Here is a 453,192-nt window from a genome sequence, read left to right as displayed (position 1 = left end):
GGCACACGCTGCGCAAGACCGTCACCGAAAGCGATAACATGCTGTTCTCGGTGATGACGCTGAACCCACAGCCGCTGCACATCGACTTCGACTTCGCCGCCAAGAGCGAATGGGGCAGACCGCTGGTCAATTCGCTGTTCACGCTCGGCCTGATGATCGGCATTTCCGTCAATGACATCACCGTCGGCACCACAATTGCCAATCTCGGCATGAAGGAGACGGTGTTTCCGCACCCGGTCTTCCACGGCGACACCATCCGTGTCGAAACGACGGTGCTCTCAGTCAGGGACTCGAAATCGAAGCCGGACCGCGGCATCGTCGAGTTCGAGCATCACGCCTACAATCAGAACGATGTGCTCGTTGCCAAATGCACGCGCCAGGCGATGATGATGAAAAAGGCGGCCTGATGCGCTCGCTGCTGTTTGTGCCCGGGGATTCCAAAAAGAAACTGGAGAAGGGTTTTGGCGCCGGCGCCGACGTGGTCATCGTCGACCTTGAGGATTCCGTGGCGCCACAAAACAAGCCGTCGGCACGCGACATCGCAGCACGCTTTATTGCCGGCAACAGGCAGCAGACAAGCTCCGCCATCTATATCAGAGTCAACGACCTATCGACCGGGTTGACCGACGATGATCTGGCCGCCCTGGTTCCGGTCAAACCCGACGGCATCATGCTGCCGAAGTCGAACAGCGGCCAGGATGTCCAGCAGCTATCCGTAAAGCTCCGCGTACATGAGGCCGAAAACGGATTGCCGGATGGCGCGATCAAGATCCTGCCGATCATTACCGAGACCGCTGCTGGGTTGCTGGCCGCCGCGACCTATGCCGGGGCAAGCGCCAGGCTTGCCGGCCTCACCTGGGGTGCCGAAGATCTGTCGGCGGCGATCGGCGCGCAGGCTGCGCGCGACGACAACGGCCGCTACACCGATGTCTTCCGCCTTGCCCGCACCATGACCATCCTTGCCGCCGGCGCAGCTGAAGTCGCGGCGATCGACACGGTTTTCCCTGCCTTTCGCGACATGGCCGCCTTCGAAGCCGAATGCACGGAGGCCGAGCGTGACGGCTTTGCCGGCAAGATGGCGATCCATCCGGCGCAAGTGCCGGTCATCAACGCCGCCTTCACGCCATCGGCGGAGGCAGTGCAACGCTCGCAGGCCATCGTCGCGGCCTTCGAGGCGGCCGGAAATCCCGGCGTGGTCGGCATTGACGGCAAGATGTATGACCGGCCGCATCTCAGGCTCGCCGAACGGCTTCTGGCTCGCGCCAAGGCAGTCGGGGTTTAGTCCCGCGCCAGCACGATGACCCGGTCCTCAGGCAGGTAGGCCAGCGCTTGCGACTTCAACGGGTTGACGGTGACGCCGCCCAGAGCCCGCTCATCACTCTGCGCAGCGCGAACGCGCCTATGTCCGATGGCGATCTCGCCGCGCAGCCGCGCCGATTCCGCGATCGTCCAGAACGTCACCGGCTGATCGATGGCGACATAGTGGCCGACCGGACGCATGTAGATTTCGGAGCCCTCCTCGTCGAGCAGGTCATCGAAGATCGCTGCGAGATGCTGGTTCTCCGATGCCTGCGCCAGCATCAGGCTGACCAGCCGGTTGCTGACGACGAAGTCATCGGCCTTGGTCACCGCCGCCAACTCGCGGTTGCGCACGTCGATCATTTCGCTGACAATCGAGATATGCGTGCCGGCATCGTCTGCGATTTTGCGCAAATGCAGCAGCGTCACCAGCGTGCGCGTATCGGCGGGCTGCGCTGCCATGGTCTCGCTGTAGCCGAGGACGAGCACGTGGTCGTAGGAAGGCACGTCCAGGCTTGCCAGTGCTGTGCTGCTCGACGTGTCGGTGATCCGGCAGGAAACCGACAGATTGTCGCCGACGACCGGCAGCCCGGCAACTTCCTGTTCGAGGCCTGGCGTATCGGCGGCGATGGTCAGGATCGAACCAGGCGCGACATAGCGCGACAGTTCATAGGTTATGATCGGACCGCGCCGGTTCCAGCCAAGGATCAGCGTGCGCTCCGGCTTCGCCTCGATGGGCTGATGGCGAAGAATCGCCGCGGCATCGATCTTGGCTCCGGCGCTTCCCAGCTTGATGGCGGCATCGTCCTCGGCAATGATGATGGCGCGCATGTCCTTGCCGATTACCAGCTCCGACGGCGGGTTGAGATTGACGCGCCCCTGCTGGTCGCAGAGCCCGATCAGCGTGCAATGCTCATACGCCATCACTGCCTCGCCGAAGGTCTTGCCGGTGAGATCAGGCTGCTCGGTCGTGTAGATTTCGCAGCCGTCGAAATCGAGCAGCTCCGAATAGACGCCGCTGAGACCCGACTGCCGGCTCGAATGCACGACGATGCGCGAGATCAGCTGGTCGGCCAGGACAAGCTGTACCTCGGCCCCGCCGACGACGCGGGCGACCTCGGCGTTCTTTCCGTCGCGGATCTCGGCGGCGATGTTATAGGGCGCCGTGCGCCGGTTCGGGTCGTTGGCCAGCGCCAGCACCGTCTTGATCACCTGCGAATCCGGGTCGTCGCCGTCCGGCGACAGCACGATGATCGAGCGCGAGGTCTGCGGGTTGACGATGGCCAGATCGTAGAGGTCGGTCGGGTCGCCGCTGCGGCAGATGATGCGTGTATTGCCCAGTCTGCCGACTTTGGCGGCGATCTCGTCCTCCATCGCCACCTTGTCCATATTGGCCATGACGACAATGCGCGGATGGCGGCGGCTGGCATTGGCAATGACGAGTTCGGAGATGACGTCGAAGATCGACGGCGACCAGTTGAGGATGATGGTGTGGTCGCTCTCCAGCACCCGCGAACGGCCCTTGCGCAATTCATCGAGCTTGCTGTCGACGCCGGCGCTGAGCACGCCGATGAGGGCCGACACGACGAAGATGCCGGCGAGCGTGACAAAGAGCATGACGAGACGAAAGGCCCAGCCGGTGTCGCCGCCCATCGTGCCGGAATCGAGCGTGCGCATCAGCGATTCCCAGAATGCTTCGAAGAAGTTCAGTGGTTCGCCGCCCTCCGGCGCGATGCGGGTCACCGCAAGGAAAGCCGCGGCGGCGATGATGATCAGCAGGGAAGCGACGGCGAGCCAGCCGATCAGCGCGATAGGGCCGGCGGCCATGCTCTTGTCAAACCCGTAGCGCAGCCGGGTTCCCAGCGAGTCTCGTTTCTTCATGTCGCCGGCGTCCCCCAATATCCCTATGGTCGATGCGCCAACCCCAACGCTCGCCGAAGCCGCTGTCTTAGCCTGTGTTTAAATAAAGGGGAATCGCTTTCGGGTGTCAGCCGTTCCACGGCCCCTCATAATCGGCATAGAGCTTTGCCGGATCGGGTCGCGGCCGTTCCGGCGCCGGGCCCTGGTAGGAGCCGATATGGATAAAGCCGACGACGCGCTCCTGCGGCGCCAACCCCAGGATCGCCCTGCCCTCGGCCACATCGGAATACCAGTTGCTGATCATGTTGGTGCCATAGCCCAGCGCATTGGCTGCAATCATCAGGTTCAGCGCCGCCATGCCGCCGGACAGGAACATTTCCCATTGCGGGATTTTTGGATTGTCCTTCGGAACCGACACCACGCCGATCACCAGCGGCGCGCGGGAAAACCGCGCAAGCTCCTGGTTGCGGCGGTTTTCCGGCAGCGGCCCTTCGCGCTGTTCGGCGAGCGCCGCCAGCTTCCTGCCGATCTCGAATCGCGCCTCGCCGCGATAAAGGATGAAGCGCCACGGCTCCAGTCGGCCGTGATCGGGCACACGGCTTGCAGCCGCGATCATGGTCGCGATATCGCCATCGCTGGGCGCCGGTTCCTTCAATTCAGGAATCGGTGCGGAGTTTCGGGTCAGCAGGAAGTCGATGATCGGCGACGCCATGGGGGCCAGGTCTCCTAAAGCACTCGATTTTGAGCTGAAGCGCGCCATTGCGGATCGGGGCGGCTCGGGCATTGGCGCGGGCGCGCCGGACGAAAGAACCTGTTGCCAAGGCGGTCGGACTCTTAAGCCTTGAAATTGCCACCGCCTTGGGCTTCAACGCAAGGCATGTTTGAGGGGAGATCGCGCCTTTTCCTGATTTGGCTCGCCGTAGCGCTGTTTGCGCCGGCCTCGATGGCCATGGCGCAGAATGCCGACGGCATCGGCAATCTGAAACTCCCCGATATTTCGAGCTATGCACCGCCCAAGGGCGAGACGCCGCTGGCACTCGGTGGCGGCGGTGCCATAACGCTGTCGGCGCAGTTGACCGACAAGGGCGCCGACATCACGCGCGGCATCGTCTGGCGCGTCTTCAAGCCCGAGGCCGCCGGCGACGGCAAGCTGCCGATGGTGGCTTCCGCGCATGGCGGCAGCGCCGTGTTCCAGCTCGAACCCGGCAGCTATCTGGTCCACGCCTCATACGGACGCGCCGGCGCCACCAAGCGCATCACCGTCGGCAAGGACGCCAGGCGCGAAAGCCTGGTGCTCGATGCCGGCGGCCTCAAGCTCGACGCGGTGCTGTCGGGCGGCGCGCGTATTCCGCCGAAAAAACTGCGCTTCTCCATTTATGAGGGCACCGCCGAGGCCAATGGCGACCGCGCTTTGATCATTCCCGATGTCGAGCCGAACAGCGTCGTGCGGCTCAACGCCGGCGTTTATCATGTCGTCTCCACCTATGGCGCGGTCAATGCCGTTATTCGTTCTGACATCCGTGTCGAAGCCGGCAAGCTGACCGAAGCCACCGTCGAGCATCGCGCGGCGGAGGAGACCATGAAGCTGGTGCGCGAGACCGGCGGCGAGGCCATCGCCGATACATCCTGGTCGCTGCTCAACGAATCCGGCGATCCGATCAAGGAGGCCGTCGGCGCCTTCGCCTCGATGGTGCTGGCCGAAGGCCAATACACCATCATCGCCAAGAACCGCGACCGCATCTACCAGAAGGATTTCACCGTGGTCGCTGGGCAGAACCAGGAGATCGAGGTGCTGGCCACTGATGCCTCTGCGATCGATCCGGAGGAAGGCGCCGACTGACCGGCGCGCCCATTGGCATCGGTTTGGCTGCTCAGTTGAAGTGGTAGTTCAGGGCTACGTCAGGCGGCCTTGCACAGGCGGCGCTGCAGGAAGTGGACCCGGCCGCGCGGCGCGTCGGGCGCTAGGTCGAAGACACCGCGATGAAGACGGTCGAGCAGCGTCTTGCGGTCGCGCAATGGCTCCAACTCATCCCAGCTCAGCACATCGCCGACGCGCACGTCGATCGCCTTGCCGGACAGCCGCGCAAATTCGCGGATGAGCATTGAAAGGCGCAACGTCAGCGACGCCTTGCCGACGAATTTCGCCAGCCTTCCTTCGCGCTCGGCCATGTTCATCGGACCGCTGACCAGATGGAACAGCCGGCCGTTCTGACCTGAAAAATGCATCGGCACCACCGACGCCTTGGCGTCCTGCACGAGGCGCGCCGGAAACATCTTCCACGGCAGGTCGCGCGCCCGGCCAAAGCCTTTCGGCGCCGTGGCGACGCCGCCGGCCGGAAATACGACGATGGTGACGCCCTCTTTCAACAGCCGCACTGCCTCGTGGCGCACCGCCATGTTGTTCTTCACCGCGTCCTTGGTCTCGGAAAAGTCGATCGGCAGCGAGTACGGTTCCATCTCGCGGATCTTCAGCAGATCCTTGTGGATCATGACGCGGAACGGACGCCCGAGCTGCTCGACGAGCGACAGCACGGCAATGCCGTCGCCAATGCCGAACGGGTGGTTGGCTACGATCACCAGCGGCGTGTCCGGCAGCCCCGCCGGCGGCCACCGATCGGTGCTGCGCACCTCGACGTCGATCAGCTCCAGCATGCGGCTGAACACGCGCTCGCCGGTCGGCGCCACCTGGCGGCGCCAGAAATCATAGAGCGCGGCATACCGGTCGCGCCCCGACAGACCTTCAATGGAATGGATGAACCAGCGCGTCAGCGCCGGCTGGCTCGCATTGGCGTAGGAGAGTTCGGGAAACGGCCTTTCCCGTATCTTCAGCTTGAGCATGGGGGCTCGTTACAAGGTTGGCGTGACAGGCATGTGAAAATGGCGGTGGATCGCTCCACCGCCATTTCTCCGAAATATTGATTGCTCAGGCCGCGCTGCGCCTTCGGTCGGGCGAAACAGCCTCGTCGGAAAGCAGCTTCAGCGCGTCGGCCAGCTTGAGCGATTCCTGATCGCGCGAGCCGAGCCGGCGGATGTTGACCGTCTCCTCTTCCGCCTCGCGCTTGCCGCATACGAGGATCACAGGAACCTTGGCCAGCGAATGCTCACGCACCTTGTAGTTGATCTTCTCGTTGCGCAGATCCGGTTCGGCCAAAAGTCCTGCCGCCTTCAACTGTGCGACGACCTTTCGCGCATAGTCGTCAGCATCCGAGGTGATCGTCGCCACAACCACCTGCAGCGGCGCGAACCACAGCGGGAAATGACCGGAATAATGCTCGATCAGGATGCCGAGAAAGCGTTCCATCGAACCGCAGATGGCGCGATGCACCATCACCGGCTGCTTCTTTTCCGAATCCGAACCTATGTAGAAGGCGCCAAAGCGTTCCGGCAGATTGAAGTCGACCTGCGTGGTGCCGCACTGCCATTCGCGGCCGATGGCGTCCTTCAGCACATATTCGAATTTCGGCCCATAGAAAGCGCCCTCGCCCGGATTGATCGAGGTCTTGATGCGGTTTCCCGAGCGCGTCCTGATTGTATCCAGCACGTTGCCCATGATCGCCTCGGCATGATCCCAGGCCTCGTCGGTGCCGACGCGCTTATCCGGCCGCGTCGACAGCTTCACGCTGACATCGTCGAAGCCGAAATCGGCGTAGGTCGACAGGATCAGATCGTTGATGCGCAGGCACTCCGCGGCCAGCTGCTCCTCGGTGCAGAAGATGTGCGCATCGTCCTGCGTGAAGCCGCGCACGCGCATCAGCCCGTGCAAGGCGCCGGACGGTTCGTAACGATGCACATTGCCGAATTCCGCAAGCTTTACGGGCAGATCGCGATAGGATTTCAACCCATGCTTGAATATCTGCACGTGGCCCGGACAATTCATCGGCTTCAGCGCGAACACGCGGTCGTCGTCGGTGTCGTCGCCGGCCACCGTCACCTTGAACATGGCATCGCGATACCAGCCCCAGTGGCCAGACGTCTCCCACAGGCTCTTGTCGAGAACCTGCGGTGCGTTGACCTCCTGGTAGCCCTGCTCGTCGAGGCGGCGGCGCATGTAGTTGACCAGATTCTGGAACATCTTCCAGCCCTTGGCGTGCCAGAAGACGACGCCCGGCCCCTCTTCCTGGAAATGGAACAGGTCCATCTCGCGGCCGAGTTTGCGGTGGTCGCGCTTCTCTGCCTCTTCCAGCATCGTCTGGTAGGCATCGAGTTCAGCTTGCTCGGCCCAGGCCGTGCCGTAGATGCGGGTCAGCATGGGGTTGTTCGAATCGCCACGCCAATAGGCGCCGGCCACCTTCATCAGCTTGAAGGCGTTGCCGATCTGCCCGGTGGAGGCCATGTGTGGGCCGCGGCAGAGGTCGAACCAGTCACCCTGGGAATAGATCTTGAGATCCTGGTCTTCGGGAATGGCGTCGATCAGCTCGAGCTTGTAGCGCTCGCCCTTCTCGGCAAAGACCTTTTTCGCCTTGTCGCGCGACCAGACTTCCTTGGTGAACGGCTTGTTACGCGCAATGATCTCGCGCATCTTCTTTTCGATCACCGGGAAATCGTCAGGCGTGAACGGCTCGTTGCGGGCGAAGTCGTAATAGAATCCGTTCTCGATCACCGGCCCGATGGTCACTTGCGTTCCCGGCCACAGTTCCTGCACGGCCTCCGCCAGCACGTGTGCTGCATCATGACGGATGAGTTCCAGCGCGCGCGGATCGCTGCGGGTGATGATCTCGACCTTGCCGGACTTGCCAAGCGGGTCGGAAAGATCGCGAACGGTGCCGTCGATGGCATAGGCGACAGCCTTCTTGGCCAGCGACTTCGAGATCGATTCGGCGAGGCCCGCACCGGTCATCGCCGCGTCATAGTCGCGGACGGAGCCATCGGGAAATGTCAGGGAAACGGAATTCAGCATCGGGTATCTCCTATCCAGTCCCGCAAACGAGCGCGGGTGGTCGTGGTGTGAAGCCGGAGGCATCCGGCAGCGGGCGGGTTTTAGAGGCCACGCGGCATCAGGTAAAGAGCCGTCGTTGGCGCAGCTGTCAGGAAATGGCGCGACAGATGTCGCAGGCCAGTCGCACAGGCTTGCGAATTTCCCCGACACGAGGTTGGAATCCCCGGCATGGAAGACGCAAAATCCAGCCGAACCGCCTTGGGCGTCGCGCGCATGCGGGCCCTCCACCAGTTCTCGCAGCAGGCGGCGCTGTTTCGCGACCCATATGCGAGTGCGATACTGGGCGATGCCGCACCGACGGTGCAGGAGCTCGAGCAGGAAGGTGAGCGCAGCCGGCGCATGCGCCTGTTCGTGGCAGCGCGCGCCCGCCTCGCCGAGGACTGGCTGGCTGCGGCGGTGCGCCGGGGCGTCCAGCAAGTGGTGGTGCTCGGCGCCGGCCTCGACACTTTCTCGCTGCGCAATCCGTACCCTGATGTCGCGGTGTTCGAAGTCGATCACCCGGCGACACAGGCCTGGAAACGGAAATGCATCGCCGATGCTGGTCTTGCCGAACCGCGGGCCACCATGTTCGTGCCGGTCAACTTCGAGCGCCAGCGCCCCGCGGATGGCCTGGCATCGGCCGGTTTGCGGCAGACCGAGCCCAGTTTCTTCATCTGGCTGGGTGTCGTTCCGTATCTGAGCCAGGACGCAATCTTCAGCACCCTGTCCTGGATTGCCGGCATGCCCGGTTCGGAGGTCGTCTTCGACTACAGCGAGCCGGCCGAGAACCGCGATGCGGCTGGACAGGCTGCCCTCTCTTTCCATGCGGCGCGCGTCGCCGCTGCCGGAGAGCCCTGGATCAGCTTCTTCGTGCCCGCGGCACTGGCGCAATCGCTGCGCGAGCTCGGCTTCGATGAGATCGAAGATCTGGAAAGCAGCGACATCGCCGCCCGCTTCTCCAGGACGCCAAAGGCGGAGACAAGGAATTCCGGCGGCCACATCCTTCGTGCCCGCCGGAGCACTTGAAGCTAAAGCAAGTTCACTTCACCAGTTGCGGCAACTCCCTCAGTAACGCCGCGCGTGTCGCCGGGCCTTTCGGCATGTCGATCGGCTTGGTGTCGACGACCAGCCGGGCGAAGACGATCCGGCGGCCGCCCTTTTCGGCCCAGCCGACGAACCAGCCCAGCGCGCGCTTGTCCTTGCTGTTTCCCAGCCTGGTGCTGCCGGTTTTGCCCCGCACCGTCCAGCCGCCGGCCTGGAAAGTCGGCAGGATGGCTCGGGTCATCTCATGCGCCTTGGCAGAAACCGGCATCTTGCCGGCGAGCAGCTGGCGCAGGAAGGCTGTCTGTTCGACCGGCGATATCTCAAGCGAGGAATTTATCCAGGATTGCGTGAGCCCGTTGTCCTTGTCGGCATCGCCCGAGACATCCATGTTGCCGTAGCCGAATTTCGAGACGTAGAGGGCAAAGCTTTTTGCGCCGAGCCGGCGCGCGATCTCGCGCGAATACCATACGATCGAGTCGCGCTCCCAGATCGTCGGGTCGACGGCCTTGTGGTCGCGCTTCACGGCGTTGAACTCAGGCTTGTAATCCCAGCTCGGTGTATGCGCGTCGCTGAGGACACCGCTGTCGTAGCCGATCAGCGCCAGCGGCACCTTGAAGGTCGACGCCGGGCTGACGCGTTGGTCGCAGACGCCGCTTTGATAGAGCGTCTCGCCGCTCGCCGCGTCCTGGATAAGCGTGCAGGCGAAATCGCCAAGCGGCGCCGATTGCGCCCGCATCGGAAATCCCAGAAACCAGGCCAGCAGGAAGAGGACCGCGGCAATGATGAAGGGATGGGTTTCGATCCGACGCATGTGGGCTCTCCTGGGAATGACAGGAGGCGCTTAGCGAAGTGTCTTGGCTCGATTTTGACTCAAATGCGCAGTCTTTGTGCAGCCCGTTGTTAACCTTACCGGATTGTAAAGAAATGCCGCGCTGGCGATCTGGATCAGGGACCAGCGCGCCCGCCGTCAGGCCTCGCCGCGCTTCCTGCCGATCTGCCAATAACGCCATGGCATGAACCAGACATAGCGCTGATCGAGTACCTCCGGCACGCGATCGATGCCATGCGAACCGAAAGGGCCGCAGCGCAGCACGCGGAACAGCCCCATGAAGCCGCCGGCCCACAGACCATGGCGGGCGATCGCCTCATGCGCGTATTCGGAACAGGTCGGCAGATGCCGGCAGGAATTGCCGACAAATCCGGACAGCGTCAGTTGATAGAGGCGCACCAGCGACGTGCCGAAAATGCGGCCGGGTGTTTTGCGCCAGGGACCGGGCCAGTTGCGCCCGCGCCGGGTCCGTCCGGCGGCATGCACATGCCGATGCTGGTCGCCCACCGCAGTCTCTTTCCGAACGCGACCCGAAACCGGCTTCCGGGTCAGCTTGCGTTTCCAAACCGATAGATGTGAGCTTCGGCCGGCAAACGCAATCCTCTTCACTCACTCGCCACTTTGTCGGCTTCAGGGTCGCGAGCGGCGAAAGGGATGCCGCTCCGCTGGAGCCGCCCAGCGGGTGGCCGGCCTTTGCTCGGTGCGCTGCACATGATGCTGCCTGTCGCCACGCCATTGAAACGTCGCGATCCGCATCACATCGCCAAAGATTTCCAGAAACTGGATCATGTCCGTGTCTCCTCTAAGAGCGGATTAGACGCCCGCTGGCCTTCGCCTTCAAACGAGTATAATTTCCGGTTCGGATAACTTCGGGTTATGCGAAATGAAGCGCGGACGGTTGCCCCTGACGGCGTTGCGAAGTTTCGAGGCAGCCGGCCGGCAATTGAGCTTTAGCCGGGCCGCCGAGGAGCTGTTCGTCTCGCAGGCCGCCATCAGTCGGCAGATCCGCGAACTCGAGCAGTTCCTGCACCAGCCCTTGTTCCACCGTCATCACCGCCGCGTCGAGTTGACCGAGGCCGGCCAGCGCCTGCTCGATCAGCTGGTCAGGAGTTTCGATGACATCGACAGGCTGCTTTCGGACCTGGTGGCTGTTCCGGCGCAGTCGGTGGTCCGCGTCAGTGTCGAGCCGTCGCTGGCCTCGGTATGGCTGTTGCCGCGGCTCAACCGCTTCAGCCAGTTGCGGCCCGATATCGACGTTTCCCTCGAAGTTGACCCAAGGCCGATCGAGTTCCGCAGCGATCAGCCCGAACTCGCCTTGCGCTTCAGCGCGCGCGCCACCTCATGGCCGCGCAGCGAGGCCGAATGGCTAGCCTCGACCGTCGATTCACCGGTCCTGTCGCCGGCCTTGCTGGGATCGGGCCCTGCCCTCGAAAAGCCGCTCGACCTTGCCCGCTACACGCTGTTGCACGAGGAAAATCGTCAGGGCTGGGCGCGCTGGTTCGAAGCGGCTGGCGTCGCCGCCGACGCCATTCCGGCGCGCGGCCCTATGCTGGCGGATGTGTCGCTGTCGAAGCAGGCCGCCCTGCTCGGCCACGGCGTGGCGCTGGGCGACCTCTTGCAGATCGGCGAGGAGATTGCGTCCGGCGCGCTGATCAAGCCGTTCGACATCGACGTCGCATCCGGCGCCTACTGGCTGGTGGCCAGGAGTTTGAAGGACCTGCCGGAGCCGGCTAAGGCCTTTGCCGACTGGGTGAGAAGCGAATTTGCCGAAAGCAGACGGGCGCAGGAACAGCAGACCTAAGCCGTCGTGCTTCTTAAGCCCTCGGTTCTATTTCTGCTGCGCGCCGGATGACATCACTCGGCCGTCGAAATTGACCGTCGTCTCGCGCCAAGCCTGGTAGCTATCGGCATAAATCGCAAGGCCAATGAAGGGCGCACAACGGGTAATCGCCCGAACTGCGCTGTCATCGAACTTCTTGCCCTGTGGTTCTGTTGCAAGATTGAGTACCTTCGGCGGCGCCGCCAGCGAACCATCCCGGTTAAAGCTGATTTTGACGCGTGTGGCCACAAGTTCGTCGCCGACGGGGATAATCCAGCAGCCAGCCAGCTTGTCAGCGAGGTAGGCGGCAGCCTTCTGCTGCGAGGCGTTTTCTGCGCCGGCAGCATAGCCACTCGTGACCAGCGAAACCACAAGGCCCGAAGCCACCATCAACCAATGCAAACACTTCCTCCGTCATGTCCTGCGCGAAGCCCGCGCTATGTCACGCTGCTTCTTCTGCGCGTTTCTTCTCGATTTGACCGATGGCATCGACGACCGCATCGAAGGTCAGCATGGTCGAGGCATGGCGCGCCTTGTAGTCGCGCACCGGCTCCAGATATCTCAGATCGGCAAAGCGGCCTTGCGGCGGCGCGCCGTTTTCCTTGAGCATCTTCAGCATGGTGTCGCGCACCGCCCGCAATTCGTCGGCGCTGGCGCCGATGACATGTTGAGCCATGATCGAGGACGAGGCCTGGCCGAGCGCGCAGGCCTTCACGTCATGCGCGAAATCGGTGACGACGCCATTGTCCATCTTGAGGTCGATGGTCACCGTCGAGCCGCACAATTTGGAATGGGCCTTGGCCGTCGCATCCGGATGATCGAGCCGGCCGACGCGGGCGATGTTTCCGGCAAATCCCAGAATTTTCGCATTGTAGACGTCGTCAATCATATTTTTCCAATCCGTCGCCGCCAAGCGAACAGCGATTGCCGTTGTACCGTCTTTCATTCGCTGCGTACGAGCATATATAATGGTGGCAGTCGGGTATCGACAAGGCAACGCAAAGCCATCGTCCTTGCCCATTTCGTTCACGCCGCTTGCGGGCTGGAAACCGGGCGAGTTTTCAGCACCCGAAAGGTCGTGGTCCGTTCAACTCGTTCCTCCTGAGAGAGGAACTACGGGAGACGCCTTTATGGATGCCGTCATCAAGAAAATAATGCCCCCTTCCGACTATCTGGACAAGCCGGTCACCGACAGGCCGAGCGAAGCCGAGGTCGAGGCCGCCGTGCGCACGCTGTTGCGCTGGACCGGCGACAATCCGGACCGCGAGGGCCTGATCGACACGCCCAAGCGCGTCACCAAGGCCTTTCTCGAAATGTTCAACGGCTATGACATGTGCCCGGCCGAAGAGCTCGGCCGCACTTTCGAGGAAGTCGCCGGCTATGACGATCTCGTCATCGTCAGGGACATCCAGTTCCACTCGCATTGCGAGCACCACATGGTGCCGATCATCGGCAAGGCGCATGTCGGCTACCTCCCGGATGGCAAGGTCGTCGGCCTGTCCAAGATCGCCCGTGTGGTCGATATCTTCGCCCATCGCCTGCAGACTCAGGAGGCCATGACCGCACAGATCGCCGGCGTCATCCAGGACGTGCTCAATCCGCGCGGTGTCGCCGTCATGATCGAGGCCGAGCATATGTGCATGGCCATGCGCGGCATCCGCAAGCAGGGCTCCACCACGCTGACCTCGACCTTCACCGGCGTGTTCAAGGACACGCCCGAGGAACAGGTCCGTTTCGTCACCATGGTGCGCGGCCTCGGGGCGTAAGCCTCTCGCCGGCATCGCTAGATCAAGGACCGGCGATGTCGGCACTAACATTTCCCAAGGCTCCATCAGACAAGAAGGCTCTCGAAGAAGGCGCGGTGTTTTCCCCGCGCTTCGATGCTGCCGGGCTGGTCACCGTCGTCGTCACCGACGCCGCTGACGGTATGCTGCTGATGGTCGCGCATATGAATGCCGAGGCGCTGGCGCTGACGCTCGAAACCGGCATCGCGCACTACTGGTCGCGCTCGCGCAGCACGCTGTGGAAGAAGGGCGAAACATCAGGCAATTTTCAGACCGTCGTCGAGATGCTCACGGATTGTGACCAGGACGCCATATGGTTGCGCGTCAAAGTGTTGGGCCACGACGCAACTTGTCACACCGGCCGGCGTTCATGTTTTTATCGGACGGTGGGGCTAATCGGCGGCAAGGCAACGCTTGCCGACGATGGCAGCACGCCGCTGTTCGATGCGGAAAAAACCTATCGGAAGCCCGCGTGAACCATTCAACAGTCGCAAACCACTCATATTCACTATTCTCAAACGTCCTTCCTGTAGAACGGACGCGGGACAAGGGAGATCATGATGCTCGAGTGGGCGTCATTGCGTAGCAGACCGGACGTGCGGGAGGCCAATGGCCCCTCATCGTCCGGCGGGGTGCCTGACCCGCAACCCGCGGGCAAGACAGGCATTTCGCTCGCGCTGGGCGGCGGCTGCGCACGCGGCTGGGCGCACATTGGCGTGCTGCGCGCGCTCGACGAAGCCGGCATCGAAGTCTCGATGATCGCCGGCACCTCGATCGGCGCGCTGGTTGGCGGCTGCTATCTCGCCGGCAAGCTGGACGAACTCGAGGAGTTCGCCCGCAGCCTGACCAAGCGGCGCATCTTCGGCCTGCTCGATCTCAATCTGCGCGGCAGCGGCCTGTTCGGCGGCATGAAACTGGACGTCAGGCTGCGCGAGCACATGGCAGGCATCCGCTTCGAGGATCTCACGAAACCCTTCGTCGCCGTTGGCGCCGAAATTCGCACCGGCCATGAGATCTGGCTGTCCAGCGGTTCGCTGATCACCGCGATGCGGGCTTCCTATGCGCTGCCCGGCGTGTTCGAACCGGTGAATTGCAACGGCCGCATTCTGGTCGACGGCGCGCTGGTCAACCCGGTTCCGGTTTCGGTCTGCCGCGCCTACGAGCAGCCGCTGGTCGTCGCGGTCAACCTTCACTACGATCTGTTCGGCCGCGCCGCCGTCATCAAGCACAGCGCCGGCGAACTGCTCATCGAGAAGGACGCGCCCCGGCCAGGCCAGGCCAGCCCCGACCACCAGCCGCACCAGAGCCGTCTCGGCATCACCGGCGTCATGGTCGAAGCCTTTAACATCATCCAGGACCGGATTTCACGCGCAAGGCTGGCGGGCGATCCGCCCGACATGTCGCTGCAACCGAAACTCAGCCATATCGGCTTGACCGAATTCCACCGCGCGGATGAGGCGATCAGCGTCGGTTACCAGGCGACGATGGCGCAGATCAGCGAGTTGAAGCGGCTGCAGACGGTTCTCGCTTAAACCAGTTCGGCAATGTCAGGCTTTGGCCGCATCGGTGATGCGGAACTGCACCGTGCGGTTGCCGTTCCAATAATTCCCCGACAGCGAGCCGGCTACATGGATCGTGTTGCCCCTGTTCTTGAACAGGAATTCGCCCAGCGCGGTATCGACGGATCGAAAGGCGATGCCCTGGATGCGGCCGCCGCTTTCCGACTGCAGATCAGCCCGGATGTGGTTGGTGCCGACAGCCCGCGCGTCGGCCAGCCGATGGCGCGGCAGCGCGAACACCGGCGCGACATGGCCGGCGCCGAAAGGCCCGGCCTTTTCCAATGCATCGAGCAAAGCAATCGTCGCGCCCTCGGCGGCGAGCGCGCCGTCGACGGCCAGACTTTCTTCGTCCTGCAGCCGGAACACTTCGGCCGCCGCGCGCTCCTCGAAGAAAGCACGGAGTTCGCCGAGCTTGGCGCGTTCCACCGTGATGCCGGCGGCCATGCCGTGGCCGCCGCCCTTGACGATCAGCCCGGCATCGGCGGCTGCGCGCACCAGCCGTCCGAGATCGAAGCCCGACACCGAACGGCCAGAGCCGGTGCCGATGCCATTGGCGTTGAAGGCGATGGCGAAGGCCGGCCGCCGCGCATGGTCCTTCAGCCGCGAGGCGATCAAGCCGACAATGCCGGGATGCCAATTGGTGCTGGCGGTGACGATGATGGCCGGCCCGTTGCCGCCGGCAAGTTCGGCGTCAGCCTCGGCGCGCGCCGCTGCCAGCATCTCCAGCTCCATCTGCTGGCGTTCCTGGTTGAGCCGGTCGAGTGTCTCGGCAATGGTCCCGGCCTCAACCGGATCGTCGGTGGCGAGCAGCCGGCTGCCAAGTGCTGCATCGCCGATGCGGCCGCCGGCATTGATGCGCGGCCCAATCAGATAGGCGAGATGAAAGGTGCTTATCGGCTCACCGATGCGGGACACCCGCGCCAGTGCGGCGAGCCCCTCATTCTTCTGCTGCCGCGCCATCTGCAGTCCCTTGACGACGAAAGCGCGGTTCACGCCGATGAGCGGCACCACATCGCAAACCGTGGCCAGCGCCGCCAAGTCGAGCAACGACAACAGGTCCGGTGGCGCTGCGTCGGGCAATCGGCTGCGCAGGACCCTCGCCGTCTGCACCAGAGTGAGGAAGACGACACCGGCGGCGCACAGATGGCCTTGCCCGGAAAGGTCGTCCTCGCGATTGGGATTGACGACCGCGGTCGCCTCCGGCAGCGGGCCGCCGACCTGATGGTGGTCGAGCACCACCACATCGGCGCCTGCGGCCTTGACGGCATCGATGGAGACAGCGCTGTTGGTGCCGCAATCGACGGTGACGATCAGCGTCGCGCCGCGCGAGACCAGTTCGCGCATAGCCTCCGGATTGGGGCCGTAGCCCTCGAAGATGCGGTCGGGAATGTAGATCTCCGAAGGCACCGAGAAATGCGTCAGGAAGCGCTTGAGCAACGCCGAAGAGGCGGCGCCGTCGACATCGTAGTCGCCGAAGATTGCCACCTTCTCCTTGGCCATGACCGCTTCGGCGATGCGGGTCGCAGCCTTGCCCATGTCGGTCAGCGAAGCCGGATCCGGCAACAGATTGCGGATCGTCGGATCGAGGAAGCGCTCGGCCTGGTCCGCGGTGACGCCGCGCCCGGCGAGCACGCGAGCCACAATGTCGGGCACGCCGTGGCCCTGCGCTATGGCCAGCGCAGTCATGTCCTGCCGCTCGCTCAACCGGTGTTCCCAGGAAACACCGGTCGCCGACTGCCTGACGTCGAGGAAGAAGCGTTTGTCGCCCGTCATAGGAGGCGTAGTCTACAGATTGTCATTTCCGGCAATATGCGACGGCTAAACAGGAAAGTCTCAACTTTTCCACCTCCTGGTGACGCGCCTTGATCTCGCGGCTCACGCCTCCGCCAGAACCCGATGATGACTGGTGGGTTCGACCTGAAATCTCAATCCGGCTCCAAATCAAAGAGAGAGAGCATTATGGCGTCCGAAACCATTTTCAGCAGCAGCATCAATCGGTTAAAGGAGAAAAATGACTTGGCCTAGCCCGCACGCTCGATGCGGATAACCTGCGGCTTGTCTGTGAGGTGGCCGTCCTTGGTGATGCCGTCGACAGCCTTGCGCACCGCTGCTTCCGTCGTCTCGTGGGTGACCAGGATCACCGTCTTTTGCGCGTCCGTCTCGCCGCTGACGGCATGCTGGACGATCGATTCCAGCGAAATGTCGTTGTCCGCCATGCGCTTGGCGATCGCGGCGAAGACGCCGATGCGGTCGTGCACGGTCAGCCGGATGAAATAGCCGCCGGCATGGCTGCGCATCTGCGCCTTCTTGTAGGGGCGCAGTTCCTTGGCCGGCAGGCCGAACACCGGACCGTGCTGGAAGCCCGGCCGGCTCTTTGCGATGTCGGCGATATCGCCGACCACGGCGGACGCGGTGGCGTTGCCGCCGGCGCCCGGGCCGGAGAGCAGCAGTTCGCCCAGAATGTCGGTTTCGATGGCCACCGCATTGGTAACGCCATGCACCTGTGCGATCACCGACGCGGTCGGCACCATGGTCGGGTGCACACGCTGCTCGATGCCGCTGTCGGTGCGCTGCGCGACGCCGAGCAATTTTATCCGGTAGCCAAGGTCGCCCGCGGCGCGGATATCGGCCTGGCTGATATTGGAAATGCCTTCCATGTAGATGTCGTTGGCGGCGATCCTGGTGCCGAAGGCCAGGCTGGTCAGGATCGACAATTTATGCGCCGTGTCATGGCCCTCGATATCGAAAGTCGGATCGGCTTCGGCGTAGCCCAGCCGTTGCGCGTCCTTCAGGCACTCGTCGAAGGAGATGCCCTCGGCCTCCATGCGGGTCAGGATGTAGTTGCAGGTGCCGTTGAGGATGCCGAAAACGCGGGTGACCGAATTGCCGGCCATCGCCTCGCGCATCGTCTTGATGACCGGGATGCCGCCGGCAACTGCCGCCTCGTAGTTGAGCAGCACGCCCCTCTTCTCGGCGATTTCGGCAAGCGCCACGCCGTGCTTGGCCAACAGCGCCTTGTTGGCGGTGACGACATGACGTCCGGCTTCAAGTGCTGCCTTGACCGACGCGCGCGCTGCCCCTTCGTCGCCGCCGATCAGTTCGACGAAGACGTCGATATCGGCGGCCTGCGCCATCTTGATCGGATCGTCGAACCATTTGGCGGCGCTGAGGTCGACGCCACGGTCGCGCTTGGGATCGCGCGCGGAAACGGTCGTGACGATGACATCGCGTCCGCACTGGCGCGTCAGCTCCGCTGCCTTGTCGCGCAGCACGCGCGCCACCGAGGCGCCGACCGTACCCAGACCCGCAATTCCAACACGCAACGCTTCAGCCATGCCCGGCGACGCCCCTCAAAAAATCTGCTCGAATAAGATGTGCGGCGACTTTAGCGATGCGCGGCGAGCGGCACCACATTGTTCGGCTGCTTGGCGCTGGACGCCAGGAAGCGCTTGATGTTGCGCGCCGCCTGCCGGATCCGGTGCTCGTTCTCGACCAGCGCGATGCGGACGTGATCGTCGCCATGCTCGCCAAAGCCGATGCCCGGCGCCACCGCCACGTCGGCGTGCTCGATCAGGAGCTTGGAAAACTCAAGCGAGCCGAGATGCTTGAACGGCTCCGGGATCGGCGCCCAGGCGAACATCGAGGCAGCCGGTGCCGGAATGGTCCAGCCGGCGCGGCTGAAGGCATCGACCATGACGTCGCGGCGCTTCAAATAGACCTCGCGCACTTCGGCGATGTCGGCGCCGTCGCCATTCAGCGCATGCGCCGCCGCCACCTGGATCGGCGTGAAGGCGCCGTAATCGAGATAGGACTTCACCCGCGTCAACGCCGAGATCAGCCGCTCGTTGCCGACGGCAAAGCCCATGCGCCAGCCGGGCATGGAGAAGGTCTTCGACATCGAGGTGAACTCGACGCAGACATCGATGGCGCCCGGCACTTGCAGCACCGAAGGCGGCGGATTGCCGTCGAAATAGATCTCCGAATAGGCAAGGTCCGACAGGATGATGATGTCGTTCTTCTTGGCGAAGGCGACCACGTCCTTGTAGAAATCGAGCGAGGCGACCAGCGCCGTCGGGTTAGACGGATAGTTGAGGATCAATGCCAGTGGCTTCGGGATCGAATGACGGACACCGCGCTCGAGCGCCGGGATGAAGCCGTCATCCGGCTCGACCTGCAGCGAACGGATGACGCCGCCCGACATGATGAAGCCGAAAGCATGGATCGGATAGGTCGGGTTGGGGCACAGGATCACGTCGCCCGGCGCGGTGATCGCCTGCGCCATATTGGCGAAGCCTTCCTTCGAACCGAGCGTCGCCACCACCTGCGTGTCGGGATTGAGCTTCACGCCGAAACGGCGCTGATAATAGGCGGCCTGGGCGCGGCGCAGACCTGGGATGCCGCGCGAGGAGGAATAGCGATGCGTGCGCGGATCGCGCACCACTTCGCACAATTTGTCGACGATCGCCTTCGGAGTCGGCAGGTCGGGATTGCCCATGCCAAGGTCGATAATGTCGGCGCCGCGCGAACGGGCGCTGGCCTTCAGCCGGTTGACCTGCTCGAACACGTAGGGCGGAAGCCGGCGGACCTTGTGAAATTCTTCCATGTCAGTTCCAGACGATTTAAGATTGGCTTCAGCACAGTTGGTTTGGCTAGGCGCCCTTGGCAAAGACCGCTTTCGGCGCGCGATATAGCCTTATTTGCAGGTAGGGTCGAGGGCGGGATCGCATTTGGCTTCGATCTGCTTCAGCGTGTCCTTGCCATGGTTCTTCGCCAGCGAATTCAGCGCCGCCGGGCTGGTGGACGGGGCACCGCCGCCGCCCTTGGCCACTTGCCCCTGCTGTTCGCCCTTCAACTGGGCAAGCTTGGCCTGCGTCTCCTCAGGGGTGAGTTGCTTTGCCGCCACCTGCGGTGGGATGTTGAGATTGGGATAAGAGCCGGTGTCCTGCGCGCCCTGGGTCAGGCCGACATTCATCCCGTTGCCGGTGTTGGCGCTCGTGCAGCCACTTGCCGCCAGCAGCCCTGGCGCCAGACAGGCGATTGCAACCGCGATGCGGCAAAAGCGGCCTGCCCCCGAAAAAATGGTCTCGCCGGTGTTAATCGTCATATTGTTTTCCTGGCAGCCGGGGTACAGCGCATTGGACCCGGTCAGATGTCCCATGATAATATGTCAAGAAAACGCCTCGGGAGGAACCCCGCGAGCCATGTCCAAAACACCTGATTCGAGCAAAGCGGAAGATGATCAATCTTCGACCGTCGAGCAATATCTGGTGAAAGACCCGGAACGCTTCGCGTTGAACATGGCGCGCATGGTCGAGCAGGCCGGCAAAGCCGCCTCCGCCTGGGCCGAGCCGCGCGAAAAGGGCGAGGTGCGCGATCATGTCGCCGAACCCGTGGTCGACATGGTAAAAACCTTTTCCAAGCTCAGCGAATATTGGCTGGCCGACCCGCAACGCGCGCTGGAAGCGCAGACGCGACTGTTCGCCGGCTACATGACGGTCTGGGGCAACGCCATCCAGAAGGTTAGCCCGAATGCCGAGGCGCCCGAAGATGCGGTCAAGCCCGAGCGCGGCGACAAGCGTTTTCAAGACCCCGAATGGGGTCGCAACGCTTTCTTCGATTTCCTCAAACAGGCCTATCTCGTCACCTCGCGCTGGGCGGCCGACCTGGTCGAGCACGCCGAAGGCCTCGACGATCACACCCGCCATAAGGCCAGCTTCTACGTCAAGCAGGTGTCCAATGCCATCTCGCCGTCGAACTTCATCCTGACCAATCCGGAGCTGTTTCGAGAAACCGTTGCCTCGAATGGCGAAAACCTGGTGCGCGGCATGAAGATGCTGGCCGAAGACATCGCCGCCGGCAAGGGCGACCTGAAGCTGAGACAAGCTGACTATTCGCCCTTCGAGATCGGCAAGAACGTCGCGACATCTCCCGGCAAGGTGGTCGGGCGCAGCGATGTCGCCGAAATCATCCAGTACGATCCGACGACGGAGACGGTGCTCAAGCGCCCGCTGCTGATCTGCCCGCCCTGGATCAACAAGTTCTACATCCTCGATCTCAACCCGCAAAAGTCCTTCATCCGCTGGGCGATCGAGCAAGGCCATACCGTGTTCGTCATCTCCTGGATCAATCCCGACGAGCGGCACGGCGCCAAGGGCTGGGAAGCTTACATACGGGAAGGCCTGCAATACGGCCTCGACACGATCGAGAAGGCGACCGGCGAGAAAGAGGTCAACGCCATCGGCTATTGCGTCGGCGGCACGCTGCTGGCGGCCGCACTCGCACTGCTGGCACAGGAAGGCGACAACCGCATCAAATCGGCGACCTTCTTCACCACGCAGGTCGACTTCACCCATGCCGGCGACCTGAAAGTCTTCGTCGACGAGGACCAGGTGGCAGCGGTCGAGAAATCGATGAACGAAAAGGGCTACCTCGACGGCACCAAGATGGCGACCGCCTTCAACATGCTGCGCTCGGGCGACCTGATCTGGCCTTATGTCATCAACAATTACATGCGCGGCAAGGATCCCCTTCCCTTCGACCTGCTCTACTGGAACGCCGATTCCACCCGCATGGCGGCCGCCAACCACTCCTTCTACCTGCGCAACTGTTATCTCGAGAACAATCTGACTCGTGGCGTGATGGAACTCGCCGGCCGCACTGTGTCGCTGGCCGACGTCACCATCCCGGTCTACAACCTGGCGTCGAAGGAAGATCACATCGCGCCGGCCCTTTCGGTGTTTCTCGGCTCGCAATATTTCGGCGGCGACGTCGAGTTTGTGATGGCTGGTTCCGGCCACATTGCCGGTGTCGTCAACCCGCCGGCAGCCAAGAAATACCAGTACTGGACCGGCGGCAAACCGACGGGCGATTTTGGCCAGTGGCTCGCCTCGGCGGTGGAGCATCCCGGCTCCTGGTGGACGCACTGGCAGCACTGGATCGAAACCCAGGACGACACCCTCGTTCCGGCCCGCAAACCGGGCAAGAATATGAAAACCCTGGGTGATGCCCCCGGCACCTATGTGAAGGTCCGCGTGTAACGCCGGCACCTTTTGCAGGTGCCTGTGTGTAACGGAATGTAATGTCTGGTGAGTTGACGGGCCGGCAAAACGGGGCGAAATGGTGTCGTCAACCTTCAAGAAGCCTCAATTGGCCTCCAACGAGCAAATAATTCAGAGGCTTGCAGAATTGACACAAGTCTCGTTTCCGGTTTGGGAACACAAGGTTATTGGATGTGAACGTTTCGACGCCGCACCAATAGCAGGCCGACCGGACACCGAGGGGGAATCTAGTTTTGAAATCAGTAGGATCGCGTCTCGCGGGGAGAGAAGGTCGCACTATAGCGGCAGCGCTTTTCTCCGTGCTTCTGGCGTCCTGCACCTCCGCTGGCGACCCCACAATGTCCGCCGGCATGCCTGGCTACAACGCGACCGCTTCTGACATCGCCGCGGCTTCCGGCGCCAGCCCTGCGGCGCCGGGCGATTCGACCGTGCAGGTCACATCCACCGGGCCGCAGATGATGATGACGGCAGCGGGCGATGCGACACTGCCCGAGCAGGTCGCCTATGTGCCGGTGGCCAAGCCCGGCACCGGCTTCCCGGTCAATGTTCCCGCCGGCTCCGAAACCATTGTCGGCCAGACGCCGCAGTCGCTGCAGCAGTCAGCACAGACCGCGGCCGCAACGGACGCCGTGGCGCAGAAGATCGCCGCCGCCGATGCCGGCGTGACCGCACCGAAAGCGACGGCAGCGGCGCCCGCGACCAACGAGGTCTACGTGACCGCCGCGCCCCAGCAGATCGACACGCCGAAGAAGGGCTTCCTGGCCTCACTGTTCAGCACCACGCCAACCTCGGCGGCACCTGCTCCGCTGGTCAACTCGCGCTCGGGCGAACAGCCTGCGGTTGCTTCCCAGAAGGCCGCCCCGGCAAAGCCGATCATCACGCTAGCGTCAGCCAATTCCGCCGACAAGCCCTTGCAGCTTGCCTCGCTTGGCAACGAGAGCAACCACATCACCGGCAGCGATGCCTTGCCCGGCGTGCGCCAGACGGCGCTGTTCGAGATCAAGCGCAAATCCGGCCTCGACGACGAAAGCGACGTCGACCTGAACGAGGACGAGGGTTCGGGCGGCGCCTATCAGGTGGCCTCCGCCGCCGGCCTCGCCCGGCTGGCGCCCAATGGCCTGTTGAAGCAAAACGAGAGCGTCGACGTCGCCTGCCTGAAGCCGTCGCTGGTGCGTGTGCTGAAGACCATCGAAGGCCATTACGGCCGCAAGATGATGGTCACATCAGGCTACCGCGACCCGGCCCGCAACCGCCGCGCCAACGGCGCCAAGAATTCGCTGCACATGTATTGCGCCGCCGCCGACATCCAGGTTCCCGGCGTCTCGAAATGGGAACTGGCGAGCTACATCCGAACCATGCCCGGCCGCGGCGGCGTCGGCACCTACTGCCATACCGAATCCGTTCACGTCGACGTCGGCCCCGAGCGCGACTGGAACTGGCGCTGCCGCCGGCGGGGTTAGCATCCCCATTCGGCAAACGGGCCGAGGGGCCGTTAGCAGCCTGCCGTTTTTCCCGATTAGCTATCAGCGACGTTCGAGATTAGCCGAGGCACCCGCGACTTCGTCATCCTATGGCGAAGCAAGGCGCGCAGCGACGCAGCGCAGACCATAGGATGACGACTGCGCGGGGCGTTCAGGCTAATCTCGAAAGATGTGCAATGACGCGAGGGCAGAAAACCTGGGCTGGCTCACCAAACTGGCCCTTTTCGCCCCTCTTGAAAAAAGTTTCCGCATCTGGCGGCTGATGGGTTGCCGGTTGGCAACAACGCAATTATAAGCCGCTTCGTCTGAGCGCGCCCATCGTCTAGCGGTTAGGACACCGCCCTTTCACGGCGGTAACAGGGGTTCGATTCCCCTTGGGCGTACCAGATTTTTCAAGCACTTAGCGGAAATCTCCCCTCCCCTGTCCAATTTTTGGCCAATATCCGTCCCGCGTTTGTCGAGCATCGCGACTCCTGTCACACTCGAATCAGGCTTGGAAGGAGGCAGCAATGGAAGTCGACTGGGCGGAAATCAGAGCAAATCGGTACGCTTCGGCGGCGCCACCTCCTGAATGGCCCTCCGGTATCAAGGTGACCAGCCTTGAAGGCCTAACCCTCTTGGGGATGCACCCGGTCACGAATCAACTGTATTGGGATGGCCAGGAACTGGCGACGGTGAAGCGGCTCGCGAACTTCGAACGGGGAATGGCGCTGGCGGTAACGATTGCCACCGTCGTCTTGGCCCTTATTGAAGTTGGACGCGCCGCCGGCTGGATCACAACGTAAAGCCCGCCACCGTGAGGCAGCGGGCCAATTATTCTAGAACCGGAAGAATCAGACCGCCGGATCGTTCCACGTTCTGTAGCGCGGGAAGCGTCGCCGATCGCCGAACACCCGGCCGAGGATGCGAATGCAAGAAGATGGCCCACGGCCGCACACCATGGAGTCGAGAAGGAACGTCTCCTCCAGACTTCCCTTGGCGGCAAAGCGGCCCCCATAGCCTCGGCCGTGATTGTTGCGCCAGCTCATGGTTTGCGGATGACCGCCTCCAAACATAGCGACCACAATGCACCCGTCTTCCAGTTCCGCGTCTGGATCAATGATCAGGCTTTCAGCCCGAAGCTCCGGGTAGGTGTCTGTCACCGCAAACACGTTGTAGGCCCACTTGCTGGCGGCACTGCGAGGCAAAACTGCTGCCCAAGGCCACGGCATTGAGACCACGTTTGTAGGCAAAGCTTCGCCATCCGCCGAAGCGGCGATTTTCTTCAACATTTGAGATTGCCCCCCTTGGGCTCGCGACATGATTGCCGCAAAGGGCAACGTGCGTTGACATTAACCTGATGTCAACGGATATCGTTGATATTGTCACAATTCATTGATAAGGTGACGCATGCTTGATCCCGCCCAATCCCGCGCCGCTCGTGGCCTTCTCTCGTGGTCGCAAGGCGAGCTTGCTGCCGCCGCGTCTGTCAGCCTCTCGACAGTCAGAGACTTCGAGAAAGGCCGAAGAACGCCAATCGCCAACAATGTCGGAGCGATCCGCAGTGCTTTGGAGGCGATGGGCGTTGTCTTTGTCGGCGATGGCGAAATGGTCGAAGGCGGCGCCGGGGTGAGGCTGCGGAAACAAAATGGCTGAAAGACCAGTTTCAACCTGCGAGTCGCTGTGAAATCAATTTCACTGCATGGAGCAGGATCTATACCACTTATCGCTGTAGTGCGGTGACTCTGATAGCGAGAAGAAGTAAACGCGTTCGATTGAGTCCATTTCAAGTGGTTTGCCTTGTCTCTCGCATCAGCAGCAAAAGCCCGATACGCGCAAAATCGATACGACGCCTATAAATCGGCAGCGGCAACGATGAGCGAATTTCTACAGAAACCGGTGCAAATAACCGAATGGTCAGGGCGCGCGCTTAAACATTATGGAGAATGGGGCCAGTCGTATTTTGATTGGCAGAAAATCTTTAGGGTGCATCGTGAACCGGATCGCCTTGATATGGCCATTTGGAGCGGTCAAGGTCGTTTGAGTGGGTTGGCGTTGGGCCTCACAACCGGCCAAAGTTTGATGCTTCGTTTTATGGAAGGCGACCCCCGTGAGGCGTGTCCATTGAAGGGAAAGCGGATTTTGATTGCGCTTGAAGCCGCTACAAATTATGCTCAAGCACGAGGTAAACGGGAAATCCGTTTGCAACCGATCAACGAAAAGCTCGTTAATCATTATACTAACGTTTACGGCTTCGTGCTTGAATCGCCTCGCCATGAAGAGCCATATTACAGGAAAGGAGTTTGACATGCGCGCTTTGAAAGCAGCGGTTTCGACAATGTCGCTCTCCGGCTGGTTTTCGGCAAAGCCATTGCCAGAGCCTGAGGCGTTTTGTGGAAAGCCGCGTCCAATGACCGGGTTCCTTGCAACCCTAACCGACGAGCAGAAGAAACTTGCTCGTGAATATACCGGCGAGGAGACTCACGGCGATCAGTCATTCGCTCGTTGAGTTTTCGCTAGGTTTGCTGGAGACGAGAAGCCCCTGACGCAGGGGCTTTTTTGTGTCCCCGCAGCAACCAGCCGTTTTACTCAGCGCTAGCACCCTTTGGCTCCGGCGTGATCTCCTCGACCTGCACGTTTTCGCCGATTTCTCTCGCCCAGGCCAAGGCTTTGGCCTTGTCGTTGGTCGTAAGCACCGTTCGCCAGTTCGGCGCTTCAAACACGCTCACAAGGTAGGTTGTCACCGACTCGTCGACCATGCTCCACCTTTGCCTACTTCATAAAGGTGTGGTGCCTTCATGCGGGGAGATAGAGCCCCCACATTGCCTAAGATACGAGCATATTAGCAATCACGCAATTAACCATGTGGCGCTGCCCGGTCGAAACTCAGGCAAGGCCCCCTTGAAGGCTCAAACGTGAGGACAAGCTAATAACCGTCTGGGAGTTGCGGGTATGGCCGACGGTATGGGCGAGCATCTTGAGGTTTTCGACCTTGACGCTTTGCGCAAGGCTTTCCTTGAATTCATAGAAGAGCATAAAACCAGGGATCATCCTGAGTGGGGCGAACTCGCCAAGCTGTTCCTCGAAAAAACAACGAGAGCGGCACCAAGAACCGGACCCTACCCAGCCGGAGAGGGGTGAACGCACCAGCGCTGTGTGACCGGCAGAGCGCATGTCTTAAGCGGGGGAGCGGCCAGCTGATCGAGCGTCCAACCTATTTTGGTAAATGCGCAAGAGTACGTCGCGAGCAGTCTCGGCGCGTTCTCGCGTGCAGCCCATAAGTATTCTTCCGCCCAAGGTTGCGGGCTCGTCGGCAACGTCATCCCATACCATCCAAGCGCCGGCCGGATCGAGAATGCAACTAAATCTATCTGGGCTTTCTTCCATCGACCCATCCCCAATGGGTGGGAGCGTTTCATTATTTTAGCAATCACGCAAGTAATGACCGGCGCGACACCACTACTTCGTTTGGTCAAAGTTAATTGCAGTGCAGAGGAAAGCCTAGCGTGCCAGCTGAATGGCATTTTATTAAAATGCCCTTCAAATCAGTATTTGCGGAGTGAGAGGCTAATGCCTCTTCGGCGCACTGTGCCATGGTAGGCTGCTGTTGCTTTGGAAGTTCCGTACCGCCAAAGGCTTTGAACCTAGCGCCAATCTGCCCCGGCGATGCGCCGCGTGAATGCCCGCTCGACTCCAGCAACAGCCTCATGCTTCGTTTCGACTGTTCCGCCCGCGCCGCCGTCATGGCAGGTCCAGAACCAAGTGCCTACGGCTGGGCCGTGCATCGTCTTCATGATGCGGCCGACCTTTTCCTGCTGGAACGCTGCGGTGAAATCGAAGGGCGCCGTCTGCCCTCCTATAGCTCCCGCTCATCTTGACCCCGGGCGCAATGTATTGTCCGTATATGAACTCGACGAGTGAGGGCACTGCACGCCATGTAGGCGGTCGGCCCCCGCAGCTGTCGAGCGATGTTTGAGGGAGCAGCGCATTGTTCGTTGATTACTACGAACTCTTGGAGATCAGCCCAAACGCCAACTCGGAGACACTTGAGCGAATATTCCGCTACTTTGCGATGCGCTATCATCCCGACAATCAGCAAACTGGAAACGAAGCCCGCTTCAGCGAAATAGTAGAAGCACACAACGTCTTGAGGGATCCCGTTAAGCGCGCCCAGTACGATATCTCCTATCGAGAGCATGCCGGTGAGCGGCTTAAATTGGTCGAGGAGGCAAGCGACCCCAAAGGGGTCGAGAAGGACGCTTTGGTCCAGGCCAAACTGCTTTCGCTGCTCTATGTGAAGCGCCGCCAGGATGTCGGCAATCCGGGCATTGGCGACGTCGAAATCGAACGGTTGTTAGGCTGTCCACCAGAGCATCTGGAGTTTCATCTCTGGTACATGAAGGCAAAGGGGTGGATTGCAAGAATTGAGAACGGGACAATCGCGATCACGGTTGAAGGCGTCGATCGCGCCGATTCCGAACTGCGTCGCGATACCAGCACTCGGCTCCTGAGTAGAGACTAGAAAGCCGTCACACGGGTCGAGAAGGACGCCGTAACGGTCAGCCTGGGTGGCCCGGTGGTGACGGTCGCGCCTGATGTTGTGCGGCTGGTAAAGGTCTAGCTTTCCCGACCTTACCGCCCTAACGGCTGCTTCGAAAGCGAGAGAAGTTCGGCCTCATCTTTTATCCCGGCCATGTAGTTGGCAATGATCCGAGAAGCCAACCGGCCCTGCCCATCAGGTGATTGGTCGTCGACCAGTTTAAGCTGCTCGAAAACGCGCCCTAGCAAGGCCAATTCGGCAGGCTTAAAAATCCCGGCATCCACGGCTTTTCGTCTGATGGGCATGACTAGTGTTCTTCCCTCACAGTCTCAAGCCGCCAACCTGAAATCGGTTCCGGAACATTTTAGCTAAAGTGAATGTTTCAATGGTTATGAAGATCGAAGCCGCTGAATGCCGGGCAGCGTTGACGCTCATCCGGCGCACAATCGAGGACCACTGCCCGCCCGGCGTGCTGCCCAGCGAGGAAGCTGTGAACGGTCTCTATGGGCCGGGGCTCATGGATGAGGCGGAAGCGCTGGCTGCTGCCATCGTCGCAACAATCGACCAGATGCCATTGCGCGTGATGGTGAAACCACCGTCTCCTAGTATCAAATAGAGACCGACACAGGGAAGTTCGCTTGTTGGTCGCTCGACGGTGGGCTCGCACCGACCGGGGCAGGTGATGCGAGCCCGGCCGAGTCTTGCGGGACCTCGACCAGCAGCGATCACCCACTCGCTGCCGTTCTATCAACAAGCCCCCAAATTTCAGGTTCCGCTAATGTACAAAAAAGCCCACCAACCGTTGAGGTAGTGGGCAGTTTTGGGAGACACTGATATGGGAACAGTGCGACCGCCCGAAGTGTTTCGAGGCCGACGATGTTCCAAGGGGATTCACAGATCCGCGCTTTCGGATCTTCAGAGAAGGGCGGTCAAGTTGCTCGCTTCGGGGGAGCTTCCAATCCTAGACGTGAAGACTGATCGCCAGCGAAAGCGACAGCATCTGCCTCATTTTCGAATGCTCGGGAATACGTTTCACCGTTTCTGCCTATGATGCGAACAACCCACTCGCCCAACGAATGGCCGATCTCTAGGAAGACGGAAGACGAAGACGGCGGCCGGTACGTGACGCTCGGGAGGCTTGTCCCGCCAAAATCGGCTTCATCGGGGGAATGAACTTCACGCATGCACTGACTCCCGAGACCGCGAGTCAATTAGCGCGTGCTTAATTAGTTCCGGCGCGTTTTAACGAATCGTTGACCGCGCTGTCCCAGAATAGGACGGCGCGGTCAAACCCCAACCTCGGCTGCGCAGGCGGCTCTGGCATCGAGTTCCACCCCGAACTGTCGGAGCCGCCACCCACATTCCACAATTTACCAGCAATGGTTGAATCAACCGTTACTGCACGTGCTTTCCATTGCGCTTCCCTGATCGTTAGACTTTGGCGGAACAAACAGGGGATTCACAGATTCGGCGCTTCGATCTAGACTCGACCGATGGAAACGATCTTCGATGATATCGCCAGCGCCCTCAGAGAGCCCCGCCAGGACGTGTGGCGCCCTGTCCGCGCCTTCGCCCTCGATTTTGCCGGCAAGCTGTTACTAGGCCTCGCAATCGGCCTAGGTGTTTGCCTTGGAATGGCGATCGCGGGTTAGATCGCGTCCGGTGAACTATGGCATTAGCACCCGCTAAATAACGGGATATATCTAGGGTTAGAGCTTGGTCGTTGGCCGCAGCACGACTGCGCGACATGGTTAAGCCGCAAATTGCTCATGCTTCGCAGAGACTTAGCTGTAAAGACAACCAAGGCCAAAGCATCCAAGGGTTAACGGTTCGTTAAACGATAGTTGACTCCTCCCGGTTTTGAGGAAGAGGATCAGCATCGGGACCGGGGGATGAGCACCTACAGGGGCACCTTTGTCCGGGTAAATAGTAAACAGGGGTTCAAACAATGACGAAACTTATCAGCATGGCCAAGGCATTCCGCGACGAGGAGTCGGGCGCAGCGATGGTCGAATATTCAATCCTGGTCGGCATCATTGCAGCGGCATCGCTGCTCGCGATCCTCGCCATCGGCGGGTGGGTCGGCGATCAGTTCACCGGTCTTTGCGCCAATCTTGACGGCAAAGGCGTTGACGCTGCCGGCACCGGCACTGGCGGTTGCTCGCCGTAAAGAACAAACGCGCCGCCGTCGATTGAACCCGAACGGCGCGTTGCCTGCGCGGACTTGCTTGGGTTGAGCTTCCCCGATCAATTTTGCATAGGCGATGGAGAAGGGTCGGCGTTCGTCGCGCCGGCCCTTTTTCTTAGAGCCAGCTTGCCGCGCAAATCCGCTTTCCGTTGCTGCTGGTAGCGGAAAAACCAGGGTCATTTGTCTTCGCGTATTCGGTCGTAAGGCAGCTAAACAAGGCAAGGTCTGTCGTCGATTCCAGCGAGACTTGAGCATCCTTAACCAGGGTATCCACCCCGTTGTAGCTGGCCGTCATGGTCTCTGTGCTCAGTTCGATGCCGACCGCGACCAGAAAGCCGGCAAGTGGTGCTCATCGTGATGACGATATCGGCCGTGGTGCCCGCCGCAAGCCTCAGGTTAGGTGGGGGCGTCTATGACCGTCCTGCCCCTCGTCCAGAACCGATATGTGGCCGTGGTGATAATGGCCGTTTGCGCCGGTATACTTGCGCCAGACCCACGGCTTCGGGCCGGTGCGGCCGGACATGATCTGGCCGTTGCAGATCATGTAGCTGATGCGCTTGTCCTTGGATGCGGCGATCGCGTCGCAGACCCTGCGCATGTCGCAGCCGCCGCTGGGATCGTTGGTGATGTCCCTCGCATCGACCGTGCCATCCGGTTCCGGGTTGTGGTCGGAATGACGGGCCATGTGCTTGGCGTCGCCAATCCAGCCGTCGGCAGCCTTCGACCGGTTGGGCGCCAGCTTGTTGACCTGAGCCAGCAGAACGTTGAGAGACGCGACAGCGCGAGATACGGGCTTTTTCGCCATAGGGTGTTGCCTTTCCGTGATCGCGGAAGTTGTGACGTTAACCGTTTGTCAACCAACGCCTTGCTGAAGAGATCGGAAGATGTTTGGATGACGCAGGGTGTTGTGGGGTTTCAAGATGTCAGACGCAGCGGCCGTAGCCAGCCGTCCTCGTATCGGCGTCGAAGGCAAAGTGGCGCTTGCTGGATTGGCCTATGCAGCCGTTGCGGCTGTGTTTTCCTGGCAGGCGTTCACATCGCTATTGGAAAAATACGCCATCACACAGTTTGCAGCCTTGCCGCCGATGCTGCTCAGTGGACTTGGCGCAGCGGCAGTCATATCGCGTCCGTCAGCACCATTGTCCTATCTGCGGGACATTATTCGAAATAGAGGCATCGGTGCAGCGTTGGTGATCGGCGTGTTCTGTTTTGCGATCGCAGCGTTCTCAACGTTCAAATATCAGATCCCGGCATGGATACCGTTCTTCGCCGACAAGCCGTTGGCCGATCTGGATGATATCCTGCACTTCGGCCAGCCCTGGCGGCATCTTCATGCCGTCTCTCCCGATTGGATGGCTCCAGCTCTCGGGGTTTGCTATGGCCCTGTCTGGTTCGCGCAGTGGTTCGGCTTCGTCCTTTTTGCAGCCTTTCTGCGCAATGACAGACTGAGAATCCGTTACCTGCTGTCGTTTGCCGCAACGTTGCTTGTGCTCGGCACCATCCTGCGCGCCGTGGGTGCGTCGGCTGGTCCGATCTTTTACGACCGGATGTTCGGCGGAGATCGGTTTGCCGATCTTTCGGCGGCGCTTGCGTCGACATCGTCAGGATCAGCAGCGCTTGGCGCCTCAAACTACCTCTATGCCTCCTACATTGATGACACGGCAGTCTTCGGCGTTGGGATTTCGGCAATGCCGAGCATCCATGTCGCGATGGCGTTTCTTAACGCCCTGTTTCTGTCCGAACTCAATCTCCGGCTGGCTATTGTCGGATGGTTGTACGCTGCGTTGATCCTGTTTGGCTCAGTCTATTTTGGCTGGCATTATGCGCTGGATGGCTACGTCTCAATTATCGGAGTGCTGTTGATATGGCGTTTGGCGGCGCAATCTTTTTTCTTAGAGCCAGCTTGCCGCGCACACCCGCTTCACATTGCTGGTGGCAGCAGAGAAGCCAGCATCGTTGGTCTTGACGTATTCGGTCGTCAGGCAGGAGAACAGACCAACGCCAGTTGTGGCCTCCAGCGAAAGCTGAGAATCCTTCACCAGCGTGTCAGCGCCGTTGTAGACCGCGCTCATTGTTTCAGTCGCCGGCTGGACGCCAACGACGATCAGGAAGCCGCCATTGCGGACTTCGACATCGGCGCCGGTGATCGAGGTCGTGGTGGTATTGTCGGTTCCGGTATCGACTGCCGTCAGCGTGCCGCGAGGCCGCGTGTCGTAGACGCCTCCACCGAGGCGCACACAAGTGCCGCTCATGTTGATGACGATATTACCCGTCGTGCCGGCCGCCACGGCATAGCGATAGATCGCGCAGCCGCCGGTGCCGCTGCCGGAGAAGGCAACCGCTGTTGCGGCATTGCCGTCGACGGTGACGCTCGTGACCGTGCGCCCTGATCCTGACGCCCAACCGAAGCAGATCAGGATTTGCCGATTGACATTGGCCACACCAATGCCTTGCGCATTGAACGTATAGATCGAGCCGTCGGTGCCATCGGAAAATGTCGAAGCGAGATTGGGCGCGTAGGCCGAGCCGGTAAGCGGGAAATACGAAACGCCACTCAGCCAGAACGCCTGATTCAGCGCCGTTGTGAAAGTAAAATCGTTGGTATCGACGTTTTCCGTGGTCCGAACCGAGCACGAGGAATAGCGGTTGCCCTCGCTGTTTCTCTCGTCGTCGACAACCAGCGGGTCGGCTCCATTATAAGCCTCAGTCGTTCCAGCAGTCCCGGTAGTTCCTGCGAACACCAAGGCCACACCGCCGGGCCTGACCGCCAAATCCGCCAGCGTGAGAGTGTTGACGGAGCCCGTCCCGACAACGTTGGAAGCGGTGTCCAGGAGCCCCAAGCTGGCGATCGTCGTCCTGTAGAGCGACAGCAGGCATTCGTTTGATGTGCCGCTCGCCGTTACCACAACCGTCGCCGTCGCACCGGTCGGTACATCAGCAACGAATATCGCGCCAGAACGATTGCTAGTGTTGGCCTCGATGATCTTGACAGCTGCGACCCCACCGATGGTGACCGACGACACCGTGATGCCGGTGTTGTTGACGCCGACGCAGGCAAAGACCTTGCGATTGGCATCTGCCGTGCCGACATCGAGGTTGGAAAATGTGTAGATGTTGGTGTTGGTGTTGTCGGTTTGCGTCGACAGATATTGCACGGGCAGCGCATCGACGAACTGGTCGATGACGATCGAGAACGGCCCCGCATCGGCGTTGTTGAACCAGAGCGCGATGCCGAATGTGGTCACGCCGGAAACGTTGGTGAAGGGGTCCGGCGTCGAGCCGGAATATTCGACGTTCCAGGCCGCCCCGTTGCTGCTGGTTTCGAAAAGATAGGTCGTGCCATCAACCGATGTCGTCAGGCGGATGTAGTTCGGCCCTGCCTGCGTTCCGGCGGCCGCCGCACCACCGTCTGATGTCGTGTGGCCGCTATCCTTGTTCCAGCCATTGGGCGGCGTGCCATAGACCTTGTATTTGTGCAGGCCAGTGGTGCCGTCTCCACGCAGGCCGACGATGTGGAAATCGTTGGAATTCTTCAGCCCGAAGCCGACCATCGCCAGCTTGCCCTGCTGGGACAGCCGGGAGAAGTCCGGCGTGTAGCGGAAGGTGTATTGCCGCCCAGCCTGGATCGTCGCCAGCGGGAACACGAACTTGCCGAATGATCCCGGCTTGACCTGGCCCTTGATCGTGGTGTCGCCGGTCGATGTGGTGGTGACGACCGGCGGATCGACAAAGCCGCCGTCTCCATCCCCGGCGCCGCCGCCGATGACAATGGCGCGACCGCGTGGAACGCCGCCACTGATCATGTGAACAAACATCGGGTTCTCCTAAAAAGGCCACCAGGCCAACACGAGGATGGCGGTGCTTGCGGCGGTGAAGGCGAGGTGATCGGCGGTCATGCGTTGCCGTCCAGTTCCTTAGCTGCAAGCTGACGCTGCCCCATCTCTTCAATGCAGCCGGCAAGCTCGGCAAAGAACTGCTCCACCATCTGATCGGACAGCGCGAACTTGTGCGTTGAGCCGTCCGGCCGCTGGAGTTGGAAAGCGAGGTGCTTCCCGTCCATCGACGTGCCGAGCCAGTACGAATCGAATTCGACCGCTTCGAAGCTGCCGAACTGCGCCTTGAACTTGAGCCGGTTCTGTTCGGCCCGGCCTTCATGTTCCGGCGGCGGTCGCCACCATGCGAGCTTGTCGGTCATTTGCCACGCCCCGGCTTTCTTCCGGTGGTTTGGAGTGCGCTCTTGACCGCAAACCGATGCAGCTTGTTGACCACGTGGCTTTCGCCGATCAGATCGAACACGTCTTGTGCGCCGAGACCGAAGTCGAGCCGGACATTTGTCATGCCGGACGCGCTGCCTTTTGATGCGGCAGCAATACCTACCGAGCCGCCGCCGGCAAAGCGCGGGACCGACATGGTCTGTTGAAGTTGTCGACCGCGCCGCCGATGCTGAAGCCGCGCATTGCCCGGAGCGGGTCAGCACCCTGGTTCAACGCGTGAAGGAAATTCACGCCCAGGCGCCGCACCGCCTTCGCCTGCAGAACGAATTCGCCGACTGAAAGCCGAGCCATGATCGAATCGGATGTCGACGTGCCTGGTCCGTTGGCGAGATAGCCTCCGCGTGCGAAGCCTTGGCCGCCGCCACCACCGCCAGACGATCCCGCGCTGTTGCCGAGCCCGACGAGTTCCTTGAGCCGGGCAATAGCGGCCGAGATCCTGGAAATCATCCCGTCGATAAAACTGCCGATGCGCCCGAAGGCTGCTCTCGCGGTTTCGGCGATTGAGTTCCAGATTCCGGCAATGCGTTCCTTCAGGCCAGAGAAGGAACCGAAAATTCGGTTCACGATAGCATCGGAAATCTGCCCCAGGCGGTCGCGCAATGCGTCCCATGTCTGCACCACGGCATCGACCACTGCATTGAAGGCGTCCAGAGCGGCTTGCTGGCCTTCCTGGAAGGCGCCGACGATCTGCCCCCACAAGTCAGTTGCGCCCTGTACGATGGCGCCCCAGGCCACCGCAGCACCATCCTCAATGAACTGCCATGCGGCAGCGGCACCCGCTTGGATATCGGTCCAGAACACGCCGATCAGGACGCCGGCCGTAACTGCCGCCGCCGCAATGGCCAATGGGATTCCGCCGACCAGCGTGGCCAGGAGGCCTATACCGGCCACAACGACGCCAACGGCTGATCCGAGCAGAGTGAACGCCCCCGCGGCAGAAAGGATGGCAGCGCCGAGGGCCAATTCCCCCGCGGTGATGTCGGTTCCGAAAACCCGGTTGATCTGGTCGGCAACGAATTTCGCGCCTTCCCGCAGCGCATTGAAGGCCGGCAGCACCAGCCCGTTGAAGACGCCCGCGACATCGTTGCCGAATTGCTTGATCGCGATCGACCACTGCAAAATCCAAGGATTTTTTATGGCTGCGGTGTTGCCGCTCAACAGGTGCAGCAGATCGCCGAGAACGCTTGCCGTTATCCTCGCGGCGGCAGCACCGAGTTGCAGGATTGCGTCCTTGTTCTGGACGATGATGTCTGTGAGCGCCTGCGCGCCGGCCAGCACGATCGGCGCGAACAGCAGCCCGAGTTGAACCTTGATGGCCTTGATGGCGGTTGACACAGAATCAAGCGAATCGCCCAGCGCGTCGCCGAGCTTGAACTGCTCTGGAGTGAACAGGATTCCGAGCTTCGCGGCCTCGTCGCCGAGTTCGCGCAGACCTTGTTTGCCCTGGTCGAGGAACGGCAGAAGGTTGGCGCCTGCCTTGCCGAACGCCTCAATTGCCAGCGCCGACTTTATGGCGCCGTCCGGCATTCGGGCGAAGGCTTCGGCTATGTCTTGGACGATCGCCTCGTTCGAGCGCAGTTTGCCATTTGCGTCTTTGATCTTGACGCCGAGTTTGGTGAAGATGTCGCCAGCGGCCTTGACCGGCTTGGCAGCGTCCTTGGTCTTCTGGCCGAAGCGCGTGACGTGCACGCCGGTATCTTCGAACGCCTTGCCAGCCGCTTCGGTGCCCTGTGCCGCCTCGCCGATCGCCTTGTTCAACTTGGACATGCCGGCGACGAATTCCTCTTGGGAAACGTTCGCCATCTTGGCCGCGAACTCCAGTCGCCCGTATTCATCGATCTGAAGTCCGGTCTTCTGCGCTGCCTTGCCGGCCGCGTCCGCAGCGTCCGCGCCGGATTTGGCCAGACCTAGAACGGCAGCGCCGGCACCGGCAGCAGCAGCCGCAATGCCAGCACCGAACAGTGCGAAGCGTTGGCCGACTGCGGCGAGGTCAGAGCCGAAGGTCTTCACACTGGCGCCGAATTTGGCGAGGTCAGCCTTGATTGCGGCGGCGCGGATCTTGGCGAATGCCTTCTCGCCTTCAGCGCCGAGATCTTTCAGCTGCTTCTCTAGGTCCTTGCCGCCGTCGAGTGCTATTCTTTGTCGGATTGTTTTGCCGGCCATGCTGGCTTCCTTCTAGGGACAGGCGCGTCGTCACGAGGGGCCGAATTGATGTGAGCTATTTGTTTCGGCGGGCGTAGATGCCGGCAGCCAGGTCGTTGAAGCCCTCGTTCGTTTTTGCGATGGCCTTGTCCCACGCCTTCGAAATGGTCGTGACTGGTTTGCCCGGTTCGGCAGCATCGAAGGGCGCCCGCTTCATGGCTTCGGACGTTTCGAACTTGGCCCGATCTTCGGCCCGAGCCTGAGCCAGGGCAGCGGCGTATTGCTCTGGATGACGGTCTGCCAGGTCGAGATAGTGCTTCTCTTCCTGGGAAAAGAGGGCGGTGACGAAGCGCGCCTTGTAGAAAAAGCTCACCATGTCGCCGGCGGTGCGGAAGCCCGTGGCGGCACCCGTGGCGAGCGCGCTTTTCCAGTGGTCGGGAAAGTGGCTTGGAATGGTCAATGTAGTTCTCCTATGGCGGAAGCCGCGCGGGCTTCGAAAATTGCAATTGTGGTTGGCATCGCGCCTTCGAGCGCATGGCGAATCAACATCTCGGCGAGCTCGAAATCGCCCGAGCGCTGTGCTTTCCGGATTGACGGCCAGACGTGGGAAATCGCGTCTTGCAACGGCGCCGCCAGGACCGAAGGAAGATCGGGCCCATTGAGCATTTGCTTCAGGTGTTTCATGCCTTCGCCTTTTTGGTCTGGCGCCGGGTGGGCGGTTCGCCCTCGTCCGCGCTTTCGTTGTCGGTTTTGGATTCAGCGCCGATCAGTCTGACGAGCGTGTCGTAGCCATCAATGACGATGCCTTGCCTCCGTGCCTTGGAGGCGGCGCCAAGCATCATCACGTCGCCTTCATGGCGCAGCGAGATGAGCCATGCTTGAACCTCGCCCGCGATGAGATGGTCGTCTTTCACTCCCCGGCGGCGAAGGTCTTCAAACAGCCATGTGGCAATCGGTCGAATGTGCAGGAACCACCAAGTCGAGATGGTGCCGATAAAAATGTCCTGAAAATCAAGATCGGCCTCGGTGCCTTCGCGGACCAGATTGTCGAGTTCGATGCGGCGCCGTTGTGCACGCATGAGCGCGATCTTCTCCCTGCGGAGTTCGTCGGACTCGTCGGTTTCCTGTGCTGCAATGTAGGCTTGCACGGAACCGGCAAGCGGGTAGCGGCCACGGCCAGCGCGTTCGAAGACGCCTTCCTCGGCAAGCTGCCGGATGCGCCGATCGGTGAGGTTTAAAACATCCCCGAGTTCCGCAGCAGTGACTGTCGAGGTCAAGAAATCCAAGGGCTTGCCCTCGAACCGGAAACGGAAATGAAACTTTCGAAGCTATGGCTGGAGGCGTTCCACGCTGTCGCATTCCCCTCATACGTCAGCCGCCCACTGGGACCCGTTGACTTGCTGGGCATCGGTGCGGGCCGAGCAGTCGGCATACCGCCCGACCCGCGACGCAAGACCATGCTCTCCGAGGACATGGCCGCGCCTTTCGTTGAACTGCCGAGCCGGACAGTAACCGCTGTGAAACTGCCCGGCTCTTTGCCATACCCAGACTGACAGGAAGGGGCAGGCAATAGGTTGAGGCCGGGCAGCCGAAGCCGTCCGGTCTCTTTGTCGTCAAGGTGAAGGGTCGTGTCCATGCTCACAAATTCACAAGGGGAGGTATTCGGTCTTGGGCTCCCGCTGTTGCGGGTTGCCTGGCTTCATGCTGGCGATCTCGGCCAAGCGAGAGAGGATGAAACGTGACTCCATCGCGTATCCCTTGGGGGACCAGAACGGGGGATCTCCGTCCATCAGCCCAGGCAATGCAATCTCAGAGAGGGGCTGCGGCCTTGAGGCGTTGACGCGAGGCAGAGTGGTTCTACGGATGAACCGGCGCTTCACGGCGGCATAGCCATGCATCGGGACTTGGACGATGCCGTTGTCGTCTGCGCGGTAGCCTGCGAGCTTTTGCTGCACGTCATCGCTTAGGATTGAGTTGCTGCCGCTACCGTTGGCATGGCACCAGAGCTCTACCTCGTTCTCCTCAAGGATCTGCTCCGGAAGCTCAGGCAGGCAGCGCGCCATAGGCTCTGGAGGAGTGAGTGGAGCGGCGTCGGCCGGCAGGTGTTCATTCGCGGCGTGGACCGCCATGTCAGCTTCAGCGACAAGGCGAAGGAGATCGGCAAAGCGGCGCCCGAGTTCGGGGTATTCCTTCCTCAGCATCTTGGCTGCGGCGTCGGCCTTGGCCTTGGCGATCCTGTAAGCGTCTGCACGTTCCGTCTCGGTCGCGGTCGCAGCGGCGTCTTCCAGGCGTTTGGTCAGTTCGACCTTCGCAGCATAGGCGCGCTCGACGTCGCGGTTCGCTGAGGCGATCTTGGCCTCTATCGCCTCGACATCCTTGTCGGTTCCGTCGAGCAGGACGCGCCGTCGGTCAGCTTCTAACTGTTCAGCGGTCTTTTCGAGACTTTCTATGTCGATGCCGTCAAGCGCTTGTCGAAGCTGGTCGACAGAATTTGGCTGACCGCGAAGCTGCTTGATGATGGTCTGCATGTTCATTGGTTCGAACCTTCATGGCTGACTGATGCAGGGAAGATCGCAAACCAAAACCGACAGACGAAGCCATTGAAAACCGACAAAACCGCCAAAGCCGACATCCTACCAAATGTTGAGCCTTGCCCGCACTTTCGTGATTGAGACGAGCCAGCGACCACCGTACTTCCAGCCGAAAGTGCGATCGCGATCACACCAGCGCCAAATCGAATCTTTGGACCGTTGAAAACGGGTTGCGGCCACTCCGATGTCGACCCACTCGATGCCTATCAAGTCGACCCGCCTCTCTGGTTCGACGATGATCCGAGCGGCGGGTTGAGGAGGCGCCGGCAAAAGAACATCCTCTCCTTGCAGGCCTCGGACATCCGCCAAGGTGCGATCAACGTCCTGGGCGATCGCCGTGAGCCGAACAATGATGCTGGCGAGGTCGCTCATGCCGTCTCCACGAAGCTTGCGAGGCTGGGGACGGTGGGAACAAACGTCGCCGGCCGCCGTTTGTTGGCATGACGATGCTGTTCCAACCTTTGGATTCGGACGGTCGCAAGCGCAGCCAACTTTACCATGCTGCGCGGTTGTCGATGCTCCAGTGTCGCGTGCTGATGCGCTTCGATAGGGTCGAAGAGGCCGCCGACAAGGTCCAGGCAGCGGCCGAGTTGTTCGCTGAGGCGGCTCGACCCGTAGGAAGCACTCAAACGTTGGGCATGTAAGCCGCTTTCTATGGAAAGTTCTTGGCCTGAAGCTTTCTTCTGAACCTTCCTTCCTTCCAAAGCGGACGGGTTTAAATTCTGTTTTTTGTTCTTTTTCAGTTCGGTGTCAGGTCTATGTTCTGGTCTCTGTATCCGTTCGGTCTCTGTCTCTGTGTGTCGAGAGGCTGTGCACAGGGCTGTAGACAGGGCTGTCATAGCCTACCCCCTCCACCCCGCATTAAGCGGGTATTGGCCAGCCTATCGCCGCCGATCACGTTCGTAGGTTGGTCGGGCTGGTCGGGATCGAAGGTCCGCTTCGCCCATTCGGTCGCCATGAAATCGGCCTCGACGATCTCTCTGATTTCATCGCTGTCGATATGCTCGATGATCTTCATGGTCCCTTTGGCGTGATCCTTGTTCGTCGGGATGTTGCCTTTGTGCTGGAACCATTTTTTCACATAGGTTTCTTCCGTCGCCGGATCATGCGCGACCAGATCGGCCGCCACGACATTGGCGAGAGCTCGCCGGTATTGCGCGGGCTCCCAAATCAGATCGGCCAGAACATAGCCCTCACGAATCCGGCAGCAGCCGGCGCTGTTCTGATGAGGTCCGCAGATGAAAAACAGCATCAGTTGCCGGCCATCGCTGTCGAGCGACAGGAACGACCGGGATCCCCAGACTGCGGGTGCGACGGGCGCGAAGTCGCGGCTCATGCGGCCCTCCCGTACATAAGCCGGGCAGTGACCAGCGCTACCGGGACGGACATGGGAAAGCGGCGAAGGAGGCGAGCCGCTTGCAGGTGGGTGAGACTTTCGGTATTCTCGCCGATATCGATTGCTGCCAGGCTTTTCGACATTTCCAGCGAGCCGACCTTTGCCGAGGTCGGCTTTGCCGTATCAGGAAGCAACATAGGCGGCCTCCTCGTCGGAGGTATTCGGCCAATCCAAACGCAAGTTGGCGAGGCGCATCACGCTTACTGCGTCGAGCGCACTGAGGCCGAACCGGCGGCGGATCGCCGGGACGAACGGTCGCTCACATGTCGTTTGATGCTCAGCGAACCAGGCCACTGCCTCTTCGAGATAGCCAGCATCAACATGGTCGGTTGTTGGGAAAGAGCGACCCATTATGCAGCCTCCCTGACTTCAGGATTGCAGTTGATCGCTATGAAGCGGCGAAGTTCAGGGGTATCGAGGAACCACTCGCAGCTAGGATGACGTGAAGTCTTGTAGAGCCTGAAGCGCGCATGAATGCAGGCCTCGACCTCGATGTCGCCGGGGATGGTGCCCAGCAACTCGATTGGGCGACGACCACCAGGAGCCGGCCGGATGTATTTCAACTGGTTCAGCCGCCCCGGTAGGTTGGCGCTATAGCCAATCTTGATTGTCGGGCCGGACTTCGCGAAATAGACGACGCTCTCCATTACGCCGCCTCCGACTTTGCGGAACCGGCTTCGCAGGCCTTGCGCCAGTCAGACGCGGCATCCTTCGAAATCAGGACGCGCCCGCCCACCTTCATAGTGCGCGGTGCGTGACCGTCATGGATGAGGTTGTAGAAAGTCGCGCGGCTGATCCTGTGCGCTGCACAAAATTCAGGAATGCTGTAGGCTTCGAACGTGTAGTCCATTTGGGTTCTCCTGTGTTGCTACAGGCCCAAGATGGACGCGGCTTTTCGGTGTCGCTAATTGTCGATGGTTGGAGTTAGTTTTAGTGTAACTCCGACAATTCTTTCCGGGCGCGCCGGCAAGTGTCGCGCGATGCGTTGAACTCCGCCACCATCTGCTCCTCCTTCATCCCGTTGAGAACGCTTCGGTCAAGACGCAGCATCTCGGTCTTGACGCGCATTAGCTGTTTGGGTTCGGGTCCTCGCTTTCGAGAAGCCTGTAGCTTTGGCGGCTGGCCGGCGGCAGTCGACACCGAATTGGCGACGCGAACTCTGGCGCGAATTGGATGGTCGGCAGGCACATCTTTCTGGAACGCACACCGGACAGCTCGAAATTCGCCCGCCTCGCCTTTTGCGGTCGCGTGTTCCAGATCAAGGGTTAGGAATGGCCAATAGCGACGAGGAATGACTTCCTCACCCGCTTCGATGCTCCGGTATCCAACGGCAAACCAGTTGCCCCCAACGGCTTGGGCCATCATAAGCCGGTGAACCCCAACTTGGGCTTCATCAATTTTAGACCGCCACGCGGCCAACCGTGCCTCATAAACCGGCCTATCTTCGGGGGATTGGTCTGAAGTGCTCCAGGCGAGATCCTCTAACTTCAGCATTTCTTTGCAGCGGGCAATCAGATCGACAACAGATTCGCCGCCGATAATTTTTTCCGCCTCCTCAAGGATTGCCAGAAATATCTCGCTCGGTGATTTCCAGAAGGAAGCCATTTTTATGCCTCCCCCTGCATCGAAACGACGTTGCTCTTCGTGACCGTTCCGAACCGTGGCGCCCCTGCCCTGACGGCGTCGGCGACGTAGGACGGCGAAAGATGGCCATAGTGTTTCTCGACCATCCTCGTGTCGGTGTGGCCAAGGTTTCTCGCAACGACCATCAGCGGCATACCGTTCATTACGGACAGGCTGGCCCACGTGTGGCGAAGGCCATGGAAGCCGATCGCTGGGATGATCTTCGCGTTCTTGCACGCCTCGTTCATCGGCCGGAATTGGTGAGACTTCTCCCAAGTCCCGCCGGCTGGCGCTGTCAGCAGCAACTGATCGCCGCGCTTCCCGGCTGCCAGTTGGCCGAATAGTTCGCTGCCCTCGTCGGTCAGCACGACGTGACGGGCCTTGCCGGATTTGCTCTCCCGAATTGTCAGTGTGCCGACATCGGTGTTGAAGTCCTCGACGCGAACCCGTGCTAGTTCGCTGTACCGGGCGCCTGTCTGCAAGGCTGCCTGGACAAGATCCCGGAAGCTGCCGCTGGAGGCGTTCACCAGTCGTTGCGCTTCGGTGATCGTCAGATAGCGGACGCGGGCACTCTCGACATCTTCGAACGGCTCGACCCGGCGCCATTCCTTATCCGAAGCCGCCTTGCCCTCCCGCCATGCGTAATTTAGCGCCGCCTTTAGGATCGTCAGGACGCGGTTTGCGGTGGCGCGGCGCTGCCGGATCGATTCGGCATCGGTTCCGAGTTCCTGAAATTTCTGCTCCGCATCCTTCTTGCTACGGAGACGCGGCGCCGTGGCGGCAACTTTGCTATGCCATTTCCGAATCTGGGTGGCTGTCAGCTTGGAAACGTCAACGGTGCCGAGCTCCGGCAGGATCAACGCCTCGGCGCGGTAGCGGGCATCCTTGGAAGATTTCCGGTTGCCTTCCATCCATAGCAGGTAATCAGCCATGGCCTCATTGACGGTGAATGCGCCGGCCACCCCGCCGCTGTCCCCAGACAGGCGCTTGTGAAGCTCCCTGGCCTTGTCCTGAGCCTGCCAGAACGAAAGCACGGCCTTGCCGTCTGCGTCCGCTCTGTCGTCAGCACTAGCGATCGTCTCGACACGGTAGTCCTGATCGCCGACATACATGCGGACGACCCACCGGCCAGCTTCCTTGCCCTTCCGGTATCCGACATGGAGCCCAGGGCCGATGCTCTTGTAATACGGCTTGCCGCGCGCCTTCAGTTTCGCCCGAGCTTCCTTGCTGTCGAGCGTCGCGTCACGAACTCTCTTTGCCATGCCCCTGCCCTGCCGTGTCCAACACTTTGTCCAATATACCGGCGTAGACGCCATTGGACAAGCACAAACGCAACTGGGCACGAGACCATGGCCTTCAAGGGGTTCAGTAAATATGGCTGGACGGCGTTGGACGGATTAGAAGCTCTTTCACGGCGGTAACAGGGGTTCGATTCCCCTTGGGCGTACCAGATCTTTCAGGAAAACAAGAAGCCTCGCGGCAGCCGCCGAACTAGCAGCGGCTGGAACGGTGGCGCGGCGAATCGGTTGAAACGGCGAACAGCGGCTGTTTCCCTCGGCGCCTGCTCGCGGCAATCTCCGGCCACTCATCCCTGGTCGTGCGCCACCTGTGGCCAGCGCTGCAACGCCGCATGGCCGCCTTCGGTCAGCGCGTAGACGCCGCGCTCGGCCCTGGCGAACCAGCCATAGACATTGTCCAATAGGATGCTGGGGGCGCGCGGCGAAATCGCTTTCAGATCGCGCGGGCGTTTCGGCCCGTCGGTCATGGCTGCGGCGCAGGCCAGCGCATCCTGCCGGTAGGCGGTCATGATCGGCGCGCGCGAACCGCCGCCCACCACCGGGTCGCCGCGCCGGCGCCGGTGTTCCTCCATCAGCCGCGAGCGCCGCTTTGGATCGCGACGCGGCGGCAGAGCGGCCGGGCTGAGCAGCAATTCGACCTCCCCCTTGCCGCTGACAGCCAGAAGCCCGAAGCCGAGCCGCCGGCACAGCGCGCGAAAACGGCGGTCGTGCTCGCGGCCTTTGCCACGCGCCGACATGCGCGCGGCCAGCCACACTTCGTCGCATGCCGCGGCGCGATCGACACCTTGCAGCACCAGTTCGAGGTTGAACTGCAATTTCAGTTCGCAGATGACCAGCACAGGCGGCTCGCCGTCGCGCACCGCCACGATATCGCAGTGCCCGACTTCGCCCTTGACCGTGAATTCCAGGCTCTCGAGAAACCGCTTCACCGGGATGTAGAGAGACGTTTCCTGCATCGCGCAGGCATAGCCGATTCGGATCGGGTCGGCACAGGGATCGCCGAGAGGCCGACGCCTTGCGCTAAGCCGCCTTGAGACCCACTGTTTGCAAGGCGGCCGTCAGGCAGGTCTCCGGCATGATAGTCCCGCCATAGCGCTCGACGATTTCCTTGGCGATGACCGACGTCGCCAGGGCCGAGCGCGACCAGTATTTCATCGCCTGTCTCGCGTTCAACAAGGCGCTCGCCGTGGCTGGGACGGCACAATCGACAGCGTAAGACCCGAGATCCGTCGACGCCAAGACCGGTCCACGGTTGGCCACACAATGATGAGCGCGTGTGTTTTGAGGCTAAGGGCGGGTGCGCGTCCGGCGCTGCCCTGGTGCGGCATCGTCCGCCTTGAAATGCATCTCGTCCTGGACCGCGGCGAAAAACCGGCGGACATCGTTGGCCGCCGAAGCCGCATCGCAGCCGGCCGCGACCGCCTTGTCGAGGAGTTCGCGCGCCGTGGCCTTCCAGAACGACGTGGCCGTGTCGCCGTGCAGTCTGCCCAGCCTTGCGGCGACCTCGCGCACCAGCACGGTCTGCCGATCTAGCGGGAAGGTACGCACATTGGCTGAAGACATGTTCTGCACCATGAAACCGACGCAACGAATCAGACGCTGCTCTATGGCTCATGCCTAGCTGTGAAGTCGGAAACGGAACCTTAACGCCGCGGAGTCCGCGCCGATTGGAACGAGTCGGTTGGCCGGCCTCCAGGCCAAGCAGAACTCTAGACCCTCAGGCCCCTCGCCTCGCCGGCGCGCTTGGCCGTAACCATCATATCCCTGGCCAGCAGCCCACTGACCCGGCAAAACGCCATGAAGGCGCGCCAGGCGTCCTCAGTCTTGACCACATCCACCGTGGCCCCGAAGCAGGCATTGAACGCCGCTTCATAGACCTTGCCCTGTCGCTTCTTTGGCCAGTCATGCAGGATATCCAGCGCCTGTTCGACGCTGTATATTTCCTCTACCGGCAGCCCGGGCGCGGGCGCGATGCGGACCGGCACCTCGAATTGCAATCTGTCCATTCTATATCTCCCGAACTGGCGTCGACCACAGCAACGCCGTTCGTCGTCAAAAGTTGCTTTGGCTGCTTTTGCGCGAAAATGTGTCGTCAGTGCGATCTCGGCATTCGGAGGAGATCGCGCACCTGGATGTCATCTGAGCGGCCGCGCAAGCCAGGAATATCGCCAGTATCAGTCCATTGCCGGCAGTTCTTCCTTGAACCTTGCGGCTTGCAGTGCCAAATCTGGGGAAATTTTCTAACGGGCTGGTATGCGCCGCCCGCTTACAGGCAAACGGACACTATGGTCACCTATCTCGACGCCGCCACGGCACCCCTCAGGAACACCGGCCAGATCCGCCTCTACGGCGAAGAAGGATTTGCCGGCATGCGCAAGGCCTGCGATCTCACCGCGCGCTGCCTTGATGAACTGGTGCCGATGGTCCAGCCGGGTGTCACCACCGAGACCATCGACCGTTTCGTCTTCGAATTCGGCATGGACCAAGGCGCGTTACCGGCGACGCTCAACTACCGCGGCTACACCAAATCGTCCTGCACCTCGATCAACCACGTCGTCTGCCACGGCATTCCAGACAACAAGCCGTTGAAGGATGGCGACATCGTCAACATCGACGTCACCTACATCCTCGACGGCTGGCACGGCGATTCCTCGCGCATGTATCCCGTCGGCACCATCAAGCGCGCCGCCGAACGCCTGCTCGAAGTCACCCACGAGTGCCTGATGCGCGGCATCGCGGCGGTCCGGCCCGGCGCCCGCACCGGCGCCATCGGCGCCGCCATCCAGACCTATGCCGAGGCAGAGCGCTGCTCGGTGGTGCGCGATTTCTGCGGCCACGGCGTTGGCCAGCTGTTCCACGACGCACCCAACATCCTGCACTATGGCACCGCCTCGGAAGGCGTCGAGATGCGGCCGGGCATGATCTTCACCATCGAGCCCATGATCAATCTTGGCCGGCCGCATGTGAAAGTGCTGTCGGACGGCTGGACGGCGGTGACGCGCGACCGCTCGCTGTCGGCGCAGTACGAACACACGATCGGCGTCACCGAAACCGGCTGCGAGATTTTCACCCTGTCGCCAAACAAGCTCGACCGCCCCGGCCTGCCGGCGGTCAGCTGAAAACAAGATCGCCTCAAGCCGCGGCTTTGAGGCGCCGTCGCCGAAAAAACTCGACCGCGCGCTGCTTACCGCTCTAATCTGCCGTCGAAGCCTTCGGGGAGTGTGGGGGGTCGATGGGGAAGAGTGGGGACGACGAACGGGGGTTCTTCTCCGAGCGGTGGCTTGAACCGCCGGCGAAGGACAAGGCGCCCAAGGACAAACTGACCGAGACGCCACACTATCACGGCCATCGCGACCGTTTGCGCGAGCGCTTCGTTGCCGGCGGCGCAGACGCCCTGCCCGACTACGAGCTTCTCGAACTGCTGCTGTTTCGCCTGATCCCGCGCGTCGACACCAAGCCGATCGCCAAGGCGCTTTTGGCGCGCTTCGGCACTTTTGGCGAAGTGCTTGGCGCACCGGTGGCGCTGCTGCAGGAGGTGAAGGGCATCGGCCCCGCCGTGGCGGTCGACCTGAAGGTGATTGCCGCTGCCGCGCAGCGCATGGCGTGGACCGAGGTTCGCGACCGCGAGGTGCTGTCCAACTGGACGCAGCTTCTTGCGTACTGCCGCTCGGCGATGGCGTTCGAGAACCGCGAACATTTCCGCATCCTGTTCCTCGACAAGAAGAACGTGCTGATCGCCGACGAGGTACAGCAGGTCGGCACCGTGGACCACACGCCGGTCTATCCGCGCGAAGTGATCAAGCGCGCGCTCGAACTGTCGGCCAGCGCCGTCATCCTGGTGCATAACCACCCTTCAGGTGATCCGACACCATCGCGTGCGGACATCGAAATGACCAAGCAGATCATCGACAGCGCCAAGCCGCTCGGCATCGCCGTCCACGACCACATCATCATCGGCAAGAAAGGCAACGCCTCGATGAAGGGCCTGCTGCTGATCTGAGCCTGATGGGCGCCGGTGCCGTCATCCCAAACGCCACCGCTCGCGAGCCAATCAGCAACATTCCGGCTTGGCTCAAACGCCCACGCTTGCGGTGTAGAAGTGATATTGCGACGGAAGCGCCCGCTTCGGCGACAATGTCGTAGACTCGCGAATACGAAGCAGCCAGTTCCCGTCAACCATTGCAGGAGATCTATTCAATGACGCTCGAATGCATAAATCCAAATGATCTGCCGATTCCGGAAATGTACTCCCAGGTCGTCGTTGCGACAGGAAGCAAGCTGGTGTTCGTCTCGGGCCAGCAGCCAGAAGACATACACGGCAAGCTCGTTGGCCATGGTGATTTCGCAGTCCAGGCGCGCCTGGCGTTCGGGAATCTCGGCCGAGCGCTTGCTGCCGCCGGCGCTCGGCCCGAGCAAGTCTGCAAGATGACGATCTACATCGTCGATTACAAACGCGACGAACACGTGCCGATCATCGAAGCGGCCCAGATCGAGCTGTTCGGCGATCACAAGCCGGCAAACGTAGTGGTCGGGATAGCGGTGATGTCTCCCGGCTACCTGATAGAGATCGATGCGATCGCGGTCATCGACCCGTAGGCCAAGCGAGGACGCGTCAAGTCGCCCAAACAAATCCCGGAACTCGCTGCGAGATTGCCACGACCTTGATCTCTCCATCCATCCACGATCACATCGTCATCGGCAGGAATTGCGATGTCTCGATGAAGAGCCTGCTGCTCACCTGATCAACGTCGGAAACAGGAAACACGCAATGCCCCAGCCCGGCGACGAACCATGGCCGTTCGACAAGCAACGCGCAGCCCTCCTGGTCATCGACATGCAAAGCGACTTCGTCGATGAGGGCGCCGTCATGGAAGTGGCCATGGCCCGCCATCGCATTCCGGCGATGCGGCAGGTGGTCGAGCTTTGCCGCGCGCAAGGCGTCCCGGTGATCTACACCCAGCATGTGCTCAGCGACCATTTCGATGTCTCGCCGCTGGAAACCAGCTATCAGCCGAAGCTGAAAACCAAAGGCATGCGTGAAGGCAGCGCCGGCGCCGAAATCGTCGCCGCGCTTGCGCCCTTGCCTGGGGATGTCGTCATCAAGAAGCACCGCTACGATGCCTTCCACAACACGCAGCTCGAGACCGTGTTGCGCAACATCCGTGGCGCAGGCCGGGTCGACACGGTGATCATCATCGGCACCGTGACCAGCATCTGCTGCGAATCCACCGCGCGGAGCGCCTTCATGCGCGACTACAAGGTGGCTTTCATCAGCGACGCCAATGGCGGACTGGACGAGGCATCGCACAATGCAACCCTCGACATCATAGGCAAGGTGTTCGGGCGCGTGATGACGGTTGCCGAGCTTGGGAACCTGTTGCGGAGTTGAACCCCAGCGTCAGCTGGCGTGCGTCTCAAGCTCCGGCGCCGAGCCTGCCCTCAAGAAGGTCGCGCCGCTGCTGCAATTCGCCGGAGACGAATTTGGTGAAGGCGTGGACGCGCGCCGTGCGGCGCAAATCGTCGTGCACCAGCACCCACAGCGCCGAGCCGATCTCCTCGATCAGCCCTCCGACCCTTACAAGCCCGGGCAGGCTGTCGCCGAGATAACAGGGCAGCGCCGCAACCCCGATTCCGGCGCCCGCCGCATACGACATCGTCACCAGGGAATCGGCGCGCATGGCGATCTCGACATCGGGCAGCGACGACCGCATCCAGCGGGCGACGCCGGTGTTGGCCAGGCTGTCGTCGGGCGCGATCCAGCGCAGCGCACCCAATCTCGGCTCCGGGGGTAGCGTTTCGGCATAGGAACGTGTCGCGTAGGCGGCGAAGGCGACGCCCGAAATGCGCCGGCCGACCAGGATTTCCTGCGGTTGCGACACCGGCCTGATCGCCACGTCTGCATCCCTTTGCGTCAGGTTGGCGATGGAATTCTGCGTCATCGCCTCGACCCGTATGCCGGGATGGAGCTTATGAAACGCCGCCAGGATCGGCGGCAGCACCGACGCCATCAGCGTATCGGTGGTGGTGACCCGCAACCTGCCTTCGAACCTGAGATCCTGCCCCGACAGTTTGCGCGCCAGTTCATTGACCGTCTCGGCCATGGTGCGTGCCGCGCCCAGCAGTTCCTCGCCGCCCGCGGTGAGGGCATAGCCAGTCGGCAGCCGATCGAAAAGGCGGATACCCAGCCGCGCCTCGAAGGCGTTGACGCGCCGCAGCACAGTCGTGTGGTTCACGCCTAGGATCCGAGCCGCCGCCGCCAGCGAAGCGCCATCGGCGACGGCCAGCACCATGCGCAGATCTTCCCAGTCGATATCGCGTGAGCTGTGCATTCTTGCAGAAAGATAAAAGAAAGCGCTGCGCTCTGCGAGTCAAAATGACGCTTCGCTGTGCAAAAACGCAGAGCAAGCGGGCGAATCGGCATGTCGATCTGCGCATGCACGCACGCCATATGGAGTCCGACGACAAAAGAAACAGTCGCGGAGAAGAGCCATGACGCCGATAGAACTCTACACCTGCCAGACACCCAACGGGCACAAGGCCTCGATCATGCTGGAAGAGGTCGGCCTGCCCTACTCGGTCCGCTTGGTCGACATCGAAAGGGGCGACCAGACCAAGCCTGATTTCCTGGCGCTCAATCCCAACAACAAGATCCCGGTGATCGTCGACCGGGACGCCGGCCGCACGGTCTTCGAATCCGGCGCCATCCTACACTACCTGGCGCGACGGTCGGGCAAGCTTCAGCCGGTGGGCGCGCAGGAGGCGGACGATACGCTGACCTGGACCTTGTTCCAGGCGGCCCATGTCGGCCCGACGCTTGGCCAATTGTGGAATTACAAAATCTTCGCGCCGGAAAAAATCCCTTATGTGATCGAGCGTTTTGAGCGCGAAACCGGACGCGTCTTCCGCGTTCTCGATAGCCGGCTCAAGAACTATGAGCACATCGTCGGCAAAAGCTACGGCATCGCCGATGTGATGACATGGCCATGGATCAACGCGGCCGTCACCAGGCTCGGCCTCAGCCTCGATGACGCGCCAGACCTGGCGCGTTGGTATGCCGCCATAGGCCGACGCTCCGCAGTTGTCAGAGGCATTGCCGTTCCCGCCCTGCCCGAAGCATCGGCTGCCGCTTAGATCATGATGAGATTTGGTTGAAATCTCATCATGACCTAACCCTTTGTTGTAGCATGATCTTTTCCAAAAACCGGCACCCACTTTTTGGGATCATGCCCTAGCCGCCGCACCTCGCATTCAAGGAATACGATCGTGGAAATCCTCTTCATCCCTCTGGCGCTTGTCGCCGGTGGCCTGCTTGCGGTGCAAGCCGGCGCCAATGCCCAACTTTCAAAGGCGGTCGGCTCACCCTTTGCCGCGACCACGCTTCAGCTCGCGGTCGGCGCCATCGTGCTGTTGTCGATCACGGCCCTCACCGGAACGACACCGGCTCTGCTTGCCGTTCGGCAAGCCGAATGGTGGCATGCGATCGGCGGCATGGCGTCGGCCTTCTACGTCGTTTCGACCATTCTTGTGTTCCCTCGCCTTGGCGCCGTCGTGTCCGTCGGGCTCTTCATCGCCGGGCAGATGCTTGCATCCTTCGCCCTCGACACGTTCGGCTGGCTCGGGATCCCCGAAGCAGGACTGCGAGCCGGGCCTGCCTTTGGCATGCTGGTCGTGCTTGCCGGTGCTGCCCTCATCGTTCTGGGACAGAAGGGCGCGGCGGACAATCTGGCGCCCTCGAAACTCGGCTGGATCGGACTGGCGCTGCTGGCAGGCGCCGTGCTTCCGGTGCAAGGCGCTGTAAACGCCTTGCTTCGGCACGACCTTGGCGGCGCGCCATTTGCGGTCGGCACCATCTCGTTCCTGGTGGCGATGCTGGCCATGGCCGCGGTGCTTCTGATCGCGCTTGCCCTGACGAAGACGCCCCGCCCTCGCCTCGCCGGCCTGTCGTCGATGCCCTGGTGGGGCTGGCTCGGAGGTTTTGCCGGCGCCACCTATGTCACGACCGTGTTCACTGCCATCCCCGTCATCGGAGCGGCAGCTGCCGTCAGCCTGACGGTGGCCGGCCAGCAGGTCGCCGGCATCTTAGTCGACACCTTCGGCTGGTTCCGCCTGCCGCAGCGGCTTGTCTCCGGCATGCGGCTCGCCGGCGTCGTGCTGCTTTTGGCCGGCTGCATCATCATCAAGGCGCTTTGATCCCGCTGGAACAAGGCAAGCCGAATCAACCAGCCCCTGCCCTCCCTGATTTGGGGGGTCGGGTGTCGCTCCGGCGTCACCAACGAAGCAAGGTCCGGCGCCGCAGAAGCAATTTTTCGCTCCTTCCACAACCGGCTCTAGAATTTCGATCGCAAATCACGCATGATGCACTTGGTATTTTCCCGGGACGGCTTCGCGCCCCCTGAAATACCGGGAGGAACGGGACATGCCCATAGTGGTTGTACTCGTTTTGATCGTCGTGGGCTCGGTGTTGTTCCACTTCCTGAGCCCATGGTGGTGGACTCCGATTGCCTCGAATTGGGACTATATCGACAACACCATCATCATCACCTTTTGGATCACCGGCGTCGTCTTCGCCGCGGTCGTCCTATTCATGGCCTATTGCGTCTTCCGCTTCCGTCACCGCGAAGGCAACCAGGCGGCCTACGAACCGGAGAACAAGCGGCTCGAATGGTGGCTGACGATCGTCACCGGAGTGGGTGTTACCGCCATGCTGGTTCCCGGCCTGTTTGTCTGGAGCCGGTTCGTCAATGTTCCAAGCGACGCAACCGTGGTCGAAGTCGTCGGCCAGCAATGGCAGTGGAGTTTCCGCTTGCCCGGCAAGGACGGCAAACTCGGCACATCCGACACCCGCGACGTCACCGCTGAAAATCCGCTGGGCGTGATCGCCAAGGATCCCAGCGGCCAGGACGACGTCGTGGTCGAAGCGGCCGACCTGCATCTGCCGGTCGGCAAGCCGGTCAAGATGCTGCTGCGCTCGATCGATGTGTTGCACGATTTCTACGTTCCGGAATTCCGCGCCAAGATGGACATGATACCGGGCTCGGTCACCTATTTCTGGTTCACCCCCACCAAGACCGGGACCTTCCAGGTTCTGTGCGCCGAACTGTGCGGCCAGGGGCATCCGATGATGCATGGCATCGTCATGGTCGATACCGAGCAGGACTATGTGGCCTGGCTCGACCAGCAGCAGACGTTCGCGCAGTTGTCGGCGCCGCAGCAGACGGGCTCGGTGGAACAGGCGCCGGGCAACGCGACGGCGTCAGCTCTAGAAGTTGCGGCAAAACTCGAAACTGTCGGGTCCCGCTGAAGGGCACGGAGGTGCTCCGCCTATGGTCGATATCACGCCTGCAGATGCCGTCCCGCCCGCCGAAGTCGCGGAAATGGAGCTTTACCATCCGCACAGCTGGTGGACGAAGTATGTGTTCTCGCAGGACGCCAAGGTCATCGCCATCCAGTATTCGGCGACCGCAACGGCCATCGGCCTGGTCGCGCTGGTGCTGTCCTGGCTGATGCGGCTGCAGCTCGGCTTCCCCGGCACGTTCGATTTCATCACCCCCGAGGCCTACTACCAGTTCATCACCATGCACGGCATGATCATGGTGATCTACCTGCTCACGGCACTCTTCCTCGGCGGCTTCGGCAACTACCTGATCCCGCTGATGGTCGGAGCCCGCGACATGGTCTTTCCCTATGTCAACATGTTGAGCTACTGGATCTACCTCCTTGCCGTGCTGGTGCTGGTGTCGAGCTTCTTTGCGCCCGGCGGACCGACCGGCGCCGGCTGGACGCTCTATCCGCCGCAAGCCATCATGACCGGCACACCTGGCGGCCAGGAATGGGGCATCATCCTGATGCTCGTCTCGCTGATCCTGTTCATCATCGGCTTCACCATGGGCGGTCTGAACTATGTCGTGACGGTGCTGCAGGCCCGCACGCGCGGCATGACGATGATGCGCCTGCCGCTGACCGTCTGGGGCATCTTCACCGCCACCGTCATGGCGCTGCTCGCCTTTCCGGCGCTGTTCGTCGCCTGCGTGATGATGCTGCTTGACCGCGCGCTTGGAACCTCCTTTTTCATGCCCGCGGTCGTCGAGATGGGGGAACAGCTACAGCACAATGGCGGCAGCCCGATCCTGTTCCAGCATCTGTTCTGGTTCTTCGGCCACCCGGAAGTCTACATCGTGGCGCTGCCGGCCTTCGGCATCGTCTCCGATCTGATCAGCACGCATGCGCGCAAGAACATTTTTGGCTACCGGATGATGGTCTGGGCCATCGTTGGCATCGGCGCGCTGAGCTTCGTGGTCTGGGCGCACCACATGTATGTCAGCGGCATGCACCCCTATTTCGGCTTCTTCTTCGCCACCACGACACTGATCATCGCCATCCCGACGGCGATCAAGGTCTACAATTGGGTGCTGACGCTGTGGCGGGGCGACATCCATCTCACCATACCGATGCTGTTTGCCATGGCTTTCATCGTCACCTTCGTCAATGGCGGGTTGACCGGGCTGTTTCTCGGCAACGTCGTCGTCGACGTCCCGCTGTCGGACACGATGTTCGTCGTCGCTCACTTCCATATGGTCATGGGTGTTGCTCCGATCGTCGTCATCTTCGGCGCGATCTACCACTGGTACCCGAAGGTCACCGGCCGGATGCTGAACGAGACGCTCGGCCGGTTCCATTTCTGGGTCACATTTCTCGGCGCCTACCTGATCTTCTTTCCCATGCATTACATCGGCCTGATGGGCGTGCCGCGGCGCTATGCCGAACTGACCGACGTGACGGTCATGACGGAGTCGGCGCATCACCTGAACTCGTTCATCAGCATCATGGCGTTTATCGTCGGCTTCGCCCAGATCGTCTTCCTGTTCAATCTTATCTGGAGCATCCGCCATGGGCGCGAGGCCGGTGGCAATCCATGGCGAGCCACGACACTCGAATGGCAAACGCCGCAGACGCCACCGGCGCATGGCAATTTCGGCAAGGATCTGCCGATCGTCTATCGCTGGGCCTATGACTACAGCGTGCCGGGCGCCAAGGAGGACTTCATTCCGCAAAACATGCCGGGCACGTTCGGCCCCTCCAGGGAGCCGGCATGAGCGTCATCCTGGTCTTCCTTCTCGTGATCGCCGGCTTTGCCGGCTGGTGGCTCTCGCATCAGCGGCTGATGGCGAAACCATGGCTCGAGCAAGGTGTGGCAGGAGATTTTGTCGCCTTCGACCGATCGAGCCTGCCGACCGCCAAGATCGGCCTCGGTGTCTTCCTCGCCGTGGTCGGCTGCCTGTTTGCGCTGTTCACCAGCGCCTACTTCATGCGTATGGCGCTGTCGGACTGGCAGCCGCTGCCCATCCCACGCCTGCTCTGGCTCAACACCGGCATGCTGGTGCTGAGCAGCGTTGCCCTGCAATGCGCCTCGATCGCGGCGCGCAAGCGCCAGATGGACACGGTCAGGCTCGGCCTTGCCGCGGCTGGGCTCACCGCGATCGCCTTCCTCATCGGGCAGCTCATGGCATGGCGGGACCTGACCGCCGATGGCTATTTTCTGGCCTCCAATCCGGCCAACAGTTTTTTCTACCTGATAACCGGGATGCACGGCCTGCATATAGTGGGAGGGCTGGTGGGCCTGGGCAGGACAACCGCCGGCGCCTGGAACGGGGCACGGCCGGAACGGCTTCGCCTCAGCGTCGAATTATGCGCCATGTACTGGCATTTCCTGCTTTTCGTCTGGCTCGCCATCTTCGCTCTTTTAGCCGGCTGGGCCGCGACGTTCATCGATATTTGCCGGCAGTTGCTGACCTAGGAGGTCGAGGAGCATGGCAGAAACGACACTGACGCATACCGGCCAAACGGAGACGCGGCCCGCAGGCTGGCAAGGCATTGCCGCCGACTGGTCCTCGGATCAGCGCGCGTTCAAGAACGTGTCCTGGGGCAAGGCCATGATGTGGATCTTCCTGCTCAGCGACACCTTCATCTTCGGCTGCTTCCTGCTCTCCTACATGACCGCGCGCGTCTCCACACGTGTGCCGTGGCCCAATCCGAGCGAGGTCTTTGCGCTTCGCATCGGCGGTTCGGACATTCCACTGATCCTGATTGCCATCATGACCTTCGTGCTGATATCGAGCAGCGGAACGATGGCCATGGCGGTCAATTTCGGCTATCGCCGCGACCGCCGCAAAACCGCAATCCTCATGCTTCTGACGGCAGCGCTAGGAGCCACCTTCGTCGGCATGCAAGCCTTCGAATGGACCAAGTTGATCACCGAAGGGGTACGGCCGTGGGGCAATCCCTGGGGCGCGGCACAATTCGGCTCGACTTTCTTCATGATCACCGGCTTCCACGGCACGCATGTGACGATCGGGGTGATCTTCCTCATCATCGTGGCGCGAAAGGTCTGGCGTGGAGACTACGACGTCGGTCGTCCCGGCTTCTTCACCAGCCGCAGGGGTCGCTACGAGAACGTCGAAATCATGGGGCTCTACTGGCATTTCGTCGACCTGGTCTGGGTGTTCATTTTCGCATTCTTCTATCTTTGGTGAGAGGCTGACATGGCTGAAGCAACCGCAAACGGCCTCGGGCAACACGCGCTGCACTCTGATCATGCGCATGAAGGGCCACCGACCGGCGTCGCGGAGGTTCATCAGGAACATCCGATCAAGCTCTATCTGGTGGTCTGGGCATGGCTGTTCATCCTCAGCGCCTGCTCCTACATGGTCGATTATCTCGGCATCCACGGCTATCTCAGATGGTCTCTGATCCTGATCTTCATGATCCTCAAGGCCGGGCTGATCGTCGCCGTGTTCATGCACATGGCCTGGGAGCGGCTGGCGCTGACCTATGCGATCATCCTGCCGCCGCTTCTGATATTGGTGTTCGTGGCGATGATGCTCTTCGAAGCGGACTACACGCTTCTCACCCGGTTGTCCTTCTTCGGACCGGGGCCCTGACGCACAGTCTTCATCTCCGGTCAAAGACCGGAGATGAAGCTTCCCATCAGCTGATCTGCGGGGTCAGAGGCCGACCCGCGTCGGGGACGATGGCGGCTCCACAACCTTGCGGTAGACATGCCAGGTGGCGTGACCCAGGATCGGCAGCACGACCGCCAGCCCGGCAAACACCGGCAGCGAGCCTATGATCAGGGCGACGGCGACAATCAGTCCCCAGACAGCCATGGGGATCGGGTTCGCCAGCACCGCTCGCACCGACGTGTGGATGGCTTCGTAGGCGCCGACGTCGCGGTCGAGCAGCAATGGGAAGGCGACAACCGTCGTGCACAACACCACCGCGGCGAAGACGAAGCCGATGGCGTGCCCCAGGACAATCAGAGACCAGCCGCGTCCGGTGGCAAATATTTCATTGATGAAGCCCGAAATCGATGCAGGCGGAGCCGGGCCGAAGAGATATTCGTAGAACACCTGCGCCGCCAAAAGCCAGGCGATGAAGATTGCAACCAGCATGATCCCGACTGCGGCGATGGCTGGCAGGGCCGGAGAATTCCTGACCTCGAACGCGTGCGTCCAGGAGGTGTCGAGCCCGGCTTCTCGTCTGCGGCTGATCTCGTAAAGGCCGATCGCCGCGAATGGACCGATAAGCGCAAAGCCGGACACCAGCGGAAACAACATCGGCAACGCATTGGCACCCGAAGTCCAGGCAGCGAGCACCACGCCGACAAGCGGATAGATCAGGCAGAGAAAGACGATGTGCGACGGTTTGACCATAAAATCGTCAACACCGCGCTTGAGCGCATCGAAAAGATCGGAAACACTGATTTTTCGGATTTTGGTGTGTTCCAGCGTTTCGCTGGCGCCTGCAATCACGTGAAAACTTGTCATGCCCGTTCCTCCAGACCAGGTCCGGCAAGGTCGCGGTATCACGGTGCTGCCGTTCTGCATGACTGGCCACGCGAACCGCGACCTGCACCGCAATCAATATACTCCATTGACTGGAGCTTGTCGCCCGTTCTTACAAAAGGCTCCCGGAAGGCGAAGTTTTCGAACACAGCGTCATGCCGTCACCCTCCGGCTGACATGAACGCGCGCATCGCCATGGTATCGGCAAGCAGCACGGCAAAGATCGCGAAAAGATAGAAGATCGAATAGGCAAACAGCGCCTTGGCCGGCTTCATCTCCTTGTCGAGGATGACCAGGGCGTTCCAGGCATGCCAGATGAAACCCGCGCCCAACGCAGCCGAAACAATCCCATAGACCCCGCTCGTAAATCCGAACGCCCAGGGCAGCACTCCGATCGGTGCCAGAAGCAGTGAATAGGCGAAGATCTGCCTTCTGGTCGAGGCCTGGCCGGCCACGTTCGGCATCATCGGGATGCCGGCAGCGGCATAGTCGCCGGCCTTGAACAGTGCGAGCGCCCAGAAATGCGGCGGCGTCCACAGGAAAATGATCAGGAACAGGATCAGGCTTTCAATGCCGATGGCGCCGGTGGCCGCCGCCCAGCCGACAATCGGAGGAAGGGCACCCGCTGCGCCGCCGATGACGATGTTCTGCGGCGTCGAGCGCTTCAGCCACATCGTATAGATGACGACGTAGAAAAAGATGGTGAAGGCCAGCAGTGACGCGGCAAGCCAGCCCACCAGCACGCCGAGCGTCATGACCGAAAGTGCGGAAAGCACCAGGCCGAAGCCGAGGGCTTCGCCCGCCGTGACGCGGCCCGACGGAACCGGCCGCTTTGACGTGCGCGACATCAGCGCGTCGATGTCGGCGTCGTACCACATGTTGAGCGCGCCGGCCGCTCCCGCTCCAACCGCAATCGCACCTATGGCGATCACGGCGATGACCGGGTTCATCGCGCCGGGCGCCACCATCAGACCGACGAAGGCGGTAAACACGGCAAGGGCCATGACCCGAGGCTTCAAGAGCGCAAAGAAATCACTGGCCGTCGCTTCCGAGAGGCGGACGCCGGTATCCTTGAGGCTTTCCTTGACCGACATTTGAGACGACCATCGATGGAAACCGGGCAGCCTAGAGCAATTCCAGGAAAGTGTATGGGGTTCCGCCCGGAATTGCGTAAGAACAAAGAGATCGAGCGGATCGCCGTTTCCGTGAAACGGTGAAACGCTCTGGCCGGCCGAAGAGCCAGGTTACGGGGAAAATTGCTTCAGATAGGCGATGACGTTGGCGACGTCCTCGTCCTTCTTGAGGCCGGGAAACGCCATCTTCGTCCCTTTGACCATTGCCTTGGGGTCGTGAAGATACGTCGTCAGTGTCGGCTCATCCCATTTGACGCCGGATGTGCCGGCCGCGATCATGGCTTCGGAATATTTAAAATCCGGATGCGTGCCGGCCGTCCGGCCGATAACGCCATGCAACGAAGGGCCTATCTTGTTGGTGTCTTGGTCTGCGACGTGGCAGACCTTGCATTTGGTGAAGACCTTCTCGCCCGCCGCGGCGTCCTGTGCCCGCGATGGATTGGCGATGAAAGTTGCAACGGAAACGACGGCGAAAAACGCAACCAAGCGCATGGCATTCCTCCCTGATCGTCAAATTTTCCTCAGACGGTCTGCACATGCCGGTAGCACCAGCATGCGCCCTGCACGGCAGAATAGATTCTCCGCTCCTCCCCAGATGGAATTGCGCCACCTGTGTACCACAGAATCTGGCCGGTAGGTAGAACAGGTCGACCGTACAAAGGTTCAGGTGGGCTGCGGTGGCTCAAGGCACATCCGCCACAACGAAAAAGGCCGCCTCGAGGGCGGCCTTTTCTGATCTTGTCGTCAGACGCTTATTCGGCGTCCTTGGCGGCCTTCTTCTTCGGGGCTGCCTTCTTCTTCGGCTCTTCCGCGTCGTCGGCCTTTTCAGCCTTGTCGGCCTTCTTGGCAGCGGCCTTCTTCGCCGGCTTGGCCTTGGCGGTATCGCCCTCTTCGTCGTCAGCCATCAGCTCTTCCTTGCTGACCTTGACGTCGGTGACCGAGATCTGGCTGAGCAGATGGTCGACGACCTTCTCCTCGAACATCGGCGCGCGCAGCGTGTTCAGGGCTTCCGGATTGCTGCGATAGAACTCGAAGGCTTCCTGCTGCTGGTTGGCCGGGTAGCGGCGCACCTGCTCGAACAGGCCGCGCTGCAGTTCCTCGTCGGAAACGGTGACGCCGGCCTTCTCGCCGATCTCGGCCAAAACCAGGCCGAGACGCACGCGGCGCTCGGCAAGCCGCAGATATTCGGCGCGTGCCTCTTCTTCCGTCGTCTCCTCGTCGGCGAAGGTACGGCCGGCGGCTTCGAGATCGCGGTTGACCTGGGTCCAGATGTTGTTGAACTCGGCATCGACGAGCTTCGACGGCGCCTCGAACGAATAGGCCGCGTCAAGCTGGTCGAGCAGCTGGCGCTTGACCTTCTGGCGGGTCATCGAACCGAACTGGTTCTCGATCTGGCCGCGCACCACGTCGCGCAGGCGCTCCAGCGATTCCAGGCCGAGGTTCTTGGCCATCTCGTCGTTGATTTCCAGCGCGCCGGGCTTGGACACTTCCTTGACGGTGACGTCGAAGGTGGCTTCCTTGCCGGCCAGATGCGCTGCCTGGTAGTTTTCCGGGAAAGTGACCGTGACCTGCTTCTCGTCGCCGGCCTTGGCGCCGATCAGCTGGTCCTCGAAGCCCGGGATGAATTCCTTGGAACCCAGAACCAGCGGCTGGTCGGTGCCGGCGCCGCCGGAAAAGGCCTCGCCGTCGATCTTGCCGAGATAGTCGATCAAAACGCGGTCGCCTTCGGCGGCCTTGCCGGTCTTCGGCTCGAAGCTGCGCGCCGATTCGGCAACGCGCTGGACCTGCTCGTCGATCTCGCTGTCCGGCACTTCGAATACCTGGCGCGTCACCTTGATGTCGGAGAAATCCTTGATCTCGATCGCCGGGATGACCTCGTAGTTGAGGCGGAATTCGAAGTCGGCGCCGCCGGCCAGGATCTTCTCGGCCTCTTTCTCATCTTCCGTCATGATCACTTCAGGTTGCATGGCGGCCTTTTCGCCGCGCCCCGTGATGATCGAACGGGTCGAATCGTTGAGGATCTCATTGACCACTTCGGCCATGAACGACTTGCCGTAGACCTTGCGCAAATGCTGCACAGGCACCTTGCCGGGACGGAAGCCGTTGATGCGGACCTTGTTCCTGGCGTCGGACAGCCGCGCCATCAGCTTGGCTTCCATATCACCGGCCGGCACGGTGATCTTGATCTCGCGCTTGAGACCGGAGTTGAGCGTTTCGGTGACCTGCATCGTAAAACCTTTATCTTCACCAAAGAGGCTGCCACGGCGTCTTGCCGTTCACAGCCTGCCGGTACAATCTTGCCGGGAATGGCTTTTGGTACGGAACCTGGCGATTTGACCGAAATTACGGCTCAAATTCTTCCAAACTGCGTTCCAAGATGTGAATAAGTTCTTGTTTTTCCTACTTCTTATCACATTCTGCAGAAGCGGATCGGCGCGTCCCGTCACATTTGACACGCCTTTTGTCACAGGCGAGGCCAATTTTCAACCATCTTCGCGTTGCAGCGAATGACCGCCCCAACGGCAGACATTTTCGCCCCGACATTGACAGAATGATGGCTACATGGGATTGCCGACAAATGCGGATGTGGCGGAACTGGTAGACGCCCTGGATTTAGGTTCCAGTGCCGAAAGGCGTGGGGGTTCGAGTCCCTTCATCCGCACCACCCTTCGCTCTATCGAGCTTCGGGTGGCAGGCCACCCAGGAGCTTGATAAAGCGAAGGGTGTCCTCCGAAGCCGTGGCGTAGGAGGACTGGCGGCGACGGCCTACACTTCAAACACTTGACCGGTAAACCACTCCGCCAATTTCGCCAGCTCCGGCCCCAGCACCCGGTCGGCGTCGACCGGCGGCACGATCTTCCTGATATCCGCGACAAAATCCTGCAATGCCGGCGGCGCGGCGCGTTCAGTCACGTACAGGGCCTGCGAGGCGATCATCGCCAGCATCGCCATTGCCGCATCGAGGCAGCGGCCGGCCGTCGCTTCCTTGGTCCAGGCGAAGAATGCGGTGGTGGCGACGTCGTCCTGGCCGGCGCCGGCCGATTCGGTGCCCGGAATGAAGGTGCGCTGCGCCGCGAGTTTGGCCTGTTCGAGATAGCCGGTGATCGCCATCGGCACATAGCCGACATTGCCGTGCCCGTCGCTGTCGGCCCAATGCCGCCCGGTCATCAACAGGTCGGGCAGCAGCGACACCTTGCCGTTCAGCAGCTTTGAGGCGTGGCGGTCGCAGAGCAGGCAGAGATCGGCCCAGATCGCCGCCAGATCGTCGAGCGCCGGCGTCGCCATGGCATTGTGATAGCCGCCGGTCGAGATGCAGCGCCCCAGCGGGTGCGCCGCGTCGGGCGGGATATAGACTGGATTGTCCGAGATCGAGGCAAGCGAGACGGTGGCCGCCTGCTCGGCGCCCGCCAGCGCCCGATGCGCATGGCCGAGCACGCGCGGCACAATGCGGTAGCTGACCGGCGCCTGATAGTTGCGCCGGCCGTCGCCGGCGCCAACCAGATATTGCCGCAACCCTTGCAAGGCGGCCGCTTCGTGCGCGTCACCCCAGAGCCCGTCGAGGGCCGCATCATAATGCTCGAGCGGCGCACGAAAGGCTTCGATCGACAGCGCAAACACCTTGTGCGCCATGGCGACGCGTCGGCGCGCGGCAAGTGCTGCGTCGGCCACGAGCGCCGCCGCGCAAGGTGAACCATTGATCAGCGAACCGCGCTCCTTCACCTCTAGCTCGAAACGCTGGGTAAGCGCGGCAAACAGCGGGTAGAGCGCCAGGATCTCGCCGGCGCCGCCCTGCCCCTGCGACGACACCACCGGCATCGGGCCGCCGTCGAGCATCGCCGCAACGGCTAGCGCGATGCGCGGCGTGGTGGCGGCATTGCCTTCGATGAAATTGGTCAGCCGTGCCAGCACGATCGCCCTGACCACGCGCTCGGGCAACGGCTCCCCGAAGGATGTGGCGGCGGCATACGCTTTGATGCGCGCATGGCGGTCGCGCTCGTCAAGTTCGAGCTTGCGGCTTGCCAGCTCGCCCATCGCGGTGGTGACGCCGTAGATGACCGGCGGCGGATCGGACTCAATGAGTTTCAGGAACGAGGCGCGGCATTCGGCAATGCGTTGCAAGGCCTTGTCGCCGATTTCGACCGTGTCGTTTCTCCAGGCGACGCGCAAAACGGCATCGAGATTGATATCTTCGCGCGTCGTCACCGTAATCGGCATTGTCTTCGCCCGTCTGGTTTGCATGAGGGCGAAGCGATCGATCGTTGCCGAAATCCATGCCCTGGGTGATGTCTTCTAGTAGAGCGGTTCCTCAAACAATGTCTTGTCGCCGTCCATCAGCGCCTTGATCTGTGCCTGGCCACTGGCGGCGAGCGCGACGCGCACGCCGAATGGCCGCACCCGCATGTCGTTCTGGATCGCCATGCCCTGGCCCTCAGGTAGGTAGAAGCGGTCGATGCCGTATTGCGGTGCGATCGTGGATTCAGGATCAAGCGTCCAGCCCGGCGCGACCTGGCCGACAATATCGGCTTCGTCGGCGGTCGCCGGCGTCGGAGCCCTGCCGAACCAGGCCGTGGTCGCATGCCAATAGCCGTCGGCGCCCGGCTTCAGCCGGACCACGATCGGCGTGTTCTCGCTCGCAAGCTGGCCGGCCGGGATGTTGGCGATCAGCTTCACCGGCAAGCGCGATATTTCATAGCCGAGGATAATATAGTCGCCGCGCAGCAGATCGCGCGGATCGACCGGCTCGACTTTCAGCAAGACCTCCTTGCCGTTGCGCAGGATCGCCGCGCGGCCGGCGATGATCCAGCTCAGGAAGCCGATCTGGACGAGCGCCAGGACCAGCGCCGAGATGACAAGTTTCTTTCCCGACATCATGCTGCCGCTCCTTCCGGGGCCTTCATGCGTTTTTCCACACGGATGATGACGAGAGCCAGGATGCCGAACAGCACTGCGGCAGCCAGGAAGAAGCCGGCCGTGCCGAGCATCGTCTGCAAGGTCACGACATAGATAATGGCGAGCTCGAAGGCAAAGCCGGCATAGGCAACCCAGCGCAGCCCCCTGCTCTCGCGCCCGCCCAGCATGATCGCCGCGGCAATGCCGGCCAGTGCGATGACCGACGCAATGGCAAAGCCGTTGCTGAAGGCGTTGTCATCGCCCAGTTCGATCTGCATCATCGCCAGCCCGGTGAGAAAGCCGATCAAGGCGTGCAAAGGCAACCGCCCGCCGAGCTGCAAGATCCGGTCGGCCGGCCCAGCGGCGAAGATCGAAACCGCAAACAGCAGCGCCGACACCACGACGAGAGGAATAGCCAGGGCGAGCGTGTTCTGGTCCAGGCCGCGCACCGCGATATAGAAAATGACCGAGAAAATGATCAGGTGGCGTGCCGGCTGGCTGCGCGTCCACAACGAGACGACAAAAAGCACCGGCGCCATGATAACGAAGAAATCCGGAAATACGGGGCGGTCATAAAAGTCGAACGCGCGCACGAACAGCCAGGCAACGGATATGCCGACGGCAGCGACCGTCAGCGGGTTCGAGCGCAACGCCACCGCGGCTAATGCCGTGCCGATGCCCCAAGTGACGATGGCCGAGGCTTCGTCACCCGTGAGATGGTACATCTGGCCGATCAGCGCGATCGATCCGCCGAAGGCCGCGGCGGCCACGATCCACAGCGCCTCGCCGATCGCCGCATGGTCGCGCATCTTCAACACCGCGCCGCCGACATAGCCGGCGAGAATGACGGCAAACAGCGCCGCGACCCGCACCAGCCGCGGGATCGCGTCCCAGTTGGCGGCGACGAAGAGCAGGATCGCGGCGCCGAACAGCAGCGCTGCCATCATGGCCAATATAGTGCCGAAGCTCAGCGACTTGCGCTCGTTTGCGTCGATGTCGCACTTAAGCGCATCGGCCGTCTTGGCGTCGATCAGGCCGGCCTGCAGCCACCGCCCGATATCGGCCCTCGCCCGTGACGAATAACTCGCCATGCCGCTTCTCCCCCAGCTTGGTCTTTCTGACAGCCGATCCGCCCAAATCGTTGACGCAACGTCATTTTCCGATTCGGGTTTCTTCATGACGAAGCCGTGAACGCGCGTTAATGTTGCATTGCACAATTTGCATTGCTGCCATGCGCCAACAGCACTTTTAAATCGATATTACCCAGCCTATTTACTGTTCGTACACAAACGGAATGATCCGAAGAAAGACGAAACGAGCACTACCATGAACCTGATCCGCAACTACCGCAACTGGCGCCGCTACCGGGACACCGTCTCCGAGCTGAGCCGCCTGTCGAACCGTGAACTGACCGACCTCGGCATCAGCCGCAGCGACATCCACTACGTCGCCCGCAAGGCGGTCTAATCCTCTTCGGATCGCAAATGATCCGAACCAGTTTTGAAAAAGAGAACGACAATGAACCTGATCCGCAACTATCGTAACTGGCGCGTTTACCGCGACACCGTTACCGAGCTGGGTCGCCTTTCGAACCGTCAGCTCCATGATCTCGGCATCGTCCGCGACGAGATCAAGATCATCGCCCGCAGGGCGACGATCTAACCAGAATTTCGCCAGGGTCGACCTCCTCCCCGACCCTGACGGATACGGTCAGCCTTCACCTCCTCCCGAGGGTTGACCACCAAAACGGCGCCCGCCGCACCTCCTCCCGCGGCGGGCGCTGTTTCCAAAGCGAACGCAGTTCGTCTCCAAAGTGAACGCAGTTCGTCTTCCAGGGATTTCGCCTCCCTCGATCCGGCGAAAAGAATTTCGTCAAAGCCGACCTCCTCCCCGGCGATGACGAATACGGCCGATCCCCACCTCCTCCCGAGGATCGGCCCCAAAAACGACACCCGCCGCACCTCCTCCCGCGGCGGGTGTTGTTGTTTTTGGGCAGGCTTTTCAATGCGCATGCAGTCGATCGAGGCGCTTTACGCCGCCATCAGAGCGTCGCCGCGGACATAAGAAAGTCGAGCTCCGTCGTTGCACGACAATGACCCACGCGTGCAGCCGGCCAATTGCAAACAGCGCGCCAAGCGATTATTCCGGCGCTCATGAGCAAAAATCCAATCCACATCGTCGGCGGCGGCCTTGCCGGCTCCGAAGCCGCCTGGCAGGCAGCACAAGCCGGTGTTCCCGTCATTTTGCATGAGATGCGCCCGGTTCGCTGCACCGATGCGCACAAGACCGATGGGCTGGCTGAACTCGTTTGTTCCAATTCCTTCCGCTCCGACGATGCCGAGAACAACGCGGTCGGCCTGCTGCATGCCGAAATGCGGCTGGCCGGCTCGCTGATCATGAGCGCCGGCGACGCCAACCAGGTGCCGGCCGGCGGCGCGCTGGCCGTCGATCGCGACGGCTTCTCCGACGCGGTGACGAAAAGGCTCGAAGCGCACCCGCTGATCACCATCGAGCGCGAGGAAGTGCCGGGCCTGCCGCCGGCGGAGTGGGACCAGGCGATCATCGCCACGGGACCGCTGACCGCGCCGTCGCTCGCCCTGTCGATTGCCGAGGCAACCGGCGCCGATGCGCTGGCCTTCTTCGACGCGATTGCCCCGATCATCCATTTCGACACGATCGACATGGACACCTGCTGGTTCCAGTCGCGCTATGACAAGGTTGGGCCCGGCGGCACCGGCAAGGACTACATCAATTGCCCGATGGACAAGGACCAGTATCTCGCCTTCGTACAGGCGCTGGTCGACGGCCAGAAGACCGAATTCAAGCAGTGGGAAGGCACGCCCTATTTCGACGGTTGCCTGCCGATCGAGATCATGGCCGAGCGCGGCTTCGAGACGCTGCGCTACGGGCCGATGAAGCCGATGGGGCTGACCAATGCCCACAATCCGACGGTAAAAGCCTATGCCGTGGTGCAGCTGCGCCAGGACAATGCGCTGGGCACGCTCTACAACATGGTCGGTTTCCAGACGAAGCTGAAGCATGCCGAGCAGGTGCGCGTGTTCCGCACCATTCCGGGTCTGGAAAACGCCGAGTTCGCCCGTCTCGGCGGCCTGCACCGCAACACCTACATCAACTCGCCGACCTTGCTCGACGCCTCGCTGCAGCTGCAGTCGCGGCCGGGCCTGCGCTTTGCCGGGCAGATCACCGGCTGCGAGGGCTATGTCGAGAGCGCGGCGATCGGCCTGCTCGCCGGCCGCTTCGCCGCCGCCGAGCGGCTCGGCCACGCGCCATCGCTGCCACCGCTCACCACCGCCTTCGGCGCGCTGCTCAACCACATCACCGGCGGCCACATCGTCTCCGACGACGAGCCGGGCAAACGCTCGTTCCAGCCGATGAACGTCAATTTCGGCCTTTTCCCGCCGGTGGAAGCACCGAAGACCGAAGGCAAACGCCTGCGCGGCAAGGACAAGACGGTGGCCAAGCGCCACGCGATCACCTCACGCGCGCGGGCAGATTGTCGGGAGTGGCTAGGGCTGCCGGCGCAAACAGCGGAAGCTGCTGAATAGCCAAGTCTCAGGGCCCTAACGCGATTGACGTTTACGTCAACTCGCTGGCCATCCCCGCGTTGCGCGCCTGAGCAACAGCCAATGCCGGCGCAGAGCCGAAAGCCGGGCTGCGCCGCCAAGCGGCGAGCGACGACCACTCGCCATCTTGCCGAGATAGGCGCTGGTCAGCGCCAGCGGCAGGAACGCCGGACGCAGCGTTTCCGGAAGTGCGGACGCCCCTTGCTCGAAAGCGCGGAGATGCTCCTGCGCCAATGCAATCATCGCAGCCACCGCGCGCTGAGCGCCGGGGCCGCCGTCGCCGCTTACGAACTCCTCCGGCGACGAGCCGGCCGCTGCAAGGATATCCGCCGGCACGAAGCATTGCCCGCGTCGGCGATGCAGCGGCAACAGCAGCAACAGGCCGGTCATCGCCTGGGCGCAGCCGGCCCTGCCCGCCAGTTCGGCAAAGCGCGGCGCCTGATTGGGATCGAGCACCATCGCCGCCAGCTGGATCAGCGCGGCCGCCGTCTCGCCGCAATAGCCCTCGAGATCGGTGCGCGACGGCATCGGATCGTCATAGAGGTCGAAGATGCGGGCCTCGAGCATGTTGTCGAAGGCAGTTTTGGGCAGGCCATGGGCAGAAATCGTCGCCTTCAGCGCATCGGCGAGCGGGTTGCCTGTGGCTGCGGCTTCAGCAGCGATGACATCGCGCCACCATTGCAGCCTCACTTCGCCCGGCAATGCCTCGTGGATGCGGTCTCGGACAGACGCGATCTCGGCATTGAAGGCGTAAAGCGAAAACAGCGCCGCGCGCTTGTCGGCCGGTGCATAGAGTGCGCTGACATAGCGGTCATGGTCGCCGGCGCGCACCGCCTCCATGACGATGTCAGCTGTATCGGTCACGTCAGTCGACGGCGATGAGCGCCGCGGCCACGGCGCGGTCTTCGGCAAGCAGCACATTGTAGGTCCGCACCGCTGCCCCCGTCGACATCGGGTCGGAGCCAATGCCAGCCGCCTTCAGCGCCGCCCGAAGTGCTGCCGGCAAGGGCCGCAAATCCTTGCCTGTGCCGACCAGCAGGATCTCGACCTTGTCGGCTTCGGCCAGCAGCAGGTCGAAATCCGCCGCCGTCAGGGCCAGCGGATCGGCCGGCTCCCAGCCATGGATGCCGGAGGGCAGGCACAGAAGCGAGCCGCGATGCGACATGTCGGCGAAGCGGAAGCCGCCGTTGCCGTAGGCTTCGATCGGCGCCCGTCCGGGGAAATGCGCCTCGCGGATGACGATGCCTTTTGCCACCAGCGCAGCCGTCAGGTCGCCATGGCCTTGCCGCCACCAACCGGCTTCTCCTCATCGGCGCTCGCTCCCTGCGGCCTGAGCCTGAACAGGATCAGCAAGGGCGCTGCGATGAAGATCGACGAATAGGTGCCGAAGACGACGCCGAACAGCATCGCCATGGTGAACGAGCGGATCACCTCGCCGCCGAACAACACCAGCGCCAGCAGCGCCAGGATGGTCGTCACCGAAGTGAGCGTCGTTCTCGACAGCGTCTCGTTGATGGCGTTGTTCAACAATTGCGGGAGCGGCATTCGTTTGTATTTTCGCAAATCTTCTCGAACACGGTCATAGACGACGATCGTGTCGTTGAGCGAATAGCCGATAATGGTCAGGATCGCCGCCAGCGAAGACTGGTTGAACTCGAGCCCGGTGATGACGAAGAAGCCCAGCGTCATCACCACATCGTGCACCGTCGCCACGATTGCGCCGACCGCGAACTGCCATTCGAAGCGGAACCAGACATAGACCAGGATGCCGATCAGCGCGATGATCATCGCAATCGTGCCTTGCTTGGCCAGTTCGCCCGAAACGGTGGGACCCACCACCTCGACGCGGCGGAAATCGTAATTGTCCTGCAGCTCGCCGCGCACCTTGTCGATGACGGTCTGCTCGGCGTTCTCACCGCCATCCTGGGTGCCAACGCGGATCAGCACGTCATTCGGCGCGCCGAATTGCTGGACCTGCACTTCACCGATATTGAGCTCCGACAGCCGGCTTCTGATATCGCCAATATCGGCGTCGCCTTGCTTGGACTGCACCTCGATGATCGAGCCGCCCTTGAAGTCGATGCCGTAGTTGATGTCGATGGTCAGGAATCCGATAACCGACGCGATCGACAGCAGGCTGGACAGTGCGAACGTCCAGCGGCGGATGCCCATGAACGGGATTTTCGTGCCGGCCGGAACGAAGGTCACCGGCGCACGCGGCAATTCCTTCGGACGCGCACGGCGCAGCCAGATCGACACCAGCAGACGGGTGAAGGTGAAGGCGGTGAACACCGTGGTCAAAATGCCGATGGCATAGGTGATGGCGAAGCCCTTGACCGGTCCGGTGCCGAGATAGAACAGCACGACCGTGGCAATCAGCGACGTCACGTTGGAATCCACGATGGTCGCCAACGCCTTGGTGAAGCCTGTGTCGATCGACTGGATGACCGAACGGCCGGCCCGTCGCTCCTCTCGGATACGCTCATAGATCAGCACGTTGGAATCGACCGCCATGCCGATGGTCAGCACGATACCGGCAATGCCGGGCAAGGTCAGTGTCGCGCCAAGCAGCGACAAGACCCCGACGATCATCGCCACGTGCACGGCGAGCGCAATGTTGGCGAGGAAGCCGAGAAGTCCGTAGGCGACGAACATGAAGGCGACGACGAGAATGGAGCCGATGATGCCGGCGACCTTGCCGGCATGGATCGAATCCTGGCCGAGGCCCGGGCCGACGGTGCGTTCTTCGATCACGGTCAGCTTTGCCGGCAGCGCGCCGGCGCGCAGCAGCACGGCGAGGTCGTTGGCGCTTTCGGCGGTGAAATTGCCTGAGATCTGGCCGCTGCCGCCGAGGATCGGTTCGCGGATCACCGGCGCCGAAATCACCTGATTGTCGAGGATGATGGCGAACGGCTTGCCGACATTCTGCTGCGTCGCCTGGCCGAATCGTGTCGCACCGCGCGAGTTGAAGACGAACGAAACCACCGGCTCGTTGTTTCGGGAATCATAGGTTGCCGTCGCCTTGGCAAGATCTTCACCGGACACGATGACGCGATTTTCCACCAGATACGGAACCGGCGGATCGTCCTGCGAATAAAGCACCGAGGAGCCTGCCGGCGGGCGGCCGTTCAGCGCATCCTGCACCGACATCGAGGTATCGACCATCTGGAAGGTCATCTTGGCGGTCTGGCCGATGATCTCCTTCAGCCTTTGCGGATCCTGCAGGCCCGGCACCTGGACGAGTACACGGTCGTCGCCCTGCCGCTGCACGATCGGCTCGGTGGTGCCGAGTTCGTTGACGCGACGCTCGACGACTTCGATCGACTGCGCCAATGCGGCCGAGGTGCGGTATTTGATGCCGGCGTCGGTGACGGTGAATTTGAGCAGCCCGGCTTCGGAATCATCCAGGGACATCTCCTGGATGGAGCCACCGGTGAACAGGCCGGCGGCGACCGGATCGGTCAGCGGCTTAAGCGCCGCCTTGGCGGCATCGATCTGGGTTGGATCGGTGATGCGCACTTGTACGGTCCTGCCGGTGCCGCCAAGGCCGGTATAGCCCACCTTGGCATCGCGCAGCAGCGTGCGGATCTCGTCGCGCGTCGTTTCCAGCTGCGCCTTGACCAGGTCGTTCTGGTCCATCTGCAAGAGGATGTGCGAACCGCCCTGCAGATCGAGACCAAGCGTCATCTGCCGCTTCGGCACCCAGTTGGGCAATTGCGCCAATGTGCTGGCCGGGAAGAGATTTGGCGCGGCAAGGATGAATGTGACGGCCACGGCGATCCAGATCAGGATCATCTTCAGGCGCGAAAAATACAGCATATGGCGTTGTCCGTCAGGGCGTACTGGCGGATCGTTCCGCCGACAATTCGGTTATTTCTTGGCGTTCTTATTTGCCACCGGCTCGCCCTTAACCCGCACTTCGCCGATTGTCGAGCGCGCTGAGGTCAATTTGGCGCTGCCGCCGGCAGCGGTTTCGGCGTCAATCGCCTCTGTCGGTTCCATTCTAATTCTGATCACCGCCGGGCGCTATCGTGCGCTACTCGACTATTTTCAATTGTGCAGGCATCGGTCCGGAACGCAAAAGCAAGGCCAGATCATCGGCGTTCTCCTTTGTAAGGTTGCCCGATATCTGGCCGCGGCCGTTAAGAATTGGCTCGCGGACGACTGGCACCGAAAGCACTTGGTTGTCGAGGATCATCGCAAATAGCTTGCCGACATTCTGCGAGGTCGCCTGCGCAACGCGTGCCGTTGCCCTGGAATCGAAGGTGAACGAAACCGCCGGCTCATTTGTGACGGAGTTGGGAGTCGCCTGAGCATTGACAATGTCGTCACTGGAAACGATCGTTCGGCTCTCAACCAGATAGGGAACCGGTGGATCGTCCTTCGAATAAACCACCACCGAGCCAGCGGGCGTCCGGCCATTGATCGCATCAGCGACCGGCATCGACTCATCAACCCACTGAAAAGTCAGCATTCCGGTTCGGGTGAGAATTCTCCTCAGCCTTTGCAAATCCGCAACGCCCGAGGTCCGGACCAGCATACCGTCTTCGCCCTCTGGCCGCACTACTGGGTCGGCTACACCAAGATCACGCAGGCGATTCTTAATGACCACGATCGACTGCGCAAGCGCGATCGACATCCGATACTTGATACCTGTGTCTGTTACCGTGAACTTGAGCAACGCTGCTCCGGTATCATCCAGGATCACTTCCTGGACCGGACCAGCGCTGCCAAGGACAGGATCAGTCACCGCCTCCAATGCCATCTTGGCCGCGCCGACCTGAGCGGCGTCGGTGATATGCACCTGAACGGCCCGACCCGACTTAGCAAGACCAGTATAGCCGATCCTTGCATCGCGCAGCAGCGTCCTGATTTCGTCACGCGTCGCCTCCAACCGGCGATCGATCACATCGGTCGCGTCCAATCGAAGCAGCACGTCCGCGCCGGCAGCGTGAAGACTGGGCGCGTCGACGAGCATTGTGGCCATAGCAAGCCAGATCAGGATCATTTTCAGGCGCGAAAAATGGACCATACGCCGTCTTTTGTCAGAGCTCTGCCCGCGGATCGCTCCGCTTGGGAAACTGGCTTACTTCTTGGCGTTCTGGTTGGCCACCGGCTCGCCCTTGACCCGAACATCGGCGATCGTCGAGCGCAGCGCCGTCACCTTGGTGCCGCCGCCAAGGTCGATCTCAAGCTCATTGTCGTCGATCACCTTGGTCACCTTGCCGACGAAGCCGCCGCCGGTGATGACCGTGTCGCCACGGCGCACGGCCGAGATCATCTCCTGGCGCTTCTTCAACTGGGCGCGCTGCGGCCGGATGATGAGGAAATACATGATCACGAAGATCAGAACGAACGGGAGTATCATGCCGATATCCCCGAACGGACCAAGCGGAGTTCCGGTAGCTTGGGCGTATGCCGGTGTGACGAACATCAAGAACTCCTGGTTACGAAGAAGGCCGTAGGGCGGCCTCGCCAAATTTGGCCGGAATATAGTGGGTAAAGTTACCAATGCAACTGCGCGGCCGGGCTTTCAGCTGCTTTTCCGGCCGGTTGACCCGTGTTAGAGCATGCTCCCGGAATACGGGCGTGGTTTTCGCAAAAGATCATGCCCAAACAAAAGCTTGGAACCAGTTTCTATCTCGCCCGGATCAAGACGATTTCGGCCCCTACGCACGTTCGTGCGGAAACATAAAAGACGAGACATGACCGACAGCACCATCGAGGCCCTGAACCAAAAGCTCGACCGCCTGATCGAGGCGGTCACCCGCCTCGCCCCGCCGCCGGTGCCGCAAACCGATCTTGCGGTTGCCGATTGCTTCGTCTGGCAGGCCGACCCCGGCTATCTCGAGCCGGTGCGCAAGGTCAACCGCGTCGACATCGGCCTGATCCGCGGCGTCGACCGCGTGCGCGACATTCTGGTCGAAAACACGGAACGCTTCGCCGCCGGCCATGCCGCCAACAATGTGTTGTTGTGGGGTGCGCGCGGCATGGGCAAATCCTCGCTGGTCAAGGCCGTGCATGCGCAGATCAACGCCCAGGCCAAATCCGACCTGCCGCTCAAGCTGATCGAGATCCATCGCGAGGATATCGACACGCTGCCCAGGCTGATGGGCCTGCTGAAGGCGGCGCCGTTTCGCTTCATCCTGTTTTGCGACGACCTCTCCTTCGACCATGACGACACCTCCTACAAGTCGCTGAAGGCAGCCCTTGAAGGCGGCGTCGAGGGCCGCCCGGCCAATGTCATCTTCTACGCCACGTCGAACCGCCGGCACCTGTTGCCGCGCGACATGATCGACAATGAGCGCTCGACCGCCATCAACCCGTCCGAGGCGGTCGAGGAAAAGGTTTCGCTGTCCGACCGTTTCGGCCTGTGGCTCGGCTTCCACAAATGTTCGCAGGACGAATATCTCGACATGGTCAACAGCTATGCCAGCCATCACGGGCTCACTATCGACCCGGAGCAGCTGCGCGCCGAGGCGCTGGAATGGGCAACGACGCGCGGCAGCCGCTCGGGCCGCGTCGCCTGGCAGTTCACCCAGGATCTGGCCGGCCGGCTCGGCAAGCCGCTGAACGACTGATTGATTTGCGTCAGGTCACTGAAAAAGCCCGCCCCTTGCGGAGCGGGCTGAGCCGGCGGGCCGGACTGGAGGTCAGACGGCCTGCAAAACGTTTATTGTTCTATTCGAGATAGCCAGAGGGGTCGACCGGGGCCGAGTTCTTGCGCACTTCGAAGTGCAGTTTCGGCGAGTCGGTGGTGCCGCTCATGCCCGACAACGCGATTTCCTGGCCGCGCTTGACCTTCTGGCCGCGCTGCACCTCGATAGAACTGGCGTGGCCATAGACGGTGACCAGCCCGTTTTCGTGGCGCACCAGCACCGTGTTGCCGAATTCCTTGAGGCCGTCGCCGGCATAGATGACCACGCCATTCTCGGCCGCCTTGACCGGCGTTCCCTCAGGCACGGCGATGTCGACACCGTCCTTGCCGCCACCAAAATTGGAGATGACGCGGCCACGCACCGGCCAACGCATCTTGCCGATGCCGGTGGCATCAGGCGCGACAGCATCGTCGTCCTCGGCCTGCTGGATGACCTTGGCATCCTTCTTCGGCGGCGTGTAGGTGGCGAGCGTCTCCGTCGGCTTTGCCGCAGGCTGGGTTGCGGCCGTCGTCACCGGATCAACTTTGGCCGGCTTGGCGCTTGCAACCGTTGCGGTGCCACCGGCGGGAACCTTCAGCGTCTGGCCGATCTTGAGCAGACCGTCCTGCATGCCGTTGGCCTGCTTCAGCGCCACGATGCCAACGCCGGTCTTCCTGGCGATGGAGGACAGGCTATCGCCCGACTGGACCGTGTAGGTGCCCGCGCCGGCTTTTGGCGCGGCCGAGGCAGTCTGCGCCGGCTTGTCGGTCTTCGGCTTGTTCGCTGCCGAAGCGTCAACCTGCGCGGCGGACTTGCCGTCCTTGAGTTTCGGCTGCTGCGGCAGTACGGCGATCTTCTCCGGCGCCGGCGCCTTGGGGCTGTTTGCCGGCTTGCCGTCGGCAACTTTCGGCTCGGTCCCCTTGCTCGAATAGGCATAGGCCGGGATGACCAGCTTCTGGCCGGTCTTCAGCCCCTTGGTGGCGCTCAAGCCGTTGACCTTCATGATGACGTCGGCCGGCACGTGATAGCGATGGGCGATGCCGGAAATGGTCTCGCCGTCCCTGACGACGATCTCCGTGGCGTGCGGCGTGCCGGCGGCAACTGGTTTCGGATCGGAGTCACCGGCATTCTTGAACGGCCTTGCCGGCTGCACGGTGCCGGTGGTCGTCCTGTCGACATGCGGTGCCGGCGCAAGTGCAGGCGCGGAAGCGGTGCGCATCGGAGCGGCTTTGGGCGCGCTTGGCGGCGGCAGCTGCTGGACGGTGACCGGCTCCAGGCTGGAGCGGCTGACCGACTGGTTATGGCTGCCATTGACAGGTGCTGCAGCGATCGGCTCGGGCGCCACATCGCCCGGATAGGGCTGCGCGGTGCTCTGCTTGTCGATGATGGCGCGCTGATTGTTGGTCGAGGAGGTGAAGACGTCGTCGACACCGTTGAACCGCGAGACCTGGGAGCTACACCCCGCTGCCATTCCGGCTAGCATGAGGACAGCGCAGCCCCGCGACAGAGTACGCCCGTTTGCCTTCATAACACTGAATTGCATCGCACTAACCCGCAGACCCGGTACACACTGGTCATGATTAAAGCGCGTTAATGTTACTGGCGGGTTAACCCCATAGAATCAGACGCGAATTTTCTTAAAACATTTTGTAAGGCGCCTTCACCAACGTCGTCATCCCTGGGCGAAGCAGGCGCGAAGCGCCGTCGCGGAGACCCTGGGATCCATTCCGTGACATTGGCCGAAGAATGCAGCAGAGCAGAATTCTGCGCCGTAGCTACGCCTTGATGGCGCGGCATGGATCCTCGGGTCTGCGCTGCGTCGCTACGCTCCTTGCTTCGCCCGTGGATGACGAAACGATCGGCTTCGGCTTACCTTCGAAGCGCGTGACAGGCAGAATTCAGATAACCGCCGCAACGCTGCGCAGGATCGGCTGCAGGCGCACGGTGCCGATATCCTCGCGCTCGAAGCGGCTGCCGACCTTGGTCAGCTTGGCCAGCACCTGCTCGCCCTCCTCCGGCCCGATCGGGGCAATGACGATGCCGCCGCTCGACAATTGGTCGAGCAGGAAGCGCGGCAGGCTGTCGAAAGCCGCCCAGGCTACGATGCGGTCGAACGGCGCTTCGTTGGCAAGGCCGGTGGAACCATCGGCCTGGCGCACGATGACATTGCCGATGCCGAGCGCCTCGAAGCGTTGCCTGGCCTGCTCGGCCAGCGTCTTGTAGCGGTCGACGCTGACGATCCGAGCCGCGAGCCGCGACATCACCGCTGCCGTGTAGCCCGAGCCGGTGCCGATCTCGAGCACCCGGTTGCCGGGCTCTATTGCCAGGGCCGCAATCACCGCCGCCTGCAGATCGGCGCCCTCGATCGCCTCGCCGCATTCGATCGGCAGCATGCCGTCCGACCAGGCGATGGAATGGAACTGGCCGTTGAGGAAGCCGCGCCGCGGCGTCGCCTCGAAGGCTGCGATCAGCGCCTTCGGCACCGCGCCTTGGCCGCGCAGGCGCAGCAGGAAAGCGGCAAAACCCTCGCGATCGTCGAGCGGCAAGTTCATGCCAGAACCTTCTTCATGCGAACACCTTATTCAGACAGCGCCTTGGTCAGTTGGTCACGGATTTCATGCGCGGTGAGGTCAAGCTGCAGCGGCGTCACAGACACGAGCCGGTTGCGCAGAGCATGGAGATCGGTGCCCTGCTTGCCCTCGACCGGCTCGCGGCCGAAGCGCAGCCAGTAATAAGGCAGGCCGCGCCCGTCGCGGCGCTCGTCGACCCACAGGCTGTGCACCAGCTTGCCTTGCGACGTCACGACGGTGCCGGCGACCTCGTCAGGCAGACAGTTGGGAAAGTTGACGTTGAGCAGCACACCGTCCGGCAGCGGCATGGCGACGAGCTTTTTCAGCAGCGCCGGCGCCAGCGCTTCGGTGGTCTCGTAGGGAACGACGCGGTCCTCGCCGACATAGGAATAACCCTGGCTGAGTGCGATCGAGCGGATGCCGAGCAGCGCGCCTTCCATGGCGCCGGCGACGGTACCGGAATAGGTCACGTCGTCGGCGATGTTGGCGCCGGAATTGACGCCCGACAGGATCAGGTCCGGCGCGCCTGGCAGGATCTTCTTGACGCCCATGATGACGCAGTCGGTCGGCGTGCCGCGCACGGCGTAGTGTTTCTCGCCGATCTTGCGCAACCGGAGCGGCTCCGAGATCGACAGCGAATGCGCGTAGCCGGACTGGTCCTGCTCCGGCGCCACCACCCAGACATCGTCCGACAGCGTGCGGGCGATGCGTTCGAGCGACGCGAGGCCCTCCGCATGGATGCCGTCATCATTGGTCAGAAGAATGCGCATTATTTCGATTCGATCTTCGCCAGACCGCCCATATAAGGCCGCAGCACTTCAGGAATGGTTACGCTGCCATCCTCATTCTGGTAGTTTTCGATGACGGCAATCAGCGCACGGCCGACAGCGGTGCCCGAACCGTTCAGCGTGTGCACAAAGCGGTTGCCCTTGCCGTCCCTGTCCTTGTAGCGGGCATCCATGCGCCTGGCCTGGAAGTCGCCGCACACTGAACAGGACGAGATCTCGCGATAGGCGTTCTGTCCCGGCAGCCAGACCTCGATGTCGTAGGTCTTGCGCGCGCCAAATCCCATGTCGCCCGTGCACAGGACCATGGTGCGGAACGGCAATTCCAGTCGCTTCAGCACCTCTTCGGCGCACTGCGTCATCCGCTCGTGCTCGGCGAGCGAAGACTCCTGGTCGGTGACCGAGACCAGCTCGACCTTGTAGAACTGGTGCTGGCGCAACATACCGCGCGTGTCGCGGCCGGCGGAGCCCGCTTCCGAGCGGAAGCACGGCGTCAGCGCCGTATAGCGCAGCGGCAGCTTTTCATGGGCCGTGATTTCTTCGCGCACCAGGTTGGTGAGCGGGACCTCGGCGGTTGGAATCAACCCGAGCCGGCCATCGCCATGCTGCACGAAGAACAGGTCGTCCTCGAATTTCGGCAGCTGGTTGGTCCCGAAAAGCACTTCGTCGCGCACCATCAGTGGCGGGATGACTTCTTCATAGCCATGCTCGGTCGTGTGCAGATCGAGCATGAACTGGCCGATGGCGCGCTCCATCCGCGCCAGCCCGCTCTTCAGCACGGTGAAGCGTGATCCCGACAGCTTTGCCGCCCGCTCGAAATCCATCATGCCGAGCGCTTCGCCGATCTCGAAATGCTCCTTCACCCAGTTCGGCCGAGTCGGCACCTCGCCGACGATATGCTTGACGACATTGTCGTGCTCGTCCTTGCCGACCGGCACGTCGTCGAGCGGCACATTCGGCAGCACCGCCAGCGCATCGTTCAGCGCCTTGTCGAGCTCGCGCTCGCGCGCCTCGCCATTCTGGATGAAGGTCTTGATATCGCCGACTTCGGCCTTGAGCTTTTCGGCAAGTGCCGTGTCGCCCGAACGCATGGCGTTGCCGATCTCCTTCGAGGCGGCGTTGCGGCGTTCCTGCTTGGTCTGCAGCTCGGTGACGTGCTCGCGCCGCGCTTCGTCCTTCTTGATCAGCTCATCGACCGTGGACTGCGCCTCGTCAGCCGACCACGAGCGCTTGGCCAGCGCCTCGACAAGGGCCTTCGGGTTGTCGCGAATCCATTTGATATCAAGCATGGTTGGTTCGTCCTCAGAATAAGGCTGAGGGGGTAAACCGCATCCTTCATCGATGCAAGATGAGGGTCAGCGGCTGTCGCGTTTTTCCGCTAACGCGGATACCCGAACGCGACAGCCTATGAACGAGCCTGCTTTGAGGACGCGTCCGCCGCCTTTTCGGCCACGGCTTCGGCGGCTTCCTGCTTCTCGCGCGCCAGCTTCTGCTTGACCTGATCGCGCTCGATCAGCCGGGCCGCCCAGATCGACACCTCGTAGAGCAGGATGGTCGGGATGGCCAAACCGATCTGGCTCATCGGATCAGGCGGCGTCAGCACCGCCGCGACGACGAAGGCGATGACGATCGCCCATTTGCGCTTCTCGGCCAGCGCCTTCGACGACAGCATGCCGACGCGCGTCATCAGGCTGGTCACCACCGGCAGCTGGAACACCAGGCCGAAGGAGAAGATCAGCGTCATGATCAGGCTGAGATATTCCGACACTTTCGGCAGCAGCGAAATCTGCACCTGGTCGTCGGTGCCGGCCTGCTGCATGGCGAGGAAGAACCACATCACCATCGGCGTGAAGAAGAAATAGACCAGCGACGCTCCCATCAGGAACAGGATCGGCGATGCGATAAGGAACGGCAGGAACGCGTTGCGTTCGTTCTTGTAGAGGCCTGGCGCGATGAATTTGTAGATCTGCGTGGCGATCAGCGGAAAGGCGATGACCATGCCGCCGAACATGGCGAGCTTGACCTGGGTGAAGAAGAATTCCTGCGGCGCCGTATAGATCAGCTCGACCTTGTGCGGATCGAGCCCGGCCCACTGCGTGGCCCACTTGAACGGAACGACCAAAAGATTGAACAGCTTCTTGGCAAAGAAGAAGCAGACGAGGAAGGCGACGAAGAAACCGCCGATCGACCAGATCAGCCGCCGGCGCAGTTCGATCAGATGCTCCATCAGCGGAGCCGACGACTTCTCGATCTCGTCCTTTTCGCTGTCCGTAATGCTCACTTGGCGGCCCCCGCCGTCTTCTTGGACGCGGGCTTCGTGGCCGGCGCAGGCTTCGGCTCAGCCTTTGCGACTGCCTTCGGTGCCGCAGCGGGCTTGGTGGCGGCTTTTCCGGGTGCAGCCTTGGCGGGCGCCGCTGACGGCTTGGCCGCAACCTTCGCCGCAGGCGCCGGCTTTGCCGGTGCTGCCTTGGCTGCCGTTGTTTTGGTTGCCGGGGCCTTTGATATCGCAGCCCCCTTGGCGCGCGCGTTTCGTGGCGCTGCTGTTGCTGCAGCCGGTGTCACCACGGCCTCGTCGGTCATCGCCGGAAGGATCGGCGCCGCCGGCGCTGTTTCCGGTCCGTTGAGACCCGGCATCACCGTCGCGCCGTTCTTGAGCGGCTCGGCCGCCTGTGGTGTTTCTGCCGCGGGCGTTGCGGGATCGACGGCGGGCTTCGGCTTCATCACCGCATCGACGCCGGAGCGAACCTCTGCTGCCGCCTGTTCGAACGGATTGAGCTGCTTGCGGATCTCGGCCGCCGGATTGAGGCCGCGCAGCGTATCGACCGACTTCTTGACGTCGTCGAGCTCGGCTTCCTTCAGCGCCTCGTTGAACTGCTTCTGGAAGTCGGAGGCCATGGCACGCAGCTTCGCCGTCGTGCGGCCGAAGGTGCGCAGCATATTGGGCAAATCCTTGGGTCCGACGACCACGATCATGACGATCGCGATCACCAGCATTTCGGTCCAGCCGACTTCAAACATGGCAATCAGTTCCGACTAGTGCTTGTCGCCCAAGAGTGCGAAGCGGCTTTTGGACACGACTTGCTCAAAAGCAACAACCTCGGGCTCAGCTCTTGCTGGCCTTTTCCTTCACTGCCGAAACGGTCTCGTCCGGGCGGTGCTCGACGGTGCGCTTGTCTTCGGCGGTATCGTCGTCGGCCATGCCCTTCTTGAAGCTCTTGATGCCCTTCGCCATGTCGCCCATCAGCTCGGGTATCTTGCCGCGGCCGAACACCAGCAGCACGATCACCAGCACGATCATCCAGTGCCAAATCGAAAATGAACCCATTGTAACTCTCTCTCGAATGTTTTCCCTGGCGATGATCTATGCGTTTTCGCGTTGGGATTCAAACACAACAGCGACAAAGTTTATGAAGGCGCGGCTTATGTCACGCATTTTCGGCAAAGCTGCCCGCTACCAATCGGCGCATCTACCGCAGCAATGCAGCTTTTTGACAGCGGCTTGCGGTCAATCTTCCGTGACGCGCGGCGTCAGCAGGCCGAGTTCCTCGAGATCGATGTCGGTCAACGCATCCTCGTCCTCGGTCAGCGCGTCCGGATCGGCCGGCGGCAACGGGATGGCGAAATTCGACGGCATGCGGCCGGAGAGCAGCCCTGCCCCCTTCAGTTCGTCCATCCCGGGAAGATCGCGGATCTCCTCCAGTGCGAAATGGTCGAGGAAAGTGTCTGTCGTGCCGTAGGTGACGGGACGGCCGGGCGTGCGGCGGCGGCCGCGCATGCGCACCCATTCCGTTTCGAGCAGCGTATCCAGCGTGCCCTTCGAGGTCTCGACGCCTCTGATGTCCTCGATCTCGGCGCGCGTCACCGGCTGGTGGTAGGCGATGATCGCCAGCACTTCGAGCGCGGCGCGCGACAGCTTGCGCTGCTGCACCGTGTCGCGGCTCATCAGGAAGGCGAGATCGCCGGCGGTACGGAAAGCCCAGGCATCGCCGACCCGAACCAGATTGACGCCGCGCCGCGCATAGATCTGCTGCAGCTCAGCCATGGCAGCGGCAATGCTGATGCCATCGGGCAATCTGGCTGCGAGCTGCTTTTCGCTGACCGGCTCGGCGCTGGCGAACACGATCGCCTCGGCCATGCGTATGGCTTCGGCCATATGCAGCCGTTCGCCAGGATTCAGAAGCAGGGTATCAGTCGGGTCCTGGGCGATAATGCCCTCCTCGGTCTCTTCTTCGACCTTGAACGGAATGACCGAAGCGTTGGCGCGTTCGCTCATGATGCCACCTCGACTGCCTTGATTGGCTGCGCGCGGCCGCGCAGATAGAGCGGCGCGAACACCTGGTCCTGCCGCATCTCGATGCTGCCTTCGCGCACCAGTTCCAGCGACGCCGCGAACGAGCTGGCAATCGCGGTACGCCGTTCGTCCGGGCTGGTCAGGTAATTGATCAGATAGCTGTCCAGCGCCGTCCAGTCGCGCAGCGAGCCGATGAGCCGGGTCAGGATATCGCGCGCATCCTTGAGCGACCACACGCCACGCCGGGCAATCGTCACATTGGTGATCGCCTGTTTCTGGCGCTGCTGCGCATAGGCGGTGAGCAAATCGTAGAGCGAGGCCGAATAGGCGTTACGCTTCTCGACGATGACCATTTCAGGCATGCCGCGTGCAAACACGTCGCGGCCGAGCCGGTTGCGGTTGACCAGCCTTGCCGAGGCGTCGCGCATGGCCTCCAGACGCTTCAGCCGGAACTGCAGCACCGCGGCCAGTTCCTCGCCGCTTTCGCCTTCTTCGCCGGGCTGCTTGGGGATGAGGAGCTTCGACTTCAGGAAGGCCAGCCACGCCGCCATCACCAGGTAGTCGGCGGCAAGCTCAAGCCTCAGCGCCCTCGCCGTCTCGACGAAGGTCAGATATTGCTCGACCAGCGCCAAGATGGAAATCCGCGACAGATCGACCTTTTGGTTGCGGGCGAGATGCAGCAAGAGGTCGAGCGGACCTTCGAACCCGGCGACGTCGACGACAAGCGACGGGTCGCCGGTCAGCCGGGAATCGTCGTTCTCGGCCCACAGACGATCCATCGGTGCGGCCTTCGCAGCCTTGCTGTCCAATGTCTCCGCCACTTGTTCCTTTACCTCTGGTTAGAGCATGATGCCGAAAAGTGTGAAGCGGTTTTCGGACGACATCATGCTCTCTCTGTCTAATTTAGAGACGGATTCAGATTTCAGGTCGAACAGACCTGAAATCATCCGTCTCTAGGCCACCGCATCGAAATAGGTGGCAAACTCGGCGCGTATCTCGGTTTCGTCGGCCCGGTCGCGATCCCTTATATAGGTCAGCGCCCGCTTGGCGCGCTCCAGCGACGTCCCTTCAAGTCCCGTGGTTCGCGATGCGATGCCCGCCATCTCCTCGAAATCGCCATTGCAGTGAAGGACCAGATCGCAGCCCGCCGCAAGGATCGAGGCCGCCTTTGTCGGGAAATCCCCAGAAAGTGCCTTCATCGAGGTGTCATCGCTCATCAACAGCCCGTCGAAGCCGATCTCGCGGCGGATGATCTCGTCGATGACCTTGCCTGAGGTGGTCGCTGGGTTGTTCGGATCGATGGCGCTGTAGACGACATGCGCCGTCATCGCCATCGGCAGATGGCTAAGCTCGCGGAAAGGGGCGAAATCATGCCGCTGCAGGTCGCTCAGGGAGGCATCGACCACAGGCAGTTCGAAGTGCGTGTCGGCAAAGGCGCGTCCATGGCCCGGAATGTGCTTCATGACCGGCAGCACGCCGCCCGACATCAGCCCTTCCGCCGCCGCGCGGCCGAGTTCGATGACCGGGCGCGGCTCCTTGCCATAGGCGCGCGCGCCGATGACGTCGCTGGCGCCCTCGATCGGCACGTCCAGCACCGGCAGGCAATCGGCAGAGATACCGTAGCGCAACAGGTCGAAGGCGTGCAGCCGCGCCATCAGCCAGGCAGCCCTGGTGCCGGCATCATGGTCCTTGCGCCACAATTCGCCGAGCGCGCCGCCGGCGGGATAGTTCGGCGCCAGCGGCGGCCGCAGCCGCTGCACCCTTCCGCCTTCCTGGTCGATGAACACCAGCGCATCGGGTCGCCCGATACAGTCGCGCATTTCGGCGACCAGATCGCGGATCTGCTCGGTCTCGCCGATGTTGCGCGCAAACAGGATGAAGCCCCACGGGCATTCATTGCGATAGAAACGGATTTCTTCGCGGGTCAGCGATTTCCCGGCACAGCCGAGGATCATGGATTTTGATTCGGTCATTCCACCAGTTTAGGGCTTCGCGCCTCCAAAGGGAATCACCCCGGACGGCAAGCGCCTGGACCTTTCGCCCATCCACATGAAAAAGGCCGGCGCGATCCAGGATCGCGCCGGCCTTGATGATTGGATCAGCTTTTTACCGCGACACGAAGCAGTTGCCTCCGGCAGCCTTGTAGCTGGTGCACAGATTGATCGCATCGTTGCGCGATTGCGCAGGCACCCGGACACGGTAGAAGGTGCCCTTGCCGGCGATCTCCGCCTTGACGATGTTGGCGGTGCGACCGGCGAGCACATTTCCATAGCGGCGCTGCAGGTCGGCGTAGTTGGCCTGGGCGCTTTCCACCGTCGGCTGCGAAGCGATCTGCATCGACCACGAACCGCCCGATGTCGAAGCCGTCGCCGGAATGGAGGCAACCTGGTCGGGCTTGACCTCGCCGACCACGTCGACCGGCTGGTCGGACGGGCGCTGCGGCGCCACGGCAACCGTCTGCGGCGTGTTGGCGGACTGGGTCTCAGCCTTCGGCGTGGCCGCCGGCTTCACCGGCTTGACCGGCTTGGCGGTCTCGGCACTTGCCTGGTCGCTATTTGCCTGATCGGCAGGCGCCACGGTGCCGGTCTGCTCGGCATCGGCCGAAGGGGCGACGTGCTGCGGCGCCGGGTCAAGCGGCTCAGTCGCCGCAACCTGTGGCGCGGCCGGCGTCGAGTCCTCGCGGGCCACCAACGAGCCGTCGGGCTTGACCACCATGGTCCGCACCTTGCGCGGGGCAACGGCGACGGTATCGGGGTTCTTGTCGGCTTCCTGCAGCACCTGCGCGATGCGGTCCTCGGATTTTGGCGCCGGCGCGACAGCCGCGTCGGGGTTGACGGCAGCGTCGGGGTTGCCGGCAGCGTCGGGGCCTGGGGCAGCGTCGGTATCGTCGGGCGACAGATCGACGACGCGGCTTTCAGGCTCCTGCGCCTTCACATCTACCGGCTCTTCGGTGTTGGTGACTAGCTTCTCCTGAACCGGCTCGGCCGGCTTGGTGCCCTTGGCGACCGCATCATAAACCTTGTTGTCCTGGTTCGGCACCACGGCGCCGCCCGGATTTTCGGGCTTGACCTTGATCGGCCTGTTGTCGGCCTTGACAATGACCGGCGCATCGCTGCCGCCCTTGCCGCCGAACGACAAGGCGAAGGCGCCAAGGCCGCCGGCAATCGCAACCGCAGCAACGACCCCCGCGACCAGCAGGCCGCTCCTGCGCGGCCGTGCGGCTTCCTGCTCGGCGAGGCCCGGCACCGCCATTGCCTCGTCCAGATCCGGATCGTAGTCGAGTTCGTCGACCGCGAAATCGTCGGCCTGCGAAACCGGCTGGCTGCCGGGCAGATCGTCCATGTCAAAGCCGCCGGCGGCATCGGCGTGGTGAGCTTGCGTGGCTGCAAGCACTTCGGCTGGCCGCGCCGCATAGGCGCGCTGGTCGAGCTCGTGGCCCGAACTGAAGCCGGAACTGTAGGAATCGTCATCATAGCCGGCACTGCGTGCGGCAGTGGGCGGCGCCACTTCCACCGCGTTCATGTCGTTGAGCATGCCGGCGAATTCGGCGTCGATGTCGTCATAGGCGGCCGGCTCGTCTTGCTCGAAGCTGAGCTCTGGAATGTCGAGGTCGTCGGCAATCGCCACCACACGCTCCGGCACATCGACCGTCTCGACATCCGGCATCTCGTCATAGGCCTGAGGCGGCGCCTGGCGCGATGGCGTCGGCGCCACATAGGCAGCAGCGGCAACCGGCTGGTCGCGATAGCTTGGCGCTGCCGCCGGCGGCATGGACGGCTTTTCTGCAAAAGAAGCTTGCGGCTGCGCTGCAAAAGAAGGTTGCGGCTGCGCTGCAAAGGAAGGCTGGGCCGGGGTGGGAGTCACGCGGCTCCACGAACGCGCCGGCTCCGGCGGCGTCGAGCGCCAATCGCCAGCGACCGGTGCTGCCGTATCGTCATGACCGAGATCGATGCCCTTGGCCAGCGCCGCGTCGAAGGCGTGATCATCGAACTCGATCTCGGGCACATGGCCTTCAAGTTCGCCGGCAAGCAGATCGTCGAAATCGGCATCGTCCGCCTGGGCCTCCTGAGGAGCAGGCGCGTGTTCGTCTAGGTCCCAGTCGAGATTATCGACCGGAGCGACCGGCGTCGCGACGGACCGCTGCACCGGGGCAACCGGCTCATAAGTCCTGGTGGGCTCGATGGCGGCAGCCCTGGTGGGCTCGGTGACCACCGGAATCGGGGCGACTGGCGCCGGGCGTGGTGTGGTCATGGCGCCAAGCAGCGCGTTGAGTTCATCTTCCAACGTCCGTTCGTCAGCGACCGGAGCGGCCGGGGTCGCCATATTGGTAGGCGCCACATAGGCTGGTGCGACCGGAGTTGGCTGAACCGGAGCGGGTGCGGTCTCGGCCACCGGCTCGTGATCGGCAAGCGCATCATCGATGCTCAGATCGAAATCGTCGAATGCTTCGTGCGCAGTCTCATGAGAGGGGCTGGCCTCCACGGTCCAGGCCGGCGTCTCGTCCACTTCCGGCGCATCCATCTCAACCGGCGCGCTGACCTGCAGATCGCTGACATCCAGATCGCGCTCTTCCGGATCCTCGGCCTCAACAGGCTGAGCCTCGAAAGCCTGAGGCTCGAAATGCTCGGCTGCAAAGTCCATGTCGACATCGGCCATCGCGTCATCGAAATGAACCGCAAAATCCTCGTCGGCAACAGCGTGGTCGGCGGCGCCCACGACCGGCGCCTCGGCTACTGGCGCGGCATACTGGTCCTGCGCCGGCGCAGGACCGTCCAGCGTCAGCTCGTCTTCCAGCGACATCGAGACGGCATTGTCGAAATCATCGTCGAACGCGAGATCGTCGGCAGGCGCAGCAGCAACCTGCGCGACATCTGCGGCATGGGCGACGGTCGCGCCGTCATCGAGCAGCAACCCCTGCTCGAGCGAAGCGGCAAGGTCGTCATCCATCGGCAGGTCGTCTTCGAGCGGCGATACGTTTTCCAGCGAGCTGGCGACGGCATTGTCGAAATCATCGTCGAATGCAGCTTCGTCGAATGCGGGCTCGGCAAACGAAGGTTCGGCAAACGAGGGTTCAACGGGAGCAGCCGCAGCCTGCGGGGCAGCGCCGAAATCCAGATCGGCGGCATCGTCGAAGACGAAATCATATTCCAGCGAAGCAGCCAGCGCATCGTCCATCGCGGCATCGGTGGTTTCCGGCTCGCGAATCTCGGCAGCAGGTTCGTAGGGCTCAGCGGCAGGCTGGTGAACCTCGGGAGCTGGCTGGCTGGCCTCCATGGAACCGACTTCATCGCCGAATTCGCCCATCAACTCCTTCTCGAGGTCGATGTCGAAATCGCCCTCGTCCGCAGCCGTCTCGACGGCTGGCGCCTGCGGCTTGACCGGCTGGCGCGGATCGAAACCCATGATCCTGGTCAGTTCAGCGAACGGATCATCTTCGGCGATGTCGTTGTTGTCGGCTACTCTCAGCTGGGTTCTGTCTGCCATTATTGTTCCCGAACTCGCACTCATTCGGACGCCATGGACGTCGCGTAGGGTTGGCCCTTACCAGCGCAATGTGGGCAAATGGTGACAGGTGTTTTAGTTAAACCTAACGCATCTCAGTGGGCGCATCAGCCCCAATCAGCGTCAGGCCGGAGGTCAAAACATCCGAAACAGCCTGCACCAGCCCTAGTCTGGCATGAGTCAATTGTCGGTCGTTAACCTTAACAAAACGTAAGTCGGCATTCTCGGTGCCCCGATTCCAGTGTCCATGGAAGGTGGAAGCCAGATCGTAGAGGTAGAATGCCAGCCGGTGCGGCTCCAGCGCAAGGGCCGCGGATTCGATCAGCCTTGGATATTCAGCCAGCTTCCGGATCAGGCCAATCTCGCCCTCATCGGTGAGCGACGCCGAGGCCGCGGCCAGGCTGTTGCGGTCGAAATTGGCCTCGCCCAGTTGCTCGCTCGCCTGCCGGAACACCGAATGACAGCGCGCCGAAGCGTACTGCACGTAGAACACGGGATTGTCCTTGGACTGTTCGGTGACCTTGGCGAAATCGAAGTCGAGCGGCGCGTCGCTCTTGCGGTAGAGCATCATGAAGCGGATCGCATCGCGGCCCACCTCCTCCACCGCTTCGCGCAAGGTCACGAAGTCGCCCGACCGCTTCGACATCCGAACCGGTTCGCCATCGCGAAACAGCTTCACCAGATTGCACAGCAGCACCGTGAGTTGCAGCTTCAGATCATCGCCTGCAATCGCCCGCGCCAGCGCTTCCAGCCGCTTGACGTAGCCGCCATGGTCGGCGCCCAGGACATAGATCAGGCCGACGAAACCGCGGTCGACCTTGTCCTTGAGATAGGCGACGTCGGCGGCGAAATAGGTGAACGAGCCGTCGGACTTGACCAGCGCCCGGTCCATGTCGTCGCCGACCGCCGTCGAGCGAAACAGCGTCTGCTCGCGGTCTTCCCAGTCGTCCGGCTTCTCGCCCTTGGGCGGCGGTAGCTTGCCCTTGTAGATATGGCCTTTCAGCGTCAGATCGTTGATCGCCGAGCGGATTTTTTTGGCATTGTCGGCATGCAGCGTGCGCTCGGAGAAGAAAACGTCGTGATGCACATTGAGCAACGCCAGATCCTCGCGGATCATCACCATCATGGCGTCGATCGTGCGGTCCTTGACGATTGCCAGCGACTCATCGTCGGGCATCTGCAAGAGCTTGCGGCCAAATTCGGCAGCCAGCGCCTGACCGACCGGCACAAGGTAATCGCCGGGATAGAGGCCGGCCGGTATCTCGCCAATGTCGTCGCCCAGCGCTTCGCGGTAGCGCAGGAAGGCCGAACGCCCGAGCACGTCGATCTGCGCGCCGGCGTCGTTGATGATGTATTCCTTGGTGACGTCATAGCCGGCGAAGGCCATCAGATTGGCGAGCGTGTCGCCGACAACCGCGCCCCGGCAATGGCCGACATGCATCGGCCCGGTCGGATTGGCCGAGACATATTCGACATTGGTCTTCTTGCCGCCACCAATGGTCGAGCGGCCGTAGTTTTGCCCCTCGCCGAGCACCGCGGTCAGATGTGCCTGCCAGAAAGCGTCCTTGAGCCGGAGATTGACGAAGCCGGGACCGGCGACGTCGGCTTCGGCAACATCGGCGTCGCTGCGCAGCACTTCCACCAGCCGCTCGGCCAGCGCCCGCGGGTTGTGCCCTGTCGGCTTGGCCAGTACCATCGCCGCATTGGTGGCGAGATCGCCATGGCTGGCGTCGCGCGGCGGCTCGACGGCGATGCGCGACAGGTCGGGCGAAACGCCATTACTGTCTTTCAAATCAAGCGCTTCGACGGCTTTTGTGATTCGCGCGCTGAAATCGGCGAAGATGTTCATGGGTCTTGCTCTGGCGGACTGTGCAGGGGAACCGGCTCATTCGCCGGCAAATCGCGCCCGCCCTAGCTTAAATCGGGCGTATGGTCAAACAGACGGCGGTGTTCCTTCAAGGCGTAGGTATCCGTCATCCCCGCGAGGAAATCGGCGACGCTGCGCGCCCTGATGCGGTCCTCCGCCCGGTCGAGCCCCTCCCGCCAGCCGTCCGGCATGGCGCGCGGATCGGCGTAGTAGACATCGAACAGGTCGCGCACGATCTGCTCGGCCTGAGTGCGCACGCGCATCACCTCGTCATGCCGGTAGAGATGCTTGTAGAGAAAGGTCTTCAATTCCTTCTCGGTCGCCGCCACGTCAGCGGAAAAGGTCACCATCGTTTCGCCCGCCGCCCGCACCGCTTCGGCGCTGTCAGGCTTGATGCGCTCAAGATTGGCGCTGGTGGAAACAATGACATCCTCGACCATCATCGTGATCTGCCGGCGCATCAGCTCATGGCCGGTGCGCACATCGTCCAGGCCCGGATAGCGCGCGCGCACGCTTGCCAGGATCGATCCCGGCAGCGCCACCGTTTCCAGCATGTCCAAGGTCAGGAAGCCGGAGCGCAGGCCGTCGTCGATGTCATGGGTGTTGTAGGCGATATCGTCGGCGATCGCAGCACATTGCGCCTCGATGCCGGCGAAATGGTCGAGTTCGAGGTCGTGCAGCTCGGAATAGTCGCGGATCGCCTGCGGCACCGGGCCTTTGAGCCCTTTTCCCTTGGCATCTGTCAGCGGCCCATTGTGCTTGACCAGCCCTTCCAGCGTTTCCCAGGTCAGGTTTAGCCCGTCGAACTCGGCATAGCGCCGCTCCAGCCGCGTCACCACGCGCAGCGACTGCGCATTGTGGTCGAAGCCGCCCCATTGGGCCATCCGCTCGTTCAGCGCGTCCTCGCCGGTATGGCCGAACGGCGTGTGACCGAAATCGTGCACCAAGGCGACCGCCTCGGCCAGATCCTCGTCGCCGCGCAGCGCTCGCGCCAGAGCCCGCGCAATCTGCGCCACCTCGATCGAATGCGTCAGCCGGGTGCGGTAGTGATCTCCTTCATGGGCGACGAACACCTGCGTCTTGTGCTTCAGGCGGCGGAAGGCAGTCGAATGAATGATACGGTCGCGGTCGCGCTGGAATGGCGTGCGAGTCGGGCTCTCGACCTCGTCATAGAGCCGCCCGCGCGACCTGGCTGGGTCGCTGGCATAGGCCGCGCGCGGCCGATAGCCGAACCCAATGTCGCCAAGCTCATTTGTCATGGCTGATGCCGCCGCAGTTGACTTGCCCCTTCCCGCTTCATACCTATCATGTGAAACCGAAAGCAAGGTGACGCCCATGGGCGCTGATGCCAAGACTGCCATGAAAGTCGAGATGACCGGCGCCGCCGCCAAGCGGATTGCGAAAATCGTCTCTGGCGAGGCCGGCAAGACGGCGCTGCGCGTCTCCGTAGAGGGCGGCGGCTGCTCCGGCTTTTCCTACAAGTTCGACCTGGTCGATACGCGCAATGACGACGACGTCGCCATCGAAAAGGACGGCGCCACCGTGCTGATCGACGATTTGTCGCTGGTCTATATGGGCGGCTCGGTGATCGACTTCGTCGACGATCTGATGGGCCAGTCGTTCCAGATCCGCAACCCCAATGCAGTCGCCTCCTGCGGCTGCGGCACCAGTTTCTCCATCTAGGCAGATGTCCGGCGTCGGCGCGGTCCGTCAGGTCGCACTGTCGGCCGGGCGCGACCTCGACGTCACGCTAGCCTTCTGGCACGATGTGCTCGGCCTCAGCGTTCATGCCCGCTACGATCCGCCGGGCATCGCCTTCATCATGGCCGGTGATATCAGGTTGCTGTTCACCGATGGCGTTCCGGCCGGCACCGTCTATCTCGATATAGCCGGGCTCGAAGCCTTCCACGCCGAGGCGAAAGCGTCCGGCGTTCCCTTCACCGCACCGCCGGCGCTCGTCCACAACGACACCGAAGGCACGTTCGGAACGGCAGGGGAAAGCGAGTGGATGGCCTTTCTAAAGGACCCGGCAGGCAATACGATCGGGCTTGTCGAACGTCTTTCGCCCGAACATCCCTGAGGCCGCCCATGAAAATCGTTACCTGGAACATAAACGGCATTCGCGCCCGCATAGGCAACCTCACCCACTGGCTGAGCGAAAGCCAGCCCGACATCGTCTGCCTGCAGGAGATCAAGTCGGTCGACGAGCAGTTCCCGCGCGCCGAGATCGAGGCGCTTGGCTACAACGTGGAAACCCATGGCCAGAAGGGCTTTAACGGCGTCGCCCTACTGTCGAAACTTCCGTTCGACGAGGTTATCAGAGGCCTGCCCGGTGATGACGCCGACGAGCAGGCGCGCTTCATCGAGGGCGTGTTCTCGACCGACCAGGGCGCGCTGCGCGTCGCCTCGCTCTATCTGCCCAACGGCAATCCCATCGATGACGAGAAGAAATTTCCTTACAAGCTGGCCTGGATGGAGCGGCTGCATCGCTGGGCCGAGCAGCGGCTGCTTCTGGAGGAGGCGCTGGTGCTGGCCGGCGACTACAATGTCATCCCCGAGCCGGTCGATGCGCGCTTCCCCGAGAACTGGCTTGGCGATGCGCTGTTCCAGCCGCAGACCCGGCAGGCCTTCCGGCGACTGAAGAATCTCGGCTTTACCGAGGCGGTGCGCGCCGTCACCGATGCGGCCGATGTCTATACCTTCTGGGATTACCAGGCCGGCGCCTGGCAGAAGAACAACGGCATCCGCATCGACCATCTGCTGCTGTCGCCCGAAGCGGCCAACCGCTTTTCCTCGGCCTCGATCGAAAAGCATGTGCGCGCCTGGGAAAAACCTTCCGACCACGTGCCGGTGGCGATCGATCTGGCGCTGCTGCCGGCTTGATCAGCCGAAACCCTGATATCGCCACAATCGCGCCATTCAGTCAGAGATCAGCATGGCGGCTGGGGTTCCATGGCACTACGATTCCTCCTTTGTCCAATCGGCCTGGCATTTGCCATGGCCTCCCCTGCAGCGGCACTTGCCGACCAGCAGTGCCTGGCCAATGGCAAGTCCTACCAAGTCGGCCAGGTCACCTGCCTGACGGTTTCAGACAAGAGCCATATGGCCCGCTGCGACCTGGTGCTCAACAACACCTCATGGACCAAGATCGGCGATACCTGTCCCGACAGCACGATTAAGCCGCATCTGCACGTCACGCCGATCTCGATGCCGGTACACAGAGCGGTGCCGGCGGAACTCACCGAGAACTGATGGATGTGAGCTAATCTCCCCCCTCAAGGGGGGAGATTGGCAATTTCACTGGTCGTCACCACCCTTGGTGAGAAGATCGTCGGCAAGCGAAATCGCCGTGCGGCGGTCGGCTTCGCCGGCGGCGGCAAATGCCTCTTCCTGCATGCCGCGGATCCACGGCTGGTCGCTCGGCGAGGCGCGTTCGAGCGCGGCGGTCATCATGGCCAGCCCGCGCACGATCTTGCCGCTCTGGAACAGAAGATTGCCGAGCGTCGCCTGGGCGCCGGCATGGCCTTTTTCGGCGGCGAGTTGGAACCAGCGGCCGGCCTGCTTGACGCTGGCCTTGACGCCGCCCTCGCCCTTCAAAAACATCTGGCCCATCTCGAACTGGGCGTTCGGGTTGCGGTAGTTGGCGGCCGCGCGCATGTAATATTCCTGCGCCGCGACCTCGTTTTCCTCGACCGGGCTGCCGGGGATACCTGTCCGGAGATAGTCGCCCAGCGCCACCAGCGCGTCGGAGACATAGCTTTCCTCCGGCGATCCCGGCTCGACATCCTGATCGACGATCTCGGAGAAGAATTTGAAGGCCGCATAGTCGTCGCGCGTCACGCCGTCGCCTTCGGCGTACATGCGCGCGAGCTTCCAGGTGGCGCCGATCTGGCCGTTCTCGGCGGCGTATTTATAGGCCTCGACCGCCTGTTCCTTGTGGCCGCTCTTGTAAGCGGAGAAGCCGAACTGGAACACGGCCCATGGGCTCGATTGCGGCTTCACGCCGGTCTTGTCGTCGAACACCTTGTCGTCGAAGGCCATGGCCTGGCCCACGGCGCCAAAGATCGCAACAGCGACCAGTGCCGGAAGGACAGACGACCTCAACAACTCAGATATCCGCATAGCAATGTGTTTCTTTGGCACCGCCCGGATGGGTGACCGCGCCGTCGCGGGCAGGCCCTACCGTTTGTGCGTATTTCCAGATCGCGCCCGACTGATAGTCGGTCGTGCGCGCCTTCCAGGCCTTCGCCCGCGTTGCCAGTTCGGCCTCGGACAGGTCGACCTCGATCGTGCCTTTGGTTGCATCGATCGAAATCACATCGCCGTCTTTCAAGAGCCCGATCGGGCCGCCAACGGCAGCTTCGGGCCCGACATGACCGATGCAGAAACCGCGCGTCGCGCCCGAGAAACGACCGTCGGTGATGAGAGCGACCTTGCCGCCCATGCCCTGGCCGTAGAGCGCCGCCGTCGTCGACAGCATCTCGCGCATGCCCGGGCCGCCGCGCGGACCTTCGTAACGGATGACGAGAACCTCGCCTTCCCGGTAGTTGCGGTGCGTGACCGCCTCGAAACATTCCTCTTCCGAATCGAAACACCGTGCCGGACCTGAGAATTTCAGCTCCGTCATGCCCGCGACCTTCACGATCGCGCCTTCGGGGGCAAGGTTGCCCTTCAAGCCCACGACACCGCCGGTTTGGGTGATTGGTCGGTTGGCGGGACGGACCACATCCTGGCTATCATTCCAGGCAACATGCTCCATGTTTTCGGCCAAAGTACGGCCAGTCACGGTCATGCAGTCGCCATGGAGATAGCCGTGGTCGAGCAGCGTCTTCATCAACAGCGGAATGCCGCCGGCCTCGAACATGTCCTTGGCGACATATTTGCCGCCCGGCTTGAGGTCGGCGATGTAGGGCGTCTTCTCGAAAATCGCGGCAACGTCGAACAGGTCGAACTTGATGCCTGCCTCATGCGCGATCGCCGGCAGGTGCAAAGCCGCATTGGTCGAGCCGCCGGTGGCCGAGACCACGGTCGCCGCATTCTCCAGCGCCTTCAGCGTGACGACGTCGCGCGGCCGGATGTTCTTGGCGATCAGCTCCATGATCTTTTCGCCGGAGGCGAAATTGAAGCGGTCGCGCATCTCGTAGGGCGCCGGCGCGCCGCAGGAGTACGGCAGCGCCAGGCCGATCGCCTCGGCGACGGTGGCCATAGTGTTGGCTGTGAACTGGGCCCCGCAGGAGCCGGCGGACGGACACGCCGCCTGCTCGATCTCGAGCAGTTCGGCATCGCTGACCGTGCCGACCGAATGCTGGCCGACCGCCTCGAACACGTCCTGCACGGTGATCTGGCGGCCGCGATAGGAGCCCGGCAGGATCGAGCCGCCATAGATGAAGATCGACGGCACGTTGAGCCGCACCATGGCCATCATCATGCCGGGCAGCGACTTGTCGCAGCCGGCAAGGCCGACCAGCGCATCGTAGCAATGTCCGCGCATGGTGAGTTCGACCGAATCGGCGATGACATCGCGCGACACCAGCGACGACTTCATGCCCTGGTGGCCCATGGCGATGCCGTCGGTGACGGTGATGGTGCAGAATTCGCGCGGCGTGCCGTTGGCGGCCGCGACGCCTTTCTTGACCACTTGCGCCTGGCGCATCAGCGAGATGTTGCAAGGCGCCGCCTCGTTCCAGCAGGAGGCAACGCCGACCAGCGGCTGCGCGATCTCGGCGGCAGACAGGCCCATGGCATAGAGATACGAACGGTGCGGCGCACGCGCCGGACCGACGGTCACATGGCGGCTAGGCAGCTTGGCCTTGGAAATGACTTTGGCGTCCATTCTCTTCCTTGCCGCGGGCGGTGCGGCCTGCCTCATCGCCGAGCCTTGTGGCGCGTGTCCCGAGACGAATTCGAGGTGCGCCGGGTTTATGGCGGGAAATGGGCAATTTCTTCGGGCGAGGCTGTAGCGCGGGGGTTGGTCGGGAACTGTTGCCAAAACGTCACAATTGCGAGAGGTGAAAGTGATGCGACGGATTTGCAACACCAAGTTTTCCGTCATCGCTCGATGGTCCACCCACAAAACAAAAAGGCCGGGCTATACCCGGCCTTTCGTTATAATTTTCAGAGCCTTAGAACTTGATCTTGACGCCGCCCGAAATTGCCGTGACCAGATCGTTGCCGAAGTCGTAGCTGACGTCGGTACCGGCCTCATAGCCATTCTCGTCAGTCAACGTGCCTGAGTGACCACTGGTCAGTACACCAACCGCGCCGGCCAACCGCACTTCGATGTTGGCGGTTGGCGTGTAAGCGACGCCGCCACCGAGCGTCCAGGTATCGGTCTGCGAGCCAACACCGTGCGACGTGCCGCGATCCCAAGATAGCTGGGCGGCACCACTCCACTGCTCATTGAACTTGTGGCCGATGCCGGAGGTCACCGTCCAGCCATCGCGGTACATCAGGTCGAGCGAGGTTAGCCTAACTGGAAATGGGGAAATCGTCGTGCAAGGTGCAAGGCCCTTGGTTGCTTGCGAGCAGATCGGAATGCTCTGCAGCACACTCCAGTTGACCCATTTGATCGAGCCGAAAGCGAGCCAGCCAGGCGCGATGCCTGACTGAAGCTTCAATTCCACCGAATCCGGCATAGACGCGGAACCGTAGATGTCAGGTTTACCCTGGCCGACTTGCGATAGGTCGAGCGTACCCTCAAGATTGTCCAACTTGACCTGCGAGTTATAAACGAGGCTGGCACGCAGCGCGATTTCGGGGATCTCATAAGCAAGGCCGGCGCGCCAGCCCCAGCCGGTACCCTTTAGGTCAACGCGGCCAACGGCGCCAGGCGCCAGCGGCGTGATGAAGCTTTCCTTGAAACCATAGACTTCTTGGTAAAAGACACCGCCGATAAAACGTAGCTGGCCCTTGCCGGCATCCATTTTGTAGGAGCAGGTGGCTGCGTAATTATTGCTCTTGATATCGGTTTCGATGTTGGAGAAAGAGCCGTTCCAGATGCCAGGATTCGTATGCGCGCCCCAAGGCTGCGAATAGTCAGCCATGCAGTCGACGTCTTTAACCACCTCGGCCTTGAAGCCTATGCGCGGCACCCAGTAGCCTTCGCTGTCATCAGCTGTGCTTTTGAAGTTGAGCGTCGCGTTGCCGTCGACGGCATTCTTGAGCTTGCGCTCAGGCATCACGTAGGTCGCCTCGGCTTCGGTGGCGAAGCGCGCCGGATCGAACAGAAGGTCGATGTCGTAGCCACCGCGCTCGATGCCGCCGGCATGTACGGAACCGATCAAGCCCAGCGAAAAACACCCCGCCCCCAGCAGTGTTTTAAAACGCAGATTGTTCATGGATATCCTCCCCGAAATACTAGTGGGTCAAGCTAGAACCAATTCGGGTTAACGGCGCAACAATGAATTCACATAGCGTACATGTACACCTGAGCCGGCTGCCTTTCCGGCACAGCGGCTGGTTCCGAAGCAAGGCCGAAAAACGACTTTCCGGGGGCAGATCAGCGAAAGAATTCTGTGAAACCCGTCACAAAAACCTCAAAAACAAGCCCTTTCGGAGCTATTTGGCCCGATTGTTACATTATGGCAACAATGGGGCTGAAACTTTCCGTTTACGTCAATATTAACCTTACGGAATGCCTGTTGTTCGAGCAAAAGAACCGCCGCCAAGCACTTGCCGGCGCCTTGCGAATCCAGCGCTCAACCAGCGTCGCGCACCCTGGTCAACGCCACCGAAAGCTTCTCCTGCTGATCGCGGTATTCGTCGAGTTTTTCGCGCTCGGCCGCGACGATCTCTTCCGGCGCGCTGGCGACGAACCGTTCATTCGACAGCTTCTTGTGCAACCGCGCGATTTCCTCGGTCACCTTGGCCAGTTCTTTCTGCAGCCGCGCCGCCTCGGCGGAGAGATCGATCAGGCTGCCGAGCGGCAGGCAGACCGTCGCCTCGTTGACCACGATCTGGGCCGAGCCCTTGGGTGCCGCGTCCTCCAGCGAGATATCGCCGACCCGCGCCAGCCGCTTGATGGCGGACGCATGGCGGTCGAGCCTCTGCCGGGTCTCGACGCTGGCGCCAACCACCACCAACGGTGCGATCGCCGCCGGCGGCACGTTCATTTCGGAGCGCACGGAGCGGATGCCGGACACCAGATCGACCAGCCAGTTGATGTCGGCGGCCGCGTCCGCGTCCTCGAAGTCCGGCGACGGCCAGGCGGCGTGGCAAAGCAGCGTTGCGCGCGTCCGGCCCTCGCCCGCCGTCTGCGCCCACAACTCCTCGGTCATGAACGGCATCATCGGGTGAAGCAGCTTGTAGATCTCGTCGAGCACGAAGGCGACGCAGGCGCGGCTTTCGGCTTTGGCCGCCTCGTCAGTGCCCATGAACACCGGCTTGAGCAGTTCGAGATACCAGTCGCAAAACAGGTTCCAGACGAAGCGGTAGGCAGCCCCTGCCGCCTCGTTGAAGCGGTATGAGGTGATGCCCTCGGTGATCGCGTGCGACGCCCGGGTCAATTCGGTCAGGATCCAGCGGTTGACCGGCAACTTGGCGTCGTTCAGCCAAAAATCGTCATTGCGCGCGACCTCGTTCATCTCGGCAAAGCGTGTCGCGTTCCACAGCTTGGTGCCGAAATTGCGGTAGCCGGCGATGCGCGCCGGATCGAGTTTTACGTCGCGCCCCTGCGCCGCCATCACCGTCAGCGTGAAGCGCAGTGCGTCAGCACCAAACTCGTCGATGAGGTCGAGCGGATCGATGACGTTGCCTTTCGACTTCGACATCTTCTGCCCGTTCTTGTCGCGCACCAGCGCATGCACATAGACGGTGTGGAACGGCTCCTCGTGCATGAAATGCAGGCCCATCATCATCATCCGGGCGACCCAGAAGAAGATGATGTCGAAACCGGTCACCAGCACGTCGGTCTGGTAATAGGTTTTCAGCTCCGGCGTGTGATCCGGCCAGCCCAGTGTCGAGAACGGCCAAAGCGCCGACGAGAACCAGGTGTCGAGCACGTCCTCGTCGCGGCTCAGGATCTCGCCCGGCTTGAAGGTCTCGAGCTTGTCCTCGACCCAGGCCTTCCATGGACCTTCCAGCGCCAGATAATATTCGATCGCGGCGCCCAGCGCCTCTTCCTCGGTCTTCTCGACGAAGACCCGGCCGTCCGGCCCGTACCAGGCCGGGATCTGGTGACCCCACCATAGCTGGCGTGAAATACACCAGGGCTGGATGTTCTCCATCCAGTCGAAATAGGTCTTTTCCCAGTTCTTGGGCACGAAGTTGGTACGGCCTTCGCGCACCGATGCGATCGCCGGCTTGGCCAGCTCGGCGGCGTTTGCATACCACTGCTCGGTCAGAAACGGCTCGATCGGCACGCCGCCGCGGTCGCCATGCGGCACGGCGTGGCGATGCGGCTCGATCTTGTCGAGGAAGCCGCCGGCCTCCATCAGCTCGACGATTTTCTTGCGCGCGACGAAACGGTCGAGACCGTCGAGCTCGTCCCAGACGGCCTGGCGCTCCGGCGTCACGTCGAGCCCGGCGAGAAAATCCTCGTTATCCCTGAGCGTTATTGCCGCCTCGATGGTCAGGATGTTGATCGCCGGCAGCTTGTGGCGCTTGCCAACCTCGAAATCGTTGAAGTCGTGCGCCGGCGTGATCTTGACGGCGCCGGAACCCTTTTCCGGGTCGGAATACTCGTCAGCCACAACCGGAATTTTCCGGCCGACGATCGGCAACACGACATTCTTGCCGACCAGATGCCGGTAGCGCTCGTCGTCCGGGTGCACGGCGACTGCCGTATCGCCCAGCATCGTCTCGGGCCGTGTCGTCGCCACGGTGATGAATGTCCCAGGATTTTCCGGATCGAAAATCTCGCCCTCGATCGGATAGCGGAAGTGCCAGAGATTGCCATTGACCTCCTGCGGCTCGACCTCCAGGTCGGAGATCGCCGTCAACAGCTTCGGGTCCCAGTTCACAAGGCGCTTGTCCTTGTAGATCAGCCCTTCCTTGTAGAGGCTGACAAAAACTTCGAGCACGGCCTTGGACAGGCCTTCATCCATGGTGAAGCGTTCGCGCGACCAGTCCGCCGAGGCGCCGAGCCGCTTCAGCTGGTTGAAAATGGCGCCGCCGGACTCGGCCTTCCACTCCCAGACCTTGTCGATGAACTGTTCGCGGGTGAGATCGCGGCGATGTATCTGCTTTTCCATCAGCTGGCGTTCGACCACCATCTGCGTGGCGATGCCGGCATGATCCATGCCGGGCTGCCACAGCACGTTTTTGCCGCGCATGCGCTCGAAGCGCACGAGTATGTCCTGCAGCGTGTTGTTGAGTGCATGGCCCATATGCAGCGAGCCGGTGACGTTGGGCGGCGGGATGACGATGGTGAAGGCCTCCGCCCCCTCCTCGGCGCCGGCGCCGGCGCGAAATGCGTCCGCCTCTTCCCAGATTTTGGCGATCCTGGGCTCGACGGTCTTGGCGTCGTAGGTCTTTTCAAGCATGGGAAAATGGTCCGCGCGGTCGGGAGTTTTGCTGACCCGGTGTAAATCGGAAGGTTTTGGCCAAGTCAACCGCGAGGGCGGCCTCAGTCCTTCAACGCAAATAGGCGGGGCCCTGGTCATTTCAACGGGAAGGCCATGCCTGCACCTTCATCGTCAGCGATCCCGACGGTAACCTGATCGTGTTCGCGACATCGGCCGGAAGCTGACCTGCAGCGAAAGCGTCGCCCGAAGGCGGCGCCTTAATCCGGAACGGGCTATGGTGATGTCTACTGCGCGCCGCGCGCGACGCGCTCGATTTCTTCGCGTACCAGGCGCTCGACCAGCGTCGGCAGATTGTTGTCCAGCCAGTCCTGCAACATCGGCCGCAGCATCTCCTCGGCCATCTCGTCGACGGTCTTCTTGCTGCGGCTGGCGAAGGCGTCGGAGAGCTCGCCGAAGGCGGCTGCGACCTGCCGTCCCGTATGTTCCGAAACGATCGCCGACCGAACCGGAGTTGTATCGGCCGGGCGCGCGTGCTCGCTGCGCGAAGGATGAGCCTCGAAAGCCGGCTCGGCAGCGAGATCGTCTTCGAAAGCCTCGACCTCCGCGATTGCTGCCTGCCGATTTTCAGTCTCTGGCTGCCTGATCTCCGGCTGCCGTACTGTCTCAGCCGGTTTTGTCTGATTGCCAACCGCCGCGATTTCGCGGCGCCAATCCGTGACGATCGAGTCGGTGGTTTCCGCCTTTGCCCGCACTGCAGCTTCTGCCCTGACGGCGGGAGCAGGCTCGCTGGCTATCCTGGCGCTCACTTCCGCCAGGGTCATCGGAGCATGCGCGGGTGGCGCGGCGGTCGTGGCATTTGCCGCAATGGCAGGCTTCACTGGCGACGGCTCGGAGCGCGGCTCCGGCCGCGCAACCACCGGCTCGGCCAGTTGGGCCTGCACCTCGGCCAGCGTCACCGGCTTCTTGCTTTCGGTCGAGCTGTGCAATTCGCTGCGGAATGCCTCGACATCCGAAACAGGCCCGGCGGCCGGCACAAGGTCCTGGCGCAACTCATCGGCGTCGCCCGGCAGCTTGCGGCCGGTGTCGCTGTCTTCGATGATCCTCCTGATGGAAGCCAGTATTTCTTCCATGGAAGGTTCGCGCTGTGCGCTGCTTGCCGTCGCCATCGTCACATCCGCCGCCCCCGCGCATGATCCCGAAAATCGATTTTCGATTTTCGAAGAGGATCAGGCGCAAATCAAAGTTCTACAGCGTCCTTTGCGCATCCATCGGACGCGTGGCGCTGTAGTGACCCGTTCCTGGATTCCTGTCCGGCAAAGCCGGATACGAATCATGGCGACAGCGTAGCCGACGGATCGCCATCCGAGAATCCCCAATCTCGGAAGACGCCGGATTTCAACAATTTAGGCTACAAAAGACAAACGCCGCGCATCCATGGGAAGCGCGGCGTGAAATGCTTCAACCCTGGCGGGATTTGAGCCGCCCAGGTGGGCTCAACGACCGTCCGGCGTACGCAGCCCGATCCATTTGTCCTTGACGGCTCTGTAGTGCTCTTCAGGCTTGTACTTCACCACATTCAACGCCAGGCGATCGGCCGACAGGCGGCCCATGGCCGACAGGATGGCGTAGCTGGCTACAACCACATCGCGCTCGGAGCTGGCGAGGTCGATCTTTGCCGAGATGACGGCGTTCTGGGCATTCAACACGTCGAGCGTGGTGCGCTGTCCGACATTGCGCTCCTCGATGACGCCGTTGAGCGCCAACTGTGCGGCCGCGATCACCTGCCGATTAGCGTCGACGCTTTCCCGCGCTGCGATGTATTGCGTCCATGCCGAGGTCACGGCCTGGCGCACCGAGTCACGGCTGACATCCACCTCGATGCGAGCCTGGCTGAGCGATTCCTTCGACTGACGAACGAGTGCGGAGGTACGGCCGCCCGAATAGATCGGAACGGTCAGCGTCGCGCCGACCGTGGCGGCATTGGAGTCGCCGTCCGAATTCCCCGCGCCAGGTACAGTATTTTGATAGGCATGGGAAAGGCCGGCACTGGCAGTCAACTGCGGCAGCAACGCACCTTCCTGCGTCTTTACATCAAATCCCGCTGCATCGACGGAATGTAGGGCGGCCAGGATGGCCGGATGCTCGTTCGATGCAATGCCGATCGCCGCCTCGAGACTCCTCGGCAACAGCTTCGCCAACGGCGACGCGGCCTTGAGCTTGCCCGGCTCGTCACCGACGATCTGATGATAGGTTGCCGCACTGGCCAGAGCCTGCGCACGGGCAGCACTCAATTGCGCCACCGCGGCCGAACGAGACGCGTCGGCCTGCGCCACATCGGTGCGCGTGCCCTCGCCGACCTCGAAGCGCGAGCGTGCCGCGCGCGCCTGCTCGGTCAGGAACTGCAGATTCTGTTCGGTCAGCACCGCCACCTGGCGGTCGCGAATCACGTCCATATAGGCGCTCGCCGCGTTGAACAGCGTGTTCTCTTCGGTGTTGCGCAGGCCCTCGACCGAGGCCCTCACCTGTGCAGCGGCCGACGCGACCCTGTTCTTGGTCTGGAAGCCGTCGAACAGCGTCTGGTCAATCCGAACGCCGAAGCTGCCGGTGGTCAATGCCAGGCTCGCGTTCCTGCCGTTTAGGTGCCTGGAGGTGTAATCGATGTCAGCCGAACCAGTGATCACCGGGCGATAGCCCGACTTGGCGATCGCCACGCCCTCATCGGTGACGCGCACGCCGGCACGGGCCGAATTCAGCGAGGAATTGTTCTGGTAGGCCTTGGAAAGCGCGCCGAGAATGGTTTCCGCCGAGGCGGCTATCGGCGAAAGCGCTGTCGCGGAAATGAGGACGGTAACAAACAGACTCTTGGCTAAGGACGGCACTTTATATCCCTCATTCGTTTTGCACGGGAACCACGCCACGCCAGCCCATCCCTAGGGATCGGCCAGCGCCGCGTCGATCTATCGTTCCCCCGCTGACAGCTCCCGAAACCCCGGTTAACCAATCAGCAACGATTGTTCAATCGTAAGCCAACATGACAGAGTCTTTGCTGCAAGGCAAAATCACTTAGAACTCGAAGGCATGAATGCGTTCAAATCCGGGTAGTGGCTTAATTGCCGCATTAAATGCCCGTCTTCCGGTTACAACCCCCCCTGCGTTGAAAAAGAGCCGGGCTACGCCCGCATTGCCCTGCCCTTCCACAGCCACCAGCCGGCCGCCTTCGGCAAGCTGGTCAAGCAGCGCCGCAGGCACTTTCTCGACGCTGCCGCCGATGAGAATCACATTGTAGGGCGCCTTGGCGGCATGACCTTGCGGCAGTGGGCCGGTGACCACCGTGACGTTATCGCAGCCCTGCGCCGAAAGCGCCGCTTTGGCTGCTTCCGCCAGTGCTGTATCGCTTTCCAGCGCCACGACGGATTTGGCCAACCTGGACAGCAGCGCCGCGGAATACCCGGTGCCGCAGCCGACATCGAGCACCGAATCGCCAGCGTCGATCTCGGCCAACTGCAAAAGCTTGGCCAATGGCGACGGCTCCATGAGGTAGCGCGCACCGCTGCCATTGGTGCCGTCGGAGATGCGGATATCCTCGTCAATATAGGCGAGAGCCTGTTGGCCGGCCCCGACAAAGGCCTCGCGCGGCACGGCAAGCATGGCATCGAGCAATGCTGCGTCGGTCACATCCGTGGTGCGGACCTGGCCGTCGACCATCTTGACGCGAAGTTCGGAAAAATCAGCGCTCATGTCCCAACCAATCCGTCAAAAAGCCAATGCGCTGAAATGCGCTTGTCGCGCCGACACTGCGGCGCATTCGCCCGGAACTCAAGCCCCCGACATGCGGGAGCTGAAGCGACTGGAGGCCTCGCCCGGAATCGAACCGGGGTGCAAGGATTTGCAGTCCTCTGCGTAACCACTCCGCCACGAGGCCTCATCGCTCCCGGCGAGCGAACTCAATATGGTGGCAGCGAAAGGTCGTCAAGCGTCCGCGCGGCATTCCGGCGCGCTTTCCTCATCAGCCGCCGCAACGTGGTTCCCGAGCGATTTCAGCGCTTGGCGCACCGGCATATTGGCCGCTCGTCAAGCATGGCTGCGCGACCGGCGAAACTCGAACCCGCAGCTTTACGCAGCGGGTGCAAACCGGCTTTCACCGCATATCGCGCGCGGCTGGCATCAGCAGTTGCCGTTCTCAAGGAGATCTTGAGGGGGAAATCTGCGACGGGCTGGAAAAGCGAAGCGGCCGCTCCGGGATCGCGCGCCATCGCTTTCAACTTGGCCGGCGACGCCGTTCCCACCAGACGACGAACCGGCGCCGCAGGCGGCGCACCGCGGCAAATTCGTAGGAAAGCACCAAAAGGCCGAGCGGAATCATCCAAAAGCCGAGAATCGGCAGGAAGCCGAGAAGGCCGAAAAACACCAGAACGATACCGATGGCGATCCTCAGCCCGCGCGAGCGCGGCATGGTGAACTCGCGCCCGAACACCGAGATTTTCCGCGCCGGTGCCTGGTTTTCGTCTGCTGCAGTCATGTCGAAAGTCGATCCGGTTGCCTTCGATAAAGCCATATGCGCTAAAGGCTGCAATCGCCGTTCAGGTTCCGCCGACCAAGGTCCGACGGCGCCCAAGACGGCTCATATGTGGTGTCATCCGGCGATTGCCAGAAACCATTGGGTGAAAATGCGCTAAAAAATGCGAAATGCTTCTTTGCAAAGCCGAAAAGGGTTTGCTATAGGCTGCGCCACTCACATGAGAGCCTCTATTCCCCGGTAGCTCAGTGGTAGAGCAACCGGCTGTTAACCGGTTGGTCGCTGGTTCGAATCCGGCCCGGGGAGCCACCGCCTTTTCTAAGCCGTGGTGCGATCTTGTACACTACAGCGCCATTGTCCGCGCACTTCGGTCCGCTTAGCTTCTGCCAGAACGGCTGGTAACAGCTACGAAGCCGATCGAGGCAGTTTGGTGGGCATCGCGCCCCTGCCCTCGCCCGAAGGCAGCCTGATAACGCCCGGTATCACCTATGAAAATACCAAATCGGGAGGACGTTGGTGCAAACCAAGAAGATCATCAATGACGGCAATCGGGCCGTCGACGAGATGCTGGAAGGCATCCTGGCTGCGCATCCCCGCCATCTCAAAGCCGTTGACGGAAGCCCGCGCTCGATCATCGCCCGCGATGGACCGCGCCAAGGCAAGGTAGGCCTCGTCATTGGTGGCGGCTCGGGCCACGAGCCGAGTTTTCTCGGCTTCGTCGGCAAGGGGCTGGCCGACGCGGCGGCGATCGGCAATGTCTTCGCCTCTCCGCCGCCCGACCCGATCCTCGAATGCGCCAAGGCGGCGAGCGGCGGCGCCGGTGTGCTGTTCATGTACGGCAACTATGCCGGCGACGTCATGAATTTCGACATGGCGGCCGAGATGGCCGCGATGGACGACATCGAGGTGCGCACGGTGCTGAGCACCGACGACGTCGCTTCCGCGCCCGTTGGTGACAGGCACAAGCGGCGCGGTGTCGCAGGGAACTTCTTCATCTTCAAGGCGGCAGGCGCCGCCTGCGACCGCATGTTGTCTTTCGATGAATGCGAACGCATTGCCGGGAAAGCCAACGACCACACCTTTACCATGGGCGTCGCATTGGCGCCCTGTTCGTTGCCGCAAACCCGCCGGCCGAATTTCGAAATCGGACCCGACGAGATGGAGATCGGCATGGGCATCCATGGCGAACCCGGCATCGCACGCGGAAAACTCAAAACGGCCGACGAGATCACCGACGAAATGTTGGACAGGATTCTCGCCGAGATGGCGCCGGCACGCGGCGAGAAGGTCGCCGTGCTGGTCAATTCGCTGGGTTCGACACCGCTGATGGAACTCTACATCATGAACCGGCGCGTGAAGCAGCGGCTTGACGATATCGGTGTATCCATTCACGCAAGCTGGGTCGGCAATTACTGCACCTCGCTCGAAATGGCCGGCGCTTCGATCACGCTGCACCACCTCGACGACGAGTTGCAAACGATGCTCGACCACCCTTGCGACTGCGCCATGTTTCGCGCCGGGTAAACTGGGGACGGCAAGGAACAACAGATGACAACAATCGACACCACCCGCCTTGCCGCGATGTTCGTTGCCATCGCCGACGCCATGTCAGCCGACCGGGACCGGTTGTGCGCGCTTGACGGGGTGATCGGCGATGCCGACCACGGCATTGCCATGGAGTTGGGATTTGCCGCGGCACGCGACGCGGTGGCCGCATTGGACGACGGGACCACCGATCCGACCATCTTGCTGAACACGGCGGCGAAGTCGTTCCTCAACGCCGTCGGCGCCTCCTCGGGCCCGCTCTATGCCACGGCATTCATGCGCGGCGCGGCCGCCGTCAAGGGCAAGGCGACGCTCGACGACGCCGACGCGGTCGCTATGTTCCAAGCGATGGCCAGAGGCATTCAGGATCGCGGCAAGGCCGAGCCTGGGGAAAAGACGATGATCGATGCGTGGGCGCCGGCCGCGACGGCTGCGGGCGAGGCACTGGCCGCCGGCAAGGGGCTGGCCGGCAGCCTCGCGGCTGCAGCCGAGGCGGCAAAGGCCGGCGCGGAGGCGACCAAGGCGATGATCGCCACCAAGGGCCGGGCCTCCCGCCTCGGCGAACGCTCGCTTGGCCATATGGATCCAGGCGCGGCGTCCGCCGTAACCGTCATCGAGGCGATGCGGATCGCCTTGACCGGCTAGGTCGGGAGCGGATCCTCAGCGCTTCGCGTCGAGCTTGTCGACAGCCTGCACGTTGGCGGCAGAGGGACCGTTCGGATCGAACTCCGAGGCCAGCCAGGCGTCGGCGATCGATTTGGCCAGTTCGGGGCCGATGACGCGCGCACCCATGGTGATGATCTGGGCATTGTTGGATTTCGCAGCGCGTTCCGCCGAATAGGTGTCGTGGGTTAGCGCGGCACGGATTCCGGGCACCTTGTTGGCCGAGATGCTGACGCCGATGCCGGTGCCGCAAAACAGGATGGCGCGGTCGTAATTGCCGTCGACAATTTCGTGGCCGACCGCAGCGGCAATATCGGCGTAGAATCCGGCCTGGCTGAGATCGACGACCTGCAGTTCTGGCTTGGTGGCGAGATGCTTGGCGATGACATCGAGCAGCGGCTTGCCGGCGCTGTCGGCTCCGAGTGCGATCTTCATGGCAATGAACTCCTTCGTTTTCGTGGTCAGCGCGCGATGGCGGCCGACGCCTTTTTGAGAATGTCGATATAGCCTTCCGCTTGCCATGCCGAGCGGCCGATGAACAGCCCATCGATACGCGGCTGGCCAATCAGTTCAGCCGCGTTGCCGGGATTGACGCTGCCGCCGTAGAGCACAAGCGGGGCGGTCGGCAACCGGGTTGCTGCGACCTGCTTGATCAGCGCCTGCTGCTTGTCGGCATAGTCGGCGCTGGCCGGAATGCCTTTCTCGCCGATCGCCCACACCGGTTCATAGGCAAAGAGTATCTCTGCCGACAACTCATTGTTTGCGAGACCCTGCAGCGCGCCCAAGACCTGCGCGGTCAGAATTGTGTCGGCGCGGCCGCCCTCGCGCTCGGCCAGCGTCTCGCCGACACAAATCAAGGGTACGAAGCCGTGCTTGACTGCCGCTGCGGTTTTCAGTCCCACGGTCTTGTCCGTTTCGCCAAAATGCTCACGACGCTCGCTATGGCCGAGTTCGATCAGGTCGAGCCCGCAATCCCTCAGCATCACCGGCGAAATCTCGCCCGTCCAGGCACCGGCATCGGCCCAATGCATGTTCTGGGCGCCAACCTTGACGCGGGTGTTGGCGAGCGCCGCCTTGACCTGCCGCACCGCGGTGAAGGGCGGAATGACGAAAGGCTGTATCGCCGGATCGAAGCCCGGCACGAACGCCGCCAATGCCTCGGCGAACTGCAGCGCCTCCGCCAGCGTCTTGTTCATCTTCCAGCTCGTGCCGACCCAATACGGGGCCATTCTTCTCTCCTTCGATCCGAAATTCGGATGATGCGTGTTTCCGGGTCTACGCGCCGGCCTTCGGGCCGACGCTTTCCCTCAAGCGCGAGGCGTGAGACTTTCGCGGCCGCTGTCGATGTAAGGCGCCCAGAAATCCACCGACTCGCGGATCATTGCAATAACCTGATGATCGACCGGCTCCCTCTCCCGGAAGGAAAGTTCGAGGCAAATCTCATTGTCGGTTCCGCCACCCGCCCGCACTGCATCGAGCAGCTTCTGCGGGATGATGCGGCCATCCTTGTTGTATGCGGCCGTGAACGGCCAGTGCCCGCCCTTGTTCATCGACGACTGCTTGATGTGGATGATCGGCGATCGCAACGGGAACGCTTTCGCCCAGGCATAGGGATCGGTGTCGTCAGGATTGGGCGAGGTCACGTCGCCATGGTCGATGTCGACCATCATCTGCATCGGGATCGGCAGCTTGGCCGTATCGATGGCGCCCTGCAATTCGACGCAGCTTTCGATCGTGTGGCCGAACTCCCGCCCCACCGACATCGGTTCCCAGAACAAATAGGTCAGGCCCGCCGCCTTGGCGTGCTCGGCCACTTCGCGCCAGCATTCGAGCGCGATGTCGAGAAGCGCCGCGCGCCGCTGCGGATCGTCAAAATCCTTGTAGGTGAATATGGCGAACTGCGTGCCCATGCCCGACGCGCCAAGCTCGGCGGAAATGTCGGCAAAGGTCTTGAACCAGTCGACATAATAGCGGCGCACATCCGCGTCCGGATGGCCGAAATGGTTGAGCCGGCCATAGGGACCGGTCATGCCGGAGGTGATCCGCACGCCAGTCCGCGCCAGCGCGCTGTTGAACAGGCGAACGAACTTGACGATCGTTGCCGCCGGCCAACCCGGATTGACGAATTCATGCGTCAGCTGCACGTCGCGGATGCCGATGCCATAGGCAATGGCGTCGATCAGATCGTCGGGATCGGCGAAGCGATTGACCAGCGGGTTGGTGTTCAGCGAAAGCGTGAAGGCCATCAGTTCACCGCCGCCATGGTCTTTGTGCACCAGTCTTCGAATGTCTTCCGCTCGGCCGCATTGATATGCAGCCCGTGTTTGGTCCGGCGTTCGAGAACGTCGGCGGCGGTCATCGCCCATTCGGTCTCGAACAGGAAGACAACTTCCCGCTCATAGAAATCCGGGCCGAAACGCCGGCCGAGATCGGCTTCGCCTTTTACCCCTTTCAGCAGAGCGCGCGTGCGCGTGCCGTAGCTTCGAGCATAGTGCTTCACCAGCGACGGGCTAAGCCACGAGAACTCGGCATGCAGATCGCCCAGGAACTGCTCGAAATCCGCGTTGGGCAGGTCGCCTCCCGGCAGGGGAATTTTGGCCGTCCAGGCCTTCTTCATGGTCGGAAAGAAGGGCTGGATCTTTTCCAGCGCATGTTCGGACAGTTTGCGGAAGGTGGTGATCTTGCCGCCGAACACAGAAAGCAGCGGCGCGCCACCGTTCGGGGCGTCGAGTTCGAAGATGTAGTCGCGCGTCACCGCGCTTGGATTGTCGGCATTGTCGTCATAGAGCGGACGCACGCCCGAGAAGCTGTAGACCACGTCTTGCGCGGTGAGCTGTCGCTTGAAGTAGCGATTGACCACCTTGATCAGATAATCGATTTCGCTGGCCTCGGCCGCCACTTCTTCGGGCCGGCCCTCGTAGGGAATGTCCGTCGTGCCGATCAGCGCCAGATCGTTCTCATACGGGTTGACGAAGATCACCCGCTTGTCGTTGTTCTGGATAAGATAGGCCTGCCGCCCCTCCCAGAATTTCGGCACGACGATATGGCTGCCCTTCACCAGGCGAACGTTGCGGGTGGAATTCTGCCCGGCGACGCGGCTGACGATGTCATTCACCCACGGCCCAGCCGCATTGACCAGCCCGCATGCGCGGACCTTCGTCACCGCACCGGTGCGGCCATCCTGCATGTGGATCGACCACATGCCGCCTTCGCGCCGGGCAGCAATACAGGCGGTGCGGGTGAAGACTTTTGCGCCGCGCTGACTGGCATCGAGCGCATTGAGCAACACCAGCCTGGCGTCATCGACCCAGCAGTCGGAATATTCGAAGCCGCGCTTGAATTCGTCCTTGATCGGCGCCCCTTCCGGCGCTGTTCTCAAGTTCAGCGTCCTCGTTCCCGGCAGCCGCTCGCGGCCGCCAAGATGGTCGTAGAGAAACAGCCCGAGCCGGACCAGCCATGCCGGCCTGTCCTCGGGGCTGTGCGGCAGCACGAAGCGCATCGGCCAGATGATGTGCGGCGCCGCCTCAAGCAGCACCTCGCGTTCGATCAGCGCTTCGCGCACCAGCCGGAACTCGTAATATTCGAGGTAGCGCAGACCGCCATGCACCAGCTTGCCGGAACGCGAGCTGGTGCCTTGCGCCAGATCGTCCTTCTCGCACAGGATGACCGACAGCCCACGGCCGGCGGCATCGCGCGCTATACCGGCGCCGTTGACGCCGCCGCCGATCACGAAGAGATCGACAATATCCGTTGTATCGCTCAAGACTTAGCTCCTGTGCGGTGCGCCATCGATTTCCACACCGGATGCAGCGCCTGACGCGCCGCGACAAAAGACGGAAACAGCGCATCGTAGGTTTGCGAAAGCGCCTCGTCATAGGCGTCGCATTCGCCCAGCAGCGGCGTCACCCACTCGGCGCAGCAATCATCCATCGAGCGATAGACGCCAAGCCCGACTGCGGCCATCATCGCCGCACCCGCGGCGCCGGCTTCCTGGCGGCTGCTGGTCCTGACTTGCGCGCGGGTCGCCGCAGCGATGATACCGCGCAGCGACGGGCTGCGCGCGGCGCCGCCAGACAGGCGGATTTCGCCGGGCACGCTGCCCATTGCCTGGTAGCAATCGCGGGCCGCGAAGGCCAATCCTTCAAGAACCGCGCGTGCCAGATCGCCAAAACCGTGCTTGACGGAAAGCCCGATGAAGCCGGCGCGCGCGTCTGGATCGACGAACGGGCCGCGTTCGCCGGCAAGCGAGATATAAGGCTGATAGACCAGCGACCCCGGTTCCGATCCTTCGACCCAGACATCGAGCGCTTTCAGCAATTCGTCGCCCGAAGGTTTTGCGCCGCTGGCGGTCAGCAAGTCGCGCGCCAGGCCGAGCAGCCAGTCGATGTTGAGCGTCGCCGCCATATTGGATTGCAGTTGCGCATAGGCGCCGGGAACCGGCATGGCGATCGTGTAGCCGGACGCGTTGTCGTTGAGGATGACATCGTCGGCTGTGCGCGCCAGGCGCGTGTGGATGCCGGTCGAGCCGATGACCGTGCAGCCAACATTGCCGCTTGGATCATAGAGGCCGGCGCCGAGCGCGGTGCTGACCATGTCGACGTAGCCCAGCACCACCGGCGTGCCCGCAAGCAGGCCGGTCTCGCCTGCTGCCGACGCAGAAAGCGGATGATGGTCGGTCGTGCCTTCGAGCATGGGGGGCAGCAGGCGGCGGTGCGACGTCAGATCGAGAATGTCGAGCACCTCGTCGGAATAGCTGCGCGAGCGGAAATCGCCGAAGGTGAATGTTCCCTCCGAAGGATCGGTGGCGCGCTTGCCGGTCATCTTGAAATAGAGCCAATCCTTGCAGTGAAAGGCATTGGCGGCGCGCTCCAGGATTTCCGGGCTGTTTTTCTTCAGCCAGCTGAGCTGAGCGCCCTGCTGGCAGGCGTTGAGCCCGGTGCCGGTGATCGCGAACCGCGTGCGATCCCGGGGATCGCCGCGCATCTCGTCCACCAGATGTCCGGCGCGCGCATCGAGCCAGAGCCAGGCGCGCCCGACCGGCATGCCGTCGCCATCGATCAGCCAGGTGCCGTCGCCCTGCCCGGTGACCGCGACGGCCGCGGTTCGCCGCGCGAGGTCTGGAATTTTCGTCGCCAGATCGAGGACGGTCAGCACCATGTCGCGCCAGGTCTGATTAAGGTCCTGCTCGGCGCCGCCGCCTTCCAGCGTGACGAAGCTGTTGGTCACCGACGCCATGGCAAGCTGCCGCCCCGACAGATCGAAAGCGACCGATTTGATCACGGACGTTCCCGCGTCGATCCCGATCAGCAGGTCTTTCATGCCGCACGTTCCGGATGGTTATGAAGGCAATTCACAAGGAGCAGTCTTTATTGTCTGGAGCCGTGGAAGAGCCAGGGAGTGTCCGCAAAGGACACCCCCTGAGCACGTTTTATTCCGACAGCACGAAGGGTGCGGTGTACTTGTCCACATTGTCCTTGGTGATGAGCAGGCAATCGAACAGCTGCTTCTCGCTGGTGGCGCCGGTAGCGCCCGACTTGATGAACGAGTCGGCCTGCTGCACAGCCTTGGCCGAGAAGATGGCCACCGGCTGAAGCACGGTGTACTGCAGTTCGCCGGACTTGATGGCCGCAACCGCATCCGGGGAACCGTCAAAGCCGCCGACCTTGATGCCGGCGAGCTTGCCAGCTTCCTTCAGCGCCGCAACCGCGCCAAGCGCCATTTCATCGTTGCCGCTGATCACCGCGATGATGTCGGGATTGGCCTGCAGCATGCTCTGCATCTTGTCATGGCCCTGGGTACGATCCCAGTTGGCGACCTGCGAAGCGGCCTTTTCGAGATCCGGATACTGGCTGAGCACAGTCGCGTAGCCGTTCGAGCGCGTGGCGGCGTTGTTGTCCGACGGGGCGCCGAGCAGTTCGACATACTTGCCCTTTTCACCGACCGCCTGCACCCACTGCTGGGCACCGAGAGCCGCACCCTGGGCGTTGTTGGAGACGAGCTGTCCCTTGGCAAGACCTTCCTGGTTGATCTCGGCATTGACGAGGAAAACCGGGATGTTGGCGGCAATCGCCTTCTTCACCGCGCCGACCGAACCATCGGCATTGGCCGGGTCGAGGATGATCGCCACCGACTTGTTGGTGATGGCGGTGTCGATCAGATTGCTTTCGGTATTGGTGTCGCCCTTGTGGGCGGCGACGTTGGCTGTATAGCCAAGCTTTTCGGCTTCGGCCTTGGCAACGTTGCCTTCGGTCAGCCAGTAGGGGTTGGCCGGATCGTTGACGATGATCGAGATCAGGCCCGCGGCCGATGCGGCTGCGCTAAACCCGACCACCATCGCGGCGGCAAGCAAACTTCTAAGCACGATTTTCATGTACATTCCTCCAATGATTACGCGGTGTTGCTGCCAGTCAGCTGGCAGTCTTCCCTTGGGCAGGATTGGCCGGTTCGGCCTTCCCCCGTTTCTGAGAAGTCGGTTGGCCGCCCGTCGAAGCTGGAAGCTTGCTACGGCGGCGATACTGAACGGCATTGAGGAGCACGGCGAGCACGATGACGGCGCCGGTGAACACTGTCTGCCAGTAGGATGAGATGCCGATGATCACCAGACCGTCGGACAGGAAGCCGATGACGAAGGCCCCGAGCAGGGTGCCACGAATATTGCCGCGGCCGCCAGTCAGTGCGGCGCCGCCGATGACCACGGCGGCGATGGCCGTCAGTTCGTAGGTGGTGCCGGCGGTCGGCCCGGCCGAGGTCAGCTGCGAGGACAGGATCAGGCCGGCAATGGCGGCGCAGATGCCCGACAGCACATAGACCGAAATCTGCACGGTCTTGACCGGAACGCCGGAGAGTTCGGCGGCGCGCTCATTGCCGCCCGAGGCGTAGAGCCAGCGTCCAAAGGCGGTGCGGTTCAGGACGATGCTGCCGATCAGCGCGATGACCGCCAGCACCACCACGCCGGTCGGCACGCCGAACAGGCGGTTGAAGCCGAGAGCATCGAAACCGGTGTTGCCCAACTCCGGCTTGCCGCCGAGATTGTTGTAGGTCAGGCCGCTGGTCATCAGCAGTGCCAGGCCGCGCGCCATGTACATGACGCCGAGCGTGGCGACGAAGGCCGGAACCTTGAACCGCGCGATCAGCACGCCGTTGATAAGCCCGACGGCCGCACCCAGCATGCAGGCCAGCACCGCGACCACCCAGACCGGCGGATAGAGAACGACGCCGAGCCAGGTCAGCGTCACGCCTTGCATCAGAAAACCGGCGACGACGCCGGCAAGCCCGAGCGTCGACCCCACCGACAGGTCGATGCCGCCATTGAGGATGACGAGCAGCATGCCGATGGCGAGAATCCCGAAGATGGCGACATGCGAAGCCATGGTCAGGAAATTCGCCACCGAGAGGTAGTAGGGCGACAGGATCGAGAAGACGACAATGATGACGATCAGGGCAAAGAAGGCCCGGCCTTCGAGCAGCAGCTTGGCCACGTCGAAGCCCTCTCCGCCCGCATTGGGGCTGGACTGTTTGCTGGCCTGGCTGACATCGCTCATGGGTCGGGGCTCCGGAAATTCTGTGGTCAGGCGACCACGGCTTCGCCGGAGGCGGCCATGATCTGCTCTTTGGTGGCGTTGGCGCCGAATTCGGCTGAAATCTTGCCGCGCCGCATGACGACGATGCGGTGGGCGATGCTGAGGCACTCATTGACCTCCGAGGTCGAGAAGACGACCGCCAGGCCTTGCGCGGCACGCTCGCTGAGCAAGCGAAAGACTTCGGCCTTCGCGCCGACGTCGATGCCGCGGCTCGGCTCGTCGAGAAGGATGACCTTGGGATTCGTCGTCAGCATCTTGCCTATGACGACCTTCTGCTGGTTGCCGCCCGACAGCGATCCGATCATGGCGTTGCCGCCCGCGGTCTTGATGGTCACCTTGCGGATCGAATCGTCGATCAGTGCGCGCTCCCTCTGCCGGGAGAGGAAGAGCCCCTTGGCGAATGCCTCGATGCTGGCAAGCGACAGGTTGCGGCCGACGGTCATGGTCTGAACCAGGCCATCGCGCTGGCGATCCTCGGGGACCAGAACCAGACCTCGGGCGATGCGCTGGGCAATGGTCAGTCCCGAAACGTCCTCACCCTCCAGCAGCGCCCGCCCGCCCGCCATGGGCACACGGCCGGCGACGGCCTCCAGCAATTCCGTGCGGCCCGCGCCCATCAGCCCATAGATGCAGACGATCTCGCCCGCTTTGACATCCAGCGACAGATGATCGACGACGTAGCCTGAACCCGAAGCGTCGGTGACGCTGACATCCACGATCGACAGCGCCACCGCGCCGAACTCGTGGCCGGTCGGCGGCGAGCCGAGATCGAAATTCTCGCCCACCATGTTGCGGACGATCCATTCGAGGTCGATGTCCTTGGCCTCGGCCGTTGCCGTGATCGCCCCGTCACGCAGCACGACGGCGTAGTCGGTGATCTGCAGCGCCTCTTCGAGGTGATGCGAGATGTAGACGATGGAGACACCGCGGCTGGTCAGATCGCGGATCACCTTGAACAGCACCTCCACCTCGGTCGCACTGAGTGCGGAGGTCGGCTCGTCCATGATCAGGATGCGGGAATCGACCGACAGCGCGCGTGCGATCTCGACGATCTGTTGCTGCCCCAGGCGCAGGTCCTCGACCAGGGTCATCGGATCGATGTCTTCTTCGAGGTCGGCCATCAGCGCCCGCGCCTGGCGCGCCTCCTCGGCGAAGTCGAGGCCGGTTCTGGTGCGCAGTTCGCGGCCCATGAAGATGTTGTCGCGAACGCTCAGATTCGGCGCCAGGCTGAGCTCCTGGTGGATGATCGAAATGCCGCGATCGCGCGCGTCCGAAGACGAGGCAAAGCTGACGAGATTGCCGTCGAGCACGATGTCGCCGGATGTCGGCGTCACCACGCCGGACAGGATCTTCATCAGCGTCGATTTGCCGGCGCCATTCTCTCCGAACAGGGTGGTGACCTTGCCGCGATGGATGTCGAAGTTGACGCCCTTGAGCGCGTGGACGCCGCCATACGACATGACGACATTGCGCGCCGAAAGCACGGCATCGCCAGTCGCGGGTTCTGTGCCGGCAGCCATTGTCATTTGACGTCCAGCCTCACCGGTGTGACCAGCCAGCTCTTCGGATTGACCAGCTTGAAGACGCCGACCACCGCTATTGTCTTGCCGGTCAAGGCACTGGTATCGACTTTCGCCAGCACCTCCTTCTTCATCTCGTTGTTCAGCGCCGAGCCGGCGTCCTGATACTCGATCTGGTTGGTGAACTGGCCGAAGGTGATCTTGCCGGTGGCGTCGCGAAGCTCGGTTCCGTTGATCGCCGGCCCAGTCTGTACGCGGACGGTCAACGTGTCCGGCAAACCGTCGACGGCGACCTTGTAGATGCCCGATTTTCCCTCGCCGACGACGCAGGTGAACTTGACCGAGATGACCGGTCCGACTCCCGCCGGCACGCCATATTCCTTTTCGGCCGTCGCCCTGTCCTTGGCGATCGCCGCCGCCACCGTCGCGGCGTCGGCGGCACGCGCTTCGACATCGGCCTGCACCTTGGGAAATTCAGACTTGCCGTAGTCGGCGGCCGAAAACACGGCGTTGCGAACATCGCCGGCAGAGCCGATCTTGATCACCTTGGTGTCGAGCGCCATGGCGCCGAGCAGAACCACAACCGCAGCGCCGGCAAGCACCCGGCGCAGGCCGGGCGAAGCTTGCCGGGCGGTGGCCTTCGCGCTCATGATGCAACCACCAGCGGTGCGGATTGTCCGTTGTCACGCATTCGAAGTTCCTCCGTTCACGTAGCGCTTCGCGGTCCCGGCTGCATCGTCGAGCTCGACCAGCGCGCGGGCCGTGCATTCGTCGGTGATCAGGCCGCTGAGATAACGGCTTTCGAGTACTGCCTTGATGGCGCGCACCTTCACCTTGCCGCCGGCGACGGCAACGATCCTGCGGCCCTTCAACTGATCGCGCGGAAGCGCCAGTATTCTTTCCGACAGCGCCGTTTCGACCGGACGCCCCTTGTCGTCGAAGAAATGCGCCAGCAATTCACCGACGCCGCCGTCCCGCTTGACCTCATCGATTTCGGAAGGCTCGATCATGCCGGTGGCGACCAGCGACGCCTCCCGCTCGGCCGTGCCTATTCCGACGAACATCAGGTCGGACCGGCTGGCGAGAGCGAACACATCGCTGATGCCGCGTTGGCCAAGCAGCACTTCACGGTCCTCGGCGGTATTGGCGACAAAAGGCACCGGCATGACGAAAGCCTGCGCGCCGGTCCGCTCTGCCAGGCGATGCATGACGTCGTGCGGGTTGGCGGCGAATTTGCGCGTCACGCCGCCAAGCAGCGAGACGAAACGGATGTGAGCAGCAGTTGCGCGCGTCAGATATTCGACGCTGGCGGCAAGCGTGCGGCCATGGCCGACGCCGATCAGCATGTCTTCGCCGCGATCGATTTCGCGCTTCAGGAACTGGGCGCCGGCAATGCCCAGCCCCTTGAGCGGCAGTTCGTCCTGATCGAGATCGGGAACCACCTCGCAATAGTGGAGCCCATAGGCGGCGATCAGGCGCTGTTCCAGGTCGACGCATTCGGCGACGTCGCCGTCGATGAAGACCCTGACCAGACCTTCCTGGTTGGCCTTGGTGATCAGCCTATGCGCCTTGAGGCTGGTCAGGCCAAGCCGCTTGGCCACCTGGGCCTGGGTCAGACCACCGGCATAGTGCAGCCAGGCCGCGCGCGTGGCGAGGCTGGATTCATGGTCGCGGTTTGCGCTTCCGCCGGAATTCAAGCTATCCCCTCCCCAGGGTGATAATATTATCTTTGTGTGCAAAAATTTTCATACCTTTGCACCGCTGTCAATCCCTCCGCAGATGGTTGCCTCAGCCGACGTTCGGCAGCCAACGCGAGCCTATTAGAAGGTGAGCATATAATATGACCATACGGTACTGTTAATTTAACGTCAATTTGTGTTACCGTATCCAGTGACGGCATGAGCCCGTAGGCGCCGGCAAATCCCAATCCGGGTGCAAAATGGGAAGGTTAATGCACACGGCGGAACAAGGGCAAATCGATCGGATTGCCTCAGGAAAAGCTAGGCGTCGGCGATCAAGCGATCAGTCCAGCCGCATCAGGTTCCTGCCCTCGAGCTCGACAACAGCGGCTTCGACCTCCCGCGTGAGGCGCTCGGTGCTCCACCCCAACGCCCGCCCGGCGATCGCGGCAATCTCCGTCAGGTCGCGGCTCGTCAACGAGCCGCCTATCGCCAACGTGCTGCGGCGCATAACGACATCGGCCAGATGTTCGACGAATTCGTTGCGCACGATGTAGTCGATTTCCGCCTTGCCGTAGCCGTCCGAGTCCGGCAGACGACCCTCATCATCCGACGCATGCCTGGCGATCTCAACGGCTCTGGTCCCGTAGCGCGACAGCAATTGATCAAGGCGCCCTTCCCCGGCGCCTGTTGCCTGCTGTGCCTCGGCCAGCCAGTCCGCGCGGGCCGGGGCGTTGGCCGGGAAATCCCTCCCGCCGCCGATCGGCATGGCTCGCGTCGTCACCTTGCGGCTGCGCTGCAAGCGCTTGAGTACGGTATCAGTGACTTCCTCGGCAAAGCCGCGGAACGTCGTCCATTTGCCGCCGACCAGCGAAATGACTGCAAAGGGCCTGTTGCCGTCCGGCTCGGCAACGGGCGCCGAATGATCGCGGCTGATCAGTCCGGGCGTCGCTGCTTCAGACGTCGGCAGCGGCCGGATGCCGCTATAGGCGTAGACGATCTGGTCGTGCTCGAACGCCATCCCCGGCAAAAGCGTTCGCACGCTGTCGAGCAGATAGTCGACTTCTTCGGGTTCGCAGCGCACCGCGTCGGGATTGTCGGCCTTGATGTCGGTCGAACCGACCAGCGCCAGGCCGAGATAGTCGTAGACCAGGCAGATGCGGCCGTCATCGGCCTCGAAATAGAGCATGCGCCCGGCCAGGCTTTTGACCAGTTCGTCATGCTTCAACAGGATATGCGAGCCCTTGGTGCCGCCGATCATCTTCGATGGAGCACCAAGCAACGCATTGACGTCGTCGATCCACGGACCGCCGGCGTTCACCACCAGCTTCGGCCGCACCGAAAAGGCCGCGCCGTTTTCCGGCTGGAAGGTGAGCACGCCATTGGCTGAAGCCGCCAGTGTCGTGTAGTTGGCACCGGCAGACGCCGCGTGAGCCTGCAAGCCGTCGAGGATCAGTTCCAGCACCAGCCTTTCCGGGTGACTTATCTTGGCGTCGTAGTAGGTGCCGGTGGCGACGATCGCCGGATTGAGCGCCGGCATCTCGCCAAGCGCCTGCCGCCGCGCGACCATGCGGTGGCGCGGCATGACCTGGTTTCGCGAACCATAGAAGTCGTAGATCATCAGCCCGATCTTGATCAGTATGGCGCCGCGGCTGCGCGGCGCGCTGGTCGAGCCGAACAGCGTTCGCAACGCCGCCAGCATGCCCTTGCCCCACGAGAAGATCGGGATGACGGTCGGCAGCGGGCTGACATAGTGCGGCGCGTTTTGCAGAAGCAGATTGCGTTCGAGCGTCGACTGCGCCACCAGCCCGAACTCGCCGGTCTCGAGATATTTCAGGCCGCCGTGGATGAGCCGCGACGGCGCGGCACTGGTGCCCGAGCCGAAGTCCGCCTTGTCGACGATCAGGCAGCTGACACCTTGCGCGCACAGATCGCGAAACAGCCCTGCCCCGTTGATGCCGGCGCCAAGAATGACGACGTCGACCTCGCCGGTCCCGGCTATCGCGGCGAGACGCCCGGCGGGATTGTCCGCCCCTGCTCCGTCTGTTCGGCTCATGGCGCTTTCGTCTTGACGATGCGCAGTTTCACCCCGGCCCGCTCGAGGCTCTGCGCCTGCGCATCGCCGAGGCCCTCGGTCACCAGCACGGCGTCGAAACTGGTCAGATCGTCGAAGACATGCAGCGCGATCCGGTCGAATTTTGCGTGGTCCACCAAAAGGATGCGCTTCACGGAGGCGGTCATCATCGCCTGCTTGACCCGCACGACATTTGGATCCTGGATGAAAGCAGTGGTTCCGGTGACGGCCGAAGCCGAACAGATCAGCACATTGGCGCGCAACTGCGCCACGGCGTTCTCGCAGACAATGCCGATATAGGCATTGTAAGTGGGATGATACTGGCCGCCGAGGCAGATGAAATCGATATCGTCCACATTGATCAATTGGCCCGCCGTCGAGACGCTGTTGGAAACGACGGTCAGCGGCTTGACGTCGAGCAGCAGCGTCGCGACCGCGTTTGCCGTCGATGAATCGTCCAGCATCACCACCTGGCCGGCCTCGATATAATCCAGTGCCGCCCGCGCCAGTGCATCCTTCTCGGCTCGATTGACGGTCACCCGGTAGCGGAAAGCGCTCTCGTAGAGGCCGGAAGGCTGGACCGTCACCGCACCGTGCAGCTTGCGCAGCACGCCCTGCTGCGCCAGCCGGTCGATATGCCGGTGGATGGTCATGCGCGACACGCCGAAATGCTCGACCAGATCATCGATGCGCACCTGGCCGAGCTTGATCACATAATCGGCGATCTCTTCTCGTCGTTCGTCGGCCTTGATCATGCGTTTACCCCCGCCAGCCTTTCGATATCAGGCCAATGCGACTTCAGTTGCTCGGCTATGCGGCAGTAGAGCGAAAACCGCTCATTGAACACAGCACTGGAGGCGGGCACGGGTTGATACGTCCGCTCCGTCATCCCGACCTGCCTGGCGCCCTCTTGCGGCGTCTTGAACAAGCCGACCGCAGCACCTGCGCAAAGCGCGGCACCGAGGGCCGCGGTCTCATCCGTCGAGGTGACGGTGACCGGGGCGTTCAGCACGTCGGCAAACATCTGGACGAAAGCAGGATTACGCGAGCCGCCCCCGGTCAGGCGGATCTCGCTGACGGCAAAGCCGTCGCGCAAGGCCTCGACATGGGTGCGGTGATTGAAGGCGATGCCTTCCAGAACCGCCTTCAGCATGTCGCCGCGATTGTGCCAGCCATGCAGGCCGACAAAGCTGCCGCTGGCCAAATCGCCATAGGGAGAGCCGAACAGATAGGGATGAAACAGGATGGTCGAAGGCTTCTTCAACGCCGCGTCGATCTCTCCCGCCAGCAATTCGTGGAGGGAGCCGCCATCCGTCCTGTCCTGCTCCGCGCGGCAAAACGTGCCGAGAAACCAGTCGTAGTTCGCGGTCGAGGCCGGCGAGATCGACATGTTGTTCCAACGGCCCGCATCGATGGCGTTGCGGCAGAACCAACGCCGGTCGACGCGCGGTTGCGAAGAGACGACTTCATTGATGGAATAGGTGCCGGCGACGATGGCGAGCACGCCGTCTTCATGGCCGCCCATGCCAAGCGCCGAGGCGGCCACGTCGTGCAGGCCGCAGGCGACCGGTGTTCCCTTGCGAAGGCCGGTCCTTTCGGCGGCATCGGCTGTGACTTGACCGGCGATGTCAGCGGAATGCGCCACCGGCGGCAGCGCGTTGAACAGATCCTCCAACCCGAAGATGCGCAGCGCTTCAGGCGCATAGGCTTGCGTGCGAAAATCCGTGAATGAAGTGCTGGCCTCCGTGCGGTCGGTCCCGATCGTGCCGGTCAGGCAAAAGCGCAGCCAGTCCTTGCAGGCCAGCACATGGCCGATGCGGCCATAGCGATCAGGATCGTTCTGCTTAAGCCACGCCAGCAGCGCCGACGGCGCCGAAACATGCGGCGTCTGGCCCGTCGTCGCCAGCGCATCGGTGAAAACGGTACCGGCGGACCACCTTTCGACAATGTCGCCGGCGCGGCTGTCGAGCGACAGGATGCCTGATCCCAAAGGCTGACGATCATGATCGAGCAGATAGAGACCATCGCCATGCGCGGTCGCCGCCACCGCCTTGATGTCTTCCGCCGGCCTGCCGGAGAGCGCGATCGCCTCCTTGATGGCGTCGGCTGTTGCTTGCCACAGGCCTGACATGTCGCGCTCCACCCAGCGCGCGTGGGGCATCGATTGCGGCACCCGGCGACGCGCCACGGACAATTGCGTGCCGTCGGCATCGAAGATGACCGCCTTGGTGACCGTGAGGCCGTTATCGATTCCGAGCAGGCTGGGCATGATCACCGCCTCTTTCAGCATTGGCGATTGCTACAGGGCGATCCTGCAGTCTGATGCAAGGGCGAAACACATGGCGACAACCCCGATTGAGCAAGGGGGACAAACGGCAAAAGCACCTCGCCGCAACAAAGAACTCATATCTTTATGTGAATTTAACGTCAACATACGCGACAAAAAGGCTTCGGCGCCAGGGAGCCACGGATGGATCTCGCGGTTGCCGGAGCGACGCGTTGTCAGCGGCTAAGGCCGTCGCGGATGGCGCTGAAATAGCGGTCGGTTCCGACCTGCCCGCCCTTGAGCGCCACCTCCAGCCCATCGATCGCCTCAATACGCGAGTGAGCGACGCAAAGCGGCGAGCCCGGCGACGCCGGCAACGGCATCCGCACGGTCAGCGCATCGACACCCATCTGGCCGAGCGCGTGGCTCGACGTATCGCCGCCGGCAACGACCACGCGCTGCAACTTCTGCTCGATGGTCAGCGCGCGAAGCAGTTCGCCGAGGCCCCGCCCGAGCTTGTGGCGGGCGCCTTCCTGGCGGTCGATTTCGCCCCCCCTGTCGGCCGCGGGTCCAAGGGCCGTGTAGAGAACGACGCTGCGCCCGGCTTCCAGACTGGCGCGACCGGCTGCCGTCGCGCGTGCGATCGCATCTCCGGAAGCTTCGGAGATCAGTTCGACGGGATCGACCTCGATGCCATCGAAGCCGTCGGTCAAAGCGTGCCGGATCTGTCGTTCGGTCGTCGGCGAACAACTGCCCGAGACGACCGCGATCCGGTCGGCGGCACCTGGCGGCGAAAATCCTGGCTCAGCTCTGACTGTCCCACTCGACACCCATTCGGCCAGCAGCGCATATTCGATCCCGGACGAGCCGACGACGAACGAACCGCCCGGCTTGCGGGCGCGCCATATCCCCTTGCCGGCAAGCGCCTGCGTCTCGAGGCTGTCGACATCGACAAGTACGATGTCGGTGCCCTCAGCGAGCAAGCGGTCGAAGGCTTCCGAGCGCGACACCGACTGCAACGTCGCGAGATCGACCAGCCCCGATGTGAGCTCCGTCTGCCGCGACAGATGGATCAGCAGGTCGGATTCATCCATCGGCGTCGTCGGGTGGCGGCTCATCACCGGATGGCGGTCGATGCGGAAATACTTTTCGCGATAGGCCGCGAACAAATGACCGAAGGCCGTGTAACGCTTGAGCTGCGGCGCCCCGACCAGCAGCGGCACGCTGTCCTGCACGAAGACCGAGCGGCCGATCTCGATGGCGCGACCGATGCTGCCGATGGTCGGGCTGGAATCGAAGGTCGAGCAGACCTTGTAGTGACAGATCGCGGCATTCAGCGTCTTCAGCCAGGCGAAGGCATCGCTCAGATGCGTGTCCATCCATTGTGGCGTCTCGCTGCGGCTGGTGCCGGCCAATCCAATGGCGCGGCAGTGGCTGAACTGCGCAAGCATGGCCGCGTCCGGCTGGCGCATGAACAGCACGGTCGGGACGCCGCCGAGTTCGAGCGCTTCCATGACGTCGGTCGAGCCGGTGAGGTCGTCGCCATAATAGCTGAGAAGCAGGTCTTGCATTGCTTCAGGCCGTTTTGCCGTCGCCGAATTTTTCGATCGACCGCGCCAGCTCCGGATGGCTCAAGGCGAAATCCGCCAGCGGAATGCCGTCGACCGCCGCCTGCCAGGCTTGCTGCACGGCACGCACCCCGGCGCCCGGTCCATCCGGATGGCTGACGATGCCGCCGCCGCACAGATAGAGCAGATCGACCGTCCGGCCGGTCCGTTCATAGGTCTCGGGCGCTTGCCCGCCCCATTGGCCGGAGCCCGCCACAGGCAAGGCGCAATCCTCAGGGGCAAAAATCGGCGTCGTCACCGCCTTGAAGGACTCGACGAAAGACGCGTCCGGCTCCCAGTATTTCGATTGGATGCCGTTGATCTGGAACTGGTCGACGCCGAGCAGCCGCCAGAACTGTTGCCAGACCTTGAAGTTCATACCGAGGCCGGGATGGCGGGTGAGGATGTCCCAGCCGTTGCGATGAGCGTGAAGCACCAGGCTGGAGCGTTTTCTCAAGAAGGCCAGGCCACCGAAACCGACGGAGTTGATGTTGACCACCGCGCAATTTCCGCCGGCCTTGGCCACCAGATCGTGATTGCGCATCATCTCGTCCGGGTCGGCATGCGAGATGCCGAAGGCGTACATCACCTTCTTGCCGGTCCTCTGCTCGTGGTCGAGGATCAGCGGCATGATTGCCTTTACCCGCTCCGCCAGCGGCGAATAGGCTGGGCTCATCAGCTTCTCATCGTCCTTGATGAAATCGACACCGGCGGCGATCAGCTCGCCCACCATCGCGGCGGTCTCGGGGGGCCGCAGCCCCAGCGCCGGCTTGACGATGGTGCCGATGATCGGCCGATCCGTGACACCTGTCAGCCTGCGGCTGCCGGCGACGCCGAATTGCGGACCTGGATGCGCGCCGCGGAATTGCTCCGGCAGCTTCATGTCGACAACGCGAATGCCGGTTAGGCCCTTGATCGAATAGGCGCCGCCGATGGCAATGGTCATCAGAGCCGACAGGTCGTGGCCGATGGCATCGAATGGAAAGGCGATGTCGACATCCGCGCGCTTGAACGGCCCGTTACCGGCCTCGGGAATGGAGGGGCGAAGTGCGTCCGGCAGGTGCCGAATGGCCAGGACACGCGCGGCCACCCGGGCTTTCAGTTCCTCGGTCTCGCCGGGCAGCGCGACGAAGGTTCCAGTCGACTGGTCGCTGGCGATCTTGGCTGCCAGCGTCTCGATGCTGCCTGATGTCTCGATGCGGTAGGTGAGCGTGATCATGGTTCGTTGTCTGAGGCCGCAGGGGGTTCGAAAAGAGTTCCTTGATCGTCGGAATCTGGTATAATGAGTACATAAGCTTTGCAAGCAATATCCTGTCTGGCGGCTATGGGCGATCGGGGCGACAGCCATTCCGGGAACAGCTGCGGCAGTGCTAGACAGACACAGGTCAAGGGAGTGATTCGCGACGATGAACCGTTCGGAGCCGATCGTCCGGCGCAAACTTTCCGACGAAGTGTTTTTGCGGCTGAAGCGCCTGATCACCAGCGGAGAATTGACGCCGGGCGACGACATGCCGTCGGAGCGCGAGTTGATGGAGCGCTTCGAGGTCGGCCGTCCCGCGATCCGCGAGGCGATGCAGGCGCTGAGCAATATGGGCCTCGTCGCGATCTCGCATGGGGAACGCGCCAAGGTGCTGCAGCTGACCGCCAAGTCGATCATCAAGCAGGTCGACGGCGCAGCCAAGATCATCCTGTCGTCGTCGAAGGACACGCTGGAGCACCTGAAAACGGCGCGCATCTTCTTCGAGCGCGGCATGGTCAGGGAAGCCGCCGAAAATGCCACTGCCGAGGACGTTGAGCAGCTGCGGGCCACAATTGCCGAACAGCGTGGCTTTCGCGGCGATTCCGAGGCTTTCATTTCAGCCGACATGAAGTTTCACACCCAGATCGCGGCCATTTCAGGCAACCCGATCTATATCGCCGTCAGCGAGGCGATGCTCGGTTGGCTGAAGGAATATCACACCGAAATGCTGATCTGGACCGGCAAGGAACAGTTCACGCTGACCGAGCATGAAGAGATCATCGGCCGCATCGAGAAGAAGGATGCCGACGGCGCCGAGAAGGCGATGATCAAGCACCTCGAGCGCTCGCGCGCGCTTTATGTGATGAACTCCGGCAACTGATTTCAGCCGATCCGCGTGATCGCGTAAGGGGTCATCACCAGTTGGCCTCGGCCAAACGCTGAGATGTCGACCGTCACGTCGTCCGCCGTCAGGTTCGCCAGCCACGCCACGGTCTTGCCCGAAGCGGAGCGGCCGGCCAGCGCCAGCACCTTGGTCTCGTCGCTCGTTTTCGTCGCCACATACGTAAGGCCGGCCAGTTCGCAAAGCCCCTTGATGGCATCGAAGATCGGCCGAGGCGATCCTTCCGCGACGGGTTCGCCGGATGCTGCGAGCACGCCGAAAGGCCCGGCGAAGCCGGACAGCGTGAGCAGTTCCAGCCCGGCCGGCGCGACACGCGCGGCATAGCCGATCGCCCATGCGGCTGCGAACAGGCCGGCATGGCGAGGGTCGCGATCGGCCATGGCGATGCGCTGGCCCCCGGGATTGCCCTTGGTCGCGCCGCCATAGGGGTTCTGGCGCATGGCGATCGTCGATGGACCGATGCGGTAAGGCTTTTCCCCGAAGATCGCCCGCGCCGACGCGGTGATGAAGGGCAGCGCCTCCAGCGACTGCATGACGCTGAGATCGTCGGCGGCGTGCACGATCGGGCACGTGCAGTGGGTGACGAAATCGAGTTGGCCCGCCGGCACGCGCTTGCGGTTGAGCTCGGTGAAATAGCTGAACATGCCGCCGCCGAGCCGGATATCGGGAAAGGCGCGACGGGCCGCGGCATAGACGTCTTCGAGCGGCGGACAGTCCGGCCACGCGCTGCCCGGCGGTGTCGACTGCCGGTCAACCGAAGGCGAGACGGCAATGGCCGAAAGCTTCAACCCGGCTTGACGCACCATGTCGGCAACGCCTGACAGCTCGGCATCGAGGTCGCCCGCGCAGGCAACGACGCATTCCAGCGTCGTCTGCACCGGATAGGCGGCGGTGAGCCTTGCATAAGACTGCAATGCTTCGAGACCGTGGCCGCGCGTCGGATCGTAGTGGAAGACAAGTTGCTGCGGGCCGAGCTCGGTCAATGTCGAAAGATTTGCGAGCGCTGCTTCGACCTCATCCGGGTAGATGATCACGCCGAGATCCGGCAGCCTCTGCCCGGTCTCGCCGAGTTCGACGCTGACCGGTTCGGCGGCAGATGCTGCGGCCGGCATTCCCCCCTCGCCGGTGATGCGCAGGCTGACCGTCTGGCTTACAGTTTGGCCGGCCGGCAGCACATAGGGCCAAGGCAGCGCCAGTGGCCGCACATAGGTCTTGTAGGACGCGTCCGACCAGTTGCGCTGGTCCTCCATCTCGAAAGTGTCGCCCTCCATCCGGCATTCGGCAGTGATGCCCGGCCGGACCTCGTGGGTGATCGCGCGCAAATCCTTGAAAGGCTGCCAGGGATCGATCAACAGCGGCAGTTTCGTCGCCACCACGCTGCCGTCGGTATGCTCGACCGTGACCGGGCTGCCGGCGAGGCCGGCGATCGGATGCAGGACGCAAAAACCGCAGCGATTGGTCTCGAAATCGCTTTCAGGGACCGCGCTGACGTCGAACACTAGGTGACCGTTGGCGGAGCCCTTGATCGTAGCGCGAAAGTCGAGCCGGCTTCCGCCCGGTGCTAAGCAAGTTGCGGAGTAGCTGACGGAGAAGCTGTCGGCGTCCTGATCGACGGCAAGGTCCGTCAGCGCCGGTTCATAGGTGCCCCAGTCGCGGTCGCGCACGATGTAGGCGATGGCGCGCAACACTTCGATGCCACCGTAACGGATGGTGCGCAGGTTGCCGTTGACAAAGTCGGCGCTGAGCAGACCGGCATTCAGCCTGACCGGCTCCGCCTCGACGGCATGCGTACCGTAGAGGAGGAAGGCGTCGGCTGTCATGTCAGCAAGCCATCCAGGTGGACAGGTTCGTGGCTCGCGGCGCCCAGATAGGCCGCCTCGACCAGCGCGAATGTCTTGAGGTTGTCGGCGCCCGAGGTCGCCGGCTCGGTTCCCTTTGCCAGGCAGTCGACCCAGTGCTGCTGGATGGCGACGACGCTCTCCTGGATGTTGTGCCATGGGCGCGATGCCCAGGCGAGTAAGGGCGGCGAAACGTCGGTGATCTTCGTGCCGCTCCTGCCGGTGACGGTGAGCCGATATCCCTGCGCCAAGCGGATCGTGCCGTCGCTGCCGTCGATCTCGATCAGCGTTTCGGGAAACGGTTCGGTGGCGAGCTTCGTCGCGTAGCTACAGTCGACCACTGACGTCGCCCCGCTCTTGTGGTCCATCAGCATCGTCGCGACATCTTCGCCCGCGATGCCGGGGTTGATGCGCGCGGTTCGCGTCGTGATCGTCGACACGTCGCCCAGTAGAAAACGGGCGATGTCGAGACTGTGGATACCGAGATCCTCGATGATGAAGCGCTTTCCCTCGGCGAGATAGGGCTGGCCGGAAAACACGTCATAGGCAGAGCGGAAGGAGATGCGCCCGAAGAACGGCGTGCCGATCTCGCCGCTGTCGAGCACGGCACGCACCGCCTGGATCGCCGACTGCCAACGAAAATTCTCATGCACCATCAGCGGTACGCCGGCTTCCACGCAGGCCCTCACCATCGCCTTGGCGTCGGCAAGCGTCGGCGCGAACGGCTTTTGGCAAATCACCGGCACACGGTGCAGCGCCGCCATCTCGACCAGCGGACGATGGCTGGGAACGGTGGTGGCGATATCGACGAAGTCGAGGCTTTCGCTTGCAAACATCTCTGCCGCGTCGGTGTAGCGCTTCGCAATACCGAACTGGTCGCCGATGATGCGCAGCCGCTCCGGGTCGCGGTCGCAAATGGCGACCATCGCGGCGCCTTCAATGTCGCGCCAGGCATGCATCTGGTTGATGGCAAAGAAGCCGCAGCCGATGAGCCCTCCCCGCAACTCCGCCATGCTCAGCCTGCCTTTGCCATCTGCATCAGCGTCACCCGGCTCTGCAGCCGGCGCTGCGCTTGGTCGACGACGACGGCGACGATGATGACAAGGCCCTTGATCACCATCTGCCAGAAGGAACTCACGCCCATCATCACCAACCCGTCCGAAAGAATGCCGATGACGAAGGCGCCGACAATGGTGCCGCCGATCGTGCCGCGCCCACCCGACATCGAGGTGCCGCCGAGCACTGCCGCCGCGATGGCGTTGAGCTCGAAACTTTCGCCCGTTGCCGGGTGCGAGGCCATCAGTTCCGACGAGATGATCAGGCCGACGATCGCCGCGCAGAAGCCGGAGAACATGTAGACGAACATTTTCACCATGTTGACACGAACGCCCGAAATTCGCGACGCCCGCTCATTGCCGCCGACGGCGAAGATGTGGCGGCCGAGCGGCGTGTATTTGGCGAGATAGGCCGCAGCCAGCGCGACGACGATCAGGATCCAGATCGCCACAGGCAGGCCAAGCAGCCGCCCGGCGCCGAGGAAACCAAACCCGGTGGTGCCGAGCTCCGGCTTGCCGACCAGGTTGGGGAAGGTGCGGCCGTCCGACGACAGCAACGCCAGGCCGCGCGCGACATAGAGCACGCCGAGCGTGGCGATGAACGGCGCGACGTTCAGCCTGGTGATCAGCAGTCCGTTGACGGCGCCGATCAATATGCCGACCGCCAGCGTGATCAGCGCGATCTCGACGACGTTGAAATAGACGGTGTAGCCGAATTGCAGGTCGATGCCGTTCAGCACGAGGTAGCCGGCGACCATGCCACACAGGCCGACGATCGAGCCGACCGACAGGTCGATGCCGCCGGTGATGATGACGAAGGTCATGCCCATGGCGAGGAAGGCGTTCAGCGCCACATGTTTCGACATCAGGATCAGGTTGGCGGTCGACAGGAAATTCGGCGCCGCGATCGAAAAGAAGATCAAGACGGCGATCAGCGCGATGAACGTCCTCGCCTTCATCAGCGTCAGCAGCAGCGAGCCGCTCGAGACGGAGGAGACAGCCGCCTTGGCCGGGATGTCAGTCATGGGCGCTTTTCTCCGTGTGCGGGGTCGGTCCGTGGCCAAGTGCCGAGGCGGCGACAAGGGCTGCCTCCGTCGCCTCGGAGCGATCGAACATGCCCGTCAGTTTTCCATTGCTCATCACCGCGATGCGGTCGGACAGCGCCATCACCTCATCGAGATCCGAGGTGGCGAACAGAATGCCCAACCCGTCGCGCGACAGTTTGCGCATGGTGCGGAAGACGTCGGCCTTGGCGCCGACATCGATGCCGCGGCTGGGCTCATCCATCAGCAGCACCTTCGGCCCGGTGAGCAGCGCCTTGCCGATCACCACCTTTTGCTGGTTGCCGCCCGACAGCGACGACACCTCCTGCGCCGGGTGGGCGACCTTGATCGCCAGTTCCCGCACCATCTGCATCACCGCCTGCTTCTCGTGGCCGCCGCGGATGTGGAACAGGCGGACAAAGCGCGACAGGCTGGCCAGCGTCAGATTGCTGGCGACGGAGAGGATCGACACCAGCCCTTCGCGTTGGCGGTCTTCGGGGATCAGCGCCAGCCCGCGCCGGATACGCCGCGTCGTGTCGCGCTCCTTGACCTTTTTGCCGGCGATGAAGATCGCGCCGGTAGCCTGGCCATGGCGGCCCATGATGCAGTCGAACAGCTCGCTCCGCCCGGCGCCCATCAGGCCGTATATGCCGAGGATCTCGCCGGCGCGCAGCGACAGCGAGACGTGATCGACCGCCAGCCCGCCGGTGGCGCGCGGCAGGCAGATGTCCTCGGCGCGGAATATTTCTTCGCCGGGAACATGGCCGTCGGCCTTGGCGAAATCCTTGGCGTCGGAGCCGATCATCTGCCGCACGATCCACCGCGTGTCGACGTTTTTCATCTCTTCCTGGCCGGTGATGTGTCCATCGCGCAGCACCGTGATGTAGTCGCCAATGCGGATCAGCTCTTCCAGCCGGTGCGAGATGTAGACGATCGCCACGCCGCGCGCCTTGAGGTCGGCGATCACCTTGAACAGGATCTCGACTTCGGCCGCACTGAGCGCCGAGGTCGGCTCGTCCATGATCAGGATGCGCGCATCGAGCGAAACCGCCTTGGCGATCTCGACCAGCTGCTGCTGGCCGATGCGCAGATCCTCGACCAGCATGTCGGGCCTTATCCCGGCCTGCAGGCGTTCGAGAAATTGCGCCGCGCGACGCTCCTGCTCCTTGCGGTCGATCTTGCGGAACCGGTTGGTGATCTCGCGCGTGGCGAAGATGTTCTCGGCGACGGTCATATTGCCAAACAGGTTCAGCTCCTGGAACACCATGCCGATGCCGCGGTTCACCGCGTCGCCCGATGACGAGAAGGAGACCTCCTCCCCTTCCAGGAGGATCCGGCCGAGCGTCGGCTGTTCGACGCCGGCGATGATCTTCATCAGCGTCGATTTGCCGGCGCCGTTTTCGCCGACCAGCACATTGACGGCGCCCTTGCGCACCTCGAAATTCGCGCGCTTGACCGCGACGGTGCCGGAATAGACCTTGGAGACGTCCTCCAGCTTCAAGACGACATCGTGAGCAACCGCAGCGCTCATGGCTTCCGCCCGATTTCTGCCTCCGCCGGCGTCACCAGCGGCAGGTCCTGGCCGCTCTCGAGCGTATAGGCGCCGAGAACCTTGGCGGTCCGGCCTTCCAGCGCGTCACGCGGCAGTTTGGCAAACAGGGCCTTGACGGCATAGGCGTTGAACGCCTTGCCGAACTGGGCAAAGTCGATCTGATTGGTAAAATCGTTGAACTGGATGAAATCGAGGCTGTCGCGCAGCGCGGTTCCCCGCATCGCCGGTCCGATTTGCACCCGCGCATCGGCCTTGCCGTCGCCGTCGACATCGACATCCATGGTCGCTGCCCGCGACTGCGTGTTGGCGGCGATGATCTTGCCCTCGACGCGAACCGCGAAGGTCCAGGGCGAATTCGCCTGCTTCTTCGGATTGCCATATTTGGCGCCGGCGGAAGCAGGATCGGTTTTTGCCAGAGCGTGGACTTCGGCAAACGGCCCGGCTTTCTGCTGGAGGTAAGGCACGACCTTCGCCGCCCATATCTCCTCGACCATCTTGTCCGGGTTGAAGACGGCGGCATTGCCGCTGTCCCCCGAAGGGGTCGGGAGGATCTTGCAGGCGGTCAGGCTGATGCCGACTGCAACGACAAGGATCGGCCAGTTCGGCTTGTTGTTCAGCATGATGGTTTGTTGTTCAGCATGGTGGTCGGCACCCACGGAAAATGGCGGCGAGGGACGACCCTTGGGTCGCCCCTCGCTGTTCATGTCACGCCGGCTCAGTTGGTCAGCGCAAACGTTTCCAGCTTGGCAGCATTGTCACCATTGACCAGAACGCAGTCCATCAGCTGCTTTTCCTTGGCCGGCGACTTCTTGTTCTTGATGAAGTCGTTGGCCTGCTCGACCGCCATCTGCGCCTGCGCATAGGCCGGCTGCAGGACGGTTGCCTTGATGCCGCCCGCGGTGATGGAGTCGCGCACGTCGTTCGATCCGTCGAAGCCGACGACGATGACGTCCTTGCGGTTTGCCGCGACCAGCGCCGCATAGGCGCCCATCGCCATCGTGTCATTGCCGGAGATGACGCCCTTGATGTCAGGGTTGGCCTGCAGGATCGATTCCATCTTGGCGTAAGCCTCGGTCTGGCTCCAGTTGGCCGATTGCTGGGCGACCATCTTCAGGTCCGGATAGTCGTCGATGACGTCATGATAGCCCTTCGAGCGGATGCCGGCATTTGTGTCGGATTCCTTGCCGACCAGCTCGACGAAATTGCCCTTCTCGCCCATCAGCTTGACGAACTCCTGCGCGCCGAGCTGGGCGCCCTGGTAGTTGTTGGAGACGATCTGAGCCACGGCGACGCCGGTGGCGTTGATCTCGCGATCAATCAGGAACGACGGCACGCCCGCGTCCTTGGCCTTCTGCACGGCAGCGACAGTGGCGTCGGCGCCGGCATTGTCGAGGATGATCGCCTTGGCGCCGCGACCGATCGCCGTATCGATCAATTCGGATTGCTTGTTGGCGTCGTCGTCATGGACGAGCACAAGCGCTTCGTAGCCGAGTTCCTTGGCCTTGGCTTCGGCGCCGACGGCTTCCGCCTTGAAGAACGGATTGTCGTGCGAGGGCGTGATGATGGCAATCAGGTCGGCCGCATAGGCGGGTACCGCCGTGCCAAGCGCCAGCATGCCGGCGAACGCCGCAAGTGTCATTCTGCGTGTGAGTTTCATGATGTCCTCCCGTTTGAAAAATTGCCTTGATAAATCAAGGCCTCTGCATTCGAATTCATCGCGCAACGCGGGCCGCCGATCGGTTCAGGCTGAATGCCGTTGCCGGCTTCCCAAACGGTCGTTGCTCCCCCGCCCCTCCACCCGTCCAGGCTCGAACTCCCTGCGAAACCTTGTGGATCCGAGTCAAGAACAGCTAAGCCAACTGGTATGATGAGTCAATCACTAATTGAGGTGACATGTGCCGCTGAGCAAAAAACATCTGGCTGTCATAGCGGGTGTGTCGAGCGATCGAGGCACTCCGGCCAGCGCCCGACTCGGCCAATCTCAGGTAATGCGCCGAATGCTCGCGGCGATCTCTTCCGGCTCGAACACCCGCTTCCAGTCGTCGCGCATCAGCACCGGCTTGCCGAACTCGATCGCCTTGTTGCAAGCGTCGGAAAACACACCCTTGGTCTCGCCGAAAATGACGGCGCCGAGCACGTTGATGTGGCCGAGCAGGAAGTCGAGCGCCGCCTGTTGGTCGACGCCACGCGCGACGACCTCGTCGACGGCTTCCTTCATGACGACAAGCAGTGACGCGCACACCGTCTCCGATAGACCGGGCTCCAGCAGCGCCATCTGTTCGACAGTGACACGGTGCGAGCGCATGACCGGCGCCCAGATGATTTTCGCGACCGCCTCGCCCTTGGCGTAATCCGCTTCCGGTCCCTGCATCAGCGCGCTGACCATATGCTGCTTGGCCTTGACGCCGCCAAAATAGTCCTTCTTGGCCGCCATGTCGGTCTCGTCGTTGAAGATCGGCGGATGACAGGGATGGGTGACGAAATAGGTCAGGTCCGGCCGGTTGGGCAGATGGCCGGCGAAGGGTGCGGCCGCATCGAGCACTATCACCATTGTGCCTGGCGCCAGTTTGCTCTCGATATCAGCCGCCACCTTGCCGATATGCGTGTCGGGAACGGCCAGGATGACAATATCCGCCCCGTCGAGCGCCGCATCGGCACTGACCGCGTCGAAGCCCAGTCCGGTCTTCAGCCGCTCGCGGCCGGCCTCGCTGACCTCGACATGGCATACCGTGTAGGGCGATCCGCGAAAATTGGTCGACAGGCGGTAACCCATTTTGCCGCCGGCACCGAACAGCGCAATCGTCGTCATCTATCCCTACTCCCGCATTAAACGACGGCCGCGCCGATCGTCATGTTATTAACTGGTATAATCACCTTACCACGAATTGAGGAGTTGAACAGGGCTTTGATGAGGCCATGCGGTCGTCTGTTTGGCATTCCGCTCGCACGTGGCGGGCCTATAGCTGCCTGGGTCCCTGGTCTTCCCAGCCCGAAAACTATCCCTGCGCCGCGAGTTCTCGTAGCGCCTTCAGGATCCAGTCACGCGCCGGCGTCCTTCTTCAACCAGGTGAAACCGGTAGCGATCGCGTATGAACTCGTTGAAAAATTGCCCTTTCGAGAAGGCGGCGCGGAACGCCGCATAGGTCTCGGGCTCGACCTCTTCATAGTCGTAGCGGGCTCCGCTCGGGACGAACCAGACCGAGAGGATTTTCGTCGACGGGTCGTAGTGGGTGTTGCGAATGGCAGTGGACGGCATGTCGAAAATCCTGCTTCGTCCCCAAATCTTTCGCCCCAAATCCTGCTTCGAACATGCGTAATGCCGCAACGATGCGGAGGTTCCGTCAGGGAGGCGCACCACAACGCCGAAAATCTTGCCCGGGCCGCGAGGCTTCCTATCTCTCCGTCAGATGTCACAGACGAAATCCAGTACAACAGCGTATGCCAGCCAGGGCGATCTCTTCGGCGCGGCCGACACGCTGCCGGAAGGATTTTCTTACCGGCCTAGCCTGATCACAACGGACGAAGAGGCGGAACTGGTCCGTCACCTCAATGAACTGTCCTTCAAGCCGTTCGATTTCCATGGCCATATTGCCAACCGGCTGGTCGCCGGCTTCGGCTGGCGCTACGACTACGACCGGCGACAGGTCGTCGAAGCGCCGCCCATCCCGAAATTCCTGCTGCCGCTTCGCGACAAGGTCGCGGATTTTGCCGGCAGGCAGGCCACGGAATTCGCGCAAGTGCTCATCAACGAGTATCGGCCGGGCGCGGGCATAGGTTGGCATCGCGACAAGCCGCATTTCGATCTCGTCGCCGGCGTCTCGCTGCTGGCGCCCTGCAGCTTTCGGCTGCGCCGCAAAAAAGGCTCGAAATGGGATCGCGAGACGATCGAGGTCGAACCGAGGTCCCTCTATCTCATGGACGGTCCGGCGCGCCACGAGTGGGAGCACAGCATTCCGCCGGTCGCCGGGCACCGCTATTCGATCACGCTGCGCACTCTGAAATAGACGATACTCCAAGCCACGCAGCAGCCGCTCTGGAAGGCAGCACGCAGTTGTGCTTCGATTGCATATGAGCGTTGATCGCAGCAAAATCCCGGCCATCCGCGTGGCGCTCTTTCTGTGGGCATGCCTGTCCTGCGTTCTGGCTCTGCAGTGGCTCGTCGACCTCGGCATGGTCGGCTTTCCCGACGGATACATAACGCCCTATGCCCGAGCAACGAGCACGCTGTTGCATGTCCTTGTCTGGGCATGCCTGGCTCAAAGTCTCTACTTCGCTTGCCGAGCCTTGCTTGGCAAACGCTTCGAGCCTGCTCCTCTCTTCCTGCAAATCCTGATCGCCGCCGCACTGACTGTCGTGCCGGCATTCATCGTAAAACACTGTCCGCGGTCTCAGGTATGCAGCAACATCTATGAAGCGCTCACGAATACGATGATGGACGACGGCACCGGCGGATGACGTTGTGTCTCCAGTAGCTGACGAGAGTTAGAACTTTGGCGTCGCGCCGCGCGGTGGCGGTAAAACCTGGAGGAACCATGCGAAAGATCCTGGCATCGATGCTGCTGTTCGCGGCAGCGCTATCTGCAAACCCCGCTCGGGCGCTGGACAGTACCATCCCGCCGGTTGTCGTCACACCGCTTGCCGATCGCAGCCAGACGGCGTCCGGTCAGCCGATCGTGCTGCCGCAGAAAAATGTCCAGGTCCTGGTTTCAACCTATGACATTGCGGTCGGCGCCACTCTGCCGGTGCACAAGCACCCGTTTGCCCGCTACGCCTATGTCGAGGCCGGGACACTCAAAGTGACGAATGTCGAGACCGGCAACAGCAACACCTACAAGACGGGCGATTTCATCATCGAGATGATCGGCCAATGGCACCAGGCCACCAACATCGGCGACGCCCCGGTCAAGCTGCTGGTCATCGACCAGGTCGAACAAGGCGCCAAGAACACGGTGCTGCAGAAACAATAGATCTCTCGCTACGGACCTAGGCAGGGTTGCCGGGCTGGCCCAAGCAGCGACTGGCTGTTCCGGCTTCCCCACCAACCGAGCCGATGCTAGGGCTGGCCGTCATGCAATCATGAAGGATCGCCCCTTGGCAGGAAATGCTCGCCCCCTGATCGAAATCTGCGTCGAAGGCATCGATGGACTGCTGGCCGCGCAGGCCGCCGGCGCCGACCGGGTCGAGCTCTGCGCCAGCCTGGTCGAAGGCGGCATCACGCCCAGCCTCGGCACGGTGCGCGCCGCACTCGAGAGCGCGACCATTCCCTTCCATGTCATCGTGCGGCCGCGCGGCGGCGATTTCCTCTACAGCGAGGCCGAATACAGCTCGATGCTCGCCGATGTCGCAGCGCTTCGTGACCTCGGCGTCGCCGGTGTCGTCGTCGGTTGCCTCAATGCCGACGGCACCATCGATGAAACCCGCATGGGCGCGCTGGTCGATGCCGCCGGTCCGCTCGCCGTCACCTGCCACCGCGCCTTCGACATGACGCGCGACCCGGCCGAGGCGCTGGAAGCGCTGATCCGCTGCAAGGTCGGCCGCGTGCTGACCAGCGGCCAGAGGGACACCGCGGTGGAAGGCGCCGGCCTGTTGGCGGATCTCGTCCGCCAGGCCGACGGCCGCATCATCATCCTCGGCTGCGGCGCGCTGGACCCCGAAAACATCGCCGGGGTGCTGGCATCAACCGGGCTGACGGAACTGCATTTCGCCGCGCTCAAGGACGTACCGAGCGCCATGGCCTACCGCAACCCGCAAGTCGGCATGGGCGGCGGCGATCTGGACCGCGAATACCGCACCACAGTCACCGATGGGGCGCTGGTTGCAGCGACGATTGCGGCGGCCAGAGCATGATGAGCGAAGCCGTGACTGGGCCGTCGCCGATCAGCCGTGTCTCGCCTCAGGACGAAGCGGCCATCCTCGCACTCAACAATGAGCACGCCGCCGAACTGTCATGGCTCGACCCCGAACGGCTGTCTTTCCTGCTTGGCGAAGCGTTTTACGTCAGGCGCATCGGCACGCTCGAAGCCTTCATCATGACCTTCGACCAGAATGCGGCCTACGACAGCCCGAATTTCCTCTGGTTCCGCGAGCGCTATCCACGCTTCGTCTATGTCGACCGCGTCGTCGTCGCGGCGCAAGCGCGCGGCCGCGGCCATGCCCGCCGGCTCTACGAGGATCTGTTCGGGGAAGTCGCACGCGCGGGCCACAGCATCGTCACCTGCGAGGTCAATGTCGAACCGCCCAATCCGGCTTCGGACGCCTTCCATGCGGCGCTTGGCTTTGCCGAGGTCGGTGACGCGGTGATCCATGGCGGCAAGAAGGCGGTGCGCTACTACCTCAAGGAGATCGCCGGCTGATGGGTCGCTGGCTGATGATCGGCAAGCAGATCGCCACGGCAGCATAAGATTAGGAGTCCGTAGCCCTCACCAATTCCGGTTCAGCCAGGCCCGCGCGGGCTTCTCGACCAGATAGTAGCTGCATAATGCACAGGCGAAGACAGCCGCCAGCATCGGGATCGGCGCACTGCCCTGCTCGGCGACGAATTTGTAGAAGGGCTGTTGCCAGAGATAGAGCGAGTACGACCATAGCCCGATCATCACCATCGGCCTGGATGAAAGCAGGCCGGTAAGATGCCAGTTGCTGGTGTCCAGCGTATTGACGGCAAGCGCCAGCAACGGCACCGCCAGTAGGTAATGGATCGGCGTCGGCACCGGATCGAGGAACAGCAATATAGCCGCCGCCGCCGACACGAGGCTGACATAGGGGCTCTTCAGGAATGCCGGCAGCCGGTCATCGTGCTTGAGCAGGCAGATCGATGCCGACAGCAGGATCGAGGCGATATGCACATCGGTGCGCCAATAGCTGTGCTCGTAATCCATGCCGAGTGCCCAGTACGAAATGGCGCCATTGGCCATCGCCAGCAGCGACAGCGTCACCAGCAGCCGAACGACATTACCCCGCCCGGTCACCACCACGCTGATCAGCGCCAGGATGATGTAGGCATGCTCTTCCACGCATAGCGACCAGATGTGGTCGAGCGCGCCGGCGCGGGTGATGAGAATTCCGGCATAGTTGTAGGTGAATGTCAGCGCCGTCAGCGCCGCCTTCCATTTGAAGCCGATAAAGGTGCCGGAGAGCCCGATCATGGCTGATGTCACGAACACCAGCAGCGCGGGATAGATGCGCGAAAAGCGGCGCTTGAAGAATTTTTTCAGCGGAAAGCGTTCGATGAACAGTATCTCGCCCATCAGCCGGCCTGAGAGCACGAAGAAGAACTCGACGCCGAGCACGCCGAGATTGATCCCGGGAACGGGGAAGAAATGGCCGATCAGCACCAGTGCGATCGAAAGCCCGCGCCAGCCATCGAGATAGGCCAGTCTTGCTCTGGCTGCTTTGTCGGCTGTGGCCCGCGGCAGGGCAACAGACGCTGCGGAGATGTCGGCCATGCCCCGTCCTTCGCACTCAAGAACCGATGCAGCGCGCATCGCTGCGCCACGGATTCGCCTCGTATTCCCGCCCAGTTTATATTGCAGTGCGGGATAACTTTGTGCAAGTGCGAAGCTTTGAGATTGGCGCGTGTTGGCGCCAACGTTTGTGATCGCAAAAAAGAAAGGGGCCGCAATGGCCCCTTCCCGTCTCGAATTGGCACTGTTCAAGCGTTGGCGGCGTTCACCGCGCGCTTGGCCATCACGGCGATCAAATTGGCGCGGTATTCGGCCGAAGCGTGGAGGTCGGTCATCAAATTCTTCGCCGGCACTTTCACGCCGTCGAGCGCCGATGCGGCAAAATTCTTCGCCAGTGCTGCTTCGATCTCCTTCGAGCGGAACACACCGTCATCGCCGGCGCCGGTAACGGCAACGCTGACCCCGTCCTTGCCCTTTGCCACGAACACGCCGACGATCGCATAGCGCGAGGCCGGGTTGCGGAATTTTTCGTAAGCAGCCTTGGCCGGCGCGGTAAAACTCACCGAGGTGATGATCTCGCCTTCTTTCAGCGCCGTTTCGAACAGCCCGGTGAAGAATTTCGCGGCTGAAATCTCGCGCTTGTTGGTGACGATGGTGGCGCCCAGCGCCAAGAGCGCCGCCGGATAATCGGCGGCTGGGTCGTTGTTGGCGACCGAGCCGCCGATCGTGCCCTTGTGGCGCACCGCCGGATCGCCAATCAGCGACGCAAGGTGGGCAAGCGCCGGACAGGCCTTCCGCAGCTTCTCGTCATTGGCGACGTCGTAATGGGTTGTGGCGGCGCCGATGGTGACGGTCTTGCCCGACACCTTGACGCCTTGCAGCTCCTTGATCCGCGACAGGTCGATCAGGTCGGACGGTGCGGCGAGCCGCGTCTTCATCGCCGGGATCAGCGTCATGCCGCCTGACAAAAGCCTGGCGTCGCCGCTCTTCACCAGCTTGGCGGCGTCGGCGACCGAGGCGGCGCGGTGGTAGTTGACTGCGTACATGTGATCCTCCCCTGAAGTGGTTAGGCAGTAGTGAGTAGGGAATAGGGACGCTGTCATCTCCGGCGATGCCCATTCCCTACTCACTACTCCCTACTCACTCATTTCTTCGCCCGTATCGCCGCCCACACCGTCGACGGCGAGGCCGGCATGGCGATGTCCACAATCCCCAAAGCGTCGGTGATGGCGTTGATGACCGCTGGCGGCGAGCCGATGGCGCCGGCCTCGCCACAGCCCTTGATGCCGAGCGGATTGCTCGGACACGGCGTGTTCGAGGTCGACACCTTGAATGACGGCAGGTCGTCCGCGCGCGGCATGGTGTAGTCCATGTAGCTCGCCGTCAGCAGCTGCCCGCTATCGTCATAGTGCGCGCCTTCCAGCAGCGCCTGGCCGATGCCCTGGGCGATGCCGCCATGCACCTGACCCTCGACGATCATCGGGTTGATGATGTTGCCGAAATCGTCCGCCGCGACGAACTGGACGATCTCGGTCGTGCCGGTTTCCGGATCGATCTCGACCTCGCAGATGTAGCAGCCCGCCGGGAAAGTGAAGTTCGCCGGATCGTAGAAGGCTGTTTCCTTCAGTCCCGGCTCCATGCCTGCCGGCAGATTGTGAGCGGTGTAGGCGGCAAGCGCCACCTGGAACCAGGGCAGGCTCTTGTCGGTGCCGGCAACCTTGACCTCGCCATTCTCGATGACGATGTCGCCCTCGTCGGCCTCGAGCAGATGGGCGGCGATTTTCTTGGCCTTGGCCTCGACCTTGTCGAGCGCCTTGGCAATTGCCGACATCCCGACCGCGCCCGAGCGCGAGCCGTAGGTGCCCATACCCATCTGCACCTTGTCGGTATCTCCATGGACGATCGAGACCGAGTCCAGTGGCACGCCAAAACGCTGGTTGACGAGTTGCGCGAAGGTCGTCTCATGGCCCTGGCCGTGGCTGTGCGAGCCGGTCAGCACCTCGATCGTGCCGACGGCATTGACCCGCACTTCGGCGGATTCCCACAGACCGACGCCGGCGCCGAGCGAACCGACCGCCGCCGACGGCGCGATGCCGCAGGCCTCGATATAGCAGCTCATGCCGATGCCGCGCAGTCTGCCCTGGCTGCCGGCCGCCGCTTTGCGCTTGGCAAAGCCGGCATAGTCGGACGCCTGTGTCGCCGCATCGAGTGAAGCTCCATAGTCGCCGGCGTCATAGTTCATGATGACCGGCGTCTGATGCGGAAACTCGGTGATGAAATTGGCGCGCCGCAACTCCGCCGGCGAGACCCCAAGTTCACGCGCGGCCGTCTCCATTGTCCGTTCGAGCAGATACGTGGCTTCCGGCCGCCCTGCCCCGCGATAGGCGTCGACGGGTGCCGTGTTGGTGTAGACGGTGCGCACATTGGCGTGGATCGTCGGGATGTTGTACTGGCCCGACAGCAGCGTCGCGTAGAGATAGGTCGGCACGCAAGACGAGAACAGCGACATGTAGGCGCCGAGATTGGCGATGGTGTCTACCTTGAAGCCGGTGATCTTGTTGTTCTTGTCGAACGCCATTTCGACCGTCGAGACATGGTCACGGCCATGCGCGTCGGTGAGAAAGCTTTCGGTACGGTCGGCGACCCATTTGACCGGGACGCCGGTCTTCTTCGACGCCCAAAGGCAGACGATCTCTTCGGGATAGATGTAGATCTTCGAGCCGAAGCCGCCGCCGACATCGGGCGCAATGACGCGCAGTTTGTTTTCCGGTGCGACATTGTAGAAGGCGCTCATCACCAGCCGCGCGACATGCGGGTTCTGCGACGTCGTCCAGCAGGTAAAATGGTCCTCGGCCTTGTCGTAATGGCCAAGGGCCGCGCGCGGCTCCATGGCGTTGGGAACCAGCCGGTTGTTGACGATCTTCATGCGGGTGACATGGGCCGCCGCCTGGATCGCCGCATCGGTCGCCTTGGCATCGCCGATCTCCCAGTCGAAGATAAGATTGTCCTCGGCTTCGGCATGGACCTGCGGCGCACCTTTTTGCAGCGCCTTGGTGGCATCGACCACCGCCTTCAATTCCTTGTAGGTGATCTCGACCGCTTCGGCCGCGTCGCGGGCCTGGCCCTTGGTTTCCGCCACCACGATGACGACCGCGTCGCCGACATAGCGCACCTTGTCGACGGCCAGCGGCGACCACGCGCCCATCTTCATCGGCGAGCCGTCCTTGGAATGGATCATCCAGCCGCAGATCAGGTTGCCGATGCCGTCGGCCTTGAGCTCCTTGCCGGTCAAGACGCCGATGACGCCGGGCATCGCCTGCGCTCGTCTGACGTCGATCTTCTTGATCTGAGCATGCGCGTGCGGGCTGCGCACGAAAGCGGCATGCTTCATGCCGGGAACCACCATGTCGTCGACATAGCGGCCGGCGCCGGTGATGAACCGTTTGTCTTCCTTGCGCACGACCCGAGCGCCGATGCCTTCAATGCCCATAGGAATTCCTCCGGAATAGCGAATAGTGAGTAGCGAATAGTGAACAGTGAGTAGGGAATTGTGCTCGGAGCGGTTCGGCTAAACCGACTACTCGCTATTCACTATTCACTACTCGCTTCTTTCTACGCCGCTTGTTTCACCCTGCCCTTCGGCGCCTTCGCCATCGTTTGCGATGCGGCAAGGATCGCCTTGACGATATTGTGGTAGCCGGTGCAGCGGCAGATGTTGCCTTCGAGCTCGGCGCGCACCGTCGCCTCGTCAAGGCCTTCGGGATGGCGCGCGATCATGTCGGTCGCGGTCATGATCATGCCCGGCGTGCAGAAGCCGCATTGTAGCCCATGATGTTCCTTGAACGCGGCCTGCATCGGATGCAGGTCGCCGCCATTGGCAAGCCCTTCGATCGTCACCACGGTCGACCCGGAGGCCTGCACAGCCAGCATCGAACAGGACTTCACTGCCCTGCCGTCGACATGCACGACGCAGGCGCCGCATTGAGAGGTGTCACAACCGACATGCGTTCCGGTGAGACCAAGATTTTCGCGCAGGAAATGAACCAGAAGCGTTCGGTCCTCGGCAGCGCCGCTGATCCGTTTTCCGTTCACGACAAACGAAACGTCCGACATGCATCCTCCCTGGGTATGACCTTGGTAGTCATGCTGCCGATGCGGCTTTGGCGCTCGGCCATGCCCTATTGGTACACTGCACAAAGCGCAAAAAACACACGGCGCTCATTGTACTTTCGGTCATGGACAAAACGAAAATCATGGGCCTGTCCGCCCCATTGCCAAAGAGCGAATAGGGGGCAACAATGCCCTCGACGCCAGCGCGCCGAGAGACATAAAACGGGCGCGCGCAGGAAGCGTCGGAGGATATCGGGAGGAAGCCTCTGGCCAGTTCACGGACGAGCTATGCATCCGGTCTGTCGGCGCTCACCACCGACGAGCCCGACGCCGATGCATTCGCCCGAGCGGTCGCCGCCGAGGCCGCAGCCATCGATGCCGGCTTTGCCCTGCTGTTCTTTTCCCAGAGCCTGCTTGATGCGAGCGTCCTTTCGCAAGCGCTGAAGACCCAAGCGCCGACGCTGGCCTACGCCGCCTGCTCGACCGCCGGCGAGATCACCCCGCAAGGCCTGGAGGAAGGTCATGTGCTCGCCATGCTCTTTCCCTCCGCGTCGTTTTCGGCGGTCAGCACCATGGTCGACAATCTCTCCTCGTCGGGCATGGACAGGATCACTGATGAAGTCGAGGCCTTGCGGCGGTTGCTGCGCGGACGCACCGGCAGTTGCCATGCCAAAAGCACCTTCGCGCTCTGCTTCATCGACGGCCTGTCCTTTGCAGAGGAAGCGGTGACCTCGGCCATCCATTGGGGGCTGGACGACATCCCGCTGATCGGCGGTTCGGCGGGCGACGATTTGAAATTCGAAACCACCAGGCTGATTTCGAACGGCAAGGTAGCGTCCGACAGCGCCATCATTGTGCTGATCGCCACCGAGATTCCGTTCCATGTCTTCAAGACCGACAATTTCATCCCCACCGACGAGAAGCTGGTGGTGACGGCATCCGATCCGGACCACCGCACCGTGCGCGAATTCAACGCCACCAATGCGGCTGAGGAGTATGCAGCCTCCGTCGGCATCGTTGCGCAGAACCTGACGCCGATGAGCTTCGCTTCGCACCCGGTGGTGGTGAAAGTGGGTGGCGAATTTTACTGCCGCTCGATCCAGAAGATGCATCCCGACGGCTCGCTGTCATTCTTCTGCGCCATAGACGACGGCGTCGTGCTGTCCATCGCCCAGCCCAAGGACATGGTGGAATCCACGCGCGCCGCACTGCGCGACGTCGAGCAACGGCTCGGCGGCATCGACATGATCCTCGGCTTCGATTGCGTGCTGCGCCGGCTCGATGCGCGCAACCGCCAGGTGTTCCGCGACATTTCGGAGCTCTACCGGGTCAACAATGTCATCGGCTTCGGCACCTATGGCGAACAGTACCGCTCGATGCATCTGAACCAAACCTTCACCGGCATCGCCTTCGGCGAACGCCAGGCGGCGGAATAGCCCATGCCGCTCAGGGACATCGACGACGTCGACAGGCTGAAGAAGATCAACGCCGCTCTGGTCAGCCGCGTCGAGCGCTCGATGGACCAGCAAGGCAATGCCTTCTCGCTGTTCCAGACCGCGATTTCACTTGAAAACCGCGTGCGTATGCGCACCGAGGAACTGCACTCGACCTTGCGCCGGCTGGAACAGTCGAACATCGACCTCAGCGCCGCCAAGGAAAACGCCGAGCTGGCAAACCTGTCCAAGACCAGGTTCCTGGCCGCCGCCAGCCATGACGTGCTGCAGCCGCTGAACGCCGCCCACCTCTCCGTCTCGGCGCTGGCCGAAGTGCAGACCAGCGACGAGGGCAAGAAGCTGGTCCGCCAGGTCGAGCGCTCGCTGGAGACCATGGAAGACCTGTTGCGCACGCTGCTCGACATTTCCAAGCTCGATGCCGGCGTGGTCCAGCCCGACATCGGCGATGTCAATCTGGAGACGCTGTTTTCCTCGCTGCGGTCGGATTTCCTGCCCGTGGCCGAGATGAAGGGGCTGGCGCTGAAGTTCCGCCCGGTCAGCGCCGTGGTGCGTTCGGACCGCACGCTCTTGCGCCGCATCCTGCAGAATATCCTGTCCAACGCTCTGCGCTACACCCGCTTCGGCGGCGTGCTGGTCGGCACCAGGCATCGCGGCGACACCATCCGCATCGATGTCGCCGACACCGGCTGCGGCATTCCCGAGGATCAGCGCGAGGCGGTTTTCGAGGAGTTCCATCGCGGCTCCGCCATTCCAGCCGATACCGGGATCTCCGGCGGCGGGCTGGGCCTGGGCCTTGCCATCGTGCGGCGCATGGCCGCCGCGCTCGGTCATCCCGTGACGTTCTCCTCGAGGGTTGGGCGCGGCACCATCTTCCACATCGACGTGCCGGTCGGCATCGGCGCCAGCGCCGACGCCATCGCCAGCCTTGCCGAGATGGAGCGGCCGCGCGGCTACGGCCTGTTCGGCACCAAGGTCCTGCTGGTCGAAAATGACGCCGACGTGTTGCAGGCGATGACCTTCCTGCTCGAGCGCTGGCAGTGCCTGGTGCGCGCCGCGACTTCGACCGAGGCTGCGATCAGCCTGCTTGGCGACACCGACTGGGTGCCCGACATCGTCATTGCCGACCAGCATCTCGACGACGGCGACCTCGGCACCGCCACCATCGCCGAAGTCCGCGATTATCTCGGCCGCGCCGTGCCGGCGCTGATCGTCACCGCCGACGGATCGGAGGCCGTCGCCAAGGCAGCCCGCGCCGCAGGCATAGAGCTGATGCGGAAGCCGCTAAAGCCGGCGCAGCTAAGGGCGCTGCTGGCGCATCTGCTGGCTTGAGCCCCATACCCTCCCCTCGATGGGGAGGGTCGGCGCGCAGCGCCGGGGCGGGGTGCAGCGCCAAGCTCCCCCACCCCGCTCCGCTTCGCGGATCGACCCTCCCCACAAGGGGGAGGGTAAAGATCAAAACCCGGCCTGATCGCGAAACAGCTCCGCATTGTCCAGCTTCGACACCTCAATCACCGCTTGCGTGCGGCTGTAGACGTTGAGCTTGCGCAGGATCTCCGAGACATGCGCCTTGACCGTGGTCTCGCCGACCTGCAGCTCGTAGGCGATCTGCTTGTTCAGCAGGCCCTGGCGCAGCATCTGCAGCACGCGCAGCTGCTGCGGCGTCAGTTTGGCCAGCCGCTGCACCATATCGGCGCGGTCGGCGCTGTCGGCGTCGGGCGGCTGTCCCTCATAGGTCTCCGGCACATAGATCGCGCCCTCCATCACCGAGCGGATTGCGGCCGCAAGATCGCTCTTGCGCGCCGATTTCGGGATGAAGCCGGCAGCGCCATAGGACAACGCCTCGGAGATGATCTTCGGCTCCTCATAGCCCGAGACGACGACCACCGGCAGCCGCGGATGGCGGGTCCTGAGTTGCAGCAGTCCATCGAAGCCATGGACATCAGGCATGTTGAGATCGAGCAGCGCCAGATCGAACGGTTTTATCCCACCCAGGAGATCGAGCGCCTCGGCGATCGAGCGCGCCTCCACGGTGTCGACTTCCGGATAGGCCATCTGCACGGCGCTGTGCAGCGCCTCGCGAAACAGCGGATGGTCGTCGATGATCAGAAACCGGGCGCGATCGTTGATTGCGGTCATGGTGTTCGTTTCAGTTCTCCGTGGGCACGATACTCCCGCTGGTATGGCCAGCTTATTGGCAAATAGTCTATCGCCATCTTGGTCCACGGAGCGCAGCCGACGCTTTTGCCAGCGCTGATGCCTTGCCCGGCGGTCCAAATCGGTCAAATGTGCCCTCAGTTGAAGCAGAGACCCGCGCATGACAGACTTCGTCCTTCCCCTGCCCGCAACCCCGTCGGTGGCCGTCGCCGGCTCTGCCGAGCGTTTTCCGGTGCGCCGCATCTTCTGCGTCGGCCGCAACTACGCCGCGCATGCCCGCGAACTCGGCAATGACGAGCGCGACCCGCCCTTCTTCTTCACCAAGCCGGCCGATGCGGTGGTCGATTCCGGCACCACGGTCCCCTACCCGCCTTTGACCAAAAACCTGCACCATGAGATCGAGCTGGTCGCTGCGATCGGCAAGGCCGGCTTCCGCATTCCTCGCGCGCAGGCGCTCGACCATGTCTGGGGCTACGGCGTCGGTATCGACCTCACCCGCCGCGACCTGCAGGACGAGGCCAAGAAAGCAGCCCGGCCGTGGGACTGGTCGAAGGCCTTCGACCGCTCGGCGCCCTGCGGCCCGTTGGTATCAGCCGCCAAATCCGGCCACCTGCAAAAGGGCCGCATCTGGCTCGCCGTCGACGGCGCGGTGAAGCAGGATGGGGACCTCGCCGAACTGATCTGGCCGATTGCCGATATCGTTTCGATCTGCAGCAGTGCGGTTGCACTACAACCGGGCGACCTGATCTTCACCGGCACGCCGGCCGGCGTCGGCGCGGTAGCGCCGGGTCAGACGATGACCGGCGGTGTCGACGGCATCGGCACCATCGAGATCACCATCGGCCAAGATTCGATGGGCAAGCCGTGATCCGATGAGCGATCTGGTCCTCCATAACTACTACCGCTCCTCCACCTCCTATCGCGCACGCATTGCGCTCGAGATGAAGGGCCTGACCTACGATTACGTGCCGCATCATCTGCGTCATGGCGACCATCTGGAGCCGGCTTACCTAGCGGTCAATCCGCAGGGGCTGGTGCCGGCGCTGATCCTGGGCGACGGCACGCTTTTGACGCAGTCGCTGGCGATCATCGAATATCTCGACGAGACCCATCCCGAACCGCCGCTGTTGCCGAAGGACGCGCTCGGCCGGGCGCGCGTGCGAATGCTGGCGCAGATGATCGCCTGCGACATCCACCCGGTGAACAATCTGCGCGTGCTGACCTCGCTGCGCACTTTGTTCGGCGCCGGCGACCAGGATGTCATCCACTGGTTTCGCCACTGGGTGAACGAAGGGTTCCAGCCGCTTGAAAAGATTCTGGCTTCATCGGATGAGACCGGCACATTTTGCCATGGCGACGCACCGGGCCTCGCCGACATCTGCCTGGTCGCCCAGATCGCCAGCAACGCCCGCTTCGGCGTCGACCTGACACCCTACCCCGAGATCTCGCGCATCCACGCCGCCTGCATGGCGCTGCCGGCCTTTCAGAAGGCAGCGCCGGAGAATCAGATAGATGCCGAATAGGCTCACAATGCCGGAGCAGAGCACGGAGAGTTGCCGATGAAAGCCGTCGTCTTCGAAAAATTCGGCGAAGCGCCGAGAATCCAGACCGTGCCGGATCCTAAACCGGCCGCCGACGGCGTCGTCATCAAGGTCGAGGCGACCGGGCTCTGCCGCAGCGACTGGCATGGCTGGATGGGCCATGACGATGGCATCACACTGCCGCATGTGCCGGGCCATGAACTGGCCGGCATCGTCGTCGCCGTCGGCAAGCAGGTCACCCGCTGGAAGGCCGGCGAGCGCGTCACCGTGCCGTTCTGCGTCGGCTGCGGCCGCTGCTTCGAATGCAATTCGGGCAATCATCAGGTCTGCGAACACCAGACGCAGCCGGGATTCACCGCCTGGGGATCGTTTGCCGAATATGTCGCTATCGAGCATGCCGACACCAATCTCGTACGCCTGCCCGAGGAGATGGAGTTCGCCACCGCCGCCAGCCTCGGCTGCCGCTTCGTCACCTCGTTTCGCGCCATTGTCGACCAGGGCCGGGTGACGCCGGGGGAATGGGTGGCGGTGCATGGCTGCGGCGGCGTCGGCCTGTCGGCGATCATGATCGCCAGTTCCATGGGCGCCAATGTCATCGCCATCGACCTCACCGACGAGAAACTGGACTTCGCCAGAAAGATCGGCGCCGTGGCGACCATCAACGCCTCGACCACGCCGAACGTGGTCAAGGCGATCAAGCAGATCACCAATGGCGGCGCGCATATGTCGATGGACGCGCTCGGCCACCCCACGACATCGTTCAACTCGATTGCCAATCTGCGCCGGCGCGGCCGCCATGTGCAGGTCGGCCTGATGCTGGGCGAACACGCCCGCCCGCAAGTGCCGATGGACAAGGTGATCGCCTTCGAGCTGGAAATCCTCGGCAGCCACGGCATGCAGGCCCACCGCTACCCCGCCATGATGGAGATGATCCGCACCGGCAAGCTCAAGCCCGAACTGCTGGTCGGCAAGAAGATCAGCCTTGATGAGGCGCCTGCGGCGCTGGTGGCAATGGGCGGGTTCGAGGGGATTGGCATTGGGGTGGTGACGAAGTTCTAGGGCGGAGTCGCCCTCCACCACCAAACTCCTAGCGCGCAAATTTCTTCGCCCCGAACACGCAAGCCACCACGCCGAGCGTCACGACCACCATCAGCGGGCTGACCTGCTCGTGCAGCAGCGACGCTGCCAGCGCCAGGCCGAAAAAGGGCTGCAGCAACTGCAACTGCCCGACGGCAGCGATGCCGCCTTGGGCCAGGCCGCGATACCAGAACACGAAGCCGATCAGCATGCTGAACAGCGAGACATAGGCGAGACCCATCCAGGCGTGAGAGCCGATGCCGGCGAAGGACGACGGCAGCGTCGCAAAGGTCAGAACCAGCATGATCGGCAGCGAGATCGCCAGCGCCCAGCAGATCACCTGCCAGCCGCCCAGCCTGCGCGACAATGCCGCCCCCTCGGCATAGCCCAGGCCGCAGACGATGATGGCGGCCAGCATCAGGCCGTCGCCGACAGGTGAGGCCGTCACGCCTTGCATCAGGGCAAAACCGGCGACCAGCGCGCTGCCGATGCAGGAAAACAGCCAGAAGGCCGGGCGCGGACGCTCGCCACCGCGCAGCACGCCGAAGATCGCGGTGGCCAGCGGCAGCAGGCCGACGAAGATGATGGAATGGGCGGAGGTGACGTGCTTCAGCGCCAGCGCGGTGAGCAAGGGAAAGCCGACAACCACGCCAAGGGCGACGATCACCAGCGACAGAAAATCGCCGCGCTCCGGGCGTTTCTGCCGAAACAGCATCAGCATGGCGAGACCGAGAAGTCCGGCAATCGCGGCGCGGGCCGAGGTCAGGAATATCGGATCGAAATCGGCCACGGCCACGCGCGTTGCCGGCAGCGAGCCTGAGAAGATCAGCACGCCGATGAACCCGTTCATCCAGCCGCTCGCGGTTTTGTCCATTCCAGGCTCCATTGCTTTCGCCCTCTATCGGGCAAGTGCCTATGGTGCAGCCAGAGACAATGCAGTACAATTCCGCAAAACTGTAATGGCTATCAGAGCAATACAGATGACCGAACTCATTTTGGAAACCGGCAATGCGCACCCTCCTGTCGCGACCACGCTTGTGGAAACTGTCATGGCGACCATCCGCCAGCGGATATCGGCGCGCAGCCTGACGCCAGGCGCGCGGCTACCTTCGATCCGCGCCTTTGCCAAGGCCATGCAGGTGTCCAAGTCGACCGTGGTCGAAGCCTATGAGCGGCTCGCTGCCGAAGGCGCGATACGCTCACGGCCGGGTTCGGGTTTTTATGCCGCCGGATCGCTGGCGCCACTGTCGCTGGCCGAGATAGGCCCGCGGCTCGACCGCGCTGTCGATCCGCTTTGGGTTTCGCGCCAGTCACTGGAAGCCGGCGACGAGATGCTGAAACCCGGCTGCGGCTGGATGCCGGCCTCATGGATGCCGCAGGGGGCCTTGCGCCGGGCGCTGCGCACCGTGGCGCGCGCCGACGATGTCGACCTAGCCGATTACGGCACGCCGCTCGGCCTGCCGCCGCTCAGGCAATTGCTCGCGCGGCGCATGGCTGGCCACGGCATCGAGGTCTCGCCCGAACAGATCATGCTGACCGAATCGGGCACGCAGGCCATCGATCTTCTGTGCCGCTTCCTGATCGAACCGGGCGATACCGTGCTGGTCGACGACCCCTGCTATTTCAATTTTCACGCGCTGCTGCGCGCCCACCGCGCCAAGGTCGTCAGCGTGCCCTACACGCCATCGGGGCCTGATATCGAGCTGTTCGCGCAGGCGCTCGCCGAGCACAGGCCGCGCCTCTACATCACCAATTCCGCCATCCACAACCCGACCGGCGCAATCCTGTCGCCGGTCACCGCGCACCGGCTGCTGAAGCTCGCCGACCAGTCGGACCTGACCATCGTCGAGGACGACATCTTCGCCGATTTCGAGCACAGTCCCGCGCCCCGGCTGGCGGCGTTCGACGGCCTCAACCGCGTCGTCCATATCGGTAGCTTCTCCAAGACGCTATCGGCATCGGTTCGCTGCGGCTTCATCGCGGCACCGCGCGACTGGATCGAGCAACTCACCGACCTCAAGATTGCCACCACCTTCGGCGGCGGCCGGCTGGCGGCCGAACTGGTGCTGACGCTGCTTAGGGACGGCAGCTACCGCAAGCACATGGAATTGCTGCGCGCGCGGCTTTCCCGCGCCATGGGTGAGACGGGCGCGCGCCTGAAGGCGATCGGCATCACGCCCTGGATCGACCAACCGGCCGGCTTGTTCCTGTGGTGCAGCCTGCCGGATGGCGTGGATGCGGCTGAAATTGCTCGCCGTGCATTGGCCGACAACATCGTGCTGGCGCCCGGCAATGCATTCAGCCTGTCGGGAACCGCCAGCCGGTTCCTGCGCTTCAACGTTGCCCAATGCCAAGACGAGCGGATTTTCAGGGTGCTCAAGGCGGCAATGGCGCGCTGAGCGCTCAGCGGGAGGCCGCGCAGACCTTCCGAACGCAATCTCGCAGCCAGCGTTGCGCCGGATCGGCATCGAGCCGTGGATGCCAGAGCATCGAGATGGTGACCTCCACCGTGGCGACCGGCAGCAGAAAGCTGACCATGCCGGCGCGTGCGCCTTGCGTGTGCCGTTCGGGCACGCTGGCAATAAGGTCCGAAGCGCGCGCCATGGCGAGTGCAGCCGAAAAGCCGGAGACCATGCACGCCACGGTTCGCTGCAGGCCGAGCAGCGCCAAAGTCTGATCGATCGGCCCTCTTTCCCGACCCCGCCGTGAAACGCTGATGTGGCGGCCGGCCGCGTAGCGTTCAGGCGTCACCGCGCCTTCGCTCAAGGGATGGCCGGCTCCTACGGCGCCGACGAACCGGTCACGGAACAGCGCCTGTATCAGCACTTCAGGTCCGGTCTCGCCGGCAACGCCGATTTCCAGATCGATCGCTGCGTCGCGCAACGAGGCGACATCCTTGTCGGCTTTCGGCGCAAATCGCAGCCGCACGCCCGGCGCCTCGGCCTGGATGCGAGCGACAAGACGCGGCCCGAACTCCTCGACGAACCCTTCATTGGTGCGCAGCGTGAAGATCTGGTTCAGCTTCGCGAGATCGAGAGGCCTGGCAGGGCGCAGCAACGTTTCTGCTTCCTGGACGACACGGCCGGTCTGCTGCCGCAATGCCTCCGCGCGCGGCGTCGGCACAAGGCCTCGACCGGCCCGAACCAGCAGCGGGTCGCCGGTCGCTTCGCGCAGTCGCGCCAGGGTGCGACTCATCGCCGAAGGGCTGAGCCGCAGCCGGGTTGCCGCGCGAGCCACGCTACCTTCGGTCAGCAGGACGTCGAGAGCGAACAGCAGATTGAGGTCGGGCGATGTCATTGGCGGATTGTAGCACATGCCATGGCGTTTGGTGCACGAATAAGATGCAAATGCTGCGCCTTCCGCCATTCCACCCTGACGACTAGATCTCCGACAGGTCCGGTTGCGGGACTGACAAGGAGGAAATCGCCATGGCAACTGCCGAGCAGAACGAGTGCGCAACGGCGCCGCAGAACACCCGGTCCGCAGGCCTGGCCCACTCTCCTGTCTTGGCATTGGCCAGCCTGTCGCTCGCCACGCTGCTGTCGTCGCTTGGAACCAGCATTGCCAGCGTCGGACTGCCTTCCCTCATGCAGGCGTTCGGTGCGCCGTTCCAGTCCGTGCAATGGGTGGTTCTCGCCTATCTGCTCGCCATCACGGCCCTGATCGTCAGCGCCGGCCGGCTGGCCGATATGGTCGGCCGCCGGCCGTTGCTGCTCGGCGGCATCGCGCTGTTCACACTGGCCTCGGTGCTCTGCGGCCTGGCGCCGACGCTCTGGCTGCTGATTGCGGCGCGCGCCGTGCAAGGGCTGGGTGCCGCGCTGATGATGGCGTTGACGCTGGCCTTTGTCGCGGAGACCGTGACCAAGGAGAGAACCGGCAGCGCCATGGGCCTGCTCGGCGCCATGTCGGCGATCGGCACGACGCTCGGACCCTCCCTCGGCGGCTTGCTGATCGCCGGCTTTGGCTGGCGGGCGCTCTTCCTCGTCAATGTGCCGCTCGGCCTCCTGACCTTTGCCCTCGCCTGGCTGGCCCTGCCTGCCCGCGGCAAGGCTGCGGGCGTTCAAGGCGGGTTCGACGCGATCGGGACGGTCTTGCTAGGCCTGACGCTCGCCGCCTATGCACTGGCCATGACGCTCGGCCACGGCCATTTCGGCGCCCTCAACACCGGCCTGCTGGTTGCCGCCGGCATCGGCGTCGTTCTGTTCGGCGTCGCGCAGAAGAGGGCGAAGAATCCCTTGATCCGGCTTGCCCGGTTGTACGACATCCGGCTCAGCGCCAGCCTCGCCACGAACCTCGTTGTCGCCACAGTGATGATGGCGACCCTGGTGGTCGCTCCGTTCTATTTGTCGCGAGGGCTGGGGCTCAATGCTGCGATGGTCGGCGTGGTCCTGTCGACAGGTCCGCTGGTCTCCGCGCTCTCGGCACTTATCGCCGGTCGCCTCACCGATCGCTTCGGTACCAACAGGATGATGATCGCCGGACTATTCGGCCTGGTCAACGGCACCTTGCTTTTGTCGCTCGCCGCAACAAAACTCGGCATTGCCAGCTATATCGTGCCGATCGCCGTCACCTGCTTCGGGTACGCCCTGTTCCAGACATCCAACAATGCCGCCGTCATGAGCGGTGTCGCTGCCGGCGAGCGCGGCGTGGTGTCCGGCCTGCTCAATCTGTCGCGCAATCTCGGCCTGATCACCGGCGCATCGCTTATGGGCGCCATTTTTGCGGCTGCCTCGACGGGAGAACGGCAAAGCCAGGACATGCTGACCTCAGCGGCAGCCGCGCACGGCATGCAGGTTACCTTTCAGACGGCAACGGTCCTGGCGGTGGCTGCGCTGTTGCTGGCACTGCTCTCGACCCGCGCCGGCGGCAGGCTGTCGGTGCGGCAACAGCCATCATGACCGAAGATAGGGAGCTTACGCTCCCGCCCGCTTGCGCCGCTCATAAAGCATGACCAGCGTTTCGGCGGTCAGCGCCGGCCTCTGTTCGCCCTCGATCTCGACCGTATTGGCGGCCTTCATCAGATACTGGCCCGGCCCCTTGTCCTCCACCGACAACAGCGTCGTGCGCAGCCGGATGCGTGCGCCGACCCTGACGGGCGCCAGGAACCGCACCTTGTCGAAGCCGTAATTGAAGGCGGCTTGCGTGTTTTCGGGGACGATGCCCATGCCCAGCGCCAGCGCGCCGATGATCGACAGCGTCAGATAGCCATGCGCGATCGTGGTGCGAAATGGGCTCTGCCGCTTCGCCCGCTCCGGATCGACGTGGATCCACTGATGGTCGCCTGTGCATTCGGCAAACTGGTTGATGCGGTTCTGGTCGACGGTCGTCCATTCCGACACGCCGAGCTCCTGCCCGGCCATCGCCCTTAACTGCTCGAAGGTCGGCGGCGTTTTCGGCCGTAGTTCCGTCATTCCTGCTTTCCCGGTGGCTCCCAGTGCCTCGGACCACGAACGGACGGCTCCTGTCAATTCGCCCGTTGCGATTCCGTTCCGCCATTTTCCGCCAAACAGCGTCCCTCGTCCATGCTCATGCGCCGCAACCGGCCCGCTCCTCTCATGGTTGCGTTGAGAGTCACTTCTTGTCATAGCCCGAGCGGATTTCCTCCATCGCTTCCTTGATGCGGCTGCGCAGGATTTCGATCGATTCGGTGCCGGATTTCTTGACCAGCTCGGCCACTTCGCCGGCATTTTTCAGGGCGGCTTCGAAGGATTTCCTGGCGAACTCCGCCTGTTTTGTCATCAGTTCCTGGGGATTGCCCGGCGCCTTGTAGCTCTGCGCCATGTCGCTGACTTCACGCAGCGTGTCCTGCAGCATCTCGCGCTGTCTGGACAACAATGAGGTCGCGCCGGCAGCTCCCGCCCGCGCCGATCTTTCCAGGGCCTCGAGGTTCTTGCGATGATGCGCGAGGATCGCCTCGACATTCGGCACCTTCAGGTCACGGCCGAACCGGCTGAACATGTCAAGGAACGAATCGGAGTCGGGTTGTTTGGCCATTGCTCGTGCTCCCCAGTGTCGCAAATGCTGAACCCTGTTCTGGACAATAGCACTCGCGCGCCGTGTGTCCATTCGGACGCCCAAGCAATTCAGCGGCAAATGCAGCATCAGCCAGCGAGAAACAGCCTCTCCGCCGTGTAGAGCACGAGACCGGCCAGGCCGCCAATAATCATGCCATTGAAGCGGATATATTGCAGGTCCCTGCCGATGCTCATCTCGATCAGCCTCGTCAGCTGGGCAAGGTCCCAGCGCTTGACCTGATCGGCGATGAACGTCGACACACCGCTCTTCTGGCTCTCGACGAATGACGACAGCGCCACGACAAAGCCCTGGTTCATGTCGGCCCTGATCTGCGGATCGCCTGAGAGATGGCGGCCGACCTCGACGAACATGTTGGCGAGATGCGCGCGAACAATCGAATTCTCCGCCTTGGCGTCCTGTTCGATGAACAGGCTGAGGCTCTGCCACATGTCGCCGGCGAGCGACTTCACTTCCGGCCGCGCCAGGAAATCGCGTTTCAGCTTCTCGGCCCGTTTGGCGTATTGCTTCGAGGTTCTGAGCCGCTCGATGAAGCTGTGCGCGAAACGGTCGAATTCGGCGCGCATCGGATGGTCGGGGTCGGCCCGCACCTCGTCAAGCAGCGAACCGGCGGAAGCGACTATCTTCTTCAGCAGATAGGCGTCGGCTCTGAACAGGTTGAACAGCGACGGCAATTCCTCGCGGATTTTCTCGCGCATGGTCGCCAGCGCCTCTTCATCGTTCAGGAACCGGCCGATCACCCTGGTGAATTCGTCGAAGAGTTTCTGGTGGCGGCGGTCGTCGGTCAGTGCCGACAGCAATTCGGCCGCGAGCGGCGCCAGCGGCACCTTGTCGATCTGCTCCAGCATGCGGCTGGTGACGAAGCCGCGCAGGCCGGATTGCTCGATCGCCGCAAGCGTCTGCGGGACCAGCCGTACGACGAAGCGCGACAGGCCGGCAGAGCGTTCGGCGTCAGTCAGCCAGTCGGCGACCAGTGCTGCAAAATCGACCTCGGCCAGCTTTTCGCGCACCGGCTCCGGCGCCAGAAAATTGACCTCGATGAAGCGGCCCAGATTATCGGCGATGCGGTTCTGGTTCGCTGGGATGATGGCGGTGTGCGGGATCGGCAGGCCCAGCGGCCGCTTGAACAGCGCCACCACCGCGTACCAGTCGGCCAGGCCGCCAATGGTCGCCGCCTCGGCGAAGGCCGCCACGAAGCCCAGCCACGGATACTTGGCCTCGAACGATTTGGCCACGGCAAAAACCACGACGCAAAGCACCAGCGCAGCCGTGGCGAGGAACTTTGTCCGCCGCAACGCGAAAAGCTTGGCGCCCGTCTCGGCATCAAAACCGCCAGGCGCCAGGGACGAAGCCGATTGGGACATGATACGCCGCTCCTCATCGATCTCTTGGCTATCTGGCATGGGCTATTTAGGGGGTGTTTGGGCCCGTAGCATGATCGGATGGGCCGATTTCGTCCGGGAATTGTCGGTTTCGCACGCAAAGTTGACAAGAATGTTCATCTATCATGCAATGCCAGTCTGGAATTGTTCCAAGGTATAGGCCATATTCCGATCAGGCCAGTGTGGGCGAATCCGAAACTCCGGGTGAGAAAGCCGCACCAGCACAATCTAAAATCTGGTGCAGTTCCAACGCGCCAGGACTCGGGTGAGGAATGAAATGCGGCTGACGCGCCAGACCAACTACGCCATGCGCATCCTGATGTATTGCGCCGCCAACAACGATCGCCTGAGCCGCATCCCCGAGATTGCGGCCGCCTATTCGGTGTCGGAGCTTTTCCTGTTCAAGATCCTGCAGCCGCTGGTCGAGCATGGCCTGGTCGAGACGGTGCGCGGCAGGAATGGCGGCGTGAGAATCGGCCGCCCCGCCGAGCAGATCAGCCTGTTCGACGTCGTACGGGTGACCGAAGAGAGCTTCGCCATGGCCGAGTGCTTCGAAAACGACGCCGCCGAATGCCCGCTGGTCGACAGCTGCCAGCTGAATTCGGCGCTGCGCGAGGCGCTCAACGCCTTCTTTGCCGTACTCTCCCGCTACACTATCGCCGATATGGTGGCGGCGCGCCCGAATGTGCGTCATTTGCTCGGCATCGACATGCTGGTCCAGCGAGCTCCGGCCGCCTGAGTTTTCTAGTGCATGTCGCTCAAAAGTGGCCCCGGTTTTGAGACAACGACATGCATAAAAACAAAGACCTAAAGCGCGTCGCCTGAGTCCGTTCAAACGCGACGCGCTTTTAGGCGGCTGACTGCGGCAAGACGAACGGCATGTTCGCCGCCGGCAACACACCGACCCTTAGCCGACAATCGAACACCTTTTCGATCAGATCGTCGCTCAGCACCTCCTGCGGTGAACCGTCGGCGGCGAGCCGGCCGCGATGCATCACGAAAATCCGGTCGGCATACATGGCCGTCAGATTGAGGTCGTGCAGGATGGCGATCACACCGCCGCCGCGCCGGGCGAAATCGCGGGCGATGTTCATGATGATCAGCTGGTGCTTGATATCGAGGCTGGAGACCGGCTCGTCGAGATAGAGATAGCGCGGCTTGCCGTCCAGCACCGGCGCCCAGACCTGGCACAGCACGCGCGCCAGTTGCACGCGCTGTTGCTCGCCGCCCGAGAGCTCCTGATAGAAACGGCCGGCAAAGCCGTCGAGGTCGACCCGCACCAGCGCCCGCTCGGGCAGACGATCATCTTCGCCCGGCAGAACGCCGGAACGGCCGCCGATAAGGCCGAGCCTGACCACTTCGTGCACGGTGAAGGGAAAGGACAGCGTCGCGGTCTGCGGCAGCACGGCACGCACGGTCGCGGCCTCCACCGGCTTCATCTCGGAGAGGTCGCGCCCGTTGACGGCCACTGTCCCCGTAAACGCCAGATCGCCCGACAACGCCTTCAAAAACGTCGTCTTGCCCGAGCCGTTGGGTCCGACGATTGCCGCAATTTCGCCCGGCCGCGCGACGAAATCGACATTGGCAACAATGCGCTTGCCGCCGATCGCTACCGAGACATCGCGTGCTTCGATCATGCCGGCCTCATAGGTTTCAAATCTCACAAGTCGATTACCCCGCGCTTGCGCAGCAGGATCCAGAGGAAGAACGGTGCGCCGGCGATCGCCGTGACGATGCCGATCGGCAGTTCGGCCGGCGCCACGATGACGCGGGCGACGGCATCGGCAATCAGCAGCATCGAGGCGCCGAGCAGCGCCGAAGCCGGCAAGAGATAGCGATTGTCCGGACCGATCAGCAGCCGCAGCAGATGCGGCACGACGATGCCGACAAAACCGATGCCTCCGCTGACTGCGACAGAGGCGCCGACCGCTGCCGAGACGCCGACGATCCCGGTGTATTTCAGCCGCTGTACCGGGATGCCGAGATGTCCGGCCGTCGCCTCGCCGAGCGCCAGGGCGTTGAGGCCTTTGGCCAGGAACGGCATTGCCGCAAGCGCCAGGATGATGATCGGACCGACGGAAGCGATCTTCGGCCAGGTCGCGCCGCCCAGCGAGCCCAGTTGCCAGAAGGTCAGGTCGCGCAACTGCCGGTCGTCGGCCATGAAAATCAGGATACCGGTCAGCGCCATGGCAATGGCTGCGAGCGCAATGCCGGCAAGCAGCATGGTAGCGACCGATGTGCGCCCCTGCCGCGTGGCGACGCGGTAGAGCACCAGCGTGACCGCAAGGCCGCCGCAGAAAGCGGCGAGCGGCAAGGCCAGCCCGCCGAGCGCCAGAGTGAGCGGCGCCAGCCACGTCGTGCCGAGCACGATGACGGCGACCGCGCCGAGGCTCGACCCGGCGGAAACGCCGATCAGGCCGGGATCGGCGAGCGGGTTGCGAAACAGGCCTTGCATGACCGCACCCGATACGGCCAGTGCCGCCCCGATGAGCACGCCGAGCAGCACGCGCGGCATGCGGATGTCGTAGACGATCAGCCGGTCGCGGGCGCCAAGCGCGGCGTCGGCCGGCACGGCGCCGGTTAGCCAGTCACGAATGACACCGACGGCCGATGCATCGGAAGCGCCCGACCTCAGAGACAGGAACAGCGAAAGGGCAAGGGCCACGCACAGGAGCAAAATAACCAGGCGCGCGCGCCCGGAACGATCGCCCTCGGCCATCTTGCGCGCCGTGCCGGCGATCGACTGATCCACCATCGGCTCAGTCCGTGACCTGGCTGCCATAGAGCGAGACTGCGAGATCGTGGATGGCATCGGCCGTGCGCGGCCCGAAGCCGAGCAGATAGCTGCCATCCATCAGGATCAGTTTGCGGCCTTCACCCGCCGGCGTCGAGGTGATCGACGGGATGGCGAAAAGCTCGGCCTCCGCAATCGGCGGTCCGGCATTCTTCATGGCCAGGATCACGTCCGGCCTGGCGGTTACGATGGCCTCGTCGGACATCTGCTTGTAGCCGGAAAAACCTTCGACGGCGTTGACCGCACCGGCGAGCTTGATGATGCCATCACCGGCGGTGTCGGTGCCGGCGGCCAGGATCTTGCCGCCCTGGATCGACAGCACGAACAGGATGCGCTTGCGCTGCTTGATCGACGCCGTCTGCTTCTCGGCCGCCTTCAGCTTGGCGTCGGTCTCAGCCACCAGCGTCTCGGCCTTGGCGTCGACGCCGAGCGCCTTGCCGACGATGCGGATCTTTTCCAGGATGCCGTCATGGCTGTAATGCTCGGGCACGTCGATGAACGGAACGCTCGACTTTTTCAGCACATCGACCGCTTCCTTCGGCCCACTGCCATGCAGCGCCAGAATGCCCGAAGGATTGACCGACAACACGCCTTCCGGCGACAGCTGGCGCATATAGCCGACGTCGGGCAGCGCGACCGCGGCGGCGGGGTAGCGGCTGGTCGAATCGCGGGCGACGAGATGACCTTCCTCGCCAAGCGCGTAGACGATCTCGGTGATCGAACCGCCGATCGCCACGATCCGCGACGTGTCGGCAAACACGGCCACGTTCTCGCTGGCCGGCACTGGGGCGGCAATAAACAGCGACAGGCCCATGGCCGCGGCAAGCGTCCTGAACAGTGAAATCATCGTCGTTTCCTCAGGCTGCGGTCGGGCTTGGAATGCGCGGCAGATTTTCGGCGAGGAACCGCCAGTCGTCGCGCTCGCCCTCGCCTTCATGGCGCTCGCCGAAGAACTTGGATGATCATCTTGCCGTCGGCGCCATAGGCTTCGAGCGAGGTGACATGACCGTCCTTGGTCGGTTTGCGCACCGCCCACGCCTCCTGGATGTGGTCGGTGCGCAGATGCAGGTGGAACGTCTCGTCCATCACGTTGATCCACGGCCCCATCGGCCTGATCGACTTGACGGGACCGGAATGGATCTGGATGCAGCCTCGGTTTCCGACAAAACACATGATCGGCATGCCGTCGGCGGCGGCATGGTGGAACATGGCGCCGATGGCATCATTGTCGAGCAGCCAGGCATAGTCCTGGCCGACCATGCGCACGGCCTGGCGGCGGGTGAGCTTCAGCGTTTTCAACATGCCAAAGAACTGATGCACGTCGGTCAGCCGGCTCCAGCGGTCGCGCAGATCATCGATGTCTGCGGCAATGCCCGACGTCTCCGCGTCGTCGTCGGCCAGGCCTGCGATAGACACGGTCGCCTCCTGGTTCGGCGATTCGAGTGCGGCCACGAGCTTCTGGTAGACATAGAGATTAGACGCCGGCCGCAGATGCACCTTGTGCACCGCATCGCCGGCCGCGTCGAAGAATTGCAGGCTGCGGCGGATGTCGCCACCGTCGCGCTTCTCGACGGCAAAGCCATGCGCCCAGACCTTTGGAAAGATACGCAGGTCGATGTTTTCGCCCAGCACCATGGCGTCGTGCGTGCCTGTGACAACCTTGTCGTAGACGCCGATCTTCTCGTGCACCGCGCTTTCGTTGCGGGTCAGCGCCATCACTTCGCCGACGGCGTCGAGGCCGGTCAGAAGATCGTTGACCCTGGGCTCGACGCGCACGACGCCGTCGCCGCAATGCGCGGCCACCAGCTCGGCCTCGGAAATACCGAGCTCGGCGGCAAGATCGCGCTCGCGCGCTTTCGGATTGTCTGCCCGCGCCCGCCGGATTTCATGCGGGGCGGGTTTTGCGCGCTGGTCCATGTCCTGCTTACCTGTCTGCCGTGTTTGGTCGTTTCGTCACTTGTTGAGGATGAGCTTGCCCTGGCGGGTGATCTTCAGCCGATAGAGCGCGCCATGGTGCTCGATGCCGATCTCGTGCTCGCCCTGGAACAGCGTGTTGGAGGACAGCGTCCGCACCGCCAGCGGCACCCGGTCGAAGCGGGTCGGCGTCTCCTCGGAACGGCGGACGCGGTAACGGAAGTCGTTGGGATTGTGGGTGTTCATCTCTTTCGATCCCTTTCCTGTGCCGGGCAACTGGCTAGGCGTTGCAAATGCCGATTCATTTCTTGACTTGAATCATCATGTTTATTAGTCAGTGCAATACCGGACTAAATGAGTCAATATTTAAGACGCCGGACGGAATGAAAAAAGCCAGCGAGCGCCAAGCCAGCCAGCGTCGAACCTGGAATTTGGAGTTGGGGCATGGGCTTGGGAAATTCTGGACGACTGGGTCTGGCGAGCACCGGTCCGGTGCATCGGTGTATGGCAAAGGTGGCCTTGCTTGCGGGGGCAGCGACGATCGCGCTGCTGACATCGCCGGTCAGCGCTCAGCAGGCCGCTCAGCCGGCCGCTGACCAGGCCGACCAGACCAGGAAAACCGAGGACACCAAGCCGGCGCCCGCCGGCGCGACCCTGCTGGACAAGATCCTCGTCATCAGCCGCACCGGCGAGACGGCAATCGAATCGCTGGCCTCGGCCAGCCATGTTGACCAGGAACAGCTCGACCGCCGCATGGCGACGACGCCGAACGAAATGCTGCTCGGTGTGCCTGGTGTCGCCGTGCAGGCCGATGCGCGACGCGTCAGCTCCAGCATCAACATCCGCGGCCTGCAGGATTTCGGTCGCGTCGCGGTCATCGTCGACGGTGCCAGGCAGAATTTCCAGCGCTCAGACCACGGCACGCAGTCGACCTTCTATGTCGATCCCGAGCTCATCAAATCCGTTGACGTCATTCGCGGACCGACCGCCAACACCTACGGCTCCGGCGCCATTGGCGGCGTCGTCTTCTTCGACACCAAGGATGCGGTGGATTTCCTCAGACCGGGCGAAACCTGGGCCGGCTCCGTCACCGGGCGCTATGAAAGCAACGGCAAGGGCTGGACCGCCAGCGCCAGCGGCGCCTACAAATTCAACGACGATTTGGATGTGCTGGGCAACATCGTCTACCGCGACTACGGCGACTACAAGAATGGCAGCGGCGACACCGTCGCCGGTACCGGTTTCGACGTGCTGAGCGGCCTGCTCAAGACCACAATCCGCCCGAGCGAGAACAGCGAATTGAAGCTCGGCTGGGTCGGCTCGAGCGACGGCTGGACGGAAACCAGCGGCGGCGTGCCGGCCAACGACGTCGACCTGAAGTCGAACACCTTCACCGCCCGCTACAACATCACTGACGACGCCAGGAGCTGGCTCGATCTCCACATCAACGCCTCCTACAACAAAACCAATCTCGACCTCGCCACGCTGGTCCCGCAGAACCGCTTCGATCCGTCGACCGGCCTTCCCGTGCTGCTGCCCGTCGGTTCGACCTCGACCTTCGACGTTGGCACGGCCGGCGTCGACATCTGGAACACGTCGCGCTTCGAAACAGCCGGTGTTGCGCACGAATTGACCTATGGCGGCGACTGGGTGGGTGACGATGTCGAGACCGGCGGCACCGCCGGCGGCGACAGCTTCTACACCCCATCGGGCAAGCGTAGTGTTTCGGGCGCCTACATCCAGGACAAGCTCACCTGGGACTGGCTCGAGGTCATTGCCGGGCTGCGTTACGACAATTACAGCCTCGAAGACAGCACCCACGAAACGTCAGGTGATCGTCTGTCGCCGCGCATCACCGTTGGTGTCACGCCCTTCGAAAGCGCCAGCCTGGCGGGCCTGCAGTTCTATGGCACCTATGCGGAAGGCTACCGCTCGCCGTCGCTGACCGAAACGCTGATCAGCGGCAACCATCCGGCAGGCGTCACCTTCCCGTTCCTGCCCAATCCGAACCTGCGGCCCGAAACCGGCAAGACCACCGAATTCGGCGTCAACTACAAGCTGAACGACCTTGTCGAAGCCGGCGACGCGTTCCGGCTCAAGGCCGGCTACTTCCACAACAATGTCGACGATTACATCGAAGGCGTCACGTTGTCGCCATTCGACCCGACCAGCGGCTGCCCGTTCGGCCCCGGCATTCCGATCTGCTTCCAGTACCAGAATTTCGCCCAGGCCGAGATAAACGGCTTCGAACTGGAAAGCGTCTACGATGCCGGCTGGGGCTATGCTGGCCTCTCAGCCTCGATCATCAACGGCCACACCATCTCCGATGAAGGCGAGCGGGCCGACCTTGCCACCATCCCGTCCTCGCAGGTCACCGGGCAGCTCGGCTTCCGCTTCCTTCAGGACAAGCTGACCGTTGGCGGCGAGGTGCAGTACAACGGCAAGCCGAAGGGCAACCCCGTGGCCAAGGATTATACTCTGGTCAACGCCTTCGCCAGTTACCAGGCCACCGACAATCTGAAGGTGGACTTCCGCGCCGACAATTTGTTCGACGTCAAATACACCAACCCGCTGAACGGCGGTACCACCGCCGTCATCTATGAACCCGGCATCACGCTGAAGCTGGCCGCAACCATGGAGGCTGACACCCATGACAAGCTTGGTCACATCGCTTCGCCTCCTGACCTCGACGCTGGCGATGTCGCTTGGCTTGGCGCCGGCGTGGGCTCAGTCCGCGCCGGCTCCGCAACTCAGCCTCGAGCTCAATGCCGTGCAGCCCTCGGACAAGGGTTGCCGGCTGACCTTCGTCGTCAACAATGCGCTCGGCGCCGATCTGTCCAAGGCGGCTTTCGAAATCGCGCTGTTCAACGAGGCCGGCGTGGTCGACCGCCTGAGCGTGCTCGACTTCAAGGACCTGCCGGCCGGCAAGACCAAGGTGACCCGCTTCGACCTCGCCGGCACCGACTGCACCAAACTCAGCCGCGTGCTGATCAACAGCGCCACCGAATGCGCCGGCGTCGAACCGGGCGCCTGCATGCGCGGCCTGAAGACGCAGACCAAGACCGGTATCGCATTCGGCGTCTGAGGTGGGACTGCATCCGGCCTTCCTGCAAGATATTCCGGCGCGGCCTGTCTCCGGCCCTCCGTCATGGCCGGCAACCGATCTTGATTTGACAATCCCACCCCGCTCGCGGCAGGTCTCGCCGCGAACCATGCAGGACATCACCCCCCTCCCCGACGCCGGCAACGAACCGGCGATTACGATGGACGAGCTCGTACGGCCGGCGCGCAAATGGACTGTGGCGATCGTCGCGTCCTGCCTGCTCCATGCCGCTGCCGCAGCGGCGTTCATGGTCGCACCCGCCGGGACATTCGATACCGGGAAGGCAATACAGGCCGAAGGCGCCGATCGATCAGGCGCCGACGTCCTCGGCACCGCTTTGCAAAACCCGGTACCCGACGCGGTGGATGTTACCCTGGTAACCGATCCGCAGCCGGCCAACCCCGTCCAACCCACGCCGCAAACCGAGGCGCCTCAAGCCGTAGAGGAGCCGGCGGCGCCCAAATCTGCGCCGGAAGCTGCCAAGCAGGCAGTCGTCGCTCCGGATGCACCAACGGCCGCCATCCCGGATGATCAAAGTGTCGCCCCAGAGGCTGAGACGCCTGCACCGTCACCGGTTCAAACGCAGAGTTCGGAGGCGTCTCCCGCCAATGAGCCTGCCGTTGAATTGCCTACCGCGAGGCGACCAGTCCCAAGCCCGAGGCCAAGTACATCAATATCAGGCGCACCAATATCGGGAGAGACTGGCGGCACGGCAGATGGCGAGGAGCGCGAGGCAACGGCGGTTGCCAGCAAAGGCGGAAAACAGAGCGCGGCGGGCAATTCGATGGAATCCGGCTACAGCGTTGAAGTTCAGAACAAGCTTGTCCGCGCCAACCGCCACGTTTCGAAGGCGGTTCAAGCCAAGGCTCGCAACAATGCCAGGGTCTATTTCGTCGTCATGGCCGACGGCAGCGTCAGCGACTTGCAGCTTGTCGAAAGTTCAGGGTCTGCAGAGCTAGACCAATTCGCTTTGAAACTGGTGCGCCAGCAAGCGCCGTTCCCGCCCATTCCACCCGAGACCGGATTATCAAGTTGGGTGTTCAGGGCGCGGATCGGTCCGTTTTAACCAGCTCGTAGACCTTCGCCAAATCGTCCATCAATTCAAGAGGAAGCCCAATGTACATCGCCATGAACCGCTTCAAGGTCCAGAACGGCTCCGAGACCGCCTTCGAGGATGTCTGGAAGAACCGCGATTCCAGCCTTTCGAAGATGGAAGGCTTCAGAGAGTTCCACTTGCTGCGCGGCCCGGTCAACGAGGCCGAGGGTTACACGCTGTTTGCCTCGCACACGGTGTGGGCAAGCCATGAGGATTTCGTCGCCTGGACCAAATCCGAGAATTTTCGCGCCGCCCACCGCAACACCGGCACCTCGAAGGTGCATTATCTCGGCCATCCGCAGTTCGAAGGCTTTTCGGTCGTCGAAGGGGCCTGATTGAGATTTCACCCGTCGACGAGATCTGACGACGGGCAGATGCCCTCATGTTCCGGTTGAATTCCGGCCGCCCAGTCGCCGAAGCCGCTGGGCAATGTGCAGGCGCAGCCGCCGCCAGGGCTGTCCGCGTGTCAGATAGCGCGCCAACCGCGGATCACCGGCCAGCTCCGGGAACTGGCGCACATGCTGCGTCAGGAATGCAGGTATGAAATTGCGCCCGTTGAGATCGCTGAGCCAGGCAGAATTCGCCAGCAAATAGTCTGCGGCATCCGCCGCCAACACGCTCCTGTAGCTCCTGTATGCAGGCGTTTGCCGCACATTGCCGCCGGCAAAGGCAGTTCCGGTGGACAGGTTGGAGCCATGCAGGCGATAGAGGCCGAGACCTTCTGACAGGATGAGGCTGCCGCCGGCTTGGTGCGCGAGTGTCGCCGTCAGATAATCCGTCCCGACCTTGGCCTTGAACGGGAAGGACAATACCGGTTCCAGCGCGCCACGCCGGTACATGATCGCCGAGCATTGCGACCACAGCCAGCCCGTCACCGCAGGTGCGAAATAGGTTACCGGATGCTCCGATGCGTAGGCGATCCCGGGCGCCATGCCGGCAAGCCGGCCACCGGGCGCGATGGCGACGCCACTGCGATCCGCTCCGGACCGCGGTTTGCGCAAGGCAAGGAAGGTACCGCCCAGCAAGGTGCCGTCGCCATCGACAAGGAACACATCGGAACTCGACAGTGCGGCCGAATGCGTCGTGTTGAGGTGGGCGGACAGATGCGCGAGGAGAAAATCCGGCAGCCACACGTCATCGGCGTCGAGAAACGCGACGAAGGGCGCGTCGGTTGCGGCAAAGCCGTCGCGGAATCCCGCGGTCTGCCCGCCATTCTCCTTGCGCGCCAACAGGCGCAGGCGCGGGTCTTCTATATCCCTTAGAAGCTGTCGGACAAAGCCGGCCGAGCCGTCCGTCGAGGCATCGTCGACGATGACGCATGCCCAATTCCGGTAGGTCTGCGCAAGCACCGAGCGGATCGCCTGTTCGACGTACGGCCGATAGTTGAAGCAGGTGATGACCACCGCCACGCGCGGCAGCTCAAACGGTCGGGACGTGTCTTCCATCTGTTCGGCTGCCCCGCTCGAGTTGCTCTCTGTCCCTTGCGCATACCCTTGCAACCCGACGCAGGCAAGCGAGCCGCGAAAAGCCCCCTAGGCCGCCGCGAGCAGGCTGGCATTGCCGCCGGCAGCCGTGGTGTCGACGCAGACAGCGCGTTCATGCGCATAGGCCGCCGGGTTGAGCACCTCGCTGACCAGCGGCACGATCGGCCCGCTGCGGTCGGCAATGACCTTGCGCACGATCCGCGCCGCCTCGGGCCTGCCCGAGAAGGCGACGACATCGACGCGCAGCGAACGCGCTTCGACTGGGTCTGGCCGACCGTCTATGGCCGCCAGCGGCAACCCCTTGCCGGTCAGCGCCGACAGTGCTGCCGGCGCGCCCGGCGCCACGGCCAGCACCGCATTGCCGGCGGCCAGCGCCTGGATCGTCTGGCCAAGCAGCGTTTCGGCGTCCGGACCGAGGCACAGCACCCGGCCGCGCGGCGACAGCGACAGCGTGTTGGCCTCGCCGGTCGGTCCGGGCAGGTCGACCTGGCCGAAATCGATGGCGGCTGCAGCGCCGATCGCTGCAGCGCCCTTGCCGCGCAGATGCTTTCTCAAGATGGCGATGCGGTCCGGCCGCGTCGACCAGCCGCCAAGCGTCGGATCGGGCAGATTGTCGGCCAGTTCGGTCGCCGTCACCTTGTGGCCCTCGGCAATCTCCGTGCCCGCCTCCGGCCCTTTGCGGAACCGCCGGAGATAATGCGGCCCGCCGGCCTTCGGCCCGGTGCCCGAAAGCCCCTCGCCGCCAAAGGGCTGCGAGCCGACGACGGCGCCGATCTGGTTGCGGTTGACATAGATGTTGCCGGCATGGATGCCGTCGACGAAATGCTGGACGCGGCCTTCGATGCGGGTGTGCAGGCCGAAGGTCAGGCCATAGCCCTTGCGGTTGATGGCGGCGATGACGGCGTCGATCCCGTCGGCGTCGAAGCTGGCGACATGCAGCACCGGACCGAACACTTCGCGCTCCATCTCCTCGATGCCCTTGACCCGGAACACATGCGGCGCAACGAAGCGGCCGTCCTTCGGTGCTTCGAGCTTGGCAATCAACCGGCCCTGCAGCCCCATCTTGGTGCAATACTCGCGGATCGATTCCTGCGCCTCGTCATCGATGACCGGCCCGACATCGGTCGAAATCTGCCAGGGATCGCCGATGGTGAGCGCTTCCATGGCGCCCTTCAGCATCTCCAGCATCTTCTTCTCGACATCCTTTTGCACGTAGAGCACGCGAAGCGCCGAACAGCGCTGGCCTGCACTCTGGAAAGCCGATGCCAGTATGTCGCGCACCGCCTGTTCGGGCAGTGCTGTGGAATCGACGATCATGGCATTGAGACCGCCGGTCTCGGCGATCAGCATGGCGTCCGGCGCGGCCGTCTCGGCCAGTTGCTTCTCGATCAGCTTTGCAACCTCGGTCGAGCCGGTGAAGCAGACGCCGGCAATGCGCGGATCCGCAGTTAGCGGTCCGCCGACCGCCGGACCGTCGCCCGGCAGAAGCTGGATGACATCTTCCGGAACGCCGGCCTCGCGCAGCAGCTCGACGGCGCGGAAGGCGATCAGCGGCGTCTGTTCGGCTGGCTTGGCGATGACCGAATTGCCGGTGACGAGCGCTGCCGCGATCTGGCCGGTGAAGATGGCGAGCGGGAAATTCCACGGCGAAATGCACACGATCGCGCCGCGCGCCTCGCTGCCCGCTTCGTTGTTGGCCGCTTCGGCAGCGTAGTAGCGCAGGAAGTCGACGGCTTCGCGCAGTTCAGCCACGCCGTCGGCCAGCGACTTGCCGGCTTCCCTTGTAGCCAGCGCGAAAAACTCGACCGCATTGGCCTCATAGAGGTCGGCCGCGCGGTTGATGATGGCGGCGCGCTCGGCGACGGGGCGTTTTGCCCAGGCCGGCTGCGCTTCCACTGCAAAGCGCACCGCGGTCGCGACCTGCTTGGCAGCGGCTTCGGCGACCGTGCCGACGATCTCGGCAGGCTTTGCCGGATTGACCACCGGGCGCTGCTTGCCGTAGCCGGCGGCGCGCGTCATCGGCTTGGCATGCCAGCGCTCGGGCCCGGCAAAGGCCGCCTTGGCCTTGTCGATCGCCGCCAGCGTCACCGGATCGGTGATGTCGAACCCCTTCGAGTTGCGCCGACCAGCGCCGAAGATCGTCGCAGGACGAGCGATTGCCGGATTGGCGGCGGGGCCCTGGCTCTCGACCGTCTCGAGCGGATCGCGCGCAATATCCTCCGGCTCGACGTCCTCGTCGGTGAGCTGATGGACGAAGGAGGAGTTGGCGCCATTCTCCAGCAGGCGGCGAACCAGATAGGCCAAGAGGTCGGAGTGCGCGCCGACCGGCGCATAGATGCGGCAGCGCGTGCCTTCGGCCCGGCGCACCGTCTCATGCAGCGCTTCGCCCATGCCGTGCAGGCGCTGGAATTCGAAAGCGTCTCGGTTGTCAGCCATCGACAGGATGGCGGCGACGGTATGGGCATTGTGCGTGGCGAATTGCGGATAGATGCGGTCGGTCATCGACAGCAACTTCCTGGCGCAGGCCATGTAGGAAACATCGGTGTTGGCCTTGCGGGTGAAGACGGGGTAGCCGGAAAGCCCGAGCGTCTGTGCCCGCTTGATCTCGGTGTCCCAATAGGCGCCCTTGACCAGCCGCACCATGATGTTGCGGTCGTACTTTTCCGCCAGCGCATAGAGCCAGTCGATGGTGAAGGCCGCGCGCGGGCCGTAGGCCTGGACGACGACGCCAAAGCCATTCCAGCCGGCAAGCTCCGGCTCGGACAACACACGCTCGATGATGTCGAGCGACAGGTCGAGCCGGTCGGCCTCCTCGGCGTCGATGTTGAGGCCCATGCGCGAATGGCGTGCGGCCAGCGCCAGCGACAGCAGCCGCTCGGCCATCACCGGCAGCATCTTTTCCTTCTGTGCCTCTTCGTAGCGCGGATGCAGCGCCGACAGTTTGACCGAGATGCCGTGGTTCTGGCGGATATCGGGACCGTTGGAGCCTGAATCGAGCGAGGAGATCGCGTCGGCATAGGCCTTGAGGTAGCGCAGCGCGTCGGCCTCGGTGCGGGCCGCCTCGCCCAGCATGTCGAAGGAATAGAGATAACCTTTCTGGATCATCGACTTGCCGCGCTTGACGGCTTCCGCAATGGTGCGGCCGAGCACGAACTGCTCGCCCATTTCGCGCATGGCGGCGGCGACCGCCTTGCGGATCACCGGTTCGCCCAGCCGGCGAACCATCGAGCGCAGCGTGCCTTCAATGCCGCCCTCGCCTTCGTCGAGCACACGGCCGGTCAGCATCAGCGCCCAGGTCGAGGCGTTGACGAAGATCGAGCTCGAACCGCCCGAATGCGCCGACCAGTCATGCGGTGCGATCTTGTCGGCGATCAGGTCGTCCATAGTCTCGGTGTCAGGCACGCGCAGCAGTGCCTCGGCCAGGCACATGAGCGCCACGCCTTCCTTGGTGGAGAGGCCGTAGGCGGAGAGAAAAACCTCCATCAGCCGCGGGTCGGACGAGCCGCGCACCGCGCGCACCAGATCCGCGGCACGGGCCGAGACGGCTTTGCGGTCATCGGCCGAAAGTTCTGTCGCGGCAGCCAGGCGCTTCACAGCCGCGTCTTCGTCGGGCAGGTAGTTGGCGCGGATCTGCTGGCGGATGGTGTCGAGCGGCATGGCGGTCCTGCGGAGCAAGCATCTGGGAGCGGGCCGGCGGTCGCCGGACCGAATGGCGCAAGCTAGCACAGAGCCGCATTTTCGGCCGGTCCAAAGAAATCGACATGGCAGGCCGAATGATCTATCATTGCGGCTCAATTGTTATCAGATGGGCTGTGATATCCGTGACAGAAGACCAATTGGACCGCATCGACAGAAACATCGTGTCGGCGCTGGCGCGCGACGGGCGGCTGTCCATGTCGGAACTGGCCGGCAAGGTCGGCCTGTCGAAGACGCCGGTGCAGGCGCGGGTGAAGCGCCTGGAGAAGGACGGCTATATCAGGGGCTATCAGGCGATCATCGATCGCGAGCGCATGGGCGAAGGCCATGTCGCCTTCGTCCAGGTCAAACTGTCGGACACGCGCTCGGCCGCGCTCGATGCTTTCAACCGTGCGGTGCAGACCGTGCCGGAGATCGAGCAGTGCCACATGATGGCGTCGAGCTTCGATTATCTCCTGAAAGTCCGTACCACCGACATCGCCGCCTATCGCCGCGTGCTCGGCGAGCGCATCTCGGCACTGCCGCATGTTGCGCAGACCTCGACCTTCGTGGCCATGGAGACGGTGAAGGATCGCTAGCTCACTCCGACAGCGTCTTCAAAAATGCCACCAGCGCCGCGCGTTCGCGGTCCGACAGTTGCAACGGGTGCACTTCGGAGGTGCCTTCAACGGCCGCCTCCGCCTTCGCGTAGTGCGCCACCACCTCCTCCAGCGTGGAGAACTGTCCGGCATGCATATAGGGCGGCCGTGTCGCCGCGCCCCGCAGCGACGGCGTCTTGTAGGCACGCATCAGTTCGGGTGCTGCCTTGACGATGAAGCGCAGTTCTCCGCAGGCGCCGGCGTCGCCATCGCGGAAGGCGCCGAAGCAGTTGAATGGGTCGGCCTGAACCTGGGCCACCGCATCGAAACGGCCGCGATCCAATGGCAAATCCCTGACCGGCCGCACGCCGGTGTTGTGGAAAGCGTTGTCGGTGAAGCGCGGGCCGTTATGGCAGGTGACGCAATTGGCCTTGCCGATGAACAGTTTCAGCCCGAGCATCTCCTCCTGCGAAAAGGCATCGTCGGCTTTCGGCTTGGCGCCTGACGCAAGATCGATGGCAAAGCGGTCAAAGCGCGTCTGTGCCGGTTCGATCGACCGTTCGAAGGCGGCGATCGCCTTGCCGATATTGGAAAAGACGCGGTTGACGCCCTCAGCCTGAGTTGGGGTCATCGCCTTCCAGGCCGCCTGCTCGGCCTCGTTGCCAAGCGGGCTGGCGTGGGCCGGCACGGCGGAAAGATCCGGCAGTGGCCCGAAGATGCGCTCGTAGCGCGCACCAAAGCGCTTCTGGATGTAATGGGCGAAGGCGGCGCGGTTTCCCGCCTGCTCGAGCGGATTTTCCAGCGGCGTCAGCGCCTGCGCCCACAGGCTGTCGCGCCGCCCATCCCAGAAGAACCACGGATTGCGGGCAATGCCGGCCAGCGGCATCGAGCGCCTGTTGGTTCGGCCGACGCCGACGGATTGCGGCAGGTCATCCTGGAACTGCCGGTCGATCTTGTGGCAGGTCGAGCAGGATACGTTCCCGTCACGGCTCATCCCCTGGTCGAAGAACAGAGTGGAGCCCAGGGCGGCGGCGGCCGGCACGTCGGCGAAGCGGTTGGTGGTGTCGGGTTTGAGCGCCGGCAAGGTGTTCAGCGCCAGCGAAGCGATGGTCTTCTTCTCGGCATCGGAAAAATCCGGTTTGCCGCAGCCGGCAACGAGCACGACCGCCGCCAATGCCAGAAGGCGCAACAGGCCGTTCATCCGCTCACAGCACCACGTTGAAGACGACCGTGTCGGAACCGGCCGCCGCCGAAATGGCGAAGCGCAACTGCCACACGCCGCTCATGGTGAATTTCAGCCCCTCGATGCGGTAACGCCCCTCGCCAAGATAATCGGTCGCCTGCGGACTGGTCGGCAAGCCGTGATTGTGCTGCGGCATGCCGCCGGACACCGAGATCGCCGCACCTTCCACGGAATCGCCCTTGACCGTCTTCAGGGTCAGCAACCAGGATTGCAGTTCGCCTTGCCGGATAACGCCGCGTTCCGGCTGAATGCTGGCGACAAACAAGCCGTTCGCCGTCTTCTTCGAGCGCGAAACATCGGGGCTCGGCGCCGACTGCGGCGCGGTCAGATAGACGATCGCCAATATGCCAGCCAGCAAGGCGGCCAGACCAACGCCCGCAAGAAGATAACGCCATATCGATGCCAAACCGGTTCCTCTTCTGGACATAACGTCTCGGGAAGCAATTCGCGTCCCGCCGCTTCTGTGGGAAAACGCTTCTGGCGCAAAAAACCGCCGCCGCCAAGCATGGCGCTGCCGGCCGCAAAAAGCTACAGCAGCGAACTGGTCCGGAGACAGATACATGGCAGCAGACGGCGTCGCTTCGATCGGTGAATGCATGCTCGAGCTGTCCGGCCAGGCCGGGCCGAACTGGCGCATGGGCTTTGCCGGCGACACGTTCAACACGTTGTGGGCGCTGCATGCGCTGAGCGGCGAGCGGCCGGCGACCTATGTCTCGGCCTTCGGCGACGATCCCTTCTCGCAGGGCCAGATTTCGTTCTTCGCCGAAAACGGCATCGACATCGGCGCCAGCCCGGTCATCCCAGGCGCGCGGCCCGGCCTCTACGCCATCACCTTGACCGGCGCCGAACGCGCCTTCACCTATTGGCGCAGCGACGCGGCGGCCAGGCGGCTTGCCTCGGACCGGCCGCCTTGGCAAAAAGCCTTGAAAACCAGGCTCTTGTGTATTTTTCCGGAATCACCTTGGCAATTCTGGATGCCGCCGCGCGCAAGACGTTGCTGGCAGAAGTGGCCAAGGCGCGGGCTGCCGGTTCGCTCGTCGCCTTCGACCCCAACTACCGGCCGCGCCTGTGGCAGAGCCGCGAGGAGGCGCAAGCCGCGATCCTCGACGCGCTTGCCGTCGCCGACATCGCGCTGCCGACCTTTCCCGACGAGCAGATGCTGTTTGGCGATTCGGCACCGGAAGCGACCGCCGAGCGGTTCGGAAAACTGGTCGGCGAAGTCGTCGTCAAGAATGGCGAGGAACCCGCGCTGATCGCCACTGGCGGAGCCCTGCAGCCGGTTCCGGCCCAGCATGTCGCCACCCCGGTCGACACCACCGGCGCCGGCGATTCCTTCAATGGCGGCTATCTCGCCGCCCGGCTTGCCGGCCATGCCCCGGCGGATGCCGTGCAGCGCGCGCATCGCGTCGCCGCCGCTGTCGTGCAGGTGCGAGGCGCGCTGGCGCCGTTCGAGGTTCTAAGAACCGCTTTCGAGGGCTAAGACCTTAGGGAAGCCTGAAACGATATTCCGTCACCTGATGATAGATCTGGCCCGGCCACAGCGTGGCCTGTGGGAAATAGGGCCGGTTCGGCGCGTCGGGCCATGTCTGCGCTTCCAGGCAAAAGCCGGAAAACGCCTTGTAGCGCCGTCCGTCCAGGCCGCCTGAGGTTGGCGCGACATACTGGCCGGTGTAGAGCTGCAGGCCAGGCTCTGTGGTCCAGACCTCCATCTCGACGCCGGAATTGGCGCCTTGCGCCCACGCCACCTGGTGAAGCGGGCCCCGGGCTGACGCCAGGCAGAAATTGACGTCGTAAGGAAGCTGCTCGCCTTCCGTTTCCATGCGCAGCGGCCGCGCCTGGCGGAAGTCGAAGGGCGTGCCGTCGACCGGTTTGACCACGCCGGTCGGGATCATCTCGCCATCGACCGGCGTATAGGCGCCGGCATTCAGCATCAGCCGGTGGTCGAGAATGTCACCGGCGCCGCCATCGTCGAGATTGAAATAGGAATGCTGCGCCAGATTGCACAGCGTCGGCTCCTCGCAAGTGGCGGTCAGTTCCATCGAGAGCGTGCCGGGAATCTTCAGCCGGTAGGTGCAGGTGACGTCGAGCGCGCCGGGAAAGCCCATCGTGCCCTCGGGATCGTGCAGGGTCAGGGTGACAAAATCCCGGCCGTGCAGCGAAACCGTCCACGGCCGATGGAAGAAGCCCTCCGAGCCGCCATGCAGCGTGTGCTTGCCGAGGAAATTGCGCTCGGTCTGGTAGCGCTGGCCGGCAATGGTGAATCGGCCGTCGCGGATGCGGTTGGCATAGCGGCCGACGACCGCGCCGAAGAAGGCCCGGTCGGTCTCGTAAGGCTCGAAGCGATCGTAGCCCAGCACCAGCGGCGCGTCGTGGCCGGCGAGCCGCAGATCCTGGATGATTGCGCCGAGCCCGATGATGTTGGCGCTGACGCCGCCGCCCCGGATGGTGAAACGGCGAACGGATTCGCCTGCCTGCGTCGTGCCGAAGACTTCGCCGTCCTTCATCGCTATGTCCAAATGCTAATTCGTCGATCTATCGACTTAGAGCAATTCCAGGAAAAGTGTGAAACGGTTTTCCGTCCGGAATTGCAAAAAACAAAGAACTGGAGCGGTTCGGCGTTTCCGTGAAACGCTGAACCGCTCCAGTCCGGCTGAATGTCGTCTGGCAAGGGCCGGCCCGGGCCTGCCCTGCCCGTCAATGATTTAGAGGCCGAGACCCCCGATGCAGACATATTTGGTGTCGAGGTAATCCTCGATGCCCTGGTGTCCGCCTTCCTTGCCGAGGCCCGATTCCTTGACGCCGCCGAACGGCGCTTCCGGCGTGGTGATCAGGCCTTCATTGACGCCGACCATGCCGTATTTCAGGCCTTCCATGACCCGGAAGGCGCGGCCGAGGTCGCCGGTGTAGAAATAGGCGGCAAGGCCGAACTCGGTGTCGTTGGCAAGCGCAATGGCTTCCTCTTCGGTCTCGAACTTGAATACCGGGGCGATCGGGCCAAAAATCTCTTCCTTCATGAAGCGCATGTCAGGCTTCGCATCGGCGATGACGGTCGGCTGGAAGAATGAGCCGCCAAGCGCGTGGCGCTTGCCGCCGGCAACGACCTTGCCACCCTTCGACGTGGCGTCGGCGATGAATTCCTCGACCTTCTCGACCGCCTTCGCGTCGATAAGCGGTCCCTGCTGCACGCCCTCTTCCAGGCCCGAGCCAACTTTCAGCGCATTGCTCGCGGTAGCCAGCTTCTCGACAAACTTGTCGTAGATGCCGGCCTGCACCAGGAAGCGGTTGGTGCACACGCAGGTCTGGCCGGAATTGCGGTATTTGGCGGTGATGGCGCCGGCGACGGCGCGATCGAGGTCGGCATCGTCGAAGACCAGGAACGGCGCATTGCCGCCGAGTTCCATCGAGACCTTCTTGACGGTGACGGACGACTTCTGGATCAGCAGCTTGCCGATCTCGGTCGAGCCGGTGAAGGTGATCTTCGACACCAGCGGATTGGCGCAGATCTCGTCGCCGATTTCGCCGGCAGCACCCGTCAGGATGTTGATGACGCCCTTTGGGAAGCCGACCTCCTCGGCGAGCGCGCCCCATGCAAGGCCGGAATACGGCGTCTGCGAGGCCGGCTTGACCACGGCGGTGCAGCCGGCGGCAAGCGCGGGGCCAAGCTTGCGGGCAAGCATCGAGGAGGGGAAATTCCACGGCGTGATGGCGGCAATGACGCCGACCGGCTCCTTGGTCACCAGGATGCGGCGATCGCCCCATGGTGATGGCACGACATCGCCATAGGTGCGGCGGCCTTCCTCGGCAAACCACATGATGTAGGCGGCAGCCGAACCGATCTCGCCCTTGGATTCGGCGAGCGACTTGCCCTGCTCGATGGTGAGCAGTTCGGCCAGCACATCCTGATTGTCCATCATCGCGTCATGCAGCTTGCGCAACAGCTTCGAGCGCTCAAGCGCGGTCGTCTTGCGCCAGGTCTTGAAGGCTTCGCTTGCGGCTTCGATGGCGCGGCGGGTTTCCGCCTTGCCCGACTTCGGCACGGTGCCGATCTTGAGACCGGTGGCCGGGTTGTTGACGTCGACCGTCTGGCCGCTGTCGGCCTGCACCCATTCGCCGTTGATGAGATTGGCCTGGCGCATGAAATGGCTGGTTTTCTGCAGCATGGTCTAGCCTCCGTTCGGCGCACTGACGGGCCGGTTTCCTGGATCTCTTGAACGAGCGTGCACAATGGCGGCGGAGCCGACACGCTGAAGCCACTGCTCTTTACCTAGGGCAAGCCCGGCAAGCAATTGCAAGATGGCATATAGGCTTTGGGCCAGCCCAACGCCAGAGAAAATTCACATGTAAATTAGTTTGGGCCGCAGCCTTGTCAAAGACCAGCCTTGCCAAAGACCAGCCTTACAGAAGACCAAGCCTACCCAAAGACATGCACCACCACCGTCAGCCAAAAGGCGGTTGTAACAACCGCGCTTGCCGTGGCGATGGTCATCTGGTTCGACGCCAACGCCTGGCCGGTGTTGAACTGCACGGCGATGAGATAGGAATTGATGCCGGACGGCAGCGCCGCCACCACGACCGCCACTTTGGCCGTCAAGGGCGGCAGGCCAAACAGCCAGACCAGGCCGAGCACCAGCGCCGGCATCAGGAACAGTTTCAGCGTCGACAGCGCCAGCGCCGGTCGGATGTTACCGGAAATGCCGAAACGGCGCAGGCTGAGCCCCATGGCGAACAGCGCCACCGGCCCGGCGGTGTTAGCCAGCGCATCGGCCAATCGCATGGCAAGGTTCGGCAGCGGCGCGCCGGTGAGGCGCCATGCCAGCCCGGCCAGGATGCCGATGATCAACGGATTGGTGAACAGTCTTCTCAGAAAGCTCTGGATGATGCGCAGCGGGTGTACGGGCTCGCTGACGCCGCGGCCAAATATCTCGAACATGATGATCGAAGCCATCATCATGGTCGGCAGATGCACGGAAACGAGCAGCGACAGCACTTCGAATCCGCTGGACCCGAATACGCCGAGAACGAAGGGAATGCCCAGCAACACCACATTCGAGAAGGATGACGACACTCCACCGACGATGCCGGTGCGCGCGTCCCGCCCGAAGATCCGTGTCGTCACCAGATGGCCGGCGGCCCATGTCATTGCAACCGCCGCGAAATAAGCACCCCACAGCGACCAGGGCGCCACGCCGTGGAAATCCGAATTCACCATCGTCCGAAACAGCAGCAGCGGCATCGCGACGTTGATGGCGAATTCGGAGATGCCGTCCCCGCTGGCCGGTTTCAGATAGCCGGTGAGCCCGGTGACATAGCCGAGCGCGACGAGGCTGAAGACGAAAAGAACGGTTTCGGTGAGCGGAGACATTTTTCAGGGATAGGCGAGCCCGGATTCCAGCGCAATCGCCATGATCTTCAGAAACTGATCCTCGATCCGCCCGGCGCCTGAATTTGATAATGGTCGGGTGGCAGCGCTATACAGGCTTGGTATCATCAGGGCGGACACACAGCGAATGGTTGCGACGCCGAAACAGCGTCATTTCAGACAGGGGTGGCCGGTCAGACAAGTGTGGCTGGTCAGACAGGGGTGGCTGGCGGGTTTCGTCGCTATACTGCTTTGCCTTGGCGTATCTGAGGCCCAGGCCGCCGAGACCAAAAGTCTCAAGGGCGTGGCGCTGATCATCGGCCAGTCGAAATACGAACACATCGCAGCCCTTGCCAACCCGGCCAACGACGCCCGCGACATGGCCAAGATGCTGACCGACCTCGGCTTCGACGCCCGCAACGTCACCGATCGCGATGCCGCCAAGCTGAAGCGCGATCTCGATCGGTTTGTCGAGGATGCCGACGGCGCCGACGTCGCCTTCATCTATTATTCCGGTCACGGCATCGAGTCGGGCGGCGAGAACTATCTGATGCCGGTCGACGCCGACGTCTCGTCGCTGAAAAATGCCGGTGAGGCGCTGGTGCCGATTTCAGCCGTCATGGACGAGCTGAAAAAGACCGTGCCGGTGACGATCGTGCTGCTTGACGCCTGCCGCACCAACCCGTTTCCGCCGGACGCGGTCGTGCGACGCGGGCCGACGGCTTCCGCCGAGCCTGTCGGCGCCGGCGGGCTGGAACCGGTGCGCGGCGCCAAGGCGCTTGCCAGTGCCTCAGTGGATGATGCCAGCCTGGGAACCGTGGTCGGCTTCGCCGCCGAGCCGGGCCGACCGGCGCTCGATGGCGCCGCCGGCGAAAACAGCCCCTACGCCGCCGCCCTGCTGCGCCACCTCACGGCGATGAAAGGCACCGAGTTCGGCTCGGTCATGCGCATGGTCACCGAGGAAGTCTATCTCGACACCAAGGCAAAGCAGCGCCCCTGGGTCAGCGAGAGCCTGCGTCGCCTGCTCTATTTCGGCGTCGCGCCGCCGGAACCGACCGGCGACGACGGGCTGATCACCGGCGAGAGGCGGCAATTGCTGCTGACCATTTCCGACCTGCCCGATCCCAAACGGGCTCAGGTGGAGTTGGCTTCTCTCCAGGACGGCGTGCCCCTTGACGCGCTCTACGGCGTGCTCAAGGCGCTCGGCACGGAAAAGATCCCTGAGGATCCCAACGACCTGCAGAAGGTGCTGGACAGCCAGGCCGAGCGTCTGAAGAAGATGATGGCCGAGCGCGCCGCATTACGCACCGACGATCCCGAGATCAGTCGCCTGGTCGCATCCGCCGACAAGGCCATAGGCCAGGGCGCCATGGTGACGGCGCGCAAATTCCTCGACGACGCGGTCGGCCGGATCGAGGAAAACAGCGGTGCGGTCGACGAGGCCGAGGACCTGCTCCGGCAAAAGCGCATCGCCGACGCCGCCATCTATGCCAAACGCGCCGACGCCGCCGCGCTGGTCTTCGACTACAAATCCGCCGCCAACGACTATGCCAAGGCGTATTCGCTGGTCGAGAAGTGGGACGAAAAGCTGCGCTGGAACTACAAGAACCAGGAGGCCGAGGCGTTGAACGCTCATGGCTACGCCACCGGCGACCTCGATGCGCTGCAGCACTCCATCGAGGCCTATCGCACCATCTTGAACTTCATCCCCAACGGCGAACAGAATCGCGACTGGGCAATCACCCGCAACAACATGGCGGTGGTGCTGCAGACCATTGGAGAGCGCGAAACCGAGACTGCGCATCTCGAAGAAGCGGCGGTGATTTTCCGCGATTCGCTGGTGGTGTTCGAGCGCGAGAAGGACGACCGCAACTGGGCCGCGGCGCAGAACAACCTGGCCAACGTGCTTCTGAAGATCGGCGAACGCGAGAGCGACCCGAAGCGTCTCAATGAAGCGGTGGCGGCGACGCGCGCCACCCTTGAGAAGCGTCCGCGCGACAAGCTGCCGTTGGACTGGGCCGGTTCGCAGAACAATCTAGGCCTCGCGCTCTATGCACTCTCCGAGCGTGAGCCTGCCGGCGAGCATCTCACCCAGGCCGAAGCAGCCTACCGGCTGGCGCTTGAGGAATACACACGCGAGAAAGCACCCGTGGAATGGGCGATGGTCGAGAACAATCTCGGCAACACGCTTGTAACGCTTGGCATCCAGCTCAACGACAAGGCGAAGATCAACGAGGCGGCCGACGCGTTTCGCGCCGCGCTGGAAGTGCGAACCCGCGAAACTTTCCCGGTGTCCTGGGCGACCAGCCGCCTCAACCTGGGCAATGCGCTGAGCGGTATCGCCCGCTTCGATATGGGCACGGCTACGCTCGAAGAAGCTGCTGCTGCCTATGACGACGCTCTGACGGTGTTTACCCGCAAGCGCTTCCCGATGGACTGGGCGTCAGCCCAGAACAATCTCGGCTCGATCTATCAGACGCTGGGCCAGCGCACGCGTGATGCGGCCAAGCTGGAACAGTCGGCGGCAGCCTTCCAGGCGGCACGGCAGGTCTATGTCAGGCGGAAGTTCCCGCAGGACTGGGCGATGAGCTACTACAATCTCGGCAACACGCTGCAGCTTCTCGGCGGCGTCACCGACAAACCCGAGCATTACAGCGAGGCGGTCGACGCCTACGGCAATGCGTTGCGCGAGTACAAGCGCGAGACGAACCCGCGGCAATGGGCAATGGCCCAGGCCGGCCTGGGCTCGACGCTGCACTGGTTGAGCATGAGCAATGGCGATGCCAAGACCCTGCAGGATTCGATTGCGGCGCGGCGGGCAGCGCTCGAAATACTCACCATCGAGGCCGCGCCGGTCGACTGGGCCAACGCTCAAAATGGCATCGGTATGAGCCTGCTCAATCTCGGCAATCTCCAGCGGACCGACAAATATCTCAACGACGCCGAAGCGGCGTTCACGGCGGCGCTGAAGGTGTTTACGCGCGAAAGTCAGCCGCTGCAGTGGGCCTTCGAGCAGAACAATATCGGCGACGTCCACTGGAACCGCGCCAGCTATGGCGCGGGCAAGCCGGAATATCTCAAGGCGATCGAATTCTTCGAGAACGCCAAGCAGGGCTTCACCGAAGCCGGCTACACGATCCCTATCCCGCTCACCGATCAGAAGATCGAGCTGGCGAAGAAGCAAATGGCGAAAATGTGAAGCGAACCGAGGGTTCGCCTTTCGCTTGTCTTTGTGCCGGCTTTCCGATCCCTATATCAGAATGACCGGAGCCGGCATCCGGCTCCCGGAAAGGTTTCGATGATTCGATTTGTGCTGTCGCTGTTCCTGCTTGCTGTTCCCGCCGTCGCCCACGCGACCGACGCCGGCTGGGCGCTGCTGCGTGACGGCGGCCATGTCGTGCTGCTTCGCCACGCACTGGTCACCGGCACCACCGACCCCGCCAATTTCGTCATCGACAACTGTGCCACCCAGGTCAATCTATCGGCGCGCGGCAAGCAGCAGGCGAGCAAGATCGGCGCGCTGTTCGGCGCCCGCGCCGCCCCCATCGAGCGGGTGCTGTCCAGCCGCTATTGCCGCTGCCTCGACACTGCCCGCATCGCCTTCGAAGCGGAGCCGGAGCTTTTTGCGCCGCTCGACCTCCTGAGGAGCGATCCGACCGAGAAGGCCGCGCAGCTCGACGCGGTGATGAAGGAAATCCGCGCCTACACCGGTTCCGACAATCTGGTCATGGTCACGCATCTCGAAAACATCGTCGCGCTGACCGGCGTCTCGCCGCGCGAGGGCGAAGCGGTGGTGGTCGAGCCGCAGGGCGATGGCTTGCGCGTGCTCGGCCGCGTCACGTTCTGAGAGAGCCAGTGGTCAAGCTCCGTGAAAACTTAGCTGACGTAACGTCAACTGGAAGGGCCACCGGCTTGTCGGGCGGCCCTTCTTGTCTTCACGGGAGGGCCATCCCATCTGCGCCCCGCGCATCAGGCCTTTTCCTGCCGGGAAAAACCGATTAGACAGCGCCCAAACCAGATGCGGACAGATTCCGCCCGCAACCGAAGGAAGAGCCCTTGTCCACCACGTTCGACAAAGTCGCCAAGATCATTGCCGACACCAGCGAGATCGATATCGACACCATCACTCCCGAGAGCCACACGATCGACGATCTCGGCATCGACAGTCTCGATTTCCTCGATATCGTCTTTGCCATCGACAAGGAATTCGGCATCAAGGTGCCGCTGGAAAAGTGGACCCAGGAAGTCAATGACGGCAAGGCTTCGACCGACGATTACTTCGTCATGAAGAACCTGTGCGCCAAGATCGACGCGCTGGTCGCCGCCAAGACCGCCTGATATCGGCTGGCGCGCGGCCTTGACGGGCTGCGCCGCCTGACCCACAAAGCCGCTCATGAGCAGCCCTCGCGACGTCGTCATCACCGGTATCGGCCTTGTCTCCTCGCTGGGAGAGGGTCCGGATACCCACTGGCAGAAGCTGGCGCAGCCCGGCCTGCAGCCGGTGCTCGAATCCGCGCGCTTTGCGCCCTACACCGTGCATCCACTGCCGGAGATCGACTGGAACCTGCAGATCGCCAAGCGAGGCGACCAGCGGCAGATGGAAACATGGCAGCGGCTCGGCACCTATGCGGCCGGCATGGCGCTGGACGACGCCGGCATCAAGGGCAATGACGAGCTCTGCACGACCATGGACATGGTTGTCGCTGCCGGCGGCGGCGAGCGAGACGAGGCGGTCGATGCCGCCATCCTCGCCGCGTCCGAGAGCCGCAACGACCGCGACGTGCTGCTCAACGAGAAGCTGACCACCGAATTGCGGCCGACGCTTTTCCTGGCCCAGCTCTCCAATCTGCTCGCCGGCAACATCTCCATCGTCCACAAGGTGACGGGATCGTCGAGGACCTTCATGGGCGAGGAAGGTGCCGGCGTCGCCGCCGTCGAGACCGCCGCGGCGCGCATCCGCTCCGGACAGTCGACCCACATACTGGTAGGTGGCGCCTTCCAGACCGAACATTCCGACATGCTGCTCGGCTATGAATTGGCCGGCTATCTGCATCGCGGCCCATGGAAGCCGGTCTGGCAGAGACAGGGCGCCGAGGGCGGCGGCCTGGTCTCCGGCTCCGGCGGCGCCTTCCTGGTGCTGGAGCAGCGCGAACACGCGCAAAGCCGCGGCCGCAAAATCTATGCCGAGCTCGGACCGGTCGTCTCAGGCCGCGCCCGGCGTTCGCGCGGCGAGCTTGACGCCGAGATCGCGACACTGCTCAAACAGGCAACTCTCCCGAACGGCAAGTTGCTGGCCCTGTCGGGCGCATCCGGGGCGCATACCGCAACGTCAGCCGAAAAGGCAGCGCTGGATGCCAATCCGGCGATATCGGCGCGCGGCTTCGCGACGCTGACCGGGCATATGAAGGAAGCGCAGTTTCCATTCGCGGTCGCCCTCGCCGCCCTGGCCGTCGACCGCAAGGCCGCCTACCCCGTTTTCGACGCCGCGGCCGAGAAGCCGTTCGAAGGCATTCCCGAAACCGTGCTCGCAACGGCAATCGGCTATCACCAATTCGAGGGCATGGCGCTGGTCAACGCTGCTTGAAGCAGCGCTGCGCGATCATGCTGCAAAGTTAAGAGGTTCCGGATGGCCAATCTCAGAGATCACATGGGCAGGCCGATCGTCGCCGTCACCGGCATTGGCGTGGTAACGTCGCTCGGCATCGGCAAGGCCGATAACTGGGCGGCACTGACCTCCGGCAAATCGGGCATCCACCCGATCACCCGCTTTCCCGTCGACCACCTCAACACTCGCATCTCCGGCATGGTCGATTTCCTCGACTCAAGCTCGAAAGGCGCCAGCCTGCTGACCTACGAACTGGCCGAAACCGCCGCGAATGAGGCGGTGGCCGAATCCGGCCTCGATTCCTCTGATTTCGGTGGCCCGCTCTTCCTCGCCTCGCCGCCGGTCGAACTCGACTGGCACGACCGCTTCGCGCTTTACAATTCCGACGGCAAAGGCGCCGGCGCCGAAAGGCTGCTCAGGGTGGCGCGCGGGCTGAAGGAAACAGATACGTTCGCAAGCACGCAGTTCGGCGCGATCGCCGACCGGCTGGCCGACCGCTTTGGCACGCGCGGCCTGCCGATCACGCTGTCGACGGCCTGCGCTTCGGGCGCCACCGCCATCCAGCTCGGCGTCGAAGCGATCCGCCGCGGCGAATGCGACCGGGCGCTGTCGATCGGCGCCGACGGTTCGGCAACCGCCGAGGCGCTGATCCGCTTTTCGTTGCTCTCGGCGCTGTCGACCCACAATGACATCCCTGAAAAGGCGTCAAAACCCTTCTCCAAGGACCGCGACGGCTTTGTGCTGGCCGAAGGCTCCGGCGCGCTGGTGCTGGAATCGCTTGAGGCAGCCCTTGCCCGGGGCGCCAGCGTTCTCGGCCTCCTGCGCGGCTGCGGTGAAAAGGCCGACGATTTCCATCGCACCCGTTCCAAGCCCGACGGTTCGCCGGCGATCGCAGCAGTCCGCGCCGCCCTTGCCGATGCCGGCCTGAGCAAGGACGAGATCGACTACGTCAACGCTCACGGCACCTCGACACCGGAAAACGACAAGATGGAGCATCTGTCGCTGTCGACCGTGTTCGGCGATCGCATCGGCTCGATGCCGGTCTCGTCCAACAAGTCGATGATCGGCCACACGCTGTCGGCGGCCGGCGCCGTCGAAGCGGCGTTTTCGCTGATGACCATGCGCGAAAGCGTCATTCCGCCGACCATCAACTACGACAATCCCGACCCGGCAATCGTGCTCGACGTGGTGCCCAACAAGAAGCGCAATGCCGAGGTTCGTAGCGTTCTGTCGAACTCGTTCGGCTTCGGCGGCCAGAACACTTGCCTTGTCATGGCGCGGGAACCGGTCTAAGCGACCTTTTTCAGCCAGACTGAACTGACAGGCCCCATGCGCGCACTGCAACTTATCGAGGACCGCCGTCTTGAAACGGTGGACCTGCCGCCCCCGCCGCCCCCCGCATTGGGCGAAGTCACGCTGCGCATCAAGGCGGTGGCGCTGAACCATATCGACGTCTGGGGCTGGCGTGGCATGGCCTTCGCCAAGCGTAAGCTGCCGCTGGTCGTCGGCGCCGAAGCCTCCGGCGAGGTCGAAGCTGTCGGCCCCGGCGTCTCCAGCCTGCTGCCCGGACAATTGCTGTCGATCTACGGCGCGCGCACCTGCGGCCTTTGCCGCGCCTGCCGCGAAGGCCGCGACAATCTCTGCGAACATGTCTCGGGCGTCCACGGCTTCCATCTCGACGGCTTTGCCCAGGAGAAGATCAACCTGCCGGCGCGCCTGCTGGTCCCTGCTCCTCCCGGCGTGACCGATGTCGGCGCGGCTGTCGCCCCCGTCACCTTCGGCACCGTCGAGCACATGCTGTTCGACAATGCCAAGCTGCAGCCCGGCGAAACCATCCTCATCCATGCCGGCGGCTCCGGCATCGGCTCGGCGGCGATCCAGCTGGCCAAGCGCATGGGTTGCACCATCATCACCACGGTCGGTTCCAACGACAAGATCGACAAGGCCAAGGCGCTCGGCGCCGACCATGTCATCAACTACCGCGACGATCGTTTCGAAGGCGTCGTGCGCAAGCTCACCAGGAAGAAGGGCGTCGACGTCGTCTTCGAACATGTCGGCGCCGACACCTTTGCCGCCTCGATGCTGTGCCTCAAGCGCGGCGGCCGCCTGGTCACCTGCGGCTCGACCTCCGGCGTGTCGACGCAGATCAATCTGATGCAGCTGTTCCAGCAGCAGCTGAAGCTGCTTGGGTCCTTCGGCTGCCGCATGGAGAACATGGCCAACGCCATGCAGAAGATGGCGGCGGGACAGGTCGCACCTGTTATCGACACCGAAGTCGGCTTCGACGGCATCGACGCCGCGTTGAAGCGCATGGAAGGCCGCGACGTGTTCGGCAAGATCATCCTGCGCGTTTCTTAGGACTATGGTCGGCAAGGTGTTCAAGAAAGCCCGCCGGGACTTCATGTTCCGCTATGGCCGAAGACTGCGCCAGATGGAGCACTGGCTGGTGGCGCGCGTGGCGATGACGATCATCTCGCTGCTGCGCCTTTTGCCCGCCGACAGCGCGCTCAATTTTGCCGACCGGGCGGCACGCCGCATCGGTCCGCGCGTCGGGCGCCACCGCGTCGCCGTCAACAATCTGCGCCTTGCCTATCCCGAAAAGAGCGATGCCGAGATCGAGGCCATCGCCTCCGACATGTGGGGCAACATGGCCCGGCTCGCCGCCGAATACATCTTTCTCGACGCGCTCTTCGACTATGATCCGAACGCAGCGACGCCCGGCCGCGTCGAAGTTGGCGGCGCCGATCATTTCCATCAGATAGCTGGCGAGGACAAACCGCATATCCTGTTCACCGGCCATCTCGGCAATTTCGAACTGCTGCCGGTGGCTGCCGCGACGTTCGGCATGAAGATCACGGCGCTGTTTCGTCCGCCGAACAATCCTTACCTCGCCGATTATATCCATTCGACGCGGCGTTCGAGCATGGGCGCCTTGCTGCCGTCTTCGACCGGCGCCTCCTTCGCGCTGGCGTCGATTCTGGAGAAAGGCGGCAATATCGGCGTGCTGGTCGACCAGAAATTCTCTAGCGGACTGGAGACAATCTTCTTTAACCGCCCATGCCAGAGCAATCCGGTTCTGGGCATGCTCGCCCGTCACTATGATTGCGACGTCTATCCGGCGCGATGTGTGCGGCTGCCTGGCAACCGCTTCCGCCTCGAGATCGAGGACAAGCTGACCTTGCCGCGCAATGAAAGCGGCAGCGTCGATGTCGCGGCCACCACCCAACTGCTCGCCAACGTGGTCGAGCGCTGGGTGCGCGAGGATCCGGGACAGTGGATGTGGTTCCACAAAAGGTGGGAAATCTCAGGCCGGCGTCGCCGCCGGCGCGGACAGGCCAACGCCACCGGCCAGGGGCAGCGTCAATCTTAAGTCGTCGAAAGCCTCAGTTCGTCACAACGATCCGCGTATTGCCGAAGCCGACTTCGCGCACCATCGCATAGAACATCGCGGCATTGGCGGTGTGCAGCCGAACGCAGCCATGCGATGCCGGACGCCCTAGCTGCCTGACCGCGCCGGTGCCGTGGATGGCGTAGCCGCCATGGAAGAACACCGAGTAAGGCATTGGCGACATGTGGTATTTCTTCGAATACCACATCCGCGCCGTGCGTTGCGGCCGATAGGTGCCGCGCGGCGTGAAATAGCCACTGCGGGCGGTCGACACGCTCCAGCGATAAAGCACCTGGCCGTATTGGCTGACGGTCATGGTCTGCGACGAGACGTCGATGCTGGCCACCAGCGAGGCAGCCCTGCTTTCGATGGACGTGCCGAACAGCATCGCCGCAAAAGCAGCTGCCATGAGAACGATTTTAGTCATGAGATCAAACCCCTTTGATGCCCCTTGCCTGCCCTGTCATCACGCGGTTTTTCATCTTTTTAACGACAGGTGAGTGATCTAACACACACTCCTTGATAAATTCGCCAATCTAAAGCAGCGAATTTGAACGATTTTCCCGCCATAGTTGCCGCTGCGACACGAAGTTTCGGCGCCAGTGGCGCGATGCTTGCAAAACCACCCCCTTGCCTGCTCAAATCCGGGAATGAACGAACGACTCTTCAAAGCGATAGACGCCCGTGTTGATGACTTGGTCGCACTGACCGCCGACCTGATCCGCTTCCCGACCATCAACCCGCCTGGCGAAGCCTATCGCCCCTGCGTCGAATATATAGGTGTGCGCCTAGGCAGGCTTGGCTTCGAAACCGAATTCATCCGCGCCGAAGGCACGCCCGGCGATACCGACCGCTATCCCCGCGTCAATGTCGTCGCCCGCTTCGACGGCCGCTCGCCTGGGGCCTGCGTCCATTTCAACTCGCACATCGATGTGGTCGAAGCCGGCGAGGGCTGGAGCGTCGATCCCTTTGCCGGCGTGGTGAAGGACGGCAAGGTCTACGGGCGCGGCGCCTGCGACATGAAAGGGGGCATGGCCGCCTCGATCATCGCGGCGGAAGCCTTCATGGAGGTATTCCCCGACTTTCCTGGCGCCATCGAAATCTCCGGCACCGTCGATGAAGAGTCCGGCGGCTTCGGCGGCGTCGCCCATCTGGCGAAGCTTGGCTATTTCTCGAAACCCAAGGTCGACCACGTCATCATCCCCGAGCCGCTGAACAAGGACCGCATCTGTCTTGGCCATCGCGGCGTCTGGTGGGCGGAGATCGAGACCAAGGGCGAGATCGCGCATGGCTCGATGCCGTTCCTCGGCGACAATGCCGTGCGCCACATGGGCGCCGTGCTGCAGGCCTTCGAGGATGAACTGTTTCCGGCGCTCGATCGCAAGGTGACGCGCATGCCTGTCGTGCCCGAAGGCGCAAAGCGCTCGACCATGAACATCAACTCGATCCATGGCGGCCAGACTGAGGATTTCCGCCCCGGCCTGCCCTCACCCAACGTGCCCGACGCCTGCCGGCTGACCATCGATCGCCGCTTCCTGCTCGAGGAGGACCTTGCCACGGTCAAGAGCGAGGTGACCGATATCCTCGACCGGCTGAAGCGCGAGCGCAAAAAGTTCGACTACGAGATTCGCGACCTGATGGAGGTGCTGCCGCTGATGACCGAGCGCGATGCGCCGGTGGTCAAGGCGGTGGCGCAAGGCATCATGGCGATCTTCGCCCGCGAGCCGGATTATGTCATTTCACCAGGCACTTACGACCAGAAGCACATCGCCCGCATCGGCCACATCTATGATTGCATCGCCTATGGCCCGGGCATTTTGGACCTCGCCCACCGGCCCGACGAATGGGTCGGTATCTCTGATATGGTGGAGTCGGCCAAGGTGATGGCGATCGGGCTCAATGTGCTGCTCAGGGGCACGGCCGCGGGCTGAACCATCGACTTCGCTGAAAAAACATTCCTCCCCGCGCCGCTGCAGAGCACGAAACGCAATTTACTCCACCTCGAAATCACGCTTCTATCGCACAAGGGTTCGAGCATTTGGGAGTTGCACGATGAAATTGTGGAAAACCATTCTTGCCGCCGCGGTGCTGGCACTGGCCGGCAGTCAGGCATTTGCCGCACGCACCGACCTGGTGATCGGCATTCCGCTCGAGCCGCCACATCTCGATCCGACCGCCGGTGCTGCCGCGGCGATCGACGAAGTGCTCTACGCCAACGTCTTCGAGGGCCTGACCCGCATCGGCCCGAATGGCGAAGTGCTGCCCGACCTCGCCGAGAGCTGGGCCATTTCCGACGACGGCAAGGTCTACACCTTCAAGCTGCGCACCGGCGTCAAATTCCATGACGGCAGCGATTTCGATGCCGGCGACGTGAAGTTCTCGCTCGACCGCGCCCGTGCCGACAATTCCGTAAACGCGCAAAAGGCCCTGTTCGCCGCCATCGATACGGTCGAAGTCGTCGATCCGACAACGGTCAAGGTGACGCTGAAGAACCCGCAGGGGTCGTTCCTCTACAATCTGGGCTGGGGCGACGCGGTGATCGTGGCGCCGGAGAGCGCCGACACCAACAAGGAAAAGCCCATCGGCACCGGCCCGTTCAAATTCCAGAGCTGGGCCAAGGGCTCGTCGATCACGCTGGTCAAATCCGACAACTACTGGGGCGCTCCGGTATCCCTCGACAAAGCCGAGTTCCGCATCGTTCCCGACGCCGCCGCCGCCGTGCCGGCGCTGCTCTCGGGCGACATCCAGGCTTTCCCTTTCTTCGATCCCGACAGCGTCGCGCAGGTCAAGGACGATCCGCGCTTCAAGGTGGTGATCGGCTCGACCGAGGGTGAGACCATTCTGGCGATCAACAACAAGAAGCCGCCTTTCGACAAGCTCGAGGTGCGGCAGGCGATTGCCTTCGCGCTCGACCGCAAGGCGATCATCGACGGCGCCTCGGCCGGCCTCGGCGTGCCGATCGGCTCGCACATGTCGCCCGCCAGCAAGGCCTATGTCGACCTCACCGGCCTCTACCCGCACAATGTCGACAAGGCCAAGGAGCTGCTGAAGCAAGCCGGCTTCGAAAACGGCATCAAGGCGACGCTGAAACTGCCGCCGCCTTCCTATGCACGGCTTGGCGGCGAGATCATCGCCTCGCAGCTGCGCGATGTCGGCATCGACCTGGAAATCATTCCGGTCGAATGGGCGCAGTGGCTGGATCAGGTGTTCACCAAGAAGGATTACGACCTGACCATCGTCTCCCACACCGAGCCCAACGACATCGATATCTACTCGCGCAAGGACTACTACTTCAACTACGACAACCCCGCCTTCGACAAGATCATCGCCGAGCTGAACCTCACCTCCGACGACGCCAAGCGCAACACGCTGCTCGGCGAAGCACAGAAGATCCTGGCCGACGACGCCGTGGTCGGCTTCCTCTATGAACTGCCGAAGGTCGGCGTCTGGGACGCCAAGCTGCAGGGCCTGTGGGAAAACGCGCCGATCCAGGCGAATGACCTGACCAAGGTGAAGTGGGCGGATTGAGGCGGCGGGCCAAAGGGCGGCGTTTGCGCTCCGTCACACCCCCCTCTGCCCTGCCGGGCATCTCCCCCGCAAGGGGGGAGATTGGGCTCTCGTCTCCGCTTTCGCCAATTGCCAGCGCCGCAAAGGAAAGCCCGGCGCTGAAACTGCTGATCTCCCCCCTTGCGGGGGGTGAGGAGTGGTCCGCGCAGCGGACGGAAAGCCAACTGCTTGGCTTTCCGAACAACGAACGCCCGAAGCGACAGCGAAGGGCCGGGTCCGGCAGGACAGAGGGGGGTGTGACAGAACGCTGCCTTTGCTCAGTCATCGCACTTGGCAACGCACCATTCCCGCCACCATGACCGCCTACCTCCTCAAACGCCTCGCCATCGCCATCGCAACCTTGATCCTGGCCTCGATGGTCGTCTTCGCCATGCTCGAAATCCTGCCCGGCGATCCGGCGCGGCTGATGCTTGGCCTCAACGCCAGCGCCGAGCAGGTCGAACTCCTGCGCAACCAGATGGGCCTCAACGCGCCGCTTCTCCTGCGCTACCTCCACTGGGTCGGCGGTCTGCTCAGCCTCGATTTCGGCCGCTCCTACACTTATTCGGTGCCGGTCATCGACCTTGTCCGCGAGCGCATGGCGGTTTCCCTGCCGCTGGCGCTGATCGCGCTGGCGCTGTCCACCATCATTGCCATCCCGGTCGGGCTCTATTCCGCCAGCCGGCGCGGCCGGGCCGGTGACACGATCGCCATGGGCGCCGCCCAACTCGGCGTCGCCATCCCGAACTTCTGGTTCGCGCTGATGCTGATCTACCTATTTGCCGTGTGGCTGCGGCTGGTGCCGGCCGGCGGCTTTCCCGGCTGGAGCGCCGGCGCGTGGCCGGCCCTGAAATCGCTGCTGCTGCCGGCCGTAGCACTTGCGCTGCCGCAGGCCGCGATCCTGGCGCGCGTTGCCCGCTCCGCGCTGCTCGAGGTGCTGAACGAGGATTATATCCGCACCGCCCGCGCCAAGGGCCTGCCCTATCGTGCCGTACTATGGCGGCACGCGCTGCGCAACGCGATGATCCCGGTTCTGACCATTCTGGGGCTGCAATTCGCCTTCCTGCTCGCCGGCACCATCATCATCGAGAACGTCTTTTATCTCCCCGGCCTCGGACGGCTGGTGTTCCAGGCGATCACTCAGCGCGACCTGATCGTGGTGGAAAGCATCGTCATGCTGCTGGTCGTCGCCGTCATTGCCGTTAACCTCGTCGTCGACGTCTCCTACGCCATCGTCGATCCGCGCCTTCGAGGCCGGCAATGACGCTGCACATCGACATCCCGCAGGAGACGTTGGGCAGCATTCTGGCCAAGGCCTTCCGCAACCGCTCCTTCCTCATCGGCTTCGCCATCACGGTGCTGGTGGCTGCAATAGCGGTCATCTCCTACGTCTGGACGCCCTACGACGTGACCAAGCTGGTGATCTCGGACAAGACGCTGGCGCCCTCTGCGGCGCACTGGTTCGGCACCGATCATTTCGGCCGCGACATCCTGTCGATGATCATGGTCGGCGCCCGCAACTCGATTGCCGTGGCGCTGGTCGCGGTCGGCATCGGCATGGGCGTCGGCGTGCCGCTCGGCGCCTTCGCCGCGGCGCGCGGCGGGTTTGTCGACGAGGCGCTGATGCGGCTGAACGACCTTGTCTTCGCCTTCCCGGCGCTTTTGTCGGCGATCATGATCACCGCCATCTTCGGACCGGGCGCCATCAACGCCATCATCGCCATCGGCATCTTCAACATCCCGGTGTTTGCGCGCGTCGCCCGCGCCGGCGCGCTGGCGATCTGGCCACGCGAGTTCATTCTCGCCGCGCGCGCCGCCGGCAAGAGCAAGACGCAGATTACAATCGAGCACGTGCTGCCCAACATCGCCACGCTGCTTCTGGTGCAAGGCACCATCCAGTTCGCGCTCGGCATTTTGGCCGAAGCCGGTCTCTCCTATGTCGGCCTCGGCGCCCAGCCGCCAATGCCGAGCTGGGGCCGCATGCTGTTCGACGCGCAGACGCGCATGGTGGTGGCGCCTTGGATGGCGATCTTCCCCGGCATGGCCATCGTCATCACCGTGCTTGGGCTCAATCTGCTCGGTGACGGCATCGCCGACATACTCGACCCGAAATCGCGGCGGCAGCGATGAGCCTGCTGCAGATCGAGAACCTGTCGCTGGCCGTCGGCGACACGCCGATCCTGAAAGGGGTCGAGCTCTCCGTCGCGCCCGGCGAGGTGATGGGCCTGGTCGGTGAATCCGGTTCCGGCAAATCGATGACGGCGCTGACCATCACGCAGCTTCTGCCGCATGCGGCGCGCGCCACCGGCCGCGTGACCTTCGACGGCATCGATATTCTGGCCGCAACCGAGGACCAGATGTGCGCGCTGCGTGGGGACGACATCGGCATGGTGTTCCAGGAGCCGATGACGGCGCTCAACCCCGTCAAGACCATCGGCGAGCAGGTCGCCGAAGGCATACGCTGGCACACCAGGGCAAGCCGTGCCGACGCCGAAGACCGCGCGCGCAAAATGCTCGACCGCGTTGGCCTGCCGGAGGCCAAATTCCCGCTGTCGCGCTATCCGCACGAACTGTCGGGCGGCCAGCGCCAGCGCGTCGTCATCGCCATTGCCTGCGCATTGAAACCCAAGCTGCTCATCGCCGACGAGCCGACCACGGCGCTCGACGTGGTGCTGCAGGCGCAGATCCTCGACCTCTTGCGCGGCTTTGTCAGCGAAAACCGCATGGGCCTGCTTCTGATCTCGCACGATCTCGCCGTCGTCACCGAAATGGCCGACCGCATCACCATCCTGCGTCATGGCGAGGTGATGGAAGCCGGCGACACCGCACGCACGCTATCGGAACAGCTGCATCCCTACACGCGCCAGCTGGCGCTGGCCTCCATGCACGTGCCCGCGCGCGCCAAGGTTCACGCCACCGGCCAGGGCAAACCGCTGCTTGAGGTCGAAGGCGTGACACGGGACTATCCGGGCCGGCGCACCTCCCTGTTCAAGTCAGCGGCTCCAATCCGCGCCGTCGACGACGTGTCCTTGTCGCTGGCGCCGGGCCAATCGGTGGCGCTGGTCGGCCGCTCCGGCTGCGGCAAGTCAACGCTTGCCCGCATGATCCTGGCGCTCGACAAATCGACATCGGGAACGATCCGCTTTCGCGGCGAGACCATCACCGGCAAAAGCGAGGCGGAGCTCAAAGCCGCGCGGCGCGACATGCAGGTGGTGTTCCAGGATCCCTACGGCTCTTTCGACCCGCGCCAGAAGGTCGAGAAACTGGTCGCCGAGCCGCTGCATGTACTGGAGACGAAGCCGACACCGGCCGAGCGGCGCGAGATGGTGGCGCATGCGCTGCACGAGGTCGGCCTCGGCGTCAGCGACATGGACAAATATCCGCATGAGTTTTCCGGCGGCCAGCGCCAGCGCCTGTCGATCGCCCGCGCCATCATCACAAGGCCGAAGCTGGTCGTCGCCGACGAGCCGGTCTCGGCGCTCGACGTGTCGATCCGCGCCCAGATCCTCGATCTGTTCGCAGAGCTCAACCAGAAGCTCGGCATCGGCTATCTCTTCATCACTCACGATTTGACCGTCGCCCGCGCCATCACCGATGAGGTGCTGGTCATGCATGACGGCAGGATCGTCGAGCGCGGCAAGACCGGCGACGTGCTCGATCATCCGCAGTCGGAGGCGGCCAGGGCGCTGGTCGCGGCTGCGCCCGATCTGCATCGGGCGATCGCTCGCCGTATGCAGGAACAGGGCTGAGTGACCGGTTCGCGGAGCGAATTTATCGTGCCAGTGGCACGATGAAAGGTCACGAACGCTGGGACGCTGCGAAGCAGCGGGGACCCGGCTGGGCGGCCGTTGCCCCTGGTCTGCCTCACTCCTCCGGCTTCACCACATCGACCGGGCTGATGTCGAGCAAATCGAGCGTGCGGCGCAGCAGCCGCACTTCGCTCTCGGCCAGCTTGGAATCGGCTTTGGCGATTTCCGCCATGTGGAGCGCCAGCAACTTGCGCCGTTCGACATCGAGATCGCGGAACAGCGCAATGGCTTGCGAACCGTTGGTCTCGTAGCCGAAATCATTGAGATATTCGATGACCGCGTCGATGCTGGTTTCCGGGATGCCGAAGGCGTCCTTGCAGATACGCCGGAAGGCGACCATTTCGCTCTCCGAAACCGAGCCGTCGGCCAGGATCATGCGAAACAGCATCAAGAGTTCCGCCGACAGCACGGGGTCGTCGGCAACCTTGCGCACGCCGGGGTCACCATCGAAGATCGAGCGTATCTGGTCGAGCAATGCCATCGCCAACAGTGTCCCTTTTTTCCGAGCCCGCCCAGTGCAAACCCAAAACTGCCCAGCGGTATTGGGATAATGACATGCACCACAGGAAATCCAAGCGCAACGCGCTTGGATGGACGTAGCGCGGAATCGGCCTTGCGCAAACCGGATGGCCATGAGAAGGCGCGGCACCACCTTTCCCGCCGGAATGTTCAGAAAATCCCGATGCTCGACCTCGCCACCCAGACCGTCATCATGCTTGCCTTGGCCGCTTTTGCAGCCGGCTTTGTCGATTCGATAGCCGGCGGCGGCGGGCTGATCACCATCCCGGCCCTGCTGCTTGCCGGCTTCCCGCCGGTCGCAGCACTTGGAACCAACAAGCTGCAGGGCATTTTCGGCACCGCTTCGGCGACCATCCACTACGCCATGAAGGGCCATGTCGATCTGCGCCGACAGCTGCCATCGGCGCTTCTGGCCCTTGCCGGCAGTGCCGTCGGCGCCTTGCTGGCGGCATTCGTGCCGGGTGATCTCCTGCGAGCGCTGCTGCCGCTGCTTTTGATCGCCATCGCGATCTACTTCGCCGTGAAACCCAACATGAACGATGTCGACCGCGCCGAGCGCCTGTCGCACTTCCTGTTCGGGCTGGTCATCGCCCCTTTGGTCGGCTTCTATGACGGGCTGTTCGGGCCGGGAGCCGGCTCCTTCTATATGCTGGCCTTCGTCAGCCTTGCCGGCTTCGGCGTGCTCAAGGCGACGGCACACACCAAGCTGCTCAATTTCGCCTCCAACATTGGCGGCTTCATCGTCTTTGCCGTCGCCGGCGTCGTCTACTGGAAGATCGGGCTGATGATGGGCGTCGCCCAGTTCCTCGGCGCCCGGCTCGGCGCCAGCCTTGCCATCCGCATCGGCGCCCGGCTGATCAAGCCGCTGCTGGTGATCATCTGCCTGTCGCTGGCGGTGAAGCTGCTGGCCGACCCGGCGAACCCATTGCGCCAGCTGATTGGTGTATAAGCCTCACGCCTGATAGAGTGCCGTTGTACGAATCATGTTGGAGGGACCACACATGAATCTTAGTGCACCCACTCAGCTTGTTTTCATCATATCCCTAGTTATCGCCATCATCGGCGTGCTCGCCGCGCTTGGCGTTCTTGCGTTCATTCCTCTGGCTGCGGTGTGGATTGTCCTCATCGCATACATCGTGCTTGCCGCCGCCTGCCTGATGCGCGGCGCCTAGGCACCCGCGACTTCTGCATTCGAAGCGCCCGGTCAAAGCCGGGCGCTTTTGCTTTGGATGCATGGTCTGTTAGGCTCTTCCGCGCGGAAGGATGACCATGAAGCAAAGCGGACGCGCAGACCCGAGGATGACGAAACGATGGGCGGCCCTACCTCGCTAACCCAAAAATCGCATTGCAATCGAGATGGCGCTCCAGTTCGGCTGCGATCTCGTCCAGAGCGTTTTCCACGTCCGCCCGATAGTCGACGCCGCCGCCTTTCACGCCGAGGCTTTCCAGGAATCTCGCCCGGAAAGCGTCGGCGGAAAACAGGCCGTGCAGATAGCTGCCAAAAACCTTGCCATCGGCGGAAATGGCACCGTCGTCGATGCCGTTGATCACAGCCGACGGCCGCGCCATGTCCGGCCCGGTGGTGCGGCCGAGATGGATTTCGTAGCCCTCGAGCGCCAAGCCGAACGGCACCGAGCGCGCGCTGACATTGCGCACCGTCTTTTCCGGTTCCATCACCGTCTCGATGTCGAGCAGACCAAGACCTTCCGCCTCGGTGACGCTGCCCTCGATGCCATCGGGATCGCGCACCAGGCGGCCGAGCATCTGGAAACCGCCGCAAATGCCGACGATATGGCCGCCGCGTTTGCGGTGCGCGAGGAGATCGCGATCCCAGCCATTCTCGCGGAATTTCATGAGATCCCCGATCGTCGATTTGGAACCGGGAATGACCACCAGGCCGGCTTCCTCCGGCAAGCGCTGCCCTGGCGGCACGAACACCACTTCGACCTGCGGCTCGGCCTTGAGCGGGTCGAGGTCGTCGAAATTGGCGATGCGGCCAAGCATCGGCACGGCGACCTTCAACGCCCGCTTCTCGCCCGATGCCAGGCGTTCGAGCACGACCGAATCCTCCGAAGGCAATCGCGCCGCCGCCTTCAGCCACGGCACGACGCCAAAGCAGCGCCAGCCGGTGAAGCTTTCGATCGACCGGATGCCGTCGTCGAACAGCGAGACATCGCCGCGGAACTTATTGATGAGGTAGCCGACGATCATGCGCCTGTCTTCCTCCGGCAGGATCAGATGCGTGCCGGCGACCGAAGCGATGACGCCACCGCGGTCGATGTCGCCGACCAGGATGACCGGCACGTCGGCGCGCGTGGCAAAGCCCATATTGGCGATGTCGCGGCTGCGCAGGTTGATTTCGGCCGGCGATCCGGCGCCCTCGACGACGACCAGATCGGCGCCCTCACCGACCTTCGTCCAGGACTCCAGCACGGCGTCCATCAGCCCCGCTTTCATTGTCTGGTAGTCGCGCGCTCGCGCCTCGCCGAACACCTTGCCCTGCACGATCACCTGCGAACCGATATCGCTCTGGGGTTTGAGCAGCACCGGATTCATATGCACGGTCGGCTGAACACCACACGCCAGCGCTTGCAGCCATTGCCCACGGCCAATCTCGCCGCCGCCGGGGCGGTTGTCGCCCGGAATGTCGGCGACGGCGGCATTGTTCGACATGTTCTGCGGCTTGAACGGCCTGACTTTCAGCCCGCGATTCCTGGCCGCGCGGCAGAGCCCCGCCACCAGCACCGTCTTGCCGACATCCGAACCCGTGCCTTGCAGCATGATCGCCTTGGCCATGCTCAGCCCCTGCCCTGCGCGCCGGAAACGGTCGACTTCTGCGACAGCGGCCCGCCGCGCCAGATGTAGAGCGCCAGCAACGGTTCGCTGCCGGTGCGCATGGCATGGCTGACATTGGAGGCGTGATGGATAATTTCGCCCGCCTGGCGGATGTGAAAGCCGCCCTCGCCCATGCGCCATTCGGTGCCGCCGGTCAGCGGAATGTAGATCTCCTCGGCAATGTGATGATGGTCGGGATAGGTGATGCCGGGTCCCAGGATCAGCAATCCGGCCGCGACCTCTTCATTGGCGAAATGGCCGCGCGTGCCAAACACCTCCAGCCAGCCGTAGTTCTGCAAGAACGCTTCACCAAAATCGCTCGCGTTGTAGGTCTGCCCCCAGCACAGATCGTCACGACGCTCCGCCAGCAGTTGCACCAGAGGCTGCGGGTCCGGCGGCGCCAGTTCGACAATGCGGTCGAGCAGACCAAGGCAAGGCAGCGGATGCACTTCGAGCACGCGCGCCGTCATATTCCAGCCGATCCGGGTCACGGCGTCCCGCACCAGCGCGTTGTCCACGCCCCGGAGATAGGCATGGAAGCGGTCGAGCAATTCGTCGAAATATGTCGGCACGCAATGCTCCGTTGATCCATTCATGCACAGCGGCTGCGCGGCGAGCCGGGTTGCGCGGCGGCATCATTGGTCTAGATTGAGCGGCGCGCAAAGCCAAAAACAACAGGCCAGCAAGCCAACCCCAGCTGGGGAACACAGGGAGCACGCCATGGACGCCGCGGTCGATGCGAGCACCAGCCAGTTCGAGCTCAACGAGGAACAGCGCGCCATCCAGGAGATGGCACAGGCCTTCGCCGCCGATCGCGTTGCGCCCAATGCGCTCGAATGGGACCGGGCAAGACACTTTCCCGCCGATGTAATCCGCGAGACCGGCCCGCTCGGCCTCGGCGGCATCTATGTCAGGGACGATGTCGGCGGCTCGGCGCTCGGCCGGCTCGACGCCGTGCTGATCTTCGAGGCACTGTCGCACGCCGATCCGGCGTTTTCCTCCTTCATCTCGATCCACAATATGGCGGCGTCGATGATCGACCGCTTCGGCGACGACGAGCAGCGCCAACGCTTCCTGCCGAAGCTGACCTCGATGGAATGGCTGGCGAGCTACTGCCTGACCGAGCCGGGCTCAGGCTCGGATGCCGCGGCGCTGAAGACGCGCGCGGTGAAGAGCGGCGTCGACTATGTGCTTAACGGCGCCAAGCAGTTCATCTCCGGGGCCGGCGACAGCGACCTCTATGTCGTCATGGCGCGCACCGGCGCCGACGGGCCGAAGGGCATTTCCACCTTCGTCGTGCCGAAGGATGCGCCCGGCCTCTCCTTCGGCGCCAACGAGCACAAGATGGGCTGGCACATGCAGTCGACCCGCCAGGTGATCTTCGAGGACTGCAAGGTGCCGGCTGCAAACCTGCTGTCGGGGGAAGGCGCAGGTTTCGGCATCGCCATGGCCGGCCTTGACGGCGGCCGCCTCAACATTGCGGCATGCTCGCTCGGCGGCGCGCAATCGGCGCTCGACAAGGCTTTGGCCTATACGGGCGAACGCAAAGCCTTCGGCTCGAAGATCAACCAGTTCCAGGCGCTGCAGTTCCGGCTGGCCGACATGGAAACCGAACTGCAGGCGGCACGCATTTTCCTCTATGCTGCCGCCTCGAAGCTAGACCGCAAGGCGCCGGACGCCGGCAAATGGTCGGCCATGGCCAAGCGCTTCGTCACCGACATCGGCTTCAACGTCGCCAACGAGGCGCTGCAGCTGCATGGCGGCTACGGCTATCTCCATGATTACGGCATCGAAAAACTGGTGCGCGACCTGCGCGTCCACCAGATCCTCGAAGGCACCAACGAGATTATGCGCGTGATTATCGCGCGGGCGTTGATCGGACGGCAGTAGGCAGTAGGCAGTAGGCAGTAGGCAGTAGGCAAAGGATGACCGCCAAGATCAACTCGTACAAGGATCTTATCGTATGGCAGCAGGCGATGGATCTGGCTGTCAGCACCTACTCATTGACCAAGACATGGCCCAAAGAGGAATTGTATGGGCTGACCAGCCAAATCCGCCGTTCAGCAACCTCTATCCCTGCAAACATCGCGGAAGGCTATGGCCGAGACAACCGAGGCTCCTATCAGCAATTTCTCAGGATAGCCCAAGGCTCGCTGAAGGAGTTCGAGACACACCTCCAAATCGCTCAACGCATTGGCGTTGCCACGCATGGGCAAGCTGAGCACCTGCTTCTGGCGGCCGAGGCCATCGGAAAGATGCTTCGCCAACTTATTCTCAAACTCGCACCCGAATAGGTCGCCCTACTGCCTACTGCCTACTGCCTACTGCCTACTGCCTACTGCCTACTGCCTACTCATCATGGAGCACCACTATGACCACTGTCGCCTTCATCGGCTTGGGTAATATGGGCAATCCGATGGCTACCAATCTCGTCAAGGCGGGGCACGCGGTGCACGGCTTTGACCTGATGCCGGAAAACCTCACCGTCGCCCGCGAGCATGGCGTCATTGTCATGGCGAATGCCGTGGCGGCGGTGAAGGACGCCGATGTCGTGATCACCATGCTTCCCGCCGGCAAGCACGTGCTCTCGGTCTACGAGGACATCGCACCCAAGGCCAAACCAGGCGCCCTGTTCATTGATTCCTCGACCATCGATGTCGAGTCGGCCCGCAAGGCGCATGCCGTAGCAAGGGAACACGGGCTGCATTCGATCGACGCCCCCGTCTCCGGCGGCACCGGCGGTGCTGCTGCGGGAACACTGACCTTCATGGCCGGCGGCGCCAAGGATGCCTTCGCCAAGGCCGAACCGGTCCTGAAGCCGATGGCAGGCCGCATCGTCCATTGCGGTGACGACGGCGCCGGTCAGGCAGCCAAAATCTGCAATAACATGATGCTCGGCATTTCGATGATCGGCGTCGCAGAGGCCTTCGTGCTGGCCGAAAAGCTCGGCCTCTCGCATCAGGCCCTGTTCGACGTTGCCTCGACCTCGTCGGGCCAGTGCTGGTCGCTGACCACCTATTGCCCGGTGCCGGGTCCCGTGCCGGCCTCACCCGCCAACCGCGACTACAAACCGGGCTTTGCCGCAGCACTCATGCTGAAGGACCTGAAACTGGCGCAGGAGGCGGCCCAAAGCGCCGGCGCGGTGACGCCAATGGGGGCCGAAGCGGCCCAGCTTTATGCGCTGTTCAACGCCCAGGGAAATGGCGGATCGGATTTTTCCGGCATCATAAATTTCCTTCGCGGCAGTTCTCTATAAGTTTTCGAATTTGGCAGCGCTTTTCTCGATTTTTATTGCGCGGAAAAATTGCAAATTTAGATTTGCTTAAGCTCTCGATAACCCGGCGGTAACGATGTGCCTATATAACGGATGGCGAGGCGGACATATCGCATCCGCCCGGCGCTCCGGATCAGGTCTCGCGTACCGGAGCCCGTAAGTTTCGCAAGTGTATTGTTGGCGAAATGCCATGCGTATCTGGCAAAGCCGCGTTCCCATGGAGCGCGGTTTTTGCGTTTTGCAGTACTATACTGCTCGGTCTGAATTATTATTCCGATTGCAGCGTTCGGAATTGCCTCATGGTCTTCATTGACCAGCACGATCGGTGCGCTGACCCCGTCGACCCAGACCATAAGCAGGCGCACAGTCCGGGCGCCCTGTTTGCAAGGCGCCCGGCGCTCGTTCCATCTACTTCTTGCGCAAATCCGCTTGCGACAGATCCAGCGCTTTGGCGATGCGATCGCAAGCCATGTCGATCGTCGCGCGGGTCCAGATCAGCGGCGGCGACAGGATCATCGTGTCGCCGGTAGCGCGCAGCATCAGGCCTTGCGCGATGGCGTGGTCGCGGACGGTGACGGCGGCACTGCCCGCCGGCAGGAAGCGCTCCTTGGTCGCCTTGTCCTTGACGATCTCGATCGCGCCCATCAGCCCGATCGATCGCACCTCGCCGACCAGTTCGTGGCCGGCAATGCGCTCCTGCAGCGCCTGGGCGAAGTAAGGTCCGGTGTCGTTCCTGACCCTGTCGACCAGACCTTCTCGCTCCATGATCTCGAGATTCTTCAGCGCCACCGCGCAGGCCACCGGGTGACCCGAATAGGTATAGCCGTGGTAGAATTCGCCGCCCTTTTCGACCAGCGTCGCCGCGATACGGTCGCCGACCAGCAGCGCCGACAGCGGCTGATAGCCCGAGGTCAGTGCCTTGGCCGTGGTGATGGTGTCGGCCTCGACGCCGAAGGTCTGCGCCGCAAACCATTCGCCGGTGCGGCCATAGCCGGTGATGACCTCGTCCAGCATCAAAAGCACATCGTATTTGCGGCAGATTCGCTGCACTTCCGGCCAGTAGCTCATCGGCGGTATCTTCACCCCGCCCGCCCCCATCACCGGCTCGCCGATGAAGGCCGCGACCTTGTCGGCGCCGGCCTCCAGAATGGCATCCTCGACCGCCTTGGCGGCGCGCAGGCCGAAATCATGGTCGCTTTCGCCGGGCAGCCCCAACTCATAGGCATAGGGCATCATCACATGGACGATGTTGGGCACCGCCCCGCCGAGTTGCTTGTGCATCAAATCCATGCCGCCGAGCGACGTGCCGGCGACGGTCGAGCCGTGATAGGCCGACTTGCGCGAGATGATGCGGTTCTTCTCCGGCTTGCCTTCCAGCACCCAATAGTGGCGCACGAGCCGCAGCGCCGTGTCGTTGGCCTCCGAGCCGGAGGAGCCGTAGAAAACCTGGCTGATGCCCTTGGGCGCCAGCTCGGCCAGCTTCTTCGACAGCAGCACGGGCGTCGGCGTCGAGCATTTGAAGAAGGAATTATAGTAGGGCAATTCCTTCATCTGCGCGTAAGCGGCGTCGGCCAGCTCGTCGCGGCCATAGCCGACATTGACGCACCACAGCCCGGCCATGCCGTCGAGTATTTCGGTGCCATCGGCATCGTAGATGAACGGGCCGTTGGCGTGGGTGATGATGCGCGAGCCGGTCTCGCGCAATTCCCTGTGGTCGGTGAAGGGATGCAGATGATGCGCGGCGTCAATCTGCTGAAGCTGCTTCAGCGAATAGTTCTGGTAAGTCATGGGTTTGCTCTTTCCTCTGGAATCAAACCGGCAAGCTGCCCGGGCGACTTCGTCAGAGGACGGCGGGCGGCGAATAGCCGATGCGGGCGCACAGCCTGAGCAGTTCGGCGCGCAGCGTGCGCGGCGACGGTGTCACCGCGACCCCGAAGGCGCCGGATGTGCTCATGTAGACCATGGCGGCAGTCTATGCCGCCCGAGGCCCGGAATTCAAGCGGTGCCGCTCAATACCCTTTGCAGCAACACGTATTTCATGGCGGTTTGCGCCGCTTGCGGCCGGCGGTCGCCGCGCCCGCCATGGCCGCCTTCCGTCTCCTCGAAGAACAACGTCTTGCCGTGACCTGCTTCCTGCAGCTTCGCCGCCATCTTGCGGGCATGGCCGGGATGGACGCGGTCGTCGGCGGTTGATGTCGTGAGCAGCACCGGGGGATAGACGGCATCGGCCGAGACATGATGGTACGGCGAATAGGCGGCGAGCCACTTGGCTTCTTCCGTTTTTGCCGGATCGCCATATTCGCCGATCCACGAGGCGCCTGGCGGCAGTTCGGTGTAGCGCAGCATGTCGAGCAGCGGCACCTCGATGATGACGGCGCCGAACAGTTCGGGATGCTGCGTCAGGGAAACGCCGGTAAGCAGGCCGCCATTCGAGCCGCCCTGGATGCCGAGGGAAGCAGCCGTGGCGATGCCGCGCCTGACGACGTCCTCAGCCACCGCGGCGAAATCGTCGAAGGCAGTCTGGCGATTGCCCTTCAGCGCCGCCTGATGCCAGGCCGGCCCAAACTCACCGCCGCCGCGGATGCAGGCCTGCACATAGGCGTTGCCCTTTTCCAGCCACAGCCTGCCGCGCACGCCGGCATAGCCGGGCAGCAGCGGTATTTCGAAGCCGCCATAGCCGTAGAGCAGCGTCGGTACCGGACCCTTCTGGTCGCGCCGCCTGACGACGAAATACGGGATCATGGTGCCGTCCTTCGAGCGCGCCTCGAACTGTTCGGAGACCAGCGGCGCGGCGTCGAACCGCGCCGGCTGCGATTTCACGGTGGCCAGCGTCGCCCCGTCATCGTCCGACCAGATGATCGAACTCGGCGTCAGGAAATCGGTGAAGGAGAAGGAGACGCTGGAACCGAAATGCTCGGCATGCGCGATGCCGACATTGCCGTTCTCGGGCAGCGCCACCGGCTTCAGCGACCAGCGGTCGCCGCTGCGCTCGGCGACAACGACCTTGCCGCGCACATTGTCCATCAGATTGATGAACAGCCGGTCCTGAGTGCGGGCAATGCCGGCGACCGAAACACGGTGCGCTGGCGCGAGCATGGTTTCAACAGGGCCCAGGTCGCCGGTGTCGATCCAGTGTTCGAAATCGAAGGAATAGAGGCCGTCCGGCAAGCACTCAGTGCCGCCCGGCGCCGTCCATGGGCTGCGCACCCCGAACACGAACCGGCCCTTGAACAGCGCGGTGTCGGTGACATCGTCAGGCAGCGGGATGCGCCGGTTTTCGCCCGACGGCAGGCGCAGAAAACTGTGCGAGGAGAAGAAGGCGATCGTGCGGGCCAGAAACAAATACTGCCTGTCGCCATCATGCTCGACCCCCGCGCCGGCCGCGAGATCCTGCTTCTCGGCCTCGAAGATCGGCGTCGCCTCCTCCAACCGGGTGCCGCGCTTCCACAGCTTGACGACGCGCGGATAACCGGACTGGGTCTTGTCGTCTTCATTGAAGGCAGCCGAGACAATGACCGTGTCCTTGTCCAGCCAGGAAAAGCCGGATTTCGAGGCAGGAGCGCGGAAGCCGCCCTCGATGAATGATTTGGTCTCGATGTCGAATTCGCGCATCTCGCTGGCATCGCCGCCATCCGGCGACATCGCCACCAGGCAAAGGTTGAAATCGGGGTAAAGGCGGCTGGCGCCGCTGAACACCCACTTCACCCCCTCCTTGGCCGACAGCACGTCGAAGTCGATGATCGTCTCCCACACAGGCTTCTCGGTCTTGTAGGAAGCGACCGTCGTGCGGCGCCAGAGGCCGAGCACATTGGTCTTGTCCTGCCAGAAATTATAGACTTGACCGTTGAGCGCGGCACCGACCGCAATGTTGTCCTCGGCCGTCATCAGGTCGAGCGCCGTCTCGAAGGCCGCCTGGTAGGACGGATCGCCCTGTAGTTCGGCCACGGTGATCTCGTTCTGGCGATGCACCCAGTCGAGCGATTCCTTGCTGGTCCGGTCCTCCAGCCAGAGGAACTTGTCCTCCACGGTGGCATCCGTCTGGCGTTTTGTCGTCGATTGGGTCACGCACGGTCTCCAGGCTAGTGGCGGGCAGCCCTGCCTACATCGCGTTCCAAGCGGTTTTATTCAAGATGGTGACGTTCGGTCATCGGTGGGAATGCGACCTCAAACCATCCGCCGGCGCAGGACCGTGGCCACAGCCAATGCCAGACAAACCGTGCCCAGCGTGATCGGCAGGCCGGAGGCGCCGATCACATCCATGACGCCACCCGCCAGCGGCGGCATCACGATGCCGCCGATGCCCCACATCAGCGAGAAGGCGGCATTGCCGGCGACCAGCGCCGAGCCGGTAAAGCGCTCGCCGAGCTCGATGATCGACATGGTGTAGATGCCATAGGAGACCGCGCCCCAGATAAAGACGCAGGGCCAGATCAACGGCGTCTCGATCAGCAGCGGCAGCAGCACGCAGCCCAGCACCGTCACCACGACGCAGACGAATCGCACCAGCCGCGCCGTCAGCCGTTCCGCCAGCAAGCCGAGCGGCACCTGCATGGCGATATTGCCTGCGATCATCACCGACAGCAGCGCCGACATGCGCGCTTCCGCGATGCCATAGTGCGTGCCGTAGACCGGCAGCAGCGCCAGCACGCCCTGTTCGAAACCGGCGGCAACGACCACCGCCGACAGCAATAGCCATGCCAGTGGCATGAAGCCCATGACCGAAACCCTGCGCCCGGCTTCGTCGACCTTCGGCAGTTGCGGCAGCACCAGCGCCAGGCAGGCGCCGCAGAAGATGAAGGCGGCGATCCCCACCAGGAATGGCGGCCATCCCACGGTGCCGACAACGAGCAGGCAGAGCGGCCCGGCAGCGAAGCCGGCCGAGATGATGGTTGAATAGACACCCATGACGCGACCGCGGCGCGATGGCGGCGCCAGTGCAATGACCCAGATTTCGCTCAAGACATAGAGCGGGTTGGTCACCACCCCGATCAAGAAGCGCAGCGGAAACCACAGATAGACATTCTGGGTCCAGCCGATCAGCGCAAGCACAATAGCCGAAAGCGCCGCGCAGGTAAGCGCGGTGCGCCCTGCCCCGAACCGGCGCGCCAGTGCCGGGATCAGCGGCGACGAGACAATGAAGCCGATCGGCGTCATTGCCGCCGAGAGCCCGATGATGGCCGGCGAAACGCCTTGGCGTTGCAGGATGAAGCTCAGCAGCGGATAGGACAGGCCTTGCGCGATGGCGAACACCGAAACGGTCGCGATCACGCCGCTGATCGCCGTCCACTGCATCTTCTCGTTGTCAGCTTCCGCCAGGTTCATCATTGGCACCTAAACCAGGCTCAGGACTAGCTTTTCTGTCCGACGCGGGTAAGCCCCGCCCCGGTAAAAACCGTTTGCTCCAGACAAGGCCTGTCATGAGTTTGGGCCTGTCAGGAGTTTTTGGGCCTGTCAGGAGTTTGGCGCTTGAACGATCGGTAAAGCGCGAAGCTCACCAGCAGCGCGTCGAGTCCGGCGATCACCACCGGCAGGCCGAGCGGACCGATGACCTGCATCAGCGCACCGGCGCCGGGCGGGCCGACAATGCCGCCGGCGCCCCACATCAAGGCAAAGGCGGCGTTACCGGCGACCAGCACGGTTCCCTTGAAGCGGCTGCCGAGCTCCACCAGCGCCATGGTGTAGACGCCATAGCCGACCGCTCCCATGACGAGAAGGACGAGCCAGATCGCCGGCGTCGTGATCAACAACGGCAGCAAAACCGCGCAGGCCGTTGTCGCCAACGCACAGAAGATGATCATCGCCCGCCCGCCGAAACGCTCGGCAAGCAGGCCGAGCGGGATTTGCAGGAAGATGTTTCCCAGCGACAGTGCCATCACCAGGGCCGCCAGCGTCCTTTCGGGCAGGCCATAGGCAGCACCGAAGACCGGCATCAATGCGTAGGTGCCCTGCTGGACCGCCGCCGAAACCAGCACGGCAAACAACAGCGCCGGCGCCAGCCTGGCGAAACCGAAAAAGCCGCCGGGCAATTGGCCGTCATCCTCGAAGCCGGCGAGGCTTGAGGAAACAGCACGAAGGATCGCGGCGCACAGGATGAAGCCGGCCATGCCGACCAGGAAAGGAACCCAGCCCGATATCCCTACCGCGGTCAGGACCAAAGGCCCCGCAGCATAGCCAGCGCCCAGCACGGTGTTGAATGCCCCCATCACCCTGCCGCGGCGCGACGGCGGCGCCAGCGACAGCGCCCATACTTCGCCCAGTATATAGAGCGGGTTGATGACGATACCGATGATGAAGCGGATGACGAACCAGCCCACCCAGTCCTGCAGGTAGCCGATGCCGAGGAAGCACAGCGCCCCAATCAATGAGCAACCCACAGCCAGGTTGCGCGCGCCGACCAGCCGAATGGCTGCCGGCACGAACGAGGCCGAAAGGATCAGGCCAAGCGGCATCATCGCTGCCGACAAGCCGATCAGCGCCGGCGACATGCCTTGCTTCTGCATCAGCAGCGTAAACAGCGGCGAGCTCAGCCCTTGCGCCGCACCGAACATCGCGAGGGCGGCAGTTACGCCGGCAAGCGCCGCCCATTGCGTCCCCGCTTCGCCATCGCTCGAACCGGTCGCAGCCATGATGCCTTCCACATGAATTGCCGGCCCATCCAGCGGCAAACCACTGAGCTAGCGGTTCGATTTAGGGAAAGGAAGGGCCGCGCCTGAAATCCCCTTGCGCCAAGAGCCGCAGTGGGCGCGTCCTGTCCGCCAATCCCCGGCAAGGTTGTCAACAATCGGACTGCCGTTCGGGCATGTCGCTTCCCTCGTCCTAGTGGTCGCCGCCTCCGCAATGGTCGGACAGCCGCCGGTCCATTATGCCGCCCGCTACCAGCATCGTACGAGGACCATCATGACCGCCGCCCTGCATCCAGCCGAACCGCCTTTGGCAACCGACCGGGCCCGTCGCGGTGGCCGTGCGGGCAAGCGCGCCGGCGGCTCGGCCGCCTTCGAACAGCCGGCTTTTCGGCAACTGAGAAATCCGCTGACGCCGACCAAGCTGGTCTCTGACGACGAGCTGGAATCGATCCACCTCGCCTCGCTGCGCGTCTTGAGGGAAATAGGCGTCGACGTGCTGCATGACGAAGCGCGCCGCATGATGAAGGAAAACGGCGCCGATGTCCGCGAGGGCAGCGAGCGCGTGCGCTTCGACAGCGACATGATCCTCGATCTCATCTCCAACTGCCCGTCGGAATTCACGCTCCATGCCCGCAACCCGGCGCACAATGTGCGCTTCGGCGGCAACAATGTGATCCTGTCGATGATGGCGTCGGCACCGAACTGCTCCGACCTCGATCGCGGCCGCCGTCCGGGCAACCAGCAGGACTACCGCAACTTCCTGCGTCTGGCGCAGATGCACAACATCCTGAACTGCACCGGCGGTTATCCGGTCGAGCCGACCGACATCCATCCTTCCGTGCGCCACCTCGAATGCATCCGCGACCTCGCCACGCTGACCGACAAGGTGTTCCACATCTATTCGCTCGGCAAGGAGCGCAATGTCGACGGCATCGAGATCGCCAGGATCGCCCGCGGCATCAGCCATGAGCAGATGCTCGAAGAGCCGTCCGTCTTCACCATCATCAACACCAATTCGCCGCTGAAACTGGATGTGCCGATGATGGAAGGCATCATCCAGATGTCGAGCAAGGGTCAGGTCGTCGTCATCACGCCCTTCACCCTGTCCGGCGCGATGGCGCCGGTGACCATCGCCGGTGCGCTGGTGCAGCAAAATGCCGAGGCGCTGTCCGGCATCGCCTTTGCCCAGATGGTGAGAAAGGGCGCGCCGGTTGGCTATGGCGGCTTCACCTCGAATGTCGACATGAAGTCAGGCTCGCCGGCCTTCGGCACGCCTGAATATATGAAGGCGCAGCTTGTCGGCGGCCAGCTTGCCCGCCGTTACAAGATCCCCTACCGCACCTCCAATACCTGCGCCGCCAACACGGTCGACGCGCAGGCAGCCTATGAAAGCGTGTTCTCGCTGTGGGGCGCCATCCAGGGCGGCGGCAATCTGATGATGCACGGCGCCGGCTGGCTCGAAGGTGGCCTGCGCTGTTCCTACGAGAAGACCATCCTGGACATCGACCTGTTGCAGATGGTGGCCGAGTTCCTCACCCCGCTCGACCTGTCCGACGAAGCGCTCGGCTTCGACGCCATCCAGTCGGTCGGCCCCGGCGGCCATTTCTTCGGCACCCAGCACACGCAGGACCGCTACAAGACAGCCTTCTACTCGCCTATCCTCTCCGACTGGCGCAATTTCGAGACCTGGGCCGAAGCCGGATCGCCGACCGCGCTGGAAAAGGCCAACAAGGTCTGGAAGGAGCGGCTGGCATCCTACGAGGAACCCTATATGGACCCGGCGATCCGTGAAGAGCTCAACGACTTCGTCGAAAAGCGCACGTCCGAAGGCGGCGCGCCGACCGATTTTTGATCGATGTTGTTGATGAACTGATCATTCGTATGGATCTGATGAACAGTCGACCCCCACTCCGTCGAGCGGCGCTCGACACCTCTCCCCCGATCGACGGGGGAGAGGAAAGGCGCGAAGTTATGCGGGCTGGCTCCCTTCCTCTCCCTCCGGAGGGGGGAGAGGTGGCGCCGCGAAGCGGCGACGGAGTGGGGGAAGGCGCTGGTCAAACCCGCAGTCGCCGCAAGAATGGCACTACCCTGCGAGCCAGAAAACTTAGACAAGGTGACAATCAGGCCGAAGCTCTGCTTTGGCTTGAGTTGAAAGCCCGCAAACTTGGCGGCTACAAATTCACGCGACAGTTCTCTATCGGACCATACTACGCAGACTTCGCCTGCCGCGAAAAATGGCTTGTCGTGGAAATCGACGGCCATCAACACGCCGGCAGCTCCTATGACCGTCGCCGTGACGATTTCATGGGCGCGCAAGGCTATTCGATCCTGCGTCTCTGGAACCATGACGTCCTGAACCATCGCACTTCCGCCTGCGAGACCATCCTTGCCGCACTTGATGGCAGGTTGGCCGAGAACGTCGCTGCGGCCGATCTCCGCTTTGTTTTCACGCCCCGCCCATTCGATTCAATCTCTTAAAAAACGGACCTATCTCTCATGAAATCTCACGTTAAAGCGGTTGTCATTGGCGGCGGCGTCGTTGGCTGCTCGGTGCTCTATCACCTCGCCAAGGCCGGCTGGACCGACATCATGCTGATCGAGCGTTCCGAGCTCACCTCCGGCTCGTCCTGGCATGCGGCCGGCGGCTTCCACACGCTGAACGGCGATCCCAACGTCGCCAAGCTGCAGGCCTACACGGTGCAGCTCTACAAGGAGATCGAGGAAATCTCCGGCCAGTCCTGCTCGCTGCATTTGACCGGCGGCGTGATGATGGCCGATACGCCCGAGCGCATGGATTTTCTGCGCCTGGCCCACGCCAAGGGCCGCTATCTCGGCATGGACACCGAGCTGATCACGCCATCCGAAGCCAAGGCGATGTTCCCGCTGATGGACGAGACCAATTTCGTCGGCGCCATGTGGGATCCGGTCGAAGGCCATCTCGATCCCTCCGGCACGACGATCGCCTACTCCAAAGCGGCCAAGAAGCTGGGCGCCGAGATCGTGCTGCGCAACCGCGTCGTCGAACTGACGCAGGAAGTTGACGGCACCTGGAACGTCGTCACCGAACAGGGCACCGTCCACGCCGAGCATGTCGTCAACTGCGGCGGCCTGTGGGCGCGCGAGATCGGCCGCATGGTCGGCGTCGAACTGCCGGTGCTGGCCATGGAGCACATGTACCTGCTCACCGAGCCGATGCCCGAGGTCGAAGAGTTCAACAAATCGACCGGCCGCGAGATGATCGGCGTGCTCGACTTCAAGGGCGAGATCTACACCCGCCAAGAGCGCAACGGCATCCTGCTCGGCACCTATGAAAAAGCCTGCAAACCCTGGTCGCCGGTCAATACGCCGTGGGATTTCGGCCATGAACTGCTGCCGCCGGACCTCGACCGCATCGCGCCGTCGCTGGAGATCGGCTTCAAGCATTTCCCCGGCATCGAGAAAGCCGGCATCAAGCAGATCATCAACGGCCCCTTCACCTTCGCGCTTGACGGAAATCCGCTGGTCGGGCCGGTGCAGGGCCTGACCAATTTCTGGTGCGCCTGCGCCGTCATGGCCGGCTTCAGCCAGGGCGGCGGCGTCGGCCTCGCGCTGTCCAACTGGATGGTGCATGGCGATCCCGGCTTCGACGTCTGGGGCATGGATGTCGCCCGCTTCGGCGAGTGGGCCGGCCTGCGCTACACCAACGCAAAGGTGCGCGAAAACTATTCGCGCCGCTTCTCCATCCGCTTCCCCAATGAAGAGCTGCCGGCTGCGCGCCCTGCACAAACCACCCCGCTCTACGACACGATGCTCGCCAACAACGCCGTCATGGGCGATAGCTGGGGCCTGGAGACCCCGCTGTGGTTCGCGCCGAAGGGCAAGGAGCCGAAGGACGTCGTCTCCTTCCACCGCTCCAACGATTTCGGTCCTATCGGCGAGGAAGTGCGCGCCACACGCGAACGCGTCGGCGTCACCGAAATCGCCAACTTCGCCAAATACGAAGTGTCGGGACCTGCGGCTGAGGATTTCCTCAACCGGCTGATGACCAACCGCATGCCGAAGATCGGCCGCATCGTGCTGACGCCAATGATCAACGAATTCGGCAAGCTGATCGGCGACTTCACCATCGCCAAGGCAGGCGAAGACAGATTCATGATCTGGGGCTCTTCCGCCGCGCAGAAATACCACATGCGCTGGTTCGAGAAACACCTGCCGAAGGATGGTTCGGTGCGCATCCACCGCTTCGATCAGACGCTCGTCGGCCTGTCGATCGCCGGGCCGAAATCGCGCGACCTCTTGCAGAAGCTGGTCGATGTCGACATCTCGACCAAGGCGTTTCGCTTCATGGATTTCCGCGAAATGGCGGTCGGCGGCGCGCCCTGCATGGTCAACCGCATCACCTATACCGGTGATCTCGGCTATGAAATCTGGATGGCGCCGGCCTATGAGCGCCTGGTCTACAAGGCGATCAAGGACGCCGGCGAGGAGTTCGGCCTCGTCGATTTCGGCATGCGCGCTTTGCTCTCCATGCGCCTGGAGAAGAACTTCCCGACCTGGTACCGCGAGCTGCGGCCGATCTACGGCCCGTTCGAAGGCGGGATGGACCGCTTCATCAAGCTGGAGAAGAACGACTTCATCGGCCGCGAGGCCGCCGCCAAGGAACAGGCGGAAGGACCGAAACTGCGCCGTGTCTCCTTCATCATCGATGCGGCCGACGCCGATGTCATGGGCGACGAGCCGATCTGGGCCAAGGTCGGCAAGGACTATGGCACGGTGGAAAAGCCGCATGGCTATGGCGCGCCGCGCTTCGACATGGCGGGCAAGGAAGTGCGTGGCTCGAAGGCTGCCGAAGGCGCTTCCGCCGTGCGCGGCATCGTCGACGGCGACTGGCGCGTGGTCGGCTGGGTCACCTCGGGCGGTTATGCGCACTATGTGCAGAAATCGATGGCGCAGGGCTATGTGCCGGCGGCACTCGCCGAGGACGAAAGTGCCGGACTGTTCGAGATCGAGATCCTCGGCCACCGGCGTCCGGCGCGTATCAATGTCGAGGCGCCCTTCGACCCCAGCGGCGAGAAGATGCGGACCTGAAAAGGCGACAGGGAGCGTGAGATCGTGTAAGGGGCCTTCGGCAGTTGGCCGCAGGCATTTTCCCTCGATGAGAAGACGATCCCCTTGCAGTATCTAGAGAAATGGACGGACTGGCTCGGCGAAGGCAAGGTCGGTCCCTTCAACGCCGCACTGGTCTGCGTCGCGGTCTATTGCGTCGTCCAGATCGTGGTGATGGCGCTGCTGTCCCATGTCGTAGGAACCGGTGTCGGCGTCGACGATTCCGAACAGCTGATGTACATGCACTACCTCTGGGCTGGCTATGGCGGCTCGCAGCCGCCGCTCTACACCTGGCTTGCCCGCCTCGTCGCCGCCGTGGTCGGAACGAACATCCTGGCGCTCAAGATCGTGAAGTACCTGCTGATCGGAGCGGCGCTGGCGTCGGTTTTCATCGCTGTCCGCCGCCTGGGCTATTCCAGCCGCGCTGGCGCCGCCGCATTGTTCGGCCTGCTGTTGTTTCCGCAGATGGTGTGGGAGATGCAGCACGCCCTCACCCACTCGATCGCCGCTTTCTGTTTTTCAGTGGTGCTGTTTCTTGCGCTCGTTGAACTGGTGCAGCGGCGTTCGCTGGCCACCTATGTGCTGTTTGGCGTGGCGATGGCCGCCGCCATCCTGTCGAAATACAACAACGCGATCTTTCTCGGCGCGCTGATGCTGTCCACCTTGTCGCTGCGCGAAACGCGCGGCGTCATCCTCAACCGCCGGTTTTCGATCAGCCTTGTCGTGGCGGTGCTGCTTTGCCTGCCGACGCTCTACTGGAACCTGACCTACACCGACCAGTTGCTGTCGCACAGCGGCGGCTTCGGCATGGGCAGAGGAGAAAGCGCCATACAAACCGCATTCTACGGAATGCGCGGACTGGGCAAGGCTATCCTGTATTTCGCCGTGTTGCCGGCCGGCATATTCGTCGCGGCTTTGCTCATCGCATGGAAAAAGCCGGCGCCCGCGCTGCAACCGGCGCCATGGACCGAGAAACTGGTGTGGCGCACCATCGCTTTTGCCCTGGCGATGACCATCGTGCTCGTCCTGGCGAGCGGGACGACGCAATTTCGCGATCGCTGGATGCTTCCCATCCTTGTGTTGCTGCCGGTCGCGCTGGCCTTGCGGATGGATGCCAGAGGCGACAAGGGAAGGAAGGTGCAGGACGTCGTCGTCTTTGTCGGCGCAACGCTTGCCATCCTCGTGCTGCCGGTGACCTGGTACACGCACCTCAATGGCGGCGACAGCCGCGGCAGCATCGTGCGTGTCGACTACCAGTCGCTCTATGGCCAGCTGACGGCAAACGGTCCGGTTCGCACGGCGATATCGAGCTGGCACTGGGTGGGAAATCTGCGTCTTGTCGATCCCGATCTGGTCGTGCTCGACGACGAGATGCCGGACTTCGGCCATTTGCTGATCGAGCCGGCGGTGCTCGTGATGGCCAATGACAAGGAACCTCCTGAGGGCATCCTGCGGGCCTTGAGCGAGGCCGGCTATGTCGCTGACGGCTCGCCGCAGCAGTTGGTCGTCCCGATGCTGTTCGACAGCGAGCCGCCCACCCGCACGCTGACGGTCACGCGGCTGAAGAAAGCGGCCGCGGGCGTAGCGCCACAGTAAGTCGGCAGGGAGGCGTCGGGTGGAGAAACAAGGGTTCGGCCGTCACCGCAAGATCATGCCGTTCGAGCCGGGCTCCGTCGAAGCCTTGCGCGACGCCTCGCGCCAGAAAGCGGCGTCGCTGAACCAGCATGTGCTGGGCTATGGCGCGCTGGCTGAAACCGAATGGCAAGCGGCAGGCATCGCCGCGCCCGATCTTGCCGCTATGCGCCAATACCGGCTCGAGCGCATCCGAGCCGAACTGAAGCGCCGAAACTACGCCGGCGCGCTGCTCTACGACCCCGTCAACATCCGCTACGCCACCGATTCGACCAACATGCAGCTGTGGGTCGCGCACAATCCGACCCGCCACTGCTTCATCGCCACTGAGGGACCCGTGGTGCTGTTCGACTATTTCTCCTGCGAGCATCTGTCCGACCATTCCGGCGTCGTTGACGAGGTGCGGCCGGCAGTGTCGTGGATGTACCTCTATGGCGGTGAGCTGACCGAGCACAAAGTCCGCCGCTGGGCGGCCGGCATCGCCGATCTGGTCAAGGAGCATGGCGGCGGCAACAGCCGCATTGCGGTCGACCACATCAACCCGGAAGGCGTCGAGGAACTCGCCCGGCTCGGCATTTCGATCGGCAATGGCGAAGCGGTGATGGAAAATGCGCGGCTGATCAAATCGCCGGACGAGATCCTCGCCATGCGCCGCGCCATCGTCGCCTGCGAGGCGGCGATGGGCGAGATGGAAGCGGCGTTGAAGCCGGGCATTTCCGAAAACGAATTGTGGGCCGAACTCCACCGCGGCAACATTGCGCGCGGCGGCGAATGGATCGAAACCCGGCTGCTTGCCTCGGGACCGCGCACCAATCCGTGGTTCCAGGAATGCTCGTCGCGGGTGATCGAAGCAGGCGACCTCGTCGCCTTCGACACCGACCTGATCGGTCCCTACGGCTTCTGCGCCGATCTCTCCCGCACCTGGCTTTGCGGTGACGCCAGGCCGTCGAACGAGCAGCGCGACCTGTTCCGCATCGCCGCCGACCAGATCGCCCACAACACGCAATTGATGCAGCCCGGCATGTCCTTTCGCGACCTGGTCGAACGCTCCGTGGTGCCGCCCGGAGATTGCTTCCCGACACGCTACGGCGTGCTCTATCACGGCGTCGGCCTCGCCGACGAGTATCCAACCCTGCCACATGCCAGCGAATGGACGCCGGACACGCCCGATGGCGTGCTGGAGCCGGGAATGGTGCTGTGCGTGGAAAGCTATATCGGCCGTCTCGGCGGCCATGAGGGCGTCAAGATCGAGGAACAGATCCTGATCACCGAGACCGGTAACGAGCAGCTTTCAACCTACCCGTTGGATGCGAGGCTGCTCGGCTGATCCGGCAAGCGCCTCGCGCAGAGCCTTGAGCGTCTTTTCCGGCGTCGTCCTGGCGGTGATGTAGGGCAGGCCTTTGCGCCTTGCCGTCCAGCCGACGACCTTCACGGCGTTTGCCGCAGGTTCGAAACGCTGCGCCAGCGCCCAGCTCTCACAGTCGATGGCAGCTATATCCGCCTTGCCCTCGGCGACCGCGACGATCGAGCCGCGATGGCCACCGCTTTCGCTGCGCGAGGAAAAGATATCCAGGCTTTCGCCGGCGGCCTGCAGATCGCGCGTCAGCGCGATGATGCCCGACATCGAATCGAGGCTGTTGTAGGTAAAACACTTGCCACGCATCAGATCGAGCGGCAGCAAGGCTTTGCCATCGGCGGGCGAGCGAACCTCCGGTCCCTCGCCCGTCCGCATCACCAGCGCGCTCGAATAGAGTTCGCCTTCGCCGCCCTCGTAAGCGTCGTAGCTCGGCTGGCCGACCACCTGCACATGCTTGCTCAGGCCGAGTTCCATCGGCCCCCAGCAGGTCTGCGCGAACAGCAGCGCCGGATGCAGCCAAAGCTGGTGATGGTCGAGTTCGTCCGGCGGCAGTGTCGCCGGATCGGGCGCGATCAGTCTGCCCTCGGCGTCGTGGATACCGCCCGGCACCCGCGGCAGGTCGCCATTGCGGCGCACGATTGTCTGCGGCCCATCGACGCCCTTGTGCCGAAAAGCATCGCGCAACGCTGCCCATTGCGCGTCGACCTCGCCGCGCACTTCGGGCCAGTCATACATCGGCAATGCCGCAACCAAATCACTCATGCCGACACTCAATCATCATGGCTCGGGAAAGGATCGCAAAAACGCGGCGTCCAATCAGAATTGGCCGACACGGGTTCGGGAAGTCCGGGGATTATTCCTTCGGCGGCTCGGCCGGAACCGGCGCGCTGCCAAGCCCGCTGATGCTGCGCGCCCTGATGCGCGGCTTGAACGCCCTGCCCGGCTCGGGCTGGCGGCGCAGCACCGGGTGCACGATCGGCTCCTTGGCCTTGAAGGCGTAGGCTTTGATCAGTGCGAAATAGTTCGGATAGGCGTAGCCATTGTTCATCCGCAGCCACTCGTCGCGGCGGTCGGCAAACAGTTTTGGCAGCCTGTACCAGGCAACGGTCGGGGTCTTGTGGTGAACGAAGTGCAGATTGTTGTTGAGGAACAGGAACGACAGCGGCGAGCGCTCGATGATCACCGTGCGTCCTTCAGGGTGCTCGGACCACTGATGTTCGGCGAAAGTCCGGACCGCGATCAGCGACTGGCCGAGCCAGACCGGCACCAGAATGTAGAGCCATACCGGAATGCCGAAGCCGAACTGCACGATCGGCACCACGATGGCGAGGCCGATCGCATGCAGCAGCCATGCCTTGCCGATCACCTTATCGCCGGCAATCACATGCCTGGCGTCGTCGACGAAGAAACCGATGCAGGACAGCCAGGGGCCGAGAAAGAAACGGCCGGCCATGGTGTTGTTGATCTTGAGCAGGAATTTCATCGTCGGCGGCAGATCGTCATGCATCCACAACGCCTGGTAATAGCTCTCGGGATCGTCGAGCGGATCGGTCAGGCGCTCGTCGGCGTGGTGGCGCAAATGGAGCGTCTTGAAGCGACGGAACGGCCAGACCAGGCCGATCGGCAGGAAGACGAAGGCTTCGTTGATGAGCGCGCTGCGCGTCGGATGGCCATGCAGCACTTCGTGCATGATCGACGACTGCAAGGCTAGGATGAAGCCGAGGAGAAGAAGTGCCGGGATCGGATAAGAGGGCCAGAGCAGGAGCCCGGCAGCGAGCCACATTCCGTAACAGAAGAAAGCGAGGACCACGGTCGGCCACTCGATGGCCGCTGCGTCGCGTCGCTTGATGCGCTTGCCTGTCATGCTATCGACCACTGTCCCTCAGTCGCCGGAATTGTTCCTGACAGCATAGTGTCAGGAGAAGCGATTCCGCTCAACGAGACAAAGTGTACAAAATGTTGCGATTGCGCATTTTTGACCGCAGATGTTATACATTGTAAACAACCCTACGGATTCATTTACGCTGGAAGTGCTGATTCGACGGCTCGGGCGCAAATTTTTCCTAAGAGAGTGCGGAGAACGAACAGTGGACAAACGGGACCTTTCGGCAATCTTCCGGGAGCGCCTGAAGCTGCTCCTGACACGGTCCGATCTCAACCAGTCAGCTTTCGCGTCAGCAGTCGGCATCGACCGGTCGGCGCTGTCGCAACTGATGTCCGGCGCCTCGACGCGCCTGCCACGCGCCGAAACGCTGCTCAACATCGCCGCCGAATTCAAGATCTCGCTGGACTGGCTGCTCGGCCTCTCCCAGGACGAAGGCGTCACCGGCGAAATCCGCGAAAGCCTGGAGATCGAAGAGGCGCCCGACGGCTTCGACCGCACGCTGCTCGCCAAATGGTTCGCGGAAGCCGCAGGCACCAAGATCCGCTATGTGCCGGCCGGCATTCCCGATCTCCTGCGCACACGCCAGCTGGTCGACTACGAAGCCAACATCACCAACCGCAGCCGTCTGGCGCAGGCCAGCGAGACGCAGTACCGCATCGAGTACAACCGGCGCCCTGAGACCGATATGGAGGTCTGCATGCCGCGCCACACGCTGGAGATTTTCGCCCGCGGCCTGGGCGTCTGGGACCGCTTTCCCGAGGCTGACCGCCGGCAGCAGCTTGCCCATATGGCGACGCTGCTTGACGATCTCTACCCCACCTTCCGCCTGTTCCTCTATGACGGCCGCATGCGCTATTCGATCCCGCTGACAATCTTCGGTCCCTACCGCGCCGCCATCTATGTCGGCGACATGTATGTCGTGCTGAATGCCACCCAGCCGGTACAGGCGCTGACCCAGCATTTCGACAATCTGATCCGGGCCGCCGACATCAACCCGCATGAGGCCGCCGCCTACGCGCGCAATCTGGCCGGCGCGTCATTTCCATCGGGTTCTGCCTGATCGCCAACGCCCCGGAAAGGTGAACCGCGCGGCAATTGCAGGTCGCAAACACATTGACTGGACATAAAGACTTCTTTATATCCTTATTCCATTCAAAATCTGAAAGCCGATCCGATGACCGCGAACAATCCCATCGATGCTCTGCTGGCCGAAAAGGGCGTGCTGCTCGCCGATGGCGCCACCGGCACCAATCTGTTCGCCATGGGTCTGGAGGCCGGCGAAGCGCCGGAGTTGCTGAACGAGACAGCGCCCGACACCATCACCAGCCTGCACCAGAATTTCGTCGACGCCGGCGCCGATATCATTCTCACCAACTCGTTCGGCGGCACGCGGCACCGGCTGAAGCTGCACCATGCGCAGGACCGCGTGCATGCGCTGAACAAGCGCGCCGCCGAGATTGCCCGCGCGGTCGCCGACAAGGCCGGCAGGAAAGTCATCGTCGCCGGCTCGGTCGGTCCGACCGGCGAGTTGCTGGTGCCGCTCGGCGCCATGACCTATGACGAAGCGGTCGAGGCTTTTGCCGAGCAGATCGAGGGTCTCAAGGAAGGCGGCGCCGAAGTCGCCTGGATCGAGACCATGTCTGCGCCGGACGAAATCCGTGCCGCGGCGGAAGCCGCCATTCGCGTCGGCCTGCCCTACACCTATACCGGTTCGTTCGACACTGCCGGCCGCACCATGATGGGCCTGCTGCCCAGGGATATCCACGGCGTCGTCGACGGACTTTCAGAGACGCCGCTCGGTGTCGGCGCCAATTGCGGTGTCGGCGCCTCCGACATCCTGGCCTCGCTGCTCGACATGACCGAGGCGAAGCCGGAAGCGACGGTGATCGTCAAGGGCAATTGCGGCATTCCCGAATTTCGTGGCACCGAGATCCATTATTCCGGCACGCCGGAGCTGATGGCCGACTATGTCCGGCTGGCGGTGGATGGCGGCGCGAAGATCATCGGTGGCTGCTGCGGCACGTCGTTCCAGCACCTTGCCGCCATGCGCAAGGCGCTCGACGCGCACACCAAATCCGAACGCCCGACCGTCGCGGCGATCGTCGAGCGCATCGGTCCGATGCGCAACAAGGTGGCGACGGAAAACACCGCCGAGACCAGCGAAGCCCGCCGCGAACGCCGCCGCACCCGGGCCTGATATCGAACTTATTCGCTGTTTTCAGCGTAACGCGATAGCGCCGTCTTGAAATCCAGGGCGGTGCTGTCGGCGCTTTCATTCATCGTCACCAGGTCACCCGACGACTGCGGATTGCCGATCTGCTCCAGCATGACACGAAAGCGGTCATTGGTCAGCGCCGACTTTGCGGTATTCCGGGCTGCGTCGACGTCATCCATGATGCGCCTGGATTCTGGCGACAGCGTTCCCGACGCCTGCGTGTGTCTCACCGCCGGCGTCGTGTTTCCAATGTTCATGATCTGCAATTCCCGGCTCCCCAAGCCCAGTCCCGACCCCATGCAATAATAGCAGGGCATTGCGATGACGTTCCGGAAAAGCCGCGCAATTTAACGATCAGGCGGATCATCTGTGCGCTTCGGATCAATCGATCCGAAAAAAGGCCGGCAGGGTTTCCCCCGCCGGCCTGCCTCACCCGCCCGTAGCCGGTTCCCCGTATCAGAACGACCCCCGTCTGAAAGGAACCGGCTGTATTGCCACTACCGGTTACCGCCGAGCGCCGAGGCAAGGCGCACAAGCGAAAGGAACTCGGACCTGTACCCAAACGGGTCGGCTCCTCGGGCGGCGGTGGCAATCTCCATGATCTTGTCGTAGCCGAACTTCGCGGTCGCATCCTCGTCGCGCAGCTTCTGGCCGAAGGCGGCGACAGCGACGGAGAAACGCTGGTCGGTGCTGGCCTGGTCGAAGGACGCGACCTCGTTGGCCGACGTCACCGGCGTGGTGATCAGCTTCGAGACGTCTTCGTTCGGCAGCTTGTAGCGGATTTTCACGAAGGCATATTCGTCGGCGTTGGCGACGCCGCCATTGTCGACCGCGGCCTGGCCGTAGCGCAGCGGATCCATCTGCTCGCCGCCACTGCCCTTCGGCGTGATCTCGTAGATGGCCGTCACCGAATGACCGGAGCCGATATCGCCGGCATCGACGCGGTCATTGTTGAAGTCCTCGCGGTTCAAGGCGCGGGTTTCATAGCCGATCAGCCGGTACTCCGAGACCTTGTCCGGATTGAACTCGACCTGGATCTTGACGTCCTTGGCGATGGTGAACAGCGTCGAGGAGGCATCCTCGACCAGAACCTTCTCGGCCTCGGCCAGCGTGTCGATATAGGCGGCGGTGCCGTTGCCGTTCTGGGCGATGGTCTGCATCATCTGGTCGTTCAGATTGCCGCGTCCAAAGCCGAACACCGACAGGAAGACGCCGGTCTTGCGCTCCTGCTCGATCAGTCGCTTCAGATCGTCGTCATCGGTCTGGCCGACATTGAAGTCGCCGTCCGTGGCCAGCATCACACGGTTGATGCCGTCCTTGACGAAGGACTGCTGGGCAAGCTTGTAGGCTTCCTTGATACCCGCCTCGCCGGCCGTCGAGCCGCCCGGCTGCAGATTGTCGATGGCGTTGAGGATCTTGTCCTTCTCGGTGACCTTGGTCGGCATCAGCACGGTGCCGGCGTCACCGGCATAGGTGACGATCGAGATGGTGTCGTCCGCCTTGAGCTTGCTGACCAGCAGCCGGAAAGCCGACTTCAGCAGCGGCAGCTTGTCCGGCTCATCCATCGAACCCGAGACGTCGATCAGGAACACCAGATTGGCCTTGGGCTGCTCGACCGGCTTGATGTCGAAGCCCTTGATGGCGACGTGCATCAGCTTGGTGTGCCCGTTCCACGGCGTCGGCATGACGCTGACGGTCGAGTTGAACGGCGTCGAAGCCGAGTCCGGACCCTTCCAGTCATAGGGGAAGTAATTGACCATCTCCTCGACGCGGACCGTATCGGCCTGCGGCAGGTAGCCCTGCTTCAGCGAGCCGCGGACGAAGGAATAGGAAGCCGTGTCGACGTCGATCGAGAAGGTCGAGACCGGATCCTGAAGGGCTGCATGCACCGGATTGGTCTTGAAATCCTCGACGCGGTCGCGGTTTGGCTCCTGCGGCGCAATCTGGTCGGCCGGCATCGTCGAAGGCTGTGCCAGGTACTTGGATTCGGTCGCGCCGGCCATGCGGTTGACCCGCGCGCCGCCGGCCGGAGCAGCACTGCCGTCAAGCGAAAACTCGCGGCTCTCAACTGGCGCAGGCTCGGCCAACACGCCGCGTCCCAGCGCATCCTGCTGCGCCGGGGCGACAGCAACGGTCGATTCGGGCTTCGGCGGCGCGGGTGGCGTAAGCGGCGTAGTGGTGTCGCGGCTTCGCACATCGGCGTCGGTCTTCTTGTCGCCTTCAGGCGCCTGCTTTTCTTTTACCGGCGCGTTGATCGCCGGCCCATTGGTTGCCGGCTTGTCGGCCAGCGTCTCGGTGATCTTCTCGTCGCCGCCGAACGGCAACGGCTGTTCCCTCAGCATATGGAAGGTGGCGTATCCGGCGATCGGCAGGGCGACGAGCCCGGCAATGGCCGGCGTGGCGATGAGTTTCTTTTGCATGATCTCGCTCCAGAGCTTTTGTGCTCGCTCTGTGAGACGAAGCCCGCCGACCGATCCTTGGGTGACGGCAGAAATATTTTCCTGATCATAGGCGCTCATGGCGGCTTCGAAGGCGCGTGCCTTCGCGCTTTCGCCCGGCGCCGGTACTGCTGCGTCGCGCAGCCTGTTGAGTTCGTTGTCGTCGACCATGGTCACACTTCCCCGGCTGAACGCATCAACGTCTTCAGCCGTTTCTTCGCTTCATGGATGTGCCAGGAAACCGTCGTCTCCGAGATTGCCATCGCCTCGGCGGCGGCCGCGTGGCTCAAACCTTCGCCATAGACCAGAAGTACTGCATCGCGCTGCTTGTCCGGCAATTGCCGCACCGCTGCCCAGAGCGCCTCAGTCGGATCTTCGGGCTCGGCCGAGGCCTCTCCCGAAATCATGCTGTAGGCGCCGAAAGCCTCGGTCTTGACGTTTTCGCGCGTGGTCTTGCGCATCATGTCGCGCGCCGCGTTCAGCGTCACGGAATAGAGCCATGTCGTGAACGCGCCGCCGCCGCGATAGTCGCGGATCGCCTTGCCGAGACGGACACAGACCTCCTGGGCGATGTCTTCGGCATCGGCCTTCTTTCCGCACCAGCGATAGGCGGCGCGATAGACGAAGTCGTAGTGCCGCTCCAGCAATTTGCCGAAGGCACCCCTGTCTCCGCCCTTCGCCCGCCCGATCAATTCGGCGTCGGAGGCTTCGCTTTCATCCAGCATCATCGCCATCATTTGCCTGTTGGACGAAGGCTAATGGCCAATCCTTGGGGTTATGGAAAGATTTTTTTCCGAGGCGACGGATGCACGCGCAACAGGTGCGCTGAGATTCAGGTGAGGCCGAGCCGAAAACGATGGATTTCGAGAACCGGAGTGGAGCGTACTTTTGGTACGCGAGCACCGGAAGCACTGAAAGCCGTCGTTTGCAGGCCGGCCTCACCTGAATATCAGCACACCTGGCCCGAGGCCCAGCCGGACGACCAAGCCCACTGAAAATTATAGCCGCCCAGCCAGCCCGTGACATCGACGACTTCGCCGATGAAAAACAGCCCCGGCACGGATTTCGCCTGCATCGTCTTCTGATCGAGCCCGTTGGTATCGACACCGCCAAGCGTCACTTCCGCCGTGCGGTAACCCTCGGAGCCGGCCGGCTTGATGCGCCAGTCGTTGACGGCGGCTTCGACGGTTTTCATTTGCAGGTCTGTCAAATCAGCGAGATTGCCATCGATCCCACTGCGCTCGGCGACTGCTTGCGCAAGGCGCTTCGGCAAATGGTTTGCAAGCACCGTCTGCACCGCTTGCCTGCCGTTGACGCGCCGGGCGGCGCGAAGCAGTTCCGCCACATCCCTCCCCGGCAGCATGGCGATGCGGATCTCGTCGCCCTCGCGCCAATAGGACGATATTTGCAGGATGGAAGGCCCGCTCAAGCCGCGATGCGTAAACAGCATCGCTTCTGAAAACCGCGTCTTGCCGCAGGCGACTTCGGCATCGACGGCATTGCCGGCCAAAGGCGCCAGCCGCTCCAGCGTTCTTGCGTCGAAGGTAAGCGGCACCAGCGCCGGCCGTGTTTCCACCACCGCAAGGCCGAATTGCGCCGCAAGCTCGTAGCCGAAACCGGACGCGCCCATTTTGGGGATCGACTTGCCCCCGCAAGCCACGACTAACGAGCTGCAAGCGACGCTGCCAGCGGAGAGCGTCAGCACAAACCCGTCCGCGGTCTTGCTGACGTTCCTCACCTCGGTCGACAACGCCAGTTCCACACCCCAATCCTGCATGTCGGAAACCAGCATGTCGATGATCAGCCGCGCCGAGCCGTCGCAAAACAGCTGTCCCAGCGTCTTCTCGTGATAGGCGATGCCGTGGCGTTCGACGAACTCGATGAAATCGCGCTGCGTGTAGCGGCTGAGCGCCGAGATGCAGAAATGCGGATTGCCCGAGATGAAATTCTTCGGGCTCGCATGGATGTTGGTGAAATTGCAGCGGCCACCGCCGGAGATGCGGATCTTCTCGCCGGGCTTTGCCGCGTGATCGAGCACCAGGACCGAGCGGCCGCGCTTGCCCGCCTCGATGGCGCACATCATTCCGGCCGCACCGGCGCCGATCACCACGACATCATAGGATTGCATCAGGCTGTTCGTTCCCGCTCGACCGGCGCTGTTTTAACAGGCCGCGCCAATCGTGCAGTCTCTACCCGTTCGTTGCGACTTCAGGCAACGCCTCGTTAGATCAGCGTCTCGGCGAACAGCGTCGTCAGTCGCTTCCAATGACGTTCGGCGCCGGCCGCGTTGAAGACGCTGTGGTCCGACACGCACCAGCCATGCGCCATGCCGGCATAGTTTTCGATGGCGTGGTCGACCTCCGCCACGCGCAGCGCCTCGACCAGCCGCGCCGACTGCTCCGGCGGAAAGCTGCGGTCGACGCCCGATGTCCCGACATAGACGCGCGCCTTGATCATTGCGGCCTTGCGGTGCGGGCTGTCGGCGGCATCGCTGGCCAGATTGCCGCCATGGAAGCTCGCCGCCGCCACGATGCGATCGGGATAGGTTGCAGCCGCATTCAAGGCCCGCGCCCCGCCCATGCAGTAACCGACGACACCGACCGGTCCGGTGACACCTTCAGCGGTAAGCGTGTCGAGGAACGCCCTGCTGTCGCGGATGGTCATGTCCTGTGTCGTGCCGTGGACCAACGCCGTCAGCGCGACCTTGGTCTCCTCGACGACGAAAGCGGTCTTGGGCTCGAACGGCCCGTAGGGTGCTTTGCGATAGAAAAGATCCGGCACCAGCACGGCATAGCCCTCGCCTGCCAGCCGTTCCGCCATTGCGTCGAGCGCCGGTCGCGGACCGAAAGCGTCCATATAGAGAATGATGCCGGCCCTGGACGAGGAAGCGGTCGCCGAGCGGAACAGCCCGGCTTTCGCCACGCCGTCCCCGGTCTTGATCTCAATGTCCTGCTTCGCCATGGCCCGCTCCGTTAAATGTCGTGCGATACATATAAGCAGGCACCGTCAGGGCAAGCCGTTCCCTGACAATCCCGTTCAACACTTTGTGCGGGCTTTCGACCCGGCTACAGGCCGGCAAACGCCGTCATGTGAAAGGCCTGAACCTCAGGCGGATAGCGATGGGCCGTGCCATACGGACAGGCGTTGCGGTCGAGGCAGCCGCCGCCGCGGCATGGTTCGCCCTTCGATCCCCGCACATGCGCCAGGCAAGCCTGATGAGCGAAACCATCCGCGGAATAGGCGTCAACCGGACAGGATTTCAGGCAAGGTTTTGCGACACAGGCGTCGCAAAGGTGAATCGCTTCGCGACGTTCAGGAAGCGCGATCTCATCCTCGAACAGCAACGCGCCGCGATAGGCATGCCAGAGCCCGTACTGCGGATGCATCAGGATGCCCAGCGGCGACGGTCTCAGCCCCTCCGCTCGCATCGCCCATTGCTGGAACGGCAGATAAGGTCTGTCCGAAGGCGAAACGGCGCGCGCGCCGAATTTCTCCGCCACCGCACCGATCACTGCGCGCGACCATGTGTCGAGCGGATTAGCAATGGTTTGCGGTTGCCGGTCGCGCCAGCGCAGGAAATGCGGCCAGGGTGCCGCTCCCGCCTGCCCCACCAACAGCACGGATTTGGCGGGGGCAACTGAAGGGCCATGCGGCGGCGTTTCGCTTGTTGCGAAATTGAAGCCGCCGCGCAGGATGAGGCCGTCGGCGGAAAGCGCGGCCGCTATCTCGTCAGCCCGGCGCCGCGCAATCATCCCTTCTTGTCCGGGTCGGAGAAAGCGCTCCGCCAGACTTCCTTGTGGATGATGTTGGCGACTTTAGCCCCGCCTGACTCGGGCTCCTTTCAGGTGAAGGCGTCAGCCATCGACGCCTTCTTCGTCGCTATGTAGTCCTTCAGGCCGTCGTCGATGCCCGGATCGAGATAAGGCGCCTCGTAGGTCTCCAGCCAGCGGCGGGCGAGTTCGTTGGCGCGCTGCGGCGCTGTCTTCTCGCCCTCGGCCAGCCACTGCTCGTAGGAATTGTTGTCGGCGATGCTGGAGCGGTAGAAGGCGGTCTGGAAATTGGCCTGGGTGTGGTCGCAGCCGAGATAGTGGCTGCCCGGGCCGACCTGGCGGATGGCGTCCATCGCCTGGCCGTTTTCCGAGAGGTCGACGCCTTCGGAAAACTTTTGCGTCATGCCGAGCTGATCGATGTCCATCATGAATTTTTCGTAGCAGGACGCCAGTCCGCCTTCGAGCCAGCCGGCCGAATGCAGGACGAAATTGGTGCCGGCAAGAATGGTCGAGTTGAGCGTGTTGGCGCTCTCGTAGGCGGCCTGCGCATCCGGAACCTTGGAGGCGCAGAGCGAGCCGCCGGTGCGGAACGGCAGACCGAGCCGGCGGGCAAGCTGTGCGGCGCCGTAGGAAACCAGCGACGGCTCCGGTGTGCCGAAGGTCGGCGCACCAGACTGCATGGAGATCGACGAGGCGAAGGTGCCGAACAGCACCGGCGCGCCGGGACGGATCAACTGCGTGAAAGAGGCGCCGGCCAGCACCTCTGCCAGAACCTGCGTCAGCGTGCCGGCCACCGTGACCGGGCTCATCGCGCCGGCAAGGATGAACGGCGTGACGATGCAAGCCTGGTTGTGACGCGAATAAACCTTCAGCGCGCCCAGCATGGTTTCGTCGAACACCATCGGCGAATTGGCGTTGATCAGGCTGGTCAGCACGGTGTTGTTTTCGACGAAATCGTCGCCGAACACGATCTTGGCCATGGCGACGGTGTCTTCGGCCCGCTCTGGCGCCGTCACCGAACCCATGAACGGTTTGTCCGAATATTTGATGTGGCTGTAGATCATGTCGAGATGGCGTTTGTTGACCGGCACGTCGACCGGCTCGCAAACCGTGCCGCCCGAATGGTGAATCGACGGCGCCATATAGGCGAGCTTCACGAAATTCCGGAAATCCTCGATCGTCGCGTAGCGCCTGACACCGTCGAGATCGCGCACGAAGGGCGGACCATAGACCGGCGCGAAGACCGTGGCGTTGCCGCCGATCTGCACCGAACGTTCGGCGTTGCGCGCATGCTGGGTGTAGATGGGCGGCGCGGTCTTCAGCAGCGAGCGGCAGAGGCCCTTGGGAAAATGCACGCGCTCGCCCTTGACGTCGGCGCCCGCCTCTTTCCAAAGCTGCAGCGCCTCGGCGTCGTCGCGAAAGATGATGCCGATCTCTTCCAGCACCGTATCGGTGTTGTTTTCGATAATCGCCAGGCCTTCCTCGTTGAGGACCTCATAGATGTTGATCTTGCGCTTGATATAGGTGAGCTGGGTGCCCGGTCCGCCGCCCGAGCGCGCCGCCCGCCTTGCAGCCGCGCCGCCGCTGGCAGCACGTCCACGTCGCGCATTGGACGCTTCCTGGTCGACTGACGCGTTTTCACTCATGATCGTTTTTCCCTAAAAACCGTTTGCGGCCGCGTAGGCGGCTTCTCGCCCGGATCGTAGCCATGCACCCTATTCGAAACGGCCCGCCAGCGCCAACGCCTGTCGCAAAATCGACAAGAATTCCAATAGATTTGCGGTCGCTTTCCTTTTGCGGGAAGTCGCAAATCAGCTATGGATACCTGCCCCCGCCGGGTTAGGTATTGACGCGATTATTTTAAGCCGCCGTGATCGCATCCGCGCGGCAAGGAGCCCGAGAAAAATGGCCGACGACGAGATCATCCTCTCCGAGCTTTCCGACGACGAGTTGGTGCAGCAGATGCACGACGATCTCTATGACGGACTGAAGGAAGAGATCGAGGAAGGCACCAACATCCTGCTCGAGCGCGGCTGGGTGCCCTACAAGGTGCTGACCGAAGCTCTGGTCGAAGGCATGCGCATCGTCGGCGAGGACTTTCGCGACGGCATCCTGTTCGTTCCCGAGGTGCTGCTGTCGGCCAACGCGATGAAAGCCGGCATGTTCATCCTGCGCCCGCTGCTGGCCGCCACCGGCGCGCCGAAGCAGGGCAAGATGGTGATCGGCACCGTCAAGGGCGACATCCACGACATCGGCAAGAACCTCGTCGGCATGATGATGGAAGGTGCCGGCTTCGACGTCATCGATCTCGGCATCAACAATGCGGTGGAAAAATACCTCGACGCCATCGAGCAGCACCAGCCCGACATTATCGGCATGTCGGCGCTTTTGACCACGACCATGCCTTACATGAAGGTCGTCATCGACACGATGAAGGAAAAGGGCATCCGCGACGACTATGTCGTCCTGGTCGGCGGCGCGCCGCTAAACGAGGAATTCGGCAAGGCCGTCGGCGCCGATGCCTATTGCCGCGACGCGGCTGTGGCAGTCGAGACCGCCAAGGACTTCATGAAGCGCAAGCATAACGTGCGCGCTTCAGCCTGATCTGTTACGCAAGGCGTCTGGGCCACAATCGAAAGCCGCGCCTTGCAGCGCGGCTTTTTTGTTCCAGCTATTGGAACGGATGGCTGCGTCAGGGTTTGGTGACGGTGTCGTCGACGGCTTTCGCAGTCGATTTGATATCCCGGCCGACACCACGGACGGTGTTGGCACAGGCCGTAAGCGCCAGGATGCAGGCAAGGATTGCAATCGGCGCAACGCGTAACAGTTTCATGGACGGTTTATCCCTCTCTCGATAGATTCGCCCCACAGCAACGAAGGCCGCTTCGACCGGGTTCCATGGCCAGAATGCAAAAAACGAAACCGAATCAGGACGACAGGCTGCTAGTCATCGCCTGCGGAATGATTGCGCGCGAAGTTTTGGCCGTCAAGGAGCAGCTCAAGCTCGACCATCTCGACCTGACCTGCCTGCCGGCGGAGTTCCATTTCTACCCCGACCGCATCGCACCGGCGATGGACAAGGCGATCGAAAAGGCCAAGGCGGAAGGCTATAGCAACATCTTCGTTGGCTATGCCGATTGCGGTACCGGCGGCATGCTCGACCGGGTCCTGGAGAAGCACGGCGTCGAGCGCATGGCCGGGCCGCACTGCTTTGCCTTCTACCAGGGCATGGACGCCTATGCGAAGGTCGCCGACGACGACATGATGTCGTTCTACATGACCGATTTCCTGTGCCGCCAGTTCGACGCCTTCTTCATGAAGCCGCTCGGCCTCGACAAGCACCCGGAGCTGATCAAGGACTATTTCGGCAACTACCAAAAGCTGATCTACATCGCCCAGACCGACGATCCGGAACTCGACAAGGTCGCCGAGAAGGCCGCGAAGATGCTTGGCCTCGCCTATGAGCGCCGCTCGACCGGCTATGGCGACCTGACGACTGAATTGGCGCGGGTGGCGGCACATCCAGAAGAAGTGCGTTAGGCGCCCGACTTTCGGATTATTTGCTCTCCGGTTGCGGATCCGACACGAAATCGACAACGCGGCCGTTGTCTAACCGGATCGGCCCTCTTGCAGTTGGATCCTTGCGCAAAGCCTCTGCAAGCAGAGCGTCGACTGTGTCGAGATTGACCTGCAGAATTGTGCGGTCGCCCAGTTCCCAGTACTCGCCTTCATCGAAGACGTCGAACTTGTCGAAAAAAGGAGCAACTTTGCGAAGCAACTCGATGATCTCGATATGCGCCTCCGACCCCGCAAACTGGGTCTTGCAATATTGCTGCATGAAGAGGTCCCTGTCGAACTCGAACCTTAGGCGATCCGACTTGGGATGCGGCAGGCATTCTATCCCCAAGACCGGGCCGATATAGTCAACGCTGCGTTCGTCGATGACCCGGTTGAGAACCATTTCGGCCTCGTCTATCGGCCGAAATCGCCAGTCTCGAGCGATGGCAAGCGCTTCAACTTCCTGCAACAGCGCAAGATATTGTTCCTCTCCGCGCAGTTGTCCCTCAAAATGGATTGTAACCCCCACGCGCACCTCCCGCGGAACATACCGCTGTTTAAGCACGGATGACAGGCCGCCGCGAATGGGTAAGTTGTGCGCTGGAAGATAGAATCGGCTGCTCCAGCCGCGCCAACATGGATACCACCGATGACCGCTCGCGTCCTGCTCGCCGCCGTTTGCCTGCTCTGTTTCGCCTTGCCCGCTCGCGCCGACGGCGAGGTGCAGAAGATCATCACGCCTGCCGACAAGGTTCGCCTCGACAAATATGGCGAGACCCGCAAGGCGGCGCTGGCCGAGGCAAAAGCGGGAGACCCGGCTGAGGTCAGCCAACTCGACGCGCTGCTGGCAAAGCCGATAGTGGCCTTTTCCGACAAGGACCTGAGCGGCAACTGGCAATGCCGAACCATCAAGGTGGGCCTGACCGGCCCGCTGGTCATCTATGGCTGGTTCAAGTGCAAGGTCACGGACGATGGCTCCGGCTGGCAGCTGGAAAAGGTCAGCGGCTCGCAACGCACCAAGGGCCGTTTCTTCGACGATAGCGAAAAACGCGCGATCTATCTCGGCTCCGGCTATGTCAATGACAACAAGCCAAAACCCTATGGCAGCGGCCCGGAAAGCGACCAGGTCGGCTATGCCTTCCGCACCAGCGCCAATGAATGGCGCATCGAATTCCCGGCGCCCTACTACGAATCGAAACTTGACATCATCGAGTTCAAGCGCTGATCCGTTGGTCTCTCGCTGGCCGGGCGGTCATCAAGATTTAACCTCGCCCGGCACAGAATTGAGCCGGGCAGCGCACGGCAAATGGTTGCGCGCCGGCAAGAAAGCGCGCCATGGCATCAGCGGTTGAAAAAAGTGCTGCGATCGTCATCGTCACCGAAGGCGGGCCGCACATCTGGGCCATCGTCAACGCCATCGCCGACCAGTTCGGTCCTGTCAGCGTCATCCTCGAAAGCCCTGAATCCAAAAAACAATTGCTGCTCGGCCGGGCGCGCCGCCAAGGCTTGTTTTCGGCCATCGGCCAGCTTGGCACGATGGTGCTGACCAGGCTCGGCAAACGCTTCTTCGCCGGGCACGCGGAGCGGCTGATCGCAGCGCAAAAACTGCAGACAGAGCCGAGGCCGGGACAAAAGATCATCCACGTCTCCTCCGCCGACGGGCCCGATTGCCTGCAGGCGGTCGCCGACATCCGCCCGGGCGTGGTGCTGCTCGCCGGCTGCCGGATTTTGTCCCGGCAGACGCTGGCGCAAATGCCCTGCCCGGTGCTCAACTACCACGCCGGCATCGCGCCCAAATACCGCGGCATGAATGGCGGCTACTGGGCGCTGGCCTCCGGCGATCTCCAGAATTTCGGCACCACCGTGCATCTGGTCGACGCCGGCGTCGACACCGGCGGCGTGTTGAAACAGGCGCGCGGCAAGCCGGAGCCCGGCGACACGATTTCGAGCTATGCGTTGCGCCAGGCGGCGTTCTCGCGCGACATCTGCGTCGAGGCGATCCGCGACGCCTTGGACGGAAAGTTGGCCACGATCAAGCCGGACCTGCCCTCGAAACAATGGTACCATCCGACGATCTGGTTCTATCTCTGGACCGGCCTGACCAAGCGGGTTTGGTAGCCAGCCTTCCCTCGGAATCTCGCCTTTCTTTTTGCGACGTCCAATAGCGTCGCTTTTGAATGCGCGCGCGTCGTCCCATAACAAGCAGCCCCACTGCGCATCCGGCAATGCTCGCACCTGCTGGACAAAGTGGTGGAGCGTCGTTTCCCTCATGGACGCACGGCGCTCTACAGGGAGTGAGAGAATTCATGGCCGATCTGATCGTCGTCTATTGGCGCGACATCCCCGCCCAGGTCATCGTCAAGAAGGGCCGGCAGAACGCCAAGCGCGAACTGCCGCTGCGCTTCACCGAGGCGATCGATATGTGCGCCATGCGCACCGGCGCCGGCGGCACCGACGATTACCTCGCCGAATGGCGCAAGGCCGATCCGATCCCGGTCGGCGACGACCTCGAAGCCGAGGTCGAGAAGGCATTCAGCGACATCGACGCGAAATACGACCGCGAGCGGCTGGTCGCTCTGGTCAAGGCAGGCGGGAAAGAAAATGTCTGAAACCACTCCTGCCAAAGAGGGGCCAAGGGTTACCCAGCCGGTTACCCAGGCCACTCAGGTCAAGAAAGCAGCGCCGAAATCGGACTACAAGCCGGCCGACGTATCGCCGCAGCGGCGCGTGCAGCGCTCGTTTGCGATCAGGCTGTGGTCGATCCGCCATTCGCGATTGCTCGAATGGTTCTACTCCAGATTCGCAGACATGTTCCTGCTGCTCCATCCGCTGTGGAAAGGCCTTGGCTACGGCCGCGTCGAAGCGCCGATCAAGTTCGTTGAAAAACGCGTAAAAGGCTTCATGTTCGACTGCCGCATGTGCGGTCAGTGCATATTGTCCTCGACCGGCATGTCGTGCCCGATGAACTGCCCCAAACAGCTGCGCAACGGCCCGTGTGGCGGCGTGCGCGCCAACGGCAATTGCGAGGTCGAGCCCGACATGCCTTGCGTCTGGGTCAAGGCCTGGGAAGGTTCGCGGAACATGGAGCATGGCGACAGGATCCTGACCGTTCAGAAGCCCGTAGACCAGTCGCTGCGCGAAACCTCGGCCTGGCTGCGGGTGACGGCGCAGTCGGCAGCGGCCCGTGAAGCCGCTGCCAAAGCCAACACTGGAGCGGCCGCGTGATCGGCCGCCAGCGCGACGAAAACCCGGCCGGCATCCATCTGCCGCTCGATCCCCTGCCCGGCCACTCCTCACGTGGCCGACTGGAGCGTGTGCTGCGGCGCGGCGAATTCGCGGTCACTACCGAGCTCAACCCGCCCGACAGCGCCGATCCCGAAGACGTCTATAACCGCGCGAAAATCTTCGACGGCTGGGTCGACGCCATCAATGCCGTCGATGCCTCCGGCGCCAACTGCCACATGTCCTCGGTCGGCATCTGCGCGCTTTTGACCCGCATGGGCTATGCCCCGATCATGCAGATTGCCTGCCGTGACAGGAACCGGATCGCCATCCAGGGCGACGTGCTGGGCGGTGCGGCGATGGGCGTCGCCAACATGCTGTGCCTCACCGGCGACGGCGTCCAGGCCGGCGACCAGCCCGGCGCCAAGCCTGTCTTCGACCTCGATTCCATGTCGTTGCTGGAAACCTGCCGCATCATGCGCGACAACGGCAAGTTCCTGTCCGGCCGCAAGTTGACGACGCCGCCGCAAATTTTCCTCGGCGCCGCCGTCAACCCCTTCGCGCCACCCTTCGATTTCCGCCCGATCCATCTCGGCAAGAAGATCGCCGCCGGCGCGCAGTTCGTGCAGACGCAGTATTGCTTCGACGTGCCGATGTTCAGAACCTTCATGCAGAGGGCGCGGGACTTGGGGCATACGGAAAAAGTTTTCATCCTGTGCGGCGTCGGCCCGCTGGCTTCGGCCAAGACGGCCAAATGGATCCGCTCCAACGTGCCGGGCATTCATATTCCCGATACCATCATCAAGCGGCTGGAAGGCGCGCAGGACCAGAAGAAGGAAGGCAAGCAGCTCTGCACCGACATCATCAACGAGGTGAAGGAAATTCCTGGTGTCTCCGGCATCCATGTGATGGCCTATCGCCAGGAGGAATATGTCGCCGAGATCGTCGATGAATCGGGCGTGCTGAAAGGCCGCCAGCCATGGAAACGCGAGATCCGCCACGACGATCAGATGGTCGCCGACCGGCTCGAGAGCATACTGCACGACGACATTACCGAAACGCAGGTGGATATGGTGAAGACCGCGCACTGACGGCGCGGACGGCCAGCCATTCGCTTGAATGAAACCAGACAACGATATAAAGAAATCTTTATATCAGGCGGAGAGACTTCATGACCCGGACCATCGTCGCCTCGGCGACACGAGAGATCATCATCGGCTTCGACCAGCCTTTCTGCGTCATCGGCGAGCGCATCAACCCGACCGGCCGCAAGAAGCTGGCCGCCGAGATGATCGCCGGCAATTTCGAGACCGTCATCAAGGACGCGCTGGAACAGGCCGCCTGCGGCGCCACCATGCTCGACGTCAATGCCGGCGTCACCTCCGTTAATCCGAACGAAACCGAACCCGGCCTGCTGGTGCAGACGCTGGAGATCGTCCAGGGCCTGGTCGACCTGCCGCTGTCGATCGACTCGTCGGTGACCGCCGCCATCGAGGCAGCGCTCAAGGTCGCCAAGGGCCGGCCGCTGGTCAACTCCGTGACCGGCGAAGAGGAAAAGCTCGAAGCCATCCTGCCGCTGGTCAAGAAGTATAATGTTCCGGTCGTCGCGATCTCCAACGACGAGACCGGCATTTCGATGGACCCGGATGTGCGCTTCGCCGTCGCCAAGAAGATCGTGCAGCGCTGCGCCGATTTCGGCATTCCCGCGCATGACGTCGTCGTCGACCCGCTGGTGATGCCGATCGGCGCGCTCGGCGATGCCGGCCGCCAGGTCTTCGCGCTGCTGCGCCGTCTGCGCGAAGAGCTCAAGGTCAACACCACTTGCGGCCTGTCCAACATTTCGTTCGGCCTGCCGCACCGCCACGGCATCAACGCCGCCTTCATCCCGATGGTGATCGGCGCCGGCATGACTAGCGCTATCATGAACCCGGTTCGCCCGCAGGAAATGGAAGCCGTGCGCGGCGCCAATGTGCTCAACGGCACCGACGAGAACTGCACCAACTGGATCCGCACCTACAAGGATTACAAACCGGCCGAAGGCGGCCAGGCGGTCGCAGCGCCCACCGCCGTTAACGCTCCGGGCGAAGGCGGCGGCAATGGCGGTCGCCGGCGCGGCGGCCGTGAAGCCCGCATGGCCAGGGGATAAGCGCGCAATCGTGAACTCGCCTGCAAACATTACTGATCCGCTCGTGCTGTTCATGCCGTCAGGCAAGCGCGGGCGCTTTCCCGTCGGCACACCGGTGCTCGATGCCGCGCGTCAGCTCGGCGTCTATGTCGAGAGCGTCTGCGGTGGCCGCGCCACCTGCGGTCGCTGCCAGATCGAAGTGCAGGAAGGCAATTTCGCCAAGCACAAGATCGTCTCGTCCAACGACCACATCTCGCCCAAGGGCGCCAAGGAAGAGCGATATGAGCGCGTCCGCGGCCTGCCCGAGCGGCGGCGCCTGTCCTGCTCGGCGCAGATCCTCGGCGACCTCGTCATCGACGTGCCGCAGGACACGGTCATCAACGCCCAGACCATCCGCAAGGATGCCGACACGCGCGTCATCGCCCGCGATGCGGCAATCCGCATGTGCTATGTCGAGATCGAAGAGCCCGACATGCACAAGCCGCTGGGCGATCTCGACCGCCTCAAGATCGCCTTGATGAAGGATTGGGGCTTTAAAAACCTCGAATTCGACTTCTACCTGATGCCGCAGGTGCAAGGCATACTGCGCAAGGGTAACTGGACCGCGACCGCGGCCATCCACAAGGATGCCGAAAGCGACATCGCCCGCGTCATAGCACTCTGGCCCGGCCTCAAGAACGAGGCCTATGGACTGGCCTGCGACATCGGCTCGACCACCATCGCCATGCATCTGGTGTCGTTGCTGTCGGGCCGCGTCGCCGCTTCGTCGGGCACCTCCAACCCGCAGATCCGCTTCGGCGAGGATCTGATGAGCCGCGTCTCCTATGTGATGATGAACCCGGACGGCCGCGAAGGCATGACGGTCGCCGTACGCGAGGCGATCTCGGGCCTGGTCGACAAGGTCTGCGCGGAAGGCAATGTCCAGCGCAACGACATCCTGGATTCCGTCTTTGTCGGCAATCCGATCATGCACCATCTGTTCCTCGGCATCGATCCGACCGAACTCGGCGGCGCGCCCTTCGCACTCGCCGTCTCGGGCGCGGTGCGCATCAAGGCCTCCGATATCGGCCTGAAGCTCAACCAGGGCGCCCGCCTCTATATGCTGCCTTGCATTGCCGGCCATGTCGGCGCCGACGCCGCAGCCGTGACGCTGTCGGAAGGCCCGCATCGCCAGGACGAGATGATGCTGATCGTCGACGTCGGCACCAATGCCGAGATCGTGCTTGGCAACCGCAAGCGGGTGGTCGCAGCCTCCTCGCCCACCGGTCCCGCCTTCGAGGGCGCGGAAATCTCCGGCGGCCAGCGCGCTGCCCCCGGCGCAATCGAGCGCGTGCGCATCGACCCCGATACGCTGGAGCCGAAATACCGCGTCATCGGCTCTGAACTCTGGTCCGACGACCCCGGCTTCCTGGATAGCGTGCAGGCGACCGGCGTCACCGGCATTTGCGGCTCCGGCATCATCGAGATCGTGGCCGAAATGTACCTCGCCGGCATCATCTCCGAGGATGGCGTCATCGACGGGTCGCTGGCCGAGCGGTCGCCGCGCGTCACGGTCAACGGCCGCACCTTCTCTTATGTCTTGAAGGAAGGCGAACCCAAGATCACCATCACGCAGACCGACGTGCGCGCCATCCAGCTTGCCAAGGCGGCGCTCTATGCCGGCACCAAGCTTCTGATGGAAAAGCAGAACACCGAACACGTCGACCGCATCCATTTCGCCGGCGCCTTCGGCTCGTTCATCGATCCGAAATACGCCATGGTGCTCGGCCTGATCCCGGACTGCGACCTCGACAAGGTCTCGGCCGTCGGCAACGCCGCCGGCGCCGGTGCGCGGATGGCGCTGCTCAACCGCGGCTATCGCCGCGAGATCGAGGACACGGTCAGCCACATCGAGAAGATCGAGACCGCACTGGAGCCGAAATTCCAGGAGCATTTCGTCTACGCCATGGCGCTTCCCAACAAGGTCGATCCGTTCCCGAAACTGTCGGCGGCGGTGAAATTGCCGCCACGCAAGACCGTCAGCGAGGATGGCGTCGCCGGCGACGCCGCCCCGCGCCGGCGTTCGCGCGAAGGCCATGCCGCCAGGCGCAGCCGGGAATAAGCCGCCTTACGAAGGCCGCCAATTCGCCCAATTTCATTTGTATGCAAATGTTTCCAGATCGCACCGATCTGGAAACCGAAACGCTGTTTTGGCGCAATCCGTCCGATACAGACGTGAAGCATTTAACGGACATCGAATGGCGGACCGGACTATTCCGCCGCCACAACGCTCCAAAGGAGAATAGAGATGTTCGAGACCCTGGGCCGTTTTCGTGCGGCCATGAAGAATGCACAGGCCGTGCGCGCCATGAACAACCTGCCACCCGAAATCCAGAAGGACATCGGCTGGCCCGTGTCGCCGCGCATCGACGCCCAGACGAACCTGTCGCGTCTGATCCTGGGCTCGGGCCGCTGATGACCTTCGCCGACAAGTGCAAATTGCTGACCAAGCGCCGGGGCCGCCGCATGGTCCCGGCTGCGACCGACGTCAAGCTGCGCGCCGCGCTGCTGCCCCGGCGCTGAGCCGCGCTGCGCAAAACAGCGGACCTGGCTGATCAAACAACCGTGTTGGCTTGGGCCAGAATCTTGACATTTCGGCTGGAGGTACGATCTTCGAGACAGTGGGGGAATTCTCTTAGTCGGCTGCGGCCGAGCTTGTGTACGCGAATGCCCAGTTTCAAAAGCCACCTCGTTTCCTTCATCCTCCGGCACAGCCGCAAGAAGGCATTTGCCAGCCCGGAAAACCTGCAGCGCTGGATCGCCTATGCCCGCAAGACCGAGGATCATCATCCCCCGGCATTGCTGCGGGAGCAGCTCGATATCACCGAGCGCAGCGTCGATGGCTTCCCTGTCTATGAAATCGCGCCGAAGGCCGGCGAACGCAGGCGCATCCTCTACATGCATGGCGGCGCCTATGTCTTCCAGATCACATCCTATCATTGGGGGTTGATCGCCGAGGTGGCCGAGCGCTTGGGTTTCGGCATCACCGTGCCGATCTATCCCATCGCGCCGGAGCATGATTTCCACGCCATGTTCGGCATGGTCGGCGACGTCTACCGGCAGATGCTGGATGAGACCGACGCTGAAGACATCGTCTTCATGGGCGATTCCGCGGGCGGCAACATGGCCGTCGTGCTGACCATGATGGCGGCTGAGGAAGGCCTGCCCTTGCCGTCGCGCCACGTGCTGATTTCACCCGGCCTCGACATGTCGCTGTCCAACCCCGAAGTGTTCGAGGCGGAACGCAACGATCCGTGGCTCGGCATTTCCGGCGGGCTGGAAGCGATCCGCATGTACAGTGCCGGCATCGATCGCAGGGACTGGCATATCAGTCCGCTCTATGGCGACCTCTCGGTGCTGCCGCAGACCCTGCTTCTGACCGGCTCGCACGACCTGCTCAGCCCCGACAATCTGATCTTCGCCAAAAAGGCACGCGCTGCCGGCGTCGATATCGACGTCGTCTATGAGGAAGGCATGTTCCACGTCTGGCCGCTGATCGAGATGCCGGAGGCGCGTCGCGCCAGGGACAGCATCGTCGCCTTCCTTGAAGGTGAGCCCACCAAGCGGCGCGCAACTGCGCGGCGCACGGCGCGACCCGCTCTCGCGGCGCGCCCCGCCCAAGCAGCGGAATAGCAGAGCAATTCCAGGAAAAGTGTAAAACGGTTTTCCCGGGAAAGCGTGTAGCGCTTTCCCTTGGGAATTGAGTCAAAACAAGAGTTAGAGCGGCTCGCCGTTTCCGTGAAACGGTGAACCGCTCTAGAACTTGCCGGTTTCGCGGAAAAGCTCGAACGTCGCACGGATATGGTCGGCGACGGCCTTGACCGGCGCGCTGGCGTCCGGCGACACCACCATCGCCAGATTGTAGGTGCCGATATCGGGCATGCCGTCCTTTGGGCAAAGCTCGACCATGTCGTTGCCCAGGAACGACTTCGGCAACGGTGCAACCGCGAGATCCGACATGATGGCGGCGCGCTGGCCTGCCGTGTGGGCGCTCATATAGGCGATGCGGTAATTGCGGCCTTCACGGCTCAGCGCATCGAGCGCGCCGGCCCGCCAGGCGCAGCCCTCTTCCCACAGCGACACCGGCAAAGGCTCGCGCAGATGCGCGCTGCCGCCCTTGGCGCCGGCCCAGACGATCGGCTCGGTGAGCAGCACCTCGGCGCCGAGTGCGCTGGTCTTGTAGGAATTGGTCAGCAGCGTGATGTCGAGCGCCCGGTCGTCCATGCGGCGGCGCAGATTGCTGCTCTGGTCGATGGTGACGTCGACGGCAATCGACGGATGCGACTGCGCGAAACGCTTCAGCACATGCGGCAACACGCGCTCGCCATAGTCGTCCGGCGAGCCGAGCCGCACCACGCCGACGATCTCGGGGATGATGAACTTCGACACCACCTCGCGGTTGATCGACAACAGCCGGCGGGCATAACCGAGCAGCATCTCGCCATCCGTGGTCAGCGTCACCGAGCGCGCATCCCGCGCGAAAACAGAGCGCCCGAGAATGTCCTCGAGCTTCTTGATCTGCATGGAGACCGCCGACGGCGTGCGGAACACCGCATTGGCCGCCGTGGTGAAACTGCCGGTCTCTGCAATGGCCACGAAGGTGCGCAAAACGTCGAGATCGAGCAGCGGCAGCGGATGATTGAGTGGGGCGTTCATCGGGATCGACCTTCAATTTTTCTGATGTGAAGCATCATTCCATTTCGTTTGATTGAACATCAGATTGGGAGGATAGTCAACTCCATCGAAGGCAGGACGTGCCATGGCTCCAACGCTCCTGACACGGAATTGCACTCGATGCGGAATATCCAGGCGACGGAACGCGTTCATGCGGGACGTGCCACAACCAAAGGAGAATGAAATGTCTATCCTGTCATCCATCGGTCGGCTTGCGACCGAATTGAGCGCGGCCCGCGCCCGCTTCCAGACCGAACGTGCGATCCGCTCGCTACCGATCGAACTGCAGAAGGATATCGGCTGGCCTGAAGCTGCCGACACCAAGACCGGTGCACGCCACGGCGTCGGATCCTGGGCTGGAGCAAAGTAAACCATTGTGTACCTTGTGCTGAAGGCCTGCCGCGCAGACCAGCCCGGCAGGCCTTCTCTATTCGCCCTGCAGGCTTTCTCCACTTATTTGCACTCAAATGATTTTCAGAGCCGTGTCGCCGCTGCATGGCGCATATGCGTCACTTGCATGGCGCCTCAATGTCGCCGGTAACACACTGTAAATAATCGTAAATTTTGGGCACCATGCCCAATAATGTCGCAAACGATGTCGCATTTCCATTCAAGCGCTTCGCATTTGCGATTTAGTTTCTGCCCACGCAGGCCTATATCACCGTCAGCAAACGAGCTGCCCCACTCCATCAAGCGAAGGCGACCCGTCTGAGCAACCGATAGGAGATGATGATGAAGCTTTTTGCCCGCCTCTTTGCCCGCCGCGAAATGAACCTGACGACCGCTCTCGAGCGCCAGCGCCTTGCCAATACCATGCCCGGCCAGACCGGTGCCATGAATGCGGTGCGCCTCGGTTTCGTTGCCTGAGATAACGGCTAGCGCTCAGCGCTTCCCTGCCGCTGCCGATAGTCGATATCAGCGCCGCTTCGGCTTGACCGAAGCGGCGTTTCTCATTTTTGGCACCTATGCCGCCGCCACCATGCCCAATCCGTCGGCAGCCCGTGCCTGTCATCCCGGACGATTGCTCATTTGCGACCCATGTCGCAAATATAGTTTCCGCTTAGCCCCCTAGCCAATTGACAGGAATGGTTTTTCCTGATGTCGCTGTGCTGTTCGCGACATCCTGTTCGCGCCATGGCCGCGTGAGGTTCCCTTGAACGCCGTAAAGCATCCGATCAAGCGATCGTTTGTATTCTTCCTTGTCCCGGACTTCACCATGATCGCCTTTGCGACGGCGCTCGACCCGCTGCGCTCGGCCAACCGCATGCTCGGCTATGAGGCCTATCGCTGGCGCCTCGCCAGCATCGACGGCAAGCCGGTGCGCGCCTCCAACGGCGTCGAATGCGCCGTCAACACCTCGCTCGAGGAAGAGCGCAAGAAAATGGCCGGGCCGGATCGGCCGAACATGGCCATCGTCTGCAGCGGCATGAATGTCGAGCGCTACCAGAATAGGTCGGCCTTCGCCTGGCTGCGCGAGGAATACAACAGAGGCGTCGCCGTCGGCGGCCTGTGCACCGGCGCGCATATCCTTGCCGCCGCCGGCCTGCTCTCCAACAAGCGCTGCGCCATCCATTGGGAAAACCTGCCGGGCTTTTCCGAGGCCTTTCCCAAGGCCAACGTCTTTGCCGACCTCTTCGAGATCGACCAGAACATCTACACCTGCGCCGGCGGCACCGCCGCCCTCGACATGATGCTCAAGCTGATCGGCGACGATTTCGACGACAATCTGGTCAACCGCGTGTGCGAGCAGGTGCTGACCGACCGCGTGCGCAGCCCCACCGACCGCCAGCGCCTGCCGCTGCGCGCCCGCCTCGGCGTGCAGAATTCCAAGGTGCTGACCATCATCGAACTGATGGAAGGCAACCTCTCCGAGCCGCTGTCGCTGATCGAAATCGCCGACCACGTCGACCTGTCGCGCCGCCAGATCGAGCGGCTGTTCCGCACCGAGATGGGCAGGTCCCCTGCCCGCTACTACCTGGAAATCCGCCTCGACCGCGCGCGACACCTTTTGATCCAGTCGTCGATGCCGGTGGTCGAAGTGGCGGTCGCCTGCGGCTTCGTCTCGGCGTCGCATTTCTCCAAATGCTACCGCGAGCTCTATGCCCGCTCGCCGCAGCAGGAGCGCGTCGACCGCAAGCAATTGCTGGCGGCCTGATCCGAAAACGCACTCAGGCTTCGGCGGGCTGCGCCTGTACTGTGCGCATCGCCTCGACGCGGATATCCTCGGTCAGCCGCGCCTTCAGGCCTGAGAACTCCGGGCTGGTCTTCAGCGTGTAGTGGCGTGGATGCGGCAGGTCGATGGCGACATCCGACTTGATGCGGCCTGGCCGCGCGCTCATCACGATCACCCGCGAGGCCATGAAGATCGCCTCCTCGATGTCGTGGGTGACGAACAGCACCGTCTTCTTGCGCCGTTCCCAGATGCCGAGCAGCAGCTCCTGCATCAGCCCACGGGTCTGGTTGTCGAGCGCACCGAACGGCTCGTCCAGCAACAGGATTTCGGGGTCGTTGGCCAGCGCCCGGGCGATCGCCGTGCGCTGCTGCATGCCGCCGGACAGCTGCTTTGGCCAATGGTTCTCGAAGCCCTTGAGCCCGACGAGGTCGACATAGGAAGCGACGATCCCGTCTCGCTCCTTTTCGGCCATGCCGCGTTCGCGCAGGCCGAAGGCGATATTCTGCGCCACCGTCAGCCAGGGAAACAGCGTGTAGGACTGGAACACCATGCCGCGATCCGGTCCCGGCCGCGTCACCGCCTTGCCGTCGAGCAGCACACGGCCTTCGCTCGGCCCTTCCAGTCCGGCAACGATCCTGAGCAGCGTCGACTTTCCGCAGCCGGACGGCCCCAGAATGGTGATGAAGTCGTTGGCGGCGACCGCAAGGTCGACCGGCATCAGCGCCTTGACCGGCTGCCCGCCACGCACGCCGGCGAAGGTTCGCGAGACGCCTTCGATAAGCAACTTGCTCATGCCAGGCTCCAGGGGAAGAGCCAGCGATTGAACGCCTTGAAGGCGAAGTCGGACAACAATCCGATCAGCCCGATGACGATGATGCCGAAGATGATCTGCCCTGTCGCCAGCCGCGATTGGCTGTTGATGATCATGTAGCCGATGCCTGAGGACGAACCGATCAGCTCGGCGACGATGACATAGGTCCAGGCCCAGCCGAGCACCAGCCGCAGCGTCTCGGCAATCTCGGGCGCATTGGCCGGCATGATGACCCGTTTGACGATGCCATTGTTGGTCGAGCCCAGCGTATAGGCCGCCTCGACCAGGTCGCGCCGCGTCGCGCCGACCTTGACCGCGACGATCAGGATGATCTGGAACACCGAGCCGACGAAGATGACCAGCAGCTTTTCCAGCTCGCCAATGCCGGCCCACAGGATGAGCAGCGGAATGAAGGCCGAAGCCGGGAGGTAGCGGGCGAAGGAGACGAACGGTTCCAGAAACGCCTCTATTGGCTTCCAGGCGCCCATGGCGATGCCGATCGGCACGGCGACGATCGACGCCAGCAGGAACCCGCCGAAGACCCGCCAGATGGTGATCAATATGTCGAGCCAGAAGCGATCCTCGACCAGCAGCCGCCAGCCATCCCGCAGCATTGACAGCGGATCGGCGAGGAAGATGCGGTTGACGTGGCCGCCAAGCGTGATCCACGCCCAGAAGGCGACGAACAGCACGAAGAAGGAAATGCCAAGCACGGTTCGAATGCCCGGCGACACCGGATGCAAGGGGCGCATCTTCAGATCGTCCGCATCGTCAAATCATCACTTGTCCAGGAGAGAGCGACGGCCTAGGCGCCGCCGCACAATGGTCAAAGGCGAGGCCTGTCAGTTCGCCACCGCGCTGGTATCGGCAAGCGCTGCAACATCTGGCGCTTCCTTGATCAACCCCATCTGCAGCAGAAGCTCGCCGGCGGTCTTGGAAAAGTCCTGGAATTCCTTGGTGAAGAACTGCTTGTTCTCCGCCTTGTCGGCCCATTTCAGGTATTTCGCCGAATCCTCGAATTCTTTCGCAGACTGCTTCACGTCGGCGCCCATGATCTCGTAGGATCTCTGCGGATCGCTCTTGATCAGGTCGAGCGCTTCGAAATAGCTGTCGGCCAACGCCTTGGCGGCGTCGGGGTTGGCGGTGAGGAATTCAGGCGTGCAGCCGACCGTGTCGAGCACCATCGGGTAGTCGAGCGTGGTCGCCAATATGTGGCCCTGATCGGACTTGTCGCGCACCGCCGAGATGAACGGCTCATAGGTGACCGCCGCATCGTTCTGGCCGGCGAGGAAGGCTTGCGCCGCCGCATCCGGTTCCAGGTTGACGACGGTCACATCCTTGGTCGACAGGCCGTTCTTGTTCAGCACCCAGGCCAGCATGAAATAGGGCGACGTGCCCGGCGCCGAGGACGCGACATTCTTGCCCTTGAGGTCGGCGACGGTCTTGATGTCGTTGCGCACGACAATGCCGTCGGCGCCATAGGATTTGTCGAGCTGGAAGATCTGCTTGGTGGTCACCCCTGAGGCGTTCCACACCAGCCAGGTCTCGACCGTGGTGGCGGCGCATTGCAGATCGCCGCTGGCGATGGCGAGCGGCCGGCTGGCCTGCGGCACCTTCTTCAGGGTCACGTCGAGGCCATGCTTCTCGAAGATGCCGGCCTGCTTTGCGAGCGTCAGCGGCGCAAAGCCGGTCCATCCGCTGATGCCGATGGTGACCGATGTGGCAGCCTCGGCCGGCACGGATATTGCAGCCGCAAGCGCCAATACCGCGGCAGCGACGATGGTCTTGTTCATGTCGGTTCCCCTTGTTTTTTCGGATGCCGAATTGTGTCACAGACGCCCATGGGCTTGTCAATGAAACCGGCCCTTCACGGCAGCGTGATGATGCGCACGCTAACGCGCATCGAACATCCAGCTGCGGTCGCGCCACATCTTTTCGCCGACCTGGCAGTCGGTCGGCCGGTCCTGCGCCAGCACCACCGGCGGATGCCCGGCCTCCTCGCGCGCCCGTTGCGGCGAAGCGGCGCCGGCCAGCTCCAGCACCAGCTTGCGGCGGATGGCTTCGGGAAACTGCGTCCAGTCATTGACCGGGATCATGAAGGATCCGGGACCGCCGATGACGCAGTCGCTGTAGTAGCGGTCGAGATTGTTGACGTCATAGGCGCCGCCGAACCCGCCGCGCGTCATCAGCGGCAGGCCGTTGATGATGATGCCTTGCTTGACCACCGCGTCGCGGGTGATGTCGACGGGCGCGCCTTGGTTGTTGGGCCCGTCGCCGGAAATATCGATGACGCGCTTTGTCCCCTGAAAACCGCTTTCGGCGAACAGATCGCTGCCGAATTCCAGCGCGCCGGAAATCGAGGTGCGCCGGGCGCTGGCCGGCGGATGGGCGGAAAGCTGCGCGGCCACCCGCTCGGCATCGGCCCGGCTGGCGATCACCGTCCACGGCACGACGACCTGCTGCGTGGTCGCTCCCGCCCATTCGACATAGGTGACGGCGACCTTGCCGTAGGCGCCATCGGCGATGGCCTGCAGAACATTGTCGTGCGTCAGCGCAGCAGCATAGCCGTGACGCTGGATTTCAAGTTCGCCCGGCGACATCGACAGCGACACGTCGACGGCCAGCACCAGCTCGACGTCGACCGGCTCGGCGGCTTGAACCGGCGGCACCAGCCAGAGCCCCAGCGCCAGCGCGGCGCTGCCTGAAAGGAAATGTCGTGCGCAAGAAAAAGCAGACATACCCGAAGGTAAGCGAAAACCGGCTGCTGACAAAGCAAAAAGCCGGGACTGAGGGCTTCTACATCTAACCCCGAAACGGCGGCGCGGTTCGGCCTCATTTGTTGATGGGTCGCCCACCTTTGCCGCGCCATTCCACGTCGTCGGCTCCGGCCTTCGCCGCTTCCGGGTTTGGACGGGACTTCTTTCTGCCGGTGCCACGAAGCGCCCTCCAGTTCGGCTTGAATGATGGCGGCAGCCACAACAGGATGCCTGCTATCGCGGCGGGCAGGATCACGGCGAAACGCAATACCGACAGCACGACACCGCAGAAGCCGACGATACGCGCCGCCCGCCCCTCGCCGAAGCGCCGCGCAAGCAGATGCCGCGCGATCACCCCACCATCCAGAGGGTATGCCGGTAGAATGTTGAGGACGGCGAGTACCCCATTCAACATGGCGCCGATCCATAGCGTCCACGCAAGATAAGTCATCGGCATTGGAGGCGGCGCACTGAACAAGCTGTCCGATTCGACAGGCGCCAAAGGTTTGGCGATCAGATAATAGGAAGCAGCGAAAAACGCCGCCAACAGGATGTTGGTCAGGGATCCGGCAAACGCAATCCACGCCCAACCATAGGACGACGTGGCGCCGCGCTTGAAGTAGGCAACCCCGCCAAACAGATAAAGCTCAATCCTGTTGGTGCCGATGCCTTGCCGGTGGGCAACCCATGTGTGCGCCAGTTCGTGCAGGAACACCGATACGAAAAACAGTGCGGCAAAGATCGATGTGTGGATCAGCGCGGTTTTGGGACGCGTCGACCACTCGTGCAGAAAGGGCAGGACAACCGGGATGGCAAAGGTCCAGCTGACGAGAACGGGGATGTTCCCATTCACGCTGAACACCAGCGCATCGCTCTTCCTGTCCCAGCCAAATCGCCGCAAGTGCTTCACTCCGCCCGAAGCGACGGTAGGCGAGAATTGTCAGCTTACAAAGAGAAAAGCCCGGCAAGGAGCCGGGCTTTCATCTGTTCGTTTTGCGTCACACCAATATGAGCGGTGCTGCCGAGAAATCGACGGCGCTCAACTCCTCGGCTTCAAATTCTCTGGATCGTAGAGCGGCTTGTAGCCGACGGCAGCCACCTCGACCGGGTAGGTCTCGCCGAAATATTCGATGGCGAACTTGCGGCCTTCCTGGGCATGGGCCCAGGGCAGATAGGCGAGGCCGATGTTCTTGCCGATGGTCGGGCCATAGGCCATCGACGTGGTGAAAGACCGGCGGCCGAGTTCGTCGACCAGCGTCTCGCCGGTCTTCGGATCCATCACCGGCATGGTGCCGACGGGATAGCGGGCAACGCCTTTCGCATCGACGTTCTCGGTCATCACCAGCGTGCACAGGATCGCCGGCTGGTGCTCGCGGGCGCGGTATTCGACATGTTTGGCCTTGCCGCAGAAATCGTTCTCCTTGACCTTCGGTCGGGCAAGGTCGGCCTCAAGCAGATTGTACTCGGTCAGAAGGTCGGCGTTCTGCAGGCGCAGGCTCTTTTCCATGCGCCGCGTGTTGGCATAGGTCTCGACGCCGAACGGCATGACGCCGGTCGAGCGCAGCGCGTCCCAAACGGCCAGGCCGTCCTCGTAGCGCATGTGCAGTTCCCAGCCCTGCTCGCCGACATAAGAGATGCGGAAGGCGGTGACGTCCTTGCCGCCGATCCTGACCGGCTTGATCGCCGCGAAGGGGAAGTTCTCGAGCGAGAGACCATCCGGATTTTCGACCACTTTCTGCAGCGTCGCCCGCGCGTTCGGTCCCCAGATGCCGATGGTGACGTATTTTTCCGTCACGTCGGTGATGGTGACGTCAAAGCCTTTGTCCTGCGCGGTGCGCTGCATGTAGCGGAAGTCGCGCGGACCGGCGTCGGCGCCGTCGATCAGACGGCAGCGGTCGGCCATGCGGATGACGGTGAAGTCGGCGCGCACCATGCCTTCCTCGTCGAGGAAGTGGGTGTAGATACCCTTGCCGATATTGTTGTCGCCACCAATCTTGGCCGCGCACAGCCACTCCAGCAGCGCGACATGGTCCGGCCCTTCGATGTCGTACATCGAGAAATGCGAGAGGTTGACGATGCCGCAATCCTCGCTCATCGCCAGGTGCTCGGCATTGGACACCCGCCAGAAATGGCGGTTGTCCCATTCGTTCTCACGTATGGGAACCCGGTTGCCATACTTCTCCAGCAGATGCTCGTTGGCGGCATAGCCATGCGCGCGCTCCCAACCGCCCAGCTCCATGAAGTAACCGCCAAGCTCCTTCTCGCGCTCCCAGAACGGCGAGCGGCGGATGTTGCGACCTTTGGAGAACGGCTCGCGCGGATGCACCGCCGGATTGTAGACCTTCATCGCCGTCTCGGTGCAGCGATCCCAGATGAACTGCTCTTTCGTCTGGTGCGGATAGAAGCGCGCATAGTCGATGGCGTGATGGTCGATTTCCGTGCGGCCGTCCGTCATCCAGTCGGCGATCAGCTTGCCCATGCCGGGGCCGTCCTTGACCCAGATGGCGACGGCGTACCAGAGGCCCCTCACCTTCTGGCTCTCGCCCATGGACGGGCCGCCATCGGCGGTCACCTGCAACAGCCCGTTGAAGGAATGGCTTTCGTTGTAGCCGAGTTCGCCCAGGATCGGCGTCAGTTCCATGGCGCGCTCCAGCGGCGCCAGGATCTGCTCCATGTCGAGATCGCGCTGCGACGGCGACAGCCGCGCCTGATCCTTTTCCAGCAAATCGCGCGGATGGCAAAGACGCGGATTGGTCTCTTCGTAGTAACCCCATTCGATCTGGCCGCCTTCGGCGGTCTTGGGATCGCCGGTGTCGCGCATATAGGCCGAATTGCCTTGGTCGCGCAGCAGCGGCCAGCCGATCTCCTTGCCGGTACCGGCAAACTCATTGTAAGGCCCGAAGAAGGTCAGCGGATGGTCGATCGGCATCACCGGCAGGTCCTCGCCGACCATCTCGGCGATCAGCCGGCCCCAGATGCCGGCGCAGACGATGACATAATCGGCCATGATCGTGCCGCGGTCGGTAACGACGCCCTTGATGCGGCCTTCCTCGACGATGAGAGATTTGGCGGGCGTGTTGGCGAAGGATTTGAGTTTCCCCGTAGCTTCCGCCTGGTCGACCAGCTTGCCGGCGACGGTCTGCGAGCGCGGGATGACCAGGCCGGCGTCCGGATCCCACAGGCCGCCCTGCACCATGGACTCTTCGATCAGCGGGAATTTTTCCTTGATCTCGGCCGGTTCGATCAGCCGGGCGCGGGTGCCGAAGGATTTGGCCGAGGCGATCTTGCGCTTGATCTCGTCCATGCGGCTGTCGTCGCCGACGCGCGCCACTTCGAGGCCGCCGATGCGGGCATAATGGCCCATCTTTTCGTAGAAATCGATCGAGTAGAGCGTCGTCCAGCAGGACAAGAAGTCGTGGCTGGTGGTGTAGCAGAAGTCCGAGGCATGCGCCGTCGAGCCGATGTCGGTCGGGATGCCCGATTTGTCGATGCCGACAATGTCGGTCCAGCCGCGTTCGATCAGATGATGGGCGATCGACGCGCCGACAATGCCACCCAGGCCGACGATGACGACCTTCGCCTGTTTCGGAAACTCTGCCATTGCCGCGACTCCAAGGGGATAAAGCGGGCGTGTCCGCGCCCGTTCGAATGGCGCACAATATGCAGAGGACGTGGATGGAGCTACCGCCTGTTTGCGACACGTCGCAGATGCGACGCGACCCGGCGCGCCGGCGTGCCGCCAGTGGCGATCTATCTCAGGCGAAGGCCCAGATGTCCTCGGCCTGGAAGCCGACCTGATAGCCTGATGTCTTGAGCTTGACCACGACCTCGCCGATTTCAGCCGCCGGCAGCGCGCCGACCTCGACCTTGATCATGCCGGGGCGGTAGCGCTTGAGGTCGAGCTGTTCGAAGACGATCCAGTCGGCGCCCTCGCAATCGACCAGGAAGGCGTCGATATGCGTGATGCCGTTGCGGTCGAGCAGCGTCTGCAGCGTTTCCGACGTCACCTCGATATCCCTCACGTGCGGCGCGAACTTGTTGAAATTGGCGTCGTCCTCGCCCCAGGCATTCTTGCCCGACATCAGATTGGTGTCGGTGACCGACGAGCAGCCGATGAACTCGATCGGCAGCGTGCCGGCCTCGAGTGCCGCGGCATCGAAAGTGTGGACGGTGATCGTGCCCTTGGTCTTCGTCACCGCGACCGGTTCGATGACGAAGCGTTCCGTGTCGGGATAGTTGGCGCGCAACCGCTTCTGATTGTACGGGATCGGCTCGACCAGCACGGCCCGCGCCCGCGGAATGCGGTGCAGCCACGGCGTGACGTCGTCGAACAGCGCGCCGTCGCAAGCGCCGACATTGACCATCTGGAAGGCTTGCCCACCGCCAAACCGCGCCTTCAGCGCCGCCTTGGCCAGGAATTTCGTGCCACGCAACGCCGGCCCGCGATCGAGCAGGCCGGCGGGCAGGCCGAGCGAAAGGGCGATGCGCGCCAGCCCGGAAATGGAACTCATGGCTTACCTCCAGGTATGGCGATGGGCCGCCTTCCATTCAGGCTTGCCGACGCCCACAGCGCCATGATCGGGCCGACAAGCAAAAGGTAGGGCGGCAGAAGGTTCGGGAAGTAGATGCGGGTGTCGTGGATCGGAAAGACGGTGAATTTCGCCAGCACGCCGAGCACCAGTGCTGCAAGCAGGATGCCGGCGCGGCGATCGAGCCGGAAGCCGGCGCGGCCGAGCGCAAACCACGCGGCCAGCGCCAGAACCGAGACCCCGACCCAGCTGTTGATGCTGATAGCGCGAATGAAGGATGCGGCAAACGCCTTGAGATAGGCGCCAACCGAGAACGGCGGCTCGAAGCCATCCATATTGTAGTGCTGCTCGATGCTGGAGAACCACAGATGCGGCCACCAGCCGGGATGCTGGGCCCAGTGCGAAATCGCGAAATAGGCGACGAAGGACGCGGCAAAGCCGGCCAGCGCGCCCCACGCCCGCTGCCGGAAGACCAGCAGCAGCACGGCGAAAATGGCCAGGAACACGATGTTGTCCGGCCGCGCCATGAAGGCCAGGAAAAGCAGGACAGCGGTCGCTGCCTCGCGGCCGCGCACATAGGCAAGCAGCCCGCCGAGGAACAGCGCCGAGCACAACAGATCCGGGGTCGAGGCGCGTGCGGCATCGCCGAAATCGGCCATGATCAGCACCGCGCCGACCACAGGCGCCAGCGCAAGCGCGCCTTCGGTTCGCAGCCACAGCAGCGTGATCATCCCGAACAGCAGCACCGAGACCACCTGCAGCACCCGCATCGCCTCGACCGGCGACATCACCGAACTCATCGTCGACAGCATCTCGGCATAGAGAAACTTGATCCGGTACATGCCAAGCAGCGAGTGAAAGTCGGCGGCATTTTGCGCCATATGGCTGCGGAAGCCGCCGCCATCGTCTGTCAGCGCCTTGTAGTCGGCGGCCGAAACGCCGGCCTGGACCGTCCTGTAGGCATAGTCATGCAGCGCCTGGGCATCTGGGTAAGCGCCCTCCTCGGCGATTGTGAGATAAGGCAGCATGTCCCAATTGGCATCGGGCATCGTCCAGGCGGTAAACGCCGTCAGCAGGATATAGAGCGAAAACGCGATCGCGCCGATTGGCGCGGCCCATCGCGCATAAGTCCCCTCGCCCCACGCCAGAGCGGCCGCGGTCAGCCGGTCGAGTGTGTTTTGCGGGGCGGGAGACTTGCTCAGCATTGTCGGACTCGGGACTTCGCTCAACGGACTTCTTTAACGGACCTGGCTTTTGACGAAATCCTTCACGATCCCCACGATGCCGCGCGACAGCAGGCTATCGAAGGCATCGACGAAATGGTCGACATGCTCGCGCTGGCAGATCAGCGGCGGCTCGAGACGGATGACGTTGCGGTTGTATTCGGTGAAGGCGACGAGCACGTCATAGTCGCGCAGCAACAGCGCGCCGACGAAGCCCGACAGCGAGCCCTTCAGCTTGTCGTCGAGGACGCTGACGATCGGACGCAGCACCATCGGCAAGGTCTGCGAGAAGTCGTGGAACTCGAGGCCGACCATAAAGCCTTTGCCGCGCACATCCTTGATGATCTTCGGGTACTTCTCCTTCAGCGCCTGCAGGCGCTGCAGCAGATAGTCGCCGGTAGTGGCGGCGTTGTCGATCAGCCCCTCATCATAGAGCACGTTGATGCCCTCGATCGCGGTGACGCAGGCCTCGCCCATGCCGCCAAAGGTGGCCATGGCATGGATCATCGCCGTCTTCGGCGTGCCATAGGCCTTCATATAGACCTCGCGCCGGGCGATCATCGCGCCGACCGCCGCCTTGCCGGCGCCGAGCGATTTCGCCAGCGCCGTCACATCGGGCACGACGCCATAATGCTCGAAGGCATAGAAGCGTCCCGAACGGCCATAGCCGCACTGCACTTCGTCCGCCACCCACAGCACGCCATACTGGTCGCAGAGCACGCGCAATTTCTGCCAGTATTTGGCCGGCGCCTGGATGATGCCGCCGCCGCCCTGGATTGTCTCAAGCACTATGACGCCGACCTCCGGGTCGGAGCGGAACAGCCGCTCGACCGCTTCGATATCGGCGAACGGAATGCGAACGGTGTTCTCAGCCATCTTGAAGTCCGCGCGGTAGAGCTGGCCATCGGTAATGCCGAGCACGCCCTTGGTCTTGCCGTGGAAGGAATTCTCGGCATAGACGACCTTCGGCCGCTTCGGCCCGGCGGCGCGCTCGGCGAGCTTCACCGCCGCTTCCATCGCTTCCGAACCCGACGAGCCCAGAAATACCATGTCGAGATCGCCGGGCGAGCATTTGGCGATGTTGTGCGCCAGCGCCGATGCATATTGCGACATGAAGGCGATGGCGATTTCCTGGCGCTTCTCCTCCTGGAATTTGCGCCTGGCCTCCAGGATGCGCGGATGGTTGTGGCCGAAGGCCAGCGAACCGAAGCCGCCGAAGAAGTCGAGAATCTTGCGGCCGTTCTGGTCGATGTAGAACATGCCTTCGGCACGCTCGATCTTGATCTTGTGGAAGCCGAGCAGCTTCATGAAATGCAGCTGGCCCGGATTGAGATGCGCCTTGAACAAGTCGGTCATGCGCGCAACATCCATCGCCTTCGCCTGCTCGACGCTGATCAGGTCGGGCTTGGCGATGGCGGTAGGCGACAACGCCGGCGCGCCGACCATGGTGCGCGCGTTCGTCTGCTCAGGCTTGGCCATGACGGTCATTTCGGAGTTCTCCTGGTCGTCCCACCTATTCGGCGGGGACATGATTTGCGGTGACGGCAAGCCCGTCTTTCTTGGCGCGGTATTCGCTGTAGGCGGCGATCAGCATGTCCTCGTCGCGATATTGCGGCACCCAGCCGAGCTGGCGCTCGGCCTTGGATACGTCGAGCACGCACTCCTCATCGGCGATCAGATATTGTTCGGGATCCATGATCGGCATGTTCATGAGATCGAGCAGGTCGAGGGTGCGCTTGACCGCCCAGCCCGGCGTCGGGATCAGCAGCGATTTCGAGCCGGCATGCTTGATCAGGTCGCCCAGCAATTTCTTCACCGGCGGCGGATTGAGGGAGCCCAGATTATAGGCCTGGTTGGGCACGCCTGCCTTCCAGGCCGCGCGGGCAGCTTCCGCGCAATCGAACACCGAGATGAACTGATAGGGGTTCTTGCCCGAGCCGATCATCGGCACAGGAAAATTCCAGTCGATCAGTTTGAACAGCTTTTCCAGGATCCCGAGCCGGCCGGGACCGATGATCAGACGCGGGCGAAACAGCGAGATCGACATGCCGCGCTTGCGCCATTGAGCGGCGAGCTCCTCGGTCTTCTGCTTCGACCAGCCATATTCGCCGAGCGGTGCGACCGGGTGCTCCTCGGTCATCGGCTGGGTGACCGTGTGGCCGTAGATCATGTCGGTGGTGTAGTGGACGAGCTTGGACGCGCCGGCCTTGTCCATCGCCTGCATGATGTGTTCGGTGCCGTGGAAATTCACCGGAAAGAAGAAGTCGTGACGCTTGGCCCGCACCTGGATCGGCGACAGCATTTTGGCCGACAGGTTGTAGACCATGTCGTCGGCCTTCAATCCGATGTTGGCCACCGAGGCCGTATCCGTGACATCGCAGGTGACGAAGCGAACGTTGCGATAGTGCGTCAGGTCGCTCTTGACGATGTCGGCAACGACAACCTCTTCCCCATCGGCCACAAGCTTCGGGGCAAGATGACGGCCGACGAAGCCGTCGCCGCCGAAAATAACATGTCTCATCGAACGATCTCGCTGGTCTTGTCGGGGATGATGGAAGCGGTTTGGTCGTCATGCCCGCTCCCGCCCAAGTCTCGACCGCTTTGCGCGATCAGCACGGTGCCGATGCAGATGAAGGCGATGCCGGCAATGCGCCAGGCATTGAGGTCCTCGCGGAAGATGAAATAGGCGAAGATCGCAACCGCGACATAGGCAAGGCTGAGGAACGGATACGCAAAGCTGAGCTCGACCTTGGACAGCACATAGAGATGCGAAGCCATCGAGATGACGAAGGTGCACAGGCCGAGAAACACCCATGGGCTGAAAACGACCTGCAACAGCCTCAACAGCGGATTGGTGCCTTCGAACGAAATCGGCCCGAGTGACATCATGCCTTGCTTCAGCATCAGCTGCGCGGCGGCATTGGTCATGACCGTGAACAGAATGAAGACGATGTATTTCATATTTTGCACCCGCCACTCGCAACGGTCGTATTACGAACCTGCAAACATTTCATGAAGTCACGACAATGCTTTGAGTAAACCACGGAAATTACGATCTATTCACCATGACTTATTCGGATTGTACCTATTCAGCTGCCTCGACACGCCCTGGCCGGACGTTGAGCTTTTTCGCCGTCCGCAGCCAGAAACTGGACACGAACGCCGGGTCGCGCAGCGCTTCAAGCCGCTGCCAATTCGGGAAGGAGGCCGCGAAAGTATCAGCGCCCATGCGCGCATCCTTGTACGGGTTGACCGCGCCGCCGGCCGCGACCGTGATGCCGTCGAGTTCGCTGAGCAGGGCCAGCGTCCTGTCGCCGCGATTGGGGAAATCCAGCGTCAACGTGAAGCCTGGCCGCGGAAAAGACAGCAGCCCCGGCGAGCGGATCGAGCCGAAGCGCTTCAACACGGTGAGGAAAGAGCCCTGCCCGGCCCGTCGCGCCGCCTCGAGCAGCGCCGGCACGGTCTGGCGCGCGACATTTTCCGGCACCAAGCTCTGGTGCTGGTAGAGACCTTTCGGGCCATACAGCCGATTCCAGTCGCCGACACCATCAAGCGGAAAGAAAAAGCCCTGGTAGCCGGTTTGGCTCGGCCCCGGCGAGCGCCCCTTCTTCCACCGATAGGCGGCGTTGAAGGCGGTGAGGAACGGCCGGTTGAGCACATTGAACGGCGGCTGGAACGGCACTGAAAAACGGGAGCCGGCGCGAGACGCCGCATGCGAGCCATACTCGGCATGATTGCCTGTCAACAACAGGCCGCGCCCGCGGCCATGGCCGCCGGCAAGCTGGTCGATCCAGGCGACGGCATATTCATTGGCCTGGTCGGCGGCCTCGGCCAGTTCGAAGAATTCGCCGAGATCGGCAAACCGCGTTACCTTCTCGGCGATATCGAGCGAATGCACCCGCATCAGCCGGATCGAGGCCGACAGGATCAGGCCGGTCAGCCCCATGCCGCCGATCGTCGCCGCAAACAGCCTTGCATTGTCGGTTGCCGAGCAGGTGTAGGTCCGCCCGTCCGAGCGCAGCAGCGTGAACGACTCGACATGGCAGCCAAAGGTGCCGCGCCGGTGATGGTTCTTGCCATGGACGTCATTGGCGATCGCGCCGCCAAGGGTGACGAACTGGGTGCCTGGGACGACAGTCGGAAAGAAACCGTAAGGTGCAGTGTGCGCAATGATATCGGAGAGGAACACGCCGGCCTCCGCCTCGAGCAGGCCGGTCTCGGCATTGAAGGCGCCGATGCGGTTCAGCGGCCGCATGTCCACGACCGCACCTGGCCCGTTCTGGCAGGAATCACCGTAGGAGCGGCCATTGCCATAGGCGAGCAGAGCGTTCTTTGTCGCCTTGCCGCTTCGCATCAGCGCGATGGCATCGTCGGCCGCGATGGCTCGCTTTGCGGCCGGCGTGGCGAGGCCAAAACTCCGGTACCGTTCGCCGGCCATGCCCTACCAGCCTCCCGCGACCAGAAGGGCGGCGCCGATCACCACGACGATCTGGCTTCGCCAGTCGCGAATGATGAAGATGACCGGATCATCATTCATCTCGTTGCGGCGCGCCAGGATCCAGACCCGCATGGTCAAATACAGCACGATCGGCGCCAGCGGCCAGACCAGCCTGGGATGCGGATAGAGTTCGCGCACGGAGACGCTGTCCATGTAGAGCGCCAGCACCAGCGCCGAGGAGAAGGCCGACGCCATGCCCGCCTGGGCGACGATCTCCTGATCTTCGATGCGGTAGCCGCGACCGGCAATGCGCTCGCCCACCGGAATGGCTGTGGTGCGCAGTTCGACATAGCGCTTCACCAGCGCCAGCGACAGGAAGAAGAAAATCGAGAAGGCGAGCAGCCAGAACGAGACTTCGACCCCGGTCGCCGCAGCACCTGCCAGCACACGCACTGTGTAGAGCCCCGCCAGCGTCAGTACGTCGGCCAGGAGCATGCGCTTGAACGACAGCGAATAGGCTGTGGTCACCACCAGATAGCCGGCGAGCACGCCCAGGAACTCGATCGGCAACAGAAGCCCGGCGGCGATGCCGATCGTCAGCAGAGCGGCCATCGCGCCGAGACCGAACGGTATCGACAGCGCGCCGCTGGCGAAAGGCCGGTTGCGTTTGGTCGGGTGCTTGCGGTCAAGCGCAAGGTCGAAGAAATCGTTGAGGATGTAGATGGCGGAAGCCACGGCGCTGAAGGAGACGAACGCCAGCAGGCATTGCCAGATCATGTTGATGTTGAAGTATTCATGCGACAGCACCATCGGCACCGCTATCAGCGAATTCTTCAGCCACTGATGCACCCGCAGCATCTTGACGAATGTCTTCAATGTCCTTTTCGGCGCCGGCATCCTTTCGGCGCTATGCGCGGCCTGCCAGCGCCTCGCATGGCGGTCGGGCGCCACGACGATGGCGTTGCGTGCGGCTCCGAAAACCTTGAGGTCGTGCCGGCTGTTGCCGGCATAGTCGAAACCGCCGTCGCCATAGGCGGCGATGAGCGCGTCGCGCTTGCGGCCCGAGGTCATGTTGTGGGGACCGTCGGTCGCCAGCACATAGTCGAAGACGCCCAGATGCGCGGCGATCGCCTCGGCGAACTTGCGTGGCGTACCGGTCGCCAGCACGATCTTGCGTCCGTCGCTATGGTCGGCGCGCAGCCGCTGCAGCAGCGCTTCGCGATAGGGCAGCGAGGCCGGATCGATGTCGATGCGGTCTGCGATCGCTTGTTTCAGCCGCGCCGGGCCGGCGGCCAGCCAGAACGGAACCAGGAAAACATAGAGCGGATTCTTCTTGAGCAGGATGAACAGGCCTTCCCAAAGAAGATCGGTCGCAATCAGCGTGCCGTCGAGGTCGACCGCAAGCGGGATTGCGTTCTTGTCCGACCGCGCATCCATGTCCGTTCTGCCCTATTCATAACCGGTTGCGCCGTGTTTCGGCGTCTTCGCACCGGTATAGCGGCGGAACGGCGTATTGAACGTTAAAACGCACGGTTGCCGCCGGTAGGCGCCACGATATTTCCCGCGTCATTGTTAAGCAATCGCTACCGCGAACAATAAAAGGCCGGGCATTGCCCGGCCTCTACTACATCTGCCTGCCGACTTTACTTGATGCGGGCAACGCCACCCGAGATTTCGACCGTTTCCGAGCCGGTCAGGGCCTCGAGGTCACCATTGGGCAAGGTGACAAAACAGCCGTTCGGGCAGAATTCCACGGTTTCGCCAGCGGCCAGCGCCAACTCCGTCTTGCCGCCGCCTTCCGTCACGATCAGCGTACGGGTCTCAGCATCCTTGTTGACCGCGCTGGCGGCAAAGGCCGAGCCACTCGCTGCGGTAAGAGCGATGGCGACGACGAGCGACTTCCACATTTTGCAATATCGGTGTTTCCACACCGCCTCTGTTGCATTTCGCAAGGCATTCTCGCCTTTGCATGTGAGCTTATATGAGATGCAAGCTGAACCGCAACTGAATGCCGCATTCATGCCGCAATCGGTTTGGGAGGAGCTTGGGGCCTAGCTGGGATCGGGTTTGCGGGCCTTGCGACCAGTTTTGGCCAGCCGCTTCGCCTCGGTGGCGGCTCTGGCCTCCGCCTGCTCCTTCTCGGCGAACTCGACTTCGATCTTGTCGTCGTCGATCGGCCATGCGTCGGTCTGCTTGACCTTGACCTCGGCGCGCGGCGTCGAGGGGATTTCTATGTGCTCGGCGTCAAAAGCATCGAGAACGGCAAAGCGGATATCGTTCTGAACGATGGCGCCGTTCAGCACATCGGCCAGGAACACGCGGATCTCGAACTCGAGTGCTGCCGGCCCGAAATTGGTGAACAGCACGAAGGGTTCCGGGTTCTTCAGCACCAGCGCATGGCCGCGCGCAATCTCAAGCAGGACCGCGTGTACCCGCTTGACGTCGCTGCCATAGGCGACCCCGACCTTGATCTCCACACGTCCGAGCTTGTTGCGGTGCGTCCAGTTGCCGACGGCGTTGTTGATGAGGTTCGAATTGGGCAGGATCACCGATTGCCGCTGGAAGGTCTCGATTTCGGTGGCGCGCACGCTGATCTTCTTGACCGTGCCTGATGTGTCGCCGGCGACGATCCAGTCGCCGACCTTGAACGGCCGCTCGGCGAGAAGGATCAGGCCCGACACGAAGTTGGACACGACATTCTGCAGGCCAAAGCCGATACCCAGCGAGAGTGCGCCGGCAACGAGCGCCAAATTGGAAAGATCGATGCCCGCCGCCGAGATGCCGACCAGGCCGGCGAGCGCGACGCCGGCATAGCCGACCGCCAGCCGGATCGAGTTGCGCACGCCGGTATCGACCTTGCCGCGAGCCATAACCGAGCCGTCGAGCCAGCCCTGGAACCAGCGGGTCAGGAAATAGCCGATGATGAAGACGACGATGCCGGTGAGGATGCCGGTGACCGAAATCGTCACCGAACCGACGGTGACGCCTGTCGCCAATTTATAGCCCCAGGCCTGGATATCGCCGGGCTGGAAGCCCCACATCAACAGGATCAGCGGCAGGAACACCAGCACGATCATCAGGTTGATGGCGACGCTGACGACGAGGCCGAGTTGGTCGAGCGCGGTGTCCTCATAGCTGGAATTGGTCTTCAGCCAGCGCCCGATGGACGTGCCGGCGAAACCACCCTCCTCGCCGATCTCGCGCGCCGACAGGAAGCCGATATAGGCGGTGAGCAGGATGGTGCCAGTGACCACGACCTGCAACGAGACGAAGATGGCAAGACCGATATAGCCGAACAGCGCCGCCGCAATCGTGAACAGGCCGAGCGCGACACAGGTGTAGCGCAGCCAGGCCGGCCAGCGGCGCCAGCGCCCAGCGACGTCCTTGTAAGGCTTCAGCAGCGCCATCAGGATCAGGATGACCCCGACGATCACGGTGGCGACAAAACTCCTGGCCACCGTCAGCGACAGAGGCGAGCCCATCTTGTCGTTGACGATCGACAGGAAATTGTTGATGCCGATGACGACTGCCATGGCCGTCGTCAGCCGCACCAGCCAACGCGCCGGGCCGGTCTCGACCTGGATCAGACGCCAGTTCGGCATGCTGGGCGACAGAGCCGCATTGGTCAGGCGGTTGACACAGAACACTATGGCGATGACGGCTGCCAGAGCGTTGAGGAACACGCCTATGTCGCCGCGCAGCACATTGTAGTAGTTGTACAGGAACACCGTCGAGGCGAGGAAGGCGCTGACCGCCAGCGTCGGCAGCAAGGTCGACCAGAACGCCACCGACAGGCGACTGAGATACGTCGGATCTTCAACCGACGCGTCGGGCTCGAAGATGCGCCCAAACAGGCGGCGCCCACCGACCAGAAGCACCACGGCCAACGCAAGCGCCATGAGGGTCGCCGCGAGCATCGCCTGGAACTTGAACTTGAAGGCAAAGCTCAGCCACGACGACACCGCCCTGTAAAAATTGGCGTATTCGTCCCTTGCGTCGGAAAACACCTGCGGGCTCAGTGCATCGGACAGCACATAGCGCTTGGTTAGGCCGCTGCGAAACAGCTCGCTGCGCATATTACCGATCTTCTCGATCAGCGAATTGATGCGAATCGACAGGTTCTGCGCCCCGGCGATGACGGCGTTGATCTCCGCCTTTTCCGACGCCAGCGCCTGGCGCTCGCCGGTCACGATGTCCGGTTCAGGGGGCTGTCCGGCAGCCGGCGGGGCGCCAAGCTGCTCGAGCCTCGAATTGATCTCTCCCAGCCGCGAACGAAACGCCAGCGCGCTGTTCAGCGCACCGCGCGACAGCTCTTCCAGCTGCAGGCGGATCTCGACGAGGGTGGTGTCGTCGACGCCGTCCTCCTGGACTTTCTTCTCCAGAGCGTCGGTTTTCGTCGTCAAACCCTGCAGGATTTTCTGCTGGTCGGCGACCAGCCCGGCAGGCGCCTGGCCCAGCCCCTGCGCCATCGCGCCGAACGAATGCGGCGCCAAGGCAACGAGCGCGAGGACCAGGATCAGGCGAAAGAAGCGAAAAAGCATAATGGTGGCGACTCAAAGGGCGGCAAGGCCGCTTCTAAAGCGGTCCTTGATAGAGACGCTCATCCCGTGGAGCAAGTCGTGGCGAAGTCATGACAGTTGGGCGCCTTGCGGGAGTCGGCCAGTCGAAAAGCCATGGCGCAATCTTGGCTTTGCGCCCGCCGCCTGCTCTATAGTCTGCCGCATCGCACCCGAGCCGGATGGCTTCAGGTCTGTTGGACCTGAAATCATCCGGCTCTACAAATCAAAGATATAGAGCATGATGTCGTCCGAAAACCGCTTCACACTTTTCGGCATCATGCTCTAGGGATGACATGAAGAATGGCGGAATATTCAGCCCTTTCGCTTCTCACGAACGCGCTCAAGGGAAACAAGGACTGGAAGCCGGCCTGGCGCAAGCCCGACCCCAAGGCTTCCTATGACGTCATCATCATCGGTGGCGGCGGCCACGGCCTGTCGACGGCGTACTATCTGGCCAAGGAGCACGGCATCACCAATGTCGCGGTGCTGGAAAAGGGCTGGCTGGGTTCCGGCAATGTCGGCCGTAACACCACGGCGGTGCGCTCCAACTACCTTTTGCCGTCCAACACCCGCTTCTACGAACATTCGATGAAGATGTGGGAGAACCTTTCGCACGACCTCAACTACAACGTCATGTTCTCGCAGCGCGGCTGCCTGAATCTGGCTCACACGCCGGGCCAGTTCGACGACTTGGCAAGGCGCGGCAACGCCATGCGCCATCTCGGCGTCGATGCCGAGCTGATGAGCACCGCCGAGATCGCGCGCCTGGTCCCGGCGCTGGACATGTCGGCCTCCGCGCGCTTTCCCATCGTCGGCGGCCTGATGCAGCCGCGCGCCGGCACCGCCCGTCACGATGCGGTTGCCTGGGGCTATGCCCGCGGCGCCGACCGACGCGGCGTCGACATCGTCGAGAATTGCGAGGTCACCGGCTTCCTGCGCGACGGCGACCGCATCACCGGCGTGCAAACGACGCGCGGAGAGATCCGCGGCAAGAAAGTTGCCGTGGCCGTTGCCGGCAGCACCGGACGGGTGATGCAGCTTGCCGGCATCGACAGGATGCCGATCGAGAGCCATGTGCTGCAGGCCTTCGTCACCGAATCGCTGAAACCTTTCGTCGACACGGTGCTGACCTTCGGCATGGGTCATTTCTACATGTCGCAGTCCGACAAGGGCGGCCTCGTCTACGGCGGTGACATCGACGGCTACAACAGCTACGCTCAGCGCGGCAACCTGCCCATCGTCGATGAGGTGATGAGCGAGATGCTGGCGCTGTTTCCCGGCCTTGCGCGCGTACGCATGCTGCGCTCATGGGGCGGCGTCTGCGACATGTCGATGGACGGTTCGCCGATCATCACCACCGGCCCGCTGCCGGGCATGTATCTCAATTGCGGCTGGTGCTATGGCGGCTTCAAGGCGACGCCGGCCTCGGGCTGGTGCTTCGCATACACCATCGCCAAGGACGAACCGCACGCGTTCAACGCGCCGTTCACGCTCGACCGTTTTTATCGCGGCCTAGTGATTGACGACAAGGGCCAGGGCGCAACGCCCCGGCTGCATTAGGGTTCAAACAAATGCTTATCACTTGTCCCTATTGCGGCCCGCGCGACGTCATCGAGTTCACCTATCAGGGCGACGGCAACCGCGAGCGCCCGCAGCCCAACTCGCAGGACCTCGACGCCTGGAACGCCTATGTCTACGATCGGCTGAACCCGGCCGGCGACCACAATGAGATCTGGCAGCATTCGGGCGGCTGCCGCACCCATCTGAGGATGGTGCGCAACACGGTCACGCATGAGATTTCCAGCACCGGTTTCGCCCGCGGCGACCACAATGCCGCCGCCCGGCACAAAGCCGGAGGCAAGTCGTGAGCCCGCGCCGCACCGAGACCGGCGGCCGCGTCGACCGGCTGCGCACCATCCGCTTCACCTTCGACGGCACGCCCTACACCGGCCATGCCGGCGACACGCTGGCCTCGGCGCTGCTTGCTAACGGCGTCACGCTTTTCGGCCGCTCATTCAAATACCACCGCCCGCGCGGCCTGCTCTCGGCCGGCGTCGAGGAACCGAACGCGCTGGTGACGGTGCTGCGCGGCGAAGTGCGCGAGCCCAACATCGCCGCAACCATGGTCGAGATCTATGACGGGCTGGTGGCCGTCAGCCAGAACCGCTTTCCCTCGCTCGCCTGGGACATCAACGCCGTCAACCAGCTCGGCGGCAAGATCCTGGCCGCCGGCTTCTACTACAAGACCTTCATGGGCCCTGTCTTCGGCCCCCTGAAAGGCACCCGCTTCTGGATGTTCTGCGAGCATTTCATCCGCCGCGCCGCCGGCCTGGGCCGCGCCGGTATTGCCGCCGACACCTCGCGCTACGAGCGCATGAACGCGTTTTGCGACGTGCTGGTGGTCGGCTCCGGCCCGGCCGGCCTGTCAGCCGCCAAGGCCGCTGCCGACCAGGGCGCGCGCGTCATCCTGGCCGAACTCGAGCCGCGTTTCGGCGGCTCGGCCAACTGGTCCGGCGAGGCCATCGACGGCGCGCCGGCCGCCGACTGGGCGGCGCGCGCCGTCAGCCAGCTCGAAGGCCATGACACGGTCCGCCTGCTGCCGCGCACCACGGTGTGGGGCTATTACGACGGCAACACGCTAGCCGCGCTCGAGCGCGTCACCGACCACAAGGAAACGCCCGGCAAGGGCGAGCCGCGCCATCGCTACTGGGCGATCCGCGCCAAGACGGTGGTGCTGGCCACCGGCTCTTTCGAGCGGCCGCTTGTGTTCCCCGGCAATGACCGGCCGGGCGTCATGCTGGCGCATGCCGCCGAGCGCTATGCTAACGATTATGGCGTGCTGCCCGGCGACAGGATCGCGCTGTTCACCAACAATGACAGCGCCTATCGCTCGGCGCTGGCGCTGAGGAAGGCCGGGGCGGCTATTGCCGCCATCGTCGATGTGCGCCCCGAGCTTTCGGCCGAAATGCGCAGCCTCGCCACCGAGGCCGAAGCCGAAATCCTCTCCGGCCATGCCGTGGTCGCCACCGAAGGCGGCAAGGCGCTCTCCGGCCTCAAGGTGCAGCGCTTCGACATGACCTCGGGCGCGCTCAGCGGTGACGCCCGCAGCATCCACGCCGATAGCCTGCTGATGTCGGGCGGCTGGTCGCCGACCATCCACCTCGCCAGCCAGGCTGGCGCGATAGCCGAGTGGAATCCTGCCCGCCAGGCCTTCCTGCCGCCAAAGCAAACGCAACAGCGCTGGCCAAATCAGCAATGGATTGGTGCGGGTGCTTTCAACGGCAGCTTCTCGACTATCGAAGCGATCACTGAGGGCCGCGCAGCCGGCCTGTCCGCAGCGGGCGGAGCGGCTGCGCCGGCAGCCTTGCCGGATGTCGAAGCAGCCCCGGGAAACCCAGATCCGGCCCCGGTGTTCGAGATCAAGGCGAAAGGCAAAAGCTTCGTCGACTTCCAGCATGATGTCACCGCCGAGGACGTGCGGCTGGCGCATCGCGAAGGTTTTGTCTCCGTCGAGCATCTGAAGCGCTACACCACGCTCGGCATGGCGACCGACCAGGGCAAGAACTCCAACGTTCCGGGCCTCGCCATCATGGCCGAGGCGTTGGGCAAACCGATCCCCGAAGTCGGAACGACGCGCTTCCGCCCGCCCTATTCCGCGGTGTCGATCGGCTCGCTTGCCGCCGAACGCTTCGGCGATCTGAAACCCGAGCGCCTGACGCCCATGCATGACTGGCACCTCGCCAATGGCGCAACGATGTATTCCGCTGGCCTCTGGTATCGACCAATGATCTACGGCCTTGCCGGCGAGACGGTCGAGCAGGCCTATGTCCGTGAAGCCAGGGCGACGCGCGAAAGCGCCGGCATCGTCGACGTCTCGACGCTGGGCAAGATCGCCGTTCAGGGGCCGGATGCGGGCGAATTCCTCGACCGGGTCTACACCAACATGTTTTCCACCCTCCCCGTCGGCAAGGCCCGCTACGGCCTGATGCTGCGCGAGGACGGGCTGGCCTTCGACGACGGCACCACATGGCGGCTCGGCGAACAGGATTTCCTGATGACGACCACCACGGCCAACGCCGGCAAGGTGATGCAGCATCTGGAATATTTCCTCGACGTCATCTGGCCGGAGCTCAAAGTGCACGTCACCTCGGTAACCGACGAATGGGCGGGCGCGGCCATCGGCGGGCCGAAGGCGCGGGCCATCCTCGCCGCCTGTGTCACCGGCACCGCGGTCGACAACACAGCCCTGCCGTTCATGGGCATCGTGCGCGGCGAGATATCAGGCGTGCCGGTGATGATTTGCCGGCTGTCCTTCTCCGGAGAAATGGCCTTCGAGGTCTATTGCGGCGCCGGCTACGGCACCCATGTCTGGGAAGCCCTTATCGAAGCCGGCAAGCCGTTCGGCCTGGTCACCTACGGGCTGGAGGCGTTGGGCACGATGCGCATCGAAAAGGGCCATGTCACCGGCGCGGAGATCGACGGGCGCACTACGGCGCGCGACCTGCATCTCGACTGGATGCTGTCGAAGAAGAAGCCGTTCATCGGCTCGGCGATGATGGACCGCGAAGGCCTGATCGCGCCCGAGCGGCTGCAGCTGGTCGGCCTAGTCTCGCTCGACAATCGGCCGTTCAATGGCGGAGCCCACCTCGTCGAGGAACTGGACGAAGCCAATCCGCACGACTCCATCGGCCATATCACCGCCTGCTGCTACTCGCCGGCGCTGGGCAAGCACATCGCGCTGGCTTTGGTCGAGGGCGGCAAGGCGCGCCATGGCACCCGGGCATTCGTCTCCGATCCGCTGCGCAAGCGGTTCGGGCCGGTCGAGATCGTCTCCAACCATTTCTACGACCCGGACGGGAGCCGCATGCATGGCTGAGCGCCAATCACCCGAACGCCAATCACCCGAGCGCCTCTCGCCGCTCGAGCCGGTGTCCCATCCGGGTTCGCACGGCAATTTCGAGCATGGCGTTGAAGTCATCCTGACCGAGACCCGGCCGGGCTCGATCCTGCAGCTGGCCGCGTGGCCGGGCGCGGAAAAGCAACTGATCGACGTGATCGGCAAGGTCACCGGCCTCGATTTGCCCGATGGCGCCGGCGGCGGTCTCGCCAAGGACGGCAAGGCCGTGTTCGGTTTCGCGCCTGGAAAATTCACAGTCGTCGACGAGGCCGAGGGCCTGGCGGCGAGTTTTGCCGGGGACGTAACCCCGGCAATCGGCACGATCACCGACCTGTCGCATGGCCGCACCGCTATCCGCATCGCCGGCCCTAAGGCCGAATGGGTGCTGGCGAAATTCTTCGCCATCGACTTCGCCCTGCCTGCCTTCCCCATAGGCGCCGGCCGTTCGACCACCCATCACGACGTCTTTGCGCAGATCCAGCGCACCGGCGCCGACCAGTTCGATATCTATGTCTTCCGCTCCTTCGCCCGCTCGTTCTGGAAGGCGCTCTGCCATGCCAGCGAGGAGGTCGGCTACGAGGTTCAGTAGGGCCGACAGCCGTTCTGGCCTCAAGGCCAGCCGGGTTCTGCCGCTAGAGAATGCTCCAATGGAAGCCCATGGTGGGGAAAGTGGCCTAACCGGCCCAGGGGATTAAAAAGATCCCGTCTCAGAGTCGGGATCGTCATTTGGTTCGAACATCCCCATGACCGCAGAACTATCCGCCGGCGCCGCGGATCGCGCCGATGTGTCCGCCAGAGCCTTGCTCCTGCTGCCGCTCACGGTCGCCTGCGGCGTGTTCATGACCAGCCTCGACCAGAATGTCGTGGTCACCGCCCTGCCCGGCATCAGCGACAGCCTCGGCCGGCCGCCGAGCCAGCTCGGCCTGTTGATCACCGTCTATGTCGCCAGCCTGATCATCTCGATGCCGCTCGGCGGCTGGGCCGCCGACCGCTTCGGCCTGCGCAACGTTTACTGCTTCGCCTTGCTGGTGTTCGCCGCGTCATCGGCGCTGTGCGGATTGTCCAACGACATCTGGACGCTGGTCGGCGCCCGCGCGCTGCAAGGCTTCGGCGGCGCCTCGATGGGGACGCTCGGCCAGGTCGTCATCCTGTCGACCTTCCCGCGCAGCCGCACGCTGAAGATCAACATGTATATTTCGCTGGCCGGCCAGTCCGGACCGCTGGTCGGCCCGCTGGTCGGCGGCGCGCTGACGACCTACATTTCCTGGCGCTGGATCTTCTTCATCAACGTGCCGTTCGCGCTGGCCGCGGCCGTTCTTGCCGCGTCGCTGTTTCCGGCCGTTACCAAACCGGTGCGCACGCCGTTCGATTTCCCGGGCTTCCTGCTGGTCGGCAGCGGCATGGTCCTGCTGGTCTTCGGCATGGATTCGCTTGCGGCCAAAGACGCCGCCGGCAGCATGGTCGCGGCCGAGCTGACGCTGGCGATCGTCATCCTGACGCTTGCCTCCTTCTACTGCCTGCGCGCCCGCAACCCCTTGCTTGACCTGAAACTCCTGCGCATCCGCACCTTTCGCATCTCATTCCTCACCGGTGGTGGGCTGGACACGATCGGCCTGAGCTCGGTCGTTTTCCTTTTGCCGCTGATGTTCCAGCTAGGCTTCGGCATGAGCGCGGTGCAGGCGGGATCGCTGACTTTCGTCGCCGCAATCGGCTCGCTGATCATGCGTGTGTTCATGCCGCGCCTGCTCAACCGTTTCGGCTTTCGCCGCGTGCTGGTCGTCAACACGCCGATCGTTGCTGCCATGGTAGCGGGCTTCGCCTTGATTGAGGCGACAACGCCGGTCTGGATCGTGCTCGTCTATATCTTTGCCTTCGGCGTCCTGCGCTCGGCGCAGTGGGCTTCGACCGGCAATCTCGCCTATTCCGACATCGCGCCCGACCAGCTCGCCCGCTTCAGCGCGCTCTACTACATACTGTGGCAGTTGGGGGTGGCGATCAGCGTCGGCCTGGCGGCGGCGCTGTTGTCGTTCCTGGCTGGCGGCAGGCCGGCGGTGACCAACGATTTCCGCATCCTGTTCGTGGTCGAGGGCGTCATCACGTTGTGCGCGCTGATCGCCTATCTCAGACTGACACCGCAGGACGGTGCCCATGTCAGCGGCCATGGCGCGCAGATGAACGTGGAATAAGGCCCCGGTAGCCGAGGCCTAGCCGCTGAACGTCACCCACTCTTCCAGCGGCACGCGGTCGGTGCGGAAGTCGTTTTCGGGTTTCGACGTATCCTCGAGGCCGAGCGCCATGCCGCAGACGACGATCTCCTCGTCGGGGATGTTGAGCACCGGCCGGATCTGCCGGTGATAGGGCGCGAAGGCGGCCTGCGGGCAGGTGTGCAGGCCCCTGCCTCGCGCCGCCACCATGATGTTCTGCAGGAACATTCCGTAGTCGATCCACGAGCCCTGGTTCAGCCGCCGGTCGATGGTGAAGATCATGCCGACCGGCGCGTCGAAGAAGACGAAGTTGCGGTCGTGCTGGGCGCGCATCTTGTCGACCTCGCGGCGGCCGATGCCGAGTGCCCCATAGAGCCCGAAACCGTTGGCGCGGCGGCGGGTGAGATACGGCTCGAAGAACTGGGTGGGGTAATAGCGATACTCGTCCCAATCGGCCTTTTCGGCGCGGATACCGGAATTCAGGATGGCATCGGTGATCTGCTGCTTGACCTCGCCCTTGACGACATAGACCCGCCAGGGCTGCATATTGGTGCCCGAAGGCGCGCGCGCGGCGACGCCAAGAATGGCTCGGATCGTCTCGTCATCGACCATGTCGGGCAGGAAGGCGCGCACCGAACGGCGCGAGATGATCGCCTCGTCGACAACAGCCGCGTTATGCGCTGCCAGGCCGTTTTTTTCCAGCATGGGCCGTCCCTTTGCGCACACTTCGAAAGCCGAACCGGCTATAGGAAAAGACCTTGCGCAGATTTCAATCCTTGGTCGCCGACCCGCATTCCCACACCCGCCGCTCGTGCCAGAGCCTTTGCATGAACCTCCAAAATCGCGCAAGCAAATCTTGTGTGCCCATGAAAATTAGCTTGATTTTTTCACGGACATGAGCTCTCATGAAATTCATTTCCGGATTTTCATCAAGTGAGCGTTTTGCCCCCAGCTATCCCCAAAACGTTGCAGGGACCTGACGAGCGCCTGCTGGCGAGCGACATCCGTGCGCTCCGCAAGGCGCGTGGGCTGACGCTGGCTGAGATCGCGCTGAAGCTTGGCCGCTCTGTCGGCTGGGTCAGCCAGGTCGAGCGCGGCCTGTCTATCCCTTCACTTGGCGACCTCAGGGCCTTCGCAGACCTGTTCGGCGTGCCGCTCAGCCTGTTCTTCAGCCACGACGTGCCGATCGAAAAGGAGCGCGGCGTCATCGTGCGCGCCGGCAGCCGGCGCACGCTTGGCACAAGCGAATCCGGCCTCGTGGAGGAGCTTCTGTCGCCCGATCTCGGCGGTACTTTCGAGATGGTGCGTTCGATCTTCGCGCCGGGCGCCGAGATGAAGAGCGAGCAGCTGCGGCCAACCGAGGAAGCCGGCTACATCGCCTCTGGCATTTTCGAGATCGAGATAGCCGGCGTCTGGCACCGGCTCGGCGAAGGCGATTCGTTCCGCTTCGAGCGCAAGCCATACCGCTGGCGCAATCCCGGCACCGAGCCGGCCGTGGTCATCTGGGTGGTTTCGCCGCCTGTTTATTGAACGAGGGATTTCTAATATGGCCGGTTTGCCGACCACGGCACGCGTGGTGATCATCGGAGGCGGTGTCGTCGGCACCTCCTCGCTCTACCACCTTTGCAAGGCGGGCTGGACCGATTGCGTGCTGCTTGAAAAGAACGAGCTGACATCGGGCTCAACCTGGCATGCCGCCGGCAACGTGCCGACCTTCTCGTCGTCCTGGTCGCTGATGAACATGCAGCGCTATTCGACCGAGCTTTATCGCGGTCTCGCCGACGCGGTCGACTATCCCATGAACTACCACGTTACCGGCTCGCTCCGCCTCGCCCACACCAAGGAGCGCATGCAGGAGTTCCAGCGCGCCAAGGGCATGGGCCGCTACCAGGGCATGGACATCGCCATTGTCGGCCCTGATGAGATCAAGCGCCGCTATCCCTTCATCGAGACGCATGGCCTCAAAGGTGCGCTCTACGATCCAAACGACGGCGACATCGACCCCGCGCAGCTGACGCAGGCACTGGCCAAGGGTGCGCGCGACATAGGCGCCAGGATCGTCCGCTTCTGTCCGGTGTCAGGTGTGCGCCGCGAGAACGACGAATGGGTTGTCGAGACGCCGCAAGGCGAGATCCGTTGCGAGATCGTCGTCAACGCCGCCGGCTACCGAGCCGCGGAAGTCGGCAAAATGTTCGGCCGCGACGTCCCGATGATGGTGATGAGCCATCAGTACATTTTGTTCGAGGAAATCCCCGAACTGGTGGCCTGGTCGAAGGAGCAGGGCAAGAAGCTGCCGCTGCTGCGCGACGTCGACACCTCCTACTATCTGCGCCAGGAAAAGAACGGCATGAATCTCGGTCCCTATGAGCGCAATTGCCGCGCGCATTGGGCAACCCACAACGACCCGATGCCGGAGGACTTTTCCTTCCAGCTCTTCCCCGACGATCTCGACCGTCTCGAGCACTACCTTGCCGATGCCGTAGCCCGCGTGCCGATTCTCGGCACTGCCGGCCTGTCCAAGGTGATCAACGGGCCGATCCCTTACGCGCCGGACGGCAATCCGCTGATCGGTCCGATGCCCGGCGTTCCCAACGCGTTCGAGGCCTGTGTCTTCACCTTCGGCATCGCCCAGGGCGGCGGCGCCGGCAAGGTGCTGGCCGAATGGGTGACGCAGGGCCAGACCGAATGGGACATGTGGTCTTGCGATCCGCGCCGTTTCACCAGCTTTGCGGCCGCCCCCGACTATAGCGTCGCCAAGGGCATGGAGATCTACGGCAACGAATACGCCATCCAGTTCCCGCGCCATGCCTGGCCGGCCGGGCGCGACCGCAAGCTGTCGCCGATCCACGATCGCATCAAGGCGCTCGGCGCCCAGTTCGACGCCTATAATGGCTGGGAGCGTGCCACCTGGTATGCGCAACCCGGTGACGACACGTCGGAAGAAGCAACACTCACCTTCCGCCGCGACGGGCCGTGGCAGCACCGCGTGCGCGAAGAATGCCTGGCGGTGCGCGACGCCGCCGGCATTCTGGACCTGCCCGGCTTCTCGCGCTTCAACCTCGAAGGTCCTGGCGCAGCCGAATGGCTGGCGCTGCAGGTCACCGGCCTGGTGCCCAAGCCCGGCCGCATCGGCCTCGCCTATTTCGCCGACGACAAGGGCCGCATCGTCACCGAGATGTCGGTGGTGCGCCATGGCGAAGAGCAGATGACGCTGATCACCGCGGCGGTAGCGCAGTGGCACGATTTCGAATGGCTGAAGTCGCGCCTGCCGAAGGACGCGGCTTTCACCCTCACTGACAGAACCGAAGACTATTCGACGCAAATCCTCGCCGGCCCCAGTTCGCGCAAGATCCTGGCCGAGGTCTGTGGCGCGGATCTCTCGCTGCCCTGGCTGACGCATCAGGAAACCACCATCGCCGGCCGCTGGGCGAAGCTGGTGCGGGTATCCTTCGCCGGCGAACTCGGCTGGGAAATCCACACCAAGGTGGGAGACACCGCCGCCATCTTCGACGACGTCTGGACGGCGGGACAAAAACACGGTCTGAAACCGTTCGGCATGTACGCGCTGGATTCGCTGCGCCTCGAAAAGGGCTACCGGACCTGGAAGGGCGACCTGTCGACCGACTATACGGTCCTGCAGGGCGGGCTCGAGCGCTTCGTCAAATGGGACAAGCCCGACTTCCGCGGCAAGGCAGCCCTGCAGAACGAAAAGCAGCAAGGCGTGAAGAAGCGCTTCGTCACGCTGGTGGTCGAAAACCCAGGCGATTGCGACGCGCCGTCCGTGTCGACGCTCTGGCATGACGGCAAGATCGTCGGCGAGACGACGTCCGGCGGATGGGGGCATCGCATCGACAAATCGATCGCGCTCGGCATGCTGCGCGCCGACCTGGCTGAACCCGATACCGCGATCGAGATTGAAATTTTTGGCGATCGTTTCAGGGCGGTCGTGCAGAAAGACGAGCCGCTGTGGGATCCGAAAAACGAAAGACTGAGAGCATGAAGAAAGTCATTCTCACCGATGGCGGCATGGGCCAGGAACTGGTCCGCCGCAGCAGCTCCGAGCCGACGCCGCTCTGGTCGGCCAGGGTGCTGATCGACGAGCCGGATCTGGTGCGTGGCCTGCATGCCGAATTCATCCGGGCCGGCGCTCGCGTCATCACCATCAACACCTATTCGGCAACGCCGGAGCGGCTCGCGCGGGAAGGAGCAGAAGATCTCTTCAAGCCCTTGCAGAAGCGCGGCATCGAATTGGCAAGACAGGCACGCGACGAGGCAGGCGATGCAGCGATCGCCGGCTGCCTGTCACCGCTGTTCGGCAGCTATGCGCCGGCGCTGGCCATATCGTTCCAGGAGACGCTGGACATCTATCGCCGCATCGTCGCCGAGCAGGCCGATGGCGTCGACCTGTTCCTGTGCGAGACCATGGCCTCAGCCGAGGAAGGCCGTGCGGCCGTTACCGCTGCGTCGGAAAGCGGCAAACCTGTCTGGGTGTCTTGGACTCTCGCCGATCACGGCGCGCCGCGGCTGCGCAGCGGCGAAACAATAGCGGCAGCGGCGGACGCCCTCGACGGCCTGACGGTTGCAGCGCGCCTGGTGAATTGCTGCCGGCCAGAAGCTATCGCCGCGGCACTGCCCGAATTGATTGCTCTCGGCGGCCCGGTCGGCGCCTATGCCAATGGCTTCACCTCTGTCGAAGCGCTCAAGCATGGCGGAACGGTCGAAGTGCTGCACGCACGCCACGACCTTGATCCGGATGCCTATGCCGACCAGGCGCTCGGCTGGGTCGCCGCTGGCGCCACCATCGTCGGCGGCTGCTGCGAAGTCGGCCCTGCCCACATCGCCGCCTTGCGCGACTGGCTCGAACAGGCCGGCCACGAAATCTCGGGAGTATCCTGATGCCCAGACCGTCATCGCGCATTTCCGGCATCGTGCCTTCGGGCAAGGATGGCTGGGAGGTCCACACCGAGGCATGGGCCCGCAAGGAGGCGGGCCAGGACATCATCATGCTGTCGGTCGGCGACCATGATTTCGATACGCCGAGCCAGACCATCGAAGCCTGCGTGACGGCGGTTCGCGGCAGCAACCACCACTACACCCCGCTTCCCGGCGTTCCGCGCCTGCGCAGGGCGATGGCGGCGGCCTCGACCGCCTGCACCGGGGTCGAGACGAGCCCCGACCAGGTGATCGCCACGCCGGGCGGTCAGGCCGCCCTTTACGCGGCGGTGCAGGCCGTTCTCGACCAGGGCGACCACGCTATCGTGGTGGCGCCCTACTACGCGACTTATCCCAACACCTTCAGCGCCGCCGGCGCCAGCTTCACCGTCGTCGAGACGCCGGCCGGAGACGGTTTCCAGCCGCACGCCGAGATGATCCGCGCGGCGCTCAAGCCCAACACGCGCGCCATTTTGATCAACACGCCGAACAACCCGACCGGCGCCGTCTATTCGCGTGAGCGTCTGGAAGAGCTGGCCGAGATCTGCCGCGAGCACGATCTCTGGCTGCTGTCGGACGAGGTCTACTGGACGCTCGGCGGCGGCGAGCACATCTCGCCGCGCGGCCTGCCCGGCATGGCCGAGCGCACGCTGGTCATCAATTCGATGTCCAAGAGCCACGGCATGACCGGCTGGCGCATGGGCTGGCTGACCGGCCCGACGCAGATGATCACGCTGTTGACCAATCTCAATCTGGTGACGACCTACGGCCTGCCGGCCTTCATCTCGATCGCCTGCGCCGAGGCGCTGGAGAACCGCTATGGCGTGAAAGAGATCGCCGAACGCTATGCGGCGCGCCGCACCGTCCTGCTCGACGCCGTGCGCGGCATGAACAATATCAGCGTGCACGGCTCGGAGGGCGGCATGTATGTCATGCTCGACATCTCCGCCGTCGAGCCCGACGACGAGAAATTCGCCTGGGCCTTTCTCGACCAGGAGAGTGTCGGCGTCATGCCGGGTTCCAGCTTCGGCAAGGCCGCTGCCGGCCACATCCGCATCAGCCTCTGCCAACCGGAACCGGTGCTTCAGGAAGCCGCAAAACGCCTGCGCCGCTTCGCATCCGGCTATCGCCGCGAGGCCGCATGACCAGAAGCATTCCCACCAAGGCCCGCGCGGTTATTATCGGCGGCGGTGTCTCCGGCTGTTCGGTCGCCTACCACCTGGCCAAGCTCGGCTGGACCGACATCGTGCTGCTGGAACGCAAGCAGCTGACCTCGGGTACGACCTGGCACGCCGCCGGCCTGATCGGCCAGCTGCGCGGCTCGCAGAACATGACGCGGCTGGCTAAATATTCGGCCGACCTCTACGTCAAGCTGGAAGCCGAAACGGAAGTCGGCACCGGCATGCGCCAGGTCGGCTCGATCACCGTGGCGCTGACCGAGGAGCGCAAGCACGAGATTTACCGGCAGGCCTCGCTCGCCCGCGCCTTCGATGTCGATGTGCGCGAGATTTCGCCTGGTGAAGTCAAGGAGATGTACCCGCATCTCAACGTGTCCGACGTGGTCGGCGCCGTGCATCTGCCGCTCGACGGCCAGTGCGATCCCGCCAACATCGCCATGGCGCTGGCCAAGGGCGCCCGCCAGCGTGGCGCCACAGTCGTCGAGAATGTGAAGGTCACCAAGGTCCACACCAAGGCCGGTCGCGTCACCGGCGTGTCGTGGGCGCAAGGCGACGACCAGGGCACGATCGAGGCCGACATCGTCGTCAACTGCGCCGGCATGTGGGCGCGCGAACTCGGCGCCCAGAACGGCGTCACCATCCCGCTGCATGCCTGCGAGCATTTTTATCTCGTCACCGAGCCGATCCCCGGCCTTGGCCGGCTGCCGGTGCTGCGCGTGCCGGATGAGTGCGCCTACTACAAGGAAGACGCCGGCAAGATGATGCTCGGCGCCTTCGAGCCGGTGGCCAAGCCCTGGGGCATGGACGGCATAAGCGAGGATTTCTGCTTCGACCAGTTGCCGGAGGACATGGAGCATTTCGAGCCGATCCTCGAAATGGGCGTCAACCGCATGCCGATGCTGGCAACCGCCGGCATTCACACCTTCTTCAACGGCCCCGAAAGCTTTACCCCCGACGACCGCTACTATCTCGGCGAGGCCCCGGAACTCCGTGGCTACTGGATGGCGACCGGCTACAATTCCATCGGCATCGTCTCGTCCGGCGGCGCCGGCATGGCGCTGGCGCAGTGGATCAATGACGGCGAAGCGCCCTTCGACCTCTGGGAAGTCGACATCCGCCGCGCCCAGCCATTCCAGAAGAACCGTAGGTATCTCAAGGAGCGTGTCTCCGAAACACTCGGCCTGCTCTATGCCGACCATTTCCCCTACCGGCAGATGGCAACGTCCAGGAATGTCAGGCGCTCGCCCCTGCACGAACAGCTGAAGGCGCGCGGCGCCGTGTTCGGCGAAGTCGCCGGCTGGGAGCGCGCCAACTGGTTCGCCCGCGAGGGACAGGAGCGCGAATATCGCTATTCCTGGAAGCGGCAGAACTGGTTCGACAACCAGCGCGAGGAACATCTGGCGGTCCGCAACAAGGTCGCCCTGTTCGACATGACCTCGTTCGGCAAGATCCGTGTCGAAGGCCGCGACGCCTGCGCCTTCCTGCAAAGGCTCTGCGCCAACGATATGGATGGGGCGCCCGGCAAGATCGTCTACACCCAGATGCTCAACCAGCGCGGCGGTATCGAGAGCGATCTGACGGTATCGCGGCTATCTGAGACCGCCTACTTCCTCGTCGTGCCGGGCGCGACGTTGCAACGCGATCTCGCCTGGCTGCGGCGGCATGTCGGCGAGGAATTCGTTGTCATCACCGATGTGACGGCGGCAGAAAGCGTGCTCTGCCTGATGGGTCCGGATGCGCGAAAGCTGATCCAGAAAGTCAGCCCTAACGATTTCTCCAACGACAACAATCCATTCGGCACCTTCCAGGAGATCGAGATCGGCATGGGCCTCGCCCGTGCCCACCGCGTCACCTATGTCGGCGAACTCGGCTGGGAACTTTATGTCTCGACCGACCAGGCAGCTCATGTCTTCGAGGCGATCGACGAGGCCGGCGGCGATGTCGGCCTGAAACTTTGCGGCCTGCATACGCTGGATTCCTGCCGCATCGAAAAGGCGTTTCGGCATTTCGGCCACGACATCACCGACGAGGACAATGTGCTGGAGGCCGGCCTCGGCTTTGCGGTCAAAACCGCCAAGGGCGAGTTCATCGGCCGCGATGCGGTGCTGAAGAAAAAAGAAGCCGGCCTGTCGCGCCGGCTGGTGCAGTTCCGGCTGAAGGACCCGCAGCCTCTGCTCTTCCACAACGAGGCGATCCTTCGCGACGGCAAGATCGTCGGCCCGATCACATCAGGCAACTACGGCCACCATCTCGGCGGCGCGATCGGGCTGGGCTATGTGCCCTGCCAGGGCGAGAGCGAGGCGGATGTGCTGGCCTCGTCCTATGAGATCGAGATCGCCGGCGAGCGCTTTCCGGCGGAAGCATCGCTGAAACCGATGTACGATCCCAAGGCGGAACGGACGAGGATGTAGCACCTTTTTACCCTCCCCTTGTGGGGAGGGTCGGCTCGCAGTCGGAGCGAAGCGGCGATTGCGAGACGGGGTGGGGGGGTGCGCCCTACGAGACCCCCCACCCCGCTTCGGAAAAGCCGCCTTGCGGCATTTGCTGCGCGACCCTCCCCACAAGGGGGAGGGTGAAGAAGCTCAAAACCGCTCCAGCTTCGCCCGCACCTTCACCAGAAACGCCGCCCTCGTCCTTGGCGTGGAGGCGTCCATCAGGTAGTGCGCCAGGAAAAACGTCCGGCAGCGGCGGGCGCACAGCGCGCGCATACCGCGCAGCAAGGTCTTGCGGCCGGGCTGGCCGACGACGACGCTCCACCAGGTCGGCGCGCCGCAGGTGGTGATGACGCCGACCCTGGTGACATGTGTCATCAGCGACGTGATGCGCCCCTTGCCCAGCTTGAAGGCGACACCGGTCGCCCAGACCCGGTCGAGCCAGCCCTTCAGCATGGCCGGCAGCCCGTACCACCAGGTCGGATAGATGAACAGGATCGCCTCAGCCCAGGCGAGATGCTCGAAATGCGGTTTTAGGGCCGGATCCTCCGGCGCCCGCTCATTGTAGGCGCGCCGCTCCTCGCTACCCATCACCGGGTCGAATTTTTCGGCATAGAGGTCGAGCAGCCGTACCTCCCAACCCCGCGCCTTCAGCACGTCGACGGCGGTATCTCTGATCGCGGCGCAAAAACTTTCGGGCACCGGATGGCAATAGACCACCAGCACGCGCATCAGAATTCATCCATCCCGGCCGCGACCTTGGCGATGAAGGCTGCCCGCGTCTCGTCGGTCGACAGGTTCATCGAATAATGAGCGAGGTAGGACACCGAGGCGCCGGGCCTGATCGTCGCGCGCAGCATCCGCTTGACCAATCTGCGTGGCGGATCGCCCATCAGCATGGCGCGGAAGCGGCTGCCGCCATAGGTGGTGACGGCGGTCAGCTTGCGGATGTTGTGGAGCGACGGCTGCGCCTTGCCGTCGGCCAATTTGAACGACACGCCGGGCAGAAACACGCGATCGAAATAACCCTTCAGGATGGCCGGAAAACCGTAGTTCCAGACGGGATATGACAGCACCAGCGCCTCAGCCCGCAGCAAACGCTCGACATGGGGCGCGGCCGGGTCCGCAGGGCTGCGTTGGTTATGATAATCCAGCCTCTCCCCGCGCGTCAGCCTGGGGTCGAAATCCTCGGCATAGAGATCGCAATCGTCGACCTCATGGCCGGCGGTCGTCAGCCGCTCGACGATCGTGCGGTGCAGGCCTGCATTGAAGCTGATCTCCACCGGGTGTGCGTAAAGGACGAGGACTTTCATGGGAAGGCATTGCCGGGGTCGGCGCGAGGCACCCCCCTCTGCCCTGCCGGGCATCTCCCCCTCAAGGGGGGAGATCGGACTGCCGCATCGCTTTCACTAATTGTCAGCGTGTCAGATTGGCTGCGGCGTTCAGGCTGCCAATCTCCCCCCTTGCGGGGGGTGAGAAGTGGTCGGCGAAGCCGATGGGAAGCCAATTGCTTGGCTTTCCAAACGACGAACGCCCGAAGCGGCAGCGTAGGGCCTGTGCCGGCAGGACAGAGGGGGGTGCTCAAGCTCAAACCTCTGCTCATTCTGCTTTCTGCAAACCCTTGAACAAAAAAGTCCGGCCCGAGCGATAGTCGTAATCCGGATTTTCCCAGGCGATCATCTTGCCGGGATTGAGCAGGCCTTGCGGATCGGTCTCGCGCTTGAAGGCGAGCTGGATTTCATCCGTCTGCTTCATGCCGCCCTCTTCCAGCGTGTAGCGGTGCGGGTTGAAGATCGGGCAGCCATTCTCCTCATGCAGCCGGATGATTTCGTTGAGCCGCGCCTCGGTGGTGAATTTCACCAGCGGCAGGCCGAAGCAGGTGATGTTGCCGTCGAGGCGCACGAATTCGAGATGCGAAAAGACCTCGTTCGGAAACATCGCGTCCATCTTCTCCACCAGCGCCAGCTGGTTGGGAAACGGATAGAGCGATTGCAGATAGGTGATCGCGGGATCGACCCGCAGTGCCCTGAGCGTGGTGTGGTTCCACGCCAGTTCGAAGCCCGGCGGCAGGCCCTTTTTCTCTTCGTCCGTTGCCGTCGCCGCATTGAAGATGACTTCGCCGCCGGCGCGGCGGGTGAAGGCGAGGAACGCGTCTAGCCCATGCCGGGCAACCATGACGACGCAGATGCTTTGCCCGTCCCGGAAGAACTTCTGGTGGCGCTTGAAATAGAGCTGCGGCACGGGCGCGGCGATCGGCGTGATCAGCTTGGTCAGGATGCCGTCCTGGCGTGCCAGCGCATTGCCGTAGCGGGCTGCCGGCATGAAAGCGTCGAAGCCGACGATCACGTCGATCCATTCATAGGCTGCAGTCAGCGGCATCTCGACCTCGGTGATGATGCCGTTGGTGCCATAGGCGTGGGTGACCTTGTGCAGGTCCTCGCCGGTGAGTTCGAGCGCCTTCGGCTCCGCCTCCATAGTGACGACGCGCAGGCGCAGCACATTGCCGAAATCACGCAGACCGCCGAAATTGATCGAGCCAACGCCGCCCGAGCCGCCGGCGATGAAGCCGCCGATCGAGGCGGTGTTGTAGGTCGACGGCGACAGCCGCAGTTCCTGCCCGGAATGCGCGCGCGTCGCTCTGTCGATGTCGGCGAGGATCGCGCCCGGCCCGGTGACGACGCGGCCCGGCGCTATGGCCTTGATCTCGTTCATCTCGGCAAGGTTCAAAACCACGCCGCCCGACAGCGGCATCGCCTGGCCGTAATTACCGGTGCCGCTGCCGCGCGGCGTCACCGGAACGCCATGACGGTGGCAAGCGGCAAGCACGCGGATCAGGTCGGCCTCGTTCCTGGGCGTCACGATCAGGTCGCCGGTGACGTGGTCGAGCTGCTGCTTCAGCACCGGGCTGTACCAGTAGAAGTCGCGGCTCTTCTGCTGGACGATGGCCGGATTGTCGTCGAGCTTTATCCCGTCGAGATCGCGTTTGAGCGCCGAAACATCCATCATTCCACCATCAGTCCGTCGAGCTCGGCGTAATCGGGCAATTGTCTGTCGATCGCTCGTCCCGCGCGCACGACGATGCGATCCGATTCGGGCCGCGAGAGCAATTCCGTCCAGCTCCGCCCTTTGAAGACGATGAAATCGGCGCTGCCACCGGCTGCCAGTGTCCCGACACCGTCGAGCCGCATCACCTTGGCCGGCGTCGCCGCCACCGTCTGCGGCCAGTCGCCGACCGGATGGTCGAAATGCAGGATGCGCGTCGCCATGCGGTAGACCTCCAGCATGTCGAGATCGCCATAGGCATAGAAAGGATCGCGGGTGTTGTCGGAGGCGACCGCGACCGCAATGCCCCTCGCCTTCATCTCGTGCAGCAAGGTCACGCCGCGCCAGCGTGGCGTGGTCTGGTCGGCGCGCCGGTCCTGCAGATAGAGATTGCACATCGGCAGCGACACCACGGCAAGTTTGGCCTTGGCGACCTTGTCCAGCGTGTCGAGCACGTCGAGGTCCGGCTGGCGCGCCAGCGAGCAGCAATGTCCCACCAGGATGTTGCCCTCAAAACCGTTCCAGAGTGCGGCCTCGGCAATCTTCTTCAGCGAGATCGCCGCGATATCGTCGGTCTCGTCGGCGTGGAAATCGAGATCGAGCCCGTGCTTGTTCGCCTCGGCGAACACCTTGTCGAGAAGCTCTTCGAGATCCGGCACCATATAGGTGACGACGCCGAGCACGCCCTTGGCCGCAGCCACACGCTTGGCCAGCCTCTCGAACCACTTTCTGTCGCGCACGCCTTCGATGCCGAGCAGGCAGGCTGCCTGCAATTCGATGCGGCCGCGCCATTTCTCCCGCATCGCCTCGAACACCGGCCAGGAGATTTCCTCCTGTGGCGGCACGCTGTCGAGATGAGTGCGCAAGGCCTTGGTGCCGTGCGCGTAGGCCGAGCGCAAAGAGAAATCCATGCGCCGCGCCACGTCCTCGGCGCTCCAGCGCGCTGCACGGTCGGCGCTGGTGGCATTGAGCGCGCCCATGAAACTGCCGTCGGGATTGGGTTTGCGCGGCCAGATCTGGCCCTTGTCGATATGGGTGTGGCAGTCGACGAAGCACGGCAGGATGATGCGGCCGGCAAGGTCGATGGCGGTGGCTGGCGCTTTTGATTTCTTGTGCGCGGCGATGCTGGAGAGCTTACCGTCGGCGACGGCGATGTCGGCCAGCGCGAAACCGTCGGTGTCGTAAGTGGGGGCAAGACCTGATGTCAGCGACCGGTGAAGGCGGACGTTGGTGAGATGGTACGAGCCAGAGGTCGGTATCAAGGACCGCCCCCCTCTGCCCTGCCGGGCATCTCCCCCTCAAGGGGGGAGATTGGCAGCTTTTCCGACAGCACCCGTCTTCCAACGTCGATAATTGGCGAAATCCCGGATGACGTCCAATCTCCCCCCTTGAGGGGGAGATGGCCGGCAGGCCAGAGGGGGGTGTTTCGCGCCAGCATCTCAATCACGTCACCCAACCCCCTACCGCTCCTGCTTCAGCGCGCTCTCGTGCCAGCGGCGCAGGATGAGATGCGACACCAGCGACAGCACCAGGAAGATCAATATGCCGGTGAGCGAGATCAGGATCAGCGCCGCGAACAGCCTTGGCGCGTTGAGGCGGTAGCCGGCCTCGATGATGCGCGACGCCAGCCCCGACGACTGCCCCTGCGCGCCGGCGACGAACTCGGCCACCACGGCGCCGATCAGCGACAGGCCGCCGGCTATCTTCAAGCCTCCTAGAAAATACGGCATGGCCGCCGGCAGTCTGAGATAGCGCAATTGCTGCCAGCGCGTCGCGCCGTTGAGCTTGAACATGTCGCGCAGATTGCGGTCGACCGAATTGAGGCCGAGCGTGGTGTTGGACAGGATCGGGAAGAACGCAACGATCCAGGCGCAAAGCAAAAGCTTCACCGTCTGGTTGTCCACATAGATGTTGATGAGCGGGAAGACCGCCACGATCGGCGTTACCTGCAGCACGATGGCGAAGGGAAAGAACGACATCTCCACCCATTTCGATTGCGCAAACAGCACCGCCAGTCCGACGCCGCCGACGACCGCGAGCAGCAGGCTGAGAAAGGTTATGCGCAACGTGACCAGCAGCGCGGAGAACAGGAGCCCGGCATCGCTATAGAGCGTCCACAGCACCACGCCGGGGCGCGGCAGAATATATTGCGGGATCGCGTTCCACACGCAAATGCGGTCCCACAGCCAGATCGCCAGGATCATGATCGCCAAAGGCAAGACCCACCGGCCGATCCGCTCCAGCCGCTCCTGGCGTACGCGGCCGGCCTCTTCCGCGTCGAGCGTTGCGGCATTCTGATCAATGGCCGTCATGGTGCGGTCCGGCTGATGTGTTGATGGCGTTGACCAGGATGTCCGAGGCCTGGCGGCAGAGCGCGGCATAGTCGGGCGAGGTGCGAAACACCTCGTCGCGTGGATAGGCGGCGTCGATGGCAAGCTCGGCATGGACGCGGCCCGGCCGCGCCGCCATGACGACGACGCGGTTGGACAGGAACACGCTTTCGAAGACGCTGTGGGTGACGAAGACGACGGTGAAGCGCTCGTCCTGCCACAGCTCCAGAAGATCGTTGTTGAGCTTGAAGCGGGTGATCTCGTCGAGTGCGGCGAACGGCTCGTCCATCAACAGAATGCGCGGCTTCGTCACCATGGCGCGTGCGATCGAGACGCGCATCTTCATCCCGCCGGAAAGCTCGCGCGGCACGGCGTTTTCGAAACCGGTCAGGTGCACCCGCTCCAGCATCTCCGTCACCGCCGGCGCCGCCTTGGCGCGCGACGCGCCTTTCAGCCTGAGCGGCAGCCAGACATTGTCGAAGACATTGGCCCAGGGCAGCAGCGTCGGTTCCTGGAAGACGAAGCCGATATTGGCGCGGTCGATCGAACCGCCCCAGTCGAGTTGACCGGATGTCGGCGTCGACAGGCCCGCGATCAGCCTCAACGCCGTCGACTTGCCGCAGCCGGACGGCCCGAGCAGGCTGACAAAATCGCCCTCGCGGATGGCGAGATCGACGTCGCTCAATGCAGTCACGCCATTGGAAAACACCTTGCCGACATGGCGCAGCGTCAGCAGCATCGGGCCTTCACCCGATGCCGTCATGGGCGCCTGCGCCATCTTTTCCAGCTTCACGATTACTTCTTCAGCTCGATTCCGACACCTTTGTTGATGAAGGCCAGCGTATAGGCCTTCTTGATATCGATGCCCTCGGGCGTGACCTTGGCCTTGACCATCTTGTCATAAAAGCTCTTGATCCGGTCTTCGTTCATGGCGCCGATGCCGAGCTTTTCGGTGTCGCCGGAATCGGCCAGGCCGAACTTCTTCATCTGCTCGATCGAGAAGGCAATCTGCTCGTCGCTCATGTCGGGATTGTCTTTCTTGATCATCTCGTTGGCGGCCTTGTTGTCGCCGTAGAGGTAGTTGTACCAGCCCTTGGCCGAGCCATCGACGAAGCACTGGACCACCTCCGGCCGCTTGTCGATCGTGTCCTGCATCACCTCGATCGTCGTCGAATAGGTGTCCCAGCCATAGTCGGCGAGCAGGAACTGGTTGGGCACGAAGCCGCCTTCCTTCTTGACCGCAAAAGGCTCCGAGGTGACGTAACCCTGCTGGATCGACTTCTTGTTGGCCAGGAATGGAGCGGTGTTGTAGGTGTAGGGCACGCGCTTGGCGGCATCGAAACCGAGTTCGATGACCATCCACTGGAAGAAGGTCTGGACGCCCTCGTCGCCGAGAATGTACTGGTCGGCGTTCTTCAAATCCTCCCACTTGTCCAGCCCCTGCCCCGGGTGGGACATGATGACTTGAGGGTCCTTCTGGAAATCGGCGGCGACGACGCGCATCGGGATGCCCTGCTGGACGGCGTCGAAGGCCGACAGCAGATTGCCGCCCATGTAGAAATCGAGCTTGCCGGCCAGCAGCAGCGGCCGCCCGCTGACCTGCGGACCTCCCTGCGAAATCGTCACGTCGAGGCCACATGCAGCGTAGGTGCCGTCGGCGACGGCCTGGTAGTAGCCGCCATGCTCGGGCTCGGCCAGCCAGTTGGTGCCGAAGGTGACCTTCTCGTTTGCTGCCGCGCCGAACGTGCCGGCTCCAAGCAGCGCGACCGCAAGCGCTGAAATCTTCTGTTTTCCGTACATCGACACCACCCTTTGTTGGCTCCGGAGCGTCACGCGCCGGGCTCGACACCATTGATCCAAGAAGCAAGACACATGCCACCGCTCGGGCCGCCTGCTTGCGCGGCAGTCACTGCCAACACCGGACGGGTCATGCTGTGCGGGAGGCATCGTGCCTATTTTTTGGACGCCTGTCCACAATCGCCCTTGTGCCATGCACCACATCTTGAACGTACTATCGGTCACGTCTTAGGCTGGTCTCGCAGACAGGAGATTGCCATGTTCAGATACCTCGCGCCGAAGTCGATCAAGCCGCCTTTCGCCCGCTATAGCCACGGGGTCGAGGTGCCGCCAGGCAAGCGGCTGGTTCTGTGCTCCGGCCAGGTCGCCATCACGGCGGACGACCAGATCCCCGAGGATGCCGGCGCGCAGGCCGAGCTCTGCTTTCAAAACATAGCGGCGATTCTGGCTGAAGCCGGGCTGGGGCTAGGCGACATCGTGCGCATAAACGCCTACGTCACCGACCGCGCCTTTCTGCGGCCCTATATGGACGTCCGCGACCGCTTGTTTGCCAGCCCCGCGCCCGCCTCGACGCTGATGATCGTGTCAGGCTTTGCGCGGCCGGAGTTCAAGGTCGAGGTCGAGGCGATTGCGGCTGGGTGATCGACAGGCGACGTTTGGCGCGCTAGGTCTCCCTCACAGTCAAGAGGCATGACATGACCGTTGCAAACAGACGCGTGTGGTGGGGCGACTACCGGACCACCGAATACGCCGCGATCGATCCGGAGGCGACGATTGCCGTGCTGCCGGTGGCGGCGATCGAGCAGCACGGCCCGCATCTGCCTGTATCAACCGACACCTCGATCATGAACGGCATGCTGGAGACGGTCATCGCCCGCCTGCCCGGCGATCTCGACATCCGCATCCTGCCGGTCCAAACGGTCGGCAAGTCGAACGAGCATCTGCAGGCGCCGGGCACGCTCACCCTGCCGGCGGCCACCCTGGTCGATACCTGGACCGAGCTTGGCCTGTCCGTTGCCCGCGCAGGCGTAAGGAAACTGATCGTCGTCAACTCGCATGGCGGCAATGAAGAGATCATGGGCATCGTCACGCGCGAGCTGCGCGTGCGTGAGAGGATGCTGGCGGTGAAGACCAGCTGGCAGCGCTTCGGCCGCCCCGCCGGCATGTACACCGAGCTTGAGGACCGCCATGGCATCCATGGCGGCGACGTCGAGACCTCGTTGATGCTGCATTTTCGCCCGGAGTTAGTCGACATGGCCAAGGCCGACAATTTCGCCTCCAAGGTCGCCCGCGCCGAAACCGAATTTGCGCTGCTGCGCCACACCGGAACGCACGCTTTCGCCTGGATCGCTGGGGATCTCAACCCCAACGGCGTGGTCGGCGATGCCAGCATTGCCACGGCCGAGAAAGGCCGACTGACGGCGGAGCATCAGGCCGACGGCTTCATCACCCTGTTGAAGGATGTGCGCAAGGCGAAGCTTGCCGACTGGCTGGCATAGCGGGCCGCCTTAGCCGTCGATCTTCAACACGAAAGGCGTACCCTCAAAAGCATCGGCGCCCCGCCCGATCGCTTCGATCGCTTCGATCATGCGGCCTTGTCGTGAGAGCAGAGCATCCGCGACGGCGATCAACCGTGGATTGGGTGTCGCCGAGGGCGAAAGCTTCCGCAATGTCTGCGCAAGTTCGACTTCGTCGCGCTTCGGGGCGAGCGCCGCCGCAATGATATAGGCCGAGGCGGTCGAGCGGCTGATGCCGGCATAGCAATGGACGACCATGGGTTTGGCGCGGTCCCATTTCCGGGCAAAATCGAGCAGACTGCGCACATGGTCTTCGCCGGGCATGGTCATGCCGTCCTGCGCCACCGCGATGTCGTGCATGACCAGATGCAGGTGGTTTTCCCTCGCGATTGAGGCCGGCCGCGTCACCTCGGTGCCGGCAGCGAGCAGCGACAGCACGCGCTCGGCGCCGCTTTTGGCCACCGTCTCCTCAAGCTTTGCCAGCGAACAGATATGGATCATGGCGCGATCTCCTTCGACCCATCGTCGCGCCGTGCGCCCCAGTCGGCAAGCGCCGATTCAAGCCGCTGCCATTCCTCCTGACTTCCAGGCAGCCCCGCGCGGAGCACCTGGGGACGCTCGGAAAAATGCCTGAGCAATATGCCGCGCTCGCCGAGCGTCGAAAACAGCCCCGGTGCATCGGCAAGCCGGAGATAGCGAAACAGCGTCGTGCCGCCGGCGACAGCAACGCCAAAGCGCGAAAGCAGCGCATCGAGCCGCGCCGCATCCTGCGCCAGCCGCCGCCGCATGTCGGCCTGCCAGCCGCTGTCGGCAAGCGCGCGGATGCCGTATTCGAGCGCTGGGCCGGCGACCGCCCAAGGGCCGAATTGCGTTTCAAGCCTTTCGACCGTCGCTGCATCGGAAAGTGCGAAGCCGAGCCGCAGGCCGGCGAGACCGAAGAACTTGCCAAACGAGCGCAGCACGACGATGCCGCCCCGCCCGACATCGCCGGCCAGGCTTTCCGCGTGCGGGCCGACATCCATGAAGGCTTCGTCGACGACCAGCAGACCGCCTATGGCGCGCAATGTCTCGGCAAGCCGAAGCAGCCTTTCCCGCGACACGACTCGCCCGTCGGGATTGTTGGGATTGACGACGATGGCAATTTCGGCTCCGGCAAGCGCCTCGAAATCGTCGACCTCCGCCACCGCATGGCCGGCAATCGCGGCGGCCTTGGCATGCTCGGCATAGGTCGGCCCGAGCACCAGCGCCTTGCCGGGGCTGACCAGCGAGGCGACGCGCGGCAGCAGGATCTGCGTGCCCGGGGCGACCGCCACATTCTCGGCCGAAGGCGCGCCATAGGCGCCGGCCGCGACCCTGGCCAGCTCACGCAGGCGCGCGGCCTCCGGCAATCGTGACAGGGCGGTGGCGGGCAGCTCGAAAAGCGGGTAGGAGTGCGGATTGATACCTGTCGAGAGATCGACGAAAGGTTGTGGCGCGTGAGGGAAGAGCGCCCTCGCCCGGCCAAGGGATCCACCGTGATCCACCACAGTAATCGCTCCATCAGAAAGCTTCATGTCGATCCTGATCGCTTTCCTGTCGCTGGCCATCGAACGCATCCTGGGTTACCCGGACTGGCTGTTCCGTGCCGTCGGCCATCCCGTCACCTGGTTCGGCAGGCTGATAGCCTTTCTCGACCTCAGGCTCAACCGCGACACTGATTCCGACGCGCTGCGTCGCCGCCGCGGCGTGCAGGCGCTGCTGGTGATCGTGCTGGTGCCGGCGGCAATCGCCTTCATCGTGCAAATCCTGCTCTGGCAGCTCTTTCCTGCCGGCATGATCATCACGGCAATCCTGGCCTCGTCGCTGCTGTCGCAAAAGAGCCTTACCGAACATGTCGAGGCGGTGGCCGATTCGCTGGATACCGGCGGGCTGGCGCTCGGCCGCATTGCGGTTGCGCGCATCGTCGGCCGCGATCCAGAGAAGCTCGACCATGCCGGCGTCAGCCGCGCCGCCATCGAAAGCCTGGCCGAGAATTTCTCCGACGGCATCGTTGCGCCCGCCTTCTGGACAGGTGTCTGCGGTCTGGCCGGCGGCGTCGCCTACAAGGCCGCCAACACCGCCGATTCGATGATCGGCCACCGCACCCCGCACCACGAGGCCTTCGGCCGCGCGGCGGCACTCTTCGACGACTGGATCAACCTGCCGGCGTCCCGGCTGACCGCGTTGCTGATCGTTGCCGCCGCCTTTCTCGTTGACGGCGCCGATCCCCGCAACGCCTGGCAAGCAGTGCGGCGCGACGCCAAAAAGCACCGCTCGCCCAATGCCGGCTGGCCGGAAGCGGCAATGGCCGGCGCACTCGGCCTGGCGCTCGCCGGCCCGCGCAGCTATGGCGGCGTTGTCGTCGAGGACGCCTATATGGGCGAAGGCGGCCGCCGCGAGGCCGACAGCACCGACATCCGGCGGGCGCTGAAACTTTACCAGATAGCAGACTATCTGCTGATCGCGCTGTTTGGATTGCTCTCCGCGGTCGTCATCTACCTGGATGTTTTGATCTCGCAGTAGATGCGCCGCCTGACTCACCAAGAGACACGGACTTCCTTGGCGTTTGAATCCACCGCCGCGCCAAATCTTTTGATCGCGTAACCGCCGGCGGCCACTGCCGAGGATTTCAGCACAGGCTCAATCACAAGGAAAAGCTTCTCGGCGTCTGGCCCGTACAGATAGAGGGTGCATTTGCCCTCGCCAAACTCGTCGCCATCAAATTCGCCGACATGCGCATTCGAAACAGCTTGTTCCAACCGATCCTCCAGAACTTGGACCGATTGCCGCTCTTCCGGCGCCCCGAACTGACCGCCGCTCAGAAGAAGATAGACAATTACCGCTTGTTCCAACGGTCATCTCCCGAAGTTAGACCCTCAAAACTCGATTCCCTGCTGCGCCTTAACGCCTGCGGAAAAATGGTGTTTGGTCACGCCCATCTCGGTGACGAGGTCGGCCGCCTCGACCAGCGCCGGCTTGGCATTGCGGCCGGTGACGACGACATGCAGGCCTTCGCGCCGCGCCTTCAGCGCCGCGACCACCTTGTCGAGATCGAGATAGTCGTAGCGCAGCGCAATGTTGAGCTCATCGAGGACGACAAGGCTGACAGAGGGGTCGGCGATCAGCTCCAGCGCCTTGGCCCAGGCGGCTTCGGCCGCCGCAATGTCGCGCTTCAGATCCTGCGTCTCCCAGGTGAAACCCTCGCCCATCGTGTGCCAGACGACACGGTCGCCGAACGCCGCGAAGGCGTCCTTTTCGCCGGTGTGCCATTTGCCCTTGATGAACTGGACGACGCCGACGCGCTTGCCATAGCCGAGCATGCGCAGCGCCAGCCCGAAGGCGGCCGTGGTCTTGCCCTTGCCGGGTCCGGTGTTGACGATCAGCAGCCCCTTCTCGACCGTCTTTTCCGCGACCTCGGCGTCCTGCACCGCCTTGCGTTTGGCCATCTTGGCGCGGTGGCGTTCTTCGTCTTTTGCGTCGATATCGGTCATCATTTCACCTTGAGCGGCAGCCCCGCCACCATCAGTAGCACCGTATCGGCAACCGCCGCGACCTGCTGGTTGAGACGGCCGGCGGCATCACGAAACCGGCGTGCGAGCGCATTGTCGGGCACGATGCCTTGCCCGACTTCGTTCGAGACGACGAGCCAGGGCCCGCGCGGCCGCGACAGCATGTCGGCTAGCCGCCGGCATTCCGCCTCGAGATCATGGTCGGAAAGCATATGATTGGTCAGCCACAGCGTCAGGCAATCGACGAGCACCGGCTGGTTGTCGGGCAAGGCTTCGAGCGCTCCGACAAGATCGAGCGGCGCGTCGATGGTCGCCCAGCCTTCGCCGCGCCGCGAGCGATGCAGCGCGATGCGCTCGCGCATCTCATCGTCATAGGCTTCGGCGGTGGCGATATAGGCCCATGGCGGCGGCAACGCCGTCGCCAAAGTTTCGGCATGCGCGCTCTTGCCGGAGCGCGCACCGCCGATGATGAAGGTCAAACTGCGATCAGGCAAAGCTGTCGCGCAGGCTGGTCGCGGTGCCGGTGAAGCGCGTGCGCACTATGCCGACAACTGCGCCGAGCACCACCCAGAACACCAGATTGGTCAGCGTCACCGCCACCACGAACTGATGATGCAGGCTCTCCGGGATCGGCGTTACGAAACTGTCAGGCTGCGGCGCGCCGACAATATGCGGGGCGACGATCAGGACGACGGCGAGCACGGTCAGGGGCGCCGACGTGCGGAAGGTGATAAGGGCAAGACCGATCGCCGTTGTCATCACCGTTGCCCACCACCAGATCTGGCGCTGCATGAGATCGGCCGCCGGCATTGCCGGCAGTTCCGGCGGCAGGCCGAGTCCCGGCGCCAGCGTGAACACGGCAAAGCCGGCCAGACCCCAGAACACGCCCTGGCGCCAGCTGCCGATGCCGCCGGCGAACTCGGAAACCGCCACCAGGACCAGCGCGAAGCCGATGCCGGTGACAATGTTGGCGACGACACTGAAGGCGAAGCGCTCGAAGCCGTCGGCCGGCGCCCAGCCTTCGTCCTCCGCCGGCGCGGCTGCTCCAGCCGGGGCTGCGCTGCTCACGGCATTTTCCGCCGGCGCGGCGGTGCTCATGGCATTGGTGTCCGCAGCGTTGGCGGCGGGCGCCGCGGCATGCTCATGCTCATGGCCGCCACCAGCCTTTTCGTAGACCTCCGCCTTGAGGATCAGCGGCACGGTGGCGTAGGCCTGCATGCAGGCGAGAGCGACGCCGGCCACGAGCCCTGCGATCGCCGCGATGAACACGACGTTGCGAAACAGGTTCATGATGTCAGATCCTGGTCAGTGGCAGGGAAACGCCATCGAATGGCGATAGTCGTGCGCCGCATTGTGGACCGCATCGATGTGCGAGAAACCGACAACGCCGACGACGAAAATGCCCAGAAACGCGCTAAGCACGAGCTGCATGAAGCGCGACTGCGAGGAGACGGAAGCGCCGAGGGAGACGGAAGCGGTATTCATATCTTGTCCTTTCGCCCTCCACCCGAGGGCATCGAAGTCAGTTCCCTGTCGCCGGCAGGTCTCCTGGCTCGCGGATCAGCGCCCTTCCCCACCTTCCCGAAGAAAAAATCCCCAGTGGCTTGGAGAGGACTACCGCACACAGTTGCGGGGGCAGCCACGGCATTGGGCAACAAGTCAGCCCTCACCGCATTCCCTCTTGGTCCCTAACGGAACCGACGACATGCATGACTATAGGCTGAAACGGCCGCATCCGGCAAACCAAATTCCGCCGGCCAACAGCGCGAATGCGCCATGCGGCGTTACGGGTTCAACGCGGTGATCCGCTCGGCAACCAGCCGCTGCAGCCGCCACAGATGGCGATCGTGAATGCCGCGCTCTTCAAGGTTTTTCACCGTGTTGTAGAGATAGTCGGCGCCCGACCCCCAGTGCCCGCAGGACGTTGCCAGCCTTTCGACGACCTTGCCCTCGTCGAGCGGTCCTGAATAGGTCAGGCCGTTGCGGTTGATGACGAAGGCCAATGCCCTGAGCGGTCCGGCCTCGCTTGCAAGCTTGAGCATGCGCGGCCGGTAGCTTGTCGGCTTCAGCGTGACTTCGCGCCGGAAAAGCCGGCCCAACTGCTCGCGCCGGTTATTGTCGGTCAGCCGAAAGGCGACGCCCTTGCATTGTCCGCCACGGTCCAGCGCCATCATCAGGCCGGGGCTGTCCTTGGTGCCGCGCCAGCGCGTCATGTTCATGCAAAAGGACCGATGCCAGCCGCGCGCCAAGGCAACGCGGTCCTCGACATAATCTATTTCCGGTTTCCAGATCAGCGATCCATAGCCGAACAGCCATAGCGGTTCGCTATCCCGGAGTTCGACCTGCAATTCATCCAGCAGCGCGTCATAGTCGGCTTCATCGAGATGCATCGCGTCCGGATCCGGCCCGGGGTCCCTGATCTCGCGCCAGCAGCGCGCGACCAGCTCCGGCGTAAGCGACATCTGTCGTGCGGCCACTTTCCGAATCCCCCCAATTTCCGAATGTCCCGTGTCTACGACATGATTATGCGCCGCGCCTGCAACCGGCAATGCGGCACTCTGATTGACAAACGATTTGCCGGGGTGTCGGCTGACGCTTCATAGGAAGCCAGCCATGCATCCCAGCCCGAGCGAGCGCGACCCCTATAACGGCCTGAGCCGGGCCGAACCGACGCTACCGTCATCGGCCTATTGGGATAGCGAGGCTTACCAGCGCGATCTCGACGCCATCTGGTACAAAAGCTGGCTGCTCGTCTGCCGCGAGGCCGATCTTGCCCAGCCTTTGGCATTCAGGACATTCCGCGTTGGCACACAGGAAATCGTCGTGCTCCGCGACGACACCGGCGAGTTGCGCGCCTTCCACAACACCTGCCGGCATCGCGGCTCGCAGCTTTGCCAGGAAAGCGAGGGCCGGCTGAAAGCGCGGCTCATCACTTGCCCCTACCATGCCTGGTCCTACTCGCTGCGCGGCGATCTCGTGCGCGTTCCCTCGAAATCGCTGCCAGATGGTTTCGACAAGGCAGATCATCCGCTCTACCGGGTGGCGCTGTCGGTATGGCGCGGCTTTGTCTTTGTGAACCTTCAGCAGGCTGCGGCCGGCTCCGCCGGGACCTCCTTCGATCCCGCATCCGGCGACCTCGCCAACTGGCCGCTGGAAACTCTGGTATCAGGCCATGTCCTGCGCAAGGTGATGAACTGCAACTGGAAGATCTTCTGGGAGAACTTCAACGAGTGCCTGCATTGCCCAGGCGTCCACAAGGACCTGTCTCGGCTGGTGCCGATATACGGCCGCGGCCTGATGAGCCGGCACGACGACCCCGACTGGGTCCGCCATGCCGACAATGACGCACCGGAGTTTTCGGGTGGCCTGCGCGCCGGCGCCGAGACCTGGTCGCGCGACGGACATGCCCATGGCCCGGTCTTCCCGGGCCTGACGCCAGCCGAGCGTGCGGCCGGACAGACCTATGCCACCAGCCTGCCCTCGATGTTCATCGTCGGCCATGTCGATTATGTCAGGACGGTGCGACTGATGCCGCTCGGTCCCGAACAGACCGAACTCACCGCCGAATGGCTGTTCGCGCCCGAGGCGCTGGCTGAGACGGACATCGACAATGTCGTCGCCTTCGGCACCCAGGTGCTGGAGGAGGATGCCGCGATCTGCGAGATCAACCAGAAAGGCCTGCGCTCCATGCGTCACGCGGCCGGCGTGCTGATGCCGGAGGAGTACGATCTGCACCGCTTCCACAACTGGGTGCGCGAGCGGCATGCAGCGCTTGAGGCAACCGCCTGATCGGCGACTAAAGCGACTTCGGCAGATAGCGCCAGGTGATAAAGCCGCAAACAGCGGCCAGAATGCCCAGCGTCACGAACACCGAGCCGAGGCCGAAAAACGCCAGCACCACCGAATAGACCAGCGGCGGCGTCAGCTCGGAAAAGTCGAGATAGGTGCGGTAGACCGCGGCCATCTGCGCCCGCTCATAGGACCGCACCGAGCGCATGAAGGCGGTCGAGCCCAGTGCATCGAGCGCGATGGTGAAGAAGGCGCCGCAGAGCAGGAAAAAGCCCGTAAGCAGCGGCGCGGTAGTGCCGACCGCGCCCGCCGCAAGCAGCGTCGCCGACATCGCGAAATAGGCGAAGGTCATGGTGCGCCGGCCGCCGAAGCGTTTTCCCGCTTTGCCCCAGAAGATCGCCATGAACAACAGCGCATTGCCGGCCGAAACCAGCAGGCCGCCGGCAAGCTTGCCCTCGCCGGTAATCACCATGAACAGCGGCCCGTAGACGAAGAACGTCGTCCAGAAGCAGGAGCGGCCGAAGGCGATCAGCCAGGCCAGCCTGAGCCTGGGTTGTGCTACGAAGCGGCCGATATTGGCCAGCGGATTGGCCGGCCGTGTCTTGCCCGGCCGGATCGACCGGTTGTCGCCCAGCCTGTAGGTCCAGAACAGCGCCAGCAAGGCCAACGCAAACACCGCGACCGCGCCATGCGCGGCATAGATGCCGTAGCGTGTGTAGAGGAAGATGCCGAGTGTCGGCCCGCCGGTCCAGGCCAGCATCGACCACGCCATGCGCAGCGATTCGGCCTGCATGAAATCGGTCTTGCGGATGTGGTCCATGATGTAGAGGTTGAGCGTGATCGACAGGGCGCTCGCCCCCATGACGCGGCACAGCATGCCTGTCAGTTGCCCGGCAAGCGTGTGGGTGACGAAGAACAGAGAGCCTATCGCCAGCAGGCAGGCGCCGGCGGTATAGACCCAGCGCCGGGCAAACCTGCGGATCAACATCGGCATGAACAAGGTCATCGACAGGCCGAGCAGCGCCACGATGGTGTAGAGGATCGAGACGATCTGCTCGTTGTGCAGAATCTCATAAGCCTGGATCGGGATGACGCTCGATACCGTGGCGCGGGCGAAGGATTCGACCGCATAGAGCGAGGCAAAGGTGCGGGCATCCGCCGGACGCAGGGCCGGAAGCCAGATCGGATGGCGCACATGGGTGGACATTTGATCCCCAAATCAGACTCGCGGCGTCAAATCTGCGCTGGCGCTTCCTCCGCCGGTAACAGGAAACCGACCCCTTCCCGGCAAAAAGCGAATTCGGCCAAAGGCTTTCCGGCTCTGGCCTAAAGCGCCGCCCGATGCAGCCGCACGGCGCGACCCGGAGCGTAGAGGGCGGCCTTCTTTTGTCCGGTGCAACCGTGATAGTCGTCTTTGGGGCTGAATCAGATCGCGAGACCATGAGCATCCATACCGCACCCCCTGGAGATCAACTGAAGCGAGATCAACCGAAGCGCATCGTCGCCATCGATGTCGTACGCGGCATCGCGCTGATCGCCATGGCGAGCTACCACTTCACCTGGGATCTCGAAAATTTCCACTACACCGATCCCGGCCTCACCGCCGTCGGCTGGTGGAAGATCTATGCGCGCTGCATCGCCTCGACCTTCCTGTTCCTGGTCGGCGTCAGCCTGTTTCTCGCGCATGGCAGGCAGATCCGCTGGACCGGCTTCTGGAAACGCTTTGCCATGGTCGCCGTCGCGGCCGCCGCTATATCGGCGGTCACGTACTTCATCACGCCGGACAGCTTCATCTTCTTCGGCATCCTGCACGAGATCGCGCTGGCCAGCCTGCTCGGCCTTTTGTTCTTGCGGCTGCCGTCCTTGCTGACGTTTTTCGTGGCAGCTTTGGTGATCGCAGTCCCCCTCTATCTCCGATCCGAAGCCTTCGATCATCCGGCGCTGTGGTGGGTCGGCCTGTCGGCGATCAACCCGCGCTCCAACGATTACGTGCCGCTGTTTCCCTGGTTCGGCGCCGTGCTTCTCGGCATCGCCGCGGCAAAGTTTGCGTCCACCACCGGCCTGCTGGCGCGGCTGGCCACGCTGGGATCGGGAAGCTGGACCAGGCCGCTCACCTTCATCGGCCGCCACAGCCTGGCTTTCTACCTGATTCACCAGCCGCTGCTGTTCGGCTGCGTCTGGCTGTTCTCGCAGATCGCGCCGGCGCCGGTCGAGACACGGGAAGTGGTCTTCCTCAAGGAATGCCAGGTATCCTGCGAACAGCAGCGCGACACGGAGTTCTGCACCAGCTATTGTGTGTGCATGCTGGACACGCTGCAAAGCGAAGCGGCATTCGACCGGCTCTACAATGGTGACCAGACCCCGGAGTTCAAAGCGCATCTCGGTGAACTCGCCGGCATCTGCACCGCAAGGACGGAGGAGAGTCCGATGACGCAGGGAGGGCAACAATGACCGACAAGCTAGCAAAACCCGGGCTGGCAAAACCCGATCTACCGAGACCACGGCTGATCCCGTGGCCGCCGCTGATCTACATCGCCGCCATCGCCATCAGCATCGTGCTCGGCCTGTTCTATCCCCTGCCCTGGATCGGCGACCTCTTGGGCGACCTTTTGTTTGCCGCCGGCTTTGTGGTGCTGTTTGCCGTCGCAGCCCTCTGGTTCACCGCTATCCGCACCATGATCCGGGCCAAAACGACGATGAACCCCAATGGCGTGCCGGAGCATCTGGTGACGTCTGGCCCGTTCGGCATCACGCGCAACCCGATGTATCTGGCCAACACGCTGCTTTTGATCGGCGTCGCCTTCGTCTCGGGGATCGTATGGTTCCTGCCGCTGGCCCTGATCGCGGCTTTTGCAACGCAGAAGGTCGCCATCGAGAGCGAGGAGAAGGTGCTGTTCGCCAAATTCGGCAAGAAGTACCGCGACTATGCGAAGCGGGTCAGGCGCTGGATCTGAGGCGGGTGTGATCGCTGGCAGGGTTCGCATGCCTTGGCGACTAGCCGAAACGCCCATCTCTTCGTCATCCACGGGCGAAGCAAGGAGCGTAGCGGCGCAGCGCAGACCCGAGGATCCATGCCGCGACGTACAGGCGTTGCCACGTCCAGAATTCTGCACCGCTGCACTCCACGGCCAATGTCACGGAATGGATTCTAGGGTCTCCGCGACGGAGCCTCGCTCCTGCTTCGCCCTAGAATGACGAAGTGTGGAAGGGCTCCGCTAATCGCGAACGTTTGCGACGGGCGCGCAAACGCTCGACGATCCGCTCAGGTATTTACCCCCAACTCCACCAGCCGCTCGACGCAAGACTCCTCCGCCTGGTCGAGCTCCGCCAGCGTCTCCTCGAGATCGCGGCGCTTCTGGCGCAAATCCTCGCGCTTTTCCTCGATGCGCTTGATCATCAGGTTGAGTTGACCGACCTCGCCGGGCGGTTCCTTGTACATCTGGATGATTTCGCGGATCTCGTTGATCGAGAAGCCGAGCCGTTTTCCGCGCATGATCTGACGGATCAGATGCCGGTCAGATGGGCGAAACAGCCTTGTGCGGCCCCGCCGGACCGGTTGCACCAGCCCCTCGTCCTCATAGAAGCGCAGCGTCCGCGTCGACACGTCGAATTCGCGGGTCAGTTCGGTGATCGAATAATATTCCCGCATCTTTGCTCCAAATGTCGGAACATCGGAAAACGCCCGGTCGCCCGGGATTTCCAACGCATTCCGATCAACCCCGTTCCAAGCCGGACTCGGCATGAAACCCCGCGCAAGCCTCGCACCACATTTACGTAAAAGTCAATTGAACCCGCAACGCCTCTTTCTCAAGGGATAGCGAACCACCAGGTGGCCAGCCCGAGGAAGGCAAAGAAGCCAACGACGTCGGTGACCGTAGTGACGAAAACCGCCGACGCCACCGCCGGGTCGATCTTGAACCGGTCGAGCAATAGCGGGATCAGGATACCGGCAAGGGCTGCCACGAACATATTGATGATCATCGCCGCCGCTATGATGCCGCCCAGATTGGGATCGCGGAACCAGACGGCCGCGACGATGCCGATCAGCACGGCGAAGATGATGCCGTTGATGGAACCCACGCCCATTTCGCGGCGGATGATGCGGCCGGCATTGTAGATGTCGAGATCCCTGGTCGCCAGCGCGCGTACCGTGACGGTCATGGTCTGCGAACCCGCATTGCCGCCCATGCCGGCCACGATCGGCATCAGCACGGCCAGTGCCACAATGTGCTCGATGGTGCGGTCGAACAGGCCGATCACCGATGCCGCCAGGAACGCCGTCAACAGGTTGACCAGCAGCCAGGGCACGCGCGAGCGCGAGGTCGAAAGAATGCTGTCGGACAACTCTTCGTCGCCGACGCCGCCCATGCGCAGCAGATCTTCCTCGGCCTCCTGCTGGATGACGTCGACGACGTCGTCGATGGTCAGCACGCCGACCAGCCGCTCGTTCTCGTCGACGACGGCGGCGGACAGAAGATCGTATTGCTCGAAGTCCCGCGCCGCCTCTTCCTGGTCCATGGTGGCCGGAATGGCGTGCCTCGTCTCGTGCATCACGTCTCCGACCTTGGTCGTGCGCTTGGTGCGCAGGATCTGGTCGAGGTCGATGGCGCCGAGCAACTTGAAGCTTGGATCGATGACGAAGATCTGGCTGAAGCGCTCGGGCAGGTTCTTGTCTTCGCGCATGTAGTCGATGGTCTGTCCTATGGTCCAGAACGGCGGCACGGCGACAAACTCGGTCTGCATGCGGCGACCGGCGGTCTCTTCCGGGTAGTCGAGCGAGCGGCGCAGCCTGATCCGCTCGGTGAACGGCAGCTGCGACAGGATCTCGTCCTGGTCTTCCTTTTCAAGGTCTTCGAGAATGTAGACCGCGTCGTCGGAATCGAGGTCCTGCATGCCCTGGGCAATTTGCTCATTGGGCATATTGTCGACGATATCGCGGCGGATCGCCTCGTCGACCTCGGTCAGCGACGAGAAGTCGAAGTCGGCGCCGAGCAGTTCGACTAGGGCGCGACGCTGTTCGGGGTGCAGGGCCTCGAGCAGATCGCCAAGTTCCGACTGGTGCAGGTCGTCGACTTCGCGCTTCAGCGTCAGCGTATCGCGATCGGCGATCGCCGCCCCGATCTGGGCCAGGAATGATGACAGGACGGCGCCGTCCTCGCCATAGATGTCGGCGTGGGCGTCGTCAGCGGCTTTGGCGCCGGTCGTCTGGTCGTCCTGGCGTTCCACCAGCGGCTCCCGCCATGGGAATTTCGGAAAAGGTGCCTGTCAGGTCTAGCGCGCAACGCACGGGAATATCAAACGAAATGCGCCCCGCCCTGCATATGGGCCGGGAGCGATTTCATCAGGATATGACGCCGCCCAGGATTCAGGCGGCGCGACAGCGCATGTCGCTGGGGAAAGAGCACCCCAGCACGGTTGGGGCAGAATTGTCATGATGCAGGTCCAGGCAAAGGCCGGACCCGCCCAGGCGACAACCAGAACAGCCGGAAGCCCTTGAAGATCAGGTCGCAGACGCAGAAGGCAATCGAGGAACGGCGCGTGCGCGTGGTCGTCGCCGAACGCAATCCGCTCGTGATATCGGCGCTGCGCGACATGCTGGACTGCGACGGGCGCTTCGAGCTCCTGGCCTGCGTGCAAAGCGGCAGGCATTTTCTTGAGTTGGCAGCGGAAGGCGAATTCGACGTCGCAATCATCGGGTGGAAGCTTGCCGACATGGACGGCGCCGATGTGCTGGCCGAGGTTCACAGCCGCAAGCTCGGCGTGCGCATCGCGGTGTTTTCCAACGACCACGACATCGGCATCCTGAAGCAGTGCGTGCGGCTCGGCGCCCAGGGCTACTGCTTCCAGTTCGACGATCCGGCGATCATCTTCGAGACCATCCTGGCCGTCGCGCATGGCCGCATATGCATCCCCTACATCGACATCAACAAGGTCAACGACACACCCTTGTCGCTGCTCACGGTGCGCGAGCGCGAACTGCTGGCCGTGCTGTCCGACGGCTGGACCAATTTGCAGATCGCGACGCGCACCGGGATTTCGGAGAACACGGTGAAATACCACCTCAAGAATCTCTACGACAAGCTCGACGTCCGCAACCGGGCGATGGCCGTGGCGCTCTATGCGCGCGAGCGGCGTACCCAGAACCAGCCGTTCGGGTAGGAAAGCGATGAGCCGCGGGTAGGTCACCCGGGTGGGCAACCCCCACCCGCGCGCGGCAAGATGTTACCCCTTGAGGTGTTGTTGCCATTAGCCGTCGAGACGAAACTCCCCTCACCGCTTTGCTGGATCAGGAGGAGTTCGCGACATGGCCGGTTTCATCCATCTTTTCATTCCCGGACCGACCAACATCCCCGAACAGGTCCGGCAGGCGATGAACCTGCCGATGGAGGACATGCGTGCAGCATCCTTCCCCGATCTCACGCTGCCGCTGTTCGAAGACATCAAGACGGTGTTCAAGAACGAGACCGGCCGCGTCTTCATCTATCCCTCCTCCGGCACCGGCGTTTGGGAAGCGGCGATGACCAATGTGCTCAGCCCCGGTGACCGCGTGCTGATGTCGCGCTTCGGCCAGTTCTCGCATCTGTGGGTCGACATGGCCGAACGGCTCGGCTTCGAGGTCGATGTCATCGACTGCGAATGGGGAACCGGCGTGCCGCTCGAGCTCTATGCGGAGCGGCTCAGGGCCGACAAGGCGCACCGCATCAAGGCAGTCTTCTGCACGCAGAACGAGACCGCGACCGGCGTGACCAGCCACGTCGCCGGCTGCCGCGCCGCGCTCGATGACGCCAACCACCCTGCTTTGCTCTTCGTCGACGGCGTCTCGTCGATCGGCTCGATCGACTTTCGCCAGGAGGAATGGGGCGTCGATTGCGCGGTCAGCGGCTCGCAGAAGGGTTTCATGCTGCCCGCCGGCCTCGGTTTCCTCTCCGTCAGCAAGAAGGCGCTGGTGGCCTCGCGGAGCGCCACCCACCGCCGCTGTTTCTTCTCCTTCGAAGATATGATCCGCGCCAACGACGCCGGCTATTTCCCCTATACGCCGGCTACGCAGCTGCTGCGCGGCCTGCGCGCCTCGCTCGACCTGATCGCCGAGGAAGGGCTGGAAAACATCTTCGCCCGCCACCATCGCCTCGCCGAAGGCGTGCGCAAGGCGGTCGACGCCTGGGGCCTGAAGCTCTGCGCCAAGGCGCCGAAATGGCACTCCGACACCGTCAGCGCCATCCTGGTGCCGGACGGCGTCGACAGCGGCGATGTGGTCAAGCGCGCCTACCAGAAATACCAGACCGCGCTCGGCGGCGGCCTCAACAAGGTGATCGGCAAGGTCTTCCGCATCGGCCATCTCGGCTGGCTGAACGAGGTGATGGTGCTGGCCTCGCTCTCGGCCGCCGAAATGGCGCTGCTCGACTGCGGCGTACGGCTGGCGCCCGGCTCCGGCGTCGGCGCCGCCATCCAGCACTTCCGCGCCTCGGCCGCCGTGCCGGTCGCCGAAGCCGCCTGAGGAGCCGACAATGAGCCACACCATCAACCACCTCAAGAAATTACGGCTGCAGCGCAGCGAGCTGGCGGTTCCAGGCTCCAGCCCGGAAATGATCGACAAGGCGGCCAACAGCGCCGCCGACTTCATCTTCCTCGACATCGAGGATGCGGTCGCCCCGCCCGACAAGGAACGCGCCCGCAAGAACATCATCCAGGCGCTCAACGACATCGACTGGCGCGCCAAGGGCAAGACCGTCTCGGTGCGCATCAACGGCCTCGACACGCACTACATGTACCGCGACGTGGTTGACGTCATGGAGCAGGCCGGTGACCGGCTGGACACCATTTTGGTGCCGAAGGTCGGCGTGCCGGCCGACCTCTACATGGTCGAGGCCATGGTCAACCAGATCGAGATGGCAAAGGGTTTCAGGACCCGCGTCGGCCTCGAAGCGCTGATCGAGACCGCGCTCGGCATGGCCAATGTCGAGGCGATTGCCGCGACACCCGGCCGGCTGGAAGCAATGCATTTCGGCGTCGCCGACTATGCGGCAAGCTGCAAGGCGCGCACGGTCAACATTGGCGGCCTCAACCCCGACTATCCCGGCGATCAGTGGCATTTCGCTCTGTCGCGCATGACCGTCGCCTGCCGCGCCTATGGCTTGCGCGCCATTGACGGGCCGTTCGGCGACTTCTCCGATCCGGAGGGCTACATCGCTGGCGCCAGGCGCGCGGCGGCGCTGGGCATCGAAGGCAAGTGGGCGATCCACCCCTCGCAGATCGCGCTTGCCAACGACGTCTTCTCTCCACCGGAAAAAGAGGTCACCCGCGCCCGGCGCATCCTCGAAGTGCTGAAGGAGGCGGAGGCGCAGGGCAAGGGCGCGGCCGCCCTCGACGGCAAGATGATCGACGCCGCGTCGGAACGCATGGCGCGCAATGTTCTGGTGGTCAACGAGGCAATCGAACGCGCCGGTCAATTCTCTAGTGAGCCGCGCGTCGCCACGCATTGACCGTTCAGGGAGGACAAAATGGACATCCACGAATATCAGGCCAAGGAACTGCTGGCACGCCACGGCGTGCATGTGCCGCGCGGCGGGCTGGCCTACAGCCCCGAGCAGGCAACCTACAGGGCGCGCGAGATCGGCGGCAGCAAATGGGTGCTGAAGGCGCAGGTGCATTCCGGCGCCCGCGGCAAGGCCGGCGGCATCAAGCTATGCGCCAATGACGAGGAAATCTCCGACGCCGCCGAAGCCATGCTCGGCCGCAAGCTGGTGACACAGCAGACCGGCCCGCGCGGCAAGCTGATTTCGCGCCTCTATCTCGAGGAAGCCGTCGACATAGCGCAGGAGCTCTATGTCGGCTTCGTCCTCGACCGCAAGGAAGAGCGCGTCATGATCGTGGCTTCGGCTGCCGGCGGCATGGAGATCGAGGACATCGTCGAGAAGGCACCGAACTCCATCCTGCGCACATCGGTCGATCCCGGCGTCGGCATGCAGCGTTTCCAGGCGCGCGAGATCGCCTTCGGGCTCGGCCTCGACCACAATCTGATCGGCAAGGCGACCGAAACCATCTTCGCCTGCTATCAGGTGTTCCGCGACTACGACGCCTCGATGCTGGAGATCAATCCGCTGGTGGTGACCCGCGACGGCAATCTGATCGCGCTCGACGCCAAAATGTCGTTCGACGAGAACGCGTTGTTCCGCCGGCCGGAAATCTCCGAGCTGCGCGACAAAAGCCAGGAAGATCCGCGCGAAACTTTTGCCAGCGACCGTGGCCTCTCCTATGTCGGCCTCGACGGCAACATCGGCTGCATCATCAATGGCGCAGGGCTCGCCATGGCGACCATGGACATGATCAAGATCGCCGGCGGCGAACCGGCCAACTTCCTCGACATCGGTGGCGGCGCCTCGCCCGAGCGGGTGGCGAAATCCTTCCGCGCCGTGCTCGGCGACAAGAATGTCGAGACCATCCTGGTCAACATCTTCGCCGGCATCAACCGCTGCGACTGGGTCGCCGAAGGCATCATCAAGGCAATACGCGAGGTCGGCGTCAACGTGCCGCTGGTGGTCCGTCTCTCCGGCACCAGGGCCGAGGAAGGCCGCCGCATCCTGGCTGATTCCGGCGAGGCGGTGATCGTCGCCGACACGTTGGCCGAAGCCGCCGAAAAGGCCGTCGCCGCATGGCGCGCGGCCATCAAGAAAAAAGCAGCCTAGAGCCGGATGATTTCAGGTCGAATCGACCTGAAATCTGAATCCGTCTCTAAAATCAAACAGATGGAGCATGATGTCGTCCGAAAACCGCTTCACACTTTTCGGCATCATGCTCTAGGGAGGTCGAGAAAATGGCAATCCTGCTCAACCGCAGCACCCGCGTCATCGTCCAGGGGTTCACCGGCAAGATCGGCAGCTTCCATGCCGAGGACATGAAGCGCTACGGCACCAAGCTGGTCGGCGGCGTCACCCCCGGCAAAGGCGGCCAGAAGCATCTCGGCCTGCCTGTCTTCAACACGGTCAAGGGCGCGGTGCGCGAGACCCGCGCGGAGGCCAGCATCGTCTTCGTGCCGCCGCCATTTGCCGCCGATTCCATCATGGAAGCGGCCGACGCCGGCATAAAACTCTGCGTCTGCATCACCGACGGCATCCCGTCGCAGGACATGATGCAGGTCAAGCGCTACATGCTGCGCTACCGCTACGAGGACCGCATGCGGCTGATCGGCCCGAACTGCGCCGGCGTCATCACGCCCGGACAGGCGCTGATGGGCATCATGCCCGGCAGCATCTATCTGCCTGGCCGCGTCGGCATTGTCGGCCGCTCCGGAACGCTCGGCTACGAGGCGGCGTCGCAGATGAAGTCGCTCGGCATCGGCGTCTCGACCAGCGTCGGCATTGGCGGCGACCCGATCAACGGCTCGTCCTTCAAGGACATGCTGAAACTGTTCGAACAGGATGACGACACCGACGCGGTGGTGATGATCGGCGAGATCGGCGGACCGCAGGAAGCCGAAGCCGCGATCTGGGCGCGCGATAATATGCGCAAGCCCCTGATCGCCTACATCGCCGGCCTCTCCGCCCCCAAAGGCCGCCGCATGGGCCACGCCGGCGCCATCATCTCGGCCTTCGGCGAGTCGGCGCAGGAGAAGGTCGAGATTCTAAAGGACGCCGGGGTGATCATCGTGCCGACGCCGTCGTCGTTTGGCGAGGTGGTTGCAGAGACACTATCACGTATGAAGAAGGCCGCCTGAACAGCGGCCTTCGCGTTCGACCGCGCCTCATGCCGCCTTGTCGGCTGCCGGCTTCGCGACCTTGGTGCGGGTGGCGCTGCGGCGGCCGTCGACGCTGACCGGAATGTCGCCGTCGACCGTGGCGCGACGCACCACCCGGTGCTGGTCGCCGTAATCGTTGACGGCGTAGTGCTGCGTCGCGCGGTTATCCCAGATCGCCACATCGCCGGCCTTCCAGCGCCAGCGCACGGTGTTCTCCGGCGCCGTGACATAGGACTGGAACACCTCGTAGAGCTTCGCCGAATCGCTTTTGGAAAGACCGATCAGCCGTTGCACGAAATTGCCGAGCAGCAGCGAGCGCTCGCCTGTTTCGGGATGGACGCGGACGACGGGATGCTCGGTCTCGTAGATCGTCGAGGTGAAGATTTCCTCGAAGTGCTTCTTTTCCGCAGCACTCGCACGCGGCCGCACCGCGGCGTAATCGTAGGCGTTGCTGTGCACCGCCCAGAGATTGTCGGCCAGCAGCTTCAACGGCTCGGGCAGGTCCTGATAGGCGGCCGCGGTGTTCGACCAGATGGTGTCGCCGCCGGCCGGCGGTATGACGACGCCGCGAAGAACGGAGAATTTCGGATAGGCGTCGACGAAGGTGACATCGGTATGCCATTGGTCGGCGCGACCGCCGCCACGGCTGGAATCGAGTTCGAGAATGGACGCCGTTCCCTTGACGGGACCTTGGGTCGGATGCGGGACGAGGTCGCCGAGACGCTGGGCAAAGCGCTCCTGCCCGGCATCGTCGAGATGCGCCTGGTCGCGGAAGAACACCACCTTGTGCCGCAACAGGATCTGGTTGATCGCCGCGACCGTCTGCTGCGGCAGGTCGCCGGAGAGCCGAATGTTCCTGATCTCTGCGCCGACGCGTCCGGTAAGCGGGACAATATCGGCATCCGGGATGATCTGCTCTACGGGGGTAAGTCCGGTCATGGGAACCTCTTCCTCTAAAGCCGCGGGGCTGGTGGCAATGCTCCGCCGTCTGCCGGCCGCATAGCGATCGGCGGAGCAACTCCCTCATCGGGAGCCGACTTGCTTGGCAACGAGAGCACTGATCTCAACTCAGGAGGCGAAGGCCGCCAAGGCTTGCGAGCAGTACCGAGATCCCATTCAAAGCGTAATTCTACAAATTCCATAGACATTTCTTTTCAAAGTTCGGCGGCCCTGAGAAAAATGCCTTCTGTCCAATTCGTTCGTGAGCGGCAGGCGGTGGAGCGCTGCGCGACGCGGCCCGCACCAGTAGTGACGCTGTCGTATCCCCTTCGATATTGGAGATGGCGGGTGAATTGCATGCCTGATATTGATGGCTTCCACGCATCACGCAGGCGCCGAGATGACAGACTCCGATAAGGCTGACGCTGTCGAGCAATTGCTCGATACGCCTGACCTCGCCACCGCGCTGGAAAGCGACCAGTTCAAGAAATTTCTCGACCAGATGCCGATCGCGATCGCCGTCTCGGAATTGATCGCGAAGGAACGTGTCGTCTACGCCAATCCCGAATTCGAGAAGCTCTCGGACCTCAAGGCGCCGAAGCTTGCGCGGGAAAACTGGGCGGCCCTTTCCGGCAGGGGGCTTCATCGGCAGAAGGACAGGCCGCTCGCCGAGGCTGTCGTTGAAGACACCGATTTCGTCGGCACGTTTCGCCTCGAGCGCGGCGAGGACAAGCCGGCAATCGTCGACGTTTATTCCAACGTTATCGAGGACGACAACGGCAAGCTCTGCTTCCGGCTGGTGGCGCTTGTCGACGTCACGGCACACGGTGAGACCGAGGACGCGCGACCCGCGGAGGAGCTCATCCGGGAGAAGGACACCCTGTTGCGCGAACTGCAGCATCGGGTGAAAAACAATCTGCAGATGATCACCGCTTTGATCCGGATGGAAACCCGCAACGCCACCGAACCGGACCAGAAGCGTTTCGAAAGGCTTGCCGGCCGGGTAGACGCATTGGCAATCCTCTACCAGACCTTGTCGGCTGACCAGCAGAAGGATGAGGTGGATCTTGGCGTGTACCTTAGCCAGATCGCGTCCGCCGTCATGGCGTCGCACGCAGTCGAAGGTATCCGCCTCGACCTTAAGGTGGATACCTATCCGGTATCCATCAACGTTGCCATGCCGACAGGCCTGGTCGTCAATGAGTTGCTGACCAACGCTCTCAAACATGCATTCGTCGGGCGCGATGGCGGCACGATCACGCTGCACAGCGTCGTCAGCGGCGATGGTTGCCGGGTGACTGTCGCCGATGATGGGATCGGTCTGCCGACGGGTGAGACCTGGCCCAGGCCCGGCAAGCTCGGCTCCTTGATCGCGCGGTCGCTGACCGAAAATGCCAAGGCGCAATTCGACGTCAAGTCGAGTGCCGGCGAGGGAACCAGGGTCACCATCGTCTTCAAGCGATCGGCGGCGACGGACTGAGGCTATGCAACGGCGCGCCGGCAAATCCCGGCCGGACAGGTGCTTCGGGCGCTCGCGGGTGTGGCCTTAAGTCGCAAACGATTTGGCTGCAGAAGCGGGGCGCCGGGCTTCTTTGACGGTGCTATCAGCACCATATGTGGTCCACAGCCCTCCAAAACGAGAGAAGCTCGCTCCGACCGGTCGCATCGCGGCCGTCAGCCGGCAATGGCTATGAACCAGGAAACTGAAAACCATCATGCGTGAAAATATCAGACCAGCGTCGAGAGACGTCCCCCTCATTCAGCTAGGCCTGCACCAGTGCCGCTTCCCGGTGAGCGAAGACCGGTCGGTACCCGGTGGTTACCGGTTTTGTGCCGGGCCGACGTCGCCGGATCGCGTCTACTGCGATCACCACCACACCGTCGTGACGGCCGTTGACCCTCGTCGAGCCCGTCCGGGTCTCCATTTCCCGCAACGACGCGCCGCTTAGGTCAACCACATCCCCTGCCCCGCCACCGGCAAAGCCGGGGACTCAGGTGCAGGAGGCTGGCCGGTGCGAGCCAAGCGGCGTTCGCGTGCGGCTCTGCGACCTCTTGTTGCAACTCTGCTGCGGCCGGTTCAAGCGCCAAAGGCGATGATTTGGCGTCGACGGCCTGAGAAGCCGCAATGATTTCAATGGCCGAAAAATTATGGTGCGGTCGAGAAGACTCGAACTTCCACGGGTTGCCCCACAGCGACCTCAACGCTGCGCGTCTACCAATTCCGCCACGACCGCCCGTGGTAGGAGCCGGAACGAACCGGCTCGCGGCGTGTAGCAAATCGTTTCCTGCGAAACAAGGGCGCGGCGCGCAATAATCGCCGCGAATTGGCATATCGGCCTCTACAGCGCCGCGCGTCCTGTGGGACGCGCAAAGGACGCTGCAGCACTTTGATTTGGCGCATGATCCTTTCCGAAGATCGTTCCTATCTTCGGGGTCGTGCGCGAAGGCCGAAATGCGTGGCGAACTGGACGTTTCAGCCGGATACCGCCATATGAAGGGCAAATGCATTTGGCCCCAGAGCGCAAGCCGGTTTCGCCAAGCCGGCGTGCGTCACGCGAAAAACGAAAAAGCCATGACCGAACGCAGCCAGATCGCCACGTCGTTCCTGCCCTTGCCGGCTTCGGCGCCGGTCGAATGGCGCATCGAGCCCGGCCTGACCGGCTACACCGATGCGCTGGCCCTGATGGAAGCGCGCGCCGAGGCGATCCGCACGGGTGCGGCCGCCGAGATGGTCTGGCTGGTCGAGCATCCGCCGCTTTACACCGCCGGCACCAGCGCCCGCATCGAGGACTTGATCGACCCCGACCGTTTCCCGGTCTTTGCCGCGGGGCGAGGCGGCGAATACACCTATCACGGGCCGGGGCAGCGGGTTGCCTATGTCATGCTTGACCTGAAGCGCCGGCGCGAGGATGTGCGCGCCTTCGTCGCCGCGCTCGAGCAGTGGATCATCGGCACGCTTGCCGCCTTCAATGTGCGCGGCGAACGCCGCGAGGACCGCGTCGGAGTCTGGGTGGTGCGGCCCGAGCGCCCGTCCCTGCCCGACGGCTCGCCGGCTGAAGACAAGATCGCGGCCATCGGCATCCGGCTGCGGCGCTGGGTGAGCTTTCATGGCATTGCCGTCAATGTCGAGCCGGATCTCAGCCATTTCAGCGGCATCGTGCCATGCGGCGTGCCGGATCACGGCGTCACCAGCCTCGTCGACCTCGGCCTGCCCGTGACCATGGGCGATTTCGACCTGGCGCTGAAATCCGCCTTCGAGGATGTTTTCGGGGCAGCGGAGTCAACTTCTGCAGAACCGGCTCGCAAGGCCGGCTGAGTCTCGCCTTGACCAACGCTCAAAGCAACCGCGCCGAGGCCCACAACAGCCCGAAACCGTGAATGGCGAAGACGGCCAGCAGCGCGCCGGCCATGGCGAAACGGTCGAAGATGCGGATCGGCTTCAATTCGTGGCGCGGTTTTACCCCGCTACCCACTGTCATCAGGCTGAGGATGGCAAAGACGGCGCCCGCCACCAGCAGAAAGCTTTGGGAAAAGCCGGCCAGCCAGCCAAGCCATAGCAAGGCCGAGAGCAGGGAAAACGAGGCGAGCGCCAGGGCGACCGGCCCCGGGCAGATCTGGCGCAGCACCTGACCGCCGTCGAATTTCCACACCGGCACCAGATTGGCGATGTTGAACAGCGCGGCAAAGCCGGCAAGCGTCGCCAGAAGGGCCGCGGCGAGCCGATGTCCCTCGCCGGATGCGAGCCCGCTGGCGACGATCAGCAGCGGTACCAGGAACGCGGAAAAACCAGCGCCCATCAGCGCCACGAAGGCGACCTCGAAGCGGCTGTCATAAGGCCGGCCGCCAATGGCGATGCCGCCGAGCAGCGGGATAAAGATCATCCGCGCCTTGCGATGACCGGTTAGCCGAAAGGCCGCCATGTGGCCGAGCTCATGCAGGGCAACCACCGAGGTCAGGATCGCGGCCAGCGCCAGGCCGCCGAGATTGAGCCCGAAGAACGGCCAAAGGATGAAAGCCGACAGAACGGCGAAACCGACCTGGCTCAGCGGATGCTCGAACCAGCCGCCCTTGCGATACTGTCCGGTCCTCGCCCAGATCTCCAGCTTGCCGAGCTCGCGGCGCATGGCGAAGTAGCGGAACACCAGGAAGGCGACGCCGCGATAGCGATCGGTCTGACTGAGCGTCACCCGCGTGCCGGCACCTTCCGAGGTGAGTTCGGTGGTCTCATAAAAATCCTTCCAGAACGACGCGTCGAGCGCGGTATCCTCGATGACCCGCATCGAAAAACGACTGCCTTCGACGACGTCCTCGAAGCGCGACCTTCGCTCGATCGGCTGGCCGTCCCGGCCCTCCCAGGACAGCAGGATGCGGGCCGTGCCCTGCCCGTCCAGCGGCTGGGCCGAGAGTATCTCGCCGGACCAGCCGGCATCGCTGCCGAGCGGCCACAGCGCCTGCCAGAGGCGCTGCCGGTCCACCGCAACCACGCGGCTCAGCCGCACCGTGCGCAAACCGAGCGGCGCGGTCATCAGAAGGAAAATCAGTCCGAGATTACCGGCCACGAGAAGGGCCGTCACGATCGGCGACACCTGAGGTTTTTTGCTCCCTGTCTTGGCGGGGCAGCCTAGCGTCATGGCGGCAAGAAAGGCTTAACGGCACAGCGCCTTCCTGCCCGCCTAAAACAGTGCGGCGAACCGCAGTTGCATCACATGGCGCCGATCCAGACAGCCATGGAAACCAGAAACGCACTCATGCACACCAACGAAACGACGTCCTGAACAAGATCGCTCATAACTCTCTCCTGTTGTTGATATGTTCGTATTTTGTTCTAACTTTGTTCGAAAGTCAATGAGCGGAAAGCGGCATGCCGACGAATCCTGACAGCCGGTTTGGGCAGGGTTAAGGAAAGGTTGACGGGGTGACGGCAGTGCTGACGCAGGGCGCATCCCATGCCTTTGCGATCGGGACACGCACCAATCACTTCGTGATCCTAGGGCGGAGCAAGGAGCGCAGCGACGCGGCGCAGACCCTAGGATGAGGAAGTTGGGGCCTACAACGGAACGACCTTGCCATCCGCCAACGTCACCCGGCGGTCCATGCGCGAGGCGAGTTCGTGATTGTGGGTCGCGATCAGCGCGGCAAGGCCGGACTGCTTGACCAGCGCGCCAAGCGCCTCGAAGACATAGGACGCGGTGACCGGGTCGAGATTGCCGGTCGGCTCGTCGGCCAAAAGCAGCAAGGGCGCATTGGCGACGGCACGGGCGATGGCGACGCGCTGCTGTTCGCCGCCGGACAGCTCCGACGGACGGTGCGACGCGCGCTTGCCGATCTGCATATAGTCGAGCAGCTGTGCTGCGCGCTCCGACGACTCCTTGCGCGAAAGCCCTTTGATCAGCTGCGGCATCATGATGTTTTCGAGCGCCGAAAACTCCGGCAGCAGATGATGGAACTGATAGACGAAGCCGACATCGTTGCGGCGGATTGCCGTGCGTTCGTCGTCGGAGAGCCGTCCGCAGGCGCGGCCGGCCAGAATGACGTCGCCGGCGTCGGGGCGCTCGAGCAGGCCCGCCGTGTGCAGCAGCGTCGACTTGCCGGTGCCCGACGGCGCCACCAGCGCCACCATCTCGCCGCGTTTCAGCGAAAAGTCGGCGCCGTTCAAAATGGTGAGCTTGCGCGGCCCCTGGACATAGTGCCGCTCGACGCTCTTCAGCTCGATAATGATCTCGGACTTCATTCGTATCTCAAGGCCTCGACCGGATCGAGCCGTGCGGCGCGCCATGCCGGAAACACTGTTGCCAGGAAGGACAGGCCGAGCGCCATCAGGATGACATAGGTGGTCTCGCGCGGGTCCATCTTTGCCGGCAGCTGGCTGAGGAAATAGAGTTCCGGATTGAACAGCACCTTGCCGGTCATCCAGGAGAAGAACTGGCGGATGGATTCGATGTTGGTGCAGATGAGCACCCCGAGCAGCACGCCGGCCAGCGTGCCGGTGACGCCGATCGCAGCACCCGTCATCAGGAAGATGCGCAGGATGGCGCCGCGCGAGGCGCCCATTGTGCGCAGGATGGCGATATCGTGGCCCTTGTCCTTCACCAGCATGATCAGGCCGGAGATGATGTTGAGCGCCGCCACCAGCACGATCAGCGTCAGGATCATGAACATGACGTTGCGCTCGACCTGCAGTGCTGAAAAGAACGTCTCGTTGCGCTGGCGCCAGTCGACCATGTCGATCGGCCGTTGCGCCGCCGCATCCACCAGCGGTTTCAGCGCGTCGACATTATCGGGATTGTCGACATAGATCTCGATCGTCTGCGCCCTGCCGTCCATGTTGAAATAGAGCTGCGCTTCGGAAAACGGCATGTAGACGATGGAGCTGTCATACTCCGACATGCCGACCTCGAAGATCGCCGCCACCTTGTAGCCCTTCAGCCGCGGCGTCGTGCCCATCGGCGTCACATCGCCGTCCGGCGAGATCAGCGTGATGGTGTCGCCGAGCACAAGGCCGAGATTCTCCGCCATGCGCTTGCCGATGGCGACGCCATCGCCGGAGTCGAAGCCGTCAAGCGTGCCTTGCTTGACGTTTTGGGCGACGATGGCGATCTTGCCGAGGTCTTCGGCCCTGATACCGCGCACCAGCGCGCCCATGCCGCCGCCGACATTGCCTTGCGCCAGGACCTGGCCGTCGATCAGCGGTATCGCGTATTTGACGCCGGCCACGCCGTTGATGCGGGCTGCGACCTGCGCATAGTCCTCAAGCGGCGAATCCAGCGGCTGCACGATCAGATGGCCGTTGACGCCGAGGATGCGGGTCAGAAGTTCGGCTCGAAACCCGTTCATGACAGCCATGACGACGATCAGCGTGGCGACGCCTAGCATGATGCCGAGGAAGGAGATCGAGGCGATGACCGAGATCACCGTCTCCTTGCGGCGCGACCGCAAATAACGCCAGGCGACCATGCGTTCGAACATGGAGAACGGGCCGGCGACCGGAGACTTGGTGACCGGAGACTTGGCGACCGGAGACTTGCCAACCGGAGACTGGGCTACCGAAGACTTCGCTGCCGCGGCTTCGCTCATGCGGTTGCACCGAAGCGTTTCCTGGCCTCCGCGACCGGCAGCGTATCGCGCTCGCCGGTCCGGCGGTTCTTGATCTCGATCTCGCCGGCGGCCACGCCGCGCGGCCCGACGATCACCTGCCAGGGCAGGCCGATCAGGTCTGCGGTGGCGAACTTGCCGCCCGGCCGCTGGTCGGTGTCGTCGTAAAGCACATCCTTGCCGGCGCTGGTGAAGGCGGCGTAGAGCTCGCCGCAGACGCGGTCGCACTCGGCGTCGCCGGCCTTCATGTTTATCAGGCCGATGTCGAACGGCGTCACCGCTTCCGGCCAGATGATGCCGTTATCGTCATGGCTGGCCTCGATGATCGCTGCCACCAGCCGCGACGGACCGATACCGTAGGAGCCGCCGGAAACGAAATGATCCTTGCCGTCGGGCCCGGTCACCTTGGCGCCCATGGGCTTGGAATATTTGTGGCCGAAATGAAAGATGTGGCCGACCTCGATGCCGCGCGCCGAGACCCGGTCGGCCTCGCCAAGCTTGTCCCAGGCCGCCTCGTCATGCATCTCGTCGGTGGCGGCGTAAGGCATCGTCCACGTCTTGACGATGTCGGCGATCTCGCCGTCATTGCCGAAGTCGGTTTTCTCGCCGGGCACCTGCAGCGACAGATATTCGCGGTCGCAATAGACCTGGCTCTCGCCGGTGTCGGCCAGGATGATGAATTCATGGCTGAGATCGCCGCCGATCGGCCCGGTGTCGGCCCGCATCGGAATGGCCTGCAGCCCCATGCGCGTGAACGTTCGGAGATAGGATACGAACATGCGGTTATAGGCGGCCTTCGCGCCCTCGAAATCGAGGTCGAAGGAATAGGCATCCTTCATCAGGAATTCGCGTGAGCGCATGACGCCGAAGCGCGGCCGCACCTCGTCGCGGAACTTCCACTGGATGTGGTAGAGGTTGAGCGGCAAGTCCTTGTACGACTTGACGTAGGCGCGCACGATCTCGGTGACCACTTCCTCATTGGTCGGACCGTAGAGCATGTCGCGGTCCTGCCGGTCCTTGATGCGCAGCATCTCCTTGCCATAGTCGTCATAGCGGCCGCTTTCGCGCCACAGATCGGCCGACTGGATGGTCGGCATCAGGATTTCCAGCGCGCCGGCGCGGTTCTGCTCCTCGCGGATGATGCGGCAGACCTTGTCGAGCACCAGCTTGCCCAGCGGCAGCCAGGAAAAGCTGCCCTGCCCCTGCTGGCGGATCATGCCGGCACGCAGCATCAGCCGGTGCGAGACGATCTCGGCCTCGCGCGGATTTTCTTTCAGGATGGGCAGGAAAAACTGCGACAAACGCATGGACAGGTCCGTGAGAGAGGAGGCTGCGCCGGAATCGGCGCGGCTGGCTTGCTTGCCCCGGCTTCATAGCTATTTCGTGACGGAATGGAAACCCGACCGGCCGCATCGGTCCGAAATCGCAAAAATCGATTCTTCTTCCAAAGACCTTCGCACCGAAAACGATAATGCTTTTGATGCAAAATGATGACCCTGACTCCGAAGTGCTCACACACGCTTTGCGCGTCCGGGCGACGCGGCACACCTGACCAGATTAAGGCGGCAGCCCCGGTGTTGTTCGTTTCGCAAGCAAAGCCTGCCGCACTATTGTGCACTGCAGCACAGATTGCCCGATTGCGGGCAAAATTCTGCGTGACAATTTCATCAGGGTTAGGCTAGTGTGCCCCGATAACCGAGAGGGTGGAGAAAAATCTGCTCTCCTACGCGGTCAAAGTCTTGGGAGGATGCGATCTAGGCGCGGTTACCCGCTGCCGCCGGAAACCGGAAAACAGATCGGAACGCGTTTAAATTGCAAGGCCTTGTGCCTTGCATTTTTTTTGCCCGATCATCTGGTTAGATCAACCTGTTCCCAAATCACGTGAGCTTGCGTCAGCCTGATACCCAGCCGTGATTCTAATGCGGGTGGGCTATGCCTGGCCGCCGATTGCGCATCGCAAGCTGGTGAGCCAAAACCCGAGTTTGGCGCTCCGAAACAGGCACAAACCCACCCGATCCATCGGCAGAAACAGGTTTTAGTTAGCCGGCGCCTGGGTGGCTTCGGGGATGATGTGCGGGACTTCGTCGAGGCTGTAGCCCAGCCCGTGCGTCAGGCCGTAGAAAACCCCCATGACGACAGCCGTGACGATGGTGGTGCGGATCACGGCGCGCAGCATATGCGGTCCGCGCGGCGCGCTCGCAACCGTGCCCAGCGTCACGTCCTGGTCTTCATCCTGCGTCTTGACGCTGAACGGCAGCACGATGAACAACATCAGCCACCAGGTGATGAAGAACAGCGCGGCAAATGAAATCCAGCTCATGCCTGTTCCAGTTCGACCAACGTGCCGAAGAAATCCTTGGGATGCAGGAACAGCACCGGCTTGCCGTGAGCGCCGGTTTTGGGATTGCCGTCGCCCAGCACGCGGGCGCCGCTCGCTGTGAGGTGATCGCGCGCGGCAAGGATGTCGTCGACCTCGTAGCAGACATGATGCATGCCGCCCGAGGGGTTCTTGTCCAGAAAGGCCGCGATCGGCGACCCCTCGCCCAGCGGCTCCAGGAGTTCGATCTTGGTGTTGCCGACATCGACGAACACCACCGTCACGCCATGCTCGGGCAAAGCCCGCGGCGCGGTGACCTTCGCGCCAAGCGTATCGCGATAGGCCGCGATCGCCGCGGCCAGGTCCGGCACGGCAAGCGCTACATGGTTCAGGCGTCCCAGCATGAAGTGCTCCACAAGTTAAGGGAGTAGGGAATGGGCAGTAGGCAGTAGTGATACATCTGCATTTTTCTCCACTGCCTACTGCCTACTGCCTATTCCCTCACCTCGTCACAAACACCGTCACCAGCGGCTTCTTGCCCCAGGCTTCGTTGGCGGCGCCGCGCACGGCGCGGCGCACCGCTTCCTGCACCAGGTCGAGGTCCTTGCGGCGCTGGCGAGGGATCGAGTCCACCGCGCCGACGGCCGCGTCGAGCATCAGATCTTCCATGTTGTCGCCGCGGGCATCGGCCTCGGCGACGCCGATGGCGACCAGGTCTGGATCGCCGGCGAGCTCATATTTGTCGTCGAGCACGACATTGACCGCGACATGGCCGGCGAAGGATAACTTGCGCCGGTCGCGTATGCCCATCGCCTGGTCGGTGCCGATCAGCCTGCCGTCCTTGTAGATGCGGCCGAACGGCACCTGGTCGATGATCGTGGCCGGACCCGGCGCCAGCCGCAGCATGTCGCCGTCGCGCACTTGCGCCACCTGGCCGATGCCGGAGGTCGACATCAGCGACCCCTGCGCCACCAGATGCGCGGCTTCGCCATGCACGGGAACGCCGATCTGCGGCCGCACCCACTCATACATCCTGCGCAATTCGCTGCGGCGGGGATGGCCGGAGACATGCACCAGCGCGTCGCCATCCTCGATGATCTTGATGCCGAGGTCGATTAGGCGGTTCTTGATCTCGAGGATCGCCTTCTCGTTGCCGGGAATGGTGCGTGAGGAAAACACCACCGTGTCGCCCGCCGTCAGCGACACCGATTTCATCTCGTCGCGCGAAAGTTTTGCCAGCGCCGCCAGAGACTCGCCCTGGCTGCCGGTGCAGATGATGACCAGGTTCTCGCGCGGGATGAAGCCGAAATCCTCTTCGGCGATGAACTCCGGCAGCCCGTCCATGTAGCCGAGTTCGCCGGCGACATCGATGACCCGCTTCAGCGAGCGGCCGAGCACCAGGCACTGGCGGCCGGCATCGCGCGCCGCCTTGGCGATGGAGACGATGCGTCCGACATTGGAGGAGAAGGTGGTGACGGCGACACGGCCGACAGCGCTCTGAATGACGCCCCTGAGGCCTTCGCCGACCGCCACTTCCGACGGCGATTCGCCTTCCCTGAGCGCATTGGTCGAATCGCAGACCAGCGCCAGCACACCCTTGTCGCCATAGGCGCGAAACCGCGCCTCGTCGGTTTTCGGACCGATCGTCGGTTCCGGATCGATCTTCCAGTCGCCGGTATGGATGACGGTGCCGGCCGGCGAGGTGATCGCCAGCGACATCGGCTCGGGGATCGAGTGCGCCACCGGAATGGCCTCGATCGAGAACGGGCCGACAGTGAATGTTTCGCCTGCCCGGTAGATCGTCACCGGAATTTTCTTCGGCGCGCCCTGCTCGCCCTGGCGCTTGGCGTCCAGCAGGCCGGCGCTGAACGGTGTCATCCACACCGGCGCCTTCAGCTTCGGCCAGATGTCGAGCAGCGCCCCGTAATGGTCTTCATGCGCATGGGTGATGATGATGCCGCGCAGGCCGGCGAGGTTCTCCTCGATGAAGCGGGTATCGGGCAGGATCAGGTCGACGCCCGGGTGCGCTGCGTCGGGAAAGGTCACGCCGACATCGACGACGATCCACTCGCGCGCGCTAGGCGGCCCATAGCCGTAAAGGGCGAAGTTCATGCCGATCTCGCCGACGCCGCCGAGCGGCACGAAGACGAGTTCGGCGTTTTGCGCTTTCGCCATCAAATTTCCCTTCCCGGCCCTTGCGACCAGCCCTAAATCTTTGCCGACGCGACGGCGCCGAAATGCACGTCGCCGGCGGCTACCGTCACGACCGACCCCTCATCATCGCGGATCACGAAACGGCAGTCCGCGTCAATGGTCTCGAAGGTACCGCGCACCACATTCCCGTCAATCCTGACAGCAACCTCGCCGCCAAGCCCCGCCGCGCGCGCCAGCCAGCGACGCCGGATGGCGTCGAGCCCGCGTCCGTCGTCCCACAGCCGGGCATTGTCGGTCCAGGCATCGGACAGCGCCAAGAACAGCGTTTCGGCGTCGCATGTCGCGCCCAGTGCCTGAAGCGATGTCGCCGGATACGGCAAATCCGGCGGATGCGCCACCACATTGACGCCGATGCCCACCGCCACCGCGAAACGGCCGCCATCGAGAATGGCCGATTCCAGCAGGATGCCGGCCAGCTTGGCGCCGGAGGCCAGCACATCGTTCGGCCATTTCAGCTCGAAGCGGTTCTGCCCCTGGCTGGCGCCGTCGAGGCCGATGGCGATCCTGCCCTTCGGCACCACGGCGTCGAGCGCATCGGCCAGCGACAGGCCGGCGACGAAGCCCAGCGTCGCCGCCAGACGCAACTCACCGCCGGTGATGACCAGCAATGTCGCCGCCAGATTGCCCTCGGGCGATACCCAGGCCCTGCCGCGGCGGCCACGGCCGCTTTCCTGCTTCTTGGAAACGACCCACAATTTGCCGGGATCGCCTGCCCTTGCATGGTCCAGCGCCAGCGTGTTGGTGGAACCCACACTGTCATGCGCCTCGAGCCGGAACCCTTCCGTCTCAGAGGTTGGAGCCAGCCGAAATGCCATCCGGTCAGAAAAATGTCTTGGCGGCGGCTTCGGCGTAGGTCGCGATCGGACCGCCGATCAGCACATAGAACAGCACGAAAGCGCCGGAGACACCAAGCACGAGGCGCAGCTCAACCGCCATCGGCACGAAGCCGCCGGCCGGTTCGTCGAACCACATGATCTTGATGATGCGCAGATAGTAGAAAGCGCCCACCACAGAGGCCAGCACGCCGATGATCGCCAGCGCATAGAGGTTGGCGTTGATGGCGGCGAGGAACACGTACCATTTCCCCCAGAAACCGGCGAGCGGCGGGATGCCGGCCAGCGAGAACATCAGGATGGTCAGGATCGTCGCCATGATCGGGTTGGTCGACGACAGACCGGCGAGATCGCTGATCTGCTCGACATTGCCTTCCTTGCGCCGCATGGCGAGGATGAAGGCGAAGGTGCCGAGCGTCATGACCAGATAGATCAGCATGTAGATGGCGACGCCGCGCACGCCGGCCTGGCTGTTGGCGGCAAGGCCGACCAGCGCGTAGCCCATATGGCCGATCGAGGAGTACGCCATCAGCCGCTTGATGTTGGTCTGGCCGATGGCGGCAAAGGAGCCGAGCGCCATCGAGGCGATCGAGATGAAGACGATGATCTGCTGCCAGTCGGAAGCGATCGGCTTGAAGGCGCCCATGGTGACGCGCACGATCAGCGCCATCGCCGCCATTTTGGGGGCAGCCGCCAGGAAAGCGGTGACCGGCGTCGGTGCGCCCTCGTAGACATCGGGCGTCCACATATGGAACGGCACCGCCGAAATCTTGAAGGCGAGGCCGGCCAAAACGAAGACCAGGCCGACGACGAGGCCGAGCTGGCGCTCACCGCTGCCAAGCGCCGAGGCGATTTCCTGGAAGCCGACATTGCCGGTGTAGCCGTAAATGAGGCTGATGCCGTAAAGCAGCATGCCCGACGACAGCGCGCCCAGCACAAAATACTTCAAACCGGCCTCGGTCGAACGCAGATTGTCGCGGTTGATCGCGGCCAGCACGTAGATCGCCAGCGACTGCAGCTCGAGGCCGAGATAGAGCCCGATCATGCCGTTGGCCGAGATCATCAGCATCATACCGAGCGTGCAGAGCAGGATCAGCACCGGGTATTCGAACTTGTCGAAATGCTCCTGCCTGGCGAAGCGCATCGACATCACCAGCGTCACCGCCGAACCGATCAGCGACAGCACCTTCATGAAGCGGGAGAACGGATCCTGGATGAAGGCGTTGCCGTAGGCTGCGCCCTGTCCCGTGGGAAAGATCAGCCATAGGCCTGCGATCACCAGCACGGCGACGGCAAGGACAGTCACCAGAATGGCAGTGTTGGCGCGCGAATAGGCGCCCACCATCAACAGCGCCAGCGCGCCGATGGCGAGGATCAGCTCCGGCGTCGAGAGCGAAAGGCTGGAATAAAGGTCCGGCGTCATGGTTCGCAAAACCTCTGGTCAGTTCGCCGCCGCGGTCTGCGCGGCGCCGATGGATGCGGTGACATTGGTGACGAGCGCCTTGACCGACTGGGCCGTGGCATCGAAGACGGGAGCGGGATAGACGCCGAAGAAGATGACCAGCACGACCAGCGGGTAGATGATCGCCTTCTCGCGCGTCGACAGATCGAGCAGGCCCTTCAGGCTTTCCTTGGTCAGCGCGCCGAAGATCACCCGGCGGTAGAGCCAGAGCGCGTAGGCCGCCGACAGGATGACGCCGGTGGCGGCGAAGAAAGCCACCCAGGTGTTGACCCGGAACACGCCGAGCATGGTCAGGAACTCGCCGACGAAACCTGACGTGCCCGGCAAGCCGACATTGGCCATGGTGAAGATCAGGAACACCGTGGCGTATTTCGGCATGTTGTTGACCAAGCCGCCATAGGCGTCGATCTCGCGCGTGTGCATGCGGTCGTAAATGACGCCGACGCACAGGAACAGCGCGCCCGAGACGAGGCCGTGGCTCAGCATCTGGAAGATCGCGCCCTGCACGCCTTCCTGGTTCATGGCGAAGATGCCCATGGTGACGAAGCCCATATGGGCGACGGAGGAATAGGCGATCAGCTTCTTCATGTCCTCCTGCATCAGCGCCACCAGGGAGGTGTAGATGATGGCGACGACCGACAGCGTAAACACCAGCGGCGCGAACATTTCCGAGGCCAGCGGGAACATCGGCAGGGAAAAGCGCAGGAAGCCGTACCCGCCCATTTTCAACAGGATGCCGGCCAGGATCACCGAGCCCGCCGTCGGCGCTTCGACGTGGGCGTCGGGCAGCCAGGTGTGCACCGGCCACATCGGCATCTTCACCGCGAAGGAGGCGAAGAAGGCCAGAAATAGCCATGTCTGCATGTGGGCCGGGAAGTTGTGGGTCAGCAGCGTCGGGATGTCGGTGGTGCCCGCCTGGAAGAACATCGCCATGATGGCGAGCAGCATCAGCACCGAGCCGGCCAACGTGTAGAGGAAGAACTTGAACGAGGCATAGACGCGGCGCTTGCCGCCCCAGACGCCGATGATGATGAACATCGGGATCAGGCCGGCCTCGAAGAAGACGTAGAACAGCACGATGTCGAGCGCGCAGAACACGCCGATCATCAGCGTTTCCAAGAGCAGGAAGGCAATCATGTAGGCCTTGACGCGCTTGTCGATCGCTTCCCACGACGCCAGGATGCAGAGCGGCATCAGGAACGTCGTCAGGATGACGAACAGCATCGAAATGCCGTCGACGCCCATATGGTAGGAGATGCCGGAATCCAGCCAGGCAAACTTCTCGACGAACTGGAAGCCGGCCTGCGAATTGTCGAATCCGGTCCAGACGAACAGCGAGATGATGAAGGTGGCCGCCGTCGTCGTGAACGCGATGGCGCGGATGTTGCGACGCGCATTCGGGCTGTCATCCCTGATGAACAGGATCATCAGCACACCTACGAGCGGCAGGAAGGTGACCAGCGAGAGGATTGGCCAGGCGGTCATCAGAGCATCATCCAGGTGACGAGTGCGGCCACGCCGATCAGCATGGCGAAGGCATAGTGATAGAGATAGCCGGTCTGCAGCTTGACGACGCGGTCGGTGACGTCGACGACACGCGCCGAAATGCCGTCAGGGCCGAGCCCGTCGATGATGGTGCCGTCGCCGGTCTTCCACAAGAACCTGCCCAGCGCCTTTGCCGGCCGCACGAACAGGACGTCGTAGAGCTCGTCAAAGTACCATTTGTTGAGCAGGAAGGCATAGAGCAGCCGATGGTTGGCGGCGACGCTCCGGGGCAGTTCCGGCGAGCGGATGTAGAACTTCCAGGCGACGGCAAAGCCGATGATCATGGCGACGAACGGTGCCAGCTCGACCCACAGCGGCAATTCATGGATCTCGTGCAGGATGTGGTTGTCCGGCAGCGTGAACAGCGAGGCCTTCCAGAATTCGGCATAGGCTTCGCCGATGAAGGCACCATGGAAGATAACGCCGGCAAACAGCGCGCCCGCGGCCAGGATGAACAGCGGCACCAGCATCACCGGCGGCGATTCATGGACATGGTGCATGACGTCGTGGCTCGCCCGCGGCTCGCCGTGGAAGGTCATGAAGATCAGCCGCCAGGAGTAGAAGGAGGTGAAGCAGGCGGCGATGACCAGCAGGACAAAAGCGAGGCCGGCGACCGAATTGTGGCCGGCAAAGGCAGCCTCGATGATGGCATCCTTGGAGAAGAAGCCGGCGGTGCCGATGACGGTCACCGGAATGCCGACGCCGGTCAGCGCCAGCGTGCCGATCACCATCATCCAGTAGGTCTTCGGAATGAGCTTCCGCAGGCCGCCCATCTTGCGCATGTCCTGCTCGTCGGAGACGGCATGGATGACCGAGCCGGAGCCCAGGAACAGCAGCGCCTTGAAGAAGGCATGCGTGAACAAATGGAAGATCGCCGCGCCATAGGCGCCGACGCCGAGCGCGACGAACATGTAGCCGAGCTGCGAGCAGGTCGAATAGGCGATGACGCGCTTGATGTCGTTCTGAACCAGGCCGACGGTCGCCGCGAAGAAGGCGGTGAAGGCGCCGATGAAGGTCACCACCGTGAGCGCCGAATGCGACAGTTCGAAGAGCGGCGACAGCCGCGCCAGCATGAACACGCCGGCCGTCACCATGGTGGCGGCATGGATCAGCGCGGAAACCGGCGTCGGGCCTTCCATCGCGTCCGGCAGCCAGGTGTGCAGCGGCACCTGCGCCGACTTGCCCATGGCGCCCATGAACAGCAGCAGGCAGACGATGGTCATGGCCGCCTGCTTGTCCAGCGCATAGCCGAGGAAGGTCAGCACGGCGGCCCCTTGCGGCGCGCCTTCAGCCGGAATGAACGTCGCGGCATTGGCGAAGATGGTGCCGAGATTGACCGAGCCGAACAAAACGAAGACGCCGAAAATGCCGAGCGCGAAGCCGAAATCGCCGACGCGGTTGACGACGAAGGCCTTGATGGCAGCGGCATTGGCCGACGGCTTCTTGTACCAGAAGCCGATCAGCAAATAGGACGCGAGACCCACCCCTTCCCAGCCGAAGAACATCTGCACCAGATTGTCCGCCGTCACCAGCATCAGCATGGCGAAGGTGAACAGCGACAGATAGGCGAAGAAGCGCGGCCGGTTCGGATCGTGGTGCATGTAGCCGATCGAATAGATGTGGACCAGCGCCGACACCGTGTTGACCACCACCAGCATGACCACCGTCAGCGTATCGATCCTGAGCGCCCAGGACGCGTCCAAGCCGCCGGATTGGATCCAGCGCAGTACCGGCACGGTGAACACCTCGCCTTCGCCGAAGCCGACGGAGAAGAAGGCGACCCAGGACAGCACGGCCGAGATCACCAGGAAGCCCGAGGTGATATATTCCGATGCCTTGGCGCCGAGCGCATTGCCGAACAGGCCGACAATCAGGAAGCCGAGCAGCGGAAGGAAGACGATCGCTTGATACATGTTAGCCCCGTCAACCCTTCATCTGGTTCACGTCTTCGACCGCGATCGAGCCGCGGTTGCGGAAGAAGACGACGAGAATGGCAAGACCGATGGCCGCTTCGGCGGCCGCGACCGTCAGCACGAACAGGGCAAACACCTGGCCGACGAGATCGCCCAATGCCGCCGAGAAGGCGACGAAATTGATGTTGACCGCCAAAAGGATCAGCTCGATCGACATCAGGATGACGATGATGTTCCTGCGGTTCAGGAAGATGCCGAACACGCCGAGCGTGAACAGGATCGCCGATACGGTCAGGTAATGTGCGATGCCGACGACCATCTCAGAGCCCCTCGCCCGACTTGACCTTGCGGATTTCCATGCCTGTCGCCGGCGTGCGGCCGACCTGGGCGGCGATCGACTGCCGCTTGACCCCTTCCTTGTGGCGCAGCGTCAGGACGATGGCGCCGATCATGGCGACCAGCAGGATGAGGCCCGAAATCTGGAAGTAGTAGAGGTAGTCCGTATAGAGGATGTCGCCGAGTGCTGCGGTGTTTGTCCGCGCGGCAAGATCCGGGATGGGTTTGGAGACCGTCGAGGCCAGTTGCGGCGCGAAGGTGTAGCCGCCGAGCACCACGATCAGCTCGGCCGCCAGGATCAGCCCGACCAGCGCGCCGATCGGCGCATATTGCAGGGCGCCTTCCTTCATCTCGGCGAAGTCGACATCGAGCATCATGACGACGAACAGGAACAGCACCATGACCGCGCCGACATAGACGACAAGCAGGATCATCGCCAGGAACTCGGCGCCGGTCAGCATGAACAGGCCGGCGGCGTTGAAGAAGGTCAGGATCAGGAACAGCACGGAATGCACGGGGTTGCGCGACGAAATGACCATGAAGGCCGACGCCACCGCGACAAAGGCGAAGAGGTAGAAAAAGGCCGCCTCTAGTCCACTCAGCATTGGGGATCCCCCGGGTTCCTGTCCAAACAGGACATCCGTCCTGTTTGATTTCTGCGACCGCCTCCGGTCGGCAAGTTGCGTTGTCCTTAGACGAGGCCCCTCGCCCCGTCCATGCGTCAAATGTCAGCGATAGGGCGAGTCCAGCGAGATGTTGCGCGCCAGTTCGCGCTCCCAGCGGTCGCCATTCGCCAGCAGCCTGTCCTTGTCGTAGTAAAGCTCCTCGCGCGTCTCCGTCGCGAACTCGAAATTCGGCCCCTCGACGATGGCGTCGACCGGGCAGGCTTCCTGGCAGAAGCCGCAATAGATGCACTTCACCATGTCGATGTCGTAGCGCACGGTGCGGCGAGTGCCGTCATTGCGGCGCGGGCCGGCCTCGATGGTGATCGCCTGCGCCGGACAGATCGCTTCGCACAATTTGCAGGCGATGCAGCGTTCCTCGCCATTGGGATAGCGGCGCAGCGCATGCTCGCCACGGAAGCGCGGGCTGGTCGGCCCTTTCTCGTGCGGATAGTTGATCGTCTCCTTCGGCGCGAAGAACTGGCGCATCGACAGGAAAAAGGCGCTGACGAAATCCTGCAGCAGCAGCGATTTGGCGGCCTGGCCAAAAGCGGACATCACGCAAACCCCGTGATCTTGAGGAAGGCCGCGGTGGCAACGACCATGAATAGCGAAATCGGCAGGAACACTTTCCAGCCAAGGCGCATCAGCTGGTCGTAGCGGTAGCGCGGCACGAAGGCCTTCACCATCGAGAACATGAAGAACATCAGGCAGATCTTGAGCAAGAACCAGATCGCGGGGTTTACCCAGGTGAACGGCGCGAAGTTGAACGGCGGCAGCCAGCCGCCGAGGAACAGGATGGTGGCCAGCGCGCACATCATCACCACGGCGACATATTCGCCGAGGAAGAACAACAGGAACGGCGTCGACGAATATTCGACCATATGGCCGGCGACCAATTCGGACTCGGCTTCCACCAGGTCGAAGGGCGGGCGGTTGGTCTCGGCCAGCGCCGAGATGAAGAAAATGACGAACATCGGGAACAGCGCCAGCCAGTGCCAGTCGAGGAAGCTGTTGGGCAGGCCAAGCTTGGTGCCCAGCCCATCCTGCTGCGACAGCACGATGTCCGACAGGTTGAGCGAGCCGACGCAGAGCAGCACGGTGACGATGACGAAGCCGATCGAGACTTCGTAGGACACCATCTGCGCCGCCGAGCGCAGCGCGCCGAGGAACGGGTATTTCGAATTGGACGCCCAGCCGCCCATTATCACGCCATAGACCTCGAGCGAGGAGATGGCGAAGACGTAGAGGATGCCGACATTGACGTTGGCGATTGCCCAGCCGGCATGGATGGGAATGACCGCCCAGGCCGAGATCGCCAGGACCGCCGAAACCAGCGGCGCCAGCAGGAACACGCCCTTGTTGGCGCCGGACGGGATGACCGGTTCCTTGAAGACGAATTTCAGCAGATCGGCGAAGGCCTGCAGCGTGCCCCACGGGCCGACGACGTTCGGGCCGCGGCGCAATTGCACCGCCGCCCAGATCTTGCGGTCGGCGTAGAGCAGATAGGCGACCCCGATCAGCAGGACGACGATGAGGAGCATCGACTCGGTCACAATCCAGAACGCCGGCACCACATAGAAGGAGAAGAAAGTGTCCATGTCTACTCTGCCGCCTGCCTGAAGCCGTTTTTCGCCAGCGCCGAGCATTCCGCCATGACGGCGGAGGCCCGCGCGATCGGGTTGGTCAGATAGAAATCCGTGACCGGCGAGGTGAAAGTGCCCTTGTTCAGCCGCCCGCCGAGCTTCGCCACCCTGGCGATGTCGTCGGGGTTGCCTGAGACAACATGGTCGATACGGGCGAGATGCGGATATTCGCCATAGAGTTTGGCGCGCAGTTGCTGCAGCGAATCGAAGGGTAGTTTCTTGCCCAGCACATCGGACAATGCCCTCAGGATCGCCCAGTCTTCGCGCGCGTCGCCCGGCGCGAAGCCCGCGCGGTTGGTCTGCTGCACGCGTCCCTCGGTGTTGACATAGGTGCCGGACTTTTCGGTGTAGGCGGCTCCCGGCAGGATGACATTGGCGCGGTGCGCACCGGCGTCGCCATGCGTGCCGACATAGACGACGAAGGCGCCGCCGGTCTTGGACATGTCGACCTCGTCGGCGCCGAGCAGGAACAGAACCTCGCTCTCCCCCAACATGCCGGCAACGTTCTTGCCGCCCTTGCCAGGCACGAAGCCGACATCGAGACCGCCGACGCGCGCGGCTGCAGTGTGCAGCACGGCAAAGCCGTTCCAGTCGGCGCGGGCAGCGTTGACGGCCGTGGCGAGTTTCGCCGCCTGGCCGAGCACCGCCGCGCCGTCGGCACGCGACAGCGCGCCCTGGCCGACGATGATCAGCGGATGCGTCGCCTTCTTCAGCACCTGGAAGAACTTGCCGTTGCCGTCGGCGAGGTCTTTCAGCGACTCCGGGCCGGCGCCGAGCTGTTCGTAGTCGTAACGCGTGTCGCCGACCTCGCCGATGACGCCGACCGGCAGATTGCCGATCCGCCAGCGCTTGCGGATGCGGGCATTGAGCACCGAGGCCTCGAAGCGCGGATTGGCGCCGATGATCAGCACCGCGTCGGCCTGCTCAATGCCTTCGATGGTCGGGTTGAAGATGTAGCTGGCGCGGCCGAGCGCCGGATCGAGTGCGGCGCCGTCCTGGCGGCAATCGGTGTTCCTTGAGCCCAACGCAGCCATAAGCTGCTTCAGTGCGTAGATTTCCTCGACGGCGGCAAGATCGCCCGCAATCGCGCCGATTTTCTCGGGCGCAGCATTCGACACCGCATCCCTGATCGCAACGAACGCTTCGGCCCAGCTGGCCGGCGCCAACTTTCCGTCCTTGCGGACATAGGGGCGGTCGAGGCGCTGCGTGCGCAATCCGTCCCAGATGAAGCGGGTCTTGTCGGAAATCCACTCCTCGTTCACCGCTTCATTGACGCGCGGCAGGATGCGCATCACCTCGCGGCCACGGCTGTCGACGCGGATTGCCGAGCCGACGGCGTCCATGACGTCGATGGATTCGGTCTTGGTCAACTCCCACGGCCGCGCCTGGAAGGCGAACGGCTTCGAGGTCAGCGCGCCGACCGGGCAAAGGTCGATGACATTGCCCTGCAGCTCCGAGGTCATGGCGCTTTCGAGATAGGTGGTGATCTCGGCATCCTCGCCGCGGCCGATCAGGCCAAGCTCGGAAATGCCTGCAACTTCCGTGGTGAAGCGGACGCAGCGCGTGCAGTGGATGCAGCGGTTCATCACCGTCTTGACCAATGGGCCGATATATTTGTCTTCGACCGCGCGCTTGTTCTCCTGATAGCGCGAGGAATCGACGCCGAAGGCCATCGCCTGGTCCTGCAGGTCGCATTCGCCGCCCTGGTCGCAGATCGGGCAATCCAGCGGATGGTTGATCAAGAGGAATTCCATCACCCCTTCGCGGGCCTTCTTGACCATCGGCGTGTTGGTGAAGATTTCAGGCGCCTCGCCATTGGGTCCCGGACGGAGGTCGCGCACATTCATGGCGCAGGAGGCCTGCGGCTTCGGCGGCCCGCCCTTCACCTCGATCAGGCACATGCGGCAATTGCCGGCGATCGACAGCCGCTCATGGAAGCAGAAGCGCGGCACTTCCGCGCCGGCATCCTCGGCCGCCTGCAGCAGCGTGTAGTGGTCGGGTACAGTGATCTCTTTCCCGTCGACCTTGAGCTTTGCCATCAATTGCCCCTGGCGGTCTGCGCCGTCTCATATGCCTGAAACAGATCGCTCAGCCTGATGCCATTGATCATCATGCCGGCGACTTCAGCGTTTTCTATCTTCAAATTGCTCATATTCACATTGCTGAAAAACGCGTCCGAGAGGTTCGCGTCGTCCACAACGGCCGCCGACAGGTCGACGTTGTGAAACTGCGTGTTCGACAAGTTCACATCGTCAAATCTGGAGTTGCTGACGATGGCATTGCGCACATCGAGAACATCGCTCCTGTCGTGGATATCCATGCCTGCCACCCCTACTTCTTCGCCTTGGCGGCCAGCGTCAGCGCCGCGGCCTGGCGGGTCCACTCGTCGCGGCCGATGCGGCCGGTGAGCGACAGGTAGTCCTCGACCCAGGCGACCTCTTCCGGCGTCCACGCCGCGATCTGGGCAAAGGTCCAGATGCCGAGGCCGTTCAGCACCTTTTCCAGCTTCGGCCCAACGCCGGTGATCGCCTTGAGATCCGACGGCTTGGCCGGACGCGCCACGGCCTTGGGCTGTCTGAAATCCTCCGGCATCAATCCGATCGTCGCGCCTTCGGCGACGGCATCGGTCTTCTCCGGCTCGGCATCGACGGTGCGAGCGGCAATATCGGTCACATCCTGGGCAAAACTCTGCGCCTCGGCGATCAGGGTTCTGGTCGCCGCGCGCGCCTTGGTGGCCGGCGCGGTCTCGGAGAACTCTTGGGTGCGCTGCTCGAAATCGTCGATGATCGGCTGGAAAATCCGCTGCGATGCCTCGGCAGCACCCGACAAGGCGCCGAGCCACACGCCAAATGCATGGTTGGCAAGGCCGAAGCCCAGCGCCGACATGGCGGCGGCACCCGCGACAGGATGCGCGAGAAGGTTGACGGCGCTGGCCATCTCCTTCGGCATCATCCTCGTCAAATCCTGGTTCATCTTCTCAAGCTGGTCCAAATTGGGCATCAAAGGGTTCGAATAGGGCGCCATAGACATCTCCTGGTCGTTTCTTCGTCAGCCCCGCCCCTATATTTCCGTCCGGGGCTTGCGCCCGATTTCAATCTACTCAGCAGCCACCATCACCGGTTCGGCCCGGTGCGCGTTGCGCGAAAACTCGTCGATGCGCCGCTCCACCTCGCCGCGGAAATGCCGCATCAGGCCCTGGATCGGCCATGCCGCGGCATCGCCCAGCGCGCAGATCGTATGACCCTCCACCTGTTTGGTGACGTCGAGCAGCATGTCGATCTCGCGCTTCTGCGCCTCGCCGCGCACCAGCCGCTCCATCACCCGCCACATCCAGCCGGTGCCTTCGCGGCACGGTGTGCACTGGCCGCAGCTCTCATGCTTGTAGAAATAGGACAGCCTGGCGATCGCCTTCACGATATCGGTCGACTTGTCCATGACGATGACAGCCGCCGTGCCGAGACCCGATTTCAGGTCGCGCAGCGCATCGAAATCCATCGGCGCATCGATGATCTGCTCGGCCGGCACCAGTGGCACCGAAGCGCCGCCCGGAATGACCGCGAGCAGATTGTCCCAGCCGCCGCGAATGCCGCCGCAATGGGTTTCGATCAGCTCGCGGAACGGGATCGACATCGCCTCTTCGACGGTGCACGGATTGTTGACGTGACCCGAGATGCAAAACAGCTTGGTGCCGACATTGTTGGGCCGGCCGAAGGACGAGAACCAGGCGGCGCCACGGCGCAAAATGGTCGGCGCGACCGCGATGGACTCGACATTGTTCACGGTTGTCGGACAACCGTACAAGCCTACATTGGCCGGGAATGGCGGCTTCAGCCGGGGCTGGCCCTTCTTGCCTTCGAGGCTTTCCAGAAGTGCTGTTTCCTCGCCGCATATATAGGCGCCGGCGCCGTGATGCATGTAGATGTCGAAATCGTATCCGGACGTGTTGTTCTTGCCGATCAGCCTGGCCTCGTAGGCCTCGTCGATGGCGCGCTGCAGCGCTTCGCGCTCGCGGATGAACTCGCCGCGCACATAGATGTAGGCGGCGACCGCGCCCATGGCGAAGCCGGCGATGAACGAGCCCTCGACCAGCGTGTGCGGATCGTTGCGCAGGATATCGCGGTCCTTGCACGTGCCGGGCTCGGATTCGTCGGCGTTGACAACGAGATAGCTCGGCCTTCCGTCGCTCTGCTTGGGCATGAACGACCATTTCAGCCCGGTCGGGAAGCCGGCGCCGCCGCGGCCGCGCAGGCCTGACGCCTTCATCTCGTTGACGATCCACTCGCGCCCCTTGGCGATGATGCCGGGCGTGTTGTCCCAGGCGCCGCGCGCCATCGCGCCGGCCAGCGACTTGTCGAAGAGGCCGTAGATGTTGTTGAAGATGCGGTCTTTGTCGGCCAGCATGACTTACCTCTTTCCCCGCAAGACGATCGAGACCCACACCAGCACGCCCATGCCGGTCGCGGCCATCGATTCCAGGGTATCCGAAAACGGCAATCCGACGAGGCGCCGAAGCCCCTCCAGAAGGATGTTGGCAGCAGCGATGCAGACAACGCCGATGACAATGCTGCGCAGCGACAGCAAAGATCCGGTGCTTTGCGCTTCAGCCATCAACGTGGCTCCTTGCCGAAGACGCGGATGTATTCGGCGACGCCGCCCTTGGCGAGCGCCTTGGCCTGCTTGCCCCAGTCGTCGCGCTCGATGCGGCCCTGGAAAGCGAGATATCCATCCACCCAGTCGCGCTCGGCCTTATTCCAGGATGCGACCTGTGTGAAGGTGAAGATGCCAAGCGAGTGAAGGATGCCCTCGATCTTCGGGCCGATGCCCGAGATCAGCTTGAGATCGTCGACCGCAGCCGGCCTGTCGATTCCGGCCGGACGGTTCTTGTCCTCGAGCGACGGCTTTGCGGGCCTGGCTGCCGGCGCCTTGACGGCCGGGGCCACCGCGGCCTTGACCGCTGGCGCCTTGAATTCCGGCGCGGTGAAGGCAGTTGCCGGCGTGGCGGTGGTCTTCGGGCCATTACGCTGCTTGGCGACCTTCTCGACTTCAGGCGCCGCGGCGTTGGCGTTGGCGGCCGAATGCAGGGGCGCCGGGACGCTCGCCGCTTTTTCCGCCGCCGGTGCAACCTTGGCCCTGGAGGGCGACTTCAACGCCGAGCTGGTTTCCGGCGCATCGGTTTTCGGCTTGCCGGCATTGGATGGCGCCACCGGGGCGGCCGCTGCAGGAGCGGCAGGCGCCGGAACAGGCGCTGCAATGATCGCGTCGGGCGCCGCGTGGGCAGCCTTGCTCGCCGCCCTGGCTTCCTTGTCGCGCGTTGCTTTGAGGATCGCCTTTTCGCTCTTCAGCGTCGTCAGGCCAGGCGCCGGCTCCGAGCCGGTTCTGCCGTTTTGCGGTCCCGTGGGAACCGAGGCGCCCTTGCCCGCATCGTAAAGATCGATGATTTCGGCCAGCCGCTCGGGCGTCAGATCCTCGAACGTATCCTTGAAGACCATCACCATCGGCGCGTTGACGCAGGCGCCGAGGCATTCGACCTCCTCCCACGACAGCGTGCCCTTGTCGTTGGTGTGGAATTGGTCGTGATGGATTTTCGAGCGGCACACATCCATCAGCGCTTCCGAGCCGCGCAGCATGCAGGGCGTGGTGCCGCAGACCTGGATATGCGCGCGCGTGCCGACCGGATTGAGCTGGTACTGCGTGTAGAAGGTCGCGACTTCGAGGCCGCGAATGCGCGGCATGCCGAGCATGTCCGAAATCGTCTCGATCGCCGCCTTGGTGACCCAGCCTTCCTGCTCCTGCGCAATCATCAGCAAGGGAATGATCGCCGACTGCTCGCGGCCCTTCGGATATTTCTTGATCCATTGCTTCGCAACCGCCGCATTCGCCCGGTTGAAGGCGAAGGAGGCTGGCTGGACGCTTGCTTCTGCGAGACGGCGGACTGACATTTAGCGATCGACCTCACCAAACACGATGTCGAGGGAGCCAAGAACGGCGGTGACGTCGGCCAGCATGTGGCCGCGGCAGAGGAAATCCATGGCTTGCAGATGCGCGAAGCCGGGCGCGCGCAGCTTGCAGCGGTAGGGCTTGTTGGTGCCGTCGGAGACGAGATAGACGCCGAACTCGCCCTTCGGCGCCTCGACCGCGGCATAGACCTCGCCGGCCGGCACGCGGTAACCCTCAGTATAGAGCTTGAAATGATGGATCAGCGCTTCCATCGAGCGCTTCATCGCCTGGCGCTTGGGCGGCACCACCTTGCCGTCGAGGTTCGACACCGGCCCGGTGCTCTCCTTGCCGAGCAGAAGGTCGACGCACTGACGCATGATCTTGGCCGACTGACGCATTTCTTCCATGCGCACGAGATAACGGTCGTAGCAGTCGCCGTTCTTGCCGATCGGGATGTCGAAATCCATCTCGGAATAGCATTCATAGGGCTGCGACTTGCGCAAATCCCAGGCAGCACCCGAGCCGCGCACCATGACGCCGGAAAAACCCCAGGCCCAGGCGTCGGCAAGCGACACGATACCGATATCGACATTGCGTTGCTTGAAGATGCGGTTGCCGGTAAGCAGCTTGTCGAGGTCGTCAAGCGACTTCAGGAACGGGTCGATCCACTTGCCGATGTCCTCGACCAGCTTCGCCGGCAGATCCTGGTGCACACCGCCCGGACGGAAATAGGCCGCGTGCATGCGCGAACCGGAAGCGCGCTCATAAAACACCATCAGCTTTTCGCGTTCGACGAAACCCCACAGCGGCGGCGTCAGCGCGCCGATATCCAGCGCCTGCGTCGTCACATTGAGGATGTGCGACATGATGCGGCTGAGCTCGGAATAGAGCACGCGGATCAACTGGCCGCGCTTCGGCACTTCGATGCCGAGCAACCGCTCGGTGGCGAGCGCGAAGGCATGCTCCTGGTTCATCGGTGCGCAATAGTCGAGCCGGTCGAGGTAGGGCACTGCCTGAAGATAGGTCTTGTGCTCGATCAGCTTTTCGGTGCCGCGATGCAGCAAGCCGATATGCGGATCGACGCGGTCGACCACCTCGCCGTCAAGCTCCAGCACAAGACGCAAAACACCGTGTGCCGCAGGGTGCTGCGGTCCGAAGTTGATGTTAAAGTTGCGGACGGAGGTTTCAGCCATTCTGGCGCCTCTGGCGAAGAGTCAGTAGTGAGTAGTGAGTAGTGATCATCAATCTCAATGCCTGCTTCATTCCGCCTGCTTGGCCTGCACCGTTCGGATAAGAGATCTCATCATTTTTCCAATCTCTTCGCATCGCAGCAGCAGCTCAATCTCATTGTCTTTTCGCAGCAGGCCAACCCGACATGCCAGCAGTATGTGTGTCTCCAGTTCCTTCAACGAGCCTTGCGCCATGCGCAAAAATTGAACGAACGACCCTCTGTTCTCCCGACCGTATCCCTCCGCGACGTTCGCTGCGACCGAAACCGCCGATCGGCGCATCTGAGAGGTCATGCCGTAAATCTCATCCCTCGGAAACTCTTTGGTGAAACGGTAGCAATCCTCAGCAAGCGTCATCGCCGATTGCCACACCTTCAAGTCGCGATAAGATTCGATCCGTTGCTCCAAATCTTTTCCTACTGACTACTCACTACTTCCTACTCACTGTTTCGCCTTCTCATCGCCCGGCAGGACGTAGTCCGTCCCTTCCCATGGCGAGAGAAAATCGAAGTTCCTGAATTCTTGCTTCAATTCCACCGGCTCGTAGATCACGCGCTTGGCTTCGTCGTCGTAGCGCACCTCGACGAAACCTGTCAGCGGGAAGTCCTTGCGCAGGGGATGGCCCTCGAAGCCGTAATCCGTGAGGATGCGGCGCAGGTCCGGATGGCCGGAGAACAGCACGCCATAGAGATCGTAGGCTTCGCGCTCATACCAGTCGGCGCCGGGATAGACAGCGGTGAGCGACGGCACCAGCGTCTCTTCGTCGGCCTGGACCTTGATGCGGATGCGCAAATTCTGCTTCGGCGAAAGCAAATGATAGACGACATCGAAACGCTTGACGCGCGACGGGTAGTCGGCGCCGCAGATATCGATGATCGAAATGAACTGGCAGCCCGAATCGTCACGCAGGAAGCTTGTCACCTCGATCAGATTGTCTGTAGCAACCGAGATCGTCAGTTCGCCATAGGCAAGCACTGCATCGGTGACGCGGCCCGGCAGCTTTTCGCCGAGATAGGTCGACAGTTCGCTCAGGGATGCGGCCATGGGTCTACCGTTCGATCGTGCCGGTGCGGCGGATCTTCTTCTGCAGGAGAAGAATGCCGTAGAGCAGCGCTTCGGCGCTTGGCGGGCAGCCGGGCACATAGATGTCGACCGGCACGATGCGGTCGCAGCCGCGCACCACCGAATAGGAATAGTGATAATAGCCGCCGCCATTGGCGCAGGAACCCATCGAGATGACGTAGCGCGGCTCCGGCATCTGGTCGTAGACCTTGCGCAAAGCCGGGGCCATCTTGTTGGTCAGCGTTCCCGCCACGATCATGATGTCGGACTGGCGCGGCGACGCGCGAGGAGCCACGCCAAACCTTTCAGAATCATAGCGCGGCATCGAGGTGTGGATCATCTCGACGGCGCAGCAGGCGAGACCGAAGGTCATGAACATCAGCGAGCCGCTGCGTGCCCAGGTGATCAGCGCCTCGGTCGAGGTGACCAGAAAACCCTTGTCGGCCAGTTCATTGTTGATCTCGAGGAAGAACGGATCGTCGGAACCGACCGGACGTCCGGTATTGGGGTCGATCAGGCCTTTGGGTTTCGGCGCGACGAGCGTTCCGGAACTGTCGTTCAATCCCATTCCAGCGCTCCTTTTTTCCACTCATAGGCAAAGCCGATGGTCAGCACCGCCAAAAACACCATCATCGACCAGAAACCGAGCATGCCGATCTTCGAGAACGACACCGCCCACGGAAACAGGAAGGCCACTTCCAGATCGAAGATGATGAACAGGATCGACACCAGGTAGAAGCGGATGTCGAATTTCATCCGGGCATCGTCGAACGAGTTGAACCCGCACTCGTAGGCGGAAAGCTTCTCCGGATCGGGATTGCGATAAGCCACCAGGAACGGCGCGATGATAAGCGCCAGGCCTACAACTGCGGCCACGGCGATGAAGAGGACGATGGGCAGGTATGAACTGAGGAGTACGTTCATGCTCGGCTTTCCGTTGGCGGCCAATCCACTTTGATTACAGCAACCAACCCTAATGCGGAAGCGCGACAGTTTAACCGCTGAACCGCTTTAGGTGCCTTTGCTGCAACGCGGCGAGGGTTAGCGCAGGGCTTTCAGCGAAGCAAGTCAAACCTTGTTCAAAAGACAGTGCTGGACGGCAGGCCGGGAAAAACTGGTCCGATCTCCTCCTGTTTGATTTCCTTCATCTTTCACTCCACTTTTGTCTCCTGACACATCTCCCGCCATTTGCCTGCTAGCATGACCGGAATCGCCGGCTAAAGTCGGGAAAAATGGTTCGAGGCAAGACACTTTGACGAAGGACAATATCTCACTCCCGACGGCCAGGCGCATCGCGCTCGCCGCGCAAGGATTTCTCGATCCCCGCCCGGTCGGCACGCCCGATCGCCGCCACCTCGCCCGCGTGCTGTCGCGCACCGGCCTGCTGCAGATCGATTCCGTCAGCGCCGTGGTGCGCGCCCACTATATGCCGCTCTATTCGCGGCTTGGCCCCTACCCGCTGGCTTTGCTCGACAATGCGGCCATCACCCGCAAACGCACGGTGTTCGAATACTGGGCGCATGAGGCCTCGTTCCTGCCGGTCGAGACCTACCCGCTGATGCGCTGGCGCATGCAGCGCGCTGAAAGCGGCGACGAAATGTATCTGGGCCTCGCCAAATGGGGCCGCGAGCACGCCGCCTATATCGAAGAGATCTACCGCGCGGTCGCCGAGCGCGGCCCGATTGCCGCTTCGGCACTGGAGGGCCAGAAAGGTTCGGGCGGCTGGTGGGGCTGGAGCCACGCCAAGCACGCCTTCGAATGGCTCTTCTGGGCCGGACGCATCACCACGGCGCACCGCCGTGGCTTCGAGCGTTTCTACGACCTGCCCGAGCGCGTGCTGCCGCAGGCGATCCTCGACCTGCCGGTGCCGGCGGCCGAGGACGCGCACCGCGAATTGCTGCGCATTTCCGCCCGCGCCCACGGCATCGCGACGTCGGGTGACCTGCGCGATTATTTCCGCTTGTCGCCGGCCGACATGAAGGGCCGGTTGGAGGAACTGGTCGAGATGGGCGAGTTGCTGCCGGTAAACGTCGAAGGCTGGGACAAGCCGGCTTACCTCTATAGGGACGCCCGCCTGCCGCGAAAGATCGAGGCCCGCGCCTTGCTGGCCCCCTTCGATCCGGTGGTCTTCGAGCGCGCGCGCACCGAGCGTCTCTTCGATTTCCGCTACCGCATCGAGATCTACACTCCGGCCGACAAGCGGCAATATGGCTATTACGTGCTGCCTTTCTTGCTCGGCGACAAGATCGTCGCCCGCGTCGACCTCAAGGCCGACCGGCCTGCGAGTGTCTTACGCGTCCACGCCGCCTATGCCGAAGCAGGCGCACCGCCTGAGACCACCGCACAGCTTTTCGAGGAACTAAAGGAGATGCAGGGCTGGCTTGGCCTTGAGCGCATCGAAGTGACGCCGGCCGGCAATCTGGGGCCGGCATTGGCTAGCGAGAGAGATGGCCAACCCTTGCAGCGTCTGTCATAGACGCCTCAATAAGCCTCGTAGGTTGTGCAATGGCATCAGACAAAGTGCTCGACATAATCCATGGCGCCCTCATTGCGCATGGAATAGATGCAGTCCGCAGAGATAGGGACGTCATGCTCCAATCGAAGCAGCTTCGGTTTGAGGCTGAGGTGTTCGAGACGAGTTCTGACCGGCTGGTCCTGGAAATCTACATTTTTTCTCCGCTGCTTGATGTTCAGCCGGTCATTGAATCCTTTGCTGGCTTCGGCGACACGCGCGAACAGGAACTGAACCAGGCGTTTGAAAAGTTTCTCCGTGGTGTTTTCCATGTGGCCATTGAGGGACTGGCCGATCACGTCTGCGAGAACATGCAGGCCGAAATAGAGCTTTGGCAGCGAAGCAGCGCCAGTTGGAAGATCTGGCGAAAAGATGCCCGCTGGAAAATCTATAGCGGCCCGGTCATTTCCCAAGCCACAACCGAGCTATGCTCGCTGACACCAGGCTATCCAGCATTCTATGCCAAGCTGGAAAAACTGTTCACAGCTTCGGTACCCCCCGGAAGCCATTTTGTCCGGACCTTTCTGGCAGGCTTGAAGGGCACGCTGATTAGTGCCGAAGTCCTTCTGGACAACGCGGTTTGGCATGAGGGACAGAATCTGGCTGTCGGTCATGACTGGGACTATAGCGATGGCTATCAAGCTATCCGACAGGTCATCCTGGCACTGCCGGAAGCCGGGACATGACAGCCCCTGCCGACATCGCCATGTCGTAGCCGTGCGTTGACACCGCCGCCCGCAAAAGCCTAAATCCGCTGCAGACGGTCCCCTGCCCGCAACGGCAAGGGCCAAGAGGGAATGCGGTGCGGGACGAAAATCCCAAATCCGCGGCTGTCCCCGCAACTGTAAGCGAAGAGCCAAGGCCGAAAGCCACTGGGTAACACCGGGAAGGCGGCTAACCAAGGCGATGACCCGCGAGCCAGGAGACCTGCCGTCTGAGACAAAGTATCCGATCGCCTGGCGGGTTTCCGGGCAAGGAGCACGGTTTTTGGACCAGAACAGCAGTTTTTCGGCTGGCACAGCGGACATTGCGTCCGGGGACAACGACGCCCTGACCGGCGTGACCGTCATCGTCTGCGCCTCCTGCCGCGATGAGACCGGTTCCGACGCCCATCCGCGCGCCGGCGAATTGCTGGCTGAGGACACACGCCGCGCCGCTGCCGGCGATATCCGGGTCCGCACCGCCGAATGTCTCGGCAATTGCAAGCGCCGCCTCAGCGCCGCGATCCTGCGTGATGGCTGCTGGAGCTATGTCTTCGGCGATCTGGCCCCAACCAGCGGCGCCGACCTCGTCACCGGCGCAAAGCTCTTCGCGACTTCGACCGACGGCCTCATCCCGTGGCGCGGCCGGCCCGATAGCCTCAAGCGCGGCCTCGTTGCCCGCATCCCACCCCTCGACATGCTGAAGGACTGACGATGAACGCTTCAAACCCGGCCGCCAACCTCTCCCGTGTTCCCTGCACTGTCGTTACAGGCTTCCTCGGCGCCGGCAAGACGACGCTGGTCCGCCATCTCCTGGAAAATGCCGGCGGCAAGCGCATCGCCATCATCGTCAACGAGTTCGGCGACATCGGCATCGACGGGGAAATCCTGAAAGGCTGCGGCATCGACACCTGCCCCGAGGAAAACATCGTCGAACTGGCCAATGGCTGCATCTGCTGTACAGTCGCCGACGATTTCGTGCCCGCCCTCGACAAGATCCTCGCGCTGACACCGAAGGTTGACCACATCCTGATCGAGACCTCGGGCCTGGCTCTGCCCAAGCCGCTGGTCCAGGCGTTCCAGTGGCCGAGCGTGAAGAGCCGGGTAACCGTCGACGGTGTCATCGCCGTGGTAGACGGCCCGGCGCTGGCCGAAGGCCGCGTCGCCAACGACATGGACGCTTTGCAGGCACAGCGCGCTCAGGACGAGACGCTCGACCATGACGATCCTGTCGAAGAAGTGTTCGAGGACCAGATCGCCTGCGCCGACCTGATCATCCTGTCGAAGAGCGATCTGATGGACGCCCCCGGTTCGGCCCGCGCCAACGCCATCATCAATGAACATTCCGCCCGCGCGGTAAAAATCGTGCCGACTGCGCATGGCAAGGTCGACCCGTCGGTGCTGCTTGGCCTCGGTCTCGCCGTCGAAGACGACATCGAGAACCGCAAGTCGCATCACGACGGCGCTTTCGATCATGAGCATGACGATTTCGACACCTTCATCGTCGACATCCCCTCGATCACCAATCCGGACGAACTGGCAAAGCGCGTCGCTGCCGCCGCCGAACAGGAAAACGTGCTTCGCGTGAAAGGCTTCGTCGAGGTCGGCGGCAAGCCGATGCGGCTTTTGCTGCAGGCCGTCGGCCCACGCGTCAACCATTACTATGACCGCGCCTGGACGGCCGAGGACGATCGCCGCTCGCGTCTCGTCGTCATTGGCCTGAAGGGGCTGAACCGTCCGGCGATCGAGCGTATACTCGCCGGTTGATCTCAGGCACGAGCCGCGATGCACATACTCACCACGACCTCCGCCTCGCTCGACGATCTCGCCGAGCCGGTTGATCTCCGGCAGACGCCGGCGGATATCGTGGCGCTGTCCTTCACCGACAGCGACCTCGCCGGCCTCGCGGCGGCCTGGAAGGCCGATGCCGCCCGCCTGCCGTCGATGCGGCTGGCGGCGTTGCGCGACCTGCGTCATCCCATGTCCGTGGACCTCTGGATCGACAGCGTCGCCCGCCAGGCCAAGGTGATCTTGGTGCGCATCCTCGGCGGCTATGACTGGTGGCGCTATGGCTGCGACCAACTCGCGGTGACTGCTCGCGAACGTGGCATCAAGCTGGCGCTGCTGCCTGGTGAAAGCCATGACGAGGACCTCAGGCTGATCGAAGCCTCGACGCTGCCGCGCGAGGAGCAGGACGGCCTGCTGGGCTATTTCCGCGAGGGCGGGCCGGAGAATATGGCAGCGCTGATGCAGCGGCTGGCGGGGTTGGCTGGGCAGGATGCGGCGGCGGCTGAGCCGGTCAGCGTGCCGAAAGCCGGGTTTTATGAGCCTGGCTGCGGCGTGGTCGAATTTGCCGATGTCGGCGTTCCGTCACACCCCCCTCTGTCCTGCCGGACATCTCCCCCTCAAGGGGGGAGATCAGCCGTCACCACAGCCGGCTCCTCTTCGGCCCCGTTGAACAGGAAGCTGTCTGGGTCATCTAAGATTGGCGAAACCGTTGACGACAGATCAATCTCCCCCCTTGCGGGGGAGATGTCCGGCAGGACAGAGGGGGGTGGGCGGGAACTCGGCGCAGACAACATCAACTCTCCCATCATCCCCATCCTCTTCTACCGCTCGATGCTGCTGGCCGCCGATGTCGCGCCAATCGATGCCCTCTTTGATGCACTCCGCCAGCGCGGCATGAGACCGATCCCGATCTTCGTCTCCAGCCTCAAAGACCCGACCTCCCTGGCCTTCGTCGAAACTGCTCTGGCCGCGCTCAACCCCGCCGCCATCATCACCGCAACCGCCTTCGCATCCGGCGCCGAACCCGGCGTCCAAACCCTGTTCGACCGTGCCGGCGTGCCTGTCTTCCAGGTCATCGTCGCCACCACCCGCCGCGACGTCTGGGACAACAACCAGCGCGGCCTGGCGCCCGCCGACCTCGCCATGCATGTCGTGCTGCCCGAACTCGACGGCCGCATCCTCGCCGGCGCGATTTCCTTCAAGGGCGAGAGCGAGACCGACCCGGCGCTCGGCCACCGCGCCTTCGCCAACCGCCCGGAACCGGATCGCGTGGCGCAAGTGGCGGACAGGCTAGCGGCGTTCACACGGTTGCAGCAGACGCCCCGCGCGACGCGTAAGTTGGCGATCCTCATTCCGGACTATCCGAGCGCGCCCGGCCGCACTGGCTATGCAGTGGGCCTGGATGTGCCGTCCAGCGTGCTGGCCATGCTGCATGACCTGAAGGAGCAGGGCTATCGCGTTGACGGGATTCCAGAAACGCCGCGTGCGCTGCTGGACGCGTTGGAGCGGAGCGATGGTGGGCTGGGGCTGGAAGAGTATCTGGACTTCTCGAAGGATTTGCCGGCTGAGGCACTGGCTGCAGTCGAGGCGGCATGGGGTGCTCCTTCACGCTCCCCCTTGTGGGGAGGGTCGGTTCGCGACATTCGCGAAGCGGATGGCGCGAAACGGGGTGGGGGTAGCGGTGCACCACCCCCACCCGGCCCTGCGGGCCACCCTCCCCACAAGGGGGAGGGCAAGAGCGGCTTCCCTTTCCGCGCCGCCACCTTCGGCAACATCACTGTCGCTCTCGCCCCCGACCGTGGCCGCTCGGCCGACCGCCGCGCCGACTACCACGACCCGACGCTGCCGCCGCGCCACGATCTGCTGGCCTTCGGCCTGTGGCTGCGCAAATCGCTCCGCATCCATGCTCTCATCCATGTCGGCGCCCATGGCACGCTGGAATGGCTGCCCGGCAAGACGGTAGCGCTCTCACAAAACTGCTTCCCCGAGATCGTCACCGGCTCGTTGCCCGTCATTTACCCCTTCATCGTCTCCAATCCCGGCGAAGCGGCGCAGGCGAAGCGGCGTATCGCCGCCGTCACGCTTGGCCATCTGCCGCCGCGGCTGACCGGTGCCGGCCTCGACGAAGGGCAGCACCAGCTCGAACGCCTCGTCGACGAATATGCCCAGGCCGACGGCCTCGACCGCCGCCGCCGCGATCGTCTGGCCAAGCTGATCGTCGACACGGCGCAAAAGACCGGCTTCGCCTCCGAAGCCGGCGTCGCCGGAACCGATGCGCCCGACGAGGCGCTGCGCCGCATCGACGCCTGGCTCTGCGACCTCAAGGATTTCGCCATCAAGGACGGCCTGCATATTTACGGCCGCGCGCCAGACGACGAACCCGACGCCATGCGCCGGCAAAGCGCCGAAGCCGAGAAGGCCGCGCTGCTGGCGGCGCTCGACGGCCGTCACATCAAGGCGGGTCCGGCGGGCGCACCGGCGCGTGGCCGCTCCGACGTGCTGCCCACCGGCCGCAACCTGTTCACCTCCGACCCGCGCACCATGCCGACGCCGACCGCCTACGATCTGGGAAAGGCGGCGGCAGAAGAAGTCGTGCGCGGCTATATGCAGTCGCATGGCGACTGGCCGCGCTCGCTGGTCATCGACCTCTGGGGCTCGGCCTCGCTGCGCACCGGCGGCGAGGAGATCGCGCAAGGCCTGGCGCTGATGGGCTGCCGGCCGCAATGGGATTCGGCCACCGGCCGCATCACCGGCATCGAAGTGCTGCCGCCGGCCACGCTCGGTCGCCCGCGCGTCGATGTCACCTGGCGGATTTCGGGTCTGTTCCGCGACATGTTCCCGACCCAGATCGCGCTGATCGACGCCGCCGCCAACGCCGTTGCCGCGCGCGACGAGGACGATTCGGAAAACCCGCTCGCCGCCAGAACCCGTGCCGATGGCAAGATCGGCCCGCGCATCTTCGGCACCTCGCCCGGCACCTACGGCGCCGGCGTCGAGGACCTGCTGTCCAGCGGCGACTGGGTCGGGCGCGAAGAAATCGGCCGCGCCTATCTCGATGCGACATCACATGCTTATGGCGGCGCAGAGGGCGAAGGCATCGCCTCCCCCGGCGCTTTCGAGACCCGCGTCGCCGAGGCCGATCTGCTGGTCCACACCGGCGACGATCCCGGCCGCGACATTCTCGAGGGCTCCGCCGACGTCGCCTTCATCGGCGGCTTTTCGGCCGCCCTTGCGGCATTGGGCCGAAATGCCGACGTCATCGTGCTCGACACCACCGACCCGCAAAAGCCGAAGCCGCGCTCGGTCGGCGAGGCTGTGTCGCGGGTTGTGCGGGCGCGAGCCGTCAATGCGCGCTTTATAGCCGGCCAGATGCGGCATGGTCCGCGCGGCGCTTCCGAGTTTGCCGAAACCGTCGACCGCCTCATCGGCTTTGCCGAAACCACGCACGCCATTTCGGGCGCGTTGATCGAGGCCGTGCATGACGCCTATGTCGGCGATCCCGATGTCCGCGCCTTCATCCTGCGTGAAAATCCGGCCGCTGCCAAAGTCATCGCCGAGCGCTTCCTGTCGGCGCGCCGGCGCGGTCTCTGGCATCCCTTGCGCAACGCGATCGACGACGATCTCGCGGCGTTGATCGCCGAGGCCGAGGCGCTCGGGGTCGCGGCATGAACGCCTTCTCGCGCCGCGGCGCCTGTCCGGCTCTCTCGGCGCCGATGCAGACCGGCGATGGCCTGCTGGTGCGGCTCAACCCGGTTGCTGGAGGGCTTTCCCCCAAGTCGCTGATCGGACTCTGCGAATCCGCCTTGAAGCGCGGCAACGGCATCATGGAAGTGACCGCACGAGGCAGCCTGCAGATACGCGGCCTGACGGCGGAAAGTGCGGTGCTGTTGGCGGCGGAGGTCGATGCACTGGGGATTGCAGTGCGTACCGGCGTGCCGGTCGAGACCGGGCCGCTGGCTGGCATCGATCCGCGGGAGATTGCCGATCCGCGATCTTTGGCTGAGCGGGTCAGGGCTGCGGTCGAGGAAGCTGGGCTGACGCCAAGGCTCGGGCCGAAGGTTTCGGTGGTTGTCGATGGCGGCGGGCAGTTGACGATGGATGGGGTGACGGCCGATGTCAGGCTGAAGGCGGTGCGATTCAGCGCTAGCGTTCTGTGGGCTTTGTCTGTTGCCGGCGATGGCCAAAGCGCGAGGCCGCTTGCGACGGCCGATGAGGATGCAGCGCGCGAAATTGCGGTTGCTGTGCTGAGGATGGTTGCCGAGAAGGGGCGTGACGCACATTCTCGGGATTTGTCGGAGAGGCAATTGGCCTCTCTCGCAAGCTGGCATTCCTTCGCGCCCCCCTCTGTCCTGCCGGACATCTCCCCCACAAGGGGGGAGATCAGCAGCTTCGCTGTCAGCTCTTCGCCTTCGACGTTGAAAACTGGCGAAACCGGCGGCGACAGCACAATCTCCCCCCAAGTGGGGGAGATGTCCGGCAGGACAGAGGGGGGCGCCGTAGAGCGCTCTCGCTCGCCGATTGGCCTCTTCGACTTGAACACCGGCCACGCCCTCGGCATCGGCCTGCCCTTCGGCAGCATGCCAGCGCAAAACCTTATCGACCTTGCCAGCCGAGCGTCGAACCTCGGCGTCGCCGAAATCCGCCTCGCCCCCGGCCGCGCCTTGCTGTTCCTCGGCCAACCGTCGTCCGCAAACCACCCCCTGCGAGCCACCGCCGCCGCGCTCGGCTTCGTCACCACCGCCGCCGACCCGCGCACCCGCATCGCCGCCTGCCCCGGCACTCCTGCCTGCGCATCCGGCCGCATCGCCACGCGCGATATTGCCGAGACAATCGCCGCCGAAAACGCTGATATCCTCGACTTCACACTGCACATTTCCGGCTGCGCCAAGGGCTGCGCTCACCCCGGCTCTGCCGCGCTAACAATCGTCGGCGGCGAAAACGGAGCCGGACTTGTCGTGAACGCGACGGCAAAGGGCCTTCCTGCGGGCTACAGGCCGGGCTATGACGCCGCGCGCGGCATCGGTCGCGTCGCAGCGATGGTCCGCAGCGCTCGATATCCAGGTGAAACCGCCGCCGCCTGCCTGACAAGGCTCGGACCGGCGGCAATCGCCAAGGCTTACCGACAAATTGAACAACGGAAATGAGCATGGCCGCCTACGACTACATCCATGACGGCAACGCGATCTATGAACGTTCCTTCGCCATCATCCGCGCCGAGGCCGACCTGTCCCGGTTCTCCGAGGCGGAAGCCGACGTCGCCATCCGCATGATCCATGCCTGCGGCCAGGTCGAAGCATCAAGTCATTTTGTCTTCTCCAGCGATTTCGTCGCCGCCGCCCGCAGCGCTTTGGCGGCCGGCGCACCGATCTTCTGCGATGCCGAAATGGTCTCGCATGGCGTCACCCGCGCCAGGCTGCCGGCCGGCAATGAGGTGATCTGCACCTTGCGCGACCCGCGCACGCACGACATCGCCAAGCAGATCGGCAACACCCGCTCGGCCGCCGCGATCGACCTCTGGGGCGAACGCATGGCCGGTTCGGTCGTGGCCATCGGCAATGCGCCGACAGCGCTCTTCTATCTCCTGGAAAAGCTGCGCGATGGCGCGCCGAAACCGGCCGCCATCATCGGCATGCCGGTCGGCTTCGTCGGTGCCGCCGAATCCAAGGATGCGCTGGCTGAAAACTCCTACGGCGTGCCCTACGCCATCGTGCGCGGCAGGCTTGGCGGCAGCGCCATGACTGCAGCCGCCCTCAATTCGCTGGCGAGGCCCGGCCTGTGAACGCAGCCGTCAAAGAAGATCTGGCAAAAGGCCGTCTTGTCGGCGTCGGCACGGGGCCTGGCGACCCCGAGCTGCTGACGCTGAAGGCCGCGCGCGTTCTGGCCGAGGCCGATGTCGTCGCCTACTTCGCCAAGCGCGGCAACAACAGCAATGCGCGCGCCATCGTCGAGGCGCGCTTCCGGCCCGATATGCTGGAACTGCCGCTGCTCTACCCCGTCACCACCGAGATCGACAAGGATCACGACGACTACCGTTCGCTGATCACCGATTTCTACGAGGAGTCGGCCGAGAAGGTCGCCGAACACCTCGAAGCCGGCCGCATGGTCGCCGTGCTCTCCGAAGGCGACCCGCTGTTCTACGGCTCCTACATGCACCTGCATGTCCGCCTCGCCCATCGCTTCCCGACCGAAGTCATCCCCGGCGTCACCGCCATGTCGGGCTGCTGGTCGCAGACCGGCGTGCCGATCGTCCAGGGCGACGATGTCCTGACGGTTTTGCCCGGCACGACGAGCGAGTTCGAGCTGACGCGCCGTCTCGCCGACACCGACGCCGCCGTCATCATGAAGGTCGGCCGCAATCTGCCCAAGATCAGGCGGGCGCTGGAGGCCACCGGCAAGCTCGCCCGCGCCGTTTATGTCGAGCGCGGCACGATGGCCGGTAGCATCTCGATGAAGCTTGCCGACAAGCCGGACGACAAGGCGCCCTATTTCGCCATCGTGCTGGTCGCCGGCTGGTCCGGCCTGCCTGGCGTTATGGGAGCCAAGCCATGAGCGGCCGCCTCACCGTCATCGGCCTTGGGCCCGGCAATGCCGACCAGGTGACGCCGCAAGCCAGCCGCGCCGTCGCCGAGGCAAAGTTCTTCTATGGCTACAAGCCTTATCTCGACCGGCTTGATCTTCGCGCCGACCAAACCCGCGTCGCCTCGGATAATCGCGAGGAACTCGCCCGCTCCAAGGACGCGCTGGTAAAGGCGGCGGACGGCCATGACGTCGCCGTCGTCTCCGGCGGCGATCCCGGCGTGTTCGCCATGGCGGCCGCCGTCTGCGAGGCGATCGAGGCCGGTCCGGCCGAATGGCGCACCGTCGATGTCACTGTCGTGCCCGGCGTCACTGCCATGCTGGCGGTTGCCGCCCGCATCGGCGCGCCGCTCGGCCATGATTTCTGCGCCATCTCGCTGTCCGACAATCTGAAGCCGTGGGACTTGATCGAACTGCGCCTGCTCGCTGCCGCCGGCGCCGGCTTCGTCACCGCGCTCTACAATCCGATCAGCAAGGCGCGCCCTTGGCAGCTCGGCCGTGCCTTCGAATGCCTGCGCGCCATCCTGCCCGGCACCACGCCGGTCATCTTCGGCCGCGCCGCCGGCCGCCCGGACGAGCGCATCGAGGTTTTTCTGTTGGCCGATGTCGAGGCGGAAAGGGCCGACATGGCGACCTGCATCATCATCGGCTCGCCGGAGACAAGGATCATCAAGCGCGGTGACAAACCGGCGCTGGTCTACACACCGCGTTCCGCGACGGGGTCGAGACCATGATCGATCATCGCGGCCAATGCTTCGACAGTTTCGGCCGACGGCACCTCCGGCAGGATGGGCCTGCGCACCATCACCACCTCGATACCGAGCGCCCGCGCCGCCGCGATCTTGCCGTAGGTGGCCTCGCCGCCGCTGTTCTTGGATACGACGACATCGATGCGGTGCTCCTCGAGCAGCGCGCGTTCATCCGCCTCGCGAAACGGCCCACGCGCCAGCAGGTAGGTCGCATCAGGCACCGCCAGTTTCGGCTCGACCGGATCGACGCTGCGGACAAGGTAATGATGCTGCGGCGCCGCCTCGAAAGCCGCGACCTCCTGCCGGCCGAGCGCCAGGAAGGCACGGCGCGGCGGCGACCCAAGCGCGTGCACCGCATCGCCTGTCCTATCGACCTGCGTCCAGCGGTCGCCATTTATTGGCTCCCAGCCAAGGCGGCGCAAAGCAAGGATCGGCACGCCGGTCATTTGCGCGGCTTGCGCCGCATTGGCGGAAATTCGCGCGGCATAGGGATGCGTCGCGTCGATCAGCAGATCGGTTCGCGTCTCCTTGAGATAGGCCGCCAGCCCGTCGGCGCCGCCAAAGCCGCCGCTGCGCACCGGCACGCCTTGCGCGACCGGGCTTTCGGTACGGCCGGCCAGCGACAGAGTGACAGACAGATCGCTCCGCGCGGCCAGCTTTCCCGCCAAGTGCCGGGCTTCGCTGGTGCCGCCAAGGATCAGAATGCGGTGGGTCATCATGCCTGCTGAGAGTAAGCGCGGCGCCAAGCCGAAATGGCTGACGGTGATCGGCATCGGCGAGGACGGTTTAGCGGGTCTCGGCGACGAGGCCAAGCGGCTGATCGCCGAGGCGGAAATCGTCTTCGGCGGCAAGCGGCATCTGGCGCTGGTGGCTTCGCTCATCAAGGGTGAGCAGCGCCCCTGGCCGGTGCCCTTCGATGCCGGCATGGCAGACGTGCTGGCGCTGGCCGGCCGGCAGGTCTGCGTGCTCGCCTCCGGCGATCCGTTCTTCCATGGTGTCGGCGCTACGCTTGCCCGCAAGGTGAAGCCTGGGCAAATGCATGTTATCCCCGCGCCGTCAGCGATTTCGCTGGCCGCCGCACGGCTCGGCTGGGCGTTGCAGGACATCGAGACGATCTCGCTGCATGGAAGGCCGCTCGACCTGATCCGGCCGCTGCTGCAGCCCAGGGCGCGCATCCTGGCGCTGACATCGGACGGCGATGCACCCACAGTAATCGCGGGTCTGCTCGTAGAGCTCGACTTCGGCGGTTCGCGGCTGACCGTTCTGGAAGCGCTGGGCGGACCGAACGAGAAGCTTCGCTCGGCACGTGCCGACGCTTTCGATCTCAGAGACATCAATCCGCTCAACGTGCTGGCGTTTGAGCTTGAATCGACACAAGAGGCCCGCATCCTGCCGCTGACCGTTGGCCGCGCCGACCATCTGTTCGAGCACGACGGCCAGATCACCAAGCACGACATCCGCGCCATCACGCTTGCGGCGCTGGCGCCGAGGCGTGGCGAATTGCTGTGGGACATCGGCGCCGGTTCCGGCTCCATCGGCATCGAATGGATGCTCGCTCACCCCTCGATGCGCGCCATCGCCATCGAGGCCAACAGCGACCGCGCCGCCCGCATCGTCCGCAACGCCGCGCATTGCGGCGTGCCCGGTCTTGTCGTGGTGGAAGGGTCGGCGCCCAAGGCACTGGCCGGGCTGGACACGCCGGATGCGATCTTCATCGGCGGAGGTGGCAGCGACGCCGGCGTACTGAACGCCGCCATCAAGGCGCTGCCATCCCGTGGCCGTCTCGTTGCCAATGCGGTGACGCTGGAGATGGAGGCGCTGCTTCTCGCGGAGCACATCAAGCGCGGCGGCGACCTTACCCGCATCACCATTTCCCGCGCTTCTCCTGTCGGTTCGATGCAGGCCTGGCGCCCGGCCATGCCGGTCACCCAGTGGAGCTGGGTGAAGCCATGATGGTGGCGGGCATCGGCAGCCGGAAGGGCGTGAGCGTCGAAGACGTGCTCGCGGCGATCGAAACCGCCCTCGAAGCGCACGGGCTGGCGATAACGGCGCTGTCGGCCTTGGCGACCGCCGCGCTCAAGAAAGACGAAGAAGCGATCTCTGCCGCTGGCCGCACGCTTCACCTTCCCGTCATCATCGTTGATGACGCAGCACTTCAGGCCGTCTCGTCGGAGGCACTCAGCAAATCCGATCTCTCGCAGGATCTCGCCGGCACACCCTCCGTCTCAGAAGCCTCCGCCCTTGCCGTTGCCGGCCCCGGTGCAAAGCTGCTTGGTCCGCGCACCGTGCTCGGCTCGGTCACCTGCGCCATTGCCATCAGCGGAGATGCGCCATGACCGTTCATTTCATCGGCGCCGGTCCCGGCGCCGCCGACCTCATCACACTGCGTGGCGCCAAGCTGCTGGCAAGCTGCCCGGTCTGTCTGCATGCCGGCTCCATCGTCGCGCCGGAATTGCTGCAGCACTGCGCGCCTGGCACAAAACTGATCGACACCGCACCCATGTCGCTCGACGAGATCGAGGCCGCGTATCTGGAAGCCCATCAGGCCGGCCATGACATCGCCCGACTGCATTCCGGCGATCTCTCGGTGTGGAGTGCGGTTGCCGAGCAGATCCGCCGGCTGGAAAAGCACGGCATCCCCTACACGCTGACGCCGGGCGTTCCCTCTTTCGCCGCCGCAGCCGCAGCCCTTCGCCGCGAACTGACCATTCCCGAGGTGGCGCAAAGCCTGGTGCTGACCCGCGTCTCCGGCCGCGCCTCGAAAATGCCGCCGGGCGAAACGCTGGCCGGCTTCGGCCGCACCGGCGCGACGCTGGCCATTCATCTCGCCATCCACGCCATCGACCGAGTCGTCGCCGAATTGTCGCCGCATTATGGCGGCGATTGCCCGGTGGCGATCGTCTTTCGCGCTTCATGGCCGGACGAGCGCGTGCTGACCGGCACGCTCGCCACGATCGAGGCACTGCTCGCCGGCGACCCGATGGAGCGCACGGCGATCATCTTCGTCGGCCGCTCGCTGGCAGCGGAAGGTTTTGGCGAGAGTTCATTGTACGACGCCCACTACCAGCGGCGTTTTCGCGGGCGGGACGGATTGTGAGCGGCAAGACCAAAAGCGAAAACCCGACGCTCGAACAGGCGCTTGCACGGCTGAACTTCAAGCCGTGCCGGCTTGAGCCGGGCCATGTCTGGCTGGCCGGGGCCGGTCCCGGCGATCCCGGCTGCCTGACGCTGGAAGTGCTGGCGGCATTGGCCGAGGCCGACGCTGTGGTCTATGACGCGCTGGTCTCCTCTGACGTTGTCGCCGTTGCGGACAATGCCCAGCTGTTCTTTGCGGGAAAGCGCGGCGGCAAGCCGTCGATGAAGCAGGACGACATCACCGCTCTGCTGGTGCGGCTGGCGCGAGATGGCCGCCGCGTCATCAGGCTGAAGGGTGGCGATCCCTATATTTTCGGCCGTGGCGGCGAAGAGGCGCTGGCGCTGGCGCGCGAAAAAATCCCGTTCCGCGTCCTGCCCGGCCTGACATCGGGGCTGAGCGCGCTGGCCGCCACCGGCATTCCCGCAACCATGCGCGGCATCAACAAGGCGATCATCCTGGCGACAGGTCATGCCGCCGGCACAGATGACGATCTCGACTGGGGCGCGATCGCCCGCACCGGCCAGCCGGTGGTCATCTATATGGGCATGGCCAATCTGCCTGTTATCGCCGCGTCGCTGCTCGAAGGCGGGCTGGCGCCGTCGACGCCGGCGGCTGTCATCGTTTCGGCGACGACACCGCAGGAGCGGACCGTCGTCGCGACACTCGCCACCATTTCCGAAGCGGCCGCCGCGGCGGAATTGGCCTCGCCGGCCCTCATTGTCGTCGGCGGCATCGTCGCCATGCGCGCAGCACTGGCGGGTAACGCATGACCCGCGCCATCATCATCGGCGCGCCGCGTTCCGGCTCCGGCAAGACCAGCGTCACCATCGGCATTTTGCGCGCGCTCGCCCGGCGCGGCATCAAGGTGCGCGGCGCCAAGTCCGGCCCCGACTATATCGATCCGGGTTTTCATACCGCCGCAACCGGTCTGTCCGGCGTCAACCTGGACAGCTGGGCGATGTCGCCTGACCTGCTCAACGCGTTGGCCGGCAATGCCACCGAGGATGCCGATTTTATCTTCCTCGAAAGCGCGATGGGCCTATTCGACGGCATCCCGGCCGGACAAGGCCGCACCGGCTCGGCCGCCGATCTGGCGCGGCTCTACCACCTGCCGGTGCTTTTGGTGCTCGACGTCTCGGGACAGTCGACGACGGCGGCCGCCGTCGCCAAGGGTTTTGCCACCTACGACTCGGATGTGCGCATGGCCGGCATCGTGCTCAACCGTCTCGGCAGCGAGCGCCACCGCAAGCTGTGCAGCGAGGCGATCGAAGCGCTCGGCCTGCCGGTCGTCGGCGCCATCCTGCGCGATCCCACGCTCAATTTGCCGGAGCGCCATCTCGGCCTCGTCCAGGCCGGCGAGTATGCCGACCTGATGACGCATCTCGACCGCCTCGCCGACATGGTCGAGAAATCCCTCGACCTTGACGCCATCATGGCGCTGGCCGCGCCGTTTTCGCCGGCATCAGGCAGTTTCGAACATGCCTTGCAGCCGCCCGGCCAGCGAATCGCGCTCGCCGAAGACGCCGCTTTCACCTTCCTCTATCCGCACGTCGCCGGCCACTGGCGTCAGGCCGGCGCCGAGATCGTGCCGTTCTCGCCGCTCGCCGACGAAGCACCGGCGCAGGATTGCGATGTCTGCTGGCTGCCCGGCGGTTATCCCGAGCTTCACGCCGGCAGCCTCGCGGCCGCAACCAATTTTCGAGCTGGCATGGCCAGGTTTGCCGAGACCAAGCCGATCCATGGTGAGTGCGGTGGCTTCATGGTGCTGGGCGAAGCGCTGGAGGACGCGGCCGGCGAGACGCACGCCATGCTTGGCCTGCTCGGCCATTCTACCAGCTTTGCCAAGCGCAAGATGAACCTCGGCTACCGCGAGGCACGCCTGCGCGCCGCCTGTCCGCTGGGGCCGCAAGGCGCGCTGATCCGTGGCCATGAATTCCACTATGCGCAGATGATCGCCACCGGCAATGACGAGCCGCTGGCCGACCTAGCCGATGGCCAGGGCAATCCGCTCGGCGCCTCCGGCTATCGCCGCGGCCTTGTCAGCGGCACCTTCTTCCACGCCATTGCGAGGAGTGCATGACCGCCGTGCCCTCACCCCGGCAAGCGCTCGACGACGTCGCGCTTTGCCTCGTCTTCTTCACCCGGCTGCCGCTGCCGGTCTTCGACTTTCGTGGCCGCAGCCTGGCCGATGCGATCTGGGCGGCGCCTGCCGCCGGCCTCGCGGTCGCTTTGGTCGGCGCCGTCGTCTACGCCATCGGGGTAAAGCTCGGTCTCGCCGCTGGGCCGGCGGCCGCACTTGCGCTTGCAGCAACCCTGCTCGCCACCGGCTGCCTGCATGAGGATGGGCTGTCGGATGTCGCAGATGGCTTTGGCGGCGGCAAGACGCGCGATAAAAAACTCGAGATCATGCGCGACAGCCGTATCGGCGCCTATGGCGCTTCGGCGCTTGGCCTGTCGATGCTCATTCGCTGGAGCGCGCTGTCGCAACTGGCCGATCCGACAAGCGTTCTCTTCGCGCTGATCGCCGCCCATGCCGCCTCGCGAGGCCTGCTCGGCGCGTTCATGCATCTGGCGCCGGCGGCGCGCAGTGACGGCCTGTCTGCCGGCGCCGGGACCGTCTCGACCCAGACAGCTGTTCTCGGCGCCGTGCTCGGGGCCATCCCGCTTCTGACTCTGGGGCTCGGCGGCGCCTTTGCCGCACTGATCCTGCTCGCTCTCGTGTTCAGCGCCTTGCGCGCGCTCTGCCTCAACCAGATTGGCGGCCACACCGGTGACACGATCGGCGCCCTGCAGCAGCTGGGCGAGATCACTGTCCTGCTCGTCGCTTCCGTTTCCCTGTCCTGATTCTTCCCCGGAGATTCCTTCCCCATGCCATTCAAATCATTCGACGAACTGCGCGCCGCCTGTCTCGATCTGCCTGCCGGCAGCGATACCGCCGCCAACGCCGTCGCCCGCCGCCAGGACACGCTGACCAAGCCTCAAGGCAGCCTGGGCCGGCTGGAAACTCTCGCCGCCTGGCTGGCGCGCTGGCAGGGTCGCGACATGCCGAAACTCGACCGCGTCAAAGTCTTCGTGTTCGCCGGCAACCACGGTGTGACGGCGCAAGGCGTTTCAGCCTTTCCCTCGGAAGTGACGGTGCAGATGGTGGCGAATTTCGCCGGCGGCGGCGCCGCCATCAACCAGCTTGCCCGCATCGCCGGCGCGGAACTCGACGTCATCCCGCTCGATCTCGATCATCCGACCGGCGACTTCACTGACGTGCCGGCAATGGACGAAAAAAACTTCCTCGCCGCCGTCTCGGCTGGCTATGACGCGGTGACGAAAGACCTCGACCTCGTCTGTTTCGGCGAGATGGGCATCGGCAACACCACGCCGGCGGCCGCCATCTCGACCGCCCTGTTCGGCGGCGGCGCTGAAAAATGGACCGGGCGCGGCACCGGCGTCGACGATGCCGGGCTGAAGCGCAAGGTCATCGCCATTGAATCCGGCCTCAAGCGCCATGCCGACGCGCTGTCCGACCCGCTGAAGATCGCCGCCGCCCTTGGCGGACGAGAACTCGCCGCCACCTTCGGCGCCACGCTCGCCGCCCGCCGCAACAATGTCCCGGTGCTGCTCGATGGCTTCGTCTGCACGGCCGCGGCAGCGCCCTTGGCGCGGCTGCACCCGTCTGGCCTCGCCCACACCATCGCCGCCCATGTCTCGGCCGAATCCGGCCACCGCCGCCTGCTCGAAGTGCTCGGCCTGCCGCCGCTGCTCGACCTCGGCATGCGGCTCGGCGAAGGCTCCGGCGCCTGCCTAGCCGTCAACATCGTCCGCTCGGCGCTGGAGTGCCACACGGGCATGGCGAGCTTTGCCGAGGCTGGTGTTTCGGAGAAGTAGCTAGAGCGATTTGACGGGAGGGCGCCGGCCCGAACCTTCACTGACCATCGTCGGGCCGATCACTGGCATTCCGGGCTGGTGGCTCGAACAGCACGGCCGCTGAAAGATTCCCCACCTGGGGGTTGGCCCGCTGCTTCTGTGGTGGGCTCTTTTTACTGGCACTATTCGCCGCCGTTGCCGACAAAATGTGATTGACGTAACGGTGACCAGGCGCAATCATTACGGATTGGGCAGGGTGAGGGCGTTTTCAATGAAACTCGTTGTCTTTGGCGTAGCAATAGTATTGGCCGCTACCGGAGCAGCTGCTGCGAAAGAGAAGAAAAAGGTGGCCACCGCTCAGGCTACAACCTCGTGTTCTACAGCTCATAAGAAGGCTGGCAGCAAGCCGACCGCGAAACCGGATTGCAAATCGACGGGCACCGTGGTTGCGCGACCGTCAAATAGGGCCGAAAACTTCCTGGATCATTATAATCCGCGCTTAGGGTATGACACCAGTCCGTGGTTTCAAACTGGCTTTAATTGATGGCGGCTTCGGCTTCCGGGCTTTTCTTAATCCAGCGCGGCCTTCACTCCTTCGCCAAATAGCGCACCGGCTTACCGGCCGCCGAGTTTAAGGCAAACCTGCCCCAGCATGTCGAGGCGCGTCAACGCGTCCGGCATTCCAAGGTCTTCCACCAACTCTTCTAGAAATTTGGTGGGTGCGCACAGGATTGAACTGTGGACCCGCTGATTAAGAGTCAGCTGCTCTACCAACTGAGCTACGCACCCACTCGACCGGTAAAACCGGCGTTGGCGGGCATATAGCCGCCGATACCGGTCCTGTCCAGCCCTGCCGGAATCATTTCCCGACAAATCGCTGAACTGCCGCAGGCGGTCACACGAACAGCCTGCCTTCCGCCACCTTGATGGCATGGCCGCCGATGCGCGCGGAGGCCAGTTTTCCGCCTTCGACAGTGAGTTCCAAGCGGATACGTGACGGGCGGCCCATCTCCAGCCCCTGCTCGATCCACAGCTGCGAAATGCCGTCGGTGGGCGCATCGAAATGCATGATGGCGCCGGCAAAGGCGGCTGCCGCCGAACCGGTCGCCGGGTCTTCATAGGACGGCGTGCCCGGCACGATCATGCGGACATGGAAGGCGCTGTCATGGTTCACCGTCTGGCGGCAATAGACATACGGGCTGGCGAAAGCCCATTCGCTCTTGCGCGGCGCCAGTTCGGACCAGGCCTGGTTATCGAGCTTGACCCGGGCCGCAGCCTCCAGATTGGCGACCGGGATGGTGACGTAAGGCACGCCTGCCGACCAGAACGACACCAGGTGATTCTCGAAGCCGATCTCGTGCGGCGCCAGCCCGAGGGCGGCGCCGATCGCCTCCGGGTCGGCATCGAGCTTCAGCGGCTCCGGCAGCTTCGCCAGGTCGAACTCGGCAAAGGTGGCGCCATCGTGCCGGCTGACGGCGCAGCGCACCGGGCCGATATTCTCCTCCAGCACGAAGATGCCGGCTTCGCCCTCGCCTGTCAGTTCGGCCAGCGCGATCGCGGCGCCAACTGTCGGATGTCCGGCGAACGGCATCTCATAGTCGGGCGTGAAAATGCGGATGCGGTTGCGATGTTTTGGATTGTCCGGCGGCAGCACGAAGACCGATTCGGACAGGTTGAACTCGCGCGCAATGGCCTGCATGGCGGCTGTATCCAGCCCTTGGCTGTCGAGTACGACAGCCAGCGGATTGCCGGCCAGCCGCTCCGTCGTAAACACATCGTAGAGCAAGTAATTGCGGGTCTGCATCTTGAAAAACCTTCCGCCTCAATCCGAACATGGCCGAAATTTAATTTGATATTCGAACCACCAAGCCTGATCTGTGCACAACTAGGGACATTACGCTTTCATAGGGGTCCGGCGTGGACCAGCTTGTCAATCTGCCAAAGACGGAATCGGATTCCGCCATCGAGGCGGCGCTCGGGCTTGATCAGAGCGGCGTGCGCAAGACGCGCCGCCGGGGCTGGCTTTACGCGCTGCTGGCGCTGATCGCACTTGCCGCCGGGTTGGCTGGCTACCAGTGGTTTGCCGGCTCCCCGGCCAAGATCGACTACACCACCACGCCGGCTACCATTGCCGACCTCACCGTCGCGGTTTCGGCGACCGGCACGCTGCAGCCCCTCACCCAGGTCGACATTTCAAGCGAGCTGTCCGGTATCATCCGCTCGGTCTCGGCCGAAGAGAACCAGCAGGTCAAGAAGGGCGACGTGCTGGCGACGCTCGACACGGTGAAACTCGAGGTCCAGATCGAACGCGCCGAAGCCTCGGCCAAGGCCGCTGCCGCCAATGTCGAGGACGCCACGGTAACCCTGAAGGAGAACGAAAGCGCCCTCACCCGCGCGGCCGAACTGACCAGGCGTGGCATGGCGACCGATCAGTCGCTCGAGGCGGCGACTGCCACGCGCGACCGCTCCAAGGCGGCGCTCGATAGTGCGCAGGCCAATCTCGCCATCGCCCAGGCCGATCTCAAGGCGCAGCAGACCGACCTTGCCAAGAGCACCATCTATGCGCCGATCGACGGCATCGTCTTGACGCGTTCCGTCGACCCCGGCCAGACGGTCGCCTCCTCGCTGCAGGCGCCGGTTCTGTTCATCATCGCCGCCGATTTGAGGAACATGGAATTGGTGGCGGCGGTCGACGAGGCCGATATCGGCGCGGTCAAACCAGGCCAGCATGCACGCTTCACCGTCGATGCCTTTCCCGAGCGGCCGTTCGACGCCGAGATCCGCGACATCTCCTACGCCTCGGTCACCACCGACGGCGTCGTCACCTACAATGCACGGTTGGAAGTCAACAATAACGAGCTTTTGCTGCGGCCCGGCATGACCGCCACGGTTTCGGTCGTCACCAGGCAGGCCAAGAGCGTGCTCACCGTGCCTTCAACAGCGTTTCGCTATCGGCCATCGGCACCTGCTGCCCGCGCGTGGAGCCTCAGCGATCTGTTCACCGGCCGCATGGGCCGTGGCGGCAACCGCCGCCAGCCGGTGAAGGCGCCCACCGACGGCTCACGCACGCTCTATGTGCTGGAGAACGGCCGGCCGCACCCGGTCAACGTGAAGATCGGCTCCACCGACGGCGAACTGACCGAGATCACCTCCGGGCTGGATGAAGGTGCAGAGGTTATCACGACCTCGCAGCTGCGGAGCTGACGCCATGGCCGCGGGCCTCATCGGTTTCGACTCGGTCTGGAAGAGCTATGGCCAGGGCGAAGCCAAGGTCCATGCGCTGGCCGGCGTCGACCTCGCCATCCAGCGTGGCGAATTCGTCGCCATCATGGGCCCGTCCGGTTCGGGCAAATCGACCGCGATGAACATCATCGGTTGCCTCGACACGCCGACGGCCGGAACCTACTCCTTCATGGGCATCGACGCCGGGCGGCTCGACCGCAACCGCCGGGCGCTTCTGCGCAATCTCTATATCGGCTTCGTCTTCCAGGGTTACAATCTGTTGCCGCGCACCACGGCGGCGGAAAATGTCGAGCTGCCGCTGATCTATCGCGGCGCGCCGGCCCGCGAGCGCCGCGATCTTGCCATGCAGGCGCTGGCGGAGGTCGGCCTGGTCGGGCGCGAACACCACACGCCGGCCGAACTCTCCGGCGGCCAGCAGCAGCGCGTGGCGATCGCGCGCGCCATCGTCACCAGGCCTACGCTGCTCGTCGCCGACGAGCCGACCGGCAATCTCGACACCGCCCGCACGCATGAGATCATGGAGTTGTTGACGCGGCTGAACCGGGAGCTCGGCTTGACCATCGCCATGGTCACCCACGAGGCCGATGTCGCCGATTATGCCGAGCGCACCATCCGCTTCCTCGACGGCCACGTCGCGTCCGACACGGCCAAGTCGGAGTTGGCGTCATGATCTGGGAAACCGTCCGCCTCTCTCTGCGCTCCATCCGCCGCAATGTGCTGCGCTCGTTCCTGACGCTGCTCGGCATCGTCATCGGTGTCGCCGCCGTCATCGCCATGCTGACCATCGGTTCGGGCACCACGGCCAAGGTCAAGTCGGACATCGCCAAGCTCGGCTCGAACCTGCTCGTCGTCCGTTCCGGCCGCCCGGCAGGCACCGGCGGACCAGGCGGGCTCGACCAGGCGGTACGGCCTCTGGCCGACAAGGATGTAGCCGCCCTCGTAGCCCACCTGACCGGAGCGCGCGCCATTGCGCCGGCGTCGCAGAAACAAGTCCGCGTCATTTTCGGCACCGAGAGCCTGACCTCGGGCGTCACCGGCACCGACAGCGCCTATCTCGACGCCCGCGACTGGAAGCTGGTGTCGGGCCGCCCGTTCTCGGATTCGGAAACACGCTCCGGCACCGGCGTCTGCCTGATCGGCGAAACGGTGCGCCAGCAATTCTTCGGCGCCGGCGAACCCGAGGGCGAGATCATCCGCGTCAACCGCACCTCGTGCAAGATCATCGGCCTGCTCGAACCCAAGGGCTATACCGGCTTCGGCCAGGACCAGGACAATGTCGTCTTGATGCCGCTTGCCGCCTATCAGCGCCGCATCGCCGGCAACCGCGACATCGACAACATCTACGTCGCCGCCGACGATCGCACCCCGACCACCGAATTGCAGCCGCGAGTCGAGGACATTTTGCGCGACACCCGCCGCATCACGCCGGACCGCGAAGACGATTTCTCAATCCGCGACATGACCCAGATCGCCGACGCCATGGCCAGCGCCACCACCACCATGACCGGCATGCTGGGCGCCGTCGCGGGCGTCAGCCTGCTGGTCGGCGGCATCGGGATCATGAACATCATGCTGGTCTCGGTCACTGAGCGCACCCGCGAGATCGGCATCAGGCTCGCCATCGGCGCGCATGAAAAGCACATCCTCATCCAGTTCCTGGTCGAGGCGACGGTGCTGTCGCTGCTCGGCGGCATTATCGGCATCCTGATCGGCCTGGCGCTGGCCGGCCTCGCCTCGGCAACGCTGGCCATACCGTTTGCGCCGAGCCCGGCGGTCATCCTGCTCGCCGTCGGTTTTTCGGCGCTGATCGGCATGGTGTTCGGCTTCTTCCCGGCGCTGCGCGGCGCCAGGCTCGACCCGATCGACGCGCTGCGCCACGAATAAGCGCCAGATCAGCTCCACCGCAACCAACCGCTATCCACAAGGATGGGTGCTTGTCGACATCGGCAATACTTGTTGTCATCCGGTCTGCGATGCTAATTTTAGAGCAAAGCATCTAGTCAAGGAGTTGCAATGAGCAAGAAGGCGCGGCTGATTCTGACGATGGTGATCATCGAAGGCGCCCTTGCGGGACTTTGGTGGTATCTCGCCCGCTACGGCATGGCCAATCCCGATCGTGTCACCGCCGATTTTCAGGCAGTCGTCGGCCAGACGATGGGCATGGTCATGGGTGGATTGCTGGGCATCGGCGTTATCCTGTTCCTCGTCGCCGCCCGCAACGACCGCAAGGCGGCGCAGAACAATCCGCGCCGTTAGCCCCCGCCACCGCCAAAATGCCACTCGACCAGCGGCTTCATATGCGGTGCCAGCCCTTCCGGCAGGTCGGCGGCGTGGCGGATGATCACCGGCCCCTCGATCTCCGGCTCGGTCTCAGTCGCGACGAAGGCGCCGATGCGCCGCGCAATCTCGTCGGCCGGCGCATCGACGTGGTAGCGGCGGAAGAGGACCGTGCCGGTCGAAGTCGACAGCGCATGGTAGCGCCTGCCGCGCGCAGCGCCTGTCAGGTCAAGCCCGGTCTCCTCGCGCACTTCGCGGATCATGTTGAAATCGACATCGACGCGGCCATCGCGAAAATCGATCGGCTCGAAAGAGCCGGCAGCGAAGTAGACACTGCCGGCCGGGACCGTGTGCGCGCCCATGCGGATCGCCACCAGGGCGTTGTCGCCGGCGACCAGCATGGCGTGGCCATAGGCATGCTCGGCGCCCGTCCCCTGCCGGTTCTTTCGCCACAGCAGGAAGGTCGAGTACTTCACCGCGTGACAACGCCCGACGATCCGGTTGTCGCGCCAGGCGAGCGCCGAGAGCAGCACCACCGTGCCGTCGAACAACGCCGGATTGGCCGTGACCTCGCGCCGCCAGTTGTCAGTGATCGCCTGCGCGTTGTCGCGCTCGAACGGATGCGGGCCGGGGTCGAGCCGGACGTCGATTTCGTCAACGGGCAGGATGACGTTGCGCGGCAGGTCGAAGCTCACCGTGCTCAAGCCATGTCCAGGGTAATTGCGACGGGACAATGATCCGACGCCTTCGGCCGGTCCCAGCCGGCGCGCGGAAAGCGCTCCACCGCCTGTCCCGCCGGAAAGATGGTGCGCCAGGGCTGGCCGTTGCGGATGATGTCGGGAACCGCCGTCGCATTCTTCGCCGCCAGCCCTTTCGACAGCAGGATGTAGTCGAGCTGGCACAGATGCCGCTCCTTCGGCCCGCGCGTGTGGTAGAAACTCCAGCGGTCCATCTCCGGCCGGCGTTCGACGACATTTTCGCAAAAGCCGCCGGCGGTGAGCACATCGATACAGGACTGGCTCTCGTCGATCACCTGGAAGCGGTAGCCGTCGACAGCGTCGCCCTCGATCTTCACCCGCTGGCGGTAGTCGTTCATGTCGCCGCAGATCGCCCAGTTTTTGTCGGCTGCGTGCTCTTTGCCGAAGCGCTCCTCGATGATGCGGCGCACGGCTTGCGCCTCGGCGATGCGCACCGGCATCGTCGCCTCGCGTCCGTCGAGCCCGTTGCGCGGCGAGCCCATCGATTTGAAATGGACGAGATAAAGCGTCAGCGGCACGCCGCCGACCTTGATGTCGACCTCCAGGCAGTCGCGCCGGAAGATGCGTTCATTGGCCAGGTTGCCGAGCGCCTCGAGTTCAGGCGTGTGCAATCCGAACTGCTCGAAGGTGACATAGGCATGGCTCGTCATGCGCACGAACTCGATCGGCTGACCTTGCGCGGTCTCGTTGCGCATCATCAAGGCAACGTCGATGCCGCGCGAATCATTGCCGGCGGTGGTGTATTTCTGCCGGTAACCCTCGCCCACCATCTTGAAGAGATAGCCGTACTCGAAGGCCTTCAGCGCCTCGATGTTGTCGACCTCCTGCATGCAGATGATGTCCGCACGGGTGGCGGCAATGGCGAGCGCGGTCAACTGGCGCGTATCGTCGGATTGCGCGATGGCGCGCGCCTGCTCCAGCATCCGGTATTCGGCTTCGCTCTGGATGTCGAAAAGCGCCAGCGTGCGGTCTTCGTTGAGCTGGTTGCGGAAGCCCGAGTAATCGAACCTGTTCATCAGGTTTTCGACATTGAAAGTGGCGAGGCGCAGCGACATGGGCTGACCTTTGCCTGCAAGCGCCAATGAAAACAAGGGCTGCTCGTCATGGCTGATGGAACCTTTCTGTTCATCCTCCGTTCAGACGCCAAGGTCCATCAATAGGCCACTTCCCTGGGGTATCCGGGCGTGGGGCCTGTATCACTTGGAGAGTGCAATGAGCTCGCTCTTTTCGTCCACAGTCAAATCCGGGCTGTTAGCGCTCGGTCTTTTCTCGGGTCTCACGGCGCCATCCGCCGCCGGCCCGATCCTGCAGCCAAACCTGGCGGTGCCGACAAGCACCGCATTGTCTGACATCACACCGGTTCGCGACAGCTGGGCGGGCGGCAATGACCGCCGCTCCTTCAACGATTGGCAGTGGCGCCGCCACGACGGCCGTCGCTTTGCCCGGTCAGGCAACTGGAACAACGGCAACTGGAATGGCGGCAACTGGAACGGCGGCGACAACTGGCGCTGGCGCCATCACCGCCACCATCGCGGCCGTGATTTTGACACCGGCGCCGCAGCAGTTCTCGGCCTCGGCCTGGGTCTCGGCCTCGGCAGCATCTACAACAATGGCTACTACAACAACGGCTATTACAATGACGGCTATTACGTGCAGCCGGCGCCCCGCCGCTATTACCGCACGCAGCGTCTGTCCAGCGCCCATGTACAGTGGTGCTACGACCGCTATCGGTCCTATCGGGCCTGGGACAACACGTTCCAGCCCTATGGTGGCCCGCGCCAGCAATGCTGGTCGCCCTACAGCTGACCTATAAACGACAATAAACGACGGCGCCGCCCCATCGCGGCGCCGTTTTCATTGGGAAAGACGGCTGGTCTCGGTCACCGCTAACCATATGTTTATCGGCTCAGCCTATCCGTGATATCGTGCCCCATCTGACGATCGCGCCGATCCGGTCGCGAAGGACGCCGTCATGGCCGACAACGAATTGCGAAACAAACACCGGCAGCGCGTGCTGAAGGGCGCGACGATTCTGACCGGCCTCACCAATTCCGAGGTCAAGTGCACGGTCCGCAACATGCATGCCGGCGGCGCCGAACTGAAAGTCTCGATAGACGCGCGCGTGCCGGACGAGTTCCTGCTCTATGTGCCTGTCGACGGCATCGGCTACAAGGCCATCGTGCGCTGGCGCCGCGACGACCGCATCGGCGTCGAGTTCACCGGCACCGAGCCGAAGCCGCATTGGCACTATGGCTGAGCGTCCTGATCGATAAACGGCATCAAAAGCCGGCGAATCGCTCCGCCGGCTCTTTGCTCCCAATCCCGACGACTGCGGGTTAGTTCTTGGCCTTGTCGACCAGCTTGTTCTTGGAAATCCAGGGCATCATGGCGCGCAGCTTGGCGCCGACTTCCTCGATCTGGTGGCTGTCATTGTTGCGGCGGATGCCCTTGAAGCGCGACATGCCGGCGCGGTATTCCTGCATCCACTCCGAGGTGAATTTTCCGGTCTGGATGTCTTTCAGCACGCGCTTCATCTCGGCCTTGGTCTCGGCGGTAATGATGCGCGGGCCTGAGACATATTCACCCCATTCGGCGGTGTTCGAGATCGAGTAGTTCATGTTGGCGATGCCGCCTTCATAGATCAGGTCGACGATCAGCTTGACCTCGTGCAGGCACTCGAAATAGGCCATTTCGGGTGCGTAGCCGGCCTCAACCAGCGTCTCGAAGCCGGCGCGGATCAGCTCGACCAGGCCGCCGCAGAGCACGACCTGCTCGCCGAACAGATCGGTCTCGCATTCCTCGCGGAAATTGGTCTCGATGATGCCCGAACGGCCGCCGCCGACACCGCAGGCGTAGGACAGAGCGAGATCGAGCGCATTGCCGGAAGCATCCTGGTTGACGGCGACCAGGCACGGCACGCCGCCGCCCTTCTGGTATTCGCCGCGCACCGTGTGGCCGGGGCCTTTCGGCGCGATCATGACGACATCGACGGTCGACTTCGGCTCGATGAGGCCGAAATGCACGTTGAGGCCGTGCGCGAAGGCAATCGCGGCGCCGTCACGAATGTTTGGCGCGATTTCGTTTTTGTAGATGTCGGCCTGCAGCTCGTCAGGCGTTGCCATCATCATCAAATCGGCCCATTTGGCAGCGTCCGCCACGCTCATCACCTTGAGCCCGTCGGCCTCGACCTTCTTGGCGGTCGCCGATCCCGCCTTGAGGCCGATGGCGATTTCCTTGGCGCCGGAATCCTTGAGGTTGAGCGCGTGCGCCCGGCCTTGGCTGCCATAGCCGATAATGGCGACCTTCTTGCCCTTGATCAGATTGAGATCGGCGTCGCGATCGTAATAGACACGCATCTTTTGCTTCCTTCCCACAGAGATTAGAGGCCTTGCGGCCCGGTTTTTGCTCCATAAAGAGCGAGAAACTGCTGCGTCGCCCGGGCGGCATCGCCGCCGATCGCCGCTTCAGTCAATTCCAGCCTGTCGCCGAGCAGCAGACGGATCTGCACGTCGCGGGCGACCAGCCCGAAAAAGGTCCGGAACGCCATTTCGGCGTCCGTAAAGTCGAGCAGCCCGGCCTGCTTGCCGGCAAGCAGCACCGGCTTCAACCGTCTGGCCAGCGCGAAACGGCCATTCTCCAGCACGATCGCGCCGAGATCGTCCTTTCCGGATCCGGCATGGCCGATCGCGACGCGGTTCAGCGCGATCGAGGTATCGCTCGAAATCACCTTCAGCCAGTCCGAGGCGAAGCCTTCCAGGCTTGCCGTCAGCGAGGCAAGATCGAGCCGCTCACCGTCGACCGGCACCACGCGCACTTTCGATGCCTGCCACTGCACGGTCGCCGTCAGCAGTCCGTCGCGGTCGCCGAACCATTTGTAGAGCGTTTCCTTCGAGCAGCTGGCGCGGCGCGCCACCGCCGTCATGGTCAGATTGTCGCCCTCCTCGACCAGCAGCCGCAAAGCCGCGTCCAGGACGGCCTTTTGCCGCTCTGTCAGCACTTCGCTGGTATCGATCTCGGCCCTTGCCTGCAACAATTTCCTGCCCATTCGATGAGGTCGCCGGGTCGCCTCAAACGGCGTACCGTACGTTACGGTTCGGCATATTGCGCAATCCTGTGCTCGACGCAAGGGGTTCGGTAGAAAAATCGTCGACGTGAGAGCCGCCGAGCAAACCACGAGATTCTGACGGATCAATCATCGGCGGGCGGATGGCGCAGCTCTCCAAGCAGGCTCGCCAGTATCTTCAGCTCCTCCGCGGAGAGTTTTGCGCCGACCAATTCCGCAATCGACCGTCCATAGACAGCCCACATCCGTCGCCGCGTCTGACGGCCCTTGGCCGAGATGCGGATGGTCTGGCCGCGGCCGTCATCGGCAACCCTGAGTTTCTCGACCAGTCCTTCGGCCTCGAGCCGCGCCAGAAGCCGCGAGATGTTATACTGCGCAAACAGTGTGCGCTCGGTTAGCTGGAATGGCCGCAGCCCGCCCTCACCCGCCTCGGCGAGTTCATGCAGCACGTCATACCAGTCGAGCGGCGGCAAGCCGCTGGTCTTCAAAGCCTCTTCCGCCTTTTCGATGAGCTGGCGCGAAACCCGCATCAGGCGGGCCCAGGCCTTGACGGCTTCGGGCGAAGGCGTGGTTGTTTTGGTCATGACCCATCCTAGGCGATAGATGCAGTTGCATCAAGCTTGACGATCGATGCACTAGCATCAAGCTTGACGATCGATGCACTTGCATCTATATGCATGCAATTGCATCAATCCGGGAAAGATCCATGAAACACGAAATCTGCAAAGTCGCCGACGTCCCACAGACGGGCAGCCTGATCGCGCCATTCTTCGGCCGCGAGGTCCATATTTGGCGCAGCGGTGAGCGCATCCGCGCCGCCGCCAATGTCTGCCTGCATTTCGGCGGGCCGCTCGACTGCAAGGACGGCAAGCTGGTCTGCCAATGGCACGGCGCCGCCTTCGACATGACATCAGGCGACCGGATCGAAGGTCCGGCGCCAAAAGCGTCGCGACTGATGTTCCTGTCGACGCGCGTCGAGGCCGGCGCGTTGAACTATGTCTGGGGAGAGTGACATGCCTGAGAAGAATGAAATGCCTGAGAAGAATGAAATGACTGGCAAGCTCATTCTCGTCAGCCATCATCTATGCCCCTATGTGCAGCGCGCGGCGATCTCGCTGGCCGAGAAAGGCGTGCCGTTTGATCGTGTCACCATCGACCTCGCCAACAAGCCGGACTGGTTCAAGGCGATTTCGCCGCTGGGCAAGGTGCCGCTGCTGATCGTCCAGGCAAATGGCGAGGAGACGGTGATCTTCGAATCCGCCGTCATTCTCGAATTCCTCGAGGAGACGCAAGCCAATCCTCTGCATCCGGCCGACGCCTACGCCCGTGCCCGGCATCGCGCCTGGATCGAGTTCGGCTCGGCGACATTGAACACCATCGGCCGGTTCTACACGGCTTCGACGGAGGCCGCCTTCCTGGCAGAGTCCACGGCACTTTCGGCCATGTTCGATCGTCTGGAGGACGAACTGGCCGACCAGGCCGGACCGTGGTTCAATGGCGAGTGCTTTTGCCTCGTCGATGCCGTCTACGGCCCGGTCTTCCGCTATCTCGACGCCTTCGACCGGATCGGCAATTTCGGCATTCTGGACGGCAAGCCATTGGTCCAGGCCTGGCGCAAGGCGTTGAGCGAACGCGCCTCGATCAAAGGTGCCGTGGCGCCGGACTATCCGCAGCGGCTGCGTCTATTCCTGCGTGCGAGAAATTCGCTTTTCTCGACCCTGATCCCGCCGGATGATCTGGCCAGTGCACCTCCTCTAGCCCGATCCGCCTGAACGGATCGATCAGCGTGCCGGCCACCATCGAGGCAAGCACGCTTGGCACTGGCGGGATTTTGGCGATGGTTGCCACCAGCCTGTCGCGGAAGAAGGGCAGCATCGTGCCGTCCGACTGGTAGAACGGCGTCAGCGCCAGCGACAGCAGCTGGAAGATCCGGACATGCCATCGCCGCGCCCGGGCGTAGCTTTCCAGCGCTGCCTCGACGTTGCCCGTCTGTGCCAAGGCATGGCTGAGCGCTGCCGCGTCGAGCAGCGCCATGTTGGCGCCTTGCCCGAGCTGCGGGCTGGTCGAATGCGCGGCGTCGCCGATCACCGCCAGCCGGCGGCCGGTCGGCAGCTTCATCGTGTGATGGCCGTAGCGCGCCAGCGACAGCTGGTCGAAGCTGTCGATCTGGCTGGTGAACGCCTCGCACTGTGGCCACAGCGAGACCAGTCTCGCCTTCCAGGCGTCGAGCCCTGCCGCGCGCACGTTTTCGGCATCCGCCGGCTTCAGGCTCCAGAAGAACGCCGCCATCTTTTCCCCGCCCGGTTCCGGTCGGCCGATCGGCAGGACGCCGATCATCACGCTGGCCTTGTCGTAGCGCTGCAGCAGCGCATTTTCGTCGAAGCCTTGGCGCCAGCCGAGCGAGGCCCAGAACGCGCCGTAAGTGAGCTGCCGCGGCTGGGCCGGATCGTTGAGGCACCGGCGCAGCTTCGAACGCGAGCCGCTGGCGTCGACCACGAGGTCGAACGGCCCTGCCCTGCGGCCCCCCACCGTTCGGCTCTTGTCGAAGATCAGGATCGCCCGCTCACCGACGTCCAGCGTCTCGATCTCGACACCGGTTTCGATGGCGATGCCTTGGCGCTGCGCGGCGCGAAACAACATGTTGAACAACGCCGCCCGGTGCACCGCCAGCCCGAAACGGCCGCCAGGCTGCGCATCGTAGCGCACGGCGAGCACGGTGCGGCCGCTCGAGGCATCGGCGCCATGCAGACGCTCGATGCGGCTCCCCAGCGCCAGAATGTCGTCGAGCAGGCCGAGATCGGCGAGCACGCTCAGCCCGGTCGGCTGCAGGATCAGTCCGGAACCGACGGGCTTGGGTTCCTCGAAACGTTCGAAGATGGTGACGTTGTGGCCCGCGCGCTTGAGATAGAGCGCGGTGGCGAGCCCCGCCGGGCCGGCGCCCGCAATCGCGATGTCGAGAGATTTTTCCATTGCCCGCCCAACTACTGGCCGGACAATCCTTCAGCGCCATTGTCAAATCAAGCCTTTGCTGCATGGACCAAAATATCAGCCACCGGCGTCGAAGGCAGCGCGCGCCTTGCGCACCGCACCATGGTTGAGTTCGGCCCACAGGATCAATTGATGCAAGGCGCCGAACATCGAACGGCCGAGATCGGTCAGGCTGTATTCGACGCTTGGCGGCTTGGTCGGGAACACTTCGCGATGAACAAAGCCGTCGCGCTGCAGATCGTGGAGCGTCTGGGTGAGCATGCGCTGCGAGATGTCGGGCACCAGGCGCCGCAACTCGCCGAAACGATAGGGCTGCTCGGCGAGCGCCGCCATCAGCAGCGAACTCCATTTGCCGTTCACGCCCTGCATCACGTCGCGAACCGGGCAATCGGCAATGTTTGCGCCATCGCTGGTGGCTTTGAATATATTGAGCTTGGTTCTCAGATTGACGACCTTGCCGTCCATGGCTGCTGGTTCCCTGGCGGTGCCTACCTCCCTAAAAACTGCCTTCTTTACGGTGGCCGGTCAATTCTTATTTTAGTGCTGGTCTCTTTTTGAGACTGTCAGAAGCACCCGCCACCCGGCGCAATTTCAGGATCCCCCATGACCGCAACCCTTCTCGTCACCGGCGCTTCCGGCCAGCTTGGCCGCGGCGTCATCAACCACCTGCTGGACACATTAAAGGTCCCCGCAAACCGCATCATCGCCGCCACCCGTACACCCGCCAACCTTGCCGATCTGGCGGCGCGCGGCGTCCTCGTCAGAGCCGCTGACTTCAACGACCCGCAATCGCTTGCCGAGGCCTTCGCGGGAGCCGACCGGGCACTCGTCATCTCGACCAACGAACTCGAGGTACAGGGGAAGCGGCGCGAGCAGCAGCTTGCGGCGGTGACGGCGGCCAAACAGGCTGGCGTCGGCCACCTGCTGTACACCTCGATGCCCAACCCCGAGCCTGGTTCGCCGGTTGTTTTCGCGCCCGACCACTACGACACCGAACAGGCGGTCAAGGCGAGCGGCATCCCCTACACGATATTCCGCAATGGCTGGTATAACGAGAACCTGTTCATGGCGTTGCCGCAGGCTCTGGCATCGGGTCAGTGGTACACCTCCGCCGGCGACGGCGCCATTTCCTACGGCACGCGTGACGATTTCGCGGCGGCGATCGCAGCGGGGCTCGCCTCGGACAGCAGCGAAAGCGCGACTTACACGCTGACCGGCCCCAGTGCGTATACGGCTGCCGAAGTGGCGGCGTTGGTCACCGAAGTCACCAGCAAGCCGATCCGGGTCATCCAGCTTTCCGACGAAGCCCTGACCGAGGGAATGAAGTCGGCCGGCCTGCCTGAACCCTTCGCCAAGGTGCTGGTGTCGTTCGACGCTGCCGCCCGCGCAGGTGACCTCGGCATGGTGACAGACGCGGTCGAAAAACTCTCCGGCCGAAAGTCGGTGCCGCTGAAGCAGTTTCTGGAGACGAACAAGGCTGCACTGGCCGGCTGAAAGCTGCCGTTGCGGGACGCCGAGCCCTTAAGGTTCGGCCTCCCGCACAATTACTTACGTCGCTTGACCAGTCCCAGCCGGATCAGGCTTTCGCCCGTGGCAATCAAAGCATCTTCGCGCGAGCGTGGCGCCCAGCCGAGCACGCGCACCGCCTTGGCGTTGGTGGCGTTCTTGATCTTGCCCAGTTCCGTTGCGAGTTGTGCCGCTTCCGGATTGAACAGCCCGATGATGCGCACCAGCCAATCGGGAAACTCCCGCGTCGAGACGCGCGACGCCGCCGGCCCGAGCCGCGTCTTCAGGGTCTGCGCGATCTCGCGGACCGTCATGAAATCGCCGGCGACAGCGAGGAACCGTTCGCCCTTGGCGGCGGGGTGGGTCATGGCGCGAACATGCAGATCCGCCACGTCGCGCGCGTCGACGACGCCGAAGGACAGGCGCGGCAGCCCAGGCACGGCGCCGTTCAGCATGCGCTGGACAAATTCGGTCGAGGTCGAATGGTCCGCGCCGAGCACCGGTCCAAAGATGCCAACGGGATTGACGACCGCAAGCTCCAGCGCGCCGCCCTGCTCGGCGATGAAATCCCAGGCCGCGCGCTCGGCGAGCGTCTTGGACTTCACATAGGCGCTGACCTTGCCTGCCGGATCGGTCCAGTTTTCCTCGTTGAAAGGCTGCCCATCCGCGCGCATCTTGCCATAGCCGACGGCCGCGAAGGATGAGGTGAGCACGACGCGCCTGACCCGGTATCCCGCGCCGCCCGCAGCACGCGCAACGCGCCCTCGCGCGCCGGAAGGATCAGGTCATCCTCATGCGTGGGCGCGCCGGGCGGAAAAGGTGATGCGACATGCAGCACGTAATCACAGCCGGCCACCGCCGCCGGCCAGCCTGCGTCGACCATCAGATCGGCATGGGCGAATGAAAGGGCGTCACCGGGCTCCGTGCCACCTGCCTTGAGCATGGCGAGCACATCGGCTTCGCGCCTCGCCGATCGCACGGAGGTGCGGACGCGGTAGCCGGCCTTCAACAGTTCGAGGATGCAGTGAGCGCCGAGGAAGCCGGACCCGCCGGTGACCAGCACCAATTCGCCGCTCATATTAGCCTCCTCGACGATTTATCCGTTCGAGACCCCTCAGATCGCCACCTGCGTGCCGATCTCGACCACACGTCCGGTCGGGATCTGGAAATACTCCGTCGCATCGGCCGCCGAGCGGGCGAGCCCGATGAACAGCTTGTCCTGCCACACCGGCATGCCGGAATTGGGCGATGCCTTGAGCGAGCGCCGCGACAGGAAGAACGACGTCGTCATGATGTCGAACTTCCAGCCCTGCTTGCGGCAGATCGCCAGCGCGCGCGGAATGTTGGGCTGCTCCATATAGCCGAAGGTCAGCGTCACCCGCATGAACAACTCGTTGACTGTCTCCATCTTGACCCGCTCGCTGTCGGGCACCAGCGGCTGCGGTGCGGTGACCACCGACAGAATGACGTTCTGCTCGTGCAGCACCTTGTAGTGCTTCAGGCTGTGCATCAGCGCTGTCGGCGCGCTTTGCGGATCGCTGGTCAGGAACACGGCGGTGCCGGACACCAGCTGCGGCTTCTTCTTCAGCAGATTGCCGGCGAGGAAATCGAGCGGGATTTCGTTGCGCCGGGTCTTGTCGAAGAGATAGCGGCTGCCGCGTATCCAGGTGGTCATGATCAGCCCCATGAGGCAGGCAACGGATATTGACACCCATCCGCCTTCCACGATCTTGACGACATTCGCCAGGAAGAAACCCATGTCGATGGTGCCGAACAGCAGCGCCAATGCCAGGGCGAGCCCAAGCTGCCATTTCCACAAATTGCGCATGACAACGAACAGCAGAATGGTTGTCATCAGCATCTCGCCGGTCACCGAAATTCCGTAAGCGGAAGCCAGCGAACTCGAGCTGCCGAAGCCGACAACCAGCAGCATCACTCCCATGGCGATGAGCAGGTTGACGCGCGGCATATAAATCTGGCCGCTCTGCATTTCGGACGTGTGCTGCACCTCGATGCGGGGCAGCAGGTTGAGTTGCACTGCCTGACGTGCCAGCGAAAAAGCACCCGAGATCACCGCCTGACTGGCGATCACGGTGGCGGCCGTTGCCAAGCCGACCATTGGCATCAGCGCCCAATCCGGCAACATCTCGAAGAATGGATTGGTCGGCCTGCCGCCATTCGCCAATACAAAGGCGCCCTGGCCGAAGTAGTTGAGCAGCAGGCAAGGAAACACCACGGAAAACCACGCGAGCACGATCGGCTTGCGCCCGAAATGTCCAAGGTCGACATAAAGCGCCTCGGCCCCCGTTACCGCCAGGAACACTGCACCAACGGTCACGAAAGCGGCGGTCGGGGTGCCGGCTAAGTAGGCGATCGCATAATACGGGTTGATCGCCAACAGCACCGAAGGATCATCCATCAGGTGGTAGAGCCCGGAAACGCCGATGGCCAGGAACCATAGCGCCGTCACCGGCCCGAATACTGCCGCCACCTTCCCCGTGCCGAAGCGCTGCACGGAGAACAGAAATGCCAGGATGACCAAGGTGATCGGAACGACATAGGCCTCCAGCGTCGGTGTCACCACTTCCAGGCCCTCAACTGCCGACAGCACGGAAATGGCCGGAGTTATGATAGCGTCTCCGAAAAAAAGCGACGCCCCGCAAAGTCCGATGCCGAGGATAAGCTTGGCGCCTTTTGGATAGGCGCTGCGCGCCAGCGCCATCAGGGACAGCGTGCCGCCCTCGCCCTTGTTGTCGGCGCGAAGCACGAAAGCGACGTATTTTATGGTGACGATAATCGTCAGCGCCCAGACGATCAGCGACAGCACGCCCAGGACATCTATACGCGTGTCGGTACCAGGCGAAGCGTGAAGCGCCTCGCGGAAGGCATAGATCGGGCTGGTGCCGATATCGCCATAGACGACGCCAAGCGCGCCCAGCATCAGAACTTTGGTGCTGTGCTGTTCAGTGTGGGAGTGGTTCGGTTGTTCGACGGGTTCAGCCTCGCTACCGATGCTGGAAAGAGCCATCGACTACTCCCCGATCACCGCGCGGTGCGCCTTGCTTGCTGTCATGCGATATCACCTTCGACACGAGCCTTCCACCGCTACCAACCGCAAGCCTTCAGAAACCGCCCCACCGTGCCGGCCATGCCATACTCCAACGCATCGGCTGTCAACCCGTGTCCGATAGACACTTCGGCCAATGCCGGAATGCGCTTTGCCAATGCCGGAAGGTTGTTCACCACCAGATCGTGCCCGGCATTGACCTGGAGCCCGGCGGCGACTGCGGCATCCGCGGTTTTTCCCAATCTTTCCAGCTCCTTCCGCGCCTTGGCGGAATCGGAATGGTAGCTGCCGTAGGGCCCGGTATAGAGCTCGATGCGGTCGGCGCCGGTGTCGCGCGCGGCATTGACGCCGGTGGGATCCGGATCGGAAAACAGCGACACGCGGAAGCCCCCTTTTTTCAGACGCTTGACGATCGGGTTAAGGAACGCCGCCTCGGCGGCAAAGTTCCAGCCATGGTCCGATGTCGCCTGCGCCGGATCGTCGGGCACCAGCGTCACCTGCTCCGGCTGGTGCCTTTCCACAAGCGCCAGAAAATCCTCGGTCGGGTAGCCCTCGATGTTGAATTCCGCCTTGGGAAACTCGTCGTCGATAAGCGCCCGGATCTCCGGCAGGTCGGAATGCCTGGTGTGGCGCTCGTCGGGCCGCGGATGAACCGTCAGCCCGTGCGCGCCGGCCGCCAACGCCAGGCGGCCGAGCCCGGTGACGCTGGGCCATGGCAGGTTGCGGCGGTTGCGCAGCATGGCGATGGCGTTGAGATTGACCGAGAGTTTCGCGGGCATGGCGTGAGGTCCGTTTGTTTGTGCAGCGCATCTATACTGCCTTTGATGGGAACAGACAGGGGCTTTCGGGTGTTCCAGTGATGACATCTGCTCGCAAGGGGGAACCCAGCCAATGAATTTTCTCCAGTCCGTGCCCGCAATCCGCCGCCTCGAAACCGACCGTGAGGACCTTTTCGCCATCGACGTCGTCGGCCATGTCTCTGCCGCCGACGGCGAAAATCTGTTCGGATTGCTGGAGGCTGCCTACGCGCTGCACCCGAGGATCGACGTCTTGGTGCGGCTGGTCGACCATGAGGGCGTCGACTGGATCGATATGGACGACGAGACGCTGAAACAAGGTACGGTTCATGCGCTAGAGCATATCGCCCGGTGCGCGACGATCGGTGAGCCCGACTGGATAGCGGATGCGCGGAACTTCCTTCCGGCTTCGCCACCCATCGAGTTCAGGCACTTCGCGGCCGAGGATGAAGCGGATGCCTGGCAATGGCTGGGTGCGACGCCACTCAGCCCTGCTGCGCCGGCTGCTACCTGACGCCGGCTATCTAACGCCAGCTATCCAACGCCAGCTATCTAACGATCGTCAGGCGCTCTGCCGCCCGCGTGATGGCGGTATAAAGCCAGCGCTGGCGGGTTTCCTTGAACGCCCAGCTCTCGTCGAACAGCACGACATCGTTCCACTGCGAACCCTGCGCCTTGTGCACGGTCAGCGCGTAGCCATAGTCGAAATCGTCAAAGCGCTTCTTCTGCTGCCAGGGGATATCGGCGTCCGGATCCTCGAAAGCCGACTTGAGCAGCTTGATCTTGGCGACGCCGCGGTCGGGATCGTCCTCCTCGGGCGAGACCAGAAGGTTGATGCCCGGCTTCACCGTTTCGCGCGACGAGGTCATTACCTTCCACAGCGAACCGTTGAGCAGGCCCTTGGCGGGGTCGTTGCGCAGGCAGACCAGCTTGTCTCCGGCCTGCGGATAATCGGCATTGAAACCCTTCAGCTCGCGCAGGCGCTGATTGTAGCGGCGGCGTGTGCGGTTGGTGCCGACCAACACCTGGTCCGCCTTCAGCACCAGCTCCTGGGTGACGTCCTCCTTGCCGATGACCTGCGCGGTGCCGTAGTCGCCACGCATGAACTCGCGGCCCTCGCGCACGTCGAGCGCCAGCTGGATGATCGGATTGTCGCGCGCCTGGCGGTGGATTTCGGTCAAGAGCACATCCGGCTCATGCTCGGTGAAAAAGCCGCCGCCCGAGATCGGCGGCAGCTGCGCCGGATCGCCAAGCACCAGGATCGGCGTGCCAAAACTCAGAAGGTCGCGGCCAAGCTGCTCGTCGACCATCGAGCATTCGTCGATGACCACCAGCTTCGCCCGTGAAATAGGACTTTGCCGATTGAGCGAGAAGGTCGGCGACATCGAGGTCTTGCCGGTCACCTCGTCCGACACCGATTCCTCGCCCTTCGGCCGGTAGATCAACGAATGGATGGTGCGGGCATTGACCGCGCCCTTGGAACGCAGCACCTGCGCCGCCTTGCCGGTGAAGGCGGCGAACTGCACCTGCCCGTCGACATGCTCGGCAAAATAGCGCGCCAGCGTGGTCTTGCCGGTGCCGGCATAGCCGAACAGCCGGAAGACCTGCGGCCGGCCCTCTTTCAGCCAGCGCGCCACCGCCTTCAACGCCTCATCCTGTTGGGGAGAGAATTCCATCGATTCGACAGACCGGATTCGCGAGAGAAAGACAAGCTTGGTGCCAACCACCGCTTAAAACGATGGGATTGCCTCACCTTCAACGGGACAAACTAGCAGGCGCAAATGCGAACGTAAAGTGAACATGCAAGCGGATAACGAACGATTTGAATTCAGGCATTTGAACCCAGATCGGGCAATGCCACTATCACGGACATGATCGAGATGCAGATCGGCGCAGACACCTATAAGCGAGGATATTGATGAGGTCGTTCGCAGACAGGCTGATCGGAAAGTCGATAAAGAAGATCGAAATCGGCGAACCTGGTTATGGCATCGTTGTCTCCTTGTCGGATGACGCAGGGTTCGCGATATATACCGAGGTCACGGCCTGTCTGAGTGACGAAAATGCCAGAACCATAGAACGTGTTACCATCAGCGACGAGCAAGTGATCCTCCACTTGGCTGACAACGACTTCGTCGCCATTTCCAAAAACCGTGGCCGCTTCGCCGTCGTTGAGGCGTTTGTCTATGGGGACGACGAAGGCATGGTCGTCGAAAATTAGTTGCATCGGCCGCCAGATTTCAAACACCAACCACAGGCGGACTATATGTTCGCGCCGCCGCCGCTACCTCTGGTCGGCCCGGGATCGTTCTCCAACAAAATCGGCTTGCCGTGCGGGGTTGCATGCGCGGCGCGTTCCCAGGCGGCGGCGAGCGTGTCGACGTCACTTTTTCCCGCGACGCCCTTGGCCTCCAGCAGCGTCTCCAGCGCAGCCAGCCAATGCTCGTAGTAGTCATGGCCGTCGCTTGCGGCGCCCGGCTTCTTCACTTGCGCCGACAGCGCATCGGCCCATTCGCTCCACGAAAACAGGCCCTTGTCATGCAGCGCCACCGTCATGGCGAAGGCTTCGGCCTGCCAGGGTTCGGCGAATACCGGTTCGTCCAGACCCGCCGGCAATGCACCTTCAGGCCGGCTCAAGATAGCTCTCCCAGGCATCGATCGAGACGGTCAGCGTCGGGTCGGCGCCCTCGCCCCAGATTTCCGAGCCATCGAAGACCACGGTATAGACCCATTGCGGGTTTTCACCGTTGCCATGCGCGTTGCTGTCGGGGAACACAAAACCGTCACGCACGGCCTCGACAACTCCGTGCTTGCCGCGCGCATAACGCGGCAGCCTCGTGTGGGCGGTGGGATTGAAATTCCTTGTCCGCACCGGGTCGCCGGCCTTGAAGCGCGGCGCCGTCTCGACCGGCCGGTCGCAGGGACTGCCCTTGGCCAGCACCGCCGGAACGTTTTCGGCCTTCAACACCCTTTTGGGCGTCGCCGCCGGATCGACCGCCCGACCCTCCGTCAGATCGCGCTCGCTGACGAAGCCATGGCGCTTCAGCAGCACCTCGAGCGCTTTGATCCAGATCTGGTAGTAGCTCGAGGAATAATAGACGGCCGGATGCACCGATTCCCTGGCGTGCCGGCTCTCGTCGATGTTCCAGGCGCCCATGGCGCCGGCGGTCAGCGTCACGCCCAGCGCCCGCCGCTCCCAGTCGGCATGGAAGTAAGGCTCGTTCCTTTCGGGCGCGACCGGCCCGAAACCCATCTGTCCACCTAGATCCTGCGGCCCGTTCATGCCGGTACCTTCTTTGTCCCGGGTTCTTTGGCCACCGCCGTGCCGATCATGGCATCGCGGCTGACCAGTTCGGCGAGTTGGTCCTCGCTCCAGCCTTCGGTACCGTCAGGCCGCATCGGCACCACGAGATAGCGCAGTTCGGCAGTCGAATCCCAGACGCGGATGTTTTTCTCCGCCGGCAAGGTCAGCCCGAACTCCTCCAGCACGCCGCGCGGATCGATCACGGCGCGCGAGCGATAGGGCGGCGCCTTGTACCAGACCGGCGGCAGGCCGAGCACCGACCACGGATAGCAGGAGCACAGCGTGCAGACGACGAGGTTGTGCGTCTCGTCCGTGTTGAACACCGCCTGCATGTGCTCGCCCTGGCGGCCGGTGTAGCCCAGCGAGGTGATCGCCGCAGTCGCGTCGCGCTTCAGCCACTCGGCAAAGGCCGGATCGCTCCAGGCTTTCGCCACCGCCCTGGCGCCGTTGCGCGGCCCGATCTTGGTCTCGTAGGTGTCGACGATGACGTCGATCGCCGCCGGATCGATCAGGCCTTTTTCGGTGAGGATGGTCTCCAGCGCGCGCACGCGCGCCGCAAACGGGTCGAGCTCATTGTCGTGGTCATGATCATGGGACATGACCTCAGATTAGGATCGGCGGCACGCGGCCGCAAGCATGACAGCTTGGGCCACGGACTATCGCCTATTCGGCGGCGGCCCTTTGCGGCTCGAGCCGATCCTCGGGAGCGAACAGCGAGGCCTGCTCGCCGCTCTCGACCGCATGCAGCTCCGGCCTGTTCTTTTTCGAAGAGAAGAAGCTCACCAGCCAGCCGGAGAAATTCTCGAAATAGACATAGATGACAGGGGTGACGAACAGCGTCAGCGCCTGCGACGCCAGGAGACCGCCAACCACCGCGACACCGAGCGGCTGGCGCAGCTCAGCACTGGCGCCGGTGCCGAGCGCGATCGGGAACGTGCCCATCAGCGCCGCCAACGTCGTCATCATGATCGGCCTGAAACGCATCAGGCACGCCTTGTGGATGGACTCCTTGGCCGACATGCCTTCTCGTCGCAGCTCCAGCGCGACGTCGACCATCATGATGCCGTTCTTCTTGACGATGCCGATCAGCATCAGGATGCCGATCACCGCGATCACCGACAGGTCCATGCCGGCAAGGCGCAGCGCGACCACCGCGCCCAGCACCGCCGAAGGCAGGCCGGTCAGGATGGTGAGCGGATGAATGAAGCTCTCATAGAGGATGCCGAGCACGATATAGATGGTCAGAATGGCGCCGCCGATCAGCAGGCCCTGATTGGCCAGCGAATCCTGGAAGGTCTTGGCGGTGCCGGCAAAGCTGGTCGAAATCGCCGGCGGCATGCCGATCTGCTCCTTCAGCGCGGCGATGCGGGCCGTGCTGTCGCCCAGCGCCACGCCTTGCGGCAGATTATAGGAGATGGTGACCGCCGGCAGCTGGCCGAGCTGGTTGACCGTCAGCGCGCCGGCGGTGCGGTCGACGCGGGCAAAGGCGCCGAGCGGCACCAGGCTGCCGCTTGCCGTCCTGACCTGGATGGCCAGCATGCGCTCGGGCGACCATTCGATGTTGGGATCGAGCTCCATGATGACTTCGTAGCTGTCGGCCGAGCCGAAGATCGTCGAGACCTGCTCCGTGCCGAAGCCGCCATAGAGGCTGGAGCGCAGCGTGTCGGTGTCGATGCCGAGCGACGCCGCCTTGTCGCGATCGACCACCAGCGTCGCCTGCAATGAATTGTTCTGCAAATCGCTGGTGACGTCGGTGAAATTCGCATGATCGGCCGCCATCGCATCGTTGAGCTTTTGCGCCCATGTGTCGGTCAGGCCGGTATCGAGGCCCTGAACGACGAGCTGGTAGGCGCTGGCGGAAGAACGCGCGCCAAGTCGCAGGTTCTGCACCGGCTGCATATAGGCATCGATCCCCGGCACGACGGCCAGCTGCCGCCGCAGATCCGACAGTACCTTATCGATGTCGGGGCGCTGGCTCTTGTCCTTCAGCTGCACATAGAGCTGGCCCTGGTTCAGCGCATTGTTGCCGCCGCCGGCTGACCAGGCCACATGCGAGACATAGGGCGAACGCGAGAAGACACTTGCCGCCTGGTTCTGCAGCTTGACCATGGCGTCGTAGGAGATGTCCTGCCTGGCGATCGTCGTCACCGAGATCTGGCCGATATCCTCTTGCGGGAAAAAGCCTTTCGGCGAGACCTCGATCAGCCAGACCGACCCTGCCGCCGTGCCGGCGAAGACGAGGAACACCAGAAAAGTGTGGCGCAGGCAGAAGGTCAAAAGCCGGTCATAGCCGCGGGTGACGATATCCTGCTTGTGGCCGGGGGCATGCTTGTCGCGATCGGCCTTGGTCACCGACAGCAAGCGCGAACACAGCATCGGCGTCAGTGTCAGCGACACGAACATCGAAGCCAGGATGGCGACCGTTACCACGACGGCGAATTCGTTGAAGATGCGGCCGATGACGCCGCCCATCAAAAGCACGGGGATGAACACCGCCACCAGCGAGATCGAGATCGAGATGATGGTGAAGCCGATCTCGCGCGCGCCTTTCAGCGAGGCATCGAAGGCCGAGAGACCGTCCTCCTCCATGTGGCGAAAGATGTTTTCCAGCATGACGATGGCGTCGTCGACGACGAGGCCGACTGCGAGCGTCAGGCCCATCAGCGAGATGTTGTCGATGGAAAAGCCGAACAGGAACATGGCGCCCAGCGTCGCGATCAGCGAAATCGGCACCGCCACGGCCGGAATGATGGTTGCGGTCACCCGGCGCAGGAAGACGAAGATCACCATCACCACCAAAGCGATGGTCAACAGCAGCGTGAACTGGACGTCGTCGACGGCCTGGCGGATCGAGGTCGAACGGTCGTTGAGCAGCTTGATGTCGGCGGCGGCCGGCATTTGGTCCTTGAACGACGGCAGCATCGCCTTGACCTTGTCGACGACGTCGACCGTGTTGGCGTCGGGCTGGCGCTGCACCGCCAGGATGATGGCGCGCGTGCCGTCGTACCAGCTTGCGGTCGTCGTGGTCTCGACCGAGTCGATGACGCGCGTCACCTCGCCCAGCCGCACCGGATGGCCGTTCTTGGTGGCGATGATGAGGTTGGAGAACCCGGCGGCATCGGTGAGCTGCGTGTTGGCCGTGATGGTCAGCTGCTGCTTGTCGTTCTGCAAGACCCCGAGCGGCGTGTTGGAATTGGCCGACGCGATTGCCGTCTGCAGCTGGTCGATCGAAATGCCGCGCGCCGCCAGCGCCGTCGGGTCGATCTGCACGCGCACCGCATATTTCTGCTGGCCGAAGATCGACACCTGCGCCACGCCGTCGATGGTCGACAGCGAGGGCGAGATGACGTTTTCGGCGAAGGCGTCGAGGTCGGTGAGCGGAACCGTGTCGCTGACCAGCGACATCAAAAGGATCGGCGCGTCGGCCGGATTGACCTTGCGATAGCTCGGCGGCGCCGTCATCTCGGGCGGCAGCTGGCGCTGCGTGCGCGCGATCGCTGCCTGCACATCGGCGGCGGCAGCGTCGATATCCCTGTTGAGCACGAACTGGATGGCGATCGAGGTGCGTCCCAGCGAATTGCTGGTCGAGATCGAATCGATGCCGGCAATGGTGGCGAACTGCTTGATCAGCGGCGTCGCCACCGAAGTGGCCATGGTTTCGGGCGAAGCGCCGGCCAGGGTGGCCGAGACGTTGACGACCGGGAATTCGGCGCTCGGCAGCGCCGCCACCGGCAGGAACTTGTAGGCGAACAGCCCGCCCAGCACGAGGGCGAACGACATCAGCAGCGTGGCGACAGGCCTGCGTATGCAGAATTCGGAAATCATTGGGCAGCCGCCTTGCCGGCCTCGGCGACCTTGGGAGCAGCTTGATCACCGCCGGCCGCCTTGCCTTCGTGAATGGCGGCGCCGTCCTTCAGCCTGGTCTGGCCCTCGACCACCACCTTCTCGCCTGATTTGACGCCCTCGCTGATGGCGCTGTTTTCGCCTTCGGTCAGCGCCACCTGCACCGGTCGCATCTCGACCGTGTTGTCGGGCTTGACGACATAGACGAACGGTCCCTTTTGGCTGGGCTGCACGGCAACGGTCGGGATGGATGTCATCTGCGGCATGATGCCGGCGTCGAGCACGACATTCACATATTGGCCGGGCCACAGTGAAAGATCGGCGTTGGGAATGCTCGCCCGTGTCGCGATGGTGCCGGACGCGGTGTCGACGCTGGAATCGACGAAGTCGAGCGTGCCGTTGCCGATCGGCGTCGGATCGCCATCCTTGGTCAGCGTCACCGCGCCTTGCTGCGGGTTGGCCAGCGCCTTGTGCAGCAGCGCCAGGTTGCTCTCCGGCAGGTTGAAGTTGACTTGCAGCGGATCCATCTCGGTGATCGTCACCAGCGGCGTGGCCGTGCTCGAGTTGCCGTTGCTCAAGGTGACGAGGTCACCGACCGAAACGTTGACCGCGCCCAGCCGGCCGGCAATCGGCGCCTTGATGCTGGCAAAGCCGAGCTGGACATTGTCGGCGTCGATCGTCGCCTTGTCGGCATCGACCGTCGCCGCGGCAGCCTTTTGCGCCGCCACCGCCTGATCGTAAGTCTGCTGCGTGCCGGCCTGCTTGGCGACGAGATCCTTGGCGCGCTGAAGGTCGGAGCCCGAACTGGTTAGCAGCGCCTGGTCCTTGGCGAGCGTCGCCTGATCCTTGGCAAGCTGCGCCTTGAGCGCCCTGTCGTCGAGCGAGAACAGCAGGTCGCCGGCCTTCACCATCTGGCCGTCCCTGACGTCGATCGATACGATCTGGCTGGACACGCGGGCGTTGATGTTGACCACGGCCGGCGACGACACGAAGCCGATGGCGTAACGGCGGATCGGAAAATCGGCCGTTGTCGCGGTGGCCGAGACGATCGAGGCCGAACGGGCGGCATTGCCGCCGGCGCCGGATTTGCCCCCTGCCTTGTCGGCCGAAGCCTTGTCCGATCCAGCCGGCTTGTCCGCCGCTGCCGTCTGCCTGGCGCCCGGCAGCATCTGCTGCAGACTGCTCATCGCCGCCGGCGAAAAATAGACCCATGCCGCGGCGACACAGGCCGCTGCCACCACCACCGCCAGAACGACTTTACCGCGCATCGACTAAAAGCCCTATGATCCGACACGCCGAACCCGGTGGTCTCATTCTACGCAATCACGGCGCCTTGCCGCGATCTCGCCGAAGTAGATAGGACGCACATTTGTCGGAAAAGGGCCAAAACACGGCATTACGAAGATTTAATGTGCACTGCACAATGACTATGCAGCCGGCTCAGCAGTCGGAAAACCAGCCAGGATGCGGTTGAGATCTCAGGCGGGATGCGTCTATTTCAGCATCGGCCAGAGCGTCGCCGCCAAGAGCACGCCCATGGCGATGTTGAACCATTTCAGCCGCACCGGATCCGACAGGAACCCGCGCAGCGCTGTGCCGAAACCGGCCCACATCGAGACGCTCGGCAGGTTGACGACGGTGAAGGCGATCGCGATCAGCGCCACCGACAGGAACGGGTGGTCCGGATTGGAGTAGACGGCCATGGCGGTGATCGCCATCACCCAGGCTTTCGCATTGACCCACTGGAATGCGGCTGCCTCGATGAACCGCATCGGCCGTGCCTCCGTCTCACCCTTGCTGGACAGCGAGCGCGACATGGCGATCTTCCAGGCGAGATAGAGCAGATAGGCAGCGCCGGCGATCTTCAATCCGGTGTGCAAGGCCGGAAACGCCGTAAGCACCGCGCCCAGGCCAAAGCCGACAGCAAGCAACAGCACCAGGAAACCCATGCTGATGCCCAGCATATGCGGGATGGTTCTGACCAGGCCGAAATTCACGCCCGACGCCAAGAGCATGAGGTTGTTCGGCCCCGGCGTGATCGAGGTCACGAAGGCGTAGACCAAAAGGGCAAGGAAAGCGTCGAGGGTCATGACGGCTCACAAAGGTCAGCAATGCTGACTTAAATCGACAGAGCGCTGGACGCAACCTCATTCCATTGGTCCAAAGCGCTCCGCCGTGATCCGCCTATCCCGAGCCAGCCAGGCCGGCACAGTCTACCTGCCGTGGGCCCGCGCCGACAACAGGCTGGGAGCGGCGGCGGCCTCCTGACGGCCAGCCACACGCCGCAGGCCTTTGCGCCTCGGCGTGTTCCCGGGAAGCTTCACGCCATGCGCGAGGCCGAGGGCAGCCAGGATGCGGATGAAGAGCCAGCCGAGATCGATCTGCCCGCGTTCCAGGCCGAGCTTTGCGGATTCGGGAAAAGCATGGTGATTGCCGTGGAAACTCTCGCCAAAGGTCACCAGGCCGAAACGCGGCAGGTTGTAGCCCTGCACGGCAACGCCATCGACGCGCCAGCCCTGCTGCCCGCTGCGATGTGCGAAATGCCCGACCAGCCAATGCCCGGTCAGCGACACGGAGATACGCACCGCAATGCCCCAGACCACCCAGCTCCACCCGCCGAGGAGCAAGAAAAGGATCGCCCACGGCAGTTGCTGCAGCATCCAGGTCCGCTCGACGAATTTGTAGAAGCGGTCGTTTCTGATCGACGGCTCGATGACGAAGTCAGGCGGATTGCGCAACGCTACGGCGCAATGCATTTGCCAGAAAGCGTCGGTGAAGAAAGGCCGGCGGTGGGCGTGCAGGTCGTGACAAGCCGTCTGGCGCTGCGCCCAGTCTCGTATGTCATGCGCATAGATCATGCCGAACGGACCGGCCATGCCGACGAGCGTGCCGAGATAGACCAGCGCGTGTTTGAGCCAGATGTGAACCTTGAACGAGCGATGGATGAGCAGGCGATGCATGCCGACCGAGTGTCCGGCGCAGATCGTCACCGCCGTCGTCGCTACGAACAGGGCGAAAGCGCTCCAGCTGAAGGTCAGCGGCCCGAACACCAACGCAATCAGCGTCATCGCACCGACCCAGATCGACTTGGCCGGCATCCAGACGACCTCGCCATCTTCGGCATCGCTCAAGGGCTGCGAGATCATTCTGCCTGTGGATATGGTCTTCATCGGTACCCCTCCTCTGCAGGAAACATTTCCGGACCAAAGAGCCTTGCCTTCCGGCGCGCCGGCGCTTATTTAGGCAATAAGCTAACTATCTACTATTCCGATTTAGGTATTTAGGCAATAGACTAAATACCGGAAGCGAAACGACAGAGGCAGGCGGTGATCGAAGACAATGCAGCGGATGGCGACACGGCTATCGGGGCAAGCAGCGCCATACAGCGCGTGTTCGAGGCGCTGTCATCGCAGCCGAGGCGCAAGATCCTCGCCTATCTCGCCCACTCCTCGCTGACCGCGGGCGAGATCGCGGCGCGCTTCGACATGTCGAAGCCGTCGATCTCGCAGCATCTGAGCATCCTGGAGACGGCCGGCCTCATCGCCAGGGAGCGGCAGGGACAATTCATCCGCTACTCGCTGGTCCAGAACAATCTGGTTAACACGCTGAACGGCTTCGTCCAGGACGTCTGTCCGGTATCGCGCCCGATCAAAAGGGAGAGTAAGAATCTGGCGAGCGGCAAGGTCGATCCCAAGCCGGTAAAATAGTTGGACTGAGACTACATCCCTTGCGGGCCGCGGTTCATCGCCGCCACGCCGGTGCGGCAGATCTCGACCAGGCCGAGCGGCTTCATGATGGCGATGAACTGGTCGAGCTTCGAACCCTTGCCGGTAATCTCGAAGATGAAGTGCTCGGTGTTGGCGTCGATGACCGAAGCGCGAAAAGCGTCCGCCAGACGCAGCGCCTCGACGCGGGCTTCGCCGGTGCCGGCGACCTTGACCAGCGCCAACTCGCGTTCCAGCGGCCGCTCCTGGCCGAACTCGTGCGAGCGCACGGTGAGATCGACGACGCGATGCACCGGTACGATGCGTTCGAGCTGGTGCTTGATCTGCTCCAGCACATGCGGCGTGCCGCGCGTCACGATGGTGATGCGCGACAGGTGCTTCTCGTGTTCGGTCTCGGAGACGGTGAGGCTCTCGATGTTATAACCGCGGCCGGAAAAGAGGCCGATGACCCGGGCAAGCACACCGGGCTCATTGTCGACCAGCACGGAGAGCGTGTGGTTCTCCGGCTTTTCCGTTTCCTTGGCGATGAAATAGGCGGAGCCGGTCGGTTGAAGCTGTGCGTTCATGACATGAATCTCGATTTCAGACTTTGAGCTAATTCTCTGTTTGCGCACGGCTTCTCGCGACAGCCCTGCCCCGGCTTGGACCTAGACCAGTTCCCTGCCCTTGGCGTCGATGGCGTTGGCCACGGCTTCGTCGGTCGCCTCGTCGGGCAGGAGCATTTCATTATGCGCCTTGCCCGACGGGATCATCGGGAAGCAGTTGGCGAGCGTCGCCACCCGGCAATCGAACAGCACCGGCTTCTTCACCGCGATCATCTCCTTGATCGCATCGTCCAGCTCGTCCGGCTTCTCGCAGCGAATGCCATGGCCGCCATATGCGTCGGCCAGCTTGACGAAGTCGGGCATCGCTTCGGTGTAGGAATGCGACAGACGGTTGCCGTGCAGCAGCTGCTGCCACTGGCGCACCATGCCCATATACTGGTTGTTGAGGATGAAGATCTTGATCGGCGCATTGTGCTGCACCGCCGCGCTCATCTCCTGCATCGTCATCTGCACCGAGGCATCGCCTGCGATGTCGATGACCAGCGCATCCGGGTGCGCGATCTGCACGCCGAGCGCAGCCGGCAGACCGTAGCCCATCGTGCCCAACCCGCCCGACGTCATCCAGCGGTTCGGCTTCTCGAAATGATAGTGCTGCGCCGCCCACATCTGGTGCTGGCCGACCTCGGTGGTGATGTAGGTGTCCATGTCCTTGGTCAGTTCGTAGAGCCGCTGGATGGCATATTGCGGCATGATCACATCGTGGTTCATCTTGAACGCGAGCGAGTCACGCGCGCGCCATTTGGCGATCTGCTCCCACCAGGGATGGAGCGCCTTCTTGTCGGCCTTGGCGCTCGCCCGCCACAGCCGCACCATGTCCTCCAGCACCCGGCCGACATCGCCGATGATGGGCACTTCCGTGTGCACGTTCTTGTTGATCGACGATGGATCGATGTCGATGTGGATCTTCTTCGAGTTGGGCGAGAAGGCGGTCAGCCGTCCGGTGATGCGGTCGTCGAAGCGCGCGCCGATGCAGATCATCACGTCGCAATCATGCATCGCCATATTGGCTTCATAAGTGCCGTGCATGCCCAGCATGCCCATCCAGTTCTTGCCCGATGCCGGATACGCGCCGAGGCCCATCAGCGTCGAGGTGATCGGGAAGCCGGTGAGGTCGACCAGTTCGCGCAGAAGATGGCTGGCCTCCGGACCGGAGTTGATGACGCCGCCGCCCGAATAGATGATCGGCTTCTTGGCGCTGGCCATCAGTTCGACGGCGGCCTTGATCTTTTCCAGGTCGCCCTGGACCTTCGGCTGGTAGCTGGTGCGCGGCGCCGCCTGCGGCGGCACATAGATGCCTTTGGCGAACTGCACATCCTTCGGAATGTCGACCACCACCGGGCCGGGGCGGCCGGTCGTCGCGACATGGAAGGCCTCATGGATGGTGGCGGCCAATTCGTTGACGTCCTTCACCAGCCAGTTGTGCTTGGTGCAGGGGCGCGTGATGCCGACCGTGTCGCACTCCTGGAACGCGTCGGAGCCGATCAGCGAAGTCGGCACCTGCCCGGTCAGGCAGACCAGCGGGATCGAATCCATCAGCGCATCCTGCAGCGGCGTCACCGCATTGGTGGCGCCCGGGCCGGAGGTCACCAGCATGACGCCGGCCTTGCCGGTCGAGCGGGCATAGCCTTCGGCCGCATGCCCTGCGCCTTGCTCGTGGCGGACGAGGATGTGCTCGACCTCGTCCTGCTGGAAGATTTCGTCATAGATCGGAAGCACCGCGCCGCCGGGATAGCCGAAGACATGCTTGACGCCATTGTCCTTCAGCGCCTGCACCACCATTTCGGCGCCAGTCATTTCCCTGTTTGGCATTTCGCGCCGTTCGTTCTGTCCGTTGCTCATCGGTCTGGTCCCGTACTTCTAGCCATGAGGCGATTGCTGGTCGTTTAGTCGTGTTTCGGGCAATAAAAAAGGCCCCCGATGGGAGCCTGTGTGTTGCGCATGGGAGGTTTTCGCCCGGCGGTTACACCGCCTTGCCCACGCGCTTTCCTACGAGAATGAGTGCCTTTTTCATCGTGGCGGACACTACGAGGGTGAAAGGCAAGGTGTCAACGGGAAAAACGCGCGATGCGAAAGACAAAGCAAGTGGCCCGCCGCCTCTGGTCGGCGGGCCACCGCGGCGCATACGATACCCCTCAATCGCACCGCGCCGGGAACAAGAGCCACTGCCGTGTCACGTCAGGATCAGCACGATCTTGTACGTGTCCGGGTCGACGATGACGATGCGCCCGTCGGCCAGCACGAAGTACTCATAGGATTCGTAAGCCGGGACGATCTTGACAATGCGCGCCGGCAGACGGTGCAGGCGCACTTTGTGCCGCGGCACCTCGATGCCGACCGAAATGTCGAAGTCGACGTTCTTCACCGGCTCAACCCTGGTCTCGTGGATGATCTGCGTGACCTGCGTCTTCTGCTCGACTGTCACGTTGTTGATCGAGGCCGTATTGCCCTGGTCGGTCTGGACGTTTGTGTTGCCCTGAGCGTTCTGCTCGGTGGTGGTCCCGGCCTTGCCCTGGGCCTGCTGGTCCGTGCTGGTGCCGGTCTGGCCCTGAGCGTTCTGCTCGGTGCTGGTCCCGGCTTTGCCCTGAGCCTGCTTCTCGGTGCTGGTGCCGGTCTGGCCCTGAGCGTTCTGCTCGGTGCTGGTCCCGGCCTTGCCTTGGGCCTGTTCATCCGTCTTGAGCTTGGCCTTGCCCTGAGCCTGCTTCTCGGTGCTGGTGCCGGTCTGGCCCTGAGCATTCTGCTCGGTGCTGGTCCCGGCCTTGCCCTGGGCCTGTTCATCCGTCTTGAGCTTGGCCTTGCCCTGAGCCTGCTGATCGGTCGTGGCGCCGGCCTGACCCTGAGCATTCTGCTCGGTACTGGTCCCGGCCTTGCCCTGTGCCTGTTCATCCGTCTTGAGCTTGGCTTTGCCCTGAGCCTGCTGATCGGTCGTGGCGCCAGCCTGGCCCTGTGCATTCTGATCGGTCTGTGACTTCATCTTGCCTTGCGCCTGTTCGCCGGCCTTGCCGCCCTTCTGGCAATCGGCCGCGCCGGCGGCGCAGTTGTCGCCGCCGCTCGGCTGCACAGCCTGGGTCTGGGCGATCGCGGCGCCGCACCCGACGCCAAGCGCAATCATGCTCGTGATCAACACATGTTTCATCTGCTTTCTCCTTAAAGAGTCGGTCCCTCAGCCTAGCCAACTCTGTCAAAAATACTTTGTTCCGCATTTTGCGAATAAAATCGGGCTTCTAAGAAGACCAATAAATGTAGGCAGTAGTTTTGCCAACAATCAGCTACAAATTGCATCAAAAAATTAATGCAACGCAAGATTTTTGCTTTTTTCTGAGCTTGTGATCCCATAGCGATGACACCAGCCTCACAAGCTTAGAAGTACTCCCGTCGTCATGACCAGGATGGCTACCCCGAAACAGGCAAGAGCAACCATCGTGCCTGATGGACGCTGTTGTCCATTAACGCCTCCCACAAGTGCTGATCTCAACGATGCCGAGAACCCTGTGTTCCGCCCTGAGGAGGCTCTAGGACCTCTACAGCCTGGCACCAGACTTTGGTCCCTCTCCCTATAGTCCATTGGCCCGATGACGCCCGGACCGAAGCCCCACGCGGGAACGCAGCCGCGAAAAGCCCGTTCGGCTTGCGGTGTGCATCAACCTCACCAACAACCACCGTATCGGAATCGAGCTCGCGCAAGATGCATGAGCGTTGATGAAGGAGAGAATCATGACGACCATGTACCAGTCGACCGCAATTGCCGGATTCTTGCTGCTCGCGAGCGCGGGCGTAGTTGCCGCTCAAGACGTCATCATCGCGCCGGAGCAGGAAACGGTTGTGCGCGAATACGTGAAAAAGCAGCCCCTTGCGTCGGTGAAGATTCCAGGTGTCGAATTGAACGTGGGGACCGCCATTCCCGACACGGTGGAACTGCATGAAGTGCCGAGCGTCAAGTATCGCTACGTTGTGGTCGACGGGCGAACCGTGCTGGTCGACCCCGGCACGCGGAAGATCGTCAAGATCATACAGTAACGCTGATCCCACCGCCGTTCCCCGCGGGTGGCGGTGGGATCATGCCCTGAAATTGCGGTTTCCCCGGCAATTCAACCTAGCGCTTGCTCGCACCATCGACCGTTCTAGATGTAGGATGGCTTAGGCATTTTGGCGCGGCCAAAGTCGCGGGGTCGGTTGAGACGTGCGCTACATTGATAGTCTCTATCAAAACTGGAACAGGCTATCGTTGGCTTGGCAGTTCATCATAGTCGGAAGCATTGGGCTGCTGTCGCTGATGCTGGTCGTCGGCCTATGGGTCACCTCGCAAATACGAGATGGAGTGATCCGCAACTCTGCAAGCACGACCGCGCTTTACGTCGACAGTGTCATCGCGCCAATCCTGCCGGATATGCGCAAAAGCCAGCAGCTCAGCGACACCGTTAAACGGGCGCTCGATGAAACCCTGGACCAGGGTGCTCTCGGCAAAAAACTGGCGTCGTTCGTGCTTTGGCGGCGTGATGGCAAGGTGCTGTACGCCAAAGACGCGGCTCTTATCGGCCAGACCTTCGAGCCAAATGCGAACTTGCTGCATGCGTTCGGTGGAAACGTGGTGGCGCAATTCAATGATCTGGACGAAAATGAAAGGAAGGAACGGAAGAGCCCCACCGCCTCGCTGCTCGAGATCTACAATCCGGTTCGAGAGCCGTGGTCGGGCGATGTTGTGGCCGTTTCCGAGTTCTACGAGATAGCCGACGATCTTCAGGGCACTTTAAACTCGGCACTATGGTCGAGCTGGCTGCTCGTGGCTGGCGCGACCGCGGTCGCCTTGGCGATGCTCTCGGGAATCGTGCTTCGCGGCAGCAGCACTATCGAAACGCAGCGTTCAGCGCTTGAGACACAAGTGGCCGAACTTCAGTTGCTTTTGGAGCAGAATTCCGCTTTGCGGGAGCGCGTCCAGCAGGCGTCGCGCCGCGCAACGGCAATCAACGAGCGTTACTTGCGTCGCATCGGGTCTGATTTGCATGACGGTCCAGCTCAGCTGGTCGCACTGGCTGCGCTGCGCATGGACAGCCCTCTGCTGCTCGATCCCGCCGCATCCCCAAGCCACCGGAAGACCGAGATCGCCGATATCCATCATACGTTGGACGAGGCGATGCGGGAGATCCGCGCCATCTGCACCGGCCTCGTGCTGCCACAGATCGAAGCTTCGACAGTCGCGGAGATATTGCGGCTTGCGGTTGCCGAACATGAACGCCGGACGGCCTCCTCCGTATCGCTTTCACTGCCATCTCGCCTGCCCGACCTGGGGACGTCCGAGAAAATAAGCATCTTTCGCTTCGCGCAGGAGGGGCTGAACAATGCCTGGCGACACGGTCTGGGCAAGGGGCAGGCTGTCAAGGCGAGAGTGACGCAGGGCAAGCTCCTCATTCAAGTGCTTGATCACGGCCCTGGATTCCAGTCGGGATCGTGTGAAGGACTTGGACTCGCCGGTATGAGGGAACGTATCGAAAGTATCGGAGGTCACTTCGAGACCTTTTCGAGCCCCAGGGGGACCCGGCTGACCATAACGCTCAACATCGAGGACCAGAAATGACCGCTCCCATAAGGATTGCCATTGTTGATGATCATCCGCTGTTTCGCGAGGGTGTGGCTCGCAGCCTCGCCGAAATCGGCGGCTTCGAAGTCGTTGGTGCGGGCGAAACCGCGACGGATGCCGAACAGCTTGCGGCCTTGGCAAATCCCGACATATTGCTGCTAGACATCAGTTTGCCGGGAGGGGGTCTGGCGGCAGCGGAAAATATTCTTGCAACTCAGCCTGACTGCAAGATCGTCATGCTCACCGTCTCGGAGGCGAACGCCGATTTGGCAACGGCGCTCAGGCTGGGCGTACGCGGATATGTGCTGAAAGGGATTGGGGCGGCATCGCTGGCCGAGGTGCTGACTTATATAGCCGCAGGAAAAAAATATGTTTCGCCGACCCTGTCAGCGCAGCTTTTGAATGAACTGATCCGGCCGGAAAAGCGCACTACCGATCTCGTTGCCAATCTCTCGGGACGCGAGCTTGGGATAATCTCCTTGGTAGGCGAAGGACTGAGCAATAAAGAAGTCGCCAAACGTCTCAACCTGCAGGAGAAAACGGTAAAACACCACATGACTCGGATATTTCAAAAGCTAAAGGTGCGAAACCGCACCGAAGCAGCCATTCTTATGCACGCGCCCAAAACGGGTCTTGTATAGGGAGATCGGGGCTTGTCTGAAGGTCGGATGCTGGTTGGCGAACCAACAGTTACAGCCCTTTCAGACGAGCAATGTCGGAGGCCCTTACGGCGCGTTCGACAATTGTCCTTCCAAGCGGATCCTTCATAGTGAAGCGGCCGGCCTCGATGCTTTCGCTGAATCCATCGCGATGCACGACCTGGATTTTGGCGCCCTGTACCGTCACCGTGTCGCCAGCGGCATTGACTTGGCTACTGGGAGCTTGGCTACCGGCGGCGTTGTCGCCGGCACCATTTTTTCCCTTTCCGTTGGCGTTGCCATTCCCGGCGTTGCCGCCTGAGCCATTACCGTTACCACTACCGTTGCCACCACCGTTACCATTGCCATTGTTTCCGCTCTTGGCGCTGGCAGCGGCGAATTCGATCTTGTAACCGTCGACATGGCTCAACCGCAGACCAAGCACCGGCATCGTCACCGCAACCGCCGCGAATACGCGCAAGCTAAAGTACGCCCGGCGACGCACGGATGAAAACAGGGGCTGCCTTTCTCCATTCATGCCACCATCACATCATGATGTGTCACGGTATTCAAGAATGAACAGCCCAAAATTGCGGCTCACAAACGCTGAGGAAACTCTCCTTTCGTGCTTGCAGCTCGATTCTCAGACCTTCGTCTGAGTCAAATATACAACCGAAGTCTGACCTACTGATCTTGGGCCGCGCCGACGGATGTCGCAATAAAATCCGCGGTGACAAGGCTCGTCACCGGTAGGGATCGGCAGCGAGGCGCGAGCGCCTGCGCACGCAGACGCTCGCGGCAAGTCTGCGGCGGCATACGGTTTGCGCATGCTCGCCGTCGAAGCGGTAGCACATGCCGTTCCTTCCCCGGATTATGATCAGGCGCGATTGGCGAAGTCGCGGACAACCCGTTGCAGCAGCGGCATGTAGTCGCGAAATGCCCGGGTCTTCATGTTGGCGATCTTGCCGGCCTCGTCCCAGATGCGGACCCGAACCGCTTCCTCGTGGAACGGGTTCTTGCGGAACTCGGCCACCTCTTCGGCATTCATCGGCCCGCCTTGCAGCGACAGCGTGTGGACCGAGGCCTGCGACAGCCTGCCGAAATAGGTCGGGTCGGTAGCGCAGAGGTAGCGCTTGGCCGCGACATGCAGCCTGACGCATTCGACGATCACCGGTGGAAAGAACGGCGCCAGCACCTCGCCGCCGGCTTCGTCATGATGCTTGTCCTCGACATCGTCGGGCGAATAGGTGCCGAACTCGCTGGTGTAGTGGCCGATATCGTGCAGCAGTGCTGCCGCCACCAGCACATCGGGCGCGCCGTCCTTTTCGGCGAACCAGGCGCCCTGCAACATGTGCTCCGACATGGTGACGGGTTCGCCGAGATAGGATTCCGCCCCTCGGCGTTCGAAAATATCGGCGATGAATTCGACGATGTTGCCCGCGTTCAAATCCTGGCCGCTCATTCCGCAGCCTCCTTGAAGCTGTGTTCGATCGCCGACAGCGTCGACAAAAGGCCATCCTTGTCGGCGTAGCAGCCCTGCAGCCAGCGCTTGCCGGCGCCGGAGAATTGCTTGCGGGCATGCATGACGCGGGTGTTGTCGACGATGAAGGCCTGGCCTGCCTCGAGCCTGAAGGTGACTTCGAAGGAAGGATCCTCGATCAGTTCGGCAATCCGGCGATAGGCGGCGTAGTAGGCCTCCATCTCCGCGAACGGCACATCGACGGTCGGCGCCAGCGAGCGGTTGTTGAAACGGATGGCGATGAGTTCGCCATCCGGCCCGAGCTCGATCATCGGCCGTTTGGCCTGCAATCGCACGCCCGACGACCCCGCATATTCGAAACGCGCCGGGTATGAACTCAACAGCCGGAAGCCTTCGGGGTTTTCGGCCTGCAGCGCGGCCGCCACGGCAAAACCATCGACGACGCTGGATTCGCCGCCCTCCACGGTGTTTTCGATGCAGGACAGGATCTGCAAGGTCGGCACCGGATCGCGATAGGGATTGTCGGTATGCGCCTGCAGGCCAAGATTGGTGTAGGCCAGATTGGTTGGATTGACCTCGGCGCGCACCTCGAACCATCGGCCGTAATTGGTCTCCCTGATATAGCCGAACAGATCGGACACTTTGCACAGCGCCCCGGATTCGGGCGGCAAATCGTCCATCACCGCGAAGCCGTAGGTCTTCACCGCCGACAGCCATTGCCGCAAGACGGCGCGGTCGCGGCTGGCAGCGAGATAGCCGGCGCGCGGCACCGAATTCTGCATAGAGGCCCTGGTCCATCGCACGGTGCCCTCGCCTGTCCAGCCGGGCTGTCGGGCGGCATCGCGGTCATAGGCATTGGCGCTCAGCCATGCCGCAGGAAAGCGCACCGTCTTTCCCTCCGGTTCGAAACTGACTTCAAGCGCATCGCCCTTGATCGCGGCTGCGCCGATCCATGTCTGCGCGGGAATGTCGAGAATGGTGATCAGCCGCTGGCCGTTGCCGGCGCTGCGCGTCTTGTCGTCGAGCGCATTGTCGCGCAACCACACTGCGTGAAAGCGAGTGCGCGCGCCGTCCTTCCACCCGAGGTCGATCGTTCTTCCTTCGTCGCCGATCAGCGCCTGGCTAAGCATGGGGATCCGTTCCTGTCCGCTGCGCCCCGCAGCCAACTCCGCAGGGTTTGCGGTTGCATCGTGATGATGTCGAAGGCATAACTCAAATTATCATTTTGCAGCCAAAGGCCCTAAACGGTTTATGACTGAAACAACCCTGCCCTTGCCCCCGCTCGACTGGCTGCGCAGTTTCGAGGCCGCCGCTCGGCTGTCGAATTTCACCGCCGCCGCGGCCGAGCTTGGCCTGACCCAGGCTGCGGTCAGCCAGCACATCCGTTCTCTCGAAGAGCGGTTGAAGCAGCCGCTGTTCATCCGCCTGGCGCGCGGCGTCGAACTGACGCCGGAGGGTGCCGCCTACCTGCCGCATCTGCAATCGGCCTTCGCCGTGATCGCCAACAGCACGCGCGAGCTGTTTGAACCCAAGACCGTCCAGAGCGTGACGATACGCTCGCCGATCTCGTTTGCCGTGCTGATGATCGCGCCGAAGCTGCCGCAAATGGCCAAGGACCTGCCCTTCGTCCAGCTGCAGATCGAGACCATCCACACACCGGCCGATTATGGCGAGCGCTTTGTGGGTCTCGACATCCGATTCGGCATTGGCTCCGGCTCTTTTGCCGGACGGCAGGCCGACCGCCTGACCCGCGAAACCTTGACGCCGATGGCGTCGCCGCATCTCGCCAAGGCCAAGGATTGGACAGGATTGCCGAGACTTACAGTGGTCGGCGCGCGGGAAATGTGGGGCGAGTGGTTCGCCGTCGCCCGGATGAAGCCGGCGCTGGGGCCGACGCACAAATTCGACAGTTTCGTTACCGCACTGGAGGCGGCGAAGCACGGCGCCGGCATGGTGCTGGGATCGCGACCGTTGGCCGACGCGGCACTGCGCGAAGGATCTCTCGTCACCCTGTCCGGCTTTACGCTGTCGAGCGGTGCCGGCCACTATCTGACCGCACCTTCGGGCGCGCATCTGAGCCCGGCCGAGGAAGCGGTCCGCCGCTGGTTCGCAACGGTCTTCGGCGTCCCGATTTCCCGATAAGCCCCTGAATACGCGGCAAACTATTGGACGACGTGACGCGGCGCATAATTTGCCGCGATACTGCGCCAGGCCGGACGTCAAGCTTCGGCAGGGTTCCGCTCGCTACGGGCGGCCAGGAAAAATCGCGGAGGAAATTCAATGCTCGACAAGGCCCCCAACAAGAAGCTTTCCGACCTGCTCGATCGCTTCGGCGCGGCACTCGCCGCCGGCGACATCGACAAGGCGGTCGCCTGCTTCCAGGAGGATTGTTACTGGCGCGATCTCGTCACCTTCACCTGGAACATCAAGACGATGGAAGGCCGCGATCAGGTGCGCGACATGCTGGTCAGCCAGTTGGCCAGGACCAAACCGTCGAACTGGGCGATCGCCAGGGGCGAGGATGCCACGGAAAGCGACGGCGTGCTCGACGGCTGGATCAGTTTCGAAACGTCTGTCGCGCGCGGCTTGGGCCACATCCGGCTGAAGGACGGCAAGATCTGGACGCTGCTCACCACCATGGTCGAGCTCAAGGGCCATGAGGAGCCGGCCGGTTTCGACCGCCCGCTCGGCGCCAAGCACGGCCATGGCAAGAACCGCCCGACCTGGAAGGAGGAGCGCGAGAAGGAAGCCGCCGAGCTCGGCTTCAAGACGCAGCCCTATACGCTCATCATTGGCGGCGGCCAGGGCGGCATCGCGCTCGGCGCGCGGCTGCGGCAGCTCGGCGTGCCGACCGTCATTGTCGAGAAGAACGAACGGGCCGGCGACAGCTGGCGCAAGCGCTACAAATCGCTCTGCCTGCACGATCCGGTCTGGTACGACCATCTGCCCTATATCGACTTTCCCAGGAACTGGCCGGTCTTCGCGCCCAAGGACAAGATCGGCGACTGGCTGGAAATGTACGCCAAGGTAATGGAGCTGAACTACTGGTCGTCGACCGAGGCCATGAGCGCTGTCTATGACGAAGGGAAGAAGGAATGGACGGTGGTGGTGCGCCGCGACGGCAAGGACATCACGCTGAAGCCGAAACAATTGGTGCTGGCCACGGGGCAATCCGGCAAGGCCAACATGCCGAACTTCAAGGGCATGGACACATTCAAGGGCGACCAGCATCACTCCTCGAAGCATCCGGGACCCGATGCCTATGTCGGCAGACAAGCCGTCGTCATCGGCTCGAACAACTCCGCCCACGACATCGCCGCAGCCCTTTGGGAAGCCGGCGCTGATGTCACCATGGTGCAGCGCTCGACCACGCATATCGTCAAGTCCGACACGCTGATGGAGATCGGGCTGGGCTCGCTCTATTCGGAAAAGGCGGTCGCGAGCGGCATGACCACCGCCAAGGCTGACCTCGTCTTCGCCTCCCTGCCCTACAAGATCCTGCACGAATTCCAGATCCCGGCCTATGCCGAGATGAAGAAGCGCGACGACAAATTCTACAAGGGCCTGGAAAAGGCCGGCTTCATGCTTGACTGGGGCGATGACGGCTCCGGCCTGTTCATGAAATATCTGCGGCGCGGCTCGGGCTATTACATCGATGTCGGCGCATCCGACCTGATCATCGACGGGTCGATCAAGCTGAAAAGCGGTGTCGACGTGAAGGAGATCAAGGAGCATTCGGTCCTGCTCAGCGATGGATCGGAACTGCCGGCCGATCTCATCGTCTACGCCACCGGCTATGGCTCGATGAATGGCTGGGCGGCCGATTTGATCTCACGGGAGGTCGCAGACAAGGTCGGCAAATGCTGGGGCCTCGGCTCCAACACCACCAAGGACCCAGGCCCCTGGGAAGGCGAGCTGCGCAACATGTGGAAGCCGACGCAGCAGGAGGCGCTGTGGTTCCATGGCGGCAATTTGCACCAGTCACGCCACTATTCCCAGTTCCTGGCGCTGCAGCTGAAGGCGCGCATGGAAGGCATCGCGACGCCGGTCTACGCGCTGCAAGAGGTTCATCACAAGGGTTAGGTAGCGCCGCCGATGCGCTTCCAGTAGATGAGCGTGCCGGTCAGCCCGCCATGGGGTTTCAAGGCAAAGTCCGGTATTTCGCCAGTGAGCGTGAAGCCGAGTTTTTCGTAAAGGCCGGAAGCGCCCTCCTCGGTTGCGGTGTCCAGCACCAGAAGCGTGCGGCCTTTCTCGACGGCGAGCGTTTCGGCCGCCCGCATCAGCCGGCTCGCTATGCGTTTGCCGCGGTGTTCGACGCGGGTCATCAGCTTGGCGATCTCGGCCCGGTGCGGCTGATTATCAGGAAAGTCGAGCAGCACGGTCACGGTGCCGACCAGAACCTCGCCCTTCCATGCACCCAGCACCGCTCTTTCACCTCTCTCTGCTGCCACCAACGAGTTGCCCCAGAAGGCCTCCGCCGATTGCCTGGATAAGGGATGCATGAAGCTGACGGAGCCGCCGGCCGCCACCGTCTCGATCAGGAGGTCGGCCAGCATGCCGCGCGTTTCAGCAGTCAGCGACCTGATTTCGATGGAACTCATGCCGGCACCTTCCCTTGCTAATCCAGACGCGCGACGCGGCGCCGTTTTCGTCTCGCCTTGATCGCGGCGATGCGATCGGTGTCTTTCGGCTGCAGATGCAGCCCGCGTTCGAGGATTTCGAGCGTGTATTCCTCATAGGTCAGGCCAAGCCGCTCGGCCTTTTCCATGCGCATCAGCATCACGTCACGGCTTGGCGCCTTCCACGCCTTGGCATGCGCTGCCTGCCAGGCCAGGAAGATGTAGGGATCGCCCTTGCCCCATGGCGGGCCCTTGTAATCATCGAGCGGCGGTCCGCCATTGTCGGAGCGCTTGGGACGTCTTGCCACGATTTCAGCCCCTGACCAGCGCGACCAGATAGTCGGCGGGCAGCTGCCCGACGGCATGGAACGTGCAGTCCGACGGCGCGCCGAGCGCCAGGCAGTCGCCGGGCTCGAGACTATGCACCATATCACCCTCGGTGAATTCGAGCCGCCCGGAGATCAGCCACATCTGCTGCTTGATGAAGGCATAGGACGCCGCCGGGAAACTCACACTGGCGCCAGCCGGCAGTTGCACCCGGATCAATTCGAGCGGCGTGTCTGAAACCGGCGACAGATGCCGACGGACATAGCCCGTACCGGGGTCGCGCCAAACCGGCTGCTCACTCTCGCGCAGCAAGCCGCCACCTTGCTGCTCGGCGCGTGCTATCAGCGTCGACAGCGTCATGCCGAAAGCAGCGGCGATGCGCACCAGCAGCGCGGCCGTCGGGCTGGTCATGCCGCGCTCGATAGTGCTGAGCATGGCTTTGGAGACGCCGGAGCGGTTCGCCAGGTCGGCCAACGACCAGTCCCGCAAGGCTCTTTCGGCGTGGATTCGTCTGCCTATCGTGGCCGAAATGTCATTCGCTATATCAGTCATTCGTCCAATATATCGAATATTTGGATTCGGAAAAGAGGTCGGCCGGTTGAATTTTCGCTGACGGGTTAACCGCTGCTACACCATCCCGCATCACGCCACCTTAACCCCGTCTGTGTAGGATCCAGGCTCCACGGGAATGGGGATCGGATCGTATGTTTGTCGAGCGCGAAGCCTCCGTCGGCGAACCGACCTCGCAGGAGCGCCGCCGCGCAGAGCAGAGCGACAAGCGCATTCTCGGCAACGTCGTGCAGTGCGACGGTGCGCGCGCCACCATCAGCGCCTATGCCGACGACATCGAAGGCGCGGTCACCGGCCTGTGGACCGTCGGCAAGATGATCTCCATCAATCTCGGGACATCGCGCACCGTTGGTCTGGTCTACGAAATCGGCAAGTCGGATCGCGCCTGGAGCAATGAGGGACAAAACCCCATCGAGGTCAGCGTCGAGCTGATCGGCGAAGTGCGCGACGGCGCCGAACCGGGGGCCAAACCGGTGTTCGACCGCGGCATCACCACCTATCCTCATATCGGCGCCATAGCGCACCGCATCCGTACCCGTGATCTGCAGGCGATCTACGATCTCGCCGGGCGTCATTCGATCACCATCGGTACGCTGTCGCAGGATGAGTCGATCGACGCCAACATCGCTATCGACGACACGCTGGCGCGCCATTTTGCCGTTGTCGGCACAACCGGCGTCGGCAAATCCACCGCCATCTCGCTGCTGCTGCGCAAATCGATCGCCGCCCGGCCCGATCTGCGAATCCTCATTCTCGATCCGCACAATGAATTCGCGGCGTCCCTGCCTGAGTTCTGCGTCCGGGTCGATTCCAAGACGCTTGACCTGCCGTTCTGGATGTTCAGGCTTGAAGAATTCGCCGAAGTGCTGTTTCGCGGCCGAGAGGTCGTGCCGGAAGAAGTCGATGTCCTGCGCGACCTGATCCCCGCCGCCAAGAACCTCTATCGCAATCCGAGTTCAGGCTCTTACGTGCGCCGCGGCAGCGATGCGCTGACCGCCGACACGCCGGTGCCCTACCGCATGGTCGATCTCATCAAGCAGATCGACGAGCGCATGGGCCTCTTGGAAAGCAAGAACGACCGCCCGACGCTGAAATCGCTGAAGACGCGCATCGAGTCCGCCGCGTCCGACCCGCGCTATCGCTTCATGTTCAATTCGCGGCTGATCGAGGACACGATCCACGAGACGATCGGCAATATTTTCCGTGTGCCGCATCATGGCCGCCCGGTGACCTGCTTCGAGATGGCCGGCATGCCGTCCGAAGTGGTCAACTCCGTCTGTTCGGTGCTGGCTCGGCTCGCCTTCGACCTTGCGCTGTGGAGCGAGGGCCGGCTGAAGCTCTTGCTGCTGTGCGAGGAAGCACACCGCTATATGCCGGCCGATCCACGCCTTGGCTTCGCCCCGACAAGGCATGCACTGTCGCGCATCGCCAAGGAAGGCCGCAAATATGGCTGCTATCTCGGCGTCGTCACCCAGCGCCCGGGTGAACTCGATCCGACCATCCTGTCGCAATGCTCGACCTTCTTCGCAATGCGGCTGGCCAATGAGCAGGACCAGGCGATCATCCGCTCGGCGATCGCCGATTCCTCCGCCTCGACGCTGGCCTTCCTGTCCTCCATGGGCCAGCGCGAAGCCATCGCCTTCGGTGAAGGCGTGGCGACGACCATGCGGCTGAAGTTCGAAAAACTGGCGGAGAACCTGATCCCCGGCACCGCCAAGCGAGAGCAGGACGAGTTCTCGCAGGACGGCAACGACGTCGATCTCGCCGCCATCGTCGAGCGGCTGCGCAACGTCCCGAAACCGCAGCAGCAGATGGCCTTCGCCGAAGCAGTGGATTCCGGCCGCCAGGCCGGCGATCCCGATTACCGCAAGCCGGCGACCGCCCAGCGCGTCCAGCCGGACGACGATTTCGACCTGCGCTACGGCCTCAAGCCCACAACCTTCGGCATGCGCCCGCAGAACGATTAGCCTGCACACCCTTCTGGCCACCGGCAAGCCGCGTCAACTTCCGAGATCAGCTTCGTCAGCCAGCTTGGGTAAATCACGCCAGAAAATTCGTCAGGCTGAGTCGGTCGGTGTCGACCTCGAGAACCGGAGCGGAGCGGACATTGAGTCCGTGAGCACCGGCCTACGCCGGCCGTAGCCATAGCTGCCGCCACCACCTCATGAGTGCTTCGGCCGGCGAAGGCCGGAAGCGCAGAAGACGGCATCAAACGGCCAGCCTCACGAATTTAATGCCGGGATTTCAGGCGCAGACGCGGTTGCGGCCTTGCCTCTTCGCCTCGTAGAGCTGGCGGTCGGCGCGGCGGTAGAATTCCTCGGCGGTTTCCTTCCGATCCCAGACGGCTAGTCCGACGCTGGTGGTGATCTTGAGGCGGACATTGCCCGACAGCACCGACATGTTGGCAATCGCTTTGCGGATGCGTTCGGCGAACTTCCCCAACAACTCCGCATCCATGTTGGGCGTAACGACGGCGAACTCCTCGCCCCCAAGCCGCGCCACCACATCGTGGTAGCGCGTCATGCCTTTGAGGCAATTGGCGACTGCCCTAAGCACCTCGTCGCCGACATCGTGGCCATGCGTGTCGTTGACCTGCTTGAAATGATCGAGGTCGAGGATCATGAGCCCGACGGGCTTTTCGATGCGGCGGAATTCCTCGAGATATTCCTTCAGCGCATCATCGAAATAGCGCCGGTTCTGCATGCCGGTAAGGCCGTCGGTCAATGCCGCATGTTGCAGCGTTTCCGAGCGGGCGCTGAGCGAAACCGTCATGGCGCGCAGCTTGCCCTCTTCCGTGGCCTGCCTACGAATCAGCGGGTAGATGAAGAACACGCCGAAGAACAGCGCTGTCGCCAGCAGCACCCCGGTGACAAACAGCAGCGTGTTGAGATAGGCGATCCTCTCGACCCGGGACGTCGCATCGTGACCGACCGCGATGGACTGCAATTGACCATAGGCATAAAGCGTCACCAGGCCTGCGGCCAGGATCACGAAAATAAAGACGAAAAATGCGGATTCCGCCTTGTGGAAACGCATCTGCTCCCCGTTGGAAAAGTACCCCCCGGATCTATGGCATGCCGGCGCCTTACGGACGGTTAATCCAGACAACCGGAGCGGGAATGTTCATTCCTACTTCTGTTTCTTTAATTGTATCAGCAGCACGAAAATCAAATCACGGCTTGCAGGCCGTCGCCGGGCTGCAATCTCAGCCATTCCGGTCCCAGCTGATGGCGAAACCACGTCGTTTGCCGTTTGGCATATTGCCGCGTCGCTGCCTTGCAGCGCGCGATGGCCTGAGGAAAGCTGATGTCACCCGCCATGGCAGCCGAAAGTTCGCGAACGCCGATCGCCTTCATCGCCGGCAGGTCGGGATCGAGGCCAAGCGCCGCAAGCCGTTTGACCTCATCGAGCGCGCCGAGATCGAGCATGCGGTCGAACCTTGTTTCGATCCGCTCGACAAGGGGGGCGCGGTCCGGCTCGATAACGAAGAACCGAGCGCTGTCGCGGTCGATCAGCGGCCGGCCGCGCGCTGCCTGCCATTCTAGGATGGAGCGGCCGGATGCGTCGAGCACCTCCAGCGCCCGCACGATGCGCTGGCCGTCGGTCGGCTTCAGCTGCATGGCGACCGCCGAATCTTCATGCATCAGGATGCGGTGCAGCTTGGCTGCGCCTTGCTCCTTTAACTCGTAGCGCCAGCGGTCGCGTACCTGCTGCGGAATGTCGGGCATTTCCGAAATGCCCTCGGCAAGTGCGCGAAAATAGAGCCCGGTGCCCCCGACGAAAATCACCGGACGTTCGAAGCCGGCGCCATCGGGTCGCCGGGCAAGCGTGCCGTCATCGATCAGCTTCATCACGTCGCGCAGCCAGGCGCCGGTGGAATAGGCGGTCGAGGGATGCACGTGGCCATAGAGAAAGTGCGGCGCGCGGGCGAGATCGGCGGCATTCGGCCGCGCCGTCAGCACGTCGAGCACCGAGTAGCCTTGCATGGAATCGGTGTTGACGATGACACCGCCCTTGCGTTCGGCGAGATCGAGCGCCAGCGCCGACTTGCCGCTGGCGGTCGGCCCGGCTATCAGGATCGCGTTCTTCACGCGGCCCTCGCCCGCCTGCCCGCCCTCGCCTAGCTGCTTGGAAGTCTCGATGCCGCTCATTGCCACGCTTGTGTCTCACCCCGTCCGCCGCGCGATGTCGGCCTCGCTTGCGAATATGGCCTCACGGTCGGTCGGCGCAAGCGCTGTTCGCTGGCTGGGCGAAGGCGTCGCCTGCGATCTGGTGTTGCCCGAGGGGGCAGAAGCCGCTGAGGCAAGTGCGGCCTTGCGCACAGCACTTGGTTCAGAGCCGGTCGACGTGATCGTTCAGCAGGCCGAAAGCCGCCGCAAGACAATCCTGCTTGCCGATATGGATTCAACCATGATCGACCAGGAATGCATCGACGAACTCGCCGACGAGATCGGCGTCAAGGACCGCGTCGCCGCCATCACCGCACGCTCGATGAACGGCGAGATCGCTTTCGAGCCGGCGCTGCGTGAACGCGTGGCGCTGCTGAAAGGCCTCGATGCCGCCGTCGTCGACCGCATCATCGCGAACCGCCTGACGCTGGCGTCGGGCGGCCGCGCTCTGGTGCAGACGATGCGCGCCAATGGCGCCTGGACGGCGCTTGTCTCCGGCGGCTTCGACGTCTTCACCAGCCGTGTCGCCGCCATGCTCGGCTTCGAGGAAAACCGTGCCAACCGCCTGATCGAGGAGAACGGGCGCTTTGCCGGCCTGGTCGCCGAGCCGATCCTCGGCCGCGCCGCCAAGGCCGATGCGCTGAACGATATCTCGGCCCGCCTCGGCCTGACGCCATTCGATGCGATTGCGGTCGGCGACGGCGCCAACGACCTCGACATGATCCGCCTGGCCGGCACCGGTGTCGCGCTCCACGCCAAGCCGGCCGTTGCTGCCGAAGCCAAGGTCCGCATCGACCATGGCGATCTCACCGCGCTGCTTTATCTCCAGGGCTACCGCCAGGAAGAGTTCGCCCAATGAAACCGATGCGCACCGAGCGCCTCATCCTGCGCAACTGGGAAGACCGCGATCGCGAACTCTTCCACCGCATCAATTCGGACGAGCGGGTGATGGAATTCTTTCCGTTCCGCCGCGACCGCGCCGAGACGGATGCCAAGATGGACGAGTTTCGGGGCTGGATCGCCGAGGACGGCTTTGGTTTTGCCGCCGCCGAGATCGCCGCGACTGGGGAATGCATCGGCTTCGTCGGTCTCTTAAAGACCGATCACGTGCCGTCCCTGCCTTCCGATACGATCGAGATCGGCTGGCGGTTGGCGCCGGAATTCTGGCGCAAGGGCTATGTCACGGAGGCCTCCGAAGCCTGGCTCGCCTTTGGCTTCGAAACGCTTGACCGCGACGAGATCGTCTCCTTCGCCGTCGCGGCCAACCGCCGCTCGACGGCCGTCATGGAGCGTCTTGGCATGAGCCCTGACCCGGCTCGCGATTTCGATCACCCATCCATCCCTGACAGCCACCCGCACCTCAAGCGGCATGTCCTCTACAAACTGTCGCGCACGGACTGGCAGGCACGAAAAAGGGCGGCTCGCTAGCCGCCCTTTCCCTGAAGACAATCGGTTATGGGGCTTTCCGGACTCAATCCATCCGGATCGTCACGAAGCGCAACTCGCCTGTCTTGGACGCCAGCATCAAGAGCGCATTCTTGCGGCCCTGCTCCTTCAGCGCGCCGATCCGGTCCATCACGTCCTTCGGGGTCGCGACCGATTCCTGGGCGATTTCGGTGATCACCTCGCCGGCCTGGATGCCGCGCTCGGCGGCGGCCGAATCCTTGGTGACGTCGGTGATGACGACGCCGGAGACGTCGGCCGCGATGCCGAATTTTTTCCGTGTGTCGTCATTGAGCTCGCCGACGGTCATGCCGAGCACCGAGGCCGTGGAGACCGCGGGCGCCTTGTCGCCGCCCTTGTCCTCATCGGTAGTGCCGTCCTCACCGGCAGCGACCTTCTCGCCGTCCTCAAGCCGGCCGAGCGTCACCTTCACCGTCTGCTCGACGCCCTTGCGCACGATGATCACGTCGACCGCCTTGCCGACCGGGCTTTCCGCCACGACGCGCGGCAGGTCGCGCATTTCATGGATGTCCTTGCCATCGAACTTGATGATGACGTCGCCGGCGAGAATTGTGCCGTTGTCGACCGGTCCGCCCTTGATGACGCCGGCCACCAGCGCGCCCTTGGCGGTCGCCATGCCGAGGCTCTCGGCGATGTCGTCGGTCACCGGCTGGATGCGCACGCCGAGCCAGCCGCGACGGGTCTCGCCGAACTGGCGCAGCTGGTCGACGACGCCCGAGGCAAGCTGCGAGGGGATGGAGAAACCGATGCCGATCGAGCCGCCCGACGGCGAGATGATCGCCGTGTTGATACCGATGACCTCGCCCAGGCTGTTGAACAGCGGCCCGCCGGAATTGCCGCGGTTGATGGCGGCGTCGGTCTGGATGAAGTCGTCGTAGGGGCCGGAATTGATGTCGCGGTTGCGGGCCGAGACGATGCCGACCGTCACCGTGCCGCCAAGGCCGAACGGATTGCCGATCGCCATCACCCAGTCGCCGACGCGCATCTTGTTGGAATCGCCGAATTTCACCGCCGTCAGCTTGTGGCCCTTCGGGTCGACCTTGAGCACCGCCACGTCGGTCTTGGTGTCGGTGCCGACCAGCGTCGCCTTCAGCGTCACGCCGTCGGAGAAATTCACCTCGATATCGTCTGCATCGGCGATGACGTGGTTGTTGGTGACGACAATGCCTTGCTCGGCGTCGACTACGAAGCCGGAGCCCAGCGACTGCACCTTTTGCGCGCCGCCATCCTTGTCGCCGCCACGGTTCTTGAAGAAGTCGTCGAAGAAATCCTGGAACGGCGAACCCTCCGGCAGCTGCGGCATCGGCACCGCGCCCGGACCTTCCGTGCCCTTCACGGTCTGCGAGGTCGAGATGTTGACCACCGCACCGAGCAGGCCTTCGGCGAGGTCGGCAACCGAAGCCGGTCCGTCCGCGGCCACCGTCGGCGTCACGAAAGCCGGAACGGCAAGCGCGCCGACCATAAGTGCCGCAGCACCTGCGATGAACGTCCGCCGCGCCGCGCGCAGAAGGGTGTTGGATGTCATCGAAAGCCTCCCGGAATCTGAAAAGAAAAAGCGCTTCGGCAAAACGCCGCGTCGCGTCATGTTGGCAAGAAATACGGCACGTTTGCGGCTATGGCCACATCAGGAGGATAAATCCTCCGTTACACCTTAGAGCGGTTCGCCGTTTCGCGGAAACGGCGAACCGTTCAATCCCTTTGCTTTTACGCAATTCCGGACGGAAAACCGCTCACACTTTCCTGGAATTGCAGATCAGCGGTCTTCAGCCACGCACCAACCAGACGATGCCGACGCCGATGGCGATCGCCACCAGCCCGACGATGCGCAGCGCAATTTCCGGCGTCGACAGCACTTCGCCGGCAAGACGTTTGGCAAGGCCGGGAAAGCCGCCATAGACCAGGCCCTCGACAACGAGGACCAGGCCTATGGCCGCAAGGAAATCCTGCACCGCCCTACTGGGCGGGTGCAGGTTGTGCAGCCGGCGCGGCAGGTGCCGTCGCCGGAGCCGCAGGCGCCGCCGGCTTCGCGTCCGTCCCGTCCGGATTGCGGAAGAAGCGGAAGAACTCCGAGTTCGGCGACAGCACCATCGTCGTCCCGGAGTTGTCCAGCGCCGTGCCATAGGCATTCATCGACCGGTAGAAGTCGAAGAACGCCGGATCGCGTTTGTAGGCGTCGGCAAAGGTCGCGCTGCGCTGGGCTTCACCTTCACCACGCAGGATTTCCGATTCCTTGCGCGCTTCGGCGACGATTTCCACCACTTCGCGGTCGGCGCGGGCGGTGATGCGCTGCGCGGCCTCTTTGCCGCGTGCCCTCAGCCGTTCGGCCTCGGCCAAACGTTCGGCCTTCATGCGGTCGAAGGTCTGCTGCGAAACCTCGGCCGTCAGATCGGTTCGGCGGATGCGCACATCCTCGATCTGCAGGCCGAGCGAGGTGGCGTCGGGCCGAAGCTGATCGCGCACTTCGCGCATCATCACGGCCCGCTCTTCCGAAAGCGCCGCCTCGAAGTCGCGCAGACCGTAGACACGGCGCAGCGCCGCATCGAGACGCGTCCTCAGTCGTGCTTCGGCCAGTGTGATCTGACCGGACACGGCTGAGCGGAACACGCGCGGATCCGAGATGCGGTACGCGATGAAAGCGTCGACCTCGTAGAACTTGCCGCCCGAAACCTGGACGCGGATGTTGTCGAGATCGAAGCGCAGCACCCTGTTTTCGATCAACTGCACGCTGTCGGCGTCGAAGAAGGCGAAAGGCGCCTTGAAATAGATGCCGGGTTCATTCTTGACGTCGACGATCTCGCCGAACCGCAGCACGAGCGCCTGCTGGCGCGCGTTGACCACGAAGACCGAGGAGTAGAGCAGGAACAGAAGCACGGCCGCGATGACCGCGATGATGGGATGACGATTGGCCATCACTGGGCTCCTCCCGTGGTCGCAGGCGGCGGCGCCTTCGGTTGCAGTGCCGGCAGCGGCAGATAGGGAACGACCCCTTGCCCATTGCCCTGTTCGACGATCACCTTGTTGGAATCCTTCAGCACCTTCTCCATCGTTTCCAGATAAAGCCGCCGGCGCGTAACATCGGGCGCCTTGGCGTATTCGTCATAGACCGAGATGAAGCGCTGCGCCTCACCTTCGGCTTCCTGGACGACACGGTTCTTGTAGGCTGCCGCGTCCTCGCGGATCTGCGCCGCGGCGCCACGCGCCTGGCCAAGCTTCTGGTTGGAATACTGGTTGGCCTGCTCGACGAACTTGTCTTCGTCCTGCTCGGCGCGCTGCACTTCGTCGAACGCGTCGGCCACTTCACGCGGCGGCGCCGCGTCCTCGATCGAAACCGCGTTGACATTCAGGCCGGCCTTGTAGCCGTCCAGCGTCGTCTGGATGATTTCACGCACCGACGCGGCGATGCCCTGACGGTCGTCGCGGAAGATGTCCTGGGCCGGTCGCCGGCCGACCGCTTCGCGCATGGCGCTCTCTGCGACCTGCTGCAGCATGCCTTCTGGGTCGGAGACGTCGAACAGATAGGCCCGGGGATCGGAGACCTGGTAGGCCACCGAAAACTGGACGTTGACGATGTTCTGGTCGCCGGTAAGCATCAGCCCCGACGAGTTGCCGCTCGTCGCGCCGCCACCACCGATATCGACGAGTTGTTCGGCGATGTTGGCCGTCTCGACGGTTTCGACGGGCCACCAATGGAAATGCAGACCTGGCTGCGACAGCTCCGCCTTCGGCTTGCCGAAGCGCAGCTCGACCGCAACCTCGTCCGGCTGCACGGTGTAGACCGCCTTGAACGCCCACAGCACGATCAGAGCCGCTGCGATCAGCGCAAAGACGGCCGGGCTGGCGCCGCCACCACCGGGCAGCGCGCGCCGCAGCCGGTCCTGGCCGCGGCGGATGATGTCTTCGAGATCGGGAGGTGACCCCGGCGGGCCGCTAGGCCCCTTCGGTCCCTGCCCCCAGGGTCCCTGATTGTTGCCGCCGCCGCCCCATGGGCCGCCGCCGCCGCTCTTGTCGTTCCAGGGCATGAATGTCCTTTCGCTTGGGATTCCCTCAGCGCCGACGTTGCGGCGCAAAATCCAGTTGTTCTTCTATAGGGACGCAGCGATGCGCTTTCAACGCGATCCGCTGCCGAGCATGTCCGTTTTGGACGTTCGCGACCCTTTTATCGTCTCAATGCACGCCGCGGCGTCGCTCGTAAACCGAATAGCGCGTCGCATGGCTGTCCTTTTCACCGGCCGGAACGTCCTGAGCGCTGACAAGGCGCCACAAATCCGGATCTATGTCGGGAAAATGCGCGTCGCCATCGACCGTCGCCAGCACATGGGTGACGTGCAGCCGGTCTGCCAGCGGTAGCGCCTGCGCATAGATCTCGCCGCCACCGATGACGCAGATTTCGTCGACGCCGGCCATGCAACGCCCGCGCACCGTGGCCAGCTGGATCGCGGCTTCCAGCGAGTGCGCCATCTCGATGCCCTCGGCGCGCCAGGCCTTGTCGCGGGTCACCACGATGTTCAATCGGCCCGGCAGCGGCCGGCCGATGCCTTCATAAGTCTTGCGGCCCATGATGACGGGCTTGCCCATCGTATCGGCCTTGAAGCGCTTGAGATCGGTGGACAGCCGCCACGGCAAGCCGCCGTCGCGCCCGATGACGCCGTTCTGAGCAATGGCGACATAGATTGCGACGTCCATCAGTTGGCTTCCCCGGCGCCGTCATCCGACGGCTCCAAAAGCAATATGTCGATGTTGTGCTCGGGATAGAAATCCTGCGCCTTCGTCTCGAAGGTCGTCGGCCCAACCTTCTTGACATTGCCGCCGCAAAACGAGATCAGCGCTTTCGGGTTGCCCTTGTCGACGGTCAGCTTGAACTTGCCGATGCTGCCATTGGCCCAGTTGCCGCCGGTGGTCAGGATATAGGCAATGCGGTTCTCGTAAAAATGCGGATAACCGTCGGCCTTGGCGGCCTGCCGCACCGCATTCTCGAAGCTGTCGTCCATGCAGTAGCGGGTCTTGTAGTTCGTGTACTGGCTGCCCTCGGTGAACTTGCCGTCATAGAAGAAACTCACCGATGACGTGCCGCCGACGCTCGGTTTGTAGCGGTGCGAGACGTGGACATCCTTGTTGGCCGGAAATATCGCGCGCCACCAATAGGTCGAGCGCAACTGCCACCACGGCGTATAGACCTTGTTCGCCTCGGTACCGTCGCTGCCCGTATCCTCGATGATGATGCCGCGGTTTTCCCAATCCTCGGCGACCGTTTTCGGCAGCTTCGCCAGGGCCGCCTTGGCCGCATCGCCGAACGGATTGAACGGCACGTTCTGCGCCTTCAGATCGGCGCCGATATCGATGCCGACAGCAAACACTTTCTGCTCGAGCTGCGGCTTTGCCGGCGCTCCGTCGATCGTCACCTCGAAGCCAAGGAAATTGTCGCTCTGGTTTTCCGGGATGGCCGGCATTTCCTCCGGATTGCCTTCGATGTCCGGCAGCGGAAAAGCGACGATGGCATTTACATCCTTGTCGGTGTTGTTGTGGAAGACGTAGTCGACCGTGATCTTTTCCGGCGAGATATAGAGGTCCTCGCTTTGCATCGACACCGCGTCGCTACGCGACAGGATCAGGCCACCTGTGCCGAGTTCGGCGGTCGTATCATTGGCCAGCGCGGGCACAGCTAAAAGCGCCAGCGCTACGGACAGAACATATTGCAACATCGAAGCCCCTCGCCAAGAATGCCGCGACCCTAGCCGTTTCAATGTGGCGTTTCAAAGCCTTCCGTCTCCCAGCAGGACGCCACAGTGTCTGGACACGCCAATCGGCGGTCTGGACTAACAGGTTTCGATCGGGCAGGAGTTCGCGTCATGCGCAAGCTTCTCGTCATCGGCATCGGCGCCGGCAATCCCGACCATATGACCGTGCAGGCCATATCAGGCCTAAACCGGGCGGACGTCCTGTTTATCCCCGACAAGGGGGCGAAGAAGAACGACCTTGCCGAATTGCGCCGCCATATCTGCGACCGTTTCGTCAGCAATCCGAAATCGCGCCGCGTCGAGTTCGACGTGCCGGTGCGCGCCGAGCCGGCGCCTTCCTATCGCTCGACCGTCGATGACTGGCACGAGGCCATCGCCCAGATTTATGAGAGCCTGGTCCGCGACGACCTTGCCGAGGACGGCTGCGGCGCCTTCCTGATCTGGGGCGACCCCTCGCTCTATGACAGCGCGCTGCGCATCCTCGCGCGCGTACGACTGAGGGGCAATGTCGCATTCGAACTGGAGGTCATTCCCGGCATCACCGCCGTCCAGGCGCTAGCCGCCGGCCACAAGATGGCGCTGAACCGCATCGGCGACCCCGTGCTGATCACCACCGGCCGCCGCCTCGCCGAACAAGGCATGCCGCACAATGCCGGCAGCGCCGTGGTCATGCTCGACGGCAAATGCGCCTTCAACACGCTGGCAGACAAGGATCTGATCATCCATTGGGGCGCCTATCTCGGCACACCGGACGAGATCATCGTTTCCGGTCGCCTGGGTGATGTCGGCGAGGAGATTGAGAGGACGAGAGAAGAAGCCCGGAAAAGAAAGGGCTGGATCATGGACACCTATCTGCTGCGTAAAGCAGGAGAGCCCGAGGAATAGCGCGCTCAAAGGTCGAGTTCCTTCGCGCCCCCCTCTGTCCTGCCGGACATCTCCCCCTCTAGTGGGGAGATTGGCCGTCACGGAGGATTTCGCCAATCGCCTAACAGATTAGCGCCCGTCTACGGGCTAGCTGATCTCCCCCCTTGCGGGGGAGATGTCCGGCAGGACAGAGGGGGGTGTGACGGATCGCAAGCTTCAACCCTCACCCAGCATCAATCTCCGCCTGCAAGGCGTCCATATGCGTGGCCGCCGCTGCCGCCGCAGCGCGCTCGATAGCGCGAAAACGGCTGACAACTGCAAGGCCAACTGAGGTCAGCTGTGCGCCGCCGCCCTTTTTGCCGCCGGTCTGCGCCGCGACCAGTGGCTTGCCGAACACACGGTTCATATCTTCCACCAGATCCCAGGCGTGCTTGTAGGACATCTCCATGCCGCGTGCCGCAGCCGAGATCGAGCCGAAAGTGTCGATCTGCTCCAGCAATTCGATCTTGCCCGGACCTATGCGCCCGTCCGGATCGAGATTTATCCGCAGGCTCAGCGACGGCATCTCTTGTCCTCCACAGTCACACTAGCCCCTCTCGACCCATAGCGCTATTCCAAAACGATATAGCGGCTATCAGCCATCCGCTTCGGCCGGCAGGCCGGCGCCGGTGTTGGCACGGTCGAAACTGACCGTCTTGATCACCGCGAACACCTTGCCGCCGAGTTGAAGGTTCAGTACCTGCCTGGATTGTTCGGTAATGCGCGCAAGCACGGTTGCGCCATTGCAGTCGATGCCGATTTCGACCGTCGGCCCCTCGCCCGAGCCGATTGCGACGATGGCGCCCGGCAGGATGTTGAGCGCACTGAGACCTTTCGGCTGTTCGGTGGCTATCATCACGTCGCGGGCGCGGATTCGGATGCGCACAGGCGCGCCGACCGAGACCGCCAATTGCGGCACCCGGATTTCGCCCGCCGCCGAGCCGAGCACGGTCATCCCGAAGATCTCATCATGGCGCAGCACCTTGGTGTCGAGAACCGCGCCGCCCTCGCCGCGTTCCTCCGCCGGCAGCAATTCGAGCCGTTGCATGATCGCGCCGGTCGGGCCTGAGGCAGCGACCTTGCCTTGCGCCATCACCACCACGTCGCTGGCCAGCCGCGCCACCTCGGCGACGGAGTGGCTGACATATACGATGGGCAGCTTGGTCTCGTCGCGCAGCCGCTCGATATAGGGCAGGATCTCGGCTTTGCGCGCATCGTCGAGCGAGGCCAGCGGCTCGTCCATCAACAGCAGTTTCGGGCTGGCAAGCAGCGCCCGGCCGATCGCCACGCGCTGCTTCTCGCCGCCCGAGAGCTTTGCCGGTCGCCGGTCGAGCAGAGGACCGATGCCGAGCAGTTCGACGACCGCGTCGATATCCGCATAGCGCTCCGCCGGTGGCGTGAACCAGCGGCCATAGCGCAGATTGCCGGCCACGCTCATATGCGGAAACAGCCGCGCGTCCTGGAACACCATGCCGATCCGGCGCTTGTGCTTCGGCACGAAAATGCCGGCATCGGTGTCGACCAGCACACAGCCGTCGACCGCGATACGGCCCTTGGTCGGCCGGATCAGGCCGGCGATCACGTTGATCAGCGTCGTCTTGCCGGAGCCCGATGGCCCGAACAGCGCCGTCAGCCGCCCGGCGCTTTCGAAACGCGCGTCGACGGCGAAACCGCCGAGCCGATGGCTGATGTCCACCAGCACGCTCATTCGATGTCCATCCGCCGGCCGACGCGCCGCGCCAGCACTTCCGAGGCGACCAATGCGGCCATCGAGATGACGATGGAGATCAGCGTCAGCCTGAGCGCCCCGTCATCGCCGCCAGGCACCTGCGTGAAGGTGTAGATCGCCGAAGGCAGCGTCTGCGTCTCGTTGGGAATGTTGGAGACGAAGGTGATGGTGGCGCCGAACTCGCCCATCGCCTTGGCGAAGGACAGGATCGAGCCGGCGATCAGCCCGGGCAGGATCAGCGGCAGCGTGATGGTGGCGAAGACCCAAATCGGGTTGGCGCCGAGCGTTCCCGCCGCTGCCTCCATTTTGCGGTCGACCGCCTCGATCGACAGCCGGATCGCCCGCACCATCAGGGGAAAGCCCATGATACCGCAGGCCAGTGCGGCGCCGGTCCAGCGAAACGAGAAGACGATGCCGAAATGCTCGGCCAGGAACGCTCCCGCCGGCCCGCGCCGGCCGAAGGTAAGCAGCAAGAGATAACCTGTCACCACCGGCGGCAGGATCAACGGCAGGTGAACCACACCGTTGAGCAGCGTCTTGCCCCAGAATTTTCCGCGGGCCAGCAAAAGCGCCATCAAGATGCCCGGCGGCAGGCTGAACAGCATCGCCACCGTCGCCACCTTGATCGACAGCCGGACCGCATTCCATTCGTCGGGAGTGAGGTCCAGCAGCCAGTTCATGCGTCAGCCGCTACCTTAATTGCTCGGCGTGAGCACGGTGAAACCCTGATCCCTAAACAGCTCCACCGCCTTGGCGGACTGCAGGCACTTCAGGAAAGCCGGGGTATCCTTGTCCTTCGAATCGGTGGTCTGGGCAACCGGATAGATGATCGGCGGGTGCGAATCCTCCGGGAAGGTGCCGACCACCTTGACTCCCTTGTCGGCATGCGCGTCGGTGGCATAGACGATGCCGAGCGCGGCCTCGCCCGTTGAAACCAGCTTCAGCGCGGCGCGCACATTCTCGGCCTGCGCCACCTTGCCTTCGACCGACGACCAGACGCCGAGCGATTCAAGTGCCGCCTTGCCATACTTGCCGGCCGGCACCGCCTTGACGTCGCCCATGGCGAGCTTGCCGTCGCTGATCAGCTTGGCGAGGTCGAAGCCTTTCTCGATCCTGGTCTCGACCTTGGAATCCTGTGGCGCCACCAGCACGATCTGGTTGCCGAGCAGTTTCACCTCGGTTTCCGGCTTGGTCAGTCTCTTGTCGGAGAGGTACTTCATCCAGTCGAGATCGGCCGAAATGAACACATCGGCGGGCGCCCCGCTTTCGATCTGCTTGGCCAGCGCCGAGCTCGCGGCGTAGGAGACGGTCGCCGCTTCACCGACATCGGCTTCGCAGGCCTTGGTGACGGCGTCGAGCCCGTCCTTGAGGCTGGCTGCGGCAAACACGATCACCTTGTCTCCCGCGTGAGCCGCCGGCATCGCGGCCATCAGAGCTACGGCAAAGCCGCCAATCGCGATTGCCCTCATACCAAAACCTTTGTGCCCCAACATGAAAACTCTCCCTGGGCTTGAAATCTGCTGGCTCGACTCCTGCCGACCGATATATCTGGATGAATATAACAAGGGAAGGCCGCCTCCTGCGAAAGCGTATGTTCGGCATCGATTGTTCTGGTTTGGACGTGCACCGAAACCCGGAAAGGAACTCCGATGAAGATCAGCGCCCGCAACATCCTCAAGGGAACGATCGTCGAGATCGTCAAAGCACCTCGCCTGTCCGCGGTGATGTCGCCGGCTCCGTCGTCACGCTTCGATCACCAACGAGGCCGTTGCCGATCTCAAGCTCGAAAAAGGCAAGCAGCCTATGCCATGATCAAGGCAACCGACGTCATGGTCGACATCGATTGAGGGTCGGAATTGATTGACGGTGGACGGATCAGACCGCGATCGGCGCCTTGATCGACGCGTCGGCAAAATAGTTTTCCAGCCGGAAATCCTCGAAGCGGAAGGCGAACAGGTCCTTCACCTCCGGATTGATCCACAGCGTCGGCAGCGCCTTGGGCGTGCGACGCAATTGCTCGCGCGCCTGCTCGAAATGGTTGGAATAGAGATGCGCATCGCCCAGCGTATGGACGAACTCGCCGGGCTTTAGCCCGGTCACCTGCGCCACCATCAGGGTCAGCAGCGCGTAGGAAGCGATGTTGAAGGGTACCCCGAGAAAAATGTCGGCCGAGCGCTGGTAGAGCTGGCAGGACAGCTTGCCGTCCGAGACGTAGAACTGGAACAGGCAGTGGCAGGGCGGCAGCGCCATCGCCTCCACTTCGGCCGGGTTCCACGCCGAAACGATCAGCCGGCGTGAATTCGGATTCCTGCGTATCTCCTTCAGAACATTGGCAATCTGGTCGATCGACCCGCCATGGCCATCCGGCGAGGAGCGCCACTGCTTGCCATAGACCGGGCCGAGATCGCCATTCTCGTCGGCCCATTCGTCCCAGATCGAAACGCCATGATCTCTAAGGTATTTGATGTTGGTGTCGCCGGCCAGGAACCACAGGAGTTCATGGATGATCGACTTCAGATGCAGCTTCTTGGTGGTGGTGACGGGAAAGCCGCGCGACAGGTCGAAGCGCATCTGGTACCCGAACACCCCACGCGTGCCGGTGCCCGTGCGGTCGCCACGGTCGGCGCCATTGTCCAGCACATGCTGCAAAAGGTCGAGATACTGGCGCATCGGCTTCGCCTCGATTCGGGGTTACCGCCATCATAACCGACTGGCCGCCGGCCGAACACAGCAAAAGGACCAGAACGCGGCTTGCCCCATCACTCTTCAAGGGTTAGCGTTGCCCCTCACCTGCCTGCCGGCATCCTCTCCCCGTATAGGGACGGGGAGAGGGGCGCTGTGATCAGCGGTTTCGCCAATCACAAGCGTTCGAGAGAGAGAGCCAAGGCTGCGGTCAGCCCTTTCTCCCCGTCACTATACGGGGAGAAATGCCCGGCAGGGCAATGAGGGGCGGTGCTGACCTCCGGTGAGGAGCAAAATCAAACGCGCGCTCTGCCTATCGGCAATAATCTCTACAAAGAGCCGAGCTTGCCCAGATCCTTGGCGACCAGATAGTAGAAAGTCACGCGGCTCTTGGAGCTGTCGGCGGCCAACGCCTTGCAGGTCTTCTCGATCGCTGAGTCGGCTTTCGCCCCGTCGGTCACGCCAAGTTTCTTGGCAACCCAGTTGGTCTTGACGCGCTCCAATTCCTTGGGGTCGGTGCAGGATACCAGCGAGGAATCGCGGTTGCGCAGCGCGATGCCCAGATGTTTCACAATCTTGGCAACCACATCGGCATTTGCGGCGGCGTCGTATTTCTTCACGTCTGCGAGATAATCGGCCATCAAATTTCCCCATGTCGGCGCCACGGGATCCGATCGATGAGGGCTGTGGCGCGCTGCCGCAACTTGTGCGCTCGGTCGATACTCCTCACCATCGCAAAGCTTCGGTTGAGACCGCCCGCGAGTCAACCCTCGGCGCCGCAGTTTGGTGCGGCCAAGAAGTGTCATTGCGGCCTTTCATTTTGTGCGCCCGCCCCCTATATTCGTTTTGTCGGCTTGACCGACTATGGCGATAAATGGGCGATGTAATAAGCCGTTCGGACCCGGGGGCGGTACCCGGCGCCTCCACCAAGAACCGTTCTGTGATCAGAGCGGCTGTTGCTGGGGGCGAAATAGGATCGACGAAGGTGTAAAGATCGTACTTTTGCCCGGCATGGTACCACCGTCATCGGGCTAAACCTGTAGTTGCAAATGACAACTATGCGGAAGCACGTCTCGCCGCGTAAGCGGTGCGATAGCTTCAAATCAAGCCCTAGAGGTTCGCACTTCTAGGCGGGGTTCGGAGGTACCTGGCAACAGAAACCTCCACTTCTCCCCTCCTCGATATCGTACGCTCAATGCCGGCTGCCGCTGGCCGGATTTCGCATGACGATGGGCCGCGAAGCCTACACCAAATTGAGCCATGAGCTGGTGCAATTTGCCGCTGGCGTCGGTCGAAGGCCGTGGTTCTGGCCGGGGCCGGATTACCCCAGACGTGAAAAAGGCCGGGATGACCCGGCCTTTCCGGTCGATTGCGGTCAGCTTACTCGGCCGGCGCTTCAACGGCTTCGCGCGAGCGGCCAAGCGTCAGTTTGGCCAGCGTGAACGAGATCACCGCGCAGAGCGTGATGCCGGCCACCATGGGCAGCGGGGTGCCGTCGAAGAAGATGCCGGCGACGCCCATCGCCAGCGCACCGATGGCGAAGTGCAGGGTGCCCATCAGCGCCGAGGCCGTGCCGGCGATCTCGCCATGCTCTTCCATGGCCAGCACCGACGTCGTCGGGATGACCAGGCCGAGGAAGCCGTAGCCGACGAACAGCAGTGCCGCCATCACATCGAGCCGGTCGACGCCGGTCGCCATGACTGCGAACAGCACCACCATCGTCGTGGCATAGCCGGTCACCGCCACCCAGACGACGCGCTTCAGCCCGAAGCGCTCCGACAGCAGTCCCGTCAGCTGCGACATGCCGATGAAGGCGACCGCATTGATCGAGAAGAACACGCTGTAGACGGAAGGCGACAGCCCGTAATGGTCGATCAGAATGAAGGACGAACTCGAGAGGTAGACGAAGAAGCTGGCGATGCCGAAGCCGGCGATCGCCACCAGGCCGAGGAAATTGCGGTCACCCATGAGGAAGCGATAGCCGGCGAGTGCGGTTCCGAAGGAGGAACCGACGCGTTCTTCCGCCGGCCGCGTCTCCTTCAGCGAGGTCGCCAGCAGAATGGTGGCCAGCAGGGCCGCGCCCGTCACCGTCCAGAATACGGCGCGCCAGCCGAAATTCTCGATTATCTGGCTGCCGGTCAGCGGCGCCAGGATCGGCGACACCGAAAACACCAGCATCAGCAGCGACATCAGCTTGGCGGCTTCGGTGCCGGTGTGCAGGTCGCGCACGATGGCGCGCGGCACCGCCATGCCGGCGCTGGCGCCCAGTCCCTGCAGAAAGCGGAAGGCGATCAGCCATTCGATGGTCGGGCTCATGGCCGAACCGATACCGCCGACCATGAACAGCGCAAGGCCGCCGTAAAGCGGCAGCTTGCGGCCGACCATGTCGGAGATCGGTCCGACGACGATCTGGCCGAAGCCCATCGACAGGAAGAAGATCAAAAGGCTCATCTGAACGGCGGCGGTGCCGGCATGCAGATCCTCGCCGATCGAAGGCAACGCCGGCAGATACATGTCGATGGCGAAGGGGCCGATAGCGGACAACAGGCCGAGCACGACCGCGATGCGGAGGAATTTGGGACTCATGATAAAGGCTTCTTTCAAGTCTGGTTGGCGCCGCCAACGCGACGACTAACCCTAGGACGTTCCATCCCGTTGAAATCCGACGGCTCAGAGCGAGATTATTCGTCTCTACGGAGCGAATTCCCATTTATTGTGTCCACAAATTTAGACAGCCTTGTCTAATTCGTCAATCACCTCTATATAGATTTCTATGAAGCTTGCCGTTTCTCCTGACATTTTCCCGCCACGCGGCCACGAGGCCAAGCGTATGTCGATCATCGATGCGGCGGCTTCGGTCTTCTGCCGGGAAGGCTTTGCCGGCGCCAATATCGACCTGATCGCGGTGGAGGCCGGCGTGTCGCGCCAGACCATCTACAATCACCACCGCGACAAGGAAAAGCTCTTCATGGCTGTGGTGCGCGATCTGACGGAGCGCTGCAATGCCGGCATCTTCGCCACCTTCGCCTCTTTCCCAGACCAGCCGAAGGATCTGGAAGCCGACCTGATCGGCTTTGCCGTGCGCATGAATCAGAACTGCATCTGCAACCGCGACGGACGCTTCCTGCGCAAGCTGATCCAGACCGAAGGCGAGCGCTATCCCGAGCTCTTCGCAGAATGGCGCGACCAAGGGCCGGGCCGGACCTGGCCCGCACTTGCCGCCCGTTTTGCCCGCCTCGCCCATGCCGGCCATCTCGCGGTCGACGATCCCGATGTCGCCGCACGCCAGTTCCTGGCGCTAGCCAACGCCGAACTGCAGACCACCTTCATGCTAGGCGGCATGCCGTCGGAAGACGAAGTGTTGCAATCCGCCACCCACGGCGTGCGCACATTCCTGCGCGCCTTCGGCAAGCGCAGATCAGCGGCAGCGGTGGAAAAACAGCTGGCCAGCGCCTGAACGTCAAAGCCGGCGATCAAATCGTCCGTTACGGGCTTCGCTTCGGCGCATCAGCGATCTATATCCGGTTTACGCCGCGCTCAAGCTTGATTACAGCTATGCGGACGATTCAACGGAACCCGACCAGCACATGGCCGACGACCACATCCGCTACGACATTCTGGCCCAGGAGGCATTGCGCGGCGTGATGCGCAAGGTCCTGGCCGAAGTCGCGCGCACCGGCCTTCCCGGCAATCATCATTTCTTCATCACATTCCTGACCGGCGCGCCGGGCGTGCGGGTGTCCTCCAGGTTGCGCGAGCGCTATCCCGAACAGATGACCATCGTCATCCAGTTCCAGTATTGGGACCTCAAGGTGACCGATACCGGCTTCGAGGTCGGGCTGTCCTTCTCCGACGTGCCGGAGAAGCTGGAAATCCCGTTCTCGGCCGTACGCGGCTTCTACGACCCATCGGTCAATTTCGAACTCGAATTCGACGTCAAGACCGACGTCCCGGCGGAAGACGATGCAGCCGCCCAGCCGGCTCCCGAGCCCTTGCCTATCGTCTCCGAGAAAAAGCCGAAGGCCGAGAAGAAGGCAGCTGCCACTGAGGCGGAGAAAAAGCCCGCCGTGGCCGATGCCGGCAAGGGCGCCGACGTCGTGTCGCTCGACGCCTTCCGCAAGAAATAGCGGGACGGACGGCGCGACATGGGCGAAATCGTCAACCTTCGCCAGGTCCGCAAGCAGAAGGCGCGCACCGAAAAGGAAAAGCTCGCCGGCGAGAACCGCGCTCTGCACGGCCGTTCCAAAGCCGAAAGAACTCGTGACCGGCTGACATTGGACAAGGCCGAAAAATTCGTCGCCGGCCACCGCCGCGAACGCCCGGAAGACCAGGGCGATTGATGGACCGCCTGCGGTGAGCCCGGTCGAAAAACGCTCCGTGACCATCCGCGGCCATCGCACCAGCTATTCCCTCGAAAAACCCTTTTATGACGATCTCGTCGCCATCGCCGCCGCGCGCAAGCTGACCCTTGCTGCCCTGGTCGCGGAGATCGACGAGACAAGACCGCGAGATGCGAACCTGTCCTCGGCGCTCAGGCTTCATGTGCTGGACTGGGCCAAGCGCGGCGCGGTCTGAATGGTTCTTAATTGCCCAGCGACTTCAGCAGATTGTCGACGGAGAACGGATTTGTCCTGGGCTTCGGCGGCGCCGGGGCCGAACCGTCATTGACGCCGGGAAGTGAGCGGTCGACCTTCGGCGCCTGCTCCTGAGCCTTGCGCTCGGCCTCCAGCCTGGCTTTTTCCTGCGAAGCGATCCGAGCCTGTTCGGCCTTCTTCCGTTCGTCCTCGGCCTTGGCGGCGTCTTCGGCAGCCTGCTCTTCGGCCTGGGCTTTCGCGTCCGCATCTGCCTTGGCCTTTGCGTCAGCCTCTGCCTGCGCTTTCGCATCGGCATTGGCCTTTGCTTCGGCATCCGCCTTGGCCTTCGCATCCGCTTCGGCCTGTGCCTTCGCATCGGCCTGTGCCTTCGCCTTGGCGTCGGCCTCGGCTTTGAGCCGTGCCGCTTCCTCCTGCTTGCGCAATTCCTCGGCGGCCTTGTCGCGCTCGGTCTGCAGGGCGGCGTAGTAGCGCACCTCGCGCCGCAGCCGCTGCTTCTCGAGCAGTGCGGCCTGCATCGCCTCGACCCGCTGCTGCTCCTTTTCCAGCGCGCGCTGGGTCAAAAATTGCGCCAGCGGCTCGCTGTCGAACTGCTTCTTCAGCGCCCCGAACGGCCCATCGACGCTGAAATTGACCGTCGGATCGGAGCCGATCAGCGCCTCGTCGCCAGGCTTGTAGGTGACAGCGCCCTTGGTGGCGACGGTGCCGTTGTTGAGGTCGGCCGTGATGTCGGCAGAAAGCGTCGCCGCCTGGTTTTCGAATTTGATCGGTGGTGCCCGCAACGTGCCGCCGGCGACCGTGAAGGCGATGTCGGCATCGCCGGCAGCAAAGCTGCCGTCGCCAGCGATCTCAGGTGCAAAGCCCGCGGTCTTGGCCACGTCGATGTCGCGCCCGATCGCATCGGCCTTGGCAATCAACGCGCCGAAGGCATCGGGATTGACGCCGGCAATGGTGAGGCCTTTCAGCGCCGCCGTGCCCGAGCCGGAGAGTGCGGCAATCATCGCGTCGACCGATTTGCCGCTGGTCGACAGCCCTGTCGAGAAATCGCCGTTGCCACTCAATCCGGCAGCCGGCAGCACAGTCGCCAGGTCAGCGCCGGCAAGCCTCATCTGGCCGGAGAACAGCCCCGTGCCGTCTGTGTTCTTCAACTCGAACAATCCGGTGAGCGCGCCGCCGAGCAGTTTTGCCTTCAGGTCCGAAACGCGGATGCCTTCCTGGTCCAGTTTCAACGACAGCGACGCATCATAGGCTGTCGCCAGCGGTCCGGCGGCAAGCGTCGCCGTCGTCAGGTCGAGATCGGCGCTGAACGGCAGGCTGGATTTCTGGCTGAATGGCGCCGTCGGCCAGTTCGCGTTGCTGCTGAGGAACGACTGGTCACCGAACAGCGCAACCGCAATCGGGTCGAGGTCCAGTTCGTCGAGCGCCAGCGCACCGGCAAAATGCGGCAGCCCCTGCTTCGCATCGATGTTGACGTCGCCCGAAATCTCCGACTCGTTGATGGATCCGCTGAGACCGCTCAACACCAGCAGGCCATTGCCGAAATCGGCATCCGCGCTGAGCGAGGTCGAGGTGCCCGTTCCCATTCCCGGCAGGCCGGCGCCGGTCGTCATCAGCCAGGGCTCGATGTCGGAGGCGTCGAGGCCGATCTTGCCCTTGGCGGTGGCGCCTTGCGGTGTCTGAGCAACGGTGCCGTCGAACGTCGCCCTGAAGTCGTCGGCGGCGAAATTGAAGCTCGTCGCCAGGCCGCCGCCAAACGTGCCTTTGGCCGAAATATCGGTGCTTGCCTGGCCGAGCATGCCGAGCGGCAGCGCCGGCAGGCCGTAGAGCGCCAGCAGCACGGTGGCGTCGGGATTTTTGGCGTTGAAGGTCAGCGTCACCGGCGCGTCGAGCAACTGGCCGACGGCACCCTTGCCCGACAGCGACGCCGAAAAGGCCGAACCGCCGGCCTTGCCTTGTCCGCTCACCGCCAGCCCGGTCGTGCCGTCGCCATTGTCGGCGGCGCTCGCCACCAGATCGACGCGCGCGTCCTGGAACAGTTCAGGATAGGCGGCCGTGCGGCCAGCCAGCCCCTTCAGCACCTGATTGTCGGGATAATGTTGCGCGGCAATGTCGATCAGCGGCTTCAGATCGACGGCGACCACCGAGGCATCGAGCTTGCCGGTCGGGCTTGCCGGAAAATCCTTGATCCGGCCGGTGGCGCTGATCGAGGCGCCGGCAAGGCCGCCAATCGACAGCCGGTCGATTTCGAGCAGCCCGTCGCGGAGCCGGAGCGCTGTGTCGACCGTGTCGGCGGTGAGCCCGCCGGCATTGACCGGCCCTGCCTTGATCTGAAAATCGAGGTCACGGTCGGAAAAGCGGTTGGCGCCCTTGTCGCTGACGAAGATCGAGGCGAAGGCCGTCAGCCCGTCGACATCGAGTTCGCCGCCCGCGAGCCGCATCAGCACCGAGGACTTGGCGGCGTCGGGCTGGTTGGAATCGATGCGGCCGGTGAACTTCGACTTGCCGAGGATCAGTTCGAGATCGCTGAACGCCTGGCGCTTCTCCGACAGGTCCACCTTGGCCTTGAAGCCGGCGGCCGGCAGCCGGCGGATCGCCTCGTCGACATCTTTCGACAACCAGGCAGCAAAGCCGGAAGGCTGCGCCACCGCCAGCAGCATGGAGCCGCTGAAACGGAAATGATCTTCGACGCTGAGCATGCCGCTGGCTTCCAGCGTCGTGCGCCCGGGCAAGGTCGCGGCCAGCGATTTCACCGACCAGCCGCCCTCGACCGGCTCGGCCGAGAGATGCACGTCGCGCACCGTGGTGTCGCCGGCCACCACCGCCGGCAGCTTGACCTCGACAGTGCCGGGGATGCTCGGCTTCGGCAGTTCGAGCAGCGCCTGCTCGATCCCGGCAATGCGCTGGTCCAGCGTCAGGCCGGCGCCCTTCTCAGCGCCCACCGCCTCGTCCAGTTGCACCTGCGCGCCATTGGCCTCGATGGCGAAGTTCGGCCTAAGGCCGAGATCGACCGAAGCCTTGCCGTCGGCTGTGTAGGGATTGTCGAGCGGCCCGGTCTCGAAGCGGAATTCGTCGACGCCAAGCTTCTGGTGGTCGAGCGAGAACTTGCCGTTCAGCCTGAACCCCGGATCGGGTTTGCCGGCGCTGATTTTGACGCTCTCGCCATCGCCGCCGCGCAGTTCGGCGCTGTTTTTGTCGTTGCCGGAAATCTTGAACTGGCCGGAATAGACGGCAGCCCCATTGACGATGCCGGCATTGCCGTCGGTTTCGATGACCAGTGGATAGGCATCGGGATCGACCTTGAGCCTCAGCCGCATCTGGCCGCTGCCTTCGGCCTTGCCGGTCGAAGCCGCAACCGTCGAACGCAGTCCGTCGAGCAGCAACGTTCCGTCCATGCGCCACGGCCCGGCCAGCGACTTGGCAGAGATGGTCGAATTGATCTCGGAAATCAGATGGCTGCGCCCGCCTGCGGCATGGCGGAGCGCAATTTCTCCCTCCGTCACCGTGAGCTTCTCGATCGAGATCTGGTTGAGATCGAAGGGCGAGGACGGCCGTATCGCCCAGTCGACCGTGCCGTTATCGGCGATGTCGATCGTCGCCTTCGGATGCACCAGCCGCATGTCGAAAATCAGCACTTCGCCACGCAGGAACGGCGCCAGTTCCGCGTCCATCGAAAAGGTCTCGACGGTCATTGCCGGCTGGCCGCCGGGGCCGCCGGCGACCGTGACGTTTGAGAAGGTCACCGAGGGGAACGGCAACAGCCGCGCCGTGGCGTCGCCTTGCACCGTCACCTTGCGGCCGAGAATGGCGCTCGCCTCGCGCTCGAATTGGGCGCGGTACCCGGTCCAATCGACAAAATACGGCACCACCAGCGCCGCTACCAGCACCAGCACAAACAAGCCACCGAAGATCACGAACAGGCGTGCGAGCATCAGCTCCGAACGGGTTGATTGAAAGTCAGCCGCACTCTACCCGCATCAGCGTGTCGATAAAGAGGCAATTCATCCAGAGTTGCTTGATCTCTGATGTATCTGGAAGAGCAGAGATTTTTGGACGCCTTTGACCGCGGTCCGGCCTGTGCGTAAGAGACTATCCTGCCATGGCCCGTCGGTGATATTCGTTCAGCAGCACCACCATCTCCTCGGGGGACAATGTCCAGCCCTGGGGTAATGCGGCTTCGGCGCCCAGGCTTTTGGTCACGCTGCCCATGACGGAGCTTTTCTTGACCCCCGGTGCGAAATTGTACCCGATCATATCGCCTATCCTGCGCCGGCGATGGACGACGAAGAAGCTTTCGATATCCTTCCAGGGGACCAGCTTGGGCGATCGAACAAGGCCTCCGCCGAGACTGAAACCTTGTCCGTTCAGCACCAGAATCTGCGGCCGCACAAGCTGCCAGGCAAACACCAACGCGACCAGCCCGAAAAAGGCCACGCACCACCAAAGGCCGGCGGTGTCGCCGTCCTCGGAGACATAAATCAGGAAAGCGCAGGCCAGGACAAAGAAGAGGCTGGCCGACAGCAGTAACAGTGTCTTGCCAAGCGATGCCCTTATAATCAGAGTATCCATTGCCGCTCCTCACATTTCGGCTATGCAGGTAATATCTTGCCTGGGTTCATGATGTCTTGCGGGTCGAGCGCTTTTTTTATGGAGCGCATGATGTCGACAGCATGGCCGAGCTCATGGCGCAGGAAGCCGATCTTGCCCTGGCCGATGCCGTGTTCGCCGGTGCAGGTGCCGTCCATGGCGATCGCCCGCATGTTCAGCCGCGAGACGAATTTCTCCGCTAGCGCGATCTCTTTGGGGTCGTTGACATCCATCAGCACCAGCACATGGAAATTGCCGTCGCCGGCATGGCCGACGATCGGCGCAACCAGGCCCATCTCGGCAATGTCGGCCTCGGTTTCGGCAACGCATTCGGCCAGCCGCGAGATCGGCACGCAGACATCGGTCGACAGGCCCTTGGTGCCCGGCCGCAGCGTCAGCGACGCCCAATAAGCATCGTGCCTGGCCTTCCAGAGTTTCGTGCGCTCCTCGGCGACGCTCGTCCACAGGAATGGCCCGCCGCCATTGTCTTCAGCAATGGCACCGAAGGTTTCGGCCTGTTCGGCGACACCGGCATCGCTGCCGTGGAACTCGACGAACAGGCACGGGCTCTCGGGGTAATCGAGCTTCGAGTAATTCTTCATCGCCCGCATCTGCAGTCCATTCACCAGTTCGATGCGCGCCACCGGAATGCCCATCTGGATGGTCGCGATGACCGCGTTGCAGGCCGCCTCGAGGTTTGGAAACGGGCAGACGCCGCCGGAGATCGCCTGCGGAATGCCTTGCAGCTTCAAGGTCAGCGAGGTGATGATGCCGAGCGTGCCTTCCGAGCCGACCAGAAGCCGCGTCAGATCGTAGCCGGCCGAACTCTTTTTCGCCCGCTTGCCGGTCGTCACCGTCTCGCCATCGGCCATGACGGCCGTCAGCGACAGCACGTTTTCACGCATCGTGCCGTAGCGCACCGCATTGGTGCCGGAGGCCCGCGTTGCCGCCATGCCGCCGAGCGAAGCATTGGCGCCGGGATCGATGGGGAAGAACAGGCCGGTATCGCGCAGGTGCCGATTCAAATCCTCGCGCGTTACGCCAGGCTCGACCATGCAGTCGAGATCCTCGGGGTTGACCGACAGGATGCGGTTCATGCGCGAGGTGTCGACCGAGATGCCGCCACCCGGCGCGTTGGTGTGGCCCTCCAGCGAGGAACCGACGCCGAAGGCGATGACCGGCACGCGGTGCGCGGCGCAGGCACGTACGATCTCTTGCACCTCTTCTGTCGTCTCCGGGAGCGCGACACCGTCAGGCGCCTGCGTCGGAATATAGGTGGTGGTGTGCGCATGCTGCGAGCGGATCGCCGCGCCGGTCTGGAAGCGTTCGCCGAACTGCTGCTTGAGGATGCCGAGCACCGCCGCAATGCCTTCCTCGTTGCGTTCGACCGGATTGAGGTCGCTCAGAGCCATGAATTCCTCCGCGAATGGACCAGCGTCCATGCTTGTTATGCGATTATGGATGCACATGACGCAATTCCAGGAAAAGTGTGAAGCGGTTTTCCGTCCGGGATTGCGTCAAAACAAAAACTAAAGCGGTTCACCGTTTCCGCGAGACGGTGAACCGCTCTAGTCTCAGCGGCCACGCCCTGTCCAGCACCTGAACTCGGTCCAGCACCAGAACAAGGAAGTTTCCATGCCCATCCCTGCCCCCTTCGTTTCCAAACCGATGGACATCGAGAAGGACTGGATCGACTACAACGGCCATCTCAACATGGCCTATTACAACGTGTTGTTCGACCGCTGCTCGGATGAGGCGTTCGAGGCGATGGGCATGGGGCTGGACTATGTCAAAGAGCGGCGCCTGACCATCTACACGGCCGAAGTCCATGTTTGCTATGTCCAGGAACTGCACCTCGAACACAAGGTCGTCGTATCCTTCCAGCTGATCGATCACGACGACAAGCGGCTGCGGGCCTACCAGGAAATCCGCCATGTCGATGGCTGGCTCGCCGCCACTTCCGAAACCCTGTCGCTGCATGTCGACATGTCCGGGCCGAAAGTCGCGCCCTTCCCCGCCGACGTGCAGGCCAAGGTGGAAGCGATGCGCGCCGCCCACTCTGCACTGCCGATGCCCGAACGCGCCGGCCGTTCGATCGGTATTCGCCGCAGGACCGCTTGAAGCGCTGCTGCGCCCGCGTTAACCTTACCAAGGTTTTAACGTGAACAAGCCATTTGAGCCATTGAACGACTCAGCGGACCGTTTGAGAACGGTGCCATGCGAGTTGCGATGCGGGCGGCGGGCAACAGGCGGTTCGAGGAACGTGCATGAAAACCGACATCAAGGTCGAGGTGGACAGGCTGGCTGCCGATCCGCGCATCACCGACTATGATTTCTGGCGCTCGTTGAAGAACGTCAACAACGAGATCTTCCACATCGCCAACAACAACGAGCCTATCCCCTTCGACATGATCCGCTGGCGCGCCATCCTGAAGCAGGCGCGCATGAAGCGTGGCCACGCCTGACGTTTCCCCTGCTCTGAGAAAGCCGCCACCGGCGAGCGCCGCCACGGACCATTGCGACCTGATCATTTCTATAGGTCGGCGCCAGCCCTGCTTTCAGCGAATCGACTACATCCGACAACCTTCAAAAACCGTTCATTTCGACAGTTTGCGCAACCGGCGATTCGGTTTCGCAAACGGCTGCCTGCGACAAGAAGATCAAGATTGAACCAATTCCACGTCTAAGCCGTTGTGACCCCTGAAAAACGGCTTGGAGTGAAAGCATGGACTGGAAAAGGACCAGGGAACCGGCCGACGCATGGCACATGACGGACAATCTGCATGCCGAGCACGGCAAGGGCGATCCGTTCGCGGCCGCCATCCGCGCCACCCGCATGTCGATGGTCATCACCGATCCCCGTCAGGCGGACAATCCGATCGTCTTTGCCAATGACGCGTTCCTGCGCCTGACCGGCTACGAGCGCGACGAGGTCATGGGCAAGAACTGCCGCTTCCTGCAGGGGCCAGAGACAGACAAGGCAGCTGTGGCTAGCGTGCGCGACGCGATAGCAGCGGGAACCGATATCGCCATCGATCTGTTGAACTACCGTAAGGACGGCTCGACATTCTGGAATGCGCTCTACATCAGCCCGGTTTCCAACGACAAAGGCGAACTCCTGTTCTTCTTTGCCTCACAGCTCGATGTCTCCGATCGCAAGCGCTCCGAGGATCGCATCACCGCCGACAAGAACCGCTTTGAAAAGGCTGTCAAGGAACGCACGCGCGAGCTTGAGGCCGCCCTTGAGGCGCAGACCACGCTGCTGCACGAGGTCGACCATCGGGTGAAAAACAACCTGCAGATGATCTCCTCGCTGATCATCATGCAAAGCCGGGCAATCAAGGATGAAGCGACAAAGCGATCGCTGACCACCATGCTGGAGCGCATCGAGGCGCTGAGCACGGTGCATCGCCGTCTCTACCAGTCAAAGGATGTCAGCCGCTTCGATGTCTCAGATTTCGCCAGGGATCTGGTCACCGACCTGCTGACCGCATCCGGACGCGCCGAGATCAAGCCGACGCTGGACCTCGAACCCATCGTCATTCCGGCCGAAAAAGCCACGCCTGTTGCCTTGATGGTCAATGAGCTTGTCACCAACGCGCTGAAGCATGCCTTCAAGGAAAAGCCGGACGGCACCACCGCGGGGCGCATCGGCATCAAGATGAGCCAGCCCGACGGCCACTTCAACATCGAGGTTTCCGATGACGGCGTCGGCATGGCCGAGGCCAGTGGCGATGCTTCTTTCGGCATGCGGCTGATCAAGTCGCTTGCCCGTCAGTTGCATGCCGACATCGAATGGCGCGACGCCGGCCCGGGCACAAAGGTCGTCATCTCGATGCCGAACGAACCGCAGCAGAAAGGGAAGCTGTCATGAACGAACCGCTCAAGGTCCTGATCGTCGAGGATGAGGCGTTGCTGGCGATGGAACTGGAAAGCCTCGTCGAGGAAGCCGGCCACAGCGTTGTGGGTTGGGCGACATCGTTGGCCGAAGCAAGAGGTATGATTGATACCGCCGATGCCGATATTGCCTTTGTCGATATCCACCTCGCCGACGGACCAACCGGGGTCGAGGTTGCCGAGCATATCCGCGAGGGTAACCGTTCCATGGTGGTGTTCATGACCGCCAATCCAAAACGCATCCCCGACCATTTCGCCGGCGCGATCGGCGTCATCGCCAAGCCCTACACGATGAACGGACTGGTGTCGGCGTTGCGCTATCTGCAGGAGGGCGTGCGGCGCCCGCCCCCGGTCTCGGTGCTGCCGGCCGGTTTTACGCTGTCGCCGGCCTATGAAAGCGTATGGGCGTCGTCGGCGGCCTGAAGCTTACACCAGCTTCTCCTTGAGGAAAGCGATCGTCCGTCCCCAGGCGAGATCGGCTGCCTTCTTGTCATAGCGCGCGGCCGAGGTGTCGTTGTTGAAGGCATGGTTGACGCCGTCATAGACATAGACGGTGTATTCGACATGGGCGGCGTCGAGCGCCTTCTTGTAGGCATCGATGCCGGCGTCGATGCGCTCGTCTAGGCCGGCATAGTGCAGCAACAGCGCCGCCCTGATCTTCGCCACATACTCGGCCTTCGGCTGCATGCCGTAGTAGGCGACGCCGGCGGCGAGATCGGGCGCGTTGACCGCCAGATTGTTGACCGTGCCGCCGCCCCAGCAGAAGCCGACAGCACCGACCTTGCCGTTGCCGTCCTTCTCGCCCTTGAGATAGGCGATGGTCGCCACACCATCGGCGGTGACCTGGCTGGCGTCGAGCTTGGTGAACATGTCGCGCGCCTTGTCCTCGTCGGCGGGCGTGCCGCCGAGCGGCGACAGGAAATCCGGCGCCAGCGCCACGAACCCCTCCAGCGCAACGCGCCGCGCCACATCCTTGATATGCGGGTTGAGCCCCCTGTTCTCATGCACCACGATGACGGTGCCGAGCTTGCCGGACTGGTCCGCCGGCCTGACCAGATAGCCCTGCATCTCACCGCTGCTGCCGGAATAGGTGATATCTTCAGCCTTCACGCGCGGATCGTTGTCGGCGACGATTGCCGCCTGCGCCGAATTCGCCGCAAGCAGCGGCGCGATCGCGGCCGCCGCCGCGCCCGATCCGGCAAGCCTGGTCAGCTGTTCCATGAAGCGGCGGCGGTCGAGCGTCAGATGCGTGTATTCGTCATAGGCATCGATCATCGCCTGGGTGATGGCAGGTTTGGCAGGTTTGACGGCTTCGGCGGTGGGTTTCGTCATGGCGTGCTCCTCGTTAGGAGATGATCTCACGGTCACTCCGGGATGACCTCATGGTCACTCCGGGATGACCTCGCGGTCACTCCGGGATGACTCGCGGATCAAGATAGGGTGCAAGCTCGCACGGTCCAGTCTCGGATGGGTGACGCTTGCGCCATCGAACGATGCGGCGGCCCCGCGGAACGCGCCCATCACATTTTGGTCATTTCAGAGAATGTCGATGGTGCCGCCACAATATGGAAGGAAGCTGATGATGGTCTCGCTCGTAGCGGCGAGCCCGACGAGAAGGAACAACGCCATGACCTTGTCTACTCCGATCCTTGCAAGCGCGCTCGTGCTTGCTGTTGCTGCCTTGCTGGCAATGCGCTCCGCTGCTGCCGCAGCCGCCGCTCGGATGGTGAATGTCCGCGTCGACCGGCGTCGGCCGTCACCACGCTGATCCAGCAGGCCGAAACAGGGCCGCAGCTAACCAATGAAGTACTGGGCTCCGTGCCCAGCCTCAAAGGCCATCTCTTACGCAAGCTGACCAAGGCTGCTGCTGCCCCTCATCGCCCTGCCGGGCACTTCTCCCCGTATAGTGACGGGGAGAAGGATGCCGTCATCGATGATTTCGCCAATCGCCAGCGTTGCAGGAAAGGGCGCCAACGCTGAAGCTGCCCCTTCTCCCCGTCACTATACGGGGAGAAGATGCCGGCAGGCAGATGAGGGGCGGCGCGACATTGCCAGAATATCTGCCGGGCCGATCACCTACCTAAGTCGCATCGCTGCTACTTCGGCAGCGTATAGGCCATCACATAGTCGCCCGGCTTGGTGCCGACCGAGCCGTGGCCGCCGGCGACGATGACCAAGAACTGGCGGCCGTCGGCGACGGTGTAGGTCATCGGCGTCGACTGCCCACCGGCCGGCAGCCTGGCCTGCCAGAGCTGCTTGCCCGATGTCAGGTCATAGGCGCGCAGATAGTCGTCGACCGCCGCGCCCAGGAAGACGACGCCGCCGGCGGTGATCATCGGCCCGCCAATGCCGGGAACACCGACCTTCAGCGGCAAGGGCAACGGCGTCATGTCATAGACGGTGCCGTTGCGGTGCTTGTAGGCGATCTTGCCGGTTCTGAGGTCCGCTCCCGCCACATAGCCCCATGGCGGCGCCTGGCAGGGCACGCCGAGCGGCGACAGGAACGGCCCCATCACCACCGCATAGGGTGCGCCCTCATTGCGGTTCAGCCCCTGCTCGCTGCCGCGCCCCTCATCCGGGGGCGGCACCTGGTCGCGCGGAATGAGCTGCGATTTGAACGCCAGATAGGTCGGCATGCCGAACATCACCTGCCGCACCGGATCGACGGCGACGCCGCCCCAGTTGAAGGTGCCGAAATTACCGGGATAGACCAGCGAGCCCTGCACCGATGGCGGGGTATAGCGGCCCTCGTAGCGCAGACCCTGGAATTCGATCCGGCAGGCCAGCTGGTCGAACATGGTGATGCCCCACATGTCGGCGCCGGTCAGCGGCCTCGGATTGAAGGAGAGATCCGAGACCGGCTGCGTCGGCGACGTGTGATCGCCCTCGACAGCGCCGCCCGGCGCCGGCACTTCCTTGATCGGGATGATCGGCTCGCCGCTGCGCCGGTCGAGCACGTAGAGGTCGCCCTGCTTGGTCGGTCCAACCAGGCCCGGAACGACGCCGGCAGCGGTGGTGATGTCGACCAGGGTCGGCTGTGCCGGCACATCCATGTCCCAGAGGTCGTGATGCACGGTCTGCCGCACCCAGCGCACTTGTCCGGTGGCCAGATCGAGCGCGGTGATCGAGGAGGAAAACTTCTCGACATTGGCGCTGCGGCCCATCCCGAGCTGGTCCGGCGTCTGGTTGCCGAGCGGCACATAGAGCAGGCCGAGCTTCTCGTCGGCGCTTGCCGTCGACCACATGTTGGGCGAGTTGTGGGTGTAGGTCTGGCCTGCCGCCAGCGGCGTTGTCTGGTCCGGATTGCCGGAATCCCAGTTCCACACCAGGGCGCCGGTGTCGACGTCGAAGGCCCGGATGACGCCGGACGGCTCTTGCGTCGAATAATTGTCGTTGACCGCGCCGCCGATGATGATCTTGCCGCCGGCAATCAGCGGCGCCGAGGTCGAGTAATAATAGCCCGACTTCGGATACGGCATGTTGGTCAACAGATTGAGCGTGCCGGCCTCTGCGAAGGACGGGCAGACCTGGCCGTTGGCGGCGTCGAGCGCGATCAGCCGCGCATCCGAGGTCGGCAGATAGACGCGCGTCGCGCAAGGCTGGCCGGCGGCGATCTTGGCATCGGCATAATAGGACACGCCGCGGCAGGTCTGGTGCTGGCGGTCCTTGTCGAGCTTGATCTTGGGATCGAAACGCCATTTCTCCTTGCCGGTGGCGGCATCGATGGCGATGGCGAAATTGTGCGGCGTGCAGATATAGAGCGAGTCGCCCACCTTCAGCGGCGTCACCTGGTAGGTGGTTTCGCCGACATCGTCCGGCCCTTTCACGTCGCCGGTCTGGTAGGTCCAGGCCGGCTGCAATTTGGCGACATTGTCGGGCGTGATCTGGTCGAGCGGCGAATAGCGCTGGCCAAATTGCGTACGGCCGTAGAAATGCCATTCGCCCGGAGGCACATTGCCGCCGAGATCGGCAGTCGGCGTCACCTTGTCGGCGCTGAGGTCGCCGGCGATGTCCTTGGGATCGGCCGTCATCGAATAACCGGCGACGGCGAGCGAAGCCAGCACGGCCAGAATGAGCGGCGCGCGCGCGTCGGGGCCGGTCAGGCCCCGTCTTGCCCATGGCGTCAGCAGCCACAGCGCCAGAAGCACGATGATGCCGCCGCGCGGTCCGAGTTCCCACCAGTCGAAGCCGATTTCCCACACCGCCCAGGCCAGCGTGCCGAGCACGATCGCCGCGTAGAGCCAGAGCGCCGTCGATTTGCGCCGGAAGAGCAGCCATGCGGCGATCAGGAAGGCGAGACCGGTGATGACATAGTACCAGCTGCCGCCCAGCATCACGAGCCAGACGCCGCCGCCGCCAAGTGCGAGGCCGATGAGGAACAGGATGAGGGAGGTGATGACGACAGCCAAGACGATACTCCTTCGACTGATGCGCATTCCGCGACGCGGCCGTGGGCAAAGGTATGCCAATCCTGCCCCCGGCGGTACAACCTTCTCCCGACCGCCGTGCCTGTCAAGCCGCCGGGGAGCGATCCATGGCGAAACCAAAAGGCCATGCCGCAGGCTCTCTTGCGTAACAGCGCGTTTTTCGAGGCCACACGCCAAGGTGGCAATCCCGCCTTGCCGGCATCCGGGTTTTCCAGCAGTCTGCTTTCGACCAATCATCAGGAGCAACCAGAGTGATGTCATTCGCCTCGCCTCTGACGCGAGTAGTCCTTGTCCTCTGTAGCTTCGTCGCGCTCACGGCCGGCACAGTGGCCGCGCCGGCACAGACGCTTAGCGAGATCAATAAGGCAAACGGCTTTCACGAGATGCTGATGGGCATCGGTCCCGGCATCGCCGCAGCCACGAAATCCATACCCGAACCGTTACCGGCAAATTTCCAGGACGCCTTGTCGGTCGCGCTGGAAGGCGCCTTCGACGCAGTCAAAATGGAGACTGCCATCGAATCGCGGATGGCGGACAGGCTGTCGGCCACCGATCTGTCCGACCTCGCAGCGTTTTACGCTTCCCCGTTGGGCAAGCACGTCACCGCTTTGGAAATCCAGTCGTCTGGCCCGGAAGGCAGGCAAAGCAAGAAGACAGAGGGCAAGCAAATCCTCGCCGAGCTTCCGACCAAGGATCCAGCCCGGCTCGAATTGTACCGCAAGATCATCGACGATATCAGCGCTGTCGACACCGGCGAGGCGATAGCGCTGAACATGAGCTACGCGATGGTTACGGGGATGCTGGGCGCAGCCGGAAAGCCTCTGTCGGACGAACAGATCATGGTGCTGGTGCGTCAGCAATCCGTGAAAATTCGCCAGAACATCGAACAGAATGCCATGCAGGGTAGCGCTTATACGTACCGGGATCTCCCGCTCGGCGATCTCAGACTGTACTCGACATTCCTGGCGTCACCCGCGGGCAGCCGCTATTACGACCAGATGCTGACGGCCTTTGGCATGGTGATGACAGAGGAAGCGCGCTCGTTCGGACATCGATTGTTCGTCGCGCTCGGTTACCGAAAGGCCTGAGCCGCAGTATCGGGCACTTTAGCAGAACAAAACGTAGACACTTCTGGTCTTTCGCTCCCGAATCACTACATTCGGGGGAGATGTCCGGCTTTGCGGAAGACATGCCCTTTTTTGACGAACCCAATGCGCGGCCCGCGGCCCCGTCGGGCATAGCCGCGCGCGCCATGGCGGCCCGCAGCGGCCCCAACAGCGCGCCCGATTATCTCAACGGCCTCAACCCCGAGCAGCGGCTGGCGGTGGAAACCACCGAAGGCCCGGTCCTGGTGCTGGCCGGCGCCGGCACCGGCAAGACCCGCGTGCTGACCACCCGCATCGCCCATATCCTGGCCACCGGCAGGGCTTTCCCCTCGCAGATCCTGGCGGTGACCTTCACCAACAAGGCCGCGCGCGAGATGAAGCAGCGCATCGGCCATCTCGTCGGCGAAGCCGTCGAGGGCATGCCGTGGCTCGGCACCTTCCACTCCATCGGCGTCAAGCTCTTGCGCCGCCACGCCGAGCTGGCCGGGCTCAAATCCGATTTCACCATCCTCGACACCGACGACGTCGTACGGCTGATCAAGCAGCTGATCCAGGCCGAAGGCCTCGACGACAAGCGCTGGCCGGCCAAGCAGTTCGCGCAGATGATCGACGGCTGGAAGAACAAGGGCCAAGGCCCCGCCGACATTGCCGAGGGCGACGCGCGCAGCTTCGCCAACGGCAAGGGCCGGGAACTCTACAAGGCCTATCAGGAGCGGCTGAAGACGCTGAACGCCTGCGACTTCGGCGATCTGCTCTGCCACCCGATCCGCATCTTCCGCGCCAATCCGGACGTGCTGAAGGACTACCACAAGCGCTTCAAATACATCCTCGTCGACGAGTACCAGGACACCAACACCGCGCAATACATGTGGCTGCGGCTGCTGGCGCAAAGACCTACCTCCCCCTCGATGGGGGAGGTCGCGCCGCGGACCGGGGCCGGGGGGGGGGGGGGGGGGGGCGGGGGGCGGCGGGGGGGGGGGGGGGCGCGGCAGCGCCGGCGCCAGTCACCCCTCCCCCCCGCTTCGCGGCGACCCTCCCCATCCAGGGGAGGGTAAAGTGCGATCGGCCGAGGGCCGCAAGCCCGACCAGGCGTCCGAGCCGTTGCGAGGCGACTCCCGCGACGCCGAAGGCGCGCAAAAAAGAGGGGGCGGAGGGCCTGAGCCGGCAGGCGCGGAACGGCCCGTGAGCGAAAACAAAGTCAACATTTGCTGCGTCGGCGACGACGACCAATCGATCTATGGCTGGCGTGGCGCCGAGGTCGACAACATCCTGCGCTTCGACAAGGATTTCCCGGGCGCCACCATCATCCGGCTGGAACGCAACTACCGCTCGACGGCGCACATCCTCGGCACCGCCTCGCACCTCATCGCCCACAATGAGGGTCGCTTCGGCAAGACGCTGTTCACCGAGAAGGTCGCCGAGGACGACGAGAAGGTGCATGTTCACGCCGCTTGGGATTCCGAGGAGGAAGCCCGCGCCGTCGGCGAAACCATCGAGACCTACCAGCGTGCCAAGCACAAGCTGAACGACATGGCCATCCTGGTCCGCGCCTCCTTCCAGATGCGCGAATTCGAAGACCGCTTCGTCACGCTCGGCCTCAATTACCGCGTCATCGGCGGCCCGCGTTTTTATGAGCGCATGGAAATCCGCGATGCGCTGGCCTTCTTCCGCGTCGTCGCGCAGGGCGCCGACGACCTCGCCTTCGAGCGCATCGTCAATGTCCCCAAGCGCGGCCTGGGTGAAGCCACCATCCGCCAGATCCACGACACGGCGCGGAGCTTGCGCATCCCGATGCTGGAGGCAGCCGCCAAGCTTGCGGAAAGCGACGAGCTGAAGCCGAAACCGCGCGCGGCCTTGCGCGAAGTGGCGGCCAATTTCGAGCGCTGGCAGAAGGCGCTGGAAACCACGCCGCACACCGAGCTCGCCGAGACCATTCTGGAGGAGAGCGGCTACACCGACATGTGGAAGAACGACCGTTCGGTCGAGGCGCCGGGCCGGCTGGAAAACTTGAAAGAGCTGATCCGCTCGATGGAGGAGTACGAATCGCTGCGCTCCTTCCTCGAGCATGTCGCGCTGGTCATGGACGCCGAGCAGAATGCCGAGTTGGATGCCGTCAACATCATGACCCTGCATTCGGCCAAGGGCCTCGAATTCGAGACGGTTTTTCTCCCCGGCTGGGAGGAAGGCCTGTTCCCGCATCAGCGCGCGCTGGACGAAGGCGGCCGCTCCGGCCTGGAGGAAGAGCGCCGTCTCGCCTATGTCGGCCTGACCCGGGCCAAGAAGAACCTGCATCTGTGGTTCGTCTCCAACCGCCGCATCCACGGCCTGTGGCAGTCGACCATCCCGTCGCGCTTTCTGGACGAACTGCCGGAAGCCCATGTCGAGGTCGCCGAAAGCGGCAACTCCTATGGCGGCTACGGCAATTCCTATGGCGGCGGTTCGTTCGCGTCGGGCCGTGGCGGCCAGGGCGCAGGGCGGCAGAACCCCTACGGCGCCTCGCGCTTCGACAATGTCGGCGCGGAAAAATCCGGCGCCTTCTCCAACACCTATGCGACGCCCGGCTGGCAGCGCGCGCAGGCCAACCGCACCGAGGCGACCGACCGCAACTGGGGCTCGCGCTCCGGCCACCAGGTCGAGCGCATCGGCTATGGCGAGACCGACTCCGGCTACGGCGCCGGCCGAACCAGCGTCAAAGGCCGCACCATTGACGGCGAACTGGTCGCCAAATCCGTCGCCGACACGCCGTCGCCCTTCAGCGTCGGCGACCGCGTCTTCCACCAGAAATTCGGCAACGGCAACATCTCCAACATCGAAGGCAACAAGCTGACCATCGACTTCGACAAGGCCGGCCAGAAACGCGTGCTGGACGGGTTTGTGGCGGCGGTGTGAGCGCCCGCTTGTCCTGTTGTCCTACAAGCGACCACATTGTTGTAGTCTGGCGGAGCCCTCCCCGCCTCGTCATCCACGGGCGGAGCAAGGAGCGTAGCGACGCAGCGTAGACCCGAGGATCCATCCCGCGTCTTCAACGCGTTGCCACGGTGCGGAATCCTGCGCAGCTGCACGCCAAGGTCGCGGAATGGATTCCAGGGTCTACGCGACGGAGCTTCGCTCCTGCTCCGCCTTAGAATGACGAAGCGACGGGCGTCTGCCCAGTCGTCGGGGCATGCGGTCCGCAACATGAGCGTCCCCGTCAATTTAGCCCGCCCCTCACCTGTACCGCGCCTGGTTCCACTTGTGCCCCAGCAGCGACAGGATGATGATCAGCCCGTTGAAGAACTGGACGTAGAAGCCGCTCAGGCCCGCCGCCACGACGCCGGTCTGGATGAACGACACGGTGACCGCGCCGATCGCTCCACCGGCAACCGTACCGATGCCGCCCCAGGTCGGCGTGCCGCCGACGAACACCGAAGCCAGCACCGGCAAGAGATAGCCGTCGCCCGCGGTCGGCCACCAGGTGAAGTTGATCATCACCGAAAACGTGCCGGCGATCGCGGCCCCGATGCCGGTGAAGATGAACACTTTCACCCGCACACGCTTGACGTCGATGCCCATTTGCCGGGCGCTGTCGGGGTTGTCGCCGACGACCCTCACCTGCGCGCCGAAGCGGTGCCGGTTGTAGAGCATTGCCGAAAAAATGACGAAGGCGAGTGCCCATAAGACCTGTACCGGAAAACCCCACACCTGACCGGAGAAGATGGTGTACGCCCAGCTGTCGCTGAGACCGGTCAATGCCGTCGATCTGCCCTCGTTGATGATCTGGATCAGTCCCCGCAGCAGGAAATTCATGCCGAGGGTGGCGATCAGCGACGACAGCCCCCCATAAACGACCAGGGATCCGACGAGAAAGCCGAGCAGCGTGCCGGTGAGAATCGCCGCTGCGATGCCGAGAAACGGATCGTAGCCGGCCTGCACCACCAGCGCGAACACCCAGGAGGCAAAGCCCATGGTTGCGGGAAACGACAGGTCGATCTCGCCGCAGGTGACGACGAAGACCAGCGGCACCACCACGAACAGGGCAACCGGCAGCGTGGTCAGCACGGATCTGTAGAGATACCAGGTGGTGAACACGGTCGGGTTGGCGATCAGGAACGCCGCCATCATGATGATGAACACGGCGAGCGTGCCGAGCGCTGCGCGGTTGTCGATGACGAAACCGCGCAGCCAATGGTCGGACGGGTGCTTCCACTCAGGCCGGGCCGCCTTGCCGCCGAGCGGGCTCTGCAGATCGGGTTCCATGGTCTTGCTCATCGTGCTGCCCTCTCCGCGTCGCCGGCCTCGTGCAGCCCCGGCAATCCTCCGGGATGCGCAACGTCTTCCATGAAATTGATCAGCTCTTCGGCCGACTTGACCTCGGTGCGATCGGCGGTCAGCGCCACCTTGCCGCGGTCAATCACCACGAAGCGGTCGGCGATGTCGAAGACATGGTGGATGTTGTGGCCGATGAACAGGATCGAACGGCCGCTCGCCCGCACCTGGCGCACGAAATGGAAGACCTTGGCGGTCTCGGTCAGCGACAGCGCCGTCGTCGGCTCGTCAAGGATGATCAGCTCGGCCTGCTTGTAGATGGCGCGCGCGATCGCCACGCCCTGGCGCTCGCCGCCCGAGAGCTGGCCGACGATCGAGTGCGGCGTGAACACCTTCGAGGTGAAGCCGATCTCGCGCATCAGCCGGCTCGCCTCCTCTATCTCTTTATTGACCTTCAGAAAGCCCATGAAGCCGGTGAGTTCGCGGCCCATGAAGATGTTGCGCACAATGGTCTGCTGCACGGCCAGCGCCCGATCCTGGAAGACCGTCTCGATGCCGGCGTCGCGCGAGCGTGCCGCACTCCAGCCGGTCACCGGCTTGCCGCGCACCAGGATCTCGCCGCTGGTCGGCTTGACGACGCCGGACAGGATCTTGATCAGCGTCGATTTGCCGGCGCCATTGTCGCCGATCAGGCCAACCACCTCGCCGCGGTCGACCGAGAGATTGACCCCGCCCAGCGCATAGACCTGGCCATAGGATTTGCTGATGTCGCGCAGTTCGATGATGCGTTCGGCCATGGCGATCCTCGCTCCTGTGGTATCATCCCGGCCTGGTGCCGGCGGTCCTGCCGGCCGGGCTTGCGCCCAGCCGGCAGTTTGGGAGGTCAGCGCAGCGCCTGCTTGGCGAGCTCGGCGACGATCTCGTAATTCTGCGGCGTGACGAAGCCCGCCCCGGTGTCGACATTCATCGGCGCCAGGCCCAGCACCACCTGCTGGCAAAGGCTGAGGATCGGCAGATAGCCTTGCAGAAACGGCTGCTGATCAGCCGTCAGCTGCACCCAGCCGCCCTTGAACGCCTCGACGATCTGCGGGCTGGTATCGAAGCCGAAGTTGAAGATGTCGCCGGGCTTGCGTCCTGCCGCCTGCATGTAGGTGGCGACGTTGCCCAGCATCTGGCCGCCGGGATAGCCGACCGCCTTGACGTCGGGATTGTTGAGCAGGGCCGCGGTGATCACCGGTATCGCCAGATTGGGGTCGGACGCCCATTCGCCGCTCGGCGGCGACGACAGCTGGATGACCTCGACGCCGGCTTCCTTGAGTGCTGCCACCGTGCCGCGCTCGCGCGCGCCGCGGGCCTCGTTCTCGAACGGACCGATCATGATTGCCTTGTCGCCGGACTTGAGCTTCCCGAGCTTGAACGCCTCAGTGCCGAGCGCGCGGCCCTGCTGCTCCTGCTGGGCGCCGACATAGCCGCCGCCGAACGCGTCCACCACCTTCGGCACCGGCACGTTCTGGTACATCATCTTGATGCCGTCCTTATGCGCCTGTTCGGCCAGCGGCATGATCGCGGCGTCGCCCGGATGGCCCATCATGGCAATGCCGTTTGGCTTCACGGCGACGGCCTCACGCAATTGCTGCACCATCTTCTCGACGTCCCACTGCGAGAAGATGTAGTCGACCTTCGGCCCGAGATCGGACGCCGCCTGCTTGGCGCCATTGTAGACGATGGTGCCGAAAGCGTCGCCCTCGGCGCCGCCGACGAAAAAGCGGATGTGGACATCCTTGCACCACTGGGCGTCGAGCGCCTGCGCCGGCAGAGTGGAGATGGCAGCGCACAGCGCCGTGGCGGCGGCCACGACGGTCGAGCGCAGAAGTGTCGTTCTCATTGCGATGCTCATGCACGTTCCTCCCTTTTGTCCTCGGTGAGCCGAGGGGTTTCGTCGTTCGCCTGTCGGCAGTGCTTGTCGGCAGTGCTTGGCAATCTGTCAGGCCGGCTCCTCCCACCGGCCCTCGGTCACGCCGGGGTTCGGCAGGTAGGTCGCTCCTCCCCGGCATTGCTTGAGGTATTCCAGCCCGCGCACCTGGCCTGTGATTTCGAGGTCGCCGCGATAGACCGGGTCGTGCCAGCCCTCGATGTCGATGGCGCCCTTGTAACCGGCCAGCCGCAATTCGCTGATCACCCGCGTCCAGTCGCTGTCGCCAAACCCGGGCGTGCGCATCTGCACGAAGGGCAGCTTGCCGAACACGCCGTGCTCGCGGATCACATCCCAGCGCACCGTCGCGTCCTTGCCGTGGACATGGAAAATGCGCGGCGCCCATTTGCGGATCTGCGGCATCGGGTCGATGAGGTAGACAAGCTGGTGGCAGGGCTCCCATTCGAGGCCGAGATTGTCGTCGGGCAATTCGTTGAACATCAACTCCCAGGCATCGGGATTGTGGGCGATGTTCCAGTCGCCGGCCGCCCAGTTGCCATCCATGGCGCAATTTTCGAAGGCAATGCGCACGCCCTTGTCTGCGGCGCGCCTGGCCAGCGGACCCCAAACCTCACGGAAGCGCGGCAGGCTGTCTGTCAGCTTCTTGCCACGCAGACGTCCGGTGAAGCCGCTGACGATCGAAGCGCCGAACAGATGCGCATTGTCGATGACGGTTTCCCAGGCCGCGAGCACGCCGCGATCGACCTCGCCATCCTCCAGCGGATTGCCGAACACGCCGATCGACGACACGGCGACATCGGCATCGCCGATCGCCTCGCCAATCTCACCGGCGAGCCGCGCCAAATCCTTGCCGCCCAGCGTCTGCCAGAAGAAGGGCTGGATGCTCTCGAAGCCGAGCGGCAGAATCTCTTTGATGTAGGCGGCCGGGTCTTCGAGATTGGCCCGCACCATGGTGCCGATCCGGATGTCGAGAAGCGGGTTTGGCATCATGATGCTTCCTGTGTGATTGCGACGCGCCGTCCGGTCTCGGCGCTTTCGATGGCGCCAAAAACCATGGCCAGGCTTTTGATGTTGTCGCTGCCACGCGTTTCCGGCTCGCTGCCGGTCTCGATGGCGTGGATGAAATCCTTGATGATGCCGAGATGACCGCCGACGCGGTCGGCGGAATCGAGCGGCGGTACTGTGATGGGCTGGGTCAGGTCGAACAGGCCGTCGCGGACCGACAACACAACCTCGGCCTTCAGTCCGTCCTCGCCGTCCCAGACCAGGCTGCCGTGCTCGGCGACGATGCGCCACGTGCTCTCCCAGCTGGTGCGGAAGCCCGCCGCGCACCAAGAGCCTGCATAGGTGAACACCTTGCCGCCGCCGAGATCGAAGATAGCGCTGGCCGACGATCCCTGCCGGTACCAGGAATTCGCCGGCTCCCATTCCTGGCAAAAGACGCCGGCGGGATCGCCGCCGACCATGTAGCGGGCGGCGTCGAAAGTATGGATCGCCATGTCGAGCAAGAGCACATGCGCCATCTCCTCGCGGAAGCCGCCGAAATGCGGCGCGACGAAGAAATCGGCATGGATGCTGGTTGGCTTGCCGATGGCGCCGGAGTCGAGAAAGCGCCTGATGCGCCGGACATTGGCGACGTAGCGGCGGTTCTGCACGACCGCATGGATACGCCCCGCGTTACGTGCCGCATCGACGATGGCGCGGGCATTTTCCGGAGTATCGGCCAGCGGCTTTTCCGTCAGCAGATGGCAATTATGGGCAAAGGCGGCAAAGGCGACGTCGCGCCGGGCGGCGGGAACCACGACATCGAACACCGCGTCCGGCCTGGTCTGGTCGAGCACCGCATCCAAGCTGGTGCCGATGACGGCGCCGTCAAGCCCGTATTCGCGCGCCCTCGCCTTCGCCCGTTCGGCGTCGAGATCGACCAAGCCGACAATGGCCAGCCCGTCGATCTGCCTCGCGGCATCGAGCCAGGCCTTGCTCATCGCACCACAGCCGACGAGGACGGCATTCATCATCCAGCATTCCTCCCGTCCGGTCCTCCAGACCGAATGTCACGGCATTTCCGGCATCACCGTAAACGTTTCTCCGTAAACGTTTACGAGAACACACCCGATGGCGTAGAATGTCAATCGGCTGCCAGCGAAAATCATCCCGAAGCCTTGGCCTGGGCGGCAGCCGGTGCTAGCCAAGACAGGGGGAGAACTGTCCTTGGCGTCCAGCATCCATGACCTTGCGCGTCACCTGAACATTTCGATCGGCACCGTGTCGCGGGCGCTGAACGGCCGCGCCGACGTCAATGCCGACACCCGCCAGCGCGTGCTCGCCGCCGCCAAGCAATTGAACTATTCGCCCAACCAGTCCGGCCGCAGTCTGCGGCAAGGCACCACCCATTCGATCGCCTTCATGCTGCAGCCGCATCCGGGCGACCAGCAATATGGCGAACCGTTCTTCATCCCGTTCCTGATCGGTCTGCAGGGCCGACTTGCCGAGGATGACCTGGATCTGATGGTCGTCATGGGCGAGCCCGGCCAATATCAGCAGGAGAGGCTGCGCCGCGTGGTTGAGACGCGCCGGGCCGACGCGGTCGTGTTGGCCAATACACGGCGGGAAGACGATCGAATCGACTATCTCAGCAAGGCCGGCTTTCCCTTCGCCACGCTTGGCCGAAGTCAATCCGGCGACGACACCTATCCTTCGCTCGATATAGATTTCGAGAGGGCGGGTGATGAAGCCGTCGACCGGCTGGTCGCGCGCGGCCACCGCCGCATTGCCGCCATCCGCCCTTCGCTTGATCTCAACTTCGGCTACCTGTTCCTCGACGGCTACCGCAAGGCGCTGAAGCGGCATGGTATCGAAGTCGACCCCGGCCTGATCGCTGACGGCTTCATCAACGAGGCCGGAGGCTACCAGGTGACGCCGCGCGTGATGCTCTCCAAGGACCGGCCCACAGCCATCATCTTCAACAATGACGCAATGGCGCTCGGCGGCTGCAAAGCACTGGCCGAGATGGGCATCAGGCCCGGCCACGACATCGCGGTGATCGTCATCGTCGACACGCCGCTCTGCCGTTATTTCTCGCCGGCGCTGACCGCCTTCCGTCCGTCGCTGGAGCCGATGGGCCGGCGGCTGGCCGAAATGTTGCTGGCCTCGCTTCCCGCCTTTGCCGGCCCGGAAGGTCCGCGCATCATCCGCGAAGTCTGGCCGCTGGAGCTGATCGCGCGCGACAGCGATTGATAGTGCGTCTCTCCCTTCTCCCACAAGGGAGAAGGAAGAGGCCCGCTCTGTCACGCAAGTATCATGTTCGCGTCCTAGACCGCTTTGCGAGAGGGCGACATCGTCGATGCGATGCGGTGGCCCCTTTGCGCCGCTCAAGGCTTGTCACAAAGAGGATCTCCATGAAAATCTCGCACCGAACCGTGTCGCTCGGCGCCGCGCTGGCGCTGTTTACCGCCCTGACCCCTGCCCTTGCCGACAGCACAGCCACCGTTGGTGGCTTCGTCAACAAGGGCCTGGTCGGCGTCGGCCGCATCCCGGCCGATCAGAAGGACAAGTTCGGCGAGACCTTCGGCTCCGGCTCCGGCATGTCCATCGACGCCGCAAGCTGGACCCGTGGCGCGGACGGCTACAAGGGCTCGCTCTGGTTGCTGCCGGACCGTGGCTACAATGTCGTCGGCACCACCGATTACCGGCCGCGCCTCAACACTATTCGCATCGAGTTCACGCCGGTAGCACTAGGCGCCACGCCCACCTCCGGCCAGGAACAGACAGGCGTCAAGGCGACGCTTGCCGATTCCCTGCTCCTCACCGACGACAAGGGCGCTGACGCCACCGGCCTCGATCCGCTCAACGGCGTGCGCGCGGCCAATGGCGACCTGCCGATCCTGCCCGAGGCCAATGGCAAGCTGGCGCTCGACAATGAGGCGATCGCGCGGCTGCCCGACGGCACCATGTTCATCTCTGACGAATACGGCCCCAACATCTACCGCTTCTCGGCCGACGGCCATCTGTTGTCGGCAACGCAGCCGCCCGCCGCTTTGGTGCCGATGCGCAAGGGCGCGCCGAACTTCGCCTCCGACAATCCGGGCCCCGGTGCAGCCGAACCCGATCCGAAGGATCCCGAAACCGGCCGCCAGAACAATCAAGGCCTCGAAGGCATGGCGCTGACGCCGGACGGCAAGTCGCTGATCACTGTGCTGCAGTCGGCGCCCCGCCAGGATGGCGGCGATTCGCCCGCGACGCGCCAGAACACCCGCGCGCTGGTCTACGACGCCTCCGACCCGGCCCATCTCAAGCTGGTGCATGAATATGCCGTGCCGCTGCCGGTGTTCAAGGACGCCAAGGACAAGACCAAGGTCGCCGCGCAGAGCGAAATCGTGGCGCTGTCCGACAAGACCTTCCTGATGCTGGCGCGCGACAGCGGAAACGGCCAGGGGGTGAAGGGCGATACTTCGCTGCTGCGCCAGATTTTCGTCGTCGACGTCTCTGGCGCCACCGACATTGCCGGCGGCGCCTTCGATGCCGCCGACAAGCCGCTGGCGCCCAAGGGCGTGCTCGACCCCTCGGTGACGCCGGCCAAGCTGACGCCGTTCATCGACATCAACGACAACAAGGAACTCGGCCGTTTCGGCCTGCATGACGGCAAGCCCAACGACAAGAACAATCTGTCGGAGAAGTGGGAAGCAATGTCGGTGGTCAGCGTGCTCGATCCGGCGCTGCCCGACGACTATTTCCTGTTCGTCGGCAACGATAACGACTTTCTCACCGAGGACGGTTTTCAGGTCGGCGCGCCCTACAAGGCCGAAGACGGCGCCGATGTCGATACCATGTTCCTGGTCTATCAGGTCACGCTTCCGGGCCTCGCCAAGAAGTAGCCGTATACGGAGAGGCGGACGCGCCCGGCGCGTCCGCCTCTAACCGTTTGTCGGCGATCAGCGATGCCGTGAAGGCACCTATTTCAAAATCTCCGCATCCCTTGGCACGCCGGCATCGATCGGCTCGGCGGTCCGGCTCGACACAGCCATGATCTTGCCCGCGGCCGACAGGTTCGGGCGCACATAGACCTGGGCTACGCCGTTGACCCGGCTGTAGAGGTCGATGATGTCCTGGTTCATGAAGCGCACGCAGCCCGACGACGCGTTCTTGCCGATGGAATCCCATTCCGGCGTGCCGTGCAGCCGGTACATCGTGTCCTTGCCGTCGCGGAACAGATAGAGCGCGCGCGCGCCGAGCGGGCTCTGCGGTCCGGGCGGCATGCCGTCCTTGTATTTCGCCAGTTCCGGCCGGCGCTGGATCATTTCCGGCGGCGGCGTCCACACCGGCCATTTCTTGCGCGCCTGGATCACGGCGCTGCCGGTCCAGCCAAACCCGGCCTTGCCGAGGCTTACGCCATAGCGCATTGCCTTGCCGCCATCGCGCACCAGATAGAGAAAATGCTCGGATGTATCGACGACGATCGTGCCGGGTTTTTCGCCGGTCGGATCGTCCACGATCTGGCGCACGAACTTCGGATCGAGCTTGGCCACGGGGATTGCCGGCAATGAAAAGCCCTCATCGACGCGCGCCGAATACATGGTGGCGGCATCGCCCAGAGCCGGTTCGGGCGCCGGAGCGGGCGTTGGCGGCACCACGACGTCGGTCGTGGTGCAGGCTGAAAGCGCCATGGAAGCGGCACCCAAAGCGGATATTCCAAGAAACGCGCGCCGGTTCAGGCGCTCGGAAAAAAGCGGATTGTCGGACATGATCCCCCCAGCTTATTCATCATATCCAACAGGATATGCGACCCCACGCGGCGACGACCCATATCCCATTCCGAATGTTTTGAGAACTGATTAGCGTGAAGCCGCCAGGTGGCATGTTCCAATGCCGCATCGACCTTGTCCGTTAAATCGGCGATCATTGCCGGGCGGACTTTGAGATGAACCTTCGCCGAACAGCCCATGGACGAAAAAATACTACCGCGCCGGCGCACCGGCGATCTCACCAGCGGCCCAATCCCTCGCACGCTGCTGTTGTTCGCGCTTCCGGTGCTCGGTTCCAATGTGCTGCAGTCGCTCAACGGTTCGATCAACGCCGTCTGGGTCGGCCGCTTCCTCGGTGAATCGGCGCTGACGGCGACCTCAAACGCCAATCTGGTGCTGTTCCTGATTCTTGGCACCGTGTTCGGCATCGGCATGGCCGCCACCATCCTGGTGGCGCAATCGGTCGGCGCCCGCGACCTGCCCGAGGCGCGGCGCATCGTCGGCACCAGCGCCAGCTTCTTCTTCCTCGTCTCGGCTATCTTCGCCGTCTGCGGCTGGATCTGGGTCGACGCCATCCTCAACACACTGGGCACCCCGCCCGATGCGCTGCCGCTGGCGCGCTCCTATCTGCGCATCATCTTCGTCGCCGTGCCGATGATGAATCTTCTGTCCTTCGTCATGACGGTGCTGCGCGGTGCGGGTGATTCGCGCACGCCATTCTTCTTCATGGCGCTCGCCGTCGTGCTCGACATCATCCTCAATCCGCTGCTCATTCGCGGAATCGGCCCCTTCCCCGAGCTCGGCATCGCCGGCTCCGCCACCTCGACGCTGATCGGCCAGACGGTGAGCGTGATCGCCATCCTCGTCGTGCTTTATGCCAGAAAGCATCCGTTGCGGCTCGCCGGCGCGAACCTCGCTCTGCTGCGGCCGGATCCGGCGCTGCTCAGGATCGTCGTCTTCAAGGGCGTGCCGATGGGCCTGCAGATGATCGTCATTTCGGCGGCGGCGCTGACCGTGATGGGCATCGTCAACTCCTACGGCTCGCAGGTCGCCGCCGCCTATGGCATCGCGGCGCAGCTGTGGACCTATATCCAGATGCCTGCACTGGCGATCGGCGCCGCAGTCTCGTCGATGGCGGCCCAGAATGTCGGCGCAGGGCGGTGGGACCGCATCGGTCGGATCGCGGCGTCCGGCGTCGGCTTCAACCTGGTGCTCACCGGCGCCCTGGTGGCGCTGCTGTTCTTCTTCGACAGGCCGGTACTCGGCCTGTTCCTTAGCGGGGACAGCACCGCAATCGACATTGCAGCCCACATCAACAAGGTGGCGTCCTGGTCGTTCATCCTGTTCGGCGTCACCATCGTGCTGTTCGCGACCGTGCGCGCCACCGGTGCCGTGATGCCGCCGCTGATCATTCTGGTGATTTCCGTGATGGTCGTGCGTACCGGCTTTGCCTACTTCTTCAGGAGCTACATCGGCGAGGAAGCGCTGTGGTGGAGTTTTCCGGCGGGATCGATCACCTCGCTGGTGCTGGCCGCCGCCTATTATCGCTTCGGCCGCTGGCGCACCATGCACATGATCGAGGACCGGCCGGCCGCCGGCGAGCCGCCCGACACCGGCCTCGGCATCCCGCGCGGACGGGCAAACATGGCGCCCGGGACGCCAAGCGGGTGAGGCTCAGCGCGCGTATTTGACGCCGAACCCCAGCGCTACGACAGAGAACAGCGTGATCATACCGGCGAAGGCCAGGCTTGCCGTCGTCGGAGTGGCCCAACTCGACAGCAGCCCAATGCCGATCACCGGCAGCGCATTGCCGCAGAAGCAGCAGATGAAGAACGCCGACACCAATTCGGCGCGACGCTCGGCAGGTGCGATCTGGCTCACCACCTGCAGGCCGCCGCGATAGCCGAGCGCCGCCGCCACGCCGCACACAGCGGTGGCGGCAACCATCAGGGACATCGACGCGAAAAACTGAGCAGCAACCATCAGCCCTACGGCCGGGATCATCAGCGCCAGCGCGGCCAGCATGCCGGCGCGACTGGACAGTCGGGTCGTGGCCAGAATGGTCGCGGCCGCAACGATCGACAGTTCAAAGAACAGCCCGCCAGCCTCGGCATGGTTGGCCACATGCAGCTGCTGCGCCAGGATGCTCGGCGCCAGGGCTGCATAGAAGCCGACCAGCGCCATGGCGCCGAAGCCGGTGACGGCCGGCGCCACGAAAGCGGCGCGGATATCAGCGGGCACCGACAGCCGCGGCCGCAGCGAAACATCGGCCAGCCTTCCCGGCCGCGAAACGGTTTCCCTGGTGCGCCAGATCAACAGCGTCACCACCACGAGCAAGGCAAGATAGACCGCAAACGTTAGTCTCAACGGCCAGGGCGCATATTCGGCGAGCAGGCCCGATGCCAGCGCGCCGAGGCCAAGGCCAACGAAGTTGGTGCTGGTGGCGATGATTGCCGCGCGCGATTTGTCCTTACCCTCGATCAACTCGGCAAGCCAGGCCGTGCCGGTTCCCGCGCCGACGCCGATGCCAAGGCCGCTCAATATGCGGGCGACATCGAGCCATGCGACATTCTCGGCCAGCAGGAACACCACCGCGCTGACCACCGCTATGGCCATCGACGCCAGCGCCGCAGGACGGCGGCCAATGCCGTCGGACAAGCGCCCGAACATCAGCAATGCGCCGAGATTGCCGACGACATAGACGGCGTAGACCAGCGTCAGCGTGATCTGCGAGAAACCGAAGGCCTGCTTGTAGATGACGTAAAGCGGCGTCAGCACCGTGCTGCCGGCGAACAGCGCGGCGATCATGGCGGCAACCGCGGCCATCGCGGGCCGGCCATCGAGTCCGTTGTCGCGCGTCGTGGTCTCGGCATAGCTGGTCATGGCAACCTCCGGCCAATCGCCCAACGCCCAATTGCGCCCCAACGTCCATGTAAGGATGGCCGTTCCACGCGCCGAACTTCATCCTGACAACCTTGTCAGGATGGTCTTGCCCGAAGTCCTCGCTTAACGTCTTTCCATCGAGAGGGAGAATCCATGGGAAAAGGTAGAGTCGAGGCATTCACCGATGGGGTGGTCGCCATCATCATCACCATCATGGTGCTGGAGCTGAAAGTGCCGCATGGCCAGGATTTTTCAGCGCTTCTGCCGCTGTGGCCGATCTTTTTCAGCTATGTCTTGTCGTTCATCAATGTCGGCATCTACTGGAACAATCTGCACAACATGTTCCACACCGTCCAAAGGGTCGACGGCCGCGTGCTGTGGGCCAACCTCAACCTTCTGTTCTGGTTGTCGCTGATGCCGGCAACGACGGCCTTCATGGGCGAGAACCATTTCGCGCCCGTCCCCGTCGCGGTCTATGGCATCGACCTGGTGCTGTGCGCGGTCGCCTACACCTTTCTCGCCACCAAGCTGCACCATTTGCACGGCAACGACACCGCCTTCGCCAAGGCGCTGGGCAATGACCGCAAGGGCAAGATCTCGGTGGCCCTCTACGCCGCAGCCGTCCCGCTTGCCTTCGTCAACCAATGGATCGGCGTTGCGATCTTCGTGCTGGTGGCCGCCGTCTGGTTCGTGCCGGACACGCGTTTTTCGCGGGTGCTGGAAAAGTAGCGTAGGACGTCTCTACTTGCGCATCGCCTTCAGCTTTTCGGCAACCGACGCCGCAAGGTCGGCATAGCGCTCCTCCAGCCGCTCGGCCGCCTTGATGATCGAAAAATCATGGCCGAATTTTTCCAGCGCCATGCGCAATTTCTCGACGAACTCGGCCTGTTTTTCGAGTGCCGAAAACAAGGTCTTCACCTGCGCTTCGCTTATGTCCGGATTGGCAAGCATCTGCGGCACCTCGCGGCCCATCTGGTCGCCGGTGGCGGTCTGCTCCTTCAGGATCGCAACCCAGTCGGTCAATCGGCAGTCTCCCTGTTCGGCCGCAGCATGCACGGCCGCCGTTGATGCGGTCAACCCGAACACGCGGGACGGCCTTGCACGATGCGCGTCCCGCGCTAAGTTCGGCGCCACCCGAACCCTAGGAAAAAGATCATGACCTCCGACGCCGAAATCCAATCCGCTTTGCCCGCCCTCAGCCGAGGCAACGTCGCCATCGTCACCGGGGGCGCCAGCGGCATCGGGCTTGCCGCCGCCAAAAGGCTGGCGGCTATGGGCATGAGACTGGTGCTGGCCGACATTGGCGGCGCGCGCCTCGATGCGGCCCGCCAGGCAGTCGCCGCGATCACCGGCGAGAATGCCGCGCTTGCCGTCGCCACCGACGTGTCGAAGGCCGACGAACTCGGCCGGCTGGCGGAAAAGACGCATGCCGCTTTCGGCGCCGTATCGCTCCTGATGAACAATGCCGGCGTCGGCAACAATCCGGGAAAACCGTGGGAGAACGGCGACGCCTGGAAGCGGCTGATCGACATCAATTTCTGGGGCGTCGTACATGGCGTCGAGGCCTTTGCGCCGGCCATGCTGGCCTCCGGAGAGCCGGGCCTGATCATCAACACCGGCTCCAAGCAAGGCATCACCACGCCACCCGGCAATCTCGCCTACAACGTCTCCAAATCGGCATTGAAGACTTTCACCGAAGGCCTGGCGCACGCATTGCGCAACGAGCCGGGCGCGAAGGTCGCGGCGCATCTTCTCATTCCCGGCTTCACCTTCACCGGCCTCACCGAAGGAGCGGTCGAAAAACCCGCTGGCGCCTGGACCGGCGAGCAGGTGGTCGACTTCATGCTGGCTTCGCTGGCGCGCGGGGACTTCTACATCCTCTGCCCCGACAATGAGGTGATGCGGCCGACCGATGAAAAGCGCATGGCCTGGGCGATCGGCGACATCATCGAGAACCGGCCTGCTCTCTCGCGCTGGCACCCCGACCATAAGGACGCTTTCGCGGCCTTTATGGGAAACTGATCGTCGAACTCAGCCACAGCCGAGACTCAGGCGGGCGCGCGTTTTTTCGCGGTGCGCTTTTGCGCGACGGCCTTCTTGCCCGCCAGTTCGGCGAGCTCGTGGTCATGGCGTTTTGCCGCCCGCTCGCATTTGTCTCTGATCTCCTCGACCTCGGATTCGGTCAGGTGCTCGATGCCGATGAAATGATTGTGGCCCTCGCTGACGCGGATCAGTTCGTCGAGCTTGGCCTGAACCGCGGCGCCGTCGCGGTTCTGGGTGTTCTGGATCAGGAACACCATCAGGAAGGTGATGATCGTCGTTCCCGTGTTGATGACGAGCTGCCACGTATCGGAAAAGCCGAAGAATGGCCCGCTTACCGCCCAGACGATAACGATGGCGCAGCAGGCGATGAAAGTCGGCGGCAGGCCCGCCAAGTGCGAAACGGTGTTGGCGATTCTGGTAAACAGCTTTTCGATCATTCACATCCTCGACCGTTCTAAGCGCGACGAGCTGACCAAGGCCGCATTCATCGCTCCAACAATAAACAACCGGCAGCCGCTTCCGGTTCCCTGTCGCAGAGGGCATCGCTGATGCAATTGTATGCACGCCAAAGGCGCAGCGCCGTGAAAAGCCGCCTTATCGGTTTGTTGCCATTAGTCACCATGCAGGCAAAAAACCTGTTCCTTCCGCTTCACGCGGATTTGTCTCCAAGCCCCTTCCGCTGGGCCACCCCCGCATGGCGGAAGGGGTTCGTTGCGTTGCCGCAGACCAGCGGAACTCCTCCCGACACGTGCCGTTCAGAATTTTGGCGCCAGGATTTCGGCCAGCCAGTCGATGAAACCGCGCACGCGCGGCGAGCTCTCAGGAATGCTCTTGCTCCCAGCGATGGAGAAAATCCTCAATCGGCAAGGCCTGCATGTCGGGAACCGCTTTGGCGAGTTTCTCCGGCGGCCAGTCCCACCAGGCGAGGCTTTCGATCCGCGCCGCGATCTCGGAGGGAAAGCGCATGCGCAACGGCTTCGCCGGTACGCCGGCGACGATTGTGTAGGCCGGTACATTCCGCGTCACCACCGCATTGGCGCCGACGATGGCGCCATTGCCGATGCTGATGCCGGGCATGATGACGGCGCCATGGCCGATCCAGACATCGTTGCCGATGCTGACCGCCTTGGCCTGCCGCCGCGCGCGGAACGCCGCGTCGACGCCCAGCCAGCGGAAATACTCGTTCGGCCGGTAGCTGAGCTTGTGCTGCGTGATCCGCTCGATCGGATGCTCCAGCGCATTGATGCGGCTGTTGGCGGCGATCGAGCAGAATTTTCCGATCGTCGTGTAAATCGCCTCGGCGTGGCGCTCGAAATAGGAGAAATCGCCGACATTGACCTCGCGCAGCACCACCCGTTCGCCGATCGAGGCATAGCGGCCAAGCTTGCACGCTTTCAGCTCCGCGGTCGGATGGATGCGCGGCTCGGGATCTTTCAGGACGAGGTTTTCGGTACGGTCCATCTGGCGGATTTACCCCCGCGCAATTGCGGAAGCAATTGTCGCGTCGCGATTGGTCCCGCAAGCGGGCCAATCGTCCGTCAGAGCAATTGCGCTGACACAGGATCCGCTATTTCGGCTTGCCGCCGGTCCACACCACGTTCTGGCCGAACAGCGGCACGGTCGTCACCGACATTTTCGCCGAGCCGTTCTGCACCTGGCGCGAATGCGAGAGATAGATCAGCGTCTCGTTCTTCTTGTCGTAGATGCGGTTCACCACCTGCTTCTTCCAGATCAGGCTGATGCCTTGCTTGAACACCTCTTCGCCGCCTTCGCTCATGTCGATGTCGCCGATGGTGATCGGCCCGGTCTGGCGGCAGGAGATCGAGGAATCAGACGGATCCTCGAACCAGTTGCCCTTGTGCAGCCGGTCGATGACGCTGCGGTCGAAATAGGAGACATGGCAGGTCACGCCGTCGATCTTGGGGTCCTTGATCGCCTCGACGATGATGTCGTTGCCGACCCAATCGACGCCGACCTTGCCGACCTCCTCTGCCGCGGCGGCACCGGCGCCAAGGGCAATGCATGCGGCCAGCGCGCCGCCGATCAGTTTCTGCCCAATCCGTCTCTGCCCAGTCCGTCTTTGCAAGGGAGCCTCCTCAGGTTCGGTTTGCCGCTCTCAGGTGGGATAAGGGCCAGCTGTTTGCAAGGTAGCGTCCAGCCCGGTTGCGGCAACGCGGCATCTTTGCCTTGCTCCCTGCGACCGGCTAAGACTGCTCGCCAACAGGAGCGCCGATCCGGCGCTCGATTTCTGCGACGGACACTTCCTGATGATGCGTTCAATTCTGGTCGGCATTCTGGTTCTGATGGCGGCGGGCATCGGCTGGCTCACCTTTGACTTCTATCGCGGCCATTATGGTGGCGAGCCGTATGGTGCGCCATTCACGCTGGTCGACCAGAAAGGCGCGCCAATCACCGAAGCCGCCTTCAGGGGAAAACCCAGCATCGTCTTCTTCGGCTTCACCCATTGCCCGGAAGTCTGCCCGACCACTTTGTTCGAAATGGCCGGCTGGCTGAAGGCGCTGGGCGACGACGGCAAGAACCTCAACGCCTACTTCGTTACCGTCGATCCAGAGCGCGACACGCCGCCGGTGATGAACACTTACGTCAGCAATTTCTCCGACCGCATCGTCGGCATATCGGGCGATCCCGACAAGGTGCACGCCATGGCGAAGTCCTTCAACATCTACTGGAAGAAGGTCGACACCGGCGACGGCGATTACACGATGGACCACACCGCCTCCGCGCTGCTGCTCAACGCCAAGGGCGAGTTTTCGGGCACCATAGCCTATGGCGAAAGCGCCGATACCGCGATCGCCAAGCTGAAGCGGCTGGCGGCAGGCTAGGCATGATCCCGAAATGTGGAATCCGGTTTTCTCGGACAGAAAAGTGTTGTCCAGAGATCATGCTCAAGCAAGAGAACAGCTGATGGGTCAGACCAGGCTCCACTTCATCGCTGGGAAGATCGAGGCCGACCGCATCTTTGCCGCGCTCGAACCGGCTTTCGAGGATGAAGGCCTGCCGATCGCCGTGCTCGAAGTCGATGAAGACCGCGACATCTACGAGGTTTCGCTCTACACCGACGGCAATGTCGACGCGGTTGAGGCGCGGCTAAGGGACAGCCTTGCCGGACTGTCCCTGTCGAAGCCGATCGAGCGCGAGGTTCTGCCCGACATCGACTGGGTGGCGCGCTCGCTGGAGGGACTGAAACCGGTGCGCGCCGGACGTTTCTTCGTCCATGGCGCGCATGACCGCCGGAAGCGCCACAGCGGCGAACTCGCCATCGAGATCGAGGCCGGCCTTGCCTTCGGCACCGGCCATCACGGGACCACTGCCGGCTGCCTCGAAATGCTGGAACGGGTCGTGCGCCGCGAACGTCCCAGGAATGCCCTCGACCTCGGCACCGGCAGCGCGGTGCTGGCGATCGCCGTCGCCAAACTGGCGCATATTCCGGTGCTGGCGACCGACATCGATCCGATCGCCGTCAGGGTCGCCGCCGCCAACGCCCGCCTCAACCACGTCAAGGCACTGGTCGAAACGGTGACGGCGCCCGGCTTCCACCACCCGATCTTCGGCAAGCGCGCGCCTTTCGACCTCATCGTCGCCAACATATTGGCGCGGCCGCTGATGCGGCTGGCGCCTGAGATGGCGAGGCACATCAGCCTCGGCGGCTCGATCGTGCTGTCCGGCATCCTCGAGCGCCAGTGCAATGCGGTGATCTCGGCCTATGTCGGCCAGAATTTCCGCCATGTCAGAACCTTGCACCGCGAAGGCTGGGTGACGATCCACCTCAAGCACTGAGACGCAACGCGCTTTGGACAATCCGAGCCTGTTGCGATTGGCGAAAATCGATTCCGGTTTTCCGGGTCATGCGCTACGGTCGCGCCCGATACAGGAGGCATACCATGTTCCAGACCTTCGATTCCGCAGGCGACCCCAGCGTCGGCAAGCCGCGCGTGACGTTGCTACGGCGATGGCTGGCGGATAATGGCCTCGACGGTTTCCTTGTGCCGCGCGCGGACGAGCACCAGGGCGAGTATGTCGCCGATCGCTCGGCGCGGCTGAAATGGTTGACCGGCTTCAGCGGCTCGGCCGGCGTAGCACTTGTGCAGCGTGACCGCGCCTTCATGTTCGTCGATGGCCGCTATACCTTGCAAGTGCGCCACGAAGTCGATCTCGACATTTTTGCAAACGAGAGCCTGGTCGACAACCCGCCGGCCTCCTGGATCAAGGACAATCTCGGCAAGGGCGCCAGGCTTGGCTTCGACCCCTGGCTGCACACGATCGCTGAGGTCAAGGCGCTGAAAACCTCGGCCGAGCAATCCGGCGCGACGCTGGTGCCGCTCGACAGGAACCCGATCGACATCATCTGGAAGGATCAGCCGGCGCCGCCCGTGGCGCCGGTCGAAATCCACCCGATCGGCTTTGCCGGGGAACTCGCCAAGGACAAGCTGGCGCGGCTGGCGGCGGTAATCGGCAAGGAGGGCGCGTCACACGCCGTGCTCACCGACCCCTCCTCGATCGCCTGGGCCTTCAACATCCGTGGCGGCGACGTGCCGCACACCCCGCTGGCGCTCGGCTTTGCGATCCTTGCAGCAGATGGCAAGCACCAGCTGTTCATGGACCAGCGCAAGTTTTCGCGCACGGTTGCCGCCTATCTCACCCAACTCGCCGATCTGTACGAGCCCGGCGAATTCGAGGCGGCGGTCGCAGCCCTTGCCAAGGGCGGCGCCAAGATCGCGCTCGATCCGGTACTGGCGGCGGAAAAGCTGAGAATGCTGGTCGAGGACAATGGCGGCACATTTGTTTCAGCAGCCGATCCCGCCCGCATTCCGCGCGCCACCAAGAACCAGGCGGAAATCGCCGGCAGCCGCGCCGCGCACCGCCGAGACGGGGCGGCGGTGGCGAAACTGCTGTGCTGGCTGGAACGGCAGAAGCCGGGCACGCTCGACGAAATAACCGTTGTCACCAAGCTGGAGGAGGTGCGCCGGCAGACCGGCGAGGAAACGCAGATGCCGCTGCGCGACGTCTCCTTCGACACCATTTCCGGCAGCGGCCCGAACGGCGCCATCATGCACTACCGCGTCTCGCGCGCCACCAACCGCGAGCTGGCAAACGGCGAGCTGTTCCTGCTCGATTCCGGTGCCCAGTATCAGGATGGCACCACCGACATCACCCGCACCGTGCCGATCGGCCAGCCGACCGAGGAGATGCGCGAGCGCTTCACGCTGGTGTTGAAGGGCATGATCGGCATTTCCACGCTGCGCTTTCCCGCCGGCACGCGCGGCTCGGAGATCGACGCGGTGGCGCGCATGGCGCTGTGGAAGCATGGCTGCGACTTTGCCCACGGCACCGGCCACGGCGTCGGCTCCTATCTGGCCGTGCATGAAGGGCCGCAGCGCATCGCCCGCACCGGCACCGAAAAGCTGATGGCCGGCATGATGCTGTCCAACGAGCCCGGCTATTACAAGGAAGGCTCCTACGGCATCCGCATCGAGAACCTGATCCTGGTGACACCGGCTGAACAGGTGGAGGGCGGCGACATCGCCATGCACGGTTTCGAGACGCTGACGCTGGCGCCGATCGATATCAGGCTGATCCGCACCGACCTGTTGACGCGCGAGGAGTTGCACTGGCTGGATATTTACCATGCCTGGGTGCTGGCCGAGATCGGCCCGATGCTCGACGGCGAGACGCTGGCCTGGCTGGAGAAGGCGACGGCACCACTGCCGCATGATGCCAAGATCTGAAATGAGCTTCTTTCTCCCCGTCACTATACGGGGAGGTGAGGAGCGGTCCGCGAAGCGGACGAAAAGCCAATTGCTTGGCTTTTCGAGTGACGAACGCCCGGCAGGGCAATGAGCGGCGGCGCCGACAGTTCGAAACTGTTCCGCGCGCAGGCGCCCTATGCCACAAACTGCCGGGCGAGGATCAGCACCACCGCCCCGGCCAGAAACATCGCCATCAGGCCGCCGCGCAGCGAGACCACAGCGGCGACGACCAGTGCCGCCCATTCCGCCGGTCCGGCGCTGAGTGCGGCGGGCGCCACCAGCGTCGTCAGCACCGCCGCCGGCACTGCGTTCAAGCCGGCCTCGACGCGTGGATGGATGTGGTCGAAACGCGAGATCACCAGATGGCCGCCGACGCGGGTGAGATAGGTGGCGAGCGCGCCGGCAATGATGATCCACAAAGTCGCGCTCATCGTTTTGCCTCCACGCCGCTATGGTGCGGCGGCAGGATGACGGCCAGAAGCACGCCGGCAGCGGCGCCGACGGAGACGTGCCAGGGCGATCCCACAGTTTGGTAGGCAATGATCGACGCGGCGGCGCTGGCGATCACCACCGGCAGCCAGAGCGGCCGCTTGCGAAAGCCCATGACCAGCCCGAGGAAATAGATCGGCAGCAGGAAATCGATGCCGAGCGCATGCGTGTCGGGGATCAGCTTGCCGAAAACCGCGCCCAGCGCGCTTTCGATCCCCCAGAACACATACACCGGCAGGCCAAGGCCCATATACCAGGCAAAGCCAACGGTCTCGCCGGCTTCGGCCTTGCGCTCCGCCACCGCGAACTGCGGATCGGTGAGCACGAAATAGCCCAGCGCTTGGCTGATAACCGGCCAGTGCGCGATTCGCCGGCCGATGCTGGCGGAGTAAAGCACGTGACGGAAGTTTACCGCGAAGATCGACAGCACGATCAGCCATGGCGCGACATGCTGGCCGAACAATTCGATGCCGACCATCTGGCTGGCGCCGCCGAAGATCAGCGCGCTCATCAAGAAAGCTTCGAGAACGGAAAAGCCGTTGTCGACGGCGATGGCGCCGAACAGCAGCCCAAATGGCGCCGCGGCGACAACCACCGGCATCGACAGCCGCACGCCGTCCCAGAAGTCGCTGGCCACGGAATTTTCGCTTAAGGTCTCTGCCGACATGTCACATTCCCATTTCGCGCTGCTATGTAGGAGCCGGCGTTTGAAAAGTCAGACGAATTCGCTTGAGCCAACAAATCAGCGAAACTGATGTTGTAAAAACAAATGAGGGGGTTCGGATGATCGCTTATGACTTCACCGGCAGGCACGCGGTCGTCACCGGCGCCGGTGGCGGTATGGGCGAGGCGATCTCGCTGGCGCTGCTCGATGCCGGCGCCTCGGTCACCGCCATCGACGTCAAGCCGCGTCCGGCGTCGCTTGCCGCCTATGACGACCGGCTCACCTTTGCCCAGGGCGACCTCACCGACGCCGCCTTCGTCGAGCAGACCATCAATGCCGCGGGCCGCGAGCGCGGCGGCATCGATTATCTCGCCAATGTCGCAGGCGTGCTCTGGTTCGGTCGCGACAAATCGGCCCTCGAGATGGACCTCGATGTCTGGGATCAGGTCTTCAACATCAATCTGAAATCCTTCGTCCACACCGCGCGGGCGGTGGTTCCGCATATGCGGGCCGGCGGACGCGGCGGCGCCATGGTGCACTTCTCCACCATCCAGTGGTATCGCGGCGATCCGACCCCGCAGGATGCCTACCAGGCATCGAAGGCCGGCGTCTGTGCGCTGTCGAAGTCGCTCGCCATGCAGTTGGCGGGCGATGGCATCCGCTCCAATTCGATCTGCCCGGGAATGGCGTTGACGCCGCTGCAGGCGCGCTGGGACACCGAGGAGAAACGCGCGGCCGTTGCCAATTATGCGCCGCTCGGCCGCATCGGCACGCCGCAGGACATGGCCAATGCCGCGCTGTTCCTGCTTTCCGACGCGGCAAGCTACATCACCGGCATCGAACTGGCAGTCGACGGCGGTCTTTTGATGCGGATGTAGCCGTGCAGTGCGCCGGGCTGATTTAGCTCCGCGGTGCCGTGCCCTGGATCGCCCTGCCCCAGTCAAGCAGCGGCTTGGCGCGCAAGGCGAAATCGACAAGCTCGTCGACCAGCGTCGGCGCGTGAATTCCAGCCGGATCGATCATGTGCTGGACATAGAAGTGCCG

Annotated in this window: 435 protein-coding genes, 6 tRNA genes, 1 other RNA gene, 9 pseudogenes and 2 riboswitches (2 of these 453 running past the window's edge); of the genes and pseudogenes, 187 read left to right on the top strand and 264 right to left on the bottom strand. The window is 63.1% G+C overall.

From position 1 onward, the window contains the following. Together NKK50_RS04110 and NKK50_RS04105 are read left to right on the top strand one after the other, a co-directional pair. Positions 1–407, top strand: the 3' portion of a protein-coding gene (locus NKK50_RS04110) for a MaoC family dehydratase (RefSeq protein ID WP_444848965.1). Its footprint begins 106 nt before the window's first position; 407 of the gene's 513 nt are visible here — the last part of the coding sequence; its start codon lies off the left edge, out of view; the stop codon is at positions 405–407. Beyond that, entirely contained in the window at positions 407–1,282 is an 876-nt protein-coding gene (locus NKK50_RS04105; RefSeq protein WP_023701211.1) for an HpcH/HpaI aldolase/citrate lyase family protein, read from the top strand. Before NKK50_RS04110 ends, NKK50_RS04105 begins: the two co-directional genes overlap by 1 nt. On the opposite strand, the gene NKK50_RS04100 is transcribed toward NKK50_RS04105, so the two are convergent. Continuing rightward, complete coding sequence (locus NKK50_RS04100) at positions 1,279–3,180, bottom strand: CASTOR/POLLUX-related putative ion channel (protein WP_352543118.1); 1,902 nt, start codon at positions 3,178–3,180, stop codon at positions 1,279–1,281. The two genes, NKK50_RS04105 and NKK50_RS04100, sit on opposite strands and share 4 nt — an antisense overlap. A gap of 106 nt (positions 3,181–3,286) precedes the next feature. Beyond that, positions 3,287–3,871, bottom strand: coding sequence for a nitroreductase family protein (locus NKK50_RS04095; protein WP_023701213.1), 585 nt, complete (start codon positions 3,869–3,871; stop codon positions 3,287–3,289). Between the two features lie 165 nt (positions 3,872–4,036). Here NKK50_RS04095 and NKK50_RS04090 point away from each other — a divergent pair, with 165 nt between their 5' ends. Further along, positions 4,037–4,999 carry an RgsD C-terminal domain-containing protein gene (locus tag NKK50_RS04090; protein WP_023701214.1) on the top strand — a complete coding sequence of 321 codons (963 nt, stop codon included), beginning with the start codon at positions 4,037–4,039 and terminating at the stop codon, positions 4,997–4,999. Positions 5,000–5,058: 59 nt separating this feature from the next. Here NKK50_RS04090 and NKK50_RS04085 read toward each other — a convergent pair whose 3' ends face one another. Beyond that, positions 5,059–5,997, bottom strand: a complete 939-nt coding sequence (locus tag NKK50_RS04085; RefSeq protein WP_023744799.1) for a lysophospholipid acyltransferase family protein — start codon at positions 5,995–5,997, stop codon at positions 5,059–5,061. Between the two features lie 85 nt (positions 5,998–6,082). Continuing rightward, a complete protein-coding gene (thrS, locus tag NKK50_RS04080) occupies positions 6,083–8,056 on the bottom strand; it encodes a threonine--tRNA ligase (RefSeq protein WP_023667614.1) in 1,974 nt (657 codons plus the stop codon). 207 nt (positions 8,057–8,263) lie between these two features. Between thrS and NKK50_RS04075 the strand changes: the two genes are divergently transcribed. Then, positions 8,264–9,100 (top strand): SAM-dependent methyltransferase, encoded by an 837-nt coding sequence (locus tag NKK50_RS04075; protein ID WP_023695453.1) that lies wholly within the window; start codon positions 8,264–8,266, stop codon positions 9,098–9,100. Positions 9,101–9,113: 13 nt separating this feature from the next. Here the strand turns inward: NKK50_RS04075 and blaOXA are convergent, their stop codons facing one another. From blaOXA to NKK50_RS04060, 3 genes are all read right to left on the bottom strand, one after another. Beyond that, a complete protein-coding gene (gene blaOXA / locus NKK50_RS04070) occupies positions 9,114–9,929 on the bottom strand; it encodes a class D beta-lactamase (protein WP_352543117.1) in 816 nt (271 codons plus the stop codon). 156 nt (positions 9,930–10,085) lie between these two features. After that, positions 10,086–10,454 (bottom strand): membrane protein insertion efficiency factor YidD, encoded by a 369-nt coding sequence (gene yidD / locus NKK50_RS04065; RefSeq protein ID WP_023667617.1) that lies wholly within the window; start codon positions 10,452–10,454, stop codon positions 10,086–10,088. 123 nt (positions 10,455–10,577) lie between these two features. Beyond that, complete coding sequence (locus tag NKK50_RS04060; protein ID WP_023667618.1) at positions 10,578–10,736, bottom strand: hypothetical protein; 159 nt, start codon at positions 10,734–10,736, stop codon at positions 10,578–10,580. A 94-nt stretch (positions 10,737–10,830) separates the two neighbouring features. Between NKK50_RS04060 and NKK50_RS04055 the strand changes: the two genes are divergently transcribed. Beyond that, positions 10,831–11,748, top strand: a complete 918-nt coding sequence (locus tag NKK50_RS04055; protein WP_023667619.1) for a LysR substrate-binding domain-containing protein — start codon at positions 10,831–10,833, stop codon at positions 11,746–11,748. Between the two features lie 27 nt (positions 11,749–11,775). Here NKK50_RS04055 and tolA read toward each other — a convergent pair whose 3' ends face one another. Further along, the gene (tolA, locus tag NKK50_RS04050) at positions 11,776–12,168 is read right to left on the bottom strand and encodes a cell envelope integrity protein TolA (RefSeq protein WP_155923149.1); all 393 of its coding nucleotides are present in this window, start codon (positions 12,166–12,168) and stop codon (positions 11,776–11,778) included. 40 nt (positions 12,169–12,208) lie between these two features. Next, the gene (locus NKK50_RS04045; RefSeq protein WP_023691130.1) at positions 12,209–12,655 is read right to left on the bottom strand and encodes an iron-sulfur cluster assembly scaffold protein; all 447 of its coding nucleotides are present in this window, start codon (positions 12,653–12,655) and stop codon (positions 12,209–12,211) included. A gap of 241 nt (positions 12,656–12,896) precedes the next feature. Here NKK50_RS04045 and folE point away from each other — a divergent pair, with 241 nt between their 5' ends. The 3 genes from folE (at position 12,897) to NKK50_RS04030 (ending at position 15,082) form a co-directional block, all read left to right on the top strand. Further along, on the top strand, positions 12,897–13,532 hold the full coding sequence (folE, locus tag NKK50_RS04040) for a GTP cyclohydrolase I FolE (RefSeq protein WP_023667622.1): 636 nt from the start codon (positions 12,897–12,899) through the stop codon (positions 13,530–13,532). Positions 13,533–13,567: 35 nt separating this feature from the next. After that, complete coding sequence (gene hisI, locus NKK50_RS04035; protein WP_023695458.1) at positions 13,568–14,026, top strand: phosphoribosyl-AMP cyclohydrolase; 459 nt, start codon at positions 13,568–13,570, stop codon at positions 14,024–14,026. Positions 14,027–14,110: 84 nt separating this feature from the next. After that, on the top strand, positions 14,111–15,082 hold the full coding sequence (locus NKK50_RS04030; protein WP_023667624.1) for a patatin family protein: 972 nt from the start codon (positions 14,111–14,113) through the stop codon (positions 15,080–15,082). Between the two features lie 15 nt (positions 15,083–15,097). Here NKK50_RS04030 and recJ read toward each other — a convergent pair whose 3' ends face one another. From recJ to NKK50_RS04010, 4 genes are all read right to left on the bottom strand, one after another. Next, positions 15,098–16,882, bottom strand: a complete 1,785-nt coding sequence (recJ, locus tag NKK50_RS04025) for a single-stranded-DNA-specific exonuclease RecJ (protein ID WP_023695459.1) — start codon at positions 16,880–16,882, stop codon at positions 15,098–15,100. 248 nt (positions 16,883–17,130) lie between these two features. Next, a complete protein-coding gene (locus NKK50_RS04020) occupies positions 17,131–18,444 on the bottom strand; it encodes a homoserine dehydrogenase (protein WP_023695460.1) in 1,314 nt (437 codons plus the stop codon). Positions 18,445–18,494: 50 nt separating this feature from the next. After that, on the bottom strand, positions 18,495–19,712 hold the full coding sequence (locus NKK50_RS04015) for an LL-diaminopimelate aminotransferase (protein ID WP_023681615.1): 1,218 nt from the start codon (positions 19,710–19,712) through the stop codon (positions 18,495–18,497). 90 nt (positions 19,713–19,802) lie between these two features. Then, a complete protein-coding gene (locus NKK50_RS04010) occupies positions 19,803–20,213 on the bottom strand; it encodes a hypothetical protein (RefSeq protein WP_023667627.1) in 411 nt (136 codons plus the stop codon). Positions 20,214–20,310: 97 nt separating this feature from the next. On the opposite strand from NKK50_RS04010, the gene phaC reads away from it, so the two are divergent. The 4 genes from phaC (at position 20,311) to NKK50_RS03990 (ending at position 24,433) form a co-directional block, all read left to right on the top strand. Beyond that, positions 20,311–22,146: a class I poly(R)-hydroxyalkanoic acid synthase gene (gene phaC, locus NKK50_RS04005; RefSeq protein ID WP_023744796.1), complete on the top strand. Its 1,836-nt coding sequence runs from the start codon at positions 20,311–20,313 to the stop codon at positions 22,144–22,146. A 359-nt stretch (positions 22,147–22,505) separates the two neighbouring features. Further along, positions 22,506–23,627, top strand: coding sequence for a D-Ala-D-Ala carboxypeptidase family metallohydrolase (locus NKK50_RS04000; RefSeq protein WP_245265759.1), 1,122 nt, complete (start codon positions 22,506–22,508; stop codon positions 23,625–23,627). Positions 23,628–23,959: 332 nt separating this feature from the next. Further along, positions 23,960–24,034, top strand: a tRNA-Glu gene (locus NKK50_RS03995). 123 nt (positions 24,035–24,157) lie between these two features. Next, positions 24,158–24,433 (top strand): hypothetical protein, encoded by a 276-nt coding sequence (locus tag NKK50_RS03990; protein WP_023833746.1) that lies wholly within the window; start codon positions 24,158–24,160, stop codon positions 24,431–24,433. Positions 24,434–24,481: 48 nt separating this feature from the next. Here the strand turns inward: NKK50_RS03990 and NKK50_RS03985 are convergent, their stop codons facing one another. After that, positions 24,482–24,919 (bottom strand): hypothetical protein, encoded by a 438-nt coding sequence (locus tag NKK50_RS03985; RefSeq protein WP_023833747.1) that lies wholly within the window; start codon positions 24,917–24,919, stop codon positions 24,482–24,484. 118 nt (positions 24,920–25,037) lie between these two features. Here NKK50_RS03985 and NKK50_RS03980 point away from each other — a divergent pair, with 118 nt between their 5' ends. The 3 genes from NKK50_RS03980 (at position 25,038) to NKK50_RS03970 (ending at position 26,136) form a co-directional block, all read left to right on the top strand. After that, complete coding sequence (locus NKK50_RS03980) at positions 25,038–25,283, top strand: helix-turn-helix domain-containing protein (protein ID WP_023833748.1); 246 nt, start codon at positions 25,038–25,040, stop codon at positions 25,281–25,283. Between the two features lie 219 nt (positions 25,284–25,502). Next, complete coding sequence (locus NKK50_RS03975) at positions 25,503–25,934, top strand: hypothetical protein (RefSeq protein WP_155923528.1); 432 nt, start codon at positions 25,503–25,505, stop codon at positions 25,932–25,934. Between the two features lies 1 nt (position 25,935). After that, positions 25,936–26,136: a hypothetical protein gene (locus tag NKK50_RS03970; protein WP_155923529.1), complete on the top strand. Its 201-nt coding sequence runs from the start codon at positions 25,936–25,938 to the stop codon at positions 26,134–26,136. 76 nt (positions 26,137–26,212) lie between these two features. Here the strand turns inward: NKK50_RS03970 and NKK50_RS03965 are convergent, their stop codons facing one another. Continuing rightward, on the bottom strand, positions 26,213–26,386 hold the full coding sequence (locus NKK50_RS03965) for a hypothetical protein (RefSeq protein WP_023833751.1): 174 nt from the start codon (positions 26,384–26,386) through the stop codon (positions 26,213–26,215). 193 nt (positions 26,387–26,579) lie between these two features. Between NKK50_RS03965 and NKK50_RS03960 the strand changes: the two genes are divergently transcribed. Then, a complete protein-coding gene (locus NKK50_RS03960; protein ID WP_155923530.1) occupies positions 26,580–26,768 on the top strand; it encodes a hypothetical protein in 189 nt (62 codons plus the stop codon). Positions 26,769–27,615: 847 nt separating this feature from the next. Continuing rightward, positions 27,616–28,149: a J domain-containing protein gene (locus NKK50_RS03955; RefSeq protein ID WP_023749100.1), complete on the top strand. Its 534-nt coding sequence runs from the start codon at positions 27,616–27,618 to the stop codon at positions 28,147–28,149. Positions 28,150–28,259: 110 nt separating this feature from the next. On the opposite strand, the gene NKK50_RS03950 is transcribed toward NKK50_RS03955, so the two are convergent. Next, positions 28,260–28,472 carry a hypothetical protein gene (locus NKK50_RS03950; protein ID WP_023746180.1) on the bottom strand — a complete coding sequence of 71 codons (213 nt, stop codon included), beginning with the start codon at positions 28,470–28,472 and terminating at the stop codon, positions 28,260–28,262. An 80-nt stretch (positions 28,473–28,552) separates the two neighbouring features. Between NKK50_RS03950 and NKK50_RS03945 the strand changes: the two genes are divergently transcribed. Together NKK50_RS03945 and NKK50_RS03940 are read left to right on the top strand one after the other, a co-directional pair. Beyond that, the gene (locus tag NKK50_RS03945; protein ID WP_352543116.1) at positions 28,553–28,783 is read left to right on the top strand and encodes a hypothetical protein; all 231 of its coding nucleotides are present in this window, start codon (positions 28,553–28,555) and stop codon (positions 28,781–28,783) included. Between the two features lie 1,332 nt (positions 28,784–30,115). After that, complete coding sequence (locus NKK50_RS03940; RefSeq protein WP_023833754.1) at positions 30,116–30,337, top strand: Flp family type IVb pilin; 222 nt, start codon at positions 30,116–30,118, stop codon at positions 30,335–30,337. A 409-nt stretch (positions 30,338–30,746) separates the two neighbouring features. Here NKK50_RS03940 and NKK50_RS03935 read toward each other — a convergent pair whose 3' ends face one another. Next, positions 30,747–31,160, bottom strand: coding sequence for a hypothetical protein (locus NKK50_RS03935; protein ID WP_023833756.1), 414 nt, complete (start codon positions 31,158–31,160; stop codon positions 30,747–30,749). 484 nt (positions 31,161–31,644) lie between these two features. On the opposite strand from NKK50_RS03935, the pseudogene NKK50_RS03930 reads away from it, so the two are divergent. Beyond that, a pseudogene (locus NKK50_RS03930) lies at positions 31,645–32,163 on the top strand (phosphatase PAP2 family protein); the annotation flags it as partial. An 84-nt stretch (positions 32,164–32,247) separates the two neighbouring features. Here the strand turns inward: NKK50_RS03930 and NKK50_RS03925 are convergent. The 20 genes from NKK50_RS03925 to NKK50_RS03830 all read right to left on the bottom strand — a co-directional run bounded on the left by NKK50_RS03925 (position 32,248) and on the right by NKK50_RS03830 (position 45,685). Further along, positions 32,248–34,170 carry a hypothetical protein gene (locus NKK50_RS03925; protein WP_023833758.1) on the bottom strand — a complete coding sequence of 641 codons (1,923 nt, stop codon included), beginning with the start codon at positions 34,168–34,170 and terminating at the stop codon, positions 32,248–32,250. Positions 34,171–34,247: 77 nt separating this feature from the next. After that, the gene (locus NKK50_RS03920; protein WP_023833759.1) at positions 34,248–34,550 is read right to left on the bottom strand and encodes a hypothetical protein; all 303 of its coding nucleotides are present in this window, start codon (positions 34,548–34,550) and stop codon (positions 34,248–34,250) included. After that, entirely contained in the window at positions 34,547–34,765 is a 219-nt protein-coding gene (locus NKK50_RS03915; RefSeq protein WP_023833760.1) for a hypothetical protein, read from the bottom strand. Before NKK50_RS03915 ends, NKK50_RS03920 begins: the two co-directional genes overlap by 4 nt. Beyond that, a complete protein-coding gene (locus tag NKK50_RS03910; RefSeq protein WP_023833761.1) occupies positions 34,729–36,792 on the bottom strand; it encodes a phage tail family protein in 2,064 nt (687 codons plus the stop codon). Before NKK50_RS03910 ends, NKK50_RS03915 begins: the two co-directional genes overlap by 37 nt. 55 nt (positions 36,793–36,847) lie before the next feature. Further along, complete coding sequence (locus tag NKK50_RS03905; RefSeq protein WP_023833762.1) at positions 36,848–37,231, bottom strand: hypothetical protein; 384 nt, start codon at positions 37,229–37,231, stop codon at positions 36,848–36,850. Then, entirely contained in the window at positions 37,228–37,455 is a 228-nt protein-coding gene (locus NKK50_RS03900; protein ID WP_023833763.1) for a hypothetical protein, read from the bottom strand. The genes NKK50_RS03905 and NKK50_RS03900 overlap by 4 nt, the downstream gene beginning before the upstream one ends. Continuing rightward, positions 37,452–38,057 carry a hypothetical protein gene (locus NKK50_RS03895; protein WP_023833764.1) on the bottom strand — a complete coding sequence of 202 codons (606 nt, stop codon included), beginning with the start codon at positions 38,055–38,057 and terminating at the stop codon, positions 37,452–37,454. The genes NKK50_RS03900 and NKK50_RS03895 overlap by 4 nt, the downstream gene beginning before the upstream one ends. A gap of 360 nt (positions 38,058–38,417) precedes the next feature. Beyond that, entirely contained in the window at positions 38,418–39,305 is an 888-nt protein-coding gene (locus NKK50_RS03890; protein WP_023833766.1) for a hypothetical protein, read from the bottom strand. Positions 39,306–39,404: 99 nt separating this feature from the next. Next, on the bottom strand, positions 39,405–39,734 hold the full coding sequence (locus NKK50_RS03885) for a hypothetical protein (RefSeq protein ID WP_023833767.1): 330 nt from the start codon (positions 39,732–39,734) through the stop codon (positions 39,405–39,407). Then, positions 39,731–40,201, bottom strand: a complete 471-nt coding sequence (locus NKK50_RS03880; RefSeq protein ID WP_352499619.1) for a hypothetical protein — start codon at positions 40,199–40,201, stop codon at positions 39,731–39,733. Before NKK50_RS03880 ends, NKK50_RS03885 begins: the two co-directional genes overlap by 4 nt. Further along, positions 40,198–40,698 (bottom strand): hypothetical protein, encoded by a 501-nt coding sequence (locus NKK50_RS03875; protein WP_352499618.1) that lies wholly within the window; start codon positions 40,696–40,698, stop codon positions 40,198–40,200. The genes NKK50_RS03880 and NKK50_RS03875 overlap by 4 nt, the downstream gene beginning before the upstream one ends. A gap of 183 nt (positions 40,699–40,881) precedes the next feature. Beyond that, a complete protein-coding gene (locus tag NKK50_RS03870; RefSeq protein WP_023833771.1) occupies positions 40,882–41,109 on the bottom strand; it encodes a hypothetical protein in 228 nt (75 codons plus the stop codon). After that, positions 41,109–41,405, bottom strand: coding sequence for a GIY-YIG nuclease family protein (locus NKK50_RS03865; protein WP_023833772.1), 297 nt, complete (start codon positions 41,403–41,405; stop codon positions 41,109–41,111). The genes NKK50_RS03870 and NKK50_RS03865 overlap by 1 nt, the downstream gene beginning before the upstream one ends. Beyond that, positions 41,405–41,608: a helix-turn-helix transcriptional regulator gene (locus NKK50_RS03860; protein ID WP_023833773.1), complete on the bottom strand. Its 204-nt coding sequence runs from the start codon at positions 41,606–41,608 to the stop codon at positions 41,405–41,407. The genes NKK50_RS03865 and NKK50_RS03860 overlap by 1 nt, the downstream gene beginning before the upstream one ends. An 80-nt stretch (positions 41,609–41,688) precedes the next feature. Beyond that, complete coding sequence (locus NKK50_RS03855) at positions 41,689–42,363, bottom strand: hypothetical protein (protein WP_023833774.1); 675 nt, start codon at positions 42,361–42,363, stop codon at positions 41,689–41,691. Between the two features lie 2 nt (positions 42,364–42,365). Further along, the gene (locus tag NKK50_RS03850) at positions 42,366–43,493 is read right to left on the bottom strand and encodes a tyrosine-type recombinase/integrase (protein ID WP_245274129.1); all 1,128 of its coding nucleotides are present in this window, start codon (positions 43,491–43,493) and stop codon (positions 42,366–42,368) included. A 473-nt stretch (positions 43,494–43,966) separates the two neighbouring features. Then, on the bottom strand, positions 43,967–44,635 hold the full coding sequence (locus NKK50_RS03845; RefSeq protein WP_023705981.1) for a DUF2161 domain-containing phosphodiesterase: 669 nt from the start codon (positions 44,633–44,635) through the stop codon (positions 43,967–43,969). Between the two features lie 64 nt (positions 44,636–44,699). Continuing rightward, complete coding sequence (locus tag NKK50_RS03840) at positions 44,700–44,852, bottom strand: hypothetical protein (protein ID WP_155923531.1); 153 nt, start codon at positions 44,850–44,852, stop codon at positions 44,700–44,702. A 114-nt stretch (positions 44,853–44,966) separates the two neighbouring features. Continuing rightward, a complete protein-coding gene (locus NKK50_RS03835; RefSeq protein ID WP_023681621.1) occupies positions 44,967–45,242 on the bottom strand; it encodes a DUF6074 family protein in 276 nt (91 codons plus the stop codon). Positions 45,243–45,388: 146 nt separating this feature from the next. Then, positions 45,389–45,685 carry a DUF982 domain-containing protein gene (locus NKK50_RS03830; RefSeq protein WP_023667653.1) on the bottom strand — a complete coding sequence of 99 codons (297 nt, stop codon included), beginning with the start codon at positions 45,683–45,685 and terminating at the stop codon, positions 45,389–45,391. A gap of 279 nt (positions 45,686–45,964) precedes the next feature. On the opposite strand from NKK50_RS03830, the gene map reads away from it, so the two are divergent. The 4 genes from map (at position 45,965) to NKK50_RS03810 (ending at position 49,068) form a co-directional block, all read left to right on the top strand. Continuing rightward, positions 45,965–46,798: a type I methionyl aminopeptidase gene (map, locus tag NKK50_RS03825; protein WP_023744793.1), complete on the top strand. Its 834-nt coding sequence runs from the start codon at positions 45,965–45,967 to the stop codon at positions 46,796–46,798. Positions 46,799–46,911: 113 nt separating this feature from the next. Beyond that, on the top strand, positions 46,912–47,679 hold the full coding sequence (radC, locus tag NKK50_RS03820) for a RadC family protein (RefSeq protein WP_023744792.1): 768 nt from the start codon (positions 46,912–46,914) through the stop codon (positions 47,677–47,679). Positions 47,680–47,876: 197 nt separating this feature from the next. Next, complete coding sequence (locus NKK50_RS03815; protein WP_023701658.1) at positions 47,877–48,275, top strand: RidA family protein; 399 nt, start codon at positions 47,877–47,879, stop codon at positions 48,273–48,275. Between the two features lie 172 nt (positions 48,276–48,447). Then, the gene (locus NKK50_RS03810; RefSeq protein ID WP_352543115.1) at positions 48,448–49,068 is read left to right on the top strand and encodes an isochorismatase family protein; all 621 of its coding nucleotides are present in this window, start codon (positions 48,448–48,450) and stop codon (positions 49,066–49,068) included. A 25-nt stretch (positions 49,069–49,093) separates the two neighbouring features. On the opposite strand, the gene NKK50_RS03805 is transcribed toward NKK50_RS03810, so the two are convergent. Next, positions 49,094–50,008 (bottom strand): LysR family transcriptional regulator, encoded by a 915-nt coding sequence (locus tag NKK50_RS03805; protein ID WP_352543114.1) that lies wholly within the window; start codon positions 50,006–50,008, stop codon positions 49,094–49,096. A 160-nt stretch (positions 50,009–50,168) separates the two neighbouring features. Here NKK50_RS03805 and NKK50_RS03800 point away from each other — a divergent pair, with 160 nt between their 5' ends. The 7 genes from NKK50_RS03800 to NKK50_RS03770 all read left to right on the top strand — a co-directional run bounded on the left by NKK50_RS03800 (position 50,169) and on the right by NKK50_RS03770 (position 56,617). Next, positions 50,169–50,810: a glutathione S-transferase family protein gene (locus tag NKK50_RS03800; RefSeq protein WP_352543113.1), complete on the top strand. Its 642-nt coding sequence runs from the start codon at positions 50,169–50,171 to the stop codon at positions 50,808–50,810. 132 nt (positions 50,811–50,942) lie between these two features. Further along, the gene (locus NKK50_RS03795) at positions 50,943–51,869 is read left to right on the top strand and encodes a DMT family transporter (protein WP_352543112.1); all 927 of its coding nucleotides are present in this window, start codon (positions 50,943–50,945) and stop codon (positions 51,867–51,869) included. 226 nt (positions 51,870–52,095) lie between these two features. Beyond that, positions 52,096–52,980: a cytochrome c oxidase subunit II gene (locus NKK50_RS03790; RefSeq protein WP_023667661.1), complete on the top strand. Its 885-nt coding sequence runs from the start codon at positions 52,096–52,098 to the stop codon at positions 52,978–52,980. 22 nt (positions 52,981–53,002) lie between these two features. Then, positions 53,003–54,772, top strand: coding sequence for a cytochrome c oxidase subunit I (gene ctaD, locus NKK50_RS03785; protein ID WP_023681631.1), 1,770 nt, complete (start codon positions 53,003–53,005; stop codon positions 54,770–54,772). Beyond that, positions 54,769–55,473, top strand: coding sequence for a cytochrome c oxidase subunit 3 (locus NKK50_RS03780; RefSeq protein ID WP_023688233.1), 705 nt, complete (start codon positions 54,769–54,771; stop codon positions 55,471–55,473). The genes ctaD and NKK50_RS03780 overlap by 4 nt, the downstream gene beginning before the upstream one ends. Before the next feature lie 13 nt (positions 55,474–55,486). Continuing rightward, positions 55,487–56,209, top strand: a complete 723-nt coding sequence (locus tag NKK50_RS03775; RefSeq protein ID WP_023667664.1) for a heme-copper oxidase subunit III family protein — start codon at positions 55,487–55,489, stop codon at positions 56,207–56,209. A gap of 9 nt (positions 56,210–56,218) precedes the next feature. Further along, a complete protein-coding gene (locus NKK50_RS03770; protein ID WP_023733688.1) occupies positions 56,219–56,617 on the top strand; it encodes a cytochrome C oxidase subunit IV family protein in 399 nt (132 codons plus the stop codon). Between the two features lie 63 nt (positions 56,618–56,680). On the opposite strand, the gene NKK50_RS03765 is transcribed toward NKK50_RS03770, so the two are convergent. The 4 genes from NKK50_RS03765 to tig all read right to left on the bottom strand — a co-directional run bounded on the left by NKK50_RS03765 (position 56,681) and on the right by tig (position 60,881). Further along, positions 56,681–57,502, bottom strand: coding sequence for a DUF2189 domain-containing protein (locus tag NKK50_RS03765; RefSeq protein ID WP_023691119.1), 822 nt, complete (start codon positions 57,500–57,502; stop codon positions 56,681–56,683). A gap of 179 nt (positions 57,503–57,681) precedes the next feature. Continuing rightward, the gene (locus NKK50_RS03760) at positions 57,682–58,614 is read right to left on the bottom strand and encodes a heme o synthase (RefSeq protein WP_352543111.1); all 933 of its coding nucleotides are present in this window, start codon (positions 58,612–58,614) and stop codon (positions 57,682–57,684) included. 150 nt (positions 58,615–58,764) lie between these two features. Then, positions 58,765–59,145 (bottom strand): c-type cytochrome, encoded by a 381-nt coding sequence (locus tag NKK50_RS03755; RefSeq protein ID WP_023667668.1) that lies wholly within the window; start codon positions 59,143–59,145, stop codon positions 58,765–58,767. Positions 59,146–59,405: 260 nt separating this feature from the next. Beyond that, complete coding sequence (gene tig, locus NKK50_RS03750; RefSeq protein ID WP_023697608.1) at positions 59,406–60,881, bottom strand: trigger factor; 1,476 nt, start codon at positions 60,879–60,881, stop codon at positions 59,406–59,408. A gap of 352 nt (positions 60,882–61,233) precedes the next feature. Between tig and NKK50_RS03745 the strand changes: the two genes are divergently transcribed. Further along, a tRNA-Leu gene (locus NKK50_RS03745) sits at positions 61,234–61,318 on the top strand. Between the two features lie 101 nt (positions 61,319–61,419). On the opposite strand, the gene NKK50_RS03740 is transcribed toward NKK50_RS03745, so the two are convergent. From NKK50_RS03740 to NKK50_RS03730, 3 genes are all read right to left on the bottom strand, one after another. Next, positions 61,420–62,868 carry an aromatic amino acid lyase gene (locus tag NKK50_RS03740; protein WP_352543110.1) on the bottom strand — a complete coding sequence of 483 codons (1,449 nt, stop codon included), beginning with the start codon at positions 62,866–62,868 and terminating at the stop codon, positions 61,420–61,422. 75 nt (positions 62,869–62,943) lie between these two features. After that, positions 62,944–63,525, bottom strand: a complete 582-nt coding sequence (locus NKK50_RS03735; RefSeq protein ID WP_352543109.1) for a GDYXXLXY domain-containing protein — start codon at positions 63,523–63,525, stop codon at positions 62,944–62,946. Continuing rightward, positions 63,522–64,634 (bottom strand): DUF2157 domain-containing protein, encoded by a 1,113-nt coding sequence (locus NKK50_RS03730; RefSeq protein WP_352543108.1) that lies wholly within the window; start codon positions 64,632–64,634, stop codon positions 63,522–63,524. The genes NKK50_RS03735 and NKK50_RS03730 overlap by 4 nt, the downstream gene beginning before the upstream one ends. 235 nt (positions 64,635–64,869) lie before the next feature. Between NKK50_RS03730 and NKK50_RS03725 the strand changes: the two genes are divergently transcribed. The 3 genes from NKK50_RS03725 to trmFO all read left to right on the top strand — a co-directional run bounded on the left by NKK50_RS03725 (position 64,870) and on the right by trmFO (position 67,109). Beyond that, a complete protein-coding gene (locus tag NKK50_RS03725; RefSeq protein WP_006335194.1) occupies positions 64,870–65,010 on the top strand; it encodes a DUF1127 domain-containing protein in 141 nt (46 codons plus the stop codon). 51 nt (positions 65,011–65,061) lie between these two features. Next, a complete protein-coding gene (locus NKK50_RS03720; protein WP_023667673.1) occupies positions 65,062–65,205 on the top strand; it encodes a DUF1127 domain-containing protein in 144 nt (47 codons plus the stop codon). A 491-nt stretch (positions 65,206–65,696) separates the two neighbouring features. Then, the gene (gene trmFO / locus NKK50_RS03715) at positions 65,697–67,109 is read left to right on the top strand and encodes a methylenetetrahydrofolate--tRNA-(uracil(54)-C(5))-methyltransferase (FADH(2)-oxidizing) TrmFO (protein WP_352543107.1); all 1,413 of its coding nucleotides are present in this window, start codon (positions 65,697–65,699) and stop codon (positions 67,107–67,109) included. Positions 67,110–67,145: 36 nt separating this feature from the next. Here the strand turns inward: trmFO and NKK50_RS03710 are convergent, their stop codons facing one another. The 5 genes from NKK50_RS03710 to yajC form a co-directional block, all read right to left on the bottom strand. Continuing rightward, the gene (locus NKK50_RS03710) at positions 67,146–67,967 is read right to left on the bottom strand and encodes a phytoene/squalene synthase family protein (RefSeq protein ID WP_502896502.1); all 822 of its coding nucleotides are present in this window, start codon (positions 67,965–67,967) and stop codon (positions 67,146–67,148) included. A 25-nt stretch (positions 67,968–67,992) separates the two neighbouring features. Next, a complete protein-coding gene (locus NKK50_RS03705) occupies positions 67,993–68,382 on the bottom strand; it encodes an Mth938-like domain-containing protein (RefSeq protein WP_023667676.1) in 390 nt (129 codons plus the stop codon). An 11-nt stretch (positions 68,383–68,393) separates the two neighbouring features. Then, positions 68,394–70,946, bottom strand: a complete 2,553-nt coding sequence (gene secDF / locus NKK50_RS03700; RefSeq protein WP_023667677.1) for a protein translocase subunit SecDF — start codon at positions 70,944–70,946, stop codon at positions 68,394–68,396. Positions 70,947–71,163: 217 nt separating this feature from the next. After that, positions 71,164–72,159: a SecDF P1 head subdomain-containing protein gene (locus NKK50_RS03695; RefSeq protein ID WP_023688225.1), complete on the bottom strand. Its 996-nt coding sequence runs from the start codon at positions 72,157–72,159 to the stop codon at positions 71,164–71,166. A 54-nt stretch (positions 72,160–72,213) separates the two neighbouring features. Then, a complete protein-coding gene (yajC, locus tag NKK50_RS03690) occupies positions 72,214–72,561 on the bottom strand; it encodes a preprotein translocase subunit YajC (protein ID WP_023667680.1) in 348 nt (115 codons plus the stop codon). Positions 72,562–72,832: 271 nt separating this feature from the next. Here yajC and NKK50_RS03685 point away from each other — a divergent pair, with 271 nt between their 5' ends. Then, the gene (locus tag NKK50_RS03685) at positions 72,833–73,708 is read left to right on the top strand and encodes an ATP-binding protein (RefSeq protein ID WP_023688224.1); all 876 of its coding nucleotides are present in this window, start codon (positions 72,833–72,835) and stop codon (positions 73,706–73,708) included. Positions 73,709–73,808: 100 nt separating this feature from the next. Here NKK50_RS03685 and NKK50_RS03680 read toward each other — a convergent pair whose 3' ends face one another. The 13 genes from NKK50_RS03680 to NKK50_RS03620 form a co-directional block, all read right to left on the bottom strand. Next, a complete protein-coding gene (locus NKK50_RS03680) occupies positions 73,809–75,308 on the bottom strand; it encodes a peptidoglycan DD-metalloendopeptidase family protein (RefSeq protein ID WP_352499615.1) in 1,500 nt (499 codons plus the stop codon). Positions 75,309–75,663: 355 nt separating this feature from the next. Beyond that, positions 75,664–76,317: a protein-L-isoaspartate(D-aspartate) O-methyltransferase gene (locus NKK50_RS03675; protein WP_023681647.1), complete on the bottom strand. Its 654-nt coding sequence runs from the start codon at positions 76,315–76,317 to the stop codon at positions 75,664–75,666. A gap of 26 nt (positions 76,318–76,343) precedes the next feature. Then, a complete protein-coding gene (gene surE, locus NKK50_RS03670; RefSeq protein ID WP_023710683.1) occupies positions 76,344–77,105 on the bottom strand; it encodes a 5'/3'-nucleotidase SurE in 762 nt (253 codons plus the stop codon). Beyond that, the gene (gene serS / locus NKK50_RS03665) at positions 77,105–78,409 is read right to left on the bottom strand and encodes a serine--tRNA ligase (protein ID WP_023825717.1); all 1,305 of its coding nucleotides are present in this window, start codon (positions 78,407–78,409) and stop codon (positions 77,105–77,107) included. Before serS ends, surE begins: the two co-directional genes overlap by 1 nt. Before the next feature lie 116 nt (positions 78,410–78,525). Continuing rightward, the gene (gene tatC / locus NKK50_RS03660) at positions 78,526–79,401 is read right to left on the bottom strand and encodes a twin-arginine translocase subunit TatC (RefSeq protein WP_023667686.1); all 876 of its coding nucleotides are present in this window, start codon (positions 79,399–79,401) and stop codon (positions 78,526–78,528) included. After that, a complete protein-coding gene (gene tatB / locus NKK50_RS03655) occupies positions 79,398–80,138 on the bottom strand; it encodes a Sec-independent protein translocase protein TatB (RefSeq protein ID WP_023825718.1) in 741 nt (246 codons plus the stop codon). The genes tatC and tatB overlap by 4 nt, the downstream gene beginning before the upstream one ends. Before the next feature lie 85 nt (positions 80,139–80,223). Then, positions 80,224–80,445, bottom strand: a complete 222-nt coding sequence (locus tag NKK50_RS03650) for a twin-arginine translocase TatA/TatE family subunit (RefSeq protein ID WP_023681650.1) — start codon at positions 80,443–80,445, stop codon at positions 80,224–80,226. A 180-nt stretch (positions 80,446–80,625) separates the two neighbouring features. After that, on the bottom strand, positions 80,626–81,393 hold the full coding sequence (gene scpB, locus NKK50_RS03645; protein WP_023667689.1) for an SMC-Scp complex subunit ScpB: 768 nt from the start codon (positions 81,391–81,393) through the stop codon (positions 80,626–80,628). Then, positions 81,390–82,190: a segregation and condensation protein A gene (locus NKK50_RS03640; protein WP_352499670.1), complete on the bottom strand. Its 801-nt coding sequence runs from the start codon at positions 82,188–82,190 to the stop codon at positions 81,390–81,392. The genes scpB and NKK50_RS03640 overlap by 4 nt, the downstream gene beginning before the upstream one ends. A gap of 174 nt (positions 82,191–82,364) precedes the next feature. Further along, positions 82,365–83,384 (bottom strand): beta-N-acetylhexosaminidase, encoded by a 1,020-nt coding sequence (gene nagZ, locus NKK50_RS03635; RefSeq protein ID WP_352499614.1) that lies wholly within the window; start codon positions 83,382–83,384, stop codon positions 82,365–82,367. 133 nt (positions 83,385–83,517) lie between these two features. After that, entirely contained in the window at positions 83,518–86,895 is a 3,378-nt protein-coding gene (locus NKK50_RS03630) for an SPOR domain-containing protein (RefSeq protein WP_352499613.1), read from the bottom strand. Between the two features lie 103 nt (positions 86,896–86,998). Next, positions 86,999–88,762 carry an arginine--tRNA ligase gene (gene argS / locus NKK50_RS03625; protein WP_023833793.1) on the bottom strand — a complete coding sequence of 588 codons (1,764 nt, stop codon included), beginning with the start codon at positions 88,760–88,762 and terminating at the stop codon, positions 86,999–87,001. A 62-nt stretch (positions 88,763–88,824) separates the two neighbouring features. After that, entirely contained in the window at positions 88,825–90,039 is a 1,215-nt protein-coding gene (locus NKK50_RS03620; protein ID WP_352499612.1) for a deoxyguanosinetriphosphate triphosphohydrolase, read from the bottom strand. 76 nt (positions 90,040–90,115) lie between these two features. Between NKK50_RS03620 and erpA the strand changes: the two genes are divergently transcribed. The 4 genes from erpA (at position 90,116) to NKK50_RS03600 (ending at position 92,032) form a co-directional block, all read left to right on the top strand. Further along, the gene (erpA, locus tag NKK50_RS03615) at positions 90,116–90,463 is read left to right on the top strand and encodes an iron-sulfur cluster insertion protein ErpA (RefSeq protein WP_352499611.1); all 348 of its coding nucleotides are present in this window, start codon (positions 90,116–90,118) and stop codon (positions 90,461–90,463) included. Positions 90,464–90,467: 4 nt separating this feature from the next. Further along, positions 90,468–90,860: a VOC family protein gene (locus NKK50_RS03610; protein WP_023681658.1), complete on the top strand. Its 393-nt coding sequence runs from the start codon at positions 90,468–90,470 to the stop codon at positions 90,858–90,860. Positions 90,861–90,868: 8 nt separating this feature from the next. Further along, the gene (xth, locus tag NKK50_RS03605; protein WP_023667698.1) at positions 90,869–91,663 is read left to right on the top strand and encodes an exodeoxyribonuclease III; all 795 of its coding nucleotides are present in this window, start codon (positions 90,869–90,871) and stop codon (positions 91,661–91,663) included. 114 nt (positions 91,664–91,777) lie between these two features. After that, on the top strand, positions 91,778–92,032 hold the full coding sequence (locus NKK50_RS03600; protein WP_245259994.1) for a hypothetical protein: 255 nt from the start codon (positions 91,778–91,780) through the stop codon (positions 92,030–92,032). Positions 92,033–92,077: 45 nt separating this feature from the next. On the opposite strand, the gene NKK50_RS03595 is transcribed toward NKK50_RS03600, so the two are convergent. The 5 genes from NKK50_RS03595 to NKK50_RS03575 form a co-directional block, all read right to left on the bottom strand. After that, complete coding sequence (locus tag NKK50_RS03595) at positions 92,078–92,902, bottom strand: tetratricopeptide repeat protein (protein ID WP_023714413.1); 825 nt, start codon at positions 92,900–92,902, stop codon at positions 92,078–92,080. Continuing rightward, the gene (gene ilvD, locus NKK50_RS03590; protein ID WP_023706010.1) at positions 92,889–94,613 is read right to left on the bottom strand and encodes a dihydroxy-acid dehydratase; all 1,725 of its coding nucleotides are present in this window, start codon (positions 94,611–94,613) and stop codon (positions 92,889–92,891) included. Before ilvD ends, NKK50_RS03595 begins: the two co-directional genes overlap by 14 nt. A 289-nt stretch (positions 94,614–94,902) precedes the next feature. After that, positions 94,903–96,117: an OmpP1/FadL family transporter gene (locus NKK50_RS03585; RefSeq protein ID WP_023701680.1), complete on the bottom strand. Its 1,215-nt coding sequence runs from the start codon at positions 96,115–96,117 to the stop codon at positions 94,903–94,905. Between the two features lie 360 nt (positions 96,118–96,477). Further along, the gene (locus tag NKK50_RS03580) at positions 96,478–99,261 is read right to left on the bottom strand and encodes a valine--tRNA ligase (RefSeq protein WP_023744775.1); all 2,784 of its coding nucleotides are present in this window, start codon (positions 99,259–99,261) and stop codon (positions 96,478–96,480) included. Between the two features lie 266 nt (positions 99,262–99,527). Next, positions 99,528–100,409: a PopZ family protein gene (locus NKK50_RS03575; protein WP_023833794.1), complete on the bottom strand. Its 882-nt coding sequence runs from the start codon at positions 100,407–100,409 to the stop codon at positions 99,528–99,530. Between NKK50_RS03575 and NKK50_RS03570 the strand changes: the two genes are divergently transcribed. After that, positions 100,351–100,590: a hypothetical protein gene (locus tag NKK50_RS03570; protein ID WP_196814986.1), complete on the top strand. Its 240-nt coding sequence runs from the start codon at positions 100,351–100,353 to the stop codon at positions 100,588–100,590. The genes NKK50_RS03575 and NKK50_RS03570 overlap by 59 nt on opposite strands. 146 nt (positions 100,591–100,736) lie before the next feature. Here the strand turns inward: NKK50_RS03570 and NKK50_RS03565 are convergent, their stop codons facing one another. The 4 genes from NKK50_RS03565 to NKK50_RS03550 all read right to left on the bottom strand — a co-directional run bounded on the left by NKK50_RS03565 (position 100,737) and on the right by NKK50_RS03550 (position 103,762). Further along, the gene (locus NKK50_RS03565) at positions 100,737–102,122 is read right to left on the bottom strand and encodes a TolC family outer membrane protein (RefSeq protein ID WP_023667706.1); all 1,386 of its coding nucleotides are present in this window, start codon (positions 102,120–102,122) and stop codon (positions 100,737–100,739) included. Positions 102,123–102,306: 184 nt separating this feature from the next. Then, positions 102,307–102,981, bottom strand: coding sequence for a protein-L-isoaspartate O-methyltransferase family protein (locus NKK50_RS03560; RefSeq protein WP_023744773.1), 675 nt, complete (start codon positions 102,979–102,981; stop codon positions 102,307–102,309). A gap of 110 nt (positions 102,982–103,091) precedes the next feature. Continuing rightward, positions 103,092–103,165 (bottom strand) — tRNA-Cys (locus NKK50_RS03555). Positions 103,166–103,501: 336 nt separating this feature from the next. Continuing rightward, positions 103,502–103,762, bottom strand: coding sequence for a PGPGW domain-containing protein (locus NKK50_RS03550; protein ID WP_031203994.1), 261 nt, complete (start codon positions 103,760–103,762; stop codon positions 103,502–103,504). Between the two features lie 231 nt (positions 103,763–103,993). Between NKK50_RS03550 and NKK50_RS03545 the strand changes: the two genes are divergently transcribed. The 3 genes from NKK50_RS03545 to dhaL all read left to right on the top strand — a co-directional run bounded on the left by NKK50_RS03545 (position 103,994) and on the right by dhaL (position 105,949). After that, positions 103,994–104,068, top strand: a tRNA-Asn gene (locus NKK50_RS03545). A gap of 207 nt (positions 104,069–104,275) precedes the next feature. Further along, a complete protein-coding gene (locus NKK50_RS03540; RefSeq protein ID WP_023667709.1) occupies positions 104,276–105,283 on the top strand; it encodes a dihydroxyacetone kinase subunit DhaK in 1,008 nt (335 codons plus the stop codon). A 24-nt stretch (positions 105,284–105,307) separates the two neighbouring features. Then, positions 105,308–105,949, top strand: coding sequence for a dihydroxyacetone kinase subunit DhaL (gene dhaL, locus NKK50_RS03535; RefSeq protein ID WP_023744772.1), 642 nt, complete (start codon positions 105,308–105,310; stop codon positions 105,947–105,949). 15 nt (positions 105,950–105,964) lie between these two features. On the opposite strand, the gene derI is transcribed toward dhaL, so the two are convergent. From derI to oiaX, 15 genes are all read right to left on the bottom strand, one after another. Next, positions 105,965–106,402, bottom strand: coding sequence for a D-erythrulose-4-phosphate isomerase (derI, locus tag NKK50_RS03530; RefSeq protein ID WP_023672592.1), 438 nt, complete (start codon positions 106,400–106,402; stop codon positions 105,965–105,967). 26 nt (positions 106,403–106,428) lie between these two features. Next, the gene (locus NKK50_RS03525) at positions 106,429–107,196 is read right to left on the bottom strand and encodes a triose-phosphate isomerase (protein WP_023744771.1); all 768 of its coding nucleotides are present in this window, start codon (positions 107,194–107,196) and stop codon (positions 106,429–106,431) included. A gap of 78 nt (positions 107,197–107,274) precedes the next feature. Continuing rightward, entirely contained in the window at positions 107,275–108,213 is a 939-nt protein-coding gene (locus NKK50_RS03520; RefSeq protein ID WP_023744770.1) for a sugar phosphate isomerase/epimerase family protein, read from the bottom strand. Beyond that, positions 108,213–109,730 carry a glycerol-3-phosphate dehydrogenase gene (locus NKK50_RS03515; protein ID WP_023744769.1) on the bottom strand — a complete coding sequence of 506 codons (1,518 nt, stop codon included), beginning with the start codon at positions 109,728–109,730 and terminating at the stop codon, positions 108,213–108,215. Before NKK50_RS03515 ends, NKK50_RS03520 begins: the two co-directional genes overlap by 1 nt. Beyond that, positions 109,727–111,286 carry an FGGY-family carbohydrate kinase gene (locus tag NKK50_RS03510; protein WP_023744768.1) on the bottom strand — a complete coding sequence of 520 codons (1,560 nt, stop codon included), beginning with the start codon at positions 111,284–111,286 and terminating at the stop codon, positions 109,727–109,729. Before NKK50_RS03510 ends, NKK50_RS03515 begins: the two co-directional genes overlap by 4 nt. A gap of 109 nt (positions 111,287–111,395) precedes the next feature. After that, positions 111,396–112,337 carry a D-ribose ABC transporter substrate-binding protein gene (locus NKK50_RS03505; RefSeq protein WP_081725422.1) on the bottom strand — a complete coding sequence of 314 codons (942 nt, stop codon included), beginning with the start codon at positions 112,335–112,337 and terminating at the stop codon, positions 111,396–111,398. 37 nt (positions 112,338–112,374) lie between these two features. Continuing rightward, complete coding sequence (locus NKK50_RS03500) at positions 112,375–113,508, bottom strand: ABC transporter permease (RefSeq protein ID WP_023681691.1); 1,134 nt, start codon at positions 113,506–113,508, stop codon at positions 112,375–112,377. Between the two features lie 26 nt (positions 113,509–113,534). Next, entirely contained in the window at positions 113,535–115,073 is a 1,539-nt protein-coding gene (locus tag NKK50_RS03495; RefSeq protein ID WP_023744766.1) for a sugar ABC transporter ATP-binding protein, read from the bottom strand. After that, on the bottom strand, positions 115,070–115,717 hold the full coding sequence (locus NKK50_RS03490) for a DUF2291 domain-containing protein (protein ID WP_023744765.1): 648 nt from the start codon (positions 115,715–115,717) through the stop codon (positions 115,070–115,072). The genes NKK50_RS03495 and NKK50_RS03490 overlap by 4 nt, the downstream gene beginning before the upstream one ends. Before the next feature lie 33 nt (positions 115,718–115,750). Next, on the bottom strand, positions 115,751–116,764 hold the full coding sequence (locus tag NKK50_RS03485; protein WP_023706021.1) for a sugar-binding transcriptional regulator: 1,014 nt from the start codon (positions 116,762–116,764) through the stop codon (positions 115,751–115,753). A 325-nt stretch (positions 116,765–117,089) separates the two neighbouring features. Then, positions 117,090–118,802, bottom strand: coding sequence for a glycerol-3-phosphate dehydrogenase/oxidase (locus NKK50_RS03480; protein ID WP_023744764.1), 1,713 nt, complete (start codon positions 118,800–118,802; stop codon positions 117,090–117,092). Further along, entirely contained in the window at positions 118,799–119,575 is a 777-nt protein-coding gene (locus tag NKK50_RS03475; RefSeq protein WP_031193112.1) for a DeoR/GlpR family DNA-binding transcription regulator, read from the bottom strand. The genes NKK50_RS03480 and NKK50_RS03475 overlap by 4 nt, the downstream gene beginning before the upstream one ends. Continuing rightward, a complete protein-coding gene (locus tag NKK50_RS03470) occupies positions 119,572–121,089 on the bottom strand; it encodes an FGGY-family carbohydrate kinase (RefSeq protein ID WP_023744763.1) in 1,518 nt (505 codons plus the stop codon). The genes NKK50_RS03475 and NKK50_RS03470 overlap by 4 nt, the downstream gene beginning before the upstream one ends. Positions 121,090–121,322: 233 nt before the next feature. Further along, the gene (locus tag NKK50_RS03465) at positions 121,323–122,657 is read right to left on the bottom strand and encodes a four-carbon acid sugar kinase family protein (protein ID WP_023744762.1); all 1,335 of its coding nucleotides are present in this window, start codon (positions 122,655–122,657) and stop codon (positions 121,323–121,325) included. A gap of 4 nt (positions 122,658–122,661) precedes the next feature. Continuing rightward, positions 122,662–123,912 carry a 3-oxo-isoapionate-4-phosphate decarboxylase OiaX gene (oiaX, locus tag NKK50_RS03460; protein ID WP_023744761.1) on the bottom strand — a complete coding sequence of 417 codons (1,251 nt, stop codon included), beginning with the start codon at positions 123,910–123,912 and terminating at the stop codon, positions 122,662–122,664. A gap of 187 nt (positions 123,913–124,099) precedes the next feature. Between oiaX and NKK50_RS03455 the strand changes: the two genes are divergently transcribed. After that, entirely contained in the window at positions 124,100–124,813 is a 714-nt protein-coding gene (locus NKK50_RS03455) for a transcriptional regulator NanR (protein WP_023672607.1), read from the top strand. A gap of 2 nt (positions 124,814–124,815) precedes the next feature. Here the strand turns inward: NKK50_RS03455 and apnL are convergent, their stop codons facing one another. The 8 genes from apnL to NKK50_RS03415 form a co-directional block, all read right to left on the bottom strand. Continuing rightward, positions 124,816–126,654 (bottom strand): D-apionate lactonase, encoded by a 1,839-nt coding sequence (apnL, locus tag NKK50_RS03450; RefSeq protein WP_352543105.1) that lies wholly within the window; start codon positions 126,652–126,654, stop codon positions 124,816–124,818. Further along, positions 126,651–127,685, bottom strand: a complete 1,035-nt coding sequence (locus tag NKK50_RS03445; RefSeq protein ID WP_023744759.1) for a Gfo/Idh/MocA family protein — start codon at positions 127,683–127,685, stop codon at positions 126,651–126,653. The genes apnL and NKK50_RS03445 overlap by 4 nt, the downstream gene beginning before the upstream one ends. Positions 127,686–127,687: 2 nt before the next feature. Continuing rightward, positions 127,688–128,752 carry an ABC transporter permease gene (locus NKK50_RS03440; protein ID WP_023688190.1) on the bottom strand — a complete coding sequence of 355 codons (1,065 nt, stop codon included), beginning with the start codon at positions 128,750–128,752 and terminating at the stop codon, positions 127,688–127,690. After that, on the bottom strand, positions 128,745–130,301 hold the full coding sequence (locus tag NKK50_RS03435; RefSeq protein WP_023744758.1) for a sugar ABC transporter ATP-binding protein: 1,557 nt from the start codon (positions 130,299–130,301) through the stop codon (positions 128,745–128,747). Before NKK50_RS03435 ends, NKK50_RS03440 begins: the two co-directional genes overlap by 8 nt. Then, positions 130,298–130,942 carry a DUF2291 family protein gene (locus tag NKK50_RS03430; protein ID WP_352499607.1) on the bottom strand — a complete coding sequence of 215 codons (645 nt, stop codon included), beginning with the start codon at positions 130,940–130,942 and terminating at the stop codon, positions 130,298–130,300. Before NKK50_RS03430 ends, NKK50_RS03435 begins: the two co-directional genes overlap by 4 nt. Before the next feature lie 95 nt (positions 130,943–131,037). Continuing rightward, positions 131,038–131,979 (bottom strand): D-ribose ABC transporter substrate-binding protein, encoded by a 942-nt coding sequence (locus NKK50_RS03425; protein WP_023823037.1) that lies wholly within the window; start codon positions 131,977–131,979, stop codon positions 131,038–131,040. A 324-nt stretch (positions 131,980–132,303) separates the two neighbouring features. Next, the gene (locus NKK50_RS03420; RefSeq protein WP_352499606.1) at positions 132,304–133,131 is read right to left on the bottom strand and encodes a phosphogluconate dehydrogenase C-terminal domain-containing protein; all 828 of its coding nucleotides are present in this window, start codon (positions 133,129–133,131) and stop codon (positions 132,304–132,306) included. 219 nt (positions 133,132–133,350) lie between these two features. Then, a complete protein-coding gene (locus NKK50_RS03415) occupies positions 133,351–133,578 on the bottom strand; it encodes a KTSC domain-containing protein (protein ID WP_023681706.1) in 228 nt (75 codons plus the stop codon). A gap of 151 nt (positions 133,579–133,729) precedes the next feature. On the opposite strand from NKK50_RS03415, the gene NKK50_RS03410 reads away from it, so the two are divergent. The 5 genes from NKK50_RS03410 to NKK50_RS03390 all read left to right on the top strand — a co-directional run bounded on the left by NKK50_RS03410 (position 133,730) and on the right by NKK50_RS03390 (position 136,675). Then, positions 133,730–134,326, top strand: coding sequence for an alpha-ketoglutarate-dependent dioxygenase AlkB (locus NKK50_RS03410; RefSeq protein WP_352499605.1), 597 nt, complete (start codon positions 133,730–133,732; stop codon positions 134,324–134,326). A gap of 64 nt (positions 134,327–134,390) precedes the next feature. Further along, positions 134,391–134,777: a hypothetical protein gene (locus NKK50_RS03405; protein ID WP_352499604.1), complete on the top strand. Its 387-nt coding sequence runs from the start codon at positions 134,391–134,393 to the stop codon at positions 134,775–134,777. Between the two features lie 77 nt (positions 134,778–134,854). Then, positions 134,855–135,289, top strand: coding sequence for a cupin domain-containing protein (locus NKK50_RS03400; protein ID WP_352499603.1), 435 nt, complete (start codon positions 134,855–134,857; stop codon positions 135,287–135,289). Positions 135,290–135,398: 109 nt separating this feature from the next. Beyond that, the gene (locus NKK50_RS03395) at positions 135,399–136,169 is read left to right on the top strand and encodes a copper homeostasis protein CutC (protein ID WP_488377191.1); all 771 of its coding nucleotides are present in this window, start codon (positions 135,399–135,401) and stop codon (positions 136,167–136,169) included. Beyond that, on the top strand, positions 136,169–136,675 hold the full coding sequence (locus tag NKK50_RS03390) for a GNAT family N-acetyltransferase (protein ID WP_352499667.1): 507 nt from the start codon (positions 136,169–136,171) through the stop codon (positions 136,673–136,675). The genes NKK50_RS03395 and NKK50_RS03390 overlap by 1 nt, the downstream gene beginning before the upstream one ends. A 66-nt stretch (positions 136,676–136,741) precedes the next feature. Here NKK50_RS03390 and NKK50_RS03385 read toward each other — a convergent pair whose 3' ends face one another. The 4 genes from NKK50_RS03385 to NKK50_RS03370 form a co-directional block, all read right to left on the bottom strand. Beyond that, positions 136,742–137,764: an acyltransferase family protein gene (locus NKK50_RS03385; RefSeq protein WP_023710723.1), complete on the bottom strand. Its 1,023-nt coding sequence runs from the start codon at positions 137,762–137,764 to the stop codon at positions 136,742–136,744. Between the two features lie 206 nt (positions 137,765–137,970). Further along, a complete protein-coding gene (locus tag NKK50_RS03380; RefSeq protein WP_023710724.1) occupies positions 137,971–138,768 on the bottom strand; it encodes an FAD binding domain-containing protein in 798 nt (265 codons plus the stop codon). Positions 138,769–138,866: 98 nt separating this feature from the next. Next, positions 138,867–141,212 (bottom strand): xanthine dehydrogenase family protein molybdopterin-binding subunit, encoded by a 2,346-nt coding sequence (locus tag NKK50_RS03375; RefSeq protein ID WP_023829891.1) that lies wholly within the window; start codon positions 141,210–141,212, stop codon positions 138,867–138,869. Positions 141,213–141,334: 122 nt separating this feature from the next. Next, positions 141,335–141,835 (bottom strand): (2Fe-2S)-binding protein, encoded by a 501-nt coding sequence (locus NKK50_RS03370; RefSeq protein ID WP_023672624.1) that lies wholly within the window; start codon positions 141,833–141,835, stop codon positions 141,335–141,337. A 248-nt stretch (positions 141,836–142,083) separates the two neighbouring features. On the opposite strand from NKK50_RS03370, the gene NKK50_RS03365 reads away from it, so the two are divergent. Next, on the top strand, positions 142,084–143,268 hold the full coding sequence (locus tag NKK50_RS03365) for an FIST N-terminal domain-containing protein (RefSeq protein ID WP_348524292.1): 1,185 nt from the start codon (positions 142,084–142,086) through the stop codon (positions 143,266–143,268). Positions 143,269–143,271: 3 nt separating this feature from the next. Further along, positions 143,272–144,615: a hybrid sensor histidine kinase/response regulator gene (locus tag NKK50_RS03360; RefSeq protein WP_023805427.1), complete on the top strand. Its 1,344-nt coding sequence runs from the start codon at positions 143,272–143,274 to the stop codon at positions 144,613–144,615. A 123-nt stretch (positions 144,616–144,738) separates the two neighbouring features. Here the strand turns inward: NKK50_RS03360 and NKK50_RS03355 are convergent, their stop codons facing one another. Next, positions 144,739–145,422: a response regulator gene (locus NKK50_RS03355; RefSeq protein WP_023672627.1), complete on the bottom strand. Its 684-nt coding sequence runs from the start codon at positions 145,420–145,422 to the stop codon at positions 144,739–144,741. A gap of 178 nt (positions 145,423–145,600) precedes the next feature. On the opposite strand from NKK50_RS03355, the gene NKK50_RS03350 reads away from it, so the two are divergent. From NKK50_RS03350 to NKK50_RS03340, 3 genes are read left to right on the top strand one after another with little or no spacing between them, the layout of a single operon-like run. After that, positions 145,601–146,308, top strand: a complete 708-nt coding sequence (locus NKK50_RS03350; protein ID WP_023688173.1) for a fumarylacetoacetate hydrolase family protein — start codon at positions 145,601–145,603, stop codon at positions 146,306–146,308. 4 nt (positions 146,309–146,312) lie between these two features. Next, positions 146,313–146,963 (top strand): maleylacetoacetate isomerase, encoded by a 651-nt coding sequence (gene maiA, locus NKK50_RS03345; protein WP_023688172.1) that lies wholly within the window; start codon positions 146,313–146,315, stop codon positions 146,961–146,963. Positions 146,964–146,999: 36 nt separating this feature from the next. Next, positions 147,000–148,040: a zinc-dependent alcohol dehydrogenase family protein gene (locus tag NKK50_RS03340; RefSeq protein WP_352543104.1), complete on the top strand. Its 1,041-nt coding sequence runs from the start codon at positions 147,000–147,002 to the stop codon at positions 148,038–148,040. 28 nt (positions 148,041–148,068) lie between these two features. Here NKK50_RS03340 and NKK50_RS03335 read toward each other — a convergent pair whose 3' ends face one another. Continuing rightward, entirely contained in the window at positions 148,069–148,932 is an 864-nt protein-coding gene (locus NKK50_RS03335) for a DMT family transporter (protein ID WP_023706042.1), read from the bottom strand. A gap of 106 nt (positions 148,933–149,038) precedes the next feature. Here NKK50_RS03335 and NKK50_RS03330 point away from each other — a divergent pair, with 106 nt between their 5' ends. Then, positions 149,039–150,457, top strand: a complete 1,419-nt coding sequence (locus tag NKK50_RS03330) for an aminotransferase-like domain-containing protein (protein WP_023739060.1) — start codon at positions 149,039–149,041, stop codon at positions 150,455–150,457. Between the two features lie 4 nt (positions 150,458–150,461). Here the strand turns inward: NKK50_RS03330 and NKK50_RS03325 are convergent, their stop codons facing one another. Further along, positions 150,462–151,355: a LysR family transcriptional regulator gene (locus NKK50_RS03325; protein WP_023691058.1), complete on the bottom strand. Its 894-nt coding sequence runs from the start codon at positions 151,353–151,355 to the stop codon at positions 150,462–150,464. 131 nt (positions 151,356–151,486) lie between these two features. Between NKK50_RS03325 and NKK50_RS03320 the strand changes: the two genes are divergently transcribed. Then, positions 151,487–152,956 carry an MFS transporter gene (locus NKK50_RS03320; RefSeq protein ID WP_352543103.1) on the top strand — a complete coding sequence of 490 codons (1,470 nt, stop codon included), beginning with the start codon at positions 151,487–151,489 and terminating at the stop codon, positions 152,954–152,956. Positions 152,957–152,971: 15 nt separating this feature from the next. Here NKK50_RS03320 and NKK50_RS03315 read toward each other — a convergent pair whose 3' ends face one another. The 3 genes from NKK50_RS03315 to NKK50_RS03305 all read right to left on the bottom strand — a co-directional run bounded on the left by NKK50_RS03315 (position 152,972) and on the right by NKK50_RS03305 (position 155,455). Beyond that, positions 152,972–153,469, bottom strand: coding sequence for a MaoC family dehydratase (locus NKK50_RS03315; protein ID WP_023681725.1), 498 nt, complete (start codon positions 153,467–153,469; stop codon positions 152,972–152,974). A gap of 160 nt (positions 153,470–153,629) precedes the next feature. Further along, positions 153,630–154,052 (bottom strand): phasin family protein, encoded by a 423-nt coding sequence (locus tag NKK50_RS03310; protein WP_023672638.1) that lies wholly within the window; start codon positions 154,050–154,052, stop codon positions 153,630–153,632. A 107-nt stretch (positions 154,053–154,159) separates the two neighbouring features. Further along, a complete protein-coding gene (locus NKK50_RS03305) occupies positions 154,160–155,455 on the bottom strand; it encodes a DUF445 domain-containing protein (protein ID WP_352543102.1) in 1,296 nt (431 codons plus the stop codon). 295 nt (positions 155,456–155,750) lie between these two features. Here NKK50_RS03305 and rirA point away from each other — a divergent pair, with 295 nt between their 5' ends. Then, positions 155,751–156,212, top strand: a complete 462-nt coding sequence (gene rirA, locus NKK50_RS03300) for an iron-responsive transcriptional regulator RirA (protein ID WP_023672640.1) — start codon at positions 155,751–155,753, stop codon at positions 156,210–156,212. A 109-nt stretch (positions 156,213–156,321) separates the two neighbouring features. On the opposite strand, the gene NKK50_RS03295 is transcribed toward rirA, so the two are convergent. From NKK50_RS03295 to hemP, 5 genes and pseudogenes are all read right to left on the bottom strand, one after another. Next, positions 156,322–157,110, bottom strand: a complete 789-nt coding sequence (locus NKK50_RS03295; RefSeq protein ID WP_352543101.1) for a heme ABC transporter ATP-binding protein — start codon at positions 157,108–157,110, stop codon at positions 156,322–156,324. A 23-nt stretch (positions 157,111–157,133) separates the two neighbouring features. Then, a complete protein-coding gene (locus NKK50_RS03290; protein ID WP_352543100.1) occupies positions 157,134–158,228 on the bottom strand; it encodes a FecCD family ABC transporter permease in 1,095 nt (364 codons plus the stop codon). 4 nt (positions 158,229–158,232) lie between these two features. Next, a complete protein-coding gene (locus tag NKK50_RS03285; protein ID WP_023815472.1) occupies positions 158,233–159,114 on the bottom strand; it encodes a heme/hemin ABC transporter substrate-binding protein in 882 nt (293 codons plus the stop codon). Between the two features lie 10 nt (positions 159,115–159,124). Then, positions 159,125–160,184 (bottom strand): annotated as a pseudogene (locus NKK50_RS03280) (hemin-degrading factor). Positions 160,185–160,220: 36 nt separating this feature from the next. Then, positions 160,221–160,427, bottom strand: coding sequence for a hemin uptake protein HemP (hemP, locus tag NKK50_RS03275; protein ID WP_023673860.1), 207 nt, complete (start codon positions 160,425–160,427; stop codon positions 160,221–160,223). 258 nt (positions 160,428–160,685) lie between these two features. Between hemP and NKK50_RS03270 the strand changes: the two are divergent. From NKK50_RS03270 to hmuQ, 4 genes and pseudogenes are all read left to right on the top strand, one after another. After that, a pseudogene (locus NKK50_RS03270) lies at positions 160,686–162,818 on the top strand (TonB-dependent hemoglobin/transferrin/lactoferrin family receptor); the annotation flags it as partial. Positions 162,819–162,831: 13 nt separating this feature from the next. Beyond that, positions 162,832–163,266 (top strand): hypothetical protein, encoded by a 435-nt coding sequence (locus NKK50_RS03265; protein ID WP_023744745.1) that lies wholly within the window; start codon positions 162,832–162,834, stop codon positions 163,264–163,266. A 127-nt stretch (positions 163,267–163,393) separates the two neighbouring features. Continuing rightward, positions 163,394–164,350 (top strand): energy transducer TonB family protein, encoded by a 957-nt coding sequence (locus NKK50_RS03260; RefSeq protein ID WP_352543099.1) that lies wholly within the window; start codon positions 163,394–163,396, stop codon positions 164,348–164,350. Positions 164,351–164,400: 50 nt separating this feature from the next. Next, a complete protein-coding gene (gene hmuQ / locus NKK50_RS03255; RefSeq protein WP_023688161.1) occupies positions 164,401–164,715 on the top strand; it encodes a heme-degrading protein HmuQ in 315 nt (104 codons plus the stop codon). 45 nt (positions 164,716–164,760) lie between these two features. Here hmuQ and NKK50_RS03250 read toward each other — a convergent pair whose 3' ends face one another. After that, on the bottom strand, positions 164,761–165,825 hold the full coding sequence (locus tag NKK50_RS03250) for a glycosyltransferase (protein WP_023744743.1): 1,065 nt from the start codon (positions 165,823–165,825) through the stop codon (positions 164,761–164,763). A gap of 87 nt (positions 165,826–165,912) precedes the next feature. Further along, positions 165,913–169,521, bottom strand: coding sequence for a bifunctional proline dehydrogenase/L-glutamate gamma-semialdehyde dehydrogenase PutA (gene putA / locus NKK50_RS03245; protein WP_352499594.1), 3,609 nt, complete (start codon positions 169,519–169,521; stop codon positions 165,913–165,915). 164 nt (positions 169,522–169,685) lie between these two features. Here putA and NKK50_RS03240 point away from each other — a divergent pair, with 164 nt between their 5' ends. Further along, positions 169,686–170,138, top strand: coding sequence for an Lrp/AsnC family transcriptional regulator (locus NKK50_RS03240; RefSeq protein ID WP_352543098.1), 453 nt, complete (start codon positions 169,686–169,688; stop codon positions 170,136–170,138). 1 nt (position 170,139) lies between these two features. Here NKK50_RS03240 and NKK50_RS03235 read toward each other — a convergent pair whose 3' ends face one another. Both NKK50_RS03235 and NKK50_RS03230 read right to left on the bottom strand, forming a co-directional pair. Further along, the gene (locus NKK50_RS03235; RefSeq protein ID WP_023744741.1) at positions 170,140–171,339 is read right to left on the bottom strand and encodes a cytochrome-c peroxidase; all 1,200 of its coding nucleotides are present in this window, start codon (positions 171,337–171,339) and stop codon (positions 170,140–170,142) included. A gap of 4 nt (positions 171,340–171,343) precedes the next feature. Continuing rightward, positions 171,344–171,787 carry a FixH family protein gene (locus NKK50_RS03230; protein WP_023751587.1) on the bottom strand — a complete coding sequence of 148 codons (444 nt, stop codon included), beginning with the start codon at positions 171,785–171,787 and terminating at the stop codon, positions 171,344–171,346. 154 nt (positions 171,788–171,941) lie between these two features. On the opposite strand from NKK50_RS03230, the pseudogene NKK50_RS03225 reads away from it, so the two are divergent. Next, positions 171,942–172,861 (top strand): annotated as a pseudogene (locus NKK50_RS03225) (sugar kinase). A 4-nt stretch (positions 172,862–172,865) separates the two neighbouring features. Here NKK50_RS03225 and NKK50_RS03220 read toward each other — a convergent pair. From NKK50_RS03220 to NKK50_RS03210, 3 genes are all read right to left on the bottom strand, one after another. Continuing rightward, positions 172,866–173,891 carry an aldose epimerase family protein gene (locus tag NKK50_RS03220; protein ID WP_352499666.1) on the bottom strand — a complete coding sequence of 342 codons (1,026 nt, stop codon included), beginning with the start codon at positions 173,889–173,891 and terminating at the stop codon, positions 172,866–172,868. A 192-nt stretch (positions 173,892–174,083) separates the two neighbouring features. After that, positions 174,084–175,541, bottom strand: a complete 1,458-nt coding sequence (locus NKK50_RS03215; protein ID WP_023741556.1) for an NAD-dependent succinate-semialdehyde dehydrogenase — start codon at positions 175,539–175,541, stop codon at positions 174,084–174,086. Positions 175,542–175,792: 251 nt separating this feature from the next. Then, positions 175,793–176,743 (bottom strand): AEC family transporter, encoded by a 951-nt coding sequence (locus tag NKK50_RS03210; protein ID WP_023833822.1) that lies wholly within the window; start codon positions 176,741–176,743, stop codon positions 175,793–175,795. Positions 176,744–176,942: 199 nt separating this feature from the next. Here NKK50_RS03210 and NKK50_RS03205 point away from each other — a divergent pair, with 199 nt between their 5' ends. The 7 genes from NKK50_RS03205 (at position 176,943) to NKK50_RS03175 (ending at position 185,715) form a co-directional block, all read left to right on the top strand. Beyond that, positions 176,943–179,939 (top strand): caspase family protein, encoded by a 2,997-nt coding sequence (locus NKK50_RS03205; protein ID WP_352543097.1) that lies wholly within the window; start codon positions 176,943–176,945, stop codon positions 179,937–179,939. A 99-nt stretch (positions 179,940–180,038) separates the two neighbouring features. Beyond that, the gene (locus NKK50_RS03200; RefSeq protein ID WP_023670442.1) at positions 180,039–180,587 is read left to right on the top strand and encodes a histidine phosphatase family protein; all 549 of its coding nucleotides are present in this window, start codon (positions 180,039–180,041) and stop codon (positions 180,585–180,587) included. A gap of 209 nt (positions 180,588–180,796) precedes the next feature. Next, positions 180,797–181,078: an acyl carrier protein gene (locus NKK50_RS03195; RefSeq protein ID WP_010909964.1), complete on the top strand. Its 282-nt coding sequence runs from the start codon at positions 180,797–180,799 to the stop codon at positions 181,076–181,078. A 55-nt stretch (positions 181,079–181,133) separates the two neighbouring features. Beyond that, positions 181,134–182,324: a beta-ketoacyl-ACP synthase gene (locus NKK50_RS03190; RefSeq protein ID WP_023833824.1), complete on the top strand. Its 1,191-nt coding sequence runs from the start codon at positions 181,134–181,136 to the stop codon at positions 182,322–182,324. Positions 182,325–182,366: 42 nt separating this feature from the next. After that, positions 182,367–183,638 carry a beta-ketoacyl-ACP synthase gene (locus tag NKK50_RS03185; protein WP_023833825.1) on the top strand — a complete coding sequence of 424 codons (1,272 nt, stop codon included), beginning with the start codon at positions 182,367–182,369 and terminating at the stop codon, positions 183,636–183,638. 36 nt (positions 183,639–183,674) lie between these two features. Further along, positions 183,675–184,703, top strand: a complete 1,029-nt coding sequence (locus NKK50_RS03180) for a zinc-binding dehydrogenase (protein ID WP_023815478.1) — start codon at positions 183,675–183,677, stop codon at positions 184,701–184,703. 4 nt (positions 184,704–184,707) lie between these two features. After that, positions 184,708–185,715 carry a lipid A biosynthesis lauroyl acyltransferase gene (locus tag NKK50_RS03175; protein WP_031204004.1) on the top strand — a complete coding sequence of 336 codons (1,008 nt, stop codon included), beginning with the start codon at positions 184,708–184,710 and terminating at the stop codon, positions 185,713–185,715. Between the two features lie 13 nt (positions 185,716–185,728). On the opposite strand, the gene NKK50_RS03170 is transcribed toward NKK50_RS03175, so the two are convergent. Next, the gene (locus NKK50_RS03170; protein WP_023681747.1) at positions 185,729–186,160 is read right to left on the bottom strand and encodes a L,D-transpeptidase; all 432 of its coding nucleotides are present in this window, start codon (positions 186,158–186,160) and stop codon (positions 185,729–185,731) included. Between the two features lie 223 nt (positions 186,161–186,383). Here NKK50_RS03170 and NKK50_RS03165 point away from each other — a divergent pair, with 223 nt between their 5' ends. The 5 genes from NKK50_RS03165 (at position 186,384) to NKK50_RS03145 (ending at position 193,028) form a co-directional block, all read left to right on the top strand. After that, positions 186,384–187,664 (top strand): acetylornithine deacetylase/succinyl-diaminopimelate desuccinylase family protein, encoded by a 1,281-nt coding sequence (locus NKK50_RS03165; RefSeq protein ID WP_023833827.1) that lies wholly within the window; start codon positions 186,384–186,386, stop codon positions 187,662–187,664. Positions 187,665–187,785: 121 nt separating this feature from the next. Next, complete coding sequence (locus NKK50_RS03160; protein ID WP_023744734.1) at positions 187,786–189,261, top strand: ABC transporter substrate-binding protein; 1,476 nt, start codon at positions 187,786–187,788, stop codon at positions 189,259–189,261. A gap of 334 nt (positions 189,262–189,595) precedes the next feature. Further along, positions 189,596–190,543 carry an ABC transporter permease gene (locus tag NKK50_RS03155; protein WP_023744733.1) on the top strand — a complete coding sequence of 316 codons (948 nt, stop codon included), beginning with the start codon at positions 189,596–189,598 and terminating at the stop codon, positions 190,541–190,543. Beyond that, positions 190,540–191,409, top strand: coding sequence for an ABC transporter permease (locus NKK50_RS03150; protein ID WP_023691037.1), 870 nt, complete (start codon positions 190,540–190,542; stop codon positions 191,407–191,409). The genes NKK50_RS03155 and NKK50_RS03150 overlap by 4 nt, the downstream gene beginning before the upstream one ends. Continuing rightward, positions 191,406–193,028, top strand: a complete 1,623-nt coding sequence (locus tag NKK50_RS03145; RefSeq protein ID WP_023744731.1) for an ABC transporter ATP-binding protein — start codon at positions 191,406–191,408, stop codon at positions 193,026–193,028. Before NKK50_RS03150 ends, NKK50_RS03145 begins: the two co-directional genes overlap by 4 nt. Positions 193,029–193,143: 115 nt before the next feature. Here the strand turns inward: NKK50_RS03145 and NKK50_RS03140 are convergent, their stop codons facing one another. Beyond that, a complete protein-coding gene (locus NKK50_RS03140) occupies positions 193,144–193,575 on the bottom strand; it encodes a TerB family tellurite resistance protein (protein ID WP_023688142.1) in 432 nt (143 codons plus the stop codon). Positions 193,576–193,770: 195 nt separating this feature from the next. On the opposite strand from NKK50_RS03140, the gene NKK50_RS03135 reads away from it, so the two are divergent. Both NKK50_RS03135 and NKK50_RS03130 read left to right on the top strand, forming a co-directional pair. Further along, complete coding sequence (locus NKK50_RS03135) at positions 193,771–194,556, top strand: TSUP family transporter (RefSeq protein ID WP_352543096.1); 786 nt, start codon at positions 193,771–193,773, stop codon at positions 194,554–194,556. A gap of 52 nt (positions 194,557–194,608) precedes the next feature. Next, complete coding sequence (locus tag NKK50_RS03130) at positions 194,609–194,779, top strand: hypothetical protein (protein WP_023670429.1); 171 nt, start codon at positions 194,609–194,611, stop codon at positions 194,777–194,779. Positions 194,780–194,927: 148 nt separating this feature from the next. On the opposite strand, the gene NKK50_RS03125 is transcribed toward NKK50_RS03130, so the two are convergent. Then, the gene (locus NKK50_RS03125) at positions 194,928–196,403 is read right to left on the bottom strand and encodes a cobyric acid synthase (RefSeq protein WP_352543095.1); all 1,476 of its coding nucleotides are present in this window, start codon (positions 196,401–196,403) and stop codon (positions 194,928–194,930) included. A 2-nt stretch (positions 196,404–196,405) separates the two neighbouring features. Next, positions 196,406–197,014, bottom strand: a complete 609-nt coding sequence (locus NKK50_RS03120; RefSeq protein WP_352543094.1) for a dimethylsulfonioproprionate lyase family protein — start codon at positions 197,012–197,014, stop codon at positions 196,406–196,408. A 148-nt stretch (positions 197,015–197,162) separates the two neighbouring features. Here NKK50_RS03120 and NKK50_RS03115 point away from each other — a divergent pair, with 148 nt between their 5' ends. From NKK50_RS03115 to mmsB, 3 genes are all read left to right on the top strand, one after another. Then, a complete protein-coding gene (locus NKK50_RS03115; RefSeq protein ID WP_352543093.1) occupies positions 197,163–198,332 on the top strand; it encodes an isobutyryl-CoA dehydrogenase in 1,170 nt (389 codons plus the stop codon). Positions 198,333–198,367: 35 nt separating this feature from the next. Next, entirely contained in the window at positions 198,368–198,736 is a 369-nt protein-coding gene (locus tag NKK50_RS03110; protein WP_023744726.1) for a four helix bundle protein, read from the top strand. A gap of 77 nt (positions 198,737–198,813) precedes the next feature. Next, a complete protein-coding gene (gene mmsB / locus NKK50_RS03105; protein ID WP_352543092.1) occupies positions 198,814–199,698 on the top strand; it encodes a 3-hydroxyisobutyrate dehydrogenase in 885 nt (294 codons plus the stop codon). A 426-nt stretch (positions 199,699–200,124) separates the two neighbouring features. Here the strand turns inward: mmsB and NKK50_RS03100 are convergent, their stop codons facing one another. The 5 genes from NKK50_RS03100 to NKK50_RS03080 all read right to left on the bottom strand — a co-directional run bounded on the left by NKK50_RS03100 (position 200,125) and on the right by NKK50_RS03080 (position 206,342). Next, positions 200,125–201,504, bottom strand: coding sequence for an aspartate aminotransferase family protein (locus NKK50_RS03100; protein ID WP_352543091.1), 1,380 nt, complete (start codon positions 201,502–201,504; stop codon positions 200,125–200,127). Between the two features lie 52 nt (positions 201,505–201,556). Then, positions 201,557–201,679: a hypothetical protein gene (locus NKK50_RS03095; protein WP_023670422.1), complete on the bottom strand. Its 123-nt coding sequence runs from the start codon at positions 201,677–201,679 to the stop codon at positions 201,557–201,559. Between the two features lie 32 nt (positions 201,680–201,711). Then, a complete protein-coding gene (locus tag NKK50_RS03090; protein WP_352543090.1) occupies positions 201,712–203,781 on the bottom strand; it encodes a prolyl oligopeptidase family serine peptidase in 2,070 nt (689 codons plus the stop codon). Between the two features lie 99 nt (positions 203,782–203,880). Beyond that, entirely contained in the window at positions 203,881–205,038 is a 1,158-nt protein-coding gene (locus tag NKK50_RS03085) for an MFS transporter (RefSeq protein WP_352543089.1), read from the bottom strand. 110 nt (positions 205,039–205,148) lie between these two features. Continuing rightward, complete coding sequence (locus NKK50_RS03080; RefSeq protein WP_023688132.1) at positions 205,149–206,342, bottom strand: MFS transporter; 1,194 nt, start codon at positions 206,340–206,342, stop codon at positions 205,149–205,151. A 271-nt stretch (positions 206,343–206,613) separates the two neighbouring features. On the opposite strand from NKK50_RS03080, the gene NKK50_RS03075 reads away from it, so the two are divergent. The 5 genes from NKK50_RS03075 (at position 206,614) to NKK50_RS03055 (ending at position 214,383) form a co-directional block, all read left to right on the top strand. Next, entirely contained in the window at positions 206,614–208,191 is a 1,578-nt protein-coding gene (locus tag NKK50_RS03075; protein ID WP_352543088.1) for a trimethylamine methyltransferase family protein, read from the top strand. A gap of 161 nt (positions 208,192–208,352) precedes the next feature. Next, entirely contained in the window at positions 208,353–208,817 is a 465-nt protein-coding gene (locus NKK50_RS03070; RefSeq protein ID WP_352543087.1) for an endonuclease domain-containing protein, read from the top strand. A gap of 18 nt (positions 208,818–208,835) precedes the next feature. After that, positions 208,836–211,406, top strand: coding sequence for a GcvT family protein (locus NKK50_RS03065; protein ID WP_023725610.1), 2,571 nt, complete (start codon positions 208,836–208,838; stop codon positions 211,404–211,406). Between the two features lie 84 nt (positions 211,407–211,490). After that, positions 211,491–213,020, top strand: a complete 1,530-nt coding sequence (locus NKK50_RS03060) for an ArnT family glycosyltransferase (RefSeq protein WP_352543086.1) — start codon at positions 211,491–211,493, stop codon at positions 213,018–213,020. Positions 213,021–213,075: 55 nt separating this feature from the next. After that, on the top strand, positions 213,076–214,383 hold the full coding sequence (locus tag NKK50_RS03055; protein WP_352543148.1) for a M24 family metallopeptidase: 1,308 nt from the start codon (positions 213,076–213,078) through the stop codon (positions 214,381–214,383). Here the strand turns inward: NKK50_RS03055 and NKK50_RS03050 are convergent. Together NKK50_RS03050 and NKK50_RS03045 are read right to left on the bottom strand one after the other, a co-directional pair. Next, positions 214,348–215,175, bottom strand: a complete 828-nt coding sequence (locus NKK50_RS03050) for a phosphate/phosphite/phosphonate ABC transporter substrate-binding protein (RefSeq protein ID WP_352500491.1) — start codon at positions 215,173–215,175, stop codon at positions 214,348–214,350. The genes NKK50_RS03055 and NKK50_RS03050 overlap by 36 nt on opposite strands. A 91-nt stretch (positions 215,176–215,266) precedes the next feature. After that, positions 215,267–216,277, bottom strand: coding sequence for a fatty acid desaturase (locus NKK50_RS03045; protein ID WP_023670412.1), 1,011 nt, complete (start codon positions 216,275–216,277; stop codon positions 215,267–215,269). Between the two features lie 223 nt (positions 216,278–216,500). Here NKK50_RS03045 and NKK50_RS03040 point away from each other — a divergent pair, with 223 nt between their 5' ends. Next, a complete protein-coding gene (locus tag NKK50_RS03040; RefSeq protein WP_023681768.1) occupies positions 216,501–217,358 on the top strand; it encodes a helix-turn-helix domain-containing protein in 858 nt (285 codons plus the stop codon). Between the two features lie 114 nt (positions 217,359–217,472). Beyond that, complete coding sequence (gene bmt, locus NKK50_RS03035) at positions 217,473–218,495, top strand: betaine--homocysteine S-methyltransferase (protein ID WP_023805462.1); 1,023 nt, start codon at positions 217,473–217,475, stop codon at positions 218,493–218,495. Positions 218,496–218,503: 8 nt separating this feature from the next. Here the strand turns inward: bmt and NKK50_RS03030 are convergent, their stop codons facing one another. The 7 genes from NKK50_RS03030 to NKK50_RS03000 all read right to left on the bottom strand — a co-directional run bounded on the left by NKK50_RS03030 (position 218,504) and on the right by NKK50_RS03000 (position 226,367). Further along, positions 218,504–218,770: a hypothetical protein gene (locus NKK50_RS03030; RefSeq protein ID WP_023753429.1), complete on the bottom strand. Its 267-nt coding sequence runs from the start codon at positions 218,768–218,770 to the stop codon at positions 218,504–218,506. A gap of 240 nt (positions 218,771–219,010) precedes the next feature. Then, positions 219,011–221,122, bottom strand: coding sequence for a vWA domain-containing protein (locus NKK50_RS03025; RefSeq protein WP_023746824.1), 2,112 nt, complete (start codon positions 221,120–221,122; stop codon positions 219,011–219,013). Positions 221,123–221,124: 2 nt separating this feature from the next. Continuing rightward, a complete protein-coding gene (locus NKK50_RS03020; protein ID WP_023696454.1) occupies positions 221,125–221,685 on the bottom strand; it encodes an RNA polymerase sigma factor in 561 nt (186 codons plus the stop codon). A gap of 215 nt (positions 221,686–221,900) precedes the next feature. After that, a complete protein-coding gene (locus tag NKK50_RS03015) occupies positions 221,901–223,079 on the bottom strand; it encodes a BaiN/RdsA family NAD(P)/FAD-dependent oxidoreductase (RefSeq protein WP_023805464.1) in 1,179 nt (392 codons plus the stop codon). 95 nt (positions 223,080–223,174) lie between these two features. After that, positions 223,175–223,912, bottom strand: coding sequence for a dienelactone hydrolase family protein (locus tag NKK50_RS03010; RefSeq protein ID WP_023691017.1), 738 nt, complete (start codon positions 223,910–223,912; stop codon positions 223,175–223,177). A gap of 104 nt (positions 223,913–224,016) precedes the next feature. Further along, positions 224,017–224,703, bottom strand: coding sequence for a hypothetical protein (locus NKK50_RS03005; RefSeq protein ID WP_023691016.1), 687 nt, complete (start codon positions 224,701–224,703; stop codon positions 224,017–224,019). 89 nt (positions 224,704–224,792) lie between these two features. Continuing rightward, on the bottom strand, positions 224,793–226,367 hold the full coding sequence (locus NKK50_RS03000) for a trimethylamine methyltransferase family protein (RefSeq protein ID WP_023670403.1): 1,575 nt from the start codon (positions 226,365–226,367) through the stop codon (positions 224,793–224,795). 259 nt (positions 226,368–226,626) lie between these two features. Between NKK50_RS03000 and NKK50_RS02995 the strand changes: the two genes are divergently transcribed. Further along, entirely contained in the window at positions 226,627–227,325 is a 699-nt protein-coding gene (locus tag NKK50_RS02995; protein WP_023688118.1) for a cobalamin B12-binding domain-containing protein, read from the top strand. A gap of 88 nt (positions 227,326–227,413) precedes the next feature. On the opposite strand, the gene NKK50_RS02990 is transcribed toward NKK50_RS02995, so the two are convergent. Beyond that, positions 227,414–227,554 carry an entericidin A/B family lipoprotein gene (locus NKK50_RS02990; RefSeq protein WP_023688117.1) on the bottom strand — a complete coding sequence of 47 codons (141 nt, stop codon included), beginning with the start codon at positions 227,552–227,554 and terminating at the stop codon, positions 227,414–227,416. A gap of 65 nt (positions 227,555–227,619) precedes the next feature. Here NKK50_RS02990 and NKK50_RS02985 point away from each other — a divergent pair, with 65 nt between their 5' ends. Continuing rightward, a complete protein-coding gene (locus tag NKK50_RS02985) occupies positions 227,620–228,261 on the top strand; it encodes a DUF1638 domain-containing protein (RefSeq protein ID WP_023688116.1) in 642 nt (213 codons plus the stop codon). A 16-nt stretch (positions 228,262–228,277) separates the two neighbouring features. Here NKK50_RS02985 and NKK50_RS02980 read toward each other — a convergent pair whose 3' ends face one another. Next, positions 228,278–228,808: a hypothetical protein gene (locus NKK50_RS02980; RefSeq protein ID WP_155923533.1), complete on the bottom strand. Its 531-nt coding sequence runs from the start codon at positions 228,806–228,808 to the stop codon at positions 228,278–228,280. 120 nt (positions 228,809–228,928) lie between these two features. On the opposite strand from NKK50_RS02980, the gene NKK50_RS02975 reads away from it, so the two are divergent. From NKK50_RS02975 to NKK50_RS02935, 9 genes are all read left to right on the top strand, one after another. Further along, on the top strand, positions 228,929–229,504 hold the full coding sequence (locus NKK50_RS02975; RefSeq protein WP_023833837.1) for a DUF4893 domain-containing protein: 576 nt from the start codon (positions 228,929–228,931) through the stop codon (positions 229,502–229,504). Between the two features lie 110 nt (positions 229,505–229,614). Next, entirely contained in the window at positions 229,615–230,397 is a 783-nt protein-coding gene (locus NKK50_RS02970; protein ID WP_352543085.1) for a formyl transferase, read from the top strand. Positions 230,398–230,585: 188 nt separating this feature from the next. Next, on the top strand, positions 230,586–230,888 hold the full coding sequence (locus NKK50_RS02965; protein ID WP_023670397.1) for a virulence factor: 303 nt from the start codon (positions 230,586–230,588) through the stop codon (positions 230,886–230,888). Further along, positions 230,881–231,504: a methylenetetrahydrofolate reductase C-terminal domain-containing protein gene (locus tag NKK50_RS02960; protein WP_023696447.1), complete on the top strand. Its 624-nt coding sequence runs from the start codon at positions 230,881–230,883 to the stop codon at positions 231,502–231,504. Before NKK50_RS02965 ends, NKK50_RS02960 begins: the two co-directional genes overlap by 8 nt. Further along, positions 231,501–232,592, top strand: a complete 1,092-nt coding sequence (locus NKK50_RS02955; RefSeq protein ID WP_023744709.1) for a methylenetetrahydrofolate reductase — start codon at positions 231,501–231,503, stop codon at positions 232,590–232,592. The genes NKK50_RS02960 and NKK50_RS02955 overlap by 4 nt, the downstream gene beginning before the upstream one ends. 80 nt (positions 232,593–232,672) lie before the next feature. Then, complete coding sequence (locus NKK50_RS02950) at positions 232,673–233,647, top strand: methyltetrahydrofolate cobalamin methyltransferase (protein WP_023670394.1); 975 nt, start codon at positions 232,673–232,675, stop codon at positions 233,645–233,647. Further along, the gene (locus NKK50_RS02945) at positions 233,598–235,727 is read left to right on the top strand and encodes an ASKHA domain-containing protein (protein WP_032905612.1); all 2,130 of its coding nucleotides are present in this window, start codon (positions 233,598–233,600) and stop codon (positions 235,725–235,727) included. The genes NKK50_RS02950 and NKK50_RS02945 overlap by 50 nt, the downstream gene beginning before the upstream one ends. A 186-nt stretch (positions 235,728–235,913) precedes the next feature. Continuing rightward, complete coding sequence (locus NKK50_RS02940; RefSeq protein ID WP_196813564.1) at positions 235,914–236,081, top strand: hypothetical protein; 168 nt, start codon at positions 235,914–235,916, stop codon at positions 236,079–236,081. Between the two features lie 251 nt (positions 236,082–236,332). Further along, the gene (locus NKK50_RS02935; protein ID WP_023688109.1) at positions 236,333–237,298 is read left to right on the top strand and encodes an alpha/beta hydrolase; all 966 of its coding nucleotides are present in this window, start codon (positions 236,333–236,335) and stop codon (positions 237,296–237,298) included. 123 nt (positions 237,299–237,421) lie between these two features. Here NKK50_RS02935 and NKK50_RS02930 read toward each other — a convergent pair whose 3' ends face one another. Next, positions 237,422–238,321 (bottom strand): LysR substrate-binding domain-containing protein, encoded by a 900-nt coding sequence (locus tag NKK50_RS02930; RefSeq protein WP_023670389.1) that lies wholly within the window; start codon positions 238,319–238,321, stop codon positions 237,422–237,424. Positions 238,322–238,523: 202 nt separating this feature from the next. On the opposite strand from NKK50_RS02930, the gene NKK50_RS02925 reads away from it, so the two are divergent. From NKK50_RS02925 to NKK50_RS02915, 3 genes are all read left to right on the top strand, one after another. After that, the gene (locus tag NKK50_RS02925; RefSeq protein WP_023681786.1) at positions 238,524–238,709 is read left to right on the top strand and encodes a hypothetical protein; all 186 of its coding nucleotides are present in this window, start codon (positions 238,524–238,526) and stop codon (positions 238,707–238,709) included. Positions 238,710–239,071: 362 nt separating this feature from the next. Further along, complete coding sequence (locus NKK50_RS02920; protein WP_023681787.1) at positions 239,072–239,206, top strand: hypothetical protein; 135 nt, start codon at positions 239,072–239,074, stop codon at positions 239,204–239,206. Between the two features lie 349 nt (positions 239,207–239,555). Next, positions 239,556–240,494, top strand: a complete 939-nt coding sequence (locus NKK50_RS02915) for a GlxA family transcriptional regulator (RefSeq protein WP_348524244.1) — start codon at positions 239,556–239,558, stop codon at positions 240,492–240,494. Positions 240,495–240,507: 13 nt separating this feature from the next. On the opposite strand, the gene NKK50_RS02910 is transcribed toward NKK50_RS02915, so the two are convergent. The 15 genes from NKK50_RS02910 to NKK50_RS02840 all read right to left on the bottom strand — a co-directional run bounded on the left by NKK50_RS02910 (position 240,508) and on the right by NKK50_RS02840 (position 258,810). Then, the gene (locus NKK50_RS02910) at positions 240,508–241,305 is read right to left on the bottom strand and encodes an ABC transporter ATP-binding protein (protein ID WP_023823080.1); all 798 of its coding nucleotides are present in this window, start codon (positions 241,303–241,305) and stop codon (positions 240,508–240,510) included. Continuing rightward, positions 241,302–242,075: an ABC transporter permease gene (locus NKK50_RS02905; protein WP_352497857.1), complete on the bottom strand. Its 774-nt coding sequence runs from the start codon at positions 242,073–242,075 to the stop codon at positions 241,302–241,304. Before NKK50_RS02905 ends, NKK50_RS02910 begins: the two co-directional genes overlap by 4 nt. Positions 242,076–242,165: 90 nt before the next feature. Beyond that, positions 242,166–243,116, bottom strand: coding sequence for an ABC transporter substrate-binding protein (locus NKK50_RS02900; protein WP_023670382.1), 951 nt, complete (start codon positions 243,114–243,116; stop codon positions 242,166–242,168). A gap of 99 nt (positions 243,117–243,215) precedes the next feature. After that, positions 243,216–244,061: a DUF1194 domain-containing protein gene (locus NKK50_RS02895; RefSeq protein ID WP_023691008.1), complete on the bottom strand. Its 846-nt coding sequence runs from the start codon at positions 244,059–244,061 to the stop codon at positions 243,216–243,218. Between the two features lie 94 nt (positions 244,062–244,155). Continuing rightward, a complete protein-coding gene (locus tag NKK50_RS02890; RefSeq protein ID WP_352543084.1) occupies positions 244,156–244,980 on the bottom strand; it encodes a site-2 protease family protein in 825 nt (274 codons plus the stop codon). A gap of 138 nt (positions 244,981–245,118) precedes the next feature. Next, the gene (locus NKK50_RS02885) at positions 245,119–247,680 is read right to left on the bottom strand and encodes a GcvT family protein (RefSeq protein ID WP_352543083.1); all 2,562 of its coding nucleotides are present in this window, start codon (positions 247,678–247,680) and stop codon (positions 245,119–245,121) included. A 154-nt stretch (positions 247,681–247,834) separates the two neighbouring features. Continuing rightward, a complete protein-coding gene (locus NKK50_RS02880; protein WP_023750171.1) occupies positions 247,835–248,590 on the bottom strand; it encodes an FkbM family methyltransferase in 756 nt (251 codons plus the stop codon). Then, positions 248,587–249,813, bottom strand: coding sequence for a glycosyltransferase 87 family protein (locus NKK50_RS02875; protein WP_023706096.1), 1,227 nt, complete (start codon positions 249,811–249,813; stop codon positions 248,587–248,589). The genes NKK50_RS02880 and NKK50_RS02875 overlap by 4 nt, the downstream gene beginning before the upstream one ends. 33 nt (positions 249,814–249,846) lie before the next feature. Then, positions 249,847–251,277 (bottom strand): aspartate aminotransferase family protein, encoded by a 1,431-nt coding sequence (locus NKK50_RS02870; protein ID WP_352500495.1) that lies wholly within the window; start codon positions 251,275–251,277, stop codon positions 249,847–249,849. A gap of 67 nt (positions 251,278–251,344) precedes the next feature. Then, the gene (locus NKK50_RS02865) at positions 251,345–252,352 is read right to left on the bottom strand and encodes an NAD-dependent epimerase/dehydratase family protein (RefSeq protein ID WP_023688098.1); all 1,008 of its coding nucleotides are present in this window, start codon (positions 252,350–252,352) and stop codon (positions 251,345–251,347) included. Continuing rightward, on the bottom strand, positions 252,349–252,792 hold the full coding sequence (locus NKK50_RS02860) for an EamA family transporter (protein WP_352500482.1): 444 nt from the start codon (positions 252,790–252,792) through the stop codon (positions 252,349–252,351). The genes NKK50_RS02865 and NKK50_RS02860 overlap by 4 nt, the downstream gene beginning before the upstream one ends. A gap of 124 nt (positions 252,793–252,916) precedes the next feature. Then, on the bottom strand, positions 252,917–254,269 hold the full coding sequence (locus tag NKK50_RS02855; RefSeq protein ID WP_023706098.1) for an FAD-binding oxidoreductase: 1,353 nt from the start codon (positions 254,267–254,269) through the stop codon (positions 252,917–252,919). A gap of 3 nt (positions 254,270–254,272) precedes the next feature. Then, the gene (locus tag NKK50_RS02850) at positions 254,273–255,706 is read right to left on the bottom strand and encodes a UbiA family prenyltransferase (protein ID WP_023691000.1); all 1,434 of its coding nucleotides are present in this window, start codon (positions 255,704–255,706) and stop codon (positions 254,273–254,275) included. A 206-nt stretch (positions 255,707–255,912) separates the two neighbouring features. Further along, complete coding sequence (locus NKK50_RS02845; protein WP_023670370.1) at positions 255,913–256,176, bottom strand: hypothetical protein; 264 nt, start codon at positions 256,174–256,176, stop codon at positions 255,913–255,915. 144 nt (positions 256,177–256,320) lie between these two features. Beyond that, a complete protein-coding gene (locus NKK50_RS02840) occupies positions 256,321–258,810 on the bottom strand; it encodes a mechanosensitive ion channel family protein (RefSeq protein ID WP_023700342.1) in 2,490 nt (829 codons plus the stop codon). A gap of 318 nt (positions 258,811–259,128) precedes the next feature. On the opposite strand from NKK50_RS02840, the gene NKK50_RS02835 reads away from it, so the two are divergent. From NKK50_RS02835 to NKK50_RS02815, 5 genes are all read left to right on the top strand, one after another. Continuing rightward, complete coding sequence (locus tag NKK50_RS02835) at positions 259,129–260,388, top strand: sarcosine oxidase subunit beta family protein (RefSeq protein ID WP_023670368.1); 1,260 nt, start codon at positions 259,129–259,131, stop codon at positions 260,386–260,388. Between the two features lie 11 nt (positions 260,389–260,399). Continuing rightward, positions 260,400–260,696, top strand: a complete 297-nt coding sequence (locus NKK50_RS02830; protein WP_023670367.1) for a sarcosine oxidase subunit delta — start codon at positions 260,400–260,402, stop codon at positions 260,694–260,696. Then, positions 260,693–263,704 (top strand): sarcosine oxidase subunit alpha, encoded by a 3,012-nt coding sequence (locus NKK50_RS02825; protein WP_352543082.1) that lies wholly within the window; start codon positions 260,693–260,695, stop codon positions 263,702–263,704. The genes NKK50_RS02830 and NKK50_RS02825 overlap by 4 nt, the downstream gene beginning before the upstream one ends. Continuing rightward, the gene (locus NKK50_RS02820) at positions 263,697–264,314 is read left to right on the top strand and encodes a sarcosine oxidase subunit gamma (RefSeq protein WP_050588071.1); all 618 of its coding nucleotides are present in this window, start codon (positions 263,697–263,699) and stop codon (positions 264,312–264,314) included. Before NKK50_RS02825 ends, NKK50_RS02820 begins: the two co-directional genes overlap by 8 nt. A 154-nt stretch (positions 264,315–264,468) precedes the next feature. Continuing rightward, on the top strand, positions 264,469–265,911 hold the full coding sequence (locus tag NKK50_RS02815) for an MFS transporter (RefSeq protein WP_352543081.1): 1,443 nt from the start codon (positions 264,469–264,471) through the stop codon (positions 265,909–265,911). A gap of 18 nt (positions 265,912–265,929) precedes the next feature. Here the strand turns inward: NKK50_RS02815 and NKK50_RS02810 are convergent, their stop codons facing one another. Beyond that, a complete protein-coding gene (locus tag NKK50_RS02810; RefSeq protein ID WP_023670762.1) occupies positions 265,930–266,634 on the bottom strand; it encodes a nitroreductase in 705 nt (234 codons plus the stop codon). Between the two features lie 282 nt (positions 266,635–266,916). Here NKK50_RS02810 and NKK50_RS02805 point away from each other — a divergent pair, with 282 nt between their 5' ends. From NKK50_RS02805 to NKK50_RS02785, 5 genes are read left to right on the top strand one after another with little or no spacing between them, the layout of a single operon-like run. Further along, entirely contained in the window at positions 266,917–267,459 is a 543-nt protein-coding gene (locus NKK50_RS02805) for a helix-turn-helix domain-containing protein (RefSeq protein ID WP_023698306.1), read from the top strand. 16 nt (positions 267,460–267,475) lie between these two features. Next, on the top strand, positions 267,476–269,929 hold the full coding sequence (locus tag NKK50_RS02800) for a GcvT family protein (RefSeq protein WP_352543080.1): 2,454 nt from the start codon (positions 267,476–267,478) through the stop codon (positions 269,927–269,929). Then, the gene (locus NKK50_RS02795) at positions 269,926–270,825 is read left to right on the top strand and encodes a homocysteine S-methyltransferase family protein (protein ID WP_023685239.1); all 900 of its coding nucleotides are present in this window, start codon (positions 269,926–269,928) and stop codon (positions 270,823–270,825) included. Before NKK50_RS02800 ends, NKK50_RS02795 begins: the two co-directional genes overlap by 4 nt. After that, positions 270,825–272,006: a pyridoxal phosphate-dependent aminotransferase gene (locus tag NKK50_RS02790; protein WP_023710797.1), complete on the top strand. Its 1,182-nt coding sequence runs from the start codon at positions 270,825–270,827 to the stop codon at positions 272,004–272,006. The genes NKK50_RS02795 and NKK50_RS02790 overlap by 1 nt, the downstream gene beginning before the upstream one ends. Beyond that, positions 272,003–274,450, top strand: coding sequence for a GcvT family protein (locus tag NKK50_RS02785; protein ID WP_352543079.1), 2,448 nt, complete (start codon positions 272,003–272,005; stop codon positions 274,448–274,450). The genes NKK50_RS02790 and NKK50_RS02785 overlap by 4 nt, the downstream gene beginning before the upstream one ends. 171 nt (positions 274,451–274,621) lie before the next feature. Here NKK50_RS02785 and NKK50_RS02780 read toward each other — a convergent pair whose 3' ends face one another. The 7 genes from NKK50_RS02780 to NKK50_RS02750 form a co-directional block, all read right to left on the bottom strand. Further along, entirely contained in the window at positions 274,622–275,203 is a 582-nt protein-coding gene (locus tag NKK50_RS02780; protein ID WP_023818027.1) for an NAD(P)H-dependent oxidoreductase, read from the bottom strand. Then, positions 275,203–275,784: an NAD(P)H-dependent oxidoreductase gene (locus tag NKK50_RS02775; RefSeq protein ID WP_352543078.1), complete on the bottom strand. Its 582-nt coding sequence runs from the start codon at positions 275,782–275,784 to the stop codon at positions 275,203–275,205. Before NKK50_RS02775 ends, NKK50_RS02780 begins: the two co-directional genes overlap by 1 nt. A 286-nt stretch (positions 275,785–276,070) precedes the next feature. Beyond that, entirely contained in the window at positions 276,071–277,474 is a 1,404-nt protein-coding gene (locus tag NKK50_RS02770) for an FAD-binding oxidoreductase (protein ID WP_352543147.1), read from the bottom strand. Then, positions 277,474–278,775, bottom strand: coding sequence for a cytosine deaminase (locus tag NKK50_RS02765; RefSeq protein ID WP_352543077.1), 1,302 nt, complete (start codon positions 278,773–278,775; stop codon positions 277,474–277,476). The genes NKK50_RS02770 and NKK50_RS02765 overlap by 1 nt, the downstream gene beginning before the upstream one ends. Before the next feature lie 198 nt (positions 278,776–278,973). Then, on the bottom strand, positions 278,974–279,825 hold the full coding sequence (locus NKK50_RS02760) for an ABC transporter permease (protein WP_023670772.1): 852 nt from the start codon (positions 279,823–279,825) through the stop codon (positions 278,974–278,976). Continuing rightward, positions 279,812–280,636: an ABC transporter ATP-binding protein gene (locus NKK50_RS02755; RefSeq protein ID WP_352462786.1), complete on the bottom strand. Its 825-nt coding sequence runs from the start codon at positions 280,634–280,636 to the stop codon at positions 279,812–279,814. The genes NKK50_RS02760 and NKK50_RS02755 overlap by 14 nt, the downstream gene beginning before the upstream one ends. A gap of 2 nt (positions 280,637–280,638) precedes the next feature. Next, the gene (locus NKK50_RS02750; RefSeq protein WP_023670774.1) at positions 280,639–281,643 is read right to left on the bottom strand and encodes an ABC transporter substrate-binding protein; all 1,005 of its coding nucleotides are present in this window, start codon (positions 281,641–281,643) and stop codon (positions 280,639–280,641) included. Positions 281,644–281,898: 255 nt separating this feature from the next. Between NKK50_RS02750 and NKK50_RS02745 the strand changes: the two genes are divergently transcribed. Beyond that, positions 281,899–282,282, top strand: a complete 384-nt coding sequence (locus NKK50_RS02745) for a RidA family protein (protein ID WP_023670775.1) — start codon at positions 281,899–281,901, stop codon at positions 282,280–282,282. 53 nt (positions 282,283–282,335) lie between these two features. Then, positions 282,336–283,139: a creatininase family protein gene (locus NKK50_RS02740; protein ID WP_023805479.1), complete on the top strand. Its 804-nt coding sequence runs from the start codon at positions 282,336–282,338 to the stop codon at positions 283,137–283,139. A 9-nt stretch (positions 283,140–283,148) separates the two neighbouring features. On the opposite strand, the gene NKK50_RS02735 is transcribed toward NKK50_RS02740, so the two are convergent. After that, positions 283,149–283,658, bottom strand: coding sequence for a tyrosine phosphatase family protein (locus NKK50_RS02735; RefSeq protein WP_023746849.1), 510 nt, complete (start codon positions 283,656–283,658; stop codon positions 283,149–283,151). Beyond that, positions 283,655–284,710 carry a threonine-phosphate decarboxylase CobD gene (cobD, locus tag NKK50_RS02730; protein ID WP_352543146.1) on the bottom strand — a complete coding sequence of 352 codons (1,056 nt, stop codon included), beginning with the start codon at positions 284,708–284,710 and terminating at the stop codon, positions 283,655–283,657. Before cobD ends, NKK50_RS02735 begins: the two co-directional genes overlap by 4 nt. Between cobD and cbiB the strand changes: the two genes are divergently transcribed. Further along, positions 284,709–285,698 carry an adenosylcobinamide-phosphate synthase CbiB gene (gene cbiB / locus NKK50_RS02725; protein ID WP_352543076.1) on the top strand — a complete coding sequence of 330 codons (990 nt, stop codon included), beginning with the start codon at positions 284,709–284,711 and terminating at the stop codon, positions 285,696–285,698. The genes cobD and cbiB overlap by 2 nt on opposite strands. Positions 285,699–285,712: 14 nt before the next feature. Here the strand turns inward: cbiB and NKK50_RS02720 are convergent, their stop codons facing one another. From NKK50_RS02720 to NKK50_RS02695, 6 genes are all read right to left on the bottom strand, one after another. Continuing rightward, positions 285,713–286,027 carry a hypothetical protein gene (locus NKK50_RS02720; protein WP_023670780.1) on the bottom strand — a complete coding sequence of 105 codons (315 nt, stop codon included), beginning with the start codon at positions 286,025–286,027 and terminating at the stop codon, positions 285,713–285,715. Between the two features lie 24 nt (positions 286,028–286,051). Further along, positions 286,052–286,666: a cob(I)yrinic acid a,c-diamide adenosyltransferase gene (cobO, locus tag NKK50_RS02715; protein WP_023685228.1), complete on the bottom strand. Its 615-nt coding sequence runs from the start codon at positions 286,664–286,666 to the stop codon at positions 286,052–286,054. After that, positions 286,666–287,178 (bottom strand): bifunctional adenosylcobinamide kinase/adenosylcobinamide-phosphate guanylyltransferase, encoded by a 513-nt coding sequence (gene cobU, locus NKK50_RS02710; RefSeq protein ID WP_023690284.1) that lies wholly within the window; start codon positions 287,176–287,178, stop codon positions 286,666–286,668. The genes cobO and cobU overlap by 1 nt, the downstream gene beginning before the upstream one ends. Then, on the bottom strand, positions 287,171–287,974 hold the full coding sequence (locus NKK50_RS02705) for a CbtA family protein (protein WP_023690981.1): 804 nt from the start codon (positions 287,972–287,974) through the stop codon (positions 287,171–287,173). Before NKK50_RS02705 ends, cobU begins: the two co-directional genes overlap by 8 nt. A gap of 15 nt (positions 287,975–287,989) precedes the next feature. Then, positions 287,990–288,169 carry a CbtB domain-containing protein gene (locus NKK50_RS02700; protein ID WP_023670784.1) on the bottom strand — a complete coding sequence of 60 codons (180 nt, stop codon included), beginning with the start codon at positions 288,167–288,169 and terminating at the stop codon, positions 287,990–287,992. 36 nt (positions 288,170–288,205) lie between these two features. After that, positions 288,206–288,401: riboswitch (cobalamin riboswitch) on the bottom strand. A gap of 67 nt (positions 288,402–288,468) precedes the next feature. Continuing rightward, positions 288,469–289,161 (bottom strand): gamma-glutamylcyclotransferase, encoded by a 693-nt coding sequence (locus NKK50_RS02695; protein ID WP_032905606.1) that lies wholly within the window; start codon positions 289,159–289,161, stop codon positions 288,469–288,471. Positions 289,162–289,297: 136 nt separating this feature from the next. Here NKK50_RS02695 and NKK50_RS02690 point away from each other — a divergent pair, with 136 nt between their 5' ends. Then, on the top strand, positions 289,298–290,473 hold the full coding sequence (locus tag NKK50_RS02690) for an aromatic ring-hydroxylating oxygenase subunit alpha (RefSeq protein WP_352543075.1): 1,176 nt from the start codon (positions 289,298–289,300) through the stop codon (positions 290,471–290,473). 7 nt (positions 290,474–290,480) lie between these two features. Here NKK50_RS02690 and NKK50_RS02685 read toward each other — a convergent pair whose 3' ends face one another. Beyond that, positions 290,481–291,680: an MFS transporter gene (locus NKK50_RS02685; protein WP_023670787.1), complete on the bottom strand. Its 1,200-nt coding sequence runs from the start codon at positions 291,678–291,680 to the stop codon at positions 290,481–290,483. A 233-nt stretch (positions 291,681–291,913) separates the two neighbouring features. Here NKK50_RS02685 and NKK50_RS02680 point away from each other — a divergent pair, with 233 nt between their 5' ends. Together NKK50_RS02680 and NKK50_RS02675 are read left to right on the top strand one after the other, a co-directional pair. Then, on the top strand, positions 291,914–292,924 hold the full coding sequence (locus NKK50_RS02680) for an acetyltransferase domain-containing protein (protein WP_352543074.1): 1,011 nt from the start codon (positions 291,914–291,916) through the stop codon (positions 292,922–292,924). Beyond that, entirely contained in the window at positions 292,921–293,427 is a 507-nt protein-coding gene (locus tag NKK50_RS02675; protein ID WP_031246111.1) for a methyltransferase family protein, read from the top strand. The genes NKK50_RS02680 and NKK50_RS02675 overlap by 4 nt, the downstream gene beginning before the upstream one ends. A gap of 308 nt (positions 293,428–293,735) precedes the next feature. On the opposite strand, the gene NKK50_RS02670 is transcribed toward NKK50_RS02675, so the two are convergent. Further along, positions 293,736–294,122 (bottom strand): MerR family transcriptional regulator, encoded by a 387-nt coding sequence (locus NKK50_RS02670; RefSeq protein ID WP_023685221.1) that lies wholly within the window; start codon positions 294,120–294,122, stop codon positions 293,736–293,738. Between the two features lie 158 nt (positions 294,123–294,280). Next, entirely contained in the window at positions 294,281–295,699 is a 1,419-nt protein-coding gene (mgtE, locus tag NKK50_RS02665) for a magnesium transporter (RefSeq protein ID WP_023741622.1), read from the bottom strand. Between the two features lie 267 nt (positions 295,700–295,966). Here mgtE and NKK50_RS02660 point away from each other — a divergent pair, with 267 nt between their 5' ends. The 5 genes from NKK50_RS02660 to sucD all read left to right on the top strand — a co-directional run bounded on the left by NKK50_RS02660 (position 295,967) and on the right by sucD (position 301,184). Beyond that, a complete protein-coding gene (locus tag NKK50_RS02660) occupies positions 295,967–296,632 on the top strand; it encodes a response regulator transcription factor (RefSeq protein WP_023741623.1) in 666 nt (221 codons plus the stop codon). A 145-nt stretch (positions 296,633–296,777) separates the two neighbouring features. Continuing rightward, on the top strand, positions 296,778–297,968 hold the full coding sequence (locus NKK50_RS02655) for an aminotransferase class V-fold PLP-dependent enzyme (RefSeq protein ID WP_352543073.1): 1,191 nt from the start codon (positions 296,778–296,780) through the stop codon (positions 297,966–297,968). 10 nt (positions 297,969–297,978) lie between these two features. Then, complete coding sequence (locus tag NKK50_RS02650; RefSeq protein WP_023690973.1) at positions 297,979–298,953, top strand: HpcH/HpaI aldolase/citrate lyase family protein; 975 nt, start codon at positions 297,979–297,981, stop codon at positions 298,951–298,953. 18 nt (positions 298,954–298,971) lie between these two features. Then, positions 298,972–300,156 carry a malate--CoA ligase subunit beta gene (locus NKK50_RS02645; RefSeq protein WP_023833858.1) on the top strand — a complete coding sequence of 395 codons (1,185 nt, stop codon included), beginning with the start codon at positions 298,972–298,974 and terminating at the stop codon, positions 300,154–300,156. Between the two features lie 128 nt (positions 300,157–300,284). Continuing rightward, positions 300,285–301,184, top strand: coding sequence for a succinate--CoA ligase subunit alpha (gene sucD, locus NKK50_RS02640; protein ID WP_023712719.1), 900 nt, complete (start codon positions 300,285–300,287; stop codon positions 301,182–301,184). Positions 301,185–301,211: 27 nt separating this feature from the next. Here the strand turns inward: sucD and NKK50_RS02635 are convergent, their stop codons facing one another. Next, the gene (locus NKK50_RS02635) at positions 301,212–302,144 is read right to left on the bottom strand and encodes a TauD/TfdA dioxygenase family protein (protein WP_023833859.1); all 933 of its coding nucleotides are present in this window, start codon (positions 302,142–302,144) and stop codon (positions 301,212–301,214) included. Between the two features lie 400 nt (positions 302,145–302,544). Here NKK50_RS02635 and NKK50_RS02630 point away from each other — a divergent pair, with 400 nt between their 5' ends. Together NKK50_RS02630 and NKK50_RS02625 are read left to right on the top strand one after the other, a co-directional pair. Beyond that, complete coding sequence (locus NKK50_RS02630) at positions 302,545–303,624, top strand: sensor histidine kinase (RefSeq protein WP_023685214.1); 1,080 nt, start codon at positions 302,545–302,547, stop codon at positions 303,622–303,624. Between the two features lie 235 nt (positions 303,625–303,859). Next, positions 303,860–304,093, top strand: a complete 234-nt coding sequence (locus tag NKK50_RS02625) for a GcrA family cell cycle regulator (protein WP_081726058.1) — start codon at positions 303,860–303,862, stop codon at positions 304,091–304,093. A gap of 200 nt (positions 304,094–304,293) precedes the next feature. Here NKK50_RS02625 and NKK50_RS02620 read toward each other — a convergent pair. After that, positions 304,294–304,378, bottom strand: a tRNA-Leu gene (locus NKK50_RS02620). A gap of 338 nt (positions 304,379–304,716) precedes the next feature. Between NKK50_RS02620 and lipB the strand changes: the two genes are divergently transcribed. Beyond that, the gene (lipB, locus tag NKK50_RS02615) at positions 304,717–305,460 is read left to right on the top strand and encodes a lipoyl(octanoyl) transferase LipB (RefSeq protein WP_352543072.1); all 744 of its coding nucleotides are present in this window, start codon (positions 304,717–304,719) and stop codon (positions 305,458–305,460) included. Positions 305,461–305,479: 19 nt separating this feature from the next. Here the strand turns inward: lipB and NKK50_RS02610 are convergent, their stop codons facing one another. The 26 genes from NKK50_RS02610 to NKK50_RS02485 form a co-directional block, all read right to left on the bottom strand. Continuing rightward, complete coding sequence (locus tag NKK50_RS02610; protein WP_023700369.1) at positions 305,480–306,730, bottom strand: peptidase M50; 1,251 nt, start codon at positions 306,728–306,730, stop codon at positions 305,480–305,482. Between the two features lie 461 nt (positions 306,731–307,191). Continuing rightward, positions 307,192–307,875: an ABC transporter ATP-binding protein gene (locus NKK50_RS02605; protein WP_023690966.1), complete on the bottom strand. Its 684-nt coding sequence runs from the start codon at positions 307,873–307,875 to the stop codon at positions 307,192–307,194. Continuing rightward, the gene (locus NKK50_RS02600) at positions 307,872–309,110 is read right to left on the bottom strand and encodes a lipoprotein-releasing ABC transporter permease subunit (protein WP_027050260.1); all 1,239 of its coding nucleotides are present in this window, start codon (positions 309,108–309,110) and stop codon (positions 307,872–307,874) included. Before NKK50_RS02600 ends, NKK50_RS02605 begins: the two co-directional genes overlap by 4 nt. Before the next feature lie 104 nt (positions 309,111–309,214). After that, complete coding sequence (gene proS / locus NKK50_RS02595; RefSeq protein ID WP_023833860.1) at positions 309,215–310,543, bottom strand: proline--tRNA ligase; 1,329 nt, start codon at positions 310,541–310,543, stop codon at positions 309,215–309,217. 728 nt (positions 310,544–311,271) lie between these two features. Next, complete coding sequence (locus NKK50_RS02590) at positions 311,272–311,556, bottom strand: DUF1467 family protein (protein WP_023833861.1); 285 nt, start codon at positions 311,554–311,556, stop codon at positions 311,272–311,274. Continuing rightward, complete coding sequence (gene mce / locus NKK50_RS02585; RefSeq protein WP_023744673.1) at positions 311,553–311,957, bottom strand: methylmalonyl-CoA epimerase; 405 nt, start codon at positions 311,955–311,957, stop codon at positions 311,553–311,555. The genes NKK50_RS02590 and mce overlap by 4 nt, the downstream gene beginning before the upstream one ends. 97 nt (positions 311,958–312,054) lie before the next feature. Further along, complete coding sequence (locus NKK50_RS02580; RefSeq protein WP_023744672.1) at positions 312,055–313,728, bottom strand: ribonuclease J; 1,674 nt, start codon at positions 313,726–313,728, stop codon at positions 312,055–312,057. A 32-nt stretch (positions 313,729–313,760) separates the two neighbouring features. After that, entirely contained in the window at positions 313,761–314,582 is an 822-nt protein-coding gene (locus tag NKK50_RS02575) for a biotin--[acetyl-CoA-carboxylase] ligase (protein WP_023670806.1), read from the bottom strand. Between the two features lie 4 nt (positions 314,583–314,586). Then, positions 314,587–316,023 carry an NADH-quinone oxidoreductase subunit NuoN gene (nuoN, locus tag NKK50_RS02570; protein ID WP_023706136.1) on the bottom strand — a complete coding sequence of 479 codons (1,437 nt, stop codon included), beginning with the start codon at positions 316,021–316,023 and terminating at the stop codon, positions 314,587–314,589. 18 nt (positions 316,024–316,041) lie between these two features. Beyond that, the gene (locus NKK50_RS02565) at positions 316,042–317,547 is read right to left on the bottom strand and encodes an NADH-quinone oxidoreductase subunit M (protein ID WP_352543071.1); all 1,506 of its coding nucleotides are present in this window, start codon (positions 317,545–317,547) and stop codon (positions 316,042–316,044) included. Next, on the bottom strand, positions 317,547–319,520 hold the full coding sequence (nuoL, locus tag NKK50_RS02560; protein WP_023833862.1) for an NADH-quinone oxidoreductase subunit L: 1,974 nt from the start codon (positions 319,518–319,520) through the stop codon (positions 317,547–317,549). The genes NKK50_RS02565 and nuoL overlap by 1 nt, the downstream gene beginning before the upstream one ends. 10 nt (positions 319,521–319,530) lie before the next feature. Then, positions 319,531–319,839 (bottom strand): NADH-quinone oxidoreductase subunit NuoK, encoded by a 309-nt coding sequence (nuoK, locus tag NKK50_RS02555; protein ID WP_023670810.1) that lies wholly within the window; start codon positions 319,837–319,839, stop codon positions 319,531–319,533. A gap of 1 nt (position 319,840) precedes the next feature. Then, positions 319,841–320,461 carry an NADH-quinone oxidoreductase subunit J gene (locus NKK50_RS02550; protein ID WP_023690957.1) on the bottom strand — a complete coding sequence of 207 codons (621 nt, stop codon included), beginning with the start codon at positions 320,459–320,461 and terminating at the stop codon, positions 319,841–319,843. Between the two features lie 123 nt (positions 320,462–320,584). Further along, a complete protein-coding gene (gene nuoI / locus NKK50_RS02545) occupies positions 320,585–321,076 on the bottom strand; it encodes an NADH-quinone oxidoreductase subunit NuoI (protein ID WP_023685203.1) in 492 nt (163 codons plus the stop codon). Continuing rightward, on the bottom strand, positions 321,076–322,119 hold the full coding sequence (nuoH, locus tag NKK50_RS02540) for an NADH-quinone oxidoreductase subunit NuoH (protein ID WP_352543070.1): 1,044 nt from the start codon (positions 322,117–322,119) through the stop codon (positions 321,076–321,078). Before nuoH ends, nuoI begins: the two co-directional genes overlap by 1 nt. Positions 322,120–322,121: 2 nt before the next feature. Beyond that, complete coding sequence (nuoG, locus tag NKK50_RS02535; protein WP_352543069.1) at positions 322,122–324,203, bottom strand: NADH-quinone oxidoreductase subunit NuoG; 2,082 nt, start codon at positions 324,201–324,203, stop codon at positions 322,122–322,124. Then, positions 324,203–324,484: a pentapeptide repeat-containing protein gene (locus NKK50_RS02530; protein WP_023670817.1), complete on the bottom strand. Its 282-nt coding sequence runs from the start codon at positions 324,482–324,484 to the stop codon at positions 324,203–324,205. The genes nuoG and NKK50_RS02530 overlap by 1 nt, the downstream gene beginning before the upstream one ends. 11 nt (positions 324,485–324,495) lie before the next feature. Beyond that, positions 324,496–325,188, bottom strand: coding sequence for a helix-hairpin-helix domain-containing protein (locus tag NKK50_RS02525; RefSeq protein WP_352543068.1), 693 nt, complete (start codon positions 325,186–325,188; stop codon positions 324,496–324,498). Positions 325,189–325,260: 72 nt separating this feature from the next. Next, on the bottom strand, positions 325,261–326,565 hold the full coding sequence (gene nuoF / locus NKK50_RS02520; protein WP_023670819.1) for an NADH-quinone oxidoreductase subunit NuoF: 1,305 nt from the start codon (positions 326,563–326,565) through the stop codon (positions 325,261–325,263). Positions 326,566–326,568: 3 nt separating this feature from the next. Then, complete coding sequence (locus tag NKK50_RS02515; protein ID WP_352543067.1) at positions 326,569–326,772, bottom strand: hypothetical protein; 204 nt, start codon at positions 326,770–326,772, stop codon at positions 326,569–326,571. Continuing rightward, the gene (locus NKK50_RS02510; RefSeq protein ID WP_352543066.1) at positions 326,772–328,103 is read right to left on the bottom strand and encodes an NADH-quinone oxidoreductase subunit E; all 1,332 of its coding nucleotides are present in this window, start codon (positions 328,101–328,103) and stop codon (positions 326,772–326,774) included. The genes NKK50_RS02515 and NKK50_RS02510 overlap by 1 nt, the downstream gene beginning before the upstream one ends. Then, a complete protein-coding gene (locus NKK50_RS02505) occupies positions 328,104–329,294 on the bottom strand; it encodes an NADH-quinone oxidoreductase subunit D (protein ID WP_023670822.1) in 1,191 nt (396 codons plus the stop codon). 66 nt (positions 329,295–329,360) lie between these two features. Beyond that, positions 329,361–329,738, bottom strand: coding sequence for a four helix bundle protein (locus NKK50_RS02500; RefSeq protein WP_031193090.1), 378 nt, complete (start codon positions 329,736–329,738; stop codon positions 329,361–329,363). A 33-nt stretch (positions 329,739–329,771) separates the two neighbouring features. Next, on the bottom strand, positions 329,772–330,374 hold the full coding sequence (locus NKK50_RS02495; protein ID WP_023670823.1) for an NADH-quinone oxidoreductase subunit C: 603 nt from the start codon (positions 330,372–330,374) through the stop codon (positions 329,772–329,774). Between the two features lie 4 nt (positions 330,375–330,378). Continuing rightward, positions 330,379–330,960: a NuoB/complex I 20 kDa subunit family protein gene (locus tag NKK50_RS02490; protein ID WP_023670824.1), complete on the bottom strand. Its 582-nt coding sequence runs from the start codon at positions 330,958–330,960 to the stop codon at positions 330,379–330,381. Further along, positions 330,951–331,316 (bottom strand): NADH-quinone oxidoreductase subunit A, encoded by a 366-nt coding sequence (locus NKK50_RS02485; RefSeq protein ID WP_023670825.1) that lies wholly within the window; start codon positions 331,314–331,316, stop codon positions 330,951–330,953. The genes NKK50_RS02490 and NKK50_RS02485 overlap by 10 nt, the downstream gene beginning before the upstream one ends. Positions 331,317–331,644: 328 nt before the next feature. Between NKK50_RS02485 and NKK50_RS02480 the strand changes: the two genes are divergently transcribed. The 9 genes from NKK50_RS02480 to NKK50_RS02440 all read left to right on the top strand — a co-directional run bounded on the left by NKK50_RS02480 (position 331,645) and on the right by NKK50_RS02440 (position 342,703). Beyond that, on the top strand, positions 331,645–332,868 hold the full coding sequence (locus NKK50_RS02480; RefSeq protein WP_352543065.1) for a winged helix-turn-helix domain-containing protein: 1,224 nt from the start codon (positions 331,645–331,647) through the stop codon (positions 332,866–332,868). Positions 332,869–332,981: 113 nt separating this feature from the next. After that, complete coding sequence (locus NKK50_RS02475) at positions 332,982–333,590, top strand: DUF6348 family protein (protein ID WP_023706139.1); 609 nt, start codon at positions 332,982–332,984, stop codon at positions 333,588–333,590. A 58-nt stretch (positions 333,591–333,648) separates the two neighbouring features. Next, a riboswitch (cobalamin riboswitch) is annotated at positions 333,649–333,853 on the top strand. Positions 333,854–333,891: 38 nt separating this feature from the next. Next, positions 333,892–334,317, top strand: coding sequence for a DUF1636 family protein (locus NKK50_RS02470; RefSeq protein WP_023815532.1), 426 nt, complete (start codon positions 333,892–333,894; stop codon positions 334,315–334,317). Positions 334,318–334,319: 2 nt separating this feature from the next. Next, positions 334,320–335,372 carry a cobalamin biosynthesis protein CobW gene (cobW, locus tag NKK50_RS02465; protein WP_352522010.1) on the top strand — a complete coding sequence of 351 codons (1,053 nt, stop codon included), beginning with the start codon at positions 334,320–334,322 and terminating at the stop codon, positions 335,370–335,372. 18 nt (positions 335,373–335,390) lie between these two features. Continuing rightward, complete coding sequence (gene cobN, locus NKK50_RS02460) at positions 335,391–339,062, top strand: cobaltochelatase subunit CobN (protein ID WP_352543064.1); 3,672 nt, start codon at positions 335,391–335,393, stop codon at positions 339,060–339,062. Beyond that, entirely contained in the window at positions 339,059–340,537 is a 1,479-nt protein-coding gene (gene cobG / locus NKK50_RS02455) for a precorrin-3B synthase (protein ID WP_352543063.1), read from the top strand. Before cobN ends, cobG begins: the two co-directional genes overlap by 4 nt. Positions 340,538–340,539: 2 nt before the next feature. After that, positions 340,540–341,172, top strand: coding sequence for a precorrin-8X methylmutase (locus NKK50_RS02450; protein ID WP_023746866.1), 633 nt, complete (start codon positions 340,540–340,542; stop codon positions 341,170–341,172). Further along, positions 341,169–341,942 carry a precorrin-2 C(20)-methyltransferase gene (locus NKK50_RS02445; protein ID WP_352543062.1) on the top strand — a complete coding sequence of 258 codons (774 nt, stop codon included), beginning with the start codon at positions 341,169–341,171 and terminating at the stop codon, positions 341,940–341,942. The genes NKK50_RS02450 and NKK50_RS02445 overlap by 4 nt, the downstream gene beginning before the upstream one ends. After that, positions 341,939–342,703, top strand: coding sequence for a precorrin-3B C(17)-methyltransferase (locus NKK50_RS02440; RefSeq protein WP_352537703.1), 765 nt, complete (start codon positions 341,939–341,941; stop codon positions 342,701–342,703). Before NKK50_RS02445 ends, NKK50_RS02440 begins: the two co-directional genes overlap by 4 nt. On the opposite strand, the gene NKK50_RS02435 is transcribed toward NKK50_RS02440, so the two are convergent. Then, positions 342,667–343,434, bottom strand: coding sequence for a cobalt-precorrin-6A reductase (locus NKK50_RS02435; RefSeq protein ID WP_352543061.1), 768 nt, complete (start codon positions 343,432–343,434; stop codon positions 342,667–342,669). The two genes, NKK50_RS02440 and NKK50_RS02435, sit on opposite strands and share 37 nt — an antisense overlap. A 1-nt stretch (position 343,435) precedes the next feature. Here NKK50_RS02435 and cbiE point away from each other — a divergent pair, with 1 nt between their 5' ends. The 8 genes from cbiE (at position 343,436) to NKK50_RS02395 (ending at position 350,256) form a co-directional block, all read left to right on the top strand. Continuing rightward, positions 343,436–344,671, top strand: coding sequence for a precorrin-6y C5,15-methyltransferase (decarboxylating) subunit CbiE (cbiE, locus tag NKK50_RS02430; RefSeq protein WP_352543060.1), 1,236 nt, complete (start codon positions 343,436–343,438; stop codon positions 344,669–344,671). After that, the gene (locus NKK50_RS02425; protein WP_352543059.1) at positions 344,668–345,054 is read left to right on the top strand and encodes a cobalamin biosynthesis protein; all 387 of its coding nucleotides are present in this window, start codon (positions 344,668–344,670) and stop codon (positions 345,052–345,054) included. The genes cbiE and NKK50_RS02425 overlap by 4 nt, the downstream gene beginning before the upstream one ends. Continuing rightward, a complete protein-coding gene (cobM, locus tag NKK50_RS02420) occupies positions 345,051–345,815 on the top strand; it encodes a precorrin-4 C(11)-methyltransferase (protein WP_352543058.1) in 765 nt (254 codons plus the stop codon). The genes NKK50_RS02425 and cobM overlap by 4 nt, the downstream gene beginning before the upstream one ends. Next, the gene (gene cobA, locus NKK50_RS02415) at positions 345,812–346,624 is read left to right on the top strand and encodes a uroporphyrinogen-III C-methyltransferase (protein WP_352543057.1); all 813 of its coding nucleotides are present in this window, start codon (positions 345,812–345,814) and stop codon (positions 346,622–346,624) included. Before cobM ends, cobA begins: the two co-directional genes overlap by 4 nt. Further along, positions 346,621–347,934 (top strand): cobyrinic acid a,c-diamide synthase CobB, encoded by a 1,314-nt coding sequence (locus NKK50_RS02410; protein ID WP_352543056.1) that lies wholly within the window; start codon positions 346,621–346,623, stop codon positions 347,932–347,934. Before cobA ends, NKK50_RS02410 begins: the two co-directional genes overlap by 4 nt. Continuing rightward, the gene (cobS, locus tag NKK50_RS02405; protein ID WP_031194701.1) at positions 347,931–348,698 is read left to right on the top strand and encodes an adenosylcobinamide-GDP ribazoletransferase; all 768 of its coding nucleotides are present in this window, start codon (positions 347,931–347,933) and stop codon (positions 348,696–348,698) included. Before NKK50_RS02410 ends, cobS begins: the two co-directional genes overlap by 4 nt. Before the next feature lie 24 nt (positions 348,699–348,722). Continuing rightward, complete coding sequence (gene cobT, locus NKK50_RS02400; protein WP_023744658.1) at positions 348,723–349,733, top strand: nicotinate-nucleotide--dimethylbenzimidazole phosphoribosyltransferase; 1,011 nt, start codon at positions 348,723–348,725, stop codon at positions 349,731–349,733. 250 nt (positions 349,734–349,983) lie between these two features. Beyond that, positions 349,984–350,256, top strand: a complete 273-nt coding sequence (locus NKK50_RS02395; protein ID WP_155923538.1) for a hypothetical protein — start codon at positions 349,984–349,986, stop codon at positions 350,254–350,256. A 169-nt stretch (positions 350,257–350,425) separates the two neighbouring features. On the opposite strand, the gene NKK50_RS02390 is transcribed toward NKK50_RS02395, so the two are convergent. Further along, positions 350,426–350,501: transfer RNA gene (locus NKK50_RS02390), tRNA-Lys, on the bottom strand. A gap of 106 nt (positions 350,502–350,607) precedes the next feature. Continuing rightward, positions 350,608–351,516, bottom strand: a complete 909-nt coding sequence (locus NKK50_RS02385) for a PhzF family phenazine biosynthesis protein (protein ID WP_352499738.1) — start codon at positions 351,514–351,516, stop codon at positions 350,608–350,610. 113 nt (positions 351,517–351,629) lie between these two features. Between NKK50_RS02385 and NKK50_RS02380 the strand changes: the two genes are divergently transcribed. From NKK50_RS02380 to NKK50_RS02365, 4 genes are all read left to right on the top strand, one after another. Continuing rightward, positions 351,630–352,916, top strand: coding sequence for an efflux RND transporter periplasmic adaptor subunit (locus NKK50_RS02380; RefSeq protein ID WP_023744656.1), 1,287 nt, complete (start codon positions 351,630–351,632; stop codon positions 352,914–352,916). A 4-nt stretch (positions 352,917–352,920) separates the two neighbouring features. Beyond that, entirely contained in the window at positions 352,921–353,625 is a 705-nt protein-coding gene (locus NKK50_RS02375; protein ID WP_023744655.1) for an ABC transporter ATP-binding protein, read from the top strand. Continuing rightward, positions 353,622–354,839: an ABC transporter permease gene (locus NKK50_RS02370; protein ID WP_023685173.1), complete on the top strand. Its 1,218-nt coding sequence runs from the start codon at positions 353,622–353,624 to the stop codon at positions 354,837–354,839. The genes NKK50_RS02375 and NKK50_RS02370 overlap by 4 nt, the downstream gene beginning before the upstream one ends. 129 nt (positions 354,840–354,968) lie before the next feature. Next, entirely contained in the window at positions 354,969–355,211 is a 243-nt protein-coding gene (locus tag NKK50_RS02365) for a hypothetical protein (RefSeq protein WP_023690325.1), read from the top strand. Here NKK50_RS02365 and NKK50_RS02360 read toward each other — a convergent pair. Both NKK50_RS02360 and NKK50_RS02355 read right to left on the bottom strand, forming a co-directional pair. Then, complete coding sequence (locus tag NKK50_RS02360) at positions 355,208–355,927, bottom strand: NUDIX hydrolase (RefSeq protein WP_352543145.1); 720 nt, start codon at positions 355,925–355,927, stop codon at positions 355,208–355,210. The genes NKK50_RS02365 and NKK50_RS02360 overlap by 4 nt on opposite strands. 5 nt (positions 355,928–355,932) lie before the next feature. Continuing rightward, positions 355,933–357,045, bottom strand: a complete 1,113-nt coding sequence (locus tag NKK50_RS02355) for an endonuclease/exonuclease/phosphatase family protein (protein WP_023690327.1) — start codon at positions 357,043–357,045, stop codon at positions 355,933–355,935. A 157-nt stretch (positions 357,046–357,202) separates the two neighbouring features. On the opposite strand from NKK50_RS02355, the gene NKK50_RS02350 reads away from it, so the two are divergent. Both NKK50_RS02350 and NKK50_RS02345 read left to right on the top strand, forming a co-directional pair. Next, positions 357,203–357,796 carry a BA14K family protein gene (locus NKK50_RS02350; protein ID WP_352460273.1) on the top strand — a complete coding sequence of 198 codons (594 nt, stop codon included), beginning with the start codon at positions 357,203–357,205 and terminating at the stop codon, positions 357,794–357,796. A gap of 166 nt (positions 357,797–357,962) precedes the next feature. Continuing rightward, positions 357,963–358,247, top strand: coding sequence for a PilZ domain-containing protein (locus tag NKK50_RS02345; RefSeq protein WP_023685169.1), 285 nt, complete (start codon positions 357,963–357,965; stop codon positions 358,245–358,247). 79 nt (positions 358,248–358,326) lie between these two features. Here NKK50_RS02345 and ilvC read toward each other — a convergent pair whose 3' ends face one another. The 3 genes from ilvC to NKK50_RS02330 form a co-directional block, all read right to left on the bottom strand. Then, positions 358,327–359,346: a ketol-acid reductoisomerase gene (gene ilvC / locus NKK50_RS02340; RefSeq protein ID WP_013531065.1), complete on the bottom strand. Its 1,020-nt coding sequence runs from the start codon at positions 359,344–359,346 to the stop codon at positions 358,327–358,329. A gap of 23 nt (positions 359,347–359,369) precedes the next feature. Then, the gene (locus tag NKK50_RS02335) at positions 359,370–360,035 is read right to left on the bottom strand and encodes a TetR/AcrR family transcriptional regulator (protein ID WP_245270422.1); all 666 of its coding nucleotides are present in this window, start codon (positions 360,033–360,035) and stop codon (positions 359,370–359,372) included. 143 nt (positions 360,036–360,178) lie between these two features. Then, positions 360,179–360,637: a MarR family winged helix-turn-helix transcriptional regulator gene (locus NKK50_RS02330; protein ID WP_023690331.1), complete on the bottom strand. Its 459-nt coding sequence runs from the start codon at positions 360,635–360,637 to the stop codon at positions 360,179–360,181. Positions 360,638–360,759: 122 nt separating this feature from the next. Here NKK50_RS02330 and NKK50_RS02325 point away from each other — a divergent pair, with 122 nt between their 5' ends. Beyond that, positions 360,760–361,065 (top strand): Rieske (2Fe-2S) protein, encoded by a 306-nt coding sequence (locus tag NKK50_RS02325; RefSeq protein WP_032900229.1) that lies wholly within the window; start codon positions 360,760–360,762, stop codon positions 361,063–361,065. Position 361,066: 1 nt separating this feature from the next. Then, positions 361,067–361,825 (top strand): glutathione S-transferase family protein, encoded by a 759-nt coding sequence (locus NKK50_RS02320; protein WP_245270421.1) that lies wholly within the window; start codon positions 361,067–361,069, stop codon positions 361,823–361,825. Here the strand turns inward: NKK50_RS02320 and NKK50_RS02315 are convergent. Next, positions 361,788–363,023 (bottom strand): annotated as a pseudogene (locus NKK50_RS02315) (FAD-dependent oxidoreductase); the annotation flags it as partial. The gene NKK50_RS02320 and the pseudogene NKK50_RS02315 sit on opposite strands and share 38 nt — an antisense overlap. A 75-nt stretch (positions 363,024–363,098) precedes the next feature. Next, on the bottom strand, positions 363,099–363,506 hold the full coding sequence (locus NKK50_RS02310) for a winged helix-turn-helix transcriptional regulator (protein WP_023690335.1): 408 nt from the start codon (positions 363,504–363,506) through the stop codon (positions 363,099–363,101). A 138-nt stretch (positions 363,507–363,644) separates the two neighbouring features. Between NKK50_RS02310 and NKK50_RS02305 the strand changes: the two genes are divergently transcribed. Continuing rightward, the gene (locus NKK50_RS02305) at positions 363,645–364,535 is read left to right on the top strand and encodes an SDR family oxidoreductase (protein ID WP_023830145.1); all 891 of its coding nucleotides are present in this window, start codon (positions 363,645–363,647) and stop codon (positions 364,533–364,535) included. Positions 364,536–364,585: 50 nt separating this feature from the next. On the opposite strand, the pseudogene NKK50_RS02300 reads toward NKK50_RS02305, so the two are convergent. From NKK50_RS02300 to NKK50_RS02290, 3 genes and pseudogenes are all read right to left on the bottom strand, one after another. Then, positions 364,586–365,625 (bottom strand): annotated as a pseudogene (locus NKK50_RS02300) (SDR family oxidoreductase). 36 nt (positions 365,626–365,661) lie between these two features. Further along, a complete protein-coding gene (locus tag NKK50_RS02295; protein ID WP_352519585.1) occupies positions 365,662–367,575 on the bottom strand; it encodes a potassium transporter Kup in 1,914 nt (637 codons plus the stop codon). Between the two features lie 77 nt (positions 367,576–367,652). Next, on the bottom strand, positions 367,653–368,393 hold the full coding sequence (locus NKK50_RS02290; protein WP_023714735.1) for a pyridoxine 5'-phosphate synthase: 741 nt from the start codon (positions 368,391–368,393) through the stop codon (positions 367,653–367,655). Between the two features lie 112 nt (positions 368,394–368,505). Between NKK50_RS02290 and NKK50_RS02285 the strand changes: the two genes are divergently transcribed. Further along, complete coding sequence (locus NKK50_RS02285; RefSeq protein ID WP_023682069.1) at positions 368,506–368,925, top strand: SpoIIAA family protein; 420 nt, start codon at positions 368,506–368,508, stop codon at positions 368,923–368,925. A 34-nt stretch (positions 368,926–368,959) separates the two neighbouring features. On the opposite strand, the gene NKK50_RS02280 is transcribed toward NKK50_RS02285, so the two are convergent. Continuing rightward, positions 368,960–370,087: an ATP-dependent DNA helicase gene (locus NKK50_RS02280; RefSeq protein ID WP_023668361.1), complete on the bottom strand. Its 1,128-nt coding sequence runs from the start codon at positions 370,085–370,087 to the stop codon at positions 368,960–368,962. Positions 370,088–370,329: 242 nt separating this feature from the next. Between NKK50_RS02280 and NKK50_RS02275 the strand changes: the two genes are divergently transcribed. Beyond that, the gene (locus tag NKK50_RS02275) at positions 370,330–370,632 is read left to right on the top strand and encodes a hypothetical protein (protein WP_023714736.1); all 303 of its coding nucleotides are present in this window, start codon (positions 370,330–370,332) and stop codon (positions 370,630–370,632) included. 41 nt (positions 370,633–370,673) lie between these two features. Here NKK50_RS02275 and NKK50_RS02270 read toward each other — a convergent pair whose 3' ends face one another. The 7 genes from NKK50_RS02270 to NKK50_RS02240 form a co-directional block, all read right to left on the bottom strand. Continuing rightward, entirely contained in the window at positions 370,674–371,048 is a 375-nt protein-coding gene (locus tag NKK50_RS02270; RefSeq protein ID WP_023714737.1) for a nitrile hydratase accessory protein, read from the bottom strand. Next, a complete protein-coding gene (nthB, locus tag NKK50_RS02265) occupies positions 371,035–371,694 on the bottom strand; it encodes a nitrile hydratase subunit beta (RefSeq protein ID WP_352543055.1) in 660 nt (219 codons plus the stop codon). The genes NKK50_RS02270 and nthB overlap by 14 nt, the downstream gene beginning before the upstream one ends. Next, a complete protein-coding gene (nthA, locus tag NKK50_RS02260) occupies positions 371,691–372,314 on the bottom strand; it encodes a nitrile hydratase subunit alpha (RefSeq protein WP_023690920.1) in 624 nt (207 codons plus the stop codon). The genes nthB and nthA overlap by 4 nt, the downstream gene beginning before the upstream one ends. Positions 372,315–372,378: 64 nt before the next feature. Beyond that, a complete protein-coding gene (locus tag NKK50_RS02255; RefSeq protein WP_352543054.1) occupies positions 372,379–375,540 on the bottom strand; it encodes an efflux RND transporter permease subunit in 3,162 nt (1,053 codons plus the stop codon). Further along, on the bottom strand, positions 375,537–376,826 hold the full coding sequence (locus NKK50_RS02250; RefSeq protein WP_023805518.1) for an efflux RND transporter periplasmic adaptor subunit: 1,290 nt from the start codon (positions 376,824–376,826) through the stop codon (positions 375,537–375,539). Before NKK50_RS02250 ends, NKK50_RS02255 begins: the two co-directional genes overlap by 4 nt. 225 nt (positions 376,827–377,051) lie before the next feature. After that, complete coding sequence (locus NKK50_RS02245) at positions 377,052–377,648, bottom strand: LysE family translocator (protein ID WP_023688075.1); 597 nt, start codon at positions 377,646–377,648, stop codon at positions 377,052–377,054. Positions 377,649–377,771: 123 nt separating this feature from the next. Further along, complete coding sequence (locus tag NKK50_RS02240) at positions 377,772–378,728, bottom strand: acyl-CoA desaturase (protein ID WP_023714739.1); 957 nt, start codon at positions 378,726–378,728, stop codon at positions 377,772–377,774. 156 nt (positions 378,729–378,884) lie between these two features. Between NKK50_RS02240 and NKK50_RS02235 the strand changes: the two genes are divergently transcribed. After that, positions 378,885–379,265 (top strand): metalloregulator ArsR/SmtB family transcription factor, encoded by a 381-nt coding sequence (locus NKK50_RS02235; protein WP_023702997.1) that lies wholly within the window; start codon positions 378,885–378,887, stop codon positions 379,263–379,265. Between the two features lie 11 nt (positions 379,266–379,276). Here NKK50_RS02235 and ilvN read toward each other — a convergent pair whose 3' ends face one another. The 3 genes from ilvN to NKK50_RS02220 form a co-directional block, all read right to left on the bottom strand. After that, positions 379,277–379,849: an acetolactate synthase small subunit gene (gene ilvN / locus NKK50_RS02230; protein ID WP_023668352.1), complete on the bottom strand. Its 573-nt coding sequence runs from the start codon at positions 379,847–379,849 to the stop codon at positions 379,277–379,279. Between the two features lie 81 nt (positions 379,850–379,930). Then, a complete protein-coding gene (locus NKK50_RS02225) occupies positions 379,931–381,727 on the bottom strand; it encodes an acetolactate synthase 3 large subunit (RefSeq protein WP_023668351.1) in 1,797 nt (598 codons plus the stop codon). Positions 381,728–382,058: 331 nt separating this feature from the next. Further along, positions 382,059–383,021 carry a DUF1236 domain-containing protein gene (locus NKK50_RS02220; protein ID WP_023668350.1) on the bottom strand — a complete coding sequence of 321 codons (963 nt, stop codon included), beginning with the start codon at positions 383,019–383,021 and terminating at the stop codon, positions 382,059–382,061. Positions 383,022–383,599: 578 nt separating this feature from the next. On the opposite strand from NKK50_RS02220, the gene NKK50_RS02215 reads away from it, so the two are divergent. The 3 genes from NKK50_RS02215 to NKK50_RS02205 all read left to right on the top strand — a co-directional run bounded on the left by NKK50_RS02215 (position 383,600) and on the right by NKK50_RS02205 (position 386,101). Continuing rightward, positions 383,600–383,902, top strand: coding sequence for a DUF1236 domain-containing protein (locus tag NKK50_RS02215; protein ID WP_023731684.1), 303 nt, complete (start codon positions 383,600–383,602; stop codon positions 383,900–383,902). 163 nt (positions 383,903–384,065) lie between these two features. After that, positions 384,066–385,457, top strand: coding sequence for a sensor histidine kinase (locus NKK50_RS02210; protein WP_023690914.1), 1,392 nt, complete (start codon positions 384,066–384,068; stop codon positions 385,455–385,457). Further along, entirely contained in the window at positions 385,454–386,101 is a 648-nt protein-coding gene (locus tag NKK50_RS02205; protein ID WP_023668347.1) for a LuxR C-terminal-related transcriptional regulator, read from the top strand. The genes NKK50_RS02210 and NKK50_RS02205 overlap by 4 nt, the downstream gene beginning before the upstream one ends. A 49-nt stretch (positions 386,102–386,150) precedes the next feature. Here the strand turns inward: NKK50_RS02205 and NKK50_RS02200 are convergent, their stop codons facing one another. From NKK50_RS02200 to tmpA, 3 genes are all read right to left on the bottom strand, one after another. After that, complete coding sequence (locus NKK50_RS02200; RefSeq protein WP_023731683.1) at positions 386,151–386,579, bottom strand: hypothetical protein; 429 nt, start codon at positions 386,577–386,579, stop codon at positions 386,151–386,153. A 396-nt stretch (positions 386,580–386,975) separates the two neighbouring features. Continuing rightward, on the bottom strand, positions 386,976–387,560 hold the full coding sequence (gene tmpB, locus NKK50_RS02195; RefSeq protein WP_023707197.1) for a (R)-1-hydroxy-2-trimethylaminoethylphosphonate oxygenase: 585 nt from the start codon (positions 387,558–387,560) through the stop codon (positions 386,976–386,978). Beyond that, positions 387,557–388,708, bottom strand: a complete 1,152-nt coding sequence (gene tmpA, locus NKK50_RS02190) for a 2-trimethylaminoethylphosphonate dioxygenase (protein ID WP_023744638.1) — start codon at positions 388,706–388,708, stop codon at positions 387,557–387,559. The genes tmpB and tmpA overlap by 4 nt, the downstream gene beginning before the upstream one ends. A 121-nt stretch (positions 388,709–388,829) precedes the next feature. On the opposite strand from tmpA, the gene NKK50_RS02185 reads away from it, so the two are divergent. Together NKK50_RS02185 and NKK50_RS02180 are read left to right on the top strand one after the other, a co-directional pair. After that, entirely contained in the window at positions 388,830–389,720 is an 891-nt protein-coding gene (locus tag NKK50_RS02185; protein WP_023744637.1) for a LysR family transcriptional regulator, read from the top strand. A gap of 138 nt (positions 389,721–389,858) precedes the next feature. After that, positions 389,859–391,661 (top strand): NAD(P)/FAD-dependent oxidoreductase, encoded by a 1,803-nt coding sequence (locus NKK50_RS02180; protein ID WP_023744636.1) that lies wholly within the window; start codon positions 389,859–389,861, stop codon positions 391,659–391,661. Here the strand turns inward: NKK50_RS02180 and NKK50_RS02175 are convergent. Genes NKK50_RS02175 through NKK50_RS02165 form a run of 3 tightly spaced genes read right to left on the bottom strand, consistent with a single transcriptional unit; the run spans position 391,658 to position 393,076 of the window. Further along, complete coding sequence (locus NKK50_RS02175; protein WP_023833885.1) at positions 391,658–392,179, bottom strand: GNAT family N-acetyltransferase; 522 nt, start codon at positions 392,177–392,179, stop codon at positions 391,658–391,660. The genes NKK50_RS02180 and NKK50_RS02175 overlap by 4 nt on opposite strands. 17 nt (positions 392,180–392,196) lie before the next feature. Continuing rightward, positions 392,197–392,505: a hypothetical protein gene (locus NKK50_RS02170; protein WP_023682084.1), complete on the bottom strand. Its 309-nt coding sequence runs from the start codon at positions 392,503–392,505 to the stop codon at positions 392,197–392,199. A gap of 4 nt (positions 392,506–392,509) precedes the next feature. Then, entirely contained in the window at positions 392,510–393,076 is a 567-nt protein-coding gene (locus tag NKK50_RS02165) for a helix-turn-helix domain-containing protein (protein ID WP_352543053.1), read from the bottom strand. Positions 393,077–393,228: 152 nt separating this feature from the next. On the opposite strand from NKK50_RS02165, the gene NKK50_RS02160 reads away from it, so the two are divergent. Continuing rightward, on the top strand, positions 393,229–395,061 hold the full coding sequence (locus tag NKK50_RS02160; protein ID WP_023833886.1) for an ATP-binding protein: 1,833 nt from the start codon (positions 393,229–393,231) through the stop codon (positions 395,059–395,061). A 277-nt stretch (positions 395,062–395,338) separates the two neighbouring features. Here the strand turns inward: NKK50_RS02160 and NKK50_RS02155 are convergent, their stop codons facing one another. Both NKK50_RS02155 and miaA read right to left on the bottom strand, forming a co-directional pair. Next, positions 395,339–396,130, bottom strand: a complete 792-nt coding sequence (locus NKK50_RS02155; RefSeq protein WP_023744633.1) for a GGDEF domain-containing protein — start codon at positions 396,128–396,130, stop codon at positions 395,339–395,341. 131 nt (positions 396,131–396,261) lie between these two features. Beyond that, complete coding sequence (gene miaA, locus NKK50_RS02150; RefSeq protein WP_023833887.1) at positions 396,262–397,245, bottom strand: tRNA (adenosine(37)-N6)-dimethylallyltransferase MiaA; 984 nt, start codon at positions 397,243–397,245, stop codon at positions 396,262–396,264. Between miaA and serB the strand changes: the two genes are divergently transcribed. After that, positions 397,235–398,122 carry a phosphoserine phosphatase SerB gene (gene serB / locus NKK50_RS02145; RefSeq protein ID WP_023725332.1) on the top strand — a complete coding sequence of 296 codons (888 nt, stop codon included), beginning with the start codon at positions 397,235–397,237 and terminating at the stop codon, positions 398,120–398,122. The two genes, miaA and serB, sit on opposite strands and share 11 nt — an antisense overlap. Continuing rightward, positions 398,119–398,691, top strand: coding sequence for a GNAT family N-acetyltransferase (locus NKK50_RS02140; RefSeq protein ID WP_023744631.1), 573 nt, complete (start codon positions 398,119–398,121; stop codon positions 398,689–398,691). Before serB ends, NKK50_RS02140 begins: the two co-directional genes overlap by 4 nt. A 43-nt stretch (positions 398,692–398,734) precedes the next feature. Here NKK50_RS02140 and NKK50_RS02135 read toward each other — a convergent pair whose 3' ends face one another. The 6 genes from NKK50_RS02135 to NKK50_RS02110 form a co-directional block, all read right to left on the bottom strand. Further along, the gene (locus NKK50_RS02135) at positions 398,735–400,252 is read right to left on the bottom strand and encodes a DegQ family serine endoprotease (RefSeq protein WP_023682088.1); all 1,518 of its coding nucleotides are present in this window, start codon (positions 400,250–400,252) and stop codon (positions 398,735–398,737) included. 238 nt (positions 400,253–400,490) lie between these two features. Next, positions 400,491–400,676 (bottom strand): DUF2065 domain-containing protein, encoded by a 186-nt coding sequence (locus NKK50_RS02130; protein ID WP_023668333.1) that lies wholly within the window; start codon positions 400,674–400,676, stop codon positions 400,491–400,493. Between the two features lie 4 nt (positions 400,677–400,680). Beyond that, positions 400,681–401,637 carry a protease modulator HflC gene (gene hflC, locus NKK50_RS02125; RefSeq protein ID WP_352499733.1) on the bottom strand — a complete coding sequence of 319 codons (957 nt, stop codon included), beginning with the start codon at positions 401,635–401,637 and terminating at the stop codon, positions 400,681–400,683. Further along, on the bottom strand, positions 401,637–402,746 hold the full coding sequence (gene hflK, locus NKK50_RS02120; protein ID WP_023682090.1) for an FtsH protease activity modulator HflK: 1,110 nt from the start codon (positions 402,744–402,746) through the stop codon (positions 401,637–401,639). The genes hflC and hflK overlap by 1 nt, the downstream gene beginning before the upstream one ends. A 145-nt stretch (positions 402,747–402,891) precedes the next feature. Then, a complete protein-coding gene (locus NKK50_RS02115) occupies positions 402,892–403,410 on the bottom strand; it encodes a dihydrofolate reductase (protein WP_352543052.1) in 519 nt (172 codons plus the stop codon). Continuing rightward, on the bottom strand, positions 403,410–404,426 hold the full coding sequence (locus NKK50_RS02110; protein WP_023682092.1) for a DUF4424 domain-containing protein: 1,017 nt from the start codon (positions 404,424–404,426) through the stop codon (positions 403,410–403,412). Before NKK50_RS02110 ends, NKK50_RS02115 begins: the two co-directional genes overlap by 1 nt. 147 nt (positions 404,427–404,573) lie before the next feature. Here NKK50_RS02110 and cobF point away from each other — a divergent pair, with 147 nt between their 5' ends. After that, positions 404,574–405,347, top strand: coding sequence for a precorrin-6A synthase (deacetylating) (gene cobF / locus NKK50_RS02105; protein ID WP_023682093.1), 774 nt, complete (start codon positions 404,574–404,576; stop codon positions 405,345–405,347). A 202-nt stretch (positions 405,348–405,549) separates the two neighbouring features. Here the strand turns inward: cobF and NKK50_RS02100 are convergent, their stop codons facing one another. The 4 genes from NKK50_RS02100 to modA all read right to left on the bottom strand — a co-directional run bounded on the left by NKK50_RS02100 (position 405,550) and on the right by modA (position 408,584). Continuing rightward, complete coding sequence (locus NKK50_RS02100) at positions 405,550–405,891, bottom strand: winged helix-turn-helix domain-containing protein (protein WP_023682094.1); 342 nt, start codon at positions 405,889–405,891, stop codon at positions 405,550–405,552. A gap of 69 nt (positions 405,892–405,960) precedes the next feature. Next, positions 405,961–407,073, bottom strand: coding sequence for a molybdenum ABC transporter ATP-binding protein (modC, locus tag NKK50_RS02095; protein ID WP_023668327.1), 1,113 nt, complete (start codon positions 407,071–407,073; stop codon positions 405,961–405,963). Beyond that, positions 407,070–407,774 (bottom strand): molybdate ABC transporter permease subunit, encoded by a 705-nt coding sequence (modB, locus tag NKK50_RS02090; protein ID WP_023667413.1) that lies wholly within the window; start codon positions 407,772–407,774, stop codon positions 407,070–407,072. Before modB ends, modC begins: the two co-directional genes overlap by 4 nt. 15 nt (positions 407,775–407,789) lie before the next feature. Further along, a complete protein-coding gene (gene modA, locus NKK50_RS02085; RefSeq protein WP_155923552.1) occupies positions 407,790–408,584 on the bottom strand; it encodes a molybdate ABC transporter substrate-binding protein in 795 nt (264 codons plus the stop codon). Positions 408,585–408,743: 159 nt separating this feature from the next. On the opposite strand from modA, the pseudogene NKK50_RS02080 reads away from it, so the two are divergent. After that, a pseudogene (locus NKK50_RS02080) lies at positions 408,744–408,941 on the top strand (TOBE domain-containing protein). Positions 408,942–408,969: 28 nt separating this feature from the next. Here the strand turns inward: NKK50_RS02080 and NKK50_RS02075 are convergent. Then, on the bottom strand, positions 408,970–409,764 hold the full coding sequence (locus NKK50_RS02075) for a thymidylate synthase (protein WP_352499732.1): 795 nt from the start codon (positions 409,762–409,764) through the stop codon (positions 408,970–408,972). A gap of 341 nt (positions 409,765–410,105) precedes the next feature. Then, positions 410,106–410,417 (bottom strand): DUF2853 family protein, encoded by a 312-nt coding sequence (locus NKK50_RS02070; protein ID WP_023668323.1) that lies wholly within the window; start codon positions 410,415–410,417, stop codon positions 410,106–410,108. Positions 410,418–410,585: 168 nt separating this feature from the next. On the opposite strand from NKK50_RS02070, the gene ssrA reads away from it, so the two are divergent. After that, positions 410,586–410,944, top strand: a transfer-messenger RNA (tmRNA) gene (gene ssrA / locus NKK50_RS02065). Between the two features lie 212 nt (positions 410,945–411,156). Here ssrA and NKK50_RS02060 read toward each other — a convergent pair. Then, on the bottom strand, positions 411,157–412,362 hold the full coding sequence (locus NKK50_RS02060) for a multidrug effflux MFS transporter (protein ID WP_023667417.1): 1,206 nt from the start codon (positions 412,360–412,362) through the stop codon (positions 411,157–411,159). A 187-nt stretch (positions 412,363–412,549) separates the two neighbouring features. Between NKK50_RS02060 and NKK50_RS02055 the strand changes: the two genes are divergently transcribed. From NKK50_RS02055 to NKK50_RS02040, 4 genes are all read left to right on the top strand, one after another. Further along, entirely contained in the window at positions 412,550–413,233 is a 684-nt protein-coding gene (locus NKK50_RS02055; RefSeq protein WP_023668320.1) for a TetR/AcrR family transcriptional regulator, read from the top strand. A gap of 130 nt (positions 413,234–413,363) precedes the next feature. Further along, positions 413,364–413,903: an SspB family protein gene (locus NKK50_RS02050; RefSeq protein ID WP_023744627.1), complete on the top strand. Its 540-nt coding sequence runs from the start codon at positions 413,364–413,366 to the stop codon at positions 413,901–413,903. A gap of 18 nt (positions 413,904–413,921) precedes the next feature. After that, positions 413,922–414,116, top strand: coding sequence for a DUF4169 family protein (locus tag NKK50_RS02045; RefSeq protein ID WP_023699586.1), 195 nt, complete (start codon positions 413,922–413,924; stop codon positions 414,114–414,116). Between the two features lie 13 nt (positions 414,117–414,129). Next, positions 414,130–414,351, top strand: a complete 222-nt coding sequence (locus NKK50_RS02040) for a ribbon-helix-helix domain-containing protein (RefSeq protein ID WP_023668319.1) — start codon at positions 414,130–414,132, stop codon at positions 414,349–414,351. A 7-nt stretch (positions 414,352–414,358) separates the two neighbouring features. Here the strand turns inward: NKK50_RS02040 and NKK50_RS02035 are convergent, their stop codons facing one another. The 3 genes from NKK50_RS02035 to NKK50_RS02025 all read right to left on the bottom strand — a co-directional run bounded on the left by NKK50_RS02035 (position 414,359) and on the right by NKK50_RS02025 (position 420,364). Further along, a complete protein-coding gene (locus tag NKK50_RS02035; RefSeq protein WP_023833891.1) occupies positions 414,359–418,297 on the bottom strand; it encodes an AsmA family protein in 3,939 nt (1,312 codons plus the stop codon). Positions 418,298–418,454: 157 nt separating this feature from the next. Beyond that, positions 418,455–418,934, bottom strand: coding sequence for a hypothetical protein (locus NKK50_RS02030; protein ID WP_023833892.1), 480 nt, complete (start codon positions 418,932–418,934; stop codon positions 418,455–418,457). Between the two features lie 20 nt (positions 418,935–418,954). Then, positions 418,955–420,364, bottom strand: coding sequence for an FAD-binding oxidoreductase (locus tag NKK50_RS02025; RefSeq protein WP_352543051.1), 1,410 nt, complete (start codon positions 420,362–420,364; stop codon positions 418,955–418,957). Positions 420,365–420,587: 223 nt separating this feature from the next. Between NKK50_RS02025 and NKK50_RS02020 the strand changes: the two genes are divergently transcribed. The 4 genes from NKK50_RS02020 (at position 420,588) to NKK50_RS02005 (ending at position 423,272) form a co-directional block, all read left to right on the top strand. Next, entirely contained in the window at positions 420,588–421,073 is a 486-nt protein-coding gene (locus NKK50_RS02020) for a thioesterase family protein (RefSeq protein WP_023712460.1), read from the top strand. A 146-nt stretch (positions 421,074–421,219) separates the two neighbouring features. Beyond that, positions 421,220–421,417 (top strand): hypothetical protein, encoded by a 198-nt coding sequence (locus NKK50_RS02015; protein ID WP_013531006.1) that lies wholly within the window; start codon positions 421,220–421,222, stop codon positions 421,415–421,417. A 260-nt stretch (positions 421,418–421,677) separates the two neighbouring features. After that, positions 421,678–422,826 carry a histidine kinase dimerization/phosphoacceptor domain -containing protein gene (locus NKK50_RS02010; RefSeq protein ID WP_023668314.1) on the top strand — a complete coding sequence of 383 codons (1,149 nt, stop codon included), beginning with the start codon at positions 421,678–421,680 and terminating at the stop codon, positions 422,824–422,826. Then, on the top strand, positions 422,823–423,272 hold the full coding sequence (locus NKK50_RS02005) for a response regulator (protein ID WP_023668313.1): 450 nt from the start codon (positions 422,823–422,825) through the stop codon (positions 423,270–423,272). Before NKK50_RS02010 ends, NKK50_RS02005 begins: the two co-directional genes overlap by 4 nt. Before the next feature lie 3 nt (positions 423,273–423,275). On the opposite strand, the gene NKK50_RS02000 is transcribed toward NKK50_RS02005, so the two are convergent. Next, complete coding sequence (locus NKK50_RS02000; RefSeq protein WP_023833893.1) at positions 423,276–424,181, bottom strand: dienelactone hydrolase family protein; 906 nt, start codon at positions 424,179–424,181, stop codon at positions 423,276–423,278. A 135-nt stretch (positions 424,182–424,316) separates the two neighbouring features. On the opposite strand from NKK50_RS02000, the gene NKK50_RS01995 reads away from it, so the two are divergent. Then, positions 424,317–424,829 (top strand): hypothetical protein, encoded by a 513-nt coding sequence (locus tag NKK50_RS01995; protein ID WP_155922556.1) that lies wholly within the window; start codon positions 424,317–424,319, stop codon positions 424,827–424,829. A 116-nt stretch (positions 424,830–424,945) separates the two neighbouring features. Here the strand turns inward: NKK50_RS01995 and NKK50_RS01990 are convergent, their stop codons facing one another. Continuing rightward, positions 424,946–427,285 (bottom strand): glucose/quinate/shikimate family membrane-bound PQQ-dependent dehydrogenase, encoded by a 2,340-nt coding sequence (locus NKK50_RS01990; protein WP_196814976.1) that lies wholly within the window; start codon positions 427,283–427,285, stop codon positions 424,946–424,948. A 245-nt stretch (positions 427,286–427,530) separates the two neighbouring features. On the opposite strand from NKK50_RS01990, the gene NKK50_RS01985 reads away from it, so the two are divergent. The 3 genes and pseudogenes from NKK50_RS01985 to NKK50_RS01975 all read left to right on the top strand — a co-directional run. Continuing rightward, entirely contained in the window at positions 427,531–428,364 is an 834-nt protein-coding gene (locus NKK50_RS01985; RefSeq protein WP_023833895.1) for a DUF2059 domain-containing protein, read from the top strand. An 80-nt stretch (positions 428,365–428,444) separates the two neighbouring features. Further along, positions 428,445–429,438 (top strand): annotated as a pseudogene (locus tag NKK50_RS01980) (ATP-dependent helicase); the annotation flags it as partial. Positions 429,439–429,549: 111 nt separating this feature from the next. Further along, positions 429,550–431,271 (top strand): annotated as a pseudogene (locus NKK50_RS01975) (ATP-dependent helicase); the annotation flags it as partial. A gap of 318 nt (positions 431,272–431,589) precedes the next feature. On the opposite strand, the gene NKK50_RS01970 reads toward NKK50_RS01975, so the two are convergent. The 5 genes from NKK50_RS01970 to NKK50_RS01950 all read right to left on the bottom strand — a co-directional run bounded on the left by NKK50_RS01970 (position 431,590) and on the right by NKK50_RS01950 (position 436,578). Continuing rightward, positions 431,590–432,630, bottom strand: coding sequence for an ABC transporter permease (locus tag NKK50_RS01970; protein ID WP_023833896.1), 1,041 nt, complete (start codon positions 432,628–432,630; stop codon positions 431,590–431,592). Then, positions 432,627–433,424, bottom strand: a complete 798-nt coding sequence (locus NKK50_RS01965) for an ATP-binding cassette domain-containing protein (protein ID WP_023668308.1) — start codon at positions 433,422–433,424, stop codon at positions 432,627–432,629. Before NKK50_RS01965 ends, NKK50_RS01970 begins: the two co-directional genes overlap by 4 nt. Before the next feature lie 86 nt (positions 433,425–433,510). Continuing rightward, a complete protein-coding gene (locus NKK50_RS01960; protein ID WP_023699592.1) occupies positions 433,511–434,524 on the bottom strand; it encodes a substrate-binding domain-containing protein in 1,014 nt (337 codons plus the stop codon). A gap of 87 nt (positions 434,525–434,611) precedes the next feature. Beyond that, the gene (locus NKK50_RS01955) at positions 434,612–435,547 is read right to left on the bottom strand and encodes a sugar phosphate isomerase/epimerase family protein (protein WP_352543050.1); all 936 of its coding nucleotides are present in this window, start codon (positions 435,545–435,547) and stop codon (positions 434,612–434,614) included. Next, positions 435,547–436,578, bottom strand: a complete 1,032-nt coding sequence (locus NKK50_RS01950; protein ID WP_023833898.1) for a Gfo/Idh/MocA family protein — start codon at positions 436,576–436,578, stop codon at positions 435,547–435,549. Before NKK50_RS01950 ends, NKK50_RS01955 begins: the two co-directional genes overlap by 1 nt. Before the next feature lie 193 nt (positions 436,579–436,771). Between NKK50_RS01950 and NKK50_RS01945 the strand changes: the two genes are divergently transcribed. Both NKK50_RS01945 and NKK50_RS01940 read left to right on the top strand, forming a co-directional pair. After that, on the top strand, positions 436,772–437,797 hold the full coding sequence (locus NKK50_RS01945; RefSeq protein ID WP_023705534.1) for a LacI family DNA-binding transcriptional regulator: 1,026 nt from the start codon (positions 436,772–436,774) through the stop codon (positions 437,795–437,797). A 161-nt stretch (positions 437,798–437,958) separates the two neighbouring features. Further along, the gene (locus tag NKK50_RS01940) at positions 437,959–439,434 is read left to right on the top strand and encodes an esterase-like activity of phytase family protein (protein ID WP_352543049.1); all 1,476 of its coding nucleotides are present in this window, start codon (positions 437,959–437,961) and stop codon (positions 439,432–439,434) included. A 78-nt stretch (positions 439,435–439,512) separates the two neighbouring features. Here NKK50_RS01940 and NKK50_RS01935 read toward each other — a convergent pair whose 3' ends face one another. Continuing rightward, positions 439,513–440,301 carry a L,D-transpeptidase gene (locus NKK50_RS01935; RefSeq protein ID WP_023668302.1) on the bottom strand — a complete coding sequence of 263 codons (789 nt, stop codon included), beginning with the start codon at positions 440,299–440,301 and terminating at the stop codon, positions 439,513–439,515. A gap of 198 nt (positions 440,302–440,499) precedes the next feature. Here NKK50_RS01935 and NKK50_RS01930 point away from each other — a divergent pair, with 198 nt between their 5' ends. After that, positions 440,500–441,972, top strand: coding sequence for an MATE family efflux transporter (locus NKK50_RS01930; RefSeq protein ID WP_023739847.1), 1,473 nt, complete (start codon positions 440,500–440,502; stop codon positions 441,970–441,972). Between the two features lie 3 nt (positions 441,973–441,975). On the opposite strand, the gene NKK50_RS01925 is transcribed toward NKK50_RS01930, so the two are convergent. Continuing rightward, positions 441,976–443,184, bottom strand: a complete 1,209-nt coding sequence (locus NKK50_RS01925; RefSeq protein ID WP_352460243.1) for an MFS transporter — start codon at positions 443,182–443,184, stop codon at positions 441,976–441,978. 153 nt (positions 443,185–443,337) lie between these two features. On the opposite strand from NKK50_RS01925, the gene NKK50_RS01920 reads away from it, so the two are divergent. Then, positions 443,338–443,913 (top strand): TMEM175 family protein, encoded by a 576-nt coding sequence (locus tag NKK50_RS01920; protein ID WP_023668299.1) that lies wholly within the window; start codon positions 443,338–443,340, stop codon positions 443,911–443,913. 12 nt (positions 443,914–443,925) lie between these two features. On the opposite strand, the gene NKK50_RS01915 is transcribed toward NKK50_RS01920, so the two are convergent. Beyond that, positions 443,926–444,207 carry a hypothetical protein gene (locus NKK50_RS01915; RefSeq protein ID WP_023668298.1) on the bottom strand — a complete coding sequence of 94 codons (282 nt, stop codon included), beginning with the start codon at positions 444,205–444,207 and terminating at the stop codon, positions 443,926–443,928. 132 nt (positions 444,208–444,339) lie between these two features. Here NKK50_RS01915 and NKK50_RS01910 point away from each other — a divergent pair, with 132 nt between their 5' ends. Next, positions 444,340–445,206, top strand: coding sequence for an SDR family NAD(P)-dependent oxidoreductase (locus NKK50_RS01910; RefSeq protein ID WP_352499726.1), 867 nt, complete (start codon positions 444,340–444,342; stop codon positions 445,204–445,206). Positions 445,207–445,232: 26 nt separating this feature from the next. Here the strand turns inward: NKK50_RS01910 and NKK50_RS01905 are convergent, their stop codons facing one another. From NKK50_RS01905 to NKK50_RS01895, 3 genes are all read right to left on the bottom strand, one after another. Next, positions 445,233–445,664, bottom strand: coding sequence for a low affinity iron permease family protein (locus NKK50_RS01905; protein WP_023750938.1), 432 nt, complete (start codon positions 445,662–445,664; stop codon positions 445,233–445,235). Positions 445,665–446,046: 382 nt separating this feature from the next. Further along, positions 446,047–446,688, bottom strand: a complete 642-nt coding sequence (locus tag NKK50_RS01900; RefSeq protein ID WP_023697007.1) for a DapH/DapD/GlmU-related protein — start codon at positions 446,686–446,688, stop codon at positions 446,047–446,049. Positions 446,689–446,794: 106 nt separating this feature from the next. Continuing rightward, the gene (locus tag NKK50_RS01895) at positions 446,795–447,313 is read right to left on the bottom strand and encodes a CreA family protein (protein ID WP_352543048.1); all 519 of its coding nucleotides are present in this window, start codon (positions 447,311–447,313) and stop codon (positions 446,795–446,797) included. Positions 447,314–447,494: 181 nt separating this feature from the next. Here NKK50_RS01895 and NKK50_RS01890 point away from each other — a divergent pair, with 181 nt between their 5' ends. The 3 genes from NKK50_RS01890 (at position 447,495) to NKK50_RS01880 (ending at position 450,974) form a co-directional block, all read left to right on the top strand. Beyond that, a complete protein-coding gene (locus NKK50_RS01890; protein WP_023682124.1) occupies positions 447,495–448,070 on the top strand; it encodes an SCO family protein in 576 nt (191 codons plus the stop codon). An 82-nt stretch (positions 448,071–448,152) separates the two neighbouring features. Then, positions 448,153–449,025, top strand: a complete 873-nt coding sequence (locus NKK50_RS01885; RefSeq protein ID WP_023682125.1) for a 50S ribosomal protein L11 methyltransferase — start codon at positions 448,153–448,155, stop codon at positions 449,023–449,025. Positions 449,026–449,129: 104 nt separating this feature from the next. Continuing rightward, positions 449,130–450,974 carry an aminopeptidase P family protein gene (locus tag NKK50_RS01880; RefSeq protein WP_023688043.1) on the top strand — a complete coding sequence of 615 codons (1,845 nt, stop codon included), beginning with the start codon at positions 449,130–449,132 and terminating at the stop codon, positions 450,972–450,974. Between the two features lie 155 nt (positions 450,975–451,129). On the opposite strand, the gene NKK50_RS01875 is transcribed toward NKK50_RS01880, so the two are convergent. Together NKK50_RS01875 and NKK50_RS01870 are read right to left on the bottom strand one after the other, a co-directional pair. Then, on the bottom strand, positions 451,130–451,426 hold the full coding sequence (locus NKK50_RS01875) for an AzlD family protein (RefSeq protein WP_023688042.1): 297 nt from the start codon (positions 451,424–451,426) through the stop codon (positions 451,130–451,132). After that, the gene (locus NKK50_RS01870; protein WP_023688041.1) at positions 451,423–452,151 is read right to left on the bottom strand and encodes an AzlC family ABC transporter permease; all 729 of its coding nucleotides are present in this window, start codon (positions 452,149–452,151) and stop codon (positions 451,423–451,425) included. Before NKK50_RS01870 ends, NKK50_RS01875 begins: the two co-directional genes overlap by 4 nt. A 116-nt stretch (positions 452,152–452,267) precedes the next feature. Here NKK50_RS01870 and NKK50_RS01865 point away from each other — a divergent pair, with 116 nt between their 5' ends. After that, positions 452,268–453,026 (top strand): SDR family NAD(P)-dependent oxidoreductase, encoded by a 759-nt coding sequence (locus NKK50_RS01865; protein WP_023682129.1) that lies wholly within the window; start codon positions 452,268–452,270, stop codon positions 453,024–453,026. Positions 453,027–453,048: 22 nt separating this feature from the next. On the opposite strand, the gene NKK50_RS01860 is transcribed toward NKK50_RS01865, so the two are convergent. Continuing rightward, a protein-coding gene (locus tag NKK50_RS01860) for a DUF2461 domain-containing protein (protein ID WP_352543047.1) crosses the window boundary here: on the bottom strand, positions 453,049–453,192 show its end. It continues 549 nt past the right edge of the window; only the last 144 of its 693 coding nucleotides appear in the window; its start codon lies beyond the right edge, outside the window; its stop codon occupies positions 453,049–453,051.

The sequence above is a fragment of the Mesorhizobium sp. M0001 genome, assembly GCF_040324255.1.
Classification (GTDB): domain Bacteria; phylum Pseudomonadota; class Alphaproteobacteria; order Rhizobiales; family Rhizobiaceae; genus Mesorhizobium.
This window is presented reverse-complemented; position numbering and strand designations above follow the sequence as displayed.

Bases quoted from the DNA above. Each gene is read 5' to 3' on its own strand.
- NKK50_RS04105 (WP_023701211.1), top strand. From the start codon at position 407: ATGCGCTCGCTGCTGTTTGTGCCCGGGGATTCCAAAAAGAAACTGGAG.
- NKK50_RS04100 (WP_352543118.1), bottom strand. From the start codon at position 3,180: ATGAAGAAACGAGACTCGCTGGGAACCCGGCTGCGCTACGGGTTTGAC.
- NKK50_RS04095 (WP_023701213.1), bottom strand. From the start codon at position 3,871: ATGGCGTCGCCGATCATCGACTTCCTGCTGACCCGAAACTCCGCACCG.
- NKK50_RS04090 (WP_023701214.1), top strand. From the start codon at position 4,037: ATGTTTGAGGGGAGATCGCGCCTTTTCCTGATTTGGCTCGCCGTAGCG.
- NKK50_RS04085 (WP_023744799.1), bottom strand. From the start codon at position 5,997: ATGCTCAAGCTGAAGATACGGGAAAGGCCGTTTCCCGAACTCTCCTAC.
- thrS (WP_023667614.1), bottom strand. From the start codon at position 8,056: ATGCTGAATTCCGTTTCCCTGACATTTCCCGATGGCTCCGTCCGCGAC.
- NKK50_RS04075 (WP_023695453.1), top strand. From the start codon at position 8,264: ATGGAAGACGCAAAATCCAGCCGAACCGCCTTGGGCGTCGCGCGCATG.
- blaOXA (WP_352543117.1), bottom strand. From the start codon at position 9,929: ATGCGTCGGATCGAAACCCATCCCTTCATCATTGCCGCGGTCCTCTTC.
- NKK50_RS04060 (WP_023667618.1), bottom strand. From the start codon at position 10,736: ATGATCCAGTTTCTGGAAATCTTTGGCGATGTGATGCGGATCGCGACG.
- NKK50_RS04055 (WP_023667619.1), top strand. From the start codon at position 10,831: ATGAAGCGCGGACGGTTGCCCCTGACGGCGTTGCGAAGTTTCGAGGCA.
- NKK50_RS04045 (WP_023691130.1), bottom strand. From the start codon at position 12,655: ATGATTGACGACGTCTACAATGCGAAAATTCTGGGATTTGCCGGAAAC.
- folE (WP_023667622.1), top strand. From the start codon at position 12,897: ATGGATGCCGTCATCAAGAAAATAATGCCCCCTTCCGACTATCTGGAC.
- hisI (WP_023695458.1), top strand. From the start codon at position 13,568: ATGTCGGCACTAACATTTCCCAAGGCTCCATCAGACAAGAAGGCTCTC.
- NKK50_RS04030 (WP_023667624.1), top strand. From the start codon at position 14,111: ATGCTCGAGTGGGCGTCATTGCGTAGCAGACCGGACGTGCGGGAGGCC.
- recJ (WP_023695459.1), bottom strand. From the start codon at position 16,882: ATGACGGGCGACAAACGCTTCTTCCTCGACGTCAGGCAGTCGGCGACC.
- NKK50_RS04020 (WP_023695460.1), bottom strand. From the start codon at position 18,444: ATGGCTGAAGCGTTGCGTGTTGGAATTGCGGGTCTGGGTACGGTCGGC.
- NKK50_RS04015 (WP_023681615.1), bottom strand. From the start codon at position 19,712: ATGGAAGAATTTCACAAGGTCCGCCGGCTTCCGCCCTACGTGTTCGAG.
- NKK50_RS04010 (WP_023667627.1), bottom strand. From the start codon at position 20,213: ATGACGATTAACACCGGCGAGACCATTTTTTCGGGGGCAGGCCGCTTT.
- phaC (WP_023744796.1), top strand. From the start codon at position 20,311: ATGTCCAAAACACCTGATTCGAGCAAAGCGGAAGATGATCAATCTTCG.
- NKK50_RS04000 (WP_245265759.1), top strand. From the start codon at position 22,506: ATGTCCGCCGGCATGCCTGGCTACAACGCGACCGCTTCTGACATCGCC.
- NKK50_RS03990 (WP_023833746.1), top strand. From the start codon at position 24,158: ATGGAAGTCGACTGGGCGGAAATCAGAGCAAATCGGTACGCTTCGGCG.
- NKK50_RS03985 (WP_023833747.1), bottom strand. From the start codon at position 24,919: ATGTTGAAGAAAATCGCCGCTTCGGCGGATGGCGAAGCTTTGCCTACA.
- NKK50_RS03980 (WP_023833748.1), top strand. From the start codon at position 25,038: ATGCTTGATCCCGCCCAATCCCGCGCCGCTCGTGGCCTTCTCTCGTGG.
- NKK50_RS03975 (WP_155923528.1), top strand. From the start codon at position 25,503: ATGAGCGAATTTCTACAGAAACCGGTGCAAATAACCGAATGGTCAGGG.
- NKK50_RS03970 (WP_155923529.1), top strand. From the start codon at position 25,936: ATGCGCGCTTTGAAAGCAGCGGTTTCGACAATGTCGCTCTCCGGCTGG.
- NKK50_RS03965 (WP_023833751.1), bottom strand. From the start codon at position 26,386: ATGGTCGACGAGTCGGTGACAACCTACCTTGTGAGCGTGTTTGAAGCG.
- NKK50_RS03960 (WP_155923530.1), top strand. From the start codon at position 26,580: ATGGCCGACGGTATGGGCGAGCATCTTGAGGTTTTCGACCTTGACGCT.
- NKK50_RS03950 (WP_023746180.1), bottom strand. From the start codon at position 28,472: ATGCCCATCAGACGAAAAGCCGTGGATGCCGGGATTTTTAAGCCTGCC.
- NKK50_RS03945 (WP_352543116.1), top strand. From the start codon at position 28,553: ATGGTTATGAAGATCGAAGCCGCTGAATGCCGGGCAGCGTTGACGCTC.
- NKK50_RS03940 (WP_023833754.1), top strand. From the start codon at position 30,116: ATGACGAAACTTATCAGCATGGCCAAGGCATTCCGCGACGAGGAGTCG.
- NKK50_RS03935 (WP_023833756.1), bottom strand. From the start codon at position 31,160: ATGGCGAAAAAGCCCGTATCTCGCGCTGTCGCGTCTCTCAACGTTCTG.
- NKK50_RS03925 (WP_023833758.1), bottom strand. From the start codon at position 34,170: ATGTTTGTTCACATGATCAGTGGCGGCGTTCCACGCGGTCGCGCCATT.
- NKK50_RS03920 (WP_023833759.1), bottom strand. From the start codon at position 34,550: ATGACCGACAAGCTCGCATGGTGGCGACCGCCGCCGGAACATGAAGGC.
- NKK50_RS03915 (WP_023833760.1), bottom strand. From the start codon at position 34,765: ATGTCGGTCCCGCGCTTTGCCGGCGGCGGCTCGGTAGGTATTGCTGCC.
- NKK50_RS03910 (WP_023833761.1), bottom strand. From the start codon at position 36,792: ATGGCCGGCAAAACAATCCGACAAAGAATAGCACTCGACGGCGGCAAG.
- NKK50_RS03900 (WP_023833763.1), bottom strand. From the start codon at position 37,455: ATGAAACACCTGAAGCAAATGCTCAATGGGCCCGATCTTCCTTCGGTC.
- NKK50_RS03890 (WP_023833766.1), bottom strand. From the start codon at position 39,305: ATGAACATGCAGACCATCATCAAGCAGCTTCGCGGTCAGCCAAATTCT.
- NKK50_RS03885 (WP_023833767.1), bottom strand. From the start codon at position 39,734: ATGAGCGACCTCGCCAGCATCATTGTTCGGCTCACGGCGATCGCCCAG.
- NKK50_RS03880 (WP_352499619.1), bottom strand. From the start codon at position 40,201: ATGACAGCCCTGTCTACAGCCCTGTGCACAGCCTCTCGACACACAGAG.
- NKK50_RS03875 (WP_352499618.1), bottom strand. From the start codon at position 40,698: ATGAGCCGCGACTTCGCGCCCGTCGCACCCGCAGTCTGGGGATCCCGG.
- NKK50_RS03870 (WP_023833771.1), bottom strand. From the start codon at position 41,109: ATGGGTCGCTCTTTCCCAACAACCGACCATGTTGATGCTGGCTATCTC.
- NKK50_RS03865 (WP_023833772.1), bottom strand. From the start codon at position 41,405: ATGGAGAGCGTCGTCTATTTCGCGAAGTCCGGCCCGACAATCAAGATT.
- NKK50_RS03860 (WP_023833773.1), bottom strand. From the start codon at position 41,608: ATGGACTACACGTTCGAAGCCTACAGCATTCCTGAATTTTGTGCAGCG.
- NKK50_RS03855 (WP_023833774.1), bottom strand. From the start codon at position 42,363: ATGGCTTCCTTCTGGAAATCACCGAGCGAGATATTTCTGGCAATCCTT.
- NKK50_RS03850 (WP_245274129.1), bottom strand. From the start codon at position 43,493: ATGTATGTCGGCGATCAGGACTACCGTGTCGAGACGATCGCTAGTGCT.
- NKK50_RS03845 (WP_023705981.1), bottom strand. From the start codon at position 44,635: ATGCAGGAAACGTCTCTCTACATCCCGGTGAAGCGGTTTCTCGAGAGC.
- NKK50_RS03835 (WP_023681621.1), bottom strand. From the start codon at position 45,242: ATGTCTTCAGCCAATGTGCGTACCTTCCCGCTAGATCGGCAGACCGTG.
- NKK50_RS03830 (WP_023667653.1), bottom strand. From the start codon at position 45,685: ATGGACAGATTGCAATTCGAGGTGCCGGTCCGCATCGCGCCCGCGCCC.
- map (WP_023744793.1), top strand. From the start codon at position 45,965: ATGGTCACCTATCTCGACGCCGCCACGGCACCCCTCAGGAACACCGGC.
- radC (WP_023744792.1), top strand. From the start codon at position 46,912: ATGGGGAAGAGTGGGGACGACGAACGGGGGTTCTTCTCCGAGCGGTGG.
- NKK50_RS03815 (WP_023701658.1), top strand. From the start codon at position 47,877: ATGACGCTCGAATGCATAAATCCAAATGATCTGCCGATTCCGGAAATG.
- NKK50_RS03810 (WP_352543115.1), top strand. From the start codon at position 48,448: ATGCCCCAGCCCGGCGACGAACCATGGCCGTTCGACAAGCAACGCGCA.
- NKK50_RS03805 (WP_352543114.1), bottom strand. From the start codon at position 50,008: ATGCACAGCTCACGCGATATCGACTGGGAAGATCTGCGCATGGTGCTG.
- NKK50_RS03800 (WP_352543113.1), top strand. From the start codon at position 50,169: ATGACGCCGATAGAACTCTACACCTGCCAGACACCCAACGGGCACAAG.
- NKK50_RS03790 (WP_023667661.1), top strand. From the start codon at position 52,096: ATGCCCATAGTGGTTGTACTCGTTTTGATCGTCGTGGGCTCGGTGTTG.
- ctaD (WP_023681631.1), top strand. From the start codon at position 53,003: ATGGTCGATATCACGCCTGCAGATGCCGTCCCGCCCGCCGAAGTCGCG.
- NKK50_RS03780 (WP_023688233.1), top strand. From the start codon at position 54,769: ATGAGCGTCATCCTGGTCTTCCTTCTCGTGATCGCCGGCTTTGCCGGC.
- NKK50_RS03775 (WP_023667664.1), top strand. From the start codon at position 55,487: ATGGCAGAAACGACACTGACGCATACCGGCCAAACGGAGACGCGGCCC.
- NKK50_RS03770 (WP_023733688.1), top strand. From the start codon at position 56,219: ATGGCTGAAGCAACCGCAAACGGCCTCGGGCAACACGCGCTGCACTCT.
- NKK50_RS03765 (WP_023691119.1), bottom strand. From the start codon at position 57,502: ATGACAAGTTTTCACGTGATTGCAGGCGCCAGCGAAACGCTGGAACAC.
- NKK50_RS03760 (WP_352543111.1), bottom strand. From the start codon at position 58,614: ATGTCGGTCAAGGAAAGCCTCAAGGATACCGGCGTCCGCCTCTCGGAA.
- NKK50_RS03755 (WP_023667668.1), bottom strand. From the start codon at position 59,145: ATGCGCTTGGTTGCGTTTTTCGCCGTCGTTTCCGTTGCAACTTTCATC.
- tig (WP_023697608.1), bottom strand. From the start codon at position 60,881: ATGCAGGTCACCGAAACGCTCAACTCCGGTCTCAAGCGCGAGATCAAG.
- NKK50_RS03740 (WP_352543110.1), bottom strand. From the start codon at position 62,868: ATGCCGATTACGGTGACGACGCGCGAAGATATCAATCTCGATGCCGTT.
- NKK50_RS03735 (WP_352543109.1), bottom strand. From the start codon at position 63,525: ATGATGTCGGGAAAGAAACTTGTCATCTCGGCGCTGGTCCTGGCGCTC.
- NKK50_RS03730 (WP_352543108.1), bottom strand. From the start codon at position 64,634: ATGGCGAGTTATTCGTCACGGGCGAGGGCCGATATCGGGCGGTGGCTG.
- NKK50_RS03725 (WP_006335194.1), top strand. From the start codon at position 64,870: ATGAACCTGATCCGCAACTACCGCAACTGGCGCCGCTACCGGGACACC.
- NKK50_RS03720 (WP_023667673.1), top strand. From the start codon at position 65,062: ATGAACCTGATCCGCAACTATCGTAACTGGCGCGTTTACCGCGACACC.
- trmFO (WP_352543107.1), top strand. From the start codon at position 65,697: ATGAGCAAAAATCCAATCCACATCGTCGGCGGCGGCCTTGCCGGCTCC.
- NKK50_RS03710 (WP_502896502.1), bottom strand. From the start codon at position 67,967: ATGGAGGCGGTGCGCGCCGGCGACCATGACCGCTATGTCAGCGCACTC.
- secDF (WP_023667677.1), bottom strand. From the start codon at position 70,946: ATGCTGTATTTTTCGCGCCTGAAGATGATCCTGATCTGGATCGCCGTG.
- NKK50_RS03695 (WP_023688225.1), bottom strand. From the start codon at position 72,159: ATGGTCCATTTTTCGCGCCTGAAAATGATCCTGATCTGGCTTGCTATG.
- yajC (WP_023667680.1), bottom strand. From the start codon at position 72,561: ATGTTCGTCACACCGGCATACGCCCAAGCTACCGGAACTCCGCTTGGT.
- NKK50_RS03685 (WP_023688224.1), top strand. From the start codon at position 72,833: ATGACCGACAGCACCATCGAGGCCCTGAACCAAAAGCTCGACCGCCTG.
- NKK50_RS03680 (WP_352499615.1), bottom strand. From the start codon at position 75,308: ATGCAATTCAGTGTTATGAAGGCAAACGGGCGTACTCTGTCGCGGGGC.
- NKK50_RS03675 (WP_023681647.1), bottom strand. From the start codon at position 76,317: ATGAACTTGCCGCTCGACGATCGCGAGGGTTTTGCCGCTTTCCTGCTG.
- surE (WP_023710683.1), bottom strand. From the start codon at position 77,105: ATGCGCATTCTTCTGACCAATGATGACGGCATCCATGCGGAGGGCCTC.
- serS (WP_023825717.1), bottom strand. From the start codon at position 78,409: ATGCTTGATATCAAATGGATTCGCGACAACCCGAAGGCCCTTGTCGAG.
- tatB (WP_023825718.1), bottom strand. From the start codon at position 80,138: ATGTTTGAAGTCGGCTGGACCGAAATGCTGGTGATCGCGATCGTCATG.
- NKK50_RS03650 (WP_023681650.1), bottom strand. From the start codon at position 80,445: ATGGGTTCATTTTCGATTTGGCACTGGATGATCGTGCTGGTGATCGTG.
- scpB (WP_023667689.1), bottom strand. From the start codon at position 81,393: ATGAGCGAACGCGCCAACGCTTCGGTCATTCCGTTCAAGGTCGAAGAA.
- NKK50_RS03640 (WP_352499670.1), bottom strand. From the start codon at position 82,190: ATGGATCGTCTGTGGGCCGAGAACGACGATTCCCGGCTGACCGGCGAC.
- nagZ (WP_352499614.1), bottom strand. From the start codon at position 83,384: ATGACCGAATCAAAATCCATGATCCTCGGCTGTGCCGGGAAATCGCTG.
- NKK50_RS03630 (WP_352499613.1), bottom strand. From the start codon at position 86,895: ATGGCAGACAGAACCCAGCTGAGAGTAGCCGACAACAACGACATCGCC.
- argS (WP_023833793.1), bottom strand. From the start codon at position 88,762: ATGAACATCTTCGCCGATTTCAGCGCGCGAATCACAAAAGCCGTCGAA.
- NKK50_RS03620 (WP_352499612.1), bottom strand. From the start codon at position 90,039: ATGACAAATGAGCTTGGCGACATTGGGTTCGGCTATCGGCCGCGCGCG.
- erpA (WP_352499611.1), top strand. From the start codon at position 90,116: ATGGGCGCTGATGCCAAGACTGCCATGAAAGTCGAGATGACCGGCGCC.
- NKK50_RS03610 (WP_023681658.1), top strand. From the start codon at position 90,468: ATGTCCGGCGTCGGCGCGGTCCGTCAGGTCGCACTGTCGGCCGGGCGC.
- xth (WP_023667698.1), top strand. From the start codon at position 90,869: ATGAAAATCGTTACCTGGAACATAAACGGCATTCGCGCCCGCATAGGC.
- NKK50_RS03600 (WP_245259994.1), top strand. From the start codon at position 91,778: ATGGCCTCCCCTGCAGCGGCACTTGCCGACCAGCAGTGCCTGGCCAAT.
- NKK50_RS03595 (WP_023714413.1), bottom strand. From the start codon at position 92,902: ATGCGGATATCTGAGTTGTTGAGGTCGTCTGTCCTTCCGGCACTGGTC.
- ilvD (WP_023706010.1), bottom strand. From the start codon at position 94,613: ATGGACGCCAAAGTCATTTCCAAGGCCAAGCTGCCTAGCCGCCATGTG.
- NKK50_RS03585 (WP_023701680.1), bottom strand. From the start codon at position 96,117: ATGAACAATCTGCGTTTTAAAACACTGCTGGGGGCGGGGTGTTTTTCG.
- NKK50_RS03580 (WP_023744775.1), bottom strand. From the start codon at position 99,261: ATGCTTGAAAAGACCTACGACGCCAAGACCGTCGAGCCCAGGATCGCC.
- NKK50_RS03570 (WP_196814986.1), top strand. From the start codon at position 100,351: ATGGAAGCCAGTATTTCTTCCATGGAAGGTTCGCGCTGTGCGCTGCTT.
- NKK50_RS03575 (WP_023833794.1), bottom strand. From the start codon at position 100,409: ATGGCGACGGCAAGCAGCGCACAGCGCGAACCTTCCATGGAAGAAATA.
- NKK50_RS03560 (WP_023744773.1), bottom strand. From the start codon at position 102,981: ATGAGCGCTGATTTTTCCGAACTTCGCGTCAAGATGGTCGACGGCCAG.
- NKK50_RS03550 (WP_031203994.1), bottom strand. From the start codon at position 103,762: ATGACTGCAGCAGACGAAAACCAGGCACCGGCGCGGAAAATCTCGGTG.
- dhaL (WP_023744772.1), top strand. From the start codon at position 105,308: ATGACAACAATCGACACCACCCGCCTTGCCGCGATGTTCGTTGCCATC.
- derI (WP_023672592.1), bottom strand. From the start codon at position 106,402: ATGAAGATCGCACTCGGAGCCGACAGCGCCGGCAAGCCGCTGCTCGAT.
- NKK50_RS03525 (WP_023744771.1), bottom strand. From the start codon at position 107,196: ATGGCCCCGTATTGGGTCGGCACGAGCTGGAAGATGAACAAGACGCTG.
- NKK50_RS03520 (WP_023744770.1), bottom strand. From the start codon at position 108,213: ATGGCCTTCACGCTTTCGCTGAACACCAACCCGCTGGTCAATCGCTTC.
- NKK50_RS03510 (WP_023744768.1), bottom strand. From the start codon at position 111,286: ATGAAAGACCTGCTGATCGGGATCGACGCGGGAACGTCCGTGATCAAA.
- NKK50_RS03505 (WP_081725422.1), bottom strand. From the start codon at position 112,337: ATGAAAATCGTGCTTAGAAGTTTGCTTGCCGCCGCGATGGTGGTCGGG.
- NKK50_RS03500 (WP_023681691.1), bottom strand. From the start codon at position 113,508: ATGAGCGATGTCAGCCAGGCCAGCAAACAGTCCAGCCCCAATGCGGGC.
- NKK50_RS03495 (WP_023744766.1), bottom strand. From the start codon at position 115,073: ATGACAATGGCTGCCGGCACAGAACCCGCGACTGGCGATGCCGTGCTT.
- NKK50_RS03490 (WP_023744765.1), bottom strand. From the start codon at position 115,717: ATGAGCGCGAAGGCCACCGCCCGGCAAGCTTCGCCCGGCCTGCGCCGG.
- NKK50_RS03480 (WP_023744764.1), bottom strand. From the start codon at position 118,802: ATGAGCCGAACAGACGGAGCAGGGGCGGACAATCCCGCCGGGCGTCTC.
- NKK50_RS03475 (WP_031193112.1), bottom strand. From the start codon at position 119,575: ATGATCAAGGCCGACGAACGACGAGAAGAGATCGCCGATTATGTGATC.
- NKK50_RS03470 (WP_023744763.1), bottom strand. From the start codon at position 121,089: ATGCCCAGCCTGCTCGGAATCGATAACGGCCTCACGGTCACCAAGGCG.
- NKK50_RS03465 (WP_023744762.1), bottom strand. From the start codon at position 122,657: ATGCAAGACCTGCTTCTCAGCTATTATGGCGACGACCTCACCGGCTCG.
- oiaX (WP_023744761.1), bottom strand. From the start codon at position 123,912: ATGATCACGCTCACCTACCGCATCGAGACATCAGGCAGCATCGAGACG.
- NKK50_RS03455 (WP_023672607.1), top strand. From the start codon at position 124,100: ATGAACCGTTCGGAGCCGATCGTCCGGCGCAAACTTTCCGACGAAGTG.
- apnL (WP_352543105.1), bottom strand. From the start codon at position 126,654: ATGACAGCCGACGCCTTCCTCCTCTACGGTACGCATGCCGTCGAGGCG.
- NKK50_RS03445 (WP_023744759.1), bottom strand. From the start codon at position 127,685: ATGGCGGAGTTGCGGGGAGGGCTCATCGGCTGCGGCTTCTTTGCCATC.
- NKK50_RS03440 (WP_023688190.1), bottom strand. From the start codon at position 128,752: ATGACTGACATCCCGGCCAAGGCGGCTGTCTCCTCCGTCTCGAGCGGC.
- NKK50_RS03435 (WP_023744758.1), bottom strand. From the start codon at position 130,301: ATGAGCGCTGCGGTTGCTCACGATGTCGTCTTGAAGCTGGAGGACGTC.
- NKK50_RS03430 (WP_352499607.1), bottom strand. From the start codon at position 130,942: ATGCTGAACAACAAGCCGAACTGGCCGATCCTTGTCGTTGCAGTCGGC.
- NKK50_RS03425 (WP_023823037.1), bottom strand. From the start codon at position 131,979: ATGAAACTCACACGCAGAATGACACTTGCGGCGTTCGCCGGCATGCTG.
- NKK50_RS03420 (WP_352499606.1), bottom strand. From the start codon at position 133,131: ATGACGACGATTGCGCTGTTCGGTGCCGGCGGCAAAATGGGTTACCGC.
- NKK50_RS03415 (WP_023681706.1), bottom strand. From the start codon at position 133,578: ATGCCGTCCACTGCCATTCGCAACACCCACTACGACCCGTCGACGAAA.
- NKK50_RS03410 (WP_352499605.1), top strand. From the start codon at position 133,730: ATGTCACAGACGAAATCCAGTACAACAGCGTATGCCAGCCAGGGCGAT.
- NKK50_RS03405 (WP_352499604.1), top strand. From the start codon at position 134,391: ATGAGCGTTGATCGCAGCAAAATCCCGGCCATCCGCGTGGCGCTCTTT.
- NKK50_RS03400 (WP_352499603.1), top strand. From the start codon at position 134,855: ATGCGAAAGATCCTGGCATCGATGCTGCTGTTCGCGGCAGCGCTATCT.
- NKK50_RS03395 (WP_488377191.1), top strand. From the start codon at position 135,399: ATGAAGGATCGCCCCTTGGCAGGAAATGCTCGCCCCCTGATCGAAATC.
- NKK50_RS03390 (WP_352499667.1), top strand. From the start codon at position 136,169: ATGAGCGAAGCCGTGACTGGGCCGTCGCCGATCAGCCGTGTCTCGCCT.
- NKK50_RS03385 (WP_023710723.1), bottom strand. From the start codon at position 137,764: ATGGCCGACATCTCCGCAGCGTCTGTTGCCCTGCCGCGGGCCACAGCC.
- NKK50_RS03380 (WP_023710724.1), bottom strand. From the start codon at position 138,768: ATGTACGCAGTCAACTACCACCGCGCCGCCTCGGTCGCCGACGCCGCC.
- NKK50_RS03375 (WP_023829891.1), bottom strand. From the start codon at position 141,212: ATGGGCATTGAAGGCATCGGCGCTCGGGTCGTGCGCAAGGAAGACAAA.
- NKK50_RS03370 (WP_023672624.1), bottom strand. From the start codon at position 141,835: ATGTCGGACGTTTCGTTTGTCGTGAACGGAAAACGGATCAGCGGCGCT.
- NKK50_RS03360 (WP_023805427.1), top strand. From the start codon at position 143,272: ATGCCGCTCAGGGACATCGACGACGTCGACAGGCTGAAGAAGATCAAC.
- NKK50_RS03355 (WP_023672627.1), bottom strand. From the start codon at position 145,422: ATGACCGCAATCAACGATCGCGCCCGGTTTCTGATCATCGACGACCAT.
- NKK50_RS03350 (WP_023688173.1), top strand. From the start codon at position 145,601: ATGACAGACTTCGTCCTTCCCCTGCCCGCAACCCCGTCGGTGGCCGTC.
- maiA (WP_023688172.1), top strand. From the start codon at position 146,313: ATGAGCGATCTGGTCCTCCATAACTACTACCGCTCCTCCACCTCCTAT.
- NKK50_RS03340 (WP_352543104.1), top strand. From the start codon at position 147,000: ATGAAAGCCGTCGTCTTCGAAAAATTCGGCGAAGCGCCGAGAATCCAG.
- NKK50_RS03335 (WP_023706042.1), bottom strand. From the start codon at position 148,932: ATGGACAAAACCGCGAGCGGCTGGATGAACGGGTTCATCGGCGTGCTG.
- NKK50_RS03330 (WP_023739060.1), top strand. From the start codon at position 149,039: ATGACCGAACTCATTTTGGAAACCGGCAATGCGCACCCTCCTGTCGCG.
- NKK50_RS03325 (WP_023691058.1), bottom strand. From the start codon at position 151,355: ATGACATCGCCCGACCTCAATCTGCTGTTCGCTCTCGACGTCCTGCTG.
- NKK50_RS03320 (WP_352543103.1), top strand. From the start codon at position 151,487: ATGGCAACTGCCGAGCAGAACGAGTGCGCAACGGCGCCGCAGAACACC.
- NKK50_RS03315 (WP_023681725.1), bottom strand. From the start codon at position 153,469: ATGACGGAACTACGGCCGAAAACGCCGCCGACCTTCGAGCAGTTAAGG.
- NKK50_RS03310 (WP_023672638.1), bottom strand. From the start codon at position 154,052: ATGGCCAAACAACCCGACTCCGATTCGTTCCTTGACATGTTCAGCCGG.
- NKK50_RS03305 (WP_352543102.1), bottom strand. From the start codon at position 155,455: ATGTCCCAATCGGCTTCGTCCCTGGCGCCTGGCGGTTTTGATGCCGAG.
- rirA (WP_023672640.1), top strand. From the start codon at position 155,751: ATGCGGCTGACGCGCCAGACCAACTACGCCATGCGCATCCTGATGTAT.
- NKK50_RS03295 (WP_352543101.1), bottom strand. From the start codon at position 157,110: ATGATCGAAGCACGCGATGTCTCGGTAGCGATCGGCGGCAAGCGCATT.
- NKK50_RS03290 (WP_352543100.1), bottom strand. From the start codon at position 158,228: ATGGTGGATCAGTCGATCGCCGGCACGGCGCGCAAGATGGCCGAGGGC.
- NKK50_RS03285 (WP_023815472.1), bottom strand. From the start codon at position 159,114: ATGATTTCACTGTTCAGGACGCTTGCCGCGGCCATGGGCCTGTCGCTG.
- hemP (WP_023673860.1), bottom strand. From the start codon at position 160,427: ATGAACACCCACAATCCCAACGACTTCCGTTACCGCGTCCGCCGTTCC.
- NKK50_RS03265 (WP_023744745.1), top strand. From the start codon at position 162,832: ATGACAAGCTTGGTCACATCGCTTCGCCTCCTGACCTCGACGCTGGCG.
- NKK50_RS03260 (WP_352543099.1), top strand. From the start codon at position 163,394: ATGCAGGACATCACCCCCCTCCCCGACGCCGGCAACGAACCGGCGATT.
- hmuQ (WP_023688161.1), top strand. From the start codon at position 164,401: ATGTACATCGCCATGAACCGCTTCAAGGTCCAGAACGGCTCCGAGACC.
- NKK50_RS03250 (WP_023744743.1), bottom strand. From the start codon at position 165,825: ATGGAAGACACGTCCCGACCGTTTGAGCTGCCGCGCGTGGCGGTGGTC.
- putA (WP_352499594.1), bottom strand. From the start codon at position 169,521: ATGCCGCTCGACACCATCCGCCAGCAGATCCGCGCCAACTACCTGCCC.
- NKK50_RS03235 (WP_023744741.1), bottom strand. From the start codon at position 171,339: ATGAACGGCCTGTTGCGCCTTCTGGCATTGGCGGCGGTCGTGCTCGTT.
- NKK50_RS03215 (WP_023741556.1), bottom strand. From the start codon at position 175,541: ATGCTGCAGAAAACCAGCCATTTCATGCGCCAGGCCAATCTCATCAAC.
- NKK50_RS03210 (WP_023833822.1), bottom strand. From the start codon at position 176,743: ATGTCTCCGCTCACCGAAACCGTTCTTTTCGTCTTCAGCCTCGTCGCG.
- NKK50_RS03200 (WP_023670442.1), top strand. From the start codon at position 180,039: ATGATTCGATTTGTGCTGTCGCTGTTCCTGCTTGCTGTTCCCGCCGTC.
- NKK50_RS03190 (WP_023833824.1), top strand. From the start codon at position 181,134: ATGAGCAGCCCTCGCGACGTCGTCATCACCGGTATCGGCCTTGTCTCC.
- NKK50_RS03185 (WP_023833825.1), top strand. From the start codon at position 182,367: ATGGCCAATCTCAGAGATCACATGGGCAGGCCGATCGTCGCCGTCACC.
- NKK50_RS03180 (WP_023815478.1), top strand. From the start codon at position 183,675: ATGCGCGCACTGCAACTTATCGAGGACCGCCGTCTTGAAACGGTGGAC.
- NKK50_RS03175 (WP_031204004.1), top strand. From the start codon at position 184,708: ATGGTCGGCAAGGTGTTCAAGAAAGCCCGCCGGGACTTCATGTTCCGC.
- NKK50_RS03170 (WP_023681747.1), bottom strand. From the start codon at position 186,160: ATGACTAAAATCGTTCTCATGGCAGCTGCTTTTGCGGCGATGCTGTTC.
- NKK50_RS03165 (WP_023833827.1), top strand. From the start codon at position 186,384: ATGAACGAACGACTCTTCAAAGCGATAGACGCCCGTGTTGATGACTTG.
- NKK50_RS03160 (WP_023744734.1), top strand. From the start codon at position 187,786: ATGAAATTGTGGAAAACCATTCTTGCCGCCGCGGTGCTGGCACTGGCC.
- NKK50_RS03155 (WP_023744733.1), top strand. From the start codon at position 189,596: ATGACCGCCTACCTCCTCAAACGCCTCGCCATCGCCATCGCAACCTTG.
- NKK50_RS03150 (WP_023691037.1), top strand. From the start codon at position 190,540: ATGACGCTGCACATCGACATCCCGCAGGAGACGTTGGGCAGCATTCTG.
- NKK50_RS03145 (WP_023744731.1), top strand. From the start codon at position 191,406: ATGAGCCTGCTGCAGATCGAGAACCTGTCGCTGGCCGTCGGCGACACG.
- NKK50_RS03135 (WP_352543096.1), top strand. From the start codon at position 193,771: ATGCTCGACCTCGCCACCCAGACCGTCATCATGCTTGCCTTGGCCGCT.
- NKK50_RS03130 (WP_023670429.1), top strand. From the start codon at position 194,609: ATGAATCTTAGTGCACCCACTCAGCTTGTTTTCATCATATCCCTAGTT.
- NKK50_RS03125 (WP_352543095.1), bottom strand. From the start codon at position 196,403: ATGGCCAAGGCGATCATGCTGCAAGGCACGGGTTCGGATGTCGGCAAG.
- NKK50_RS03115 (WP_352543093.1), top strand. From the start codon at position 197,163: ATGGACGCCGCGGTCGATGCGAGCACCAGCCAGTTCGAGCTCAACGAG.
- NKK50_RS03110 (WP_023744726.1), top strand. From the start codon at position 198,368: ATGACCGCCAAGATCAACTCGTACAAGGATCTTATCGTATGGCAGCAG.
- mmsB (WP_352543092.1), top strand. From the start codon at position 198,814: ATGACCACTGTCGCCTTCATCGGCTTGGGTAATATGGGCAATCCGATG.
- NKK50_RS03100 (WP_352543091.1), bottom strand. From the start codon at position 201,504: ATGACTTACCAGAACTATTCGCTGAAGCAGCTTCAGCAGATTGACGCC.
- NKK50_RS03095 (WP_023670422.1), bottom strand. From the start codon at position 201,679: ATGGTCTACATGAGCACATCCGGCGCCTTCGGGGTCGCGGTGACACCG.
- NKK50_RS03085 (WP_352543089.1), bottom strand. From the start codon at position 205,038: ATGAACCTGGCGGAAGCTGACAACGAGAAGATGCAGTGGACGGCGATC.
- NKK50_RS03080 (WP_023688132.1), bottom strand. From the start codon at position 206,342: ATGGCTGCGACCGGTTCGAGCGATGGCGAAGCGGGGACGCAATGGGCG.
- NKK50_RS03075 (WP_352543088.1), top strand. From the start codon at position 206,614: ATGACCGCCGCCCTGCATCCAGCCGAACCGCCTTTGGCAACCGACCGG.
- NKK50_RS03065 (WP_023725610.1), top strand. From the start codon at position 208,836: ATGAAATCTCACGTTAAAGCGGTTGTCATTGGCGGCGGCGTCGTTGGC.
- NKK50_RS03055 (WP_352543148.1), top strand. From the start codon at position 213,076: ATGCCGTTCGAGCCGGGCTCCGTCGAAGCCTTGCGCGACGCCTCGCGC.
- NKK50_RS03050 (WP_352500491.1), bottom strand. From the start codon at position 215,175: ATGAGTGATTTGGTTGCGGCATTGCCGATGTATGACTGGCCCGAAGTG.
- NKK50_RS03045 (WP_023670412.1), bottom strand. From the start codon at position 216,277: ATGACAGGCAAGCGCATCAAGCGACGCGACGCAGCGGCCATCGAGTGG.
- bmt (WP_023805462.1), top strand. From the start codon at position 217,473: ATGACCGCGAACAATCCCATCGATGCTCTGCTGGCCGAAAAGGGCGTG.
- NKK50_RS03030 (WP_023753429.1), bottom strand. From the start codon at position 218,770: ATGAACATTGGAAACACGACGCCGGCGGTGAGACACACGCAGGCGTCG.
- NKK50_RS03025 (WP_023746824.1), bottom strand. From the start codon at position 221,122: ATGGTCGACGACAACGAACTCAACAGGCTGCGCGACGCAGCAGTACCG.
- NKK50_RS03020 (WP_023696454.1), bottom strand. From the start codon at position 221,685: ATGGCGATGATGCTGGATGAAAGCGAAGCCTCCGACGCCGAATTGATC.
- NKK50_RS03015 (WP_023805464.1), bottom strand. From the start codon at position 223,079: ATGCAATCCTATGATGTCGTGGTGATCGGCGCCGGTGCGGCCGGAATG.
- NKK50_RS03010 (WP_023691017.1), bottom strand. From the start codon at position 223,912: ATGGCGAAGCAGGACATTGAGATCAAGACCGGGGACGGCGTGGCGAAA.
- NKK50_RS03005 (WP_023691016.1), bottom strand. From the start codon at position 224,703: ATGATTGCGCGGCGCCGGGCTGACGAGATAGCGGCCGCGCTTTCCGCC.
- NKK50_RS03000 (WP_023670403.1), bottom strand. From the start codon at position 226,367: ATGAGTGAAAACGCGTCAGTCGACCAGGAAGCGTCCAATGCGCGACGT.
- NKK50_RS02995 (WP_023688118.1), top strand. From the start codon at position 226,627: ATGGCCGACGACGAGATCATCCTCTCCGAGCTTTCCGACGACGAGTTG.
- NKK50_RS02990 (WP_023688117.1), bottom strand. From the start codon at position 227,554: ATGAAACTGTTACGCGTTGCGCCGATTGCAATCCTTGCCTGCATCCTG.
- NKK50_RS02985 (WP_023688116.1), top strand. From the start codon at position 227,620: ATGGCCAGAATGCAAAAAACGAAACCGAATCAGGACGACAGGCTGCTA.
- NKK50_RS02975 (WP_023833837.1), top strand. From the start codon at position 228,929: ATGACCGCTCGCGTCCTGCTCGCCGCCGTTTGCCTGCTCTGTTTCGCC.
- NKK50_RS02970 (WP_352543085.1), top strand. From the start codon at position 229,615: ATGGCATCAGCGGTTGAAAAAAGTGCTGCGATCGTCATCGTCACCGAA.
- NKK50_RS02965 (WP_023670397.1), top strand. From the start codon at position 230,586: ATGGCCGATCTGATCGTCGTCTATTGGCGCGACATCCCCGCCCAGGTC.
- NKK50_RS02960 (WP_023696447.1), top strand. From the start codon at position 230,881: ATGTCTGAAACCACTCCTGCCAAAGAGGGGCCAAGGGTTACCCAGCCG.
- NKK50_RS02950 (WP_023670394.1), top strand. From the start codon at position 232,673: ATGACCCGGACCATCGTCGCCTCGGCGACACGAGAGATCATCATCGGC.
- NKK50_RS02945 (WP_032905612.1), top strand. From the start codon at position 233,598: ATGGCGGTCGCCGGCGCGGCGGCCGTGAAGCCCGCATGGCCAGGGGAT.
- NKK50_RS02940 (WP_196813564.1), top strand. From the start codon at position 235,914: ATGTTCGAGACCCTGGGCCGTTTTCGTGCGGCCATGAAGAATGCACAG.
- NKK50_RS02935 (WP_023688109.1), top strand. From the start codon at position 236,333: ATGCCCAGTTTCAAAAGCCACCTCGTTTCCTTCATCCTCCGGCACAGC.
- NKK50_RS02930 (WP_023670389.1), bottom strand. From the start codon at position 238,321: ATGAACGCCCCACTCAATCATCCGCTGCCGCTGCTCGATCTCGACGTT.
- NKK50_RS02925 (WP_023681786.1), top strand. From the start codon at position 238,524: ATGTCTATCCTGTCATCCATCGGTCGGCTTGCGACCGAATTGAGCGCG.
- NKK50_RS02920 (WP_023681787.1), top strand. From the start codon at position 239,072: ATGAAGCTTTTTGCCCGCCTCTTTGCCCGCCGCGAAATGAACCTGACG.
- NKK50_RS02915 (WP_348524244.1), top strand. From the start codon at position 239,556: ATGATCGCCTTTGCGACGGCGCTCGACCCGCTGCGCTCGGCCAACCGC.
- NKK50_RS02910 (WP_023823080.1), bottom strand. From the start codon at position 241,305: ATGAGCAAGTTGCTTATCGAAGGCGTCTCGCGAACCTTCGCCGGCGTG.
- NKK50_RS02905 (WP_352497857.1), bottom strand. From the start codon at position 242,075: ATGCGCCCCTTGCATCCGGTGTCGCCGGGCATTCGAACCGTGCTTGGC.
- NKK50_RS02900 (WP_023670382.1), bottom strand. From the start codon at position 243,116: ATGAACAAGACCATCGTCGCTGCCGCGGTATTGGCGCTTGCGGCTGCA.
- NKK50_RS02895 (WP_023691008.1), bottom strand. From the start codon at position 244,061: ATGTCTGCTTTTTCTTGCGCACGACATTTCCTTTCAGGCAGCGCCGCG.
- NKK50_RS02885 (WP_352543083.1), bottom strand. From the start codon at position 247,680: ATGGCAGAGTTTCCGAAACAGGCGAAGGTCGTCATCGTCGGCCTGGGT.
- NKK50_RS02880 (WP_023750171.1), bottom strand. From the start codon at position 248,590: ATGAGTTCCATTTCCGGGCTGGCGCGCATCGCCCTTTCGCTCGGCCTG.
- NKK50_RS02875 (WP_023706096.1), bottom strand. From the start codon at position 249,813: ATGCTGAGCAAGTCTCCCGCCCCGCAAAACACACTCGACCGGCTGACC.
- NKK50_RS02870 (WP_352500495.1), bottom strand. From the start codon at position 251,277: ATGGTCGGCGCGCCGGCGTTGTCGCCTACCGCCATCGCCAAGCCCGAC.
- NKK50_RS02865 (WP_023688098.1), bottom strand. From the start codon at position 252,352: ATGAGACATGTTATTTTCGGCGGCGACGGCTTCGTCGGCCGTCATCTT.
- NKK50_RS02860 (WP_352500482.1), bottom strand. From the start codon at position 252,792: ATGAAATACATCGTCTTCATTCTGTTCACGGTCATGACCAATGCCGCC.
- NKK50_RS02855 (WP_023706098.1), bottom strand. From the start codon at position 254,269: ATGGCCGGCGAACGGTACCGGAGTTTTGGCCTCGCCACGCCGGCCGCA.
- NKK50_RS02850 (WP_023691000.1), bottom strand. From the start codon at position 255,706: ATGGATGCGCGGTCGGACAAGAACGCAATCCCGCTTGCGGTCGACCTC.
- NKK50_RS02845 (WP_023670370.1), bottom strand. From the start codon at position 256,176: ATGTGGAAGTCGCTCGTCGTCGCCATCGCTCTTACCGCAGCGAGTGGC.
- NKK50_RS02840 (WP_023700342.1), bottom strand. From the start codon at position 258,810: ATGCTTTTTCGCTTCTTTCGCCTGATCCTGGTCCTCGCGCTCGTTGCC.
- NKK50_RS02835 (WP_023670368.1), top strand. From the start codon at position 259,129: ATGGCGGAATATTCAGCCCTTTCGCTTCTCACGAACGCGCTCAAGGGA.
- NKK50_RS02830 (WP_023670367.1), top strand. From the start codon at position 260,400: ATGCTTATCACTTGTCCCTATTGCGGCCCGCGCGACGTCATCGAGTTC.
- NKK50_RS02820 (WP_050588071.1), top strand. From the start codon at position 263,697: ATGGCTGAGCGCCAATCACCCGAACGCCAATCACCCGAGCGCCTCTCG.
- NKK50_RS02815 (WP_352543081.1), top strand. From the start codon at position 264,469: ATGACCGCAGAACTATCCGCCGGCGCCGCGGATCGCGCCGATGTGTCC.
- NKK50_RS02810 (WP_023670762.1), bottom strand. From the start codon at position 266,634: ATGCTGGAAAAAAACGGCCTGGCAGCGCATAACGCGGCTGTTGTCGAC.
- NKK50_RS02800 (WP_352543080.1), top strand. From the start codon at position 267,476: ATGGCCGGTTTGCCGACCACGGCACGCGTGGTGATCATCGGAGGCGGT.
- NKK50_RS02795 (WP_023685239.1), top strand. From the start codon at position 269,926: ATGAAGAAAGTCATTCTCACCGATGGCGGCATGGGCCAGGAACTGGTC.
- NKK50_RS02790 (WP_023710797.1), top strand. From the start codon at position 270,825: ATGCCCAGACCGTCATCGCGCATTTCCGGCATCGTGCCTTCGGGCAAG.
- NKK50_RS02785 (WP_352543079.1), top strand. From the start codon at position 272,003: ATGACCAGAAGCATTCCCACCAAGGCCCGCGCGGTTATTATCGGCGGC.
- NKK50_RS02780 (WP_023818027.1), bottom strand. From the start codon at position 275,203: ATGCGCGTGCTGGTGGTCTATTGCCATCCGGTGCCCGAAAGTTTTTGC.
- NKK50_RS02775 (WP_352543078.1), bottom strand. From the start codon at position 275,784: ATGAAAGTCCTCGTCCTTTACGCACACCCGGTGGAGATCAGCTTCAAT.
- NKK50_RS02770 (WP_352543147.1), bottom strand. From the start codon at position 277,474: ATGGATGTTTCGGCGCTCAAACGCGATCTCGACGGGATAAAGCTCGAC.
- NKK50_RS02760 (WP_023670772.1), bottom strand. From the start codon at position 279,825: ATGACGGCCATTGATCAGAATGCCGCAACGCTCGACGCGGAAGAGGCC.
- NKK50_RS02750 (WP_023670774.1), bottom strand. From the start codon at position 281,643: ATGTACGGAAAACAGAAGATTTCAGCGCTTGCGGTCGCGCTGCTTGGA.
- NKK50_RS02745 (WP_023670775.1), top strand. From the start codon at position 281,899: ATGTTCAGATACCTCGCGCCGAAGTCGATCAAGCCGCCTTTCGCCCGC.
- NKK50_RS02740 (WP_023805479.1), top strand. From the start codon at position 282,336: ATGACCGTTGCAAACAGACGCGTGTGGTGGGGCGACTACCGGACCACC.
- NKK50_RS02735 (WP_023746849.1), bottom strand. From the start codon at position 283,658: ATGATCCATATCTGTTCGCTGGCAAAGCTTGAGGAGACGGTGGCCAAA.
- cbiB (WP_352543076.1), top strand. From the start codon at position 284,709: ATGTCGATCCTGATCGCTTTCCTGTCGCTGGCCATCGAACGCATCCTG.
- cobD (WP_352543146.1), bottom strand. From the start codon at position 284,710: ATGAAGCTTTCTGATGGAGCGATTACTGTGGTGGATCACGGTGGATCC.
- cobO (WP_023685228.1), bottom strand. From the start codon at position 286,666: ATGACCGATATCGACGCAAAAGACGAAGAACGCCACCGCGCCAAGATG.
- NKK50_RS02705 (WP_023690981.1), bottom strand. From the start codon at position 287,974: ATGAACCTGTTTCGCAACGTCGTGTTCATCGCGGCGATCGCAGGGCTC.
- NKK50_RS02700 (WP_023670784.1), bottom strand. From the start codon at position 288,169: ATGAATACCGCTTCCGTCTCCCTCGGCGCTTCCGTCTCCTCGCAGTCG.
- NKK50_RS02690 (WP_352543075.1), top strand. From the start codon at position 289,298: ATGCATCCCAGCCCGAGCGAGCGCGACCCCTATAACGGCCTGAGCCGG.
- NKK50_RS02685 (WP_023670787.1), bottom strand. From the start codon at position 291,680: ATGTCCACCCATGTGCGCCATCCGATCTGGCTTCCGGCCCTGCGTCCG.
- NKK50_RS02680 (WP_352543074.1), top strand. From the start codon at position 291,914: ATGAGCATCCATACCGCACCCCCTGGAGATCAACTGAAGCGAGATCAA.
- NKK50_RS02675 (WP_031246111.1), top strand. From the start codon at position 292,921: ATGACCGACAAGCTAGCAAAACCCGGGCTGGCAAAACCCGATCTACCG.
- NKK50_RS02670 (WP_023685221.1), bottom strand. From the start codon at position 294,122: ATGCGGGAATATTATTCGATCACCGAACTGACCCGCGAATTCGACGTG.
- NKK50_RS02655 (WP_352543073.1), top strand. From the start codon at position 296,778: ATGGCCGGTTTCATCCATCTTTTCATTCCCGGACCGACCAACATCCCC.
- NKK50_RS02650 (WP_023690973.1), top strand. From the start codon at position 297,979: ATGAGCCACACCATCAACCACCTCAAGAAATTACGGCTGCAGCGCAGC.
- NKK50_RS02645 (WP_023833858.1), top strand. From the start codon at position 298,972: ATGGACATCCACGAATATCAGGCCAAGGAACTGCTGGCACGCCACGGC.
- sucD (WP_023712719.1), top strand. From the start codon at position 300,285: ATGGCAATCCTGCTCAACCGCAGCACCCGCGTCATCGTCCAGGGGTTC.
- NKK50_RS02635 (WP_023833859.1), bottom strand. From the start codon at position 302,144: ATGACCGGACTTACCCCCGTAGAGCAGATCATCCCGGATGCCGATATT.
- NKK50_RS02630 (WP_023685214.1), top strand. From the start codon at position 302,545: ATGACAGACTCCGATAAGGCTGACGCTGTCGAGCAATTGCTCGATACG.
- NKK50_RS02625 (WP_081726058.1), top strand. From the start codon at position 303,860: ATGCGTGAAAATATCAGACCAGCGTCGAGAGACGTCCCCCTCATTCAG.
- lipB (WP_352543072.1), top strand. From the start codon at position 304,717: ATGACCGAACGCAGCCAGATCGCCACGTCGTTCCTGCCCTTGCCGGCT.
- NKK50_RS02605 (WP_023690966.1), bottom strand. From the start codon at position 307,875: ATGAAGTCCGAGATCATTATCGAGCTGAAGAGCGTCGAGCGGCACTAT.
- NKK50_RS02600 (WP_027050260.1), bottom strand. From the start codon at position 309,110: ATGTTCGAACGCATGGTCGCCTGGCGTTATTTGCGGTCGCGCCGCAAG.
- proS (WP_023833860.1), bottom strand. From the start codon at position 310,543: ATGCGTTTGTCGCAGTTTTTCCTGCCCATCCTGAAAGAAAATCCGCGC.
- NKK50_RS02590 (WP_023833861.1), bottom strand. From the start codon at position 311,556: ATGAGCTGGATTTCATTTGCCGCGCTGTTCTTCATCACCTGGTGGCTG.
- mce (WP_023744673.1), bottom strand. From the start codon at position 311,957: ATGCTGGGACGCCTGAACCATGTAGCGCTTGCCGTGCCGGACCTGGCC.
- NKK50_RS02580 (WP_023744672.1), bottom strand. From the start codon at position 313,728: ATGGCGAAAGCGCAAAACGCCGAACTCGTCTTCGTGCCGCTCGGCGGC.
- NKK50_RS02575 (WP_023670806.1), bottom strand. From the start codon at position 314,582: ATGGCATTTCGGCTGGCTCCAACCTCTGAGACGGAAGGGTTCCGGCTC.
- nuoN (WP_023706136.1), bottom strand. From the start codon at position 316,023: ATGACGCCGGACCTTTATTCCAGCCTTTCGCTCTCGACGCCGGAGCTG.
- NKK50_RS02565 (WP_352543071.1), bottom strand. From the start codon at position 317,547: ATGACCGCCTGGCCAATCCTCTCGCTGGTCACCTTCCTGCCGCTCGTA.
- nuoL (WP_023833862.1), bottom strand. From the start codon at position 319,520: ATGTATCAAGCGATCGTCTTCCTTCCGCTGCTCGGCTTCCTGATTGTC.
- nuoK (WP_023670810.1), bottom strand. From the start codon at position 319,839: ATGGTCGTCGGCATCGCACATTACCTGACCGTATCGGCGATCCTGTTC.
- NKK50_RS02550 (WP_023690957.1), bottom strand. From the start codon at position 320,461: ATGCTGAGTGGACTAGAGGCGGCCTTTTTCTACCTCTTCGCCTTTGTC.
- nuoI (WP_023685203.1), bottom strand. From the start codon at position 321,076: ATGTCCGCTTTTGGCCAGGCCGCCAAATCGCTGCTGCTGCAGGATTTC.
- nuoH (WP_352543070.1), bottom strand. From the start codon at position 322,119: ATGGACACTTTCTTCTCCTTCTATGTGGTGCCGGCGTTCTGGATTGTG.
- nuoG (WP_352543069.1), bottom strand. From the start codon at position 324,203: ATGGCAAAGCTCAAGGTCGACGGGAAAGAGATCACTGTACCCGACCAC.
- NKK50_RS02530 (WP_023670817.1), bottom strand. From the start codon at position 324,484: ATGGATATCCACGACAGGAGCGATGTTCTCGATGTGCGCAATGCCATC.
- NKK50_RS02525 (WP_352543068.1), bottom strand. From the start codon at position 325,188: ATGGCGCCCTATTCGAACCCTTTGATGCCCAATTTGGACCAGCTTGAG.
- nuoF (WP_023670819.1), bottom strand. From the start codon at position 326,565: ATGCTGGCCGACAAAGACCGCATCTTCAACAACATCTACGGCCTCTTC.
- NKK50_RS02515 (WP_352543067.1), bottom strand. From the start codon at position 326,772: ATGGCTGAAGCGCAAAGCACCGGATCTTTGCTGTCGCTGCGCAGCATT.
- NKK50_RS02510 (WP_352543066.1), bottom strand. From the start codon at position 328,103: ATGTCAGTCCGCCGTCTCGCAGAAGCAAGCGTCCAGCCAGCCTCCTTC.
- NKK50_RS02505 (WP_023670822.1), bottom strand. From the start codon at position 329,294: ATGGCTGAAACCTCCGTCCGCAACTTTAACATCAACTTCGGACCGCAG.
- NKK50_RS02495 (WP_023670823.1), bottom strand. From the start codon at position 330,374: ATGGCCGCATCCCTGAGCGAACTGTCGACCTATCTCGGCGAAAAGCTG.
- NKK50_RS02490 (WP_023670824.1), bottom strand. From the start codon at position 330,960: ATGGGATTGAACGACAGTTCCGGAACGCTCGTCGCGCCGAAACCCAAA.
- NKK50_RS02485 (WP_023670825.1), bottom strand. From the start codon at position 331,316: ATGAACGTACTCCTCAGTTCATACCTGCCCATCGTCCTCTTCATCGCC.
- NKK50_RS02475 (WP_023706139.1), top strand. From the start codon at position 332,982: ATGCTCCAATCGAAGCAGCTTCGGTTTGAGGCTGAGGTGTTCGAGACG.
- cobW (WP_352522010.1), top strand. From the start codon at position 334,320: ATGAACGCTTCAAACCCGGCCGCCAACCTCTCCCGTGTTCCCTGCACT.
- cobN (WP_352543064.1), top strand. From the start codon at position 335,391: ATGCACATACTCACCACGACCTCCGCCTCGCTCGACGATCTCGCCGAG.
- cobG (WP_352543063.1), top strand. From the start codon at position 339,059: ATGAACGCCTTCTCGCGCCGCGGCGCCTGTCCGGCTCTCTCGGCGCCG.
- NKK50_RS02450 (WP_023746866.1), top strand. From the start codon at position 340,540: ATGGCCGCCTACGACTACATCCATGACGGCAACGCGATCTATGAACGT.
- NKK50_RS02440 (WP_352537703.1), top strand. From the start codon at position 341,939: ATGAGCGGCCGCCTCACCGTCATCGGCCTTGGGCCCGGCAATGCCGAC.
- NKK50_RS02435 (WP_352543061.1), bottom strand. From the start codon at position 343,434: ATGACCCACCGCATTCTGATCCTTGGCGGCACCAGCGAAGCCCGGCAC.
- cbiE (WP_352543060.1), top strand. From the start codon at position 343,436: ATGCCTGCTGAGAGTAAGCGCGGCGCCAAGCCGAAATGGCTGACGGTG.
- NKK50_RS02425 (WP_352543059.1), top strand. From the start codon at position 344,668: ATGATGGTGGCGGGCATCGGCAGCCGGAAGGGCGTGAGCGTCGAAGAC.
- cobM (WP_352543058.1), top strand. From the start codon at position 345,051: ATGACCGTTCATTTCATCGGCGCCGGTCCCGGCGCCGCCGACCTCATC.
- NKK50_RS02410 (WP_352543056.1), top strand. From the start codon at position 346,621: ATGACCCGCGCCATCATCATCGGCGCGCCGCGTTCCGGCTCCGGCAAG.
- cobS (WP_031194701.1), top strand. From the start codon at position 347,931: ATGACCGCCGTGCCCTCACCCCGGCAAGCGCTCGACGACGTCGCGCTT.
- cobT (WP_023744658.1), top strand. From the start codon at position 348,723: ATGCCATTCAAATCATTCGACGAACTGCGCGCCGCCTGTCTCGATCTG.
- NKK50_RS02395 (WP_155923538.1), top strand. From the start codon at position 349,984: ATGAAACTCGTTGTCTTTGGCGTAGCAATAGTATTGGCCGCTACCGGA.
- NKK50_RS02385 (WP_352499738.1), bottom strand. From the start codon at position 351,516: ATGCAGACCCGCAATTACTTGCTCTACGATGTGTTTACGACGGAGCGG.
- NKK50_RS02375 (WP_023744655.1), top strand. From the start codon at position 352,921: ATGGCCGCGGGCCTCATCGGTTTCGACTCGGTCTGGAAGAGCTATGGC.
- NKK50_RS02370 (WP_023685173.1), top strand. From the start codon at position 353,622: ATGATCTGGGAAACCGTCCGCCTCTCTCTGCGCTCCATCCGCCGCAAT.
- NKK50_RS02365 (WP_023690325.1), top strand. From the start codon at position 354,969: ATGAGCAAGAAGGCGCGGCTGATTCTGACGATGGTGATCATCGAAGGC.
- NKK50_RS02355 (WP_023690327.1), bottom strand. From the start codon at position 357,045: ATGTCGCTGCGCCTCGCCACTTTCAATGTCGAAAACCTGATGAACAGG.
- NKK50_RS02350 (WP_352460273.1), top strand. From the start codon at position 357,203: ATGAGCTCGCTCTTTTCGTCCACAGTCAAATCCGGGCTGTTAGCGCTC.
- NKK50_RS02345 (WP_023685169.1), top strand. From the start codon at position 357,963: ATGGCCGACAACGAATTGCGAAACAAACACCGGCAGCGCGTGCTGAAG.
- ilvC (WP_013531065.1), bottom strand. From the start codon at position 359,346: ATGCGTGTCTATTACGATCGCGACGCCGATCTCAATCTGATCAAGGGC.
- NKK50_RS02335 (WP_245270422.1), bottom strand. From the start codon at position 360,035: ATGGGCAGGAAATTGTTGCAGGCAAGGGCCGAGATCGATACCAGCGAA.
- NKK50_RS02330 (WP_023690331.1), bottom strand. From the start codon at position 360,637: ATGACCAAAACAACCACGCCTTCGCCCGAAGCCGTCAAGGCCTGGGCC.
- NKK50_RS02325 (WP_032900229.1), top strand. From the start codon at position 360,760: ATGAAACACGAAATCTGCAAAGTCGCCGACGTCCCACAGACGGGCAGC.
- NKK50_RS02320 (WP_245270421.1), top strand. From the start codon at position 361,067: ATGCCTGAGAAGAATGAAATGCCTGAGAAGAATGAAATGACTGGCAAG.
- NKK50_RS02310 (WP_023690335.1), bottom strand. From the start codon at position 363,506: ATGGACGGCAAGGTCGTCAATCTGAGAACCAAGCTCAATATATTCAAA.
- NKK50_RS02305 (WP_023830145.1), top strand. From the start codon at position 363,645: ATGACCGCAACCCTTCTCGTCACCGGCGCTTCCGGCCAGCTTGGCCGC.
- NKK50_RS02295 (WP_352519585.1), bottom strand. From the start codon at position 367,575: ATGGCTCTTTCCAGCATCGGTAGCGAGGCTGAACCCGTCGAACAACCG.
- NKK50_RS02290 (WP_023714735.1), bottom strand. From the start codon at position 368,393: ATGCCCGCGAAACTCTCGGTCAATCTCAACGCCATCGCCATGCTGCGC.
- NKK50_RS02285 (WP_023682069.1), top strand. From the start codon at position 368,506: ATGAATTTTCTCCAGTCCGTGCCCGCAATCCGCCGCCTCGAAACCGAC.
- NKK50_RS02280 (WP_023668361.1), bottom strand. From the start codon at position 370,087: ATGGAATTCTCTCCCCAACAGGATGAGGCGTTGAAGGCGGTGGCGCGC.
- NKK50_RS02275 (WP_023714736.1), top strand. From the start codon at position 370,330: ATGAGGTCGTTCGCAGACAGGCTGATCGGAAAGTCGATAAAGAAGATC.
- nthB (WP_352543055.1), bottom strand. From the start codon at position 371,694: ATGAACGGGCCGCAGGATCTAGGTGGACAGATGGGTTTCGGGCCGGTC.
- nthA (WP_023690920.1), bottom strand. From the start codon at position 372,314: ATGTCCCATGATCATGACCACGACAATGAGCTCGACCCGTTTGCGGCG.
- NKK50_RS02255 (WP_352543054.1), bottom strand. From the start codon at position 375,540: ATGATTTCCGAATTCTGCATACGCAGGCCTGTCGCCACGCTGCTGATG.
- NKK50_RS02250 (WP_023805518.1), bottom strand. From the start codon at position 376,826: ATGCGCGGTAAAGTCGTTCTGGCGGTGGTGGTGGCAGCGGCCTGTGTC.
- NKK50_RS02245 (WP_023688075.1), bottom strand. From the start codon at position 377,648: ATGACCCTCGACGCTTTCCTTGCCCTTTTGGTCTACGCCTTCGTGACC.
- NKK50_RS02240 (WP_023714739.1), bottom strand. From the start codon at position 378,728: ATGAAGACCATATCCACAGGCAGAATGATCTCGCAGCCCTTGAGCGAT.
- ilvN (WP_023668352.1), bottom strand. From the start codon at position 379,849: ATGAACGCACAGCTTCAACCGACCGGCTCCGCCTATTTCATCGCCAAG.
- NKK50_RS02225 (WP_023668351.1), bottom strand. From the start codon at position 381,727: ATGAGCAACGGACAGAACGAACGGCGCGAAATGCCAAACAGGGAAATG.
- NKK50_RS02220 (WP_023668350.1), bottom strand. From the start codon at position 383,021: ATGAAACATGTGTTGATCACGAGCATGATTGCGCTTGGCGTCGGGTGC.
- NKK50_RS02215 (WP_023731684.1), top strand. From the start codon at position 383,600: ATGACGACCATGTACCAGTCGACCGCAATTGCCGGATTCTTGCTGCTC.
- NKK50_RS02205 (WP_023668347.1), top strand. From the start codon at position 385,454: ATGACCGCTCCCATAAGGATTGCCATTGTTGATGATCATCCGCTGTTT.
- tmpB (WP_023707197.1), bottom strand. From the start codon at position 387,560: ATGAGCGGCCAGGATTTGAACGCGGGCAACATCGTCGAATTCATCGCC.
- tmpA (WP_023744638.1), bottom strand. From the start codon at position 388,708: ATGCTTAGCCAGGCGCTGATCGGCGACGAAGGAAGAACGATCGACCTC.
- NKK50_RS02185 (WP_023744637.1), top strand. From the start codon at position 388,830: ATGACTGAAACAACCCTGCCCTTGCCCCCGCTCGACTGGCTGCGCAGT.
- NKK50_RS02180 (WP_023744636.1), top strand. From the start codon at position 389,859: ATGCTCGACAAGGCCCCCAACAAGAAGCTTTCCGACCTGCTCGATCGC.
- NKK50_RS02175 (WP_023833885.1), bottom strand. From the start codon at position 392,179: ATGAGTTCCATCGAAATCAGGTCGCTGACTGCTGAAACGCGCGGCATG.
- NKK50_RS02165 (WP_352543053.1), bottom strand. From the start codon at position 393,076: ATGACTGATATAGCGAATGACATTTCGGCCACGATAGGCAGACGAATC.
- NKK50_RS02160 (WP_023833886.1), top strand. From the start codon at position 393,229: ATGTTTGTCGAGCGCGAAGCCTCCGTCGGCGAACCGACCTCGCAGGAG.
- NKK50_RS02155 (WP_023744633.1), bottom strand. From the start codon at position 396,130: ATGCGTTTCCACAAGGCGGAATCCGCATTTTTCGTCTTTATTTTCGTG.
- serB (WP_023725332.1), top strand. From the start codon at position 397,235: ATGCCGCTCATTGCCACGCTTGTGTCTCACCCCGTCCGCCGCGCGATG.
- miaA (WP_023833887.1), bottom strand. From the start codon at position 397,245: ATGAGCGGCATCGAGACTTCCAAGCAGCTAGGCGAGGGCGGGCAGGCG.
- NKK50_RS02140 (WP_023744631.1), top strand. From the start codon at position 398,119: ATGAAACCGATGCGCACCGAGCGCCTCATCCTGCGCAACTGGGAAGAC.
- NKK50_RS02135 (WP_023682088.1), bottom strand. From the start codon at position 400,252: ATGACATCCAACACCCTTCTGCGCGCGGCGCGGCGGACGTTCATCGCA.
- hflC (WP_352499733.1), bottom strand. From the start codon at position 401,637: ATGGCCAATCGTCATCCCATCATCGCGGTCATCGCGGCCGTGCTTCTG.
- hflK (WP_023682090.1), bottom strand. From the start codon at position 402,746: ATGCCCTGGAACGACAAGAGCGGCGGCGGCGGCCCATGGGGCGGCGGC.
- NKK50_RS02115 (WP_352543052.1), bottom strand. From the start codon at position 403,410: ATGGACGTCGCAATCTATGTCGCCATTGCTCAGAACGGCGTCATCGGG.
- NKK50_RS02110 (WP_023682092.1), bottom strand. From the start codon at position 404,426: ATGTTGCAATATGTTCTGTCCGTAGCGCTGGCGCTTTTAGCTGTGCCC.
- cobF (WP_023682093.1), top strand. From the start codon at position 404,574: ATGCGCAAGCTTCTCGTCATCGGCATCGGCGCCGGCAATCCCGACCAT.
- NKK50_RS02100 (WP_023682094.1), bottom strand. From the start codon at position 405,891: ATGCCGTCGCTGAGCCTGCGGATAAATCTCGATCCGGACGGGCGCATA.
- modC (WP_023668327.1), bottom strand. From the start codon at position 407,073: ATGAGCGTGCTGGTGGACATCAGCCATCGGCTCGGCGGTTTCGCCGTC.
- modB (WP_023667413.1), bottom strand. From the start codon at position 407,774: ATGAACTGGCTGCTGGACCTCACTCCCGACGAATGGAATGCGGTCCGG.
- NKK50_RS02075 (WP_352499732.1), bottom strand. From the start codon at position 409,764: ATGCGCCAGTATCTCGACCTTTTGCAGCATGTGCTGGACAATGGCGCC.
- NKK50_RS02070 (WP_023668323.1), bottom strand. From the start codon at position 410,417: ATGGCCGATTATCTCGCAGACGTGAAGAAATACGACGCCGCCGCAAAT.
- NKK50_RS02060 (WP_023667417.1), bottom strand. From the start codon at position 412,362: ATGAGTCCCAAATTCCTCCGCATCGCGGTCGTGCTCGGCCTGTTGTCC.
- NKK50_RS02055 (WP_023668320.1), top strand. From the start codon at position 412,550: ATGAAGCTTGCCGTTTCTCCTGACATTTTCCCGCCACGCGGCCACGAG.
- NKK50_RS02050 (WP_023744627.1), top strand. From the start codon at position 413,364: ATGGCCGACGACCACATCCGCTACGACATTCTGGCCCAGGAGGCATTG.
- NKK50_RS02045 (WP_023699586.1), top strand. From the start codon at position 413,922: ATGGGCGAAATCGTCAACCTTCGCCAGGTCCGCAAGCAGAAGGCGCGC.
- NKK50_RS02035 (WP_023833891.1), bottom strand. From the start codon at position 418,297: ATGCTCGCACGCCTGTTCGTGATCTTCGGTGGCTTGTTTGTGCTGGTG.
- NKK50_RS02030 (WP_023833892.1), bottom strand. From the start codon at position 418,934: ATGGATACTCTGATTATAAGGGCATCGCTTGGCAAGACACTGTTACTG.
- NKK50_RS02025 (WP_352543051.1), bottom strand. From the start codon at position 420,364: ATGGCTCTGAGCGACCTCAATCCGGTCGAACGCAACGAGGAAGGCATT.
- NKK50_RS02020 (WP_023712460.1), top strand. From the start codon at position 420,588: ATGCCCATCCCTGCCCCCTTCGTTTCCAAACCGATGGACATCGAGAAG.
- NKK50_RS02015 (WP_013531006.1), top strand. From the start codon at position 421,220: ATGAAAACCGACATCAAGGTCGAGGTGGACAGGCTGGCTGCCGATCCG.
- NKK50_RS02010 (WP_023668314.1), top strand. From the start codon at position 421,678: ATGGACTGGAAAAGGACCAGGGAACCGGCCGACGCATGGCACATGACG.
- NKK50_RS02005 (WP_023668313.1), top strand. From the start codon at position 422,823: ATGAACGAACCGCTCAAGGTCCTGATCGTCGAGGATGAGGCGTTGCTG.
- NKK50_RS02000 (WP_023833893.1), bottom strand. From the start codon at position 424,181: ATGACGAAACCCACCGCCGAAGCCGTCAAACCTGCCAAACCTGCCATC.
- NKK50_RS01995 (WP_155922556.1), top strand. From the start codon at position 424,317: ATGGGTGACGCTTGCGCCATCGAACGATGCGGCGGCCCCGCGGAACGC.
- NKK50_RS01990 (WP_196814976.1), bottom strand. From the start codon at position 427,285: ATGCGCATCAGTCGAAGGAGTATCGTCTTGGCTGTCGTCATCACCTCC.
- NKK50_RS01985 (WP_023833895.1), top strand. From the start codon at position 427,531: ATGTCATTCGCCTCGCCTCTGACGCGAGTAGTCCTTGTCCTCTGTAGC.
- NKK50_RS01970 (WP_023833896.1), bottom strand. From the start codon at position 432,630: ATGAGCAAGACCATGGAACCCGATCTGCAGAGCCCGCTCGGCGGCAAG.
- NKK50_RS01965 (WP_023668308.1), bottom strand. From the start codon at position 433,424: ATGGCCGAACGCATCATCGAACTGCGCGACATCAGCAAATCCTATGGC.
- NKK50_RS01960 (WP_023699592.1), bottom strand. From the start codon at position 434,524: ATGAGCATCGCAATGAGAACGACACTTCTGCGCTCGACCGTCGTGGCC.
- NKK50_RS01955 (WP_352543050.1), bottom strand. From the start codon at position 435,547: ATGCCAAACCCGCTTCTCGACATCCGGATCGGCACCATGGTGCGGGCC.
- NKK50_RS01950 (WP_023833898.1), bottom strand. From the start codon at position 436,578: ATGATGAATGCCGTCCTCGTCGGCTGTGGTGCGATGAGCAAGGCCTGG.
- NKK50_RS01940 (WP_352543049.1), top strand. From the start codon at position 437,959: ATGAAAATCTCGCACCGAACCGTGTCGCTCGGCGCCGCGCTGGCGCTG.
- NKK50_RS01935 (WP_023668302.1), bottom strand. From the start codon at position 440,301: ATGTCCGACAATCCGCTTTTTTCCGAGCGCCTGAACCGGCGCGCGTTT.
- NKK50_RS01930 (WP_023739847.1), top strand. From the start codon at position 440,500: ATGGACGAAAAAATACTACCGCGCCGGCGCACCGGCGATCTCACCAGC.
- NKK50_RS01925 (WP_352460243.1), bottom strand. From the start codon at position 443,184: ATGACCAGCTATGCCGAGACCACGACGCGCGACAACGGACTCGATGGC.
- NKK50_RS01920 (WP_023668299.1), top strand. From the start codon at position 443,338: ATGGGAAAAGGTAGAGTCGAGGCATTCACCGATGGGGTGGTCGCCATC.
- NKK50_RS01910 (WP_352499726.1), top strand. From the start codon at position 444,340: ATGACCTCCGACGCCGAAATCCAATCCGCTTTGCCCGCCCTCAGCCGA.
- NKK50_RS01905 (WP_023750938.1), bottom strand. From the start codon at position 445,664: ATGATCGAAAAGCTGTTTACCAGAATCGCCAACACCGTTTCGCACTTG.
- NKK50_RS01900 (WP_023697007.1), bottom strand. From the start codon at position 446,688: ATGGACCGTACCGAAAACCTCGTCCTGAAAGATCCCGAGCCGCGCATC.
- NKK50_RS01890 (WP_023682124.1), top strand. From the start codon at position 447,495: ATGATGCGTTCAATTCTGGTCGGCATTCTGGTTCTGATGGCGGCGGGC.
- NKK50_RS01885 (WP_023682125.1), top strand. From the start codon at position 448,153: ATGGGTCAGACCAGGCTCCACTTCATCGCTGGGAAGATCGAGGCCGAC.
- NKK50_RS01880 (WP_023688043.1), top strand. From the start codon at position 449,130: ATGTTCCAGACCTTCGATTCCGCAGGCGACCCCAGCGTCGGCAAGCCG.
- NKK50_RS01875 (WP_023688042.1), bottom strand. From the start codon at position 451,426: ATGAGCGCGACTTTGTGGATCATCATTGCCGGCGCGCTCGCCACCTAT.
- NKK50_RS01870 (WP_023688041.1), bottom strand. From the start codon at position 452,151: ATGTCGGCAGAGACCTTAAGCGAAAATTCCGTGGCCAGCGACTTCTGG.
- NKK50_RS01865 (WP_023682129.1), top strand. From the start codon at position 452,268: ATGATCGCTTATGACTTCACCGGCAGGCACGCGGTCGTCACCGGCGCC.